Annotated in this window: 383 protein-coding genes, 5 tRNA genes, 1 other RNA gene, 4 pseudogenes and 1 riboswitch (1 of these 394 running past the window's edge); of the genes and pseudogenes, 212 read left to right on the top strand and 181 right to left on the bottom strand. The window is 59.1% G+C overall.

What is annotated here, in order from left to right; translation table 11 throughout:
• The 42 genes and pseudogenes from ICA15_RS03975 to flhB all read left to right on the top strand — a co-directional run.
• A pseudogene (locus tag ICA15_RS03975) lies at nt 1–1,663 on the top strand (calcium-binding protein); the annotation flags it as partial.
• Between the two features lie 284 nt (nt 1,664–1,947).
• Nucleotides 1,948–2,721, top strand: coding sequence for a glucose-1-phosphate cytidylyltransferase (gene rfbF, locus ICA15_RS03970; RefSeq protein ID WP_210553709.1), 774 nt, complete (start codon nt 1,948–1,950; stop codon nt 2,719–2,721).
• On the top strand, nt 2,703–3,785 hold the full coding sequence (gene rfbG / locus ICA15_RS03965) for a CDP-glucose 4,6-dehydratase (RefSeq protein ID WP_150602941.1): 1,083 nt from the start codon (nt 2,703–2,705) through the stop codon (nt 3,783–3,785). The genes rfbF and rfbG overlap by 19 nt, the downstream gene beginning before the upstream one ends.
• The gene (locus ICA15_RS03960; RefSeq protein ID WP_210553708.1) at nt 3,782–4,342 is read left to right on the top strand and encodes a dTDP-4-dehydrorhamnose 3,5-epimerase family protein; all 561 of its coding nucleotides are present in this window, start codon (nt 3,782–3,784) and stop codon (nt 4,340–4,342) included. Before rfbG ends, ICA15_RS03960 begins: the two co-directional genes overlap by 4 nt.
• Nucleotides 4,339–5,565 (top strand): class I SAM-dependent methyltransferase, encoded by a 1,227-nt coding sequence (locus ICA15_RS03955; RefSeq protein ID WP_210553707.1) that lies wholly within the window; start codon nt 4,339–4,341, stop codon nt 5,563–5,565. Before ICA15_RS03960 ends, ICA15_RS03955 begins: the two co-directional genes overlap by 4 nt.
• A complete protein-coding gene (locus ICA15_RS03950; RefSeq protein ID WP_210553706.1) occupies nt 5,562–6,419 on the top strand; it encodes an NAD-dependent epimerase/dehydratase family protein in 858 nt (285 codons plus the stop codon). Before ICA15_RS03955 ends, ICA15_RS03950 begins: the two co-directional genes overlap by 4 nt.
• Nucleotides 6,420–6,483: 64 nt before the next feature.
• Nucleotides 6,484–7,218 (top strand): cephalosporin hydroxylase family protein, encoded by a 735-nt coding sequence (locus ICA15_RS03945; protein WP_150618496.1) that lies wholly within the window; start codon nt 6,484–6,486, stop codon nt 7,216–7,218.
• Nucleotides 7,219–7,274: 56 nt separating this feature from the next.
• Nucleotides 7,275–10,190, top strand: a complete 2,916-nt coding sequence (locus tag ICA15_RS03940) for a glycosyltransferase family 2 protein (RefSeq protein ID WP_210553705.1) — start codon at nt 7,275–7,277, stop codon at nt 10,188–10,190.
• A 29-nt stretch (nt 10,191–10,219) separates the two neighbouring features.
• Nucleotides 10,220–11,221, top strand: coding sequence for a UDP-N-acetylglucosamine 4,6-dehydratase (inverting) (gene pseB / locus ICA15_RS03935; protein ID WP_210553704.1), 1,002 nt, complete (start codon nt 10,220–10,222; stop codon nt 11,219–11,221).
• Complete coding sequence (pseC, locus tag ICA15_RS03930; protein ID WP_210553703.1) at nt 11,218–12,381, top strand: UDP-4-amino-4,6-dideoxy-N-acetyl-beta-L-altrosamine transaminase; 1,164 nt, start codon at nt 11,218–11,220, stop codon at nt 12,379–12,381. The genes pseB and pseC overlap by 4 nt, the downstream gene beginning before the upstream one ends.
• Nucleotides 12,382–12,387: 6 nt before the next feature.
• Complete coding sequence (gene pseF / locus ICA15_RS03925) at nt 12,388–13,083, top strand: pseudaminic acid cytidylyltransferase (protein WP_210553702.1); 696 nt, start codon at nt 12,388–12,390, stop codon at nt 13,081–13,083.
• Nucleotides 13,080–14,210 (top strand): annotated as a pseudogene (gene pseG, locus ICA15_RS03920) (UDP-2,4-diacetamido-2,4,6-trideoxy-beta-L-altropyranose hydrolase); the annotation flags it as partial. The gene pseF and the pseudogene pseG, both read left to right, overlap by 4 nt.
• A gap of 11 nt (nt 14,211–14,221) precedes the next feature.
• A complete protein-coding gene (gene pseI / locus ICA15_RS03915; protein WP_210553701.1) occupies nt 14,222–15,274 on the top strand; it encodes a pseudaminic acid synthase in 1,053 nt (350 codons plus the stop codon).
• Nucleotides 15,275–15,500: 226 nt separating this feature from the next.
• Nucleotides 15,501–16,427: a ketoacyl-ACP synthase III gene (locus ICA15_RS03910; protein ID WP_150602930.1), complete on the top strand. Its 927-nt coding sequence runs from the start codon at nt 15,501–15,503 to the stop codon at nt 16,425–16,427.
• A gap of 87 nt (nt 16,428–16,514) precedes the next feature.
• Nucleotides 16,515–17,804 carry a motility associated factor glycosyltransferase family protein gene (locus tag ICA15_RS03905; protein WP_210553700.1) on the top strand — a complete coding sequence of 430 codons (1,290 nt, stop codon included), beginning with the start codon at nt 16,515–16,517 and terminating at the stop codon, nt 17,802–17,804.
• Nucleotides 17,801–18,067 (top strand): hypothetical protein, encoded by a 267-nt coding sequence (locus tag ICA15_RS03900; RefSeq protein ID WP_150618502.1) that lies wholly within the window; start codon nt 17,801–17,803, stop codon nt 18,065–18,067. Before ICA15_RS03905 ends, ICA15_RS03900 begins: the two co-directional genes overlap by 4 nt.
• 243 nt (nt 18,068–18,310) lie before the next feature.
• Nucleotides 18,311–19,162, top strand: coding sequence for a flagellin domain-containing protein (locus tag ICA15_RS03895; protein WP_150618503.1), 852 nt, complete (start codon nt 18,311–18,313; stop codon nt 19,160–19,162).
• Between the two features lie 73 nt (nt 19,163–19,235).
• On the top strand, nt 19,236–19,592 hold the full coding sequence (locus ICA15_RS03890) for a flagellar protein FlaG (RefSeq protein WP_042558211.1): 357 nt from the start codon (nt 19,236–19,238) through the stop codon (nt 19,590–19,592).
• 82 nt (nt 19,593–19,674) lie between these two features.
• Complete coding sequence (gene fliD / locus ICA15_RS03885) at nt 19,675–21,135, top strand: flagellar filament capping protein FliD (protein ID WP_150618504.1); 1,461 nt, start codon at nt 19,675–19,677, stop codon at nt 21,133–21,135.
• Nucleotides 21,136–21,265: 130 nt separating this feature from the next.
• The gene (fliS, locus tag ICA15_RS03880; RefSeq protein WP_150618505.1) at nt 21,266–21,661 is read left to right on the top strand and encodes a flagellar export chaperone FliS; all 396 of its coding nucleotides are present in this window, start codon (nt 21,266–21,268) and stop codon (nt 21,659–21,661) included.
• 10 nt (nt 21,662–21,671) lie between these two features.
• A complete protein-coding gene (locus ICA15_RS03875) occupies nt 21,672–21,968 on the top strand; it encodes a hypothetical protein (protein WP_042558214.1) in 297 nt (98 codons plus the stop codon).
• A 172-nt stretch (nt 21,969–22,140) separates the two neighbouring features.
• Nucleotides 22,141–23,616, top strand: coding sequence for a sigma-54 dependent transcriptional regulator (locus ICA15_RS03870; protein WP_150602923.1), 1,476 nt, complete (start codon nt 22,141–22,143; stop codon nt 23,614–23,616).
• A 110-nt stretch (nt 23,617–23,726) separates the two neighbouring features.
• Nucleotides 23,727–24,935, top strand: a complete 1,209-nt coding sequence (locus ICA15_RS03865) for a sensor histidine kinase (protein WP_150602922.1) — start codon at nt 23,727–23,729, stop codon at nt 24,933–24,935.
• A 5-nt stretch (nt 24,936–24,940) separates the two neighbouring features.
• Nucleotides 24,941–26,332 carry a sigma-54-dependent response regulator transcription factor FleR gene (gene fleR, locus ICA15_RS03860; RefSeq protein WP_150618507.1) on the top strand — a complete coding sequence of 464 codons (1,392 nt, stop codon included), beginning with the start codon at nt 24,941–24,943 and terminating at the stop codon, nt 26,330–26,332.
• A gap of 127 nt (nt 26,333–26,459) precedes the next feature.
• Nucleotides 26,460–26,789, top strand: coding sequence for a flagellar hook-basal body complex protein FliE (gene fliE, locus ICA15_RS03855; protein WP_150602920.1), 330 nt, complete (start codon nt 26,460–26,462; stop codon nt 26,787–26,789).
• A 15-nt stretch (nt 26,790–26,804) separates the two neighbouring features.
• A complete protein-coding gene (gene fliF, locus ICA15_RS03850; protein WP_150602919.1) occupies nt 26,805–28,592 on the top strand; it encodes a flagellar basal-body MS-ring/collar protein FliF in 1,788 nt (595 codons plus the stop codon).
• Complete coding sequence (fliG, locus tag ICA15_RS03845) at nt 28,585–29,604, top strand: flagellar motor switch protein FliG (RefSeq protein ID WP_016984305.1); 1,020 nt, start codon at nt 28,585–28,587, stop codon at nt 29,602–29,604. Before fliF ends, fliG begins: the two co-directional genes overlap by 8 nt.
• A 4-nt stretch (nt 29,605–29,608) precedes the next feature.
• Nucleotides 29,609–30,415 (top strand): flagellar assembly protein FliH, encoded by an 807-nt coding sequence (gene fliH, locus ICA15_RS03840; protein WP_210553699.1) that lies wholly within the window; start codon nt 29,609–29,611, stop codon nt 30,413–30,415.
• The gene (gene fliI, locus ICA15_RS03835) at nt 30,405–31,763 is read left to right on the top strand and encodes a flagellar protein export ATPase FliI (RefSeq protein WP_042558221.1); all 1,359 of its coding nucleotides are present in this window, start codon (nt 30,405–30,407) and stop codon (nt 31,761–31,763) included. The genes fliH and fliI overlap by 11 nt, the downstream gene beginning before the upstream one ends.
• Nucleotides 31,764–31,769: 6 nt before the next feature.
• The gene (gene fliJ, locus ICA15_RS03830) at nt 31,770–32,219 is read left to right on the top strand and encodes a flagellar export protein FliJ (protein WP_115147823.1); all 450 of its coding nucleotides are present in this window, start codon (nt 31,770–31,772) and stop codon (nt 32,217–32,219) included.
• Between the two features lie 156 nt (nt 32,220–32,375).
• Nucleotides 32,376–32,681: an STAS domain-containing protein gene (locus ICA15_RS03825; protein WP_150618510.1), complete on the top strand. Its 306-nt coding sequence runs from the start codon at nt 32,376–32,378 to the stop codon at nt 32,679–32,681.
• A 5-nt stretch (nt 32,682–32,686) separates the two neighbouring features.
• Nucleotides 32,687–34,390, top strand: a complete 1,704-nt coding sequence (locus tag ICA15_RS03820; protein WP_150618511.1) for a fused response regulator/phosphatase — start codon at nt 32,687–32,689, stop codon at nt 34,388–34,390.
• Between the two features lie 31 nt (nt 34,391–34,421).
• Entirely contained in the window at nt 34,422–34,769 is a 348-nt protein-coding gene (locus tag ICA15_RS03815) for an Hpt domain-containing protein (RefSeq protein ID WP_210553698.1), read from the top strand.
• A gap of 104 nt (nt 34,770–34,873) precedes the next feature.
• Nucleotides 34,874–36,241: a flagellar hook-length control protein FliK gene (locus ICA15_RS03810; protein WP_210553697.1), complete on the top strand. Its 1,368-nt coding sequence runs from the start codon at nt 34,874–34,876 to the stop codon at nt 36,239–36,241.
• A gap of 211 nt (nt 36,242–36,452) precedes the next feature.
• Nucleotides 36,453–36,956 (top strand): flagellar basal body-associated protein FliL, encoded by a 504-nt coding sequence (gene fliL, locus ICA15_RS03805; protein ID WP_150602913.1) that lies wholly within the window; start codon nt 36,453–36,455, stop codon nt 36,954–36,956.
• A 9-nt stretch (nt 36,957–36,965) separates the two neighbouring features.
• Nucleotides 36,966–37,934: a flagellar motor switch protein FliM gene (gene fliM / locus ICA15_RS03800; RefSeq protein WP_007920032.1), complete on the top strand. Its 969-nt coding sequence runs from the start codon at nt 36,966–36,968 to the stop codon at nt 37,932–37,934.
• Nucleotides 37,935–37,988: 54 nt separating this feature from the next.
• Nucleotides 37,989–38,438 (top strand): flagellar motor switch protein FliN, encoded by a 450-nt coding sequence (fliN, locus tag ICA15_RS03795; protein WP_042558227.1) that lies wholly within the window; start codon nt 37,989–37,991, stop codon nt 38,436–38,438.
• Entirely contained in the window at nt 38,439–38,912 is a 474-nt protein-coding gene (gene fliO / locus ICA15_RS03790; RefSeq protein ID WP_210553696.1) for a flagellar biosynthetic protein FliO, read from the top strand. It begins immediately after the preceding gene.
• Nucleotides 38,912–39,670 (top strand): flagellar type III secretion system pore protein FliP, encoded by a 759-nt coding sequence (gene fliP, locus ICA15_RS03785; RefSeq protein ID WP_016984314.1) that lies wholly within the window; start codon nt 38,912–38,914, stop codon nt 39,668–39,670. Before fliO ends, fliP begins: the two co-directional genes overlap by 1 nt.
• Nucleotides 39,667–39,936: a flagellar biosynthesis protein FliQ gene (gene fliQ / locus ICA15_RS03780; protein ID WP_042558229.1), complete on the top strand. Its 270-nt coding sequence runs from the start codon at nt 39,667–39,669 to the stop codon at nt 39,934–39,936. The genes fliP and fliQ overlap by 4 nt, the downstream gene beginning before the upstream one ends.
• Nucleotides 39,937–39,939: 3 nt before the next feature.
• Nucleotides 39,940–40,725 (top strand): flagellar biosynthetic protein FliR, encoded by a 786-nt coding sequence (gene fliR, locus ICA15_RS03775; RefSeq protein WP_103305378.1) that lies wholly within the window; start codon nt 39,940–39,942, stop codon nt 40,723–40,725.
• Between the two features lie 3 nt (nt 40,726–40,728).
• Nucleotides 40,729–41,868 (top strand): flagellar biosynthesis protein FlhB, encoded by a 1,140-nt coding sequence (gene flhB / locus ICA15_RS03770; RefSeq protein WP_150618514.1) that lies wholly within the window; start codon nt 40,729–40,731, stop codon nt 41,866–41,868.
• A 250-nt stretch (nt 41,869–42,118) separates the two neighbouring features.
• On the opposite strand, the gene ICA15_RS03765 is transcribed toward flhB, so the two are convergent.
• From ICA15_RS03765 to ICA15_RS03755, 3 genes are all read right to left on the bottom strand, one after another.
• Complete coding sequence (locus ICA15_RS03765; RefSeq protein WP_210553695.1) at nt 42,119–42,478, bottom strand: DUF6124 family protein; 360 nt, start codon at nt 42,476–42,478, stop codon at nt 42,119–42,121.
• A gap of 700 nt (nt 42,479–43,178) precedes the next feature.
• Nucleotides 43,179–43,595 (bottom strand): hypothetical protein, encoded by a 417-nt coding sequence (locus tag ICA15_RS03760; RefSeq protein WP_210553694.1) that lies wholly within the window; start codon nt 43,593–43,595, stop codon nt 43,179–43,181.
• 279 nt (nt 43,596–43,874) lie between these two features.
• The gene (locus tag ICA15_RS03755) at nt 43,875–46,919 is read right to left on the bottom strand and encodes a hypothetical protein (RefSeq protein WP_210553693.1); all 3,045 of its coding nucleotides are present in this window, start codon (nt 46,917–46,919) and stop codon (nt 43,875–43,877) included.
• 230 nt (nt 46,920–47,149) lie between these two features.
• Here ICA15_RS03755 and flhA point away from each other — a divergent pair, with 230 nt between their 5' ends.
• The 14 genes from flhA to ICA15_RS03685 all read left to right on the top strand — a co-directional run bounded on the left by flhA (nt 47,150) and on the right by ICA15_RS03685 (nt 61,712).
• On the top strand, nt 47,150–49,279 hold the full coding sequence (flhA, locus tag ICA15_RS03750) for a flagellar biosynthesis protein FlhA (RefSeq protein WP_150601170.1): 2,130 nt from the start codon (nt 47,150–47,152) through the stop codon (nt 49,277–49,279).
• Nucleotides 49,280–49,290: 11 nt separating this feature from the next.
• Nucleotides 49,291–50,631, top strand: a complete 1,341-nt coding sequence (flhF, locus tag ICA15_RS03745; RefSeq protein WP_047300277.1) for a flagellar biosynthesis protein FlhF — start codon at nt 49,291–49,293, stop codon at nt 50,629–50,631.
• A gap of 116 nt (nt 50,632–50,747) precedes the next feature.
• Nucleotides 50,748–51,578, top strand: coding sequence for a flagellar synthesis regulator FleN (gene fleN, locus ICA15_RS03740; protein ID WP_016771060.1), 831 nt, complete (start codon nt 50,748–50,750; stop codon nt 51,576–51,578).
• Nucleotides 51,575–52,315, top strand: coding sequence for an RNA polymerase sigma factor FliA (gene fliA / locus ICA15_RS03735; RefSeq protein ID WP_007920004.1), 741 nt, complete (start codon nt 51,575–51,577; stop codon nt 52,313–52,315). Before fleN ends, fliA begins: the two co-directional genes overlap by 4 nt.
• 167 nt (nt 52,316–52,482) lie before the next feature.
• Entirely contained in the window at nt 52,483–52,854 is a 372-nt protein-coding gene (locus ICA15_RS03730; protein ID WP_008072643.1) for a chemotaxis response regulator CheY, read from the top strand.
• Nucleotides 52,855–52,876: 22 nt separating this feature from the next.
• Entirely contained in the window at nt 52,877–53,665 is a 789-nt protein-coding gene (locus ICA15_RS03725) for a protein phosphatase CheZ (RefSeq protein WP_150601172.1), read from the top strand.
• Nucleotides 53,666–53,702: 37 nt separating this feature from the next.
• Nucleotides 53,703–55,940 carry a chemotaxis protein CheA gene (locus ICA15_RS03720; RefSeq protein ID WP_210553692.1) on the top strand — a complete coding sequence of 746 codons (2,238 nt, stop codon included), beginning with the start codon at nt 53,703–53,705 and terminating at the stop codon, nt 55,938–55,940.
• Nucleotides 55,941–55,989: 49 nt separating this feature from the next.
• The gene (locus ICA15_RS03715; protein WP_210553691.1) at nt 55,990–57,141 is read left to right on the top strand and encodes a chemotaxis response regulator protein-glutamate methylesterase; all 1,152 of its coding nucleotides are present in this window, start codon (nt 55,990–55,992) and stop codon (nt 57,139–57,141) included.
• On the top strand, nt 57,141–57,881 hold the full coding sequence (locus ICA15_RS03710) for a flagellar motor protein (protein ID WP_150601175.1): 741 nt from the start codon (nt 57,141–57,143) through the stop codon (nt 57,879–57,881). Before ICA15_RS03715 ends, ICA15_RS03710 begins: the two co-directional genes overlap by 1 nt.
• A gap of 15 nt (nt 57,882–57,896) precedes the next feature.
• Nucleotides 57,897–58,787 (top strand): flagellar motor protein MotD, encoded by an 891-nt coding sequence (motD, locus tag ICA15_RS03705; RefSeq protein ID WP_150601176.1) that lies wholly within the window; start codon nt 57,897–57,899, stop codon nt 58,785–58,787.
• Between the two features lie 43 nt (nt 58,788–58,830).
• Nucleotides 58,831–59,619 carry a ParA family protein gene (locus ICA15_RS03700; RefSeq protein WP_150601177.1) on the top strand — a complete coding sequence of 263 codons (789 nt, stop codon included), beginning with the start codon at nt 58,831–58,833 and terminating at the stop codon, nt 59,617–59,619.
• 195 nt (nt 59,620–59,814) lie between these two features.
• Entirely contained in the window at nt 59,815–60,759 is a 945-nt protein-coding gene (locus ICA15_RS03695; protein WP_210553690.1) for a CheW domain-containing protein, read from the top strand.
• Nucleotides 60,760–60,833: 74 nt separating this feature from the next.
• Nucleotides 60,834–61,319, top strand: coding sequence for a chemotaxis protein CheW (locus tag ICA15_RS03690; protein ID WP_108226832.1), 486 nt, complete (start codon nt 60,834–60,836; stop codon nt 61,317–61,319).
• Nucleotides 61,320–61,712: a DUF2802 domain-containing protein gene (locus ICA15_RS03685; protein ID WP_047300282.1), complete on the top strand. Its 393-nt coding sequence runs from the start codon at nt 61,320–61,322 to the stop codon at nt 61,710–61,712.
• A 101-nt stretch (nt 61,713–61,813) separates the two neighbouring features.
• Here ICA15_RS03685 and ICA15_RS03680 read toward each other — a convergent pair whose 3' ends face one another.
• Together ICA15_RS03680 and ICA15_RS03675 are read right to left on the bottom strand one after the other, a co-directional pair.
• Entirely contained in the window at nt 61,814–62,143 is a 330-nt protein-coding gene (locus tag ICA15_RS03680) for an EscU/YscU/HrcU family type III secretion system export apparatus switch protein (protein WP_047300283.1), read from the bottom strand.
• Nucleotides 62,140–63,714, bottom strand: coding sequence for a flagellar hook-length control protein FliK (locus tag ICA15_RS03675; RefSeq protein ID WP_150618521.1), 1,575 nt, complete (start codon nt 63,712–63,714; stop codon nt 62,140–62,142). Before ICA15_RS03675 ends, ICA15_RS03680 begins: the two co-directional genes overlap by 4 nt.
• A 197-nt stretch (nt 63,715–63,911) precedes the next feature.
• Between ICA15_RS03675 and ccmA the strand changes: the two genes are divergently transcribed.
• From ccmA to ICA15_RS03615, 12 genes are all read left to right on the top strand, one after another.
• Complete coding sequence (ccmA, locus tag ICA15_RS03670; protein ID WP_210553689.1) at nt 63,912–64,547, top strand: cytochrome c biogenesis heme-transporting ATPase CcmA; 636 nt, start codon at nt 63,912–63,914, stop codon at nt 64,545–64,547.
• Nucleotides 64,544–65,212 (top strand): heme exporter protein CcmB, encoded by a 669-nt coding sequence (gene ccmB, locus ICA15_RS03665; protein WP_007919970.1) that lies wholly within the window; start codon nt 64,544–64,546, stop codon nt 65,210–65,212. The genes ccmA and ccmB overlap by 4 nt, the downstream gene beginning before the upstream one ends.
• Before the next feature lie 97 nt (nt 65,213–65,309).
• Nucleotides 65,310–66,065, top strand: coding sequence for a heme ABC transporter permease (locus ICA15_RS03660; protein WP_150601182.1), 756 nt, complete (start codon nt 65,310–65,312; stop codon nt 66,063–66,065).
• A complete protein-coding gene (gene ccmD, locus ICA15_RS03655) occupies nt 66,062–66,238 on the top strand; it encodes a heme exporter protein CcmD (RefSeq protein WP_007959239.1) in 177 nt (58 codons plus the stop codon). The genes ICA15_RS03660 and ccmD overlap by 4 nt, the downstream gene beginning before the upstream one ends.
• Complete coding sequence (ccmE, locus tag ICA15_RS03650; RefSeq protein WP_150601183.1) at nt 66,235–66,690, top strand: cytochrome c maturation protein CcmE; 456 nt, start codon at nt 66,235–66,237, stop codon at nt 66,688–66,690. The genes ccmD and ccmE overlap by 4 nt, the downstream gene beginning before the upstream one ends.
• A 3-nt stretch (nt 66,691–66,693) precedes the next feature.
• Complete coding sequence (locus ICA15_RS03645; protein ID WP_150618525.1) at nt 66,694–68,682, top strand: heme lyase CcmF/NrfE family subunit; 1,989 nt, start codon at nt 66,694–66,696, stop codon at nt 68,680–68,682.
• The gene (locus tag ICA15_RS03640) at nt 68,679–69,215 is read left to right on the top strand and encodes a DsbE family thiol:disulfide interchange protein (RefSeq protein ID WP_210553688.1); all 537 of its coding nucleotides are present in this window, start codon (nt 68,679–68,681) and stop codon (nt 69,213–69,215) included. The genes ICA15_RS03645 and ICA15_RS03640 overlap by 4 nt, the downstream gene beginning before the upstream one ends.
• Complete coding sequence (locus tag ICA15_RS03635) at nt 69,212–69,682, top strand: cytochrome c-type biogenesis protein (protein ID WP_150601186.1); 471 nt, start codon at nt 69,212–69,214, stop codon at nt 69,680–69,682. Before ICA15_RS03640 ends, ICA15_RS03635 begins: the two co-directional genes overlap by 4 nt.
• The gene (gene ccmI / locus ICA15_RS03630) at nt 69,679–70,878 is read left to right on the top strand and encodes a c-type cytochrome biogenesis protein CcmI (protein ID WP_210553687.1); all 1,200 of its coding nucleotides are present in this window, start codon (nt 69,679–69,681) and stop codon (nt 70,876–70,878) included. The genes ICA15_RS03635 and ccmI overlap by 4 nt, the downstream gene beginning before the upstream one ends.
• 24 nt (nt 70,879–70,902) lie before the next feature.
• Nucleotides 70,903–71,307: a hypothetical protein gene (locus ICA15_RS03625; RefSeq protein ID WP_150601188.1), complete on the top strand. Its 405-nt coding sequence runs from the start codon at nt 70,903–70,905 to the stop codon at nt 71,305–71,307.
• Between the two features lie 208 nt (nt 71,308–71,515).
• Nucleotides 71,516–71,728 (top strand): type II toxin-antitoxin system HicA family toxin, encoded by a 213-nt coding sequence (locus ICA15_RS03620; protein WP_210553686.1) that lies wholly within the window; start codon nt 71,516–71,518, stop codon nt 71,726–71,728.
• Nucleotides 71,728–72,132 (top strand): type II toxin-antitoxin system HicB family antitoxin, encoded by a 405-nt coding sequence (locus tag ICA15_RS03615; RefSeq protein ID WP_150601192.1) that lies wholly within the window; start codon nt 71,728–71,730, stop codon nt 72,130–72,132. The genes ICA15_RS03620 and ICA15_RS03615 overlap by 1 nt, the downstream gene beginning before the upstream one ends.
• A 68-nt stretch (nt 72,133–72,200) precedes the next feature.
• Here ICA15_RS03615 and ICA15_RS03610 read toward each other — a convergent pair whose 3' ends face one another.
• The 9 genes from ICA15_RS03610 to gcl all read right to left on the bottom strand — a co-directional run bounded on the left by ICA15_RS03610 (nt 72,201) and on the right by gcl (nt 83,574).
• The gene (locus ICA15_RS03610) at nt 72,201–73,388 is read right to left on the bottom strand and encodes an MFS transporter (protein WP_150597142.1); all 1,188 of its coding nucleotides are present in this window, start codon (nt 73,386–73,388) and stop codon (nt 72,201–72,203) included.
• A 459-nt stretch (nt 73,389–73,847) separates the two neighbouring features.
• Nucleotides 73,848–74,846, bottom strand: coding sequence for a sulfate ABC transporter substrate-binding protein (locus ICA15_RS03605; RefSeq protein ID WP_210553685.1), 999 nt, complete (start codon nt 74,844–74,846; stop codon nt 73,848–73,850).
• Nucleotides 74,847–75,022: 176 nt separating this feature from the next.
• On the bottom strand, nt 75,023–75,847 hold the full coding sequence (locus ICA15_RS03600; RefSeq protein ID WP_150618431.1) for an ion transporter: 825 nt from the start codon (nt 75,845–75,847) through the stop codon (nt 75,023–75,025).
• Nucleotides 75,848–75,868: 21 nt separating this feature from the next.
• On the bottom strand, nt 75,869–76,783 hold the full coding sequence (locus ICA15_RS03595; protein WP_210553684.1) for an urea transporter: 915 nt from the start codon (nt 76,781–76,783) through the stop codon (nt 75,869–75,871).
• A 230-nt stretch (nt 76,784–77,013) separates the two neighbouring features.
• Nucleotides 77,014–78,429: a pyruvate kinase gene (pyk, locus tag ICA15_RS03590; protein ID WP_042558272.1), complete on the bottom strand. Its 1,416-nt coding sequence runs from the start codon at nt 78,427–78,429 to the stop codon at nt 77,014–77,016.
• Nucleotides 78,426–79,700 (bottom strand): glycerate kinase, encoded by a 1,275-nt coding sequence (locus ICA15_RS03585; protein ID WP_210553683.1) that lies wholly within the window; start codon nt 79,698–79,700, stop codon nt 78,426–78,428. The genes pyk and ICA15_RS03585 overlap by 4 nt, the downstream gene beginning before the upstream one ends.
• 148 nt (nt 79,701–79,848) lie before the next feature.
• Nucleotides 79,849–80,742 carry a 2-hydroxy-3-oxopropionate reductase gene (locus ICA15_RS03580; protein WP_042558274.1) on the bottom strand — a complete coding sequence of 298 codons (894 nt, stop codon included), beginning with the start codon at nt 80,740–80,742 and terminating at the stop codon, nt 79,849–79,851.
• 132 nt (nt 80,743–80,874) lie between these two features.
• On the bottom strand, nt 80,875–81,657 hold the full coding sequence (gene hyi, locus ICA15_RS03575; RefSeq protein WP_016987505.1) for a hydroxypyruvate isomerase: 783 nt from the start codon (nt 81,655–81,657) through the stop codon (nt 80,875–80,877).
• A gap of 141 nt (nt 81,658–81,798) precedes the next feature.
• A complete protein-coding gene (gene gcl / locus ICA15_RS03570; RefSeq protein ID WP_150618435.1) occupies nt 81,799–83,574 on the bottom strand; it encodes a glyoxylate carboligase in 1,776 nt (591 codons plus the stop codon).
• A 269-nt stretch (nt 83,575–83,843) separates the two neighbouring features.
• Here gcl and ICA15_RS03565 point away from each other — a divergent pair, with 269 nt between their 5' ends.
• Together ICA15_RS03565 and ICA15_RS03560 are read left to right on the top strand one after the other, a co-directional pair.
• The gene (locus tag ICA15_RS03565; RefSeq protein ID WP_210553682.1) at nt 83,844–84,284 is read left to right on the top strand and encodes a GlcG/HbpS family heme-binding protein; all 441 of its coding nucleotides are present in this window, start codon (nt 83,844–83,846) and stop codon (nt 84,282–84,284) included.
• A gap of 209 nt (nt 84,285–84,493) precedes the next feature.
• A complete protein-coding gene (locus ICA15_RS03560; protein ID WP_210553681.1) occupies nt 84,494–84,952 on the top strand; it encodes an REP-associated tyrosine transposase in 459 nt (152 codons plus the stop codon).
• A 102-nt stretch (nt 84,953–85,054) separates the two neighbouring features.
• Here the strand turns inward: ICA15_RS03560 and ICA15_RS03555 are convergent, their stop codons facing one another.
• Nucleotides 85,055–85,660 (bottom strand): TetR/AcrR family transcriptional regulator, encoded by a 606-nt coding sequence (locus ICA15_RS03555; protein ID WP_042558279.1) that lies wholly within the window; start codon nt 85,658–85,660, stop codon nt 85,055–85,057.
• Between the two features lie 135 nt (nt 85,661–85,795).
• Between ICA15_RS03555 and ICA15_RS03550 the strand changes: the two genes are divergently transcribed.
• Nucleotides 85,796–86,710 carry a DUF808 domain-containing protein gene (locus tag ICA15_RS03550; RefSeq protein WP_210553680.1) on the top strand — a complete coding sequence of 305 codons (915 nt, stop codon included), beginning with the start codon at nt 85,796–85,798 and terminating at the stop codon, nt 86,708–86,710.
• Nucleotides 86,711–86,847: 137 nt separating this feature from the next.
• Here ICA15_RS03550 and ICA15_RS03545 read toward each other — a convergent pair whose 3' ends face one another.
• Both ICA15_RS03545 and ICA15_RS03540 read right to left on the bottom strand, forming a co-directional pair.
• On the bottom strand, nt 86,848–87,636 hold the full coding sequence (locus tag ICA15_RS03545) for a VacJ family lipoprotein (protein ID WP_150601202.1): 789 nt from the start codon (nt 87,634–87,636) through the stop codon (nt 86,848–86,850).
• Entirely contained in the window at nt 87,629–88,927 is a 1,299-nt protein-coding gene (locus tag ICA15_RS03540; RefSeq protein WP_150601203.1) for a serine/threonine protein kinase, read from the bottom strand. The genes ICA15_RS03545 and ICA15_RS03540 overlap by 8 nt, the downstream gene beginning before the upstream one ends.
• A gap of 224 nt (nt 88,928–89,151) precedes the next feature.
• Between ICA15_RS03540 and ICA15_RS03535 the strand changes: the two genes are divergently transcribed.
• On the top strand, nt 89,152–89,520 hold the full coding sequence (locus ICA15_RS03535) for a hypothetical protein (RefSeq protein ID WP_150601204.1): 369 nt from the start codon (nt 89,152–89,154) through the stop codon (nt 89,518–89,520).
• A gap of 122 nt (nt 89,521–89,642) precedes the next feature.
• On the opposite strand, the gene ICA15_RS03530 is transcribed toward ICA15_RS03535, so the two are convergent.
• A complete protein-coding gene (locus ICA15_RS03530) occupies nt 89,643–91,238 on the bottom strand; it encodes a glycosyl hydrolase family 17 protein (RefSeq protein WP_210553679.1) in 1,596 nt (531 codons plus the stop codon).
• Nucleotides 91,239–91,525: 287 nt separating this feature from the next.
• Here ICA15_RS03530 and ICA15_RS03525 point away from each other — a divergent pair, with 287 nt between their 5' ends.
• The 3 genes from ICA15_RS03525 to ICA15_RS03515 all read left to right on the top strand — a co-directional run bounded on the left by ICA15_RS03525 (nt 91,526) and on the right by ICA15_RS03515 (nt 94,584).
• Complete coding sequence (locus ICA15_RS03525; protein WP_150618441.1) at nt 91,526–92,377, top strand: glycine betaine ABC transporter substrate-binding protein; 852 nt, start codon at nt 91,526–91,528, stop codon at nt 92,375–92,377.
• Nucleotides 92,378–92,617: 240 nt separating this feature from the next.
• The gene (locus ICA15_RS03520; protein ID WP_042558286.1) at nt 92,618–92,929 is read left to right on the top strand and encodes a DUF485 domain-containing protein; all 312 of its coding nucleotides are present in this window, start codon (nt 92,618–92,620) and stop codon (nt 92,927–92,929) included.
• Complete coding sequence (locus ICA15_RS03515; RefSeq protein ID WP_150594211.1) at nt 92,926–94,584, top strand: cation acetate symporter; 1,659 nt, start codon at nt 92,926–92,928, stop codon at nt 94,582–94,584. The genes ICA15_RS03520 and ICA15_RS03515 overlap by 4 nt, the downstream gene beginning before the upstream one ends.
• Before the next feature lie 968 nt (nt 94,585–95,552).
• On the opposite strand, the gene gltA is transcribed toward ICA15_RS03515, so the two are convergent.
• Nucleotides 95,553–96,842, bottom strand: a complete 1,290-nt coding sequence (gene gltA, locus ICA15_RS03510) for a citrate synthase (RefSeq protein ID WP_150594210.1) — start codon at nt 96,840–96,842, stop codon at nt 95,553–95,555.
• A gap of 362 nt (nt 96,843–97,204) precedes the next feature.
• Here gltA and sdhC point away from each other — a divergent pair, with 362 nt between their 5' ends.
• The 12 genes from sdhC (at nt 97,205) to ICA15_RS03450 (ending at nt 111,766) form a co-directional block, all read left to right on the top strand.
• Complete coding sequence (gene sdhC / locus ICA15_RS03505) at nt 97,205–97,579, top strand: succinate dehydrogenase, cytochrome b556 subunit (RefSeq protein ID WP_150601209.1); 375 nt, start codon at nt 97,205–97,207, stop codon at nt 97,577–97,579.
• Nucleotides 97,573–97,941, top strand: coding sequence for a succinate dehydrogenase, hydrophobic membrane anchor protein (gene sdhD, locus ICA15_RS03500; protein ID WP_007977503.1), 369 nt, complete (start codon nt 97,573–97,575; stop codon nt 97,939–97,941). The genes sdhC and sdhD overlap by 7 nt, the downstream gene beginning before the upstream one ends.
• 3 nt (nt 97,942–97,944) lie before the next feature.
• Nucleotides 97,945–99,717: a succinate dehydrogenase flavoprotein subunit gene (gene sdhA / locus ICA15_RS03495; RefSeq protein WP_150601210.1), complete on the top strand. Its 1,773-nt coding sequence runs from the start codon at nt 97,945–97,947 to the stop codon at nt 99,715–99,717.
• Between the two features lie 11 nt (nt 99,718–99,728).
• Nucleotides 99,729–100,433 (top strand): succinate dehydrogenase iron-sulfur subunit, encoded by a 705-nt coding sequence (locus ICA15_RS03490; RefSeq protein ID WP_150601211.1) that lies wholly within the window; start codon nt 99,729–99,731, stop codon nt 100,431–100,433.
• Between the two features lie 251 nt (nt 100,434–100,684).
• A complete protein-coding gene (locus ICA15_RS03485) occupies nt 100,685–103,516 on the top strand; it encodes a 2-oxoglutarate dehydrogenase E1 component (RefSeq protein ID WP_150601212.1) in 2,832 nt (943 codons plus the stop codon).
• A 42-nt stretch (nt 103,517–103,558) separates the two neighbouring features.
• On the top strand, nt 103,559–104,785 hold the full coding sequence (odhB, locus tag ICA15_RS03480; RefSeq protein WP_150618444.1) for a 2-oxoglutarate dehydrogenase complex dihydrolipoyllysine-residue succinyltransferase: 1,227 nt from the start codon (nt 103,559–103,561) through the stop codon (nt 104,783–104,785).
• Between the two features lie 97 nt (nt 104,786–104,882).
• Nucleotides 104,883–106,319 carry a dihydrolipoyl dehydrogenase gene (gene lpdA, locus ICA15_RS03475; RefSeq protein ID WP_129391073.1) on the top strand — a complete coding sequence of 479 codons (1,437 nt, stop codon included), beginning with the start codon at nt 104,883–104,885 and terminating at the stop codon, nt 106,317–106,319.
• A 183-nt stretch (nt 106,320–106,502) separates the two neighbouring features.
• A complete protein-coding gene (gene sucC, locus ICA15_RS03470) occupies nt 106,503–107,669 on the top strand; it encodes an ADP-forming succinate--CoA ligase subunit beta (RefSeq protein WP_007919879.1) in 1,167 nt (388 codons plus the stop codon).
• Entirely contained in the window at nt 107,669–108,550 is an 882-nt protein-coding gene (gene sucD, locus ICA15_RS03465) for a succinate--CoA ligase subunit alpha (protein ID WP_042558294.1), read from the top strand. The genes sucC and sucD overlap by 1 nt, the downstream gene beginning before the upstream one ends.
• A 503-nt stretch (nt 108,551–109,053) precedes the next feature.
• Nucleotides 109,054–110,367 carry a branched-chain amino acid transport system II carrier protein gene (brnQ, locus tag ICA15_RS03460; RefSeq protein ID WP_150601214.1) on the top strand — a complete coding sequence of 438 codons (1,314 nt, stop codon included), beginning with the start codon at nt 109,054–109,056 and terminating at the stop codon, nt 110,365–110,367.
• A 260-nt stretch (nt 110,368–110,627) separates the two neighbouring features.
• Complete coding sequence (locus ICA15_RS03455) at nt 110,628–111,368, top strand: DUF599 domain-containing protein (protein ID WP_150618445.1); 741 nt, start codon at nt 110,628–110,630, stop codon at nt 111,366–111,368.
• Entirely contained in the window at nt 111,365–111,766 is a 402-nt protein-coding gene (locus ICA15_RS03450) for an MAPEG family protein (RefSeq protein WP_150601216.1), read from the top strand. Before ICA15_RS03455 ends, ICA15_RS03450 begins: the two co-directional genes overlap by 4 nt.
• A 77-nt stretch (nt 111,767–111,843) precedes the next feature.
• Here the strand turns inward: ICA15_RS03450 and ICA15_RS03445 are convergent, their stop codons facing one another.
• A complete protein-coding gene (locus ICA15_RS03445) occupies nt 111,844–112,080 on the bottom strand; it encodes a hypothetical protein (protein ID WP_007959016.1) in 237 nt (78 codons plus the stop codon).
• A 158-nt stretch (nt 112,081–112,238) separates the two neighbouring features.
• Between ICA15_RS03445 and ICA15_RS03440 the strand changes: the two genes are divergently transcribed.
• The 4 genes from ICA15_RS03440 (at nt 112,239) to ICA15_RS03425 (ending at nt 115,948) form a co-directional block, all read left to right on the top strand.
• Nucleotides 112,239–112,715 carry a PaaI family thioesterase gene (locus tag ICA15_RS03440; RefSeq protein WP_210553677.1) on the top strand — a complete coding sequence of 159 codons (477 nt, stop codon included), beginning with the start codon at nt 112,239–112,241 and terminating at the stop codon, nt 112,713–112,715.
• On the top strand, nt 112,712–113,164 hold the full coding sequence (locus tag ICA15_RS03435) for a PaaI family thioesterase (RefSeq protein ID WP_210553676.1): 453 nt from the start codon (nt 112,712–112,714) through the stop codon (nt 113,162–113,164). The genes ICA15_RS03440 and ICA15_RS03435 overlap by 4 nt, the downstream gene beginning before the upstream one ends.
• An 82-nt stretch (nt 113,165–113,246) precedes the next feature.
• Complete coding sequence (htpG, locus tag ICA15_RS03430; protein WP_150618448.1) at nt 113,247–115,151, top strand: molecular chaperone HtpG; 1,905 nt, start codon at nt 113,247–113,249, stop codon at nt 115,149–115,151.
• A gap of 68 nt (nt 115,152–115,219) precedes the next feature.
• The gene (locus ICA15_RS03425; protein WP_150618449.1) at nt 115,220–115,948 is read left to right on the top strand and encodes a dienelactone hydrolase family protein; all 729 of its coding nucleotides are present in this window, start codon (nt 115,220–115,222) and stop codon (nt 115,946–115,948) included.
• Nucleotides 115,949–116,041: 93 nt separating this feature from the next.
• On the opposite strand, the gene ICA15_RS03420 is transcribed toward ICA15_RS03425, so the two are convergent.
• Together ICA15_RS03420 and ICA15_RS03415 are read right to left on the bottom strand one after the other, a co-directional pair.
• Entirely contained in the window at nt 116,042–116,908 is an 867-nt protein-coding gene (locus ICA15_RS03420; RefSeq protein ID WP_210553675.1) for a pirin family protein, read from the bottom strand.
• A gap of 61 nt (nt 116,909–116,969) precedes the next feature.
• Nucleotides 116,970–117,386, bottom strand: coding sequence for an OsmC family protein (locus tag ICA15_RS03415; RefSeq protein WP_042558302.1), 417 nt, complete (start codon nt 117,384–117,386; stop codon nt 116,970–116,972).
• Between the two features lie 151 nt (nt 117,387–117,537).
• On the opposite strand from ICA15_RS03415, the gene ICA15_RS03410 reads away from it, so the two are divergent.
• The 3 genes and pseudogenes from ICA15_RS03410 (at nt 117,538) to ICA15_RS28545 (ending at nt 120,323) form a co-directional block, all read left to right on the top strand.
• On the top strand, nt 117,538–118,560 hold the full coding sequence (locus ICA15_RS03410; RefSeq protein WP_210553674.1) for an amidohydrolase family protein: 1,023 nt from the start codon (nt 117,538–117,540) through the stop codon (nt 118,558–118,560).
• Between the two features lie 137 nt (nt 118,561–118,697).
• Nucleotides 118,698–119,468, top strand: a pseudogene (locus ICA15_RS28550) (MCP four helix bundle domain-containing protein); the annotation flags it as partial.
• Nucleotides 119,460–120,323: a methyl-accepting chemotaxis protein gene (locus tag ICA15_RS28545; protein WP_411959647.1), complete on the top strand. Its 864-nt coding sequence runs from the start codon at nt 119,460–119,462 to the stop codon at nt 120,321–120,323. The pseudogene ICA15_RS28550 and the gene ICA15_RS28545, both read left to right, overlap by 9 nt.
• Before the next feature lie 183 nt (nt 120,324–120,506).
• On the opposite strand, the gene ICA15_RS03400 is transcribed toward ICA15_RS28545, so the two are convergent.
• The 3 genes from ICA15_RS03400 to purM are packed head-to-tail and all read right to left on the bottom strand — an operon-like array spanning nt 120,507 to nt 122,937.
• Nucleotides 120,507–121,220, bottom strand: a complete 714-nt coding sequence (locus tag ICA15_RS03400) for a DUF3108 domain-containing protein (protein ID WP_042558305.1) — start codon at nt 121,218–121,220, stop codon at nt 120,507–120,509.
• 8 nt (nt 121,221–121,228) lie between these two features.
• Nucleotides 121,229–121,879 (bottom strand): phosphoribosylglycinamide formyltransferase, encoded by a 651-nt coding sequence (gene purN / locus ICA15_RS03395; protein ID WP_210553673.1) that lies wholly within the window; start codon nt 121,877–121,879, stop codon nt 121,229–121,231.
• Entirely contained in the window at nt 121,879–122,937 is a 1,059-nt protein-coding gene (gene purM / locus ICA15_RS03390; protein ID WP_210553672.1) for a phosphoribosylformylglycinamidine cyclo-ligase, read from the bottom strand. Before purM ends, purN begins: the two co-directional genes overlap by 1 nt.
• A 369-nt stretch (nt 122,938–123,306) precedes the next feature.
• Here purM and ICA15_RS03385 point away from each other — a divergent pair, with 369 nt between their 5' ends.
• The 5 genes from ICA15_RS03385 (at nt 123,307) to ICA15_RS03365 (ending at nt 127,997) form a co-directional block, all read left to right on the top strand.
• Nucleotides 123,307–124,365, top strand: a complete 1,059-nt coding sequence (locus tag ICA15_RS03385) for a DUF2066 domain-containing protein (protein ID WP_210553671.1) — start codon at nt 123,307–123,309, stop codon at nt 124,363–124,365.
• 34 nt (nt 124,366–124,399) lie between these two features.
• Nucleotides 124,400–125,473, top strand: a complete 1,074-nt coding sequence (locus ICA15_RS03380; RefSeq protein WP_150601227.1) for an AI-2E family transporter — start codon at nt 124,400–124,402, stop codon at nt 125,471–125,473.
• Nucleotides 125,474–125,691: 218 nt separating this feature from the next.
• Nucleotides 125,692–126,396, top strand: coding sequence for a DnaA regulatory inactivator Hda (hda, locus tag ICA15_RS03375; protein ID WP_150601228.1), 705 nt, complete (start codon nt 125,692–125,694; stop codon nt 126,394–126,396).
• A gap of 226 nt (nt 126,397–126,622) precedes the next feature.
• Complete coding sequence (locus ICA15_RS03370) at nt 126,623–127,240, top strand: C40 family peptidase (RefSeq protein WP_150601229.1); 618 nt, start codon at nt 126,623–126,625, stop codon at nt 127,238–127,240.
• A gap of 220 nt (nt 127,241–127,460) precedes the next feature.
• On the top strand, nt 127,461–127,997 hold the full coding sequence (locus tag ICA15_RS03365; protein WP_150601230.1) for a C40 family peptidase: 537 nt from the start codon (nt 127,461–127,463) through the stop codon (nt 127,995–127,997).
• 131 nt (nt 127,998–128,128) lie between these two features.
• Here ICA15_RS03365 and ICA15_RS03360 read toward each other — a convergent pair whose 3' ends face one another.
• Nucleotides 128,129–129,442: a PQQ-dependent sugar dehydrogenase gene (locus tag ICA15_RS03360; RefSeq protein WP_210553670.1), complete on the bottom strand. Its 1,314-nt coding sequence runs from the start codon at nt 129,440–129,442 to the stop codon at nt 128,129–128,131.
• Between the two features lie 66 nt (nt 129,443–129,508).
• Nucleotides 129,509–130,093 (bottom strand): hypothetical protein, encoded by a 585-nt coding sequence (locus ICA15_RS03355; protein WP_150618454.1) that lies wholly within the window; start codon nt 130,091–130,093, stop codon nt 129,509–129,511.
• A 163-nt stretch (nt 130,094–130,256) separates the two neighbouring features.
• Nucleotides 130,257–130,483: riboswitch (cobalamin riboswitch) on the top strand.
• A gap of 80 nt (nt 130,484–130,563) precedes the next feature.
• Between ICA15_RS03355 and cobO the strand changes: the two genes are divergently transcribed.
• From cobO to ICA15_RS03290, 14 genes are all read left to right on the top strand, one after another.
• Entirely contained in the window at nt 130,564–131,175 is a 612-nt protein-coding gene (gene cobO, locus ICA15_RS03350; RefSeq protein WP_047300314.1) for a cob(I)yrinic acid a,c-diamide adenosyltransferase, read from the top strand.
• Nucleotides 131,172–132,572, top strand: coding sequence for a cobyrinate a,c-diamide synthase (locus ICA15_RS03345; protein ID WP_210553669.1), 1,401 nt, complete (start codon nt 131,172–131,174; stop codon nt 132,570–132,572). The genes cobO and ICA15_RS03345 overlap by 4 nt, the downstream gene beginning before the upstream one ends.
• Nucleotides 132,569–133,219 carry a 5,6-dimethylbenzimidazole synthase gene (gene bluB, locus ICA15_RS03340; protein ID WP_210553668.1) on the top strand — a complete coding sequence of 217 codons (651 nt, stop codon included), beginning with the start codon at nt 132,569–132,571 and terminating at the stop codon, nt 133,217–133,219. Before ICA15_RS03345 ends, bluB begins: the two co-directional genes overlap by 4 nt.
• Nucleotides 133,216–134,124 (top strand): adenosylcobinamide-phosphate synthase CbiB, encoded by a 909-nt coding sequence (cbiB, locus tag ICA15_RS03335; RefSeq protein ID WP_150601235.1) that lies wholly within the window; start codon nt 133,216–133,218, stop codon nt 134,122–134,124. Before bluB ends, cbiB begins: the two co-directional genes overlap by 4 nt.
• Nucleotides 134,117–135,109 (top strand): threonine-phosphate decarboxylase CobD, encoded by a 993-nt coding sequence (gene cobD / locus ICA15_RS03330; RefSeq protein WP_210553667.1) that lies wholly within the window; start codon nt 134,117–134,119, stop codon nt 135,107–135,109. Before cbiB ends, cobD begins: the two co-directional genes overlap by 8 nt.
• Nucleotides 135,106–136,608 carry a cobyric acid synthase gene (locus ICA15_RS03325; protein WP_210553666.1) on the top strand — a complete coding sequence of 501 codons (1,503 nt, stop codon included), beginning with the start codon at nt 135,106–135,108 and terminating at the stop codon, nt 136,606–136,608. The genes cobD and ICA15_RS03325 overlap by 4 nt, the downstream gene beginning before the upstream one ends.
• A gap of 87 nt (nt 136,609–136,695) precedes the next feature.
• Nucleotides 136,696–137,217, top strand: a complete 522-nt coding sequence (gene cobU, locus ICA15_RS03320) for a bifunctional adenosylcobinamide kinase/adenosylcobinamide-phosphate guanylyltransferase (RefSeq protein WP_210553665.1) — start codon at nt 136,696–136,698, stop codon at nt 137,215–137,217.
• Nucleotides 137,214–138,269, top strand: a complete 1,056-nt coding sequence (gene cobT / locus ICA15_RS03315) for a nicotinate-nucleotide--dimethylbenzimidazole phosphoribosyltransferase (RefSeq protein ID WP_210553664.1) — start codon at nt 137,214–137,216, stop codon at nt 138,267–138,269. Before cobU ends, cobT begins: the two co-directional genes overlap by 4 nt.
• Nucleotides 138,266–138,841 carry an alpha-ribazole phosphatase family protein gene (gene cobC / locus ICA15_RS03310; protein ID WP_210553663.1) on the top strand — a complete coding sequence of 192 codons (576 nt, stop codon included), beginning with the start codon at nt 138,266–138,268 and terminating at the stop codon, nt 138,839–138,841. Before cobT ends, cobC begins: the two co-directional genes overlap by 4 nt.
• Before the next feature lies 1 nt (nt 138,842).
• On the top strand, nt 138,843–139,574 hold the full coding sequence (locus ICA15_RS03305) for an adenosylcobinamide-GDP ribazoletransferase (RefSeq protein WP_210553662.1): 732 nt from the start codon (nt 138,843–138,845) through the stop codon (nt 139,572–139,574).
• A 124-nt stretch (nt 139,575–139,698) separates the two neighbouring features.
• Nucleotides 139,699–140,103 carry a MarR family winged helix-turn-helix transcriptional regulator gene (locus ICA15_RS03300; protein ID WP_042558324.1) on the top strand — a complete coding sequence of 135 codons (405 nt, stop codon included), beginning with the start codon at nt 139,699–139,701 and terminating at the stop codon, nt 140,101–140,103.
• A 52-nt stretch (nt 140,104–140,155) separates the two neighbouring features.
• Nucleotides 140,156–141,364, top strand: coding sequence for an MFS transporter (locus ICA15_RS03295; protein ID WP_150601242.1), 1,209 nt, complete (start codon nt 140,156–140,158; stop codon nt 141,362–141,364).
• Nucleotides 141,361–141,483 carry a hypothetical protein gene (locus tag ICA15_RS28485; protein ID WP_263480683.1) on the top strand — a complete coding sequence of 41 codons (123 nt, stop codon included), beginning with the start codon at nt 141,361–141,363 and terminating at the stop codon, nt 141,481–141,483. The genes ICA15_RS03295 and ICA15_RS28485 overlap by 4 nt, the downstream gene beginning before the upstream one ends.
• A gap of 55 nt (nt 141,484–141,538) precedes the next feature.
• Complete coding sequence (locus tag ICA15_RS03290) at nt 141,539–142,099, top strand: glutathione peroxidase (protein WP_150601243.1); 561 nt, start codon at nt 141,539–141,541, stop codon at nt 142,097–142,099.
• Nucleotides 142,100–142,293: 194 nt separating this feature from the next.
• On the opposite strand, the gene ICA15_RS03285 is transcribed toward ICA15_RS03290, so the two are convergent.
• The 3 genes from ICA15_RS03285 to ICA15_RS03275 all read right to left on the bottom strand — a co-directional run bounded on the left by ICA15_RS03285 (nt 142,294) and on the right by ICA15_RS03275 (nt 144,686).
• Nucleotides 142,294–143,565, bottom strand: a complete 1,272-nt coding sequence (locus tag ICA15_RS03285) for an OmpP1/FadL family transporter (protein ID WP_150601244.1) — start codon at nt 143,563–143,565, stop codon at nt 142,294–142,296.
• Between the two features lie 146 nt (nt 143,566–143,711).
• Nucleotides 143,712–144,194: a hypothetical protein gene (locus ICA15_RS03280; protein ID WP_150618464.1), complete on the bottom strand. Its 483-nt coding sequence runs from the start codon at nt 144,192–144,194 to the stop codon at nt 143,712–143,714.
• A 267-nt stretch (nt 144,195–144,461) separates the two neighbouring features.
• Nucleotides 144,462–144,686, bottom strand: coding sequence for a hypothetical protein (locus ICA15_RS03275; RefSeq protein ID WP_042558329.1), 225 nt, complete (start codon nt 144,684–144,686; stop codon nt 144,462–144,464).
• Nucleotides 144,687–145,723: 1,037 nt separating this feature from the next.
• Between ICA15_RS03275 and ICA15_RS03270 the strand changes: the two genes are divergently transcribed.
• Complete coding sequence (locus ICA15_RS03270; RefSeq protein ID WP_150618466.1) at nt 145,724–146,047, top strand: sel1 repeat family protein; 324 nt, start codon at nt 145,724–145,726, stop codon at nt 146,045–146,047.
• 175 nt (nt 146,048–146,222) lie between these two features.
• Nucleotides 146,223–147,587 (top strand): DNA recombination protein RmuC, encoded by a 1,365-nt coding sequence (gene rmuC, locus ICA15_RS03265; protein WP_210553910.1) that lies wholly within the window; start codon nt 146,223–146,225, stop codon nt 147,585–147,587.
• Nucleotides 147,588–147,663: 76 nt separating this feature from the next.
• Here the strand turns inward: rmuC and ICA15_RS03260 are convergent, their stop codons facing one another.
• Complete coding sequence (locus ICA15_RS03260) at nt 147,664–151,134, bottom strand: PAS domain-containing hybrid sensor histidine kinase/response regulator (RefSeq protein ID WP_210553661.1); 3,471 nt, start codon at nt 151,132–151,134, stop codon at nt 147,664–147,666.
• Nucleotides 151,135–151,436: 302 nt separating this feature from the next.
• The gene (locus ICA15_RS03255) at nt 151,437–151,979 is read right to left on the bottom strand and encodes a TetR/AcrR family transcriptional regulator (RefSeq protein ID WP_042558333.1); all 543 of its coding nucleotides are present in this window, start codon (nt 151,977–151,979) and stop codon (nt 151,437–151,439) included.
• Between the two features lie 91 nt (nt 151,980–152,070).
• Here ICA15_RS03255 and ICA15_RS03250 point away from each other — a divergent pair, with 91 nt between their 5' ends.
• The 4 genes from ICA15_RS03250 (at nt 152,071) to ICA15_RS03235 (ending at nt 156,878) form a co-directional block, all read left to right on the top strand.
• Complete coding sequence (locus ICA15_RS03250; protein WP_210553660.1) at nt 152,071–153,270, top strand: MFS transporter; 1,200 nt, start codon at nt 152,071–152,073, stop codon at nt 153,268–153,270.
• A 52-nt stretch (nt 153,271–153,322) separates the two neighbouring features.
• Nucleotides 153,323–153,634 (top strand): cupin domain-containing protein, encoded by a 312-nt coding sequence (locus tag ICA15_RS03245; protein WP_210553659.1) that lies wholly within the window; start codon nt 153,323–153,325, stop codon nt 153,632–153,634.
• 118 nt (nt 153,635–153,752) lie between these two features.
• Nucleotides 153,753–154,904, top strand: a complete 1,152-nt coding sequence (locus tag ICA15_RS03240) for a TDT family transporter (protein ID WP_210553658.1) — start codon at nt 153,753–153,755, stop codon at nt 154,902–154,904.
• 99 nt (nt 154,905–155,003) lie between these two features.
• Nucleotides 155,004–156,878: an MFS transporter gene (locus tag ICA15_RS03235; RefSeq protein ID WP_210553657.1), complete on the top strand. Its 1,875-nt coding sequence runs from the start codon at nt 155,004–155,006 to the stop codon at nt 156,876–156,878.
• Between the two features lie 98 nt (nt 156,879–156,976).
• On the opposite strand, the gene sugE is transcribed toward ICA15_RS03235, so the two are convergent.
• The 3 genes from sugE to rdgC all read right to left on the bottom strand — a co-directional run bounded on the left by sugE (nt 156,977) and on the right by rdgC (nt 159,450).
• Complete coding sequence (sugE, locus tag ICA15_RS03230; RefSeq protein ID WP_095191834.1) at nt 156,977–157,291, bottom strand: quaternary ammonium compound efflux SMR transporter SugE; 315 nt, start codon at nt 157,289–157,291, stop codon at nt 156,977–156,979.
• 118 nt (nt 157,292–157,409) lie between these two features.
• Nucleotides 157,410–158,375: a bile acid:sodium symporter family protein gene (locus ICA15_RS03225; protein WP_210553656.1), complete on the bottom strand. Its 966-nt coding sequence runs from the start codon at nt 158,373–158,375 to the stop codon at nt 157,410–157,412.
• Nucleotides 158,376–158,529: 154 nt separating this feature from the next.
• Nucleotides 158,530–159,450 (bottom strand): recombination-associated protein RdgC, encoded by a 921-nt coding sequence (gene rdgC, locus ICA15_RS03220; RefSeq protein ID WP_042558339.1) that lies wholly within the window; start codon nt 159,448–159,450, stop codon nt 158,530–158,532.
• Nucleotides 159,451–159,609: 159 nt separating this feature from the next.
• Here rdgC and ICA15_RS03215 point away from each other — a divergent pair.
• The 5 genes from ICA15_RS03215 to ICA15_RS03195 all read left to right on the top strand — a co-directional run bounded on the left by ICA15_RS03215 (nt 159,610) and on the right by ICA15_RS03195 (nt 161,713).
• Nucleotides 159,610–159,685 (top strand) — tRNA-Val (locus tag ICA15_RS03215).
• A gap of 19 nt (nt 159,686–159,704) precedes the next feature.
• Nucleotides 159,705–159,781 (top strand) — tRNA-Asp (locus ICA15_RS03210).
• Nucleotides 159,782–159,972: 191 nt separating this feature from the next.
• A tRNA-Val gene (locus ICA15_RS03205) sits at nt 159,973–160,048 on the top strand.
• A gap of 19 nt (nt 160,049–160,067) precedes the next feature.
• A tRNA-Asp gene (locus ICA15_RS03200) sits at nt 160,068–160,144 on the top strand.
• 207 nt (nt 160,145–160,351) lie between these two features.
• Nucleotides 160,352–161,713: a hypothetical protein gene (locus ICA15_RS03195; RefSeq protein WP_210553655.1), complete on the top strand. Its 1,362-nt coding sequence runs from the start codon at nt 160,352–160,354 to the stop codon at nt 161,711–161,713.
• Here the strand turns inward: ICA15_RS03195 and ICA15_RS03190 are convergent.
• Both ICA15_RS03190 and ICA15_RS03185 read right to left on the bottom strand, forming a co-directional pair.
• A complete protein-coding gene (locus ICA15_RS03190) occupies nt 161,652–162,842 on the bottom strand; it encodes a catalase family protein (RefSeq protein ID WP_210553654.1) in 1,191 nt (396 codons plus the stop codon). The two genes, ICA15_RS03195 and ICA15_RS03190, sit on opposite strands and share 62 nt — an antisense overlap.
• Nucleotides 162,839–164,647, bottom strand: coding sequence for a di-heme-cytochrome C peroxidase (locus ICA15_RS03185; RefSeq protein ID WP_210553653.1), 1,809 nt, complete (start codon nt 164,645–164,647; stop codon nt 162,839–162,841). Before ICA15_RS03185 ends, ICA15_RS03190 begins: the two co-directional genes overlap by 4 nt.
• A gap of 270 nt (nt 164,648–164,917) precedes the next feature.
• On the opposite strand from ICA15_RS03185, the gene ICA15_RS03180 reads away from it, so the two are divergent.
• From ICA15_RS03180 to ICA15_RS03150, 7 genes are all read left to right on the top strand, one after another.
• Nucleotides 164,918–165,634 carry an FKBP-type peptidyl-prolyl cis-trans isomerase gene (locus ICA15_RS03180; protein WP_210553652.1) on the top strand — a complete coding sequence of 239 codons (717 nt, stop codon included), beginning with the start codon at nt 164,918–164,920 and terminating at the stop codon, nt 165,632–165,634.
• A gap of 294 nt (nt 165,635–165,928) precedes the next feature.
• Nucleotides 165,929–166,384, top strand: a complete 456-nt coding sequence (locus tag ICA15_RS03175) for a YkvA family protein (RefSeq protein ID WP_150618477.1) — start codon at nt 165,929–165,931, stop codon at nt 166,382–166,384.
• Nucleotides 166,385–166,496: 112 nt separating this feature from the next.
• The gene (locus tag ICA15_RS03170) at nt 166,497–166,838 is read left to right on the top strand and encodes a helix-turn-helix transcriptional regulator (protein ID WP_210553651.1); all 342 of its coding nucleotides are present in this window, start codon (nt 166,497–166,499) and stop codon (nt 166,836–166,838) included.
• On the top strand, nt 166,835–167,206 hold the full coding sequence (locus ICA15_RS03165) for a hypothetical protein (protein WP_003223109.1): 372 nt from the start codon (nt 166,835–166,837) through the stop codon (nt 167,204–167,206). The genes ICA15_RS03170 and ICA15_RS03165 overlap by 4 nt, the downstream gene beginning before the upstream one ends.
• Nucleotides 167,207–167,614, top strand: coding sequence for a sel1 repeat family protein (locus ICA15_RS03160; RefSeq protein WP_150601260.1), 408 nt, complete (start codon nt 167,207–167,209; stop codon nt 167,612–167,614). It abuts the gene before it with no gap.
• Between the two features lie 234 nt (nt 167,615–167,848).
• On the top strand, nt 167,849–172,645 hold the full coding sequence (locus tag ICA15_RS03155; RefSeq protein WP_210553650.1) for an RHS repeat-associated core domain-containing protein: 4,797 nt from the start codon (nt 167,849–167,851) through the stop codon (nt 172,643–172,645).
• Nucleotides 172,645–173,061 (top strand): hypothetical protein, encoded by a 417-nt coding sequence (locus ICA15_RS03150; RefSeq protein WP_210553649.1) that lies wholly within the window; start codon nt 172,645–172,647, stop codon nt 173,059–173,061. Before ICA15_RS03155 ends, ICA15_RS03150 begins: the two co-directional genes overlap by 1 nt.
• A 20-nt stretch (nt 173,062–173,081) precedes the next feature.
• Here ICA15_RS03150 and ICA15_RS03145 read toward each other — a convergent pair whose 3' ends face one another.
• Both ICA15_RS03145 and ICA15_RS03140 read right to left on the bottom strand, forming a co-directional pair.
• Nucleotides 173,082–174,872, bottom strand: a complete 1,791-nt coding sequence (locus ICA15_RS03145) for a bifunctional diguanylate cyclase/phosphodiesterase (protein ID WP_210553648.1) — start codon at nt 174,870–174,872, stop codon at nt 173,082–173,084.
• Nucleotides 174,873–175,006: 134 nt separating this feature from the next.
• A complete protein-coding gene (locus ICA15_RS03140) occupies nt 175,007–177,091 on the bottom strand; it encodes a carboxy terminal-processing peptidase (protein ID WP_191627742.1) in 2,085 nt (694 codons plus the stop codon).
• 138 nt (nt 177,092–177,229) lie between these two features.
• On the opposite strand from ICA15_RS03140, the gene ICA15_RS03135 reads away from it, so the two are divergent.
• Nucleotides 177,230–178,192, top strand: coding sequence for a zinc-binding dehydrogenase (locus ICA15_RS03135; protein WP_210553647.1), 963 nt, complete (start codon nt 177,230–177,232; stop codon nt 178,190–178,192).
• Between the two features lie 97 nt (nt 178,193–178,289).
• On the opposite strand, the gene ICA15_RS03130 is transcribed toward ICA15_RS03135, so the two are convergent.
• From ICA15_RS03130 to ICA15_RS03105, 6 genes are all read right to left on the bottom strand, one after another.
• Nucleotides 178,290–178,943, bottom strand: coding sequence for an HAD family hydrolase (locus tag ICA15_RS03130; RefSeq protein ID WP_210553646.1), 654 nt, complete (start codon nt 178,941–178,943; stop codon nt 178,290–178,292).
• Between the two features lie 34 nt (nt 178,944–178,977).
• A complete protein-coding gene (locus ICA15_RS03125; RefSeq protein WP_150601267.1) occupies nt 178,978–179,967 on the bottom strand; it encodes an ABC transporter ATP-binding protein in 990 nt (329 codons plus the stop codon).
• A complete protein-coding gene (locus ICA15_RS03120; RefSeq protein ID WP_150595597.1) occupies nt 179,964–180,764 on the bottom strand; it encodes an ABC transporter permease in 801 nt (266 codons plus the stop codon). The genes ICA15_RS03125 and ICA15_RS03120 overlap by 4 nt, the downstream gene beginning before the upstream one ends.
• Entirely contained in the window at nt 180,751–181,587 is an 837-nt protein-coding gene (locus ICA15_RS03115) for an ABC transporter permease (RefSeq protein WP_162184598.1), read from the bottom strand. The genes ICA15_RS03120 and ICA15_RS03115 overlap by 14 nt, the downstream gene beginning before the upstream one ends.
• A 5-nt stretch (nt 181,588–181,592) precedes the next feature.
• Nucleotides 181,593–182,399, bottom strand: coding sequence for an alkaline phosphatase family protein (locus ICA15_RS03110; RefSeq protein ID WP_210553645.1), 807 nt, complete (start codon nt 182,397–182,399; stop codon nt 181,593–181,595).
• Between the two features lie 133 nt (nt 182,400–182,532).
• Nucleotides 182,533–183,600: an ABC transporter substrate-binding protein gene (locus ICA15_RS03105; RefSeq protein ID WP_150601271.1), complete on the bottom strand. Its 1,068-nt coding sequence runs from the start codon at nt 183,598–183,600 to the stop codon at nt 182,533–182,535.
• Between the two features lie 350 nt (nt 183,601–183,950).
• Between ICA15_RS03105 and ICA15_RS03100 the strand changes: the two genes are divergently transcribed.
• Nucleotides 183,951–184,664, top strand: coding sequence for a UTRA domain-containing protein (locus ICA15_RS03100; protein WP_210553644.1), 714 nt, complete (start codon nt 183,951–183,953; stop codon nt 184,662–184,664).
• A 567-nt stretch (nt 184,665–185,231) separates the two neighbouring features.
• Here ICA15_RS03100 and ICA15_RS03095 read toward each other — a convergent pair.
• The 8 genes from ICA15_RS03095 to minC form a co-directional block, all read right to left on the bottom strand.
• Nucleotides 185,232–186,566, bottom strand: a complete 1,335-nt coding sequence (locus tag ICA15_RS03095) for an amidohydrolase (protein WP_210553643.1) — start codon at nt 186,564–186,566, stop codon at nt 185,232–185,234.
• Between the two features lie 66 nt (nt 186,567–186,632).
• Nucleotides 186,633–188,786 carry a mechanosensitive ion channel family protein gene (locus ICA15_RS03090; RefSeq protein ID WP_150618537.1) on the bottom strand — a complete coding sequence of 718 codons (2,154 nt, stop codon included), beginning with the start codon at nt 188,784–188,786 and terminating at the stop codon, nt 186,633–186,635.
• Nucleotides 188,787–188,863: 77 nt separating this feature from the next.
• Nucleotides 188,864–189,040, bottom strand: coding sequence for a hypothetical protein (locus ICA15_RS03085; RefSeq protein ID WP_191627743.1), 177 nt, complete (start codon nt 189,038–189,040; stop codon nt 188,864–188,866).
• A 183-nt stretch (nt 189,041–189,223) separates the two neighbouring features.
• Complete coding sequence (locus ICA15_RS03080; RefSeq protein ID WP_150601274.1) at nt 189,224–190,513, bottom strand: M18 family aminopeptidase; 1,290 nt, start codon at nt 190,511–190,513, stop codon at nt 189,224–189,226.
• 171 nt (nt 190,514–190,684) lie between these two features.
• Nucleotides 190,685–191,320, bottom strand: coding sequence for an RluA family pseudouridine synthase (locus ICA15_RS03075; protein WP_016982865.1), 636 nt, complete (start codon nt 191,318–191,320; stop codon nt 190,685–190,687).
• Nucleotides 191,321–191,498: 178 nt separating this feature from the next.
• Nucleotides 191,499–191,753 carry a cell division topological specificity factor MinE gene (gene minE, locus ICA15_RS03070; protein WP_003223146.1) on the bottom strand — a complete coding sequence of 85 codons (255 nt, stop codon included), beginning with the start codon at nt 191,751–191,753 and terminating at the stop codon, nt 191,499–191,501.
• Nucleotides 191,753–192,565 (bottom strand): septum site-determining protein MinD, encoded by an 813-nt coding sequence (gene minD / locus ICA15_RS03065; protein WP_042558418.1) that lies wholly within the window; start codon nt 192,563–192,565, stop codon nt 191,753–191,755. Before minD ends, minE begins: the two co-directional genes overlap by 1 nt.
• Before the next feature lie 169 nt (nt 192,566–192,734).
• The gene (gene minC, locus ICA15_RS03060) at nt 192,735–193,472 is read right to left on the bottom strand and encodes a septum site-determining protein MinC (RefSeq protein ID WP_150601275.1); all 738 of its coding nucleotides are present in this window, start codon (nt 193,470–193,472) and stop codon (nt 192,735–192,737) included.
• 117 nt (nt 193,473–193,589) lie between these two features.
• Between minC and ICA15_RS03055 the strand changes: the two genes are divergently transcribed.
• Both ICA15_RS03055 and ICA15_RS03050 read left to right on the top strand, forming a co-directional pair.
• Complete coding sequence (locus ICA15_RS03055) at nt 193,590–194,522, top strand: lipid A biosynthesis lauroyl acyltransferase (protein ID WP_042558420.1); 933 nt, start codon at nt 193,590–193,592, stop codon at nt 194,520–194,522.
• Nucleotides 194,523–194,557: 35 nt separating this feature from the next.
• Nucleotides 194,558–195,730: a patatin-like phospholipase family protein gene (locus ICA15_RS03050; protein WP_210553642.1), complete on the top strand. Its 1,173-nt coding sequence runs from the start codon at nt 194,558–194,560 to the stop codon at nt 195,728–195,730.
• A gap of 201 nt (nt 195,731–195,931) precedes the next feature.
• Here the strand turns inward: ICA15_RS03050 and ICA15_RS03045 are convergent, their stop codons facing one another.
• From ICA15_RS03045 to puuE, 8 genes are all read right to left on the bottom strand, one after another.
• Nucleotides 195,932–196,717 carry an outer membrane protein OmpK gene (locus tag ICA15_RS03045; protein ID WP_150601278.1) on the bottom strand — a complete coding sequence of 262 codons (786 nt, stop codon included), beginning with the start codon at nt 196,715–196,717 and terminating at the stop codon, nt 195,932–195,934.
• Nucleotides 196,718–197,090: 373 nt separating this feature from the next.
• Nucleotides 197,091–197,876, bottom strand: coding sequence for an outer membrane protein OmpK (locus ICA15_RS03040; RefSeq protein WP_150618539.1), 786 nt, complete (start codon nt 197,874–197,876; stop codon nt 197,091–197,093).
• Nucleotides 197,877–198,036: 160 nt separating this feature from the next.
• A complete protein-coding gene (locus tag ICA15_RS03035; protein WP_210553641.1) occupies nt 198,037–199,395 on the bottom strand; it encodes a nucleobase:cation symporter-2 family protein in 1,359 nt (452 codons plus the stop codon).
• A 298-nt stretch (nt 199,396–199,693) separates the two neighbouring features.
• A complete protein-coding gene (locus ICA15_RS03030; protein ID WP_210553640.1) occupies nt 199,694–201,004 on the bottom strand; it encodes a urate hydroxylase PuuD in 1,311 nt (436 codons plus the stop codon).
• Nucleotides 201,005–201,054: 50 nt separating this feature from the next.
• Entirely contained in the window at nt 201,055–201,558 is a 504-nt protein-coding gene (locus tag ICA15_RS03025; protein ID WP_034151759.1) for an ureidoglycolate lyase, read from the bottom strand.
• 147 nt (nt 201,559–201,705) lie between these two features.
• Nucleotides 201,706–202,701 (bottom strand): allantoicase, encoded by a 996-nt coding sequence (gene alc, locus ICA15_RS03020; protein WP_042558426.1) that lies wholly within the window; start codon nt 202,699–202,701, stop codon nt 201,706–201,708.
• Between the two features lie 89 nt (nt 202,702–202,790).
• Nucleotides 202,791–203,306 carry a 2-oxo-4-hydroxy-4-carboxy-5-ureidoimidazoline decarboxylase gene (gene uraD, locus ICA15_RS03015; protein ID WP_210553639.1) on the bottom strand — a complete coding sequence of 172 codons (516 nt, stop codon included), beginning with the start codon at nt 203,304–203,306 and terminating at the stop codon, nt 202,791–202,793.
• Nucleotides 203,303–204,229 carry an allantoinase PuuE gene (gene puuE / locus ICA15_RS03010; RefSeq protein ID WP_210553638.1) on the bottom strand — a complete coding sequence of 309 codons (927 nt, stop codon included), beginning with the start codon at nt 204,227–204,229 and terminating at the stop codon, nt 203,303–203,305. Before puuE ends, uraD begins: the two co-directional genes overlap by 4 nt.
• Nucleotides 204,230–204,671: 442 nt before the next feature.
• Here puuE and uraH point away from each other — a divergent pair, with 442 nt between their 5' ends.
• Nucleotides 204,672–205,025, top strand: a complete 354-nt coding sequence (gene uraH, locus ICA15_RS03005; protein WP_008031462.1) for a hydroxyisourate hydrolase — start codon at nt 204,672–204,674, stop codon at nt 205,023–205,025.
• A 142-nt stretch (nt 205,026–205,167) separates the two neighbouring features.
• Here uraH and ICA15_RS03000 read toward each other — a convergent pair whose 3' ends face one another.
• The 9 genes from ICA15_RS03000 to ICA15_RS02960 form a co-directional block, all read right to left on the bottom strand.
• A complete protein-coding gene (locus ICA15_RS03000; protein ID WP_210553637.1) occupies nt 205,168–208,695 on the bottom strand; it encodes a calcium-binding protein in 3,528 nt (1,175 codons plus the stop codon).
• 317 nt (nt 208,696–209,012) lie between these two features.
• Nucleotides 209,013–210,875 (bottom strand): hypothetical protein, encoded by a 1,863-nt coding sequence (locus tag ICA15_RS02995; RefSeq protein ID WP_210553636.1) that lies wholly within the window; start codon nt 210,873–210,875, stop codon nt 209,013–209,015.
• Between the two features lie 52 nt (nt 210,876–210,927).
• Nucleotides 210,928–212,622, bottom strand: coding sequence for a hypothetical protein (locus tag ICA15_RS02990; protein ID WP_210553635.1), 1,695 nt, complete (start codon nt 212,620–212,622; stop codon nt 210,928–210,930).
• Nucleotides 212,623–212,909: 287 nt separating this feature from the next.
• On the bottom strand, nt 212,910–214,343 hold the full coding sequence (locus tag ICA15_RS02985) for a hypothetical protein (RefSeq protein WP_210553634.1): 1,434 nt from the start codon (nt 214,341–214,343) through the stop codon (nt 212,910–212,912).
• 570 nt (nt 214,344–214,913) lie between these two features.
• The gene (locus ICA15_RS02980) at nt 214,914–216,464 is read right to left on the bottom strand and encodes a hypothetical protein (protein ID WP_210553633.1); all 1,551 of its coding nucleotides are present in this window, start codon (nt 216,462–216,464) and stop codon (nt 214,914–214,916) included.
• A gap of 241 nt (nt 216,465–216,705) precedes the next feature.
• Nucleotides 216,706–218,625 (bottom strand): hypothetical protein, encoded by a 1,920-nt coding sequence (locus tag ICA15_RS02975; protein WP_210553632.1) that lies wholly within the window; start codon nt 218,623–218,625, stop codon nt 216,706–216,708.
• 497 nt (nt 218,626–219,122) lie between these two features.
• Nucleotides 219,123–219,755 carry a LysE family translocator gene (locus ICA15_RS02970; protein WP_150618550.1) on the bottom strand — a complete coding sequence of 211 codons (633 nt, stop codon included), beginning with the start codon at nt 219,753–219,755 and terminating at the stop codon, nt 219,123–219,125.
• A gap of 89 nt (nt 219,756–219,844) precedes the next feature.
• A complete protein-coding gene (locus ICA15_RS02965) occupies nt 219,845–221,194 on the bottom strand; it encodes an NCS2 family permease (protein ID WP_210553631.1) in 1,350 nt (449 codons plus the stop codon).
• A 316-nt stretch (nt 221,195–221,510) separates the two neighbouring features.
• Complete coding sequence (locus ICA15_RS02960; RefSeq protein WP_210553630.1) at nt 221,511–221,957, bottom strand: MarR family winged helix-turn-helix transcriptional regulator; 447 nt, start codon at nt 221,955–221,957, stop codon at nt 221,511–221,513.
• Nucleotides 221,958–222,039: 82 nt separating this feature from the next.
• On the opposite strand from ICA15_RS02960, the gene ICA15_RS02955 reads away from it, so the two are divergent.
• A complete protein-coding gene (locus tag ICA15_RS02955; protein ID WP_210553629.1) occupies nt 222,040–223,206 on the top strand; it encodes a PLP-dependent aminotransferase family protein in 1,167 nt (388 codons plus the stop codon).
• Between the two features lie 165 nt (nt 223,207–223,371).
• Here the strand turns inward: ICA15_RS02955 and ICA15_RS02950 are convergent, their stop codons facing one another.
• From ICA15_RS02950 to ICA15_RS02930, 5 genes are all read right to left on the bottom strand, one after another.
• Entirely contained in the window at nt 223,372–223,743 is a 372-nt protein-coding gene (locus ICA15_RS02950; protein WP_150618553.1) for a glutathione S-transferase N-terminal domain-containing protein, read from the bottom strand.
• A 103-nt stretch (nt 223,744–223,846) separates the two neighbouring features.
• On the bottom strand, nt 223,847–224,392 hold the full coding sequence (gene folE / locus ICA15_RS02945) for a GTP cyclohydrolase I FolE (RefSeq protein ID WP_003204506.1): 546 nt from the start codon (nt 224,390–224,392) through the stop codon (nt 223,847–223,849).
• A gap of 77 nt (nt 224,393–224,469) precedes the next feature.
• On the bottom strand, nt 224,470–225,027 hold the full coding sequence (locus ICA15_RS02940) for a Smr/MutS family protein (RefSeq protein WP_210553628.1): 558 nt from the start codon (nt 225,025–225,027) through the stop codon (nt 224,470–224,472).
• A gap of 73 nt (nt 225,028–225,100) precedes the next feature.
• Nucleotides 225,101–225,421 carry a hypothetical protein gene (locus ICA15_RS02935; protein ID WP_042558444.1) on the bottom strand — a complete coding sequence of 107 codons (321 nt, stop codon included), beginning with the start codon at nt 225,419–225,421 and terminating at the stop codon, nt 225,101–225,103.
• Between the two features lie 130 nt (nt 225,422–225,551).
• A complete protein-coding gene (locus ICA15_RS02930; RefSeq protein WP_008080919.1) occupies nt 225,552–226,142 on the bottom strand; it encodes a cysteine hydrolase family protein in 591 nt (196 codons plus the stop codon).
• 239 nt (nt 226,143–226,381) lie between these two features.
• Between ICA15_RS02930 and prmB the strand changes: the two genes are divergently transcribed.
• Nucleotides 226,382–227,290 carry a 50S ribosomal protein L3 N(5)-glutamine methyltransferase gene (gene prmB / locus ICA15_RS02925; RefSeq protein ID WP_150618555.1) on the top strand — a complete coding sequence of 303 codons (909 nt, stop codon included), beginning with the start codon at nt 226,382–226,384 and terminating at the stop codon, nt 227,288–227,290.
• An 83-nt stretch (nt 227,291–227,373) separates the two neighbouring features.
• On the opposite strand, the gene ICA15_RS02920 is transcribed toward prmB, so the two are convergent.
• The gene (locus tag ICA15_RS02920; protein WP_150601294.1) at nt 227,374–228,165 is read right to left on the bottom strand and encodes a hypothetical protein; all 792 of its coding nucleotides are present in this window, start codon (nt 228,163–228,165) and stop codon (nt 227,374–227,376) included.
• A 131-nt stretch (nt 228,166–228,296) separates the two neighbouring features.
• Nucleotides 228,297–229,250, bottom strand: a complete 954-nt coding sequence (locus ICA15_RS02915) for an alpha/beta hydrolase (RefSeq protein WP_210553909.1) — start codon at nt 229,248–229,250, stop codon at nt 228,297–228,299.
• Nucleotides 229,251–229,380: 130 nt separating this feature from the next.
• Here ICA15_RS02915 and aroC point away from each other — a divergent pair, with 130 nt between their 5' ends.
• From aroC to mtnC, 5 genes are all read left to right on the top strand, one after another.
• Entirely contained in the window at nt 229,381–230,472 is a 1,092-nt protein-coding gene (gene aroC, locus ICA15_RS02910; protein WP_210553627.1) for a chorismate synthase, read from the top strand.
• Nucleotides 230,473–230,506: 34 nt separating this feature from the next.
• Complete coding sequence (locus ICA15_RS02905) at nt 230,507–231,652, top strand: MFS transporter (RefSeq protein WP_150618559.1); 1,146 nt, start codon at nt 230,507–230,509, stop codon at nt 231,650–231,652.
• Nucleotides 231,649–232,275 carry a methylthioribulose 1-phosphate dehydratase gene (locus ICA15_RS02900; RefSeq protein WP_210553626.1) on the top strand — a complete coding sequence of 209 codons (627 nt, stop codon included), beginning with the start codon at nt 231,649–231,651 and terminating at the stop codon, nt 232,273–232,275. The genes ICA15_RS02905 and ICA15_RS02900 overlap by 4 nt, the downstream gene beginning before the upstream one ends.
• 94 nt (nt 232,276–232,369) lie before the next feature.
• Nucleotides 232,370–232,915: a 1,2-dihydroxy-3-keto-5-methylthiopentene dioxygenase gene (locus tag ICA15_RS02895; protein WP_210553625.1), complete on the top strand. Its 546-nt coding sequence runs from the start codon at nt 232,370–232,372 to the stop codon at nt 232,913–232,915.
• A 4-nt stretch (nt 232,916–232,919) separates the two neighbouring features.
• Nucleotides 232,920–233,603, top strand: a complete 684-nt coding sequence (gene mtnC / locus ICA15_RS02890) for an acireductone synthase (RefSeq protein WP_150601300.1) — start codon at nt 232,920–232,922, stop codon at nt 233,601–233,603.
• 166 nt (nt 233,604–233,769) lie between these two features.
• On the opposite strand, the gene ICA15_RS02885 is transcribed toward mtnC, so the two are convergent.
• The gene (locus tag ICA15_RS02885) at nt 233,770–234,048 is read right to left on the bottom strand and encodes a DUF3509 domain-containing protein (protein ID WP_150601301.1); all 279 of its coding nucleotides are present in this window, start codon (nt 234,046–234,048) and stop codon (nt 233,770–233,772) included.
• A gap of 383 nt (nt 234,049–234,431) precedes the next feature.
• Between ICA15_RS02885 and ICA15_RS02880 the strand changes: the two genes are divergently transcribed.
• The 10 genes from ICA15_RS02880 to ICA15_RS02835 all read left to right on the top strand — a co-directional run bounded on the left by ICA15_RS02880 (nt 234,432) and on the right by ICA15_RS02835 (nt 243,633).
• The gene (locus ICA15_RS02880) at nt 234,432–236,270 is read left to right on the top strand and encodes a long-chain-acyl-CoA synthetase (protein WP_210553623.1); all 1,839 of its coding nucleotides are present in this window, start codon (nt 234,432–234,434) and stop codon (nt 236,268–236,270) included.
• A 96-nt stretch (nt 236,271–236,366) separates the two neighbouring features.
• A complete protein-coding gene (locus tag ICA15_RS02875; RefSeq protein ID WP_150618585.1) occupies nt 236,367–236,885 on the top strand; it encodes an ankyrin repeat domain-containing protein in 519 nt (172 codons plus the stop codon).
• A 152-nt stretch (nt 236,886–237,037) separates the two neighbouring features.
• Nucleotides 237,038–237,568, top strand: coding sequence for a hypothetical protein (locus ICA15_RS02870; protein ID WP_150618584.1), 531 nt, complete (start codon nt 237,038–237,040; stop codon nt 237,566–237,568).
• 71 nt (nt 237,569–237,639) lie between these two features.
• The gene (locus ICA15_RS02865; RefSeq protein WP_150601305.1) at nt 237,640–237,831 is read left to right on the top strand and encodes a PLDc N-terminal domain-containing protein; all 192 of its coding nucleotides are present in this window, start codon (nt 237,640–237,642) and stop codon (nt 237,829–237,831) included.
• Between the two features lie 218 nt (nt 237,832–238,049).
• Complete coding sequence (gene speE, locus ICA15_RS02860) at nt 238,050–238,925, top strand: polyamine aminopropyltransferase (RefSeq protein WP_210553622.1); 876 nt, start codon at nt 238,050–238,052, stop codon at nt 238,923–238,925.
• 204 nt (nt 238,926–239,129) lie between these two features.
• Nucleotides 239,130–239,363: a hypothetical protein gene (locus tag ICA15_RS02855; protein ID WP_150601307.1), complete on the top strand. Its 234-nt coding sequence runs from the start codon at nt 239,130–239,132 to the stop codon at nt 239,361–239,363.
• Between the two features lie 210 nt (nt 239,364–239,573).
• The gene (locus ICA15_RS02850) at nt 239,574–239,921 is read left to right on the top strand and encodes a ribonuclease E inhibitor RraB (RefSeq protein ID WP_042558460.1); all 348 of its coding nucleotides are present in this window, start codon (nt 239,574–239,576) and stop codon (nt 239,919–239,921) included.
• A 539-nt stretch (nt 239,922–240,460) separates the two neighbouring features.
• Nucleotides 240,461–241,870 carry a circularly permuted type 2 ATP-grasp protein gene (locus tag ICA15_RS02845; RefSeq protein WP_150601308.1) on the top strand — a complete coding sequence of 470 codons (1,410 nt, stop codon included), beginning with the start codon at nt 240,461–240,463 and terminating at the stop codon, nt 241,868–241,870.
• Between the two features lie 12 nt (nt 241,871–241,882).
• Nucleotides 241,883–242,833, top strand: coding sequence for an alpha-E domain-containing protein (locus ICA15_RS02840; RefSeq protein WP_007914063.1), 951 nt, complete (start codon nt 241,883–241,885; stop codon nt 242,831–242,833).
• Nucleotides 242,830–243,633, top strand: coding sequence for a transglutaminase N-terminal domain-containing protein (locus ICA15_RS02835; protein WP_210553621.1), 804 nt, complete (start codon nt 242,830–242,832; stop codon nt 243,631–243,633). Before ICA15_RS02840 ends, ICA15_RS02835 begins: the two co-directional genes overlap by 4 nt.
• Before the next feature lie 117 nt (nt 243,634–243,750).
• Here ICA15_RS02835 and ICA15_RS02830 read toward each other — a convergent pair whose 3' ends face one another.
• The gene (locus ICA15_RS02830) at nt 243,751–244,572 is read right to left on the bottom strand and encodes a c-type cytochrome (protein WP_210553620.1); all 822 of its coding nucleotides are present in this window, start codon (nt 244,570–244,572) and stop codon (nt 243,751–243,753) included.
• A 585-nt stretch (nt 244,573–245,157) separates the two neighbouring features.
• Between ICA15_RS02830 and ICA15_RS02825 the strand changes: the two genes are divergently transcribed.
• From ICA15_RS02825 to ICA15_RS02815, 3 genes are all read left to right on the top strand, one after another.
• Nucleotides 245,158–246,363 carry an acetyl-CoA C-acetyltransferase gene (locus ICA15_RS02825; protein ID WP_210553619.1) on the top strand — a complete coding sequence of 402 codons (1,206 nt, stop codon included), beginning with the start codon at nt 245,158–245,160 and terminating at the stop codon, nt 246,361–246,363.
• Between the two features lie 24 nt (nt 246,364–246,387).
• The gene (locus ICA15_RS02820; protein ID WP_210553618.1) at nt 246,388–248,532 is read left to right on the top strand and encodes a 3-hydroxyacyl-CoA dehydrogenase NAD-binding domain-containing protein; all 2,145 of its coding nucleotides are present in this window, start codon (nt 246,388–246,390) and stop codon (nt 248,530–248,532) included.
• A 92-nt stretch (nt 248,533–248,624) separates the two neighbouring features.
• Nucleotides 248,625–249,347: an amidotransferase gene (locus ICA15_RS02815; protein WP_150601313.1), complete on the top strand. Its 723-nt coding sequence runs from the start codon at nt 248,625–248,627 to the stop codon at nt 249,345–249,347.
• Nucleotides 249,348–249,451: 104 nt separating this feature from the next.
• Here ICA15_RS02815 and ICA15_RS02810 read toward each other — a convergent pair whose 3' ends face one another.
• The 3 genes from ICA15_RS02810 to ICA15_RS02800 form a co-directional block, all read right to left on the bottom strand.
• Entirely contained in the window at nt 249,452–250,423 is a 972-nt protein-coding gene (locus ICA15_RS02810; protein ID WP_150601314.1) for a magnesium and cobalt transport protein CorA, read from the bottom strand.
• A gap of 133 nt (nt 250,424–250,556) precedes the next feature.
• Complete coding sequence (locus tag ICA15_RS02805) at nt 250,557–251,279, bottom strand: 1-acylglycerol-3-phosphate O-acyltransferase (RefSeq protein ID WP_210553617.1); 723 nt, start codon at nt 251,277–251,279, stop codon at nt 250,557–250,559.
• 215 nt (nt 251,280–251,494) lie between these two features.
• Complete coding sequence (locus ICA15_RS02800; RefSeq protein ID WP_042558469.1) at nt 251,495–252,184, bottom strand: crotonase/enoyl-CoA hydratase family protein; 690 nt, start codon at nt 252,182–252,184, stop codon at nt 251,495–251,497.
• A 295-nt stretch (nt 252,185–252,479) separates the two neighbouring features.
• Between ICA15_RS02800 and ICA15_RS02795 the strand changes: the two genes are divergently transcribed.
• Nucleotides 252,480–252,569: transfer RNA gene (locus ICA15_RS02795), tRNA-Ser, on the top strand.
• Nucleotides 252,570–252,702: 133 nt separating this feature from the next.
• Here ICA15_RS02795 and ICA15_RS02790 read toward each other — a convergent pair.
• The 18 genes from ICA15_RS02790 to ICA15_RS02705 all read right to left on the bottom strand — a co-directional run bounded on the left by ICA15_RS02790 (nt 252,703) and on the right by ICA15_RS02705 (nt 263,512).
• Nucleotides 252,703–253,896 (bottom strand): Arm DNA-binding domain-containing protein, encoded by a 1,194-nt coding sequence (locus tag ICA15_RS02790; RefSeq protein ID WP_224450847.1) that lies wholly within the window; start codon nt 253,894–253,896, stop codon nt 252,703–252,705.
• Nucleotides 253,897–253,990: 94 nt separating this feature from the next.
• A complete protein-coding gene (locus ICA15_RS02785) occupies nt 253,991–254,200 on the bottom strand; it encodes a hypothetical protein (RefSeq protein ID WP_224450846.1) in 210 nt (69 codons plus the stop codon).
• Between the two features lie 2 nt (nt 254,201–254,202).
• On the bottom strand, nt 254,203–254,499 hold the full coding sequence (locus ICA15_RS02780; RefSeq protein WP_224450855.1) for a hypothetical protein: 297 nt from the start codon (nt 254,497–254,499) through the stop codon (nt 254,203–254,205).
• Nucleotides 254,489–255,127, bottom strand: coding sequence for a hypothetical protein (locus tag ICA15_RS02775; protein WP_224450845.1), 639 nt, complete (start codon nt 255,125–255,127; stop codon nt 254,489–254,491). Before ICA15_RS02775 ends, ICA15_RS02780 begins: the two co-directional genes overlap by 11 nt.
• Nucleotides 255,128–255,136: 9 nt before the next feature.
• Nucleotides 255,137–256,003, bottom strand: a complete 867-nt coding sequence (locus ICA15_RS02770; protein WP_224450844.1) for a phosphoadenosine phosphosulfate reductase family protein — start codon at nt 256,001–256,003, stop codon at nt 255,137–255,139.
• Between the two features lie 14 nt (nt 256,004–256,017).
• Nucleotides 256,018–256,269: a hypothetical protein gene (locus tag ICA15_RS02765; RefSeq protein ID WP_224450843.1), complete on the bottom strand. Its 252-nt coding sequence runs from the start codon at nt 256,267–256,269 to the stop codon at nt 256,018–256,020.
• Entirely contained in the window at nt 256,266–256,772 is a 507-nt protein-coding gene (locus tag ICA15_RS02760; protein WP_224450842.1) for a class I SAM-dependent methyltransferase, read from the bottom strand. Before ICA15_RS02760 ends, ICA15_RS02765 begins: the two co-directional genes overlap by 4 nt.
• Entirely contained in the window at nt 256,769–257,359 is a 591-nt protein-coding gene (locus ICA15_RS02755; protein WP_224450841.1) for a hypothetical protein, read from the bottom strand. Before ICA15_RS02755 ends, ICA15_RS02760 begins: the two co-directional genes overlap by 4 nt.
• Before the next feature lie 2 nt (nt 257,360–257,361).
• Nucleotides 257,362–257,625, bottom strand: coding sequence for a hypothetical protein (locus tag ICA15_RS02750; protein WP_224450840.1), 264 nt, complete (start codon nt 257,623–257,625; stop codon nt 257,362–257,364).
• A 58-nt stretch (nt 257,626–257,683) separates the two neighbouring features.
• Nucleotides 257,684–257,890, bottom strand: a complete 207-nt coding sequence (locus ICA15_RS02745) for a hypothetical protein (RefSeq protein WP_080519936.1) — start codon at nt 257,888–257,890, stop codon at nt 257,684–257,686.
• Complete coding sequence (locus ICA15_RS02740) at nt 257,887–258,234, bottom strand: hypothetical protein (RefSeq protein ID WP_224450839.1); 348 nt, start codon at nt 258,232–258,234, stop codon at nt 257,887–257,889. The genes ICA15_RS02745 and ICA15_RS02740 overlap by 4 nt, the downstream gene beginning before the upstream one ends.
• Before the next feature lie 24 nt (nt 258,235–258,258).
• Entirely contained in the window at nt 258,259–259,077 is an 819-nt protein-coding gene (locus ICA15_RS02735) for a hypothetical protein (RefSeq protein ID WP_224450838.1), read from the bottom strand.
• Nucleotides 259,078–259,102: 25 nt separating this feature from the next.
• Nucleotides 259,103–261,820, bottom strand: coding sequence for a toprim domain-containing protein (locus ICA15_RS02730; protein WP_224450854.1), 2,718 nt, complete (start codon nt 261,818–261,820; stop codon nt 259,103–259,105).
• A gap of 12 nt (nt 261,821–261,832) precedes the next feature.
• Nucleotides 261,833–262,066, bottom strand: a complete 234-nt coding sequence (locus tag ICA15_RS02725) for a hypothetical protein (RefSeq protein ID WP_149412925.1) — start codon at nt 262,064–262,066, stop codon at nt 261,833–261,835.
• 75 nt (nt 262,067–262,141) lie between these two features.
• Nucleotides 262,142–262,513: a hypothetical protein gene (locus ICA15_RS02720; protein WP_224450837.1), complete on the bottom strand. Its 372-nt coding sequence runs from the start codon at nt 262,511–262,513 to the stop codon at nt 262,142–262,144.
• The gene (locus tag ICA15_RS02715) at nt 262,510–262,800 is read right to left on the bottom strand and encodes an ogr/Delta-like zinc finger family protein (RefSeq protein WP_224450836.1); all 291 of its coding nucleotides are present in this window, start codon (nt 262,798–262,800) and stop codon (nt 262,510–262,512) included. Before ICA15_RS02715 ends, ICA15_RS02720 begins: the two co-directional genes overlap by 4 nt.
• Complete coding sequence (locus tag ICA15_RS02710) at nt 262,797–263,270, bottom strand: YmfL family putative regulatory protein (RefSeq protein ID WP_224450835.1); 474 nt, start codon at nt 263,268–263,270, stop codon at nt 262,797–262,799. The genes ICA15_RS02715 and ICA15_RS02710 overlap by 4 nt, the downstream gene beginning before the upstream one ends.
• 29 nt (nt 263,271–263,299) lie before the next feature.
• Nucleotides 263,300–263,512 carry a DNA-binding protein gene (locus tag ICA15_RS02705; protein ID WP_224450834.1) on the bottom strand — a complete coding sequence of 71 codons (213 nt, stop codon included), beginning with the start codon at nt 263,510–263,512 and terminating at the stop codon, nt 263,300–263,302.
• Between the two features lie 84 nt (nt 263,513–263,596).
• On the opposite strand from ICA15_RS02705, the gene ICA15_RS02700 reads away from it, so the two are divergent.
• From ICA15_RS02700 to ICA15_RS02690, 3 genes are all read left to right on the top strand, one after another.
• Nucleotides 263,597–263,917, top strand: a complete 321-nt coding sequence (locus ICA15_RS02700; protein ID WP_224450833.1) for a helix-turn-helix domain-containing protein — start codon at nt 263,597–263,599, stop codon at nt 263,915–263,917.
• 12 nt (nt 263,918–263,929) lie between these two features.
• Entirely contained in the window at nt 263,930–264,277 is a 348-nt protein-coding gene (locus ICA15_RS02695; protein ID WP_224450832.1) for a DUF2511 domain-containing protein, read from the top strand.
• A 128-nt stretch (nt 264,278–264,405) separates the two neighbouring features.
• Complete coding sequence (locus ICA15_RS02690) at nt 264,406–264,567, top strand: hypothetical protein (protein ID WP_224450831.1); 162 nt, start codon at nt 264,406–264,408, stop codon at nt 264,565–264,567.
• 38 nt (nt 264,568–264,605) lie between these two features.
• Here ICA15_RS02690 and ICA15_RS02685 read toward each other — a convergent pair whose 3' ends face one another.
• The 28 genes and pseudogenes from ICA15_RS02685 to ICA15_RS02550 form a co-directional block, all read right to left on the bottom strand.
• Nucleotides 264,606–265,874 carry a phage late control D family protein gene (locus ICA15_RS02685; protein WP_224450830.1) on the bottom strand — a complete coding sequence of 423 codons (1,269 nt, stop codon included), beginning with the start codon at nt 265,872–265,874 and terminating at the stop codon, nt 264,606–264,608.
• Nucleotides 265,871–266,311, bottom strand: a complete 441-nt coding sequence (locus tag ICA15_RS02680; protein WP_224450829.1) for a phage tail protein — start codon at nt 266,309–266,311, stop codon at nt 265,871–265,873. The genes ICA15_RS02685 and ICA15_RS02680 overlap by 4 nt, the downstream gene beginning before the upstream one ends.
• 5 nt (nt 266,312–266,316) lie before the next feature.
• Entirely contained in the window at nt 266,317–269,379 is a 3,063-nt protein-coding gene (locus ICA15_RS02675) for a phage tail tape measure protein (protein ID WP_224450828.1), read from the bottom strand.
• Nucleotides 269,369–269,488 (bottom strand): GpE family phage tail protein, encoded by a 120-nt coding sequence (locus tag ICA15_RS02670; protein WP_224450827.1) that lies wholly within the window; start codon nt 269,486–269,488, stop codon nt 269,369–269,371. The genes ICA15_RS02675 and ICA15_RS02670 overlap by 11 nt, the downstream gene beginning before the upstream one ends.
• An 8-nt stretch (nt 269,489–269,496) precedes the next feature.
• Nucleotides 269,497–269,826, bottom strand: a complete 330-nt coding sequence (locus ICA15_RS02665; protein WP_224450826.1) for a phage tail assembly protein — start codon at nt 269,824–269,826, stop codon at nt 269,497–269,499.
• Between the two features lie 52 nt (nt 269,827–269,878).
• Nucleotides 269,879–270,394: a phage major tail tube protein gene (locus ICA15_RS02660; protein ID WP_224450825.1), complete on the bottom strand. Its 516-nt coding sequence runs from the start codon at nt 270,392–270,394 to the stop codon at nt 269,879–269,881.
• A gap of 57 nt (nt 270,395–270,451) precedes the next feature.
• Complete coding sequence (locus ICA15_RS02655) at nt 270,452–271,621, bottom strand: phage tail sheath protein (protein ID WP_224450824.1); 1,170 nt, start codon at nt 271,619–271,621, stop codon at nt 270,452–270,454.
• A gap of 107 nt (nt 271,622–271,728) precedes the next feature.
• Nucleotides 271,729–272,172 carry a phage tail assembly chaperone gene (locus ICA15_RS02650; RefSeq protein ID WP_224450823.1) on the bottom strand — a complete coding sequence of 148 codons (444 nt, stop codon included), beginning with the start codon at nt 272,170–272,172 and terminating at the stop codon, nt 271,729–271,731.
• 2 nt (nt 272,173–272,174) lie between these two features.
• A complete protein-coding gene (locus ICA15_RS02645) occupies nt 272,175–274,148 on the bottom strand; it encodes a phage tail protein (protein ID WP_224450822.1) in 1,974 nt (657 codons plus the stop codon).
• A complete protein-coding gene (locus tag ICA15_RS02640) occupies nt 274,141–274,761 on the bottom strand; it encodes a phage tail protein I (RefSeq protein WP_224450821.1) in 621 nt (206 codons plus the stop codon). Before ICA15_RS02640 ends, ICA15_RS02645 begins: the two co-directional genes overlap by 8 nt.
• A complete protein-coding gene (locus tag ICA15_RS02635; protein ID WP_224450820.1) occupies nt 274,761–275,672 on the bottom strand; it encodes a baseplate J/gp47 family protein in 912 nt (303 codons plus the stop codon). The genes ICA15_RS02640 and ICA15_RS02635 overlap by 1 nt, the downstream gene beginning before the upstream one ends.
• Complete coding sequence (locus ICA15_RS02630; protein ID WP_224450819.1) at nt 275,669–276,013, bottom strand: GPW/gp25 family protein; 345 nt, start codon at nt 276,011–276,013, stop codon at nt 275,669–275,671. Before ICA15_RS02630 ends, ICA15_RS02635 begins: the two co-directional genes overlap by 4 nt.
• Nucleotides 276,010–276,582: a phage baseplate assembly protein V gene (locus ICA15_RS02625; protein ID WP_224450818.1), complete on the bottom strand. Its 573-nt coding sequence runs from the start codon at nt 276,580–276,582 to the stop codon at nt 276,010–276,012. The genes ICA15_RS02630 and ICA15_RS02625 overlap by 4 nt, the downstream gene beginning before the upstream one ends.
• A 61-nt stretch (nt 276,583–276,643) precedes the next feature.
• Nucleotides 276,644–277,102 carry a phage virion morphogenesis protein gene (locus ICA15_RS02620; protein ID WP_224450817.1) on the bottom strand — a complete coding sequence of 153 codons (459 nt, stop codon included), beginning with the start codon at nt 277,100–277,102 and terminating at the stop codon, nt 276,644–276,646.
• On the bottom strand, nt 277,099–277,575 hold the full coding sequence (locus ICA15_RS02615; RefSeq protein ID WP_224450816.1) for a phage tail protein: 477 nt from the start codon (nt 277,573–277,575) through the stop codon (nt 277,099–277,101). Before ICA15_RS02615 ends, ICA15_RS02620 begins: the two co-directional genes overlap by 4 nt.
• A complete protein-coding gene (gene lysC, locus ICA15_RS02610) occupies nt 277,572–277,829 on the bottom strand; it encodes an Rz1-like lysis system protein LysC (RefSeq protein WP_318010468.1) in 258 nt (85 codons plus the stop codon). Before lysC ends, ICA15_RS02615 begins: the two co-directional genes overlap by 4 nt.
• Nucleotides 277,750–278,115 (bottom strand): annotated as a pseudogene (locus ICA15_RS02605) (LysB family phage lysis regulatory protein); the annotation flags it as partial. The pseudogene ICA15_RS02605 and the gene lysC, both read right to left, overlap by 80 nt.
• Nucleotides 278,112–278,318, bottom strand: a complete 207-nt coding sequence (locus ICA15_RS02600) for a hypothetical protein (protein ID WP_224450814.1) — start codon at nt 278,316–278,318, stop codon at nt 278,112–278,114. The pseudogene ICA15_RS02605 and the gene ICA15_RS02600, both read right to left, overlap by 4 nt.
• Entirely contained in the window at nt 278,315–279,160 is an 846-nt protein-coding gene (locus ICA15_RS02595) for an N-acetylmuramidase domain-containing protein (protein WP_224450813.1), read from the bottom strand. Before ICA15_RS02595 ends, ICA15_RS02600 begins: the two co-directional genes overlap by 4 nt.
• Entirely contained in the window at nt 279,157–279,435 is a 279-nt protein-coding gene (locus ICA15_RS02590) for a phage holin family protein (RefSeq protein WP_224450812.1), read from the bottom strand. Before ICA15_RS02590 ends, ICA15_RS02595 begins: the two co-directional genes overlap by 4 nt.
• A 1-nt stretch (nt 279,436) precedes the next feature.
• A complete protein-coding gene (locus ICA15_RS02585; protein WP_137270928.1) occupies nt 279,437–279,790 on the bottom strand; it encodes a putative holin in 354 nt (117 codons plus the stop codon).
• Nucleotides 279,791–279,817: 27 nt separating this feature from the next.
• Nucleotides 279,818–280,030, bottom strand: a complete 213-nt coding sequence (locus ICA15_RS02580) for a tail protein X (protein ID WP_224450811.1) — start codon at nt 280,028–280,030, stop codon at nt 279,818–279,820.
• Nucleotides 280,030–280,233, bottom strand: a complete 204-nt coding sequence (locus ICA15_RS02575; protein WP_224450810.1) for a hypothetical protein — start codon at nt 280,231–280,233, stop codon at nt 280,030–280,032. Before ICA15_RS02575 ends, ICA15_RS02580 begins: the two co-directional genes overlap by 1 nt.
• On the bottom strand, nt 280,233–280,694 hold the full coding sequence (locus ICA15_RS02570; RefSeq protein WP_224450809.1) for a head completion/stabilization protein: 462 nt from the start codon (nt 280,692–280,694) through the stop codon (nt 280,233–280,235). Before ICA15_RS02570 ends, ICA15_RS02575 begins: the two co-directional genes overlap by 1 nt.
• Nucleotides 280,691–280,987 carry a hypothetical protein gene (locus ICA15_RS02565; RefSeq protein WP_224450808.1) on the bottom strand — a complete coding sequence of 99 codons (297 nt, stop codon included), beginning with the start codon at nt 280,985–280,987 and terminating at the stop codon, nt 280,691–280,693. The genes ICA15_RS02570 and ICA15_RS02565 overlap by 4 nt, the downstream gene beginning before the upstream one ends.
• A gap of 98 nt (nt 280,988–281,085) precedes the next feature.
• Nucleotides 281,086–281,802, bottom strand: a complete 717-nt coding sequence (gene gpM / locus ICA15_RS02560) for a phage terminase small subunit (RefSeq protein ID WP_224450807.1) — start codon at nt 281,800–281,802, stop codon at nt 281,086–281,088.
• Nucleotides 281,803–281,813: 11 nt separating this feature from the next.
• Nucleotides 281,814–282,821, bottom strand: a complete 1,008-nt coding sequence (locus tag ICA15_RS02555; RefSeq protein WP_224450806.1) for a phage major capsid protein, P2 family — start codon at nt 282,819–282,821, stop codon at nt 281,814–281,816.
• 45 nt (nt 282,822–282,866) lie between these two features.
• Nucleotides 282,867–283,745, bottom strand: a complete 879-nt coding sequence (locus tag ICA15_RS02550) for a GPO family capsid scaffolding protein (protein WP_224450805.1) — start codon at nt 283,743–283,745, stop codon at nt 282,867–282,869.
• Between the two features lie 151 nt (nt 283,746–283,896).
• On the opposite strand from ICA15_RS02550, the gene ICA15_RS02545 reads away from it, so the two are divergent.
• The 3 genes from ICA15_RS02545 (at nt 283,897) to ICA15_RS02535 (ending at nt 287,661) form a co-directional block, all read left to right on the top strand.
• Complete coding sequence (locus tag ICA15_RS02545) at nt 283,897–285,657, top strand: terminase ATPase subunit family protein (protein ID WP_224450804.1); 1,761 nt, start codon at nt 283,897–283,899, stop codon at nt 285,655–285,657.
• Complete coding sequence (locus ICA15_RS02540; protein ID WP_224450803.1) at nt 285,657–286,709, top strand: phage portal protein; 1,053 nt, start codon at nt 285,657–285,659, stop codon at nt 286,707–286,709. Before ICA15_RS02545 ends, ICA15_RS02540 begins: the two co-directional genes overlap by 1 nt.
• 157 nt (nt 286,710–286,866) lie before the next feature.
• Nucleotides 286,867–287,661, top strand: a complete 795-nt coding sequence (locus ICA15_RS02535) for a DNA adenine methylase (protein WP_224450802.1) — start codon at nt 286,867–286,869, stop codon at nt 287,659–287,661.
• A 38-nt stretch (nt 287,662–287,699) separates the two neighbouring features.
• On the opposite strand, the gene ICA15_RS02530 is transcribed toward ICA15_RS02535, so the two are convergent.
• The 3 genes from ICA15_RS02530 to ICA15_RS02520 are packed head-to-tail and all read right to left on the bottom strand — an operon-like array spanning nt 287,700 to nt 289,293.
• A complete protein-coding gene (locus tag ICA15_RS02530) occupies nt 287,700–288,278 on the bottom strand; it encodes a hypothetical protein (RefSeq protein WP_224450801.1) in 579 nt (192 codons plus the stop codon).
• A 32-nt stretch (nt 288,279–288,310) separates the two neighbouring features.
• On the bottom strand, nt 288,311–288,547 hold the full coding sequence (locus ICA15_RS02525; protein ID WP_224450800.1) for a hypothetical protein: 237 nt from the start codon (nt 288,545–288,547) through the stop codon (nt 288,311–288,313).
• A 35-nt stretch (nt 288,548–288,582) separates the two neighbouring features.
• On the bottom strand, nt 288,583–289,293 hold the full coding sequence (locus ICA15_RS02520; RefSeq protein ID WP_224450799.1) for a hypothetical protein: 711 nt from the start codon (nt 289,291–289,293) through the stop codon (nt 288,583–288,585).
• Nucleotides 289,294–290,269: 976 nt separating this feature from the next.
• Between ICA15_RS02520 and ICA15_RS02515 the strand changes: the two genes are divergently transcribed.
• From ICA15_RS02515 to ICA15_RS02495, 5 genes are all read left to right on the top strand, one after another.
• Nucleotides 290,270–290,590, top strand: coding sequence for a YbjQ family protein (locus ICA15_RS02515; RefSeq protein ID WP_047300625.1), 321 nt, complete (start codon nt 290,270–290,272; stop codon nt 290,588–290,590).
• A gap of 163 nt (nt 290,591–290,753) precedes the next feature.
• On the top strand, nt 290,754–290,939 hold the full coding sequence (locus tag ICA15_RS02510) for a hypothetical protein (protein ID WP_150601316.1): 186 nt from the start codon (nt 290,754–290,756) through the stop codon (nt 290,937–290,939).
• A 326-nt stretch (nt 290,940–291,265) separates the two neighbouring features.
• A complete protein-coding gene (locus ICA15_RS02505) occupies nt 291,266–291,637 on the top strand; it encodes a glycine zipper domain-containing protein (RefSeq protein ID WP_210553616.1) in 372 nt (123 codons plus the stop codon).
• A 137-nt stretch (nt 291,638–291,774) separates the two neighbouring features.
• A complete protein-coding gene (locus ICA15_RS02500; RefSeq protein WP_150601317.1) occupies nt 291,775–292,200 on the top strand; it encodes a YMGG-like glycine zipper-containing protein in 426 nt (141 codons plus the stop codon).
• A gap of 123 nt (nt 292,201–292,323) precedes the next feature.
• Nucleotides 292,324–292,488 (top strand): hypothetical protein, encoded by a 165-nt coding sequence (locus ICA15_RS02495; protein WP_210553615.1) that lies wholly within the window; start codon nt 292,324–292,326, stop codon nt 292,486–292,488.
• A gap of 144 nt (nt 292,489–292,632) precedes the next feature.
• Here ICA15_RS02495 and ICA15_RS02490 read toward each other — a convergent pair whose 3' ends face one another.
• Together ICA15_RS02490 and ICA15_RS02485 are read right to left on the bottom strand one after the other, a co-directional pair.
• A complete protein-coding gene (locus ICA15_RS02490; RefSeq protein WP_150618575.1) occupies nt 292,633–293,064 on the bottom strand; it encodes a DUF6896 domain-containing protein in 432 nt (143 codons plus the stop codon).
• Nucleotides 293,061–297,839 (bottom strand): RHS repeat-associated core domain-containing protein, encoded by a 4,779-nt coding sequence (locus ICA15_RS02485; protein ID WP_210553614.1) that lies wholly within the window; start codon nt 297,837–297,839, stop codon nt 293,061–293,063. The genes ICA15_RS02490 and ICA15_RS02485 overlap by 4 nt, the downstream gene beginning before the upstream one ends.
• A gap of 246 nt (nt 297,840–298,085) precedes the next feature.
• On the opposite strand from ICA15_RS02485, the gene ICA15_RS02480 reads away from it, so the two are divergent.
• Nucleotides 298,086–298,781 (top strand): HAD-IA family hydrolase, encoded by a 696-nt coding sequence (locus ICA15_RS02480; protein ID WP_150616756.1) that lies wholly within the window; start codon nt 298,086–298,088, stop codon nt 298,779–298,781.
• Nucleotides 298,782–298,865: 84 nt separating this feature from the next.
• Here ICA15_RS02480 and ICA15_RS02475 read toward each other — a convergent pair whose 3' ends face one another.
• Nucleotides 298,866–299,612: a 3-oxoacyl-ACP reductase family protein gene (locus tag ICA15_RS02475; protein ID WP_150616755.1), complete on the bottom strand. Its 747-nt coding sequence runs from the start codon at nt 299,610–299,612 to the stop codon at nt 298,866–298,868.
• A gap of 127 nt (nt 299,613–299,739) precedes the next feature.
• Here ICA15_RS02475 and ICA15_RS02470 point away from each other — a divergent pair, with 127 nt between their 5' ends.
• Nucleotides 299,740–300,666, top strand: a complete 927-nt coding sequence (locus ICA15_RS02470) for a LysR family transcriptional regulator (RefSeq protein WP_210553613.1) — start codon at nt 299,740–299,742, stop codon at nt 300,664–300,666.
• 132 nt (nt 300,667–300,798) lie between these two features.
• Here ICA15_RS02470 and ICA15_RS02465 read toward each other — a convergent pair whose 3' ends face one another.
• The 3 genes from ICA15_RS02465 to ICA15_RS02455 form a co-directional block, all read right to left on the bottom strand.
• Complete coding sequence (locus ICA15_RS02465) at nt 300,799–301,527, bottom strand: aspartate/glutamate racemase family protein (protein ID WP_150601325.1); 729 nt, start codon at nt 301,525–301,527, stop codon at nt 300,799–300,801.
• Between the two features lie 53 nt (nt 301,528–301,580).
• Nucleotides 301,581–303,119, bottom strand: coding sequence for an NCS1 family nucleobase:cation symporter-1 (locus ICA15_RS02460; protein ID WP_210553612.1), 1,539 nt, complete (start codon nt 303,117–303,119; stop codon nt 301,581–301,583).
• A gap of 576 nt (nt 303,120–303,695) precedes the next feature.
• Nucleotides 303,696–304,430: a phosphoadenylyl-sulfate reductase gene (locus tag ICA15_RS02455; protein WP_150616752.1), complete on the bottom strand. Its 735-nt coding sequence runs from the start codon at nt 304,428–304,430 to the stop codon at nt 303,696–303,698.
• A gap of 164 nt (nt 304,431–304,594) precedes the next feature.
• On the opposite strand from ICA15_RS02455, the gene thrH reads away from it, so the two are divergent.
• Nucleotides 304,595–305,212, top strand: a complete 618-nt coding sequence (gene thrH, locus ICA15_RS02450) for a bifunctional phosphoserine phosphatase/homoserine phosphotransferase ThrH (RefSeq protein WP_150601328.1) — start codon at nt 304,595–304,597, stop codon at nt 305,210–305,212.
• 96 nt (nt 305,213–305,308) lie between these two features.
• Here thrH and pabB read toward each other — a convergent pair whose 3' ends face one another.
• From pabB to ICA15_RS02430, 4 genes are all read right to left on the bottom strand, one after another.
• Nucleotides 305,309–306,652 carry an aminodeoxychorismate synthase component I gene (pabB, locus tag ICA15_RS02445; protein ID WP_210553611.1) on the bottom strand — a complete coding sequence of 448 codons (1,344 nt, stop codon included), beginning with the start codon at nt 306,650–306,652 and terminating at the stop codon, nt 305,309–305,311.
• A 212-nt stretch (nt 306,653–306,864) separates the two neighbouring features.
• Nucleotides 306,865–307,851: an alpha-L-glutamate ligase-like protein gene (locus ICA15_RS02440; protein ID WP_150601330.1), complete on the bottom strand. Its 987-nt coding sequence runs from the start codon at nt 307,849–307,851 to the stop codon at nt 306,865–306,867.
• Nucleotides 307,851–309,386 (bottom strand): inactive transglutaminase family protein, encoded by a 1,536-nt coding sequence (locus ICA15_RS02435; RefSeq protein WP_150601331.1) that lies wholly within the window; start codon nt 309,384–309,386, stop codon nt 307,851–307,853. The genes ICA15_RS02440 and ICA15_RS02435 overlap by 1 nt, the downstream gene beginning before the upstream one ends.
• A gap of 5 nt (nt 309,387–309,391) precedes the next feature.
• Nucleotides 309,392–309,928, bottom strand: coding sequence for an ATP-dependent zinc protease (locus ICA15_RS02430; RefSeq protein WP_016983749.1), 537 nt, complete (start codon nt 309,926–309,928; stop codon nt 309,392–309,394).
• A 357-nt stretch (nt 309,929–310,285) separates the two neighbouring features.
• Here ICA15_RS02430 and ICA15_RS02425 point away from each other — a divergent pair, with 357 nt between their 5' ends.
• The 6 genes from ICA15_RS02425 to prpD all read left to right on the top strand — a co-directional run bounded on the left by ICA15_RS02425 (nt 310,286) and on the right by prpD (nt 318,874).
• On the top strand, nt 310,286–311,008 hold the full coding sequence (locus ICA15_RS02425; protein ID WP_181818557.1) for a GntR family transcriptional regulator: 723 nt from the start codon (nt 310,286–310,288) through the stop codon (nt 311,006–311,008).
• Nucleotides 311,005–311,895: a methylisocitrate lyase gene (gene prpB, locus ICA15_RS02420; RefSeq protein ID WP_150601332.1), complete on the top strand. Its 891-nt coding sequence runs from the start codon at nt 311,005–311,007 to the stop codon at nt 311,893–311,895. Before ICA15_RS02425 ends, prpB begins: the two co-directional genes overlap by 4 nt.
• A gap of 136 nt (nt 311,896–312,031) precedes the next feature.
• Complete coding sequence (gene prpC, locus ICA15_RS02415; protein WP_210553610.1) at nt 312,032–313,159, top strand: 2-methylcitrate synthase; 1,128 nt, start codon at nt 312,032–312,034, stop codon at nt 313,157–313,159.
• A gap of 198 nt (nt 313,160–313,357) precedes the next feature.
• Nucleotides 313,358–315,952: a Fe/S-dependent 2-methylisocitrate dehydratase AcnD gene (gene acnD, locus ICA15_RS02410; RefSeq protein ID WP_150616749.1), complete on the top strand. Its 2,595-nt coding sequence runs from the start codon at nt 313,358–313,360 to the stop codon at nt 315,950–315,952.
• Between the two features lie 54 nt (nt 315,953–316,006).
• A complete protein-coding gene (gene prpF / locus ICA15_RS02405; RefSeq protein WP_210553908.1) occupies nt 316,007–317,197 on the top strand; it encodes a 2-methylaconitate cis-trans isomerase PrpF in 1,191 nt (396 codons plus the stop codon).
• Between the two features lie 192 nt (nt 317,198–317,389).
• Nucleotides 317,390–318,874, top strand: coding sequence for a 2-methylcitrate dehydratase (gene prpD / locus ICA15_RS02400; RefSeq protein WP_210553609.1), 1,485 nt, complete (start codon nt 317,390–317,392; stop codon nt 318,872–318,874).
• Between the two features lie 90 nt (nt 318,875–318,964).
• On the opposite strand, the gene ICA15_RS02395 is transcribed toward prpD, so the two are convergent.
• The gene (locus tag ICA15_RS02395; RefSeq protein WP_210553608.1) at nt 318,965–319,903 is read right to left on the bottom strand and encodes a DMT family transporter; all 939 of its coding nucleotides are present in this window, start codon (nt 319,901–319,903) and stop codon (nt 318,965–318,967) included.
• A gap of 89 nt (nt 319,904–319,992) precedes the next feature.
• Here ICA15_RS02395 and ICA15_RS02390 point away from each other — a divergent pair, with 89 nt between their 5' ends.
• A complete protein-coding gene (locus ICA15_RS02390) occupies nt 319,993–321,408 on the top strand; it encodes a PLP-dependent aminotransferase family protein (RefSeq protein ID WP_210553607.1) in 1,416 nt (471 codons plus the stop codon).
• A gap of 93 nt (nt 321,409–321,501) precedes the next feature.
• On the opposite strand, the gene ICA15_RS02385 is transcribed toward ICA15_RS02390, so the two are convergent.
• Complete coding sequence (locus ICA15_RS02385; protein WP_042558495.1) at nt 321,502–322,320, bottom strand: pyruvate, water dikinase regulatory protein; 819 nt, start codon at nt 322,318–322,320, stop codon at nt 321,502–321,504.
• A gap of 174 nt (nt 322,321–322,494) precedes the next feature.
• Here ICA15_RS02385 and ppsA point away from each other — a divergent pair, with 174 nt between their 5' ends.
• From ppsA to ICA15_RS02345, 8 genes are all read left to right on the top strand, one after another.
• The gene (gene ppsA, locus ICA15_RS02380; protein WP_150594597.1) at nt 322,495–324,870 is read left to right on the top strand and encodes a phosphoenolpyruvate synthase; all 2,376 of its coding nucleotides are present in this window, start codon (nt 322,495–322,497) and stop codon (nt 324,868–324,870) included.
• A 185-nt stretch (nt 324,871–325,055) separates the two neighbouring features.
• Entirely contained in the window at nt 325,056–326,045 is a 990-nt protein-coding gene (locus tag ICA15_RS02375; protein ID WP_210553606.1) for an alpha/beta fold hydrolase, read from the top strand.
• A gap of 229 nt (nt 326,046–326,274) precedes the next feature.
• Nucleotides 326,275–326,766 carry a ribonuclease E activity regulator RraA gene (gene rraA / locus ICA15_RS02370; RefSeq protein WP_100847899.1) on the top strand — a complete coding sequence of 164 codons (492 nt, stop codon included), beginning with the start codon at nt 326,275–326,277 and terminating at the stop codon, nt 326,764–326,766.
• A 21-nt stretch (nt 326,767–326,787) separates the two neighbouring features.
• Nucleotides 326,788–327,783 carry a zinc transporter ZntB gene (locus tag ICA15_RS02365; RefSeq protein WP_150601340.1) on the top strand — a complete coding sequence of 332 codons (996 nt, stop codon included), beginning with the start codon at nt 326,788–326,790 and terminating at the stop codon, nt 327,781–327,783.
• A 63-nt stretch (nt 327,784–327,846) separates the two neighbouring features.
• Complete coding sequence (locus ICA15_RS02360; RefSeq protein WP_008076827.1) at nt 327,847–328,095, top strand: hypothetical protein; 249 nt, start codon at nt 327,847–327,849, stop codon at nt 328,093–328,095.
• A gap of 2 nt (nt 328,096–328,097) precedes the next feature.
• Nucleotides 328,098–328,922: a mechanosensitive ion channel family protein gene (locus tag ICA15_RS02355; RefSeq protein WP_008048604.1), complete on the top strand. Its 825-nt coding sequence runs from the start codon at nt 328,098–328,100 to the stop codon at nt 328,920–328,922.
• An 89-nt stretch (nt 328,923–329,011) separates the two neighbouring features.
• Nucleotides 329,012–329,602: an RNA polymerase sigma factor SigX gene (sigX, locus tag ICA15_RS02350; protein WP_150601341.1), complete on the top strand. Its 591-nt coding sequence runs from the start codon at nt 329,012–329,014 to the stop codon at nt 329,600–329,602.
• A 107-nt stretch (nt 329,603–329,709) separates the two neighbouring features.
• The gene (locus ICA15_RS02345) at nt 329,710–330,744 is read left to right on the top strand and encodes an OmpA family protein (protein ID WP_150601342.1); all 1,035 of its coding nucleotides are present in this window, start codon (nt 329,710–329,712) and stop codon (nt 330,742–330,744) included.
• Between the two features lie 74 nt (nt 330,745–330,818).
• On the opposite strand, the gene cobA is transcribed toward ICA15_RS02345, so the two are convergent.
• From cobA to ICA15_RS02305, 8 genes are all read right to left on the bottom strand, one after another.
• Nucleotides 330,819–331,586, bottom strand: coding sequence for a uroporphyrinogen-III C-methyltransferase (gene cobA, locus ICA15_RS02340; RefSeq protein WP_210553605.1), 768 nt, complete (start codon nt 331,584–331,586; stop codon nt 330,819–330,821).
• Between the two features lie 14 nt (nt 331,587–331,600).
• Entirely contained in the window at nt 331,601–334,315 is a 2,715-nt protein-coding gene (locus tag ICA15_RS02335) for a nitrate reductase (protein ID WP_210553604.1), read from the bottom strand.
• Nucleotides 334,315–334,632 carry a nitrite reductase small subunit NirD gene (nirD, locus tag ICA15_RS02330; RefSeq protein WP_042558503.1) on the bottom strand — a complete coding sequence of 106 codons (318 nt, stop codon included), beginning with the start codon at nt 334,630–334,632 and terminating at the stop codon, nt 334,315–334,317. The genes ICA15_RS02335 and nirD overlap by 1 nt, the downstream gene beginning before the upstream one ends.
• Nucleotides 334,629–337,082 carry a nitrite reductase large subunit NirB gene (gene nirB, locus ICA15_RS02325; protein ID WP_210553603.1) on the bottom strand — a complete coding sequence of 818 codons (2,454 nt, stop codon included), beginning with the start codon at nt 337,080–337,082 and terminating at the stop codon, nt 334,629–334,631. Before nirB ends, nirD begins: the two co-directional genes overlap by 4 nt.
• A gap of 378 nt (nt 337,083–337,460) precedes the next feature.
• On the bottom strand, nt 337,461–339,134 hold the full coding sequence (locus ICA15_RS02320; RefSeq protein ID WP_210553602.1) for a bifunctional protein-serine/threonine kinase/phosphatase: 1,674 nt from the start codon (nt 339,132–339,134) through the stop codon (nt 337,461–337,463).
• Nucleotides 339,135–339,141: 7 nt separating this feature from the next.
• Nucleotides 339,142–340,353: a nitrate/nitrite transporter gene (locus ICA15_RS02315; protein ID WP_042558506.1), complete on the bottom strand. Its 1,212-nt coding sequence runs from the start codon at nt 340,351–340,353 to the stop codon at nt 339,142–339,144.
• 324 nt (nt 340,354–340,677) lie between these two features.
• A complete protein-coding gene (locus ICA15_RS02310) occupies nt 340,678–341,253 on the bottom strand; it encodes an ANTAR domain-containing response regulator (protein ID WP_042558507.1) in 576 nt (191 codons plus the stop codon).
• A 15-nt stretch (nt 341,254–341,268) separates the two neighbouring features.
• On the bottom strand, nt 341,269–342,480 hold the full coding sequence (locus ICA15_RS02305) for a CmpA/NrtA family ABC transporter substrate-binding protein (protein ID WP_150601347.1): 1,212 nt from the start codon (nt 342,478–342,480) through the stop codon (nt 341,269–341,271).
• 235 nt (nt 342,481–342,715) lie between these two features.
• Between ICA15_RS02305 and ICA15_RS02300 the strand changes: the two genes are divergently transcribed.
• Nucleotides 342,716–343,738 (top strand): quinone-dependent dihydroorotate dehydrogenase, encoded by a 1,023-nt coding sequence (locus ICA15_RS02300; RefSeq protein ID WP_210553601.1) that lies wholly within the window; start codon nt 342,716–342,718, stop codon nt 343,736–343,738.
• A gap of 264 nt (nt 343,739–344,002) precedes the next feature.
• On the opposite strand, the gene rmf is transcribed toward ICA15_RS02300, so the two are convergent.
• Nucleotides 344,003–344,218: a ribosome modulation factor gene (gene rmf, locus ICA15_RS02295; RefSeq protein WP_003223300.1), complete on the bottom strand. Its 216-nt coding sequence runs from the start codon at nt 344,216–344,218 to the stop codon at nt 344,003–344,005.
• Nucleotides 344,219–344,749: 531 nt separating this feature from the next.
• Between rmf and rlmKL the strand changes: the two genes are divergently transcribed.
• Together rlmKL and ICA15_RS02285 are read left to right on the top strand one after the other, a co-directional pair.
• On the top strand, nt 344,750–347,020 hold the full coding sequence (rlmKL, locus tag ICA15_RS02290; RefSeq protein ID WP_150616736.1) for a bifunctional 23S rRNA (guanine(2069)-N(7))-methyltransferase RlmK/23S rRNA (guanine(2445)-N(2))-methyltransferase RlmL: 2,271 nt from the start codon (nt 344,750–344,752) through the stop codon (nt 347,018–347,020).
• 147 nt (nt 347,021–347,167) lie between these two features.
• Nucleotides 347,168–349,552 carry a GGDEF domain-containing protein gene (locus ICA15_RS02285; RefSeq protein ID WP_210553600.1) on the top strand — a complete coding sequence of 795 codons (2,385 nt, stop codon included), beginning with the start codon at nt 347,168–347,170 and terminating at the stop codon, nt 349,550–349,552.
• 92 nt (nt 349,553–349,644) lie between these two features.
• Here ICA15_RS02285 and dacB read toward each other — a convergent pair whose 3' ends face one another.
• Nucleotides 349,645–351,105, bottom strand: coding sequence for a D-alanyl-D-alanine carboxypeptidase/D-alanyl-D-alanine-endopeptidase (gene dacB, locus ICA15_RS02280; protein WP_150601351.1), 1,461 nt, complete (start codon nt 351,103–351,105; stop codon nt 349,645–349,647).
• Between the two features lie 234 nt (nt 351,106–351,339).
• Between dacB and ICA15_RS02275 the strand changes: the two genes are divergently transcribed.
• Nucleotides 351,340–351,684: a YggL family protein gene (locus ICA15_RS02275; RefSeq protein ID WP_150601352.1), complete on the top strand. Its 345-nt coding sequence runs from the start codon at nt 351,340–351,342 to the stop codon at nt 351,682–351,684.
• Between the two features lie 130 nt (nt 351,685–351,814).
• Here ICA15_RS02275 and ICA15_RS02270 read toward each other — a convergent pair whose 3' ends face one another.
• Nucleotides 351,815–353,005: a benzoate/H(+) symporter BenE family transporter gene (locus ICA15_RS02270; protein WP_210553599.1), complete on the bottom strand. Its 1,191-nt coding sequence runs from the start codon at nt 353,003–353,005 to the stop codon at nt 351,815–351,817.
• A 341-nt stretch (nt 353,006–353,346) separates the two neighbouring features.
• On the opposite strand from ICA15_RS02270, the gene ICA15_RS02265 reads away from it, so the two are divergent.
• Nucleotides 353,347–354,111 (top strand): GntR family transcriptional regulator, encoded by a 765-nt coding sequence (locus ICA15_RS02265; RefSeq protein WP_042558515.1) that lies wholly within the window; start codon nt 353,347–353,349, stop codon nt 354,109–354,111.
• 183 nt (nt 354,112–354,294) lie between these two features.
• Here ICA15_RS02265 and guaD read toward each other — a convergent pair whose 3' ends face one another.
• The 4 genes from guaD to xdhA form a co-directional block, all read right to left on the bottom strand.
• Nucleotides 354,295–355,599: a guanine deaminase gene (gene guaD / locus ICA15_RS02260; RefSeq protein ID WP_210553598.1), complete on the bottom strand. Its 1,305-nt coding sequence runs from the start codon at nt 355,597–355,599 to the stop codon at nt 354,295–354,297.
• 13 nt (nt 355,600–355,612) lie between these two features.
• Nucleotides 355,613–356,470: a xanthine dehydrogenase accessory protein XdhC gene (gene xdhC / locus ICA15_RS02255; RefSeq protein WP_150601355.1), complete on the bottom strand. Its 858-nt coding sequence runs from the start codon at nt 356,468–356,470 to the stop codon at nt 355,613–355,615.
• Between the two features lie 71 nt (nt 356,471–356,541).
• Nucleotides 356,542–358,941 carry a xanthine dehydrogenase molybdopterin binding subunit gene (gene xdhB, locus ICA15_RS02250; RefSeq protein ID WP_210553597.1) on the bottom strand — a complete coding sequence of 800 codons (2,400 nt, stop codon included), beginning with the start codon at nt 358,939–358,941 and terminating at the stop codon, nt 356,542–356,544.
• A complete protein-coding gene (gene xdhA, locus ICA15_RS02245) occupies nt 358,934–360,388 on the bottom strand; it encodes a xanthine dehydrogenase small subunit (RefSeq protein WP_210553596.1) in 1,455 nt (484 codons plus the stop codon). The genes xdhB and xdhA overlap by 8 nt, the downstream gene beginning before the upstream one ends.
• A 267-nt stretch (nt 360,389–360,655) precedes the next feature.
• On the opposite strand from xdhA, the gene ICA15_RS02240 reads away from it, so the two are divergent.
• The 6 genes from ICA15_RS02240 (at nt 360,656) to ffs (ending at nt 370,222) form a co-directional block, all read left to right on the top strand.
• Nucleotides 360,656–361,315: a GntR family transcriptional regulator gene (locus ICA15_RS02240; RefSeq protein ID WP_042558520.1), complete on the top strand. Its 660-nt coding sequence runs from the start codon at nt 360,656–360,658 to the stop codon at nt 361,313–361,315.
• Nucleotides 361,316–361,317: 2 nt separating this feature from the next.
• Complete coding sequence (smc, locus tag ICA15_RS02235; RefSeq protein ID WP_210553595.1) at nt 361,318–364,806, top strand: chromosome segregation protein SMC; 3,489 nt, start codon at nt 361,318–361,320, stop codon at nt 364,804–364,806.
• A gap of 259 nt (nt 364,807–365,065) precedes the next feature.
• A complete protein-coding gene (gene zipA / locus ICA15_RS02230; protein ID WP_150616729.1) occupies nt 365,066–365,926 on the top strand; it encodes a cell division protein ZipA in 861 nt (286 codons plus the stop codon).
• A 163-nt stretch (nt 365,927–366,089) separates the two neighbouring features.
• Nucleotides 366,090–368,447 (top strand): NAD-dependent DNA ligase LigA, encoded by a 2,358-nt coding sequence (gene ligA, locus ICA15_RS02225; RefSeq protein WP_210553594.1) that lies wholly within the window; start codon nt 366,090–366,092, stop codon nt 368,445–368,447.
• 323 nt (nt 368,448–368,770) lie between these two features.
• Nucleotides 368,771–369,937 carry a putative zinc-binding metallopeptidase gene (locus tag ICA15_RS02220; protein WP_210553593.1) on the top strand — a complete coding sequence of 389 codons (1,167 nt, stop codon included), beginning with the start codon at nt 368,771–368,773 and terminating at the stop codon, nt 369,935–369,937.
• A 188-nt stretch (nt 369,938–370,125) separates the two neighbouring features.
• Nucleotides 370,126–370,222: signal recognition particle sRNA small type (gene ffs, locus ICA15_RS02215), an RNA gene on the top strand.
• Between the two features lie 171 nt (nt 370,223–370,393).
• On the opposite strand, the gene ICA15_RS02210 is transcribed toward ffs, so the two are convergent.
• Nucleotides 370,394–371,143: a substrate-binding periplasmic protein gene (locus ICA15_RS02210; RefSeq protein WP_210553592.1), complete on the bottom strand. Its 750-nt coding sequence runs from the start codon at nt 371,141–371,143 to the stop codon at nt 370,394–370,396.
• 145 nt (nt 371,144–371,288) lie between these two features.
• Between ICA15_RS02210 and dnaX the strand changes: the two genes are divergently transcribed.
• The 5 genes from dnaX to ICA15_RS02185 all read left to right on the top strand — a co-directional run bounded on the left by dnaX (nt 371,289) and on the right by ICA15_RS02185 (nt 377,135).
• Complete coding sequence (gene dnaX, locus ICA15_RS02205; protein WP_210553591.1) at nt 371,289–373,430, top strand: DNA polymerase III subunit gamma/tau; 2,142 nt, start codon at nt 371,289–371,291, stop codon at nt 373,428–373,430.
• 68 nt (nt 373,431–373,498) lie between these two features.
• A complete protein-coding gene (locus ICA15_RS02200; RefSeq protein ID WP_042558527.1) occupies nt 373,499–373,837 on the top strand; it encodes a YbaB/EbfC family nucleoid-associated protein in 339 nt (112 codons plus the stop codon).
• 291 nt (nt 373,838–374,128) lie between these two features.
• A complete protein-coding gene (locus tag ICA15_RS02195) occupies nt 374,129–375,163 on the top strand; it encodes an NADP-dependent oxidoreductase (RefSeq protein WP_150601365.1) in 1,035 nt (344 codons plus the stop codon).
• A gap of 66 nt (nt 375,164–375,229) precedes the next feature.
• Nucleotides 375,230–375,832 (top strand): recombination mediator RecR, encoded by a 603-nt coding sequence (recR, locus tag ICA15_RS02190; RefSeq protein WP_150601366.1) that lies wholly within the window; start codon nt 375,230–375,232, stop codon nt 375,830–375,832.
• Between the two features lie 154 nt (nt 375,833–375,986).
• Entirely contained in the window at nt 375,987–377,135 is a 1,149-nt protein-coding gene (locus ICA15_RS02185) for an acyl-CoA dehydrogenase family protein (protein WP_210553590.1), read from the top strand.
• 90 nt (nt 377,136–377,225) lie between these two features.
• Here the strand turns inward: ICA15_RS02185 and ICA15_RS02180 are convergent, their stop codons facing one another.
• Nucleotides 377,226–377,774 (bottom strand): adenine phosphoribosyltransferase, encoded by a 549-nt coding sequence (locus tag ICA15_RS02180; protein WP_028621413.1) that lies wholly within the window; start codon nt 377,772–377,774, stop codon nt 377,226–377,228.
• 78 nt (nt 377,775–377,852) lie between these two features.
• Nucleotides 377,853–378,587 (bottom strand): fumarate/nitrate reduction transcriptional regulator Fnr, encoded by a 735-nt coding sequence (gene fnr, locus ICA15_RS02175; RefSeq protein ID WP_150601368.1) that lies wholly within the window; start codon nt 378,585–378,587, stop codon nt 377,853–377,855.
• Nucleotides 378,588–378,741: 154 nt separating this feature from the next.
• On the opposite strand from fnr, the gene ICA15_RS02170 reads away from it, so the two are divergent.
• A complete protein-coding gene (locus ICA15_RS02170; RefSeq protein ID WP_150616722.1) occupies nt 378,742–379,224 on the top strand; it encodes a hypothetical protein in 483 nt (160 codons plus the stop codon).
• Here ICA15_RS02170 and hemN read toward each other — a convergent pair.
• From hemN to ccoG, 6 genes are all read right to left on the bottom strand, one after another.
• On the bottom strand, nt 379,221–380,603 hold the full coding sequence (gene hemN, locus ICA15_RS02165; RefSeq protein WP_210553589.1) for an oxygen-independent coproporphyrinogen III oxidase: 1,383 nt from the start codon (nt 380,601–380,603) through the stop codon (nt 379,221–379,223). The genes ICA15_RS02170 and hemN overlap by 4 nt on opposite strands.
• 169 nt (nt 380,604–380,772) lie before the next feature.
• Nucleotides 380,773–381,456, bottom strand: coding sequence for a sulfite exporter TauE/SafE family protein (locus ICA15_RS02160; protein ID WP_210553588.1), 684 nt, complete (start codon nt 381,454–381,456; stop codon nt 380,773–380,775).
• A complete protein-coding gene (gene ccoS / locus ICA15_RS02155) occupies nt 381,449–381,661 on the bottom strand; it encodes a cbb3-type cytochrome oxidase assembly protein CcoS (RefSeq protein WP_042558535.1) in 213 nt (70 codons plus the stop codon). The genes ICA15_RS02160 and ccoS overlap by 8 nt, the downstream gene beginning before the upstream one ends.
• Before the next feature lie 22 nt (nt 381,662–381,683).
• Nucleotides 381,684–384,134 (bottom strand): heavy metal translocating P-type ATPase, encoded by a 2,451-nt coding sequence (locus ICA15_RS02150; RefSeq protein WP_210553587.1) that lies wholly within the window; start codon nt 384,132–384,134, stop codon nt 381,684–381,686.
• Nucleotides 384,135–384,263: 129 nt separating this feature from the next.
• Nucleotides 384,264–384,803 (bottom strand): FixH family protein, encoded by a 540-nt coding sequence (locus ICA15_RS02145; RefSeq protein ID WP_210553586.1) that lies wholly within the window; start codon nt 384,801–384,803, stop codon nt 384,264–384,266.
• An 11-nt stretch (nt 384,804–384,814) separates the two neighbouring features.
• Nucleotides 384,815–386,230, bottom strand: coding sequence for a cytochrome c oxidase accessory protein CcoG (ccoG, locus tag ICA15_RS02140; RefSeq protein ID WP_150616717.1), 1,416 nt, complete (start codon nt 386,228–386,230; stop codon nt 384,815–384,817).
• 643 nt (nt 386,231–386,873) lie between these two features.
• Between ccoG and ICA15_RS02135 the strand changes: the two genes are divergently transcribed.
• The gene (locus ICA15_RS02135) at nt 386,874–387,890 is read left to right on the top strand and encodes a metallophosphoesterase family protein (protein ID WP_210553585.1); all 1,017 of its coding nucleotides are present in this window, start codon (nt 386,874–386,876) and stop codon (nt 387,888–387,890) included.
• A 74-nt stretch (nt 387,891–387,964) separates the two neighbouring features.
• Here ICA15_RS02135 and ccoP (ICA15_RS02130) read toward each other — a convergent pair whose 3' ends face one another.
• The 8 genes from ccoP (ICA15_RS02130) to ccoN (ICA15_RS02095) form a co-directional block, all read right to left on the bottom strand.
• Complete coding sequence (ccoP, locus tag ICA15_RS02130) at nt 387,965–388,948, bottom strand: cytochrome-c oxidase, cbb3-type subunit III (protein ID WP_150601378.1); 984 nt, start codon at nt 388,946–388,948, stop codon at nt 387,965–387,967.
• Complete coding sequence (locus ICA15_RS02125) at nt 388,945–389,130, bottom strand: CcoQ/FixQ family Cbb3-type cytochrome c oxidase assembly chaperone (protein ID WP_003175465.1); 186 nt, start codon at nt 389,128–389,130, stop codon at nt 388,945–388,947. The genes ccoP (ICA15_RS02130) and ICA15_RS02125 overlap by 4 nt, the downstream gene beginning before the upstream one ends.
• A gap of 5 nt (nt 389,131–389,135) precedes the next feature.
• Nucleotides 389,136–389,744, bottom strand: coding sequence for a cytochrome-c oxidase, cbb3-type subunit II (gene ccoO / locus ICA15_RS02120; RefSeq protein WP_150601379.1), 609 nt, complete (start codon nt 389,742–389,744; stop codon nt 389,136–389,138).
• A complete protein-coding gene (gene ccoN, locus ICA15_RS02115) occupies nt 389,744–391,186 on the bottom strand; it encodes a cytochrome-c oxidase, cbb3-type subunit I (RefSeq protein ID WP_042558542.1) in 1,443 nt (480 codons plus the stop codon). Before ccoN (ICA15_RS02115) ends, ccoO (ICA15_RS02120) begins: the two co-directional genes overlap by 1 nt.
• Nucleotides 391,187–391,670: 484 nt before the next feature.
• A complete protein-coding gene (gene ccoP, locus ICA15_RS02110) occupies nt 391,671–392,621 on the bottom strand; it encodes a cytochrome-c oxidase, cbb3-type subunit III (RefSeq protein WP_150616714.1) in 951 nt (316 codons plus the stop codon).
• A complete protein-coding gene (locus ICA15_RS02105; RefSeq protein WP_150616713.1) occupies nt 392,618–392,833 on the bottom strand; it encodes a cbb3-type cytochrome oxidase subunit 3 in 216 nt (71 codons plus the stop codon). The genes ccoP (ICA15_RS02110) and ICA15_RS02105 overlap by 4 nt, the downstream gene beginning before the upstream one ends.
• A gap of 3 nt (nt 392,834–392,836) precedes the next feature.
• The gene (gene ccoO, locus ICA15_RS02100) at nt 392,837–393,445 is read right to left on the bottom strand and encodes a cytochrome-c oxidase, cbb3-type subunit II (protein ID WP_210553584.1); all 609 of its coding nucleotides are present in this window, start codon (nt 393,443–393,445) and stop codon (nt 392,837–392,839) included.
• Between the two features lie 10 nt (nt 393,446–393,455).
• Nucleotides 393,456–394,880 carry a cytochrome-c oxidase, cbb3-type subunit I gene (gene ccoN / locus ICA15_RS02095; protein ID WP_150601382.1) on the bottom strand — a complete coding sequence of 475 codons (1,425 nt, stop codon included), beginning with the start codon at nt 394,878–394,880 and terminating at the stop codon, nt 393,456–393,458.
• Nucleotides 394,881–394,974: 94 nt separating this feature from the next.
• On the opposite strand from ccoN (ICA15_RS02095), the gene ICA15_RS02090 reads away from it, so the two are divergent.
• Both ICA15_RS02090 and ICA15_RS02085 read left to right on the top strand, forming a co-directional pair.
• The gene (locus ICA15_RS02090) at nt 394,975–395,655 is read left to right on the top strand and encodes an alpha/beta family hydrolase (protein ID WP_210553583.1); all 681 of its coding nucleotides are present in this window, start codon (nt 394,975–394,977) and stop codon (nt 395,653–395,655) included.
• 1,381 nt (nt 395,656–397,036) lie between these two features.
• Nucleotides 397,037–397,402: a DUF6124 family protein gene (locus ICA15_RS02085; RefSeq protein ID WP_150601384.1), complete on the top strand. Its 366-nt coding sequence runs from the start codon at nt 397,037–397,039 to the stop codon at nt 397,400–397,402.
• Between the two features lie 274 nt (nt 397,403–397,676).
• Here ICA15_RS02085 and ICA15_RS02080 read toward each other — a convergent pair whose 3' ends face one another.
• The 3 genes from ICA15_RS02080 to inhA form a co-directional block, all read right to left on the bottom strand.
• Nucleotides 397,677–399,242, bottom strand: coding sequence for a methyl-accepting chemotaxis protein (locus ICA15_RS02080; RefSeq protein WP_210553582.1), 1,566 nt, complete (start codon nt 399,240–399,242; stop codon nt 397,677–397,679).
• Between the two features lie 102 nt (nt 399,243–399,344).
• The gene (locus ICA15_RS02075) at nt 399,345–400,136 is read right to left on the bottom strand and encodes a CPBP family intramembrane glutamic endopeptidase (RefSeq protein ID WP_210553581.1); all 792 of its coding nucleotides are present in this window, start codon (nt 400,134–400,136) and stop codon (nt 399,345–399,347) included.
• 177 nt (nt 400,137–400,313) lie between these two features.
• Nucleotides 400,314–401,000 (bottom strand): isonitrile hydratase, encoded by a 687-nt coding sequence (inhA, locus tag ICA15_RS02070; RefSeq protein WP_150616706.1) that lies wholly within the window; start codon nt 400,998–401,000, stop codon nt 400,314–400,316.
• Between the two features lie 89 nt (nt 401,001–401,089).
• Between inhA and ICA15_RS02065 the strand changes: the two genes are divergently transcribed.
• On the top strand, nt 401,090–402,085 hold the full coding sequence (locus tag ICA15_RS02065; RefSeq protein ID WP_210553580.1) for a GlxA family transcriptional regulator: 996 nt from the start codon (nt 401,090–401,092) through the stop codon (nt 402,083–402,085).
• A gap of 39 nt (nt 402,086–402,124) precedes the next feature.
• On the opposite strand, the gene ICA15_RS02060 is transcribed toward ICA15_RS02065, so the two are convergent.
• The 3 genes from ICA15_RS02060 to ICA15_RS02050 form a co-directional block, all read right to left on the bottom strand.
• Nucleotides 402,125–402,514 carry a hypothetical protein gene (locus ICA15_RS02060; RefSeq protein ID WP_150616702.1) on the bottom strand — a complete coding sequence of 130 codons (390 nt, stop codon included), beginning with the start codon at nt 402,512–402,514 and terminating at the stop codon, nt 402,125–402,127.
• A 379-nt stretch (nt 402,515–402,893) separates the two neighbouring features.
• Complete coding sequence (locus ICA15_RS02055) at nt 402,894–404,720, bottom strand: glycoside hydrolase family 15 protein (RefSeq protein ID WP_210553579.1); 1,827 nt, start codon at nt 404,718–404,720, stop codon at nt 402,894–402,896.
• Nucleotides 404,713–405,513, bottom strand: coding sequence for a glucose 1-dehydrogenase (locus tag ICA15_RS02050; RefSeq protein ID WP_210553578.1), 801 nt, complete (start codon nt 405,511–405,513; stop codon nt 404,713–404,715). Before ICA15_RS02050 ends, ICA15_RS02055 begins: the two co-directional genes overlap by 8 nt.
• Nucleotides 405,514–405,755: 242 nt before the next feature.
• On the opposite strand from ICA15_RS02050, the gene ICA15_RS02045 reads away from it, so the two are divergent.
• The 5 genes from ICA15_RS02045 to ICA15_RS02025 form a co-directional block, all read left to right on the top strand.
• Nucleotides 405,756–406,928 (top strand): MFS transporter, encoded by a 1,173-nt coding sequence (locus ICA15_RS02045; RefSeq protein ID WP_210555565.1) that lies wholly within the window; start codon nt 405,756–405,758, stop codon nt 406,926–406,928.
• 71 nt (nt 406,929–406,999) lie between these two features.
• Nucleotides 407,000–407,740, top strand: coding sequence for a thioesterase II family protein (locus ICA15_RS02040; RefSeq protein ID WP_042558558.1), 741 nt, complete (start codon nt 407,000–407,002; stop codon nt 407,738–407,740).
• Nucleotides 407,741–407,779: 39 nt separating this feature from the next.
• A complete protein-coding gene (locus ICA15_RS02035) occupies nt 407,780–408,763 on the top strand; it encodes a TauD/TfdA family dioxygenase (protein ID WP_210555566.1) in 984 nt (327 codons plus the stop codon).
• 188 nt (nt 408,764–408,951) lie between these two features.
• On the top strand, nt 408,952–412,353 hold the full coding sequence (locus ICA15_RS02030; RefSeq protein WP_210555567.1) for a non-ribosomal peptide synthetase: 3,402 nt from the start codon (nt 408,952–408,954) through the stop codon (nt 412,351–412,353).
• On the top strand, nt 412,350–416,024 hold the 5' end (the start) of the coding sequence (locus ICA15_RS02025) for a non-ribosomal peptide synthetase (RefSeq protein WP_210555568.1). Its footprint extends 4,152 nt past the window's final position; 3,675 of the gene's 7,827 nt are visible here — the first part of the coding sequence; its start codon is at nt 412,350–412,352; its stop codon lies beyond the right edge, outside the window. Before ICA15_RS02030 ends, ICA15_RS02025 begins: the two co-directional genes overlap by 4 nt.

Raw genomic sequence — 416,024 nt, 5'->3', positions numbered from 1 at the left:
CGATTACTCGACGTCGGCTGCAGGCGTTAACGTCGATATCCGTCCGGGCGCTGGTCTGGCAGGTGTCGGTGGCGATTCGCAGGGCATTACCCTGACCGGCGTCGAAAAGGTCATTGGCTCGGCGTTCAACGACAGCTTCACCACTGACGCTTACCTTTTTGCCACCTACGAGGGGGGGGCGGGTGACGACACTTACTACGTCAACGGCGGTGGCGTAACCGTTATCGAACAGGCTGGCGGCGGTAACGATGAAGTACGGGTCAGCTACAAGGACCATACGCTCGCGGCCAACGTCGAGCGTCTGACCTACACCGGTACCGGTGCGTTTACGGGCATCGGTAATGCCCTCGACAACATCATCACTGGCGGCAACGGAAACGACGTGCTGTATGGCGGCGGTGGTGCCGACCAGTTCATCGGCGGTGGTGGCCTGGACACCGTGTCTTACGCCGACAGTACCGTAGGCGTCAGTATCAACTGGAAAACCGGGATCAATACCGGGATCGCGCTGGGTGACACCTACAACAGCATCGAAGCGATGCGTGGTTCGAATTTCAACGACGTATTTGTTGGCGGCACGGCTTCCCTGGTGCTCGATGGCGGTACAGGCTTCGATATGGTCAGCTACGAGTCGTCCGACAGTGCGGTCACCATCGACCTGAAAACCAACGTCAACGCCGGTGATGCTGCGGGGGATACCTTCGTCGGGATCGAGCTCTTCCAGGGCAGCAATTTTGCCGACACGTTGTCCGGTACCACGCTCAACGACAACTTCGTCGGTGGCGGTGGCGCCGACGTGATCGACGGCCGTGAAGGGATCGACACAGTCTGGTACGCCAACAGCGCTGCGGCGGTGAACATCAATCTGCAGTCCGGCGTGAATACGGGCGGTGATGCGCAGGGCGATGTGCTGATCAATGTCGAGAGCATTATCGCGACCAACTTCAATGACACGCTGACAGGCAACGCGCTTGCCAACAGTTTTGAAGGTGGTCTGGGTAATGACGTGATTTATGGCGGCGACGGCAACGATGTCATTTACGGTAGCTACAACACCCAGCTCGGACCTTTCGCGGTCGATGTTGCTGCCAGCGGGCCGCAGGCTGACATGCTGTACGGCGGCAATGGTAATGACCGCATCATCAGCACGGGAGATGACCGTGGCACCTTCGCCTATGGTGAGGATGGTTTTGACACGATTTTTGTCGCCAGTGGCACTGCAGTTGGCGGCGCCGGCAATGACGATCTGCTTGGTACGGGTAAGGGCTTTGCCTTGCTCGGTGGTGCCGGCAATGATGATTTGACCTTTGGCGCCTTGTTCACTCCAGTCGGGCAGATGAAAGCCAGTGGCTTTGGCAACGGCGGAGAGGGTGATGACACCTATTACGTCAACACCAACCTGCTGGTGACTATCCGGGATGACGGGCTTAGCACCAATGACACCTTGATCCTGAATAACGTCCGGTCGGCCAGCACGTTGCAGCTGGCGCGGGTGGGTGATGACTTGTACCTCAGCGATGGATATTCCCCGCCGACCGATCCAACCGCCCAAGGTGTAAAACTGCAGGACTGGTTCGCTGGTGGCAACACCATCGAGCACTTCAAAGCGGCCAACGGTGATGTTCTGCCGATCAATGGAGATGGGTTCAGCATGTTTGGCTGATTCATCCGCCTTGTGGCTTTGAAGGTATTTTGAGCTGTAACGAAGGGAGCCCGACCGTGGCAGGTCGGGCTCCCTTTTTTTATCCGGGCGCTCGTCGCTGTCCCCTGTGATGGTATTCGGCGGGTCTGCGAGCTGGCGCGTTTCCTGCAAGTCCCCCTCAAATCGCCATAAAACGAGCGCTCGCGGGCTTCCCACCTGCGCCCGAACCGGCAAAAAGGTTAGCCAGTAGGCCGCAAAGCTCAAAAAAGCTGTGTGCAGCCCGGTGACGAACAAGAGGGGAGACGATGAAGGCAGTTATTTTGGCGGGTGGCCTCGGCACGCGCATCAGTGAAGAGTCGCACCTCAAGCCCAAACCGATGATCGAGATCGGTGGCAAGCCAATTCTCTGGCACATCATGAAGCAGTATTCCGCCCACGGAATTCACGACTTCGTGATCTGCCTCGGCTACAAGGGCTACGCGATCAAGGACTTCTTCGCCAACTACTTCCTGCACACCTCCGACGTCACCTTCAACATGCGCGAGAATCGCATGGACGTGCATCAGAATTACAGCGAGCCATGGAGCGTCACGCTCATCGACACCGGCGAAGAAACCATGACCGGTGGCCGTCTCCTGCGCGCCGGTCGTTACCTGCAGGATGAAGAAGCGTTCTGCTTCACCTACGGCGACGGCGTTTCCGATCTGAACATTCGCGAGCTGGTCGATTACCACAAGGCTCACGGTCGCTTGGCGACTGTCACTGCGGTGCAGCCACCGGGTCGATACGGTGCCCTCGAACGCCAAGGCGATCAGGTCCTCGGTTTCACCGAAAAACCTCGTGGCGACGGTGGCTGGATCAATGGCGGTTTCTTTGTACTGTCGCCAAAAGTGTTGCCGTACATCGCGGGTGATCAAACCACTTGGGAGGCCGAGCCGTTGGCCCGCCTGGCCCAGGACGAACAGCTCAAAGCCTTCGAACACGATGGTTTCTGGCAACCCATGGACACCCTGCGCGACAAGAACCATCTCGAAGCGCTGTGGCAGAGCGGGGAGGCCCCATGGAAGCAATGGGCCTGAGTGCGGATTTCTGGCGCGGCAAGCGTGTGCTGGTCACCGGGCACACCGGTTTCAAGGGCAGTTGGCTGACCCTGTGGCTGCAAAGCCTCGGCGCGCAAGTCAGCGGCTTTTCACTGGATCCGTCGACCGAGCCGAGCCTGTTCGAACTGGCGCGGGTGCACGAAGGCATCGATGATCAGCGCGGTGATCTGCGTGATCTCGGTGCCTTGCTCGAAATCATTGCCGATACCGAGCCGGAGATCGTCCTGCACCTGGCCGCCCAGCCGCTGGTGCGCGAAGGCTATCGCGATCCGCTCGGCACTTATTCCAGCAACGTCATGGGTACGCTGAACCTGCTCGAAGCGATTCGTCAGGTCGGCTGCGTACGTGCCTGTGTGCTGGTGACCACCGACAAGGTTTACGCCAACAAGGAATGGCTGTGGCCGTACCGCGAAGACGAAGCCCTCGGTGGCCACGATCCTTACAGCAGCAGCAAGGCCTGTTGCGAACTGTTGGCGCAGTCTTACGCGGCCTCGTTCTTCCCGGCAGACAAGTACGCCGAGCACGGTCTGGCCCTGGCCACGGCGCGTGCCGGCAACGTTTTGGGCGGTGGTGATTTTGCTCCCGAGCGACTGATTCCCGATGTACTCAAAGCCTGGACGGCAGACGAGCCGGTGACCCTGCGTTACCCGCAAGCCGTGCGCCCGTGGCAACACGCGCTGGAACCATTGGCCGGGTATCTGCAACTGGCTGCCGGCCTCTACGAGCAAGGCCCGGAGTACGCCGGTGCGTGGAACTTCGGCCCCGGCGAGGCGGACATGTGCAGCGTCGGCGAAGTGGTCGAATTGCTCGCCAGCCGCTGGCCGCAAGCGCGCGGTCTGCGCATCGAGCCGAGTGAACTGCACGAGGCCGGCCTGCTGCGTCTGGACAGCAGCCGCGCACGCCAACTGCTCGGTTGGCAGCCGCGCTGGACCTTGCAGCAATGCCTGACGCAAACCCTCGACTGGCATTTGGCGTGGCAGAACGGCGACGACATGCGCGCCGTCACCCTCGGCCAACTGAACCTGTACCGAGGCGCGCTGTGAGCGAGTTTTCCTTGCAGGCATTGCCGCTGGCCGGATTGTTCAGCGTCCAGCACAAACGCTTCGAAGATCAGCGCGGGCACTTCGCCCGGTTGTTCTGCGAGGGCAGTCTGAGTGCGTTCGGCAGTGAGTTTCATATCCGCCAGATCAACCATTCGTGCACCCGCGAGAAGGGCAGCGTGCGCGGTCTGCATTACCAGAACGCGAATGCGCCGGAAGCCAAACTGATCACCTGCCTGCGCGGTGAAGTGTGGGATGTGGCGGTCGATTTGCGTCCGGACTCGGAAACCTTTTTGCACTGGCACGCCGAGCATCTGAAGGCAGGCGACGGTCGCAGTCTGTTGATTCCGGCCGGGTTCGCCCACGGTTTCCAGACGCTGACCGAAGACGCCGAATTGCTCTACCTGCACAGCGCTGATTACGCGCCGGAGCACGAAGGCGGTCTGTCGGTGAACGATCCACGGCTGGCGATTGCCTGGCCGTTGCCCGTCAATAATTTGTCAGCGCGGGATTCCAGCCATCCCGCGCTCGATCAACACTTTGCTGGAGTGCGTCTATGAATTGCCGTGGGTGCGCCGCACCGCTGAGCCTGCCGCTGATCGACCTCGGCACCTCGCCACCGTCCAACGCCTACGTGCATGCCGATCGGCTGGAACAGGCCGAGCAATGGGTGCCGCTGAAGGTCGCCGTGTGCCAGCAATGCTGGCTCGTGCAGACCGAGGATTACACCTCCGCCGACAGCCTGTTCGACGCCGAGTACGCCTACTTCAGTTCGTTCTCCAGCACCTGGCTAACCCATGCAGAGCGCTATGTGGCCGAGATGGTCGAGCGCTTCGGCCTGACCGCCGACAGCCGCGTGGTCGAAGTCGCTGCCAACGACGGTTACCTGTTGCAGTACGTCGCCGGTTGCGGCATCCCGTGTCTGGGCGTCGAGCCGACCCGCAGTACTGCGCAAGCGGCGCGGGAAAAGGGGCTGGAAATTCGTGAGCTGTTCTTTGGTCGCGACACCGCCGCGCAGCTGAAAAGCGAAGGCTGGGCTGCTGACCTGATGGCCGCCAACAACGTGCTCGCGCATGTGCCGGACATCAACGATTTCCTCGGCGGTTTCGCCTCCTTGCTCAAGCCAACCGGCGTGGCCACGTTCGAATTCCCGCAACTGCTGACGCTGATGGCCGGCGCGCAGTTCGACACGCTGTATCACGAGCATTATTCGTATCTGTCGCTGACGGCCGTGCAAACCCTGTGCGAGCGCAACGGCCTGGAAGTATTCGACGTCAGCCAGTTGAGCACTCACGGCGGATCGCTGCGGGTATTCGTGCAGCGCAAGGACGGTGAGCGTCGCCCGGTGCAACCAGCGGTGCAACAACAGTTGCAGGCTGAACTTGATGCAGGGGTAAAAACCCCCGAGTACTACGCGAGCCTCGCGCCTGCCGCCGAACGGATCAAGCATGAATTGCTGCGCTTTCTGTTGCAGGCCAAGGCTGACGGTAAACGTGTGGTCGGTTACGGCGCGGCAGCGAAGGGCAACACCTTGCTCAACTACGCCGGGGTCAAACCGGACCTGCTCGCTTGGGTGGCCGATGCCAACCCGCACAAACAGGGCAAGTTTCTGCCGGGCAGTCGCATCCCGATTGTTGGGCCGGCGCAGATCGATATCGAAAAACCCGACTACGTGCTGGTGCTGCCATGGAACCTGCTGCACGAAGTCAGTCAGCAATTGGCGCAAGTGCGTCAGTGGGACGGCCGCTTCGTGATCGCCGTGCCTGAGTTGAAAGTGCTGTGAAGGTTCTCGTAACCGGAGCCACGGGCTTCGTCGGTCGGCATCTGGTCGCGGCATTGCTGGTGCGCGGCTGCGCTGTTCGTGCAGTGGCACGCAACGCAGAAACCGTGCAGGGCATGCCGTGGATCAACGATGTCGAGTTCGTCGCAGCGGATATTCACGCTGCCGATCTCGATGTTGCCGCGTTGACCGAAGGCGTCGACGTGCTCGCGCATCTGGCCTGGCCCGGGTTGCCGAACTATCGGGCGTTGTTCCATTTCGAGCACAACCTGATGGCCGATTACCGCTTTATCAAGCGTGCGGTCGAGGCGGGGGTGAAGCAGGTGCTGGTCACCGGCACCTGCTTCGAGTACGGCATGCAAAGCGGCCCGCTCAGCGAAAACACCGAGCCACGGCCGAGCAATCCGTACGGTCTGGCCAAGCACACCTTGCACCTGTTTTTGCAGAGTTTGCAGCAAGAGCATCCTTTCACCCTGCAATGGGCGCGGCTGTTTTACCTGCATGGCGAAGGGCAGAACCCCAACAGTCTGTTGGCGGCGCTGGACCGCGCAGTCGACGCCGGTGAGGCGTCGTTCAACATGTCTGCGGGCGAGCAGTTGCGCGACTTTCTGCCGATTGCCACCGCGGCCACTTACCTCGCCGCGATCCTGCATCAACGCGACTTCGACGGCGTGATCAATTGCGCCAGTGGCCAGCCGATTTCAGTAAGAACCCTCGTCGAGCAACGCCTGCGCGAACGCGGCGCTTCGATCGATTTGAACCTGGGGCATTACTCCTACCCGACACACGAACCCATGGCGTTCTGGGCGGTGGTCGACCGTTTGCAAGATCTGCTTGAGGTGCAGCAGAGCAACTGATGTGCCTCGAAGCGAATGCCTTTGGCAGCGTGACTATCAAATGACTTTTCAGTGAGACCGGACAATGAGCGATAACGTAATCAAAGCCTTCGAGGCGGAGTGCCAGGCCGAAGTGATTGCCCAGGGCCAGGACAAGGACCTGAAGGCGTTGGCCCAGGAGTTCTACAACCAGTCGGCCAAACACAAATACACCTACCACTTTTCGTGGATGGGCCGTCCGATCATTCAATTGCCGCAAGACATGATGGCGATGCAGGAGCTGATCTGGCGGATCAAGCCAGACCTGGTGATCGAGTGCGGTATCGCCCACGGCGGTTCGATCATTTACTACGCCTCGCTGCTCGAATTGCAGGGCCACGGCGAAGTGCTGGGCATCGATCGCGACATCCGTGCGCACAACCGTGAGGCCATCGAAAGCCATCAGATGATCAAGCGCATCAGCATGATCGAAGGCTCAAGCCTCGATCCGGCAGTGGTCGAGCAGGTTCGTCAGGCGGCGGCCGGCAAGAAAGTGATCGTGGTGCTCGATTCCAATCACACCCACGACCATGTCCTCGAAGAACTGCGTCTTTACGCACCACTGGTTTCGGCTGACAGCTACTGCGTGGTCATGGACACCGTGGTTGAAGACATGCCGGCCGATGCCTTCCCGGATCGCCCGTGGGGTCCGGGTGACAACCCGAAAACCGCAGTTTGGGCCTACCTGAAAGAGAACCAGGATTTCGAGATCGACCAGCAGATGCAAGACAAGCTGCTGATCACGGTCGCCTCTGACGGTTACCTGCGTCGGGTTCGTTGATCCGTTCCATCATTAAAGTGTTTTTCGGGCGGTTTCGCCGGTAGTGGGGAGAAGTTATGCAAGGCAAGTACGGTTCTGAAAACAAGCTGCCATTGAGCGAGTTGCTGACGGTGGTACTGATCACCCACAACCGCCCGGCTTTTTTGCGTCGAGCGCTGCAGTACTACAGCGGTCTGCCTTGCAAGGTTTTGGTGTTGGACTCTTCTTCCGAGCGCCCGGAAGGTGATTTCTCCGCGGTCGATTATCAGCACCTGCCGCAATTCGCCTACTGGGGGATGCAGGCCAAACTGACCTACGGTGTCGAGCAACTGACGACGCCGTATATGGTGTTCGCGGCTGACGACGATTTCATCCTGCATGAATCGCTGGCCGAGTCTGTCAACTTCCTGGAAGCCAACCGCGACTACGGGCTGTGCCACGGCTACTGCCTGATGTACCTGGCGCTGGCCGGCAGCGTCAGCTACTACCGCCGCGACAAGAAAATCTGCGAGGACTACGCGTCGGAGCGTGCCGAGGATCGTGTTCTCGACTTCATGCACCAGTACGTGCCGCCGTTCTATGGCGTGTGCCGTACCTCGATCATCAAGGACTGGTACGCGGCATTGCCGCCGGGCACCAGTTTCGAATGGCAGGAAATCGGCCACACCTACTACCTGCTGGCGAACGCCAAGGCGCGCATCCTGCCGATTCCTTATGTCGTGCGCGAGATCAACATCGGTTTCTCCGACCACAACACCGAGGTCTACCACGCGCTGTCGTACACCGACACCAAATCTGTGACCGAGCGCGAAGCCTTCGCCGAATTCCTCGCCTCCTTGCCGACCGGTATCACCGATCTCGATCAGGCGCAGCGCAAGGCGTTGGCCCTGGAAAGCTTCGCGGCCATGACGGACAGCCTGGAATCCGGGCGTGCGTTGACGACCGAGCTGATTTTCGAGTCCGCCTGGAGCAACCTTACCAAGGCACCAGAGCGCAAATTCGGGCCACGCCAATACGTCGAGATGCCTTTCTACAACGAGCGCTTTTTTGACTTGCTGACCCAGTTCGAGTTTTTGCTGCACGCGATGCCGGCCGGTCGCATTCAGCTGGAAAAACTCGAGGGTGTATGGACCCGGCAGGAATACCTGCTGCAGGCACGCAATAACGATACGGCGGAAAGTGTCGTCGACCGGTTGTGGCAGGCCCATGACAACAACGCGTTCAACCGCGCTGTGCTCAAGCGTCTGTCGGCGCAACTGCAAACCCTCGGCGAAGACGAGCAAGCGCAGAAGATAGCTGAGTGGGATGCTCGTCTGGGGGCAGTGGCGGACACCGATCATTACCCGGTCTTCAGCAAGATGCGCTCGGGCCGTTTGCTCGACTGGCTGGCGGCTCGCAAGCCGGACGCCGAACAGACTGCGTTGATTGCCAGGCATCTGGCGGCGAACAATGGCGGTCCACAATTCGGCATCTTCCTGCTGGATCTGGACAGCAACGTCGAGAAGCTGCAAGTGACACTCGACAGCCTCGTCGAAGGTCACAGCAAAGCTTTCAAAATTGTCGTCTTCACCACGGGCGAGCCGCAGAGTGCGACCACCTCACAGAACACCTTGCACTTTGTCCGGGTCACGCCGGGCAGCCTCGTCGACAAACTGAACCTGAGCGCCGCGCAATCTCCATGCGACTGGTTGCTGCTGGCGAACGTGGGTGATGAATTCACACCGAGCGGCCTGTTGCGCGCCGGCCTGGAACTGATGTCGGCCACGGGGCTTCGCGCGGTGGCCACTGATGAAATCCAGCGCACTGAAGAAGGTGCGCTGGTGGACGTGTTCCGCCCTGGCTTCAATCTTGATTTGCTGCAGAGCATCCCGTCGCTGATGGCACGCCATTGGCTTGTGCGCCGCGACGTGCTGCTGGAGGTCGGCGGTTATCAGGCCGACTTCAGCAAAGCGATGGAGTTCGACCTGCTGCTGCGCATCATTGAGCAGGGTGGCCTCGACGGTCTGGCGCATCTCGACGAGCCGTTGTTGATCACACAAGCAGCAGCGCTGGAAGAAAACGCCCACGAGCGTCAGGCGTTGTTGCGCCATCTAGGCAATCGCGGCTACCAGGCCAAAGTGACTTCGGCGGCGCCGGGCACCTGGCAGATTGATTACCGCCACACCGAGCAGCCGATGGTGTCGATCATTCTGCCGGTCATTGATGACTTGCCAGTGATGCGTCGCTGCCTGGAAGGCCTGCTGCTCAGAACCCGCTATAACCGCTATGAAGTACTGGTGGCGGCAAACGCTAATCAGTCGGCAGCGGTCAATGACTGGCTGGGTGCATTGCGCCATCCGAAAGTGAACGTCTTGCGCGCCGATCAAACACTCGGCGAAGTGGCGCTGTATAACGCTGCCAGCGAGCAGGCGCAGGGTGAATACCTGGTTCTGCTGGCCGCTGACGCAGAAGTCGTCAACCCGAACTGGCTCGATTCGCTGCTCAACCATGCCCAGCGTCCGGAAGTCGGGATCGTCGGTGCCAAACTGGTCAGCCGTGACGGGAAAATCGCCCAGGCGGGTTTGATTCTCGGTCTGAACGGTGGCGTCGGTTCGGCGTTCATCGGCGAGAAACACAGTGCTGCGGGTTACATGCAGCGCCTGTCGGTCGAGCAGAACTATTCGGCCGTGTCGAAGGTGTGCCTGATGGTGCGCAAAGAGTTGTTCAACGCGCTCGGTGGTCTGGATGAAGTGACCTTCGCTGATGGCTTCAGCGATGTCGATCTGTGCCTCAAGGCCGGGCAGGCTGGTTACCTCACCGTGTGGACGCCGCTGGTCCAGGTGCTGCACACCGGTGAATTGCCGCAAGCCCCTGAGGCGCTGGCCGCATTGCGTGAGAAATGGAGCAGCGCTTTTGCCCAGGATCCGGCTTATAACGCCAACCTGGCCCTGACCGGCAAAGGCTTTACCTTGGCTGAAAACACTTCGATCGATTGGTCGCAGTTGCTCGCTTGAGTCCGTCGGACAGGGAACAGGAATTACACATGTTCAACGGTAAATCGATCTTCATCTCCGGCGGCACGGGCTCGTTCGGGCGCAACTTCATCCGCCGCTTGCTGGAGCAGTACCAGCCCAAGCGCGTGGTGGTGTTCTCTCGTGATGAGCTCAAGCAATACGAAATGCAGCAGACGTTCAACGCGCCGTGCATGCGTTACTTCATCGGTGACGTGCGTGATGCTGACCGTCTGCGTCAGGCCATGCGCGGCATCGATTACGTGGTGCACGCCGCCGCGTTGAAGCAGGTGCCGGCGGCTGAATACAACCCGACCGAATGCATCCGCACCAACGTCAACGGCGCGGAAAACATCATCGCCGCGGCCATCGATAACGGTGTGAAAAAAGTCGTGGCGCTGTCCACCGACAAGGCGGCCAGCCCGATCAACCTGTACGGCGCGACCAAGTTGCTGTCGGACAAATTGTTCGTCGCCGCCAACAATATTGCCGGCGAGCAGGAAACCCGATTTGCCGTGGTGCGCTACGGCAACGTGGCCGGTTCGCGGGGCTCGGTGGTGCCGTTCTTCAGCAAGCTGATCGCCGATGGCGCGCAAGAGCTGCCGATTACCGACGAGCGCATGACACGCTTCTGGATCACCCTCGACCACGGTGTGCAGTTCGTCCTCGACAGCTTCGCGCGGATGCACGGTGGCGAAGTGTTCGTGCCGAAGATTCCGTCGATTCGCATCGTCGATCTGGCCCGTGGCATGGCTGAACATCTGCCGCACAAAAACGTCGGCATTCGTCCCGGCGAAAAACTCCATGAGTTGATGGTGCCGCTGGACGATGCGCGGATGACCATTGAGTTCGAGGATCACTACACCATCCAGCCGTCGATTCGCTTTACCAGCGTCGATGTCGATTTTGCCGTCGACAAACTTGGCGAGCAGGGTCGCGCGGTGAGTGAAGATTTTGAATATCGCTCCGACACCAATCCGCACTTCCTCTCGGTCGGACAGATCGCGGCGCTGCACGCGAAGCTCTCGGTATGATCCCTTACGGTCGGCAGAGTCTCGATCAGTCGGACATTGATGCCGTCGTCGAGGTGTTGCAATCGGACTGGTTGACGCAAGGGCCGACCATCGAGCGCTTCGAGCAAGCTGTGGCCGAGCGTTGCCAGGCCGATTTCGCCGTGGCGGTGTGCAACGCCACGGCGGCGCTGCACATTGCGTGTCTGGCGGCGGGTCTTGGCCCGGGCGACCGCCTGTGGACCACGCCGAATACCTTTCTCGCCTCGGCCAACTGCGGGCGTTACTGCGGCGCTGATATGGACTTTGTCGACATCGACCCGCTGACCTGGAACCTCGATGCTTACGCATTGGCGGCGAAACTGGATCAGGCTGAACAGGACGGCACGCTGCCAAAAGTCTTGGTGGCGGTGGCGTTCTCCGGGCAGAGCTGCGACATGCGCAAGATTGCCGAACTCGCCGAGCGCTACAACTTTACCGTGATCGAAGATGCCTCCCACGCGGTCGGCGCTTCTTACGCCGGGCGTCCGGTGGGTTGCGGTGAATTTGCGGCAATGACCGTGTTCAGTTTTCATCCGGTGAAGATCATCACCAGTGCCGAGGGCGGCATGGTCCTGACCAATCGCCCGGCATTGGCCGAGCGCCTGCAACGCCTGCGCAGCCATGGCATGACCCGCGATCCGCAGCAGATGACCGAGCCCAGCCACGGCCCTTGGTACTACCAGCAGATCGAGCTGGGCTTCAATTACCGGATCACCGATCTGCAAGCCGCGTTGGGCTTGTCGCAACTGGGCAAGCTGGACGACTTCATCGCTCGGCGTCGCGAGTTGGCAGCGCGCTACGAGCAGTTGCTGACGTACTTGCCGCTGACGTTACCCAGCGCTCAACCGGACGCGGAATCAGCCTGGCATTTGTATGTGGTGCGCTTGCAGGCTGAGCGCATCAGCCTCAGCCATCGTCAGGTGTTCGAAGGCTTGCGCGCGGCCGGGATCGGCGTGAATCTGCACTACATTCCGGTGCATCTGCAGCCTTACTATCAGGCACTGGGTTTTGCCGAGGGCGACTTCCCCCAAGCCGAGCGCTATTACGCCGAAGCGATCAGTCTGCCGATGTTTCCGCTGCTGACCGAGGAGCAGCAGGATTACGTGGTCGAGCAATTACGCCGGCTGCTGATTGAGGAGTAGGACAACGTGAGCAACATCGCAATCATCCCGGCGCGCGGGGGCAGCAAACGCATCCCGCGCAAGAACCTGGCGCTGTTCGCTGGCGTGCCGATGATTGTCCGCTCGATTCGCACGGCGCTGGATTCGGGCTTGTTCGATCAGGTTGTCGTCAGCACCGATGACGAAGAAATCGCCGAGATCGCGCGGGCGCACGGGGCTGATGTGCCGTTTTTGCGCCCGGCCGAGCTGGCGGATGATTTTACCGGCACCGCCGCAGTGATCGTGCATGCCTTGCAGCAACTGCCAGCCTTTGATTACGCCTGTTGCGTGTACGCCACGGCGCCGTTGTTGCAGGCGCGTTATCTGCGTCAGGGCTTTGAGTTGCTGGCGCAACAGCCGGATAAATCCTTCGCCTTCTCCGTGTGCAACTTCGGTTTCCCGGTGCAACGTGCGCTGACGCTGGACGGGCAGGGCGCGCTTTCGGCGTTGTACCCGGAATTTCGTGAGACCCGTTCGCAGGATCTGCCCGAAGCGTTTCAGGATGCCGGGCAGTTTTATTGGGGGCGCACGGATGCGTGGCTGCGCGGCGAGGTGGTCTATTCGCCGGCCAGTCTGCCGGTGATTTTGCCCCGGCATCTGGTGCAGGACATCGATACGCCCGAAGACTGGAAGCGAGCCGAATACCTGTACGCCGCGCTCAAGGCCGGCGGAGAGTTGCAATGAGAGTCCTGATTCGCGCCGACGCTTCGCCGACCATCGGCAGCGGCCACATTGCCCGCTGCCTGACGCTGGCGCGGGTGCTGCGCAAGCAGGGCAGTCATGTCGCGTTTGCCTGTCGGCAGTTGCCGGGGCATCGACTCGATGCTCTGAGCGCGGAAGGTTTCGAGACTTTTGCGTTGCCCGGTCGCTATCCCGATGAAGACCCGCAGCAAGCCATCGAATCGATGCTGCCGTGGCAGGCCGACATCGATGCGTTGGATTTGCTGCTGGAAGATCACGCCGGATTCGACTGGATCATCGCCGACCATTACGGTCTCGATCATCACTGGCAGACCGCCGCACGGCGTTGGGCGCCGCGTATTGCGGCCGTCGACGATCTCGCCACTCGGCGCTACAGCGTTGATTTGCTGCTCAATCAGAATTTGTCCGGCCTCAGCGAAAACTACACGCCGTTGTTGCCCGAGGGCTGCCGCACACTGCTCGGTCCGCGCTATGCCATGTTGCGTGAAGAGTTCGATTGCCCGGCGATCAAGATCAAGCCCAAGGCCCGACGCGTACTGGTGAATTTCGGCGGTTTCGATGCGGCCATGCAGACCCATCACGCCATGCTCGCGCTGGCGGACTTCCCTGAGCTGGACGTTGATTTCGTCGCCGGTGCCGACAACCCGGCATGGGCGCAGATGCAGGCACTGGTGCAAACGCGGCCGAACTGGCGTCTGCACAGTTTTGTCAGCGATTTCCATCAACGCATGAGCGAGGCCGATCTGTTTATCGGCGCCGGTGGCGGCACCAGTTGGGAACGTGCGGCGTTGGGTTTGCCGACGATCTGTATAGCGGTGTCGAATAACCAGCAGGTCAACGGTGAAGTCATGGCGGCAGCCGGCGCGCATGTGTTCATGGGCGCGCGCGAGCAGGTCAGCGTCGCGCAGTTGCGCGACGCGATTGGTTTTGTCGCCGCTAATTTTTATCTGCGCCAGAGCCTGGCCGAACGTTCCCGGCAAATGGTCGATGGGCGCGGTGCATTGCGAGTCGCCGCTGCATTGGCCGATGCTGAGCCCAAGTTAAGTCACGCCACGCTGGACGATGCGCAGTTGCTGCCCGACGGGCTGAACTCCAGTTTGAATAAAAGGGAACACCGTTCATGAGTAGTTTCAAGATTGGCGACCGTCTGATCGGTGCCGACGCGCCGCCGTTTATCATTGCCGAGATGAGCGGCAATCATAACCAGTCGCTGGACGTGGCCCTGCAAATCGTCGAAGCCGCCGCCAAGGCCGGCGCGCACGCGTTGAAACTGCAAACCTATACGGCCGAGACCATGACGCTGGATCTGGCGGAGGGCGAGTTCTTCATCAAAGACCCGGGCAGTCTGTGGGCCGACACTTCTTTGTATGACTTGTACGAGCAGGCCCACACACCGTGGGAATGGCATGCGCCGATATTCGCTCGCGCCAAGGAGCTGGGGATGCTCACGTTCTCGACGCCGTTCGATGACACGGCCGTGGATTTTCTCGAAAGCCTCGACGTGCCGGCGTACAAGATCGCCAGTTTTGAAAACACCGATCTGCCGTTGATCCGCCGTGTCGCCGCCACCGGCAAGCCGCTGATCATCTCCACCGGCATGGCCAGCATTGCCGAACTCGATGAAACCGTGCGCGCCGCCCGTGAAGCCGGGTGCAAGGATCTGGTGTTGCTCAAATGCACCAGCACTTATCCGGCGACTCCGGCAAACAGCAATGTGCGGACGATCCCGCATCTGCGTGAATTGTTCGGTTGCGAGGTGGGGCTGTCCGATCATTCGATGGGCGTTGGCGTCTCGGTGGCGGCCGTGGCGCTCGGCGCGACGGTGGTGGAAAAACACTTCACCCTCGACCGTTCGGCGGGCGGGGTGGATGCCAGTTTCTCGCTGGAGCCGGCCGAGATGGCCAGCCTGGTGGTGGAAACCGAACGTGCGTGGCAGGCGTTGGGCCAGGTGCAATACGGCGCTACCGACGCCGAACTCAAGTCGGTGGTGTATCGCCGCTCGCTGTACGTGACCGCCGACATGGCCGCCGGTGCCCCCTTTACGCGGGACAATCTGCGCGCCATTCGTCCCGGCCTCGGTCTACCGCCCAAGCACACCGATGCCGTCCTCGGGCGCTGCGCTCGCACGCCGATCAAGCGCGGTACGCCGCTGGATTGGTCGTTGGTCGAATAACCCAATCTGTAATGGATTCGGCAAAATAGCGTGACCTGCGAGTCATAACGCGCATCTTCACTGTATTGTATTGATCGGGGAGATGGCGCCTGGCCCGTTTTTGGTTCCAGTGATAGCCCTTTGCGCTCCCCTTGGTTGCCCGTCGTGGCAACCATTTTCTGTTTGTCGGCGCCCCTCAAATCCTTGCGAGCGGTGGTCTTGGGCTGTTTTTTATTGGGAAGCCGTAATGATTGGCATAAAAAGCATTGCGAGCTACGTTCCTGTAGCCGGCGTGGACAATTACGCACAAGGTGCAAAATTCGAGAAGGATGAAGAGTTCATCCTTGGCAAGATTGGCTCGGCGTTCCTGCCGCGCAAAGACGCTGATCAAGAAACCTCCGATCTGTGCGTGGAAGCAGCCAATGCGCTGTTTGCCAGCAACCCTGGACTGAAGCGTGAATCGATCGATGCCTTGATCGTTGTCACCCAGAACGGTGATGAAGAAGGCTTGCCGCACACTGCTGCGATTGTGCAGGACAAACTAGGTCTGCCAACCAATGTCGCCGCGTTCGATATTTCGTTGGGTTGCTCCGGTTATGTCTATGGCATCTACGCGATCAAGGGTTTCATGGAAGCCGCAGGCCTGAAGAACGGCCTGCTGATCACCGCCGATCCGTATTCAAAAATCGTTGACCCGGAAGACCGCAACACCACCATGCTGTTCGGTGATGCGGCCACTGCGACCTGGATGGGTGAAGATCCGACCTGGGCACTGGGCAAGGCCAAGTTCGGCACCGACGGTTCCGGCGCGCCACACCTGAAAGTCACCGATGGCGTGTTCTTCATGAACGGTCGTCAGGTGTTCAACTTCGCGCTGCTCAAAGTCCCGGCGCACTTGCACGAGTTGCTCGATGATTCCGGTCTCAAGGCCGATGACATCGACGCCTTCTGCATTCACCAGGGCAGTGCGGCGATTGTCGATGCCGTGGCGCGACGCTTTGAAGGCGAGCCTGAGAAGTTCATCAAGGACATGGTCGAGACCGGCAACACCGTGTCGTCGAGTATTCCGCTGCTGCTGGAAAAACACGTACTCGATTCCGCCTGGCAGCGCGTCGCGCTCAGTGGTTTCGGTGTCGGTCTGTCGTGGGGCTCGGCGATCATCTTCCGCCCCTGAGCCTGATTAAAAACGGCGGATACAAAAATAGCGTTCAAGGTTAACCTTGAACGCTATTTTTTTGCCTGAAACGGAGCGCGAGGCGCCATGAGCGAGTTTTTCCAGGCCAACGCCGAAGTCCTTCAGCGCCGCTGGCCGGCCCTGTTCGAGCGCTTGATGGCCGAAGACAGTGCGGCGGTTCAGGCTGAACTGGTGCAGGGGCTGGGCTCGACCCTGAGCGTCAATGGCGTTCAACTCACCAGTCGCCATGACCGTACTCACGAAGCCCGTGTTCAGGCAGCCAGCCTGGCGGATAAAGCGCAATTGCATGTCTATGGCACCGGCCTGGGCGATTTGCCTGCGGTGTTGCTGGAGCGCGCGGGGCTTGAACGGTTGTACGTGCATATCCTCAATGGCGCTTTGTTTGCGCTGGTTGTGCAGTTGCTTGATCAGCGCCAGTGGCTGGAGGATCCGCGCGTGGAACTGTTTTACGCCGGTGATCTGTCTGATATCTGCACGCCGTTTTTTGCCCTGCCGACCGAGATGCTGCTGGCTGATGACTTCAACGCAAAGATCCGTGATCGGCTGGTCAGTGAAGTGCACCTGAGCTTCAACAATCGTGAGTTCGATCCGCAGTCGCCGGTCATTCAGCAGCGCTTGCAGGATTGCTTGCCAGTGTTGCTCGGCGATGACGATGTGGCGCAACTGTTTGGCACTTGCGTCGACCGGGAAGTCTACGTGATCGCCACCGGGCCGACCCTGGAGGGGCATTTCGAACGGCTGGCGAAAGTGCGGGCTCAGGCGCAGCGTCCGCTGTTCATTTGTGTCGACACTGCTTATCGACCGCTGCGTGAGCACGGTGTGGTGCCGGATCTGGTGGTGAGCATTGATCAGCTCATCAGCTTCCGTCATCTGCCATTTGAAGAGTCCGACGGTATTCCTCTGGTCTATTTGCCGATGAGCGACCCCGAGATTTTGCGCGCCTGGAAGGGCAAACGCTACGGCGGCTATTCCGCCAGCCCGGTTTATGCCGCATTGCGCGAGGAATATCCGCGCGGCGAACTGCATGTCGGCGGCAGTGTGATTCACCCGGCGGTGGACCTGGCGGTGAAAATGGGCGCAACGCGTATCACTCTGTTCGGCGCCGACTTCGCCTTCCCGATGAACAAGACCCATGCTGGCTGGAATGACGGTGAGCTTGGGCCGAGTGTGAGCCAGGCGCGGCATTGGGTGCGTGACGGGAATGGCCAGCGCGTCAGCACCCAACTCAACTTCCGTGGCTACTTATGCGTTCTCGAACGCTTCATCGCCGCCCATCCCCAGGTTGAGTTTTTCAATAGCAGCAGAGGGGGCGCGCTGATCGCCGGGGCGCGGTTCAATCAAGAGTTTGTGCAATGACGGCAATGGCGCAATGCATCAACGAGTGCCGTGATTGCGCGGGTCTGTTTCGACTGGGACGTGACGTCGAGGCGGCGCTAAGCATGGTCGACGTCTTCGAGGGGGCGCAGCAGTTGCTGCAGTTCGCGCCTGCGGATGCCCGGCAGAGGTGGGCGCAGATGCTGACGCAAATGCTCGATTGTCAGGAGCGTCAGGACTGGTTGGGACTGGCTGACTATATGGAGTATGAACTGATCGAGCTGCTGCAAAGTGTGCCGGCCTGAAAGCAAGCAAGCGCGCTGGCCCGCCGGTTTGCGCGCCGGTCGGTTTTATGACGTCATTTTTTCGTGGGTGAAGGGCGGCTAAGCCTTTGTTTTCTCGAGGGTGGCAGGGTGATGGCAAATATTTTTTAAAAAGCCCTCAAGCAACCTGCATTCCCGACGATAACTATTACGAAGGTTCTCTAGGCCATACCCGGCGGTTGCCAGGGCCGGAAGCCGCAGTACCCAACCAACGAGGAATTCGTCATGGCTTTAACAGTAAACACCAACACCACATCGTTGAACGTTCAGAAAAACCTGAACAAAGCTTCCGACGCTCTGTCGACTTCGATGCAGCGCCTGTCTTCCGGCCTGAAAATCAACAGCGCTAAAGACGACGCCGCTGGCCTGCAGATCTCCACCCGTATGCAATCGCAAATCCGCGGTGGCAACCAGGCTATCCAGAACGCCAACGACGGTATCTCCGTTGCTCAGACCGCTGAAGGCGCTCTGCAAGCTACTACCGACATCCTGCAGCGTATGCGTGAACTGGCTGTTAAAGCACGTACCGGCACCAACGGCACTGCTGACCAGAAAGCAACCAACCTTGAATTCGCCGACATGTCCGACGAAATCAGCCGTATCGCTGCTTCCACCAACCTGAACGGCAAAAACCTGCTGGACGGTTCGGCTGGTACTGTGACTCTGCAAGTTGGCGCAAACACTGGTACTGCCAACCACATCGACCTGGTACTGAGCTCCAAGTTCGACGCCGTGAGCCTGTCCGTAGACAAGGCTACTCTGGCTCTGACCGGTACTGACGCTGCTAACGCCGGTGTCAACATCGACGCCGCTATCACTGCAATCGACGCTGCTATCGCTGCGATCGGTGATACCCGTGCCAGCCTGGGTGCTTCGCAAAACCGTCTGACCAGCACCATCTCCAACCTGCAGAACATCGTTGAGAACACCACTGCTGCACAGGGTCGTGTACAAGACACCGACTTCGCCGCAGAAACTGCTAACCTGACCAAGCAGCAAACTCTGCAGCAGGCTTCGACCTCCGTTCTGGCTCAAGCCAACCAACTGCCTTCCGCTGTACTGAAACTGCTTCAGTAATTTCGGAACAAGTTTGGGCGGGGGAGTGCGCTAGTCGTGCTCTCTCGCCTTTTTACGTCAGGAGGTGATGAGCATGGACATGAGCGTGAAGCTTAACCTGTCTTATCCGGCTCCCAAGCCAGTAACGCCGGTTGCTGACAAACCGTCAGAGACGCCTAAAGTTACCAAGGCTGAAGCTCCGGTCGCTGCCAAGAGTCAGGATACGGACGATGCCAAGTTGAAACTGGCAGTGCAGGAGATCGAGAAGTTTGTTCAATCGATCAAGCGCAATCTGGAGTTCTCCATCGATGAGCATTCCGGGAAGGTCATCGTCAAGGTGATCGCAAGCGAGACGGGTGAAATCGTTCGACAGATTCCCTCCGCAGAAGCCCTCAAGCTGGCAGACAGCCTCGCCAACGCAAGTCATGTGTTGTTCGACGCCAAGGCCTGATAGCTGGCATGAATAATGTTTGTACGTTCTCAAGATGCGTGTAGCGGTCAAAAGAATGGCAACAATCTGAAGGGAGATGCACATGGCAAGTCCAATTCTACCGGGTTCCGGACTGGGTTCCGGCCTGGACATCGGGGCTATCGTTACTGCACTGGTCAACGCCGACAAGGCACCAAAGCAGACGCAAATCGATACCGCGACCAAAACCAACACGCTGAAGATTTCCGGTGTCGGTTCGTTGAAGAGCGCGCTGACTGCGTTCCAGACGGCAATGACCAATCTGGGCAGCAAGACCAATCCTGCATTTGCCGGCTTCACCGCGACTTCGGCCAATACCGCCGTTTTGAACGCCACCGCCGATAGCACCGCGGTTTCGGGTAATTACAGTGTTGTCGTCAACCAGCTGGCCACCGGCTCAAAAATTGCCAGTGCCTCTTTCGCCGGCGGCGCCGCCAGTGCCATTCCGACTGGTACCTTGAAAATCAGTCAGAATGGCACTGATTACAACGTCGACATCCCGGCCAATGCCACTTTGCAGACTACCCGTGACGCCATCAACAAGGCTCAGGGCGCCAACGGCATCTCCGCCAACATTGTGACCGACAGCACCGGTGCTTCGCGCCTGGTGATCAGTTCGAACAAGACTGGCGAAGGTTCCGACCTCAGCGTCAGCGGTATTGCCGGTCTGGAAATTGATGGTACCCAGCCGCTGGGGACCAGTCCTGCGGCAGGTGCTGCGGGCGCCGTCAACGGCGTTGCGCAAAATGCCAAGTTGACCATCGACGGCCTTCAGGTAACCAGCAAGAGCAACACGGTGACCGGTGCAATCAGTGGTCTGACCCTGAATCTGACAACGGTCAGCGCTGGCACACCACCGAGCACTCCAACGGTTATTGGCGTGGATGCCAACACCAAAGGGCTGCAGGCATCGATTCAGTCGTTTGTCGACGCTTACAACACGTTGAAAACTACCATCGACACCTTGTCCAAGGCGACGCCGGACGAAGATGGCAAGTTGACCGTGCAAGCGGCGTTCACTGGCGATGCGATGCCGCGCTCGCTGATTGCCAGCGTTCGTGCCGAGTTGACGGCAACGGGTGCTGGCGGTCCGTTGGCCGTGCTGTCCCAACTGGGTGTGATGACCGACCGCAACACCGGTAACCTGAAGTTTGATACCGCCGCCTTCACCAAAACCATGGATCAGCCAGGCATGACGGGTCAGGTCCAGCAATTGTTCACGGGTACCGACGACACCAATGGTCTGTTGGCACGTATGAGCAAGGCGGTGGATCCGTACCTCAAACCGCCAGCGAATGACAAACTCGGCACCAGTTTGCTTGATCAGCGCATGGCCATCCTCACCAAGAACACACGCACCCTGACCGACCAGCAAGTGGCGTTGGATGTGCGTGTCGCCAACCTGACCAAGGTGTTGACTGCCAAGTACAACGCCATGGACTTGCTGGTAGGGCAGATGAAGGCCACAGCCAGCAACATCACGTCGTTCTTCAGCACGCTGAACGCTCAGCAATCCGCGAAGTAACAGGCGAGCATGACAAAAACCCGGCTACGCTTTATCGGCGTGCGCTGGGTTTTTGTCTTTTTGATCTAAAGTTCTGTGATTCGTTGGCGATACACTGGTTATACGAGTCATTGTGGCAATGAGGTAGAACATGAATCCAATGTTAGCCCTTCGGCAATATCAGAAAGTCGGCGCGCATGCGCAGACGTCCGAAGCGAGCCCGCACCGTCTGGTGCAGATGTTGATGGAGGGTGGCCTGGAGCGCATCGCTCAGGCCAAAGGCGCCATTGAACGCAAGGATATTTCTGCCAAATGCACGGCCATCAGCAAGGCCGTTGGCATCATCGGCGGCTTGTGTGAAGGCCTGGATCTGGAGAATAGTGCCGATTCGGTGGGTGAGCTCAACCAGCTTTACATCTACATGATGAAGCGACTTGCCGAAGCCAACCTCAAGACTGATCCGCGTATTCTCGACGAAGTTGCCGGTTTGCTGCGCACCGTAAAGGAAGGCTGGGACGGCATCGCTCCATCAGGCCCCCAGTTTTAAGGAGATCACCATGAGTCTTGTATTGCAGCGAATTGCCGATACCCGTGAAGCATTGGTCAGTGCCTTGGCCGAGCGCAACTGGGAAGCCATTGGCGAGCTGGATCTGGCTTGCCGTTCCTGCATGGAAGACGTCTTGAGTGAGGCTTCGATGGATGAGGTCGCGTTGCGCGATAACCTTGAGGAGTTGCTCCATGTCTACAAGGAGCTTCTTGAGGTGGCCATGGGTGAGCGGCAAGCGATAGCCAATGAGATGTCGCAGATCACCCAAGCGCAGAAGGCGGCAAAGGTTTACCATCTGTTTGGCTAATTAACCTCCAGTTAATCCAGACATGTGCGCCATAAATTTGACTGTGCACGGTTTTTTGACTTAACTAGTGGCTGTTTTCAGATTTCAGGCGTCTACAGGCACATGGTGTCCTGCAAGCGTGTCGCTTGCCCCATTTTTCGGGCATTGAGTTGACTAGGGAAGTTGCTATTGCATGTGGCGTGAAACCAAAATTCTGCTGATCGATGACGATAGCGTTCGCCGCCGCGACCTGGCGGTGATTCTAAATTTTCTCGGCGAAGAAAATTTACCCTGCGGCAGCCATGACTGGCAGCAGGCAGTCGGCTCTTTGTCGTCTAGTCGTGAGGTCATTTGCGTACTGATCGGGACTGTAAATGCTCCTGGCGCGCTTTTGGGCTTGCTAAAGACACTCTCAACCTGGGATGAGTTCCTTCCGGTTTTGTTAATGGGCGATAATTCTTCCATTGACTTGCCTGAAGACCAGCGTCGCCGAGTGCTTTCGACCCTCGAAATGCCGCCCAGCTACAGCAAATTGCTCGACTCCCTGCACCGTGCCCAGGTCTATCGCGAGATGTACGACCAGGCCCGCGAGCGTGGCCGTCATCGCGAACCCAATCTGTTCCGCAGCCTCGTCGGCACCAGCCGGGCGATTCAGCACGTGCGCCAGATGATGCAGCAAGTGGCTGACACTGATGCCAGCGTGCTGATCCTCGGCGAGTCCGGCACCGGCAAGGAAGTGGTCGCGCGCAACCTGCATTACCACTCCAAGCGCCGCGACGGGCCATTCGTACCTGTCAACTGCGGGGCGATCCCGGCCGAGTTGCTGGAAAGCGAGCTGTTCGGCCACGAGAAGGGCGCCTTCACTGGCGCCATCACCAGCCGAGCCGGGCGCTTCGAGCTGGCCAACGGCGGTACGCTGTTCCTCGACGAAATTGGCGACATGCCGCTGCCGATGCAGGTCAAGCTGCTGCGCGTGCTGCAAGAGCGCACCTTCGAGCGCGTGGGTAGCAACAAGACCCAGAGCGTCGACGTGCGCATCATCGCCGCGACCCACAAGAATCTCGAAAGCATGATCGAGATCGGCACATTCCGCGAAGATCTCTACTACCGCTTGAACGTGTTCCCGATCGAGATGGCGCCGCTGCGCGAGCGTGTCGAAGACATCCCGCTGCTGATGAACGAACTGATCTCGCGCATGGAACACGAAAAGCGCGGGTCGATCCGTTTCAACTCGGCGGCAATCATGTCGCTGTGCCGTCACGGCTGGCCGGGCAACGTCCGCGAACTGGCCAACCTGGTGGAGCGCATGGCGATCATGCATCCGTACGGGGTGATCGGCGTGGTCGAGTTGCCGAAGAAATTCCGCTACGTCGACGACGAAGACGAGCAATTGGTCGACAGCCTGCGCAGCGATCTCGAAGAGCGCGTGGCAATCAACGGTCATACGCCGGACTTCTCCGCCAATGCCATGTTGCCGCCGGAAGGCCTGGACCTGAAGGACTACCTCGGTGGCCTGGAGCAAGGCCTGATTCAGCAGGCGCTGGACGATGCCAATGGCATTGTGGCACGCGCGGCAGAGCGCTTGCGCATTCGCCGTACCACGCTGGTGGAGAAGATGCGCAAGTACGGCATGAGCCGGCGCGACGGTGACGAACAGGCGGAGGATTGACGCCTGTTTTTCAACTGCTTCATTTATAAGCAGTTTTTTTTAGGCACGGGTATTGCTACATCCCTCGCAACGTTCCGTTTAACTGACGGTCAGCCAAGCGAGAGAGCACAATGCCCCAAGCCGCCCAGATCTCTGCCTCCAATCCCGAGGGGCAACCTTCGTCCGTAGAGCAGGCAAGTCGCCAGGGCCTTGAGCAGGCATTCGAACTGTTCAATCAGATGTCGAGCCAACTGACTGACTCCTACAGCATGCTTGAAGCGCGGGTCACCGAGCTCAAGGGTGAACTGGCTGTGGTCAGTGCCCAGCGCATGCAGGAGCTGGCGGAAAAAGAACGTCTGGCCAACCGTCTGCAAAACCTCCTTGATCTGTTGCCTGGTGGCGTCATCGTGATTGACGGTCATGGCATCGTGCGCGAAGCCAATCCCGCCGCCATCGACTTGCTCGGTCTGCCGCTGGAGGGCGAGTTGTGGCGCCATGTCATCGCTCGCTGCTTCGCCCCGCGTGAAGACGACGGTCACGAAATCTCCTTGAAGAACGGTCGACGCCTGTCGATTGCCACGCGTTCGCTGGATGCCGAGCCTGGGCAATTGGTGTTGCTCAACGACCTGACAGAAACCCGTCATCTGCAAGATCAACTGGCGCGCCACGAACGCCTGTCCTCGCTGGGACGAATGGTGGCCTCGCTGGCTCATCAGATCCGCACGCCATTGTCCGCCGCTTTGCTTTATGCCAGTCATTTGACTGAGCAGGAGCTGCCGGTCGCCACTCAGCAACGTTTTGCCGGGCGCCTTAAAGAGCGCCTGCACGAGCTGGAGCATCAGGTGCGCGACATGTTGGTGTTCGCTCGCGGCGAATTGCCGCTGACGGATCGCCTCACACCCAATGCCTTGATGCAGGCGCTGCAAGCTGCGGCCCTGACCCACGTACAGGACCTGCCGATTCGCTGGCAGTGCGACAGCCATGCCGGCGAGTTGCTGTGCAATCGTGACACGCTGGTCGGCGCGCTTTTGAATCTGATCGAAAACGCGATTCAGGCCAGCGCCGGCGAGGTGCGGCTGAAAGTGCATTGCTACACCCGCGACAACACCCTGCGGCTATGCGTCAGCGATTCCGGCAGCGGAATCGAACCTGCGGTTCTGGCGCGACTCGGCGAGCCATTTTTTACCACGAAGGTCACCGGCACTGGCCTGGGCCTGACCGTGGTCAAAGCGGTGGCGCGAGCCCATCAGGGAGAATTGCAGCTGCGCTCGCGAGTCGGGCGCGGCACGTGCGCGCAGGTGATCCTGCCGCTGTTTTGCGCTGTACAAGGAGCTGAGTAAAAGACATGGGCATCAAGGTGTTGCTGGTTGAGGATGACCGTTCGTTGCGCGAGGCGCTGGCCGATACGCTGCTGTTGGCCGGCCATGATTTTCACGCGGTCGGCAGCGCTGAAGAAGCGTTGACGGCGGTGGCGCGCGAAGCGTTCAGTCTGGTGATCAGCGACGTCAACATGCCCGGTATGGATGGTCATCAATTGCTCTCGCTGCTGCGTGCGCGTCAGCCACAATTGCCGGTGTTGCTGATGACTGCCCACGGCGCCGTCGAGCGTGCCGTCGATGCAATGCGTCAGGGGGCGGCGGATTATCTGGTCAAGCCGTTCGAGCCCAAAGCCTTGCTCGATCTGGTGTCGCGACATGCGCTGGGCAGCATCGGTGCAACTGACGTCGAAGGCCCGATTGCAGTCGAGCCGGCCAGTGCCCAGCTTCTGGAGTTGTCGGCGCGAGTAGCGCGCAGTGATTCCACGGTGCTGATCTCCGGTGAGTCCGGTACCGGCAAGGAAGTGCTGGCGCGCTATATTCACCAGCAATCCCATCGTGCCACTCAACCGTTTATCGCAATCAATTGCGCCGCGATCCCCGACAACATGCTCGAAGCCACGTTGTTCGGTCACGAGAAAGGCTCGTTCACCGGCGCCATTGCTGCGCAGCCGGGCAAGTTTGAGCAGGCGGACGGTGGCACCATTCTGCTCGACGAAATTTCCGAAATGCCTCTCGGCCTGCAAGCCAAGCTGCTGCGAGTGTTGCAAGAGCGTGAAGTCGAACGGGTCGGCGGGCGCAAGCCCATTACCCTGGATATCCGTGTGGTCGCCACGACCAACCGTGATCTGGCTGCAGAAGTGGCGGCGGGGCGTTTCCGTGAAGATCTTTTTTACCGTCTGTCGGTTTTTCCCCTGGCGTGGCGTCCACTTCGCGAGCGCACTGCCGATATCTTGCCGCTGGCTGAGCGGTTGCTGGCCAAACACGTCAATAAAATGAAGCATGCAGCGGCGAAACTTTCGCCTGAGGCGCAAGCGTGTCTGACCGCGTACCCGTGGCCGGGCAACGTGCGTGAGCTGGATAACGCGATTCAGCGTGCATTGATCCTGCAGCAGGGCGGCGTGATCCAGCCGCAGGATTTCTGCCTGGCAGGGCCGGTGATGTTTGCTGCATTGCCTGTGTCAGTGCCGACGCCTGCGGTGATTCGTGAAGTCGAGATCGATGCGGATTCTGCCGGTGCCTTGGGTGATGACCTGCGCCGCCGGGAGTTTCAGATGATCATCGACACCCTGCGCAGCGAGCGCGGCCGCCGCAAGGAAGCGGCGGAAAAACTCGGCATCAGCCCGCGCACCCTGCGCTACAAGCTGGCGCAAATGCGCGATGCCGGGATGGACGTCGAAGGTTATCTGTTCGCCACTTGATCGCTGGCGCAATGTTTGAAAACGCTTTTCTGAAAGGGCCGGCCTTGAGCTGGCACCCTTGTTGCTAATACCTGTGTACCCGCCGAGTGAGTGTCAAAAAATTGCGGGCCGCCCAAGAGAGTAGACCATGAGCCAAGGTATTGAATTCAATCGGTTGATGATGGACATGAAGGCTATGAAAATAGACGCCATGTCTGCGCCGAAATCGACGACCGCTGTCCCTGAACTGTCGGGCAGCAGCTTTTCCGACATGCTCGGTCAGGCGATCAACAAAGTCAGCAATACCCAGCAGGCGTCGACTCAGTTGGCCAATGCTTTTGAAGTGGGCAAAAGCGGCGTCGATCTGACGGACGTGATGATCGCTTCGCAAAAAGCCAGCGTGTCGTTCCAGGCTCTGACCCAGGTGCGTAACAAACTGGTTCAGGCCTATCAAGACATCATGCAGATGCCGGTATAAGGACGAGATTGAGTCATGGCAGAAGCAGTCGCCGATAACGTTCCGGCCAAGGCCACCCCGATAGACGGCAAACCGCCGTTGTTCGGCCTGTCCTTCCTGGAAAACCTCTCCGAGATGACCATGCTGCGTCAGGTGGGCCTGTTGGTCGGCCTGGCTGCGAGCGTGGCGATTGGCTTTGCCGTGGTGCTGTGGTCGCAGCAGCCCGATTACCGTCCGTTGTATGGCAGCCTTGCCGGCCTGGACGCCAAGCAGGTCATGGAAACCCTGGCCGCAGCCGACATCCCTTACAACGTCGAACCGAGCTCCGGTGCCTTGCTGGTCAAGGCCGATGACTTGTCCCGTGCGCGGCTCAAGCTCGCAGCCGCTGGTGTCACTCCCAGCGACGGCAACATCGGTTATGAAATCCTCGACAAGGAACAGGGTCTGGGCACCAGCCAGTTCATGGAAGCGACACGTTACCGTCGCGGCCTTGAAGGTGAACTGGCGCGAACCATTTCCAGCCTGAACAACGTCAAGGGTGCCCGCGTGCACCTGGCGATTCCGAAGAGTTCGGTATTCGTGCGCGATGAGCGCAAGCCAAGTGCTTCGGTTCTGGTCGAGCTGTATTCCGGTCGTTCGCTGGAGCCGGGTCAGGTAGTGGCGATCATCAATCTGGTGGCGACTTCCGTCCCCGAGTTGAGCAAATCGCAGATCACCGTCGTCGACCAGAAGGGCAACCTGCTCTCTGATCAGGCGGAAAACTCCGAAATGACCATGGCCGGCAAGCAGTTCGATTACAGCCGCCGTATGGAAAGCATGCTGACCCAGCGCGTCCACAACATTCTGCAACCGGTGCTGGGCAATGATCGCTACAAGGCTGAGGTCTCGGCCGATATCGATTTCAACGCTGTCGAGTCGACTGCCGAACAGTTCAATCCGGATCAACCGGCGTTGCGCAGCGAACAGTCGGTCAACGAACAACGCACCGCCAGCAATGGCCCGCAAGGTGTGCCGGGTGCCTTGAGCAACCAGCCACCGTCGCCGGCGTCGGCGCCGCAAACCACCGCAGGTGCAGCCGCTCCGGCCGCCATGGTGCAGCCAGGTCAGCCATTGGTTGACGCCAACGGCCAGCAGATCATGGACCCGGCCACCGGCCAGCCGATGCTCGCGCCGTACCCGGCAGACAAGCGTCAACAATCCACCAAGAACTTCGAACTCGATCGTTCCATCAGCCACACCAAACAGCAGCAGGGTCGCCTGAATCGCCTGTCGGTGTCGGTGGTGGTTGACGATCAGGTCAAGGTCAATGCGGCCAACGGTGAAACCACCCGCGCGCCGTGGACGGCCGACGAACTGGGCCGCTTCACGCGTCTGGTGCAGGACGCGGTCGGCTTCGATGCCAGCCGTGGCGACAGCGTCAGCGTGATCAACATGCCGTTCTCCGCCGAGCGCGGTGAAGTGTTTGCCGAAATTCCGTTCTACTCCCAGCCATGGTTCTGGGACATCGTCAAACAAGTGCTGGGTGTGTTGTTCATCCTGGTGCTGGTGTTTGGTGTGCTGCGTCCGGTGCTCAACAACATTACCGGCGGCGGCAAAGGCAAGGAGCTGGCCGGTTTGGGCAGCGACGTGGAACTCGGAGGCATGGGCGGCCTGGACGGCGAACTATCCAACGACCGCGTGAGCCTCGGTGGTCCGCAGAGCATTCTGTTGCCGAGCCCGAGCGAGGGTTATGACGCGCAACTGAATGCAATCAAGAGCCTGGTGGCTGAAGATCCGGGCCGTGTGGCTCAGGTCGTGAAAGAGTGGATTAACGCAGATGAGTGATAACCGAGCCGCAACCCTCAAGCTGACCAAGGTCGACAAAGCGGCGATTCTGCTGCTGTCCCTGGGTTCGACCGATGCTGCGCAAGTGCTGCGCCACATGGGCCCCAAAGAGGTTCAGCGAGTGGGTGTGGCCATGGCCCAGATGGGCAACGTCCATCGTGAGCAGGTCGAACAGGTCATGAGCGAGTTCGTCGACATCGTCGGCGATCAGACCAGCCTGGGCGTCGGCTCCGACGACTACGTGCGCAAAATGCTCACCCAGGCACTGGGCGAAGACAAGGCCAACGGCCTGATCGACCGCATCCTGCTCGGTGGCAACACCAGCGGCCTCGACAGCCTGAAATGGATGGAGCCGCGCGCCGTTGCCGACGTGATCCGTTACGAACACCCGCAGATTCAAGCGATCGTGGTCGCGTACCTCGACCCGGATCAGGCCGGTGAAGTGCTCGGCAACTTCGACCACAAGGTGCGTCTGGACATCATCCTGCGCGTCTCGTCGTTGAACACTGTGCAACCGGCGGCATTGAAAGAACTCAACCAGATTCTCGAGAAGCAGTTCTCCGGCAACTCGAATGCCTCGCGCACCACCCTCGGTGGCATCAAGCGTGCGGCCGACATCATGAACTTCCTCGACAGCTCGATCGAAGGCCAGCTCATGGATTCGATCCGCGAAGTCGACGAAGACCTGTCCGGTCAGATCGAAGACCTCATGTTCGTGTTCAACAACCTCGCCGATGTCGACGACCGTGGCATTCAGGCGCTGCTGCGCGAAGTGTCCTCCGACGTGCTGGTACTGGCCCTCAAGGGTTCGGACGAAGGCGTCAAAGAGAAGATCTTCAAGAACATGTCCAAACGTGCCGCGGAACTGTTGCGCGACGACCTCGAGGCCAAAGGCCCGGTGCGCGTCAGCGACGTCGAAACCGCGCAGAAGGAAATCCTCACCATCGCCCGCCGTATGGCCGAAGCCGGAGAAATCGTGCTCGGTGGCAAGGGCGGCGAGGAAATGATCTAAGCCCATGGACAAGCACGACGACGATGTGACGGATCTGATCCGTGCCCGCGATGTCCGCGGTTTCGAGTCCTGGGCGATGCCAAGCTTCGATCCGCCAAAACTGGAACCCGAGCCTGAGCCCGAGCCCGAACCGCCGGAAATGGAAGAAGTGCCGCTGGAAGAAGTCCAGCCGCTGACCCTGGAAGAGCTCGAAAGCATCCGTCAGGAGGCTTATAACGAAGGCTTCGCGACCGGCGAAAAAGAAGGTTTTCACAGCACCACGCTGAAGGTGCGCCAAGAGGCCGAAGTCGCCTTGGCGGCGAAACTGGCCAGCCTTGAGCAATTGATGGCGAACCTGTTCGAGCCCATCGCCGAGCAAGACACGCAGATCGAAAAATCGTTGGTTGATCTCGTTCAGCACATCACCAGACAGGTGATCAAGCGCGAACTGGCCATCGATTCGAGCCAGATCGAACACGTCATGCGCGACGCCCTCAAGCTGTTGCCGCTGGGTGTCGACAATGTCCGTCTGTTCGTCAATCCGCAGGACTTCGAACAGGCCAAAGCCCTGCGCGAACGTCACGAAGAAAGCTGGCGCATTGTCGAAGACGAAGCGTTGATGCCGGGCGGATGCCGGGTTGAGACGGCGCACAGCCGCATCGATGCGAGCATTGAATCGCGTGTGACGCAGGTCATGGACAAACTGTTCGATCAGTTGCACGAACAGGCCCTGCACCCGGCTGAACCGGACTTGGCTCTGGACATTGCCGAAGACGTCAAACCGGCTACCGTGACTGACGAGCCGCTCGCGGACGCCGACGATGCGCCTTGAACGCACCAGTTTCGCCAAGCGCCTGAGCACTTACGCCGAAGCCACCGAAATTGCCGGCGCGCCGATTCTTGAAGGTCGCCTGCTGCGCATGGTCGGCCTCACGCTGGAAGCCGAAGGCCTGCGCGCCGCCATGGGCACGCGCTGCCTGGTGATCAACGACGACAGCTATCACCCCTCGCAGGTGGAAGCGGAAGTCATGGGTTTCTCCGGCAGCAAAGTCTTTCTGATGCCGGTCGGCAGTGTTGCCGGTATTGCGCCGGGCGCCCGCGTGGTGCCGTTGGCCGATACCGGTCGCCTGCCGATGGGCATGAGCATGCTCGGTCGTGTGCTCGATGGCGCTGGTCGTGCGCTGGACGGCAAGGGCGGCATGAAAGCCGAAGACTGGGTACCGATGGACGGCCCGACGATCAACCCGCTCAACCGTGACCCGATCAGCGAACCGCTGGACGTCGGCATCCGTTGCATCAACGGTTTGCTGACGGTCGGTCGTGGCCAGCGTCTGGGGCTGTTCGCCGGTACCGGTGTCGGTAAATCGGTATTGCTGGGCATGATGACGCGCTTCACCGAGGCCGACATTATCGTCGTCGGCCTGATCGGTGAGCGGGGGCGGGAAGTGAAGGAATTCATCGAGCACAGCCTCGGTGAAGAAGGCCTTCAGCGCTCGGTGGTGGTTGCCTCGCCGGCGGACGATGCGCCGCTGATGCGTTTGCGCGCGGCGATGTACTGCACACGTATCGCCGAGTATTTTCGCGACAAGGGCAAGAATGTCCTGTTGCTGATGGATTCGCTGACCCGTTTCGCTCAGGCCCAGCGGGAAATCGCCTTGGCCATTGGCGAGCCGCCTGCGACCAAGGGTTATCCGCCGTCGGTGTTCGCCAAGTTGCCGAAACTGGTGGAGCGCGCCGGTAATGCGGAGAAGGGCGGGGGTTCGATCACTGCGTTCTACACCGTATTGTCCGAAGGCGATGACCAGCAGGACCCGATTGCCGACTCGGCGCGGGGCGTGCTCGACGGTCACATCGTGCTTTCGCGGCGTCTGGCCGAGGAAGGGCACTACCCGGCCATCGATATCGAAGCGTCGATCAGCCGGGTAATGCCGGCGGTGGTCTCGGCGGAGCATATGCAGCGTGCGCAGTATTTCAAGCAGCTGTGGTCGCGTTATCAGCAGAGTCGCGACCTGATCAGCGTCGGTGCCTACGTTGCCGGTGGCGACCGCGAGACCGACCTGGCGATTTCCCTGCAAGCGCAGTTGGTCAGGTATCAGCGTCAGGGCCTGAACGACAAAATCAACATGGGCGAAAGCCAGGCATATCTCGAAACCCTGTTCGCTCCTGCGGCGGGCGGGTAACCGCTCATGGCCGTCAGCCGAGCCGCGCGCCTGGCGCCGGTGGTAGACATGGCCGAGAAGGCCGAGAAAACCGCCGTGCAGCGCATGGGTTACTTTCAAGGCCAGGTCAAGGTCGCTGAAAGCAAACTCGCCGACCTGAACGCCTTTCGTCTGGATTACTCCGAGCAGTGGATCGTACGCGGCAGCACGGGCGTGAGCGGGCAATGGCTGCTCGGCTTTCAGGGGTTTCTTGCGCAACTCGACACGGCCGTTGATCAGCAGCGCCAGAGCCTGGTCTGGCACCAGAACAATCTCGACAAGGCGCGTGACGAATGGCAGAAGGCGTTCGCCAAGGTCGAAGGCCTGCGCAAACTGGTCCAGCGGTATCGCGAAGAAGCGCAACGCCTGGAAGACAAGCGCGAGCAGAAGTTGCTGGATGAGTTGTCCCAGCGTTTGCCACGGCATGATCCGTTTTAAACAAGATAAAAAGATCGCAGCCTTCGGTAGCGCCTACACTGACCCCTGTAGGAGCTGCGGCACGCTGCGATCTTTTGACTTCGCTCTGCGCCTTGCCCCAACCCTGTCCAAGTGCTAAACCTTGTAGACGTTTGTTAATGACAAGGAAGCCAGTCAATGTCAGTCGTTACAGAAGTCTCTCCCGATGGTCACAAGGCAACGATTTCAGTCAAAGGACGATTCGATTTCGGTCGTCATCAGGAATTTCGCGAGTCCTACGAGCGACTCAATCAAAAGCCTGAGTCCTTCGTCGTCGACCTGAAAGAAGCCACTTACCTCGATAGTTCTGCGCTGGGCATGCTGCTTCTGCTGCGCGATCACGCCGGTGGCGATGAATCCGATATTCGCGTGGTCAACAGCAACTCCGACGTGCGCAAAATCCTCGCCATCTCCAACTTCGACAAACTGTTCGACATCAGTTGACGGCCATGCAGGCCCAAGAGCCGCTGATAATCCTGATCGCCGAAGACAGCGCTGCCGATCGGCTGCTGCTGTCGACCATCGTCCGTCGTCAGGGCCATGAAGTATTGACGGCGGCCAACGGTAGCGAAGCCGTCGAAATCTTCCGTCGCCAGCAACCGAGTCTGGTGCTGATGGACGCGATGATGCCGGTGATGGATGGCTTCGAAGCCGCGCGGCAGATCAAGGCACTGGCCGGGGAAACGTTGGTACCGATCATCTTTCTGACCTCGCTCACCGAAAGTGAAGCGCTGGCTCGCTGTCTGGAGGCTGGCGGCGACGACTTTCTGGCGAAGCCCTACAACCAGGTGATCCTTGCCGCCAAAATCAAGGCGATGGATCGCTTGCGCCGCTTGCAGGCCACGGTGCTGCAACAGCGCGACCTGATCGCCAAACATCACGACTACCTGCTTAATGAGCAACGTGTTGCCAAAGCGGTATTCGATAAGGTCGCGCATTCCGGTTGCTTGAGTGCGCCGAACATCCGCTATCTGCAATCTCCCTACGCGCTGTTCAACGGTGATTTGTTGCTGGCGGCGTACACGCCAGCGGGTGACATGCATGTGCTGCTCGGCGATTTTACCGGGCACGGCTTGCCGGCTGCGGTGGGGGCCATGCCGCTGGCGGAAGTGTTTTATGGCATGACAGCCAAGGGTTACGGCTTGTCCGAAACCCTGCGAGAGATGAATGCCAAGCTCAAACGCATTTTGCCGGTCGACATGTTTTGCTGCGCGACGCTGCTGTCCCTGAGCTTTCAACGGCGCTCGGTCGAGGTGTGGAACGGCGGCATGCCGGACGGCTATCTGCACCGGATTGCCAGTGGCGAACGCATACCGTTGGCCGCACGGCATCTGCCGCTGGGTGTGCTCAGCCCGCAAGCATTTGATGGCGGTACGCAAGTGCATCCGATGGCCGTCGGTGATCGGGTCTTCCTGTTGTCCGACGGGGTGATCGATACCAGCGATGCCAGCGACCAGTTGTTCGGCGTCGAGCGCCTACAGCAAGTATTCGCCGCCAATCGTGAGCCGGATCGGCTGTTCGAGGACATTGAGCGGGCACTGCGGGATTTTCGCGGCGAGGCTCGTGACGATGTCAGCATGGTCGAGGTCAGTCTGCTGGAGCCTGCGCAGGTTAATCCGCCGGCGCCGGTGTATTCGGACAGTGGCCAATTGAGCCCGCTGGACTGGTCGGTGAGCTTCGAATTCCGCGGCGCTACGCTCAGGCGTTACAACCCGTTGCCCTACCTGCTGCAGTTGCTTCTGGAAGTGCACGGCCTGCGCACGCAAAGCGGCGCGTTGTACAGCGTGCTCGCGGAGTTGTATTCCAATGCGTTGGAGCACGGGGTATTGGGGCTCGATTCCAGCCTCAAGCGCGATGCCGCAGGCTTCGCCCGCTATTATGAACAGCGCAACGCGCGTCTGGAGGTCTTGCAGGACGGCTATGTGCGTGTGCATTTGCAAGTCAGACCGCAAGGCACAGGTGGCTGTCTGGTCATTCGTGTCGACGACAGCGGCAAGGGATTTGATGTGGCGCGGGTGATGGAGCGACCGCTGGACGGTGTCCGTTTGTCGGGGCGTGGTGTCAGCGTAGTCCGTCAATTGGGGCGCAACGCCAGTTGGTCGGACGAAGGTCGTAGTGCCCACGTGGAGTTTTTCTGGGAGGTTGAGGCATAATCCGCGCAATTCTTGATCAAGGAGTGAGCAAGTGGCAGATAAACAAGTTGATCGCGAGGTACTGGATACCTTGCGCGAAGTGATGGAAGACAGTTATCCGGACCTGCTGGATACCTTCCTGAGCGATTCCGAAATCCGTTTGCATGAGCTGCAAAAGACCGCTGATGCCCGGGTTCTTTCGGAGGTTGCTCACAGCTTCAAGGGCAGCGCCAGCAATATGGGGGCTGTTCGACTGGCAGCGCTGTGCCAGGAGCTTGAATCCGACGCAAAAAACAAGAGCGCGGCAGAAAACGTCAAACTGGTGGCTGAAATCAGCGGCGAATTTGCCAATGTGCGCCCTGTTTACGAAAACGAGCGACAGCACATTCACCTTCACTGACGCCTCCGTTCGGCGCTTTTCTCAAGTGTCGGGCCAATATGGCCCGGCGCTTGCTAATAACTCCATAACTGTACCTTCGATCCCAGTGCAGCGGAGACCGTTTCATGCCTGCGACCCCCAACATTTTTCTTCAGAGCGCCGCCCAGGCCAAGGCTCAGGCCGCGTCTGTCAAAACGTCGGCAACGGCCGCAGACGCTGGGGACAAGGCTTCAAGCTTCGCTAAAGTGTTTGCCGAGCAGGGCTCAGGCAAGCCTGCGGTCTCTGCTGACAATTCGGTGAAATCGACGCGCGACAAGGTTGCAGACACCAGCAGCAAAAAGGACGTCGGCACCGATCAGTCTGCCGCTCCCGAGCCGACGGTTGCCGATAGCGGCAAGGCGTTGCCTGCTGATCAAGCGGCATCGAGCGACGACAAGGCTGCCAGCGACGATGGCGCACAGACGCCGGTGGCCGACGCCACTGTCGTTGACGCCCCAGTGGTCGACCCGGCGCTGGATCCGGCGTTGGCTGCCATCGTGCAACCGGCCATGACGGCGCCCGTGGTAGCGGCTCCAGTGGTTGCAGCGGCCGCACCGGTCCAGGACGAAACCCCGGAAGTTGCCGTGCTGCCGGGTATGGTCAAAGACCCGGCGGCCAGCGCCGACAGCGATTTCGATCCTTCGGCCGATCCGCTCGACTCGTTGCCTGCCGTGCGTATGGCGATGGAGCAGGGTGGTCATATTTCCGCCGCCAGTCAGGCCCAGCCCAAAGCTGCGCCAGCGCAGGTCGACGGTGAATTGACCTCGGCGCAGACTTTTGCCGCAGGCATGGCCAGCATGCTCGACGTGCAGACCGACAAGGACAGCACCAGTCAGGGCGGTGAAAAGGCCTTCAGCGGTCTGCTCGATGATGGCCTCAAAGACCTCAAGTCCGCCACCAGCGATACCCGCGTCGATGACTTCGCTAACCGTCTGGCGGCGCTGACCCAGGCGGCTACACCGAAGACCGCGAACGCTGTGCCGGTCAATCAGCCGATTGCCATGCATCAAAGCGGCTGGACCGAAGAAGTGGTCAACCGCGTCATGTATCTGTCGAGCGTCAATCTGAAGGCGGCGGACATTCAGTTGCAGCCGGCTGAATTGGGTCGTCTGGATATCCGCGTGAACATGGTCCCGGATCAGCAGACCCAAGTGACGTTCATGAGTGCGCACCCGAGTGTGCGTGAGGCGCTCGACGGCCAGATGCATCGCCTGCGTGAGATGTTCAACCAGCAGGGCATGGGCCAGGTCGACGTCAACGTGTCCGACCAGAACCGTGGCTGGCAGGGTCAGCAAGGTCAGGAGCAGGCGCAACAAGGCCAGAGCGGGCGTACCAATGCTGGCGGCGGTCGACTGGATTCGGCGGATGAAGACCTGGCAGCTGCCGCTGTTGCTGAAGCAGCCGTTCAAACCACCAGCGTGATCGGCACGAGCGCTGTCGATTATTACGCCTGATAAATCATAAATCCCCTGTAGGAGTGAGCCTGCTCGCGATAGCGTTCTGACAGTCAATATGTCCTTTGACTGACACACCGCTATCGCGAGCAGGCTCACTCCTACATTTGTTTTATGGCGCCCTCCCGTCAGCCTCCAACACTTCTGGCATAACACTTGCTCTTGCCTTGCCGTGCGACTGTGAAAACCCGAATAGTGACGGATTATTGGCATGGCGAAGAGCGAAACAGCAGCAGTAAAAGACCCCGCAACCAAAGGCAAACTCAAGCTGATCATCGTGATCGTGCTGGCGTTGTTGTTGGCCATTGGTGCGTCCGTGGGGGCGACCTGGTTCTTCATGCACAGCGCTCAGAGCAAGCCTGCCGATGCCGCCGAAGCTGCGCCGGTCGGCAAGCAGCCGGCGATTTTCGAGCCGATGGCGCCAGCCTTCGTTGCCAACTACAACCAGAACGGCCGTCAGCGCTACATGCAGGTGAGCATCACCATGCTGGCGCGTAACCAGGCCGATCTGGAAGCGCTGAAAGTGCACATGCCGGTGATCCGCAACAACCTGGTGATGCTCTTCTCCGGTCAGGATTTCGCCACATTGGCGACCCCGGTCGGCCAGGAAATGTTGCGCCAGAAGGCTACCGCCAGCGTGCAGGAAGTGGCGCAGAAAGAGCTGGGCAAAGTGGTGATCGAACAGTTGCTTTTCACTAATTTCGTACTGCAGTAGGAACACGACATGGCCGTGCAGGATCTGCTGTCCCAGGATGAAATCGATGCGCTGTTGCATGGCGTCGACGATGGTCTGGTACAGACCGATAACGCTGCCGAACCCGGCAGTGTCAAAAGCTACGACCTGACCAGCCAGGATCGCATCGTCCGTGGACGCATGCCGACTCTGGAAATGATCAACGAGCGTTTTGCCCGCTACACCCGCATCAGCATGTTCAACATGCTGCGCCGCTCGGCGGACGTTGCCGTCGGTGGCGTACAGGTGATGAAGTTCGGCGAATACGTGCACTCGTTGTATGTGCCGACCAGTCTCAACCTGGTCAAGATCAAACCCCTGCGCGGCACCGCGCTGTTCATCCTCGACGCCAAACTGGTGTTCAAACTGGTGGACAACTTCTTCGGCGGCGACGGCCGTCACGCCAAGATCGAAGGGCGTGAATTCACCCCGACCGAACTGCGCGTGGTGCGCATGGTGCTGGAGCAGGCCTTCGTCGATTTGAAAGAAGCCTGGCAGGCGATCATGGAAGTCAATTTCGAGTACATCAACTCGGAAGTGAATCCGGCCATGGCCAACATCGTCGGCCCGAGCGAAGCGATTGTGGTCTCCACCTTCCACATCGAACTCGATGGCGGTGGCGGCGACCTGCACGTGACCATGCCGTACTCGATGATTGAGCCGGTGCGTGAAATGCTCGACGCCGGTTTCCAGTCGGACCTCGACGATCAGGACGAGCGCTGGGTCAACGCCCTGCGCCAGGACGTGCTCGATGTCGACGTACCAATCGGCGCTACCGTTGCTCGTCGCCAGTTGAAACTGCGCGACATCCTGCACATGCAGCCGGGGGATGTGATCCCGGTCGAGATGCCGGACGAAATGATCATGCGCGCCAACGGCGTGCCGGCCTTCAAGGTCAAGATGGGCTCGCACAAAGGCAACCTCGCGTTGCAGGTGATCGAGCCGATCGAGCGTCGCTGAAGCGGCGCTTTCACCCCCACATTTAGCTGAATTTTTGCCCGCCGAGGACAAATGATGAACGACGATATGAACGCCCAGGACGATCAGGCACTGGCAGACGAATGGGCTGCTGCCCTGGAAGAAACCGGTGATGGTCAATCCGAAATCGACGCACTGCTGGCGGCCGACGCATCCAGCGGCTCGCGTCTGCCGATGGAAGAGTTCGGCAGCGTGCCGAAGAACAACGACCCGGTGACGCTGGACGGCCCGAACCTGGACGTGATCCTCGACATCCCGGTGTCCATCTCGATGGAAGTCGGCAGCACCGACATCAACATCCGCAACCTGCTGCAACTCAACCAAGGTTCGGTGATCGAGCTTGATCGCCTGGCCGGTGAGCCGCTGGACGTGCTGGTCAACGGCACGCTGATCGCTCATGGCGAAGTAGTGGTGGTCAACGAGAAGTTCGGCATCCGCCTGACCGACGTGATCAGCCCAAGCGAACGCATCAAGAAGCTGCGCTGAGTGAAAAGGTTTCTCTGGGCTCTGCTGGCTTTGCCCCTGTGCGTATTGGCCGCCGAACCGGTTACCGGCAACGCTGCACCTGCACCTGCACCTGCACCTGCCGCTGCTACCGCGCCGATGGTCAACAGTGGCGTGGCCGGGCAATTGACGCAGTTGGTGTTCGGCCTGCTGCTGGTGTTGGGGTTGATCTTCTTCCTCGCCTGGCTGTTGCGTCGGGTGCAGCAGGCGGGGCCGGCGGGCAAGGGGCAGGTGATCGAGCTGATCGGCTCGCGCGCGCTCGGCCCGCGTGACCGTCTGATGCTGGTGCAGGTCGGCAACGAGCAGATTCTGCTCGGTTTGAGCCCCGGCACCATCACCGCGCTGCACGTGCTCAAAGAGCCGGTCGAGGTGCCAGGCACCAGCGAGAAAGCGACGCCGGAATTTGCCCAGCATCTGCTGAGAATTCTCGGCAAGGATCAGAAGGATAAGAAGTAATGGGTGCGCTACGCATCGTCTTGACGCTGGCCCTGATGCTGGCCGCGCCGCTGGCGTTCGCCGCCGATCCGTTGTCGATCCCGGCGATCACGCTGGGCACCAACGCCGACGGCGCGCAGGAATATTCGGTCAGTCTGCAGATCCTGCTGATCATGACCGCGCTGAGCTTTATTCCGGCGGCGGTCATCCTGATGACCAGTTTCACGCGGATCATCATCGTCTTCTCGATCCTGCGTCAGGCCCTCGGCTTGCAGCAGACGCCGTCGAACCAGATCCTCACCGGCATGGCGCTGTTCCTGACGATGTTCATCATGGCGCCGGTGTTCGACCGGGTGAACAAGGATGCGCTGCAGCCGTATCTGGCGGAAACTCTCACCGCGCAACAAGCGGTGGAAAAGGCTCAGGTGCCGATCAAGGACTTCATGCTCGCGCAGACGCGCACCAGCGATCTTGAGTTGTTCATGCGTCTGTCCAAACGCACCGACATCGCGACCCCGGATCAAGCGCCGCTGACAATTCTGGTGCCGGCGTTCGTCACGTCCGAGCTGAAAACGGCGTTCCAGATCGGCTTCATGATCTTCATTCCCTTCCTGATCATCGACCTCGTCGTGGCCAGTGTGCTGATGGCGATGGGTATGATGATGCTCTCGCCGCTGATCATCTCGCTGCCGTTCAAGATCATGCTGTTCGTGCTGGTGGATGGCTGGGCGCTGATTATCGGCACCCTGGCCAGCAGTTTCGGAGGTGTCTCGCCATGACGCCGGAAGTCGCGGTCGATATCTTTCGTGAGGCGCTGTGGCTGACCACACTGATGGTCGCGATTCTGGTGGTGCCGAGCCTGTTGGTGGGCTTGCTGGTGGCGATGTTTCAGGCAGCCACGCAGATCAACGAACAGACTTTGAGCTTCCTGCCGCGTCTGCTGGTGATGCTGGTGACCCTGATTGTCGGCGGTCCGTGGATCGTGCAGACGTTCATGGAATACATCATCGAGTTGTACAAAAACATCCCGATGGTCATCGGCTAAGCCATGCAATCGCTGCTTCAGCTGACCGACACCCAGATCAGTTCCTGGGTGGCGACGTTCATGTTGCCGCTGTTTCGCGTGGCCTCGATGCTGATGGTCATGCCGGTATTCGGCACGACCCTCATCCCGCGGCGTGTGCGCCTGTATTTCGCCGTGGCAATCACCGTGGTGATAGTCCCTGGCCTGCCGCCGATGCCGGCGGTGAGTCCGCTCGATCTCAGTGGCTTGCTGCTGATTGCCGAGCAGATTCTGGTCGGCGCGGTGCTCGGGTTTTCCCTGCAACTGTTTTTCCAGGCGTTTGCCGTGGCCGGGCAGATTGTCGCGATCCAGATGGGCATGGGCTTCGCCTCGATGGTCGACCCGGCCAACGGCGTTTCGGTGGCAGTGATCGGGCAGTTTTTCACCATGCTCGTGACGTTGTTGTTCCTGTCGATGAACGGCCATCTGGTGGTATTTGAAGTCCTCACCGAGAGCTTCACCACGCTGCCGGTCGGCAGTGGGCTGATGACCGCGCATTATTGGGAGCTCGCCGGCAAACTCGGCTGGGTCCTGGGGGCGGCGTTGCTGCTGGTGCTGCCGGCAGTGACCGCGTTGCTGGTGGTTAACATCGCCTTTGGCGTAATGACCCGCGCCGCGCCGCAACTGAACATTTTTTCCATCGGTTTTCCGCTGACGCTGGTGCTCGGGCTGTTCATCGTCTGGGTCGGGCTGGCAGACATTCTCAATCAGTATCAGCCGCTGGCCACCGAGGCCTTGCAGTTGCTACGCGAACTGGCACGGGCGCGCTGAGTCATGGCAGAGAGCGAAAGCGGTCAGGACAAAACAGAAGACCCCACGGAGAAACGTAAAAAGGATTCCCGTGAGAAGGGCGAGATTGCCCGCTCGAAAGAGCTCAACACCCTCGCTGTAATGATGGCCGGTTCCGGCGCGCTGTTGGTGTTCGGCGGCATGCTTGCCGAAGACCTGATGGACCTGATGCGCCTGAACTTCACGCTGTCGCGCGAAGTGATCATGGACCAGGGCTCCATGGGCGCGTTTCTCTTGCAGTCAGGGAAAATCGCCTTGGTGGCGATTCAACCGATCATGATCACTCTGCTGTTGGCCGCACTGATCGGACCGATTTCCCTCGGAGGCTGGCTATTCGCGGCTGGCTCCATGGCGCCCAAGTTCAGCCGGATGAACCCGGCGGCGGGCCTGAAGCGGATGTTCTCGATGAAAGCCATCATCGAACTGCTCAAGGCGCTGGCCAAGTTTTCGATCACCCTGTCCGTGGCCCTGATGGTGTTGGCTGCGGACGTCGATGACTTGCTGCGTATTGCCCATGAACCGCTCGAGCTGGCGATCATTCACAGTGTGGTACTGGTCGGCTGGAGCACGCTGTGGCTCGCCTGCGGTCTGATCATCATCGCTGCGGTCGATGTCCCGGTGCAGATCTGGGAGAGCATGAAAAAGCTCAAGATGACCAAGCAGGAAGTGCGCGACGAACACAAGGATCAGGAAGGTCGGCCTGAAGTCAAACAGCGCATCCGCCAGACTCAGCGCGAGATGTCCCAGCGGCGCATGATGGCGGCAATTCCCGACGCCGACGTAGTCATCACCAACCCGACCCACTACGCCGTGGCGCTGAAATACGATTCGGAGAAGGGCGGGGCGCCGATGCTGATCGCCAAGGGCAGCGACTTCCTGGCGCTGAAGATCCGCGAAATCGCCGTGGCCAACAACGTCATGCTGCTTGAATCGCCGGGGTTGGCCCGGTCGATCTACTACTCCACCGAACTCGATCAGGAAATCCCTGGCGGGTTGTATCTGGCCGTTGCCCAGGTATTGGCCTACGTCTACCAGATCCGCCAATACCGCGCGGGCAAGGGCAAGCGTCCGGATCCGCTCAAGGATGATTTGCCGATTCCTCCGGACTTGCGGCGCGATTCCTGACATTACCGTGATGAAACAAAAAAACCGCCGTCCCGATTGAACGGGACGGCGGTTTTTTTATGTCAGGCCAAATGCCAATCCAACATTCACAGAGGTCATTGTGGCGAGGGGATTTATCCCCGTTGGGCTGCGCAGCAGCCCCTAAAAACTGAGCGTGCGGTATTCCTGATGTACCGAAGTTTGAGGTTTTACGACTGCTGCGCAGCCGAACGGGGATAAATCCCCTCGCCACATGGGATCTGCGTGGGGATTAGTTTGGCAACTCCAGATTATCCAGCACGCGATTCACCGCCAACTCGCCGAGCATGATCAGTTGCGCGATACCTAGCAGCGTCCTGCGTTGCGACGCTGGCAAGAGGCGGGCGAAGTCATTGGCGATGGTTTTGGCTGAGGCGAGTGTTTCGCAGGCATCGACCAGCAGTTCCTCGTTTTTGAAGTCTGCGGTAACGGCGTACATCCTGCGGGTTTGGCGTGGCGGTGGGGTGGAGCCGGGTGGGCAGAGATAGTGATCGAGCGCGCGGTCGGCGGCTTCGTTGAGTTTTTTTGAATCGAGGGATTCGTAGGGGGAGGTGGGGTCGGTTTCGGGTGGGTTGGGTGTTGGTTTGATCATGGTGAAGCTCCTGAGTTTATGGAGCCACTCTTTCCCTGTCGCTAAACAGGTAAAGGTGGCAGCTGTACGCAGGTTAGCGAACCGGTCTCAGGCACCCCGGTAGACCCGAAGGTCTCCCGCATACAGCCGCCATAACGTAATTGCGGGCGAAGAGTCCCACAACGAAGCCACGAACGCTGATGCACTGAGATGATCCGAGTCGCTAAACCCGATCGCTGATTCGTCAGCGACCGATCCACAATAGAACCCGTCTCCAAAGCGCACAAGCCGGCGGATTCTGGCGTAGCTGTAGGCAAAGGCGCAAGGCTTCGTAGCCTGGAACCAGTGTCTGCAAGTGTCTTTTAAACGTCCTCGTTTAGAAGCAACAGACTGCCACCAGCTGCATGCGATGAATGGAAAGTACATCGAAGATGTGAAGCTGGGGATCGCTGGACACGGTTACTCCTCTGAATCCTGAGTGCCTGTTCATGCGACTGGTGGGTGAGGGTGGCAGTTCCTTCCAGATAGCCCACCAGGCCCAAAAACTTGAAGCCTGCGATCTTTTGATCTTCACAAAACTAGATCAAGAGATCTCGGCCTCGTTTTACTCGAAAGATCCTGCGTTATATCTATTCCGGAGTGTGGCGCAGGAGTAGGAGGTTAAAGTTATGATGTTGTCTCTGTCAGCGATCGCAGCTAACTCGTAAATAGGCCGTTCGCGTTATTCGCTCCAGCCCAGACTTGTTATGTATACATCCGCGCCTGGGGTTAAACAGTAAACTTTAAGGTAGGTGATCGGTCTTTTTGAATCAAAAGATATCGTATCTTCTTCCCAGCTTTGCCTGCCAATAAGTTGGTCTGCGGCATCGTATAAAGCTACTGTTGTCGGAACCCAAGGTGTGCCCACAATCTGGATTTCGGTAGATGGAGTGCTTAATTTGATGCGCGCTTTAGCCAGCGAGCCTATAGCTAAAACTATATCTTCTTCATATTCCTCTTGTATTGCAGCCTCGCCACTTTCCATGTGAATGGTCAGGCCATGGATAGTCGTATATCCGGCTTCAGGAATAGGCGTGTATGTTTTTATAGTCTGGAAGTCTTCGTAATATGTATATGAAATATTCTGTGAATTGGTCATGGATGAAGCTCCTGTGTTTTGGGGATGTGCAGGCGCTATCAGAACGCGAAACGATTAAATGCGCACCTGTCAGATCTGACAGGTGCGGGCTGCTTTTCGACGAACGGTCATTGATGGAAAGTGAAGATCAAAAGACCGCAGCCCTCGACGGCACATACAGCCCCAACGACTAGGTGCTGGTATCGGCATGTGTAAAAAACCGAAAGTTCGCTCGCATTTCATTGATAGTTATGCGAGCCAACCGACGGGGCGGGATGTAATGTCACATGGCTAAATTCATTAATACTCAATGGTTATGTTGTCTATTCGGTAAAGAACCTTTGGATCTAAAGCAGCGTTATCAATTCGAAATTTTGATATTTTTGTTGGTGGTGTTGGCGTGAAGGAAAACCAATGCGGCGCGCCAAAAACTGTATGTGTAGTTTCTTTTCCGTACTGATCGTAAAAAATTATGCGGAAGTTGTAAATGACAGTGACTCTCAAGCGGGAAACGCCAAGAGTTATTTTTTTTGCGGGAGTATTTAATGTAAATGTGATAGAGCCGTGAGTCATTTCAAAATGTTTGTTTGATATGAATGGCAAGTGATCAGCAGGTGCTCCCGTAGCTATATACGCGGGTCTGGTGAAGTATGGCCTTGCCATCTCTATTTTTAAGTTTGGCAGAATAATTGGCCTGTCTGGATCGAGAACAGTCCCCACAGAGAGATTTTCGAAATCCACGATGTCTATTTGCGGTGCCTTGATAACGTAATTTTTTAGCGGAAAACTCAAAGCATTACTTTCAATATTGTTTTTATCCAGTGCAGCCTTGAAAACTAATTTGAGTTCACTGCCATCTTTCAACTCTTTCAGATAACTATAGGGCGCAGTGAGCGTGTGGTAACCCGCAGTTAACCAGCTTTCATGAACCTGGTTGCTCGCGCCGGTCAGTAGTGTGTGGTTATGAGCTGCTCCCTGGGTATTGGTGCCTTGCAAATAAAGCCATACTGGCTGCCCCAGCGCTATGTGAGGCCAGGCATCGACGCGGACGCTGGCACCTCCGGTCACATTCTCTATGACCAACTCAGGTCCTTCACCGCCGTTCGCTGCCTGCAACAGCCGTGGTTGTTTCAGGTGACCGACCGCCAGGGCTCCTACGTTGAGCAGAAAGGATGCCGAAGGTTTCGATGTGCTGCCATTGCGAATTACGTTGTAGTGCACCGTGACTGCCTTGCCCAGGTTGTAAGCCACCACCTTGTTGTCCAGTTCAATGGATTTCGCTCCCACCGTACCGACCTGCACAGGAGGAGTGGTGTGAGAACCACCCGCGGGCGTGCCGGCGGCCCCCGTCCACGTTACGCTGATCATGTCGGTGGCCAACATGCCGGGGTACTGGGGGATGATCGCCGTCAGCATGTCCTTGGCCGCGATGGGGTTCAGGCTGTCTCCAATAGCTTCCCTGATGTCGGGCGCTGTGAGCTCCAGCGCCACGCCGACATGAAACTCCAGCGCATTGGAATAACTGGTGCCGCCTGCCTTGCGAATGATGGAGTAAGACGCCGACACCATGCCGCCTTCATTGCCCTTGATCAGTTCGGCCTTGATCGGGAACGGAATCGGCTGGCCGGCGGTGAACGAGCTCAGCGTGACAGAGTCGCTGGCCTCTCCGGTTTTGGAGCCGAACCATTTATAGGTCACTACGTCGCCTTTGGCCGTGTCCCGGTATTCCACGGTGAGGGTGGTGCCGTTGGTGTCGGGGGGCAGGACGCCGTCGACGACGCCGTCCACTTTTGGTTCTGGCAACTCCAGGCGCGGCTCGCCGATTTGCAGGATCTCGGCGTGGATCGATTCGCGGATGGCGTGGGTCTGGTTGACCCGATTCATCGTGCCGAGCACCGAGTCGTCGATGAGCACCCGGTAGTACAACTCCAGCTGGCCGCCGGTGATCGGGGGCAGGTGCTCCGAGCCACGGATGTTCATAAACAGCGGCTGTTTGGCCGTGACGTCGCCTTGGGTGATTGAGCGCAGCAACAGATCGGGCAGGTAGGGGGTCAGGTCCGGGCGGGTGCCGAGCCAGAACAGCTGGATCGCCTGACCTTCGGCGAAGGAGTCGTCGAACGGAATTTTGATGCGCACCGTTGCCAACTCCGGATCGAGCGCACCCGACACCGCATCCAGCGCAACTGGCGCCGCGAGCCGCTGCAACTCGCCGATGACGCTGATGAACCGGGTCTTGGATCGCAGGTCGGGGGCGCCATCGGCCTTTTTCACCCGGTAGGACATCGCGAGCAGGGACTGGGCCATTAGCCGCAGTAAAGCGTTTGGCACCGTCATTACGTGAACGCTTGGCAAGTTGAACAACGGCTCGCCCGTTATCTCGATATCGATCGGGGCGCCCTCCACCGGAGTGCACCTGAGTCGCAATATGATGATGTCGCCCTCTTTGAATTTGTCGAGGTCAAAGGCCACGATCTGCGCATTGCTGTGGGTACCCTTCAGGTCCTTGACATCCAACACGTTGTTCACGGCTCTTTCGTGCAGCGGCGCCACCAATCGGGTTGCGTCGGTGGTGACCACCACGCGTTGCGCAAAGCTCCAGTCCGTGGAGCGGTTGTCCACCAGGTCGTAGACCTCGAAGGCCACCGCCAGACCCGTCTGATCGGAGTCTTCGGCCTTAAGGATGATGTCCTTGTCGATGTGAACGATGATCTCGTCTTTGCCCTCGGCCTGTTCATGGGTCAGCCGATCACTGAGCACAAAGACGCCACCCCAGGACACCTGGATCTGATCACCGGTCGCCGCGTTCGGATAAGGTGGCAAGCCGTCATCTTTGCCGATGGTGATCGGCACGCCGGCGGCGACGTTGTCCTTGTCAATGCCGCCTTGGATGATGTCCTTCGGGATGCTCATGATCAGCTCCGAATGGCCCGGCCCTTCGGTTTCGTCATGGCCGCCGGGGCGGGTGAGTTTGACCAGAACGTCCATCACCTCCGAAGGCTCGGCGCCTTGGTTGAGGCGGGTGACGGTGTAGGAAATGGTGTGCGTCCCTTCGGTGAGGCGTGCCGAAGGCACGAACATCTGCAGTTCTTTATCGACCTCGTCCTTGTCGATGGTGACTTGCCGGACCTGATCGCCGCCCATAATAATCGTCAGTTTGTCGCCAACCCCCATCAAGCTCCACGGCCCGGCCCGGCACAACAAGCCCTGGCGGGGAAAGTTATCAAGCGCAGCGGCCCGGTTGATCCCCCATACCATCGGCCTCAGGGACACCGGGCCGGTGCGGCCGGGGATGTCGAGTTCCTTGTGAACCAGGGTGCTGTTGTCGGGCATTTGAGGGGTGGACATGGGCGGGAACTCCGGTCGTGAAGATGACGGAGTGATTGAACGCGGGTTGGGGGATTTTCACACCTGTCAGATCTGACAGGTTTTTGCAATTTTCCGACCAGTGGTCGTCCGTCGCGCAGCCAAAAAACAAAAGTTTAAAGCCTGCGTAGAAGTTGGAAAGCTTCTTGCAGTACCCGCCGTGAGCCCGCTCTGGGCGTCAAAAGTTTGCTTTAAAGGAACGGGGAAAACCGGTGGATCGCTCTCAGTTACTCAACAGTGCTCGCTCAAACGTTGCCGACCTCAGTCGAGGCAATCTGGGCGTGCCGTTGTTGCTGCTGGTCATGTTGGCAATGATGATGTTGCCGATTCCGCCGTTCCTGCTGGACGTGTTTTTCACCTTCAACATTGCCTTGTCCATCGTCGTGCTGCTGGTGTGCGTTTACGCCCTGCGCCCACTGGATTTTGCGGTGTTCCCGACCATTCTGCTGGTGGCGACGCTGATGCGCCTGGCGCTGAACGTGGCGTCGACGCGGGTGGTGATGCTCCACGGTCAGGACGGCCACGCCGCCGCCGGTAAGGTGATCCAGGCCTTCGGTGAGGTGGTGATCGGCGGTAACTACGTGGTCGGTATCGTGGTTTTCGCGATTTTGATGATCATCAATTTTGTCGTGGTGACCAAGGGTGCCGGGCGGATTTCCGAGGTGAGCGCGCGTTTCACCCTCGATGCGATGCCCGGTAAACAAATGGCGATCGACGCCGACCTCAACGCCGGTCTGATCGACCAGAATCAGGCCAAGTCGCGTCGTCAGGAAGTCGCCCAAGAGGCCGAGTTCTACGGTTCGATGGACGGTGCGAGCAAGTTCGTCCGTGGTGACGCCATTGCCGGCCTGCTGATTCTGTTCATCAACCTCATCGGCGGTATGGCCGTCGGTATCTTCCAGCACGGCATGACCTTTGGCGATGCCGGTCGGGTTTACGCCTTGCTGACCATCGGTGACGGTTTGGTGGCGCAATTGCCATCACTGTTGTTATCGACAGCGGCGGCGATCATGGTAACCCGTGCTTCCGGTTCGGAAGACATGGGCAAGCAGATCAACCGCCAGATGTTCGCCTCGCCGAAAGCGCTGGCAGTGGCTGCGGGTTTGATGGCAGTCATGGGCCTGGTGCCGGGCATGCCACACTTCTCGTTCCTGAGCATGGCCGCACTGGCTGGCTTCGGTGCGTACCTGTTCTGGAAAAAACAGAACGTGGCCAAAGTCGTCGCGTTGGAAGAGGTCAAGCGTCAGCAGGAACTGCTGCCATCGCCGGCCCGCGCCATGGAAACCAAAGAGCTTGGCTGGGATGACGTGACCCCGATCGACATGATCGGCCTGGAAGTCGGCTATCGCCTGATCCCGCTGGTGGATCGCAATCAGGGCGGGCAATTGCTGGCGCGGATCAAGGGTGTGCGCAAGAAGCTCTCGCAGGATCTGGGCTTCCTGATGCCCACTGTGCACATTCGTGACAACCTCGATCTGGCGCCGAGCGCGTATCGCCTGACCTTGATGGGGGTGATCCTGGCTGAGGCCGAGATCTACCCGGATCGCGAACTGGCGATCAACCCCGGCCAGGTCTACGGCGCGCTCAACGGTATCAACGCCAAAGATCCGGCTTTCGGTCTGGAAGCGGTGTGGATCGAAATCAGCCAGCGCGCGCAGGCGCAATCGCTGGGCTATACCGTTGTGGATGCGAGCACCGTGGTCGCGACGCACTTGAATCAGATTCTGTACAAGCACTCCAGCGAGCTGATCGGCCACGAGGAAGTGCAGCAACTCATGCAATTGCTGGCCAAAAGCTCGCCAAAACTGGCGGAAGAGCTGGTGCCGGGCGTGGTGTCGTTGTCGCAGTTGCTCAAGGTGCTGCAAGCGTTGCTGGCCGAACATGTGCCGGTACGCGATATCCGCAGCATTGCCGAAGCCATCGCCAACAACGCCGCGAAGAGTCAAGATACCGCCGCGTTGGTGGCTGCTGTGCGGGTCGGCGTATCTCGCGCAATCGTCCAAAGCATTGTAGGCACTGAGTCTGAGCTGCCAGTTATCACTCTGGAGCCAAGGTTGGAACAGATATTGCTCAATAGTCTGCAGAAGGCAGGACAAGGCTCGGAAGAGGGCGTTCTGCTGGAGCCAAGCATGGCCGAGAAGCTGCAACGTTCGCTGATCGAAGCGGCGCAGCGGCAGGAAATGCAAGGTCAGCCGGTGATCCTCTTGGTAGCCGGCCCGATCCGCGCGATGCTCTCGCGCTTTGGCCGCCTGGCAGTCCCTGGATTGCACGTGCTGGCCTACCAGGAAATACCGGACAACAAGCAAGTGACGATCGTTGCGACAGTAGGGCCCAACGGCTGAGGTAGTGGTTTATGCAAGTTAAGCGTTTTTTCGCCGCCGATATGCGTCAGGCCATGAAGCTGGTTCGTGATGAGCTGGGCGCTGATGCCGCCATCATTGGCAACCGCCGCATTGCCGGCGGCGTCGAACTGACGGCGGCGCTGGATTACAAGTTGTCGGCGCTGGCGCCACGGGTTCCGAACATGGAACTCGAAGACGAGCTGCGCAAGACCCAGTCGCGCATCGTCACCGCCCAGGCCGAATTGAGCCTGCGTGGCGAAGCCGACGGCGACACCAATCGCCAGCTGTTCGCCGGTTTGCCAATGACGGCCGGCCTGCCGCTGACCGCTGCCGAACCGTTGAGCGAGCCGACTTATGCGGCCCCGGCGCGTCCGGCCCCGGCACCTGCGCAATCGTCCGGCGGGATTGATCCGCGCGCACTGGACTCGATGCGTTTTGAATTGAATAGCCTGCGCGAGCTGATGGAAGTTCAGCTTGGCACCCTCGCCTGGAATCAGCTGCAAGGCAGCCGCCCAGCGCAAGCCAACCTGTATCGCCGTCTGCAACGGATTGGCCTGTCCGGCCCGTTGTCGCGCGACCTGCTGGCGATGATCACGGATATCGAAGAACCGCGTCAGGCCTGGCGCATGCTGCTGGCGCACCTGGCGCGGATGATTGCCGTACCGGAAGTCGAGCCGCTGGAAGAGGGCGGTGTGATTGCCATGGTCGGCCCTGCCGGCATGGGCAAGACCACCACGCTGGCCAAGCTTGCTGCCCGTTACGTGCTCAAGTACGGCGCGCAGAATGTCGCGCTGGTGAGCATGGACAGCTTCCGCATCGGCGCGCAGGAACAACTGAAGACCCTGGGCCGGATTCTCAACGTGCCGGTAACGCACGTCGATCCGGGTCAGTCGCTGGTGCAGGCCCTGGACCCGCTGCTGCGCAAACGCGTGGTGCTGATCGATACCGCCGGCCTGCAGGCCAGCGATCCGGCACTGCGTATGCAGCTCGAGAGCCTGGCCGGGCGTGGCATCCGTTCAAAAAATTATCTCGTGCTGGCAACCACCAGCCAGAAACAGGTTCTAACCGCCGCTTATCACAGTTACAAGCGTTGCGGGCTCGCCGGGTGCATCCTGACTAAACTGGATGAAACGGCCAGCCTCGGCGAAGTGTTGAGCCTGGCGATCAGTCATGAATTGCCGGTCGCGTATCTGACCGATGGCCCACGGATTCCGGATGATTTGCATCTGCCGCGCCGTCATCAACTGGTCAGCCGCGCCGTCAGCGTGCAAATGCAGGAAGAACCCAGCGAAGAAGCCATGGCTGACATGTTCGCTGATATCTATCACAGCCCGACCAAGCAGGTAGGCTGAGGTAATCATGAACCGTTTTTGTACCTACATCGATGGTCTGCCATGCATTGTTCCGTTTGTGAACGCGCAGCCAGTAATGTGGCCTCCGTCTATGCAAGACAAGGTAAAGAAATAACATGGGCAGCATGCATCCCGTACAGGTGATCGCGGTGACCGGCGGCAAAGGTGGCGTCGGCAAGACTAACGTGTCAGTGAACTTGTCTCTGGCGCTGGCAGAGCTTGGCCGTCGGGTCATGCTGCTGGACGCCGATCTGGGGCTGGCGAACGTCGACGTTCTGTTGGGCCTGACGCCCAAACGCACCTTGGCCGACGTGATCGAAGGCCGCTGCGAGTTGCGCGACGTGCTGTTGCAAGGCCCGGGCGGAATTCGCATCGTGCCTGCCGCATCGGGCACTCAGAGCATGGTGCATCTGAGCCCGGCTCAGCATGCCGGTCTGATTCAGGCGTTCAGCGACATCGGCGACAATCTCGACGTACTGGTGATCGACACCGCTGCGGGTATTGGTGACTCGGTAGTCAGTTTCGTACGCGCCGCGCAAGAAGTGTTGCTGGTGGTTTGCGACGAGCCGACTTCGATCACTGACGCTTACGCGCTGATCAAGTTGCTCAACCGCGATTACGGCATGAACCGCTTCCGCGTCCTCGCCAACATGGCGCAGAGCCCGCAGGAAGGGCGCAACCTGTTCGCCAAGTTGACCAAGGTCACGGATCGCTTCCTTGACGTAGCCCTACAATACGTCGGCGCCGTGCCTTACGACGAAAGCGTGCGCAAGGCCGTGCAGAAACAACGTGCGGTCTATGAAGCCTTTCCGCGCTCCAAGTGCGCCCTGGCGTTCAAGGCAATTGCACAGAAGGTCGATACCTGGCCGCTGCCTGCCAACCCGCGCGGCCACCTTGAATTCTTCGTCGAGCGCCTCGTGCAGCAAACGGCAGGGCCTGTCATATGACCGCAAGCGGTATGAACTACTACAAGAAGTCGGCACGTGATGCGCAGTACGAGTTGATCGAGCGTTACGCGCCACTGGTCAAACGCATTGCCTATCACTTGCTGGCACGGTTGCCGGCGAGTGTGCAGGTCGAAGACCTGATCCAGGCCGGGATGATCGGCCTGCTCGAAGTCTCGACCAAATATGACGCCAGCAAAGGCGCCAGTTTCGAAACGTACGCGGGCATTCGAATCCGCGGCGCGATGCTCGACGAAGTGCGCAAAGGGGACTGGGCGCCACGCTCGGTTCACCGCAATACCCGTATGGTCAGCGACGCAATTCGCTCGATTGAAGCTAAAACCGGCCGTGATGCTAAAGATCACGAAGTTGCGGCCGAACTCCAATTGAGTCTCGATGATTATTACGGGATTTTGAATGACACCTTGGGCAGCCGCCTGTTCAGTTTCGACGACCTGTTGCAGGACGGCGAACACGAAGGGCTGCACGAGGATGGCGCGAGTGCTCATCTTGAGCCGTCACGCGATCTGGAAGATGAACGCTTCCAGGCAGCGCTGGCGGACGCGATTGCCAATTTGCCGGAGCGTGAGCGACTGGTGTTGGCGCTGTACTACGACGAAGAGCTGAACCTCAAGGAGATCGGTGAAGTCCTTGGCGTCAGTGAATCGCGGGTCAGCCAGTTACACAGCCAGTGCGCGGCCCGTTTGCGGGGGCGTTTGGGGGAGTGGCGAGCGCGCTGAAGGCAGTGTGGGGACACTGCGAACGAGGCTGGTGCGGTGATGAACGGCACCGGTCTTGCTCTGTTGTGCTCCAGACAGTCTTTGAGTGTTACGCCGGATTGAATGAAATGGCGCGTCCAGGTGCTGGGCGCGTTTAAGACTGCTTGGAGGTCGAATTGGACAAGAACATGAAAATCCTCATCGTTGATGACTTCTCAACGATGCGGCGGATCATCAAGAACCTGCTGCGCGATCTGGGGTTCACCAACACCGTCGAGGCTGACGATGGCATTACCGCCATTCCGGTTCTCAACAGCGGCAGCATCGACTTTCTGGTAACGGACTGGAACATGCCGGGCATGACCGGTATCGACCTGCTGCGTCACGTGCGCGCCGATGAAAAACTCAAGCACCTGCCAGTGCTGATGGTGACCGCTGAAGCCAAGCGCGAACAGATCATTGAAGCAGCCCAGGCCGGTGTAAACGGCTATGTGGTGAAACCCTTCACGGCCCAGGCGTTGAAAGACAAAATCGAGAAGATTTTCGAACGCATCGGTTGAGAAACTGCGCCACGGGGGAGCTATGGACCACAACGAATCTTCACAGGGCGATTTTGAATCGACCCTGAAAAAACATGCGGTCGAACTGGTCGAAAGCCTTGAAAAGGGCAGGTTCGGCGACGCTGTGCAATTGATCCATGAGCTCAATCAGACCCGTGACCGTGGCCTGTACCAGGAAGTTGGCAAGCTCACACGTGAACTGCACAGTGCGATCGTCAATTTCCAGATTGATCCGAACATGCCGCAGGCCGAGGAAGTGTCGCAAATTACCGACGCCACCGAACGCCTGGGCTATGTGGTCAAGCTGACGGAAGCCGCGGCCAACCGCACCATGGATCTGGTGGAAAACGCCACGCCGGTGGTCAATGGTCTGGCTGAGGAAGCCCAGGCCTTGAGTACCGATTGGGGTCGTTTCATGCGTCGTGAAGTCGGGGCTGAAGAGTTCCGTGAACTGGCGCGCCGGGTCGACGGTTTTCTGTCACGCAGCACCACGGGCAACCGTGCGGTGTCGAGCAATCTGAACGACATCCTGCTGGCTCAGGATTATCAGGACCTCACCGGTCAGGTGATCAAGCGTGTGACCCAACTGGTCACCGAAGTCGAAAGCAATTTGCTCAAACTCGTGCTCATGGCCAGTCAGGTGGACCGCTTTGCGGGCATCGAACATGACCGTGCGGCGATGCTCGCTGAAAAAGATCCACAAAAACATCTCTCGCAGGGTGAAGGTCCGCAGATTCATGCCGATAAACGAGAAGACGTTGTGTCCGGTCAGGACGATGTGGACGATTTGCTATCCAGCCTTGGATTTTGAAGTTTAGGTTTTTAGACCTGTTAGGAGCACCCCCTTAATGAGCTTCGGCGCCGATGAAGAGATCCTTCAGGATTTCCTGGTTGAGGCCGGCGAGATTCTTGAGCAGCTGTCAGAACAATTGGTCGAGCTGGAAAGCCGCCCGGATGATGCTGATCTGCTCAACGCAATTTTTCGCGGTTTCCACACTGTAAAAGGGGGCGCCGGCTTCCTTCAGCTCAATGAGCTGGTTGAGTGCTGTCACATCGCCGAAAACGTGTTCGACATCCTGCGAAAGGGTGAGCGTCGCGTTGATTCAGAACTGATGGACGTTGTCCTCGAAGCACTGGATGCGGTGAACGGCATGTTCACCGAAGTGCGCGAGCGCAGCCCGATTACGGCGGCTACGCCTGAACTGCTGGCCGCTTTGGCGCGCCTGGCCGAGCCGCAAGCGGCTGATGCCGTCGCGGTTGAAGAAGTCGTCGAGGCACCGGTTGCCGAAAGCGATTCGGGCGACATCACCGATAACGAATTTGAACAGTTGCTGGACTCGCTAAACGCCGTCAAGGCGCAGGCCGAAGCCCCGGCGGCTGCCGCTGCGCCTGCTGCAACCGAAGCGGCCAGCGATGAAATCACCGATGCCGAGTTCGAGTCGTTGCTCGATCAACTGCACGGCAAAGGCCAGTTCGCGGTTGATGCTGTGGCCCCAGCGGCGGCGGCCCCTGCGGCCCCGGCCAAGGGCGACAGCTCGGACATCACCGACGACGAATTCGAAGCACTGCTCGATCAGTTGCACGGCAAGGGCAACTTTGCCGTTGATGCGCTGGAATCGGCCATTGCCGCGGTGCCTGCGCCTGCTGCTCCGGCGGCGGCTGCGGCCGGTAGCGACCTGATCAGCGATCACGAATTCGAATCGCTGCTCGACGAATTGCACGGCAAAGGCAAGTTCACTGAAGTGGGTACCGCGTCTGCCGGCAGCACTGCCGCCGTCGCCACGCCTGCCGCCAAGGCCCCCGCCGCAGCGCCCAAGCCTGCGCCGAAAGCCGAATCGCCAAAACCTGCGGCCGCTGCTGCACCGGCTCCGGCCCGTGCGCCAGCCGCGCCACCGCCGGAAAAACCGGCCAGCGAAGCCGAAACCACCGTGCGGGTCGACACTGCGCGTCTCGACGAAATCATGAACATGGTCGGCGAGCTGGTGCTGGTGCGTAACCGTCTGGTGCGCCTGGGTCTTAACAGCGGCGACGAAGCCATGCAAAAGGCTGTGTCGAACCTCGACGTGGTCACGGCTGACTTGCAGACCGCGGTGATGAAAACGCGGATGCAGCCGATCAAGAAAGTCTTCGGGCGCTTCCCGCGTCTGGTTCGCGACCTGGCTCGTCAGCTCAAGAAAGAAATCAACCTGGAACTGGTCGGCGAAGAAACCGACCTCGACAAAAACCTTGTCGAGGCCCTGGCCGATCCGCTGGTCCACTTGGTGCGCAACGCGGTCGACCACGGCATCGAGTCGCCGGAAGACCGCGAAGCTTCGGGCAAGGCCCGTGGCGGCAAAGTGGTGCTGGCCGCCGAGCAGGAAGGCGATCACATCCTGCTGTCGATTTCCGATGACGGCAAAGGCATGGACCCGAACGTCCTGCGCGCCATCGCGGTAAAACGCGGTGTGATGGACAAGGATGCAGCCGATCGCCTGAGCGATACCGAGTGCTACAACCTGATCTTCGCCCCTGGGTTCTCGACCAAGACCGAGATCTCCGACGTGTCCGGCCGCGGTGTCGGCATGGACGTGGTGAAGACCAAGATTTCCCAGCTCAACGGTTCGATCAACATCTACTCGACCAAGGGCCAGGGCTCGAAGATCGTCATCAAGGTGCCGTTGACCCTGGCGATCATGCCGACGCTGATGGTCATGCTGGGCAATCAGGCGTTTGCGTTCCCGCTGGTCAACGTCAACGAAATCTTCCACCTCGACCTGTCGACCACCAACGTCGTCGACGGTCAGGAAGTGGTGATCGTGCGGGACAAGGCCTTGCCATTGTTCTACCTCAAGCGCTGGCTGGTCAGCTCCGCCGCTCACGAAGAGCAGCGCGAAGGCCATGTGGTGATCCTTTCGGTGGGCACTCAGCGGATCGGCTTCGTCGTCGATCAACTGGTCGGCCAGGAAGAAGTGGTCATCAAGCCATTGGGCAAGATGCTTCAGGGCACTCCGGGCATGTCCGGCGCCACCATCACTGGTGACGGCCGTATCGCGCTGATCCTTGATGTTCCGAGCATGCTCAAGCGTTACGCCGCACGGCGTATTTGAATCCGGGGCGGCGGGGCGATAGCGTCCCGCTGCACCTAATGGAGTGTTTATGGCAGTCAAAGTCCTGGTGGTGGACGATTCGGGTTTTTTCCGCCGCCGCGTCTCGGAAATTCTTTCAGCGGATCCGAGCATCCAGGTTGTCGGTACGGCAACCAACGGTAAAGAGGCGATCGATCAGGCCATGGCGCTCAAGCCTGACGTGATCACCATGGACTACGAGATGCCGATGATGGACGGCATCACGGCAGTGCGGCACATCATGCAGCGCTGCCCGACCCCGGTGTTGATGTTCTCCTCGCTGACCCACGAAGGCGCCCGGGTAACCCTGGATGCGCTGGACGCCGGCGCGGTGGATTTCCTGCCGAAGAATTTCGAAGACATCTCGCGTAACCCCGAGAAGGTCAAGCAACTGCTGTGCGAAAAGGTGCATAGCATCTCGCGCAGTAATCGTCGTTTCAGCGCTTACAGCACACCTGCGCCTGTTGCTGCTCCAGCACCTGCACCGACACCGGCCCCGGCCGCATCGAGTTACAGCAGCCACAGCAGCCACACCAGCAGCGCACCGGTACGCCCGGCACCTGCTCCGGCACCGACGCGCGCGCCGGTTGCCAGTGCTTCGTCGCCGGCACCGAAACGCAAGGCCTACAAACTGGTCGCCATCGGTACTTCGACTGGCGGCCCGGTTGCCCTGCAACGCGTGCTGACGCAGTTGCCGGCGAATTTCCCGGCGCCGATCGTGCTGATCCAGCACATGCCGGCGGCGTTCACCAAAGCCTTTGCCGAACGTCTGGACAAGCTCTGCCGCATCAGCGTCAAGGAAGCCGAGGATGGCGACATCCTGCGTCCTGGCCTGGCGCTGTTGGCACCCGGCGGCAAGCAAATGATGATCGACGGCCGTGGCGCGGTGAAAATCCTGCCGGGCGACGAGCGTCTGAACTACAAGCCGTGCGTGGACATCACCTTCGGTTCTGCAGCCAAGTCGTACGGCGACAAAGTTCTGGCGGTCGTGCTGACCGGCATGGGCGCCGACGGCCGTGAAGGCGCGCGCCTGCTCAAGCAGGGCGGCAGTTCGGTATGGGCGCAGGACGAAGCAAGCTGCGTGATCTACGGCATGCCGATGGCCATCGTCAAAGCCGACCTCGCTGATGCGGTGTACGGTCTGGACGACATCGGCAAGCACATCGTCGAGGCGTGTATCTGATGGATGTTCTAAGCCTTATCGGGATCATCATGGCGTTCGTCGCCATCATCGGCGGCAACTACCTGGAAGGTGGTCACCTCGGTGCGCTGGCCAACGGCCCGGCGGCACTGATCGTACTGGGCGGCACCATCGGTGCCGCGCTGCTGCAATCGCCGATGAGCGCGTTCAAACGCGCAATGCAGATCCTCGCCTGGATCTTCTTTCCGCCACGCGTGGACCTGGCTGGCGGCATCGACCGCGTGGTCAACTGGAGCCTCACCGCGCGCAAGGAAGGCTTGCTCGGTCTGGAAGGGGTGGCTGACGCCGAACCTGACAACTACTCGCGCAAAGGCCTGCAACTGCTGGTCGATGGCGCCGAGCCGGAAGCGATCCGCAGCATCCTCGAAGTGGATTTCTACACTCAGGAAGCGCGCGATATCGAAGCCTCCAAAGTCTTTGAAAGCATGGGCGGCTACGCGCCAACCATCGGCATCATCGGCGCGGTGATGGGCCTGATCCACGTGATGGGCAACCTCGCCGACCCGACGCAACTGGGCAGCGGCATTGCCGTGGCGTTCGTTGCGACGATCTATGGTGTGGCCAGTGCCAACCTGATCCTGTTGCCGGTGGCGGCCAAACTGAAGTCCATCGCGTTGCGGCAGTCGCGTTATCGCGAAATGTTGTTGGAAGGGATCCTGTCGATCGCCGAAGGTGAAAACCCGCGTTCTATCGAGCTGAAGCTTCAGGGCTTCATGGATTGATGGGGGTAATGGACTATGGCTCGTCGCAGGCATCAGGAAGAACACGTTAATCACGAGCGCTGGCTCGTGTCCTACGCCGACTTCATTACGCTGCTGTTCGCTTTCTTCGTGGTGATGTACTCGATCTCGTCGATCAACGAAGGCAAGTACAAGGAAATTTCCGAAGCGCTGGTCGGGGTCTTCACCGACTCCGACCGCGCGCTCAAGCCGATTCCGATTGGCGACGAGCGACCGAAGACCGTGACCCCGGCCAAGCCGCTGGTCAAGGACGCCGAACAGATTGACGCCGGTATCGCCGGCGGCAGTGATCCGCTGAAAAGCATTGCCGACGACATCAGTGCCGCGTTCGGTGACCTGATCAGCTCCAATCAGATGACTGTGCGCGGCAATGAGTTGTGGGTCGAGATCGAACTCAACTCCAGCCTGTTGTTCGGCAGCGGTGACGCCATGCCGAGCGACATCGCCTTCAACATCATCGACAAGGTTGCCGCGATCCTCAAACCGTTCGACAACCCGATCCACGTCGAAGGTTTTACCGACGACCAGCCGATCCGCACTGCGCAGTACCCGACCAACTGGGAGCTGTCCTCGGCGCGCTCGGCGAGCATCGTGCGCATGCTGGCGATGCAGGGCGTCAACCCTGGTCGACTGGCCTCGGTGGGCTACGGCGAATTCCAGCCAGTAGCGAATAACGCTACCGCCGAAGGCCGGGGGAAAAACCGTCGCGTGGTGCTGGTGGTGTCGCGCAATCTGGATGTGCGCCGTAGCCTGACGGGTACCGGAACCGCTCATGCGCAACCGGATGCCGCACTGAAGCGCGCTGGCACACAAACTGCACCGACCCCGGTCAAGACGCCGGGACGCGAGAGTGCCGTCAATTCTCCGTCACCCGCATTAATACGCTGAGCCATGTCTCGGCCGAGCATCTCGGTCGGGAGGAACGAACTGAATGAGAGTCTGGGCAGTCGCCAATCAAAAGGGTGGGGTCGGTAAAACCACCTCTTCCATCGCTTTAGCCGGATTGCTGGCCGAGGCGGGCAAGCGCGTGGTCGTGGTCGATCTCGACCCGCACGGCTCGATGACCAGCTATTTCGGCTATGACCCCGACAGCCTGGAACACAGCAACTACGACCTGTTCCTGCACAAGGGCAGCGTGCCGCAAGGCTTGCCCGGGCAGTTGCTGCTGTCGACCAGTGACGAACGCATTTCCCTGCTGCCCTCGAGCACCGCACTGGCGACGCTTGAGCGCCAGTCGCCGGGGCAAAGTGGCTTGGGGCTGGTGATCGCCAAGAGTCTGGCGCAGTTGTGGCAGGACTTCGATTACGCCGTCATCGACAGCCCGCCGTTGCTCGGCGTGCTGATGGTCAACGCCCTCGCGGCGAGCCAGCAACTGGTGATCCCGGTGCAAACCGAACACCTGGCCGTCAAAGGCCTGGAGCGCATGGTCAACACGCTGGCGATGATCAACCGCTCGCGCAAGCAGGCGCTGCCGTTCAGCATCGTGCCGACGTTGTTCGACCGTCGTACGCAGGCCTCGATGCATACCTTGCGCGTGCTGCGCGACAAATTTCCCGACGATATCTGGCAGGGTTATATCCCGGTCGATACGCGTCTGCGCGACGCCAGCCGCGCGGGTGTCACGCCATCGCAATTCGACGGCAAGAGCCGTGGCGTGCTGGCTTACCGCGCGCTGCTCAAGCATCTGTTGGCGCAACAACTTGTTGCGCAGGTGGCTTGAGATGATTTTGCCCTCTGTAGGAGCTGCGGCACGCTGCGATCTTTTGATCTGGCTTTGCAGCGCTTCTGAAAAGATCAAAAGAACTTTGCCTTGTGTAGGAGCTGCGGCACGCTGCGATCTTTTGATCTGGCTTTGTGGCGCTTCTGAAAAGATCCAAAGATCGCAGCGTTCCGCAGCTCCTACAGGGGGTTGTGTATGAATCGGCCGGTGAAGTTGACCTCCAAGCCGCAGATGGCGTTGCAGTCCTATCTGGACAGCTTGTTGGAGGAGATCCCGGACGAGTTGCCGGTGCAGGTCGCCTCGCAGCCTGAGGTAATTGAAAGCGCCGAAGCGCTGGATGAGTTCCAGGCGGCGGTGCTTGAAGAGCAGGCGCGCGATGCCGAGAAAGCGGCAAGGCCTGTTGCGCCGGTAGCTGCACCCGCCCCGGTGGTCAGGCCGCCCGTGGTGTTGCTCGAAACGGCTGAACCTGTGCGTGTGGTGTCGACCCTTGCGCCGCTGCTGCAAACGCAGTTGCTGCAAGCTGTGCCTGAACCCGTCGAGCCAGAGCCAGAAGCGCCAGCGGCCGAACCGGTTGTTCAAGCGCTCGTCACGCCGCTGGTGGAAGTGCATCTGCCGCCAAGCAACACACCGCCGCCGGTCGACACCGACGGCCGCCCGGCCTGGGCCTCCGAAGCCTTCGAATGCCTGCTGTTCGATGTCGCCGGGTTGACCCTGGCGGTGCCACTGGTCTGCCTGGGCTCGATCTACTCGCTGGCCGGCCACGAGCTGACGCCGCTGTTCGGTCAGCCGGAGTGGTTCCTCGGGATTCTGCCGAGCCAGGCCGGCAACCTGAAAGTATTGGACACCGCGCGCTGGGTCATGCCGGATCGCTATCGCGATGACTTCCGTCAGGGCTTGCAGTACGTGATTTCGGTACAAGGTTACGAGTGGGGCCTGGCGGTGCATCAGGTCAGTCGTTCGTTGCGTCTTGATCCGAATGAAATCAAATGGAGAAGTCACCGGGGTCAGCGGCCATGGCTTGCCGGCACCGTGATTGAACACATGTGCGCCTTGCTCGATGTTGCCGCACTGGCCGAGTTGATCGCCAGCGGCGGGGCAAAGCACATGCCCGGCAGTAAGCCGAACCACAAACCGACATAACAGACAGTACCGGCTTCGATATGCCGGAAAACGAAACATAAACCGCCACACGCGGTACTTCGAGGGGCTAGGGTATGAACGACAAGGCGACGGCGGCAAAGGGTTCTGAAGATCCGATCCTGCAATGGGTAACCTTCAAGCTGGATAACGAAACCTACGGCATCAACGTGATGCGCGTTCAGGAAGTGCTGCGCTACACCGAGATCGCTCCGGTGCCGGGTGCGCCGAGCTACGTGCTGGGCATCATCAACCTGCGCGGTAACGTGGTCACTGTGATCGACACCCGTCAGCGCTTCGGCCTGAACAGCGGCGAGATCAGCGACAACACCCGTATCGTCATCATCGAAGCCGACAAGCAAGTCGTCGGCATCATGGTCGACAGCGTGGCCGAAGTGGTTTATCTGCGTCAGTCGGAAATCGAGACGGCGCCAAACGTCGGCAACGAAGAGTCGGCCAAGTTCATCCAGGGCGTGTGCAACAAGAACAACGAGTTGCTGATCCTGGTCGAGCTGGACAAGATGATGAGCGAAGAAGAATGGTCGGACCTGGAGAACATCTGATTGATTCTCGAAGTTGCGGTCATTGTCCTGTTCCTCTTCTGGGCAGGCACGCTGGCAATGTTTCTGGCGTACATCAAGGCGCAGCGGGTCATCGCTGCGCAGCAGGCCGAGGGCGATGCGCTGCGTGATCAGCGCATCAAGGAACTGGCCAAGCGCGTTGACGATTATCAGAACGGTAATGTGCGCATGGGCGAAGCCCTGCACGAACTGCGTGCGGTAGTCGGTCCGTTGCCGGACAAAATCGTTCAGCTGGAACAGCGCGACCCGTCCAGCCTGTCGTTCGCCCAAGCGGCGAAACTGGTGGGGATGGGCGCGAGCGTTGATGAGCTGACTCAGTCCTGTGGCTTGACTCAGGCTGAAGCGGAGTTGATGCGTAAGCTACACAAGAACTGAAGCCAGCAAGATCAAAAGATCGCAGCCTTCGGCAGCTCCTGCACGGAATTCGCATTTCCCTGTAGGCGCTGCCGAAGGCTGCGATCTTTTGCTTTTAAGGCTTAATAATCATCCCCGCGCTCGGTGATGTCCTTCTCGACCATTGGCGCATCCGGGTCGTGTCCCTCGGGGAATTTCCCCTTCAGATTCCATGCAAACGCAATGATCTCGGCGATGGTGCGGTAGAGCTCTTCGGGAATGCTGTCGCCCAATTCCATTCGTGCCAACAGTCGCACCAGCTCGGCGTTCTCATAGATCGGCACTTCACAGTCGCGGGCGATCCGCAGGATTTCTTCGGCCAGTTCGTCATCACCTTTGGCGGTGAGCGTCGGGGCGTGGTTGCCGTCGTATTTGAGGGCGATGGCCTGGCGTGGAGCGGTGGCGTCATTCATGCGGTTTCATCAACCCAGCGGTGGTCGAGACGGGTTTGATTGCCTTGTGGCGGGGTGCCGTGGTGGCAGTCGATATCGCCAACGTTGAGCCCACGATCGAGCAGGCGCTGGCGTAGCGCGAACAGATTGTTTTCGATCAGATCGGCGGTGTACGGCCGTTCGGCCCACAGCTGGCCCGACAGACTGCCGGCGATCAACTGCGCCTGAATCTGCATCGGCCCGAGCGGTTCCATGTCGAACGCCAGGTCGACGCGCCACAGTTGCTGCTTGGGCTCGCGTTCGTCGCGGCGCTCGTTCGGTTGCGGTTCTTTCTCCGGCGCTTCTTCGCGCTGGAACTTGACCTGCAATGGCACGATGTCTTGCAGGTTGCGCATGGGGATTTCCAGCTGCCAGGTGCTGAGCAGCCGCCCGTCATCGGTGACGCCAGTCTGTTCCAGGCTCGACAACTGATGGCTTTGCAAGCGCGATACGGCAGCAGCGGCGAGGCGCAGCAAATGCTCCAGATCACCTTCGCCGTCCTGGCTTTGCAGCAAGCGGTCGGGCAGCGGGAAGCTGCTGGGCAGCGGTTTGGCGCTCACCTGGCCGAGCATGCCGAGGGCATTGCGTACGAAACTCGGCATCGCCTGCGCGAGGGTGTTGGCGGCGATGATGGCGTTGAAACTGGTGCTGCTCGGCAGCCCCGGTGTCAGTTGCGCGACCAGTTTGAGCAGATCGGCTTTCATGTCCGGGGCCAGCGTCGGGGTTTGTCCGGTCAGCAGTTTGGCTTCCAGAAACATGCCGCTGTTGGCCAAGGCCTGGGCGACACCTTTGGCTGTGCTCAGTTGTTGCACGTTCGGCAGGCTGGCGAGCAGGCGTTCTACCGCAGCGCGCAAATCTGTCGACGTTTGATCGGTGTTGGCTGGCAGGTTCTGCAACGCATTCAGCAAACCGGTCAATGAAGCCTGACGACTTTGCTGGCCGAGCAGTTGCTGGCTCACCGCCAATTGCTCCTGACGGTTGCTCAATGGCAGGAATTTCAACGTCTGCGAATCTTCGACCAACGCCGAGAGCAGGGTGCCGATGCGCAGTGGCTGCGGGCTTTCGATGGTCAATGTACTGCCGCTCAAGGCGGTATTGAGCAGGCTGACCATCGAACGAAACACCGTCGCTTGCCCCGGCGTTTGCGGGAGCACCTGAGAGGTCAGCACTTTGCCTTGCAGCAAGGTGCCCACGGGCAGTTGCGCGGTATCGATGCGGGTGAGGGTGGCAACGCTGCTGGCAATGGCCTGTTGCACGGTAATCGCCAGATTCCCCGCCGACGGCTGGGTGATCGCCAGACTGGTGCCTTGCGCCAGCGGTAAATTACTGGTCGCTTGCACGGTGGTCTGGCGGCCGCTGTCCAGCGTTACCTTGAGCAGCAGTTCAAACGTCTGATCCGCCTGCTTGAGCGACAACACCTCAGCCTTGGCGCTCTGGCCGGTCCCGATCAAGCCTTCGACCGGTGTCAGCAGCTTGAGCAACTCACCGACCTGCGGGCGAACGGTCGCCGGGGTGGTCGTCGGGAGCGGGAGGATGTTCATTTCGCCTGTCATACGCGGACACAACCTGAGGAAATTGCACTCTTGAGAGTAAGGCACGACATGTATAATGCCGCCCGTCTTGCGCTTCGTTCAAAAAACATAGCAATTGTTTGACGCAGCTCTCTAGATCGAGCCGTCATTGCATTTATGCTGCATCTCTTTAACGGCCGCACCAGAGCCGACTTGAACCGTATAAGGCCCGTGATCCCTTGACCAGTCCTGTCCTGCAAACCGTTGCCCTCGCGTGTGAACGTGATCTGAGGCTGCTCTTCGAAAATCTCGAATTGCGACTCGTCAGCGGCGATATGGTGCAGATCAGCGGCCCTAACGGCAGCGGTAAAACCAGTTTGCTGCGTTTGCTGGCCGGTCTGATGCAGCCGACCGAAGGTCAGGTCCTGCTCAATGGTCTGCCATTGACCGGACAGCGCAGTGAACTGGCGCGCAATCTGTTGTGGATCGGCCATGCCGCCGGGATCAAGGACTTGCTGAGCCCGGAAGAGAACCTGTCGTGGCTCTGCGCCCTGCATCATCCCGCCGAACGCGACGCCATCTGGCAAGCCTTGGCAGCAGTAGGATTGCGCGGATTCGAAGATGTTCCCTGCCACAGTCTGTCCGCCGGTCAACAACGCCGCGTGGCGCTGGCGCGACTGTATCTCGATAGCCCGCCGCTGTGGATTCTCGATGAGCCGTTTACCGCCCTCGACAAACAGGGTGTGGCGCAACTCGAAGAACATCTGGCCGCACACTGCGAGCGCGGCGGTCTGGTGGTGTTGACCACGCACCACACCCTGACCCGGATGCCTTCGGGTTATCGCGACATCGATTTGGGGAGCTGGGCAGTATGAGCGTGTTCGGCCTGCTGGTTGCCCGTGAGTCCCGACTGCTGTTTCGCCGCCCGGCGGAGCTGGCCAATCCACTGATTTTCTTTGCCATCGTCATCGCTTTGTTCCCGCTGGCCGTCGGCCCGGAAACTCAAGTGTTGCAAAACCTGTCCCCGGGGTTAGTCTGGGTGGCGGCGCTTTTGTCGGTGCTGCTCTCGCTGGACGGGCTTTTCCGCAGTGATTTCGAAGATGGCTCCCTTGAACAGTGGGTCCTTTCGTCGCACCCGCTGCCACTTCTGGTCTTGGCCAAGGTGCTGGCACACTGGCTCTTTTCCGGTCTGGCGCTGGTTTTGCTCTCACCCTTGCTGGCGTTGATGCTCGGTTTGCCTGCTGCCTGTCTGCCGGTATTGCTGTTGTCGTTGCTGCTGGGTACGCCGGTGCTGAGTTTGCTCGGCGCGGTGGGCGCGGCGTTGACGGTGGGTTTGAAGCGTGGCGGCCTGTTGCTGGCGCTGCTGATTCTGCCGTTGTACATCCCGGTGTTGATCCTCGGCAGTGGCGCCTTGCAGGCAGCCTTGCAAGGCATGCCGGCGACCGGTTATCTGCTGTGGCTTGGGAGCCTGACCGCCCTGGCGATAACCCTGACACCCTTTGCAATAGCGGCTGGCCTGAAGATCAGCGTCGGCGAATAATAATGAGGTCTGGTTAAAAATTAACCGCTTTTTTTCAAGAAAGGCATGACCCAAATGCCAGCTCACACCGATGAGCGGCACCCGTGATGGATACAGTATGAACTGGACCTGGTTTCACAAGCTCGGCTCGCCCAAGTGGTTCTACGGCATCAGCAGCAAGTTCTTGCCGTGGTTGAGCATTGCAGCGTTGCTGCTGATTGGTGTCGGCGTTGTCTGGGGCCTGGCCTTCGCGCCGCCGGATTATCAGCAAGGCAACAGCTTTCGCATCATCTACATTCACGTACCCGCCGCGATGCTCGCTCAGTCGATCTACGTGATGCTGGCGGTGTGCGGTGTGGTCGGTCTGGTGTGGAAGATGAAACTGGCCGACGTCGCGCTGCAATGCGCCGCACCGATTGGCGCGTGGATGACTGCCGTGGCGCTGGTCACCGGGGCGATCTGGGGCAAACCGACGTGGGGCTCGTGGTGGGTCTGGGATGCGCGCCTGACTTCGATGCTGATTCTGCTGTTCCTGTATTTCGGCCTGATCGCGCTGGGCAATGCCATCAGCAACCGCGACAGCGCCGCCAAGGCCTGCGCGGTGTTGGCCATCGTCGGCGTGATCAACATCCCGATCATCAAATACTCGGTGGAGTGGTGGAACACCCTGCACCAAGGCGCGACTTTCACCCTCACCGAAAAACCGGCGATGCCCGTCGAAATGTGGCTGCCGCTGCTGCTGACGGTGTTGGGTTTCTACTGCTTCTTCGGCACCGTGCTGTTGCTGCGCATGCGCCTTGAAGTGCTCAAGCGCGAAGCCCGCGCCAGTTGGGTGAAAGAAGAAGTGCAGAACAGTCTGGAGGTCGCGCGATGAGTTTTGCTTCATTCGGCGACTTCCTCGCCATGGGCCATCATGGCCTGTATGTCTGGTCGGCCTACGGCATCTGTCTGGCGGTACTGGTCCTCAACGTCGCGGCGCCCATTGCCGCCCGCAAGCGCTATCTGCAACAAGAGGCGCGTCGTCTGCGCCGGGAGAACGGCAAGTGAATCCGCTGCGTAAAAAGCGTCTGATCATCATTCTGGCAATTCTGGTCGGGGTCGGCGCGGCTGTCGGCCTGGCCTTGAGCGCGCTGCAGGAAAACATCAACCTGTTTTACACGCCAACCCAGATTGCCAACGGCGAAGCACCACAGGGCACGCGTATTCGCGCCGGCGGCATGGTCGAGGCCGGCTCCCTGCAGCGCTCCCCGGATTCGCTGGACGTCAGATTCGTCGTCACCGATTTCAAGAAATCCGTGACCATCACCTATCGCGGCATCCTTCCGGACCTGTTCCGCGAAGGGCAGGGCATTGTCGCCCTGGGCAAGATCAACGCCGACGGTGTCGTCGTCGCCGATGAAGTGCTGGCCAAGCATGACGAGAAGTACATGCCGCCGGAAGTGACCAAAGCGTTGAAAGACAGCGGTCAATCCGCTCCGACCCCAGTGAAGGAGGGTTGATTGATGACTTCCGGTATTTTTATTCCCGAGCTCGGCCATCTGGCGATGATTCTGGCGCTGTGTTTTGCGCTGGTGCAGGCCGTGGTGCCATTGGTCGGTGCCTGGCGCGGTGACCGCTTCTGGATGAGTCTGGCCCAGCCGGCCGCGTGGGGGCAGTTCGCGTTTTTGCTGTTCGCTTTCGGCTGCCTGACCTACGCGTTCATGGCCGATGACTTCTCCGTCGCCTATGTGGCCAACAACTCCAACAGCGCGTTGCCGTGGTATTACAAATTCAGCGCGGTGTGGGGCGCCCACGAAGGCTCGTTGTTGCTGTGGGCATTGATCCTCGGCGGCTGGACGTTCGCCGTGTCGGTGTTCTCGCGCCAGTTGCCGCAAGTCATGCTCGCCCGCGTCCTGGCAGTGATGGGCATGATCAGCACCGGTTTCCTGCTGTTCCTGATCCTCACGTCCAACCCGTTCAAACGCATCCTGCCGCAAATGCCCAGCGATGGCGCCGACCTGAATCCCTTGTTGCAAGACATCGGCCTGATCGTGCATCCGCCGATGTTGTACATGGGTTATGTCGGATTCTCGGTGGCGTTCGCGTTCGCCATCGCGGCATTGATGGGCGGTCGTCTTGATGCGGCGTGGGCGCGCTGGTCGCGTCCTTGGACGATTGTGGCCTGGGCCTTCCTCGGTATCGGTATCACCCTCGGGTCGTGGTGGGCTTACTACGAACTCGGCTGGGGCGGCTGGTGGTTCTGGGACCCGGTGGAAAACGCCTCGTTCATGCCATGGCTGGTCGGCACCGCGCTGATTCACTCGCTGGCGGTTACCGAGAAACGTGGCGTGTTTAAAAGCTGGACGGTGTTGCTGGCGATTGCCGCTTTCTCGCTGAGCCTGCTCGGTACGTTCCTGGTGCGTTCCGGTGTGCTGACTTCGGTGCACGCATTTGCGTCCGACCCGGAGCGCGGCGTGTTCATCCTGATCTTCCTGCTGTTTGTCGTCGGTGGTTCGCTGACTCTGTTTGCATTGCGCGCGCCGGTCGTAAAAAGCCAGGTCGGCTTCAACCTGTGGTCGCGGGAAACCCTGCTGCTGGGCAACAACCTGGTATTGGTCGTGGCGGCGTCGATGATCCTGCTCGGCACCTTGTACCCGCTGATTCTCGATGCCTTGAGCGGCGCCAAACTGTCGGTCGGGCCGCCGTACTTCAACGCGCTGTTCATTCCGTTGATGGCGCTGTTGATGATAGTGATGGCGGTGGGCATGCTCGTGCGCTGGAAAGACACTCCGGTGAAATGGCTGTTGAACATGCTGGCCCCCGTGCTGCTCGGCAGCGTTGCTTTGGCCGTCATCGCCGGTATTGCTTACGGCGATTTCAACTGGGCGGTGATCGCCACCTTCCTGCTCGCCGCGTGGGTATTGCTGGCCGGTGTGCGCGACATCTTCGACAAGACCCGCCACAAAGGCCTGATCAAGGGCCTGCCAACCCTGACTCGCAGCTACTGGGGCATGCAGATCGCTCACCTCGGTATCGCCGTTTGCGCGTTGGGCGTGGTGTTGTCGAGCCAGAACAGTGCCGAGCGCGACCTGCGTCTGGCACCGGGCGAGTCGATGGATCTGGGCGGTTACCAGTTTGTGTTCGAAGGCGCCAAGCACTTCGAAGGGCCGAACTTCACGTCCGACAAGGGCACAATCCGGGTGATCCGTGACGGCAAGGAAATCAGCGTGCTGCACCCTGAGAAGCGTCTATACACCGTGCAGAACTCGGTGATGACCGAAGCCGGGATTGACGCCGGTTTCACCCGTGACCTCTACGTCGCATTGGGTGAACCGCTGGAAAACGGCGCGTGGGCGGTGCGCGTACACGTCAAACCGTTCGTGCGCTGGATCTGGTTCGGCGGCTTGCTGACCGGTTTCGGCGGGTTGCTGGCGGCGATGGATCGACGCTACCGAGTCAAGGTTAAAGCCCGTGTGCGTGAAGCGCTGGGCATGGAAGGAGCGGCTGCATGAGACGTTGGTTGATGCTGGTGCCCCTGGCGATTTTCCTGCTGGTGGCGGTATTCCTTTATCGCGGTCTGTACCTTGATCCGGCGGAACTGCCGTCGGCGATGATCAACAAACCATTCCCGGAGTTTTCCCTGCCAAATGTGCAGGGCGACAAGACTTTGACCAAGGCTGACATTCTCGGCAAACCGGCACTGGTCAACGTCTGGGGCACCTGGTGCATTTCCTGCCGGGTCGAGCACCCGGTGCTGAACAAACTCGCCGAGCGCGGCGTGGTGATCTACGGCATCAACTACAAGGACATCAACGCCGATGCCTTGAAGTGGCTGGCCGAGTTCCACAATCCTTATCAGCTCGACATCCGTGACGACGAAGGCTCGCTGGGCTTGAACCTCGGTGTTTATGGTGCGCCGGAAACCTTTTTCATCGACGCCAAGGGCATCATTCGCGACAAGTACGTCGGTGTGATCGACGAGCAGGTCTGGCGCGAAAAACTCGCGGCGAAGTACCAGGCGCTGGTCGATGAGGCCAAGCCATGAAGCGCTTTTTAGCTGCCCTGGTGCTGGGCTTGAGTCTGGTCGGCGTGGCTCACGCGGCCATCGACACTTACGAGTTCGCCAAAGAAGGCGACCGCGAGCGTTTCCGCGAACTGACCAAGGAACTGCGCTGCCCCAAGTGCCAGAACCAGGACATCGCCGACTCCAATGCCCCGATTGCCGCCGACCTGCGCAAAGAGATTTTCCGTATGCTGGGCGAGGGCAAGGACAATCAGCAGATCATCGACTTCATGGTCGACCGCTACGGTGATTTCGTCCGCTACAAACCTGCACTGAACGCCAAGACCGCGCTGCTGTGGTTTGGCCCGGCCGGTCTGCTGCTCGGTGGTTTTGTGGTGATCGCGGTGATCGTCCGCCGCCGTCGCGGACAACGCGCCGAGACACCGCAATCGCTGTCTGCCGAAGAACGTCAGCGCCTCGACCAACTGTTGGATAAAAACCAAGAATGATTGATTTCTGGCTTGCCGCAGGGCTGTTGCTTCTGGTCGCCCTGAGTTTTCTGCTGATCCCGGTGTTGCGTGAACGTCGCGCCCAGCGTGAAGAGGATCGTACTGCCCTGAACGTCGCGCTCTATCAGGAACGCGTTGCCGAGTTGCAAACGCAACAGGCCGAGGGCGTACTCGATGCCGCGCAAATGGACAGCGGCCGCGCTGAAGCCGCGCGTGAGCTGCTCGCCGATACCGAAGGCGTTACCGCGCCGCGGGTGTCCCGACTGGGCAAGCCGTTGCCGCTGCTGGCTGCCGTGTTGGTGCCGGTATTGGGCCTGGCGCTGTACTTGCACTTCGGCGCCGCCGACAAGGTTGAACTGACCCGCGAATTCGCCCAGGCGCCGCAGTCGATGGAAGAGATGACCCAGCGTCTGGAGCGCGCCGTTGCGGCGCAACCGGATTCCGCTGAAGGCCTCTACTTCCTCGGCCGTACCTACATGGCTCAGGAGCGTCCGGCGGACGCGGCGAAGATGTTCGAGCGCGCCGCCAACCTCGCCGGTCGCCAACCTGAGTTGCTTGGTCAGTGGGCGCAGGCACAGTATTTTGCCGACGGTAAAAAGTGGTCTGACAAGATTCAGGCCCTGACCGACGAAGCGCTGAAGGCTGACCCGAAAGAAGTCACCAGCCTCGGCCTGCTGGGCATCGCCGCGTTCGAAGGCGAGCGTTATCAGCAAGCCATCGATTACTGGAACCGTTTGCTGGCGCAACTGCCGCCGGACGACAAATCCCGGGCCGCACTGCAAGTCGGGATCGAACGAGCAGCCGAGCGTCTTAAGGCCAGTGGCGGCACAGTCGCTGAGGCCACAGCGCCGAAAGCTGCTTTGTTGAAAGTCAGCGTCGAACTGGCCAGCGAACTCAAAGGCAAGGTGCAGCCGGGCGACAGCGTGTTCATTTTCGCCCGCGCTACGTCTGGTCCGCCGGCGCCATTGGCGGCCAAGCGTCTGACCGTCGCTGATCTGCCGGTGACTGTCGAACTGGGCGATGCCGACGCAATGATGCCGCAGTTGAAACTGTCGAACTTCCCTGAAGTCCAACTGGTTGCGCGCGTCTCCCGTGCAGGCAAACCGACTGCTGGTGAATGGGTCGGTCGCAGCGGGCCTCTGCCCAGCAGCACCACCGCGCCGCAAAAACTGACCATCGACCGCCCGGATAAATAACCGGAACCACAGGAAAGCACCGACATGCACACCATCGCCCGAATCACAGTCCTCACACTGGCCCTGGGCTTGAGTGCATGTGCGGTGCAACGACCGGAACCGACCACCAACCTGCCGCCGATTCCGCCCTCACAGCCAAGCCCGACCCCGTCGACTTCGCCGGCCCCAGGCAAAAGCATCCCGGCCAAACCGGCAAAACCCGTCCCGCGCACCTCGGCCAGCTTCGCCCCACCACCGGGCGGCAACAGCCACTGGGATCAGAAACTCGGCGTCTACGTCCTGGACGATCAGACCAACACCTTCTATCGCCAGCGCACCTACTACCGCTGGAACAACGGCTGGAGCCGCGCGGTCAGCCCCAACGGCCCATGGGAAGACACCAACATCCACGGCGTGCCGCCGGGGTTGGGCAAGAAATTCGGGCAGTAATTGAAAACGGCGATCCTCGGATCGCCGTTTTGCTGTGTGCCTGTTGGGTTCACACAGAAATTGCTCAAGGAAGTGCTGCGCAAAGCTCAGGGTTTTGCGGTTCCAATCACACCCTGTAAAACAACCAGACGTCGCACTGCCACTTTCTGTGCTTGAGTAAAGATAACTCTAGAGTTATTTTTAACGGGCCTTGGCAAGGAGGCGATTGGTGCAAAGCAGGTTATTGATCAAGGAGCTGGAGGAAGCAGGTTGGACGCTGGATCGTGTCACCGGCAGTCATCACATCTTCAGGCACCGTTACAACCCGAACACGATTCCCGTCCCGCATCCGAAAAAGGATTTGCCATTGGGAACGGTCAAAAGCATCAGGAGGCGTGCCGGGTTGGACAACCCGCCAGCCAGCTATGAAGGAGATCCATAATGCAATATCCAATCTGCATCGAGTGGGGCGATGAGAGCACCGCCATTGGTATTCAGATCCCCGATATTCCTGGCGCCGTAACGGCCGGGGATACCTTTGAAGATGCCTACAACGCGGCAGTTGAGATCGCGCACATCATGCTGCAAGAGATTGTGGCGGATGGGCATTCGGTTCCGCTGCCAACCTCGGCGGCGGCACATCGCAATAATCCGGAATTTGCCGAGATGGGCTGGGGCATGCTGGAGCTGGATATCTCGCCGTATCTGGGCAAGACCGAAAAGGTCAATGTGACGCTGCCCGGTTATGTGATCCAGCGAATCGACCGTTATGTGCGCGAGCACAACGTCAAAAGCCGCTCCTCGTTTCTGGCGGATGCGGCGATGGAAAAATTGGTTCGATATTGACGACAACGCCCCCACAGGGTCAGTGCTTAACCTGTGGGGGCGAGTCTGCTGGCGATATTTTTAGCGTGTCAGGCAGCCGCCAGTGAGCGCTTTTCGGAAACACTCAAAAACCGCAACAACGCCAGCAACGGAAACACACTGCCGACAATCACGATCCACAACCAGCCACCATGCTCATACACCGCGCTGGCCACCGACGAGCCGAAAGCGCCGCCGATGAAGATGCTGGTCATGTACAGCGCGTTCAGACGACCACGGCTTTTGGCGTCCAGCGAGTACACCGCACGTTGGCCGAGCACCATGTTCATCTGCACGCAGAAGTCGAGGACGACGCCGGTCACGGCCAGGCCGATGACGCTGTAGGCCGGGTGGATGAAGGCGGGCAGGAAGCTCAGACTGGCGAACAGCATGGCCAGCAAGGACGCGATGCGTGTGTGGCCGGCATCGGCCAGGCGGCCGCTGATTGGCGCGGCGATGGCACCGATGGCGCCGACCAGGGCGAAGATCGCGATCTCGGTTTGCGACAGACCATGATTGCGCGCCAGTTCCAGCGGCACTGCGGTCCAGAACAGACTGAACGCGGCGAACATGCAGCCCTGATAAAACGCACGCTGACGCAGCACCGGTTGCTGGCGCAACAGTGTCCACAGCGAGCCGAGCAATTGGCCGTAGGACGCGCTGTGATCGGGTTGGCGCTTGGGAACTGTCAGTGCCAGCACCACGCTGATCGCCGCCATCAACGCCGCCGCGATCATGAACATTGCCCGCCAGCCCAAGTGGTCAGCGACCACGCTCGACACCGGCCGCGCTAACAGGATGCCCAGCAGCAAGCCGCCCATGATTCCGCCGACAACTCGGCCGCGAGATTCCTCAGGCGCCAGATGTGCGGCCAATGGAATCAGGATCTGCACCGACACCGAACTGAAGCCAACCAGCAACGAGATCAGCAGAAACAGGTTGGGCTGGTCGGTGAACGCCGCAGCCAGCAGGCTCGCAATCGCCACGACGGTGGTGATGATCATCAACCGACGGTTTTCCAGCAGGTCCGCCAACGGCACCAGAAAGAACAGGCCCAGCGCGTAGCCGATCTGCGTCAGCGAGACGATGAAACTGGCCATAGTGTCGGTCAGACCGATGTCTGGCGCGATCAGGCCGATGATCGGCTGCGCGTAGTAGATGTTGGCAACGATGGCGCCGCAGCAGAATGCGAACAGCAGCACCATGCCTCGGGTCATTGCGTGAGTCGTGGCGGTCATAGGGTTTCTCGATCCAGCGAAAGGAATGCGGTGAGGCTATGGGACAAACGGGGCGGGCAGAAGACGCCTTGGGTTGATATCAGTTATCAAGGTGCGCGATGTTGGGGTGTTTCAGCGTGTCATCCTGGGTGGACCTTGCGTCCGACCGATGAGCGTCGATGATACATTCACTTACATCTGTTCGATAGCGTGCTTATGATCACAAGCTCCCCCCTCACCCTAGCCCTCTCCCGAGGGAGAGGGAACTGATTGGGGGATGCTTGAGAAATACGCCGACCTGAACGAGCGTGACCGAATCCATAATCGCCACAATCTTTCAGGTCGACGCATGACGCAAAACAACGCGGTCGGCCCCCTCTCCCTCCGGGCGGTCCGTTTCGGGAGGGTTGGGGTGAGGGTGAATTCTGGCCACAAAAAAGGCGACCTGCCGAGGTCGCCTTTTTCATCACCGCTTAAACCTTACTGCCCCGTGTAAATCTGATCAAAAACCCCACCATCATTAAAGTGCGTCTTTTGCACGGTGCGCCAGTCGCCAAAAGTCTTCTCCACCGAGAGGAAATCAACTTTCGGGAAACGATCGGTGTACTTCGCCAGCACCGCCGGATCACGCGGACGCAGGTAGTTGGCCGCAGCAATTTCCTGGCCTTGTGGCGACCACAGGTACTTCAGATATTCATCAGCGGCCGCACGCGAGCCTTTCTTGTCGACGACTTTGTCGACCACCGAAACCGGTGGCTCGGCCTCGGCGGAGACACTTGGGTAGACGACTTCAAACTGATCCCGACCAAATTCGCGAGCGATCATTTCGGCTTCATTCTCGAAGGTCACCAGCACGTCGCCGATCTGGTTGGTCATGAACGTGGTGGTGGCGGCGCGGCCACCGGTATCGAGCACTGGCGCTTGCTTGAACAGTTTGCCGACGAACTCCTTGGCCTTGTTCTCGTCACCGCCGTTCTTCAGCACATAGCCCCATGCCGACAGGTAGGTATAGCGACCGTTGCCCGACGTTTTCGGGTTCGGCACGATCACTTGTACGCCATCCTTGAGCAGATCCGGCCAGTCTTTCAGGGCTTTCGGGTTGCCTTTGCGGACGATGAACACGGTGGCGGAAGTGAACGGCGCGCTGTTGTTTGGCAGGCGTGTGACCCAGTTCTCCGGCACCAGTTTGCCGTTGTCGGCGAGGGCGTTGATGTCGGTCGCCATGTTCATGGTGATGACGTCAGCCGGCAAGCCGTCGATGACCGACCGCGCCTGCTTGCTCGAACCGCCGAAGGACATCTGCACGGTGATGTTTTCGTTGTGCTCGGCTTGCCAGTGTTTCTGGAACGCAGTGTTGTAGTCCTTGTAGAAATCGCGCATCACGTCGTATGAAACGTTGAGCAGGGTCGGTGCGGCTTGAGCCACGCTGCCGAACGCGAGACCAGCGGCGAGAAGTGAGGCGCCAAAGAGTTTTTTCACTGCGCATTCCTTGTTGTTTATGTATGTAGGAGCTGCAGAAGGCCTGCGATCTTTTGATCTTATAGACAAACATCAAAAGATCGCAGCCTTCGGCAGCTCCTACAGGGAGTGATGTTTAATTGCCACTGACTATAACGGGCAGCGCATAGTCCTTTAAAGATTAAAAAGCTCTTTGCTTATTCCATTTTTTTGAACAATGCGTTGCCACACCGCGAGCAGAATGCCGCGCCATGTTCGTGGCTGTTCTTCTTGCACACCGGGCAATCATGTTGCAGCTGTTCGCCGCGCATGGCGTTGGCCAGTTCGGCGGTGAAAATCCCGGTGGGCACGGCGATGATCGAGTAACCGGTGATCATCACCAGCGACGAAATTACCTGCCCTAACGGCGTCTTAGGCACGATGTCGCCAAAACCCACGGTGGTCAGCGTCACGATAGCCCAATAGATGCCTTTGGGAATGCTGGTGAAGCCGTGCTCCGGGCCTTCGATCACGTACATCAACGTACCGAACACCGTCACCAGCGTGCAGACACTGACCAGAAACACCACGATTTTCTGTTTGCTGCCGCGCAGCGCCGACATCAAGTAGTTGGCTTGCTTGAGGTACGGGCTGAGCTTGAGCACGCGGAAAATCCGCAGCATGCGGATGATGCGAATAATCAGCAGATACTGCGCATCGCTGTAATACAGCGCGAGAATGCCCGGCACGATCGCCAGCAAATCCACCAACCCGTAAAAACTGAAGGCATAGCGCAGCGGCTTGGGCGAACAGTAAAGACGCAGGATGTACTCACCGAGAAAGATGATCGTGAAACCCCACTCGATGTAGGCCAGCACGTTGGCGTAGTTCTGGTGAATGCTGTCGATGCTGTCGAGCATCACGATCACCAGGCTGGCGAGGATGATCAACAGCAAAATGCCGTCGAAGCGCCGCCCTGCGAGGGTATCGCTCTGGAAAATCATGACGTAAAGCCGTTCACGCCAGTTGTTGCTGCTGTCCATGAATAACGCCTGAATCAAAGATCAGCGCAGCCTAGGTTGATTCTCCCCTTGAGCGCAAGGCGTGCTGTCGACGTTGGCTTTGCCAAGCATCTGGATACCGGCGCGGATCAGCCAGCAGGCCAGGATGAACGGCGCGGTCAATGTGGCCAGACCCATGGCGGCGAACAGCGGTGTGATCAGCAATGCCAGGACGATGCCGAGCAAGGGCAACCACGGTTGTTCGCGTTGAGCACTGAAGGCGAGGGCGGCGAGTACGGCGTTGTAGCTGCCCAGGCCCAGCAGCGCGGAACCGGTTTCGTGGTGCAGCAGACTCGACGCGAGCCCGATTGCAGAAGCCAGCAGTGCCCAGGCAAAAGCGCGGCGATCAGCGATCAGCAAACCGATGGCAATCAACACCCCGGCCAATGGATGCCCGAGGAACATCACCTGACCGAGCCCTTTGAACTCGGCAGCGAGCAGATTGAGCAGGTTCATCTCGACGTGAGCCATCGGCGCCGACGGTTCGGCGAACAGCAGTAACACCCAACTCATGGCCACGAACGGCGAGGTGTAGGCCGGTATGGATCGGTTGCGGTACACATGTTTGAGCCATTGTTGCGTGAGCATCGCGCTTAAGCCGCCGGCGGCAAGAATCAGCGGCGGCAGCAGCGGTGACCAAGGGAAATAGAGGCTCAGCAACAAGCCGAGCAGAACACCGTTGTAACTGAACAACCCGGCCTGGCGATCAGCCTTGGCGTAGTTTCGCCGTTGCGCAGTCAGCAATCCGGCGACGGCGCCCAGCAGCGCACCGGCGAACAGCACAGGCGCGGTCAGCAGGATCGCCAGCAGACACAGCAGGCCGCACAGCGGATGGCGCTGGAGAAATATCTGACTGAAACCGTTGAGCAAAGCCTCGGCCCAGTCGGGGCAGTGGGTGTTGAAATGTTTGGCAGGCATGTCGAAAAAATCTGGGCAGTTGGAAAAGCAAAAGGTCTTGCGAGTAACTGTGGCGAGGGGATTTATCCCCGATGGGCTGCGAAGCAGCCCCCAGTCGGTGAATGCGGTTTTTCTGTGAAAACCGTCGGCCCCCAAAAGCGATGACTGCTGCGCAGCCAGTCGGGGATAAATCCCCTCACCACAGGTTTTTGTACTTACATCGAAACTGTTGTTAAGAGCAGAAGTGTTGCTTAGATCAATGTTTCGATCCGCAGCGAGTTCGTCGACCCCGGCTGCCCAAACGGCACGCCCGCGGTAATCAGCAGCGTGTCGCCACGCTCCGCCATTCCCTGCGCCTGGGCGATTTCCAGCGCTGTCGAACAAACCTCATCGACCTGACGCAGGCGATCGTTGACCACCGAGTGAATGCCCCACGCCACGCTCAAACGGCGCGCGGTCTGCAGGTTCGGCGTCAGGTTGAGGATCGGTGCTTTCGGCCGTTCCCGCGATGCACGCAGGCTCGATGCGCCCGACTCGCTGTAGTTGACCAAAACGGCAACCGGCAACACGTTGCTGATGCGCCGGATCGCGCAGCTGATTGCATCGGAAACGGTGGCCTCAGCCTTCGGCCGACTGACGTCCAGTTGCGTCTGATAATCCGGACCGTTTTCCACCTGGCGGATGATCTTGCTCATCATCTGCACGGCTTCCAGCGGGTACTCGCCGGACGCGGTTTCCGCCGACAGCATGACCGCATCGGCACCTTCGGCCACGGCGTTGGCAACGTCGGTGACTTCGGCGCGAGTCGGGGCAGGGGAGAAGCGCATCGACTCGAGCATTTGCGTCGCGACGACGACAGGTTTGCCGAGTTCGCGGCAGGTGGTGATGATGTTTTTCTGGATCTGCGGCACGCTCTCGGCCGGCACTTCCACGCCCAGATCACCGCGAGCAACCATGATCGCGTCGCTCAGTTCGGCGATTTCACGCAGTTGCTCAACCGCCGACGGCTTCTCGATTTTCGCCATCAAAAACGCCTTGTCGCCGATCAGTGCGCGGGCCTCGAGAATGTCTTGCGGACGCTGCACAAACGACAGCGCGACCCAATCCACACCCAGTTCCAGGCCGAAGCTCAGATCGCGGCGATCCTTGGCGGTCAACGGGCTGAGTTCGAGCACCGCTTGTGGCACGTTCACACCTTTGCGATCCGACAGTTCGCCGCCATTGAGCACGGTGGTGTCGATCGCGTCGGCGTATTTGGTCACCACGCGCAGGCGCAGTTTGCCGTCGTCGAGCAGCAGATCCATGCCCGCTTCCAGCGCTTCGATAATCTCCGGATGGGGCAGATTCACCCGGCGCTCATCGCCCGGTGTCGCGTCCAGATCGAGACGGAATGCCTGACCGCGATGCAACTGCACCTTGCCGTCAGCGAATTTGCCGACGCGCAGTTTCGGCCCTTGCAGGTCCATCAGAATGCCCAGCGGATAGTTGAGCTGGCGCTCGACTTCGCGGATCCACTGATAGCGCTTGGCGTGGTCGGCGTGATCACCGTGGCTGAAGTTGAGGCGGAAGATATTGACCCCGGCCTCGACCAGTTCGCGGATAGCGTCAATGCCATCGACCGCAGGCCCGAGGGTGGCGAGGATTTTGACCTTTTTATCAGGCGTCATGATTTAGAGTTCTCAAGGATCAGAATGGCGCGGAAGTCGTTGACGTTGGTGCGGGTCGGCTCGGTGACGATCAGCGCATCGAGTGCCTGGAAGTAGCCGTAGCCGTTGTTGTTATCCAGCTCGTCGCTGGCGCTCAGGCCAAGGGCGGCGGCGCGGGCGTAGCTGTCCGGGGTCATGATGGCGCCGGCGTTGTCTTCCGAGCCGTCGATGCCGTCAGTGTCACCGGCCAAGGCGTAGACGCCGGGCTGGCCCTTGAGGCTGTCGGTCAGGCTCAGGAGGAATTCGGCGTTGCGGCCGCCACGGCCATTGCCGCGCACGGTCACGGTGGTTTCGCCGCCGGAGAGGATCACGCAGGGCGCTGCCAGTGGCTGGCCGTGGTTGATGATCTGGCGGGCGATGCCGGCGTGGACTTTCGCCACTTCGCGCGACTCACCTTCCAGGTCGCCGAGGATCAGCGTGCTGAAACCGGCCTGACGGCATTTCACCGCCGCCGCATCAAGCGATTGCTGCGGACGGGCGATCAACTGGAAATGACTGCGCGCCAGGCTCGGGTCGCCGGGTTTTACGGTTTCCGACTCGGGGCTTTGCAGCCAGTTGCGTACCGACGCCGGGATCTCGATGCCGTAGCGTTTGATGATCGCCAAGGCTTCGGCTGAAGTACTCGGATCGGCCACGGTCGGGCCGGAAGCGATGACCGTGGCGAGGTCGCCCGGTACATCGGAAATCGCATAGGTGTAAACAGTTGCCGGCCAGCAGGCCTTGCCGAGACGGCCGCCCTTGATCGCCGAGAGGTGCTTGCGTACGCAGTTCATCTCGCCGATGGTCGCGCCGGATTTGAGCAGGGCTTTGTTGATCGACTGCTTGTCGGCAAGCGTGATGCTTTCGGCTGGCAGGGCGAGCAGGGCAGAGCCGCCACCGGACAGCAGGAAGATCACGCGGTCGTCTTCGCTCAGGTTGCTGACCAGTTCCAGCACGCGTTTGGCCACAGCCAGGCCCGCAGCGTCGGGCACCGGATGCGCGGCCTCGACCACCTCGATTTTTTCGCACGGGGCGCCGTGACCGTAACGGGTCACAACCAGGCCTGTGACTTCACCTTCCCAGCAGCGCTCGACCACTTGCGCCATGGCAGCGGCGGCTTTGCCGGCGCCGATGACGATCACCCGACCGGTGCGGTCGGCTGGCAGATGGGCTTCGAGGACTTGCTGCGGATGAGCCGCGTCGATGGCTGTGGCAAACAGCTCGCGCAGCAGTTGTTGCGGATCGACCGACATGGCGGGCTCCCGGAATTCTTGTTATTCGAAAGGGCAACTCGGATCCCTGTAGGAGTGAGCCTGCTCGCGATTCAGGCAGCGCGGTGTTTCAGGTACACCGCGGTGATTTCATCGCGAGCAGGCTCACTCCTACAGGTTTGATGAAGGCTTATTTCTTGTCGCGAATCGAGAAGTTGGCCATGTGTTCCAGACCCTTGATCAGCGCCGAGTGGTCCCAGTTGCTGCCACCGATCGCCGCGCAGGTGCTGAACACTTGCTGAGTGTTGGCGGTGTTCGGCAGGTTGATGTTCAGCTCCTTGGCGCCTTGCAGGGCCAGGTTCAGGTCCTTCTGGTGCAGGCTGATGCGGAAGCCTGGATCGAAGGTGCCTTTGATCATGCGCTCGCCGTGCACTTCGAGAATCTTGGACGAGGCGAAACCACCCATCAGCGCTTCACGCACCTTGGCTGGATCCGCACCGTTTTTCGAAGCGAACAGCAGTGCTTCGGCGACAGCCTGAATGTTCAGGGCAACGATGATCTGGTTGGCAACCTTGGCGGTCTGACCGTCGCCATTGCCACCGACCAGGGTGATGTTCTTGCCCATGGCCTGGAACAGCGGCAATGCGCGTTCAAAGGCATCGGCGTCGCCACCGATCATGATGCTCAGGGTCGCGGCTTTGGCGCCGACTTCACCGCCGGACACTGGTGCGTCGAGGTATTGCGCGCCTTTCTCGTTGATCTTCGCCGCGAAAGCCTTGGTGGCGGTCGGCGAGATCGAGCTCATGTCGATGACGATTTTGCCTTTGCTGATGCCGGCCGCAACACCGTCGGCGCGGAACAGCACGTCATCGACCTGCGGGGTATCCGGGACCATGACGATGATGAATTCAGCTTCCTGCGCGACTTCGCGCGGGTTGGCCAGAGCGACGGCGCCAGCGGCAACCAGGTCGGCAGGTGCGGCGTCGTGGTGCGCCGACAGGAACAGGCTGTGACCGGCTTTCTGCAGGTTCGCCGCCATTGGGTGGCCCATGATGCCGGTGCCGATAAATCCGATTTTAGCCATGAGAAAATCCTCTTGTTTTTGTCTTGCCCCCTGTAGGAGCTGCCGCAGGCTGCGATCTTTTGATGTTGCTTTTGAAGATCAAGATCAACAGATCGCAGCCTGCGGCAGCTCCTACAGGGGTGATGTGTTTGATTAAATTGCGTTGTGGGTTTTCAACCAGCCCAGACCCGCTTCAGTAGTGGTCAGCGGCTTGTACTCGCAACCCACCCAACCCTGATAACCGATGCGGTCGAGGTGTTCGAACAGGAAGCGATAGTTGATCTCGCCAGTGCCCGGCTCGTTACGCCCCGGGTTGTCCGCGAGCTGCACATGGTTGATCTCGCCCAGGTGCGATTGCAGGGTGCGGGCCAGATCGCCTTCCATGATTTGCATGTGATAGATGTCGTATTGCAGGAACAGATTGGCGCTGCCGACCTGCTCGCGAATCGACAGGGCTTGCGCCGTGTTGTTCAGGTAGAAGCCCGGAATGTCACGGGTGTTGATGGCTTCCATCACCAGTTTGATGCCCGCCGCTTGCAGCTTGTCGGCGGCGTACTTGAGGTTGGCGACAAAGGTCTTTTCAACGGTGGCATCGTCAACGCCCTGCGGACGGATACCGGCCAGGCAGTTGATCTGGGTGTTGCCCAGCACTTGTGCGTAAGCAATCGCCAGATCGACCCCGGCGCGGAACTCTTCAACCCGGTCCGGCAGGCACGCGATACCGCGCTCGCCCTTGGCCCAGTCACCGGCCGGCAGGTTGAACAGCACTTGGGTCAGACCGTTGGCGTCGAGCCTGGCCTTGATTTCGGCAGAGCTGAAGTCGTACGGGAACAGGTATTCAACACCACTGAAACCAGCCTTGGCGGCGGCGTCGAAACGGGCAAGGAAATCCTGTTCGGTGAACAGCATGGACAGGTTGGCTGCGAAACGCGGCATGGTGGTCTCCCGTTGCAAATTAATGTTGATGGCCCGTGTAGGAGCTGCCGCAGGCTGCGATCTTTTGATCTCGATCTTCAAAACCCAAGATCAAAAGATCGCAACCTGCGGCAGCTCCTACAGAGGCATCAAACCTGCGGATCAATCAAGCATCGAAATCGCCGTTGGCGCATCGTTGCCGACCAGCGCCAGGTCTTCGAATTCGTTGACGGCGTTGATCTCGGTACCCATGGAGATGTTGGTCACACGCTCCAGAATGATCTCGACGATCACCGGCACCTTGAACTCTTCGATCATCTGTTCGGCCTTGCGCAGGGCAGGGGCGATTTCCGATGGTTCGAACACACGCAGTGCCTTGCAACCGAGGCCTTCGGCGACTGCGACGTGGTCAACACCGTAACCGTTGAGTTCCGGCGCGTTCAAGTTGTCGAAGGACAGTTGCACGCAGTAGTCCATTTCAAACCCGCGCTGTGCCTGACGAATCAGGCCCAGGTACGAGTTGTTCACCACGACGTGGATGTAAGGCAGTTTGAACTGAGCGCCGACCGCCAGTTCTTCGATCATGAACTGGAAATCATAGTCCCCCGACAGGGCCACGACTTTACGGCTCGGATCGGCCTTGACCACGCCCAGTGCTGCCGGAATGGTCCAGCCCAACGGGCCTGCCTGGCCGCAGTTGATCCAGTGACGCGGCTTGTAGACGTGCAGGAACTGCGCGCCGGCAATCTGCGACAGACCAATGGTGCTGACGTAGCAGGTGTCTTTGCCGAACACCTGGTTCATCTCTTCATACACGCGCTGCGGTTTGACCGGCACGTTGTCGAAGTGGGTCTTGCGGTGCAGGCTGGCTTTGCGCTGCTGGCAATCCTGCAGCCAGGCACTGCGGTTTTTCAGCTTGCCCGCGGCTTGCCACTCACGGGCGACTTCGATGAACACGGTCAGCGCGGCAGCGGCGTCGGACACGATGCCCAGGTCCGGTGTGAATACACGGCCGATCTGCGTGCCTTCGATGTCGACGTGAATGAACTTGCGACCTTCGGTGTAGACGTCAACCGAACCGGTGTGACGGTTGGCCCAACGGTTACCGATGCCCAGCACCACGTCGGATTTGAGCATGGTGGCGTTGCCGTAGCGGTGCGAAGTCTGCAGACCCACCATACCGACCATCAACGGGTGATCGTCAGGGATGGTGCCCCAGCCCATCAGGGTCGGGATGACCGGGATGCCGGTCAGTTCGGCGAACTCGACCAGCAGATCACTGGCATCGGCGTTGATGATGCCGCCACCGGCCACCAGCAATGGACGCTCGGCCTGATCAAGCAGGGCCAAAGCCTTCTCGACCTGAACGCGGGTAGCGGTCGGCTTGGCCAGTGGAAGTGGCTGGTAAGCGTCGATATCGAATTCGATTTCGGCCATCTGCACGTCGAACGGCAGGTCGATCAGCACTGGGCCTGGACGGCCGGAGCGCATTTCAAAGAAAGCTTTCTGGAACGCGTAAGGCACCTGGCCCGGTTCCAGCACAGTGGTTGCCCACTTGGTGACTGGCTTGACGATGCTGGTGATGTCGACAGCCTGGAAGTCTTCCTTGTGCATACGGGCGCGGGGTGCCTGGCCGGTAATGCAGAGGATTGGAATCGAGTCGGCCGAGGCGCTGTAGAGCCCGGTGACCATGTCGGTACCGGCAGGGCCGGAAGTCCCGATGCACACGCCGATGTTGCCGGCCTTGGTGCGGGTGTAGCCCTCGGCCATGTGCGAGGCGCCTTCAACGTGGCGAGCAAGGACGTGATCGATGCCACCGACTTTCTGCAAGGCGGAGTACAGCGGGTTGATGGCAGCGCCCGGAATGCCAAAAGCGGTATCAACCCCTTCACGGCGCATCACCAGAACGGCGGCTTCGATTGCTCTCATTTTGCTCATGGTTTTGTGCCTCTTTACGTTTTGTAATTGTATACAAGTGGCTTTGCGCAGAGTGTATTCACGGCGGACGGCGCAGGTCAATCCATTTTCTCAAGCGACTGTTTCATTCGTCGGAAGCCGGTTCTGCTGTGGCTTTTCGTCGCATGTGGCGCTTTTCGAGAATTATTGTATACAAAAAAATAACTCATTGTGTTCTATTTGTTTGCATCGGACTGCGGCATTCAAGCGCAGCTCCACGACTTTCCCTATAACAAAATGAGGACGGCACCATGAGCGCTTTAACCTTGAAAGTCGCAGTCAACCTGGTCAACGAAGCCATCAACGCAGGGCGGGGCATCAATGCCGCGCCGTTGACCATCGCGGTACTCGATACGGGCGGGCACTTGATCGCCCTGCAACGCGAAGACGGCGCCAGCCTGCTGCGCCCGCAGATCGCCATCGGCAAAGCCTGGGGCGCGATTGCGCTGGGCAAGGGTTCACGCCTGCTGGCAGTGGATGCTCAACAACGCCCGGCGTTCTTCGCGGCACTCAACAGCATGGGCCAGGGCAGCGTCGTGCCGGCACCGGGTGGAGTGTTGATCCGCGATCAGGCGGGGGAGGTGTTGGGTGCGATCGGCATTAGCGGCGACCTGTCGGATGTTGATGAGCAGGTGGCGATCAAAGCGGTGCAGGCGCTGGATTTGAAGGCGGATGCGGGGGTGGTTGCTTGATTGGTGATGACTGATTAACCGCTATCGCGAGCAGGCTCACTCCTACAGGGTTTGTGGTCGGATACAAAATGTCTGAACACTCAAACCCCCTGTAGGAGTGAGCCTGCTCGCGATTGCAATCTCCTGGACACATCCGGCCAACAGTTTGCTCCACCTACCTGAATCCACAGAACTAGTCTTCCTCTGACATTGTCACGGGAGGCAAAGGAATGCCGGATCTACCTGCTGCACACCGATTACGAGCCGGGCGCTATGGCGAAGCCAATCGTATCTACCTGTTGACCACAAACACACTGAACCGGGCACCGGTTTTCAAGGAATTTGCCTTGGGCAGGCTGGTCGTCGATCAATTTCGAAATGCGCAGAATCTCGGCTTGGCAAACTCACTGGCGTGGGTGGTCATGCCGGATCATTTTCATTGGTTGATTGAATTGCAGCAGGGCTCTTTGAGCGAATTGATGCAGAAGACCAAATCGATGAGTACCAAAGCGGTCAAGCAGCGTACCGGGCGAAATATCAGTCTCTGGCAGAGAGGGTTCCATGATCGGGCGCTACGGCGGGAAGAGGATCTGGTGAAGATGGCGAGATATGTCGTGGCCAATCCATTGCGGGCAGGATTGGTTGAGAAGCTAGGCGACTATCCGTTGTGGGATGCCATTTGGGTTTGAACCGGCACCGAGTCGCCTTGATCGCGAGCAGGCTCACTCCTACAGGTGAATGCATTCCAAATGTAGGAGTGAGCCTGCTCGCGATAGCCGCATCGCGGTGTCTCAGTCCGGCTCACACCCCTTCAACACCAACCGGATTATCGTCTGCGCCGCCGCTTCATAATCGGCTTCATCCAGTTTGTCCTTGCCGGTGATCGCCGAGATCTGCCAGTCGAAGTCGGCGTAGGTCTGGGTCGCGGCCCAGATGCTGAACATCAGGTGATTGGGGTCGATCGGGGCGATCTGGCCGCGGTCGATCCAGGTCTGGATGCAGTCGATGTTGTGCTTGGCCTGGCCGTTGAGCTGCTCGACCAGGTCGGCGCTCAGGTGCGGGGCGCCGTGCATGATTTCGCTGGCGAACACCTTGGAGGCGAAGGGCAGGTCGCGCGAGATACGGATCTTCGAGCGGATGTAGCCGCTGAGCACTTCGCTCGGCACGCCGTCCGCGTTGAACGGAGTCGATGCCTGCAAGATCGGCACGATGATGCTTTCCAACACCTCGCGGTAGAGGTTTTCCTTGGATTTGAAGTAGTAGTAGACGTTGGGCTTGGGCAATCCTGCCTTCGCGGCGATGTCGCTGGTTTTTGTCGCAGCGAAGCCCTTGTCGGCAAACTCCTCACTGGCAGCACGCAGGATCAGTTCTTTGTTGCGCTCGCGGATTGTGCTCATAAACCCGGTGGTTCCTTGCCTGTTCTGGCGGTTGCGCATGGTAGCACCGGCCTCGCGCAGCGCTCAACAATGCCCCATGTGGCCTGCGGTCGCGTTATGCTTCGCAACATTCATACATAGAAGGAAACAGGATTCATGGCAGGAAGCAGTTTGCTGGTGCTGATTGACGATATCGCCGCCGTTCTGGATGACGTTGCGTTGATGACCAAAATGGCCGCCAAGAAGACCGCCGGGGTGCTCGGCGATGATTTGGCGCTCAACGCCCAGCAGGTCTCCGGCGTGCGCGCCGAGCGGGAAATTCCCGTGGTGTGGGCGGTGGCCAAGGGTTCGTTCCTCAACAAACTGATCCTGGTGCCCTCGGCGCTGGCGATCAGTGCGTTCGTGCCGTGGCTGGTCACGCCGCTGTTGATGGTCGGTGGTGCGTATCTGTGTTTCGAAGGTTTCGAAAAGCTCGCGCACAAATTTCTGCACAGCAAGGCTGAAGATGACGCGGATCATGCGCAACTGAGCGCAGCCGTTGCCGATCCGGAAACTGATCTGGTGGCGTTCGAGAAGGACAAAATCAAAGGCGCGATCCGCACCGACTTCATCCTTTCGGCAGAAATCATCGCCATCACTCTGGGTGCCGTGGCCGGCGCCCCGCTGACCCAGCAAGTGATCGTACTGTCCGGCATCGCCATCGTCATGACCGTCGGTGTTTATGGCCTGGTGGCCGGCATCGTCAAGCTCGACGACCTCGGTCTGTGGCTGACCCAGAAGCCTGGGCAAATGGCCAAAAAAATCGGCAACGGCATTCTGGTCGCCGCGCCCTACATGATGAAGGCCCTGTCGGTGATCGGCACGGCGGCGATGTTCCTGGTCGGCGGCGGCATCCTGACCCACGGCGTGCCGGTGGTTCACCACTGGATTGAAGGCATTGGCGCAGCGGCGGGCAGCGCCGGGTTTGTGGTGCCGGTGTTGCTCAATGGCGTGGCGGGGATTATTGCCGGTGCGGTGGTGCTGGCGGTTGTGTCGGTAGTCGGCAAGATCTGGAAAGCTGTGAAAGGCTAAAAAGATCGCAGCCTGCGGCAGCTCCTACAGGGTGTACATCCTCCCAATGTAGGAGCTGCCGCAGGCTGCGATCCTTTGATCTTCATGAAAAAGGCCATTCGACTCGCATCGAATGGCCTTTTTTGTACCTGCCGAATCTACTCGGCAATCTGCAACTTGCGCGACTCGGTGTACACGTAGCGCACTTTCTCGTACTCGAACGGTGAGTTCAGCTGACCATAGCGGAAGCCGGTCTGGTAGCGCTTGTCCACCGCGCGCAGGGCCCAGACTTCCGGGTGGTTGGAGCTGACTTCCGAGACGTTGAGGAAGTTGATCGCCGATTCGGCGGTGTAGTCCACGGCCAGGCCTGCGGTGTCGCGGATGTTCGACGGGCCGAAGATTGGCAGCACGAAGTAGGCACCGCCCGGTACGCCGTAGAAGCCCAGAGTCTGACCGAAGTCTTCGCTCTGGCGTGGCAGGCCCATGGCGGTGGCCGGGTCCCACAGGCCGGCGATGCCGATCGTGGTGTTGAGCAACAGGCGCGCGGTGGTTTCCATCGAGCGCTGGCCTTTGAACTGCAGCAGGCTGTTGACCAGGTTCGGTACATCGCCAAGGTTGTTGAAGAAGTTGCTCACGCCGGTGCGCAGGAAGCTTGGCGTGACGTAACGATAGCCGTCGACTACAGGCAGAAACACCCACTGGTCGAAGCGATAGTTGAAGTGGTAAACCCGACGGTTCCACGACTCCAGCGGGTCATAGACGGCCAGCGCATTGAGCGTCGAACGTTCGAATTCACGCTGGTCCAGGCCCGGGTTGAATTTGAGTTTGGTCAGCGGTTCCTTGAAGCCGTCGCTGTCGACCACCACCGGTGCATTGGCTTTGCTGTTGTCGGCCTGGGCCACGCCTGCACAGAGGAACGCTGCTACCAGCAGGAGATATTTAGCCACGGAAGAACTCCAGCATCGCGTCGCTGTTGACGCGGTAGTTAATGTTGCCGCAATGGCCGCCCAGTGGATAAACGGTCAGGCGATCACCGAAGGTCTTGCGCAGGAAACCGAGGTCGCCCGGGCCGAGGATCACGTCGTCGGCGTTGTGCATCACGGCGATTTTCGGGCTGTCGTGCAGGTAATCCTTGAGTGCGTACAGGCTGACCTGGTCGATCAGTTGCAGCAGGCTGCCGCCGTCGGTGCGCGCGCGCCACATCGGAATGACCTGTTCGGTCAGGTAGCAATCGAAGTCGCATTGCAGCGCACGCTTGAGGAACGGCGTGAGGCTGGTGCCTTCAGTGATCGGGAATTTCGGCGGGGTGATCAGACCGCGACGGTTGATCAGGTCCGAGGTAAAGGCAATGTCGGCTGCCGAGAAGCGGAACGAAGTGCCGATCAACATCGCCATCTGCTCATTGCTCAGATGCTGCTTGGACTGCTGGAAGTCATAAAGCAGGGCGTCATTGAGATCGATGTAGCCTTTCTGCTGGAAGTAGCGGGTCAGCTTGGCCAGCACCAGTTCATAGAAGGTGGTGCTGTTGTTGATGCCTTTAACCTCGGTCTGCACGAGTTTGTCGAGGTTGGTGATCGAGGTGTAGAGATTGACCGGCGGATTGAGCAGCAGAACTTTCTTGAAGTTGAAGCTGCGGCGGGTCTCGTCCAGGTGTGCGACGAATGCGGCATCCAGCGCACCGAGGCTATAACCGGTGAGGTAATAGTCAGTGACCGGCACATTCGGGTTTTGCGCCCGCACCGCCTGCATCACCCGGTACATGTCTTCGGCGTCTTCTTTGGTAATGCCCGGCGTAGCGAAGCGAGACGCAGCGCTGATGAAGTCGAAACTGGTCGGTGAAGACAGCTGCACGACGTGGTAGCCGGCCTTGTAGTAGAGCTTTTTCAGGTATTCATTGAGCGTGCTGTCGAAGCGCGCGCCGGTACCGGCGATCAGGAAGATCAGCGGTGCGGGTTTGTCCTGTTCGGCGATGCGGTAGGTCAGCTTCTTCACCGGCCAGAAGTTGTCCGGCAGGATGAACTCGCGCTCCGGACGCAGGGTGACGCTGCGGTCCGACTGATTGATGTCGTCATCCAGCGGCAGCTCCGGGCGCAAGTCCGGCGGAGTCGTGGCGATGGTCGCCTCGAACGGGTTGGTCAGAGGGTAGCCATAACTGGCGGCGTCGATATCCACCGCCAGTGCGGACGCACTCAAAATAAGGCCGCTGAACAGCGCGGCGAAGCGCAAGGAATGGAGCATGACGAGATCCCTAAGAGGAAGGTGCCGAATGAAGTTCGCAGGCTATGACCACCGGGTTTGCGCCAAAGTGCCATGCCGCGGCACCAAACAGGCAGAATTCGGAGTAATAGTAGCTGGACGATACACTTTGCACTGATTGAATGACTAGTTAACTGTTGTTATTGCTTGCGTATGGTTGGCGGCGGATTAAGCTGGCCGCCGATTTCCGAAGACTGGAGTGCTTAATGTCCCGCCGCTTGCCTGTGATTCTGTTACTCGTGTTGTTGCCATTGTGGCTGGCCGCCAGTTATGGCGCGCGTTATGGCTTCATGGAGGACGGCAAATGGGTGGGGATTTGCGTCGATGAGGCCAGCCGTTGGGAATGTCAGTTGCGAGCTAATCTTGGGTTGATGATTCACTTCAAGGTATTGGGCTGGGCGGCGCTGGGTTGTGCGCTGATCGGTTTTGTCGTGCCGGGGCGGGCAGGGTGGTGGTTGGCGGTGTTGGCGCTGGTGTTCGGGCTGCCGGCACTGGCGTTGTACAACACGACGCTGGCGGTGTTTGCTGTGGTGATTGCGGGGCTGCGCCTGGTCAGATCATCCCGCAGCGCCTGATAGTCAGTCATCGCGGGCAAGCCCGCTCCCACAGGGATATGGGGTAACACAATATATGTGCACGACTCAAAAACCTGTGGGAGCTGGCTTGCCAGCGATGAGGCCGGTACAGACGCAGAAGATCAGCGGCTGCGAACCCGCAAGCAGCGCCACAACGCCACAACCATCAACCCACTGACCAGCGCCCAGCCCAAAGCCTGCTGATTCTGCATCCCTTCCAGATACAACTGCGGCGCAATGCCGGCTCCGATGATAAACGTCAGCAACGCAATCTCCCGACGCGCCACGCTCACCGGCCGACACAGATAAACCAGCGCCGGCAGCACAAATGCCATGCTGGCAAAACTGCGATAGCGCGCATCGAAGACCATCTCGAGCATCATCACCGCCGCCGCAAAACCGGCTGCGGCCACCAGCCATCCGGCACGCCGTTCCAGCAGATTGAAGATGCGTTCACGCCAGCCCGTACGAGCGCTCAAGGTCAGCGCGGCATGCGCCAGCACCAACAGATTCAAGGCCGTCAGCAAGCCGACCCACAGCCATTCGCTGGCAAATCGTGTGGTCACAAATGCCAGATCACCCCAGGCCCCGATCGAGCAAGCGGCGAGGGCGCCCAACAGCGGCAGCACCAGTGCCGAGCGCGTATTGCGCACTCGACCACCGAGGAACAGCGTGCCAAGGAAAATCAGACCGCCGACCGCCAGCCACTGCTTCCAGTGCGGCACGTTCGTCACCGGCCCCGCGAGTATGCCTTTGTCCTGGCGGTCGGCATCGAACAGCCCCCAATACCCGCCAACCGCGCCTTCACTGGCACGCTTCCAGGGCTGATCGAAAGCTTCGATCAGGTTGTAATGCCAGCCTTCTTTCTCGGCCATCGCGACAAAACCACGAATGAACTTCGCTTCGTTGACCCGGCTCGGCAGTGCCGTCTCGCGCTGGCGACCTTCACTCGGCCAGCCGGTTTCGCCAATCATCACGTCCTTGGGCGCGAATTTGTTGCCGAATACCTGGCGCACCTGCGCCACGTGTTGCAGCGCCGCATCGATATTCGACGGATCGTCTTCCCAGTACGGCAGCAAGTGAATGGTCAGGAAATCCACCGCTGGCGCGACTTCCGGATGCTTGAGCCAGAATTCCCAGACATCGGCGTAGGTCACCGGTTGTTTGACCTGACTTTTGACCTTGTTGATCAGTTTCACCAGTTGCCCACCGGTGACTTCCTTGCGCAGCAACACTTCGTTGCCGACGATCACCGCGCTGACTACGTCCGGGTTGGCGTTGGCCGATGCGATGAGCAGGTCGACTTCCTTCTCGGTGTCTACCGGGTTGCTGTTGACCCAGGCGCCGATCATCAACTTCAGACCATGTTTGCGCGCCAGATCGGGCAGTGCTTCAAGGCCGAACATCGAGTAGGTGCGGATGCATTCGAAGCGGGTGGCGAGCAGGGCGAGGTCGGCGTCCATGCGCTCCGGGCGCAACTTGAACGGTACGTCGAATGGTGACTGGTCTTTGTCGAACGGGGTGTAGGAGGCGCATTGCAGCTTGTGCGTCGGCGTCGCGGCGTCCGGCAGGATCACCGGTTTGCCGAGGCCATACCAGAAGCCGCCGAAGGCAAACAGTCCAAGCAGGCAGGCGAAGAGATACGGGAGAAAAGGAAAGCGGGACGTCGCGGACATGGTCAGGCCGAGTGGCTGCAAAGCGACGCATGTTACCTGCATTTATCCGGCGGTTGGTGGCTCGCATGATTTTGACATGCAAAGTTCGGGCGGATTATTTGGCGCCATTTATATAGAAGCGGTTAATGGCCTTCTAATGTCGTTTCTCGTTGCCTTGAGGTCGCTGGCAGAGCAGGTCGCCTCGGGCGTCAGGTTGATGATCGAAAGCGTCAGTACTCCACTGATGTCCGGCCGAGTTTGCGATGAGGCGTGATGGGGGCGCTGTGCACCATAACAATACGTTGACGATGCCCGGCATCCGTCGGGCGCAGCATTTCGGGGAAGTAACGATGAAGATGCGACGACTTTTAAGCGCAGGTGCCGCTCTGGCGCTTGCGATGAGCTCCACTTTCGCCAGCGCTGAAAAACAGACCCTGAACATCGGTTACGTTGACGGCTGGTCCGACAGCGTCGCGACCACCCATGTGGCGGCCGAAGTGATCAAGCAGAAACTCGGCTACGACGTGAAGCTGCAAGCCGTCGCTACCGGGATCATGTGGCAAGGTGTGGCCACCGGCAAACTCGACGCCATGCTCTCGGCCTGGCTGCCAGTGACCCATGGTGATTACTGGACGAAGAACAAGGATCAGGTCGTCGACTACGGCCCGAACTTCAAGGATGCAAAAATCGGCCTGATCGTGCCGGAGTACGTCAAAGCCAAATCCATCGAAGACCTGAAAACCGACGATACCTTTAAAAATCGCATCGTCGGCATCGATGCCGGTTCAGGTGTGATGCTCAAGACCGATCAGGCGATCAAGGATTACGGCCTCGACAAATACTCGCTCAAGGCCAGTTCCGGCGCTGGCATGATCGCCGAACTGACCCGCGCCGAGAAGAAAAACGAATCCATCGCCGTCACCGGTTGGGTGCCGCACTGGATGTTCGCCAAGTGGAAACTGCGCTTCCTCGACGACCCGAAAGGCGTTTACGGTGCAGCTGAAACCGTGAACAGCATCGGCAGCAAGGAGCTTGAAACCAAGGCGCCGGAAGTGGCGAAGTTCCTGAAGAACTTCCAGTGGGCATCGAAAGACGAAATTGGCGAAGTGATGCTCGCGATTCAGGACGGTGCAAAACCCGACGCCGCCGCCAAAGCCTGGGTAGCCAAGCACCCGGAGCGCGTGGCTGACTGGACTAAATAACCGCAACACCGCAGCTCCCCTGTAGGAGTGAGCCTGCTCGCGATAGCAATCTGTCAGTTCATGCTGAGGTGACTGACATGGCGCTATCGCGAGCAGGCTCACTCCTACATTTATTTGGGTGTGCTCAAGAATGGCGAATACGTCATGGCGTTCTACTACTAAGGTCGTCTGGAACCTGGCTCGCAGCCGCATACAGTGGATATCGTTCCAACAATAATCTGTGCTGCGAGGATAAAAACAATGAACGACAGCATTTACCTCTCGATTCAAAACAGTCCCCGATTCAAGGAACTGGTTAGCAAGCGAGAAAAGTTCGCCTGGATTCTTTCGGCGATCATGCTTGGGCTTTACTCCGGTTTCATCCTTCTGATTGCTTACGGGCCGCATCTTCTGGGCGCGAAGATCAGTCCTGAGTCCTCCATTACCTGGGGCATTCCTATCGGTGTCGGGCTGATTCTTTCGGCCTTCATCCTGACCGGCATCTACGTAAAGCGCGCCAATGGCGAGTTCGACGACCTGAACAATGCGATTCTCAAGGAGGCTCAGCAATGATCCGGCGTCTACTGGCTCTACTGAGCGTTGCAGCTTTCGCACCGGGTGCCTGGGCGGCCGATGCCTTGACCGGTGCGGTGGCCAAACAGCCGCTGAACATTCCTGCGATCCTGATGTTCGTGGCATTTGTCGGCGCCACTTTGTACATCACCTACTGGGCCTCGAAGAAAAACAACTCCGCGGCCGACTACTATGCGGCGGGCGGCAAGATCACCGGTTTCCAGAACGGTCTGGCGATTGCCGGTGACTACATGTCCGCGGCGTCCTTCCTGGGGATTTCCGCGCTGGTGTTCACCTCCGGCTACGATGGCCTGATCTACTCGATCGGCTTCCTGGTGGGCTGGCCGATCATTCTGTTCCTGATCGCCGAGCGTCTGCGTAACCTGGGCAAGTACACCTTTGCCGACGTGGCGTCCTACCGCCTCGGGCAAACCCAGATTCGCTCGCTGTCCGCCTGCGGTTCGCTGGTGGTGGTGGCGTTCTACCTGATCGCGCAAATGGTCGGTGCGGGCAAGCTGATCCAGCTGCTTTTCGGCCTCGACTACCACGTAGCGGTGATTCTGGTCGGTGTGCTGATGTGCATGTACGTGCTGTTCGGCGGCATGCTGGCAACCACCTGGGTGCAGATCATCAAGGCTGTGTTGCTGCTGTCCGGTGCATCGTTCATGGCACTGATGGTGATGAAGCACGTCAACTTCGACTTCAACACGCTGTTCTCCGAAGCGATCAAGGTGCACGCCAAGGGCGAGGCGATCATGAGCCCGGGCGGTCTGGTCAAGGATCCGGTTTCGGCATTCTCGCTGGGTCTGGCGTTGATGTTCGGTACCGCTGGCCTGCCGCACATCCTCATGCGCTTCTTCACCGTGAGTGATGCAAAAGAAGCCCGTAAGAGCGTGCTGTATGCAACTGGCTTCATTGGCTACTTCTACATCCTGACGTTCATCATCGGCTTCGGCGCGATCCTGCTGGTCAGCACTAACCCGGCCTTCAAAGATGCTGCTGGCGCCCTGTTGGGCGGCAACAACATGGCGGCGGTGCACCTGGCCAACGCGGTCGGCGGTAGCATCTTCCTTGGCTTCATTTCGGCAGTTGCCTTCGCGACCATCCTCGCTGTAGTGGCAGGCCTGACCCTGGCCGGTGCTTCGGCGGTATCTCACGACCTTTACGCCAGCGTTATCAAGAAGGGCAAGGCGAACGAGAAGGACGAGATTCGCGTCTCGAAGATCACCACGATTGCCTTGGCGGTGCTGGCGATTGGTCTGGGCATCCTCTTCGAGAGCCAGAACATTGCGTTCATGGTTGGCCTGGCGTTCTCGATCGCGGCGAGCTGTAACTTCCCGGTACTCCTGCTTTCGATGTACTGGAAGAAGCTGACGACTCGTGGTGCGATGATTGGTGGCTGGTTGGGTCTGGTCAGCGCTGTTGGCCTGATGATTCTCGGCCCGACCATCTGGGTGCAGATTCTGCATCATGAGAAGGCGATCTTCCCTTATGAGTACCCGGCGCTGTTCTCGATGATCATTGCGTTTGTGGGGATCTGGTTCTTCTCGATCACTGACAAGTCGGCGGCTGCGGACCGGGAACGTGCGTTGTTCTTCCCTCAGTTTGTGCGTTCGCAGACGGGGTTGGGGGCGAGTGGGGCGGTTTCGCATTGATCGCTTGATGGTTTTGTAATGTTGTTCTGAATGCCCCGGTTGAGAGATCGGGGCATTTTTTGTGGGCGGTTATCGGACTGAGGTCTTTGTGGTTGGTGTTTATTGAGTACATATCCGTTGCTGCGGTAACGGCTTCTTAGGGTTTCGCCCTTACGGCGACTCACTTTTTTTCAAACGCCAAAAAAAGTAAGCAAAAAACGCTTGCTCCTACGTACGGCCCGCTCGCTGGGGCTCGGGGTTCCTTCGCTCCGGGATCGATCCGGGCGCAGCGCCTACGGTTTGCTTCGCTGCACCTCCTCTCGCTGTGTTTGGCTGCGCCAAACGGTCGCTGCGCTCCCACGCCCGGATCAATCCCGGAACGAAGCCTTCCGACGTCGCCTTACAGATCAAAAGCTGCAGCCGAGCTAACGCTCATCCTGTTGAGTGGTGAAAAGCGTGCGGTTGGCTTTTGATTTTCTGTAGGAGTGAGCCTGCTCGCGATGGCGGCCTGACAGCCGACCAATATCTGGCTGGTGCACCCATTCCCAATGTAAGAGCTGCCGAAGGCTGCGATCTTTTGATCTGTTTTTGGCTTTGGCTTTGGCTTTGGCTTTTGATTTTTTGCCCCATCGGCAGGCCGAGCGTAGGTGTTCATCAGGGGGTAGGCGCGCAGCGCCGTGCGGCGCAGCCGCATTCATCGAGAGGAGGTGCAGCGAAGCAAACCGTAGGCGATGCCCCCTGATGGACACCGTAGCGAGGGAACACTGAGCCTCAGCGAAGTGCCGAACGCCGGGGCAAAGCCTTTTGGGTTACCTTTTCGGCGTTTGGAAAAGGTGACTCGCTGTAAGAGCGAAACCGCCAGCGGCAACACCCGCAAAAACGGATATGCCCCCAAACCAAATGCCCCAAAAACGCCACAAACAAAAACGGCCCCTATATAAATAGAGGCCGTTCCCGGTACAACTTAAAACGTTATCGCAAGACAAATCTTATTTGCGGTCTTCCAGCTTGGTAATGTCACGCGACTCGTAGCCGGTGTACAACTGGCGCGGACGGCCAATCTTGTACGGGCTCGAGAGCATTTCTTTCCAGTGGGAGATCCAGCCGACAGTACGTGCCAGCGCAAAAATCACGGTGAACATGCTGGTCGGAATGCCGATCGCCTTGAGGATGATCCCCGAGTAGAAGTCGACGTTCGGGTACAGCGAGCGTTCGATGAAGTACGGGTCGGTCAGGGCGATCTCTTCCAGGCGCATGGCCAGTTGGAGTTGCGGATCGTCGTTGATACCCAGTTCCTTCAATACCTCGTCGCAGGTCTGCTTCATTACAGTCGCGCGAGGATCGCGGTTCTTGTAAACGCGGTGACCGAAGCCCATCAGCTTGAACGGGTCGTTCTTGTCCTTGGCCTTGGCGATGAACTTGTCGATGTTGGACACATCGCCAATCTCGTCAAGCATGGTCAGAACGGCTTCGTTCGCACCGCCGTGGGCAGGGCCCCATAGTGCGGCGATACCAGCGGCGATACAGGCGAACGGGTTGGCACCCGAAGAACCCGCCAGACGCACGGTGGAAGTCGATGCGTTCTGCTCGTGGTCGGCATGGAGGATGAAGATCTTGTCCATGGCCTTGGCGAGCACCGGGCTGATCGGTTTGATCTCGCACGGCGTGTTGAACATCATGTGCAGGAAGTTTTCCGCGTACGTCAGGTCGTTGCGCGGGTACATCATGGGTTGACCCATGGAGTACTTGTAAACCATCGCTGCCAGGGTCGGCATCTTCGCAACCAGACGGATCGCGGAGATTTCGCGATGCTGCGGGTTATTGATGTCCAGGGAGTCGTGGTAGAAGGCCGAGAGGGCGCCGACTACGCCGCACATGACGGCCATTGGGTGGGCGTCGCGACGGAAACCGTTGAAAAAGGTTTTCAGCTGCTCGTGAACCATGGTGTGGTTTTTCACGGTGCTGACGAACTGGGCCTTCTGTTCTGCGGTCGGCAGTTCGCCGTTGAGCAGCAGATAGCAGGTTTCCAGGTAGTCCGACTTTTCAGCCAGCTGTTCGATCGGGTAGCCGCGGTGCAACAGAATGCCGTTGTCGCCGTCGATATAGGTGATCTTCGATTCGCACGAGGCGGTCGACATGAAACCAGGGTCGAAAGTGAAGCGGCCCGTGGCCGTCAGGCCCCGAACATCGATTACATCGGGACCAACGGTGCCGGTTAAAATGGGCAGCTCGACGGGGGCTGCGCCCTCGATGATCAACTGCGCTTTTTTGTCAGCCATGTGGCCTCCTATTTATGCTTGAACCATCAGACAGACCCCCCACGCAGGGCCCGCACCACTATAGTGAGATAAATTCGAATGTCAATTTGCCTAAAGTCTTGCTCCAGAAGGCTTTAAGTGCCCTTTTTCCTCGAAATTGACTGCCATTTACGCCTTTTATACGACTTGTGCAATGCGCTATTTGGGGTAGGTGATTGCGTTGTCATTAGTAGCCTAACTGTCTATACTCGGCCACCGACCGCCAAGGGCTTTTGGGCCTGCTTTATTGGGGGTCGCATCCCTGGGTGGTGGTTACCTGACCAGTGCACTCCCCAACAACTTTGCCCTGATTGTTAGGGGCTCTTCAGTGTGAAAAAAAAGCCGTGAAAAGCCAACGACCTGTAAACCTAGACCTAAGGACCATCAAACTCCCCATCACCGGCGTTACGTCGTTTCTTCACCGTGTTTCCGGCATCATCCTCTTCCTGGGCCTTGGCTTCATGCTTTATGCATTGGGCAAATCCCTGGGTTCCGAGGAAGGTTTTGCCGAGGTGAAGGCATGCTTGACCAGCCCGCTGGCCAAGTTCGTAGCATGGGGCCTCCTGTCCGCTCTGCTGTATCACCTGGTAGCCGGTGTGCGCCACTTGATCATGGACATGGGCATCGGTGAGACGCTGGAAGGCGGCCGCCTGGGCTCGAAAATCATCGTCGCCATTTCCGTGGTGCTGATCGTTCTGGCAGGAGTTTGGATATGGTAACCAGCGTTACGAACCTTTCGCGTTCGGGCCTCTATGACTGGATGGCGCAACGTGTGTCTGCGGTTGTTCTCGCGGCTTATTTCATCTTCCTGATCGGATACCTCGCAGCGAATCCGGGCATTGGCTACGACCAGTGGCACGGCCTGTTCGCCCACAACGGGATGCGTATCTTCAGTCTGCTGGCCCTCGTTGCCCTTGGCGCTCACGCCTGGGTCGGCATGTGGACCATCGCGACCGACTACCTGACGCCAATGGCGCTGGGCAAGTCCGCGACCGCAGTACGTTTCCTTTTCCAGGCAGTATGCGGCGTTGCGATGTTCGCTTACTTCGTCTGGGGTGTGCAGATTCTCTGGGGTATCTGATTCATGGCTAACATTCCAACGATTTCTTTCGACGCCATCATTATTGGTGGTGGCGGTGCTGGCATGCGCGCTGCGCTGCAACTGGCACAGGGCGGTCACAAGACTGCCGTGATCACCAAGGTTTTCCCGACTCGTTCGCACACTGTATCGGCTCAGGGTGGCATCACCTGCGCAATCGCGTCTGCCGATCCGAACGATGACTGGCGCTGGCACATGTACGATACCGTCAAGGGCTCCGACTACATCGGTGACCAGGACGCTATCGAATACATGTGTCAGGAAGGCCCGGCTGCCGTTTACGAGCTGGACCACATGGGCATGCCGTTCTCGCGTACCGAACAGGGCCGCATCTACCAGCGTCCGTTCGGCGGTCAGTCGAAGGATTACGGTAAAGGCGGGCAGGCTGCCCGTACTTGCGCCGCTTCCGACCGTACCGGTCACGCGCTGCTGCACACCCTTTATCAGGGCAACCTGAAAGCCGGTACCACGTTCCTGAACGAGTACTACGCTGTCGACCTGGTGAAAAACGCTCAAGGCGAGTTCGTCGGTGTGATCGCCATCTGCATCGAAACCGGCGAAACCACCTACATCCGCGCCAAGGCTACTGTTCTGGCAACCGGCGGTGCAGGTCGTATCTACGCTTCCACCACCAACGCCCTGATCAACACCGGTGACGGCGTCGGCATGGCTCTGCGTGCTGGCGTGCCGGTACAAGACATTGAAATGTGGCAGTTCCACCCGACCGGCATCGCCGGCGCCGGTGTACTGGTTACCGAAGGTTGCCGTGGTGAAGGTGGATACCTGATCAACAAGCACGGCGAGCGTTTCATGGAGCGTTATGCTCCGAACGCCAAAGACCTTGCCGGTCGTGACGTTGTTGCCCGCTCGATGGTCAAGGAAATCATCGCGGGTAACGGTTGCGGTCCGAATGGCGACCACGTGCTGCTCAAGCTCGATCACCTCGGCGAAGAAGTGCTGCACAGCCGTCTGCCAGGCATCTGCGAGCTGTCGAAGACTTTCGCACACGTTGACCCGGTTGTTGCTCCGGTTCCGGTTGTTCCGACTTGCCACTATATGATGGGCGGTGTTCCGACCAACATTCATGGTCAGGCGATCACCCAGAACGCTGAAGGCGAGGACGAGATCATTCATGGTCTGTTCGCGGTCGGCGAAGTGGCTTGCGTATCGGTTCACGGTGCCAACCGTCTGGGCGGCAACTCGCTGCTCGACCTGGTGGTGTTCGGCCGCGCTGCCGGCCTGCACCTCGAGAAAGCGCTGACCGACGGCATCGAATACGATGACGCTACCGAAGCTGATATCGACGCTGCCCTGTCGCGCCTGAACGCACTGAACAGCCGTACCGATGGCGAAGACGTCGCAACACTGCGTCGCGAGCTGCAAAGCTGCATGCAGAACTACTTCGGCGTGTTCCGTACCGGCGAATACATGCAGAAAGGTATTGCCCAGCTGGCAGACCTGCGCACCCGTATTGCCAACGTGAAAATCAACGATAAGTCGCAAGCGTTCAACACTGCACGTATCGAAGCGCTTGAGCTGCAAAACCTGCTGGAAGTCGCTGAAGCCACTGCCATCGCGGCCGAAGTCCGTAAAGAGTCCCGCGGCGCTCACGCCCGTGAAGACTTCGAAGATCGTGACGACGAAAACTGGCTGTGCCACACCCTGTACTTCCCGGGTGACAAGCGCGTCACCAAGCGTGCCGTGAACTTCTCGCCGAAGACTGTTCCGACTTTTGAACCTAAGATTCGGACTTATTAAGGGTGGCCGCCATGTTGAAAGTCAGCGTTTATCGTTACAACCCTGATCAGGACGCCGCGCCGTTCATGCAGGAATTCCAGGTCGATACCGGTGGTAAAGACCTGATGGTGCTGGACGTGCTGGCCCTGATCAAAGAGCAGGACGAGGGTTTCTCCTATCGTCGCTCTTGCCGTGAAGGTGTTTGCGGTTCCGACGGCATGAACATCAACGGCAAAAACGGCCTGGCGTGCATCACGCCGTTGTCCGCTGTCGTAAAAGGCAACAAGTTGATCGTTCGTCCGCTGCCAGGTTTGCCGGTTATCCGTGACCTGGTTGTCGATATGAGCATCTTCTACAAGCAATACGAGAAGGTTAAGCCATTCCTGCAGAACGACACGCCGGCTCCGGCCATCGAGCGTCTGCAGTCCCCTGAAGAGCGTGAAAAGCTCGACGGTCTGTACGAGTGCATCCTGTGCGCTTGCTGCTCGACCTCTTGCCCGTCCTTCTGGTGGAACCCGGACAAGTTCCTGGGCCCGGCCGCACTGCTGCAAGCTTATCGCTTCCTGGCAGACAGCCGCGACACCAAGACGTCCGAGCGTCTGGCTTCGCTGGATGACCCGTTCAGTGTTTTCCGCTGCCGGGGCATCATGAACTGCGTCAACGTATGTCCGAAAGGCCTGAACCCGACTAAGGCCATCGGTCACATCCGTAACATGCTGCTTTCGAGCGGCGTGTGATTCAGCTGCTGTAACCGCTGCACCGTAGAGGCTGTGGCGCGGGCTTCAACCCGCGTCATGGCTATAACCAGAGCAGCAGCCATAAGCTGCGGCTCTTATTTTGAAGAAATGAGACAAGCAGGGGCATCCGGGCTGGTACCCGGACTATCAGTGTGATCCTAGGTGGCTTGTTTTAGTCGCTGCATTCGGACTTCTGCAAGTTTGCTCGGTGTCGACATCGATGGTGTTCCCCTAACCGAGGGTGACCAAGCATGCAAGAAAGCGTGATGCAGCGCATGTGGAACAGCGCCTACCTTTCAGGTGGAAACGCTGCCTATGTGGAAGAGCTTTATGAGCTCTACCTGCACGACCCTAACGCTGTGCCAGAAGAGTGGCGCACCTACTTTCAGAAGCTGCCTGCCGACGGCGGCTCTGCCACTGATGTTTCGCACTCCACAATTCGCGATCATTTCGTGCTGCTGGCAAAGAACCAGCGCCGCGCTCAACCGGTTTCCGCCGGCAGCGTGAGCAGTGAGCACGAGAAGAAGCAAGTTGAAGTGCTGCGATTGATCCAGGCCTACCGTATGCGTGGCCACCAGGCAGCCCAGCTTGACCCGCTGGGGCTGTGGCAGCGTCCTGCACCTGCAGACCTGTCGATCAATCATTACGGCTTGACCAATGCCGATCTTGATACGACCTTCCGTGCCGGCGACCTGTTCATCGGCAAAGAGGAAGCGAGCCTACGCGAAATTCACGAAGCGTTGCAGCAGACATATTGCCGCACCATCGGCGCTGAATTCACGCACATCACCGATTCCGAGCAGCGTCAGTGGTTCCAGCAGCGTCTGGAAAGCGTGCGCGGCCGTCCAACGTACTCCGCCGACATCAAGAGCCACCTGCTCGAGCGCGTCACCGCCGGCGAAGGTCTGGAAAAATACCTGGGCACCAAATACCCGGGTACCAAGCGTTTCGGTCTGGAAGGCGGCGAAAGCCTGATTCCGATGCTCGACGAACTGATCCAGCGTTCCGGTTCGTATGGCACCAAGGAAGTCGTGATCGGCATGGCCCACCGTGGCCGTCTCAACGTGCTGGTCAACACCTTCGGCAAAAACCCGCGCGAGCTGTTCGACGAGTTCGAAGGCAAGAAGAAGGTCGAGCTGGGTTCCGGTGACGTTAAATACCACCAGGGCTTCTCGTCCAACGTGATGACCACCGGTGGTGAAGTTCACCTGGCCATGGCGTTCAACCCGTCCCACCTGGAAATCGTTTCCCCGGTGGTCGAGGGTTCGGTTCGCGCCCGTCAGGATCGTCGTAACGACCCTACCGGTGAGAAGGTTCTGCCAATCTCCATCCACGGCGACGCGGCATTTGCCGGCCAGGGTGTGGTGATGGAAACCTTCCAGATGTCGCAGACCCGCGGTTTCAAGACCGGCGGTACCGTGCACATCGTGATCAACAACCAGGTTGGTTTCACCATCAGCAACCCGCTGGACTCGCGTTCCACCGAGTACGCGACCGACGTTGCGAAAATGATCCAGGCGCCGATCCTCCATGTGAATGGTGATGATCCGGAAGCCGTATTGTTCGTGACTCAGCTGGCCATCGACTACCGCATGCAGTTCAAGCGTGACGTGGTGATCGACCTGGTCTGCTACCGTCGTCGCGGCCACAACGAAGCCGACGAGCCAAGCGGCACCCAGCCTCTGATGTATCAGCAGATCACCAAACAGCGCACCACCCGTGAGCTGTACGCTGACAGTCTGACTCAGAGCGGTGTGCTCGACGCTGAGCGTGTTCAGGCGAAAGTCGACGAATACCGCAACGCGCTGGACAACGGTCTGCATGTAGTAAAAAGCCTGGTCAAAGAGCCGAACAAAGAGCTGTTCGTGGACTGGCGTCCGTATCTGGGCCACGCCTGGACCGCGCGTCACGACACTCGCTTCGACCTCAAGACCCTGCAGGAACTGTCCGCCAAGCTGCTGGAAATTCCGGATGGCTTCGTGGTTCAGCGCCAGGTCTCGAAAATCTACGAAGACCGTCAGAAGATGCAAGCCGGCGGCCTGCCGATCAACTGGGGTTACGCCGAAACCATGGCGTACGCGACCCTGGCGTTCGAAGGTCACCCGATTCGCATGACTGGTCAGGACATCGGCCGCGGTACGTTCTCGCACCGTCACGCTGTTCTGCACAACCAGAAAGATGCTGGCACTTACATTCCGTTGCAGCACCTGTACGACGGTCAGCCACGTTTTGACCTGTACGACTCGTTCCTGTCGGAAGAAGCCGTTCTGGCGTTCGAATACGGTTACTCGACCACCACGCCGGATGCGCTGGTGATCTGGGAAGCCCAGTTCGGCGACTTCGCCAACGGTGCCCAAGTGGTTATCGACCAGTTCATCACCAGTGGCGAGCACAAGTGGGGCCGTCTGTGCGGTCTGACCATGCTGCTGCCGCACGGTTATGAAGGTCAGGGTCCTGAGCACTCTTCGGCTCGTCTGGAGCGTTACCTGCAACTGTGCGCCGAGCACAACATTCAGGTAGCGGTACCGACCACGCCGGCTCAGATCTACCACTTGCTGCGTCGTCAGGTGATTCGCCCGCTGCGCAAACCGTTGATCGTCCTGACTCCGAAGTCGCTGCTGCGCCACAAGCTGGCCATCTCGACGCTGGAAGATCTGGCCGAAGGTTCGTTCCAGACCGTGATCCCGGAAATCGATGTACTGGACCCGAAAAAGGTCGAGCGCGTTGTTCTGTGCAGCGGCAAGGTCTACTACGACCTGCTGGAAAAACGCCGTGCCGAAGGCCGTGACGATATCGCCGTCGTGCGTATCGAGCAGCTGTACCCATTCCCTGAGGACGACTTGATTGAAGTCCTGGCTCCTTACACCAACCTCAAACATATCGTTTGGTGTCAGGAAGAGCCGATGAACCAGGGTGCCTGGTACTGCAGCCAGCACCACATGCGCCGCATCGTTGGCAAACACGATAAATCTCTCGTACTCGAGTACGCGGGCCGTGATGCCTCTGCTGCACCTGCTTGTGGTTACGCATCGATGCACGCCGAGCAGCAGGAAAAACTGCTGCAAGCCGCGTTTACCGTTTAACGCCTTCGCGCACCTGAAACCGAATTTAAGGAACTACAGATAATGGCTATCGAGATCAAAGCCCCCACTTTCCCGGAATCGGTTGCCGATGGCACCGTTGCCACCTGGCACAAGCAACCGGGCGACGCCGTCAAGCGTGACGACCTGATCGTCGACATCGAAACTGACAAAGTCGTACTGGAAGTTCTGGCTACCGCCGACGGCGTACTGGGCGCAATCGTCAAGAACGAAGGCGACACCGTTCTGTCCGACGAAGTCCTGGGCTCCATCGAGGCGGGCGGCGCTGCTGCCGCTGCTCCGGCTGCCGCTGCTGCTCCGGCCGCAGCACAAGCCGCTGCTGCACCTGCTGCCGGCACCGACGAAGACGCTATCGCCGCTCCTGCTGCACGCAAACTGGCTGAAGAAAACGGCATCAACCTGGCGTCCGTCAAAGGCACCGGTAAAGATGGCCGTGTAACCAAGGAAGACGTGGTTGCCGCTGTTGAAGCCAAGAAAGCTGCTCCGGCCGCTGCACCTGCCAAGGCTGCTGCGCCATCGGCTGCTGCTCCTGTGTTCGCCGCTGGCGATCGCGTCGAGAAGCGCGTTCCGATGACCCGCGTTCGTGCCACTGTGGCCAAGCGTCTGGTTGAAGCTCAGTCGAACATGGCGATGCTGACCACTTTCAACGAAGTCGACATGACTGAAGTCATGGCGCTGCGTTCGAAGTACAAGGACCTGTTCGAGAAGTCGCACAACGGCGTACGTCTGGGCTTCATGTCGTTCTTCGTGAAGGCCGCTACCGAAGCGCTGAAACGCTTCCCGGCTGTCAACGCTTCGATCGACGGTGCCGACATCGTTTACCACGGCTATGCCGACGTAGGTGTTGCTGTTTCCAGCGATCGCGGTCTGGTGGTTCCGGTTCTGCGTAACGCCGAACTGATGAGCCTGGCTGAAATCGAAGGCGGCATCGCCACCTTCGGCAAGAAAGCCCGTGACGGCAAACTGTCGATGGACGAGATGACCGGTGGTACCTTCACCATCACCAACGGTGGTACCTTCGGTTCGATGATGTCGACCCCGATCGTCAACCCGCCGCAGGCAGCGATTCTGGGCATGCACAACATCATCCAGCGTCCGATGGCCATCAACGGTCAGGTCGTGATCCGTCCGATGATGTACCTGGCACTGTCCTACGATCACCGTCTGATCGATGGCAAAGAAGCTGTAACCTTCCTGGTGACCATCAAGAACCTGCTGGAAGATCCGGCTCGTCTGTTGCTGGATATCTGATAGAAGCAGTCGCGTGTTGCAGGCGATGTATCGCCGGAAACGGTGGTACGGCCTGCAGCGCGCGGCTTGAAGCTTTTCGCTAAAGAGGATTTTTTGAATGTCGCAGAAATTTGACGTAGTAGTGATCGGTGCCGGCCCTGGCGGTTACGTAGCCGCCATCAAGGCCGCGCAGCTGGGTCTGACCACTGCCTGCATCGAGAAGTACACCGACGCCGAAGGCAAGCAAGCCCTGGGCGGCACCTGCCTGAACGTCGGCTGCATTCCTTCCAAGGCGCTGCTCGACAGCTCCTGGAAATACAAGGAAGCGAAAGAAAGCTTCAACGTTCACGGTATCTCGACCGGCGAAGTCAAAATGGACGTCGCTGCGATGGTTGGCCGCAAGGCTGGCATCGTCAAGAACCTGACCGGCGGCGTTGCGACTCTGTTCAAGGCCAACGGCGTTACTTCGATCCAGGGCCACGGCAAACTGCTGGCCGGCAAGAAAGTCGAAGTCACCAAGCCAGACGGCTCGGTAGAAATCATCGAAGCTGAAAACGTCATCCTGGCACCAGGTTCGCGTCCGATCGACATTCCACCGGCTCCGGTTGATCAGAACGTCATCGTCGATTCGACTGGCGCGCTGGAATTCCAGACCGTACCCAAGCGTCTGGGCGTTATCGGCGCTGGCGTAATCGGTCTGGAACTGGGTTCGGTTTGGTCGCGTCTGGGTTCGGAAGTGGTTGTCCTGGAAGCTCTGGACACTTTCCTGATGGCAGCGGACACCGCTGTTTCCAAGGAAGCGCTGAAAACCCTGACCAAGCAAGGTCTGGACATCAAGCTGGGCGCTCGCGTGACCGGTTCTAAAGTGAATGGCGACGAAGTCGTTGTGAACTACACCGATGCCAACGGCGAACAGACCATCACTTTCGACAAGCTGATCGTAGCCGTTGGTCGCCGTCCGGTGACCACTGATCTGCTGGCTGCCGACAGCGGCGTGACCCTGGACGAGCGCGGTTTCGTGCACGTTGACGATCACTGCGCCACCACCGTACCGGGCGTTTTCGCCATCGGTGACGTGGTTCGCGGCATGATGCTGGCTCACAAGGCTTCGGAAGAAGGCATCATGGTTGTCGAGCGCATCAAGGGCCACAAAGCCCAGATGAACTATGACCTGATCCCTTCGGTTATTTATACTCACCCGGAAATCGCGTGGGTTGGCAAAACCGAGCAGGCCTTGAAAGCTGAAGGCGTTGAAGTTAACGTCGGCACCTTCCCGTTCGCCGCTTCTGGCCGTGCCATGGCCGCCAACGATACCGGTGGTTTCGTCAAGGTCATCGCGGATGCCAAGACTGACCGCGTATTGGGCGTGCACGTGATTGGTCCGAGCGCTGCAGAACTGGTTCAGCAGGGCGCGATCGGCATGGAATTCGGCACCAGCGCTGAAGACCTGGGCATGATGGTTTTCTCCCATCCGACCCTGTCTGAAGCCTTGCACGAAGCTGCTCTGGCTGTGAATGGCGGCGCCATCCACATTGCCAACCGCAAGAAGCGTTAACAGACAATAAGAAACCACGGCGGTAACGGCCCGTCGTGAGCCTTGCGAGCAAGACTCACCGCGGAATGTCCGCTGGACGCAGTCTTGCGTAGCTCAGCTACGCAAGCAGCAGTCACAGGTGGCGCGGCACTCATCACGAGCGCAGCGCCGAATGCGCAGTACCTAACGAAGACGGTAAAAAGCATGAATCTTCACGAGTATCAGGGTAAGCAGCTGTTCGCTGAATACGGCCTGCCAGTTTCCACTGGTTACGCAGTAGACACCCCAGAAGCAGCAGCAGAAGCTTGCGACAAAATCGGCGGCAGCGAGTGGGTTGTCAAAGCCCAGGTCCACGCCGGTGGTCGCGGTAAAGCGGGCGGCGTCAAGCTGGTTCGCAGCAAAGAAGACGCCAAAGCCTTCGCACAGCAGTGGCTGGGCAAGCGTCTGGTGACTTACCAGACTGACGCCAATGGCCAGCCAGTCACCAAGATCCTGGTTGAATCGTGCACTGATATCGCTAAAGAGCTGTACCTGGGCGCTGTCGTTGACCGTTCGAGCCGTCGCATCGTGTTCATGGCTTCCACCGAAGGTGGCGTGGACATCGAGAAAATCGCTCACGACACTCCAGAAAAAATTCTGAAAGCCACTATCGATCCACTGGTTGGCGCTCAGCCATTCCAGGGTCGCGAGCTGGCATTCCAGTTGGGTCTGGAAGGCAAGCAGGTTGCTCAGTTCGCCAAGATCTTCGTAGGTCTGGCCAAGCTGTTCAAGGATCACGACCTGGCTCTGCTGGAAGTGAACCCGCTGGTGATCAAGGCTGACGGCGATCTGCACTGCCTCGACGCCAAGATCAACATCGACGCCAACGCAATGTACCGTCAGCCTAAGCTGAAGACTTTCCACGATCCGTCGCAAGACGATCCGCGCGAAGCGCACGCTGCCAAGTTCGAACTGAACTACGTAGCGCTGGAAGGCAACATCGGCTGCATGGTCAACGGTGCTGGCCTGGCCATGGGTACCATGGACATCGTCAACCTGCATGGCGGCAAGCCAGCCAACTTCCTCGACGTAGGTGGTGGCGCTACCAAAGAACGCGTAACTGAAGCGTTCAAGATCATCCTGTCCGACACCAACGTCGCTGCAGTACTGGTCAACATCTTCGGCGGCATCGTTCGCTGCGACATGATTGCCGAAGGCATCATCGGCGCTGTGAAAGAAGTCGGCGTGAAAATCCCGGTTGTTGTTCGCCTTGAAGGTAACAACGCTGAGCTGGGCGCTAAAGTACTGGCAGAAAGCGGTTTGAACATCATCGCTGCTACCAGCCTGACCGACGCTGCTCAACAAGTTGTCAAAGCTGCGGAGGGCAAATAATGAGCGTCCTGATCAATAAAGACACCAAAGTTATCTGCCAGGGTATTACCGGTTCGCAAGGTAGTTTCCACACCCAGCAAGCCATCGAATACGGCACCAAGATGGTTGGTGGCGTTACTCCTGGTAAAGGCGGCACCGAGCACCTGGGTCTGCCAGTGTTCAACACCGTGAAAGATGCTGTTGCTCAAACTGGCGCCACCGCCAGCGTGATCTACGTTCCAGCTCCTTTCTGCAAGGACTCGATCCTGGAAGCGGCTTTCGGCGGCATCAAGCTGATCGTCTGCATCACCGAAGGCATTCCTACCCTGGACATGCTGGACGCTAAAGTTAAGTGCGACGAGCTGGGCGTAGTCCTGATCGGCCCTAACTGCCCAGGCGTGATCACCCCAGGCGAATGCAAGATCGGCATCATGCCAGGTCACATTCACTTGCCAGGCAAGGTCGGTATCGTTTCGCGTTCCGGCACCCTGACCTACGAAGCTGTGAAGCAGACTACTGACGCCGGTTTCGGTCAGTCGACTTGCGTCGGCATCGGTGGTGACCCGATCCCGGGTTCGAACTTCATCGACATCCTGAAGCTGTTCCAGGAAGACCCGAAGACCGAAGCGATCGTGATGATCGGTGAGATCGGCGGTTCGGCTGAAGAAGAAGCGGCTGCCTACATCAAGGCACACGTGACCAAGCCGGTTGTTTCCTACATCGCTGGTGTGACTGCTCCTCCGGGCAAGCGCATGGGCCATGCTGGCGCAATCATCTCTGGCGGCAAAGGCACTGCAGACGAGAAGTTTGCTGCCCTGGAAGACGCAGGCGTTAAAACCGTGCGTTCGCTGGCAGACATCGGCAAGGCTTTGTCCGAGCTGACCGGTTGGGCTGTCAAGTAAGCCTCGCGCTTAGCTGACGCTTTACCAGGCAAAGGCCACCTTCGGGTGGCCTTTGTTGTTTCTGGCATATGAGAATCATGAAGGCCTTTGTGGCGAGGGGATTTATCCCCGTTGGGCTGCGAAGCGGCCCCCTTGCTAATGACCGCAGTCAGTCAGGTATCTTCATTGAGATTTTTTGGGGCTGCTGCGCAGCCCAGCGGGGATAAATCCCCTCGCCACAGGTTTCCAGTGGTGAAGCAAGGATTTGGTTTTGAGCCACACATTACTGAGTATGAAAAATAGATACGTAAACGCGACACAGAAACGTCGGGTATCGGATAGTTCGCCCTCAAACAGTGCGTTTGTCAGGCAAATTCGTTAGGCTAGCAGCCATTTTTGCGTCTGCCGCCCACAAGGCATGCACCGCGCGTTACGGGTCAGTCCCATACGGATCGACAGCATTTCCCTAATCCCACAGGGCAATTCCCCTCTAAATTCCGATTCAGTAGTGTGGTATTTCCTTAATGAAAGTTTTGAAAGGTCAGGACATCCTGGCACTTGGTTTTATGACATTTGCCCTGTTCGTTGGGGCCGGTAACATCATCTTCCCGCCTATCGTCGGCTTGCAGGCCGGACCTCATGTCTGGATGGCGGCGCTGGGCTTTCTGATCACAGCGGTCGGTTTACCCGTGATCACCGTGGTTGCACTGGCCAAGGTCGGTGGCGCGATGGATGCCCTGAGCAGCCCGATCGGCAAAATTGCCGGTGGTGTGCTGGCTGCCGCGTGCTACCTGGCGGTCGGCCCGTTGTTCGCTACCCCGCGTACGGCGACCGTGTCGTTCGAAGTGGGCCTGGCGCCGTTGACCGGCGAGAGCCCGTTGGCGCTGTTCCTCTACAGCTCGGTTTATTTCCTGCTGGTGTTCTTCATCTCGCTGTATCCGGGCCGTTTGCTGGATACCGTTGGGCGCTTCCTCGCGCCGTTGAAGATCATTGCGCTGGCCGTGCTGGGCATCGCTGCCTTCGCCTTGCCGGCCGGTGATATCGGGCACGGTACGCCTGAATACGTAGCGGCGCCGTTCTCCCAGGGTTTCATCAATGGTTACCTGACCATGGATACCCTCGGCGCACTGGTGTTCGGTATCGTCATCGTTAACGCGATTCGCTCCCGTGGCGTAGAGTCGCCAGCGCTGATCACCCGTTACGCGATCATCGCCGGGCTGATTGCCGGTGTCGGTCTGGCGCTGGTGTATGTCAGCCTGTTCCGTCTCGGTTCGGGCAGCCATGAAGTGGCCGTCGGTGCCACCAACGGTGCGGCGGTATTGCACGCTTATGTGCAACATACCTTCGGCTCGTTGGGCAGCGGTTTCCTTGCGGTGCTGATCTCGCTGGCGTGTCTGGTGACGGCGGTGGGTTTGACCTGCGCCTGTGCCGAGTATTTCAGCCGTGTGTTGCCGCTGTCCTACAAGACGCTGGTGATCATCCTGGCGGCGTTCTCGCTGCTGGTGTCCAACCTCGGGCTGACCAAGCTGATTGCATTCTCGATCCCGGTGCTGACCGCTATCTACCCGCCGTGCATCGTGTTGGTAGCGCTGAGCTTCTGCAAAGACTTCTGGCATGAGCATGGCCGCATCCTCGGCCCGGTGATGCTGGTGTCGTTCCTGTTCGGTCTGATCGACGCGCTGAAAGGTGCTGGTCTCGCCGACGGGCTGCCGTCGCAGCTGTCCAACCTGCCGCTGAGCGAGCAGGGTCTGGCGTGGCTGGTGCCGTGCGTGATGACTCTGGTGGTCGCGGTGGTTTGCGATCGCCTGCTGGGCAAGCGTAGCGAAGCCATTGCCTGACGTCGTCTCCTGACCCGCCACAAGCAGGTCATGAACGCTTAAACAGAAATGCCCCGTATCAATCGATACGGGGCATTTTTTATGGGCATCAGGCAGTGTCTTTTTCCCTGAGCTAACGTCGAAGGGTTGCACAGGTTTTAGGTGGGAGTGAGCCTGCTCGCGATCACGGTGGCACATCCAGAACAGATGTGACTGACAGACCGCTATCGCGAGCAGGCTCACTCCTACAGGTATCGTGTTCACACATCACAAGGAACCGCATGTCGTTCATCCAGGCCAATCTGATCCATCTGCTCGCCGCACTCTGGTTTGTCATCTGCTGGGGCGGCTATACCCGATACGCCAGCTGGAAGGCTCGCGACACCGCGTGTCTGGCCAGCGTGCTGCACTTGTACCGCGAAGACTGGATGCGCCGCATGTTGCTGCGCGACAACCGCATCGCGGACGCCAGCGTGATCGGCAACCTTGAGCGTAACGCCTCGTTCTTCGCTTCCAGCACCCTGATCATCCTCGCCGGTATTCTCACCGTGCTGGGCGCATCCGATCGCGCGGTGTCATTGCTGGCGGATATTCCGATGGTGCAGCAGGCCTCGCAAGGCATGTCGGAGATCAAGTTGCTGTGCCTGGCAATGGTATTTGTCTACGCGTTTTTCACGTTCAGTTGGTGCATGCGCCAGTACAACTTTGCGGCGATTCTGGTGGGCTCTGCGCCAATGATCGGTGAGCGCCAAGTCTCGGAGCTGGAGCGCAAAGCCTTCGCTTCGCGAGCGGCGCGAGTGATTTCAATGGCGGCCAACCAGTTCAACTTCGGCCTGCGCTCGTACTACTTCGGCATGAGCATGTTGGCGTGGTTTGTCAGCCCTTGGTTGTTCATGCTGATGAGTGCCGGAGTGGTCGTCGTCTTGTACCGCCGCGAGTTTCATTCCGACGTTCTTGATGTCATGGTCTATACCCCTACAGAGGCGCCCATTCCCGAGGCGAGCAAAGAGGTTGTTTCATGAGTATTCCGTTCTGGTGTGTGTTTATCAGTGCCCTGTTGATTTATATCGCGCGCCTGCCGGTGGGCAAGGCCATGAAAGAGCAGGGCGGTTATAACAACCACTTGCCGCGTCAACAGCAGGCACAGCTCACCGGTTACGGCGCGAGGGCGCTGGCGGCGCACCAGAACAGCATCGAGGCGTTCATATTGTTCGCAGTGGGAGTGCTGATGGCGCACACCACGCAAACGGCGGGATGGCTGATCGATACATTGGCGATCATTTTTGTCATCGCGCGGATCATCTACCTGTGGCTCTACCTGGCTGATAAGCCTGCGTTGCGCAGTCTGGTCTGGCTGGTCGGTTTAGTGTGCTCGTTGTTGCTGATGATTAGTCCGACTTTTAGAACTGTCCTGCTCTAAGGCCGTATTGGCGGTAAATCACAGACAAAAGAAAACCCGCACTTGGCGGGTTTCCTTTTTTCACACCAGAAAGCGAATTACTGCTTTTTGGCGGCTTCTTCTTGTGCAGCTGCGTTCGATTCAGCCTGAGCTTTGGCAGCTTCGGCGTTTTCTTTCGCAGCGTCGTTCACTTTATCCTGAGCTTTGTTCATGTCTTGCTGAGCTTGTTCAGCATGTTGGTTTGCATCTTGAGCTTTGTCCTCGGATTTTTTATCGCAGGCAGCGAGACCGAGGGAAGCGGTCAACATCAAGGCAATAGCTAAAGTCTTACGCATGGGGTGTTTCTCCTTATGGAAAATAACTACTGGCCTTAAGAACTCAGCGCCGAGGGTTAAGTTCCTCATTTGTTTCAGATATATAAGATCTTTTTTCAGTGGAACTTTTACGGTTTTTCCTACTACTGGCAAAAGGCTCTAACGAGAGTAATTATCATATGGCTGAAAACCCCGTTTTTGAGCGTGCGACGCGATTTCTTTCGGCGTTGCGCCACTGCCAGGTCCTTGGGTTGCAAGTGCACAGCGCCTCTGCCGATGGGCTCACGGTGATCCTGCCATACAGCACGAAAATCGTCGGCAACCCGCAGACAGGCGTAATACACGGTGGCGCTATCACTTCTTTGATGGACACTGCGTGTGGCATGTCCACCCTGTGCGTGCTGCCCGAGTTCGAAGTCTGCCCGACCCTCGATCTGCGCATCGACTACATGCACGCCGCAGAACCCGACAAAGACGTATACGGCTTCGCCCAGTGCTATCGAGTGACGACCGATGTGATCTTCGCTCGCGGCTTCGCCTACCAGGATGATCCCGAGCAACCGATTGCCCACGTCGTTGGCACTTTCATGCGCATGGGCAAAAACATCAGGGGCACCAAGGGTTTTGGTGGCGCTATCAGGGGGGAGGGCCAATGAGCGACGACCTAAAGGTTCAGTTGCAGCGGGCCCATGCGCAGGGCGACTACACGCCGCTGCTCAAGTTGATTCCGTACGCCGGGCTGATCGGCATCGAGTGCTCACGCGTGGGTGATGACTTGCTGTTCAAGCTGCCGGCGAACAAGGACAACATTGGTAACCCTTTATTGCCGGCGATTCATGGCGGGGTGATTGCCGGGTTCATGGAACTGGCCGCAGCCCTGCATTTATTGATTTTCACCGGGGCGCCGGGCGTGCCGAAGATCATCGATTTTTCCCTCGATTACCTGCGCGCCGGGCAGTTTCGCGACACTTGGGCCAGGTGTCAGGTCTGTCGCCAGGGGCGGCGGGTGGCGAACGTTGCCATCACGGCGTGGCAAAGTACCGAAAGCGAACCGATCGCCACTGCTCGGGCGCACTTCAAAATCGATGAGCCCTTGAAATCCTGAACACTGCCCCAAACTCAGATGACAACCCGCCGCAGACCATTTCGGGTCGCGGCCACTGCCATCTGATTGGAGTTTGATGACCATGAGTGTGGAAACTCAAAAGGAAACCCTGGGCTTCCAGACCGAGGTGAAGCAACTGCTGCACCTCATGATCCATTCGCTGTATTCCAACAAGGAAATCTTCCTTCGCGAATTGATCTCGAACGCCTCTGACGCTGTCGACAAGCTACGCTTCGAAGCCCTGGCCAAGCCTGAGTTGCTCGAAGGTGGCGCAGATCTGAAAATCCGTGTGAGCTTCGACAAGGACGCCAAGACCGTCACCCTCGAAGACAACGGTATCGGCATGAATCGTGACGATGTGATCGCCCACCTGGGGACCATCGCCAAGTCGGGCACCGCCGATTTCATGAAGAATCTGTCGGGCGATCAGAAAAAAGATTCGCACCTGATCGGCCAGTTCGGTGTGGGCTTCTACTCAGCCTTCATCGTTGCCGACAAAGTTGACGTGTACAGCCGTCGCGCCGGAACTGACGCCAGCGAAGGCGTGCACTGGTCGTCGAAAGGCGAGGGCGAGTTCGAAGTCGCCACCATCGAAAAACCAGAACGCGGCACCCGCATCGTCCTGCACCTCAAAGCTGCAGAAGACGAGTTCGCCGATGGCTGGCGTCTGCGCAACATCATCAAGAAGTACTCCGACCACATCGCTTTGCCGATCGAGCTGCCGAAAGAAGTCACGGCTGCCGAAGGCGAAGAGGCGCCAGCGCTCGAGTGGGAAACAGTCAACCGCGCCAGTGCTCTGTGGACCCGTCCGCGCACCGAAGTGAAGGACGAGGAATACCAGGAGTTCTACAAGCACATCGCCCACGATTTCGAGAACCCGCTGGCCTGGAGCCACAACAAGGTTGAAGGCAAACTCGAATACAGCTCGCTGCTGTACGTGCCGGCCCGCGCACCGTTCGATTTGTATCAGCGTGAAGCGCCGAAAGGCCTGAAGCTGTACGTGCAACGCGTGTTCGTGATGGATCAGGCCGAGTCGTTCCTGCCGCTCTATCTTCGCTTCATCAAAGGCGTGGTCGACTCCAACGACCTATCGCTGAACGTGTCGCGGGAAATTCTGCAGAAAGACCCGATCATCGACTCGATGAAGTCGGCGCTGACCAAGCGTGTGCTCGACATGCTGGAAAAACTGGCGAAGAACGAGCCTGAGCAATACAAGGGCTTCTGGAAGAACTTCGGTCAGGTCATGAAAGAAGGCCCGGCAGAAGACTTCGCCAACAAGGAAAAAATCGCGGGTCTGCTGCGTTTCGCGTCGACCAACGGCGACGAAGGCGAGCAGATTGTCGGTCTGGCCGATTACCTGGCACGCGCCAAGGAAGGTCAGGACAAGATCTACTACCTCACCGGCGAAACCTACGCGCAGGTCAAAAACAGCCCACACCTGGAAGTCTTCCGCAAGAAAGGCATCGAAGTGCTGCTGCTGACCGACCGTATCGACGAGTGGCTGATGAGCTACCTCAGCGACTTCGACGGCAAGTCCTTCGTTGACGTGGCACGCGGTGACTTGGATCTGGGCAACCTGGACTCGGAAGAGGACAAGAAAGCCGCAGAAGAAGTCGCCAAGTCCAAAGAAGGTCTGGTCGAGCGTCTGAAAACCGCGCTGGGCGATTCCGTCGCTGAAGTGCGGGTTTCCCATCGCCTGACTGATTCGCCGGCCATTCTGGCCATCGGCGAACAGGACCTGGGTCTGCAAATGCGTCAGATCCTCGAAGCCAGCGGTCAGAAGGTGCCGGATTCGAAGCCTATCTTCGAATTCAACCCGAGCCACCCGCTGATCGAGAAACTCGACGGTGAGCAGAGCGAAGAGCGTTTCGGCGACCTGTCGCACATCCTCTTCGATCAGGCAGCCCTGGCCGCCGGCGACAGCTTGAAGGATCCGGCCGCTTACGTGCGCCGCCTGAACAAGCTGCTGGTTGAACTGTCGGTTTGATGAAGTTGTAAAAAAACCCGCTTCGGCGGGTTTTTTCATTCTGGTGTTCAAATAATCAGGAGTCAGAAATGAGCCAAGTCACAGTACGTTCCGTGATCTATCAGATTGATGGTCAACCTTATGAAGGTCGACTGGCATTCGACGCCGAGCACAAAGGCGCGCGTCCGGGTTTGTTGATGGCGCCGAACTGGATGGGCGTCAGCGCTGGCGCGGAAGAAATCGCCAAGTCAGTGGCGGCCAAGGGCTACGTGGTGTTGATCGCTGATGTCTACGGTCAGGCCGTGCGTCCGCAGAACGCTGATCAGGCCGGTGCGGCGATGATGCCGCTCAAGGATGATCGCGCACTGCTGCGCACGCGTATGCAGGCTGCGTTCGAGCAGTTACAGACTCAGGGCGAAGCGGCAGTGGATACTTCGAAACTGGCGGTGTTCGGTTTCTGCTTTGGCGGCTGCTGTGCGCTGGATCTGGCGCGTACCGGTGCGCCGGTGAAGGCTGCCGTTTCGTTCCACGGCACGCTGGATTCACCGAATCCTGCTGATGCGCAGAACATCAAAGGCTCGGTGCTGGTACTGCACGGCGCGTCCGATCCGTTGGTGCCGAAGGAGCAACTGCCTGCCTTCGAAGACGAGATGAACGCGGCGAAGGTGGATTGGCAATTGCTGAGCTACGGCGGTGCGGTGCACTCATTTACCGACCCGCACGCCAATGTGCCGGGCAAGATGATGTACGACGCGAAGACGGCCAAACGGGCGTTCAAGTCGATGCATGACTTGCTGGATGAAGTGTTCAGCGGCTGATTGTTTCAAGGTCAAAAGATCGCAGCCTTCGGCAGCTCCTACATTGATCCTGTGTAGGAGCTGCCGAAGGCTGCGATCTTTTGCTTTAACGTCTCAACGCGGTAACTCGATCCGCTCACTTTCCCCCGGCACCGTCGGCCAATCCCCGGCCGCCCATTTACGCCGTGCCTCATCAATCGCTGCCGGATCGCTCGCAACAAAATTCCAGTTGATCCGCCTCGGTCCGTCCAGCGGCGCGCCGCCGAACACCACAGCGTGAACATCGCTCTCGGCAAACAGACTCATTTCTTCCCCAACCGGCAACACCACCAGCGCATGCGGTTCGACCGTTTCGCCGTTCAGTTGTGCATCGCCACTCAATATATACAGCGCCCGCTCTTCATGCTCTGTGGGAATCAGCAATGTGGTCGCTGTTTGCATCTTCACTTCGGCATACAACGTAGGAGAAAGCACCGGAACTGGCGTTTCCAGACAAAAGCCTGACCCGGCAATCATCCGAATCTGCACGCCGAGGTTATCGCTGACCGGCAAGGTCGCTGCCGGGTGATGGCTGTAATGCCCCGGGCCTTGTTCATGATCCTTGGGCGAGGCCAGCCAGATCTGCAAACCGTGCATCGTGAAACTCTGATCCCACAGCGGCGCCGGCGTGCGTTCAACGTGGGCAATCGCGCTGCCGGCGGTCATCCAGCTGACATCGCCAGCGCTGACTACCTGATCGGAGCCGAGGCTGTCCTTGTGCTGGAGTTGGCCTTCAAACAGATAGGTCAGTGTCGACAGACCAATGTGCGGATGCTGTCGGATGTTCATGCCTTTGCCCGTCGGATAAACCGTTTCGAGCATGTGATCAAAAAACACGAAAGGCCCGACGCTGCGGCATTTGGCTGACGGCAACGGGCGAAGAATCGGCTGGCCTTCGACGTCTTCGGCTCGCGGGCGGATGATCAGGGGTTGCGTGTCCATGGTGCATTCCAGGCTGAGCGGGTGATGCCAGAAGCATAACCCGCCGCTGGCATCAGGATGGTTATTGGCTGTCGAAGCCTTGTGGGGCATGGGTTTCGATGCTGACTTCGCTGGTGGTCATGAGCTTGTGGATCGGGCAACGGTCGGCAACTCGCAGCAGTTCCTCGCGCTGGGCGTCGGTGAGCACGCCTTTGAGGGTAAGGGTGACGTGCAGGGCGTATTTGCCTTTCTGCTCTTCACTGTTATCGCGTTTGACCTCGACTCCCACGCCGGTCAGCGGGATGTCTTTCTTCTTCGCGTACATCTTCAGGGTCAGGGCCTTGCAGGCGCCGAGTGCGGCGTCGAAGTAATCGTGCGGCTCTGGCGCCGTGCCTTCGCCGCCGGCAGAGGCCGGTACGTCGGCAAACAGTTCGTGTTCATCGATCTGGACAGTGTGACGAAAACCTTCAGCGGAGACGGTATTGACGGTAACGGTCATGTGAACCTCACTGGCAGCAGGAAAAGTCGTTCGATCAAAAAGACCTTGCAGTTATAGAGCATTCCCACCGGCACGCGTTCCACTTTCCTGCGGGATGAACCCTTGGGGGCAGGGCGGGGTCTAGGCTATGCCTACTTGCCGGAGATTAATTGTGTCCCTGTATCGTTTGAGTCTTGCCTGTTTGCTGGTGCTTGCCGGTAGCGCCAGCGCCCGCGAATACACCTACAGCGATGCGCACCTGCACTACGTGGATTTTTTCCAGGAAACCGCCGGCATGCCGAAATTGCTGACGGCCATGAAGGAAAATTCCATTGAGCATGTGATGATTTCCGGCATTCCCGTGGCGAAAAAGTGGCACGAGGACGAACCGAAGCGCCCGCGCTATTACGCCGGTGATGATGCCGACGCCTACTGGTACAGCGCCACCGACGTGATCGTCGCTGATGCCGTGCAAAAACTGACGCCTGAGCAGCGGCCGTACTTTCATCCGTTCCTGTCAGGCTTCAACCCGAACGACAAGAATTCCGCAGCGCATATTCAGCGCATGCTCGAACTGTATCCGGGGCTGTGGCAAGGCATTGGCGAAGTGTTCACGCGGCATGACGACCTGACGGCGCTGACGTCCGGTGACACGCCGCGCGCTAACAATGAGGCGATGACCAAGATCTATCACTTGGCGGCAGAAAACGATCTGCCGGTGATGGTGCATTCCAACATCACCTCCAAGCGTGAGAGAAATCCGCTGTACCTGCAGGAAATCGAACAACCGCTGCGTAATCACCCGCACACGCGGTTCATCTGGGCGCATGCCGGCACCAGTGCGGAAATACATCGGCACCAGACACAACTCGACTTTCTCCTGCCGACCCTCACGCGCATGCTCGAGGCATATCCGAATCTGTTCATTGATCTGTCGTGGAGCATGCTCAAGCCGTATCTGCTGGATGAACAGGGCAAGCCGCGCCCGGAATGGCTGGCGCTGGTTGAAAAATACCCGGAGCGCTTCATGCTCGGCTCGGATGTTGTAGGGCGATTCAACAAGCTCGGTGAGGAAATGCACAACTTCGCGCCCTTCCTTGATGCACTTCCCGACGATGTTGCACAAAAGGTCGCTCGCGATAACTTCCTGGCGATATTGCCGCGAACAGCGCTCAAGTCCGGCAAATCGCGCTGAATCGTTAATGCCGAGGGTTAGAAGTATTAAGGCGTTTTGATATCACGTTTTCGTCTTACGCAAATTTCTGCCGGGCCGATACCTTCTAGAGCAACCCGCTGTAGGTTGATGCAGCGCTTCTGGAAGGAACCAAAGCAATGAGTATCCGTAGTCTCAATATTGCCCCGCGCGCCGGCCTCGGTTTTGGCCTGTTGGCGTTGATGGTGTTTGCCCTTGGGGCGTTCGCCCTGCTGCAAATGTCGAACATGCGCGCCCAGTCCGACGAGGTCGACAACAACTGGCTGCCGAGCGTGATGGCGGTCGGTGAGATGAGTCAGGACATGTTGCGCCTGCGCGCGCTGACCATGCGCCTGTTGCTCAATCGTGATCCGCAGGCATTGCAGCAGAATGTCGCCAAGCTCAATGACCTGCTCGGGGTACTGAATGAGGCCCAACAGCGTTATGACGTGCTGATCGTGCTGCCTGAAGAGCGCCAATTGTTTGATCGCTTCAAGGTGGCCGAGCAGCAATATCTGGAGCTTCAGGCGCAGGTCATGCAGTTGTCTGCGCAGAATCGGGTGGAGGAGGCGGCGCGCATTCTCAATGGCGAGATGAGCCCGTTGGCCGATGAAATCGCCGTACTCCTGCGTCAGCTGGTTGAACTGAACAAACACAATGCCAATCTCGCTACCGAGGCCGCGCGGCTGGTGTTCACTCATTCGCGGGTTTGGGTCGGGGTCATGATCGGCGTTACCGCGCTGATCACCATCGGTCTGGCGCTGTTGCTGACGCGCAGCATCGTATTGCCACTGGCGCAGTCCTTAGGTGTGGCGCAAGTGGTGGCCGGCGGAGATCTGACCGGCGACATCAACATCTCTGGCAAGGACGAGCCGGCGCGGTTGCTGCAAGCGCTCAAAAGCATGCAGCACAACCTGCGCGACACGATTCGGCAAATTTCCGAGTCGTCCAGTCAGTTGGCTTCAGCGTCAGAAGAGCTGAGTTGCGTCACGGAAGACGCTACGCGTGGGCTGCATCAGCAGAGTCTGGAAATCGAGCAGGCGGCGACAGCGGTAAATCAGATGACCGCGGCAGTGGAGGAGGTGGCCAGCAATGCTGTGGCGACCTCCGAGGCCTCGCGCGAATCCGATCGCATTGCCCAGCATGGCCGCCAGCAGGTGCAGCAGACCGTATCGTCAATCGAATCTCTCGCCGAGGACGTGACGGCCAATGCAACCCAGATGGAAGATTTGGCGCAGAAGGTTCATGGCATCAGCAAAGTGCTGGATGTGATCCGCTCGATTGCCGAGCAGACCAATCTGCTGGCGCTGAACGCGGCGATCGAAGCCGCACGGGCTGGCGATGCCGGGCGCGGTTTTGCAGTGGTCGCGGATGAGGTGCGGGCGCTGGCGCATCGCACTCAGCAGTCGACTCAGGAAATCGAGCAGATGATCGGTGGCATTCAGCAAGGTACGGATTCAGCGGTCGATTCGATGCAGCAGAGCAACGTGCGGGCGCGTGCGACGCTGGACCTGGCCAAGTCGGCCGGAACTGCGCTGGAGGAGATTGCCTCGGCGTTCACCTTGATCAACGAGCGCAATCTGGTGATCGCCAGTGCTTCGGAAGAGCAAGCGGCGGTGGCGCGGGAGGTGGATCGCAATTTGATGAATATTCGCGATCTGGCGATGCAGACGTCGGCGGGGGCGAATCAGACCAGTGCGGCGAGCCAGGAGTTGTCGCGATTGGCGGTGGATTTGAACAGCATGGTGGCCAGGTTCTCGGTCTAAATGCACCCTCCCGAAATATCCCTGTAGGAGCTGCGGCACGCTGCGATCTTTTGATCTTGAAAACAGGATCAAAAGATCGCAGCTTCGTTTCACTCGACAGCTCCTACAAGGGGTTGTGTCGTTGCAGAAATCGCAGGCAATAAAAAGCCCCACAATCGCGGGGCTTTTTTACATCGCGTCGGATCAGCTGCCTTTCACAGCCTTGCCGTTGACCGTACCGTCCTGGAGCATGATGTTGTACTCCTTGCCGTCGGTTTCAACTTGTTGCAAGCGAACCAGCAGGTAATCCCAGTCCTTGGCAAACCAAAGGACGGTGATGCGCTTGCTTTGTGTCGGGTCGCGTACGCGCTCGACCTTGATCGCATCGATCTTGCCTGCCTTGGTGTCGACTTTTTCCGAGCCAAGCACGCGGAAGTCATAGGTATCGATTTCGCCGTCATCGACCACTTGGTAGCTCATGGTCTTCTTGCCGGCGGCAACATCATGTTGCAGTGCCAGCTGATAAGTCGATTTGTCGACCATGCCACGGTTCAGCGGGATTTTCACCGCATCGCCACGGTCGGTGCCGGTGACCAGTTTGTTGGTCCAGTCGAAGTCCAGATCAGCCTTCTTGGCCTTGCCCAGACCGCCACGTTCGAAGTGGTAGGACTGCGGCAGCAGCGTGTCTTTGTCCAGGGTCAGGGTGCTGGTCTCAGTGAGGCTGGCGATCATCATCGACGCCTTGAAGCTGAGCGTCCAGACGCCTTTGGCATCCTTGGACAGGCTGCGTTCGGCAGTGCCGCTCATCGGCAGCTGTTTCCAGTCGGCGGTGTAGCTGGCGGAGAACGGTTGAAGGTCTGCCGCCTGCGCGAAAGGCAGGGCGAGCAGTGCGCAAGCAAATAGCAGGGCGCGACGCATAATATCTCCTAGTGTCGAATCAAATGGCCGCTGGCCGCGAGTAACTGGCCGTCCAGTGAAGCACCTGCGTCCCCGAGTGCAAGCCTGCCTTCGGCAAACCAGCGTACAGCCATGGGGTAGATCAAGTGTTCCTGAGCATGCACTCGCTGCGCCAGACTCTGCGGCGTGTCGTGCAACTCTACCGGTATTACTGCCTGTACGACCAGTGGTCCGCCATCGAGTTCCTCGGTGACGAAGTGGACGGAGCAGCCGTGCTCGGTGTCGCCGGCCTCCAGCGCGCGCTGATGGGTGTGTAACCCTTTGTATTTGGGCAGCAGCGAAGGATGGATGTTGAGCAGGCGACCCTGATAGTGGCGAACGAAGTCAGCGCTGAGAATACGCATGAAACCGGCCAGTACCACGAGTTTGGGATTGAATTCGTCGATCAGTTCGATCAGGGCAGCATCGAAGGCCTCGCGACCTTCGAAAGCCTTGTGATCCAGCGAGCGGGTGGCGATACCCGCGTCACTGGCGCGTTGCAGGCCGTAGGCGTCGGCGCGGTTGGAAATCACCGCAGCGATGCGGACCGGGCTTTCGCCGGTCCGCGTGCTGTCGATCAAGGCCTGCAAGTTACTGCCGGTGCCGGACAACAGCACCACGACATCACAGGTTGCGGACATTAATGAGCCTTAAGGTTCTTCAGTTCGACCTGAGCAGCGCCTTCGGCAGCGACTGCGATCTGGCCGATGACCCAAGGCTGTTCGCCAGCGTCACGCAGGGTTTTCAGGGCAACTTCAACGTGCTCCTGAGCGACGCAGATGACCATGCCGACGCCGCAGTTCAGAACGCGGTGCATCTCGGTCTCGTCAACGTTGCCTTTCTCTTGCAGCCAGTCGAAGACGGCCGGGCGATTCCAGCTGGCGACGTCGACCACGGCCTGAGCGCCTTTTGGCAGAACGCGCGGGATGTTGTCGAGCAGGCCGCCACCGGTGATGTGGGCCATGGCTTTGACCGCGCCGGTGTCTTTGATCAGCTTGAGCAGCGGCTTCACGTAGATGCGGGTCGGGGCCATCAGCAGGTCGGTCAGCGGTTTGCCGTCGAGCTGGATGTTTTCGATGTCGGAACCGGACACTTCGATGATCTTGCGGATCAGCGAGTAGCCATTGGAGTGCGGGCCGGACGAAGGCAGGGCGATCAGCGCGTCACCGGTGGCGACTTTCGAGCCGTCGATGATTTCGGCTTTTTCCACGACGCCGACGCAGAAACCGGCCAGGTCGTAGTCTTCGCCTTCGTACATGCCAGGCATTTCAGCGGTTTCGCCGCCAACCAGCGAGCAACCGGACAGTTCGCAGCCGGCGCCGATGCCGGTCACAACCTGGGCAGCGGTCTCGACGTTGAGTTTGCCGGTGGCGTAGTAATCGAGGAAGAACAGCGGCTCGGCGCCGCACACCACCAGGTCGTTGACGCACATGGCGACCAGGTCGATGCCGATGGTGTCGTGCTTGTTCAGGTTCAGGGCCAGGCGCAGCTTGGTGCCGACGCCGTCAGTGCCGGAAACCAGTACTGGCTGCTTGTAGCCGGCCGGGATTTCGCAGAGGGCGCCGAAACCGCCCAGGCCGCCCATGACTTCCGGACGCGCAGTGCGCTTGGCGACGCTCTTGATGCGTTCGACCAATGCTTCACCGGCGTCGATGTCTACACCGGCGTCCTTGTAGCTCAGGGAGGGTTGCTTGCTCATGATCCAGGCCTTTAGGGGGGATTCAGGGGTAACGACCGAGTTCAGCGGGGCGCCGAAGTCGATGGGGCGATAGCCTCACGCGAGTTTCGAGGTGCCCGGCTGTTGCCGGTCTGCGAAGGCGCGCGATTTTATCAGGCTTGAGGGGCAGCGGCCATCCTCGTACCGACGGGCAGGGCCATATCACTCGAAATTTTTTGCAATTGAGGCGTGCGGCTGCCTGTATAAGGTGTGGCAATTAACCGTCTATCGTTATCACTGTGCAAAAACTTACCGCCGCCGTGTGAATGTTTGGTGCTGGCAGATTGTCACAGCCTTGCTCAACCGATTCACGCGGCCTGTTCCAGCCGCTCCTGTCGACGGGAATTCTCCATGCGTTTTTGTAAATTGTTGTTTGTGGGCTGTTTGTCTTTGGTAAGCCTGGCGAGTCATGCCGAAAACCTCAAAGGCCTTTATCAAGTGCGTGAGCCGGTCCAGGGCCAGGCTCCGGAGGAGCGCGAGCGCGCTACTCAGGCCGCGCTGGATACGCTGGTATTGCGCCTGACCGGTGACCCAAAAGCTGCGCAAAATCCGGGGTTGGCAGCCGTTCGCAAGGACCCGCAGCAGATCATCAGTCAGTTCGGTTTTGACGCCGGGCCGCCGGAGGTGCTGAAAGTCGATTTCGATCCGAACAGTACCGAGCAGGCATTGCGTCGCGCCGGATTGTCCCTGTGGGGCGCCAGTCGGCCGTCGATACTGAGCTGGTGGCTGAACGACTCGGCTGAAGGTTCGAGTCTGGTCGGTGATGGTCAGGCGGCTGCAGCGCCGTTGCGCACAGCCGCTCAACATCGTGGCTTGCCATTGCGTTTGCCTTTGGCCGATCTGAGTGAACAACTGGTCGCCACGGCGCCGGCACTCGAAGGCACGGATGCCGCGCCTTTGCGCGATGCTTCGGAGCGCTATAACGCTGATGCGTTGCTGGCTGTGCATGCGCGTGAAGAGGGTGGTCAGTGGCAGGCCAAATGGCATTTGTGGCTAGGTGATCAAAAAGAAGCGGGCAGTGTGCAAGGGGCGGATCAGGCAGCCGTTGCGGATGCAGTGATGCTTGCGGTTGCCCAGCGCCTGGCGCCACGCTTTGCGGCCAAGCCTGGGGCAAGCGGGCAGCAGACCCTGGAAGTGCAGGGCATGAATCTTGAACGCTACGCCGCGTTGTTGCGGTTACTTGAACCGTTTGGCGTGCGTCTGAAAAGCGTTGATGGTGATCGCATCGTCTATCGGGTCAATGGCAGTGCCGATCAGATGCGCGCGCAGTTGTCGCTGGCGAAGTTGCAGGAACTGCCAGCCGAAGCTCCGGCTCCGGTGGCAGCGCCGCAGCCGGCGGTGGCAGGTTCAGCACCGGTCGCGGCTCCGGCCCCGACACCTGCAGCGCCGTCATTGCGGTTTCGCTGGTAAGTCTTTCCTTATATAGAAGCAGTAGGAGTGGTACATGGCCGATACGCGGCGTTGGTTTTGGCTCGGTGGGGTAGTCCTGCTTTGCGTGTTTGTGTGGTTATTGCACTCGATCCTCACGCCGTTTTTGGTGGCGCTGTTGTTGGCGTATCTGTTCGATCCGCTGGTGGATCGCCTGGAGAAGCTCGGTTTGTCGCGCACCTGGGGCGTTATCGCGGTGTTCACTTTGTTCACGCTGATCGTCACCGCGCTGATGCTGGTGTTGGTGCCGATGCTCGCCAAACAGCTGCTGCGCCTGTACGAACTGATGCCGCAGATGCTCGACTGGTTGCAACACTCGGCAGTGCCGTGGGCGCAATCGAAGCTGGGGCTGTCTGACGGCTTCTGGAAATTCGACAAGGTCAAAGCAGCGATCAGTGAGCACATGGGCCAGACCACCGACATTGTCGGCGTGGTGCTGAGCCAGGCGACGGCTTCGAGTCTGGCGCTGATCGGCTGGCTGGCCAATCTGGTGCTGATCCCGGTGGTGAGTTTCTACTTGCTGCGCGATTGGGACTTGATGATGGCCAAGATCCGCAGCCTGTTGCCGCGTGATCGTGAGCCAACCATCGTCGCGCTGGCCGGTGAATGCCATGAAGTGCTGGGTGCATTCGTGCGCGGTCAGTTGCTGGTGATGGTGGCGTTGGGGGTGATTTACGCCGCGGGGCTGATGATTGTTGGCCTGGAGCTGGGGCTGTTGATTGGTCTGATCGCGGGGCTGGCGGCGATCGTGCCGTATATGGGCTTTGTGATCGGCATCGGTGCGGCGTTGGTTGCCGGGTTGTTCCAGTTCGGTGGTGATCTGTATCCGATGGTCGGGATCGTCGCCGTGTTCATGGTCGGACAGGCCCTGGAAGGCATGGTGTTGACCCCCTTGTTGGTAGGCGACCGGATTGGCCTGCACCCGGTGGCGGTGATCTTCGCGATCCTGGCCGGCGGCGAGCTGTTTGGCTTCACGGGTGTGTTGCTGGCGCTGCCGGTGGCGGCGGTGATCATGGTGCTGGTGCGTCATATGCACGATTTGTACAAGGACTCCGACATTTATAGTGGCGCTGACGAGCCGGAGCTGTAGTGGCGAGGGGCGACCCGGCGAATAGCCGGGTTGGCCCGTGTCTTGCGGGGAATGCTGGATCGAATGCGTCAGAGAAACTGTCATAAAACCAGTGTGTTAACGCAAACCTTTGATTTTGCTTGGACTCTGTCGCATTGTGCGCTCAGCTTCACGGGTATAAACTTCGCCAACTTTACACAGAGGCCACTAACGGTTCCTTTGAGAACTGTTCAGTCAGCATGAAACCGATTCAGCTGCCCCTAGGTGTGCGTCTGCGTGACGACGCCACCTTCATCAACTACTACCCAGGCGCCAATGCCGCTGCACTCGGCTATGTCGAGCGCCTATGCGAAGCCGACGCCGGCTGGACGGAAAGCCTGATCTATCTGTGGGGCAAGCACGGCGTAGGGCGTACGCATTTGTTGCAGGCTGCTTGCCTGCGTTTCGAACAGATGGGTGAACCGGCGGTGTATCTGCCGCTGGCCGAGTTGATGGATCGCGGCACCGAAATTCTCGACAACCTTGAACAGTACGAACTGGTTTGCCTGGATGACTTGCAGGTGATTGCCGGCAAGGCTGATTGGGAAGAGGCGATGTTTCATCTGTTCAATCGCCTGCGTGACAGCGGTCGGCGCTTGCTGATCGCAGCGTCTACCTCGCCACGTGAGCTGCCGGTCAAACTGGCGGACCTGAAATCACGCCTGACGCTGGCGCTGATTTTCCAGATGCGCCCACTCTCCGATGAAGACAAATTGCGTGCCCTGCAATTGCGCGCATCGCGTCGTGGTCTGCATCTGACCGATGAAGTCGGGCATTTCATTTTGACTCGCGGCACTCGCAGCATGAGCGCGCTGTTCGAACTGCTGGAGCAACTCGATCAGGCCTCTTTGCAGGCTCAGCGCAAGCTGACAATTCCTTTCCTGAAAGAAACGCTCGGTTGGTAGCCAACCCTTGAAAATTGCGGCTTGCAGCATGCTTCGGCATCTTTCAGGCGCCAGAAAATCCGCTTTTCTGCACAGCGTGCAGACCGCGTATCGGTTCAAATGGGCTTAAGCGCTTAGATGTAAACGAGAAACCGAGAAGTCACAAAAAGATCGATTGAATTTGCAAATGAGGATGATAGCGGGCATAGTCTCGGCTTCTTTACAACTATCAGCCACGGTCGTGCCCATGCTAAAGCGCTTCGCACCCCTCGTGCCTCTCGCACTCGTCACCCTGTTGTACGGTTGCGCTGCTCATTCTCCAGTTCAAGAGCAGCCTCAACAGGTTAAAAATTCTGCTACCGCCCAGTCTTCCGTTATTTACCAGGAAGAGCTGGACACCGAAAAAGAACTGTCGGATTTCAACGGCAACAAGCCTTACCAGCTGCCAGTTCTGGCCGACAGTATTCTCGAACGCGGCATGTCCCTGATCGGTACCCGTTACCGCTTCGGCGGTACCTCTGAAGCCGGTTTCGATTGCAGCGGTTTCATCGGCTACCTGTTCCGCGAAGAAGCTGGCATGAACCTGCCACGCTCCACTCGCGAAATGATCAATGTGGATGCGCCGCTGGTGTCGCGCAAAAACCTTGAGCCGGGCGATCTGCTGTTCTTCGCCACCAATGGTCGTCGTGGACGTGTCAGTCACGCCGGGATCTACCTGGGTGACAACCAGTTCATTCACTCCAGCAGTCGTCGCAGCGGCGGTGTTCGCATCGACAGCCTGGGTGACAGCTACTGGAGCAAGACCTTCATCGAAGCGAAACGAGCTCTGGCTAACGCTCCAACCGTAGTCACTGCTCGCAAGTAACTCCCCGATGTCGCTGCGTTCGCGGCGACAATCAGGCTCCCGGCAACGGAGTAGACCTATACTTTACAAGGTGAAGTTAAAGTCTTACTTGAAGTTTGCCGCGTAGCCGCTAGAATCCTGAATCTATATTGATGGCAAACCGCCTGCGTGCTGACGCAGGCGGTTTTGTTTTCTGTCCCTCCGGCAGAAAAAGCCGCAGCCAGATCAGGATGTTCTGCTTATGACCATGTCGGCCCGCCTCACATTGATCTTTTTCGCAGCGCTGCTCAGCGCCTGCGCCAGCCGTACGCCGCCACCAGCACCCGTGGTGCGCGCTCCGGTGGTCTTCGGCCCCTCGCAATCATTCTCGCCCGCTGCTGAAGACGTACTGTTCCGCGCGCTCGGTCTGGTTGGCACGCCTTATCGCTGGGGCGGCAATACACCGGACTCGGGATTTGATTGCAGCGGGCTGATCGGCTTTGTTTACCGTGATGCGGCGGGTATTTTGCTGCCAAGAACCACGCGCGACCTGATCGTCATGCAGGCGCCGAATGTGGGTAAGGAAGGTTTGCAAACCGGCGATCTGATTTTCTTCGCCACCAATGGTGGCTCGCAGGTCAGTCATGCGGGGATTTATGTCGGGGAAGGGCGCTTCGTGCATGCGCCGGCAACCGGCGGCACGGTGAAGCTCGATAGCCTGTCGAAGGCGTATTGGCAGAAGGCTTATCTGAGTGCGAAGCGGGTGTTGCAGCCGGAGCATCTGGCGCGTAACCCGTAGATCAAACTTTGCAAATCTAATGTAGGAGTGAGCCTGCTCGCGATAGCGATCTTTCAGTCAACACCATCGTTGACTAAAAGACCGCTATCGCGAGCGGGCTCACTCCTACAGTCGTTTTGGGGCGCGACAGGTTATTTAGCGGAAGACACTCGCCACACCTTGTTCCCCACATCATCAGCCACCAGCAAGTCACCTTGCTGGTCGATCACCACGCCCACCGGGCGACCCAGTGCGTTCTCGTCCTTGTCGAGAAAACCGCTCAGCACATCCACCGGCTGGCCCGTCGGTTTGCCTGCCGCGAAGGGTACGAAAATCACTTTATAACCACTGTGCGGCTTGCGGTTCCAGGAGCCGTGCTGGCCGATGAATGCGCCTTCCTTGAACTGCGCTGGCAGCTTGTTGCCCTCGGCGAACGTCAGACCCAGCGAAGCGGTGTGTGGGCCAACGGCGTAGTCCGGCGCAATGGCTTTGGCGACCAGATCGGGGTTCTGCGGTTCTACGCGCACATCGACGTGCTGGCCGTAATAGCTGAACGGCCAACCATAGAAGCCACCGTCCTTGACCGAGGTGATGTAGTCCGGCACCAGATCGCTGCCGATTTCGTCGCGCTCGTTGACCGCGGTCCACAACGCGCCACTGGTGGGCTCCCACGCCAGGCCGTTGGGGTTGCGGATGCCCGATGCGAAGATGCGGTGATTGCCGGTTGCGCGGTCCACTTCCCAGATCGCTGCGCGGCCTTCCTCTTTATCCAGGCCGTTTTCGCCGACATTACTGTTCGAGCCGACCGTGACGTACAGCTTGCTGCCGTCCTTGCTGGCGATGACGTTCTTGGTCCAGTGATGGTTGAGCGTGCCGCCAGGCAGATCGACAACCTTGATCGGCTGCGTCTTGATTTCGGTCGTGCCGGGTTCGTAGTTGAAGCGCAGCAGGCGATCAGTGTCGGCGACGTACAGGTCGTTGCCAACCAGCGTCATGCCGAACGGTGAATTGAGATTCTGCAGGAATACCGTGCGCGTTTCGGCCACGCCATCATGGTCGGCATCGCGCAGCAGAGTAATGCGATTGGGGCTCGGCACACCGGCGCCAGCCTTGCCCATGACTTTTTCCATGACCCAGCCGCGCACGCCTTTGCTGTCATCAGGTTTGGGCGGTGCGTTGGTTTCTGCTACCAGTACATCGCCATTGGGCAACACATAGAGCCAGCGCGGATGATCGAGGCCTTCGGCAAATGCCGCGACTTGTGTGCCTGCCGCAGCGGTCGGTTTACCGCCCGCGGGCCAGCCGACCGCCGGGGCGATATTCACCGTCGGGATCAGGGTTTTGTTCGGTTCGGGCAGTTTCGGTGACGGGCCGGTGCCGTCGATGACCTGCAGGCTGGACGATTCACCACAGGCGGTGAGCCCTCCGGCGAGGGCGATGACGAAAACGAGCTGGGGCTTGCGCATTGCTGATCTTCCCTATGAATGCATTCCTAGTCATAGAGGAGCGCGCAAGCCCGATGGTTCAACTGCTCAGCCGCGGGCTTCTTTGAACAGCACGGCAATGCCCGGGTGATAGTTGCCGGCTTCATTGCGCAATTTGCGATAGGCGTAGGGGAAATACCAGGCGACGGCGCAGGTGTGTTCCTTTTGCAGGTCGTCGACCATGTCCTGCAATTCTTCCGGGCTGGCGCTGTGCTGGGCTTTTTGCGGGGCGACAAACAGGCAGCCGAGTTTGAGGTCGCTGGCGTAGCTGAGGCGTTTGGCGTCGTTGGTGATATCCAGCAGGGGTTGGTTCAGGTTGAGGTTGTTGACGCGTGGCCAGCGTTGCGTGGCCTGGATAAATGCGCGGTCTTCGGCACCCGCCAGGAACAGATCGGCGCGGGCGTTGCGCTCGCCTTCCTCGTTCTGCTTGCGGGTGGCGGTGTCGCGCAACGTCACCAACTCCGCCATCCAGGCGGCCGCACAGAGCAATCCGAGATTGGCTTTCTCGTCATGCCAGTAGGGCGTGTCACTGTCGCCGCGCACGGCGTTGTAGCGGTCGATACAGTCAAACCAGCGTTCTAGCACCGGGCGCAGGAATTCCAGGCGCGGATTGCTGATGATCATGCCTTGCATCGTAATCATCCTTATTGTTGTGGTGTGCTTTTGCGGCAAAAGCATGGCTCTTTGATATCATTTGTTTCAGCGTGGCACAAGATTGGCGTCGGATAATTGATCGGCGGCAGTTATTCGCCCGATGACCCCCTCTTTAATTGACGCTCCACCCCCAACCCTCTAACCTTCGCGGCTTGTTTCAGGTGCTCTGTGACCTGCGTCGACAGAGTGAAACAGGGAAGCTGGTGAGGGTTGTCTTCAAGCGAAGAACAACCACGATCCCGGCGCTGCCCCCGCAACGGTAAATGAGTGAAAACTGCGTCTTGTGCCACTGCTTAACAGCGGGAAGGCGCGCAGTCAGGCGAACGCCGCTCATGAGCCCGGAGACCGGCCTGATCCATCCAGCGGCATCACGGTGGGCGATGCCAGGCTTTTTGCCGTCTATTCTTGTGCCTGCCCGCCGTTATCCAGCCTCAACGGAGAGCTCCCCCATGACTGATTCCCCCGAGCGTGACGAACGCCATCTGGCGCGTATGCAGCGCAAAAAAGCCGTGATCGATGAACGCATCGCCAACTCGCCCGACGAGTGCGGCCTGGTGCTGGTGCTGACCGGCAACGGCAAAGGCAAAAGCAGCTCGGCGTTTGGCATGCTCGCCCGCGCAATGGGCCACGGCATGCAGTGCGGCGTGGTGCAGTTCATCAAGGGCCGTAACAGCACCGGTGAAGAGCTGTTCTTCCGCCGCTTTCCCGAGCAGGTGCGTTTTCACGTGATGGGCGAGGGCTTCACTTGGGAAACCCAGGATCGCCAACGCGACATCGCCGCCGCCGAAGCTGCGTGGGCGGTGTCGCGCGAGTTATTGCGTGATCCGTCGATCGGTCTGGTGGTGCTCGATGAATTGAACATCGCCCTCAAGCACGGCTACCTCGATCTCGATCAGGTGCTCAGCGATTTGCAGGCGCGTCCGCCGATGCAGCACGTGATCGTCACCGGTCGCGGGGCGAAGCCGGAAATGATTGAGATGGGCGACACGGTCACCGAAATGGGCATGCTCAAACACGCCTTCCAGGCTGGTATCAAAGCGCAGAAAGGCGTCGAACTTTGAATCAGCCACGTCACTGCCCGGCGGTACTGATCGCCGCGCCGGCCTCCGGTCAGGGCAAGACCACCGTCACCGCTGCACTCGCTCGTTTGCATCGCAATCAGGGGCGCAAGGTGCGCGTGTTCAAGTGCGGCCCGGACTTCCTCGATCCGATGATTCTCGAGCGCGCCAGCGGAGCGCCGGTTTATCAACTCGATATGTGGATGGTCGGCGAGCAGGAAAGTCGTCGCCTGTTGTGGGAAGCCGCCGCCGAAGCCGATCTGATTTTGATCGAAGGCGTGATGGGCCTGTTTGACGGCACACCGTCGAGCGCTGACCTGGCGCGGCATTTCGGCGTGCCGGTACTGGGCGTGATCGACGGCACCGCGATGGCGCAGACGTTTGGCGCATTGGCGCTGGGGCTGGCGCGTTATCAGCCGGACTTGCCGTTTGCGGGCGTGCTGGCCAATCGCGTCGGCACTTTGCGTCATGCGCAATTGCTTGAAGGCAGCCTCACCGAGGGTTTGCGTTGGTACGGCGCACTGTCCCGCGAGACCGGGATCGAGTTGCCGAGCCGTCATCTGGGTCTGGTGCAGGCCAGCGAACTGAACGACCTGGATGTTCGCCTCGACGCCGCCGCCGAAGCGCTTGCCAGCAGTTGCGAGGTAGCGCTGCCACCGGCCGTGGAATTCGTGGCGCCGGAAGTGATCGTTGCCGAACCGCTATTGCAAGGTGTGCGAATCGCTATCGCCCATGATGAGGCGTTTGCCTTCACCTACGGCGCCAGCCTCGATTTGCTGCGGGCGATGGGTGCCGAGTTGAGCTTCTTCTCGCCGATCCGCGACACGCAATTGCCTGAGGCGGACAGTCTGTATCTGCCGGGCGGCTACCCGGAATTGCACCACGTGGCGTTGTCGCAGAACACTGCGATGCTCGACGCGATCCGCGCGCACCATGCGGCGGGCAAACCATTGCTGGCCGAGTGTGGCGGCATGCTTTATCTGCTTGATTCGCTGACTGACGTTGAAGGCACCCGCGCCGAACTGGTCGGTTTGCTTAAGGGCGATGCGGTCATGCAAAAGCGTCTGGCGGCGTTGGCGCTGCAAGCGGTTGATCTGCCGGAGGGCTCGCTGCGCGGGCACACGTATCATCACTCCCTGACGACGACTGAATTGACCCCGATTGCTCGCGGGCTGAGTCCGAATGGCGGGCGTGGGGCTGAGGCGGTTTACAGGGAAGGGCGGATGACGGCTTCTTATGTGCACTTTTATTTTCCGTCGAATCCTGTGGCTATCGCTGCACTGTTTGCGCCTCAACTTGAGGCCGCCATCGCTGGCAAGCCAGCTCCCACAGGGGATCGCGTTTCTTCAGGCATTACACCGCCCATTGTGGGAGCTGGCTTGCCAGCGATGGGGCCATGAAAGACAACGCATTCTCCGAAGCCGAACGCGCAGCGGTCTACAAAGCCATCGCCGAACGCCGCGACATGCGCCACTTCACCGGTGGCACCGTCGCGCCCGAGCTGCTGCACCGCCTGCTCGAAGCCGCGCATCAGGCCCCGAGCGTCGGCCTGATGCAGCCGTGGCGCTTTATTCGTATCAGCGACCGAGCCCTGCGCGGGCAAATCCAGAACCTCGTTGAAGAAGAGCGCATCCGCACCGCCGAAGCCCTCTGCGAACGCAGCGATGAGTTCATGACCCTCAAGGTCGAAGGCATCAATGATTGCGCTGAAGTGCTGGTCGCCGCGCTGATGGACGATCGCGAAAAACACATCTTCGGTCGCCGCACGCTGCCGGAAATGGACATGGCGTCGCTGTCCTGTGCGATCCAGAACCTGTGGCTGGCGTCCCGCGCCGAAGGTCTGGGCATGGGCTGGGTCTCGCTGTTCGAGCCGCAGGCGCTGGCCGATCTGTTGAAACTGCCGGAAGGCGCCAAACCTCTGGCCGTTTTGTGCCTGGGCCCGGTCAAGGAATTCTATCCGGCGCCGATGCTGGTACTCGAAGGGTGGGCGCAGGCGCGTCCGCTCAATGAGTTGCTGTACGAAAATTATTGGGGAGTGAGTCAATGAGTGTGGCGTTGTTGAGTGTCGCCGCGGTTGCGCTGGATGCGCTGCTGGGTGAACCGAAACGCTGGCATCCGCTGGTGGCGTTCGGCAATTTTGCCGGGCGCATCGAGCAACGTTTCAACGCCGGGGGTCGCGGCTGGCGCAGTCATGGCGTCACCGCGTGGGTGATCGCGGTGCTGCCGCTGACGTTGCTCGCCACCGCGTTTTCCTGGGCGCCGTATGTTGGCTGGATCGTCGAGATTCTCGCGCTGTATTGCGCTCTCGGCATGCGCAGCCTCGGCGAGCACGTCGAACCGGTGGCCAAGGCGTTGCGCGCCGATGATCTGGATGAGGCGCGCAAACGCGTCGGCTATCTGGTCAGCCGCCAGACCAGCGAACTCGACAGCACGGCGGTTGCCCGTGCCGCCACCGAGTCGGTGCTGGAAAACGGCAGCGATGCGGTGTTTGCCGCGTTGTTCTGGTTTGCCGTGGCCGGCGCGCCGGGCGTGGTGCTCTATCGCTTGAGTAACACGCTTGATGCGATGTGGGGTTATCGCAATGAACGTTTCGAGCGATTCGGCTGGTGTGCGGCAAAAATCGACGACGTCCTCAACTACATTCCCGCGCGCCTTGTGGCGTTGACTTACGCGCTGCTGGGCAAAACCCGATTGGCCTTGAAGTGCTGGCGTACACAGGCGCCAAAATGGGACAGCCCCAACGCCGGCCCGGTAATGGCGGCGGGTGCCGGTGCGCTGGGTGTGGAGCTGGGCGGCCCGGCGATCTATCACGGCGAATTGCATGAGCGTCCGCAACTCGGCGAGGGCTTGCCCGCGGATGCCGATTCCATCGACCGTGGCTGGCAATTGGTCCAGCGCGGGGTATGGTTATGGCTGCTGATTCTCTGCGTGGGGGCTGAATTCTATGCTTGAGCACGGTGGCCGACTGCGCAAGGCTGCACTCGATTACGGCATCGCCGAAGCGGATTGGCTGGATCTTTCCAGCGGTCTGGCGCCATGGCCGTTCCCGATCCCGGAGATCCCGCTGCGCGCCTGGGCACGCTTGCCGGAAACCGACGATGGTCTGGAGCAGGCGGCGTGTGATTACTACGGTGCGGCGCAGGTGTTGCCGGTAGCCGGTTCGCAAATGGCCATTCAGTTGCTGCCGCGTTTGCGCCGGGCCGGCAAGGTCGGCGTGTTGTCGCCGTGTTATGCCGAGCACGCCGAGGCCTGGCGCCGCAGCGGTTACATCGTGCGCGAGGTGCTGGAGCAGGAAGTCGAGTTCTTTATCGACAGCCTCGACGTACTGGTGGTGGTCAATCCGAACAATCCCACCGGCCTGAGCCTGACCCCGGCGCGCCTGCTCGACTGGCATGCGCGACTGGCGCAGCGCGGCGGCTGGCTGGTGGTCGATGAAGCGTTCATGGACAACACGCCACAATTGAGTCTGGCCGCGCACTCGCATTTGGTGGGCCTGGTCGTACTGCGTTCGTTTGGCAAATTCTTCGGTCTGGCCGGCGTGCGACTGGGCTTTGTGCTGGCCGATCGCAAGTTGCTCAAACTGCTCGCCGAACAGGTCGGGCCGTGGGCGGTCAGCGGGCCGACCCGGGTGCTCGGCCAGGCGTGTCTGCAAGACACCGAAGCTCATACACGCCAGCGGATACGCAGCGATGAAGCCAGTGAGCGGCTGGCCGCGTTGCTTGCGCGTTACGGCTTCAAACCCCAGGGCGGTTGCGCGCTGTTTCAATGGTTGATCACCGATCAGGCGCAAGTGCTGCACGAATTCATGGCCCGACGCGGCATCCTCCTGCGCCTCTTCACACACAACAGCAGTTTGCGTTTCGGCCTGCCTGTCGATGCCGCTCAAGAGTTACGCCTCGAACAAGCGCTGCAAGCGTTCGCCAAGGAAACCCGATGACAACCCTGATGGTGCAAGGCACCACTTCCGACGCCGGTAAAAGCACATTGGTGACGGCACTCTGCCGCTGGGCCACCCGTCAGGGTGTAGCGGTGGTGCCGTTCAAACCGCAGAACATGGCGCTCAACAGCGCAGTGACGGCTGATGGTGGCGAGATCGGTCGCGCACAAGCGGTGCAGGCGCAAGCGGCGAATATTCAACCGCACACCGACATGAACCCGGTGCTGCTCAAGCCGAACAGCGACACCGGCGCGCAAGTGATCATCCATGGCCGCGCCGTCACCAGCATGAACGCTGTCGCCTATCACGACTACAAAGCCATCGCGATGCAAGCCGTGCTGGCCTCCCACGATCGCCTCAGCGCTGCGTATCCGCTGGTGATGGTCGAAGGCGCAGGCTCGCCGGCGGAGATCAATTTGCGCGCCGGCGACATCGCCAACATGGGTTTTGCCGAGGCCGTGGATTGCCCGGTGCTGCTGATTGCCGACATCAATCGCGGCGGCGTTTTTGCCCATCTGGTCGGCACGCTGGAGCTGCTGTCGCCGAGCGAACAGGCGCGGGTCAAAGGCTTCATCATCAACCGTTTTCGCGGCGACATTGCGTTGCTGCAACCGGGCCTCGACTGGCTGGAACAGCGCACCGGCAAACCGGTGGTCGGCGTGTTGCCGTACGTGATGGATCTGCATCTTGAGGCCGAGGACGGCATCGATCAGCGCCAGACCGACAAGGCCGAACACGTGCTGAAAGTCGTGGTGCCGGTGCTGCCGCGCATCAGCAACCACACCGATTTCGATCCGCTGCGTTTGCATCCACAGGTGGATCTGCATTTTGTCGGCCCGGGACAGGCGATTCCGCCGGCCGATCTGATCATTCTGCCGGGCTCGAAAAGTGTACGCGGTGATCTGGCTTATCTGCGGGCCAATGGCTGGGACACAGCGATCAGTCGCCATTTGCGTTACGGCGGCAAAGTACTGGGGATTTGTGGCGGTCTGCAAATGCTCGGCGAGCACGTGCACGATCCGCTGGGTCTTGAGGGCGCGCCCGGTTCCAGTGCCGGTTTGGCTTTACTCGCCTTTGAAACACAGCTTGAAGCCGAGAAGCAATTGCGCAACGTGCGCGGTCGTCTCGCGCTGGAAGATGCCGAAGTCAGCGGCTACGAAATTCATGCTGGCGTCACCACCGGGCCGGCGCTAGAGAACGCGGCGGTGCGGTTGGATGACGGTCGTTGTGACGGTGCGCAGAGTGCTGATGGTCAGGTGTTCGGCACCTATCTGCATGGCTTGTTCGAATCGCCGGCAGCCAGTTCGGCGTTGCTGCGCTGGGCCGGGTTGAGCGATGTGCAAACGGTGGATTACCACGGGTTGCGTGAGCGCGATATCGAGCGCTTGGCGGATCTGGTGGAAAAGCATCTGGATACCGGGTTGTTGCGTCAGCTCTGTGGGATCCAGGGTGAATGTCATGGCCCCATCGCTGGCAAGCCAGCTCCCACAGGGGGCTGAGGTGATCCGGCTACGGTGATCACTGTGGGAGCTGGCTTGCCAGCGATGGGGCCGGTTGCCTCAACAGATAATTTTCAGGATGTCCCCATGCTCCAACTGATCCTCGGCGGCGCCCGCTCCGGCAAAAGTCGTCTGGCCGAAAAACTCGCCACTGACAGTGCATTGGCCGTGACCTACATCGCCACCAGCCAGCCGCTGGACGGTGAAATGAGCGAGCGTGTCGCCCATCACCGCGCGCGCCGTCCCGTCGAATGGGCACTCATCGAAGAGCCGCTGGAACTCGCCCGCATCCTGCGTGAAAACGCCAGCGCGGAGCGCTGCCTGCTGGTCGATTGCCTGACCCTGTGGCTGACCAATCTGCTGATGCTCGAAGACGCTACACGCCTCGCCGCCGAACGCGAAGCCGTGCTGGACTGCCTGGCGTCACTGCCGGGCGAAATCATTTTTGTCAGCAACGAGACCGGAATGGGTGTCGTGCCGCTGGGCGAATTGACTCGCCGCTATGTCGATGAAGCCGGTTGGCTGCATCAAGCCCTGGCTGAGCGCTGTCAGCGTGTCGTGCTGACCGTCGCCGGCTTGCCCCTGACTCTGAAAGGACCTGCGTTATGACTCAAGCCTGGTGGCTCAATCCGTGTAAAGCGGTGCATGCCGATATCGTTGAACAAGCGGCGGCACGGCAGCAGCAACTGACCAAACCGGCCGGTTCGCTGGGACGTCTTGAGTCGGTGGCGGTGCAACTGGCCGGCCTGCAAGGGCAGGTCAAACCGACGCTTGCGCAGGTCTGGATTGCGATTTTCGCCGGTGACCACGGTGTGGTCGCTGAAGGCGTGTCGGCATTCCCGCAGGAAGTCACCGGGCAGATGTTGCTCAACTTCGTCAGCGGTGGCGCGGCGATCAGCGTGCTCGCGCGTCAGCTCAATGCGCAACTGGAAGTGGTGGATCTGGGCACGGTGACGCCGTCGCTGAACCTGCCGGGTGTGCGTCACTTGAACATCGGCCCGGGCACGGCAAATTTTGCCAAGGGCGCGGCGATGACTCAGGCCCAGGGCGAATTGGCGTTACAGGCCGGTCGCCACAGTGCACTGCGAGCGAAAGCTGCCGGCACTCAGCTGTTCATCGGCGGCGAAATGGGCATCGGCAACACCACGGCAGCCAGTGCCCTGGCCTGTGCCTTGCTCGACTGTCCGGTGGCCCATCTGACCGGCCCCGGCACTGGCCTGACTGCAGAAGGCGTCAGCCATAAAGCGCATGTGATCGAGCGCGCCCTGGCGCTGCACGCGGCCCAGCGCGGTGATGCATTGCAGACGCTGTTCAACCTGGGCGGTTTCGAAATCGCCGCGCTGGTCGGCGCGTATCTGGCTTGTGCGCAGGAAGGTGTTGCGGTGCTGGTCGACGGCTTTATCTGCACAGTCGCTGCGCTTGTCGCGGTGCGTTTGAATCCGGCCTCTCGCGATTGGCTGCTGTTCGGCCATCGCGGGGCCGAGCCGGGGCATCGTCATGTACTGGAAGCCCTGAGCGCCGAACCGCTGCTCGAACTGGGCCTGCGCCTGGGTGAGGGCAGTGGTGCGGCGTTGGCGGTGCCGTTGTTGCGCTTGGCGTGTGATCTGCACGGGCAGATGGCAACGTTCGCGGAAGCGGCGGTGGCGGATCGTCCGGCATGACCTTGCGACTTGATCTGCTGCGCCATGGTGAAACCGAACTCGGCGGTGGTTTGCGCGGCAGCCTTGACGATGCGCTCACCGAAAAGGGTTGGGCGCAAATGCGCGAAGCGGTGATCGCAGGCGGGCCGTGGGATCGCTTGGTCAGTTCGCCGTTGCAGCGCTGTGCGCGGTTCGCCGCTGAGTTGGGTGAGCAGCTGAATCTGCCGGTGCATCTGGAAAAGGATCTGCAAGAGCTGCATTTCGGCGCGTGGGAGGGGCAGAGCGCGGCGGCGCTGATGGAGACGGATGCCGAGGAGCTAGGGCTGTTCTGGGCCGATCCGTATGCATTTACGCCACCGCAGGGCGAGGCGGTCAGCGATTTTTCCGCGCGGGTGCTGGCGGCCGTCGCGCGCCTGGAAACGGCGTACTCCGGTGAGCGGGTGTTGCTGATCAGTCATGGCGGTGTCATGCGCCTGCTGCTGGCGCGGGCGCGGGGATTGCCGCGTGAACAATTGCTCAATGTCGAAGTTGCGCACGGTGCGCTGTTTTCGCTGAGCGTCGAAGCCGATGGGTCGCTCAAGGAAGGTCGCTGATATGTTGCCGCTGTGGATCGCCCTGCAATTTCTCAGCAGTCTGCCGATTCGTCTGCCGGGGATGCCGGAGCCCGAACAGCTCGGGCGTTCGCTGTTGTTCTATCCGCTGGTAGGGTTGTTGTTCGGCGTGATTCTGTGGGGGCTGAACCTGGTGTTGGCGGGCGCGCCGCTGCTGTTGCATGCGGCATTGCTGTTGACGATTTGGGTATTGCTCAGCGGCGCATTGCACCTTGATGGCCTGGCGGACAGCGCCGATGCCTGGCTCGGTGGCTTCGGTGATCGCGAACGTACCCTGACGATCATGAAAGATCCGCGCAGCGGGCCGATTGCGGTGGTGACGCTGGTGCTGGTGTTGCTGCTCAAGTTTGCCGCATTGCTGGCGCTGATCGAGCAGCAGCAAGGCTTGGTTTTGATCATCACGCCGCTGCTTGGGCGGGCGGCGTTACTGGGGTTGTTTCTGACCACGCCGTATGTGCGCAAGGGTGGGTTGGGGCAGGCGCTGGCCGATCATCTGCCGCGCAAGGCGGGTTGGTGGGTGCTTGCGGGCAGCGCGCTGGCCTGTGTGGCGATTGCCGGGTTCCAGGCAATTATTGCGCTGCTGGTAGCGGTCGGCGTGTTTGTCTGGCTGCGGCATGTGATGATGCGGCGGTTGGGCGGCACGACCGGCGATACGGCCGGGGCGTTGCTGGAATTGCTGGAGATGGCGGTGCTGGTTGGAATCGTGCTGCTTTAACGTCAAAAGATCGCAGCCTTCGGCAGCTCCTACAGGGTAAGCATCCCAATGTAGGAGCTGCCGAAGGCTGCGATCTTTTGATCTATAACTTGATTTAACACAGTCGCGGGTATATACACGCATCATGCTTCCTTCTCAGTGTTTGTGCACCAACCTGCGTCGCGCCGCTCGTGGCGTCAGCAGGCATTACGACGGCGCTCTCGATGGCTTCGGGATCAACGTTGCCCAGTATTCTTTGCTGTGCAATCTGCAGCGTCTGGATCAGCCGAGCATCTCCGAACTCGCCGAAGCCATGGGCCTGGATCGCAGCACCCTCGGGCGCAATCTGCGGGTGCTGGAAGGCGAAGGGCTGGTGGCGCTGGCCGAGGGTGAAGATATGCGCAACCGCATCGTCTGCCTCACCGAAACCGGCGCGCAACGACTGGCAGCAGCCTTGCCGGCCTGGGAAGCGGCGCAACAGCGATTGATTGATCGTCTGGGTGCCGAGAAGCGTGAAACCTTGCTGAAGTTGCTCGACGAACTGGCTTGATGCCAGTTTTTTCGGGCTCAAGCGGGTATATACCCGCGACTGGAGAATAATAATGACATCGATGTGGCGTACGTGCGGTTGGGTGTTGCTGGGAAGTGCGTTGATCCTGGCGTTGTCATTGGGCGTGCGACACGGCTTTGGCCTGTTCCTGTCACCGATGAGCGCGCAGTTCGGCTGGGGGCGTGAGGTATTCGCCTTCGCGATTGCCTTGCAGAACCTGATCTGGGGTCTGGCGCAGCCGTTCACCGGCGCGCTGGCCGACCGTTTTGGCGCGGCGAAAGTGGTGCTGGTTGGCGGTGTGCTCTACGCCGTGGGTCTGGTGTGCATGGGCTTGTCCGATTCGGCGGTGACATTGTCGTTGAGCGCCGGCCTGTTGATCGGCATCGGCCTGTCCGGCACTTCGTTCTCGGTGATCCTCGGCGTGGTCGGGCGGGCCGTGCCGCCGGAGAAACGCAGCATGGGCATGGGCATCGCCAGTGCCGCCGGGTCGTTCGGCCAGTTCGCCATGTTGCCGGGCACGCTCGGGCTGATTGGCTGGCTCGGCTGGTCGGCCGCGTTGCTCGTGTTGGGCCTGTTGGTGGCGATGATTGTGCCGCTGGTGAGCATGCTCAAGGACAAGCCGCTGCCGGTACTGGGCCATGAGCAAACATTGTCTGAAGCGCTGCGCGAAGCCTGCTCGCATTCGGGATTCTGGCTGTTGGCGCTCGGTTTCTTCGTCTGCGGGTTTCAGGTGGTGTTTATCGGCGTGCATTTGCCGGCGTATCTGGTCGATCAACATCTGCCGGCCACCGTCGGCACTACGGTGCTGGCGTTGATCGGGCTGTTCAATATCTTCGGCACGTACACGGCCGGATGGTTGGGTGGGCGAATGTCCAAACCGCGTTTGCTGACCGCGCTGTACCTGATGCGGGCGGTGGTGATCGTGCTGTTCCTGTGGCTGCCGGTGACGACCACGACGGCCTATCTGTTCGGCATGGCCATGGGCTTCCTGTGGCTGTCGACGGTGCCCTTGACCAACGGCACGGTGGCGACCTTGTTCGGCGTGCGAAATCTGTCCATGCTCGGTGGCATCGTGTTCCTGTTCCATCAGCTCGGCTCGTTCCTCGGCGGCTGGCTGGGCGGGGTGGTGTATGACCGTACCGGGAGTTATGACTTGATCTGGCAAGTGGCGGTGCTTCTGAGTGTGCTGGCGGCGGCTTTGAACTGGCCGGTGCGCGAGCGTCCGGTCGAACGTCTGCAACCCGGTACGAGCGCCGCATGAGCCGTTTCTGGCCGCGAATCGTCATTACGGCACTGGCTGCTGCATTGTTGGCGCTGGTGTGGTGGGGCTGGCATCAGGGCGGCCTGGCCTTGATGCAATTAGGCATGAGCATTTGCTAGAGGCGGGCTTGGCGAGTAACGTCGAAGGCTGATGACTTGCTCAAGGATGCTCGACATGTTGATGCGCTGGTGTGCTGTTCCCGCGTTGCTGATGGCGTTGACTGGCCTGGCCCAGGCGGCTGAATGTCCGGAATTATTGCAAGGCTCGCTGCCCAAGTTGCGCGCCAAGGAATCCATCGATCTGTGCAAGCAATACGCGGACAAACCGCTGGTGGTGATCAACACCGCCAGCTTCTGCGGTTTTGCGCCGCAATTCGAAGGCCTTGAAGCACTCAATCAGCGCTACAAGGCGCAGGGGCTGGAGATGCTCGGCGTGCCTTCCAATGACTTCAAGCAGGAGTCCAAGGACAGCGTCGAGACTGCCAAGGTCTGCTACGCCAATTACGGCGTGACGTTTGCCATGACCGAGCCACAGAAAGTCCGCGGCGATGATGCCACGCATATGTTTCAGGTGCTGGCCGCACAGAGCAGCGCGCCGAAGTGGAATTTCTACAAATACGTGGTGGATCGCCAAGGCAAGGTGATCGCCAACTTCTCCAGCCTGACCAAACCGGATGATCCGGAATTTATTGCCGCGATTGAGAAAGCTATCGCCTCGAAACCGCTGAAACCCTAAAACTCAGGGTGTTTGCGCTTTCGCTGTAGGAGCTGCGGCACGCTGCGATCTTTTGATCTTTAACAGCAGGATCAAAAGATCGCAGCGTGCCGCAGCTCCTACAGGGGTTAACAAGTCAGGCACAAAAAAGCCCCGCTTTCTGCAAAGAGAGCGGGGCTTTTTAGTGGGCGAGGAGTCAACCTCGCCGCGCAGTATCAGAAGCGGTAAGTAGCGCCGACACCGAAACCGTTTGCCGAGTTTTCATACTTGGCGTTGTAAGTCTGGCCACGCGCGTTTTCGTTGCGAACGTTAACCGACTCTTCCTTCAGGTACGAATAGGCGACGTCGATGGTCAGGTCTTCGGTCGGGCTCCAGCCGGCACCAACGCTGAAGATGGTCCGGTCGCCGGTCGGGATGCGTGGCGAACGGTCGACGTTGTTGGTCGGCGACTGGTCGAAGGTCAGACCGGTGCGCAGCACCCATTCCTTGTTCAACTGGTACGAGGTACCGATGGCGTAAGCCCAAGAGTCGTGCCAGTTCTGGTCTTCGTTGATTTCGCCGAACTGACCGGCCAATGCAGGCTGAACGCCGGAGTTCTCGACGGTGATTTTATCCAGCTGACTCCAGCGGGTGAAAGTCGAACCGGCGTAAACAGTCCACTGATCGTTGATCGCTTGAGTGACGGACAGATCCACCGACTCAGGCGTGGTGATCTTCAGCGAAGCGTCGTACTTCTGGCTGGAACTCAGACCGGCCAGGCCCAGTACGCCGTAGTTGACCTTGGTGTCGCCTTCGAGCTTGTAGTCGACTTTCGAGTGGTAGGTCAGGCCCACGCGGGTGGAGTCCGTCGCTTGTACCAATACACCGATGTTGTAGCCCAGCGCGGTGTCGTCACCCTTGATCTTGACCTTGCCATCGGGGAAGGCCTGGGTGATAGACAGGTTGGATTCCAGCTTGCCGTCGATACGGTTGATGGTCGGACCGAAACCGATCGACACCTTGTCGTTGAAGGCGTAGCTGATGGTCGGCTGGAAGGTGATGACTTGCACTTCCGACTTGCTGCCGAAATAACGGCCGGCGAAGTTGTTTTCGTAGTCGGTGATCAGGCCGAACGGCACATAAACGCCGAAACCGAATGCCCAGTGATCGTCGATTGGCTTGACGTAGTAGCCCATAGGTACGGCGGTGAAGGGCACCATGTCGCCTTTGTTGCTCCCACCATTCGGGCTGGAGCTGGCGTTGCTGATATCGGTCGATGCGTCGAGGAATGCAGCGCCGCCGGTGATTTGTTCGCGCTTGATGCGCGACATGCCGGCAGGGTTGCCATAAACAGTGCTTGCGTCGTCGGCAGAAGAAGATCGCCCGGCGTACCCAGTCCCCATCCCGCTAATGCTGTGTTCGTTGATGGCAAAGCCAGCGGCGAAAATCTGCGTGGATGCCAAGGTAACGGCAAGGCTAAGGGTGGTTTTGAGCATTACTTTTTTCATTATTAGAACTCCTGGTGATCACCGGGGCGAAAATTACCAACATTTTCGTCCCAGCGCTATAGCCTGTATGCCTTGAGTTAGAGCGGTTTTGTAGGACAATCCGACCAAATTCGCGACCTGTTACACGATCTTGCGGAACTGGACGGTCAGCAAGCGACCTGATTCACCGGTGAAACACACGTCTGCCAGGCACAGGTGAAATCGCGCAGACGACCCTGAGGCTGGAAGGTCTGACGCCAGATACGCGCCATACCGAGCAAGTCGGTCGGGTCGGGGAGGGTAGGGTTTTGTTCTTCGACCAGCAGCCAGGCGATAGCTGTGGCGTAACGCAGGTTGACGGTCAATTCCAGGTGCGGCCCGCTGAGAAATGCGTGTTGGCTGGCGAGTCCGCGAACCAGGCTGGCGCGCTCCGGATCAAGCGCCAGGTAGTCATCCCACAGTGCTTGATGGCGGTGCTCGGCAATGCAGTAGAGGCCGTGCCCGCGGCGGTCATGCAGGGCGGAGCCGAGGGCGGACTGGCTGGCGGCGATGCCCAGCAACAGGGATTCGGCAGTTGCGCAGTGACGTCCCAGATAAATCAGCGTGGGGCGGATCACGTAGCGGCACAGTTCGCTGGCAGCGATACCCATAAAGCCCTCGGATCTTGTTATTGGGCGGCGATACCTGAAGGGGCCTTGGCAGCGGTGGATCGGCTCAGGCTCGCCGGAAGCGGATCACGCCGCTTGAGTTGAAGTGTAGTGTCATATTCGCGACGTAAAGGCCTGTTTTTAAAATATTTCCGGCTGCACGTTATAACCGTTATATCCAATGGTGCTTAAGCGCCAAGGCTCAAAAGTGAAACATCAGGCAATAAAAAGCCCCGCGTTTTAAGCGAGGCTTTTGCTTCTTGCAGTCTCTCAGGCAACAAGTGCCTGACGAGTACGATCAATGACAGCCTGCAGCGGTTCGGCGCTGGAGTACTGATCGGGATACAGACGCTCACTGTGGCGGGCGATCCCGTGTTCATTGACCAGTGTGAAGCTGAAGCAGCCTTTGCGAGCGGCCATGATCAGGCAGTTCATTGGAGCAAAGGCGTTGGTTAGGGCGCGAATGGCGTCCTGAGTGTGGATTTGAGTCGACATAGTTATTAGGTGTTCCTACAAATGACACGGATAAGAACCGTGCAACGTTAAAACGTTCCAGTAACGTCGACCACCATTGGTCGAACGAAGAACCCGACTGGAACAAAGCAGCCAGTTTGAAGCGCTGATGAGTTGGCGCGCTTGGGCTGGCAGGTAGGTACTTAGGAGGACAGGCAACACATCAAGGGCAAAGGTTCTGGGCCCGGGGTGAAGATCCTGATCAATTTGCAGGTTGGTTCGGTCAGAGTAAATGGCCTTCGCAACACCCTTTGCATGATTCAAAGGCTGTGTTGTCGCAAGATTTACCTGTAAACCATCGAGAGGTCGTACCCGCTTTTTCGGTAAGGCTTCTTGATAGAAGGCTCTCCGTTGGGGATATGTTCGACCGGGATTGACTTTCAGCTTGGTACTAACGCCGCGGATAGTAACGGATCGAAAATGGTAAAGCAAACCCTGCGCCAAAAAAGATTGTGTTCAACAGGAAAATCACAGGGTGGCATTGCCGGCCTCATCGTGAGCAGGCTCACTTCTACAGGTAGCGCAGCCATTGTGGGGGCGAGCTTGCTCGCGAAGGCCCTGATCAGGTAACAAATGAAAACGCCAGGTTGACCATTCGTCGCCACAAAACCGTGCGCGGTTCCCGTCGAGAAGCCGTTTATCCCCAGCCTGAAGCGCAAAACGACCCGAAAAAGCGCATCGATATAACCGGGTAACAGGTACTTGTGCACATTAGTTGCACAGGCTGTAACGGCACTGTCATATCAAACCTGACTCTCGTGGCTGCCTGTATCGAAAGTTTAAGTCAATGAAAAACATCGCTTTTTTTTGTTGGTGAAAAAATCGTCAGTTTGACTGCGGGCCCCATTCCATAAGGCTTTGCGAGGGTTGGAGGACGCTTGTCCACTGACTTATCCACAGCTTCTGTGGATTGTCCCGAGCGCTTGCTCTAGGACGGGCGTGCCGGGTTTTTTTTCGACTTTACCTGTAAGAAAAAGAGAGTAGAGTGGCGCGCCTTCCGATCTGTCCCACAGTGCTTTATGAAGTTTCGCTCAGTATCAGACCCTGTTACCTCACAAACCCCTCATGTTATCCCGCCCAAGCGATTTTCCGTACGCGTGGCCGAATGGCTGCTCGACAGTCCGCGCCTGAGCGAAAGCCACAATGCCAAGCACCTTGCCGGCCGCCTGCTCAAGCAACCGGCGCGCGAAGGTGTGGTCGCCGCGCAAAGCCGTCTCGGCCAGTTGATGTGTCGCGAGTGTGGTAATGCGCGGGATCGCCGCATCGGTCAGGACCTGCTGCGTCAGGCTGCTCGTGCTGGCGATCATCGTGCCCAAGTCGAACTCGGTCTGCTCGAAGACTGAGCTGTCCAAGTTCTGACACCTTGGTTACCCTTCAGGCTTTAACCGATCGGCAGGAGTCGCTATGGCTATGGACTTGACCAGCGTATTGCTCGGTCTCGCAGGCGCTGGGCTGCCGTTGTTGGCTTTGGCCTGGCAACTGCAACGTCGGGCAAGCAACGGGCAAGCGCAGGTGGCGTTGCTGGAAGAGCGGTTGGCCATGGCGCAGCTGGCGCAGGACGGGCTCAGCGCGCAACTGGATGCCGGCCGCGATGAAATTGCCGACCTCGGCCAGGCCAACGCCGCCAAGCAAGCAGAACTGGCAGCCCTGCGCCGCGAAGTCGAGCTGTTGCAGATAGAGCGTGACGACGCCCGTGACGCCTCCCACGCCTGGAACCTGGAGCGCGCCAACAAGGAAGCCGAACTGCGCCGTCTCGACGCTCAGGCGGCTTCGCTGAACGCCGAGCTGCGTGAACAGCAGGAGAGCCATCAACAGCGCCTCGACGATCTGCAAGGTTCGCGTGATGAATTGCGGGCGCAGTTCGCCGAACTGGCGGGCAAGATCTTCGACGAGCGTGAACAGCGCTTTGCCGAAACCAGCCAACAACGCCTCGGTCAGTTGCTCGATCCGTTGAAAGAACGCATTCAATCCTTCGAAAAACGTGTGGAAGAAAGTTACCAGGCCGAGGCCCGCGAGCGCTTTTCGCTGGCCAAGGAATTGGAGCGTCTGCAAGCGCTCAATCTGCGTTTGAGTGACGAAGCCACCAACCTGACCCGTGCCCTGAAAGGCCAGAAAACCCAAGGTAATTGGGGCGAGTTGATTCTCGAACGCGTGCTGGAACACGCAGGCCTGGAGAAGGGCCGCGAGTATCAGACGCAGGTCAATCTCAAAGGCCCGGATGGCGAGCGTTTCCAGCCGGATGTGGTCATTTATCTGCCGGGCGACAAACAGGTGGTGGTCGACTCCAAGGTCAGTCTCACGGCGTATCAGCAATACGTCGCGGCCGAGGACGACACCCTCGGGCAGATCGCGATCAAGCAGCACGTGCTGTCCCTGCGCAATCACGTCAAAGGCCTGGCCGGCAAGGATTACAAACGGCTTGAGGGCCTGCACAGCCTCGATTTCGTTTTGCTTTTCGTGCCGATCGAAGCCGCGTTTTCGGCGGCATTGCAGGCCGAGCCGTCGCTGTTTCAGGAGGCGTTCGACCGCAACATCGTGATCGTCAGCCCAACTACGTTGCTGGCGACATTGCGCGTCATCGACAGCCTGTGGAAGCAAGAGCGCCAGAGCCAGAACGCCCGCGAAATCGCCGAGCGCGCCGGGTGGCTTTACGACAAGTTCGTGTTGTTCATTCAGGATCTGGACGAAGTCGGCAATCGTCTGCAACAACTGGACAAAGCCTACAGCTCGGCGCGCAACAAACTGACAGAAGGGCGCGGCAATCTGGTCAGCCGCAGTGAGCAGCTCAAACTGTTGGGGGCACGGGCGAGCAAAAGTTTGCCGGCGGACTTGCTGGAGCGGGCTATGACGGATGTTGATGGGTTGGTTGAGTTGCCTGAATAAAGATCAAAAGATCGCAGCCTCCGGCAGCTCCATGAACTTCGGTGTAGGAGCTGCCGAAGGCTGCGATCTTTTGCTTTTAAAGCGGTAGATACCGACTCAACAACGCCCGCAACGCCGCCGGTTTCACCGGTTTCGCCAGATAATCCAGCCCCGCCGCATGCACCTGCGCAATCATCTCCGGGCGTCCGTCGGCGCTGATCACCACGCCTGGTACGGGCTCGCCAAGACGCGTGCGCAACCACGCCATCAACTCGGTGCCGGTATCGCCGTGATCCAGGTGATAGTCGACCAGCGCCAATTGAGGCCGCACTCCGTCATTCAGCAACGCCGCGCATTCCTCGCGATTGCGCGCCGTCCAGACCTGGCAGCCCCAGCGGCTCAACAGGCTGTTCATGCCGATCAGAATGCTGTCTTCATTGTCGATGCACAGCACCTGCGCACCGTTCGGCAACTTGCCGTTCAATTCGACAGCGGCACTGGCCGGTACGGTTTGCGTGCGCGCATACGGCACCGTAACGCTGAACACACTGCCGCGCCCCGGCCACGAGCGCACGCGTAAGGTATGGCCGAGCACGCGACACAGACCATCAGCAATTGCCAGCCCAAGCCCCAGGCCTTTTTCGGCGCGCGTCTGATGGCTGTCGAGACGTTTGAATTCCTCGAAAATTACCTGCTGCTTGTCTTCCGGAATGCCCGGTCCGCGATCCCATACTTCCAGGCACAACTTCCCGCCGCGTCGCCGTACACCGAGTAGCACCGGGCCTTTGGCATAGCGGAAAGCGTTGGTCAGGAAGTTTTGCAGAATCCGCCGCAGCAACTTGATGTCGCTGTCGATGCGCATGTGGCTGCCACGCACACGGAAGGTCAGACCTTGCTCCTGGGCCAGCGCCTTGAACTCGGCGCCGAGAATGTCGAACAGTTCATTCACCGCAAAGGACTTGCGATCGGGATTGATCTTGCCGTTTTCCAGGCGGGAAATGTCCAGCAAATCGCTGATCAGATCCTCGGCCGAGCGCAACGAACTGTCGAGATGCTGCACCAGTTTCTGCGCCTCGCTGCTCAAGCCGTCGTCTTGATGGGAGAGGGCGGCGGAGAACAGTCGCGCGGCGTTCAACGGCTGCATCAGGTCATGGCTGACCGCCGCGAGAAAGCGGGTTTTCGATTGGTTGGCGGTTTCGGCGGTGCCCTTGGCTTCGGTCAGCGCGACGTTGAGTTGCGACAGTTCCTGGGTTCGCTCGCTGACCCGTTGTTCCAGGCCTTCGTTGGCCTCGGTCAGCGCCTGTTCGGCTTCACGGAACGCGGTGATGTCGGTGAAACTCATGACGAAGCCGCCACCGGGCATCGGATTGCCGATCAGCTCAATCACCCGGCCGTTGGGGAACAGGCGTTCGGAGGTGTGCGCGCGGCCCTGGCGCATCCAGTGCAAACGGCGCGCGACATGCACTTCCGCCTCGCCGGGACCACACAAGCCACGCTCGGCGTTGTAGCGAATGATGTCGGCGATCGGCCGGCCGACGCTGATCAAGCCGTCCGGGTAGTTGAACAACTCCAGATAACGTCGGTTCCAGGCGACAAGCTTCAGCGACTGGTCGACCACGCTGATGCCTTGGGTGATGTTTTCAATCGCGCCTTGCAGCAGCGCGCGGTTGAATTGCAGGACTTCCGAGGCTTCGTCAGCGATTCGGACTACGTCCTCCAACTGCATTTCCCGACCTTCGATGGCGGCTTTTACCACCGCTCGCGTCGAAGAAGCGCCAAGCACACCGGCCAGCAAGCGTTCGGTATGGGCGATCCATTCTCCGTCGGCATTCTGGTTCGGGTTGAAAGCCTTGCCTTGGCGATAGGCGAATCGAATGAAGCTCTGGCGAGCGCGCTCTTCACCGACAAACCGCGCTGCCAGTTGCAGCAGATCGTCGATCTGCACCGACAGCATCGACCGCGCATTCGGTCGGGCGCTGATCTCCTGGCCGATGAAACGCCCAGCCTGCCAGTGCTCCGACACCCGCGTGCGGGACAGCACCGAGACCCACGCAAACAGCGTGAAGTTACCGGCCAGCGACAACACCACGCCTTGGGTCAACGGACTGATCGGCAGGTTCAGCGGATTACTGTGCAGCCACGCCAGCCCCGGGAAACTGTTCAGCGACCAGCCGAGGCTGTGGGCGGCAATCGGCAAAACCAGCGTGTAAAACCACAGGAAGGTGCCGGCGGCGAGCCCGGCAAACACGCCGCGTCGGTTGGCCTGTTTCCAGTACAGCGCGCCGAGCATGGCCGGCGCTAGTTGGGTCACGGCGGCGAAGGCAATCTGGCCGATGGTCGCTAGGCTCGCCGTCGAACCGAGCAGGCGATAGCTGACGTACGCCAGCAACAGAATCACCACAATGCTCACGCGGCGCACCGACAGCATCCACTGGCGGAACACTTCAAACGGGCGCTCGGCGTTATTGCGCCGCAGCAGCCACGGCAACAGCATATCGTTGGAGACCATGGTCGACAGCGCCACGCTGGCGACAATGACCATGCCGGTGGCCGCCGATGCGCCGCCAATAAACGCCAGCATCGCCAGCGCCGGATGGGCCTGCGCCAGCGGCAGACTGATCACGAACGAGTCGGGCAACACGTCGCTCGGCAGCATCATCTGACCGGCCAGAGCGATCGGGACTACAAACAGTGCAGCCAGCGCGAGGTACGCCGGGAACACCCATTTGGCCAGGCGTAGATCCTGCGGATCAATGTTCTCGACCACCGTGACGTGAAACTGCCGTGGCAGACAGATGATCGCCATCATCGCGACGCCTGTCTGTACCACCATTGATGGCCAGTTAATGGTTTCTTTCCAGTATTCCTCGAGGCGCGGGGCGAGCATGGCTTGATTAAACAGGTCGTCGAAACCGTCGTAGAGGCCATAGGTCACAAACGCGCCGACGGCGAGAAAGGCGAACAGCTTGACCAGCGACTCAAAGGCAATCGCCAGCACCATGCCGCGGTGGTGCTCGGTGGCGTCGAGGTTGCGTGTGCCGAAGACGATGGTGAACAGCGCCAGCACCAGTGACACGATCAACGCGGTGTCCTGGGCGCGCGTGCCCATCGCATCGGCACCGGCGCCGATCAACAGGTTCACACCGAGTACGATGCCCTTGAGTTGCAGGGCGATGTAGGGGAGGACGCCGACCAGGCAGATCAGCGCGACGACGACCGCCAGCGATTGCGATTTGCCGTAGCGCGCAGCGATGAAGTCAGCGATGGAGGTGATGTTCTCCTGTTTGCTGATCATCACCATTTTTTGCAGGACCCACGGCGCGCCGACCAACAGCAGGATCGGCCCGAGGTAAATCGGCAGGAATGACCACAACTGTTCAGCCGCCTGGCCGACCGCGCCGAAGAATGTCCAACTGGTGCAATAAACCGCCAGCGACAGGCTGTATACCCACGCGCGCACCCGCGGCGGCAGCGGCGTGCTGCGACGGTCGCCGTAGAAGGCGATGGCGAACATGATGGCCATATAGGCCAGGGCGACGGCGGCGATCAGCCCGGTGGACAACGACATGCAACACTCCCGACTAAAGACTCCCCGGCACTCCTGCCCGGGCGGACAGTCTCGCATGCGCGCGGCGGTTAGTCAGTGTCGACCAAGGTCGAGGCGTGGCGGGGTGTCGCAGGAATGGAACCGGGCGGTTCTGCGGTGACCGTTAAGGTCTCATCGCGAGCAGGCACCGCAAGATTCAGTGCCTGAATCGGAAATCCTGTAGGAGCTGTCGAGTGAAACGAGGCTGCGATCTTTTGATCCTGTTTTTAAGGATCAGGATCAAAAGATCGCAGCGTGCCGCAGCTCCCACAGGGATGTCGGTGTCAGTCCTGCTGCAACGCGATATCAATCAACCGATGCAATTCATCCACCTCCAGCGCCGCCGCTGAAAACAGAATCCTGAACACGACCGGCGCCACCACCTGATTGATCAACCGATCGACACTGGGCGCCGCCTCATCGGGATGACGCTCGATAATGGTCTGCAACTGTGCCCCGATGATCGCCACGCAATACCCCGGCGTGGCGCTCGCCTGCACGTCGCGCATCATGTTGCGCCCAGGCTCGGAGCTCATCTCGTCGAGGTATTGCTCGGCCCATGCGCGGATGTCGCTGCGCAGGCTGCCGGTTTCTGCGGGCTCGCTGTCGGGGCGCATGCGGGCGAGGGCGACGTCGGCCAGCAATGCCGCCAGATCGCCCCAGCGCCGATAGATCGTCGACGGCGTAACGCCCGCCCGCGCCGCAATCTGCGGAACGGTCACGGTCGAGCGCTCCTGCTCTTGCAGCAGTGCGCGGACTGCCGAATGTATCGACTCTTGCACCCGGGCACTGCGACCGCCGGGGCGTAAACCTTCTTTAATAGCCATGCGTCAGACCTTAACACAAAGAATTTGCTTTAAGCGTTGGGCGGTAGCACACTCCGCAAAAGCAAAAAATTAGCTTTTGCGGAGTGTGCACATGATTAGCCCCCAGTCTCGATTAGCGTCCAACCGTCCCAGCCTGTGGTTTCTGGCGGTCACCTTACTCAGTTTTCTCGCCGCTTCCACCGCGCCGACGCCGCTGTACCACCTGTATCAGGATCAACTACACTTCTCGGCAGCGGTGCTGACCCTGATTTTCGGCGTCTACGCCCTGAGTCTGTTGGCGGCGCTGTTAACCGTCGGTTCGCTCTCCGATCATCTGGGACGCAAACCGGTGATCTTCACCGCCGTGTTGCTCAATGCACTGGCGATGTTGGTGTTCATCAGCGCCGACAGCGTGACGTGGTTGATCAGCGCGCGCGTGCTGCAAGGCTTCGCCACCGGCATGGCGACAGCGGTCCTCAGCGCCACATTGCTCGACATCGACCGTCAGCAAGGGCCGTTGATCAACAGCGTCGCGCCATTGCTGGGCATGGCGCTGGGCGGCATGGGTTGTGGCTTGTTGGCCGAATTCGCGCCGGCGCCGTTGCAACTGACCTATTGGTTACTGCTCGCGCTGTTCGTGGGGCAGGCACTGTATGTATGGCGGCTGCCCGAAAGCGTCACCCCGCAAGCGGGCGCATGGGCGTCGTTGCGACCGACACTGCATGTGCCGGTTCAGGCCCGCGCAACGCTATGGCGAGTCCTGCCGCTGAATACCGCGACCTGGGCGCTCGGAGGTTTTTACGCATCGCTTGCACCGTCGCTGGTGCGCACCGCCACTGGGTCCACTTCCAACCTGATCGGCGGCGCAACCGTCGCGGCATTGACCGTGACCGGGGCACTGATGATCTTCACCCTGCGCAATCGTCCTGCCACGCGCGCTTTGCAACTGGGCGCAAGCTTGCTGCCGATCGGGCTGGTGCTGATTCTGCTCGGCGTGCACAGCGCCAGCCTGTCGCTGTTCTTCCTCGGCACACTGGTGGCCGGTTGTGGTTTCGGTGCCGGATTTCTCGGCGCGGTGCGCAGCCTCGTACCGCTGGCCTTGCCCCATGAACGGGCCGGGTTGATGTCGGCGTTTTATGTGCTGAGTTATCTGGCGTTTTGCTTGCCGGCGCTATTGGCAGGGCATTTCACCCATCGCCTGGGGCTGCTCGCGACGACCGATGTGTATGGCGCGGTGCTGATCGTGCTGGCAGTGGCGGCGCTGTTGCTAAGCCTGCGCGTTCGACCGGCCAAGGTGTGCGGCGCTCCATAACCACCGCGCTTTCGGTTAGCCTTGCGCAGCCATTCTGCCAACGGATCGACTCATGAAGATTATTCGCAGCAAAACCTTCACCGCCGAGCGCGCCTGGGGTGCCTTGGACATCGCCAACATGAACGGCATCACCACGCGCCTGCACTGGACTGATCAGCCGTATAAATGGCACGTCAACGATGGCGAGGAAGTGTTCGTGGTGCTCGATGGGCGGGTGCAGATGCGCTATCGCGAAAATGGTGAGGAAGAGCAAGTCATGCTCGAAGTCGGTGACATCTTTTACGCCTCGGTCGGCACCGAACACGTTGCCCATCCGCAGGGTGTGGCGCGGATTTTGGTGATCGAGAGCGAAGGTAGCGTTTGACTGTTTATCTGGCTCATTATCGATAAAGCAGATAACAGTTAGAGATATTACCCGTTATATAGATATTCGATTCGGATCTACCATGGACTCAACCTCACCAGAGGAAGAGGAATCCATGATGATTTGCACCAATAGCACCAAACCCGGCTTAAAGCCGCTCAGCCAACTTCAGCACCCGCGTGAAGTGATCCGCCAATTCACGCCGAACTGGTTTGCCGCAACCATGGGTACCGGAGTGCTGGCACTGGCCTTGGCGAATTTGCCGGTCGCGATCCCCGGTTTACACGCTGTGGCTGAAGGGCTGTGGCTGTTCAACATTCTGTTGTTCAGCTTGTTTACCGTTGCCTACGCCGCCCGCTGGATTCTGTTCTTCGACGAGGCGCGGCGGATTTTCGGGCATTCAACCGTGTCGATGTTCTTCGGCACCATTCCCATGGGCCTGGCGACGATCATCAACGGCTTTCTGCTGTTCGGGCTACCGCGTTGGGGCGAGGGTGTGATCCAGCTTGCCGAAGTGCTGTGGTGGCTCGATGTGGCGATGTCGCTGGCCTGCGGCGTGTTGATCCCCTACATGATGTTTACCCGTCAGGAGCACAGCATCGACCAGATGACAGCCGTTTGGCTGTTGCCGGTGGTCGCAGCAGAAGTCGCGGCGGCCAGTGGTGGTCTGCTTGCACCGCACCTGACCGATGCCCACTCGCAACTGGTGGTGTTGACCACAAGCTACGTGCTCTGGGCATTTTCCCTACCGGTGGCGTTCAGCATTCTGACCATCCTGTTGCTGCGCATGGCCCTGCACAAACTGCCCCACGAAAACATGGCCGCATCGAGCTGGCTGGCACTCGGGCCAATCGGCACCGGTGCCCTGGGCATGTTGTTGATGGGCGCTGAAGCACCGGCGATTTTCGCTGCCAATGGAATGCCGGGCGTTGGCGAAATCGCTTCTGGCCTTGGTCTGGTGGCCGGAATCACGCTGTGGGGTTTCGGGCTGTGGTGGATGCTGATGGCGTTGCTGATCACCGTTCGCTATCTGCGTGACGGCATTCCGTTCAACCTCGGCTGGTGGGGTTTCACCTTCCCGTTGGGCGTGTATTCGCTGGCGACCCTTAAACTCGCCAGTACGCTGAACCTCGGCTTTTTCAGCGTGGTCGGCTGCATGCTGGTGGCGTTGTTGGCGGTGATGTGGCTGATTGTCGGCAAGCGCACCGTGCAGGGCGCGTGGCGCGGCGAGCTGTTTGTCTCGCCGTGCATTGCAGGTTTGAAGAAATAACCTGAAAAGTTTAGGTAAGGTGTGGCCTGGATCGCGGATCGGGATTCCAATAAGCAGTATCCAGGCCTCTCTACCTTAAACATCAGGGAAACACGGAAGATGAGTCACCCCTCACAGTTCAACCTGCTGCGCACCCGGCGCTTCCTGCCGTTCTTCATCACGCAGTCGCTCGGCGCGTTCAACGACAACGTGTTCAAGCAGTCGCTGATCCTCGCCATTCTCTATCGGCTGACCATCGAAGGTGACCGTTCGATCTGGGTCAACCTGTGTGCGTTGCTGTTTATTCTGCCGTTCTTCCTGTTTTCGGCGCTGGCCGGGCAGTTCGGCGAGAAATTCGCCAAGGACGCGTTGATCCGTCTGATCAAACTGGCGGAAATCGCCATCATGGCTGTGGGATCCGTCGGTTTCCTCTTCGATCATCTGTCGCTGATGCTGGTGGCATTGTTCGCCATGGGCACTCACTCGGCGCTGTTCGGGCCGGTGAAATATTCGATCCTGCCGCAGGCCTTGCGCGAAGAAGAACTGGTCGGCGGCAATGGTCTGGTGGAGATGGGCACGTTCCTGGCGATTCTGGCAGGCACCATCGGCGCCGGGGTCATCATGTCGTCGACCCACTACGCGCCGCTGGTGTCGATCGCCATCGTCGGCATTGCAGTGCTGGGTTATCTGGCCAGCCGCAGCATTCCCCGCGCGGCGGCTTCATCCCCGGACATGCGCCTGAACTGGAACATCTTCAGTCAGTCCTGGGCCACTTTGAAACTGGGCTTGGGCCAGACGCCGGCGGTGTCGCGCTCGATAGTCGGCAACTCGTGGTTCTGGTTTGTCGGGGCGATTTATCTGACGCAGATCCCGGCCTACGCCAAGGAGTGGATGCACGGCGACGAAACCGTGGTCACCTTGATCCTCACCGTGTTCTCGGTCGGGATCGCGCTGGGTTCGATGCTCTGCGAGAAGCTATCCGGGCGCAAAGTCGAGATCGGTCTGGTGCCGTTTGGTTCGTTCGGTCTGACTGTATTTGGCCTGCTGCTGTGGTGGCATTCCGGCGGAATTCCCGACAGTGTCACTGGCCATAGCTGGATTGAAGTGCTGAGTTTCGGCCACACCTGGGCTGTGCTGTTCGACATTCTCGGCCTCGGCGTTTTCGGTGGTTTCTATATCGTGCCGTTGTATGCGTTGATCCAGTCGCGCACTGCCGAGAACGAGCGGGCGCGGGTGATCGCAGCGAACAACATTCTCAACGCACTGTTTATGGTTATTTCGGCCATCGTGTCGATCATGCTGCTGAGTGTGGTCGAGCTGTCGATCCCGCAACTGTTCCTCGTGGTGTCGCTGCTCAACATCGGCGTCAATGCCTACATCTTCAAGATCGTCCCCGAGTTCAGCATGCGTTTCATGATCTGGCTGCTCAGCCACTCCATGTACCGCGTCGAACATCGCAACCTGGACGCGATTCCGGATGAAGGCGCGGCGTTACTGGTGTGCAATCACGTTTCGTTCGTCGATGCGTTGCTGATCGGCGGCGCAGTGCGTAGGCCGATTCGCTTCGTCATGTACTACAAAATCTACAACCTGCCGGTGCTGAACTTTATCTTTCGCACGGCGGGGACAATTCCGATTGCCGGCCGCAACGAAGACATCCAGATCTACGAAAAGGCCTTCAGTCGTATCGCTCAATATCTGAAGGACGGTGAATTGGTGTGCATCTTCCCTGAGGGCAAGTTGACGACCGATGGCGAGATCAATGAGTTCAAGGGCGGGCTGACGCGGATTCTGGAAGAGACACCGGTGCCGGTGATTCCGCTGGCGTTGCAGGGGTTGTGGGGGAGTTTCTTCAGTCGCGATCCGAACAAAGGCGTGTTTCGGCGGTTGTGGTCGCGGGTGACGCTGGTGGCGGGTTCTGCTGTTGCGGTGGAAGCGGCTGAGCCGTTGAAGTTGCAGGGGTTGGTGGGGGAGTTGCGTGGCACCGTTAGATAAAAAGTGATTGTGTCGTCCCCATCGCGAGCAGGCTCACTCCTACAGTTTGGAATGCATTTCCCTGTAGGAGTGAGCCTGCTCGCGAAAGCGGTAGCGGCCTAAGCGCTGACCTTAAGGCCAATCAACCCGGTAATGATCAACGCCACACTGGCCAGCCGAATCAGCGCCATCGACTCACCAAACAGAATGATCCCGGCAATCACCGTGCCCACGGCACCGACGCCCGTCCAGATCGCATAGGCCGTACCCAGCGGCAATTCCTTCATGGCAAGGCCCAGCAAGCCAAGGCTGATGGCCATGGCGGCAATGGTCAGTGCGGTGGGGAGTGGACGGCTGAAGCCATCGGTGTACTTGAGGCCGACGGCCCAGCCGACTTCGAACAGGCCGGCGAAAAACAGAATGATCCAGGACATGAAAGACCTCCATCGATTGACGGGGTCGTCCCCAGATTAAAACTCGATCGAGCCGCAGGGTCGTCCCCGCGTTGCGCAACATATTGACGAGCATTAACCCGGGGATCAAGTTCTGAAGTCAGTCAGCCGCCTGTCGGGCCAACGTTTCGCGATCGTCCTTCTCGCTCATTCGCCGGAAATACGTCGACAGCAGCGCCCCGGAAATATTGTGCCAAACGCTGAACAACGCGCTCGGTACCGCCGCCAGTGGCGAAAAGTGTGCACTGGCCAGCGCGGAGCCCAATCCCGAATTCTGCATACCCACTTCCAGTGCCAGCGATTTGCGCTGCGCCAGCGGCAAGTTGAACAAACGCCCGGTGAAATAGCCCAGCAAGTAACCGAAGCTGTTATGCAGCATCACCACCGCCATGATCAACACACCGGATTCGGCGATCTTCGCCTGACTGGCCGCCACTACGGCGGTGACGATGATCACGATGCTCACCACCGACACCAGCGGCAAAACATCCACCGCATGACGAACCTTGTCGCCCAGCAAACGTTGCGCAACCACGCCAAGAACAATCGGCAACAGCACCACTTGCAGGATCGACCAGAACAGCTCCATGAACGACACCGGCAACCACGCCGAGGCCAGCAGCCAGATCAGCGCCGGGGTCAGCAGCGGAGCGAGGAGGGTGGTGACGGCGGCGATGGCCACCGACAACGCCAGATCACCGCGGGCCAGCCAGGTCATCACATTGGACGACGTGCCGCTCGGACAGCAACCGACCAGAATCACGCCGACGGCGATCTCCGGTGGCAGATGAAAAATCTGGCAGAGCAACCACGCCATGCCCGGCATGATCACGAAATGTGCGACCACGCCCAGCGCCACACGCCAGGGTTGGCGGGCGACGGCGGCGAAGTCATCAAGTTTGAGAGTCAGGCCCATGCCGAACATCACCAGCCCGAGCAGCGGCACGATCGCGCTTTTCAGGCCGAGGAACCACGCCGGTTGCAGGAAGGCCACAACGGCGAAAATCAGAACCCAGTAAGCGAAGGTGTTGCCGACAAAGCGGCTGAGTGCAGCCAGTGCGCGCATGGCTTGTTCCTTGTTATGTGAAAGCGTTAGGAAGCTAAGCATACGTCGCCAGCAAAAAGATCGCAGCCTCCGGCAGCTCCTACAGGAAAAATGCATTCCAGTTGTAGGAGCTGCCGAAGGCTGCGATCTTTTAAGCTTTCACACAAAAGGCAGGTCAGATCCCCTGCGGAGTCTCTTCGCCACCCAACGCTTCAACCAGCGCCGGCAGGAAGTCGCCGAATGTCAGCATCATCAGTGTGAAGCTCGCATCCAGCTGGCCGAGGGCCTCTTCGCCGCCGTCCTGTTCCGCCTGATCCTGCAACAGATCTTCGAACTTCAGGCGTTTGACGGTCATCTTGTCGTCGAGCATGAACGACAACTTGTCCTGCCAGGCCAGCGACAGTTGAGTAACGACTTTGCCGGTGCTCAGGTGCAGCTGGATTTCTTCGCTGGTCAGGTCCTGACGCTTGCAACGCACGATACCGCCGTCTTCGTGGGTGTCGCGCAGTTCGCACTCGTCCAGCACATAGAAGTCGTCGGCGGCTTTCTGCGTGGTGACCCATTCGGTCATGGTCGCGGTTGGCGACATTTTCACGGTCAACGGCCGAACGGGCAGAGTGCCGATCACTTCACGCAGGGTCGACAGCAGGTCTTCGGCGCGTTTCGGGCTGGCCGAGTTGACCAGGATCAGACCCTGTTTCGGTGCGATGGCAGCGAAGGTCGACGAGCGACGGATAAAGGCGCGCGGCAGGAAGGCCTGGATGATTTCATCCTTGATCTGGTCGCGTTCCTTCTTATAGACCTTGCGCATTTGCTCGGCTTCGATCTCTTCGACCTTTTCCTTGACCGCATCGCGTACGACGCTGCCCGGCAGAATGCGTTCTTCTTTACGCGCAGAGATCAGCAGGAAATCACCGCTGACGTGCACCAGTGGAGCATCTTCGCCTTTGCCGAACGGCGCGACGAAACCGTAGGTGGTCAACTCCTGGCTTGCACATGGACGCGCCAGTTTGGTGGCCAGTGCAGTTTCCAGCGCCTCGGCATCGACAGGCAGGTCTTGGGTCAGGCGATAGATAAGCAGGTTTTTGAACCACATGGGGTGAGTCTCTCCTTTATACAAAGGGGGGCATTATTGTCTTCGCCGTGGCATAGGCCAACCCTTCTCTAAGCCTTTGGAAGGCCTCGGAAAATTATTTAAAAAAGTGCTTGCCAGAGGTGGGGTCGCTCCGTAGAATGCGCGCCACACCGAAGCGAAGGGTGATTAGCTCAGCTGGGAGAGCGTCTGCCTTACAAGCAGAATGTCGGCGGTTCGATCCCGTCATCACCCACCATTCGTTTCATGTGTTACGCGCAGCGGTAGTTCAGTCGGTTAGAATACCGGCCTGTCACGCCGGGGGTCGCGGGTTCGAGTCCCGTCCGCTGCGCCATATTCGGTAACCTGGAACGCTGAACGCCAGGTCACCACGGAAAAACCCGCCAAGGCGGGTTTTTTTCTGCTCCAAGGTTGTACCCGCGGGATGTGTCGTTTCACCGGTTTTCGGATTTATTTGAAAAAATATTCAATTAAATCAACACGTTACGAAAACTTGTGGCATAATGCGTCCCGTAACGAAGCGAAGGGTGATTAGCTCAGCTGGGAGAGCGTCTGCCTTACAAGCAGAATGTCGGCGGTTCGATCCCGTCATCACCCACCATTCGTTTCAAGCGTTTCGCGCAGCGGTAGTTCAGTCGGTTAGAATACCGGCCTGTCACGCCGGGGGTCGCGGGTTCGAGTCCCGTCCGCTGCGCCATATTCGGTAATCTGGAACACTGAACGCCAGATCACCACAGAAAGCCCGCCTAGTGCGGGCTTTTTGCTGTCTGGCGTTTGAGTATTTTTCGCTGCGTATATCTATGTAGTGCCTGCCAGCCAAGCCGCTTTCGGACAATGGGCAACGATGTTCATGACTCATTTCGCGTCATGACTCCGTTCAATAGCCTACCGAGAGACTGACCCTATGCCTGAAAGCACTGCTGTAGAAACCCCCAAATGTCCGTTGAACAAAAAAAACCTCCTTGCGCAAAATCCGGCGTTCCGGACGTCGGACGACGCTGCCGCGTATTTGCATCGATTGGAGTTCGAATCCAATACCGAGGTGCGCTGGTACATTCTGAAAAATGAGCAGGGACAGTACGTTTGTAAAGAGTTTGCTAAACCCTTAACAGAAACATGGCCTCCATCTACCATTTTCAAAAGTCCGCCCGGTCATTCGATCGAGGCAAGTTTTCATCGGAATGTACCCCTCTCGCCCAACACGTTTAATACTCTTGAGGAAGAAAGTACTCGCAACGAATTCTTCAGGATTTACGATGTGTGGCTTGTTACACACTCCGAGCGCCAGTGTTCCAAGTGTTACGTGTCGTCAGATGGCGGTCTCCTCTCATACACATCCACCTCATCGGCATACGAAGAAGAGCTCACTCCCATCATCAGCAACGGCGCTAACGGACTACCTCAGCTGTTTCGGGCAAAGTATGAGAAAGGTTGGCTACCGGCCAGTATCTGGATCCTGTTGGCAATAGCCGCGGGTGAAGTCGCCACGGTCGTAAAAGGTGATAAGTGGGTTCACCGGGGGGAACTGACGCCAGACTGGAACTGGGACGATGAAATCGATCCGGAGCAGGAAGCTGATAAGCCACTCGTCGAACTCATGCCTGTTTGCGGGCCTATCCTCAAGGATGTCACGGGCGTCGCGAATTACCTGCGAATGCAGCAAAAGTCTTGCTCGTCTTCCGGACAAGCCGTCGGCATCGTTCTCAAACACAAGAACCGTGACGAGTATCTTGTAACCGCTGGCGAATTCACCGATTACGCCAGTTTCGATCGTGCGGTGATCTTCCCCAAGGATGTCCATGGCAATCCACTGCTTCCTGATGGCTTCCAGGTAGATGGCTTTTATCACTCGAGCAATCCATTGCCCCTGGACCGTTTACCCCCGCAGGATGTTGATCTCTACAAAAACTTTTTCTCGCCCGCCGACCTGAAAGTCGGGCTGCAACGACTGAACGCAGCACCCCATCAACAACTGTATCTGATCACCCCCGACGGTGCGGTTCTGAGCTTTTCCTTTCCCAACGTGCTCATCAGGCGACTGATCGCCGAAATGTCGGAGGACTTTGAGGAGGATCTGATCGAGGGGGTGACGACCCCGCGGATGTTTGTCGACAAAGTCGTATACGCAGGAGAGTTGGATGTTCTCTTGCCAAGCAAGGCCTGGCCGACTGTCGGCCAGGTCTTCCCATCGGCCCCCAGGGAGGCTAAATGCCGTCACTCGGCAGGAAAGATCCTTCGACATTGCGCTGATGACGGTAGTCGCTGACTGCTTCGTAAACCGCTTTGCGCAACCGATTGATCCCGCCGATAGGCCGATGCGCTTCAATTCCGAACCACGGATTGAACGACAGGTTATCGCAGGCCAGATTCAGCGCCGGGTTATCGAAATCCTGCGGTGGCAGGGTGATCCGCGCGACCGTTTCGAAGGGCGAATCCTGTTCGCGCCATTCGATGCTGGTGTCCTCGATCGGCATGTAATCATGGGTATCCTGACGCTGAATCTGCAGCACGAAGCAGGCGGGTACGCGATCTGTCGACAGCTGTTGATTCAACGCGCTGCGCAGAAAGTTCGGCAGGTCGTGATTCTGTTTAGGCAACTTGTAAGCGGGGCAGTTATCCGGATCGGGTGCTACACGAAACTTTGCATTCGCCTTACCGAATTTGTAGGGCGAAACCGAGAAGTATGTGGTCGCCGTCGGGCTATCCGGCGGCGGCGACAATGTTGCCAGCGCAATAAACAAATGCCTGATCTGCCAGGTGCGCGGATCCCACCCGGGGAAAAACGCCATGACCTTTTTGCCGTCAGCCTGCGCGGCCACATTCTGACGGTACTCGGCGACATCGCTGACAAAGAAATTCGGGTGGCTGAACATCACGAAGTCTTGTTCATGTTGTTGCTGGCGGTTGTCGAGCAATTGTTTGCCGGCAACGTCGAACAGTTTGATCGCCATGCCTCGGGCATCGCGCATGCTGTCGAACTGCGGATAGGCGTTGCCGTTGGACAAGCGAATCATCGCCTGCCAGGTTTTACCCGGCTCGCTGAACACGCCTTGTCGCAATGACTGAGTCAGTTCCGGCAAAACCTTCACTTCAGCTTTTACGCAACCATGTGCCTTGGCGTGAGCATCGCGCAGATAGCGTGTGCCTTCGCGGTGTTGATCGACAATGCGCACGGCCGTCTGGATCACGTCCTGAGTCATGCCTGCTTCACTGGCCGGGACCTGCTCCAGTGCCGACACCGGGCCACGATGCTGCCAGGCGAACCATGCCGTGGCGACGGCCCAGCCGAGCACGCCGATGACGAGCAGGATCAGCAGGGTTTTGCCCAGCAAACGGCCTAGCCATAACCAGATTCGGGCCAGTACCGGCAGTTCTTTTTTAAAGGTCGAAATCATGGCAATTGCGCCTCCAATGGGCCGCCGAGAACTTTCAGGTATTCCAGCAATGCCCAGCGCTCCTCAGGTTGCAGCAGTCGGCCGATGACGCCATTGCCACGCGCGCCGGCGCGGAATTCATGTCCGCTGTTGCGATTGCCGCTGATGCGCGTATCGAAAAGGAAACCATTGGTGAAGGCTTCGGTGCGATATCCCAAGTGCCGCGGGTCGTATTCGAAGGTGCCTTTATAGAAGGTGGTAGCGCGCTCATCCTGCGGCGACAGCAACTGATAAAGGTTTGGCACTGAGCCGTTATGCAGAAACGGCGCAGTGGCCCAGACGCCGGCCAATGGACGCGCCTTGTAGGCGAGCTTTTCGCGCACGCCGATGGGCAGACCGAAACCGTCGAGGCGGGGTTTCTCTTCAGGGCTGACGTTTGCCTCGCGATAGGCACGGTTTTCGACGAATGCAGTGACGTACGCCAGACCTTTGGCCACCGACAACTGGCTCAGATCCAGCGGCTCTTTGGGCGAGGGATGCAGTTTCACGTCCATTTTTTCCAGCTCCTGCAAATTCCATTGCAGGGCTGTCAGGTCGAAACGGTGGCTGGCAACGTTGTTGGCCGCGTTCGAATCGGTGCCGATCACCGCGACGGGCAACATGTGCAAATGCTGCACCCAGCGGTCGCCTTCCTGGGCCTTGCGCGGGACGTGGCAACTGGCGCAGTTTTCGGCAAACAGCGTACGGCCCTTGCCGGCCAGCGGCTTGTCGACGGCACCGAACAAGTCTTCGGGCCAGGTGGGTGGTTGCAGGCGTTGCAGGGTTTCTTCGATTTTATGCAGGTCGCGCACGCGCACGCTGGAGGCGTAGCGATCATCGCCTTGCAGCGGCTGGCCGTTGGCATCGAAGAAATTCAGAGTCGCGCCGACGCCCAAAGCCTCGCCAATATTGCGCGCCATCGGTTGTTGCGCCGAACCGTTCCACTGCACCCAGTCGAACGTCCACATGTCCCACAGTTGCGGGTAGTCCACTGGCGCGTTGGCCACTCGATAGTTGGCGGGGGAAATGGCGTCGCCGAATGTCGCGTTGGCAATTCGCCCGAATGCATCGGTACGGCCGGGGCCTTCCTCGGTTGGGTAGAGGCCGCGGTGAGTGTCGTTCCAGGCGACTTTCACGAAGGTGTCCAGCGAGGCTTTGAAATCATTGCGCAGCTGTTCGTGACGGGCGTCGTAGTCATTGCCCAGAACACTTCGGGCGAAGCGTTCGAATTTCCACGGGTTGTAGTAAGTCGAGGTCAGACTGGCGACCAATGCCTGTCCGAAACTGCCACCGCGTAATGTAGGAACGCTGGAAGGCAAGACATGCTGTGCCGTACCGCCGTCGATGCGCACAGCCTGACCGTTGAATCGCAGTTCACCGGTGTGGCAAGCCGCGCAAGTTATGTCCAGATATTGCTCGGAGTTGCCAGGGTTCTGGTGTCGCGCGAAACCGATCGGAAGGTTGCCGGGGTTGTTTGACGTGGCTTTCTGCTGCGGATCAATCAAAAAGCCAAAGCGCGCGAGGTATTCCGGGGAGGCGAAACGCTGCTGCGAGAATGGCAGCTCCAATGCCTGGAACCATTCATAGCGCAGCCCTTTGACCTGTGTGCCCTGGGGCGTGAAGTAATAGGTCTGCCGCTCCTGTTCAGTCCACTGATTCAGGTAATGCACCTGCTGGGCGGGGATATAAACGGGCAATTTCGGGTTGGCGACGTAGTACAAAACCACCGCCAGGACGAGTCCCAGCAGGAGCGCGATCAGGGTCAGCACACGGAGTAAGAGGCGCAAGTTAAACATCCTTGTCAAATTGTTGCGCTGTTATGCCTGAGCCTGACCTTATGCGGCAAGTGGCCATTACGCCAGATGTTGGAGCAAGGAGAGTCGGTCGTTGTCGGCGGCAGATGACAGAAGCTTCATCGTGTCTGCGCCCCAATGCGTTTTAATCCCTGAACTTATCGGAAGTTTCCTGCTCTCATGCCGGTAGCCATTGGTCGTGGCGGCCTGATAAGCTCGCGGCTTTACTCGATTGCCCTTTCGGCGCATGAACAAGGAAATAGCATGAAACAGCATCGGTTGGCGGCGGCGGTAGCCCTGGTTAGCCTGGTACTTGCGGGTTGTGATTCGCAGACCAGCGTAGAGCTGAAAACCCCGGCGCAAAAAGCTTCCTACGGTATCGGCCTGAACATGGGCAAGAGCCTTGCTCAGGAAGGCATGGATGATCTGGACTCCAAAGCGGTAGCCCAGGGCATCGAAGATGCCGTCGGCAAGAAAGAACAGAAGCTGAAAGATGAAGAGCTGGTCGAAGCTTTCGCCGCGCTGCAAAAGCGTGCCGAAGAGCGCATGGCCAAGATGAGCGAAGAGTCGGCATCCGCCGGCAAGAAATTCCTCGAAGAAAACGGCAAGAAGGCGGGTGTGACTACCACCGCTTCCGGTCTGCAATACGAAGTGGTCAAGAAAGCCGACGGCGCACAGCCCAAGCCTACCGACGTAGTGACCGTTCACTACACTGGCAAGCTGACCAATGGCACCGTATTCGACAGCTCCGTCGAGCGCGGCAGCCCGATCGATCTGCCGGTGAGCGGCGTGATTCCGGGTTGGGTTGAAGGTCTGCAACTGATGCACGTTGGCGAGAAGTACAAACTGTACATCCCTAGCGATCTGGCTTACGGCGCGCAATCGCCAAGCCCGGCAATCCCGGCCAACTCGGTTCTGGTCTTCGACCTGGAACTGCTGGCCATCAAGGATCCAGCCCAAGAAGACGCCGCTGCCAAGTAACCGGTAACGGCTTCGACAACAACGCCTCGCTTATGCGGGGCGTTGTTGCATCTGGACCTTGACAAGGGTAAACAGAGCGAACCGATGCCGGTCAGAAGAGTCATAGCCTTTAAGGCTGCCCGCACTAGACGCCCTGAGCCGCCAAGTCAATGAAATATTGGGGTTTTTTATGTGAGTAAAAAACGCCCGATCTGAGCGCAGCCCTTATAAAACGGGGCTCTCAGCGCGCAAATGCAGCTCTGTTCACAAGGTTATCCACAATTTGTGTGGATAACATTTCAACGGGAGGAATAGATGAAAGCTCCGTGGAATTTCGCTCGATTCCTGCCTCTGGCTGGCCGTCTGCTGGCTCGCGGTCGTCTGCCGACCTTGCTGTTCGCCGTGGCCAGCAAAGGCGCCGCGCAAGGCAATCGGCTCGGCAAGCTCAAGGATGATCTGCGTTTGCTCCAGGCATTGTGTCTGGCTTACTGGCGCGGTGATTATCGGGCGATCAGCGGCAAAGCCCTGGTGTCAGTAGTCGCGGGCCTGATGTACTTCCTCAGTCCGGTCGACGCGATTCCGGATTTCATCCCGGTATTTGGCATGCTCGATGACATCGCTGTCCTCGCCTGGTTGATGAAAGTCCTCGACGATGAACTCAATGCCTTCCGGCTCTGGCGCAATCGTCAGCATCCGGAAAAACTCGCGGTCGCCGAACGCTTGCCCGATACCCCCGAACAACTTCAGCTCCAGGGTCCGAAAAAGCCCTGATTCAACCAGCCTGCGCACAGATAGATACCCCTCGCGACCTTGGCCGCTGTTAGGATTACACTTCTAGGGAAAAGCGCCGACTCGCTAAGTGTTGTTGTCCTACGGGGTAGACATGGATATTCAGATAATTGCACGCGATGGCGAGCCCGAATACGCGGTTCTGCCTTGGGCTCAGTATCAGGCTCTATTGAAAGCAGCAGGCATCAAAGAAGCACCGTCGCGGCAGGCTCCAGAGCCGCTCGCGGCAACACCGGACCCGATTCTTCCAGGTCTGGATCAACTCCGCAGTTTGCGCGAAGGGAAGGGCATCGCCATCGAGGCGCTGGCCCGCACGGTAGGCATCAGCCCGTCATATCTGGCCATGATCGAAAGTGGCGAGCGTCTGCCAGACGCCGCGATTCGTCGTAGCCTCGCTTGGGAGCTGACGGTGCCAGGGTGGAGGGATGAATCGTGAGCGTACGCATCAGTCGTCAACATTGGGACGGATTACTCGGGGAGCTGGATCAGGCGCGCCGCCAGCGTCATCTATTGACCTACCGCGCGTTGCTTGAACGGCTGCAATTGCCGACACCGGCGATGCAAACCTTGACCGCCGCGCTTGAGCATCTGGCCGCGCTGGATGCCAAGGCTGAACAGCCGTTGCGCAGTTCGCTGGTTATCAGCCAGGGCGCGAGTCGTTTGCCGCGCACCGGGTTTTTTGAATGTGTCGAACGTCTGGGGCGGTTTTCCGGGCCGTCCGATGGCGTTGCCGCAGCGTCCTGGCATGCATCGGAAGTGGTCAGGGTTTTCGAATATGAATACCCGGAATCAGCGGAGGCCTGAGTGTTTTTACGACTCAAGGCGCGAGCCAGTTATTGGCTGGCTCGCAGGCTGTTTCACTGGTCATGGTTTGTGCGCCAGCCTCGCGGGTGGCGCTGGCTTGAAGGTCAGTTTGCGCGCATGGCCAACCTCGGCGATGTCGGCGCGCAAAGCTTCTATGGCCACATCCTGACCTTTCGCGGTGTGGGGCTGGGAGCGCGTGAAGAAGGCGTGCGCCTTTTGCGGTTGGCGGCTCTGGCCGGCGATGGCAAAGCGGCCTATCAAGTCGGCGTGATCAGTCTCGCTGGCACCGCGAGCAAAGCGCCAGACCCTGACGAAGCTGCGCGCTGGTGGGGTATGGCCGCCAAGGCCGGGCACCCGTTGGCCGAGCTTAAATTGAAAGAGCTGGGTGCTGGAGATTCAACGCAGTAAATCCAGTTGTGTCGTCCGATAAACGGGGCGTGAGGGAAACCTCACGCCCCGTTTGCGTTTTGTTTGTCCGTTTAGGTTTTTGCTGCTTTGCAGATAAGTCCTACAGTCATCGCCTACTTGCCTGACTTCTTTTCTGACTGATCCCCCGCACAGTTCCCGCGCCTAATTTTTGCGCGAGGGAACGCTCATGTTCGACCCGGTCATTCAGTTCATCTCGCACAGCCGCGTGCGTTGATGGAAGCCATCACCCGCATCGAGCAAGCACTCGACAGCTTTCCAGACACCCTCAGTCTTTACCGCGAACAGCTCAAGCATTGGGCCAGCCGCACCGCCGATACCGTCAGCCACGCCGCTGATCTGCCCTCGCTGGTAGGCATGGAACGGTTGATCCGCTTCGGTGAAAACAGTACCGCCGTCAGCAGCAGCGACAACAAATTCTTCTCCAATGTCGTCCAGTGCCCGAAGGGCGGATTGATGTTGATCGAGAGCAAGTTCGAATCGGTCTACGACATCCCGTTGGGCAATATCGTGGTCGATGTGGTGGCGGTGGATGGCGGCGAATCGACGCCCGTCACCCTCGATGCCGAAGGCAAAGGTGTATTCGAAGGCACACCGGGCAAGTTCTATCGCGTGCATGTGCATAGTGAAGTCAGTGAGGATCAGGTCGAGGAGCTATTCAAGTCCTACGACGGCTTGAGCGGTGAACTGGATGGCTGGTTGCGCAGCGAATGGCATGGGTTCAAGCCGCAGTGGTCGCAGTCGGTGGCGACGGCGGCAGGCAACGGCATGTTGGCCGGTAGTTGGGCGGCGATCGAAGGGGTGTGGGACAGCATTGGAATGCTGTCGGACATTCTCAAGGATCCGGGCAAGTTTGCGGAGCAGTTGGGCAGTGGCGCGACTGACCTGATCAATCTGGCTAAAACGGCTCCTGAGGTCATGGAGCAGCTTCAGTTGCTGGTCAGTGACGAGGCCGCGCTGTGTTTGCTGTTACGTACCGCCAGCCTTTGGCTGGAGATGCTCCCACCCAGTGAAGTCGCCGGCAAAACCGCAGAAGCGGTGTCGATGGTGATGGTGCAGGTGCTGATCGATGTGCTGATCGCCGTCGCACTGACGTTCGCGAGTGGCGGCGGCGGAATCGCTTATCTGACGCTACGGCTGGCAGGTCACGCGGTTCAACTGCTGTCGGCGCTGGTGCGGTTGGTGAAGGCGATGTTCGGCATCGTCAGCGGCTTCATCAAGTACGTTGATCAATACAAGACCGTTGCCGCGCGCGGGATCGCCGCCAGCGTGAAAAAAGGCCGGATGCAATTGCGCTGGAATGCCAAGCGCAACGCCTCGTTGAAGCAAAACGAACACCACGACGATTCGCCGGATCAGGCGAAAAATCCCAATGGCGACAGCGCCGATTGCGTGTCACTCACCTGCAGAGACGGCTGCCCGGTGTCGATGGTTACCGGTGAGGAACTGCTGACTCTGAGCGATGGCGTGCTTGATGGTTTGTTGCCATTCGAGTTCACAAGGCTGTATCGCACCAGTGCCGCCGAGATCGACCTCGGGCTGGGGTTTGGCTGGAGTCATTCGCTGGCGCATCGACTGGAGTTCGATGGCGACTGTGTTGTCTGGGTTGACCATGAAAACCGGCGTACGCGGTTTCCGTTGCCGAGTGTTGAGCGGCCGGCGATCCATAACAGTCTGTCGCGAGCGGCGATCTTTCTCGGGGATGAACCGGAGGAATTGATCCTCGCGCTGGCGGGGGATGTGGCGCGGTTTTATCACTTTCGCGCCGGGCGGCTGACGGCGATCAGCGATGCGTATGGCAATCGTCTGCGCATTGTTCGGGATCGGCAGGATCGGGTTCAGCGTCTGGACAACGGCGCGGGTCGGGCGCTGTTGTTGCGGTATGACCGGGCGCATCTGATCGCGGTTGATTACCAGCGCTTTGACTCGGCGCTGAACCTTGCCGAGCCTTGGCACACCGAACACACCCTCGTCAGTTATCGCTACGACGCCTATCAGCATCTGGTCGAGGCGCGTAACGCGGTCGGCGACAGCGAGCGTTACGACTACGACGATCAGCACGTCATTCTCCAGCGGCAACTCACGGGCGGCGCGAGTTTTTTCTGGGAGTGGGAACGCGCTGGCAAGGCTGCACGTTGCGTCAGGCACTGGGCGTCGTTCTCGCAAATGGACACGCGTTATGTCTGGCATGACGACGGCAGCGTCGTCGTGCATCACGTCGATGGCACCGAAGAAACCTACGTCCACGACGACCGTGCACGACTGGTGCGCAAGGTCGAGGCCGACGGCGGCGAACACCTCAAGACCTACGACGCTGCGGGCCGCTTGGTCGCCGAGCAGGATCCCTTAGGCGCCGTCACCGAATACCGCTACGACGATGTCGGACGGCTGATCGCGCTGCTTCCGCCAGACGATGTGCCAACGTCCTACGAGTACCGCAACGGTTTCCTGCACAGCCGCTCACGTGGCGACGCGGTATGGACCTACCGGCGCAATGCTCAGGGCGACGTCACTGAAGCGGTCGATCCTGATGGTCAGGTCAGCCATTACCACTACGACGCTCGCGGGCAGTTGCTGTCAATCCGTTACCCGGACACCAGTCGACACGTGTTTGTCTGGAACCCCCTCGGCCAGTTGGTTGAAGAAACCCTGCCCGATGGTGGTGTGCGACGTTTTTCCTACGATGCGCTAGGGCGGCGGAGCACGACTCAGGACGAACATGGCGCGATCACGCGTCAGCACTGGGATGCCGTTGGCCGACTGATCCAGACGACTTCTCCGACAGGCGCCACCCGCGCCTACAGCTACGGCGCCTACAACCAGGTTACTGCCGAGCGCGACGAACTCGGGCGTATCACTCGTTTCGAGTATGACGATGACCTGCACCTGGTTTCGCGCCGGATCAACCCCGACGGCACGCGGGTGCAGTACCGCTACGACCATGCGCAACTGCTGCTCACCGAAATTGAAAACGAGTCCGGCGAAAAGTATCGACTGGACTACACGCCGACCGGACTGATCCGACAGGAAACCGGCTTCGACGGGCGGCGTACAGGGTATGCCTATGACCTCAACGGTCATCTGCTGGAAAAGACCGAATTCGGCGATGACGGCTCGGTGTTGGTCACGGGCTATGAGCGCGATACGGCCGGGCGCCTGCTGGTCAAGACCTTGCCTGACGGGATCAAGGTCATCTATCAGTACGACCGCCTCGGTCGGCTGACTGGCGTCGACGACGGTCAGAAACATCCGTTGGCCTTCGAATACGACCTGCAAGACCGGCTGATCACCGAGCACCAAGGCTGGGGCACGCTGCGTTACGCCTACGACGCCTGCGGCCAGCTCAAACGCATGCGCCTGCCGGACAACAGTAAGCTCGATTATCAGTACGCCAAGGGCGGCGCGCTGACCGCCATCCACCTCAACGGCGCGCCGCTGACGCAACACCTCTATCAGTCGGGCCGCGAACAACAACGTCAGCAAGGCTTGCTGCTCAGCGAATATGCCTACGACGATCAGGGCCGCCTGCTCGCCCACGCCGTAGGCCATCAGCACGATTCGCTGTACCGCCGCGATTATGCCTACAGCGCCAACGGCAATCTGGAGCACATCGCCGACACTCGCCACGGCCAGCGCACCTACGGCTACGACGCCCTCAATCGGCTGATCCGCGTACGCCACTCACGTGACGAACTGCCGGAATCCTTCGCCCACGACCCGGCCGGCAACCTGCTCATGCAGGACCGCCCCGGCCCCACACAGATCAAGGGCAACCGCCTGCTGATGCAGGGCGATCGCCACTACGACTACGACGCCTTCGGCAACCTGATCCGCGAACGCCGCGGCACCGCGCAGAAACTCGTCACCGAATACCGCTACGACTGCCAACACCGCCTCATCGGCCTGACCCGCCCCGACGGCAAAACCGCGACCTACCAGTACGACGCCTTCGGCCGGCGCATCCGCAAAACCGTCGACGGCGAAAAAACCGAGTTCTTCTGGCAAGGCGACCACCTCGTCGCCGAAAGCAGCAACACCCAGCACCGCAGCTACGTCTACGAACCCGGCACCTTCCGCCCGCTGGCACTGCTCGACGGCAAAGGCCCAAAAAAGGCCTGCCCGTTCTACTACCAACTCGACCACCTCGGCACCCCACAAGAGCTCACCGACTACAGCGGCGAAATCGTCTGGTCAGCGCAATACGACGCCTACGGCAAAGTCGCCGCGATCACCCTGGCTGGCGAGGAATACCTGGATCAACCGCTGCGCTTTCAGGGGCAGTATTTCGACGCGGAAAGCGGCCTGCATTACAACCGGCATCGGTATTACGACCCAAGGCTTGGACGGTATCTGACGCCGGACCCGATCAAGTTGGCGGGAGGGTTGAATCAGTACCAGTACGTGCCGAATCCGACGGGGTGGGTGGATCCGTTGGGGTTGAGCTCCAACTGTCCGCCGTCAGCACCGCGTCGTCCGATGCGGTACGAGGCTGGTCGCGTGGTCGTCGAAGAGGGCGCGCCCCCGCTGCCGAAAATGACGGCGCAGGAGCGACGGGCGAGGCTTGATGAGGTGGCTGAAGAGAATGCGAAGCGTCGGGTACATGAATATGAAGAACTCTATGATATGCACACTGTAAAAAAGCACAGTTCCGAAATTCCCGATCGAGCCCTTCAGCAGCGTGGCATTAACGGAGCAGATCCTCACACCGGAATTGTCCCAATGCGTGCCAGAGGAAATCTTAGCTCGCAGTTTCATAACTGGCGGATGCATCTGGGCGCTTTGAATAAAGCGATGACAAAGGATAAAGATGGTTTAATTATGCACACAGGGGAAGATCAAAGGCGTAATCCAATAGTTAGGTTGGAGTTACCTGGAGCGGGGCGTGGGTATAAGTCAAATAGGGCAGATGAGCAAAATCCAAGCCTCAATGAAGATATGAATTGGTTTGAAGTGAAATTCGATCAGGAAAATACACAGAGGCCATTTACAGGGTTTCCTGCTGAGGGTAAGTAATGTTGAAACATCCTTTTTTAAAAGAGCCTTTTGAACCAGGGTTGATGTGGTTTATTGGTATGTTCGATGTTTATGATCGAGAAGAAACTCGAGGTGTAGAGCTCGGGGTCTACAACCCCAATGAGTCTGGTGATCGGGAGGTTCTGATCAGAAAGTATTGTCTGAATCTGCCGTACCTCTCCTATAGGCATCGGCTGGTATTACTTGAATACTTGAAAGCAAAACTAGAAGATCCAACATACGACTTTCAGCTTTTGTTCGAGATCGACCCGTGCGAAGCCGCAAGTTGGCCTCGTGGAGAGTGGGACTCAATGGATAATCCACGCGGTTTTTTCTTGGATATCTATAAGTTGGCGATAGAGGTTTGGGAACTGGATCTTGCAAAAGCCGCTAGTGAAGATCGTTCTGTATGGTAGTTTTGGAGTTGTTCGAAACATCAACGATGGCCAGAAACGAGCGCTTCGGTAAAGGGTAGAACATTCATACTTTCGATAACATGCACGCTATACCCGGGAACATTCTTGGCATGATGCTTCGCCTGCGAAGCCATCTCCGCAAGCTGACTGGCATCAAGGTGCGCGCAGGCGTCGGGTTGTAGATGCACAACACCGATGGACAGTGACAACAATGGAAACTCCTGCCGCACTCCTTGGCGATTCGGGGCGATGAAGCAGCCAGCCTCCAGATGTTCGGGGCGATAGAAGCGGCGGCATTGGCTTTGGAAATCATCCAGCAATTGATTGAGCCGTTTGCGCCAGTCTTCGGGGCCGAGGACTAGGAGGAAGTCGTCGCCGCCGATGTGGCCGACGAAGTCGCGGGACGGGTCGACGCGTTCGTTGAGGCATTGCGCCAGGCACAGCAGGACTTCGTCGCCGCGGCCGTAGCCGTAGATGTCGTTGAAGGGTTTGAAGCTGTCGATGTCGACGTAGCAGATGACCGACTCGCGGCCTTGCTGCAGTAGGCGGGTCAGGCATTGCTGGATCGGCACGTTGCCGGGCAGCAGGGTCAGCGGGTTGGCGTAGCGCGCCTGCTGGATTTTCAGTTCGGTGATCAGTTTCAGCACGTCGATCACCCGGCCGAGGCCGAGGTAGCCGCCGTTGAGGGTGATGATGAAATCTTCTTCGATGCGTTGACGGGCGCGGCTGGTGATCAGGCGGCTGACCTGCTGCAGCGACTGGCTCATTTCTACGGCGAGGAAGTCGTCGTTCATCAATCGGCTGATCGGTTTGCGTGCGAACAGGTCGGTGGCAAACGGCTTGAGCAAGGCATCCGACAGGGAGTGGCGGTGGACGATGCCACACGGCTGACCTTGTTCGTCGAGCACTGCCAGCGAGTTGAGATTGGCCTGGCGGCGGAAGGCTTCCAGCACGGTGGCGGTCGGGGTATCGCGAGGTACGGCGGGTTGATCGTTGAGCAGAGCGCTGAGGTCGCTGCCTTCGTCGTTCAGCGCTACGGCGCTGCTGTCGTGTTTGGGCATCAAGGCCCGGGCATCGCGGGGTGGGTGCTCTTGTGGGCGGCCGAGCAAGTAACCCTGCACCAGGTCGACACCCATTTCAGTCAGCACCGCCAGTTCTTCCGGCAGTTCTATACCTTCGGCAATGACCTGCGCCCGTGAGGCTTTGGCGATTTGCAGGATCGACCCGACGAACTCACGCTTCAAGGCATCCTGATGAATTCCGTCGATAAAGTGCCGGTCGATTTTCACGTAATCCGGGCGCAGTTCCGACCACAGGCGCAGGCTCGAATAGCCGGCACCGAGGTCATCCAGTGCAATCGAAAACCCCATCGCCCGATAGTGATGCAGCGCAGTTTGCAGCAACTGGAAATCGTCGATCGGCGTCTGCTCGGTGAGTTCGATTACCACTTGGCTCGGCGGAATGCCGAAGTCCTGCAGCAATTGCAACGTGCGCCCCGGCTGGTGCGCGGCTTCGAGCAAGGATTCCGGCGAGACGTTAAGAAACAGCTTGCCCGGCAGTTGCTGCTCGTTGAAACGGCGGCAAGCGCTTTGGCGGCAGGCGATCTCCAGTTCGCTCAGGCGCCCGGCCTGACGCGCAACGGCGAACAAAGCGATAGGCGAATGCAGCGGGCTGTTGGACGGGCCACGGGTGAGGGCTTCGTAGCCGAGAATGCGGCGCTCGGAGAGACAGATGATCGGCTGAAACAGGCTGTGTAATCCGCTTTGAGTCAGGATCGAGCTCAAGGCACTCAGCTGTTCGGTCGTGGTCATGGCAATCTCTGGCGATAAAAAAAGGACTGGGAGCGCTCTCGATGAAGAGAGTGGCTCCCAGTCCTTTATTGCACGACAGAATGATGACTGTTTGATGACGATCCGGGGATCGTCAGCATTAAATCGCCATCACCTTACTTCTTCGCGACCTGGTTGCTCAGCTTCAGGTAGTCCAGCAGCACGCGCCCGGTTTCGCTCAGGTAAGCGTCGTCTTCTGGTTTGACCTTGTCCGGCTCGGCTGCGGCGAGAGCATCCTCGTCTTCTTTCTTCAGCTCTTTGAGCGGCTCTTCGCCCTTGGCCTTGCGACGGATGTTCTCCATCACCAGTTGCTTGGCATCGATGTCGGCATGCTGGGCACGGCGGTCGGCTTCGTTGAGGCTGACGGTTTTTTCCAGCATCAGTTTCTGCGCCAGGGCCAGCTTGTCACGGATGAACACGAACTCGGCATCCTTGGCGGTGCGCGTGTCATGTTCGGACTTGAGCTGTGCCAGGTACGGTTTGAACGGATCGGCTGCCGGTTTGATCGCCGCGCGGATGGTATCCCACGGCATGGCTTCCGGCAGGGCGCTCTCGCCGATTTCCTTGGTGTCGATCAGCGACGGGTAGTCGATGTCCGGCAGGACGCCCTGATGCTGGGTGCTCTGACCGGAAACCCGGTAGAACTTGGCTAGGGTCAGTTTCAGTTCGCCATGGTTCAGCGGCTGAATGGTCTGCACGGTGCCTTTACCGAAGGTCTGGCCGCCGATGATCAGTGCACGGTGGTAGTCCTGCATGGCGCCGGCGAAGATCTCCGAAGCCGAGGCGGACAGGCGGTTGACCAACAGTGCCATCGGACCTTTGTAGAACGCGCCCGGGTTTTCATCTTCCAGCACGTCGACGCGGCCATCAGCATTACGTACGAGGACGGTCGGGCCCTTGTCGATAAACAGGCTGGTCAGCTCGGTGGCTTCCTGCAGGGAACCGCCGCCGTTGTTGCGCAGGTCGATAACCACGCCGTCGACTTTGTCTTTCTGCAGTTCGGTCAGCAGTTTCTTGACGTCACGGGTGGTGCTCTTGTAATCCGGATCACCGGCACGGAACGCCTTGAAGTCGAGGTAGAAGGCTGGAATCTCGATCACGCCGAGTTTGTAATCCTTGCCGTCCTGTTTCAGGTTCAGCACGGATTTTTTCACGGCCTGATCTTCGAGCTTCACCGCTTCACGGGTAATCGGCACGATCTTGGTGGTCTGGTCGTTCGGTGCATTGCTGGCCGGAATCACTTCCAGGCGCACCACGGTGCCTTTCGGACCGCGGATCAGCTTGACCACTTCGTCCAGACGCCAGCCGACCACGTCGACCATCTCTTTGTTGCCTTGGGCAACACCGATGATCTTGTCGGCCGGAGCCACCATTTTGGTCTTGTCGGCCGGGCCTGCTGGCACCAGACGCACGACTTTCACCTGATCGTTGTCGCTCTGCAACACGGCGCCGATGCCTTCGAGGGACAGGCTCATGTTGATGTCGAAGTTCTCCGCGTTATCCGGCGACAGATAGTTGGTGTGCGGATCGTAGGACATGGCGAAGGTGTTGATGTAAGCCTGGAAGATGTCTTCCGGACGGGTCTGGTCCAGACGCGACAATTGATTCTTGTAGCGCTTGGTCAGGGTTTCCTGGATCTGCTTGGGCTCTTTGCCGGCGATCTTCATCCGCAGGACTTCGTCCTTGACGCGTTTGCGCCACAGGTCGTCGAGTTCGGCGGTGGATTTGAGCCAAGGTGCGTCCTTGCGATCAATCAGCAAGGTTTCCTTGGTGTTGAAGTCCATCTTGTCGACGCCTTTGTTCAGCTCGGCAAGGGCGAAGTCCAGACGCGATTTGACGCGATCCAGATAGCGCTTGTAGATGGTGAACCCGGCGTTGAGGTCGCCGCTTTTGAGGAAGTCGTCGAACTGGGTCTTCCACTTGTCGAATTCGGCGATGTCGCTGGCCATGAAGTAGCTGCGCGACGGATCCAGCAGCTTGAGGTAGCTGTCGTAGATGATCACCGAGCGTGCATCGTCGAGCGGCGGCTTGCTGTAGTGGTGACGCTTGAGCAACTCGACGACGTTCAGGCTGGCGATCACTTCGTCGCGATCAGGCTGTAACTTGTCCCAGCTGTTGGCTGCGAATGTATTGCCCGACACCGGCAACAGGCCGATACCGATGAAAAGTGCTAGGGCGGTGCTGGGGAGCAAATGCTTCATGCTGATTCGACGCGGGGACAATTGATAACGCATATTAGGCCGTCTTTGAAGTCGCCGGTTCTACAAGAGCCGGTCGCATAATGCAAAAAGCCCGGCGCTACAGCTTCGGGCTCAGTCCAGACTCACTATGGAGGCACTGTGAAGGCATTGCAAGGCGTGGAAGGTCAAGTGGCATGGGTTGAAGAGCCGAGTCCTACATGTGATGTAGGACAAGTTCGCATTCGTGTGGCGGCAGCGGGCCTCAATCGAGCCGATTTATTACAGAAGGCAGGGCTTTATCCACCACCGCCAGGTGCCAGCCAAGTACTCGGTCTTGAGTGCTCGGGGGTGATCAGCGAGGTCGGCGCAGGTTCGTCCTGGCAGGTAGGCGACAGGGTCTGCGCCTTGCTGGCCGGGGGCGGGATGGCCGAAGAGGTGGTGGTCGACGGGCGGCATGTGCTGCCGGTTCCGGAAGGTGTTTCGCTGATCGAAGCGGCGGCATTGCCTGAGGTTTACGCAACAGTCTGGCTGAATGTGTTTCAACTTGCGGCGCTCAAACCGGGTGAGAAAGTTCTCTTGCACGCCGGAGCGAGTGGAATCGGTTCAGCCGCCATTCAGCTGTGCAAGGCGTTCGGCAATCCGTGCTGGGTCAGCGTCGGTTCGGCCGAGCGATTGGCCTACTGTGAAAGTCTGGGGGCGCAGGGCGGGGTAGTGCGCACGGATGATCTGGAAAGCTTGCGCGACTTTGGCCCGTTCGACGTCATTCTCGATCCGGTCGGTGGCAATTATTCGGCGCTGAATCTCAAGCTGATGGCGCTGGATGGACGCTGGGTGTTGATCGGTCTGATGGGCGGCCGCGAGGCCAAGCTGGATCTGGCGCAGGTGTTGGCCAAGCGCGTGCAACTGCTCGGCTCGACGTTGCGCAGTCGTAACGATCAGTTCAAGGCGGATTTGCTGAGTGACCTAGGCCAGCATGTGTGGCCGTTGTTTGCCGAAGGACGGTTGAAACCGCAATTGGCAAAGGCTTTTCCGGTGAAAGATGCGGAGGCGGCGTTTGCGGAGCTGGCGAGCAATACCGTTTCGGGGAAACTGGTGTTGGTGATTGACGACAGCCTTAGCTGAAGAACGGCAAGATCAAAAGATCGCAGCCTTCGGCAGCTCCTACATTGGCAAAGTGAACGCCCTGTAGGAGCTGCCGAAGGCTGCGATCTTTTGTTTTTTACTTCCAGATGTGGATTGGCCAGCCGGCCTTTTCGGCATGCTCAAGCAACACTGGATCCGGGTTGACCACGTGCGGGAAATCCACCTTCAGTAACAACGGCAGGTCATTGCGTGAGTCGGAATAGAAACTCGCGCCCTCCAGATTTTCTTCTTCGGCATCCAGCCATTCCAGCAAACGGGTGATCTTGCCTTCGCGGTAGGTCAGGGTCCCGACGGTGTTACCGCTGTACACGCCGTGCGCGACTTCCAGTTCGATGCCGAGAATTTCGTCGATGCCCAATCGATCGGCAATCGGCCTGACCAAGTGCGTGCCCGATGCCGAGATCACCAGAATCCGGTCGCCGGCCTTGCGGTGGGCGGCGATGGTTTTGGTCGCGTCGCTGAAGATGATCGGCTCGATGAAGTCTTCCACCCACGGGCCGACCAGGTGCTCGACCTCTTCCGGCGTGCGGCCGATCAACGGCTCGAGGCTGAACTCCATGTAATCTTCCATGCGCAATTTGCCATGGCTGTAGGCATCCATCAGCTCGTTGTTCTTGCGCATGAACGACTCGGGGTCGACCCACCCCAAGCGTCCCATCTGCTCGCTCCAGAGGGTGGCGCAGTCGCCGTGAATCAGGGTTTCGTCCAGATCAAAAATTGCCAGGGCCATCAGTGCGATTCTCTCTTCAACGTCAGCAAAGTCATCAGGCTACCTCACACAGGGCCGTCGGATCGATGGAAAGCGCCAGACGCTGACCGTCGGGATGCAGATCGGCGGCCGAGCGATTGAGCACATCCACTACCAGTTCCACGCCGCGCGCTTCGACGCGATAACGGATGACGTTGCCAAGCAGGCTGTGGCTGCGTATCTGCGCGTCGAGCTCGCCGTTGAGGCTCAACTCGATGGCCTCCGGGCGAATGGCGATGCGGTGATTGATCGGGCGCTGCAACAGCTTCGATGCTTCATCGGCGTCGAGCAGGTTGTAGTTACCGATGAAGCCAGCAGCGAACACATCGACTGGCGCCGTATACAGGGTTTCAGCATCGCCACTTTGTACGATTTTTCCCTGATTCATGAGGAAAATCCGGTCAGACATGGTCAGCGCTTCTTCCTGATCGTGTGTGACGAAGATTGTGGTCAGGCCAAGTTCGCGCTGGATCTGACGAATCTGCTCGCGCAGGTGTTTGCGAATTCGCGCATCAAGCGCCGACAGTGGTTCATCCAGCAACAACAGTCGCGGGCGAGTCACCAGCGAGCGGGCCAAGGCAACGCGCTGGCATTGGCCACCGGACAGTTGATGCGGATAACGGCCGGCGAAGTCGTTCAGTTCAACAAGTTTCAACACCTCGGCAACCCGTTTGTGGCTGTCGTCGGCGTTGACCTTTTGCATGCGCAGGCCGAACGCGACGTTCTGCTCCACGGTCATGTTGGGGAACAGCGCATAGCTCTGGAACACCATGCCGATGCCACGCTTCTGCGGACTGAGCGGCACGATATCGACGCCATCAAGCAATATCTTGCCGCCATCCACCGATGTCAGGCCGGCGATGCAGCGCAGCAGGGTGGATTTACCGCAACCGGAGGGGCCGAGCAGGGTGACGAATTCACCCTTGTTGATTTCGCAGTCGATATCGCTGAATACGGTAGTGCCCGCATAACTTTTCTGCAGATGTTGGACGCTGACATAGCTCATTCGCTTTTGTCCTTGTTCAAGATGTTGGCGATCCAGGTCAGGACCAGCACGAATAAGAAGTAGGAGATAACCAGCGCACTGGTGAAGTGACCGCTGCTGTTGCGCATGTTGTTCAGATAGACCTGCAGGGTTTCGTAGCGGGTGCCGACGAGGATGTTGGCAAACACGAACTCACCGAACAGGAACGAGAACGACAGCAGCAACGCCACCATCAGGCCTTTGCGCAGGTTCGGCAGTACCACCAGAATCGCCGCCTGAAAGGTGCTGGCACCGAGCAGTTGTGCAGCGTCCATCAGGTCGCGCAGGTTGATCGCTTGCAGGTTGTTGGTAATCGCCCGGTACATGAACGGCAGCGCCACGGTGAAGTAGCAACCGATCAGAATCCACGGCGTGCCCACCATCGCCATCGGCCCGGAACCGTAGAGTTGCAACAGGCCCACCGACGACACCACTGGCGGTACCGCAAACGGCAGCAGGATGAGGATGTTCATCAGCGCATCGAGTTTCGGGAAGTGGTAATGCACCACGAACAACAGCGGCAGGATCAACACCACCGACAGCACCAGCGCGCCGACACACACCAGTAGCGACTGGCCGAAGGCGTGGAGGAAGCGCGGGTCGCTCCACAACTGGAGGTACCACTTGAAGGTAAAACCGCTGGGCAGAATGGTCGCTGACCAACTGCTGGCAATCGAGTAGATCAGCGTGCCCACCAGCGGCAGCAAGAGGATGGCGAACAGCAGGTAGACCACGACGCGGTGGTAGACGCCGACCGGGCCGGATTCAACGCGAGACATGGTAGCTCCTCTTCAACAGCAGTTGATGCACGACGGTGACGATGGTCATCAGCGCGACCAGCACCACGGCCAGCGCACTGGCCAGATTCGGATCGAGCGAAATATCGCCGGACACCATCGCGGCAATGCGGATCGGCAGCACGTTGAAGTTACCCGTCGTCAGCGCATACACCGTGGCATAAGCGCCGAGGGCGTTGGCCAGCAGGATCACGAAAGTACCGAGCAGTGCCGGGGTCAGCACCGGCAGGCCGATGTGTCGCCAGAACTGCCAGCCGTTGGCGCCGAGCAGTGCGGCTGACTCGCGCCAGTCTTCGCGCAAGGCGTCGAAGGCCGGGTAGAGCAGCAGCACGCCGAGGGGAATCTGGAAGTAGGTATAAAGGATGATCAGCCCGGTTTTCGAGTACAGGTTGAAGTCCTCGATGATCCCGGCCTGTTTAAGCATGATCGTGATGCTGCCGTTGAAACCGAGCAGGATGATGAAAGCGAAAGCCAGCGGCACACCCGCAAAGTTGCTGGTCATGTTGGCGAAGGCATTCACAAAGTTGCGCAGTTTCGAGTCAACCCGGCGTAGGGAATACGCACCCAGTACCGCAATGATGATGCCGAATACGCTCGACCAGAAACTGATCTCGAGGCTGTACTGGATCGCCTGCAAATAGAATTTTGAACTGAAGATTTTCGTGAAGTTTTCAACGCCCCAACCGAACTCTTCCGATTGCAGGCTGTTGATCATCACCCAGATCAGCGGGGCAATTTCGAAGACGATAAAGAATAAAGCGAAGGGCACCAGGCACAGGGCTGCCAGCCATTTGCCGCGAGTCATTGAGTTCACTTGAGCAGCTCCCGGCACACGGGTTTGTCGTGGGGCACGCCGAGCAGTTCGCAGACCGTGCCGCAGATTTCGGTCTGCTTGGGGGCGGCGTCTGCGTTGAGGCTGAAGGCGTCACCGAGGACGAACAGCGGCACTTGGCGTTCTTCCGGCAGCAGGCCGTTGTGCGAGCGGTCGTTGTTCATGCCATGGTCGGCGGTCACCAGCACCTGGTAACCCGCGTCGAGCCAGCCCTGCAAATAGTCGGCGAGGATGATGTCGGCCGAGCGCGCGCTGTTGCGGTACTGCGAGCTGTCGAGGCCGTGCTTGTGCCCGGCGTCGTCGATGTTCATCGGGTGGATCAGCAGGAAGTTCGGCGCGTGGCGCAGGCGCAGGTTTTCCGCGTCGGCGAACAGGTGCGAATCCGGGTAGTGATCGTTCCAGTAGAAATGCCCGTGCTGGATCGGCAGCGATGGATCGTCGGTGTGACGGTCGCGTGCGGCCACAAATGGCGAGCGGTTGTACAGCTCACTGACCCAGTGATAAGCCGCTGCGGCAGTTTTCAGGCCGGCGTCGCGGGCGTAGTGATAGATGCTGCGCTGATTGGACAGACGCGAGACGTTGTTGTGGACGATGCCGCTGTCGATGGGCGGCACGCCGGTAAGAATGCATTCATAAAGCGGTCGGGACAGGGCCGGCAACTCGCACTCCAACTGATAGAGCGCGGCGCGTCCTGCGCCAACGTAAGCCTGCAGATGCCCCATGGCGTGGCGCGCGACTTCATGGCTGAGGCCGTCGAGCACGACAAGGATGACGTTGTGCTTCATAGGGGCGTTGACTCCGAAAACCAAACTTGAACCGATTGATGTAGGAGCTGTCGCAGGCTGCGATCTTTTGATCTTGCCCTTTAAAAGCCAAATCAAAAGATCGCAGCCTGCGGCAGCTCCTACAGATGAAGGATTACTTCATCTCTACGATGACTTCTTCGTTCCACTTCTGTGGCAGGGCTTTCGAGGTCTTTTCCCAGGCATCGGCGTCCTTGATCGGGGTGACCTTTTTGTACTGCTCGTTCGGCAGCAGTTTGGCCTTCACGTCTTCCGGCAGTTGCAGGTGTTCGGCACGGATCGGACGCGCATTGCCGCGGGCGAGGTTGGTCTGGCCGGCGTCGCTGAAGATGTATTCGCGGGTCAGCTTGGCGGCGTTGGGGTTTTTCGCGTACTTGTTGATGATGGTGGTGTAGCCGGAAATCACCGAACCGTCGGACGGGATCAGCACCACGTAGTCATCCGGGTTGGCCATCTTGGCTTTGTAGCTTAGGCCGTTGAAGTCCCAGACCACGCCGACTTCGATCTCGCCTTTTTCCATGGTGGCGATGGTCGGGTTGGCCATCGACAGACGACCTTGCTTGGCGATGTCTGCGAACAGCAGCAGGGCAGGCTGGATGTTTTTCTCGTCGCCACCGTTGGCCAGTGCAGCGGCGAGAACGCCGTTGGCGGCTTGTGCGGCGGTGCTCACGTCACCGATGGAAACCTTGTATTTGCCGCCCTTGAGGTCAGCCCATTTGGTTGGCACTTCGGAACCGTGCAGCAGCTTCTTGTTGACGATGAAAGCGATGGTGCCGGTATAGGCCAGGGCCCAGTTGCCGTCCTTGTCCTTGGCCCAGTCCGGGATTTGATCCCAGGTGCTTGGCTTGTAGGGTTGCACCACGCCTTGCTTGACCGCGATCGGGCCGAAGGCCGCACCGACGTCGCCGATGTCAGCGCTGGCGTTGTCTTTTTCTGCGGCGAACTTGGCGATTTCCTGGGCCGAGCTCATGTCGGTGTCGATGTGTTTCAGGCCGTAATTCTTGGCAAGGTCTGCCCAGGTGCCTTTCCAGTTGGCCCAGTCATCGGGCATGCCGACGCTGTTGACGGCGCCTTCCGCTTTCGCAGCGGCTTCGAGGGTTTTCAGATCGGTGTCGGCTGCCATGGCGGCGGTGCACATAGCAATGGTCGAGCCTAACAGTGTTGCCAGGAAAAGCTGTTTCATTCCGAAGCTCCTTGGTCGTGTTCAACGCTGCGATTGCGGTTTGTGTTGGTCTAGGTCAGCAATACCTGAGCCAATTTAAGGGGACTGGATGACACTTTGATGTCGGTGGCCTTGCGTCAGGCCTTTTATTTGCCCGGTTTTGGCGGCTGCTCGATAAGCGTAGACCATGCCCAAAGCCCCGGAGGGCAGGGATTTGGCCGATGTATTGCAAGTCGTGAGTGCGACCGTTGAGCAGTTTTGTCATCTCTCGGTCATCTGCACTGCCTAGGCTTGCAGCACATGGAAACGGCGTGATCGTCGTGCAGTCTTGCCCCGAAACAGTGCTGGTCTAGTCCAGATAGGTAACGTTGATGCGCGATGAGGCAACAAAAGCGGTGACAGCGATTGGCCAGGTGTTGCAGGAGCAACTCGACCACGGACTTTTGGCGCCCGGCAGCAAGTTGCCGGCCGAGCGCAAGCTCAGTGAGTTGTTTGGCACGACGCGGATTACTGTGCGTGAGGCGTTATTGCAATTGGAGGCGCAGGGCCAGATTTATCGTGAGAAGCGGCGGGGCTGGTTCGTTTCGCCGCCGCGTCTGGCGTACAACCTGATGCAGCGCAGCCACTTCCACGCGATGGTCAGTGCGCAGGGGCGGGTACCTTCAACCGAGGTTATTTCGGCCCGATTGCAACCGGCTTCGGCGGCGGTGTGTGCGTGGTTGCAACTGCCGGCGTTGTCGAGTGTGATTCAGATTTGTCGGTCGCGGCGGATTGATGGGCGGCTGGTGCTTTATGTTGAGCATTATTTGAATCCGCAGTTTTTTCCGGGGATTCTGGAGTTTGATTTGAATCAGTCGATTACCGAGTTGTATGCGCGGCATTACGATTTGCACTATGGGCGGGTGCGGTTCGAGATCGTGCCTACGTCGTTGTCGGTGGATGCGGCGGCGGCTTTACGGGTTTCGGTGGGGAGTCCGGGGTTGCGGATTGCTCGGGTCAATTACGATCAGCATGAGCGGTTGATTGATTGTGATCTGGAGTTTTGGCGGCATGATGCGATTCATGTTGGGGTTGATGTTGTTTGAGCGCTTTGGGTTTGAGTGAATATCTGGTGCTTCGGGTGGTGCTGATTAGGGTTCCGCCCTTACGGCGGGTCACTTTTTCCAGACGCCGAAAAAGTAACCAAAAAGGCTTGCTCCTGCGTGCGGCCCGCTCGCTGGGGCTCGGGGTTCCTTCGCTCCGGGATTGATCCGGGGGGCATCGCCTACGGTTTGCTTCGCTGCACCTCCTCTCGATGTGTTCGACTTCGTCGAACGGTCGCTGCGCTCCCACCCCCGGATCAATCCCTCCACTCAGCCTTCCGACGTCGCCCGTGGATCAAGATCAAAAGCGGTACTCGAGCTTGCGCTCATTGTGTTGAGTGGGGCGGCATGCGCCGCGAGCGGGGTGTACTCATTTTCTTGTGGGAGCTGGCTTGCCAGCGATGGCGGCCTGACAGCCGACCAGTTTCTAGCCGCCTGCACACATTTCAATTGTGGGAGCTGGCTTGCCAGCGATGGCGGCCTGACAGCCGACCTGTTGCTTCCGGATGTACTCAATCCAATTGTAGGAGTGAGCCTGCTCGCGAAAGCGCCCCCACATTCACATCAAGCTTATTTGCCCGCTCCCGCATTGGCATACAAATAATCCGTCGCCAACGAGGCCAGTGTCCTCACCCCGACCACCAACGCCGACTCATCGACAAAGAACCCCGGATTGTGATTCGGCGCAGCCTTGCTCATGTCTTGATCCCTTGGCGTCACGCCGAGAAACACAAACAGCCCCGGCGCTTCCTTGGCAAAGAACGAGAAGTCTTCCGCGCCCCCCACCAGCGGTGCATTCACCACATCATCCTTGGCCGCCCATTTCAGTGTCGGCAGCATCTTCTCCGTCAGTGCCGGGTTGTTAATGGTCGGGTCGTATTTTTCGATGATGGTGACGTCGGCTTTCGCGCCACCGCTCTCGGCAATTTTCTCGACGGTCTGGCGTACGTCTGCGTGCAGCTTTTGGCGGATGCCGTAGTCGTACGAGCGGATGGTGCCGGTCATGTCGACCGATTCGGGGATGATGTTGTAGCGCGTGCCGCCATTGATGGTGCCGATGCTGACTACCGACGGATAAGACGAAATATCGGTGCGGCGGCTGACCACGGTTTGCAGGCCGACGATGGTTTGTGCACCGACGGTGATAGGGTCGATGCCGTCCCATGGGCGGCCGGCGTGGGTTTGTTTGCCGAGGATTTTGATACGCAGGTCGTCGGAGCTGGCGAGGGTGGCGCCGGGGCGGTAGGCGATCTTGCCGGCGGGGATGCCGGCCCAGACGTGCAGACCGAAGACGGCATCGGGTTTCGGCGATTTCATCACGCCTTCCTCGACCATCATTTTCGCGCCCCAGGTGTTTTTACCGTCGGGAATGAAGTCGCTTGGGCCTTCTTCGGCCGGTTGGAAGTAGAACACCACGGTGCCGGGCAGGGTGTCGCGCATGGCTGTGAGAATTTTCGCTGTGCTTAGCAGGATTGCGGTGTGGGCGTCGTGGCCGCAGGCGTGCATGACGTCGACTTCTTTGCCGAGGTAGGTGCCTTTTGCTTTGGAGGCGAACGGCAGGTCGGCGACTTCCTTGACTGGCAGGGCGTCCATGTCGGCGCGAAGAGCGACGGTCGGGCCGGGCAGGCCACCCTTGAGGATGGCGACTACGCCGGTGCGGGCGACGCCGGTTTTGACTTCCAGGCCCAGGGCTTTCAGTTGTTTGGCGACCAGTTCCGAGGTGCGTTTTTCCGTGTTGCCCAGTTCCGGGTGGGCGTGGATGTCGCGGCGGGTTTCCAGCAGTTCGGGTTCGAGCTGTCTGGCCTGTGCGGCGATCTGTTCACGGGTGCTTTCCATCGTCGCCGCACTGGCGTGGCTGGCGAACAGAGTGAGCAAAACGGCTTGGGCAATACGTGTCAGCTGCATCGGGCTTCTCCATGGTTATTGTTTTTCTGGCTTCCCTGCCTGTGACCCAAGTGGCGCTGCGAAGTGCTATTCCTTGGGCTGGCCACCACCAGCGGTGATCACTTGTACGCTCATGCGTGGGGTCGCCAGATCCAGCCCCGCCTCATCCAAGTGCCGCTTGAGCGACAAGTTGAACGCCCGCGAAACTTCCCACTGCTTGATCGGCGCAGTCTTGAACCGCGCGCGGAGGATCGCACTGCCGGACTCGAAACTTTCCACGCCTTGAATCTCCAGTGGCGACCAGATGTTGCGACGTTGCAGGGGGTCGGTGCGCATTTTCTGGCCGACGTCGCGCATGAGTTTGATCGCGTCGTCGATTTCCATGTTGTAGGGCACTGCCACGCGGAAGATCGCGTAGCCGAATTCCCGCGAGTAGTTTTTGATGCTTTTGATTTCGCTGAACGGGATGGTGTGGACGATGCCGTCGATGTCACGCAGACGCACGGTGCGGATGGTCAGGCCTTCGACGGTGCCGAGGTGGCCGCCGACGTCGACGTAGTCGTCGATGGCCAGTGAGTCCTCGATGATGATGAACAGGCCAGTGATCAAGTCCGCGACCAGTGACTGCGCGCCGAAACCGATGGCCAGACCGATGACACCGGCACCGGCCAGCAGTGGCGTGACGTTCATGCCCATGTTCGCCAGGGCGACGATCAGCGCAATGATGAAAATCGTTACGAACAGCACGTTGCGGATCAGCGGCATCATGGTTTGCGCGCGTGCGTTGGCCAGGCCTTTGCGTGAGCGGGTGAGGGCGTGGTGCACGGCGGTGTCGGCGAGGATCCAGATCAGCCAGGAGAAAATCAGCGTGCCGATCAGGCTGAACAGTTTGACGCTGATGTCATGGCCGTCACCTTCGGCGAAACCGATCAGCGACTGGCCCCAGACGCGCAGGCCGAGTTCGATGAATACCAGCCACACGAACAGGTGCGCGAGGGTATAGAAGAAGTTTTTCAGGCGCTCGGAATAGAGCGCGTGACGTTTCGGCCCGCGTTGCGGTTTGAGTGAGTGACGGCGGACGAGGCCGTTTATCACCATGCACAACACCAACAGCACGGTGCAGATCAGCGACTGGCGCAGCGCGGTGCTGGTGTCGCCGGCGGAGACGAAAGTGGCGAACAGCGAGATGCCGACCAGCACCAGCGCCGGCACGTACCAGAAGGTGCCGAGGATTTCGATGGTGTCGCTGAGGGCGCGGCGGGTCAGGCGACGGGACAACGGCTGGTTGCGAATCAGGTGCGCAATCGGCCGGCGAAAACGCAGGATGAACAACCCGGTCGACAGCGCAGCGAGGACATTGGCGATCGTCGCGGCGGTGTGCGCCAGATGCACGCCGAGCCCTTCGATCAGTCGCGGGTCGCTCAGGGCTTCACCGAATGCGGCGAAGCTGCCGATCAGCCACAGTGGCCGAAACGCCTGGTGGCGCAGGATGTACAACGCGCGATGGCGGTGCGGGCCGTCGAGCAGGGAAAAAGCGATGACGCAGATTGCCGAGAAGCAGGTGCCGACCACCAGCGCATAGGCCAAGAGCATCGCCAGACTTTTACCCAGCGACGATGGCAGCGCGTAGCTCATGTAAACGGTGATCACCAGGGCGATCAGCCACGGCCCGAGTTTGCGCAAAGCGAAGCGCAACATGTCGAGGGCCTTGGGGTGTTGCGGCAGTTCTTCGGTGAGGCCGAAGCGCATGCGTACGCGATGACCGAGCCAGATCAGCGCGGCGGCGAGCAGGCTCCAGACCATCAGAATAATGGCGAAGGCAAAGATGATCGGCAGCCATTCACTGGCCGGCAGTATCAGCGCCTTGAACTCATCCTTGGCCAGTTCGAACTCGTTGGACCAGCGCGTCACCGGGCTGTCGGCGCCGGAAAACTGTTTCTCGAAACTGGTCAGTGTGCCGCCAATCAGGCCGAGCACGCCTTGTTCGGGTGAGGCCTGGGCTTTTTTCGTGGCGTCGCGAAGTTTCTTCAGGTCGGTCAGCAACTGTGCGCGTTGCTTGTCGTTTTCCAGCGACTTGATGACTTCGTCGAGGGACTGGCCGAGCGGTTCCTGGGCCTCGGGCTGCGCCTTGCTGGTGTTGAGCAGGCCCGGCAGACCGACCGCGTGGGCAGGCGCCACTGGCAGCAACGTCATCAGGCAGATGAGGAAAATACAGGGCAGAGCAAACAGACGAGCAAACACTAGGCGGTCAACCTCGCAAGGGGCGGATTCGCTGAAGTGTACGAGCCCGCCGAAAGCATTGCGAGCCGGGCACGGGTTTATTCGTTGAGTTTGGCGAGGATCTTGTAAATCACGGTGGCGAGGATCGTCAGCATGCCGATCCACATCGCGAACACACCCGCGTTCTTGTCGCGGAAGTTGAAGCCGATGGCCAGCAGGATCATTCCGCACAGGATGGGAATGAGCATGGCGTGGAAAGAGGACATCGAGATCATGGTGACTGCCTTGTCGAAATGAATGATGTAAGTCTAGGCCGCTTTCGGTCACGCGGTGTTGATCTATGTAGGAGCTGCCGCAGGCTGCGATCTTTTGATCTTTAAAAACCAGATCAAAAGATCGTCCGATCGCGGCCCGAGCCTTCGGCAGCTCCTACAGGGGGGGACGGTCGTCGCGCAGGATTACGGCAACTCGCGGCAGGCGTAGAACGCGCTCAGCACTTTGACCAGGTGCGCCAGGTCATGGCTGCCGCACAGTTCGCGGATCGAGTGCATGGCGAACGTCGGCAGGCCGATGTCGACGGTGCGCACGCCCAGGTGGCTGGCGGTGATCGGGCCGATGGTCGAGCCGCAGCCCATGTCGCTGCGCACCACGAAGCTTTGCACCGGTACTTCTTCGGCCATGCACAGATGACGGAAGAACCCGGCGGTTTCGCTGTTGGTGGCGTAGCGCTGGTTGCTGTTGACCTTGATCACCGGGCCGGCGTTGAGTTTCGGGCCGTGGTTGGCGTCGTGCTTCTCGGCGTAGTTCGGGTGCACGCCGTGGGCGTTGTCGGCCGAAACAAGCAGGGACTTCTGAATGGTGCGGACGAACTCGTCACCTTCGGGCAGCAGACGGCGCAGGGTCTGTTCGAGCATCGGGCCGTCGGCACCGCAGGCCGAGCAGGAGCCGACTTCTTCGTGGTCGTTGGCGACCAGCACGCAGGTCTCGTCGGTTTCGGCAGTGAGCAAGGCTTGCAGGCCGGCGTAGCACGACAGCAGGTTGTCGAGTCGCGCGCCGGCGATGAAGTCACCGTTCAGGCCAATGACTGCAGCACTTTGCGTGTCGTAGAAACTCAGCTCGTAATCAAGCACGACGTCGGCGTTCAGACCGTGTTCGCGAGCCAGTTGATCGGTGAGCACGGCACGGAAATCGACGCGCTCGTCACCGGCGAACTGCGCAAGAATCGGCGGCAATTCGGTCTGGGCATTGATCGCCCAGCCCATGTTGGCTTCACGGTTCAGGTGAATAGCCAGGTTGGGGATGATCGCGATGGGCGCCTTGAAGTCGATCAACTGGCTTTCGACTTTGCCGTCGCGGCGGAAGGTTACGCGGCCGGCCAGCGAGAGGTCGCGGTCGAACCACGGCGCCAGCAGCGCACCACCGTAGACTTCAACGCCCAGTTGCCAGAAGCCCTGACGTTGCAGTTCCGGTTGCGGCTTGACCCGCAGGCACGGGCTGTCGGTGTGCGCGCCAACCAGACGGATGCCACCGTGCAGCGGCGAGTTGCGGCCCATTTTGATCGCGACAATCGAGGAGTCATTGCGGGTGACGTAGTAGCGGCCGTTGGCCTCGGTGGTCCAAGGCTCGCGCTCGTCGAGGCGCACAAAACCGGCAGCCTCCAGACGTTGCACCAGGCTGGCGGTAGCGTGGAACGGGGTAGGGGAGGCCTTGAGGAAGTCGATCAGGCCTTGGTTCAGCTCTTCGCGCATAAGAAGCTCCAGACAGCAATGGGCGGGAGTTTAACGCATTGACCAGGGAATTGAATCTGAAGTGGATCCCTGTAGGAGCTGCCGCAGGCTGCGATCTTTTGATCTTTTTTTTGATTTACGAAACACAAGATCAAAAGATCGCAGCCTGCGGCAGCTCCTACATGGGGTTTGTCAGAACGGGGCCGGGCACTCGAAGCGCAGGCGTTCGCCGGTTTGCGGATGGGTGAAGCTGAGCATGCTCGCGTGCAGGCACAGGCGTGGCCAGGCGGCGAGCGCTTGCTCGTGTGCGTAGAGACCGTCACCGAGCAGCGGATGACCGATCGACAGCATGTGCACGCGCAACTGGTGCGAACGGCCGGTGATCGGCGTCAGCTCGACGCGACACCAGTCGCCACAACGCTCCAGCACACGCCAGAAGGTCAGCGCATGTTTGCCGAATTCGTGATCGACCACGTGACGTGGCTTGGTTGGCGGATCGTAGCGCAGCGGCAAGTCGATGCTGCCACTGTCCAGTTCTGGCTGACCCCAGGCCAACGCGGTGTAGGCCTTTTCCGTTTCGCGGTCGTGAAACTGGCGCGACAGTTCGCGGTGAGTGTCGGCGTCACGGGCGAGCAGAATGATCCCCGAGGTTTCCCAGTCCAGACGGTGCACGATGCGTGCTTCCGGGTAGCCGTTTTCCTGCAGACGGGTAATCAGGCAGTCCTTGTTGTCGTCGGCGCGGCCGGGAACCGAGAGCAGCAGGGTCGGCTTGTTCACCACCAGTACGGCGGCGTCCTGATGGAGGATGTGGATGTTGGACAACGGCATTAAAACAGCCTCGTAACAAATGCCAACGGCGGCTCAAAACCACTGACAACTCCTGTAGGACCTGCCGAAGGCTGCGATCTTTTGATCTTCTTAACGACAAGATCAAAAGATCGCAGCCTTCGGCAGGTCCTACACGAGCATCAACAGTCCGAGCCGCCGTGGCGACTGCCGGATCGACTTAACGATCAGGCAGGGTGATGTTGAGTTCCAGAATCGAGCAACTGCCCTGGCTTTCCAGTGCAACATGTACGTCGTCGTTACCGATGTTGACGTACTTGCGGATCACGTCGACCAGTTCCTTTTGCAAGGCTGGCAAATAATCCGGCGTGCTGCGCTGGCCGCGCTCATGCGCCACGATGATCTGTAGACGCTCTTTCGCTACCGAGGCGGTACTTGGCTTTTTGTTGGCACGAAAGAAGTCAAAAAGGTTCATTACCTACCTCCAAACAGGCGCTCGAAGAATCCCTTCTTCGTAACATCGAGGAAACGATGTTCTTTTTCTTTGCCCAGCAGACGATCAACGGCATCGCTGTAGGCCTGACCGGCATCGCTCTGGTCGTCGAGAATAACCGGGACACCCGAGTTGGAAGCCTTCAGGACAGCCTGGGATTCCGGGATGACACCCAGCAGGGTCACTGCCAGAATTTCCTTCACGTCTTCAACACCCAGCATTTCGCCATCACTGACACGCTGCGGGTTGTAACGGGTCAGCAGCAGGTGTTCCTTGATCGGCTCTTCGCCTTGTTCGGCACGACGCGACTTGCTGGCCAACAGGCCGAGCATGCGGTCGGAGTCACGTACCGAGGACACTTCCGGGTTGGTCACGATGATCGCTTCGTCGGCGAAATACATCGCCAGGTGTGCACCTTTCTCGATGCCCGCCGGGGAGTCGCACACCACGAAGTCAAAGTCAGCCTTGAGTTGCATCAGGACTTTTTCCACGCCTTCGACGGTCAGCGCGTCTTTGTCGCGGGTCTGACTGGCGGCCAGTACGTAGAGGTTTTCCAGGCGCTTGTCTTTGATCAGGGCCTGTTGCAGGTTGGCTTCGCCGTTGACCACGTTGACGAAGTCATACACCACGCGGCGCTCGCAACCCATGATCAGGTCAAGGTTACGCAAGCCCACGTCGAAGTCGACGATCACTGTTTTGTGGCCGCGCAGAGCGAGGCCGGTACCGATAGCGGCGCTGGTGGTGGTCTTACCCACACCACCCTTGCCGGATGTAACCACGAGAATCTTGGCCAAGGTGTTTCACCCCTAAGGAAGAAGGACTGTTTAGCCCCTGAAAAACATCTCTTGAAAACTACTGCAGTCGGACAGCCTTGGCTGGAATTTGGCTTTTGGCCTTTTTCCTACTTCGTTTGAGCCGTTTTCGCTACGTTTTAGAGATGCTTGGAAAATGCGGCAGTATCCGTTAAAGCCGAATGATGTTCAACACGTCGCCCGACAGGCTGACCTGTACGCCCGAGCCCCACATGGGGTCGCGACGCAAATCTTCGGAAACCTTGTAATGACCGGCGATGGAGATCAGTTCAGCGCTCAATTGCTGACAGAAAATCCGTGCCTTGGTGTCGCCCTTCACGCCGGCCAGCGCACGGCCACGCATCGGGCCGTATACATGGATGTTGCCATCGGCGAGAAGTTCCGCGCCCGGACTGACCGACGAAACCACAACCAGATCGCCACCCTGGGCATATATCTGTTGGCCACCACGCACTGGCGTAGTGATGACACGGGTCGGTTTGATGGTCGGCTCTGGCGGTTTTTCCGGCTTCTTTTTGACTTCGGGTTCCGGGGCTTCCAGCGGTCGCTCACGGGCGCCGGACGGCGGCAGCACCGGGATGTCGATGGCGATGGCGGCGGCGATGTCTTCGATGCGGCTGGCGCGAATCGCCAAGGTGCGCAGGCCATGTTGACGGCACACGCGCATCAGCCCCGGCAGATCGACGGCGCCTTCGCCGGGCGGCAGTTTGTCCAGCGCCAGGACCAGCGGTGCATTGCTGAAAAAATTGGGCGCCTGTGCGACTTTGGCGGCCAGTTGCCGATCAAGGCTTTCGAGGTCGTTGCGGGACAACTCCAGCACGGTAATGGCCAGCATGCTGCCCTTCAACTGGAACACGGGATCTTGGTCTGGCGATTGGATTTGGCTCATATCGGCATACAACGGCTTGTCACTAAAAGTGCCGAGACTTATAACGAGAACGCCCGCGAGCCGCAAGCCGGGTCGAACGATGTAGAATGCGCGGCCACTGTATTTACGGAAGCTTTAATGGATCGCCCGCGTTTTCGAAAAGCATTTCTTGCTCCACGCTTCTGGCCGCTCTGGTGCGGTCTGGGGCTTTTGTGGCTGATCGTGCAGTTGCCGTATCCGGCACTGCTGACCATCGGTCGAGTTTTGGGCGCGTTGATGTATCGCGTGGCCGGCGACCGGCGGCGCATCGCCAAACGCAATCTGGAATTGTGCTTCCCGGAAAAGTCCGCCGCCGAGCGCAAACGCCTGCTCAAGGAAAACTTTGCCTCTACCGGCATCGCCTTTTTTGAAATGGCGATGAGCTGGTGGTGGTCCCGCGAGCGCCTTGCAAAACTGGCGCACATCGAAGGCCTTGAACATTTGCAGCAGGCCCAGCGCGAAGGTAAAGGCGTGATTCTGATGGCGGCGCATTTCACCACTCTGGAAATCGGCGCGGCGCTGCTCGGCCAGCAACACACCATCGACGGCATGTACCGCGAACACAAGAATCCGTTGTTCGATTTTGTTCAGCGTCGTGGGCGCGAGCGGCACAATCTCGATTCGCTGGCGGTGGAGCGCGACGACGTGCGCGGCATGCTCAAGTTGCTGCGCTCAGGCCGGGCGATCTGGTACGCGCCGGATCAGGATTACGGCGCCAAGCAGAGCATCTTCGTGCCGCTGTTCGGCATTCAGGCGGCGACTGTGACCGCGACCAGCAAGTTTGCACGGTTGGGCAAAGCGTTGGTGGTGCCGTTCACTCAGGAGCGTCTGGCCGACGGCAGCGGTTACCGCATGGTGATCCATCCGCCGCTGGAAGGTTTCCCCGGTGAGACCGAAGAGGCCGACTGCATCCGCATCAATCAGTGGGTCGAGAGCGCGCTGCGGGCCTGCCCCGAGCAATACCTGTGGGCGCATCGCCGCTTCAAGAGCCGTCCGCCGGGCGAGCCGAAGTTGTACGCCAAACGCGGTTGATTGACCCATCCCCCTAAGCACCATGGAGTGTTGCGATGAGCCCTGCTGAACCGGTCACAGGTTTGATTCTTTCCGGCGGCGGGGCTCGGGCGGCGTATCAGGTAGGGGTGTTGGCGGCGATTGCAGAGTTGCTGCCATTGGGCGCGGACAATCCCTTTCCAGTGATCGTCGGCACGTCGGCCGGGGCGATCAACGCGGTCAGCCTGGCCAGCGGTGCCACCGATTTTCGCGCCGCCATCGAGCGCCTCACACTGTTCTGGCAGGGCTTTCGCAGCCATCGTGTGCTACGCAGTGACTGGCCTGGCGTGATCCGGCAGGCCAGTCGGTTTGTCAGCCATAGTTTGCTCGGCATCGGTCGACAGATGCCGGTGGCGCTGCTCAACAGTTCGCCGCTGCGTGAACTGCTCAATGAAAAACTGCACCTGCCCGGCATCGCCGAATCCATCGCGCAAAAGCAATTGCGCGCCGTGGCGGTGACCGCATTCGGCTACGAATCGGGGCAGGCGGTGACGTTCTATCAGGGCGGTGGCGTAATCGATGCGTGGCTGCGTCATCGACGCATTGGCGTGCCGACGCAGTTGTCGGTGGAGCATCTGTTGGCCAGTTCGGCGATTCCGTTGCTGTTCGCCCCGGTGAAGATCGGCGAGGAGTATTTCGGCGACGGCGCGGTACGCCAATCGGCGCCGATCAGCCCGGCGCTGCACTTGGGCGCGACTCGCGTGCTGGTGGTGGGCGTCAGCGGCAACCCGCGCGGGGTTGATCCGCAGCAGCCGCTGGAACGCACCTACACCGGTCAGCAGCCGACGCTGGCGCAGATCGGCGGGCACATGCTCAACAGCACGTTCATTGACAGTCTGGAGAGCGACATCGAGTTGCTTGAGCGCTTGAACCAGTTCAGTCACCTGATGCCCGATGGCACGCCGACCCGCGCATTAGGCGTGGCGCCGGTGGAGGTGCTGGTGATTTCGCCAAGTCAGCCGATCGATGAGATCGCGGCGCGGCATCGCCAGGAATTGCCGGCGGCGTTGCGCTTGTTCTTGCGTGGGCCGGGTGCGACCAAGACGAGTGGGGCAGGGGTGTTGAGTTATCTGCTGTTCGAGGCGGGGTATTGCAGTGAGCTGATTGATCTGGGGCGGCGGGATGCGTTGGCCAAGCGTGAGGAGTTGTGCCGGTTTCTCGGGCTATCCGAGGTGATGGTTCCGGCCTGAGATCGGTGGTGCGGCCAATCGCTGGCAAGCCAGCTACCACAGGTTTTGTGTCAGATTCAAATTGTATGAACGACACAAATCCCTGTGAGAGCCAGCCTGCTGGCGATGCTTTAAAGCAAAAGATCGCAGCCATCGGCAGCTCCTACAGAGGAATGCGGTCCCCTGTAGGAGCTGGCGAAGCCTGCGATCTTTTGATCTTTATCAGAAGTGGAACTTCACCAGGAAGTTGGTCACGCTCTGATTGGTCTTGAACGCACCGGTGTCGTCGATGCCGTACTTGTCTTTCCAGTAGTCGTACTCAATACCGACATACAACTGCTTCTCGCCATAACTCAGCGCCTTGCCCAGGTCGTATTTGACCTGTGGGTTGAAGTGCAGGTTGGCGTGGTAGTCGCCTTTGGAGTTGGAATCGTTGTCGGTCACCCAGTCCATATAGCCGTCGATCAGGATGTTCGAATTGCCCACCGGCACGGTGTAGGACCAGACCGGCGTGATCTGCCAGACGTTGTCACCGGCGCGCGAGCCTTCGGTGTGACGCTGGTAGAAGTTCAGCTGGAAGTAGTCGAAGCCCGGGATGGCCAGGTCGAAACCCGGACCAATCAGGTACGACTCGGTGTCACCCTCGCCGAACTCGTAAGTCATCGCCAGCAGGACGTCTTTGATCGGGCCGAACTCGATCTTCTGGTCGAGAACCTTGCCCAGCGAGATGCGTGGCTGGAACTCGCCGTAGTAGGTGTTCGGACCGTTGTTGAAGTCCTTTTCACCGTTGTAGAAGATCTTGTCGAGGAAGAAGAAGTTGTCCCCGTACTTCCACCCGTCAGCGTGTTCAAAGGTGACGGTCTGCTGGATGCGCGGGTTGACCTGGAAGTCCTTGCCATAAAGGTAGGTCAGGCTGTTGTCCTGCCATTGCAGGAGGCCTTCGGCCATGGCCTGCCCCCCGGCCAGCAAGGATCCCGCAAGCATCAGGCTGGTGCACATACGTTTCATTCGGTTGCTCCCAAAGTAGGTGTTCCACGTTTATTTTTTTTGATCGGCGCTCTGGTGTGGCGCCTTTTTTCGTTGCTGCAAAAAGTCATCCGATCGGTCAGCTTGTTTGCTGTTAGCAAGAGCTGAGCCAAGGCTTTTCGAAAAGCAAAAAAACGCCCTTCGGCTGCTGAAAAACAGTCGATTGAGCGTGTTTTCGGGATGCCTCGGTACTGGCCGGGGCCGGGATAAGTTGGCTTTTCGGTCAGGAATTAAATCCGGGCTTTTTTTTAGACCGAATTCAAGAGGCCGCGGAGAATACTGACTCCTCGGCCAGCTCTCAAGTGCCCCGCAACAGAGCACCGACGACAGGCATGGGGCACGGTTGCGGGCCATCTCAGAAGTGCACCTTCACCAGCAGGCTGGCGGTGTTCTGATTGGTGTCGAAGTTATGGCTGTTTTCGACGCCGTATTTGTTCTTCCAGTAGCTGTATTCGGTGCCGACATACAGCTGCTTCTGACTCCAGCCCAGGGCTTTGCCCAAGTCATATTTGATCTGCGGATTGATGTGCAGGTTGGCGTGGTAGGTGCCGCGCGAGTTCTCATCGTTGTCGACCACCCAGTCCAGATAACCGTCGATCAACAGGTCGGAATTGCCTACCGGAATGCTGTAGGACCAGCCGGGCGTGATCTGCCAGACGCCATCGCCGGGGCGTGGGCCTTCGGTCTGGCGGCGGAAGATGTTCAGGGTGACGTAATTGAAGCCAGGCACTTTGAGGTCGAAGCCGGGGCCGATCAGGTAGGCCTCGCTTTCACCTTCGCCGTATTCGTAGGTCATCGCCAGCAGTACATCCTTGATCGGGCCGAACTCGATTTTCTGGTCGAAGATCTTGCCGAACGAGAAGCGCGGAGTGAATTCACCGTAGAACGCGTGCGGGCCTTTGTTCGCGTCTTCTTTGCCGTTGTAGAAGATCTTGTCGACGAACAGAAAGTTGTCGCCGTACTTCCACTTGTCGGCGTGCTCGAAGGTCACCGTTTGCTGGATCGACGGGTTGATCGCGAAATTCTTGCCGTACAGGTAGCTGAGGCTGTTGGTCTGCCAGAGCAATAAATCGCCGGCCATGGCCTGGGATGCGGCGAGCAGGCCGCCGCTCAATAGCAAACTCGATTGCGTGCGAATCATCTGTTGCTCCCTCTTGTTTTTATTTTTAAGGCGCAGAGTTGTCTGACCCCTGTAGGAGTGAGCCTGCTCGCGATGGCGTTGTTTCAGTCAACTGGTGTGTTGAATGTCATACCGCGATCGCGAGCAGGCTCACTGCTACAGGGGTTCTTCGGTGTTGCTGTTAATGCGAGTGCGCGTTGCAGTCGTTGATCGCCGCGCGCTCGGCGCCGCCTAGAATGTTGAACAGCAGGTTCAGCGTCAGCGCGCTGAGCGTTGCCATGGCGATGCCGCTGTGGGTGATCGGGCTCATCCACATCGGCAGGTGTGCGAAAAACTCCGGACGCACCACCGGGATCAGGCCCATGCCGATGCTCACCGCCACCAGCAACTGGTTGCGACGGTCACCGATGTCGGCTTCTTGCAGAATCTTGATCCCGGTCGCAGCAACCATGCCGAACATCGCAATCGCTGCACCGCCGAGTACCGCTGGAGGAATCGACGCCACCAGGAACGCGGCTTTGGGCAGCAGGCTCAAGACGATCAGCAAGCCGCCGGCAACGATGGTGACCGAACGGCAGCGCACGCCGGTCATCTGCACCAGGCCGATGTTTTGCGCGAAGGAGGAGTGGGTGAAGGTGTTGAAGAATCCGGCGAAGAACGAGGCGCCCGCATCGCACAGCAAGCCGCGACGCAACATGCGCGGGCAGACTTCCTGACCGGTGATTTTGCCCAGCGCGAGGAACATCCCGGTGGACTCGACGAAGATGATTACCACCACCAGACACATCGAAAGGATCGGCGCCAGTTCAAACTTCGGCATGCCGAAATGCAGCGGAGTGACGAACTGAACCCACGGCGCAGCGGCCATGCCGCTCAGGTCGACCATGCCAATCGCGCCGCAAAGGATGTAACCGAAACACATGCCGATCAGCACGGAAATGTTCACCCAGAACCCGCGCATGAAGCGGTGGACCAGCAGGATGGTGGCCAGCACCAGTGCGGCAATGGCCAGATAAATAGGTGAGCCGAATTGAGCCGCATCGGCACCGCCACCGGCCCAGTTCACGGCCACGGGGAACAGCGACAAACCGATCGAGGTGATGACGGTGCCCGTCACCAGAGGCGGGAAGAATCGCACGACCTTGGACATGAACGGCGCGATGATCATGCCGAAGAAACCGGCGGCGATTGTTGCACCGAAGATGCCTTGCAGACCGATACCGGGCATGCCCGCCATGGCGACCATGCTGCCGACAGCGGCAAAACTGGCGCCCATCATCACCGGCATGCGAATGCCCATCGGGCCGATACCGAGCGACTGCACGATGGTGGCAATACCGGCGACCAGCAGGTCGGCGTTGATCAGGAAGGCGATTTCTTCACGACTCAGGCCAGCGGCCTGTCCAATGATCAGCGGCACCGCGATGGCACCACCGTACATCAGCAGAACATGTTGCAAACCGACCAGGATCAGTTGCAAAAGGGGCAAACGCTGAATGGCGGGTGCGTCGGGGATGCGCGCTTTGGACAGCTCGGACATGCAACACCTCGGATCTTTTTATTCTTGTGATTAACAGCTGCCGGGTGGCTCACAGCTGTTTCTTTGCATCATTCGTATGTGTGGTCAGAGGAACTTTGTGGCGAGGGGATTTATCCCCGATGGGCTACGAAGTAGCCCCAAAACCTGCAATCGCAATACATCAGGCAGATGGCAATGACAGGTTCTGCGACGGCTGCGCCGCCGATCGGGGATAAATCCCCTCGCCACAGGTAAATCCTCAAGCACAGGTAAATCCCTTCACCTCAAAAGCCTGCTGTTAAGCAGGCTTTTGTGTGGCTTAGTTGGTCTGGGCTCCCTGGGCGATCCATGCACCGATCAGGTCACGTTCCTGCTGGGTCATCTGTGTGATGTTGCCCAGTGGCATGATCTGCGTGGTGATGGCCTGCGCCTGGATCCGCGCCGCGTTCTGGCGAATCTGCTCAGGAGTGTCGAGCATCACACCGGCCGGAGCTGCGCTGAACAACGGGCTGGTCGGCTTGGCCGAGTGACAAACCGTGCAACGCTCTTGAATCACGTTATGCACTTTGTCGAAGCCTGGGCCGGCGTTGGAGGCTTGCGCTGGTGCTGCAGGTTCGGCAGGTGCAGCAGGTTGCGCCGCTTCAGCCGGTTTCAAGCCACCGCCCACTGCAGTTTCCGGCAATGGCTGGTACTCGATTTTCGCTGGCGCCTTCGCCACTTCCGGTGCGGTGGACATCGGCGCAGGGCCGGTGACGTACGCCAGAGTGATCATGCCAACGGCTGCAACAGGCAAAGTCCAGGCGAACTTGTGGCTGTCGTGACGGGTGTTGAAGTAGTGACGCACCAACACCGCAAACACCGCGATCCCGGCCAGGATCAACCAGTTGTACTGGCTGCCATACGTGCTCGGGAAGTGGTTGCTGATCATGATGAACAGCACCGGCAGGGTGAAGTAGTTGTTGTGACGCGAACGCAGCAAGCCTTTGGCGGGCAGCGCCGGATCCGGCGTGCGGTTCTCGGCAATCGCCGCGACCAGTGCACGTTGCGCCGGCATGATGATGCGGAACACGTTACCGACCATGATGGTGCCGATGATCGCGCCAACGTGCAGGTACGCACCGCGACCGCTGAACACCTTGCTGAAGCCATACGCCGCGCCAATGATCAGCACGAACAGGATGAAGCCGAGCAGGGCAGGGCGTTTACCCAGGGCCGAGTCGCAAAGGAAGGAGTAGACGAACCAGCCGACGAACAGAGAGCCAATGCCCAGCGCAACGCCTTCAGGGCCGGTCAGGCTGCTGCCCGGTGCCAGCAGGTACAGCGTCGGGTTGTAGTAGAAGACTACGCAAAGCAGCGCGATCCCCGACAGCCAGGTGAAGTAGGCTTCCCATTTGAACCAGTGCAGGTTATCCGGCATGGTCGGGGGAGCCAGTTTGTATTTTTCCAGGTGATAGATACCGCCACCGTGGATCGCCCACAGATCACCGGCCAGACCGGTTTTCGGGTTGACGCGGTTGAGGTTGTTCTCCAGCCAGACGAAATAGAACGACGCGCCGATCCAGGCCACGCCAGTAATCATGTGAACCCAGCGCACGCTCAGGTTCAGCCATTCCAACAGATGTGCTTCCACAGTCTTTACCTCTCGCCTGTCACTCTGTTGTCGAGTGATCAGACCTTCTCTTATTGGTGGGGGGCGAGGATCAAACGCTCATCCTCTTTGAAAAAATGCTCATCGCAGTTATTGCCTGTGCCACTGCGATCAACCACCAGGAAGTCATCCCGCTTTTCGATCGTCAGCACCGGATGGTGCCAAACGCCGCGATGGTAATTAATGCCCTGCCTGCCGTTGGTGACGAAGGCGCGGACCAAGCCTGATACAGGTTCATCGCCAACGGGCGCGACCACGATCAGAAAGGGGTTGCCGAGCAGCGGAATGAAAGCCTGGCTGCCCAGCGGATGGCGTTCCAGCATGCAAACGGTCAGCGGCATGTCCTGCGCGTCGGCGCGGAAAATGCTGATGATCGCGTTGTCCTCAGGCTGAGCGGTTTCGACCGTCGCCAGTTTATGGAAGCGCATGGTCGAACCGTTGTTGATCATGAAGTGATCGCTGCCGTCGGTTTCGATCACGTCACCGAAAGGGGCGAAGGCTTCTTTGCTCAGCGGTTCAATCGTCAGTGTGCGCATGCTGTTCTTCTTATCCGAATTCTGTGTTGTTCAACTTGTCAGTGCGTCTTGCGCGATCCCTGTAGGAGCTGGCGAAACCTGCGATCTTTTGATTTTGTTTTTAAGATCAAAAGATCGCAGCCTGCGGCAGCTCCTACAGGCTCAGCATTACTTCGCGACCTTGCCCAGTACGCGCAGGCGACTCACACCACCATCCGGGAACACGTTCAGGCGGATGTGGGTGATCGGGCCCAGAGCCTTGATCTGCTCGACGAAGGTGTGTTCGGCGTGCATTTCCAGTTTCTGGCTTGGCAGCAGATCGCGCCAGAACAGCGACTGGGTTTCGATCTGGCTGTCAGTACCGCCCTTGACGAACGCGCCCTGAATCGAGCAAGTGTCCGGGTAGTTGCCCTTGAAGTGCAGGGTGTCGACGATGATTTTTTCAATCTCGCCCGGGTGGCCCAGTGCGACGATCACCCAGTCATTGCCCGGCGTGCGACGACGTGCAGTTTCCCAGCCGTCGCCCATGTTGATGCCACGGCCCGGGTTGAGGATGTTGCTCATGCGGCCGAAGTGTTCGTCGGAGCAGGCGAGGGCGCGGCCACCGTTAAGGGCTGCTGCCAGGTCGATTTGCTCGTTGTCGCCAACGGCCGACCAGTCACGATGCGGCACACCGTACACGCGCAGACGGGCAACACCACCGTCCGGGTAGATGTTGAAACGCAGGTGGCTGAACGCTTTGTCGTTGCTGATTTCGTGGTAATGGTGGCTGTTGCCCTGCAGCTCGACGGCCGACAGCACTTCAGTCCACTGAGTGTTTTCATCAGGCTCGCCCGACGCCAGGAAGCACGCTTCCAGAGAGGCCGATGGCGGGTAGTTGCCGGTGAAGAATGAAGTGTCGATGTCCACGCCTTTGATCGAACCCGGTACGCCCAGGCGGATCACTGCGCTGTCGAAGCCTTCGAAGCGCTTGCGGCGCGATTCCCAGCCGTCCATCCACTTGCCGTTGTCATCGAACACGCCCTCCTTCCATACGGCCGGGGTCGGTTGGAACAGACGATTGGCGTCTGCGAACCAGTCATCGGTGACCGAGATGATTTTGGTGCCCAGACGGGCATCGGCCAGGTTGACGAACTTCTCGAAAGGTACGGCGTAAGCTTTCATTCTTCTTGTCTGCCTTTAAATAAGTTGGCTGGGGATGCTTGCAAGACCCTGGGCATTCTCCGCGTTTGACATGCTCGGGTCAGGCTTCGCTAGAGGGTCAGTAAACGGAACAGGGCGATCTTGTTGATCTCCGCCAGCGCGCATTTGAATTCGGTTTCCGCCGAATTGTGAATGCGCGTTTCGAACGCCGCGAGGATCTGATGCCGGTTGCTGCCTTTTACCGCCATGATGAAGGGAAACTTGAACTTGGCTTTGTAGGCGTCGTTCAGCTCGGTGAAGCGCTGGAACTCTTCGGCCGTGCATTGGTGAATACCGGCGCCAGCCTGTTCATTGGTGCTGGCTTCGGTCAGTTCGCCCTGGACGGCGGCTTTGCCGGCCAGGTCCGGGTGAGCGTTGATCAGTGCCAGTTGACTGGCGTGATCGGCGCTCAACAGGATGTCGCTCATGCGCTGGTGCAGGGTTTCGATCTCGTCGATCGAGGCGTCTGCGCCCAGGTCGTAGGCCTTCTCGGCCACCCATGGCGAATGTTCGTAGATGTCGGCGAAGGCGTTGACGAAAGCGTCGCGGCTCAGGGTCGACGGTTGCAGGGTTTGAAAGCGGCTCATTTGGCGGCCTCTTGGTACGGGTGGGTTTCGTGCCAGTGACGTGCGATGTCGACGCGACGGCTGAACCACACCTGTTCATGACTTTTGGCGTATTCGATAAAGCGCTTGAGCGAAGCGATGCGACCCGGACGGCCGATCAGGCGGCAGTGCAGACCGATCGAGAGCATCTTCGGCGCTTCGGCACCTTCGGCGTAAAGCACGTCGAACGCGTCCTTGAGGTATTCGAAGAAGTCGTCGCCCTTGTTGAACCCCTGCACTTGCGTGAAGCGCATGTCGTTGGTGTCCAGCGTGTACGGGATCACCAGGTGCGGCTTGCCGGTCGGGTTGTTCGGTTCCCAGTAGGGCAGGTCGTCGTCGTAGGTGTCGCAGTCGTAGAGGAAACCACCTTCTTCCATGACCAGACGACGGGTGTTCGGGCCGGTGCGGCCGGTGTACCAGCCCAACGGGCGCTCGCCGGTGAGTTCGGTGAGGATGCGGATGGCTTCGAGCATGTGCTCGCGTTCCTGCGCCTCGTCCATGTACTGGTAGTCGATCCAGCGATAGCCGTGGCTGCAGATCTCGTGACCTGCTTCAACCATCGCACGAATCACGTCCGGATGACGCTGGGCGGCCATGGCGACGGCGAAGATGGTCAGCGGAATATCGAATTCCTTGAACAGCTTGAGGATCCGCCAGACGCCGGTACGGCTGCCATACTCGTAAAGCGATTCCATGCTCATGTTGCGCTCGCCTTGCAGCGGCTGGGCGGCAACCATTTCAGAGAGGAAGGCTTCGGATTCTTTGTCACCGTGCAGAATGTTGCGCTCACCGCCTTCTTCGTAATTGAGCACGAAAGACAGGGCAACGCGGGCATTGCCCGGCCAGTGTGGGTGAGGAGGGTTACTGCCGTAACCGATCAGGTCGCGTGGGTAGTCAGCGCTCACTGCAGTCTTCCTTCTTGTTCATGACTTATTCAAAGTCGGGATTACGTGGCTGCCTGGCGATGAGATTGCAGGCTGGCGTCACAGCGATGGGCTGATTGTATACAACTTTAATCGCACTTTGTAAGCCTGAATTTTCGCATTTTTCACCGACTGTCATCTTTTGCTGCTATTGGCGTGAGCCTGCAAGAAACCTGCCTGACCAGTCAGTTAATGGATGTGAGGTGCAATGTTCAGGCGCTTGAGGGGCAGATTGGGAGAAAAGTCCCGGATGGCGGGGGTGAAGGAAAAAATGTCGTTTTTATTGTGTACAATTTTTTTGAAAAGTGTCTTAATTAGTCGCTCGCCGCAGCTTTTCGTGCTCCGAATCGGTGCGGTCTCCTTTTCAACTGACTTCGGGAGGCGCGAAGTCTGACTGCACTATGCAGGCAGGCGCGCAGAATCAATGGGACGTTTGACTACACACGTTTTGGACGCTGCACACGGTTGCCCGGGCAGCTCGATCAAGGTCGAGTTATACCGCGTTGAAGGTTCGCAGCTGGAATTGGTCGCCAGCGCGATCACCAACAGCGATGGCCGGGTCGATGCGCCGCTGTTGCAGGGCGATGACTACCGTACCGGGGTTTATCAGGTTCAGTTCCACGCCGGCGATTACTACCGCGCCCGTGGTGTGCAACTGCCGGAGCCGGCGTTTCTGGATGTGGTAGTGCTGCGGTTCGGCATCTCTGCCGAACAGGATCACTACCACGTTCCATTGCTGATCTCGCCTTACAGTTACTCCACGTACCGGGGCAGCTGACCCCCAAGCGGCTGCCCCCACCGGGAAGCGACTGCGCATATAGCTTCTTTGGTCTTTCGCCCGCTCACACTGCGGGCTTTTTTTATTCCTTTGAAGTCGTTATGCGCAAGTCTCCGATGTTGCCAAACGGTCTGGTCAACAATCAGTTATCAGGCAGGGTTATCTTGAACATATCTGGATTCAGATGCGAGCATTGCCCCGTTACTCTTAGCTGCGAATAGTTGATTTCACGCGTTCTGTCGCTGTCCAGAATCCACTTGCGGTTTGCCAGGCTGTACAACAGGTTACCCGCGGTGCCATCGCTCATTTGTATGTTTCGCACTTTCAACTCCTTGTTGGCAATGGTGGCAAAGTCCTCCGGCATAAACGTGCCTGATGGGTCGAGCGGTTCGAAAAACCTGGCGTCCAGACTGTTTATATAGATCCGGTCGAAAGACAAATCCACCGTGTGGATGATGCCTCGGGAGGTGATGACGAAAATCTCGTCAATGAGGTCATCGGCGCCGTATTCCGGCAAGAAAATCGTGGTACTCCCCAGGTACAACTGGTTGTTGACCAGTTCAATACTGGAATACCAGTGCTTGGTGGTGTCCAGGAACCACGTGGAAGAGTTGTTCAGTCGCGTTTCGGCAGTGGCCATCCCTCCAGGAGTCGAAAGGCGCATGACCCGGCCAACATTAACGTGGACCAGATAGGTTCCCCCCATGCCTTCGAGATTGTCGACGGAAGTCTGTGCGCTGGATAAAGGCATATTTACGCAGGCTGAAACCTGATCCAGCTTTGGTGGTAAGGATTCGGGAAGATTAAAATTGACATCGCTTTTTATTGTTCGCGTTAGCTCCAGATTATGGAGAGTGTCTGTAAGTGCGTAAACCTGGTGTTTGAATTTTGCCTCGACGGAGGCCTCATCGAGGTGCGGCGTGAAGGATTTTCCATCTCTGAACAACAGCATGTATCCGTGAATGGACACTTTGTCTTTGGCCTTTTTCAGTGCCGCGTCAAGCGTCGTTGCCGGGTAAAAGCCAGCCCCCAGTATGTGCAACAGGCATTTGTCGAAATAGAAAAGGAAGTCGCATGAGACGTCGAATTTGCCTTCTACGTTGGTCTTGCTCATTTTGAAAACTGCGTGAGCGCTGGTCATCTCGGTACTGTCGTAATCCAGGAAAATACGCGTCCCAAAATAAGCGCTCGGAGAAGCCCCTGTGAAAAGCTGGACTTTTTTGGCAATTCTCTGGATATACAAGCTGGTGTTCTGGTTAAGCGGTACGTACCAGGCGTCTAATTTTAAAAAGAAGGTGTGTTCCGGTAACCCGGGTTTGAGGATGTCGGCTTGTATGACGACGGGATTGCCTTGTTCAATTTGTTCGGGCAGGTCGGCTTTGAAGTAGCAGTCATCCTGGGTGATAAAGGTCAATTTGTTATTGATCAGGATACGCTTGCCATCGGCTTCTTTATAAACGTCGTTGATGCAGACAGTGCTGCGGTGTCGGTGGAAATCGAATGCCAATGTGAGTACGAGGCTGTTCTCCCTGATTTCCATTTTTTCAATCAGATCCGTTCTCCAGCCTAGCTGGATAAAGCTGTCGTCTACGCCATCCTCGGTAATGCAGATGTCCCCCGATCGCAGCGACACATGGTAAATATCAATGCCGGCCTCTCCAGAGGCCTGTGTCCCTCCATGGAGCAAATGAATCGAGTCATCGCCAGCACCGGCGAGGATTCTGTCGCTTCCCCTGGACTTGATGTCATTGGCTTTATCGGTACCCGTGACAATACTTACACCGTTAGTCAGTGTTTGTACGTTCTCGATACTTTCAAGCGTTGCCCTTAATGGATAACGCTGGCTACTCGAGGATCCCGGAGCTGAATCCGGGAAATGGATATTCAAAGTTCCCACAGACAGGTCGATGTCAAATCCCCGGCCTTTCTCGGAAAAAAACTGTTTGCCATCCAGAATCAACGTATCGTTGCCGGCACCACCCCTTAGCGCGGAGGGTTCATTTTTGGTAACGTATCTTGTGATCTCTTCCTGGGATTCATCGAAGATGAAGACATCATCTTTTTCGCCGCCAGTGAGATCTTTTTTCCCTTCGCCGTAATAAAAATAGTTGTTTTTTTTCAGTACACCTTTGATGGTGTCTTTACCGTCGCTGATTTTCCATATGACACCTTTGTTCTCCCCGGGGGTACCCAATACCGCACCCGGTGTGGAAGCTGTAACGCCTTCACGAGCATCAATCGTATCGTCGGTACCAACGACTTCTACGGATTCGACGATTCGGCTGACGGGTAGTCCCCAGAAGTTTTTTTCGAATACTCTTGTTCTTGGTCTGATCTCGTGTTTATAGCTCCCGTTAACAACGGCCTCCACGATGTCTTTATGCGTAACGTCGAGCATCTCTCTGGAGGCTGATTCCAGCTCTTGGGCGGTTTCGATTTTGGCTCTGGCAAGCATGTAGCGGCGACTGATTTCTATATCGATCACACCGCCGGGAAGAAAGGAAAACCAACCGGTGCGCCAACGCTCCTCAACGGTGAGTTCGATGTAGTCGTCGATATCATCCACGATCCGCACCGCGCCGTAGATTTGCGAGCCGAGAACCATGATGGCGCAGGCGGCCAATCCCAACGGGCCTGCCATCGAAAACCCGGCCATGGCGGCACTGGCGAGTATTAACGTCATGGCGGCACTGGCAATGTTCAAGCCACCGTTGACGTAGTGATCCATGGCTTGCTTGCCGTCCGTATTGCCCGCAGCGGTAAACTCCATGACTGCACTGGCAATATCAAAAGGCACCGTGAATATTGCGCCAATGAGTCCGCCTGCACGGGCGAACCGCAATCCGGCTCTGGTTTTGGCAAAATCCCTCAAGGCACTGTTGCCGGCACTTATCATGTGCTGGCCGACTTTGGTGACGGCGACGTCAGTTACAATCGAGGCAACTTCTGTGCCGATTCCGACGCTGTTGAAGATAATTGCGGTCTCGTCATTGTTTTTTATAGCATCGTTGATACCGCGAACGCCCATGAACAGGCCGAAGAGCTGGAAGCCAACGCTTGCGCCGATCATGGTGTAGTTTTTTAAAACTCCCAGGCCTGCGCCCCCTCGTTTTTTCTGATAGGCCAGTCGCAGATCGAGGTTCTGTGTGGAGTTCAAAATGCGCGTCAGCTTTTCGTGATAACTGCCTGTTTCCACAGTTACATCGGGTTCAACCCTGATCACGGGAGGGCTCTGGCGAGAGCGCATGGTGGACATTTCGAAGAGCATTGTAGGCAGTAAATAGTCATCCCCGAATGCAGAAATCTTCATGCGTTTTTCGATTTCCGGGTAACTGAACTGGAGAGCATTTATGAAAGCGCGACTGGGTGTACGAAAATGCGTGTTGTAACCGTTTAGAGGATTGCCATTGACAGTGGCCCCCAGCGCATCCAGGCCACGGCGAGTTATTGTGTACGGACCAATCTTGAAAGGACCGTACAGATCATCAAGCATCTTCAACTGACCCGGTTTGCGCAGAAGATGAGGTGCCTTGGTGTTGGCTGACTGATCGGCGATGTCAGTGGTGAAGTCCATCGTGGTCGGCGTACGTTCGTTTTTGTGAATGCCCATGTCAGAGACTTTAATGTCGTCTTCCAGTGGGTAGTTCATTTCAGCGGACTGTGTAGACATTTAAACATCCTTGTTCATCGTCGGTGGCGCCGCGGCGCGCTGTGTTCTAGTCAAGAGGTTGCGAGCAATGCACGCTTTATGACGCGCACTAAAATAAACCCTTCTCTCGAATAAGTTTTATAAAGAGTTGTACTAAAGGTACGGTGTGTGAATGGATATTACCCAGCGTCGCTGATTCAGTTCAGGCTGGTGATAACCAAGTTGCTCTGTTCATTGTCTCTGGCGAGGAGCCCGGGGTTAACTTTTTCGGCGCTTTCATTGAATGTGTCCTTGATCATCATCAGCGTTTTCGTTCTTCGGTTGTCCGCAAGTTCTGTTCAGCCTTCACGGATTATGAAAAGGGTTGTTTGGCCCGAAGCGTCTGTTTGAACACCGCCGAGCAGATAAACAAGCCTGTTTGAATCCCGATAAGTGGCTAATGGCTGTTGTTGTGAGCCGATGGCGATGTCAAACAGCGAGTCAGTCGACTCGCTGAGTGGCGTTGCCGATCGATGTAGTCGGCCGTTGGTGATGGGTGGTAGTTGCAACACGAATACGACATCCAGGTTTTCCCGATAGAACAGCAACGCCTCATCACTTGATGACGGGAGTGCTGGACTGACGATGTACCCGTCGGCTTGCAATACCTCACTGAACAACTTGCGCAATTGCGCGATGGTCGGCGTCGTGGCGTACTCATTCCAGAGTCGGGGGAAACGCGCGGGATCAAGCTCCAGGTGTTGCAGACTCTCGCCCGGCGACGAGGCAATCGTCCACGAGGTGGCGTGGCGGGTATCCGGTTCGGCGCTGAGGTCGGGCAACATCATTAGCGGGTCTGCGAGTTTGCCGGGTGTCGGTGGCATGAGATGCCTGGCAGCCCAGTAACGGAACGTCTGGTTCAGTGTCGCCAGACCATGGCCGGTGATGATCTCCGCAGCGTTTGCCTCATTGAACAGGGTTCGAGCGAGAGTGCTTACCGATTGATCCGACAAGTATTTGAAGGTTCTGGAGATGTATTGCGTGATGGGCATCTGGAAGGGGAATTGCGTATCGAGAACAATCCACTGGCCATTCCTGTTAATCGCCCATTTGGGTTGCAACGATGGGTTATCCCGTAGCATCTCTTCGAAGGCGTCGTACAGCGCCGGGGAAAACAGGGGGTGTTGCAGATAGACGAGTTGCGAATCGGCGTTCAGCTCCTGCGGCACCACGCGATAATAGTGCCCGTCTATTTCGATGTGTTGGCCCAGACGCGGCAGCCGTTGTTTGCCCCATTTGCGCCACAGGCCATTAGGTAGATTGCGCGCGTGCTGATCAATCGAAAGCAGGCCTTCAATCAGCGTCTGGTTGGGCGGCAGGTCCTCCATAGGTGTCGCAGGATCATGCCTGTCTTGCGCCAGGCTCTCATGGATCGGATTCTTGTGACGCCAGAGTGGCGTGTCGGGAATGCGTTCAAAGTAGATATCAGGTGAATCGGCTACCTTCGGATAAGCCTGCTGATATTCACCCTCGGCGTTCTTTCGCACCATGACCGTTCCCTTCACGGTATCGACGTAGGTTTTGCGGTGTTTGTCATAACGGATGCCGTCGGGTGTATCCAGTGCCGAAGTAAGCCGGGCTGCGTCGGCGGGCTCAAGATAGGTCGGAAAAACGGTTGCAAGGTAATCAACCACGAGGGTTGCTGACGCGTCTTTCTCGTGTTCCTCCGTCAGCCAATCCGGGCGTTCGAAGTTCCACGTTGCCTGACGTTCTGATTTGGAAAGGAACAGGTCGGGCAGCTTTGGTGTGTTGAGGGGAATCCGATAGCGATTGTCGGGCTGGCGCCTGACATGAATATGGCCGGCATTTTCCACGTGCGCATATAAGTTGCCATCCGGGTCCGTGAACAGGCCGCTTTCCGATCCGAGGGCGCTCAGCAGGTGCGCGTTTTCGGCAGGCCAGGTAAGTGTTCGCAGCACCGAAGCCACTGTTGTCGGTTCGGAAACGGGGATCTCAGTGACCTGTAACGATGATTGGCGCAAACGGTCGTCGTAAAGCGCGTGCGTGATGTCTGCGAATGTTCGTGTGGGTTCCGGCCTTATCAATGGCGGGATATCGATATTCAGCCGACCGCCCTCAGGCACATTGGTTATGGGACGGTTGCTTATTGGGCGGGTATCCGGAAGGAAGATGCCCGGTACCAGTTTTGTAGGTTTGGCCATTAATGTATCTCGATGTCTGAATGTTTGTGGTGAGGCACCGCAGGGGTGCCGCTTAGCCTTCTCTGACGATGAACAGCGTCGGCCCCGAGGCAGAATGTTGGATGCCCCCGAGCAGATAAATGATTTCGTCCCTTGCCAGGTGGGTATTAAGTGCCTCTCTGCCCGCATCACTCAGTCGGGCCTGGAAATCTGCGCGAGTGAGTTCGAAACCGACAGCCGTGGGACGCATAACGGTGTCTGCGGTGATGGGGGGGAATTTCAAAACGAATACCGCACGGACGCCTTCACGGTGAAATATCAATGCAGCTTCGTTCAGCGGCCGTGAAGTCGAGTAGACGACGTATCCGTTGTCTTGCAGCAGCGCGCTGAACAGGTTGCGCAGGCTGGCAGGCGTGGCGGTCGTCTGGTATGCCTGCCATAGCCCGGGAAAACGTTGTGGATCAAAGTCCAGGCGTTGCAATAGATCTGGTCTGGGGGGAGGCAGGGTCAGTCTCCAGCCGGGTGTCACACTGTCGGACTGGATTGGCGTTCTGGGCAACATCACCAACGGATCGGAAAAAACATGCGGCGGTGGTTCGTAGGAGGCTCGGTTCATCCAGTGGCGAAATGTCAACGCCAGCGTCGAAAGTCCCTGGTTGTTAATACCGTCAGGCAAGCTGACGCGGTCGAATAGGGTCCTGGCAATAGCCTGCACCGAATGATCCGAGAGGGTATTGAATGTCCTCGAGACGTATTGAGTCATGGGCATTTCAAACGGTGGCTTATCCAGTACCTTCCACTGATCCACACCTTTCAAGGCCCATTTCGGCTGGTGCGAAGGGGTCTCGCGCAACATCTCTTCGAACGCATCAAAGCGTTTGGGTTTGAACCCGGGATGTTGCAAGTACACAAGTCTGGTCTCGGGGCCCAGGCCCTGATCCACAATCGAATAATGCTTTCCTTGTATTTCAATTGACTCGCCCGACTCGGGTTTTGTGGTCTTTCCCCAGTTTTCCCAATGACGCGTCGACAAGTCCAACGGGCTCGGCGGTGTGGAGAGAAGGTGTTGTGCCAGCGCCTCTGCTCCGGCCTCGCTGTCGGTTTCGCTCGCAAGGCGTGCTCGCTTGCTCGGACCGGCAATGGCGTCCTCCGGGTTAATAGCAAGGTCAGCTTCCGGGTGAGTGCGCTTGGCGGTCATTTCGGCTGGGGTCAATTCACGCCATTTCTGCTTGTCTGGAAGGTATTCGACCCAATCCCCGGTGGGGCTTGCTTCTCTTGAGTTTGTCTGCCGGTAATCGTTCTGTACTTTGCGCACCATGACCATTCTGCCGTCTTCCATTTCGACGTAAGGCTTTTTGCGTTTGTCGTAGCGAATGCCCTCTGGTGAAAGGGGTTTTTGTTTCAGTTGCTCCGCCAGCACGGCATCGAGAATGAACGGGTGTTGTAGACCAAGGCTGGCTGATGCGTCGGCACCTGAAATACGCGAGGCGGTGGACACGCCTTGCGTTGACACTTGCCGTGTCGGGGACGGGCTTTGCAGGTCAGGCATCGGGCTGACGAGCGCGCTGGATTGCTGCCGGGAGGCACCAGACCAAAGACTCGCTGAAGATGTATTGAATGTCGGATCCGCACCCGTACCCTCCATACCGGGGAGAACAGGTCCCAGGTCAACGCGGCTGCCTGCCAGCGAATCCGGCGAGGGTGTTCTGGAGCTCGGCGGTACGCTGGATGAGGACGAGCCAGGAATTTTCTTCGGCGGTGTTGCCATTGCATTACTCCATTGAATTGCTTCGCGTAAGACGCGATTCCAAGGGAGTGATGTTCGCCAACTGGAGGAGGGGGCGTGCGGTATATATGTCTTGCCTGGAAAGCAAACGATTCAAACCATTTCGGTGAAGGTTTTGAAGGGGCTGTCTGGGTGTCAGGCCGTTGTGACAATCCCCGTCTTTTGGGAAAAAATTACGCCGCCACCGCGTATTGCGATGACGACGTAAGGTCTTGAACACGTGCCGGTATTTAACAACCGGAAAACGGCATGAGTAGCCAGGGGAAGGCTCAACCCTCGCGGACGATGAACGGCACTTTCTGATTTGCAGGAGTCATCTCAATGCCACCCACGAGATGAATGGTCTTTCCGTTTTGCAGCATCAGGCTCCAGTCTGTCGTGTGCGACGTGGTCGTGGACGTGTCTGCGACCCTGGATCTCAATGCAGAGAAGGCCTGCTCAGCACCGGGTTCGACCCATCGTTTAAGCGTTCTTTCGACAGGTGCTGAGGGGAGTTTCAAGACAAAAACCACGTCTAGACCTTCCCGTTTGAAGATCAACGCATCCTCGGCGAACATGCAACTGGTGCGATCTACGGTATAGCCGCTGTGTTCCAGAATATTGCTGAACACCGCGCGCACACTTGAGTCTGGCCGATTCAGCTCATTGTTGAACTGTGCATTGACACGATCGGTGTCGAAATCAATGCGATGCAACGCAACGTCAAACTGCGGCGGTAGCGCGAGATCATGGCTGTTCGAACCTGTGCTTGATCTCCTTGGCAGAGTGGGCAGCAGCAGCAAAGGATCAAAAAGTTCTGGCGGTGGCAGGTCTGGGCTGGCTCGGTGCTTCCAGTGATGAAATGTCAAAGCCAGCGTCGAAAGTCCCTCGCTGTCGATCCCGCCTGGCAGGCTGGAGCGGTCGAATACGGTCCTGGCAATGGCCTGCGCCGAATGATCCGAGAAAAGGTTGAATGCGCTCGAGACGTATTGAGTCATGGGCATTTCAAACGGTGGGTGGTTATCCCGTACCCTCCATTGCCCCTCTTGTCTCAAGGCCCATTTCGGCTGACGTGAAGGGTCAACGCGCAACATGTGTTCAAACGCATCAAAGCGTCCGGGTTTGAACTCGGGATGTTGCAAGTACACCAGGTTGGGCTCGGTGCTTCGTTCCTGAGCCACAATCGAATAGTGCTTTCCTCCTATTTCGATTGACTCGTCCGACTCGGGTCTTGTGGTCTTTCCCCAGTTTTCCCAATGACGCAGCGACGAGTCCAACGCGCTCGGCTGCGTGGAGAGAAGACGTTGCACCAGAGCCTGTGTAGTGGCCTCGTTGGTGAGGCGTGCTCGCTTGCTCGGACCGGCAGTGGCGTCCTCCTGGTTGAAAGCAAGGTCAGCTTCCGGGTGAGGGCGCTTGGCGGTCATTTCGGCTGGGGTCAATTCACGCCATTTCTGCTTGTCTGGAAGGTATTTGACCCAATTCCCGGTGGGGCTTGCTTCCCGGGAGTTTGTCTGCCGGAGACCGTCCTGTCCTTTGTGCACCATGACCATGCTGCCGTCTTCCATTTCGACGTAACGCTTGTTGCGTTTGTCGTAACGAAAGCCCTCCGGTGAAAGGGGATATTTTTTCAGTAGCTCCGCCGGCTCGGCATCGAGAAACAACGAGCGTTGTGTAACAGCGCTGGCTGATGCGTCGGTACCTGAAGTACGCGAGGTGGCGGACATGTCTAGCGTTGACACTTGCCGTGTCGGTGAAGGACTTTGCAGGTCAGACATAGGGCTGACGAGAGCGCTGGATTGCTGCCGGGAGGCACCTGGCCGAGGGCTCGCTGAAGATGTTGCGAGTGTCGGATCCGCACTCGCCCCCTCCATACCGGGCAGAACATGTCTGATGTCAACGCGGCTGCCTGCCAGCGGATCCGACGAGGGTGTTCTGGAGCTCGGCGTTACGCTGGATGAGGACGAGCCAGGAATTTTCTTCGGCGGTATTGCCATTGCATTACTCCATTGAATTGCTTCGCGGGAAGCACGGTTTCAAAGGAGTAATGTCCGGCAATGGAGGTGCGAAGGTGCGGTGTATATGTCTTGGTGTGAAATTTTTTCGCCTGTGAATCAGCAGGCCGTGCCTGGTTGCAAGATTTTCATATGTACATGGCAGGAAGTAACTGCCCATTGCGGCGAACAGCTTTTAGTTGTCTGCCACATAGGGAGGATAGTTGGAGCAGCCTTGGAGGCTGCTCCAGCTATATCGCGTTTGGAGAGCGTGGGTAAGTGAGTAACTTCAAGCGGCCGTGGTCACAATTCTCTGATGATGAAAACAGACTGGCGACCGAATACGTCGCGGTGGGCACCACCCTGTAGCCAGACGATTTTGTTAGATGTACTGGCATCCATGAGGGCTTTATACGCAGTGCCGCCAACCCTCGCCCGCAGATCTGGGTCGGCGAGCACCGCCGCACCCGGGGCGGGGGAGCCACCCACTTCAACCGCATTACCGTTAACTTGTGCCAGCTTCAGGTAATAGACCGTGGTGCGCGTCTTTCCCAGGAACACCAGCGTCGACGAATCCAGGGTGGTGAAGGTTGCAACTTTATAGCCGGCGCGCCCGAGCACGCCCCTGACCAGCAATCTCAGGTTGGCCAATGTTGGATCTTGAAGGTAGATCGTCCAATCATCCCGGAAACGCTGCGGGTCAAACGTCAGGCGTTGCAGCGGACCGTTCACCTCGGGCGGCAACAATATCGTGGCTTTGCCGCCACTTTCTACCCGGGGCAACACGGGTAGCATGTCCATCGGTTCCGCGAACCAGGATGCAGCCTCCTGAGGTTTGAGCCGCCACTGGTCAGTCATCCGCTGCAGCTTAAGCAAGCCGGCCGATGTGATCGTGCGGGAGTAGTCGGCGCGCTCGAACAACATTCTGGCGACGGATCGTGCAGTGGAATCCGAAAATTCGCTGAACATCTCCCTGACCGATTCTGTCAGGGGCTGGGTGAATGATTTCTCGCCGACGTGAACTTTCAAAGGGCTCTCGCTACTGCGCCAGACCGGCACGGGTTGAAGGTCCGGGGCCTCGTACAACATGCGTTCAAACGAATCGAAGTGGGTTGGCGAAAAATCCGGATGTTGCAGAAAATACACGCGAGTGGCGTCGTTCGCCTGGGTTCCCACCGGAACGATAGGGTAGTGGTGGCCGTTAAGGGCGAGTGATTCGCCGGTCTCGGGCTTGGCTTTCTTGCCCCAGGCTATCCATTCGTCTATGAACCGCCACATTTTCTGCCCGGGAATCTGCTCGACCATTCGGCCCGTCGGGATGAGGCTTTGAGGGGATCTGTGTTGATAGCTTCCGTCGGGGTGACGATGAACCATGATGGTGCCCTCGATCGTGTCGACGTAGGGACGGCTGGCCCGGTCGTAACGGACACCCTGCGCCGAGTTCTCGCTTGGTGTCAGGGTGTCTGCCAAAAATGTCGGTAGGAACTCGAGAGCCTCGGGCATTGTGACTGTGCGCGTTACGCCAGCCCCGGGCATTGCGACAGTGCGCGGTACGTCTGCATCGAGTAAACCTTGTAAAGGGAGCCAATTGGCATCCCAACGGGCTTCACCGTCGATTTTTCTGAAGGTGTACGCTACTCCCGGCGATGTCACCATCGGACTTTGGTATTCGCCATCTGCGCGGCGCACGACGCACATGTAATCTTCGCCGCCGACGAACGCGTAAATCATGCCGTCAAAAGCTTCGAACAGACCGCTGTTGCCCGACACGGGGCGCAGTTCGTGGATTTTGTCCTTTGGCCAATTAGAGGCCTTGATGGCGGCCAGTATTCGATCCTGTGGCGAATACAGCATGGGCGTTACGACCATGGCCGATTGCGAGCCAGTGCCGCTTGAAGAGGATGAAGTCGGCTGTACGACGGATGTCGAGCTGTGGCCTGGAGTAGCCCTCCCAACGTGAGTGGCTGTGATCGGATCGGTAGGTAATTCCGCACCCGCCACTGGCCGTGAGGCAGAAGAGGAGGGGGGTGTCGTGGATGCGCTGGTTTTCTTGGGTAGCTTCATGGATCTGTTCCTGAATAAAGGGGTGATGTCATCAGCGCTCTCTGATGATGAAGACCGAGTCGGGTTTCGAATCGACGTTGAGAACGCCACCCAGCAGCCAGATCAACTGGTTTTTCGCATCGGCCGCCACCACCGCGTCGTAGGCTGGCTTGCCAATGCAGGCGGGCAGCAAGGGGTCAAAAAGCTCGGTGCCGGGATAGGTATAAAGGGTGATGCCATTGCCCTCGACCGCCGCCAGTTTCAAGATGAACACATCAGCTGTCGCCAGACTGCGGAATACCAAAGTGGGTGGTTGATGCTGAGGTGTCAGCCGGAAGACGTCATAACCGGCACGCACCAGCAGACCACCGGTCAATTGCCTCAAGGCCTTGCTGGAAGGGCTTCTGAGGTAGAAATTCCAGTCTTCGGGAAAAAGCTTCGGATCAAAGTTCAGGCGATGCAACGGTGCCTCCGCCTGGGCGTTGAGCGTCAGGTAGGTCGTTCCGTTCCGTTCGATTCGCGGGGCCTCGTGCAACATGAGCATTGGGTCGCCGAGTAGCGGGACGCCAGAGGTGGCTTTGGGATTCAAGCTCCAATGGGCCAGGACCTGACGGATATTGTTGAGGCCCGTGGAAGTGATTTGCGGTGAATTATCAGCGCGCTCGAACAAGGTTTTGGCGACCGACAGCGCCGTTCCCTCGGAGAATTCGGTGAAACGCTCGGCGACGGACCGCGACAACGGTTTACGAAAAAGCTTGTGCGCCGGTGGAACTTCCACGGAGTGGTTGCTTTTCGGAAAGACGGCAACCGGCTGAAGTTCAGGCGTGTCGCGCATTACGCGCTCGAAATCATCGAAGCGGCTGATCGGAGAATTGGGGTTTTGCAAGAAGTTCATCCCCGCCAATTCATCGGGAGCTGAACCCGGCGGCAAAACCGTGTAATCAAATCCGCCAAGCTTGACCGATGGGCCAGTCGGGAGGTCGTTGTAATGTACCCACTGCATCCAGTGATAAGGACTTTCAACGGTCGTTTGGGGAAAGAGCTGCGCCGTATTCGAGGCTTCCATCGGGTCGGATGACTCGCCAGCCTGTTCCAGCCTCGGTCGTTTCACCTGGGTGGCCGAAGTGTCAGCGTCCATGTCGGGCGACTCATGGATATACAGCCGCGGACTTTCAGGAGATGGAGGCCGTTCCGGAATTCGTCGCCACAGAACGGTGCCGGAGATTCGCTCAACTAACGGACCCGATGCGACCCGCTCATTGACGTCGCTGGCCTGATAATCACCGTCGTCATTTTTGCGTATCAGCACCGTACCTTCGCCATCAATATCAGCGTAGGTTCTGCCCAGTTTATCGTGACGAATACCGTCAAGCGGGCTTGCGGGTTCCAGCAGGTTCGCCAGTTCGGGAAGTAAAAATTTGAATGGTTGTGCGCTTGTGTCCAGCGGCGTCTGTACAGGTTTCTTCACCCAGCCTGGACGTTCGATGTACCAGTAGGGTTCACCGGCGATCCTGGCAAGAATCGGCCCCGGCACCCCGGGTGCGAACGGGAAGGGAACCTGATACTCGCCCTGGCTGGTACGCTCGACTACTGTTTTGCCCAGCCCCTTTATATCGGCAATCAACGTGCCATCGGTTACGACGAATAACCCTGTGTTTCTCCCGAACGGCATCAGCTCGCCGACACGGTCTTGCGGCCACATGATCATGTTAAGCGCGGACTTGACTATCGGGGGGGTAGCCGGCCTGACCGATCCCGGAATTTCAGTCACGATAATCTCGGACTGCGGGGGATGTTGAAACGGATGCTCAGTGCTGGCGCGTCGGCCAGCATCGGGACCAGAGACATTTCCAGGTAGATCTGATACCTGGTTACGGGGGCGGTTGGCGGCGGCCGAGTTGTCTTCGGTTCTGATTAAGCTTGAGGTGCCGTCTTTGTTGGATGTATTGATTTTCTTCGTCGGCTTTAACATTAATACACTTCGAATTGATGAATTATTATTGGGCGGTAATAAGGATTAATATTTTTGCACTGAGGACGACTGGCGTATTGCAACGGTCGTGCATCAGGTTTATTGGACTCGGTAGCTGCAAAATCACCTGGGCACAGTGAAACGCGGGCCAAGGCCAGGCACTAATGGCAGTGAAAAGAGGGCGGGGAAGGCGCGGCGAAAAAACAATAGTTCAACGCCGGGATGTTGGCATGGATCTCGATAATGCGGATTTGCAGATGCTGGGCCATATAGAACTTCCTTGTTCTGGTATTGGTTGTCAGTTGTGCAGGAATATAGAGAGGGATTTTGGTTGGTGTATATCGAAGTGTTGTTACGTGGTGTTGCGGCGTGCATCGAATTGAATAGGGTTACTTCATGATTCAGTTGAATTGATTTTTGTCAGAGTTTGTAACTGCTGTAGTCCGTTAAACAGTATTAACAGCAGTTACAACACCGTCGCTCAATCGTCGTCTTTCTCAGGAATGGCTGCTGAGCAAGGACGCCGCGCCTGCGCCGCCAAACAACCCGGCGCTGATCCGGTTGAACCAGCTCTGACCTTTGCCGCTGCGCAAATAACGGGCTGCACCATGGGCGCTCAGGCCGTAGGCGAGTTTGCATAGCAGATCGAGGAGGGTCCAGGTTGCAATCATTACCAGCAACTGCGGCAGAAATGCTTGCTCGGCGCTGAGGAATTGCGGCAAAAACGCGGCGAAGAAGAGGATGTCTTTCGGGTTGCTGGCACCCAATACAAACGCACGGCCGAACAGTGCGCGAAAGCGTGGCACCGGCGCCGCTTGCGGTACTTCGGCGGCCACTGATGGCTGGCGCGATTGCTGCCAGCTCTGCCAGGCGAGATAGAACAGGTACAGGGCACCGACAATTTTCAGTGCGCTGAACAGTTGCTCCGAAGCCAGGAGCAGGGCACCCAGTCCCAGCGCGGAAGCACTGAGCAAACAGATCGAGGCAATCACGCCGCCAAGAAACGCCGGGTACGAACGGCGCAAGCCGTAATTCAGACTGTTGCTGATCATCAGCAACGACAGTGGCCCCGGAATAAGGATCACCACCAGCGCAGCGCCGCTGAACAGCAGCCAGGTTTCCAGACTCATCACGTTCTCCTTTTTTAGTTGTACTCAAGAATGTGCAAAAGCCCCACCCGCAAGGGTGAGGCCGTTTTGAAGCTTGAACCGCGTGCCGCTTACAGGAAGATGAACTTGGCGAAGAAGATCGCGCAGAGCACCCACAGGCTGACGGAAATTTCCTTGAATTTGCCGGTGCCGGCTTTCAGCGCCACATAAGTGATGAAGCCCAGCGCAATACCATCGGCAACCGAAAACGTCAGCGGCATCATGATCGCGGTGACGATGGCCGGAATGGCGTCGGTGGCTTCGTCCCACTCGATGTGGGCCATGCTGCCCATCATCAGCATTGCAACGTAGATCAGTGCACCGGCGGTGGCGTAGGCGGGAATCATGCCGGCCAGCGGTGCAAAAAACATCGCCGCTATAAATAGCACACCGACGGTGACGGCGGTAAGACCAGTCCGACCACCAGCGGCCACGCCAGCGGCACTTTCCACATAACTGGTGACGGGCGGAACACCGACCACGGCGCCGAACACACTGGAAGCACTGTCGGCTTTCATGGCACGGGAGAGGTTTTCGATACGACCGTCAGCGTTCACCAGATTGGCACGCTGGGCAACGCCCATCAGAGTACCGGCGGTGTCGAACATGTGCACGAAGAGGAACGCGAGGACCACGCTGATCATGCTGACGTTGAATACGCCGGCCACATTCATCGCCATCCAGGTCGGTGCCAGGCTTGGCGGTGCCGACATGATGCCTTGATAGTGCACGAGGCCCAGGCCCCAACCGGCCAGGGTGACGGTGATGATGCTGATGAGGATCGCGCCAAATACGCGGTGGTAGCTGAGAATTGCGATCATCAGGAAGCAGACCGCGGCGAGCAGTGGGCCAGCTTCATGCAGAGAGCCCAGTTTGAGCAGAGTCGCCGGGCTATCGACGACGATGCCAGCGGTTTTCAAACCGATCAGCCCGAGAAACAAACCGACACCGGCGCCCATCGCGTGGCGCAGGCTGACCGGAACGCTGTTGAGCAGCCATTCGCGGATCCGCGAGAAGGTCAGAATCATGAACAACACACCCGAGACAAACACCGCACCGAGCGCGGTTTCCCAGTTGTAGCCCATGGTGCCGACCACGGTGTAGGTGAAAAACGCGTTGAGGCCCATGCCCGGCGCCAGACCCACCGGCCAGTTCGCGTACAGGCCCATCAACAGGCAGCCCAGTGCGGCGGCGATACAGGTGGCGACGAAGGCGGCCCCGTGGTCAATCCCGGCATCGGCCATGATGTTGGGGTTGACGAAGATGATGTAAGCCATGGTGATGAAGGTTGTCAGACCGGCAATCAGCTCGGTCTTCACCGTGGTGCCATGCAAGCTGAGTTTAAACAGGCGCTCAAGCAAGCCATTGCGTAACGGCGGCGAGAGATCCAGCGTCGATGCTTCGGATTTGCGGCTTTCCACAGCGAGTACTCCTCAAGAGTTTTATTGTTATTTCCAGGGCCGGACCCATGAGGGGTGGCAGCGGCCCTTTGAGGCATACGCGAATTTGTTGACCATGCGGTCAGGAACTCGCACGCTGTGGATTATGCTTTTGTGTACAAATAAAGCAAATATTGTTTTCTGTTTTGTTTACGAAAAGTCCGTCGATAGGGATATATCGACCTTACTGGCCTCATCGCTGGCAAGCCAGCTCCCACAATGATCATGGGTTTTCACGATATTTGTGTTCACCCAAAACCCTGTGGGAGCTGGCTTGCCAGCGATGAGGCCAGAGCATTCAATCAAAAGTCGCCTGACTGTCTCCCAACGCCAGATTCACCGCCAACCAACCATTCACCGCCACCTCCCCAGCCTCGGCAAACACCCGCTCCAGCAATTTCACCTGTTCACGCCGCAACACCTGTTCAAACTTTGCCCCTTCCGCAGTCAACGCCAGCAGTCGCTTACGCTTATCCGTCTCTGCCGCGACGCTGTCCACCAGATGCATTTCCTGCAGTTGCCGCAACGGCATGTTCAGCGCCTGCTTGCTCACGCCCAGCAAGGCCAGCAACTCCTTGACGCTCAGATTCGGGTAGCGGGCGATGAAAAACACAATGCGCTGATGCACCCGTGACAAACCTCGGCGCTCGAGCATTTCGTCAGCCTTGGCGGTGAACGCCTGATAACCGAAGAAAAACGCTTCCATGGCCTGCTGCTGACTGCTGGGGTTTTTAAGGTCAATCATGTTGACGTACTCGCTCAAGCTGTCGTAATTTCAGTCAACAAGTTTGACTCATTTTTCACACGCCTTGCTACCGGTGACCTCCATGGCTTTTTCCGAACGTGTCTCGCGCCTTAAAAGTTCTCTGATCCGTGAAATCCTCGCCGCGGCACAGCGCCCGGAAGTGATGTCGTTTGCCGGTGGCCTGCCCGCCGAAGCCATGTTGCCGAAAGTCGAATGGGCCGACATGCCCCTGTCGCTCGGTCAGTACGGTATGAGCGAGGGCGAGCCAGCATTGCGTGAAGCCTTGGCAGCAGAGGCGAGGGCGCTGGGGTTGGCCTGCGAGGCGAGTCAGGTGCTGGTGGTCAGCGGCTCTCAGCAAACGCTGGATCTGGCGGCAAAGCTGTACATCGACAAAGGCACCGAGATTCTGCTGGAGGCGCCGACTTACCTGGCGGCATTGCAGATCTTCCAGCTGTTCGGGGCTGATTGCCTGACTGTGCAGCAGGAGGCCGACGGCCCGAACCTGGCGCAACTGCGCACTCGCCTGGAACAGCATCGTCCGGCGTTCATCTACCTGATCCCGACGTTTCAGAACCCGTCTGCCGTGCGCTACAGCGAGGCCAAGCGCGCAGCCGTCGCCGCTCTGCTCGACGAATTCGGCGTGACCCTGATCGAAGACGAACCGTACCGCGAACTGACTTTCGACGGCGGCAGTGCCAAGCCGATCGCCGCACGCCTGAAGAAATCCAGCTGGATCTACACCGGCACCGTGTCGAAAACCCTTCTGCCGGGTTTGCGTGTTGGCTACCTGATCGCCAGCCCGGATCTGTTCCCGCATCTGCTCAAGCTCAAGCAATCAGCGGACCTGCACACCAATCGCATCGGCCAGTGGCAGGCGTTGCAGTGGATCGGCAGCGAGAAATATCAGCAGCACTTAACTGAGTTGCGCGGCTTCTATCGTGAGCGTCGCGATGGCTTTCAAGCAGCGCTGCAAATGCACTTTGCCGATCTGGCCGATTGGGATGTCCCGCAGGGTGGGCTGTTTTTCTGGCTGACGTTGAAACAGCCGCTGGACACGCGAACGTTGCTCAACGAAGCCTTGGCCAATGATGTGGCGTTCATGCCGGGCGAGCCGTTCTTTCCCGATCCGGACAACCATCATGGGCATTTGCGTTTGAATTTCAGCCACATCGACCCGGCGCGACTGGATGAAGGGCTGAAGCGATTGGCGGCGGTGGTGCGCCAGGCGCAAATGGAAAAAGCGGCTTGAAAACAAATAAACCGGCTCGAGGGCCGGTTTATTTTTGTCTGGGACTTGCGGTGTCTTTACTGGCCTCATCGCTGGCAAGCCAGCTCCCACAGTGATCTGTGGCGTTCACAGAACCTGTGGGAGCTGGCTTGCCAGCGATGAGGACATCAGCAACACCACAATCCATCAGACCGCAGCAAACCGCTTGTCCAGATAATCAATAATCACCTTGGACTCATACATCCAGGTCGTCTGCCCATTCTCTTCAATGCGCAGGCACGGCACCTTGATCCGGCCGCCCTGTTCCAGCAGCGTCTGACGATCCTGCTCGTTGTTCTTCGCATCCTTCAGCGCCACCGGCACGTTCAAACGACGCAGGGTACGGCGGGTTTTTACACAGAACGGGCAGGCGTGGAACTGATACAGGGTCAGGTCTTTGGCAGCCGTATCGACTTGCGCCTGAGCAGCGGCGGGGCGCTGTTTCTTGCCCGGACGGGTGATGAAGTCGACGAAAATAACCAGTTGGCCGAGGCCGACACGAAGCGCTTTGACGAACACGTTGAAAGCCTCACGGTGCACATTGAGAAAGGCGCGCAGCTTACCCGATTTTTCACGGGCGAAAAAAAACCGGCGATCAACGCCGGTTTTTTTGTGTGACGAGTTACTTGATCAGGCTGAGGAATTCGCTGCGGGTCGCAGCGTTTTCCCGGAACTCACCGAGCATCACCGAAGTGATCATCGACGAATTCTGCTTCTCGACACCGCGCATCATCATGCACATGTGCTTGGCCTCGATCACCACGGCAACGCCCAGCGCACCGGTAACTTGCTGCACCGCGTCGGCGATCTGGCGGCTGAGGTTTTCCTGAATCTGCAGGCGACGGGCGTACATGTCGACGATCCGCGCGACTTTCGACAGGCCCAGCACTTTGCCGCTCGGGATATACGCGACGTGAGCCTTGCCGATAAACGGCAGCAGGTGGTGTTCGCACAACGAATACAACTCGATGTCCTTGACCAGCACCATTTCGCTGTTGTCGGAGCTGAACAGGGCACCGTTGGTGACCTCTTCAAGCGTCTGTTCGTAACCGCGGCAGAGGTACTGCATGGCTTTGGCGGCACGCTTTGGCGTGTCGAGCAGGCCCTCGCGGGAGACGTCCTCGCCCAATTGGCCGAGAATCGCGGTGTAATTCTGTTCCAGGGACATGAAACTACCTGTGGGGATTTTCGCAAAGAGCAAGGGTACGGTGGCGGACACGCCCCTGCAAGTTCGGTGTAACGCGATTATTCGTCGCGGCCTTCCATCATGGTGCGTTTGAGCATCACGTAAACCGCGCCGGCGCCGCCATGTTTGGCCTGGCATGAGCAGAAACCCAGCACTTGCGCATGTTGGCGCAACCAGGTGTTGACGTGGCTTTTAATCATAGGCCGCTTGCCGTCCAGCCGCACAGCCTTGCCGTGGGTGACGCGCACGCAGCGGATTTCGAATTTGGTCGCTTCGGCGAGGAACGCCCAGAGGGTTTCCCGGGCCTTTTCCACGTTCATGCCGTGCAGGTCGAGGCTGCCTTCGAACGGGATCTGCCCGACCTTGAGCTTGCGCATCTGACTTTCCTGAACCCCGTCGCGAGCCCACATCAGCTCGTCTTCCGGGCCGACGTCGATCACGAACTGATCCGACAGCCCGTCAACGGTAGCTTGGTCGGTGCGCACGGTGGCCGATTGGCGCAGCTTGGCGATCTGGGCGCGGTCAGTCTTGGGTTTGCCGGTGTCGGCGCGATCGTGCTTGATCGGCTTGACGCCGCGCAGCTCGTTTTTGAACAGGGAAAAATCGTCGTATTGCATGTCAGCCTCCGCGAAGGGCGGCCAGTTTACCCAAGTCGAAACAAAACGGCCCGGCAAAAAGCCAGGCCGTCGATCAGTCGTGTTTTTTCATCAGGTGCGGGGACATGTTCAGTTCCCGCGATTGCCGTGCGCGACGGCGGCAGCGACGCCACAGGGCGACACCGAAATACAGAAACAGCAAACCGACCGCCAGAATAATCGCCGAGCCCATGGGCGTGGCGTTCAAGTCACCGAGCGCCGGCGGGCGTCCCAGCAGGCTGGCAGCACCGGCCATCGCCAGCAGCACGCCAAACGTCGCCAGAATGGCGGCGAATGCTGCGCCGAAGCGAAAACGCCAGTTGCTTTGGCCTTTGGGCCGCAAGCGGCGTGCGTCAAATCCATCGGATAACTTCATTCCGACCTTCCTCAATGGTATCGGCCCTTCGACCGGGAGTTGACCGGGTTGTTCCTGAGGCTATGGCATTTGCGGCAAATGAGAGGCTTTTGCGGATGAGCGGCGGCATGAGCCGCTCATCAAGCGGCGATCAGATCAGGTCTTGAGTCAAAGCGAGCGTGGCGAAGTTGTCGGCCATGATCGCCATTTCCGCCTCCTGCACGCGTTCGGCGCTCAGTACACGGCCCTTGAACGGCAAGTCACGGGTGGCGCAGGCATCTTCAACCAGGGTGCAGCGGAAACCCAGGTTCTTCGCTGCGCGCACGGTGGTGCTGACGCTGGAATGGCTCATGAAGCCGCAAACGATCAGGTCCAGCGAGCCAAGGTTTTGCAGGCGATCGAGCAATTCAGTGCCGTGAAACGCGCTCGGCAGCAGTTTGCCGATGATGGTTTCGTCACCCTGCGGCTCGAGGCCGGGGATGAATTCGCCGCGTTCACCTTGCGGGTCGAACAGGCCACCGACGGTGCCGAGGTGACGCACGTGCACAATCGGCCGACCGGCTGCACGGGCTGCGGCAACCACTTGTTTGATGTTTGCGACGGCCGCGTCCATGCCGCTCAGGGCCAGCGGGCCACTGAGATATTCTTTCTGGGCATCGATGATGACCACGGTCGCATGGCTCAGAGTGGCCGCTGCGTAACCGCGACCGCTGAGTTGAAACATCGTTTTTGGAACGGACATTCTGGGGCTCCTTGGGGTGGGGCTTTTGCGGCATTGTCCTCTGGCTGAGCGGTTCTGTGAATCGCTACCATCGTAGGCACCGTCGTTATTGGCCTGCAGCCTTGTCAAGTTACACGTTCTGTTCAATAGCGGATAAGAAAAACAGAACAGTCCTACGGTCGGCCCGGTTTTTTTCCTGCGTCGTCGTAGCGCGTTTTGGCTGGTAGAATCGCCAGTCGTTTTTTCTGGAGTTCTGCCCCGTGATCACTTCCCGACTTCGTACCCTGCGCGACCATATCCGTTGGGCCGTCAGCCGCTTCCATGGGGAGGATCTGTTTTTCGGCCATGGCACCGACAATGCGTGGGACGAAGCCCGCCAGTTGGTGCTGGGCGCTCTGCACCTGCCGTGGGAAATCGCCGACAGCTATCTGGATTGCGCGCTGGAAGACGATGAACTGGTTAATCTGCAACGCCTGCTCAAACGCCGCATCGAAGAGCGCATTCCAACCGCATACCTGTTGGGTGAAGCGTGGTTCTGCGGCATGTCGTTCATTGTCGATGAGCGTGTGTTGATTCCGCGTTCGCCGATCGGCGAGCTGATCGAAAACCGTTTTGCACCGTGGATCGGCGATGAACCTGCGCGAATTCTTGACCTGTGCACCGGCTCCGGTTGCATCGGTATCGCCTGCGCTTACGAGTTCCAGAACGCTGAAGTCGTGCTGGCGGATCTGTCGTTCGAAGCGCTGGAAGTGGCCAATCAGAATATCGAACGCCATGGCGTCGATGAGCGCGTGTACACCGTGCAGGGCGATGGCTTTGATGGATTGCCAGGTCAGCGTTTCGACCTGATCGTGTCGAACCCGCCTTACGTGGATGCCGAAGATTTCGCCGACATGCCGGACGAATATCAACACGAACCGGAGCTAGGCCTGGCCTGCGGTGATGACGGTCTGAACCTGGTGCGACGGATGCTCGCCGAGGCGGCGGATCATTTGACCGAGAAGGGTTTGCTGATTGTTGAAGTCGGCAATAGCCAGGTGCACGTTGATGCGCTGTACCCGGAAGTCGATTTTGCCTGGCTTGAGTTCCAGCGCGGCGGGCATGGCGTGTTCATGCTGACCGCGGAGCAGTGCCGCGATCATCAGGCGCTGTTCGCGTCACGCGTATAACCCTTTAAAAGCAAAAGATCGCAGCCTTCGGCAGGTGTACACCATCCCCGTGTAGGAGCTGCCGCAGGCTGCGATCTTTTGATCTACCGGTGTGTCGCAATCCAGATCAACAACCCCGCCTGAAACACCGCGAACGCCACCAGACACGTAATGGTGAACCGCAGCCCAGCGTCTTCGCGCTTGAACTTGCTGACCTTGTCTTCCTGCTTCTTGAGCTTCACTTCCTGCTCGGCCAGATTCTGCTCAGCCTGCTGAAGCATCTGCGCCGCTTCAAGAATTTCGACGACTTGCAGCTTTTCGCTGTTCCAGTCACCCAGCAAGTCACCGACCAGCACTTCCTTGACGCTGCCCTTCAAATGCTGCGCATCGGCGTACGCCACATCAAAACCATGCACGCGCAGGAAATGATCGCGACGCAGGCGAGTGTCCTCGTTCAGCGCGTCCTTGTTGTTCAAGTCCATGCCGTCGACGGTGTAGGTGGGCCAGCGTTTTTTCGCCCAGTTGATGCCTTGCGCAGCGACGAAACGGCCGATGCCACGGTTCAACGGTTCGATCTGCAAGCCGCTGTCCGGGCCGAAATGCACACGTTTGGTGGTGTGATTGACCCACACATCGAGCAGATTCTGTTCTTTGCGCACGCGCTGGCCAGGCAGTTTGATCGCCATGCGCATCAGGCTTTGTTCTTTGCTGTTGCGTTCGGCGTAACCGAACTCGACAAAGCGCAGCGGCCGGCCACCGGTGTTGCGGTCGGTCTGCAAGGGGGCCAGGCGGAGCATCTTGTGGTGCTCGGCGTGGACATCCGCCCACGGCAGCTCGACCGCTGGCGGTGCGTCTTTTTCAGCGGTGGTGTCGGGTGAAGTCTGCGTATCAGTCATAACGGCGAGATCCTGTCCAAGCCCTGCTTGTCACCAGCTATTGCGCTGGCGACAAAGGCTTATCGGCCGTTTTCTTCAGGACTGGAGGGGGATCAGGCGGGAAAACTGCCTGAAACGCCCCCAGTTGAGGCTTAACGGGTGCGAAGTCCGTCAATAAACTCGATGATTTGCGCACCAAGCTCCGCAGCCAGCGGCAAGTTTGGATCCTTGTAGGAGGCCAATTGCCGCTTCATGTCGTTATGCACGATGCGCAGCACATGGTTCATGCCTTCGATCACCACCAGTTCGGCATCGGGTTTGGCAGCCTTGAGCAATTTCGCGTCTTCGGTACCGACCTGCATGTCATTGCTGCCCTGGACAATCAGCGCCGGCATTGGCAATTGTGCGAATGCTTTAGCGGGATCCTGACGGAATAGCGAAATCAGATACGGCTGCACGCTCGGACGGAATATCACTTGCAGTTGCCCCGGCACATTGTCATCGACGTGACCGGCCTTGAGGCTGTCGAGCAGTTCATTGCTGCGCAGCATCAGCGGCGGCGGCAGGCTGCGGGCCAGTTGCTCGCGGATCACCTGATCGACCGGCCGGGCACTGCCGGACAAGGAAATCACGGCTGCCGCGTCTACCTTTGGCGCAGCGAGGGTGGCGATCAGCGCGCCTTCACTGTGACCGAGCAGAATCAGTTGACCGAAACGCGGATCCGCCTTGAGCTTTTGTCCCCACGCCACCGCGTCGGCCGCGTACGCCTCGACTGACAGATTGCGCTCATCCGGCGTCGCCGCCAGGCTCGCAGCCACGCCGCGCTTGTCGTAACGCACGCTGGCGATGTTGTGTTTGGCCAAGACCCAGGCCAGCCGTTTGAGGCTGTCGTTGCGCCCGCCGTCAGGGTTGTTTCCGTCACGATCCGTAGGACCTGAGCCAGAAATGATCAGGACAACCGGCACAGGCTTGTCGGATTTTGGCAGCAACAGCGAGCCGAAAAGTTCGCCGCTGCCGGTGTCCAGAGACATCGGGCGCTGTAGGACAGTCGCCTGGGCAAAGCCAGTAAAGAGGGTAAGACTCAAGATCAGAACTCGCAGCATCATCACGCCATCATTCGCCAAGGTGCCGGTTGGACTCACCAGCACCACTAAGGTTCGAGGATGAACTACTGGGTTAGCCTGCGTATACTGGCGCGCATCAAGAATTCGGGTTTGATTTCACGGAGCGTCCTGCATGTCCGGCAATACCTACGGCAAGTTGTTCACTGTCACCACCGCTGGCGAAAGTCATGGTCCGGCGTTGGTCGCCATTGTCGACGGCTGCCCGCCGGGCCTGGAGATTTGTGTCGCAGACCTGCAACGCGACCTCGATCGCCGCAAGCCCGGCACCAGCCGCCACACCACCCAGCGCCAAGAGCCCGACGAAGTCGAAATCCTTTCCGGCGTGTTCGAGGGGCGCACCACCGGTTGCTCGATTGGCCTGCTGATCCGCAACACCGACCAGAAGTCCAAGGACTACTCGGCGATCAAGGATCTGTTCCGCCCGGCTCACGCCGACTACACCTATCACCACAAATACGGCGAGCGCGACTACCGTGGCGGTGGCCGCAGCTCGGCGCGCGAGACCGCGATGCGTGTGGCGGCGGGTGCGATTGCGAAGAGATTCCTCGCCACCCAGGGCATCGTCATTCGTGGCTATATGAGCCAGCTCGGCCCGATCGAGATCCCGTTCAAGACCTGGGATTCGGTTGAAGAGAACGCCTTCTTCAGCCCTGACCCGGACAAAGTCCCCGAGCTGGAAGCCTACATGGACCAGTTGCGTCGTGATCAGGATTCGGTCGGAGCGAAGATCACCGTGGTTGCCGAAGGCGTGATGCCGGGTCTGGGCGAGCCGATTTTTGATCGTCTCGACGCCGAACTGGCCCATGCGCTGATGAGCATCAACGCGGTCAAAGGCGTGGAAATCGGCGCCGGTTTCGCCTGCGTTGCCCAGCGCGGCACCGAGCATCGTGATGAAATGACCCCGGAAGGTTTCCTCAGCAACAACGCTGGCGGCATTCTAGGCGGTATCTCGTCCGGTCAGCCGATCGTTGCGCATCTGGCACTCAAGCCAACATCGAGCATCACCACCCCGGGCCGTTCGATTGATGTCGATGGCAACCCGGTCGATGTGATCACCAAGGGCCGTCACGACCCTTGCGTGGGTATCCGCGCCACGCCGATTGCCGAGGCGATGATGGCCATCGTGCTGATGGATCACCTGTTGCGTCACCGTGGGCAGAACGCCGATGTGCGCGTAAACACGCCGGTGCTGGGTCAGCTCTGATGGCAGATATCAAAGCCGCTGCGGCTTGAAGGGCGTGGCGGCGCTTCCTTACTGGCGGCTGTCCAGTTTTTATCTGTTCTATTTCGCCTTGCTCGGTTCGACGGCGCCGTTTCTGGCGCTGTACTTCGATCACCTCGGGTTCAGCGCCGCGCGCATCGGCGAACTGGTGGCAATCCCGATGTTGATGCGCTGTGTGGCGCCAAACATCTGGGGCTGGCTGGGTGATTACACCGGCAAACGTCTGGCCATCGTGCGCTTCGGCGCGGTGTGCACGTTGCTGACCTTCTCGTTGATTTTCGTCAGCAAGAGCTACGCCTGGCTGGCGATGGTCATGGCTTTGCACGCGTTCTTCTGGCATGCGGTGTTGCCGCAGTTCGAAGTCATCACACTGGCGCATTTACAGGGCCAGACCTCGCGTTACAGCCAGATCCGCCTGTGGGGCTCGATTGGTTTCATCATCACCGTGGTCGCTTTGGGGCGTCTGTTCGAATGGCTCAGCCTCGACATCTACCCCGCGGCGCTGGTGTTGATCATGGCTGGCATCGTCCTCAGCAGTTTGTGGGTGCCGAACGCGCAACCGGCGCAGGGTAACCGACCGGGCGGGGAGGGCTTTCTCAAACAATTGCGCAGCCCCGGCGTGCTCGCGTTTTACGGCTGCGTGGCGCTGATGCAAATGAGCCACGGCCCTTATTACACGTTTTTGACGTTGCACCTGGAAAAACTCGGTTACACACGAGGCGTGATCGGCATGCTCTGGGCGGTCGGTGTAGTCGCCGAAGTGCTGATGTTCATGGCCATGAGCCGAATTCTGGCGCGGTTCTCGGTGCGCCGGGTGCTGCTGGCCAGTTTTCTGTTGGCGGCCCTGCGCTGGTTACTGCTAGGTTCGTTCGCGGAGTTTCTCTGGGTTCTGCTGTTTGCGCAGGTTCTGCATGCGGCGACTTTCGGCAGTTTTCACGCCGCTGCCATCCAGTTCGTGCAACGTAGCTTCGGTGCGCGTCAACAGGGGCAGGGCCAGGCGCTGTATGCGGCACTGGCCGGCACCGGCGGTGCGCTGGGCGCGTTGTATTCCGGCTACAGCTGGAATGCCCTCGGGGCGACATTGACCTTTAGTATTGCCAGTCTCGCGGCGCTCGCGGCTGCCGTTATCATTGCCACACGGATGCAAGAGGACAGGCCATGAGCTTTACGCGTGAACAACTCGCCCAGCAAATCGTCGACGCCGGGCGTTTCCTTTATGGTCGCGGCTGGTCACCGGCCACCAGCAGCAATTATTCGGCGCGCCTGTCGGCCAGCGAAGCGTTGTTGACCGTGTCCGGCAAGCACAAGGGGCAGTTGGGACTGGACGATGTACTTGCCACCGACCTGTCCGGTAACAGCCTGGAGCCGGGCAAAAAGCCGTCCGCCGAAACCTTGCTGCACACCCAGCTCTACAGCTGGCGCCCGGAGATCGGTGCGGTGCTGCACACTCATTCGGTCAATGCCACGGTGCTGTCGCGCCTGACCCCGCAAGACTTTATCGAGTTCGAAGACTACGAACTGCAAAAAGCTTTCAGTGGCATCTCGACTCATGAATCCCGGGTGCGCGTGCCGATTTTCGACAACGACCAGGACATTGCGCGCCTCGCCGCCAAGGTGCAGCCTTGGCTCGACGCCCATCCCGATTGCGTCGGTTATCTGATTCGCGGTCACGGTCTCTACACCTGGGGCGCGCAGATGAACGATGCACTGCGCCAGATCGAAGCCTTTGAATTCCTGTTTGAATGCGAGTTGAAAACCCGCAGCGTCATGAACCGCCAAGGCTGACTTCATCCGAAGTCGCCCATTTGCCTGATGAAATGCTGTGCCCGACCGGTCTGCAAGAACCGGACGGCAAGGCCGATACCGAGGAATTGCCCCAATGAGCAGCCTGTCCGTCTATCACGTTTCCAGCCCTGACATTCCGAACAAGGTGCTGACCCATCTCGAAGACATCGCCTCGACTCTGGCCGAGCAGGGCGTGCGCTTCGACCGCTGGCAAGCCACCGCGAAGATCCAGCCCGGCGCCACGCAGGAAGAGGTGATCAGCGCTTATAAAGAGCAGATCGACAAACTGATGACCGAGCGCGGTTACGTCACCGTCGACGTCATCAGCCTTAACAGCGACCACCCGCAAAAAGCCGAACTGCGTGCCAAGTTCCTCGAAGAACACCGCCACGGCGAAGACGAAGTCAGATTTTTCGTCGCCGGCCGTGGGCTGTTTACTCTGCACATCGACGATTACGTCTACGCCGTACTCTGCGAGAAGAATGACCTGATCTCGGTACCCGCCGGCACCAAGCACTGGTTCGACATGGGCGAGCATCCGCACTTTGTCGCGATTCGCCTGTTCAACAACCCGGACGGCTGGGTTGCCAATTTTACCGGCGAAGACATCGCCGGTCGCTTCCCGCGTCTGGAGGACTGAGCCCATGTCGATCAAAGTCATCCTCACCGACATCGAAGGCACCACCAGCGCCGTCAGTTTCGTCTTCGACGTGCTGTTTCCGTACGCGGCCAAACACCTGCCGGACTTCGTGCGCCAGAACGCAGAGCGTGCCGATGTCGCAGAGCAGCTCGACGCCGTACGTCGTGACAGCAACGAACCGCAGGCCGACGTTGAACGGGTTGTTGAAATCCTTTTGAGCTGGATTGCCGAAGACCGCAAAGCCACGCCGCTCAAAGCGTTGCAGGGCATGGTCTGGGAGCAGGGTTATCAGGCCGGGCAGTTGAAAGGGCATGTTTACCCGGATGCAGTTGAAGCACTTCAACGCTGGCACGCGGCCGGTTATCAACTGTTCGTGTATTCATCAGGTTCGATCCAGGCGCAGAAGCTGATCTTCGGCTGCTCGGAAGCGGGTGATCTGACGCCGCTGTTCAGCGGCTATTTCGACACCACATCGGGACCGAAACGTGAGACGCAGTCTTACACCAATATTCAACAGGCGATTGCTGTTGAACCTGCGCAGATTCTGTTTCTGTCGGACATCGTCGAAGAGCTCGATGCCGCTCAGTCTGCCGGTATGCAGACCTGCGGTCTGGCTCGCGAAGGCGGGGAGTTGGCGGGTCACGTAACCGTCGACAGCTTCACCGGAATCGAACCGGAAGCGTTCTGACGTCTACGCAAAACACTGAGCTGCGGCACGCTGCGATCTTTTGATCTTGTTCTTAAAAATCAAAAGATCGCAGCGTTCCGCAGCTCCTGGATAAATCTGAGCACAAAAAAACAGGCCGTGAAGCGAAAGCTCCACGGCCTGTTTTGTTTAACGAGTTCTTACGCAGTTACAGCGAGTGATAAGTCGGCAGGGCAAAACGCTGCTGGCTCTGCAGCATCGCAATCTGCGGCAACTCGCTGGCCTGTTCGGCCAGGTCACGACGAATCGCACTGATCGCCCACGACAGTTGGTCGCCGGCATGCAGTTGCTGATACGTCAGTGCACGTTTGAACACTTTGCCGTCGGCACTACGCAGCGTCAGCAAAATCCCGCCATCGGGACGCGGCGAGGTGGTGACGTCGAAGTTGGAGAACAGGGAGGTAAATTTCTCTTGAATCAGGCTCATGTTTTCAGCTCCGTATGCACTTGAATGGCAAGCATGCAAAGGAGGTTGCAGTGATTGTGCCAGCATCGGATAAAAATAAAACTGTTATAAATCAATGGCTTAAAAACAAGATGATTTTCTGGTGTCGTGCAAACTGCATGAATGGCCATCGTGCATCCTGCATTTTGCGGGATCGTTCAGGAATTGACGGAACCAATCGGGCTTTTCTGAATCATCGACATCGCCGCCGCCCGGGCGGATACAAAACATTGCAAAAACCGCGTGTACAGCCCGAGAAGCGCTGACGTACTTTCAGTCTCGACCCTCGCTCGAATGCGTCGGTCGCATCAGCCCGACAATAAAAAAACATCGGCCACCACGCGAAGGTCGAACGGGGAGCTTCCATGAGTCACGCGCCAAGCGACACGATTACCTGGGGCATGATGCTCCGCAAGCTGCCGATGATTGCCAAGGCCATTCCCCGAGTGGTCAAGGGCATGAAGGTCGCCAACGTCACGGATCCGACCCAAAGCTGTGGCCTTGGCTGGACGTTCGAACAAGCGACTCTGCGCAACCCCGATGGCCCAGCGTTGTTGCAGGGAGAGGTGGCGCTGAGTTATTCGCAGGTCAACCAGTGGGCCAATCGCATTGCCCACTATCTGAGCGAGCAAGGCATCGGCAAGGGCGATGTGGTCGCGGTTTTCATCGAGAATCGTCCGGAGTTGCTGGTGACGATTCTGGCACTGGCCAAGGTCGGTGCCGTCAGCGCGCTGCTCAATACTTCGCTGACCCGTGACACGCTGATTCACAGCGTGAATCTGGTGGCGCCGGTGGCGATTGTGGTCGGCGAAGAACTGCTGCCGGCGTTCGCAGCGGTGCGCGATCAGGTCTCGATTGCACCGCAGCGCAGCTGGTTTGTTGCCGATCAGGACACCAGCAACCACCCGGGCATTGCCCCCGAAGGCTACGTCAACCTGATCAGCGCCAGTGTTGATGCTTCCAGTGAAAACCCGCCAAGCAGCCAACAGGTATTTTTCGACGACCCGTGTTTCTACATTTACACCTCCGGCACCACCGGCCTGCCCAAGGCCGGGGTGTTCAAGCATGGTCGCTGGATGCGCAGTTCGACCAGCTTCGGCATGATCGCGCTGAACATGCGCCCCGACGATGTCGTCTACTGCACCTTGCCGCTGTACCACGCCACGGGTCTGTGTGTGTGCTGGGGCTCGGCGATCAACGGCGCATCGGGTTTTGCGATACGCCGTAAATTCAGCGCCAGTCAGTTTTGGAGCGACGTGCGCCGCTATCGCGCGACCACCATTGGTTACGTCGGCGAGTTGTGCCGCTATCTGGTCGATCAACCGGCCAGCGCCGACGACAACCGTCACGGCGTGCGCAAGATGATCGGCAACGGCCTGCGCCCCGGCGCCTGGGCCGAGTTCAAGACCCGCTTTGCCGTCGAGCACATCTGCGAGCTGTACGCGGCGAGCGACGGCAATATCGGATTCACCAACATTCTCAACTTCGACAACACCATCGGTTTTTCGCTGATGGCCTGGGAGCTGGTGGCTTACGACCATGACAGCGGCCAGCCAATCCGCAGTGCTGACGGTTTCATGCGCAAGGTCGGCAAGGGCGAGCAGGGCTTGTTGCTGGCGCGGATCGACGAGAAGGCGCCACTGGACGGTTATACCGATCCGCAGAAGACCGCCAAAGTTGTGCTGCACGATGTGTTTAGCAAAGGCGATCGCTTTTTCAACACCGGCGACCTGCTGCGCAACATCGGTTTCGGTCATGCCCAGTTTGTTGATCGCCTCGGCGACACCTATCGCTGGAAGGGCGAAAATGTCTCGACCACGGAGGTCGAAAACCTGCTGCTGCAACATCCGCATATTTGCGAAGCAGTGGCGTACGGGGTGGAAATTCTCAATACCAACGGCCGCGCGGGAATGGCGGCGATTACTCCGGCTGAATCCCTGGCGACACTGGATTTCGCCGAATTGCTGGCATTCGCCCGGCAACGCCTGCCGGCCTATGCGGTGCCGTTGTTTTTGCGGGTGAAGGTAAAAATGGAAACCACCGGCACTTTCAAATATCAGAAAACGCGCCTGAAAAATGAAGGCTTCGACCCCGGCCAGACAGGCGACGATCCGATATTCGCCTGGCTACCCGGCACGCAAACCTATGTGCAGGTGACCGATGAAGTGTTGGCTGAAATTCATCAGGGCAAATACCGCTATTGATTCTGGCTATGGGTAAATTTCAGAAAAAGGGGGTGACAGCCATCGTCGCGCTCGGGAAACTGTCGGCTTTCCGATTGACCGAAGTGGAGTTGCCCCATGTCCGACCAAAGCCGCCAGATGACCCCTGAAGAAGCTGCCGAATTCTCCGAGCAGGTTTTCAACAAGGCGCGCGACGGTGATGCGCTGATGCTCGATCGACTGGTCAGCGCCGGTTTGCCGGTGAACCTGAAAAACAGCAAGGGCGATACCTTGCTGATGCTGGCCAGCTATTACGGCCATGTCGACGCGGTGCAAGTGCTGCTTAAACACAAGGCTGATCCCGAGATGCGCAATGCCAACGGCCAGAGTCCGATTGCCGGCGCGGCGTTCAAAGGTGATCTGGCAGTGGTCAAGGCGTTGGTAGAGGCGGGCGCGGAAATCGAAGGCTCGTCCTTTGATGGCCGGACTGCGCTGATGATGGCGGCGATGTTCAACCGTGTTGAGATCGTTGACTACCTGATCAGCAAGGGCGCTGACCCGAAAGCCAAGGATGCCAATGGCGTTACAGCGGTCGATGCAGCGCGGACCATGGGTGCGGTTGACACTACGGCGCAGCTGGAGAAATTGCTGGCCTGACGGGCCTCAAAAGATCGCAGCCTTCGACAGCTCCTACACAGATCACCGGCGATGCGGGCAATCATGTAGGCGCTGCTGAAGGCTGCGATCTTTTGCTTTGTGCGCTATCCTCCGCGCCCTCAAAATCCATCTTCGCCACAGGATCCGCCCTCATGAAAGCCGCACTCGTCGAACTCATCAGCAAAATCAGCTCCGGCTGCATGGGCGAGGACGAGATCCTGAAAGTGGCCGACGAAGCTGCCCAGGCCTACGCCGATGCCGGCGCTTTTCTGGCGGCCAACCCGGACATCAACTACGACGACACTTTCCCGATCGCATTGGGCGAGTGGGTTGTGGTCGGCAGCCTGCCGGAAACCGTGTTGTTCCAGGCTGACACCTACGTCGACCTGTTCGCTCAGATCGTCGCCTCGTTCGGCCCGACCGTGGACTTCAACCTCAAGCCCAAGCAACTGGCCAAAACCGAAGCGCTGACTGCGCTCAACCGCATTCAGGTGCAGATGAGCAGCCTGAACAAGGAAAATGGCGGTTACACGCTGATGAACTTCAGCCAATTGCTCGACGACGAGCTGCAAGTGGTGCTGGTCTACGGCAACGACGTGCCACGAGTCCTCGAGTTGTGCGCGCAAGTCGGCATTGCCGCTGCGCCTTCTCTGGAAGCCTTGAAGGTCGCCGTTCACGTCTGAGCACAATAAAAGGGAACCCTGCACGCGACCGTCTATCCTAAAAGTGCATGCCACTATTCTGGAGCGACACCATGGGTTCCACGTTCAACGGTCTGATTGGCCTGATCATTCTTGCCCTCGATATCTGGGCCATCATCAATGTGCTGAAAAGCGGCGTCTCCACCGGGATGAAAATCGTCTGGGTGCTGCTGATCATCCTCCTGCCAGTGCTGGGCCTGATCATCTGGGCAATTGCCGGGCCACGGGGCAGCGTGCGGATCTGACGCACTACCCTGTAGGAGCTGTCGAAGGCTGCGATCTTTTGATGTTGTTTTTTAAAATCAGGATCAAAAGATCGCAGCGTTCGGCAGCTCCTACAGGTGCTTGTGTTCAGCCGATGAAGTGAGGTTCGACCTGTCATCTTCGGCAACGTAGAATGCGCGCCTTTCCCGGGCAATCGTCTCCACGAGCAACGCCCGTGCATTCATCGGAGCACTTGACCATGACCGTCACCAAAACCAGCGAGTACCTGGAAACCCTCTACGAAGGTTACGGCCAGCGTTTTCGCATGGAAAAACTGCTGCATGAAGTGCGCACCGAACACCAGCACCTGGTGATCTTCCAGAACCCGCGCATGGGCCGGGTGATGGCACTGGACGGCGTGATCCAGACCACCGAAGCCGATGAATTCATCTACCACGAAATGCTCACCCACGTACCGATCCTCGCCCATGGCGCCGCCAAGCGCGTGCTGATCATCGGTGGTGGTGACGGTGGCATGCTGCGGGAAGTGACCAAGCATGCGGGCGTCGAGCACATCACCATGGTCGAGATCGATGGCACCGTGGTCGAGATGTGTAAAGAGTTTCTGCCGGAGCATTCCAAGGGCGCCTACGACGATCCACGGCTGAATCTGGTGATTGATGACGGGATGCGCTTCGTCGCCACGACCACCGAGAAATTCGACGTGATCATTTCCGACTCCACCGATCCTATCGGCCCGGGCGAAGTGCTGTTCTCGGAAAACTTCTATCAGGCCTGCCATCGCTGCCTGAACGAAGGCGGCATCCTCGTGACCCAGAACGGCACGCCGTTCATGCAGATCGATGAAGTCAAAACCACCGCCGGTCGCCTGCGCAGCCTGTTCCCGGACTGGCATTTCTATCAAGCGGCGGTGCCGACCTACATCGGCGGTTCGATGACCTTCGCCTGGGGCTCGACCAACCCGGCATACCGCAAGCTGAGCCGTGAAACCCTGCAACAGCGTTTCATCGGCAGCAGCATCGTCACCCGCTACTACAACCCGGAAATCCACATCGGCGCGTTTGCAATGCCGCAGTACGTATTGCAGGCGATCAACAAGCCAAGCAACGACTAAACATCATGGTGCGCCTGTAGGAGCTGCCGCAGGCTGCGATCTTTTGATCTTGTTTCTGAAAGTCAAAAGATCGCAGCCTGCGGCAGCTCCGACAGTAAATTTTTTATTTTCATCCTCGCGCGCTGCATTCCTTTTGAACGATCAATCCCGCCAAAAGTCGAGATAGAGGTAAGCCCATTTGCGGGTTTGATCGAGGAGGCACCGATGCAAAAGTGGAAAGTCACTTTCGTGGACGATCATGGTGAAGTTGTCGATGAGGTGTTCGAGCGTGCGGAATGCCCAAGCGATGACGAAGCCGCTCGACTGATCAAGGCGCGGCTCCTGCCCGTTGCTGCCGAACTGGATCTGAACGATCTGGAAGGGCGCACCGCCGATGCCGGCGTGAAAAACCTGAAAACCCAGAACGCCATCGAAATCCGCAGCATCACTCCAATCTGAATACTTCCTGTCACTTGAAGCACCAGGCCTTGGCAGCGGCTCTATCTTGGGGCTACTCTGCAAGCGAGATCAGCGAATGGATCGCTAAGGTCTGGTCTTGTCAGCTACATGCTTGTTTCCCGCAGCAACCACGTTGCAGTAGTACTTTGGCCAGTAAGGCCCGGGGCGGGAATACGGAAAGTCTATCCATCTATCCGAGGGGGACGATTCATGAGCACAGCCTATCAAGAAGACATCAGCAGCAATGTTCTGCGCCGCATGAAAGAAGGCGGTTTCGATTTTTCCCGATTCCATCCCATCGAGTTCTACGCGATTTTCCCGGACGAGGAGCGGGCGCGCAGGGCAGCAGGAAAATTTCGCGGTGAATCCATCAATGCCCAGGTCAGCGCGCGCGACGACGGCGCGTGGTCTCTGGAATTAAGCAAAGTGATGTACGCAACCTATGACGATATTGGCGATTTCGAGCAGGGCTTTTCTGCCGTGGTCGAGCCGTTGGGCGGCATCATCGAGGGCTGGGGCGTGAAGCAGGAGGTGCGCAGTCGCTACCGTCTGAACTGATCTCTTGAAATAAATAACTGTTCAGCAACGGCTGACCTTTAGGTCGGCCGTTTTCGTTTCTGAAAATCAAAAGATCGCAACCTTCGGCAGCGCCTACCCCAATCACCTATAGGGGCTGCCGAAGGCTGCGATCTTTTGCTTTTGCTTTCAAAACGTTTCAAGCAGGCAAAAAAAAGCCACCGCAGAGGGTGGCTAAAAGGGAAGACCGATAAGGAGAGGAAACCGGTCAGGGTCAAGGCTTTGCGGGCTGCGTTGGCAGTGCGGATCAGTGGGGCTGAAGAATTCTGCGTAGAAGTTTTTTCAGCGAATGCGCGGATTATCCGCAGCCAGCCGCAAGCAGTGAAATCAACTCTGACTATGCTGGTGATAGGCGATGCAGTGCGTCGCAATGAAGCGGGGGCGATCAGGTGGGGGCATTTGCCGCACAGGAATGGTGCGGTGCCTGCGACGTGAATATCCAACCAATTGATATCAAAGCGTTTATGCCGATGGCACGGGCCTTGCGAAGGCCTGTAGGTCCGGGTGACAAGGAGTACGGCATGATCCGCACCTATTTTGATGAGATGTACGATGCCGGCGGCCAGGTTCGCCCGCATTACCGGGAATTTGCCCGTTGGCTGGCCGATACGCCTGATGAGCTGCTGGCGCAACGTCGACGCGAGGCCGATCTGCTGTTCCATCGCGCCGGGATTACTTTCACGCTCTATGGGGACGAGCAGGGCACAGAGCGCCTGATTCCTTTCGACACCATTCCGCGCAGCATTCCCGCCAGTGAATGGCGGATCGTCGAGCGCGGCTGCATCCAGCGGGTCAAGGCGTTGAACATGTTCCTCGCCGACCTCTATCACGAGCAACGCATCATCAAGGCCGGGATCATTCCCGCCGAACAGGTGCTGGCCAACGAGCAGTATCAGTTGGCGATGCAGGGTCTGGATCTGCACCGCGATATCTACTCGCATATTTCTGGCGTCGATCTGGTCCGTGATGGCGACGGCACCTATTACGTGCTCGAAGACAACCTGCGCACTCCGAGCGGCGTGAGCTACATGCTCGAAGACCGCAAAATGATGATGCGCCTGTTCCCGGAATTGTTCGCCGCCCAGCGCATTGCGCCGATCGACCATTATCCGAACCTGTTGCTCGACACCCTGAAAAGCTCCAGCCCGATCGATAATCCAAGCGTGGTGGTATTGACGCCCGGCCGCTTCAACAGCGCGTTCTTCGAGCATGCGTTTCTGGCGCGGGAGATGGGTGTTGAACTGGTGGAAGGCGCGGACCTGTTCGTGCGTGACGACAAGGTCTTCATGCGCACCACCGACGGCCCGAAAGCCGTGGACGTGATCTACCGCCGCCTCGACGATGCGTTTCTTGATCCGCTGGCGTTCAATCCGGATTCGATGCTCGGCGTGCCGGGGCTGCTGTCGTCATACCGCTCCGGCAATGTAGTGCTGGCCAACGCGATCGGTACCGGCGTGGCGGATGACAAATCGGTCTATCCGTTTGTCACCGACATGATCCGCTTCTATCTCGATGAAGAACCGATCCTGAAAAACGTGCCGACCTGGCAATGCCGCAACCCGTCTGAACTCTCCCACGTGCTGGCCAATCTTCCAGATCTGGTGGTCAAGGAAACCCAGGGCTCCGGCGGTTACGGGATGTTGGTGGGGCCGGCGTCGACGAAGGCGGAAATTGATGCCTTTCGCGAGCGGATCAAAGCCAAACCTCACGCGTATATCGCACAACCGACGCTGTCACTGTCGACCTGCCCGACCTTTGTCGAAAACGGCATTGCGCCACGCCATATCGACTTGCGCCCGTTTGTCTTGTCGGGGCGCGAAACCCGGGTCGTACCCGGTGGTTTGACCCGTGTCGCGCTGCGTGAAGGCTCTCTGGTGGTGAATTCCTCCCAGGGCGGCGGAACCAAGGACACCTGGGTGGTCGAGGATTGAAGGAAGCTTGCCATGTTAAGTAGAACTGCCTCGGATCTGTATTGGATGTCGCGTTACCTGGAGCGGGCGGAAAACCTCGCACGGATGCTCGACATCAGTTACTCGCTGTCGCTGATGCCGCAGGACGGTCGCGGCGACGGCTTGCACGAGCTGGCGATGCCGTTGCTGATCACCGGCACGCTTGACGATTATCTGGAGCGTCACGGCGCGCTGCATGCCGAACGTCTGCTGCACTTCTTCGCCCTTGATGCGGCCAATCCGGCGAGCATCTACAGCTGCCTCGGCGCGGCGCGGGCCAGTGCTCATGCGGTGCGTGGGCGCATCACCGCTGACATGTGGGAAAACATCAACGCCACGTGGCTGGAGATTCGCGGGATCGCCGAGCAGGGTCTCAGCCGCTACGGCATGAGCCGTTTCTGCGAGTGGATCAAGGAGCGTTCGCACCTGTTTCGCGGTGCGTCCTACGGCACGATCATGCGTAACGATGCGTTTCGTTTTATTCGTCTGGGCACCTTTATCGAGCGCGCGGACAACACGTTGCGGCTGCTCGATGCGCGCTACGAAATGGCCGGCGATCAGGCCGAAGCCGTCAGCGACGGCACTGCCCACGCGTATTACCAGTGGAGTGCGTTGCTGCGAGCGTTGTCGTCATTCGAGGCTTACACCGAAATCTATCGTGACGCCCCGGGTGCCCGGCATGTCGCCGAGCTGCTGCTGTTGCGAGCTGATGTTCCGCGTTCGCTGCGTGCCTGTACCGAGGAGATCGACCAGATTCTCGCGCAATTGCCGGGTGCCAACGGGCGTCCGGCCCAGCGCCTGGCGGCAGAAATGGACGCGCGTCTGCGCTACACCGGCATCAACGAAATTCTCGAGGAAGGCCTGCACGCCTGGCTGACCGAATTCATCCCGCTGGTGCGCCAGTTGGGTAACGCCATTCACAGTTCCTACCTGGAGGCTGCATGAGACTTTCGATTAGCCACGAGACCACCTATCACTACGAGGATCAGGTGCGGGCGAGCATCCAGTACCTGCGGCTGACCCCGCACGACAGCGAGCGTCAGCACGTGCTGAGCTGGCAGCTCGATCTGCCGCGCCCGGTGCGCGCGCAACTCGATCCGTTCGGCAACATTCTGCATGTGCTGACCATGGATGAGCCGCATGAGGCGATCATCATCGGTGCACGTGGTCAGGTTGATATCGACGAATTGCGTGAGGCCGAACATGAGAGCCAGTCGGCGCTACCGTTTCTGCGCTTTACCCGGTTGACCGAGACTGACGAGGCGCTAAGGGCGTTCGCGGCGAAGTCCTGCAAGCAACGCCGTGACCGAACGGCGCTCATCGATTTGATGCACGGTCTGAACCAGCACATGACGTATACGCCGGGTTCAACTGAAGTCGACACCAGCGCCATCGAGGCCTTCGCCGGACGTGCCGGGGTTTGTCAGGATCACACTCATGCGTTTCTGGCGTGCGCACGCAGTCTCGGGATTCCCTCGCGATATGTCTCGGGGTATCTGTACAGCGAAGATTGCGAACACCTGGCCAGCCACGCTTGGGCCGAAGCCTGGCTGGATGACGCCTGGTACAGTTTCGACGTAACGAACCAACTGGCGCGACCGGAGCGACACTTGAAGCTGGCGGTGGGCCTGGATTATCTGGATGCCTGTCCGGTACGCGGCATGCGCCGGGGCGGCGGGTGCGAGCAGATGCATGCGAAGGTGTTCGTGTCGCCGACCCCGATCATCTCAGTCCAACAACAGTAGGATTCACACAAATCCCCTGTAGGAGCTGCGGCAAGCTGCGATCTTTTGATCCTGTTTTAAAGATCAAAAGATCGCAGCTTGCCGCAGCTCCTACAGGGTTTTGTGCGGAACAGTTGATCAGTGCTTAGCCTTGCGCCCCACCATGTGTTTCAGATAACCCACTAACATCTGCAAATCCCCCTCCGGCAGCACATCCGCCGAAAACCCCGGCATCTTCGCCTGCGGCCACTGGCGCAAACTCTGCGGATCACGGATGTAACGCTTCAAGAAATCCGCGCCGAAATACTCGGTCGGGTTATACGGAATATTCAGATCCGGCCCAAACTGCGCATCCCCCGCGCCGTTCAAGCGATGGCAGGCCAGGCAGTTCTTCTGAAACAGCGCGAAACCTTGATTCACCGGGTCATCTGCTTTCAGCGCAGGGTCCGGCAACAGGGCAGGGAAGCGCTCAGCCACGGGTGCCATGCGCTTGATGCTGGCCACTTCAAAGGGCCATTGCTCGGGGCTGATGTTGCCGGCCTGCGGATCGGTCCACACCAGATAGAACGGCCCGGCGCTGTGCTTGCCCGCCGACAATGGTGGCCACGGATGCGCGGGGTCTTCAATCGCCAGCCAGGCCCGCGCGCCTTGGGTGTTGAGCAACGGCGCAGCTGCCAACTCGGCGGCAAAGCCATCCAGCGCCACCGCTTGCAGATGATCCTCAGGTTTGATTCCGCCCAGCAACGTCGCCACGGGCACGGCGCGATAAGTCATGTCCTTCTTGTAGGACACGTCGTTTTTTACCGTGAGGGTTTGCACCTGAGGATGCTTGAGCAGCTCCTCGGTCTGCCAGATGCGGCTGTTTGCGCCCAGCTGTAAATCCAGCTGTGCGGCAGACAAGGGCATGCTGACCAGCAAGGCCCCAAACACAATGAGCGCTTTCAAATGATCGCCGTCCATGTCGTGGAAAGTGCGCAGATTGGCACAGCCACGCTGGCCCGGGTAGCGAGCCAGTCACATTTTACAGGGGCGATAACCAGCATCTGTCGCTCGATTCAGCCGATGACCTTGGTCAGATTCGGCAAAATCAACAACAGCGTCGTGGCGAAAAGAATGAGCCCTGCTTGACGAACTTTCGGTTGTTTGAACATGGCTTGACCGCCTTTATTGTTATTTCCTGATGCCTGCCTGCATATCCATGACGGCAAGCGATGCACTTCCTGTTAAAGAACGCCTGCCTCGGCAAAACCCGACGACCATGACGTACATGTCTTACCTTAGGGCCCGCGTCACGCTTGGCTTAGATCCATTTCATATGGACTTCCAGCTGTTAGCGATTAAAAAGGCATGAGGCGTATTGCCAGCTCCGTCGCCGCCCGCTTGCTAGACAACTCGCTGACCTGAACCGGTTCACCCGATACCCGATGACCGTCCGTCTGAGCGTGTGCGTCAACACCATTGAGCGGTGTGGTCATTGAATCCTTGAGCGCGCGAGCCAAGAGTGGGAGCACAAGAATTCACTCACCGCACAGGTTCGAGGACGTCATGACCCAAGCTTTGATTTTCGATGCGTTACGCACGCCGCGCGGCAAAGGCAAGGCCGATGGTGCCCTGCACAGCGTCAAACCGGTGAATCTGGTGGCCGGGTTGCTGACCGCGTTGCAACAGCGCACGGCGCTGGACACCAGCCAGGTCGATGATGTGGTGCTGGGCTGCGTTACGCCGATTGGCGATCAAGGCTCGGACATCGCCAAAACCGCCGTGCAAGTAGCCGATTGGGACGTCAGTGTGGCAGGCGTGCAGATCAACCGCTTCTGCGCCTCAGGTCTGGAAGCGGTGAACCTCGGCGCGATGAAAGTGCGTTCGGGGTTCGAGGATCTGGTGGTGGTCGGCGGCGTCGAGTCGATGTCACGCGTGCCGATGGGCAGCGACGGCGGCGCTTGGGCGCTCGACCCGCAAACCAATTTGCACGGCCACTTCACCCCACAAGGTGTCGGCGCCGACCTGATCGCCACCCTCGAAGGATTCAGCCGTCAGGACGTCGATGCCTACGCGCTGCATTCACAACAGAAAGCCGCACGGGCGCGGGCCGATGGCTCGTTCAACAAGTCACTGGTGCCGGTGCAGGATCAGAACGGCATCATCCTGCTCGATCACGATGAATTCATTCGTGCCGAGTCGACCCTGGAAGGGCTTGGCAAGCTCAAGCCGAGTTTCGAAATGATCGGCCAGATGGGTTTCGACGCGACGGCGCTGCGGGTTTACAGCCATGTCGAACGGATCAATCACGTACACACCCCCGGCAACAGCTCCGGGATCGTTGATGGCGCGGCGTTGATGCTGATCGGTTCCGAAGCCAAGGGCCGGGCGCTGGGCTTGCAGCCACGGGCGCGGATTGTCGCCACGGCGGTGACCAGCACCGATCCAACCATCATGCTCACGGGCCCCGCGCCGGCCACTCGCAAGGCACTGGCCAAGGCCGGCCTGCGCGTGGAAGACATCGACCTGTTCGAGGTCAACGAAGCGTTTGCTTCGGTGGTGTTGAAGTTCATCAAGGACATGGCCGTCGATCCGGACAAGGTCAACGTCAACGGCGGTTCCATCGCCATGGGCCATCCGCTCGGCGCCACCGGATGCGCGATCCTCGGCACCTTGCTCGATGAACTGGAAACCCGGCGCCTGCGCTATGGCCTGGCGACGCTGTGCGTCGGCGGCGGCATGGGCATTGCCACCATCATCGAACGCCTCTGAGCCCCGAATTCAAGGAACCTTGTTATGAGCGAAGCCATTCGTTACGAAAAAGGTCAGGACGGCATTGTCGTCCTCACCATCGACATGCCGGGCCAGAGCGCCAATACCATGAACGCCGTGTACCGCGAGGCAATGGCCGCCTGCGTTGCCCGGCTTGTGGCTGAAAAAGAAAGCATTGCCGGCGTCATCATCACGTCGGCGAAGAAAACCTTCTTCGCCGGCGGCGACCTTAATGAGCTGATCAAGGTCGGCAAGCCTGAAGCCAAAGCCTTCTACGACATGGTGCTGACCCTCAAAGGGCAATTACGCACCCTGGAAACTCTCGGCAAACCGGTGGTCGCGGCCATCAATGGCGCGGCGCTTGGCGGCGGATGGGAAATTTGTCTGGCGTGTCATCACCGGATCGCACTGGACGATGCGTCGGTGCAACTTGGTCTGCCGGAGGTTACGCTCGGCCTGTTGCCGGGTGGCGGCGGGGTGGTGCGCATGGTGCGCATGCTCGGCATCGAGAAGGCGCTGCCGTATTTGCTCGAAGGCAAAAAGGTCCGTCCGCAACAGGCTTTGCAGGCCGGATTGATCGATGAGTTGGCGGCTGATCGCGATGAACTGCTGGCTAAGGCGCGTGCTTGGATCGCTGCCAATCCGACGGCGGTGCAACGTTGGGATGTGAAGGGATATCAGATTCCTGGCGGCACGCCGTCGAATCCGAAAGTCGCGCAGATGTTGGCGATTGCGCCGTCGATCCTGCGCACCAAGACCCAAGGCACGCTGCCGGCGCCGGAGAAAATTCTGTGTGCGGCCGTGGAAGGCGCGCAGGTGGATTTCGACACGGCGCACTTGATTGAAACCCGTTACTTCACAGAATTGACCACCGGCCAGATCTCGAAAAACCTGATCGGCACGTTCTGGTTTCAACTCAACGAAATCAACGCAGGAGGCTCGCGGCCGCAGGGCTTTGCGCCGTTCGTTACGCGTAAGGTCGGCGTGCTCGGCGCCGGGATGATGGGCGCGGGGATCGCTTTTGTCAGCGCCTCGGCGGGTATCGAGGTGGTGCTCAAGGACATCAGTATTGCTGCTGCCGAAAAGGGCAAAGCGCATTCGGCGGCGCTGCTCGACAAGAAAGTCGCCCGTGGTCAGATGGATGTTGCGCAGCGTGAAGCTGTGCTGGCGCGGATTCATGCCAGCGAAAACGATGCTGACCTGGCGGGTTGCGATCTGATCATCGAGGCGGTTTTTGAGGATCGCGAACTCAAGGCGAGGGTCTCTTCGGCGGCGCAGAAAGTGGTCGGCGCCGACGCTGTGATTGCCTCCAACACGTCGACCTTGCCGATCACCGGGCTGGCGACGGCGGTACCGGATCAAAGCAAATTCATCGGCCTGCATTTCTTCAGCCCGGTGGAAAAAATGCCGTTGGTGGAAATCATCAAAGGCGCGCAAACCAGCGACGAAACCCTCGCTCGCGGGTTTGATTTCGTCCTGCAAATCAAGAAAACCCCGATCGTCGTCAACGACAGTCGCGGCTTTTTCACCTCGCGGGTGTTCGGCACGTTCACCAATGAAGGCATCGCCATGCTTGGTGAAGGCGTGAGCGCGCCGATGATCGAGACCGAAGCGCGCAAGGCCGGGATGCCAGTCGGGCCTCTGGCAATCTCCGACGAAGTTTCCCTCAGCCTGATGAGCCATATCCGCAAGCAAACCGCCAAGGACCTACAAGCAGAAGGGAACCCGCTGATTGAACACCCGGCGTTTGCCGTGATTGACTTGCTGCTCAACGAATACAAGCGCCCGGGCAAAGCCGCAGGTGGCGGTTTCTACGAGTATCCGGCTGGCGGACAGAAACATTTGTGGCCTGAACTGAAAACTTGTTTCGAGAAAGCTGACGGGCAGATTTCTCCGAAGGATGTGCGCGACCGCTTGCTGTTTGTGCAGGCCATCGAAACCGTGCGCTGTGTGGAGGAGGGCGTGTTGACCTCGACGGCGGATGCCAACGTCGGCTCGATCTTCGGCATCGGTTTTGCGGCATGGACCGGCGGTGCGTTGCAGTACATCAACCAGTATGGAGTAAAGGATTTCGTCGCCCGCGCGCAGTATTTGGCCGAACAGTATGGCGAGCGTTTCGCACCGCCGGCGCTGCTGCTGGATAAAGCGGCAAAAGGTGAGATGTTCTAAGGGCGACGAGCATTCCGGGGCTTGCCTTGCCAGGGTGTTTCAGGGCAGGCTCTGGGGTGTTCATTATTCCCATCACGTGTCAGGTATTTTTTATGTCGCTACGCATCTGCATCCTGGAAACCGACATCCTGCGTCCAGAACTGGTCGATCAATATCAGGGTTACGGGCAGATGTTTCAGCGCCTGTTCTCGCAGCAACCGATTGCCGCCGAGTTCACGGTGTACAACGTGATGCAGGGCGAATACCCGAGTGACGACCTGACGTTCGATGCGTATCTGGTCACTGGCAGCAAGGCCGATTCTTTCGGCACTGACCCGTGGATCGAGACCCTCAGGGAATACTTGCTGACCCGCTACGAGCGTGGCGACAAGCTGCTCGGCGTGTGCTTCGGCCATCAACTGCTGGCGCTGTTGCTGGGCGGCAAGAGCGAACGCGCCACGCAAGGCTGGGGCGTCGGCACCCATAACTACAAACTGGCGGCCAAGGCGCCGTGGATGAGCCCGGTGCGTGAAGAGCTGACACTGCTGATCAGCCATCAGGATCAGGTCACCGCACTACCGGAAAACGCCACGGTCATCGCTTCCAGTGATTTCTGCCCGTTCGCGGCTTATCACATCAATGACCAGGTGCTGTGCTTCCAGGGGCATCCGGAATTCATTCACGACTATTCGCGCGCGTTGTTGGATCTGCGTCAGGAAGCCTTGGGTACACAGATTTACAGCACGGGCGTGGCCAGCCTGGAGCAAGAGCACCATGGTGCTACGGTCGCGGAATGGATGATGCGGTTTGTGGCGCACAAGCCAGAAACTGTTTAACAGCAGATCAAAGATCGCAGCCTGCGGCAGCTCCTACAGTGGGATCAGGTACACCTGTAGGAGTTGCCGAAGGCTCGGGCCGCGATCGGACGATCTTTTGGCTTTTACAACCATCCGGACTTCTTGAAACTCGCCCACAAACTCACACAACCCACCGTGATAAAACTCAGCACGCCAAAATAGCCGTAATGCCAAGTCAGCTCCGGCATGTTCTGGAAATTCATCCCGTATATTCCCGCCACTGCCGTCGGAAACGCCAGAATCGCCGCCCATGCGGCAAACTTGCGCTGCACCACGCTCTGCCGTGACGCTTCCAGCAACACACCAATCTCGATGGTCTGGCTTGCAATGTCTGCCAGTGTCGTCAGGTCTTCCATCTGCCGTGTTACATGGATCTGCACATCGCGGAAATACGGGCGCATGTTCTTGTCGATGAACGGGAAGCTCAGTTTTTGCAGTTCCTCACTGATCTCCACCATCGGCGCCGCATAGCGGCGCAGACGCACGACATCACGGCGCAATCCGTGCAACTTCTGAATGTCGTGCTCGTTCAACGCACTGCACAGGACGTTGCGTTCTAGCTCATCAATCTCGGCGTGGATCGCTTCGCCCACGGGCTGATAGTTTTCGATGACAAAGTCGAGCAGCGCATAAAGTACGAAATCTTCCCCATGCTCCAGCAACAGCGGACGCGCCTCACAACGTTGGCGGACATGGGCGTAGGACGCCGAGTGACCGTTGCGTGCGGTAATGATGTAGCCCTTGCCGGCGAAGATATGGGTTTCGATGAACTGCAGAATCCCGTGTTCACGAATGGGCGAGTAGGTGACGATAAACAAAGCGTCGCCAAAGGTTTCCAGCTTCGGTCGGCTATGTTTTTCCAGGGCATCTTCGATGGCCAATTCGTGCAGGTTGAATTGGCGCTGCAGATTGGAAAGTTCCTGAGCGTCCGGCTCTTCAAGGCCGATCCACACAAAGTGACCGGGCTTTTCAGCCCAGGCCGCGCCTTCATCCAGGGAAATATTGGTGACTTTCTTACCCGCGCTGTACACCGCAGCAGCAACAACTCGACCCATGGTGGTGATTCACTTCTTCTTGGCAGATGACAGGGAAACAAGGCTTCAGCTTAGCCGTGTCGCTGCTTGAGAGTCAGTGAAATCTGCACAGTTCACCCGGCAAAAGAAAACCCGCACAGGGCGGGTTTGTTTTTCAGGCGGCTTGCAGTTGCCGATCCATCGCTTCGATGCATTCGCGCATCTGCTCGCGGCACTGCTCGATGAGCTTGGGCATGTCGTCCATGGTCAGCCCGACAGTAGGAATTGCCGGCAGCGAGCGTATGAGAATTTTCCCGCTGCGCCAGCGGTTCAGGCGCATGTGCTTGACGTAGCTGCTGACACACACCGGAACGATCGGCACACCAGCAGCAATCGCCATCTGGAACGCGCCTTTTTTGAACGGCAGCAGCTCTTCGCCGAGGTTGCGCGTGCCTTCGGGAAACACCCAGATCGAGGTCGTTTCGTTCTGCAACGTATTCGTGGTGGTAACCATCGACTGTCGGGCTTTCTGCGCGTTCCCGCGGTCGATCAACACATTGCCGGCTAGCCAGAACAGTTGCCCGAACAACGGCACCCATTTCAGGCTCTTCTTGCCGATGCACACGGTACGGCGCGGCACGACATTGCCGAACACGAACAGATCATAGTTGGACTGGTGGTTGGCGATGATCACGCAACTGTCGGGCTTGTTTATCAACCCGCTGACATCGGTCTTCACGCGCAGACGCAAAATGCACATCGCTGGCAGAGCGTAGAGGCGGGCGCACAGACGGCTGTTGTCCGGATTGAATGGACGGCACAGACCGAGGACAACTCCAAGCACGCCCGCCAGAATAAAGTGCAGGCCCATCAACAACATACGAAACACGAACAGCATTTTCAGGCCCCACCGGGACAAAAGGTGGCGCAGTGTACGGATGTGCACTGTTTTCGGCAATTGCCACTATAGAGTCCGGAGATAGCCGATGTTTAAGCGCATGTTTCCAAGCCGGTCGTCAGACGCGTCCTAGAGCAGCCACGGCATGTTCAACCGAGCGTGTAAGAAAAAGCCCGACACGACGGTCGGGCTTTTCTTTATCGCGTGAGCCGGGTTTAACCCAGATGCTCCTGATCCTGGATGATCGCGTTATCCAGGGTTTCCAGCAGCGCCTTGCGCACCTTCAGTTTGGTGTTCTTGTGCGCGGTCATGTTGATCTTCTTCAATTGACGTGCGGCGGCGAGGGCGGCGCCTTGCAACTCTTCTGCCGACACTACCTTGTCGAGGAAACCGGCATCCACAGCACTTTGCGGATCGAACATCTCACCGTTGATCACCGAACGGTGAAATGCCGAGCGACGCAGGCGATCACGGGCCAGTTCGATACCGGCGTGGTGCATGGTCATGCCGATCTGCACTTCGTTCAGGCCAATGCTGAACGGGCCATCGACACCGATGCGGTAATCGGCAGACAACAGAATGAACGCGCCTTTGGCCACGGCGTGACCCGGGCAAGCAACGATCACCGGGAACGGGTGAGAAAGCAGACGACGGGCCAAAGTCGACCCCGCGGTGACCAGCGCCACGGCTTCTTTCGGGCCGGCGGTCATCACCTTCAGATCATAGCCGCCGGACAAAATGCCCGGCTGACCGGTGATGATCACGATGGCACGATCAGTCACTGCCTGATCCAGCGCCGCGTTGAACGCCGCAATCACGTCCGGGGAAATGGCATTGACCTTGCCGTTACTCAAGGTCAGGGTCGCGATACCGTCTTCGAGGTGGTAGGAAATCAACTCACTCATGACGCTATTCCTTGTAAGAAAGATGGGCAGACGTTACCCACCACCGCAGGCCAGGTAAAGCGCCGTGACTGACCCGCCGGTCACCGTTTCCCGGTGTAGCCAGCGCGGTGAGCCATTCTGCTTCTATATAGAAGGAGCGCCCTCACCGAAGATTGGCCGGTTTGCCATGGCTCGTCGGCGGGGAAAACCACTTTTTCTCTTAACCGCATGAAAATTCTGAAAAAAAGTTTGCCATCGGAAAAGCTTTCGACTACATTAGCGCGCCTCGACAGACAGAACATGTTTGAAGAGATACGGTGAAGTGTCCGAGTGGCTTAAGGAGCACGCCTGGAAAGTGTGTATACAGGAAACTGTATCGAGAGTTCGAATCTCTCCTTCACCGCCAAATTTGAAACGACTAAACCCCTGAAAACGTTGAAGTTTTCAGGGGTTTTGTGTTTTCAGAGGGTCAAAAAAGGCCCATATGGGAACATCCATGGGAACACAGGCTGCTGAATTGCCCGTGTTTTAACCCCGGTTTACGGGGCTTTGTCACGATCTGGTGGCTGAACACCCAAGGCGTGTTGCAGCATGCCGATGACGTCCGGGCCATCCTCGTTGATCCACATGCCGTAGTGCTGTCGGATCATGTTCGCGCTGGTGTGGCCCATCTGTTCCGCGATCCAGTCAACCGAAGCCACGCCGGTGGTGAGCAACTGGCTGGCGTAGGTGTGTCGGCACTGGCCAGGACCGCGATAACGAACGCCGGCCGCTTTCAAATGCGCTTTGAAGAACCTGTCCCTCACGACAAAGTCGCTGACGTGCGGCAGGCCGCTCTTTGTGTTCAGGAAAACAAAGTGCAGCTTGTGCTTGCGGATAGTCTTGTTGTCTCGCTCGACGACATCCACGGTGTCCACGGTCTTGAGCTGGTTGATGGCGTCCAGTTTGCGTAAGGCATCCCAGGCGGGCTCCAGCAGGCGCACTTTGCGTGTCGAACGTCGGGTTTTGGTCACTCGGTAGGCCCCGCGCACCTTCGACCGGCGAAAAGTCACCGTGCCCTGTTTCAGATCGACATCCTCCCAGGCCAGCGCAATGGTCTCCGACACCCGTGGGCCTGCCCAAATCATGAACTGCACCATCAGTAGCTCCTGGGTGCGGCTGGTATGTGTTTCGAGAATCTGCTTGATTTCCGCCCTGGTGAACGGGTCCGGTGCCTCTGGATCGGGCAGACGCACGAACAACCCCTCGGTTGGGTCGTGTGCAACTTTCTTCCGGGTGCGGTACAACCGGAACACCTGGCGCACATTGCTGATGATGTCGCGGATGGTCTTGTTTTTCAGCCGCTTCGACAGCGGCCCCTGGATCCACTCTTGCAGGTCCAAGTGGTCAATCTGATCGATCTGAACGTCACCCCAACGCGGCCGCACATGGACTTCGGCTTTGTTCTTGTACCCACGGAAAGAAGTCGCGGCCACGCTGTTGCTCTTGATGGTCAACCAAAGGTCCAGGTAGTGCCCGAAACTGTTCTCGGCCAGCTTGGTCGACTCGGGAAAATGCCGGCGGTAATCGAAGGTGCCAGCCTGTATCTCATATTCGATCACTGTCACCAGGCGCTTCGCATGCTCACGGTTTTCCGGTGTGTTGCCACCGGGAACCAGCTCCCGGCACAGCTCACCATTGAAACGAAAATAGACCCGTACTGAATTGCCACGGGCCTCTACGCCATCTGCCATATGCGTCCCCACGCGATGTATTGAAAGATTCTTCCAAGTGAAAGAAAAAAGGCCCGTCTCCGGGCCCTTGTGTATTGCGGTGAAGTGTTGCCGATCACTGCTGGCGAAGTAACCAGAACAGCCCGGCGCTTTTTCTAGGTGCCGGTGTGGCCCCGGCTTGGGCTTCCTCGGCCCGGCGCTTGGCATTAAAGGCCTGGCGCGCTTTGCTGCACTTCTGGTGGTTGCCGTGGGCACGGGATCTACCGCACTGGTCACAGACGCCGGTTAGGTCGAGGTTCCAAGGGAAGGATTTACCGTTGTTCATGGTTACACTCCCGGACGGCCTTTGAAGGCCAGCCAAATATAGTGGCGACCTTTGGCTGTGACCTTGATCTTGCTGGTCTGCTTGTTCCAGCTGATCAGACGCAACTCATCGAGGATCGTTGTCAGCGTGTGGCCCTGGTGCCAACCTGCTAGAGCCTTGATGCAGCCCTGGGCTAGTAGCCCTCGGAAGTCTGTGTGCCCGAAGTTAGTGCCTTGGAAAACGGCTTGCATTTGCTCGTTGCTCACCAGGTCGGTGATAACGCGCACGTTCGGGTCGCGGCGGTAGCACTTATGCGTCATCACGTTCACCCTCCGCTGCCATGCCTTGCATCACCCGCTTGAACTCGATTACCCAAACCCAAGGATTCGCCAAGTAGTCGCCGCCGGTGCTTTCCCAGATGTATCGGAAGTGCTCTTGCACTGTGGCGCTGTAGATGTAACCGGGGATTGAGCCGTGACCTCCCCTCGCTCCTTCGGCACTGCATTGCTCATTGGTAATCGCGTGCAGCCGCTCAACGCGCACTTCGGTAATTTCCAGCAGGATGCGGCTGACCCAGCGAGGCATGTGAATGGATGGACGCGTTTTTCCCGGTGTGATCATCGAGCAACCGGTATGCCTGACAGCCCCATCTGCTGGGTACTGGATCGGCTCGCCTTGGCTAAGGTCTCTCGGTGCAACCGCATTAACTTGAGCGTCAGCTTGCCAAGCCTCGCGCACCCAAAGCCGGTCACCGGGGCGCCCATACGGGCACGCATGTTCCCCGCTGCACCAGAAATGGAAAAAGCCAGGGCTGGTTTCAATAGGTGTTTGCACCGACTGAATCCAGTCGCGTTTCACCTCGCGGCGCGTGACTGTCTTCTGGCCGGAGAGGATTGCTTGCGCCATGGCGCCGCTGAATAAAATTGGTCGTTCAATGGTTGTATTCATGGTCTGTCCTTAATCGCCGCAGAAGCAGGCAATAGCCTCGTCGTGCTCGGCAAACATGTCGTATTGGGTATCGGAGTAGTCGATCATTTGTTGATAGCTGGGGCGGTCGAATCGAAAACGGTCACCGTCGCCGGTGAACCTGCCACCTGATACCACCTCGCTTTCCATCCTTGCCCACCACGCTGCCTTGGGGCGGTCGCTGGCGATGATGGAATAGACCTGCTTTGCACCCTTTAGGAAGCAAAGGTCGCAGTTACCTTCAAGAGTGCGGCCGTTAATGGTCGTCAACTTCAGGTCGAACGGCTGGTTTGCCCAGAAATCCGTCACGTCCTGCACGCCGATACCGGCATCAGCCAATGGCATGACCATCGAAGCCCATCTGCTTTCACTAGTGCTTTTTCGGACACGAATCTTTGCCACCCGGAGTGGCTCATCCGCACGGATGCCGGTCATCATGTCTACCGGCGCTTCCTCGGTGGAAAGCCCCAGGCTGCGCAGGTACTTGTGGATGATCCTAATCTTAAGGTCGATGGTGCAGAACCTGGTCACCGGGTTGGGCAGGTACTTGCGCTTGCGGATCAGAGCCTCGAACGGTTCGCCTTGGCGGCTAGCAGTGGCGTAATGCACTACAGCAAATCCAGCTTCATCGTCGCGGAACTCCAGCCAGGCAATTGGCACGGCCCAGCGCTCGGCGCATTCCTGCACGAACTCCAAGGTGGCGGGGTGCTCTTTTCCCGTGTTGGCGAAAGTGACCACCAGATCGGTCCAGTCTTCGTTGTTGTCCAGTACTTGCCGCAACATGTAGGCACTGGTACGGCCGCCGGAAAAGCTCACCACAGTCGGCCCGGATAATTTGTAGGGAGATAGTGAGTGCATAGCTGTTCTCCTTTTTACATCCGATACGATTTGTGAATGAACGCCGGCTGAGCCTTATGGTCTGCGGGTTTCGCTACGTCACGCTGGATCTCGCAAACGAACCGATGCCGCTTTCGGTTGGGTGCCGTCAGCGCCTCGGTCAGACTTGGCACGACGTCGGTGCATTGCTCATAGGCGTAGGGACCATTCCAACTGTCAGCCTTCACCACTTGGCAATCCGTCCGGGATGCATCCGCGCACAGGTAAAGCAGCAGAAAAACAGTCATACGGCCTCCGAAACGGTGGGAGGCCGTGATACCTCGGCCTTCATGAAAACAATCCAGTGCGTGCCACCTTTCTTGCCGCTCGGGTGCCCGAACAGTGGTTGCTGATCTGTCAGCGACAGAATTTGGCTGGTGCGGATCTGTGTTTCGTTCCACTTGAAAACCAATACACCGTCGGTGGCCAACACACGAAAACACTCCGCAAAGCCCCGGCGCAGATCTTCCTGCCATGTAGTCGGGTTGAGCACCCCGTACTTGGCCTTCATCCAACTTTCAGCCCCCGCACGCACCAGGTGTGGAGGATCAAAAGAAACCAGCTTGAAGGCGCCGTCCGCATAGGGCAGGTCACGGAAATCAAGTGTCACGTCGGGGCAGATGGTCAGTGTCCGACCATCACACAGGTTTTTTTGCTCGGTTCTGATGTCACCGAAGATGACTGCCGGGTGTTTCTTGTCGAACCAAAACATTCTGCTCCCGCAGCAAGGATCGAGAATTGTCTTGGTCATGACTGCCGCTCCAGCTTCGCTACGCGTGCGGACTCGTATTGGCTCGCCAGGATCTCCACTGCGCCGTTAATCCAACCGCAGGAAGGCTTCCCAGCCGCTACGTTGGCCAGGTGCTCGGCTTCATTGATTTGAAAGCCCAAGTGAAAGTACGCGGTGCCGTCGAGTTCAAGCTTGACCCCGCCGCTCATGAGCAAGTGGCCCGTGTTTACTCCCAACCGCTGCCAATATTCATGGGAGCTGAGCCGTTTTGGGCAATGCTCTGCCCACAAGGCAACCAGGCGTTCATGCTCAGCCCGAATTGCTGCGCGATCTTCCTTCGACATGCCTTTGGCTAGCTTGGCGGTGCTGCGCAGTGAGCGATAGCCGTAGTCATCAGCGCGGCACCAGTGCGCATCCAGCTCAGCACCGCCTGTAAGTTTCACACCACCCGCAAAGTGTGAGGTGATGTCCCGCATTGGAGCGACCTTCCCGCCGAACATCGAGCCAAGCACCGCCAGCTGGGCTCTGTGTATGTCCTTCTGAATGTAGAAGTCACGAACGATCGCAACGGTTTCTGGCTCGCTGGACTTGTAGAAGAAGTCAGACATGATCACTGCCCTCCCATGAGCATGCGTGTTAGTGCGTTGGGCTGGCCGTCTGGTGTCATGAGGTCGAAAGGAACCCATACCTTTCGGCCGTTTCGGTATTTCACGCGCGCCATGGAGCGCGTGACTTCAACCACCTCTCCTTGTTTGGAACTCATGTTGATTGTGCGGCCGGTCTCCCGGGTGACGACGAAGTTCACCTTGTCGCCGACTTTGAAGGCTGTTGTGCTAGCCTCTGCTCCGCTGCTGCTTGGGTTCTGTGCTTGCATGGTGCTGCTCCTTTGTAGTGGTAGGTGTCGGGGAGTTGGCGCTCCTCGACACCATCTTTCAGGCCGGTTTGGCCTGGTCTTGCTCAATGATCGTTATCACTTCGTCCCGGTCTTTCGCATAAGCGAAAGGCAGCTCGCCGCCTGGCCGAGTTACGGGGTAGCGCGACTCTGGCAACCGGCACAGCGCGACGGTGTAGCCGTTGTCGGTAACCCAGCAGTTCTGCTGGACTTGCCCATCCCTGTTGCGTTTCGGCGCCCATTTCATGCCCATGTACCTATCAGCTCTTCCCAGATCGCATCGCCGTCGGGGATGTACGTATGCACCTCTTGCTCTGGCGAGTAGTCGAGTTGCAGCACCGCCAGGCAGTCGTCGAATAGCGAAGTGTCCAGACCGCGCAGGCTGGTGAGCACAAAGGGGTAGTCGCGGCCGTTGTAGAGCCCGAGCAGGAAGCGACCAATCACCGCGCTTTGGCCTGTATCGCGCTGGGCGACAGGGATCAGGCGGCTCAGTGCCTCGATACCGGCCTTCCGGATGGCGGGGCGCTTGGCTTCGAACTCTTGCAACTGCTGAAACCAGTTGATTTGCTGTTTATGGGCAGGCGTATTCATGCGGATTCTCCTTTCGAAGGCCGATCAATAGGGCATCGTGTCGAGGAAGGCGATGTCGTGAACCAGCTTCCTGGTCTCAAGCTGAAGGTCCTGCGGAATAGCAAGAAGATTGCAGAGCAGATCAACGAGACAGATCATTTGTGCGCAGTTGAGGGCTGTACGCCCGTTCAGGGATGCCCCGTATTTACGAGTGAGCTGGCCTTGGCATGCAGGCAAAAAAGCCTGAAGACTGCCGCAAATCCATTCGCCGGCCTGATTTACCTCGATACCGAATGCACTTGCTTCCGATGCGTTGAGGTTCCCGATGGCTTCTGGCCTGACTCTGGGTGTATGGGCGTCGGCAGCTGAAAGATCGAGCATAACCATTCGGCTGGTGACCGCATCACTACAGTCCAGTGGCTGGCTTGCGGTTATCACCAGAGCACCGCGGAATGTCACTTCTTCACTCTGACCGTCCCCCGAGCGCAGGCTGACGCTGCCTGCGCTAAAAAGCGGCTTCAGTTCATCCCAATCGATGGTCTGGCCCAACTCACCGTGTTCTTCGCAAATAACAATCCGCTGCCCAGCGCTGGCAAATGTGCGCGCTCGCCCGGCCGGAGTGGCATGGGCAAGTGCATGGGAGTAAGGCGTTTGCCCGTTCAGCTTTTGGAGGTAATCCAACAGAAGAGTCTTGCCGCTGCCAGCGGTACCGACGATCTGAAGGAACGGGAAGCTGTTCTGGTCCTGACGAATCCGGGCGGCATGCACAGCCCCCATCCACCAAGCCATAGCCAGTACCCCCCGCGCGCCGAAGTACGCGGTGAAGTCGTTGAAGCGAATGGCTGCTTTGAGTTCGTTTTGCATGGTGTTGCTCCTGTTGTTGCGGTGGTTATGCGCCCTGGAATACCCAGCAGCGAATGGTTTTCGGTTTGTCGAAAGCGTCGAGCGACCGCGCCGAGTTGACGGGCTTGTTCGACTCCAGAAACTTGGGTGACTTGCTGGTCTTGAGCAGGCGCTTCAGATCACTGAGTGGGGGCACTTGCTGGCGTTTGTTGGCAGCCATTTCGACGAACTCATTGAGATTCACAGCGATCAGCTCGTCTCGGCGCGCATGGTTCAGCGCGCCTTTCTCGTCCATGCCGTTGAGGAATTCGTACAGGTCCCAGAATTCGCGAACGGTTGGGTGATCGGCGTTGATTGCCTGTTGCCGCTCCAGTGCCATGCGGTTGATTTCGGCGTGCGCAAGGGCCTTTCGGCGCTCGCCGAGCGGCACAACTCCGGCCAATGCGTCCACCAGGCTGCGCAGTTGGGCGTGGTTCTTGGCGATACGCACGGTGCGCACGCCGGGCAGGGCCAGCAGCTCCTGTTCGTAGCCGGAGGTGTTTTCTTCCATCAGGCGCATGGTTTCGGTTTCGCGTTGCAGCGCCTTGACCAGGAAGCCGCTGATGCTGTCCATCGGCATGCGCTCCAACTGCTCGGCGTACTGCTTGGTCTCCGGCGTGTGGTGCTCGCGTGTCAGGTGGACATGGCAGATACGCTGCAGAATTGGTTCTGATGCGTTCACCGGGTTGTTCTGTGCGATCAGCAGGGCGGCACGGAACGGCGGTTCATGGGTGTCGTTACCGTTGTTTTTCACGCCAGTGGAGCGAACGCTGCGGCCGTTGTAGGCGGTTTTCAGTTCGTCCCAGTCGAAGTGTTTAACTGGCTGGCCTTCCTTTTGTTCACGCTCAGACTCGATCAGCACCACCGGCAAGTTGCTGACCTGCGAAAAGTTTCGTGCACGGCTCGCGGCCGTTGCTTTGGACGGGTCGAAGCCTTCGTAATCAGTACGCCCAACCGATTTCCACAGCAGCTCCACCAACGTGGTTTTGCCCGAGCCGGCTTCGCCCACCAGCTCCAGGAACATCAGCGACTTGTGGATCTGGCGAATCTGCTCGGCGTGCAACGCGCCTAGCCACCAGGCCAGAACCACTAGGCCCTGTACGCCAAAGCAGCGCCAGTAAATGTCGAACCAACCTTCGTTGTAGGCATTGAGGTCGGTGTTGATATGCAGCACCGGCGACTGGCTTTGTGACTTGATGCTCAGCTTGCCGAGGTCAAAAAAGTCTTCCTTGTTGCGCACCTGAACCTTGCCGCCGTGAAAGGCCAGGTCGTTGAAGACATAGGCACCATGGTCGCGGCTGTAGCCGATCCATTCGATGGTGTTGACGGTTTTCAGGCAATCGAGCTGGGGCGCCAGAATCCGCTTCAGTTGCTGGGCGCTGCCCTCGAACATCGCGCCATTGGAGACGTTGAGCAGGCGATTCGCGAACTCAGGCGCCGATGTGAGTTGCTTGGCCGTGAACGTGCTTTTGATGGCCGGCCCTTGCGGACGCTCGATGCGGAAGTAATACCAGGCCTCATCGGTGAGGTCGTTGCGCATGTAATACAGCGCCTGGAAATTGCAGTTGGCGATGCTGGTCACTGAACCGGATTGGCGTAGTGCCTTGTAGCGCCGCTGTTCCTCAGTGAGCAGTTGGTCTTCATGCCGATCAGAACTTTCCAGATCGCCCATGGCGCGGTCGTACTTATCAAGGTCCAGCCGGAACCAGTACAGGCGCTTGCGGAATGTGAAATTGAATTCCTTGCGCTCGTCGCGCAGGTAGATGAGAAAGCCCTTTTCCTCTGCCGAGTCAGCCAGCAGCAGGTCGCCGTGGTGGCGGGCCTCGTCGAGATCCTGCTCGATACGCTCGGCGCGTTTGTCGTCACCCTCGATCGGTTTCCAGCGCAGGTGCAGGTCGTTCCAATCAAACTTTTTTCCGTTGGGCTGCGGGATCAACGCTGCCTTGCAGGTGAAGCCTAGGTCGCGGGCCTCTTTCACCCAGCGGCGCATGTTGGCCTTGGCGACGGGTTCGTTGTCCAGTGCCCACACAAGTAGTGGCAAACGCTTATCAGCGTCGTGGCGAAGTTTGGCAAGGGCCTTGAGTGAGTCGATCGGGCAGGGCGCGCTAGACATCATCGACACGGCCGACACGTCGTTATGCAGCAGCGCGATAGCGTCGAAGATGCCTTCCGTAATCCAAAGTTCGTCGACCTCCAACAGGTCCACGCTCGGCGGACACCACCAGACGCCCTTGTAACCGGTCAAGCCTTCGCCGGTGGGGCGGAAGCGTGCTTTCATTTTGCCGAAGCGGTCTGGCCGATCGATCAGGCGCTCCCAGTACCCACCTTTTTCCAGGGTGAAACGCACCGTGGCGCTGCCGATATTCTGCCGGCCATCCCAGTAGTTGTCCTGGGTGAACCAACCGGCGATGAGTTCAAATTTGAAGCCCCGGGCAAACTCAAGGTAAGCGCGTGCCGTGGCAAGGGGGTTGTCCGGCGTTGACGGGGCGGTCTTGCTCCATTCGTTGAACAGGTCGTCGTAGACGTCTTTCACGTGGACACGGTGGTCGCACTTTTCTGGTCGGCCGCAGATCAATGTCCAGGGCGAATCGTAGAAGGTGTAAAGGGTCTTCTGGCCGCAGGCAGGGCATACACCCTTGCGCATGTAATTGGTGTTGGCCATGTGCTTGAGCTGGTAATCCCGCTCAATGCGCTGGATGACGTCGGCTCGCAGCCTTTGTTCCATTTCCATCGTGGCTTACTTCGCTTCGTCGAGACTGTGTTTAAGGGCGCCAATCAGGCTTTTTCGTGCGGCCAGCGCGGGGAACGCCACCAGCAACGAACCGTGCCGCAAGCCCTCGGGGATCATGCGGAAACGGTCGTCATACCAATGCTCGTTGAACAGCAACGCGTACTGCGCACGCAGGTCCTGGAGCAGTGCCTCGGCCTGGTCGCGGGGCAGTTTTGCGGTGATGGCGATGTCGATTTCCATGGTCCACCTCGGATTGCGGGCAAAGCTCACCCAAACCCATTGGAAACGGGGCAGGGCGGGTTGGTTAAAGAGGGGTTATTGCGGGTTTTGCTTGAGCGCCGATTCGCGTAGGGCGAGCAGCGTTTGTGGTAGTTGGCGTGCAGCTACCGGGTATCGTTGGTTGGCCCGAATGTCCACCAGATGGACGACGGTGGAGCTGGCATCACGACCCCAGTCCACGCCAATCCATTTACGCTGGTTGATGACATGCAATTCAGTCCATGCGTTGTGCACCAGCTGCTGTGCCATGAACACCGGCACTTCCAGCGCGGTGGTCATGTGGCGAACGCAGTTCTCAAAGAGCAGATCCGAGTCCACCAGGTGCTGAGCTTCATGTCGTTGCAAGTAGGCGAATGCCGCTCGTTGCATACTGCTGCGATAGTCGTGATCAAGCTGTTCATGGTTCATTGCGCGCACTCCATTTCCATTTGGTCCAGCAGGTCGGGGTGATCATCGGCACTTTTCATCGCAGCCCTACGCAAAGCGATGTCTGCCACGGGCAGCTTTACGGTGGGGTTGGCCATGCCGCTCGGACTCATTTCATGGGTCATTTCGAACTGGGCACGGACCGACCACCCGCAGGCCTCATTGGTGCATTGCAGATAAGCCACTCGTAGAAAAATATGTGTGCCTTCGCTGGTGCGAATTCGCATGCGGCCGTGGCAGTGAGGGCAAACCAGTTTGTATGTGCTCACCCAGCGAACCCCCGGCTGTGTAGTTGGATGGTCGCCAGTACCTCTGAGTAGCGAGCGGACATGTAGTGCATCAAAGCCCTGACAATCGCTTCAGCTTCCCCGGCTTCAATAACTCCGTCGTCCAAAGCCTTGGCAATGATCTGATCGACCATTCCACGTTTGGCTGCGGCCTTGACTGAGCGGTTGTACAACTCGACGTTATCCAGATCTGCCGAGGCTGTTACGGGTACAAACATCCCGCCGTATTTGGCTGCGATGTAATCCGGCAAATAGGTCGTGCCTGCTACCTGCTCAAGCCGATGAATATGATCGTCGCTCAGAGGGCGACTACCGGCATTCTCGTAGGCTTGGTTATCAAACTTTTTGAGGGGCATTCCTAGATCAGCAGCGGCGTAGATCCGACCGCCTTCATAAGCGCAAATGACTGCGCTAACGACATCTCTTCTGTTGGCTAGAACTGGACGTTTCATCTTCTGGTTTCCTCCCTGAGCCAACAGCCCTAGTTTGTGACGACACCGTCTTTGATGCCGAGCAGTACGGCGGCGCGGTGAGCTTCTCCGCGAAGGCACTTTTTCTGCCCGTTTAGCACCGCATACACAGTTGAAGGATGCAGATCGTTTTTGATGGCGAAGTCTTTGACGGAAATACCCTGTAGTTCCAAGCGCGTTCTAGCGGCCTGGCAGGCTTGCTCGGGTGCGTAGGTGGCGTGCATAGTTTGAATTCGTGTGATTTCGCGTAATGGTTTGATGATATTGGTTCAGTAATTTGAACCTGTCAACGCTTGAGGTTCAAAAATATGACCATCGGTGAACGGCTGAAGGAAGAAAGGTCGCGTCTAGGCCTCAGCCAGACTGATTTAGGTGCTGCTGGCGGTGTCGGTAAAACCACCCAAATAAATTATGAGAAAGGCACCGGTACGCCGGATGCGAAGTACTTGGCTGCCGTCGAAGAATTAGGTGTGGATGTGCTTTACGTCGTGACAGGCCGGCGAGTCCCGGTCTCGGATCAGCTCATCGCGATTGATGAGTTAGAAATGGTGATGAACGTGCGCGGTCTTCTTAGCGAAGACAAAGAGGCTGTGAAGCGATTGATGCTTGCGTTCAGCGGAAAAAAATAGGGGAGGCAACAAATGTTTAAAGGGATGTTGGCACTAATCGGAGCAGGCACGTTTTTGGCTTTGGCCGGCTGCGGTGCAGATAGCAAAACTGAAACGGTCAGCAGCAAGGACTTCGGTGATAGCTGGCCGTTTACTGTTGAGAGCGTAGAGCTGTCCTGTGAGCCAAATCCACCCAAGGCATTGATGAAGACATCGGAAGGTACTCTCTATGCGCTCAATGCTAGCGCACTCAAAATCGCCAGCGAGCGTGGCTGGTCTGATGCCAGAGACCTAGCCAAGCCCAGCCGCTGGATACCGTCTGTGAAAATGGATCACGTCAGCATCTCGCAGCGAGCGATAGATCTGTGTCCGGCGCCTTAAACTTTTTACAAAATTTCTTTTCGTAGGCTGGTGACACACCAAAACATGCTGAGAATCGCTCACTCCCGGGTGCTTTGGTCGGCACCGATGAGGTGCCGGGTACCTGAACGTGTCAAATGGAGTGATACATGTCGGTAAACAACCAGCAGCAAAATAACCAGTCTGAGGCAAACGATCTGGCGCAACTCAATGAGCGCGAACGGATGGTTGTGCAGTTGTTCAGGCAACTCGATGAAGTGAGCAAGCAGGACATTATTCGCTTTCTGGATGTGTTACTAATCTCGAAATAAAAAGAGCCCGGCCAAGTGCCGGGCTCCTCTTTTCTGAGTCAAGCCTTGTCTGCCTGCATGCGCTTCCACTCTCGATCCACCGCCCGCTTCGCTGTCTTCTCGCTGGCGTACAGCCACCGTAGCCGACGTGGTTTGCTCTGATCCCCGGCTGTGACGGTCTTTTCCTTCCCGGTTTTCTTGTCGCGGTAGTGCGCGATGATACCGGTGAAGTCTCCCTTATTTTCTTCGGCCAAGTCATCAACGGTATCTTCCGGCAGCTTGCTTTCAAGCTCCAGGCTCACGGTATAGCCGTTGTCTGCACTAAGGGTGTGCTGCACGTTCCCCCCGTACCAGATGATTTCATCGATCTCCGGCTTCACGCCCTGGAGCGTGTAGGTCAGTTCGGGAATCAGATCGGGGCGTCCCATCGCCAAGGTGTAGCTCAGCGTGGCGCTGCCGCGTTGCAGGCGGTTGAACTCGGCCCGGGCGGCGCGCAAGGCTGATTGACGGTCGCTGAAGGTGTGGCGCAGATCCTTGAGATTTTCGCCGCCGCCTGCGATGGCTTCCTGTTTCTTGGCACTGTTCACGTCATAGAAGTAGGCCCGCACACCGTCGTAGCTGTCGCGGTCGGCTTGCAGGTAGCGGTGTTGGTCACCGTCAGCGCGTGTCAGGGTGATGTGTGGCAGCTCGGCGCCGCTGGCGGTCTTGCCGCCGCCCGCCGGTAGGCATAGCAGGCAACCAGCCTTGACGGTAACCACAGCGTCGAACTCTTCACCCACGCGGCTGATCAGGTTGGCGTCGGATTCGTTTGCCTGGTCGAGCTGCAGAATGGGTAATCCGTCGAGGACACCAGCGATGGTCGCGGTTAAGCCGTTACCCATGGCGATGTCGCCCAGGACGTCGCCGAGCGTGGTATTGCTCCAGCTGCGTTCGCGTTTGGTCTTGAGCCCTTTGCGCAGATCCGCAGAGCGGGCGCGAATACTCAGCACATCCGGGGCGCCGCTATGTTCGGTTTCGTCTACGGTATAGGTGCCTTTGTCGACTAGGCCGGTGTCGCTCCAACCGAGCCAGAGCCGAATGACTGCACCCTTTGGCGGGATGGCCAGCAGGCCGTCATGGTCGCTGAGGGTGATGCTCAACTGATCGGCCTCGATGCCACGGTTATCGGTCAGGTCCAGGCTCATCAGCCGCGGGCTGATCAGTTTGGCGATGTCGTTTCCGTCGACGGTGATGCGGAACGCCGGCACCGGGTACGCGGCCTCGCGACGGTAGCGTTCGACGGTGTCATCCAGAAAACCAGTGACACGGGAGATGGCGGTATCGATCACAGCAGCGACCTCATGATGCTGATGCCTGCTGTGGTACCGGCGCCGAGCAAATCAATGCGGTCATCGTCGATGCGTTTGAGGCTGATGGTGAATTCGATACGCCGTGGCGTGCCGTCACGAAAAAAAATGGTCTTGGTTTCGCTCAGTCTTTCGATCACCCATAAGCCGTAAATCCGGCCGCTGCCTTCGACCATGGGCCAGGCCTTGCCGGTGTTGGCCATCAGACGCAGGGCGTCGAGACTCAGAGCGCTGCCGGCCAGCTCCGGGAGGATGACACCAGGGAGAGTGATGGAGTCGTCCCCGCGCCCGACAAACTGCCGTGCAGGGGCTGCGCCGACGCGGTTACTGCTGGCGTGGCGCCATTCGGTTTGTCGTTGCAGCTCCTGATAGGCGAGGGTCGACAAGCTGAAGACGAACATGCCCAGGGCAAGCATCATGAGAATTACTCCAGATCGGACAGTTTGCTGCGCTGGCGGGCGCCTTTTTCGCTCGCGATGCGAGCCAGTTCGGTACGCACGGCACGGCTGATCGCCTGCGCATCCATCCCGGGCGTGGTGTGTATGTTGATCTCGTAGTGGTCGTGGCTGTCGTAGGCCGGCACCGGCGCAGGGCTGAGGGGCGCACGGTCATCAATGGCGAAGGACGGCATGGACATCGATCCGAACGCCAATGCTCCAGTGGCCAGTTGCTTGCCGAAGTTGACGATGGTCGGCAGCAGCCCACCACCATCGGCGCCCGCTGTTGGACGCTGCTCGGCGAGAGGTCCAAGTGCGACCGCTCGGGTTTCCTTAGCCTGCGCAACAGGCGCAGCGAACGCTGTAGTGTCAAACGTTGCTGGTGGTATTGCCGGTGCGCCGAACGCCAATGCTCCAGTGGCCAGTTGCTTGCCGAAGTTGACGATGGTCGGCAGCAGCCCACCACCATCGGCGCCCGCTGTCGGACGTTGCTCGGCGAGAGGTCCAAGTGCGACCGTTCGGGTTTCCTTAGCCTGCGCGACAGGCGCAACGAACGCCGTAGTGTCAAACGTTGGTGGTGGTATTGCCGGTGCGCCGAGCGCAAACGCCCCGGCCTCGGTGATTTGCTTGCTGAGTTGATTGACGGCCTGGAGTGGGCCTTTCTCTCCGCCTTCAAGTCCTTGCGTCAGGCCGGCCATGGTGAAGCCACCCAGCTCCGCAAACACTCGCGACGGGCTGTGGATGCCCAGCTTTTCCTTGAACCAGCCAATCGTTGAGTCGCCGATTGAGGTAATCGCCCCTTTGATTTGTCCCATGCCGGCGAATAGACCGTTGACTAGGCCGTTGACGATCATGTTGCCGAACTCGGTGAATCGGCTGGGAAGGTCGACGCCCAGGTAACTCAGCACCTCAGCAAAGGCCTGGTAGATCAGACCGACGGGGCTGAAGTTGGCCAGGGTGGTGAGAATGCCGCCGATACCACCGCTGAAACCCGCTTTGATTTCGGTCCAGGCACTGGCGAAGTAGAGCTTTACCGCGTCCCAGTTTTTGTAAATTAAATAAGCCGCCCCAGCGAGCACCGCGACGACGGCCGCGATGGCGAGTACCACCGGGTTTGCCGCCAGCCCCCATAGCGCAATGCTCACGGTCCGTAATGCGGTGATAAGGGCGCCCCCCATGGTGCTGGCCAACATCCGAACTCCCTGCGCGAGCATTGGGAAGGCGTTGCGCGCCAAACCGGTCAGGGTAGGGGCCAGTTTCTGCATGATCCGCAGCGTGCCGCCACCTTGCACACCGAACATCGCCATGCCATAGCGAACCACGGCGAAGGGGCCGAGCAGACTAGCTAGGGTCAGTGCCAGACCTCCAAACACGAACGAGAGACCAGCCACCAACGCCACGACTTTGACCAAGCCACCTGCCAGTTTCGGATTCTCCCGGGCCCAGGCACCAATCTTGTTCGCGATCTCGCCCAAGGTGCTGATCAGCTCCTTCAGTTCGGGTGCAACGGCGGCGCCGAACTCGGCCATGGCGTTGGTGAAGCTGCCTTCAGCGGCCTCCATGACGTTGGTCAGGGTGCTGAGCTGTTCGTTGACACGCGTGCGCAGATCGGCTTGGTTCTGAAGCTTCTGTTGGACCTCTTTGTAACCCGCCAGCCCCTTGTTCATCATGGTGTTGAGGGTGGTCATGGTTTCGGAGTCGTCACCGAACAGATCCTTGATGGTCTCCGTGCGGTCTTCGTCGTTGAGCGCCTTGAGCTTTTCGACCTGGGCGAACAGGTTCTCCAGACCGGCAAAGTTGCCGTCTTTGTTGGTGAAGCTGAACTGAATCTTTTGGCCTTTCAACTGGCGGATCTTGTTGACGTCTTCGACCTTGTCCTTATCCAAGCCTGCCTGAAAAATCTTCCGGAAAGCGTTACCGGCGGCGCCGCCTTCCATGCCGGCCTGGTCCATCATAACTAGCAGAGGCGCCAGTTCGTTGGCCGCGTCGATGCCGGACTTTTTGATGGTGTCCATCACCGGCGCGATTTTGCTGAACCCCTGGAGCATGTTGGTCGGGTCAACGCCCGAGTAGAAGCCGCGCTGGATGGTATCCATCAGCGCCATCATGTCCTTCTCGGTGGTGCGTGTGGCGTCCTGCATCTTGGCCGCGAACTCGGCGGCTTCAGCCACCGGCATTTTCAACTGCACGCCCAGGTACGCGGCCGCTTCGCCGGTACCGCCAAGGATGCTTTGCGCGCTGAGGCCTTGGCGCCGCAGCATGGTCATCATCTCTTGGAAGTCGGCGGTGGTACCGGGCAAGCGGTCGCCCAGTTTGGTGGCAAGGTCGGTGATCTTTTTGAAGTCCTCGGCGACCTTGCCGGTGCCGTCCATCATCGACACCTTCAGCTGCGTGGCCGAATCTTCGTTCGGTGCGAATGCGCCCACAGCTTTGGCCAGCGGTCGACTTGCGGCGTATCCCACGCCCAACCCGGCGGCACCGTTGACCGCCATGTCACTGGCAAGACTTTGGGTCTTCGCCAGTTTGGCACGCTCGGTGGACATGCGTTTCTGCTGGGCATTCAGCGCGACCAGTCGCTTGCCCTGTTCGCTGATCGTGGCGTTGGTTGCGCCTATCTGCTCGCGCAGCTGGCGTTCGTGAGTGCCGAGGTCTTTAGTGCTGATACCCGCGCTGTAGAGCTTCGTGCGCAGGGTCTGGAGTTGTTCATTCTGCTGTTGGTGTTGTTCCTTGAGTTTCTGCGCTTCGCGAACGGCGGTGCGGAAATCTTTGGCCATAGCCTTGGTCGGAGCGCCGGTGGCTGCGAACTGTTGACTGAGTGCCCGGACCTTGTCACGGGCGGCTCCGAGGGCTTGCTCTGTTTGTTCGGCGGCAGCGCGCTGAGTGCGCCAGGCGCTGACGTCCTTCTGTTGGGCGTTGAGTTCCTTGAGCTTGTCGCGGGCTTCCTTGAGGGCACGGGCAGCACCAACGCCGCCCTTGTCGATGGCCTTCAGTGGACCACTCGCCCGGTCGATGGCGTTGAGCAGTACCTGAAGTTTTAAGTCATTCGCCATCGGTGGAACTCCGCACCCTGGCGCGTTCGCGCCATTCCATCAGTTCTTGCAGGTCCAACTGATCCATGTCAGCCGGCGCCCAGTGAAAGACCACGGCCAGGTCTGCCATGGCGTCCTCTACGCAACGAGGGATGCTTCCGTTTTCACCGACTTCTGCAACAAAAAACCGGAAATCTTGCTACCACAGGCCAACAGGTCGGCCGGGTCCATGCCGGCGGCTTCCGGGGCGGTAATGCCAGGGCTGCTGATGCGCGGCAGGATCTTGATAAGGGTGGCCACGTCCATGTTCAGCAGCTCGACCAGCTGCACGCCGCGCAGCTCACCCGAGGCAGGTTTGCGCAAGGTGATGGTGTCGATGGTGGTATTGCCGCGTTTGATTGGTGTGTCGAGGGTGACGGTGTTGTCTTCTACAGTCGGCAAAACTTCGGTGGTGTCTACAGGTTTCATGTGTTGCTCCAAATTGCAGGGTGAGCCGCCCTTGATCGAGGGCGGAGGGTGATTAAAGGCCCATCGCGGTGCGTTGCGCTTCCAACATGTCGACGCCGTTTACCTTCTCGATGAAGTTGAGCAGATCGATTTCGATGATCTCCTCGCCGTCGACGGTCAATTTGTAGTAGGTGCAGGTGGTGGTGATGCTGTGCTCGGTGTCTTCACCTGGTTGAGCGTCACCCATCTCGATGGTTTCGTGACGGCCGCGCATGACCACTTCAACCGTGCTGATTTCACCGGTGTCGTCCTGCTGGAAAGGTCCAGAGAAGCGTAGGGCAACACCTGATGCGTTGACGGCAGCAAACTGTTTCAGAGAAATCAGATCCAGACCGCCAGTCTTCCATTCGAACTGGATTCCGTCGTCGGAGAAGCCGAGGTCAGCCTTGACCGGGCCATTCATGCCGCCGCCACGATAGGCTTCCATCTTGCGGCCGAGCGAGGGCAGGGTGACCGACTTCACCACACCCACGTAGCTGTTGGCGTCGTTGAAGAGGTTCAGGTTTTTGAGTTTGCGTGGCATGGCCATGGCGGTGTTCTCCGGTGCGCAGGCACGGGGTTAGCTCCCCTTGCGGGGAGGCCCGAATTAGCTGTTGATCTTGCTGGCGAAGTTGATCAGGTAGCGGTCAGTGATGCGCTGCCGCAGCGTGAGGTCTTCCAGCGGTGGCACCGGCGTGTAGTCGTAGTCGATGTACAGCTTGCCGGCCTTGAGGGTGTCTTTGTCGTTGATATCTTCCGGGTACCAGCAGCTGCCACCCAACAGGTAACCCTGTGCGATCAGCTCCCGGAACTTGGCGTTGTTACTTTCGATGATGTCGCGCACCAGGGAGGGATTCATGGGTTTGTCGATGGCCCACATCTGCGCCTCGGCCATGGTGTCGGCGAGGATCTGGGCGGTGCGGGTGTAGTTCTCGAAAGCAAACAGCGGGTCATCGCTGGTGGTCCGACTGCCCCAGAAGCGGAAGCCGCCTTCGTTGATGAGGGTGGTGACCTCATTGCCGTTGAGGTAGTTGGCGTCGGTGGCCGGGTTTTGCAGATCCCAGAACACGTCTGCGCTGATGCCGGTGACGCCATTGACAGCCACGTTGGACAGGGTTTTGTGCCAGCCCACCTCCTGGTCGATCTTGGCACGCAGGCCGAGGGCGCGAGCGATGGCCGAGGCCTTCACCGTTGCACCGGTTACGGTGTCCCAGTTTTGGAAGTCCGGCCAGATGACCATCACTTCCCGGGCGCCGAAGTTCTCACGGTAGGCGACGGCCTCTTCCTTGGTTTTGCAGTCCCAGGCACTGACGTAGTTGAAGGCACGCAACTGCTGACCAATGCTAACCAAGGCGGTGGCCACCGGCAGGCTGTCCAGTCCAGGCACACCGAGGATGCGCGGCACCATGCCGACTCGGGCCTTCGCGGCGAGCAGAGCTTTCATGCCGGTGTATTTGCCGTCTGCGGTGGTGGTACCGATCAGGGCAGTGATGGTCGCAGCTTCGGTTTCGCCTTCTTTGACACGCACCACGATGACGTAGGGTTTGGTCTGATCGGCAATCGCTTGCAGGGACACTGCCAGGGTGCCTGTGGTACCCGCCTTGCCGACAGCAGTCTGCACGTTGGTCAGCAGTACCGGCGTGTCGTAGGGGAAAGCTACGGGGTCGGCATCGTCGGCAGTGCAAACCAGGCCGATGACAGCGGTGGGAATTGTGCGAATGGGGCGGGTGCCGTCGTTGAGTTCGAGCACCCGCACGCCGTGAAGATAATCGGCCATGGTTTTGCCTGCGCAGTAGATGGGATGACAGTGCACAGGCTGCCGCGCGCGCGCCGGATGGGCGAGCGCGCGGGTTTGTAATGGCAGGGATTACAGCGCGACGTGCCTTACTGTGGTTGGCCGGTCAGCCATTGCGGCACGGTAGGACGATGCTCGACTAATGGAAACTGCGTGCCTTGTGGCCAGTCTCGCAATTGTCGTCGGTAGGACTGCAGCTCTGCATATTGTCCGGCTGTGAGCGAGGTTTCATCCCCGTCCTCCACTTCGTCACGATGCCTTGACACCATTGGGTCGGTTTGGGCCAGTTGCGTGTCACGCCAAGCCCGCTCGGCAGCCGCCAGTGCATCAGGATCGAGCGGAGGCGGATCAATCAGCACAGGCTGGCCATCAGGTCGCGACGACATTTGTTTTGGCTTGCGCTCCAGCTCTGCAAGCAAGCCCAGCCAAACACTTTCGGCCACCTCGACCACGTCCTCGGGCATATCACCACCGTGAAGCGCCGGCTCATACGCGCCACAGGTCGACGGACTGAAGTAAATAATCTTTTCCATGTTCAATCTCCCAATGCGCGCCAGAAAACCTGCCAGTTTGCCGAAGAACCACCCGCCGAGTTTTTCACAAGAATTCTGCAACCCTGCAAGGTAAACCCTACGTCCATGACCGCATGCAGCAGGGGGGCGGAGCCAAGATGCACCGGCGTCACATTCCGCACACCCTTGGTAAATGCACGCGGATAAGACACATAAACATAACCGTTGGCATCCGTGACACCGACGCCCCACTGCTCGATCAGCCCGTCCGGCCGCCGCGCCCAACCTGAGGCGCCGATGCTGGAGGCAAATTCCGTGGCGTACTTGAGAGCCGCAGGCCCCTCCTCAAATACCCAGTTAGATTCCCCACGCGCCAAAACACCGACTGACTGCGGTGGAACAGTGATGCCGGTCAAGGTATTGGCTAACGCCACAATGACATCCGCACCTTGTCGGTTAACCACAACGTCGCCCGATGACGAGTTTTGGATATAGAACTTTGTCCCGATAGGAATGGTGGACAACACCGGCAGCGTCAGAACACCGGACACGGTGACCACGATCCGACTCCCCGCCATTGCAGAAGTCAAATTGGCGGCAGCCGTAGTGATGTTCGTTTGCCCGCTGAAACTTCCGCTCGCCCTTCTCACAAACCCCGTCGTGGCCAGCTTATTGCTGTCATCAAACTGGGGTTGAGTGAGAAAATGTGCCCCGCTCATTGTCCCGGCAAATCGCAACGCCACCGTTCCGCCGCTTAAACGCCACTGGCTGCCGACTTGGGTGAATTCAGCCGTATCGCCCAAGCCCAACGACAAAGCGCCAATGACGCCGGTCGGGATGTACATGGTTTCGCCAGAAGCGGCTACGACATTAACCACACCATCATTCGTATTCGCCAACCCGATGGTGACGCCTTGAGGAATGCCTGCCAGCGGCGGCAGCGTCGCTGTAACTGGCGTCGGGCTTGCAAATGTGTGATACCCGCCGACATGAGCCGCTGAAAGAACCGTGCTCGCCAATAACCAACTGGTGCCCGAGTATTCAGCCCCTCGCCGTTTGAGAAACTCAGTCGTCGGGATCGACTTACTGGCGTCGTATTGTGCCGGCGTTGGAGCGGTCGGATTCCCGGCTAAACTTGGCGACAACAGTCGAGCGAATCCGTCGGTGATGTCCTTGAACGTCAGCGCCGTGGTGCCCACGACAATCACGCCATCGGTCACCAGTTGCCAGATCGTGTCGGCTTGCGTCGCACCAACCTCGACAGCAACCGTCAGATTCGGCGTCATCTTCGTGTTGTTGTCGGCATCCTTGGCCCGCGCCCAGGCGCCAACCGCTGCCACATAGGGGCCATTTTCCTTGGCGGCAGTCTGGTTTTTCACCAGCACTCGATCACCGGCGGCCAGCGCGACACCATCAATCGTCTGCAAGCCAACCAGATTGATGTTGGCCGTGGTGGCCACGCGCACAGACTGCTTAGTGTCAAGCTTGCTCAGCTCATCCAGAATGCGCGAATCGACATACTCGCGGGTCGCCAGCACAACTGCCGGATCGATCTTTAGCGTGATGTTGCCGGCACTGGTGACCACGAAGTTCATCCGCACAACTTGCGTGCGCCCCGAGCCTTGCGACAGCGACGGCTTGAAACTCGGCGCGCAGTTGGCCACCGCGACCAGATCGCCGTCGGCATCGTAGAGGCCCATTTCGCGAATCCACTTACCGCCCTCATCGGCCGGAATGATCTGCTCGGCGATGATCACTGCCGAGTTGACCGGGTCAACCCGCAGCTGATTCAGCGGCTTGCGCCGCCACTCGTTGAGCAACCTGGTCTGAGCGGCCGACGGAATCGGATTTGGCGGATCAGCCAGCCCGCCCGGGTTGGCATCTCCAACGCCCATTTCCGTGAGTTTCCAGGCAATGCCGAGCGCGTCGGCGTTCGCCTGCTTGGCCATCCCCACGTTCGTGAGGATCGCGAAAAACTGCGAATTCGCATCAATCATAATAAACGTCCAGGGTGTCTATGGTGTGTTCGCGACCGACCACGCCAAAGCTGCCGGTGACCTCGATGTCACGCATGACGGGTGGGTAAACGTCGATTTCGTCGCCTTCGTAGACGGACACGGCGATATCTAAATTGCCTTGGGTTTCCAGACTGATCGCCAGCCCGGTCAGGTGCCGGGTGACGGGCTTGGCGTCATCAATCAGGCGCTCAAGCTCCTGATACATCTCTTCGGTGATACCAGTATCGAGTACTCCGATTTTCAGTGCGAAGGTGGCGCGAGGGCCTACCGGTTCGGTTTGCCACCACTCCACGACATCAATCAGGTACCCGAGTGGTTCTACGACGCGGCGCAAAGATCCGATAGTCCCTTTGCGTGAGTGAACGTAGTACGCCGCATGGCAAGCCGCGCGCTTAGCCGCTTCGGTCCATTTGCTGTCCCAGCGATCCACCGAAAAAGCCCAAGCCAGGTATGGCAGTAAGGGCAGCGGGCACAGATCCGGGTTGTACAAAGTGCGCAGCGGGATAGGGACGCGCTGGATCTGCGCCAGGGCTTGGGCTGCCTGACGCTCCAACGGTGTCGAATTGCCCGGGAGAAGTGGCATGTCGGCCATCATTCAACCCCCAGCGCTAGCTCGATGTTTGTGCAGTACGGGGCCTGGTACTTAGCGGCGACGATATCGATCCAGTCTTCCAGGACAACCTTGCGTACGCCTTCGACGTGTAGCGAGGCGTGAATGATGGACTCGGAGACTTCCAAGCCCAGACGACGTCGTTGATGTACGAAGGTCAGCAACTGGGCGTTGGCGGCGGCCAGGATTAATTCGCTCTCGGGGCCGGATGTCATCAAAAATAACTTGGCTTTGACCTGGTAGCTGAGGATCTCGGCGCTTTGAACGGTGAGCCGATCCGCTACCGGGCGACGGTCGTCGTCACTAAGATAGGCTGTTACGGTCGCAAGCAATGTCGGCGAGGCGGTGCCGTCGCCCAATACCGATTGCACCGTCACTACGGCTTCCGCCGGTGCAGGGCTTTCGGCGGTAGCATCGGCCACCTGACCGTCGGCAGACCGTGCGTGGAAGATGTAGCTATTACGCGGCCCAGCGGTACTCAAGCCTTCCCAAGCCATTTGCGCTCGTTCGCGCAGGCTGTCGTCGTTTTCCATCAGCAGCGGAATGGGCGGTACCGCTGATGGGTTGGCGACTTGGATGGTGAGTCGCTTTACGTTGTAGTTGGCGGCCAGATTCTCCAGATCGGTGCCTTTGGCCAGCGCAAGCATGTTGGCGACAGACGCCTCATTGACCCTCTGACGCCAGATGGTTTCGCGGTAGGCGTTCTCCTCGAGCAGTTTGGTCAGAGGTTCTGATTCAATGTCGAGGCGCGCGGCGATTGCCGCTTGTTCCTCGGCCGGCCACAGGCTGATGGCGTAGGCCTTGCGCTCGGCAAGGATCTGCTCGTAATCGATCTGTTCGACGATCTGCGGCGCCGGTAGCTGGCCTAGGTCGATAGCGACGAAGGTGTTCATACGCCGCCCCCTAGTTTGAGGGGCACGCTCAGGCTCAGCGGCTCGTTGGTGTCGACGATGCTGCCGTCAATATCCAGAAATGACTGGCCTTGCAGCGTTGCACCGAGGAACTGCACACGACTGAGGCTGATCCGGGGCTCCCATCGCATTAAGGCCATGACGGTGGCGGCGTACACACGCAAGCGGGTGGTGTCGTTGAATGGATGATCCACCAGTTCAGGCAGTAAGCTGCCGTACTCGCGGCGCATCACGCGTGTTCCGAGGCGAGTACTCAGGACGTCGGTCATGGATTGTGCAATGTGTTCGACGGTGTTGATGGCCGCCCCGGTTTCTCGGTTCATTCCGGTTTCCCCGTTTTGCCACCGCCAGACATCACACCGCCGTGCAGGTGCTTAACCAGGCTGATGCTGGCCGCGATGACGTCTTTGGAGACGGTGACCATGCCTGTGATGTTTTGGTTGCCGGTCTGGGTGTAATCGCCTTCGTGAGTTATCGGGCCGACGATGTGAATGCCGCCGGTGCTGGTCAGGTTGGTGGTACCGCCTTCGGCCAGCGTGGCGTTGAGGTGGTGGGCGACGCTGTCGTACTCGATGACGGTGCCGTCGCGGTAGGTGCACCGGTGCAGGCCTTCGCGGTCGCCGTTGGGCAGGATTAGGTCGCTGAACAGACCGGTCAGGACAATGCCGTTACCGAGTTGGCCGGAAGGGCTGAAAAGCAGGACTTGTTCGTCTACGGTTGGCGGGTTCCACTCCCGGTCGGCCCCGGCTCTGGGGGCGAGCCATGGCAGCCAGCCGGTGGTCAGTGTTCCGGTTTTCACCTGCACACGCGGTGGCTTCATCTGGACGGCGGCGATGGTGCCGAAGCGGATGAGGTTTTCGATCAGGCGGGCGAGGGTGGCTAAGTCGTTCATGGCGCCGATGGTGGCGCCACGCGTGCGCGAACGCAGCCTTGTTGCCTTGTAGGGCGGGTAGCTACAGCGTGAGGTGAGCGAGCAGGCCGTCGCGGATCAGATCAAGGTCGGCCTCGGTAAAGCCGAGCACTTCTCGACGCTCATACTTCACATCGGGAGCTCCACGTTCGGCGCGGTCTTTCAGGCCGTATTGGTGAACCCGGGCGATGCGGGCAATTCGGCCAGTGAAACCGACGCTGATGGCATTGCCGTCGCCTTGGACCTTGAGGAAGCTGGCTGTGCGCAATTTTTGGAACATTTGAACCTTGCGCTTCACCCGTCCCTGTTTGCCGCGCAAGTTGCGTTGCTTGCGAGGCGCGTACTTGCTGCCGTCAGGGTTGCGCTGTGCAATTACTCTCTGTTGCTGGCTGCGGCGCAATGCCTGCCCGAGACTTCGGGCCAGCTTGTTGCGCGACGCAGGCTCCAGCTGTCCAAGCAGGCCGGCCGCCCAGTCTTCCAGAGCTTCCAGGTGATTTGTCATTTCGGTAGCACCCATTCGCTACCAGTACCCAACGCACCTGGTATCCAGTTCGGGTCGAGAAAATCAGCCGCCCGTTGCGGCTCGCCTGGATGGCGGATCGTGGTGTTGCCCTGATCATCCTTGCCCACCACCACACGCTCCGTCAGCGGCAGCGTCAGGCTCATATCCACTTTACTGTTGTCGAGAATGTCGGCCTCGAACTGAATGCCATCAGCGGCCTTGTTCAGATTCTCTAGCAGCTCTGACTGGTGAACGCTCAACCAGCCGAGCAGCGGCAGCATGACGCTGTCAGGATGGCCGGCGAAGTCGGTAAGGATGACCTGGAGGTCGAAGCTGTACTCGAACGAGAGCGTGTTAGCAGCGGTGCAGCGGATCTTGCCGTTGTCGATGAAGATCAACAGTCGGTCGGGGTTATGCTTGAGTTCGGCCACCGTGGCGAGCAGGTGAGCTTTGAGGCTGTCGGGCTTGTTCATGGTCGGGCCTGCTGGTGTTGGTAAACCATATCCACTTGGCTCGCACAATCTGCCCAAGCGGCTTCGACGCGATCCTGATCGGTGAGCTGATCGCCGTTACTGCGCGGACTGGTCGCCGGCAGCGTGCACGGCACCACGGCCGGACAGCCACTGACGATAAGCGTCGGCGCCGGTGAAAGCGGGGCGCTCGCGCAGCCAGCGAGCAGCATCAGGCAAAAGCTGGGCAGCCCAATTGCGTAAATCGGCGTTTTCACGTTTCAGAGCCTCGATGGTGAGTTCGCGCTTCGCCAAACCTTGGCGCAGTTGATCCTGTCGCGTGCGCAGGGTGGTTTGGGCGTTGCGTTCCTGTTGCAGGGTGTCGCGCAACGCGTTGGCATTGGCGAGGTTGCGTTCGGCTTGTTCTCTGGCGCGGCTGGCGTCCTGCTGGGCCATTTGGGTGTCCTTGTTCGCGCCGCTGATGCGCAGCTCCTGGCTCCAGATCAACAGCCCCAGCGCTGCAAACAGTGCAACGCCGAGTGAGGCCTGCCGCAAGGTACTCACGCCCGGTACCAGCCGAGCTGATTCATGTCGCCGATGTCCATGTGCTGGATCGGGCCGCGAACGATGATGACTTTGCGCTGAGGGTTCTGGGTGCGGAGCGCGTCGCGTAACTGCACCATGTCTTGCTGGTCGCTGTTCTCTGGCACCACCAGTAGATCGCCGTCTTGGACATTCAGTCGCTGTACCGCGTCGAAGTCGATCATGCTGCCACCGCCTGCCCACAACCGCAGTCATCGTGCCGTTCATAGGCGCGCTGAAGTTTGATGTCGTACAGGTTTCGCTGGTAGTCCGGTCCGTTGTAGAGCTTTGCGAACTCGGCCCATTTGCGGCCCTTCAGCGCCTTGTGCAGCACCGGATCGGTCTCAATGAAACGGACGAAGGCGTCGAATTGCTCCGATTCTCCCGCGCTCATGGCTGCGACAAATTCCTGCACGCTGTTGTAGCCCAGGCGCTGCCAGTGAAAGCCCATGATCTGGAACGCGCCCCACGATGCTGATTCCAGCGCGGCGGTGTCGTCGATCAGGCGAGCGGTCGCCAAGCGCTGGTGTTCGGCGCTGCCGCCGGCATAGCCGCCGGATTTCTGATTGACGATGGCCGGGTTGGTTGCGGCCAACTGATCAGCGTTGCGTTTAAGCGCGGCGGGGTCGTCGCCTTCGTGCCGAACCTTCGCCAGTTGGCGATACATGATGTGCCGTTCGAACAGGATCACCGGTTTGCCGTTATCGAGAAAGCCACTGCCTTTCGATTCAACTTCATTGACCGCATAGACGCTGGCCAGCGGCACGTTGAGGCGCTCGGCTGCGGTTACCAGGTCGTTGTTGCGCAGCAGCTTGCCGCAGTCTCCACCGGCCAGGCTGGTTTGAGTCTTATTGCCGGCGACGCCATCGGCGACCAAACCAATCTTCACTTGGTAGGCGCGGACGGCGGCTTCGGTGGCGTCGCCGTAGGCACCATCCGGTATCAGGTTGGCGCCGTGCTTGTTGAGGTTCTTTTGCAGGATAAGTACCGCTTGCGAGCGGTCGCCGTGGCGAAGGGTGGTAGTCATGCGCTGGGCCTCAACAGGGCGGCGACGTTGCCGCGTGAACGGAAAATCAGGGTGCAGAGCAGCACGATGGACACGGCCTGCCAGAGACTGGTGGGCTGGCGATACAAAAGGATCTCCAGACCGCAGATGCACAGCGCGGAGCCGAACAGGCTGGCCAGTAGCGAGATGCTGCGCCGGTACCGGGCCTCACCTCGGCTGTAGCAGGCCAGGCGCAAGGCGCTCAGCAGATAGGCGATTGCCGTGACCAGTTGCACGGCCAGTTCGATGCTAGGCATGTCAGCTGCCCCCTCTGATGCGACGCCAGATGTCCCAAATGTCTGCTTTTTCAACCCAGACCATGAGCTTGATGCTGATGGGGATGACCACCAGAGCGCAGACGAATGCACCGCCACCACTGGTGATAAACGGGATTGCTTGTAAGGCCATGGGTGCGAACAGGTAGCCAACCCCCGCCGACAGAAACAGCGAGCCCAGCCGTTGCCAGACCTTGAGGTCATGTTTGGTACTGGTCACCAGCCAGGCGCCGAGGATGGCGCCAAACAACGCTTCGCCATCGATGATTGGCGTCACTGTGGCCAGGCCTAGACCCATAAGCAGGCCGGTCACAGCGCTGGAAGTCGGATCAGCCATGGTGTGGGTTTCCTTGGTTGCAGGGGATCAGTCCCATAGGTTCACCATCTGCCGTTGAGGGGCGCTGGCTTGGGCTTCGGGCATGTTGACGACAAGTCCTTGCGGCAGGATAGGGCCGTAGTCGGCCAGGCCGGGGTTCGCTTCAAGCACGGCCTCGGTGACACCTGCGGTGCGGCCGTAGTACCGCCAGCACAGGGCGTCGACGGTGTCGTTTTGAAAGGCGCGGACGGCAACGGTCATTACTCGGCCTCGGGCTTTGGCGGTGTTATTGGGGTGGCGTACTCGAAGGCACCATCGGGCGACACGTAGGCGCCGGGGGATGTACCTGTTTCAACCACTCTGAAAATCGCAAAGCCGAGCGGGTGCATAATTTCGCGGTTGATACGTTCGTGCAGGCCAAGGCGGCTGATTTCGTTCCAGTCGATGACTTTCATATCGCTCATCAGATCAACTCCACAGTGGTACGGCTGATGCCGAGAAAGTCGCGGACGGCCCAGCGCAGGTCGCGGCGGTAGTCGTCGATGTTCGGGGTGAGTTCTTCGGCTTTGCTGTTGCCGGTGTTGGTCGCGCTGTAATCGCGATACCGCTCGCAGATCTCAGCGCCGGTGCCGGCCTCGATCGCACGGCGGTACAGGTGGGCCTGGACCGGCACATCGTTGATCTTGTCGTCAGGAACGTCAGCCAACGTGGCGTAGCCAGCAGCCAGTTGCTTGGCTTTCCAAGATTTCAATTCTCGGTTGAGATTGATGGCTGCGGCGATTACGGCAGTCTCCAGGCGGGCCGGAGTGACGCTGTTGTCGATGCGAAGGGTTGCGCGCAGCTTCTCAAGATCGATTGAGGGCCAGAACGAGTCGGTATTGATATGACCGCCGGTGACTGGGCCGCTGGCTACGAAGGCGCTCAAAGGGAAGGGCCTCGGATTTCTGCGTGGGAAACTTCGCGCAGGATCTGCTGCCTGGTGAATTCGGGGTGTTTTATATAGAGACGGTCCATTGCTCGCATGGCGTTGCGATTCACAAGGCCGCGCTCGTGCGCGTTGGCCGGCATTATGCTGCCGTGTTTGATAGGGCCAGTGCAGACGGTGCGGTCGTAAGCCTCTGTTTCGTTGACGTACTGTTCAGCCGCAGCAGACAGGCGCCTTTCGGATTCCGTAGGAGTGAAATCACTCTGGTAGAGGTTGGCAAAGGCGGTGTTCATGACTGCTCCGATAGATCGCCGGTGGTCGGGGCTTCACGTTCAGGAGGAGCGGCCTGGCCGATCCGCCCCGAGCCGGCGGGGTGCGTGGGGACGCTCGGTTAGCTGCTGGGTGCAGCGTGTTTTTTCAGGAGGCGTTCGACGCGCTCCAGATCCTTTTTGCCGCCGCAGTTGGTGTGCAGCTCAATAGCTCGGGCCAGGTGCAGCTTGGCCATGTCCAGGTTCATCCTGATGATCAGGGTGTTTTCGCCCGTGTCTTCGTCGGGGACAAGTGCGGCGAACGCTTTGCCCAGTGCCAGGTGCAGCTTGGCCTTGGCCTGATCCGGCATGTCCTCTTCGCCAGTGATCTGTTCGGTGCGCAGTAGCAGGTCGAGATCGAAGGTGCCACCGGCCTTTTGTGTCTTGAGGGCAACTTCGGCGATCTCTTCAGCGATGATGGTGCCGGTGGTGCGTTCGAAGCGATCCGGCATCAGCAACGCGAACTGGATCACGTAGTCTGCAATGTCCAGGGCGCCGGTAAAGTCGCCGGCATCCATACGCCAGACCATCAGGGTGGTAAGTACCTGGTCTTGTGCGCCTTTGCCTTCGGCCAGGACGCCGTCAACGTAGGGCACGTACTCCGGCAGGAGTTGGCGCTTGAGTTCTGCCTTGCCCTCGGTCGATTGCACCTGTTTCAGGCGCAGATAGTCCTGCTGTAGTTTGGCCAAGTGCAGCTCGTAGACGGTGGCGCCTTCCATGGTCATGGCGGGACCGGCCACCGCAGCCGCTGCAACGGCTGCGGTGACGCGCTGGAAATGGCGGCGACAAGGGTTTGTCATGATGGCCTGCCTCAGCTCAGGGTGATGTTTTCGGCCATGGCAGCGCAGCCCAGGTCTTCGATCACGTAGCTTTCATTGACCGACTCGAAGTTCTCGATGCGGTCGCGTTTGGCATTGTCGACGACGGTGCGGCGACGGGTGTTTTCCTGCCAGTAGATCGACAGGTTGTCCAGACGCGTTACCAGCAGGCCGTTGGCTGGGAAGTGCGGTACCCGCACAGCCGGCAGGTTGCCGATACGTTTCTGGCTGGTGACGATATCGGCGGCGAGCATTTCGCTCGGTGCCTGTGTTTTGTTGATGATCGGGAAGTACTTGTCGGCCAGCAGTTGGCGACCGCAGATCACCACCAGCTCGGTGTCTTCCTGGTACCACGGTTCGATGAACTCGTTCACCATACTGATCACCAGGGCGTCGATGTTCTCGAAGTCTTTGCCGGCGCCGATCTGGATCTTGCCGCTGCCGTCAACTACTTCGTCCATGACGCGAGCCGGGTTCTCCAGTCGCATTTTCTCCAGCCAACCGATGTTGACGTCCTGCAACAGCTGGTTGATCGCTGGGTTGGAGGTGGCTGCTCGGCTGGTGCCGTTCCAGCCGATCATGATGCGGTTGAGGGCCTGGGCTTTGATGATGGCGTCGCGGATACGGGCCTGGAAGTCCTTGAACTTGGCCCACTGGTCGAGCTTCTGGTAGCGGATGCCGGTGTCGAAGTTGGTCTGAGTGCAGACGTACCCCCGGTTGTCCAGACCGCTTGGGTCGCGGGGCTCGCGGTCCTTGAGGGTGGTGTCGGTGGTACTGGCAATGGTGCCGTCGATACCAATACCGATTTTTTCGCCCGACTGTTCGGAAACACCAAACACGTTAATTGCGCTGAGGAAGGCGCTGGATTCCTGAATACGGGTCTCCAGGGTCTGGGCGACGCTTGGGGCGGCGGTAAACTTGGTAGTGACGTCGCCCACCCCGTGCAATTGCGCGAGTTGTTGCAGGTAGGCGTTAAAAAGGACGCGGGTATCGTTACGCATGGTGTTCTCCGATGTTCCTTGGCTGGGTGTTGTCCGTGATGTGGATCAGCAGTCGGTGACGAGCTTCCCGTCACCGCCGGTAGCAGCAGGGCGAGCGGTGAACTGCGATTTCGTTCCGGTGGTGTCCGGGGTGCTTTCGAGCTTCTTCACCAATTCGGTGAAATCGCTTTCCAGCTTGTCGTGCTTGACCTGTAAGGCTTCGCGTGCGGTCTTTTCCGCTGCAAAGGTGGTGCCTTGGTGGGCGACGTGTTCGGCCATGGCCTCAACGGCTTGGCCCAGCTCGGTGAAAAGAGCGGCGTCCTTGCCTTCCTTGTCCTTGCTCTTGCCAAGGGCTTCGAGAACGCGGGTAAACAGGCCAGCGACCTTGCTTCCTTCGTCCTCGACTTCCTCGAATTCCAGCGCGGTTTCGACGGCCTCGGTGAACAGGTTATCTGGGGCGTTCTTGCGCGCTTTGAGTGGGTTGGCGTCCGGGTGTTGGGCGCTGAAGGTGAGCATTTCGGTGCCCAGGCTCGCCGGGGTGTCGGTAACGGCAATGCCGTCCAGGTAGGCGCGGCCGGTGTCGGCGAATTTCGGGCGCAGCTCGATGCTGGTGTAGAGCTTCTGGCGGGCCTTGTTCATGGCTACCAGGTCGGCGGTCGGCTCGATTTGGGCAAACAGGGCGAGTTTCTTGGTACCCGCGATGTCGACTTCTTCGGTTTTCAGTGCGACCACGTCGCCATAGGCGCGGAATGGGCTGTCCGGCAGGAGGCTGCGCATGTGCTCGATCCAGACACGGGCACCGTAGGTATTGAGGCTGTAGGTTTCGGCAGCATCGACCAGCCACTGGCGTTCAATCTGGCGACCGTCGGTGGTGGCGCCTTCGACGGCGACGCGAAAGAACTTGGAGCGATACTTCTTGGCTGGGGTGTCAGTTTTGCCGGCCATGGGTGGATCCTCAATGCGTTGGCTGAGTGCTTTAGCGTTGAGGGCATGGTGTTCAGCGCGGGCGAGGCGGGCAACGTGCCGGCCTTGTATGGATAGGCTCTACAAGGGCTGGCGCGGGTAGAGTTCGCGCGCGGGCGGCAGCATCTGCGCCATGACTGCTGCCACTGAAAATCCCGTGCGTGACAACCGCCGCCAGGCCAAATTCCTCTACTGGACGGGCTGGCGTGTCTGCGAGATCGCCGAGTACCTGGACGAGAAAGAAAAGACCGTTCATGCCTGGAAGTCCCGTGACGAGTGGGACCGGGCGGACAATGTAGAGCGCATTGGCGGTGCGCTGGAGGCCCGCTTGGTGCAACTGATCCTCAAGGACGGCAAGACCGGTGGCGACTTCAAGGAGATTGATCTGTTGCACCGCCAGCTGGAGCGCCAGGCGCGTATTCAGCGTTTCCAGGATGGCGGTACCGAAACCGAGCTGAATCCGAACCTGGCCAAGCGCAACGACGGGCCGAAGAAGGCGCCAAAACGCAACGAGTTCGACGAGGAGCACATCGAGCGGTTGACCGAGGCGTTTGTTGACGGCTGTTTTGGCTATCAGCTGGACTGGTACAAGGCAGGCAATCAGCGCACCCGCGCCATTCTCAAATCCCGGCAGATCGGTGCTACGTACTACTTCGCTCGAGAGGCGTTGATCGATGCGCTGACCACCGGGCGAAACCAGATTTTCCTGTCTGCCTCGAAAAATCAGGCGCACATCTTCAAGGCCTACATTCAGGCCTTTGCCCGCGAAGTGGTGGGTGTCGAGCTAACGGGAGATCCGATCATTCTGGGCAATGGCGCCGAGTTGCACTTCCTGGGCACCAACGCCCGGACGGCCCAGGGCTACCACGGCAATTTCTATTTCGATGAGTTCTTCTGGACCTTCAAGTTCAAGGAGTTGAACAAGGTCGCCAGTGGCATGGCGATGCAGAAGCAATACCGGCGGACTTACTTCTCGACGCCATCGAGCATGGCGCATGAGGCGTACACCTTCTGGACCGGCGAGCGCTTCAACAAGGGCAAGCCGGTGGCGCAACGGATCAAGCTGGATGTGTCTCACGGCGCGTTGCAACAGGGGCGGCTGTGTGAGGACCGGATCTGGCGCCAAATCGTCACGATTCTGGACGCTGAGGAGCGTGGTTGCGATCTGTTCGACCTTGAGGAGCTGCGCCAGGAGTACGACGCCGAGGCTTTCCAGAACCTGCTGATGTGCCAGTTCATCGACGACGGGGCCAGCATTTTCCCGCTGGCGATGTTGCAGCCATGCATGGTCGACAGCTGGGACCTTTGGGCGAGCGACTACAAGCCGTTTGCTGCGCGGCCGTTCGGTGAGCGCCCGGTGTGGGTCGGCTATGACCCAGCCGAATCCGGAGACAGCGCGGGCCTGGTGGTGATCGCGCCACCCTTGGTACCGGGTGGCAAGTTCCGCATCTTGGAGCGCTTTCAGTTCCGAGGTATGGACTTTGCCGCGCAGGCCGAGGCGATACGCCAGGTAACGCGGCGCTACTGGGTGACCTACATCGGTATCGACATCACGGGAATGGGGTCCGGCGTGGCCCAGCTGGTGAAACAGTTTTTCCCGAACATCACCACCTTCAGCTATTCGCCCGAAGTCAAAACCCGCTTGGTGCTGAAGGCCTACGACGTGATTAAAAACGGTCGGTTGGAGTTCGACGCCGGCTGGATCGATATGGCGCAGTCGCTGATGGCGATTCGCAAAACCGTCACCGCTTCCGGGCGGCAATTCACTTACACGGCCGGTCGCACCGACGAGACCGGCCATGCCGATTTGGCGTGGGCGACGTTCCACGCGCTGCACAACGAACCCCTCGAAGGGCAGACCACGGCGAACACCGGATTTATGGAGTCCTACTGATGAGCAGACGTAAGCGCGTAACCCAGCTGACCAGCGCACAGCCCCCGATTGAGGGCGATCTGCTGCCACCGCAGGCGGGACCTGTCGAGGCGTTCACCTTTGGTGATCCCACGCCGGTGCTCGATGGCCGCGAGATCCTCGACTACTTGGAGTGCTGGGCCAATGGGCGATGGTTCGAAACGCCCATGTCTATGGATGGCCTGGCCAAGACCACGCGGGCCAGCGTGTACCTCCAGTCAGGGCTGAACTTCAAACGCAACATGCTGGCCCGCACGTTCAAACCGCACCGGCTATTGAGTCGGCAGGCGTTCGAACAGTTCGCCCTGGATTGGTTGTGGTGCGGCAACTGCTACCTGGAGAAGCGCAACAACATGCTGCGCGACACCATGGGCCTGATGCCGCCATTGGCGAAGTACATGCGCCGTGGTGTTGATCTGGATACCTACTACCAGGTGCGCGGTTGGAAGGACGAGCACCAGTTCGCCCCGGGCTCGATCTGCCACCTGCGCGAGGCCGATATCAATCAGGAGATCTACGGATTGCCGGAGTGGTTGGCTGCACTGCAAAGCGCCTTGCTCAACGAGAGCGCGACACTGTTTCGGCGCAAGTACTACAACAACGGTAGCCACGCCGGTTTCATTCTTTACATGACCGATGCGGCGCAGAAAGAGGAGGACATCGACTCGCTGCGCACGGCACTCAAGAACTCGAAGGGGCCAGGCAACTTTCGCAATCTGTTCGTCTATGCGCCGGCCGGGAAGAAGGACGGTATTCAGCTGATTCCGGTCAGCGAGGTAGCGGCCAAGGACGAGTTCAGCTCGATCAAGAACATCAGCCGGGACGATCTGCTCGCGGCGTTGCGTATCCCGCCGCAGTTGATGGGTATTGTGCCGCAGAACGCGGGCGGGTTTGGGTCGTTGCGGGAGGCTGCGGAGGTATGGGCGGTCAACGAACTGGAGCCGCTGCAGGCGCGATTGACCCAGGTCAACGACTGGCTTGGCGAAGAGGTTGTCAGCTTCAAGCCATTTGAGCTTGGAGCAGGGGAGAAGTAGTACCCCCGCGCAGTAAACGAGGCGACGAGCCGGTGCGTCAACACCAGCCCGACGCTGAATCACTCGAATATGCCGAGTGCTCCAACCAAGGCCTCGCCCCACTGCGCAGGGGGGCGGAAGCCTAAGCGATTCCAATAGCTGAAAACAAGGATCACTTATGAGCACACCGATTATCCCGTGGATGGGCGGCAAGCGTCGCTTGGCGGATCGTCTTATCCCGTTATTCCCACCCCATGAATGCTACGTCGAGGTCTTTGCCGGCGGCGCCGCGCTTTACTTCATGCGACCACAGGCTGCGCCCGTTGAAGTTCTTAACGATATCAATGGAGACTTGGTGACGTTGTACCGCGTGGTTCAGAACCATCTGGAAGAGTTTGTGCGCCAGTTCAAGTGGGCGCTCAGCTCACGTCAAATTTTCGAATGGCAGAAGATGACCCGGCCGGAAACTCTCACCGATATCCAGAGGGCAGCCAGATTCTTCTACCTGCAGCACCATGCCTTCGCCGGCAAAGTAAGCGGGCAGACTTTTGGAACTGCCACCACCGGGCCTGCTATTAATCTGCTGCGGATCGAAGAGAACCTGTCAGCCGCTTGGCAGCGCCTGTCTGGAACCTACGTTGAAAATCTGTCCTGGCTAGAATGTGCGGAGCGTTACGACCGGCCGCACACATTTCACTACATGGACCCGCCGTATTGGCAGACTGCTGGTTACGGTGTCGACTTCCCATTTGAAAACTACGAGCGTATGGCCGACTTTATGCGGCGCTGCAAAGGAAAGGTGATGGTCAGTATCAACGATCACCCAGATATCCGGCGGGTATTTGAGGGCTTTCATTTCGAGACCGTGGATATCCGGTACAGCAGCACCAATCAGCGCCAGGGGAAAGCGGATGTCAGCGGGGAGCTGGTGATTATGAATTGGGAGCCTGCCGCCTTGGGCGGTTTGTTCTAAAGTAGTGCTTAGGGCTGAGCCTATTTAATAATGCAGGCTCAGCCCTGCTGTCTTTTAATGTGTCTGTGAAAAGCATCAAGGTTAATTCGCCAGTCTCCTAAAATATCTAGGAGGGGTGTCAGTAATAGGTTTTTATCATTAATTGAATTGTCTAGGTGTAGCAGTTCGGCAAGTAAATTGCTGCAAGTGTATTCCGCCCATGGTGTTATTTCTTCTATAGTTTTTATCGTGCTTTTTGCATTCTCTTTCAGGTTTTCAACTTCTCTGAAAACTACATGGGTCAAATTCCACTCATCTTGATGCTTCCAGTAATTTGCACCAGCGTGTAGTGCGCGAACTGCTGTTGTTTGATTTTTAACGAAAGGAGGCAGAGCAAGGGCTGCACCTTGCTCAATGCCCAGAGTCCTATATGTTGAAGCAATGTATCGCTGTATCCCGGCGAACCCTACCCCGATGAAGTACTCCCCTCGATCACATAACCCGTCGGAATCTGGATCAGCACTTTGCTTGATCTGTGTGTTGATGGTTTTAAGTTCGGTGTCTAATAAGCCGAGTAGGGCCGCTAATGCGTTAAAGTCACCATCAGCAAACTCCCCATTCCATAACTTAAAGTACATGTGCTCAAACTCCTGTTCTAGGTTTTATCCTCTCAGATATCCTGCTTATGGAGGTTGGCATGGGTGATTTTCTCAAGAGCGTCGTCAGCCGCGATACTCATCGCTCTGATATGCGTTTTCTCAAACAGGCCCGTTAGTGAGAAAGCACTGATCATCCCGTTGACGTGTCCGTGATGCCAATGTGCATTGTCTCTGCGACCAGTAATGGATCTGATCGCCTCTCGAACGAAGGCCATTGCTTCGTCAGCATTGCTTGGTGGAGTTGGCATATTACTTCCTGTCGAATTCGTCATAGTCCAGTGCATCAGGGCTTCGTCAAAAAACCTTGCCCGTCACAAGTCTGGCAGTCTTCCCTTCGCCCGAACCGATCAAGGCAGGCAGGGCATTTGCAGAATCTCGCCAGCTCGATGAAGGGGCGTAGCCTTTCGAACGTGTGAAGGTTGCAACATTCTTTAGCGACCTGCGCGACATCGATCAATGATCGGAAGATGTCCGGGTCTTCCAGCGGCACATAGGTTTTACCATTGATGATACGAGCGGTCTCTACCAACCTGTACTGCAACTCACCAGGCATCGTCAACGAAAGGCCGCTGATACTACCAACTTCTCCACTCATGCTCAGAACAAGATCAGCCCCATCCGCATTCGGGTACACCTTTCCGTCGTAGGTGTGCGTGGGCCCCGGTGGTTCGACGGACGCCTCATTGAAGATTGACCGGCTGATGGTCCCCAGCAATTCGCCCGTGTGGATCTTCAAGACGTCGTATGTCGAGGATCCCCGGTAACGGCCGGGTGAATTCTGAAGCTCCTCCACAGCGTGCCAATACGCCGCGTCCGCCATCTCGTTCATATCAAACTGCTGAAGCTGGTCTATCAGTCCTTCTGTTGCCAGCGTCGTAGCCATTGAGTGGAGCGTTTCACGGTGCGCTTCTGGGTTCTGCATTCGGAAGTCGCGGTCGTCGAGGGTTGAGCGCCACTGCTGAAGTCTTAACGCCCTAGCCTGGTCGAAGTTCATGAGGTTCATTTACTGTAAGAGTACTGGTTATTAATACAGTAATTGAGGTGAGATGAGGATGCTAGCGCGACGCGACGAACTGCCGGAATCATTCGGGGGTTTTGACGTGCTACAAGGCGTGCCAACAGGCCTGTTCACACCTGGCGCGCGCCGTCGTCCCCCCACCTCGCCTGCGGGCTAAATGGGTCGTTATTTCTGCGCCCCTACGGACCACCCCCGGCTGCTCAGGCTGGGCGCTTGCTTGGCGTTGTGGGGAGGTTGAAAGCCTGCGGAACCCTGCACCGAGGGGGTATTTCTTCGAAAGGTCTGGAGGAGTTGCTGTGCAGGTATAGAGGGGGGCATTTCAAAAAGAGTAATTTCAGTAACCACGTATGGGGAATGGGCTGGAGGCCGCGTATTTCGTGGGGTTTGGTATTACAAAAAGGAGTAACAGAGAAGTAATTGAAAAGGTAATTATTCCCCAAGCTGTTGTTTCTAAAGGGTTTTTATAAAGGTGAGAATTACATTTATAAAGAGTAATCAGATTACTCAAATATTACTTAAATGTTACCTTTTGAACGTTTGAAGAAGCCCTTTAAATTCAATGGCTTGAGCGTCAAAAACGGTCAAGATTACTCATGTTACTCTTTTTTTTGACCCCCTCCAGATTTCGAATTTAAGCCCCCTATACGTGTGATGCGCACGCGTACTGAGGTTCATGCTGGTGCGCGTGGGAATGGCATGGGAATGCTTTTGCGCAACTGGCACCGCTGGAGCCCTTATATTCCGGGGCGTCGGCTGAGAGATCGAGGGTGCGGGTACTTTCGAATCTCTCCTTCACCGCCATATTCAGTAAACACAAACCCCTGATTTCGAAAGAAGTCAGGGGTTTTGTGGTTTTTGGTGTCTGGAATTTGCCGACGTGTGCGATGTGGTCGGCTGATTCTGGTTTGAGCATTACAATCGCGGTTTTATTGCCAGTAAAAGGACGACGTTCATGATCATCTCCACCACTCACGCCATCGAAGGCCGGCAGATCACCGCGTATCTGGACATTGTCAGTGCCGAGTCGGTGCAAGGCGTCAACGTGATCCGTGACATGTTCGCCGGTATGCGCGACTTTTTTGGGGGACGGTCGCAAACACTGGAGCGGGCATTGAAAGAAGCGCGGATTCAGGCAACGGACGAGATCAAGGAACGAGCGCGTGCCTTGCAGGCAGATGCGGTGGTCGGACTGGATTTCGAGATCAGCATGCCGGCGGGCAAGGGCGGCATGGTTGTGGTGTTTGTGACGGGAACAGCGGTGAAGCTGCGCTAGGCGGGCCGCCGCGGCGTTGGATTTTAGCGGGCCATTCGTCGGGTGTTGGTCGATCTGAATCACAAGTCCAGTAATGACCGGCTAGTCTCAAAATCCTGAGGGGTCGATATTTTTCAGGCGAGAGGGTTTTGCCGGTGTCGACCTGTTACGAAGGGGAGAGGGCATGACTGCACCGTATATCGAAGACGATGGCGCTGAATTTTCCTTCAACAACTGCGTACGCTGCGGACAGAGCGAGTACCAGTCGGGCTTTGGTGAAGACACGATTCAGAACGCCAAGATCAAATCCGCAGCGCCGAAAGGGCCGAAGGCGAAATTCCTTCCCAAGGTGGCGCGGGCCAGAAAATAAGCTTTCTCGACATAAACCCCGTCAATGAACGGGGTTTTTTACGTCTGATCGATGACTTACGAAACGTTCTGCGAATGGTTTAAAGATCTCGGTTTTTTTTCACAAACTTTTCACGTAGTCCGGATTAAGGTGAAGCCATCCGTTAGAAAGCAAGTCTCCAGCCCGTCTCCCCAGCGGGCTTTTTTTTGCCTGTCGTAAAACCTTTTCCAGAATCGCGGTCAAATCGGCGCCAAGTGCTCGCTGCGCTTTGGTTTCGTCTGGACTTTTGCCCTTTGGCGACATTAAATCCCGACCCTTTTTGTATCTCTGTTTTTGAGGTTTTCGTCATGCGTTTAAGACTCCCTGCTTTGGTTCTTGGCCTTTTCGTGGCTCAAGGTGCGATGGCTGCCGGCGACGGCACTGCGGCATTGGGCGGTGGTCTGGGTGGCGCGCTGGGTAATGTGGTCGGCCAGAAAATGGGCGGCAGCACAGGTGCCGCGATTGGCGCGGGCGTAGCAGGCGCAGCGGGCAGTGCGGTGGCGGCACGCAAGGGCAGCCGGACCAAAGCGGCCATTGGCGGCGGTGTCGGCGCGGCTGGCGGTTCGGTGATTGGCAACAGCCTCGGCGGCAGAAACGGCGCTACCATCGGTGCTGGTCTGGGTGGTGCCGCGGGCGGCGCGGTGGGCAGCAACCTGTCCAAAGGCCACAAGCGTCACTGAGAGTGATTGCGTGTCAGAAAAAGCCCGACTCGATGTCGGGCTTTTTCGTTGCTGAACGTTTTTCCCGCAAACGCCTCCAATGGGTTATAAGCCCTTGTACGGGCGGACTGTCCCGCTTCGGGAACTGTGAGGTTCAAATGCGATTGTCATTATCTGCACTGTTTTTCGGATTGCTGGTTGCTCAAGGCGCTATGGCTGCCGGCGACGGCACGGCCGCCGTCGGTGGCGGCCTGGGTGGTGCATTGGGCAACGTGGTCGGTGGACAACTCGGTGGTAGCACTGGCGCCGCAGTGGGTGCAGGTTTGGGCGGCGCTGCGGGCAGTGCCGTCGGCGCGGATAAACGCAGTCGCACCGAAGCCGCGATTGGCGGCGGCCTCGGCGCCGCTGGCGGATCAGTGATCGGCAACAGCATGGGCGGCTCGACCGGTTCGGCCATCGGTGCAGGCTTGGGTGGCGCGGCAGGTGGCGCGGTCGGCAACAACCTGGGTGACGATGGCGGTAAGTCTCATTCCGGTGGTGGCGGTCATAAACACAAGAACAAGCATAAGAACAAACATCATTGATTGATGTTTAAACAGAAACCCGGCCATGTGCCGGGTTTTTCGTTTCTGCTCACCGGACTCGGGAACGATTGGCGGAAGGGCGTTTCGAACGTCATACACTCCCCCGAATTCCCGAGGTATGCCATGACTCCCGAAACTGAAGGCAAGGAAGAAAAAGGTCCAAGTGGGCTGCCTTTCATCAACGATCCGGGGAATGAAGATCCGGGGTCGGTGATGGGTGATGCGAAGGTGCCGTTGAATGATTCGGATGAGGCGGATATGGAGTATGAAGAAGAGGACGAGCAATAAGTTGTCTTAGAAGTCGAGCGCGGTAGCGCGCTGATTTCATCTCCGGGGCCTGTACTTCAGGCCCCTTGATTCTGACCGGTTTGCTCGCGAAGATTAAGTTTGGTAAACAATTTTTGAGACGAGCGAAGGCCATCGATGTTTTTGTTATTTCGCAGTTAAGTCAGGGTTCACGCGTATGTAAAGGTTATCTGATGGCGACATTTTTTCTATTCGGCCTGATGCGATGTATTCTTTAAACTCCTTTTCAACTATTTTTTGATTGCAGTATTTTTTGTATTTGGATGGCCTATCGCTAGCGTAAATGTAGAGGCGCCATACATCAAAGCCGTCGATTCTGTTGTTCGATCCATAGTCGAAGTCCACTGATTCTGATGGGAAATGAATGGCGCACCCTACGCCGTGCAGTTCATATTGAATTCCATCAGTTATTTCACCGCAGCGTTCGATTTGCTTGCTCCGCCAAAGTCTTAAAATATTCCGAGTGCCAAATTTTTTTTCTAGTAACTCTGTGCCAATTTCAACTTTTGAAAGAAAGTCATTTATTAGATCCTCAAGATTTTTATCATCTGTTTTCATCTTCTTCTGTGATGCTCCAATCGGTCGTGTCCGACATTGTTCGCTGAATCAATGACTTCTTCAATCGTATTAAGCTGTCCTTTGTGTTCTCTGATGTTTGTGATCAGTTTTATAGTTATAGGCGTTGCTGTTTGTTTTGCAGCTGCTGCACGGTGATGTCCATCTAGAATATAGAAGTTGCCCTGATGTTCTGCTACGTCTATGGGATAGCTGACATCGTAGCCACCTGCTCGCATTTGATCTCTTATTTTTTCGACGTGTGTAGTTGATTTTTTTCCCATAATTGCATGCGTGCGCTTCACTGAGTGTGGGTCAACGCCATGAATCAAGCCCGGTAATTGTGGCTCACCCTCATCAACCTTAGCCCCACCAATCCCTCCCGGCATCTCACAACCCGGTTTCTTCGGCGGCGGGCAGTTAGAGCTCAACCCCAACGGATCCACCCACCCCGTCGGATTCGGCACGTACTGGTACTGATTCAACCCACCCGCCAACTTGATCGGGTCCGGCGTCAGATACCGTCCAAGTCGTGGGTCGTAGTATCGGTGCCGGTTGTAGTGCAGGCCGCTTTCCGCGTCGAAGTACTGCCCCTGAAAGCGCAGCGGTTGATCCAGGTATTCCTCGCCAGCCAGGGTGATCGCGGCGACTTTGCCGTAGGCGTCGTATTGCGCCGACCAGACGATTTCGCCGCTGTAGTCGGTGAGTTCTTGCGGGGTGCCGAGGTGGTCGAGTTGGTAGTAGAACGGGCAGGCCTTTTTCGGGCCTTTGCCGTCGAGCAGCGCCAGCGGGCGGAAGGTGCCGGGTTCGTAGACGTAGCTGCGGTGCTGGGTGTTGCTGCTTTCGGCGACGAGGTGGTCGCCTTGCCAGAAGAACTCGGTTTTTTCGCCGTCGACGGTTTTGCGGATGCGCCGGCCGAAGGCGTCGTACTGGTAGGTCGCGGTTTTGCCGTCGGGGCGGGTCAGGCCGACGAGGCGGTGCTGGCAGTCGTAGCGGTATTCGGTGACAAGTTTTTGCGCGGTGCCGCGGCGTTCGCGGATCAGGTTGCCGAAGGCGTCGTAGTCGTAGTGGCGATCGCCTTGCATCAGCAGGCGGTTGCCCTTGATCTGCGTGGGGCCGGGGCGGTCCTGCATGAGCAGGTTGCCGGCCGGGTCGTGGGCGAAGGATTCCGGCAGTTCGTCGCGTGAGTGGCGTACGCGGATCAGCCGATTGAGGGCGTCGTAGCCGTAGGTACGCTGGCCGTGACGGGTGTCGGCGATGTGCTCCAGATTGCCGTTGGCGCTGTAGGCATAATCGCGGCGGTACAGCGAATCGTGCTGATGGCCTACGGCGTGGGCGAGCAGGCGGCCCTGATCGTCGTAGGCATATTCGCTGAGCAGCAAGCCTTGCTGACGTTGTTGTTCGCGGCCCGACTGATAGACGTGTTGCGTCAGCGGCGCGCCGTTGAGGTGGATCGCCGTGAGCGCGCCGCCCTTGGCGTACTGATAATCGAGCTTACTGTTGTCCGGCAGGCGCATGCGTTTGAGCTGGCCGCAGGCGTCGTAGGCGTAACGCAGCGTGCCCCAGCCTTGATGCTCGGTGATCAACCGGTCCTGCAAGTCGTATTCAAAAGCCAACGGATGTTTCTGGCCGTCGTCGACGCCAGTCAGCCGACCGAGGCGGTCGTACTGATAGATGACCTTGATCCCGTCAGGCAATGTCTTGACCAGCAGACGCCCGGCCGCATCGCGCTCATAGCCCGTGACCAACACCGAGCCGTCATCGCCGAACTCGGTCTTTTCCAGCAGATGACCGTTGAGGTCGTAGGCATACCCTGTACGCCGTCCGTCGAAGCCGGTTTCCTGTCGGATCAGTCCGGTCGGCGTGTAGTCCAGTCGATACTTTTCGCCGGACTCGTTTTCGATTTCGGTGAGCAGCAGTTGCGCATGGTCGTAGCGGTACTGCACCCGCGTGCCGTCGGGGTTGATCCGGCGCGAAACCAGGTGCAGGTCATCGTCATACTCGAAACGAGTGATACGCCCGAGTTCGTCGCGCTCGGCAGTAACCTGGTTGTAGGCGCCGTAGCTGTAGGCGCGGGTGGCACCTGTAGGAGAAGTCGTCTGGATCAGTCGGCCAACGGCGTCCCAATGCTGACGCGTGATCGCACCGTGCTCATCAGCAGTGGTAGTCCTGCGCCCCAGTGCATCGTAGGAAAAGCGCCGCACACCGCCATCGGGCAGGGTTTCTTCAACCAACTGACCGAGGGGGTTCCAGACAAACACGTGTCGACTGGTGTCCGGGTAACGGATCGACAGCAACTGCCCGCGAGCGTCGTAGTAGTAATGGCTGACCTGACCATCGGGATCGACCGCCTCAGTGACATCGCCCTGAGCATTGCGCCGATACGTCCACACCGCCTCGCCACGGCAACGGCTGTGCAGGAAACCGTTGCGGTACTCGTAGGACGTTGGCACATCGTCTGGCGGAAGCAGCGCGATCAGCCGTCCGACATCGTCGTAGCGGTATTCGGTGACGGCGCCTAAGGGATCCTGCTCGGCGACCAAACGGCCCGCAGCGTCGTAGGCCTTGAGGTGTTCACCGCCGTCGGCCTCGACCTTGCGCACCAGTCGTGCGCGGTCATCGTGGACGTAGGTTTCTTCGGTGCCATCGACGTGATGCACGACGACACTGCCGTCGTCATTCCAGACGTAGCGCGTGTCCATCTGCGAGAACGACGCCCAGTGCCTGACGCAACGTGCAGCCTTGCCAGCGCGTTCCCACTCCCAGAAAAAACTCGCGCCGCCCGTGAGTTGGCGCTGGAGAATGACGTGCTGATCGTCGTAGTCGTAACGCTCGCTGTCGCCGACCGCGTTACGCGCCTCGACCAGATGCTGATAGGCGTCGTAGCGGTAACTGACGAGGGTTTGCTCAGTTGTCCATTCAGCCTGCTGAAAAGTCTGATAATCGACGGCCACCAAATGCTGGCGGTCATACCGCAACAACAGCGCCCGACCCGCGCCGTTGTCCAGACGCTGAACCCGATCCTGCCGATCGCGAACAACGCGCAGACGATTGCCATACGCATCACTGATCGCCGTCAGCCGCCCGGCGCGAAAGTGATAAAACCGCGCCGCGTCCCCCGCCAGCGCGAGGATCAATTCCTCCGGTTCATCCCCGAGAAAGATCGCCGCTCGCGACAGACTGTTATGAATCGCCGGCCGCTCAACGCTCGGCAGCGGGAAGCGCGTACGCCGGTTTTCATGGTCAACCCAGACAACACAGTCGCCATCGAACTCCAGCCGATGCGCCAGCGAATGACTCCAGCCAAACCCCAGCCCGAGGTCGATCTCGGCGGCACTGGTGCGATAAAGCCTTGTGAACTCGAATGGCAACAAACCATCAAGCACGCCATCGGTCAGAGTCAGCAGTTCCTCGCCGGTAACCATCGACACCGGGCAGCCGTCTCTGCAGGTGAGTGGCACGCAATCGGCGCTGTCGCCATTGGGGTTTTTTGCCTGATCGGACGCGTCATCGTGAGGCTCATGGCGCTCCATGCGGCTCATGCCATGCGACTTGTCCCGCGCAAGGGGCGCCGGATTCGGCACCGCCAAAACCACGGAATCGGCCTGACGAATGTTCAGCGGAATCGACGGCGTCGATTTCAGCTCGACGTCACGCACATTGAGCACCAGCGGTTTCAAAACGCCGGCATGGCGAGTCAAGTCAGGCGAGGAATGCAGTTCAGCCAGGCGCAAAGCAGAAGCCGCCAGCCATTCCCGCGCGCGCGGCGATTTGATTTTCGCCAGCACTTTGCTGCTCAAACGCAGCTGCACGCCAATGCCGCCAGAGACGCGCATCAACAAGAAACTGATCAACAATTCGACACGGACTTCTGCGACCACTTCCGCCACGTATTGCGGCGGCAGCATCTTCAGCCAACTGGTGAACGCCGCCAGATGAATGAACAAAAGCGGCTCGTCGCTGAGCATCAACAGGCCGTTGGCTATCGCCTCGTGGGAAGCCTGTAGCAAAGCGTCCAGCTCAATGTCGCTCAGATAATCCAGAAGCTTTTCGCTGTTGGCCTGCAAGTCGGCGAGCAGGGCGAATAGTTGTTTGATGTCATCCCAGACGCCGTGCAAGGCATTTTCGAAGCCGCGCCAATCGGCCTGTTGCAGTTGACCGAAACGCTCGCGGAATCCGGCGCTGGAAAACTCCGTCCAAAGCGGCTGAAACCCTGCCCATTCACCACGCAACCAGTCTTCCAGGCCACTGATGACACTTTCATAAGAGGCATACAGCGCCCGGACATGCCGGGTAGAAACATCAGGAAAGAAGGTGATGCGATAACGCTGGCCCCGGTCGCAATCGCTCACCTCCAGAATGCCGCTCGGGCCGATTTCATAATGTTGCGGATCGCCGAAGGTCAAAACGCCGCCGACGTCGGCAATCACCGGCTCGAGTGTCAGCGGGGTGTTGCCGATCGGTACAAAACGAGCCGCTTCGAACATGTGCACCAGGGTCAAGGGGCCACTGGCCGGGCACATGAACACTGAAGAACTGATGGGTTTACGGCTGTTGACGGGGGCGCTGAGGTTGACGTCGTTGCCGACTTTGAACACCTGCTCGATGTCCAGCGCCGAGCCCATCCAGAACTGTTCGGCCCAGGCTTCGTAGTTGTTCAGGCACAGGCGAAACTCCCGGATCAGGGTTTCGAAGTCCGGGTGCTCAGGATTAAGGGCGGCAACCACCAGCAGGCCGATGCTGTTGTTCAGGGGCAGAAGCCGATCGGGTGGAAGCATTCGCAGTCACTCGCGCATGTGAATAGAGGTGCGCGGACTTTGCGGGGGATCAAAAAGGAAAGAAGTCGGGAAGGTAGGCAATATCTGTAGGGCGTTTCGCTATTTGCCTGCGATCAGTTCATCGCTTGAGCAGATATTGCCCGTTGCTCAATGTCGGCCGTGCTCGTTATGCTGCTGAACCCATTAATCAGATCCGAGCAGCGGCGCTACCCGCCGCCTGGGATGTCTTTGTTAACGGATCCGATGATGAATGCACCGCTGAAGGCGTTCGGCCCGATCAAGGCCGTGATTTTCGATATGGACGGTTTGCTGCTGGACACCGAAGGCATTTACACCGAGGTCACCTCGATGATTGCCGAGCGTTACGGGCGCACCTTCGACTGGAGCGTCAAGCAGAACATCATTGGCCGCGGTGCCAACGATCTGGCGAACTACGTTGTGCAAGCGCTGGATCTGCCGATCACTGCCGAAGAGTTTCTGGTGATCCGTGAGCCGTTGATGCGCGAGCGTTTTCCCAAGGCCCAGGCGATGCCGGGAGCCGAAGAACTGGTTCGTCACCTCAAAGCCCACAACATTCCAATCGCCGTGGGCACCAGTTCGTCACGACAGTCGTTCGGTCAGAAAACCACGTTGCACCGCGAGTGGTTTGCGCTGTTTGATTTCATTGTCACGGCGGACGATCCGGAAGTCGGCGCAGCCAAACCCGCGCCGGATATTTTCCTCACCGCGGCGCGGCGTCTGGGTGTCGCGCCTGAAGATTGTCTGGTGTTCGAGGATTCGCCGTTTGGGGTTACCGCAGCGAAAGCGGCGGGCATGACGGCCATCGCCATTCCCGACGCCGCCATGGCCGATGAAAAATACGCCCACGCCGACGGGATTCTTCGTACGTTGAAGGCGTTTACGCCAAGTGCCTGCGGTTTGCCGGCGCTGGAATGGGCTTGATCGAGCGGTAACACGATCAACCAAAAAACGCCGCCCCTCCGTTAAAGGAAGGGCGGCGTTTTTCGTACAGTCGATTGAGAAATATCAGGCGCCGAAGCCGCCGTCGATGGTCAGGCTGGCACCGGTGATGTAACCGGCTTCCGGGCCCACCAGGTAGGCGACGAAGCTGGCGATTTCATCGGCGGTGCCGTAACGACCTACAGCCATGAGCGGGATCAGGCTTTCGGCGAAGTCACCGTGCGCCGGGTTCATGTCGGTGTCGACCGGGCCGGGCTGCACGTTGTTGATGGTGATGCCGCGTGGACCGAGATCGCGGGCAAGGCCTTTGGTCAGACCCACCAGTGCCGATTTGCTCATTGCGTAAACACCGCCGCCGCCGAAGGGCATGCGGTCGGCGTTAGTGCTGCCGATGTTGATGATGCGTGAGCCTTCGCCCATGTGCTTGGCCGCTTCCTGCGAGGCGATGAATACGCTGCGTACGTTGATCGCGAGGGTTTGGTCGAAGTCTTCCAGCTTGAAGTCTTCCAGTGGTGCGATGGCCAGCACACCGGCATTGTTGACCAGAATGTCCAGACGTCCAAAGGCTTCGACGGTGCTGCTGACCGCATGGCGGATGGCGGCGGCATCGGCACTGTCGGCCTTGATCGCGAGGGCTTTGCCACCGTTGGCGGTGATGCTGTTCTGCAACTCTTCGGCTTTGGCGGTGGAGCTCACGTAGGTGAAGGCTACTGCAGCGCCTTCAGCGGCCAGACGTTTGACGATAGCGGCGCCGATGCCACGGGAACCGCCTTGAATCAGAGCGACTTTGCCGCTGAGGTGTTGAGTGGTCATGTTCGATCTCCAGACTGTTCAAGGCGGGACTGCCTTGTTGTTGGAACCGAGTATCGACCTCTGATCCACAACCGTGTAGCCCATGATTGCTATAGTCTGTGTAAACCAGAAGTTTATAGTGGCGATCATGGAAACTTTCAGCAGTATTGAATGCTTTGTGCGCAGCGCCGAAGTCGGCAGCTTCGCCGAAGCGGCAAGGCGCTTGAGCCTGACCCCGGCGGCGGTGGGTAAAAGTGTCGCGAAGCTTGAGACGAGGCTGGGCGTGCGGTTGTTCCAGCGCAGCACTCGCAGCTTGGCGCTGACCGAGGCGGGCCAGCTGTTTTTGAGTCAGGTCAGTGCCAGTCTGACCACGATCCAGAACGCAGTGGCTAATCTGGCCAGTGTCGAAGGCCTGCCAGCGGGAACGTTGAAGGTCAGTATGGGCACCGTGTTCGGGCGTTTGTACATCGTACCTTTGCTGGAAGCGTTTTTACGTCGGTTTCCGGCGATCAACCCTGACTGGCATTTTGATAACCGTCAGGTCGATTTAATCGGGCAGGGGTTCGATGCAGCGATTGGCGGAGGATTTGAATTGCCCCAAGGCGTCGTCGCACGCAAATTGGCACCCGCGCATCGAGTGTTGGTGGCCTCTGCTGACTATCTGCAAAAGCACGAAGCGATCGTCGAGCCGGACGACCTGCAATATCACGATGGCATTCTGATTCGGTCGCCGCAAACCGGTCGAGTGCGCTCTTGGCAATTGGTCAGTAGTGGCAGTCAGCTCTGTCGAGCCCTGACCCTCAAGACGCGAATGACCATGAGCGATTCGGAGGCTGCCTGCGCCACAGCTGCGCAAGGCCTGGGGATTGCACTGGTGAGCATGCCGTTTGCGGTGGGTTATCTGGAGGCGGGCACATTGCAGCGTGTGTTGCCGGATTGGTTTGTCGATGACGGCAACATCTCGATCTACTACGCCGAGCATAAATTGTTGCCGGGCAAGACTCGGGCGTTTGTCGATTTTGTGATTGAGCAGTTTTTGGAGCAGGGGTTGGCGCAGCGGTTTAGTGCTGTTTGAGCAAGGCTTGGGACCGAGTTGCGGCCATCGCGGGCAAGCCACGCTCCCACAGGTTTCGCGTCGTACGCAAAGTGTGTGAGCAACGCAGAACCTGTGGGAGCGTGGCTTGCCCGCGATGAACGATAACGCGGATTACCGTGCAAACCGCCCCGGCCAGCCAATAATCGTCTTCGGCCGCGGCGTTGCGTAGGTGCGCACCTTGGACGTCGACAACCGCAATCGCACCAGCGATTCCGCAACCATCACCGCCGCCGTCACGCCATCCACCACCGGCACGCCCGTGCGCCGGCGAATCTGTTCATCAAGCCCGGCCATCCCGCCGCAACCCAGGCAGATCACCTCGGCCTTGTCCTGCGTCACCGCCAACTCAGCCTGATGGACGATTGCTTCCAGCGCGCGTTGCGGTTCGTGTTCCAGCTCCAGAACGGCCAGGCCACTGGCCCGCACCGACGCGCAGCGATCCCACAGCCCAGACAGTTTCAGTCGATCTTCGATCAACGGCACGGTGCGATCCAGCGTGGTCACCACCGAATAGGCATGGCCGAGAAACATCGCGGTGCTGGCCGCCGCATCGGTGATATCCACCACCGGCACGTTGAGCAATTCCTGCAAGCCTTCGCGACCGTGTTCGCCGTAACCGGCCTGAATCACCGCGTCGAACGGTTGGTCGTAGGCCATCACCCGGTCCATCACGGCGATGGCCGCCAGATAGCTTTCGAAGTTGCCTTCAATTGAGTCGGCGCCGAAGTAGGGCGTCAGGCCGACGATTTCCGTACCGGGTGACGCGACAGCCTGCGCCGAGCGGGCGATGGCATCGGTTATGGATTCGGTGGTGTTGACGTTGACCACGAGAATGCGCATGGAGAGTCCTTATAGCGGGCAGTTTGCGGCCCGAAGTGCGGGCCGCGAGGGAGTTAATGGCAGACGTTGTCGACAGCGATGCATTCGCCGCTGACGTCGGCGTAGTCAGGCTGGCGTTTGGCGATGATCAGATAGAGCAATCCGGCGATCCCGGCACCAATCAGCCAGGAGAACGGCGAAACACTGTGGAAACCCGGCACCAGCGCCAGGACGATGGCGATCAGCGCGGCAGGAATAAACGCCGCCACTGCACGGAAATTGACGCCGTGGCTGTAGTAATAAGCGCCGTTGGGATCTTCGCTATAGAGCTGCGGGACATTGATCCGGCCTTTGCGGATCAGCCAGTAGTCGACCATGATCACGCCGTACAACGGCCCGAGCAGGGCGCCGAGACCGGAGAGGAAATACACGATCACCAACGGACTGTTGTAGAGATTCCACGGCAGGATCAACACGGCGATGGCCGCGCTGATCAGCCCGGCGCGGCGGAAGGTCAGGTACTTCGGCGCCAGGTTACTGAGCACAAATGCCGGGGCGACGAAGTTGGCCATGATGTTCACCGCCACGGTGACGATCAGGAAGGCCAGGCAACCGAGGACCAGAAAGAAGGTATTGGGAATCGAGGCGATGATTTCGGTCGGGCTCTCGATGATCCGGCCGTTGATCTGAAACTGCGCGCCGCACAGCAGGACGGTAATCGCGGCGAATACCAGAATGTTCACCGGCAAACCCCAGAAATTTCCTACCTTGATGGTTTTTCGGCACGGCGAGGAGCGAGCGAAGTCGCAGAAATTGAGAATCAGCGTGCCATAGATCGCCAGCCACAACGCGCCGCCGGCAAAGATGTTGCGCCACATCTCACCACCGGTCAGCGGGTCGCGAGTCGACCAGGCGATGGTCGCGTTGGCCTGCGTGTACATCCAGGCGGCGAGGGCCGCGACGGTCACCAGAATCACCGGCCCGGCGAACGCTTCATAGCGGCGGACCATTTCCATGCCGTAGGCGAGGATCGCCAGTTGCACGAGCCAGATCACCACGAAACACACCCAACCCAACGTCGACAGCCCGAGGATCGAATTGTGGTCGTACTCGGCGAATCCGGGATGAACCGCCGTGAGCAAGACGCGAAATACCACCGATGCCAGATACGTCTGAATGCCGAACCAGGCGATGGCGATAACAGCACGGATCAACGCAGGAATTTGCGCCCCGTGGATGCCGAAACTGATCCGGCTGATGACCGGAAACGGCACACCGGTTTTCTGCCCCATGTACCCGGACAGGTTCATGAAGAAATACACCAGCGCCGCGCCGATCCCCAGCGACAGCAGAATCTGCCAGCCACCCAGGCCCAAGGCATACAGGCCAATGGCGAACGAGTAGTTGGCGATGTTGTGCACATCGTTGGTCCACAACGCGAAGATGCTGTATTTGCCCCAGCGTCGCCCCTCGGCCTTGGTCGGTGCCAGGTCGCTGTTGTGCAAGCGGGGGCTTAGTTGCAGCGGTTCGATCAGTCCATCGTGGGGGGAGGGGTGATCGAGTACAGAGGCGGGCAGATTCAGCGCGATGTTATTGGAGAGATTTGTACGCATTCCGGCAGGCTCCTGATGTTCAAGGCCGCGATGACTGTGCATAAGCCGTCAGGCTCGACAAATCTTCGTCGCGGCAGTGAAACCATCACAGGTTAGGGGCATCTGCAGCCTGTACGGGATAGGGCGCTTCAGGCTTGCGGATCGAAAGTGTGTTTATGTTTTGCAGTTTTGTATACAAAACATGTATGCACCAAAGCCAGATTTGTGCCAGTTACCCATCTATGAAATGCGCGGCTCATTTCTAAAAGTTATCGAAGATCCTTAAGTTGTTGAAAATAATTGGTTAAAAATTGACCGATTGAACAGGTATTTATTTTTTTCGAGGAATTTTGGCGGACGCCAGAGAGAAGGGAGTCGTGGAGCGCGTGTAACTTTTCAGGGCGCAGAAACAAAAAAGTGCACACATAAATGGCACCGATGGTGACATTCATGTGTACACATTTTTTAAGTCCCACAAAACACTGTAGGAGTGAGCCTGCTCGCGATAGCGGTGTATCAGCCAAAAAATTCATCGACTGGTACACCGCTATCGCGAGCAGGCTCACTCCTACAAGGGAAAATCAGCGTGGCAGGAATTTACGCTTTGCTAATGATATTCCCCGCATGCAACCCGCACTCCTTCTGGGTCGCTTCTTCCCACCACCAGCGGCCTTCGCGCTCATGCTGGTTCGGCAGGACAGGGCGGGTGCAGGGTTCGCAACCGATGCTGATGAAGCCACGTTCATGCAGGCTGTTGTACGGCAGCTCAAGCATGCGGATGTAGCCCCAGATCTCTTCGCTGGTCATCTGTGCCAGTGGGTTGAATTTGTACAGGGTACGTTCCGGTGTCGAGAATGCGCTGTCGATTTCCATCACGGCCACGGCACTGCGCGTGCCCGGGCTCTGGTCGCGGCGCTGGCCGGTGGCCCAGGCTTTGACGTCGGAGAGTTTGCGCCGCAGCGGCTCGATCTTGCGGATGCCGCAGCATTCGCCATGGCCGTCCTTGTAGAAACTGAACAGGCCTTTTTCCTTCACGAACGGTTCCAGTTTCGTGTAGTCCGGCGAGACGATTTCGATGTCGATCTTGTAGTGCTCGCGCACTTGCTCGATGAAGCGATAGGTTTCCGGGTGCAGGCGGCCGGTGTCGAGGCTGAACACTTTGACGTTCTTGTTCAGCTTCCAGGCCATGTCCACCAGCACCACATCCTCGGCGCCGCTGAAAGATATCCACAACTCATCGCCAAACTCGGCGAATGCGAGTTTCAGGATGTCCTGAGCGGATTTGTTGGCATAGGTCGTGGCGAGTTCCACGACATCGAACGTTGGGCTCATCAGGGCGGCTTCCTACAGGTCGGTGGCGCTGGGCGCTCTATATGGCGGCGATGGTAACAAAAAAGCTGCGCGAGTTGGCGCGCGCTGTGCGTTGCGCGGCCGTGGTGGAGCCGCTAGAGTTCGGCCTCGCTCGACTCAATAATCAATACAAACGGGAGTGTCTTGTGGAAATTGCTTGCCTGGATCTTGAAGGGGTGTTGGTGCCGGAAATCTGGATCGCTTTCGCCGAAAAAACCGGAATCGAATCCCTCAAGGCCACCACCCGGGACATTCCCGATTACGACGTGTTGATGAAGCAGCGCCTGCGCATCCTCGATGAACACGGCCTGAAGCTCTCGGACATCCAGGAAGTGATCGCCACGCTGAAGCCGCTGGACGGCGCGGTGGAGTTCGTCAACTGGCTGCGCGAGCGCTTCCAGGTGGTGATTCTGTCAGACACTTTCTACGAGTTTTCCCAGCCTCTGATGCGCCAGTTGGGCTTCCCGACGTTGCTTTGCCATCGTCTGATTACCGATGAAACCGGGCGGGTGACCAGCTATCAGTTGCGTCAGAAGGATCCCAAGCGCCAGTCGGTGCTGGCCTTCAAGAGCCTGTATTACCGGGTGATTGCGGCCGGTGATTCGTACAACGACACGACGATGCTGGGCGAGGCGGATGCGGGGATTCTGTTCCATGCGCCGGACAATGTGATCCGCGAGTTCCCGCAGTTTCCGGCGGTGCACACGTTTGCTGAACTGAAACAGGAATTCCTCAAGGCCTCGAATCGCGAACTGTCCCTGTAAACCCAATCCCTGTAGGAGCTGCCGCAGGCTGCGATCTTTGCTTTTTAAGATCAAAAGATCGCAGCCTTCGGCAGCTCCTACAGGGGGTTGTGGTGCTCAGAGGTTTTGCAGGGTTTCGAGGAGGATTTTCACTTTGGTAATCGACTCCTGATACTCCGCTTGCCAGTGCGAATCGGCAACAATCCCGCCGCCACCCCAGCAGCACACCTGCCCATCCTTGACCAACAGACTGCGAATCGCGATGGAGCTGTCCATCTCGCCGCGCACGTCCAGATACAGCAACGACCCGCAATACAAGCCGCGGCGGGTTGGCTCCAGTTCGTCGATGATCTGCATCGCACGAATCTTCGGCGCGCCGGTGATCGAGCCGCCGGGGAAGCTACCGGCGATCAGGTCTAATGCGTCGCGATCCTGCGCCAGTTCACCGGTCACGCTGCTGACCAGATGATGGACGTTGGGATAGCTCTCCAGACTGAACAACTCCGGCACCCGCACCGAACCGATGCGACAGGTGCGCCCCAGATCGTTGCGCAGCAGATCGACGATCATCAGGTTTTCCGCGCGGTCCTTGGGACTTGCCAGCAGTTCGGCAGCATTGGCGGCGTCTTCGGCCGGCGTCAGACCGCGTGGGCGGGTGCCTTTGATCGGACGGGTTTCCACCTGGCCCTGACTGACTTTGACGAAGCGTTCCGGCGACAGGCTTAACACCGCGCCACCGTCCGGCAAGCTCTGGAACCCGGAAAACGGCGTCGGGCAGGCTTCGCGCAGGGCGCAATAGGCCAGCCATGGATCGCCCTGGCAGGTAGCGCGGAAGCGCTGGGCGAAGTTGACCTGATAGCAGTCACCGGCCTGAATGTACTGCTGGATGCGTTCGAACGCCTGATGGTAATCGTCTGCCGAGAGGTCGGCGCTCATCGGATTGTTCAGTTTGAACGGGGCCAGCGAGTCAGCGGGCAGTTGAGTGAACAACGCAATCAGGCGCTGCTTTTCGCTGTCGACGATGGACGGGTGGAAAACCAGTTGGCTGGTAGCGGTCTGGTGATCGCTGATCAGCGCCCAGGCATATAGGCCAAATCGTGCGTCGGGCAATTGCAGATCATCTCGCGCCTGACTTGGCAGGTGTTCCAGATGTCGACCGAAGTCGTAGCTCAGGTAACCGATCAGCCCCCCGGCGAACGGCAGTTCATGCGTAGCGGGCAATTGCGCCTCACCCAAACGGCTCAGGTTATCGCGCAGACGTTGCAGGAAAAGGCTGCCGCTTTCGTCCGGCATGACGGCCAGTTGTTCCAGCGGCCAGGCGCTGAGCAAGTCATACCGGCCACGCTCGGCACTCGGCCGACCGCTGTCGAGCAGCACAGCGCCGGGGGCGTTGCGGATTGCCGCAAAGTAGTCGGCGGGATTGGCGCGGTAGGGCAGCGGGTGTACGGAGCAGGTCAACATGGGCGGGGCAGATCGGCCGTTGAAGCGGGGTGGGGATTGTAGTCCTCTGGGGAGCTTGCTCCTAGAGGGATGTCGGGGAATGGTAGATTGGCGGCAAGGTTGACTCGTGCGGTGGCAGGGAGTCCGCTATCGCGAGCAGGCTCACTCCTACATTGGAATGCGTTCCCCTGTAGGAGTGAGCCTGCTCGCGATGGCCGCGACTCGGTTTCGGCTCAGCCCTCTACCGCAGGAATATGCCCAAACATTTCCTGAGTAAACGCCACCCGCTCTTCAACCGACTCAGTCACCCCGCGCGCCTTCAATTCTTCCAGTCGCGCTTCCACCGCATGGGTACGCAACGTCAGGCCGCAATCATTGGCGATCTGGATATTCAGCCCCGGCCGCGCATTCAGCTCGAGAATCAGCGGACCTTTCTCCTGATCCAGCACCATGTCCACGCCGATATAACCCAGACCACACAGCTCATAACAACCGGCAGCGAGCTTCATGAAACCGTCCCAATAAGGCAGTTGCACGCCGTCTACTGCGTTGGTGGTGTCCGGGTGTTTGGTGATGATGTTGTTCAGCCAGGTGCCGCGCAGAGTCAGGCCTGTCGCCAGATCCACGCCGACGCCGATGGCGCCTTGGTGCAGGTTGGCCTTGCCGCCGGATTGACGGGTCGGCAGGCGCAACATCGCCATTACCGGATACCCCATCAACACAATGATGCGTATGTCTGGCACGCCTTCATAACTGATGCTTTTGAAGATCTGGTCCGGGGTCACGCGGTATTCGATCAGCGCGCGATCACGGTGGCCGCCCAGCGAGTACAGGCCGGTGAGGATGCTCGAGATGTGATGCTCGAGCTCTTCGTGGGCGAGGATCTTGCCCGAGACCGTGCGATAGCGGCCCTCGAAACGGTCGGCGATGACGATGATGCCGTCGCCGCCAGCGCCTTGTGCCGGCTTGATCACGAAGTCGCTGCGCCCGCCGATGATCTCGCCGAGTTTGTCGATTTCCTTCTCGGTGGAAATCACGCCATACAACTCCGGCACGTGAATGCCGGCCTCGATGGCGCGCTCCTTGGTGATGATCTTGTCATCGACGATCGGGTACAGACTGCGCTTGTTGTACTTGAGCACGTAGTCGGCGTTACGCCGATTGATGCCCATGATGCCCCGGGCTTCCAGGGCCTTCCAGGTCTTCCAGAAACCGAACATCAGCTGTCAGCCTTCTTCAGGAACGCCTTGAAACGCACCAGTTCGGTCAGGCGGTACCCGCGATAACGACCCATCGCCAGCATGAAGCCCACCAGAATCAGCAGGATCGCCGGGAAGGTGAACACGAAGTACACAAGCTCCGGCACGGTCATGATCAGGTGCGCCAGAGACGCTGCGAACAAGGTGCCGATCGCGACTTTCATCGCATGGCTGGCACCGCGTTCTTCCCAGGTGATCGACAGGCGTTCGATGGTCATGGTCAGAATCACCATCGGGAACAGCGCCACCGACAGGCCCCGCTCCAGACCCAGTTTGTGGCTGAACAGACTGATTGCCGCGATCAACACCACGACAAACGTCAGCACCACCGACAGTCGCGGCAGCATTTGCAGCTTCAGGTGTTCCAGATACGAGCGTAACGACAGGCCCAGCGCGGTAATCACGGTAAACAGCAGGATGCCAAACCCGAGCTGCGTTTCACGGAAGGCGAGGGCGATCAGCACCGGGGTAAACGTGCCGAGTGTCTGCAGGCCGATCAGGTTGCGCAGGATCAGGATCACCAGCACGCCGATCGGGATCATCACCATGATCATGAAGGTCTGCTGGGTTTGCAGCGGCAGGCCGTAGAGCGAGTATTCGAGGAAGTTGGCGTCAGTGTTTTCGTCAGTCAGCTTGGCCAGACGAATCGCGTTCATCTCGCTGTTGTTCAGGCTGAAGGTCACGTTGGCTTTTTTGCCGCCGTCGACGGTGATCAGGTTTTCATCGCCGGTCCACCACAGCAGACGGTCGGTCGGCAGGCCCTGTTCGCCGGTTTCCGGATTGAAGTACAGCCAGTCGGTGCCGTTGAAGCTGCGCAGCCACAGTTCAGGCGTTTGCGGCTGATCGGCGACGAGGCGGATGGTGTGGACTTTTTCCACCGGGACGTGGGCGATGGACAGCAGCAGCTCGACGATCTTGGCTTTGTGCGGCGTCGATGGATCGCCAGCCAGCAGCAGTTTGACGTTGTCGTCGTTGACGTTGTTGACGCGCTTGATCGCTTCGCCGATGAAGGTTTCAACGTCGGCCGAGTGCTGGCGGATTGGTGCGAGCAGCGATTCGGCGGCGATTTTTTCCGGGCCTTCGATGACCATGCTGTCGCGGAAGGTCGGGCCTTTGGTCTTGGTTTTTTCTGCGGTGTAACGCTTGGTCAGTACCAGACGGTAATAAAGGGTCTGATTGCCCTTGGCGCGTCGCGCCGACCAGGTCACTTTGCGGTTGCCGTCGACGCGGTTCACCGACACGCCGTAGTTATTGGAGATGAAGCTCTCGTTGAGGCTGACGTAATCGCGGCTCAGCGGCGGCACGAACATCTGGATCTTCACCGGGTCTTTGGTGCTGGCGACGAACTCGACTTTGGCGTCGATGTTCCACAAGTCGTCGGTGGCGTCTTCGGTCACCGGGATGCCGAGTACGAAAATCTGATAGGCCGTAACCGAAACGCCCAGGAGCACCAGAATGGTGATCAGGATTTTCAGGTGGAAGGTTAGAGAACGCATGGAAATTACTCGGCGGTATGAGCGGCGATGGTGCAAGCGGGTTTGCCTGCAGCGTATTTAAGACTGGGGTCGACCAGCGCGTCGAAGCGTTTCAGCGCTTCGGAACCGATCAAAAGCGGGTATTGGAACGCACTTCGGTCGGTCAGGTTCACTTCGATGCTGCGCATTGCCGAACCCATGCAGATATCCAGTTCGATCACCGGGCGCGCGGTGTACTTTTTGCCTTCTTCCGGGTCGTAGTCGCCGGCGCGGCGCTTGATCTTGCTGACGCGGGCCAGCGGGCGTTCGATCGGGTGCGAATGCGCGGCGTCGATCGCCAGGTAGAAACGTACCCAGGACTCACCATTGCGCTTGAAGCGTTTGATGTCGCGGGCACTCAGCGAGGCGGTTTTCGCGCCGGTGTCGAGTTTGGCCGCGACTTCCAGATTGATGCCGTCAAGCGAAGCGTATTCGTTGAGGCCGTACACGGTTTTTTCCCCCGCGGCGGCTAGGCCGGGCAGGCAAAACAGGGCGAAGAATGTGGGAAAAGGCTTGAGTCTCATAAATCCTGGTGCGCAGCGTTCCGTTTTCGGTTCAGGTGCCTGGCAAAACTTGCGCAGGTCCCTTCGTGTGCCTTTCAGCTTTTTATGACAAGCCGTACAAATGGCCAGCAAATGCGGGCGGCATTCTAGCACGGTGGGTTTATGGCGCCAGCGCTTGGGCCGGTCTATAAAAGATCAATAGATCGCAGCCTTCGGCAGCTCCTGCATTGGATTTGCGTGCGCCCTGTAGGAGCTGTCGAAGGCTGCGATCTTTTCCGGTTATTAGACGATTGTCGACAATACCTATTTATCCTTTGACTGATTCGGCCGAATTCGCTAGTTTTTGCCGCATTGGATTTCAAGGTGTCGACAATCATGCTGGATCAACTCGATCCCCCGGTCATCAGCGGCGACGATTCCGAGACGCTCTCGGAAAACGTCTTTCGACGCATTCAGGCGGCTATCGTCAGAGGTGAGATTGCTCCGGGTAGCAAGATCTCCGAGCCTGAGCTGGCACGCACCTATGGCATCAGCCGTGGGCCGTTGCGTGAGGCGATCCACCGTCTGGAAGGTCAGCGCCTGCTGGTGCGCGTGCCGCACGTCGGTGCGCGAGTGGTATCGCTGAGCCACGCCGAATTGCTGGAACTCTACGAAATCCGCGAATCCCTCGAAGGCATGGCCTGTCGTCTGGCGGCTGAACGCATGAGCGTCGAAGAAATCGATGAGCTGCGTCGGGTGCTGGAAACCCACGAGCGCGATGCCGCATTTCAGGCAGGCGTCGGCTACTACCAGCAGGAAGGCGATTTCGACTTCCACTACCGCATCATCCAGGGCAGCGGTAACCGCACGCTGACGCAGATGCTCTGCGGCGAGCTCTATCAACTGGTGCGCATGTACCGCATCCAGTTCTCGACCACGCCGAACCGCCCGCGCCAGGCCTTCGCCGAACACCACCGGATTCTCGATGCCATCGCCGACCGTGACGGCGAACTCGCGGAATTGTTGATGCGCCGTCATATCGGCGCCTCGAAACGCAACATCGCCCGTCATTACCAGGACGGCGCCCACAATAAGACAGCCACTGAACGAGGTGAGTCATGAGTTCCAACCCGAACACTCCAGGCCAGCGTTTCCGCGATGCGGTCGCCAGCGAGCACCCTTTGCAGGTGGTCGGTGCGATCAACGCCAACCACGCGCTGTTGGCCAAACGAGCCGGTTTCAAGGCGATCTACTTGTCCGGTGGCGGGGTGGCCGCAGGTTCCCTCGGCGTGCCGGATCTGGGCATCACCGGTCTGGATGACGTGCTCACCGACGTACGGCGCATCACCGACGTCTGCGACTTGCCGCTTTTGGTGGATGTCGACACCGGTTTCGGTTCTTCGGCCTTCAACGTGGCGCGTACCGTCAAATCGATGATCAAGTTCGGCGCGGCGGCGATCCACATCGAAGACCAGGTCGGCGCCAAGCGCTGCGGCCATCGTCCGAATAAAGAGATCGTCAGCCAGCAGGAAATGGTCGACCGCATCAAGGCTGCCGTCGATGCCCGTACTGACGACAGCTTCGTGATCATGGCGCGTACCGATGCGCTGGCCGTTGAAGGTCTGGAGTCTGCACTGGATCGCGCCGCGGCGTGCATCGAGGCCGGCGCCGACATGATCTTCCCGGAAGCCATCACCGAGCTTGAGATGTACAAGCTATTCGCGAACCGCGTGAAAGCGCCGATTCTGGCCAACATCACCGAGTTCGGCGCAACGCCGCTGTACACCACCGAGCAACTGGCCGGCGCCGATGTATCGCTGGTGCTGTATCCGCTGTCGGCGTTCCGCGCGATGAACAAGGCTGCGGAAAATGTCTACACCGCGATCCGCCGCGACGGCACGCAGCAGAATGTCATCGACACCATGCAGACTCGCATGGAGCTCTACGATCGCATCGATTACCACACGTTCGAGCAGAAGCTCGATGCGTTGTTTGCGGCGAAAAAATGAAGATCAAAAGATCGCAGCCTCGTTTCACTCGACAGCTCCTACATGGATATCTGTAGAAGCTGCCGCAGGCTGCGATCTTTTACAAACAACACCGAAATTGCAGATTCCCTAACAAATTCAAAAATTGGAGACAGCAATGGCCGAAGCAAAAGTACTCAGTGGCGCCGGGCTCCGGGGCCAGGTTGCCGGGCAAACCGCACTGTCCACCGTAGGCCAGGCCGGTGCCGGGCTGACCTATCGCGGCTACGACGTGCGCGAACTGGCAGCCGATGCGCAATTTGAAGAAGTGGCGTACCTGCTGTTGTACGGCGAACTGCCGACCCAGGCCGAGCTCGACGCTTATCAAGGCAAACTGAGCAAGCTGCGCGACCTGCCGCAAGCGCTGAAAGAAGTGCTGGAACGCATCCCCGCCGACGCCCACCCGATGGACGTGATGCGCACCGGTTGCTCGTTCCTTGGCAACATCGAACCGGAGAAGGACTTCTCCGAGCAGCAGGACAAGACTGACCGTCTGCTGGCCGGGTTCCCGGCGATCATGTGCTACTGGTATCGCTTCAGCCACGATGGCAAACGCATCAACTGCGTGACCGATGAACAATCCATCGGCGGCCACTTCCTGCACTTGCTGCACGACAAGAAGCCGAGCGAACTGCACGTCAAAGTGATGAACGTGTCGCTGATTCTCTACGCCGAACACGAATTCAACGCCTCGACCTTCACCGCCCGCGTTTGCGCGTCGACCCTGTCCGATCTGTATTCCTGCGTCACTGCGGCCATCGGTTCGTTGCGCGGCCCGCTGCACGGCGGCGCCAACGAAGCGGCGATGGAAATGATCGAGCGCTTCTCAACGCCCGAAGACGCGATCAAAGGCACCCTCGGCATGCTCGAGCGCAAAGACAAGATCATGGGCTTCGGCCACGCTATCTATAAGGACAGCGATCCGCGCAACGAGGTGATCAAGGGTTGGGCGAAAAAGCTCTCTGATGAAGTCGGTGACAAGGTGCTGTTCGCGGTTTCCGAAGCCATCGACAAGACCATGTGGGAGCAGAAGAAACTGTTCCCGAACGCCGACTTCTACCATGCCTCGGCGTACCACTTCATGGGCATCCCGACCAAGCTGTTCACACCGATCTTCGTCTGCTCGCGCCTGACCGGCTGGGCCGCGCACGTGTTCGAACAACGCGCCAACAACCGCATCATCCGCCCAAGCGCCGAATACGTCGGCGTAGAACAGCGCAAGTTCGTGCCAATCGAACGTCGCTGAATGGTGAGCTGATCCCGACCTTGAGCCACACCGAAAACCCTGTAGGAGCTGCCGAAGGCTGCGATCTTTTGATTTTGAGTTTTAGAAGCAAGATCAAAGGATCGCAGCCTTCGGCAGCTCCTACAGGGAATCGGGGTCGGTTCAGGGTTGGTGTCAGCACCCACCCTTTGAAACTCCCGTGACCCGAGTCCTGACCCGATGAACACAGAATTTCGCAAGAACCTGCCCGGCACTCCGCTGGATTACTTCGACGTCCGTGCGGCTGTCGATGCGATCCAGCCCGGCGCCTACGACACCCTGCCGTACACCTCGCGCGTGCTGGCGGAAAACCTTGTGCGTCGCTGCGACCCGGCCACGCTGACCGAATCCCTGAAGCAATTCATCGAGCGCAAGCGCGACCTCGATTTCCCGTGGTTCCCGGCGCGGGTTGTCTGCCATGACATTCTCGGTCAGACCGCACTGGTCGACCTCGCCGGTCTGCGTGACGCGATTGCCTCGCAGGGCGGTGATCCGGCGCAAGTCAATCCGGTGGTGCCGACGCAACTGATTGTCGACCACTCGCTGGCGGTCGAGGCGGGGGGCTTTGATGCGCAGGCGTTCGAGAAGAATCGCGCCATCGAAGATCGTCGCAATGAAGACCGTTTCCATTTCATCAACTGGACCAAAAAAGCCTTCAAAAACGTTGATGTGATCCCGCCAGGCAACGGCATCATGCACCAGATCAACCTGGAGAAAATGTCTCCGGTGATTCAGGTGCGTGACGGCGTGGCGTTCCCCGACACTTGCGTCGGTACCGACAGCCACACCCCGCACGTCGATGCGCTGGGCGTGATCGCCATCGGCGTCGGCGGCCTCGAAGCCGAGAGCGTAATGCTCGGCCGCGCCTCGTGGATGCGTCTGCCGGAAAGCGTCGGCGTCGAATTGACCGGCAAGCTGCAACCGGGCATCACCGCCACCGACATGGTGCTGGCGCTGACCGAGTACCTGCGCAAGCAGAAAGTCGTCGGTGCATGGTTGGAGTTCTTCGGTGAAGGCGCTGCCGCGCTGACCCTCGGCGACCGCGCGACCATCTCCAACATGGCCCCGGAATACGGCGCCACCGCGGCGATGTTCTATATCGACCAGCAGACCATCGATTACCTCAAGCTCACCGGTCGTGAAGACCAACAAGTGCAGCTTGTCGAGCACTACGCCAAGACCACCGGTCTGTGGGCCGACAGCCTCAAAGGCGCGCAATACGAGCGTGGCCTGACCTTCGATTTGTCATCGGTAGTGCGCAACATGGCCGGGCCGAGCAACCCGCACGCTCGCGTAGCAACCTCGGATCTGGCGGCCAAAGGTATTTCCGGTCAGTGGGATGACGTGCCGGGGCAAATGCCCGATGGTGCGGTGATCATCGCGGCCATCACCAGTTGCACCAACACCAGCAATCCGCGCAACGTGATTGCCGCCGGCCTGATCGCGCGCAATGCCAACCGACTCGGATTGACGCGCAAACCGTGGGTCAAATCCTCGCTGGCGCCGGGCTCGAAAACCGTGGCGCTGTACCTCGACGAAGCCGGGCTGACCACCGAACTGGAACAACTCGGTTTCGGCGTCGTGGCGTTCGCCTGCACCACGTGCAACGGCATGTCCGGCGCACTGGACCCGGTGATCCAGCAGGAAATCATCGACCGCGATCTGTATGCGACTGCCGTGCTCTCGGGCAACCGCAACTTCGACGGCCGCATCCACCCGTACGCCAAGCAGGCCTTCCTCGCTTCGCCGCCGCTGGTGGTTGCTTACGCGATTGCCGGGACCATCCGTTTCGACATCGAGAAAGATGTCTTGGGCGTGGTCGACGGCAAGGAAATTCGCCTCAAGGACATCTGGCCGAGCGACGAAGAAATCGACGCCGTGGTGAAGTCTTCGGTCAAGCCTGAGCAGTTCCGTCAGGTCTACATCCCGATGTTCGCCATCCATGAAGACACCGGTCCTAAAGTCACACCGCTGTACGACTGGCGCGAGATGAGCACCTACATTCGCCGCCCGCCGTATTGGGAAGGCGCACTGGCCGGCGCGCGTCCGCTCAAGGGCATGCGCCCACTGGCGGTGCTGCCGGACAACATCACCACCGATCACCTGTCGCCGTCGAACGCGATCATGCTCGACAGCGCCGCCGGCGAATACCTGGCGAAAATGGGCTTGCCGGAAGAGGACTTCAACTCCTACGCCACCCACCGTGGCGACCACTTGACCGCCCAGCGCGCGACGTTTGCCAACCCGAAACTGTTCAACGAGATGGTCGTGGAAAACGGCAAGGTCAAACAGGGTTCGCTGGCCCGTGTCGAGCCGGAAGGCAAGGTGATGCGCATGTGGGAAGCCATCGAAACCTACATGGAACGCAAGCAGCCGCTGATCATCATCGCCGGTGCCGATTACGGTCAGGGTTCATCCCGCGACTGGGCGGCCAAAGGCGTGCGTCTGGCGGGTGTCGAGGCGATTGCTGCGGAAGGATTCGAGCGTATCCATCGCACCAACCTGGTGGGCATGGGCGTGTTGCCGCTGGAGTTCAAGGCGGGCACCGACCGTCACACCCTGGCCATCGACGGCAGCGAAACCTACGACGTGATTGGCGAGCGCAAACCGCGCGCCGACCTGACGCTGGTGATCCATCGCAAGAATGGCGAGCGCGTCGACGTGCCGGTGACCTGCCGCCTCGATACCGCTGAAGAAGTGTCGATCTACGAGGCCGGCGGCGTGTTGCAACGCTTCGCTCAGGACTTCCTCGAAGAGTCGGCGGTTGCCGTTTAAATCATCGGATGTGGGCATGGGACTTCAAGTCCCATGCCTTCGCTAAGGATCACCATGGTTCACGTTCCGCAAATCAAGATTCCCGCCACCTACATGCGCGGCGGTACCAGCAAAGGCGTGTTCTTCAGCCTGAAAGATTTGCCTGAAGCGGCGCAGGTTCCAGGCCCCGCCCGCGACGCCTTGCTGCTACGCGTGATCGGCAGCCCCGACCCGTACGACAAGCAAATCGACGGCATGGGCGGCGCCACTTCAAGCACCAGCAAAACCGTTATCCTGTCGAAAAGCACTAAGGCGGATCACGACGTCGATTACCTGTTCGGCCAGGTCTCCATCGACAAGCCGTTCGTGGACTGGAGCGGCAACTGCGGCAACCTGTCGGCGGCGGTCGGTTCATTTGCGATCAGCAATGCCCTGGTCGACGCCAGCCGCATTCCGCACAACGGTATCGCCGTGGTGCGCGTGTGGCAGGCCAATATCGGCAAAACCATCATCGCCCACGTGCCGATCACCAACGGTGAAGTGCAGGAAACCGGTGATTTCGAACTCGACGGCGTGACCTTTCCAGCGGCCGAAGTGCAGGTGGAGTTCATGGATCCGGCGGCAGAAGAAGAGGGCGGTGGCGGCTCGATGTTCCCCACCGGCAACCTGATTGATGAGCTGGAAGTGCCGGGTGTTGGCACGTTCAAGGCGACCATGATCAATGCGGGTATTCCGACGATTTTCGTCAACGCCGAAGACATCGGTTACACCGGCACCGAACTGCAAAGTGCGATCAACAGCGACCCGAAAGCCTTGCAGACGTTCGAGACCATCCGCGCTTATGGCGCTTTGCGCATGGGCTTGATCTCGAATCTCGATGAAGCGGCCAAGCGCCAACACACGCCGAAAGTCGCGTTCGTCGCCAAGCCTTTGGATTACGTGGCGTCGAGTGGCAAAGCAGTTGGCATTGGTGATGTCGATTTGCTGGTGCGTGCGTTGTCGATGGGCAAGTTGCATCACGCGATGATGGGCACGGCTGCGGTCGCCATCGGTACTGCGGCGGCCATTTCCGGCACATTGGTAAACCTTGCGGCTGGCGGTGTTGAGCGCAGCGCTGTGCGCTTCGGCCATCCTTCCGGCACGTTGCGCGTGGGCGCCGAGGCCAGTCTGGAAAACGGTGAGTGGGTGGTGAAAAAAGCCATCATGAGCCGCAGTGCGCGCGTCCTGATGGAAGGCTATGTGCGCGTCCCTGGTGATTCCTTCTAAGCGACAACTTCCCCTGTAGGAGCTGCCGAAGGCTCGGGCCGCGATCGGACGATCTTTTGATCTGGTTCTTAAAGGAAAGATCAAAAGATCGCAGCCTTCGGCAGCTCCTACATGGGGGTCGCATTTCAATTCTAAAAGTCCATTGCCTGAACCGAGGTCCCATCAACGAACCACTTAAAGAGTGAATCGAACATGAGCGCCAACGTCGACCTGAACAACCGCCCCGACTACGACCGTGTCCTGCAGGACATCGCCGACTACGTCCTGACCTTCAAAGTTGAATCCACCGAAGCCCTGAACACCGCCCGCCACTGCCTGATGGACACGCTGGGTTGCGGTCTGCTGGCGCTGCGTTTTCCCGAATGCACCAAGCACCTTGGCCCCATCGTCGAAGGCACCGTCGTGCCGTTTGGCGCTAGAGTGCCGGGCACCAGCTATCGCCTTGATCCGGTGAAAGCCGCGTGGGATATCGGCTGTATCGTGCGCTGGCTCGACTACAACGACACCTGGCTCGCCGCCGAGTGGGGGCATCCGTCGGACAACCTCGGCGCAATTCTCGCGGTGGCCGATCATCTCTCGCAGAAGCGCTTGGCCAACGCTGAAGCAGCGCTGACGATTCGTGAGGTGCTGGAAGCAATGATCATGGCTCACGAGATTCAGGGCGTCATTGCCCTGGAAAACTCCTTCAACCGCGTAGGACTTGATCACGTCATTCTGGTGAAAGTCGCCTCGACCGCCGTGACCGCCAAACTGATGGGCGCCAATCGTGAGCAGATGTTGTCGGCGCTGTCCCATGCATTCGCCGACGGTCAGGCGCTGCGCACCTACCGTCATGCACCGAATGCTGGCTCGCGAAAATCCTGGGCAGCGGGGGATGCGTCCAGCCGTGGCGTGCGTCTGGCCGACATCGCCATGCGCGGCGAAATGGGCATTCCCGGTGTGTTGAGTGCCAAGCAGTGGGGTTTTTACGACGTACTGTTCAGCCACACCAACAGCGATCTGGCGTTGAAGCCGCAAGACAAACGCGCCTTCGCTTTCTCACGGCCATTCGGCAGTTATGTGATGGAAAACGTCCTGTTCAAGATCAGCTTCCCCGCCGAGTTCCACGCGCAAACCGCGTGTGAAGCCGCGGTGACGTTGCATCCGCAGGTGCGCAATCGTCTGCACGAAATCGAGCGAATCGTCATCACCACCCACGAATCGGCGATCCGCATTATTTCCAAGGTCGGGCCGCTGGCCAACGCTGCCGACCGCGATCACTGCATTCAATACATGACCGCTGTGCCGTTGGCCTTCGGCAACCTGATCGCCGAGCAATACGAGGACGATTTCCACAAAGCGCATCCGATCATCGATGTGCTGCGCGAGAAAATGCTTATTGTCGAAGAGCCGCGTTTCAGCCGCGAATACCTCGAGGCCGACAAGCGCTCGATTGCCAACGCCGTGCAGGTGTTTTTCAAGGACGGCACCAGCACTGACAACGTCGTGGTGGAATACCCGATCGGCCATCGCCGCCGCCGTGCGCAGGGCATTCCTTTGCTGGAAGACAAGTTCAAGGCGAACCTGGCAACACGCTTCACCGGCCAGCGCAGCGCCGAGATCTTCGCGCTGTGCAAAGATCAGTCGCGGCTGGAAGCCACTCCCGTAAACCGCTTCGTAGACCTTTTCGTGATCTGACGCAAACCCTGTAGGAGCTGCCGCAGGCTGCGATCTTTTGACTTTGATTGTAAAAAAACAAGATCAAAAGATCGCAGCCTGCGGCAGCTCCTACACGGACGATTTGCGCCATTTTTCGATGGGCAGTTTGGTGATCGCAAAACCACCCAACAGAATCGCCGAATAGATCATCAGTTCCCGGGACAGGGTTTGCCCTTCGTACCAGGCGCCGATGATCACGGCAAACACCGGGAAAATGATAAACACGAACGACAGAATGATCGGGCTCAGGCGTTTAAGCAGCAAAAAATAAACGATGAAACCACCCACCGACGCTACCAGCCCGAGATAGAGCAGGGCAGCCCATGAGCGCGCGGTCACGTCCTGGAAGCTCGGCGCTTCGAAGCCCAAGCCGACAATAAATAACATTAGCCCGGCGATGCCGATCGGCAGCGTGTTGTAGGTGATCACGGTGATGGCGCTGCCGTGCTTTTTCGTCACTACGTAGCACAACGCATGCATGACCGCTGCGCAGAGAATCGCCAGCACACCAAGCCATTCCGCCTGATCCAGATGCAAGCCTTGGCTGCGAATGATCATGAACAAACTGGCGAAGCCGATGGCGATGCCGAGCATTTGCGACGGATAGATTTTCTCGCGCAGAAACACCGCCGAAAACAGCAGGATAAACACCGGCATGCAACTGAACAGCAGCGCCGTCAGGCCAGACGACACGTGCATCTCGCCATAGTTGAGCAGGTAGTAGGGCAGGCTGAAATACGACAGCGTGACGAACACAAAAAACCAGCGACTTTGGCGCGGAAACAGCAGGGGTTCCTTGCGCAACACCGCGAAGCTGAGGAACAGTGGGAAGGCAATCAGAAAGCGCAGGCCAGCGGCGGTGAGTGGAGGCACGCTTTCCACGGCAATCTTGATCCCCAGCCATGTGGTGCCCCAGCTCAGACAAACGATGAGAAACAGGCTGCTGGTGATCAATCCGGCAAGCCAGGGTTTGCTGATGTTTATCGGTGAGCTGATGGCGGTCGACATGTGGGGTGCTCCGAGCGGGGAATTGACCTCATCACTGAAAAGGTCTATTCCTGATTGAACCTGTTTTCAATACGCTATTCGGGGCGAGAATGAGTGTCAAAGCAAGTATTGCCATGGTGTCAATCCTGCGTGACGGCCTCGCTCATGGCGCAGGCGTCAAGTACAAACGCTTGGCCGAGGCGGTCGAAAAGGCCATCGGCGAGGGCGTTATCGAGGCAGGTTGCAAGCTGCCACCGCACAGGCTTTTGGCCGATAGTCTTGGCGTCACCATCGGCACCATCAGTCGTGCTTACGGTGAGCTTGAGCGTGTCGGATTAGTCGTTGCCCGCGTAGGAGACGGCACCTATGTGCGTCAGCGCGGGATGGAACGGCCGCAGGACAAAGGCTTTCGCAATGTCAGCGACGAGCCGCCAGCGTGTTTCGACATGAGTCGCAACCAGCCGATCCCCGGCCAGGAGGCAGCGTTCATGCGCGAATGTCTGGTCGAGCTGGCCAATGATCCGGGCTTGTTACAGCAATTGACCGGGTACACCGCCGAAGGCGGATTGGCCAGGCATCGGGTGGCGGGGGCGGTGTGGTTGCGCCACGGGCATTTCGTGCCACACGCCGATCAGGTGCTGTGCGTCAACGGAGGTCAGCACGGTTTGCTGTGCGCCTTGATGGCTTTGCTCAAGGCCGGCGACACGGTCGTGACCGAGCATTTGTCCTACCCCGGATTGATCAGCGTCGCACGTCAACTTGGGATAAAACTCATCGGCGCCGCGATGGATGACGAAGGACTGTTGCCCTCGGCGCTGGAGGATATATGCCGTCAGCATCGGGTAGCGGCGGTGTATTGCACGCCAACGATCCAGAATCCTACAGCCGCCGTGATGTCGATCCCACGGCGCGAGGCGATTGCCGAGGTGTGCCGCCAGCACAATCTGCTGATCATCGAAGACGAAGCCCACGCTGTGCTCGACCGCCAGCGCCCGCTGCCATTGAGTTATTTCGCTCCTGAGCGCTCGGTGTTGATCGGTAGTTTGAGCAAGGCTGTTTCCGCCGGGTTGCGAGTCGGTTATCTGCACGCGCCGCAAGCGTTGATCGGGCGCATCAGTTCAGCCATTCGTGCGACGTGCTGGATGGCTAATCCGCTGTCGATGGAGGTGGCGAGCCTGTGGATCGAAAACGGCATGGCCGAACGCTTGCTGGATGAGCAGATCACGGAAATTGGCCGCCGCAAGGCGTTGGTTGCGGGCGTAATGGACGGCTTGAGCTACAAGACGCACAGCTACAGTCCGCACTTTTGGGTAGAGGTGCCGGCGTTGTGGCGAGCGTCGCAGATTGCTGCAGAGTTGAAAGAAAACAACTATCTGGTGGCGACCGCTGAGGCGTTTGCGGTGGGGCATGCGGCGGTGCCGCAGTTTATTCGGGTGAGTGTGTGTAATTCGGTGGGGGATGACAGCATGTTACTTGCTGGCTTTGAGGCTCTGAAGCACGCCTTGACGGAACCCAATCCTGTGTAGGAGCTGCCGAAGGCTGCGATCTTTTGATCTTATTTTTAAACATCAAAATCAAAAGATCGCAGCCTTCGGCAGCTCCTACAGGGGCATGCGGGGTTACTTGAACCGCCGCTCCACCCCTTTCTCCACCAGAATCTTCGCCGAAATCTCTTCCACCGAAAAATGCGTGGAATTGATGTTCGGGATGTTTTCACGGCGAAACAGGTTTTCCACTTCGCGCACTTCGAATTCGCACTGGGCATAGCTCGAATAGCGGCTGTTGGGTTTGCGCTCGTTGCGGATCGCGGTGAGGCGGTCCGGGTCGATGGTCAGGCCGAACAGCTTGTGCTGATGGGCGCGCAGGGCGGGCGGCAGTTGCAGGCGCTCCATGTCGTCTTCGGTCAGCGGGTAGTTGGCCGCGCGGATACCAAATTGCATGGCCATGTACAGACACGTCGGCGTCTTACCACATCGCGACACGCCCACTAGAATCAGATCGGCCTTGTCGTAATAGTGCGTGCGGGCGCCGTCATCGTTGTCGAGGGCGAAGTTCACCGCCTCGATCCGCTCCATGTAATTGGAGTTGTGCCCGATCGAATGCGACTTGCCGACGGTGTAGGAAGAATGCTCGGTCAGTTCCTGTTCAAGCGGGGCGAGGAAGGTCGAGAAAATGTCGATCATGAAACCATTGGACGTTGCGAGAATCTCACGAATGTCCTGATTGACGATGGTGTCGAAGATAATCGGGCGAAAGCCGTCGGTTTCGGCGGCTTTATTGATTTGTTGTACCATGGCCCGCGCTTTATCCACGCTGTCGATGTACGGTCGCGTGAATTTGCTGAAGGTAATGTTTTCGAACTGCGCCAGGAGGCTTTGACCCAGGGTTTCGGCAGTAATGCCGGTGCCATCGGAGATAAAGAAAGCAGATCGTTTCATTTGCACCTTGGGCCTTAAGCTAATAACGAATCTTGGATATGATAGGCGCGATTTGCCGGCCGCCATTGGCCAGCATTCTCACTTATTTTCCAGGTCCAGGCCATACAACCGGCCAACGCTCCCCCGAGCAGCCGGTTTCTGAGCTTTTCCAACACAGTTAGTGGAGAGATCACCTTGGTAGAGTACGTAGTTTCCCTCGATAAGCTCGGCAAACACGATGTTGAGCATGTGGGGGGCAAGAACGCATCCCTGGGCGAGATGATCAGCAACCTGGCGGGTGCCGGTGTGTCGGTCCCCGGCGGCTTTGCCACCACCGCTCAGGCCTATCGCGACTTCCTCGAACTGAGTGGCCTCAACGACCAGATCCACCAGGCCCTCGACGCGCTCGACGTTGATGACGTCAACGCACTGGCCAAGACCGGCGCGCAGATCCGTCAATGGATCATGGACGCCGAATTCCCGGAAAAACTCAACGCCGAGATCCGCACCGCGTTCGCCACGCTGTCGGCCGGCAACCCTGACATGGCCGTTGCCGTGCGTTCTTCCGCCACCGCCGAAGACTTGCCGGACGCATCCTTCGCCGGTCAGCAGGAAACTTTCCTGAACATCCGTGGCGTGGAAAACGTTATCCGCGCTGCCAAAGAGGTGTTCGCCTCGCTGTTCAACGACCGTGCGATCTCCTACCGCGTGCATCAGGGCTTCGACCACAAACTGGTCGCCCTGTCTGCCGGCGTGCAGCGCATGGTGCGTTCGGAAACCGGTACTGCCGGCGTGATGTTCACCCTCGATACCGAATCCGGTTTCCGTGACGTGGTGTTCATCACCGGCGCCTACGGTCTGGGCGAAACCGTCGTACAAGGCGCGGTCAACCCGGACGAATTCTATGTCCACAAGGGCACGCTGGAGGCCGGTCGTCCGGCGATCCTGCGTCGCAACCTGGGCAGCAAAGCCATCAAGATGATCTACGGCGAAGTCGCCACGGCCGGCAAGTCGGTCAAGACCATCGACGTCGACAAGGCTGATCGCGCGCGTTTCTGCCTGTCCGATGCTGAAGTCAGCGAGCTGGCCAAGCAGGCGATGATCATCGAGAAGCACTACCAGTGCCCGATGGACATCGAGTGGGCCAAGGACGGTGACGACGGCAAGCTGTACATCGTGCAGGCCCGTCCGGAAACCGTGAAAAGCCGCACCCAGGCCAACGTCATGGAACGTTACCTGTTGAAAGAAACCGGCACCGTGCTGGTTGAAGGTCGCGCCATCGGCCAGCGTATTGGTGCCGGTAAAGTGCGGATCATCAAGGACGTGTCCGAGATGGACAAGGTCCAGCCGGGCGACGTACTGGTTTCCGACATGACCGACCCGGACTGGGAACCGGTAATGAAGCGCGCCAGCGCCATCGTGACCAACCGGGGCGGGCGTACCTGCCACGCGGCGATCATCGCCCGTGAGCTGGGCATTCCGGCCGTTGTCGGTTGCGGCAACGCCACACAGTTGCTGAAAGATGGCCAGGGCGTAACCGTATCCTGCGCTGAAGGCGACACCGGTTACATCTTCGAAGGTGAACTGGGCTTCGACATCAAGAAGAACTCCGTGGACGCCATGCCTGATCTGCCGTTCAAGATCATGATGAACGTCGGCAACCCGGACCGCGCCTTCGACTTCGCGCAACTGCCGAACGCCGGTGTGGGCCTGGCCCGTCTGGAATTCATCATCAACCGCATGATCGGCGTGCACCCTAAAGCGCTGCTGAACTACGACGGTCTGCCGCAGGAAATCAAGGACAGCGTCGACAAGCGTATTGCCGGCTACGATGATCCGGTTGGCTTCTATGTCGACAAACTGGTCGAAGGCATCAGCACCCTGGCAGCAGCGTTCACACCGAAGAAGGTCATCGTGCGTCTGTCGGACTTCAAGTCCAACGAATACGCCAACCTGATCGGCGGCAAGCTCTACGAGCCGGAAGAAGAAAACCCGATGCTGGGCTTCCGTGGCGCTTCGCGTTACATCAGCGAATCGTTCCGCGATTGCTTCGAACTCGAATGCCGCGCGCTGAAGCGTGTGCGCAACGAGATGGGCCTGACCAACGTCGAAATCATGGTGCCGTTCGTGCGTACCCTCGGCGAAGCCAGTCAGGTTGTTGATCTGCTCGCAGAGAACGGCTTGAAGCGCGGCGAAAACGGTCTGCGCGTGATCATGATGTGCGAATTGCCATCCAACGCGATTCTGGCTGAAGAGTTCCTCGAATTCTTCGACGGTTTCTCGATCGGTTCCAACGACCTGACTCAGCTGACGCTGGGTCTGGATCGTGACTCCGGGATCATCGCGCACCTGTTCGACGAGCGTAATCCGGCCGTCAAGAAGCTGCTGTCGAACGCGATTCAGGCGTGTAACAAGGCTGGCAAGTACATCGGTATCTGCGGTCAGGGCCCATCCGATCACCCGGATCTGGCGCGCTGGCTGATGGAGCAGGGCATCGAAAGCGTGTCGCTGAACCCGGACACCGTGCTGGAAACCTGGTTCTTCCTCGCGGAAGGCCAAGCGCAGGCTTGATGGTTATGTGAACGGGCCGCTCTACTGTAGGAGCGAGCCTGCTCGCGAAGACGGACTGACATTCAACATCGATGTCGACAGATGTACCGCTTTCGCGAGCAAGCTCGCTCCCACAAGGGGTAAGGCTTTGAGATTGAAGTAGGGCGAGCGCCTCCGGATGCCGCCCTTTTTTGTGCAAGAGCATTATGCAAAGCAGCAGTAACCTATTTCCTGTCGCCCTGATCAGCGCCGAGCGGCGCGGCGATCTGAGCGAAGACGTTTATCGTCTGAAACCCGGCAACAGCCCGGACTGGTCCGTAGAAATCGCCGTCACCCGTTTGGGCATGGCCGATGAACCGGCGGTGCGCGGTGTGCCGGTCATTCTGTTGCACGGCAGTTTTTCCAACCGGCGATTCTGGTTCTCGCCCAAGGGTCTGGGGCTCGGCGCTTATCTGGCACGGCTGGGCTTCGACGTGTGGATTCCGGAGATGCGCGGTCACGGTTTATCGCAGCGCAACGAGGAATACCGCAGGAACCGTGTCGCCGACTACGCCAGGTACGATTTGCCGGCAATCGCCGCATTCGTGCGTGAGCAGAGTGGGCAGGTGCCGCACTGGATTGGCCATTCGCTGGGCGGCATTACCCTGGCGGCGGCTCTCGGTGGCGAGTATCTGGGCGAACCTGCCGTAGCGTCGGCAGCGTTTTTTGGCACTCAGGTCAGCCGTACTTACTGGCCGCTGAAGATTCCGCCGGTTGAATGGAGCGGTCGCTTCATTCTCAAGCGTTTCGCGCAGTTGTCGGGCTCACGCCTCAAGCGCGGACCGGAAGATGAGCCCATTGGCCTGGCCATCGAGAGCATGCGCTGGTACGGCCTGTTCGGCCGGTTTGGTGACAAGGACAAAGACTGGTGGGCCGGTCTGGCTGATGTTCAGGTGCCGGTGCTGGCGGTAAGTGCGGCGGGGGATCATCAGGATCCTGCGTGGGCTTGTCGCAAACTGTTCGAGCAGATGGGTTCTGAGCACAAACAGTTCATCAATCTGGGGCGCGAACAGGGCTTCAACGATAATTTCGGCCATGTCGAAATGTTGGTGAGCAAGGCTGCACAGACGCAGGTATGGCCACTGGTGGCACGCTGGTTGAACGATCAGCACACGCCGTTACTGGGTGAGAAGCCGGATCTGGCGGCAGCGGTCTGAGTCGCGAGGCACTGAAAAAAGGCCATTTCGTTCGGGTCGGCTTGCGGCTAAGATATGACGCATTGTGCGGTTCTGGTCACTTTTAGTGGCTGATTTGCTATTACGTTTCAGCGTTTGTTCAGGTTCGTTCAGCGACCCTTGCATGAACTAAGGTAAACAGCGACTGCCGGAACTCGTCTCACAAGAGTGCGTCATCCTTGATCGTCTTCCTTTTTACAGGAGTTTTTCGATGAACCATTACCTCACGCCTGACCTGTGCGACGCCTATCCGGAACTGGTCCAGGTGCTGGAACCGATGTTCAGCAATTTCGGCGGCCGTGATTCATTCGGCGGCGAAATCGTGACCATCAAATGCTTCGAAGACAACTCGCGGGTCAAGGAGCAGGTCGAGCTCAAAGGGAATGGCAAGGTACTGGTGGTCGACGGTGGTGGTTCGCTGCGTCATGCCCTGCTGGGGGACATGCTGGCCGAGAAAGCCGCGAAAAACGGTTGGGAAGGGCTGGTGATCTACGGTTGCATCCGCGACGTCGATATCATCGCGCAGACCGATCTGGGCGTGCAGGCCCTTGCTAGCCACCCGAGGAAGTCCAACAGGCGCGGGCTCGGCGACCTTGACGTTCCAGTAACTTTTGCCGGTGTGACGTTCCACCCGGGCCACTACATTTATGCGGACAACAACGGCGTGATCATCTCGCCGAGCCCGCTGAAGATGCCTGAATAAGCTTTTGACAAAGGGATGAGGATGTTCGAGGAAGAAAACGCGCAATGGGGGCTGGTGCATGCCCTGGTGCTGGACGGTAAAGGCGGTGCGCGTTCGATAGCCCGGACTGAGCTCGACGATTTGCAGCTACAGGCCCATGAAAGCCTGTGGCTGCACTGGGATCGCAGTCATCCGCAAACCCAGACCTGGCTGCGCAAATCCAGTGGCCTGAACGAATTCACCTGCGACTTGCTGCTGGAAGAGAACACCCGACCGCGCCTGTTGCCGTTGCCGGATTCCGAGTTGCTGCTGTTTTTGCGCGGCGTGAACCTCAATCCGGGTGCCGAACCGGAAGATATGGTCTCGGTGCGGATTTTTGCCTCTGCCCAGCGTGTTATCTCACTGCGTTTGCGTCCGTTGCGGGCCACGGATGAACTGCTGACGATTCTGGCAGAGGGCAAAGGCCCGAAAACGTCCTCCGAGCTGATCCTTTATCTGGCGCAATTCCTCACTAACAAGGTGCAGGATCTGGTCACTTGCCTCTCGGAAATCGCCGATGAGGAAGAAGAAAAGATGGATGCCGACGAACGGTATACCCCGGAGCACGGATCGATTTTGCACATCCGTCGAAGGGCGGCCGGACTGAAGCGGTTCCTCGCTCCACAACGGGATATTTTCGGCCAGATGACGCGGATAAAACTGCCGTGGTTTGTCGATGATGATGCCGATTACTGGAACGAGTTGAACAACAGCCTGACCCGCTATCTCGAAGAACTCGAATTGACCCGAGAGCGCGTGGGGCTTGTCCTGGAGGCAGAAGACCGGCGTTTGAGCGTGCGCATGAATCGCACGATGTACCGCTTCGGCATCATCACCTGCATCTTTTTACCAATGAGTTTTATCACCGGTCTGCTGGGTATAAATGTCGGCGGAATTCCGTTCGCGAGCAGCCCTTATGGTTTCCTGATCGCCTGCTTGACGGTGCTCGCCATGGCCTTCGGCCAATGGTGGTTATTCCGTCGTTTGCGCTGGGTCTGAACATGGCGCATGTGACCCGACCAAATCTGCCCGCGTCTTTCACAGACATCACGAGAGGTGCGTATGCACGATCCGTTTGAACAGTCTTTGCGCGACATGCTCAACGCCTCGCCGTCCAGCCGTGACGACGATGCGTGCCTGGGCCGCGTACTCAAAACCGCCAACCGTCAGGTCGGCGCCGGCGATCTGTTCAGCCTGCTGGGCCGCTGGCTGCCCGCGCTGATGATCGCCCTGAATAACGGATCGGCCCACGTCTCGCCGGTTTCCCGTCTTCGTAAACCTACCGCTCGCACTGCTGATAAGGCTGATTGAATATGGAACTTGATCTCTGGACTCAGAGCCTCGTCACTGCAATGACTGCGTTGTGGACCAAAGTCGCCAACTTCATCCCGAACCTGTTCGGCGCACTGGTGGTGCTGCTGTTGGGTTTCGTCGTGGCCAAGCTGCTCGATACCTTGCTGTCCAAACTGCTCGCCAAATTGGGCCTTGATCGCCTGATGGGCGGCACCGGGCTGACCAAGTTGCTGTCGCGCGCAGGGCTTCAGGTTCCGATCTCGACACTGATCGGCAAGATCGTTTACTGGTTCGTTCTGCTTATTTTTCTGGTTTCTGCAGCAGAATCCCTTGGCCTTGAGAGAGTTTCAGCTACGCTCGATATGCTGGCGCTGTATTTGCCGAAAGTATTTGGCGCAGCCCTGGTGTTGCTGGTGGGTGTTTTGCTCGCGCAATTGGCCAATGGGCTGGTGCGTGGGGCGGCAGAAGGCGTAGGCCTGGACTACGCTTCGGGGCTGGGGCGAATCGCTCAGGGGCTGGTGATCATCATCAGCATCTCGGTCGCGATCAGTCAGCTTGAGGTCAAGACCGACCTGCTGAACCATGTGATTGTCATTGTATTGATTACCGTTGGTCTGGCGGTTGCGCTGGCCATGGGGTTGGGAAGCCGGGAAATTGCCGGTCAGATTCTTGCGGGAATCTATGTGCGTGAGTTGTACCAGGTTGGGCAACAAGTGCGTGTTGGCGAGGTCGAAGGTCAGATCGAAGAGATCGGCACGGTTAAAACCACATTGCTGACCGATGAGGGTGAGCTAGTCTCTCTTTCCAATCGGATCCTGCTGGAACAGCATGTGAGTAGCCGCTAATCCGGCAAACCCTGCTAATGTATGCCGCCGCGAAAGCCAGCCGAAGCTGGTTGCGGCGGACATTGACCTGACTGTCGGCACGACTTGTTTTGAATAAAGCCCAAACGTTATCTACGCGCTACGACCCCCGCGAGCTCTCTGATGAGGAGTTGGTCGCGCGCTCGCATACCGAGCTGTTTCACGTGACGCGCGCCTATGAAGAACTGATGCGGCGTTACCAGCGAACATTATTTAACGTCTGCGCGAGATATCTTGGGAACGATCGCGATGCAGACGATGTCTGTCAGGAAGTGATGTTGAAGGTGTTGTATGGCCTGAAGAATTTCGAGGGGAAATCGAAGTTCAAAACCTGGCTGTACAGCATCACTTACAACGAATGCATCACGCAGTATCGGAAGGAACGGCGAAAGCGTCGCTTGATGGACGCATTGAGTCTTGACCCCCTCGAGGAAGCGTCCGAAGAAAAGACGCCAAAACCCGAGGACAAGGGCGGGCTTGATCGCTGGCTGGTGTATGTGAACCCGATTGACCGCGAAATTCTGGTGCTACGATTTGTCGCAGAGCTTGAATTTCAGGAAATCGCAGACATCATGCACATGGGTTTGAGTGCTACAAAAATGCGGTACAAACGCGCTCTAGATAAATTGCGTGAGAAATTTGCAGGCATTGCTGAAACTTAGTTCAGCGCAAATATCTCTTACGTGTAGGCAAGTTCTGATAGACTTGCCGCCGAGTTGTCCCCCGGTTTGCGGGACTGCTTCACAATCACCAGATGGGGATTTAACGGATGAAACTGAAAAACACCTTGGGCTTGGCCATTGGTTCTCTTATTGCTGCCACTTCGTTCGGCGCTCTGGCACAAGGCCAAGGCGCAGTTGAAATCGAAGGCTTCGCTAAGAAAGAACAATTCGACAGCGCTCGTAACTTCAAGAACAACGGCAACCTGTTCGGCGGCTCGATCGGTTACTTCCTGACCGACGACGTTGAACTGCGTCTGGGCTACGACGAAGTGCACAACGTACGTGCCGACGACGGCAAGAACGTAAAAGGCGCTAACACCGCTCTGGACGCTCTGTACCACTTCAACAACCCGGGCGACATGCTGCGTCCGTACGTTTCGGCCGGTTTCTCTGACCAGAGCATCGACCAGAACGGTTCGAACGGTCGTAACCGTTCCACCTTCGCCAACGTTGGCGGCGGTGCCAAGCTGTACTTCACTGACAACTTCTACGCCCGTGCTGGCGTTGAAGCTCAGTACAACATCGACCAGGGCGACACCGAGTGGGCTCCAAGCGTCGGTATCGGTGTGAACTTCGGTGGCGGCTCCAAGCCTGCTGCTGCTCCAGTTCCAGCACCAGCTGAAGTCTGCTCCGACAGCGACAACGATGGCGTTTGCGACAACGTTGACAAGTGCCCAGACACCCCAGCCAACGTAACTGTTGACGCTGATGGCTGCCCGGCAGTTGCTGAAGTTGTTCGTGTTGAGCTGGACGTTAAATTTGACTTCGACAAATCTGTTGTTAAAACCAACAGCTACGGCGATATCAAAAACCTGGCTGACTTCATGAAGCAGTACCCATCCACCACCACTACTGTTGAAGGTCACACTGACTCCGTCGGTCCTGACGCTTACAACCAGAAACTGTCCGAGCGTCGTGCAAACGCCGTTAAGCAAGTTCTGACCAACCAGTACGGTGTTGAATCGTCCCGCGTTCAGTCTGTTGGCTACGGCGAATCCCGCCCAGTTGCTGACAACAAAACTGACGCTGGCCGCGCTGTAAACCGTCGCGTAGAAGCGCAGGTTGAAGCTCAAGCTAAGTAATTAGCTGCCGCTCTGAGAAAAGCCCGGCTTAGGCCGGGCTTTTCTTTGTCTGCGATTTGGTAAAGCGCCAGCACTTACAAGGCGTGTGCACTCCCAATGTAGGAGCTGCCGAAGGCTGCGATCTTTTGATCTTGCGCAACAGCAGCGACAGCACCAATCACCAGGATGGCCGGACTTTTCAGCTCAAACGCAGAGGCATCCCACTCCATCGCCATCAAATCACTGCGGCACTCGCGCTGATGTGGCAGCGAGGCGTTTTCGATCATCGCTACCGGCGTATCCTTCGCCATCCCGCCCGCCAACAATTGCTCACGAATCTCGCCAAGCTTGGCCACACCCATGTAGATGACCAGAGTCGTCCCGCCTTGCGCCAGTGCCTGCCAGTTCAATTTGCTGTCATCCTGCGTATGCGCAGTCACCAGCGTCACGCCGCGCGCCACACCGCGCAGGGTCAGGGGGATATCGCACTGTGTCGCACCGGCCAACCCGGCAGTGATGCCGTTCACCAACTCGACCTCGACACCACGCTCGCGTAACAACTGAGCCTCTTCACCGCCACGACCGAAGATGCACGGATCACCGCCCTTGAGCCGCACCACGCATTTGCCGTGACGGGCGTAGCGCAACATCAGACGATGGATGAAGGCCTGCGGCGTCGAGCGGCAGCCACCGCGCTTGCCCACCGCAATGATTCGCGCGGCGGGGCAGTGTTCCAGCACGGCGTCGTTGACCAGGTCATCAATCAGCACGACATCGGCCTCACGCAAGGCGCGCGCGGCTTTGAGGGTCAACAGTTCTGGATCACCAGGGCCTGCGCCCACCAACCAGACTTTCGCATTCATGGTGTCTTCCCTCATCAAATGACGGCAACCGGCTGCACGTTGGCGGCCAGCAAGCGCTTTATTTCCGGGACGCACGAGCCGCATTGCGTGCCGCATCCCAGTTGATTTTTCAAACCCTGCAGGTCAAGTCCTTGGCCAATACCCGCGCAGACTGCGTTGAAGCTGACGTTATTGCAGTTGCACAAGGTTTTATCGCGAGTGACCTGCGCCCCGGCGTTGCCCGGCGGCGCGCTCATTGGCGCCAGCAGCCAGCGTCGCAGTTGTTCATCCGCGCGACCTTCCAGCCACAAACCTTGCAGCCAGTGTTGTGCGAGGGTTTCGCCAGCCAGGCGAATCGCGGTAATCCGGCCATTCTCAATGCGTACACGCTTGCCGATGGCCCGGCGCGGGTCGTCATAGGCCAATACGGGGCCATCGATCAGCGACAGACATTGGTCGATCTCACCCAGCAACTGCGGGTCCGGTGCCGCGCCGCTGGCAGCGCGTATCAGCAATGCCGGACGTTCACGTCCGACGAGGCTCAGACTCACGTAGGAAAACGCCTCGCACAGTGGTCGTAGCGTCTCGAAGTGCCGTTGAACATCACCCTCGATCAGTGCGAAGAGTTGCCACGGCAGATTGACCGGTTCCAGGCGCACACCGCTGTGCTTGAGTTCCGGTTGCCTGGACAACGGGTCGAAGGCCGGCAGCGTCAAGCTATTCACACCGCCCTTGAGAAAACGATCGCCCCAGTGCATCGGCAAAAAAGCCTGGCCCGGACGCACACCGTCATCGCTACCCACCGCGACAATCACGGCGCCGCGACGACTTTTAAGATTGACCAGATCTCCCGGCTGCAAACGGTGCCGGCGCAGTTCGTCCGGGTGCAGGCTCAATACCGCTTCGCTGACATGGCCGAACAGTTGCGCCGCCGTGCCGGTACGGCTCATGCCGTGCCATTGATCGCGCAGGCGGCCGGTGATCAGCGTCAGCGGGAAGCGCGCATCACGCTGCTCCTTGGCGGCGCGGTAAGGGTCGGCAATGAACTGCGCGCGGCCATTAGCTGTAGGAAAAATACCGTCGCTGTACAACCGCGCGGTTCCTTGCCGGGCGCCAGCGGGGAAGGGCCATTGTTGCGGCCCGATCTGGTCGATCAATGCATGACTGATCCCGGACAGATCCAGATCACGCCCTCGGGTGAGCAATTTGAATTCATCGAATAGCTGCGAAGGTTGATCGAAGGCAAACAGGCTCGGTTGTTGCGGGCGCAGACGTTTCTCCAGACGCTGTGCGAAATCTACGGTAATCGCCCAGTCTGGCCGTGCTTCACCCGGTGCGAGAATGGCTTTGCGTACGTGGGAAATGCGGCGCTCGGAATTGGTCACCGAACCTTCTTTTTCGCCCCAACTGGCGGCGGGCAGTAACAGGTCGGCGAATGGAGCGGTTTCAGTGGTGCGGAAGGCTTCCTGCAACACCACGAACGGGCACACCTCCAGCGCTGCGCGCACAGAGTGTTGATCCGGCATCGATTGCGCGGGGTTGGTGCAGGCTATCCACAATGCCTTGATCTTGCCGCTACGCACCTGTTCGAACAGTTCGATAGCACTGAGCCCGGTGTTTTCCGGCAACCGATCAATGCCCCAGTAAGCCGCGACTTCAGCGCGGTGCTCGGGGTTGGCCGCGTCACGATGGCCTGGCAGCAGATTGGACAGACTGCCGGTTTCCCGCCCGCCCATGGCATTTGGCTGACCGGTCAGGGAGAAAGGTCCTGCACCCGGACGACCGATTTGCCCGGTAGCCAGATGCAGATTGATCAATGCGCTGTTTTTCGCGCTGCCGGCGGTGGACTGGTTCAACCCCATGCACCACAGGGACAGAAAGCTCGGCGCAGTCCCCACCCATTCAGCGCATTGCTGCAGTTGCTCGACACTGATCCCGCAAAGCTGCGACACCATCTGTGGCGTGTAATCGCGTACCAGGCTTTTCAGCTCGGCCAGACCTTCGGTGTGGGCCGTGATGAAGTCGCGGTCGATCCATTCTTCCCACAACAGCAGGTGCAAAATCCCATGGAACAAAGCGACATCGGTGCCCGGCAGAATCGCCAGATGCAGATCGGCCAGATCGCAGGTGTCGGTGCGCCGTGGGTCGATAACGATGACTTTCATCTGCGGACGGCGCGATTTAGCCTCTTCGAGCCGACGGAAAAGAACCGGATGGGCGTAGGCCATGTTACTGCCGACGATCATCACGCAACCACTGAGCTCCAGATCTTCGTAGCTGCACGGTGGCGCATCGGCGCCGAGACTGCGTTTGTAGCCGACCACGGCCGAAGACATGCACAGGCGTGAATTGCTGTCGATGTTGTTGGTGCCGACCAGCGCCCGCGCCAGTTTGTTGAAGGCGTAATAATCCTCGGTCAGCAGCTGTCCGGAAATGTAGAACGCGACGCTATCCGGGCCGTGTTCGGCGATGGTTTCGGCGAACACATTTACAGCATGGTCCAGCGCCGTGTCCCAGTCGGTGCGGCTGCGCGCGAGGCCTTTGCCCAGGCGCAATTCCGGATACAGCGCCCGCGCTGCGAGGTCGCCGGTCAAGTGCAGGGTCGAGCCTTTGCTACAGAGTTTGCCGAAGTTGGCCGGATGCGCCGGATCGCCACTGACGCCGAGGATGCGCTCGCCGTCATGCTCGATCAGTACGCCGCAGCCGACCCCGCAATAACAGCAGGTCGAGGCGGTCGTCTGGCGGTTCATCAGATAGCGTCCCGCAGGGCCAATTGCACCCGGCCATTTTCAACCCGCGCCGCGTGATGATGGGCGCATCCGATATCAGGCGCCTGGGCTTCACCGGATTGCAGGTCGATCTGCCAGTTGTGCAGCGGGCAGGCCACACGTTTGCCGTAAATCAAACCTTGTGACAGCGGGCCGCCCTTGTGCGGGCAGCGGTCGTCGAGGGCGAAAACTTCGTCGTCACTTGTACGAAAAATCGCGATGTCACCTTTGGGTCCGGCAATGATCCGCGAACCGAGGGTATTGATCTCTTCCAGGGCACAGATATCGAGCCAGTTCATGCCGGCACCTCCAGGATTTTCACAGGGATCACGTCGAATTCTTTCTTCAGTTGCGGCTGCGCCAGGCGCTCTTTCCACGGGTCCTGCTCAAACGACAGGGAGAACTGCAGGCGCTCGTTCAAAGCTTTGCGACGTTCCGGGTCTTCAAGCACGGCTTTCTTGATGTGCTCCATGCCGACCCGTTGCAGGTAGTGCACGGTGCGTTCGAGGTAGAAGGCTTCTTCGCGATAGAGCTGCAAAAACGCGCCGTTGTATTCGCGAACTTCTTCGGCAGTTTTCAGCTTGACGAAGAATTCGGCGACTTCAGTTTTGATCCCGCCGTTGCCACCGATGTACATCTCCCATCCGGAATCTACGCCGATGATTCCTACGTCTTTGATACCCGCTTCCGAGCAGTTGCGTGGGCATCCGGAAACCGCCAGCTTCACTTTGTGCGGCGACCACATGTTGAACAGGTCATGTTCAAGCTCGATGCCCAATTGCGTCGAATTCTGCGTGCCGAAGCGGCAGAACTCACTGCCGACACAGGTTTTCACCGTGCGAATCGATTTGCCGTAGGCGTGGCCGGAGGGCATGTCGAGATCCTTCCAGACGCCGGGCAAGTCCTGTTTCTTGATGCCCAGCAGGTCGATGCGCTGACCGCCGGTGACCTTGACCATCGGCACGTTGTACTTGTCGGCGACGTCGGCAATTCGGCGCAATTCTGAAGGGTTGGTCACACCTCCCCACATCCGTGGTACCACCGAGTAGGTGCCATCTTTCTGAATGTTGGCGTGGGCGCGCTCGTTGATCAGGCGCGATTGCGGATCGTCCCTGGCCTCGCCCGGCCAGGTGGAAATCAGGTAGTAGTTGAGCGCCGGCCGGCACGTCGCGCAGCCGTTTGGTGTGCGCCAGTTGAGGTAGCTCATGGTGCCGGCGATGGTCAGAAGATGTTGCTCGCGGATCGCCTGGCGGATCTGGCCGTGATTGAGGTCGCTGCAACCGCAGATGGCTTTTTCGCTTTTCGGTTTGACGTCTGCCGCGCCGCCGACGGTGTTGATCAGGATCTGCTCGACCAGCCCCGCGCAGGAGCCGCAGGAACTGGCCGCTTTGGTGTGTTTCTTCACCTCATCGACGCTGAACAGGCCGTGTTCCTGAATGGCTTTGACGATGGTGCCTTTGCACACGCCGTTGCAGCCGCAGACTTCGGCGGTGTCGGCCATGACCATGGCTTTGTCCTGGCCCTGATGTCCTACGTCGCCGAGGGCGTTTTCGCCGAACATCAAGTGATCGCGGATCTCGCCGATGGCGTGATTCTCACGGATTTGTCGGAAATACCAACCGCCATCTGCCGTATCGCCATACAGACAGGCGCCGACCAAAACGTCATCCTTGATCACCAGTTTTTTGTACACCCCGCCGATCGGGTCGGAGAGGGTGATGGTCTCGGTGCCTTCGCCGCCCATGAAGTCGCCGGCGGAAAACAGGTCGATGCCGGTGACCTTCAATTTGGTCGACGTGACCGAACCCTGATAGCGGGCGAAACCCAACTGCGCGAGGTGGTTGGCGCAGACTTTGGCTTGTTCGAACAACGGTGCGACCAGGCCATAAGCGATACCGCGATGGCTGGCGCATTCGCCGATGGCATAGATGCGCGGGTCGTAGGTTTGCAGGGTGTCGTTGACCAGAATGCCGCGATTGCACGGGATGCCGGCCTTTTCCGCGAGTTCTGTGTTGGGGCGGATGCCGGCGGCCATGACCACCAGGTCGGCGGGGATGATGTCGCCGTTCTTGAATTGCACCGAACCGACCCGACCGTTACCGGCGTCGTGCAGGGCCTGGGTCTGTTCGCACAGACGGAAATGCAGGCCACGGGATTCGAGGGCGCTTTGCAGGAGTTGGCCGCTGGTCTTGTCCAGTTGCCGCTCCAGCAGCCACTCACCGAGGTGCACGACGGTAACGTGCATGCCGCGCAGCATCAGGCCGTTGGCGGCTTCGAGGCCGAGCAGGCCGCCGCCGATCACTACGGCGTGCTTGTGGGTTTTTGCGGTGTCGATCATTGCCTGAGTGTCGGCGATGTCGCGGTAACCGATCACGCCGTGCAAGGTGTTGCCGGGAATTGGCAGGATGAATGGCGTCGAGCCGGTGGCGATCAGCAGGCGGTCGTACTCGGCTTCAGTGCCGTCCTCGGCAATCACCCGGCGCTTGACCCGGTCGATTTCCACCACTTTGCGGTTGAGCAGCAGCTTGATGTTGTTTTCCAGGTACCAGTCGAGGTCGTTGAGCACGATCTCTTCGAAAGTTTGCTCACCGGCCAGCACCGGCGACAACAGGATGCGGTTGTAATTGGTGTGCGGCTCGGCACCGAAGACCGTGATGTCGTACAGCTCGTTGCTCAGCTTGAGCAATTCTTCGAGGGTGCGGACGCCGGCCATGCCATTGCCGATCATCACCAGTTTGAGTTTTTTCATCAGGTTCTCCGGGGAGCTGCGGCTGGCCTCTTGTGGGCTTCAGGCCTTGCTCGAGAAATTTTGCGCAAACAAAAAAAGGCGTCCCGCTAGTTGCCTAGCGAGGACGCCTTTGTCCTGGTCCCGTTCTCTCGGGGAGCACAGCCTTCGTCGTTGAAGGTTGGGCTTTATGTGTGTGTTGAAAGGATTAATGCAGTGGTTGTGCCAAGTATTCCCAACCCCGTGATTACGGGACTTTTCTGCCAGGAATGGAATTTTTCTGCACTGTCTGGAGGCGTGTTGCGCGATTTTGAGGCGCAAAGTCAAAAGATCGCAGCCTTCGGCAGCTCCTACACGGGAATCGTGCACATCCTGTAGGAGCTGCCGAAGGCTGCGATCTTTTCAAGGCTGATGAAACAACAAAACCAGCAGCACCAGATTCCCCAGCAACGCCACCAGCGCCATCGTCCGCCAGACCTTTACCGGCTCACGCTCCAGCAGTGGTCTGGGGCGTACGCTCAAACTGCGCCGCTCGCCTTGTTCCAGCACCAACAACCATTCTTCCGCCGTTTCAAAACGCTGTTGCGGATCGGCAGCAACACCGCGCTCCAGGCTCTGCGCCAACCACTCCGGCAGATCGGGGCGGTAGCGACTGGCACTGACCGGTAAGCCAAATCGCGGCCGTTGAAAGGCTTCGATCTCGCCATAGGGAAAATGCCCCGTGAGCAGGAAATACAAGGTCACGCCCAGCGCATACAGGTCCTGTTGAGCGCCGGGCGGGTCACCGCGAAAGGCTTCCGGGGCGATATAACTTGGGGTTCCCGGTAACGTCGAAACAGCGTCTTCGGACAGGCCGGGGCAATAGGCCAGACCAAAATCCAGCAGGCGCAATTCCCCATCGTCACCCAGCAGCAAATTCTCCGGTTTGATATCCCGGTGCAGAATCTGCCGTCGATGCAGCAGGCCCACTGCACGCAGCAGCCGCTCAGCCAGTTCCTGCCACTGCGCCAATGGCAACGGGCCGCTTCGCTGGAAAAGCTGCGCCAGGGTCGTCCCCGAATATTCCCGCATCACGTAGTACAAATGCTGACGCTGAAGGCACCCATGGACTTCAGGAAAATGCCGACCGGCCACGCGTTTCAGAAACCATTCCTCCGAAAGTAGCGCTTGCCCGGTCTGTGGATCATCGGCCAGTCGTGCGGGCAGGGTTTTCAACAACCATGGCTGGCCTTGGTCATCGCGCACGCGATAGAGCAGTGATTGCTGACTCTGGCTGACAACTTCTTGCACTTGCCAGCCTTCGAAGGATTGCCCGGATTTCAGAGGCGGGGGCAACGCCCATTGCTGCAAATGCATCAGTGCATCGCCGATGCTCGCTTCACCGACGGCATCGATCTGCACCAGCAAGGCGCTGGCGTTGTCCTGGCTGCCGGCCAGATGCGCGGCGTTCACCAGTGTGTGCGCCGCGTTGTTCAGGTCCGGCTGGTCGCGCAGGATCGCCGCAATGGCGGTATCGCCCAAGGTCGACCACACGCCGTCGCTGAGCAGCACGAAACACTCGCCCGTGCGTAATTCGCCGTCGAGAAAATCCAGCACCAGATGCTGATCAAGCCCTAACGCACGCTTGAGCACATGCTGCATGCCCGGCTGCTCCCAGACATGGTCGTTGGATATCCGCTGCAAGCTGTCGGCATGCCAGCGATAAACCCGGCAATCGCCTACATGGGCCAGGGTAAAGCGCCTACCGCGCATGACCAAAGCGCTGACAGTGGTGAGCAACGGCTGCCCACCACCGTTGGCCTGCAACCAACGATTTTGCGCCAGCAGCAGGCGATCCAGTGCCTGGGCCACGCTCCAGGTTTCCGGGGTGGCGTAGTAGTCGAGGGCCAAGGCTTGCAAGGTCGAGCGCGCAGCCAGTCCGCCATCGGCGCACTGGCTGACACCGTCAGCGATGGCGAACAGGTAACCCTTGCTCGCAGCCAGCGCCGGGGCGGGTGTGACCAGGCGCAGGGCGTCCTGATTCTCCGCGCGCGGGCCGGTGGCGCTGGCTTCGGCGAAACTCAATTGCAGGGCCATTCAGTCCTCAGACTCGAGCCGCAGTCACGGCTGCCGAACCCCAGGTGGTTCTCCAGCGCCGCTTGACGCCGTGCAGGCCAAACCACGCCAGCACGCCAAGGCTTGCGAACAACCACAGGGCCAGTTGATAGCTGCCGGTGCTTTGTTTGATCGCGCCCATGCCTGCCGCCAAAGCAAAACCACCGATGCCGCCAGCCATGCCGATCAGCCCGGTCATCACGCCGATCTCAAGACGAAAGCGCTGCGGCACCAGTTGGAAAACCGCCCCGTTGCCTGCCCCCAAACCGAGCATGGTGCAGACGAAAAGTGCCAGCGCCGCGTAGGAACTTGGCAGATTGAAGCCGACCGCTGCGATGCAGATAGCCGCCACGGTGTACATCGCCAACAAGGTGCGAATGCCGCCGAAACGATCCGCCAGCGCACCTCCCAATGGCCGCATCAGGCTGCCACCGAACACACAGGCAGCGGTGTAGTAGCCGGCGGTGACCGGGCTCAAGCCGTACTGATCGTTGAAGTAGCCGGGCAGGGCGCTGGCCAGGCCGATGAAGCCGCCGAAGGTGACGCTGTAGAAAAACATGAACCACCAACTGTCGCGGTCACCGAGGGCTTTGAAGTAGTCGGCCATGGACTTGGCTTTCGGACGTTGCGGGGCGTTTTTTGCCATCCAGGCGAACAGCACCAGCGTGAGGATCAAGGGAATCACTGCGAAGCCGAAGACGTTGCTCCAGCCGAAGGATGCGGCCAGTACCGGCGCGAGCAGTGCAGCGAACACGGTGCCCGAGTTGCCCGCGCCGGCAATGCCCATGGCTTTGCCCTGATGCTCAGGCGGGTACCACTGCGACGCCAGCGGCAGCGCCACGGCGAACGAAGCGCCGGCCATGCCGAGGAACAGACCGAGGATCAGCGCCTGTTCGTAACTGTGAATACCGAGTTTCCAGGCGCCGAACAGCGCGCAGATAACGATTACCTGGCCGATCAGCCCGGCGGTTTTCGGCGACAACCGATCCGCCAGCATGCCCATCGCGAAGCGCAGTACGGCGCCGGCAAGGATTGGCGTGGCGACGACCAGCCCGCGCTGTTGCGTGGTCAGGTGCAGGTCGGCGGCAATCTGCACCGCCAGCGGGCCGAGCAGGTACCAGACCATGAAACTCAGGTCGAAGTAGAGGAAGGCCGCGAACAGGGTCGGGGTATGGCCGGATTTCCAAAAGCTTTTATTCATCGCGCACCTCAGCTGTAAAGAGTCTCGAGAAGGAGTCATGAGTCAGCAAAGTGGGGCGCCGCCACGGCCGCACCACCGGCCCCGGGCTGTGGGGCCAAAACGCAAAAACGCCGCTACCTGATTCGCCGGGAGGGGCGAGCGGGTCAGCGACGTCTTTGTCGTAGGTGGGGCAACCGCCGTTGGTTACCTGTATGGAATGCTTAGCGAGATTTGTGCCAAGGCTTAAAGATCGCTGCCTCGTTGCACTCGAAAGCTCCTACAGGGGGAGCATCGAACTCCTGTAGGAGCGGCCGAAGGCTGCGATCTTTTGATCTTGCTGGTTATTCAGCCGAGTAATTCACTCATGGCAATAATCTGCTCCGCCACCTGAATCAGCTTCTGCTGGCGGCTCATGGCCTGGCGCCGCATCAGGGTGTAGGCCTCTTCCTCATTGCAGTCCTTCATCTTCATCAACAGTCCCTTGGCCAGTTCGATGCGCTTGCGCTCCGCCAGTTGCTGGTCGCGGGCGTGCAACTGCGCACGCAACGCCTGATCACTTTCAAAGCGCGCCATTGCCACATCGAGAATCGGCTGCAAGCGTTGTGCGTGAATGCCTTCGACGATGTAGGCACTGACCCCTGACTTGATCGCCTGACGCATCACGCCGGGGTCATGTTCGTCGGTAAACATCACGATCGGGCGTGGCTGGTCGCGGCTGACCAGCACCACTTGCTCCATTACATCGCGGCTCGGTGACTCGGTATCGATCAGGATGACGTCCGGGCGCACCGTTTCGACGCGTGCGGGCAGGTCGATGGTCAGGCCAGACTCGTCAATTACCTCGAAACCGGCCTCGGTCAGAGCGGCTTTCAGGCGTCCGACTTTTTTCGCTGTGTCGTTGATCAGCAGAATGCGCAGCATGTTGGCGGTCTCCTGTCAGCGGCGGGCGAGAAGGGGAGCGTCGTCGCTCAGAGCGTGCAGCTTGAAGCTGCGCGCATAACCGGCCGGATCGCTGCCGTCCCAGACCTTGCCGTCGAGCAACTGACTGCTGCGCATGTCCGTGCCCCACGCGGCAACGCCGACAGCGGTCGCCGCGTCGCGATAGAGGCCCAATTGCTGGACCTGACGCGCCACGGCGAGGTAATCCGGGTCTTCGCGCAGCAAACCCCAGCGGCGGAACTGGGTCATGAACCACATGCCGTCGGAGAGATACGGCAGATTGACTTCGCCATTGCCGTGAAAGCGCAAGGCGTGGGGATCCTGCCAGCGATTACCGAGGCCGTCGGCGTAGTCGCCGAGAAAGCGCGGTTCGATGCACGAAACCGGCGCGTCGAGATAATCCGGGGCGCTGAGTAATTGCGCGGTGCTGCGGCGATTTTCCGGGCTTTCTTCGATGAATCGGCTGGCTTCGAGGATCGCCATCACCAGCGCGCGCGCGGTGTTCGGGTATTGCTCGACGAAGGCGCGGGTGCAGCCGAGGACTTTTTCCGGGTGATCGGGCCAGATGGTCTGGCTGGTGGCCAGCGTAAAGCCGAGATCCTGCTGCACCGCGCTGGCGGCCCACGGTTCGCCGACGCAAAAGCCGTCGATTCGTCCCGCTTGCAGGTGCGCAACCATTTGCGGCGGCGGCACCACCACGCTGTCGACATCCTGTAACGGATGAATGCCCTGGCTCGCCAGCCAGTAATAAAGCCACATCGCGTGTGTGCCGGTCGGGAAGGTCTGGGCGAAAGTCAGTTTTGCGCGGGATTGGTGCACGTGGCGATCCAGCGCTTCAGGACTGCTCACGCCGAGGCTTTGCAGGCCGTGGGACAGGTTGAGGCTCTGACCGTTTTGGTTGAGGCCCATCAACACGGCCATGTCGGTGGATGCGACGCCGCCGATGCCCAAATGCACGGCGTAGATCAAACCGTACAGGCTGTGGGCGGCATCGAGTTCGCCGCTGACCAGTTTGTCGCGCAGGTTGGCCCATGAAGTCTGGCGCTTGAGGTTCAGGGTCAGGCCATAAGGTTGAGCGAAACCCTGAGTGGCGGCCACCACTACCGAGGCGCAATCGCTCAGGGCCATGAAACCAAGGTTGATCGCAGTCTTTTCCGGAGCATCGCTGCCGTTGACCCAGGCCAGCGGCCCGACGGAGGGTTCATTCATCGCATGCACCTGCAAAAGCCGCCTTCAAAAAAAACGCCGCCACCGGTTTTGCGCAGGCAAAACCCCATGACGACGCCATTGTCCCGGCCCGTACGCCGTCATTGGCGGGCGGGCTGATGGCAAGCAGGGTGCAAGGCATATGCCAGTCGCGTCGATTTGCGCGTGCGCCTCGCGCGGTGGGTCGATGCCCGGCTATAATCGCCGCCTCTTTTCGCCGCCCGAGTCATCGCCGCCCATGTACACCCTGGCCCGTCAGCTGTTGTTCAAACTTTCCCCGGAAACCTCCCACGATCTGTCGCTGGATCTGATCGGCGCGGGTGGGCGTTTGGGCCTCAACGGTCTGCTGTGCAAGGCGCCAGCGAAGGTGCCGGTGACGGTCATGGGCCTGGAGTTCCCCAATCCGGTGGGTCTGGCGGCGGGTCTGGACAAGAACGGCGCGGCCATCGACGGCTTCGCGCAGTTGGGTTTCGGTTTTGTCGAAATCGGCACCGTGACCCCGCGTCCACAACCGGGCAACCCGAAACCACGGATTTTCCGCCTGCCGGAAGCCGAGGCGATCATCAATCGCATGGGCTTCAACAATCTGGGTGTGGATAACCTGCTGACGCGGGTAGCAGCGGCCAAGTACAAGGGCGTGCTGGGGATTAACATCGGCAAGAACTTCGATACCCCGGTTGAACGCGCGGTTGACGATTACCTGATCTGCCTGGACAAAGTCTACGCCCACGCCAGTTACATCACCGTCAACGTCAGTTCGCCGAACACCCCGGGCCTGCGCAGCTTGCAGTTCGGCGATTCGCTCAAGCAGTTGCTGGCTGACCTGGCCACTCGTCGCGCCGAACTGGCGCTGCGCCATGGCAAGCATGTGCCGCTGGCGATCAAGATTGCCCCGGACATGACCGACGAAGAAACCGCGCAGGTCGCGCAAGCGCTGATCGAAACCGGGATGGACGCGGTCATTGCCACCAACACCACGCTGAGCCGTGTAGGCGTTGAAGGCATGGAGCATGGTGACGAGGCGGGCGGCCTGTCCGGTGCGCCAGTGCGTGACAAGAGCACCCACACCGTGAAAGTGCTGGCGGCTGAGTTGGCTGGGCGTTTGCCGATCATTGCGGCGGGCGGGATTACTGAAGGCAAGCATGCTGCTGAGAAGATCACTGCGGGTGCCAGTCTGGTGCAGATTTACTCGGGCTTCATCTATAAAGGCCCGGCGCTGATTCGTGAATCCGTCGACGCCATCGCCGCCCTGCGCAAATAACCCAGGCTGTCCCGGTCAATGCAGGAGCTGCCGAAGGCTGCGATCTTTTGATCTTGATGTTGATTTTAAAAAAACAGGATCAAAAGATCGCAGCCTGCGGCAGCTCCTACAGGGGTAGTCGGCAGACATTCGAAAGGCAAATCGACCGGGCATAAAAAAGGGCTCCTCGAAGGAGCCCCTGGGCCGTAGCCCGCCGTCCGGGAAGGACGTGCGTGGTTAATGCGTTACAAATTCAGATTGTCGTGTCGGAATAAATGCCCTGTGTCAGCCGACGGCGTGAAGTTCGTTGAGTCTGTGGATTCCCGCAGTGCCGGTCATACCGTCCCAGTTGTCGCCGCGTCCTTCTCGCCAGCCGTTAATCCAGGCTTGGCGTACCGACGGTAGAGTAAATGGGCAAAGCTCACGGGATTTGCCACCAACGCCATATTGATATCCGCGCAAAAATGCTCTTTCCAACGGATCACGCTTAAGTCTTCTCATAGGGTGTTTCCCTCACTTGTTGACTGTATGTGTCGCGTTGACCTCAACCGAGGTCTGGCAGAAAAACTCTGCCGGGGGCGGCTCGCTGCCGGCGTGGCGAGCCAAGGTGTTGACGCCGTTGCGACGTCAACCTGTGGTCATTTCTAACCAATGAGTCACACCGATGGAATGACCGTTTTGTCATAAGGACGTAACGAAAAGGGTGCTACGGCAATAAGTAACTGCGTATTTGTTCAATGATTATTGAGCAAACCCCGGTATGATCGGCACCGCGCTGCATGATGGGGTTAATTCTTTAGTGAGAATGACCCACGTTTACACTGGGGTACTATTCGACGAAGGGTTGCTTTGAGTCATTTTGTTGCATCAACATTTTTCTCTGTCCTTGCATCTAAGCTCTTTTAACCCGAGCAGCAGGGATGGAACGGCACACCTTCGTGCCACGCGGGCGTTCTTTTAGAAAAGCGCCTGATTGAAAACCGGATCGGCAATGCGTTGCCGGTTCACATAGCCAAAGGCTCTGGAAATACCATGTCCGACCAATTCGAACTCTTCCTCACTTGCCCCAAAGGCCTTGAAGGCCTGCTCATCGAGGAAGCCGTCGGGCTTGGCCTTGAAGAAGCCCGCGAGCACACTTCCGCCGTGCGTGGCATGGCGACCATGGAAACCGCTTATCGCCTGTGCCTGTGGTCGCGCCTGGCCAACCGCGTGCTGCTGGTGCTCAAGCGCTTCCCGATGAAGGACGCCGAAGACCTATATCACGGCGTGCTCGACGTCGAGTGGCAAGATCACATGCTCAGCGATGGCACCCTGGCCGTTGAATTCAGCGGCCACGGCTCGGGCATCGACAACACTCACTTCGGCGCCTTGAAGGTCAAGGACGCCATCGTCGACAAACTGCGTACCCCGCAGGGCGACCGTCCGTCGATTGACAAGCTCAATCCGGATCTGCGTATTCACCTGCGCCTGGATCGCGGCGAAGCGATTCTCTCCCTCGACCTCTCCGGCCACAGCCTGCACCAGCGCGGCTACCGCTTGCAGCAAGGTGCAGCGCCGTTGAAGGAAAACCTCGCAGCAGCAATCCTGATCCGTTCCGGCTGGCCGCGCATTGCTGCCGATGGCGGCGCGCTGGCTGACCCGATGTGCGGTGTTGGTACGTTCCTCGTCGAAGCGGGGATGATCGCCGCCGATATGGCGCCGAACCTGCGTCGTGAGCAGTGGGGCTTCACCGCATGGCTGGGCCACGTGCCGGCGCTGTGGAAAAAACTTCACGAAGAAGCGACCGAACGTGCCGCCGCCGGTCTGGCCAAGCCGCCGCTGTGGATTCGTGGTTACGAAGCTGACCCACGCCTGATTCAGCCGGGCCGCAACAACGTTGAACGTGCCGGCCTGAGCGAGTGGATCAAGATCTACCAGGGCGAAGTGGCGACGTTCGAGCCGCGTCCGGATCAGAACCAGAAAGGTCTGGTGATCTGCAACCCGCCGTACGGCGAGCGTCTGGGTGACGAAGCCAGCCTGCTTTATCTCTACCAGAACCTCGGCGAGCGTCTGCGTCAGGCCTGTCTGAACTGGGAAGCGGCGGTGTTCACCGGTGCGCCGGATCTGGGCAAGCGCATGGGCATCCGCAGCCACAAACAGTATTCGTTCTGGAACGGCGCACTGCCGTGCAAGCTGCTGCTGATCAAAGTCACCCCGGATCAGTTCGTCACTGGCGAGCGTCGCACCCCGGAACAGCGTCAGGTCGAGCGTGAGCAAGCGGCTTACGATCAGACGCCGGACGAGCCACAAGAGCGCAAGTTCAACAAGAACGGCAACCCGATCAAACCCGTGCCTGCACCGGCGCCGGTGGTCGAGCAGGCGCGCTTGAGCGAAGGCGGGCAGATGTTTGCCAACCGTCTGCAAAAAAACCTCAAGGCACTGGGCAAGTGGGTCAAGCGCGAAGGCATCGATTGCTACCGCGTTTACGATGCGGACATGCCGGAATACGCGATGGCCATCGATCTGTACCACGACTGGGTGCACGTTCAGGAGTACGCCGCGCCGAAATCGATCGACCCGCAAAAGGCTTCGATCCGCATGTTCGATGCGTTGGCAGCGATTCCGCAGGCGCTGAACATCGACAAGAGCCGCGTGGTGGTCAAACGCCGCGAGCGCCAGAGCGGCACCAAGCAGTACGAACGTCAGGCTGCGCAGGGCAAGTTCAATGAAGTGACCGAGGGCGGCGTCAAGTTGCTGGTCAACCTCACCGACTACCTCGACACCGGGCTGTTCCTGGATCACCGGGCGATGCGCCTGCGCATTCAGAAAGAGGCAGCCGGCAAGCGCTTCCTCAATCTGTATTGCTACACCGCGACCGCCAGCGTGCACGCGGCCAAGGGCGGTGCGCGCAGCACCACCAGCGTCGACCTGTCGAAAACCTACCTCGACTGGGCGCGCCGCAACCTGTCGCTGAACGGCTTCTCGGACAAGAACCGTCTGGAGCAGGGCGACGTGATGGCGTGGCTGGAAAGTTGCCGCGAAGAGTACGACCTGATCTTCATCGATCCGCCGACCTTCTCCAACTCCAAGCGCATGGAAGGCATTTTCGACGTGCAGCGTGATCAGGTGCAGTTGATCGACCTGGCCATGGCCCGCCTGTCGCCGGGCGGCGTGTTGTATTTCTCCAACAACTTCCGCAAGTTCCAGCTGGAAGAGAACCTCGCCGAGCGTTACGCGGTCGAGGAAATCAGCGCGCAGACCATTGATCCGGATTTCGCGCGTAACACCAAGATTCACCGCGCCTGGAAAATCACGGCTCGTTGACGCTCCAAATGATTGGATCCACAGAGCCTTGATTTTTAAAGGCTCTTGGATCTGATCAACGCTAGCCAAATTGATGGCTAATAGCTATAAACTCACTCATGGCCAATGGGGGTTTCCCCCGCAATGCTGACGTAGTGAGTTGCCCTTATGTCGTTGCACCCCGTGCGTCCGAAGATCCTGGGTTTCATCAGCGAAGACGTCTCGGCCTGGCTGGTCGCGATGCTGGTATTGCTCGCCGGCGGGATACTCACGGGGCTGCTTGCCTGGGCCACTTATAGTCAGTTTGAGCAACAACTGCGTCAGCGCTTTCAGTTGCTGGCCAATGAGCGTTACAGCCGCATCGAAGAGCGATTTCAGGACCAGGAGCAACGCCTCGACAGCCTGCGCCGCTTCTTCACCAATTCCCAATCGGTGTCTCGCGCCGAGTTCGATGGTTATACCCGACCCTTATTACTGCGCACCCAGGCCTATTCGTTTGCCCTCAGGGTCAGTGCTGCCGAACGCGCCGAATTTGAGCAGCGCGTGCGTGCGGAAGGCCTGAGCACGTTTACGATTCGCGAACTTAATGAACAGCGCGAGCTGCAACTGGCGGGCGCCCGAGATGAATACGTGCCGGTGTTATACAGCCAGACCCAAAGCCGTCTGGGCTCGCCGCTGGGCTACGATTTGCTCGCGCAACCGCTGCGCCGCGATGTCCTGCAGCGCGCCGATGAGCTGCGTAATCTGGTCGTTTCGCAACCGATGAATCTGATCAGTGTTGAGCCAGCCTATGCCCGCGGGGTCTTGCTGGTGGCGCCAGTCATTCGCGAGGGGCAGCAAAAGCCTTTCGGCTATGTGATGGCAGTGATCAGCATGCGCCAGTTGCTGGCAGACGGTTTGCCGGACGCGTTCCATGACTACCTTTCGGTGCGCATTCTCGACCTGTCGATCCCTGATCAGCACGAGGTGCTCTACGAATCGAGCAACGATCCGGCACCCAGTGCGCTGGCCACGACGCGGCTGGTACGCATGGCCGATCACGACTATCAGGTTGATATTCTGCCGAGCGACGCGTTCATGCAGGCCAACCACTCGTCGGTGGGCAGTGTGCTGGTTCTCGGTGGATTGCTCAGCCTGCTGCTGAGCGCGTTGCTCTATGTGCTGGTCAGCCAGCGCCAGCGTGCCTTGCATCTGGTCGAGCAGCGCACGCAAGAGTTGCACGACAGCGAACAGGAACTGCGCGGCACTCACGGGCAGTTGCGCGGCGTACTGAATGCCGCAACGCAGGTGGCAATCATCGCCACCGATCTGCGCGGGGTGATCAGCACGTTCAACCCCGGCGCCGAACAGATGCTGGGCTACCGCAGCGACGAAGTGGTCGGCCGAATGACCCTGGAAAACCTGCATTTTCCGCGCGAACTGATGGCCCGCGCCGCGGAATTGAGTGCGCGTTACGGCAAGACGATTCCGACCTGTCAGGCGATGCTGGTGGAGGGCGGCGAAGTCGGCGGGCACGAGGCGCGCGAGTGGACGCTGATCTGCCATGACGGCAGTCATCTGCCGGTGAACATGCTCGCCACCCCCGTGCTTGATGAGCAGGGCCTGTGGGTCGGGCATCTGGCGATCTGCATCGACATCACCGAGCGCAAGCGTGTGCACGAGGCGCTCGCGGCGCGTGATGTACTGTTGAAAAAGCTCAGCGCTCACGTGCCCGGCGGCATTTACCAGTTCAAGATGGAATTCGACGGTCGCTTCAGTGTGATCTACGCCAGCGACGGCATCCGCGAGATCTACGAACTCGAACCGGATGTGCTGCTGCTCGATGCCGAGGCAATTTTCTCCCGTATCTATCCGCAGGATGTAATCCGCGTGCGCGCCTCGATTCGGGCATCAGCGCACAACCTCAGCCCATGGCGCGAGGAATATCGCGTGCAGTTGCCCGCACGCGGTCTGCGCTGGGTGCGCGGCGAGGCGACGCCGGAGGAGCTGCCGGGTGGTGGCGTGCTGTGGCATGGCTACATCTCGGACATTTCCGATTTGAAGCGCGTGGAGGAGGAACTGCGGGCGCTGTCGATCACGGATTCGTTGACCGGTATCCACAACCGTCGCTATTTCCAGGAGCGCCTGACCACCGAAATGGCCCGGGTGGAGCGCGGCGGCGGTGAACTGTCGGTGATCATGCTCGACATCGACCATTTCAAACGGATCAACGACCAGTACGGCCATGCCGTAGGCGACCGCGTGCTGCAAGCCGTGTGCGAGCGCATCGGTCATCGCTTGCGCCGCACGGATGTGTTCTGTCGCTTGGGTGGTGAGGAATTCATGGTGCTCTGCCCGGACATCGACGGCGAACACGCGCACATGCTCGCCATGGAATTGTGGCAAGGGCTGCGCAGTACGCCGGTTGATGTGGTCGGCGTGGTGACCGCCAGTTTCGGTATCGCCAGTTGGCGACCGGGGGAGGGCGCTGATTCGCTGCTGCTGCGCGCGGATTCAGGGGTGTACATGGCGAAGCAGCGCGGGCGGGATCGGGTTGAGCGGCAGATGAATTGATTGGGTGAAACGAAAAGATCGCAGCCTTCGGCAGCTCCTACAGGGTTTCGCATTCACCTGTAGGAGCTGCCGAAGGCTGCGATCTTTTGCTTTTAAAGGACGGAAGCAGTCTGCGGCAGCTTCGGCTGGCGATACAGATCCAGCAGCACCTGATCCAGCACCGACGATGCACCAAACGGCGCTTTGTCGTTGAGGATCGCCACCACTGCCCAGGTGTTGCCGTTGACGTCGCGGCTGAAACCGGCAATCGCGCGCACGGTGTTCAGGGTGCCGGTCTTGACGTGGGCTTCGCCGCGCATGGCGGTGGTCTTCAGACGTTTACGCATGGTGCCGTCCGTGCCTGCAATCGGCAGCGAGCTGATGTATTCGGCGGCATACGGGCTGTGCCAAGCGGCCTGCAGCATGTTGGCCATCTCTCGGGCGCTGACCCGTTCGGCACGGGACAGGCCGGAACCGTTCTCCATCACCAGGTGCGGTGCGGTAATGCCTTTTTTCGCCAGCCACTGACGGACCACGCGCTGCGCTGCCCTGGCGTCGTCCCCGTCGGCGTCGTTGCGGAATTTCTGACCCAGGCTCAGGAACAGCTGCTGAGCCATGGTGTTGTTACTGTATTTGTTGATGTCGCGGATGATTTCCGCCAGATCCGGCGAGAATGCGCGAGCCAGCAGTTTGGCGTTGCTTGGGGTCGGCGCGAGACGATCCCGGCCCTGAATGCTGCCACCCAACTCCTTCCAGATCGCGCGAACGGCACCCGCGGTGTAAGTCGCGTGGTCGAGCAGCGACAGGTAGGTCTGCGAGCTGCAACCTTCACCCAACTGGCCGCCCACCGTCACGGTCACGCTGCCATCGGGTTGTGGCACCGGGTTGTAGCGCACGCCGCCAGTGCATTGCTTGGAAGGGAGAGCCTTGACCGTGTTTTCGATGCGGATGCTGGCGATCGGCGGTTCCACCGAGATCAACACTCGGCCACCGTCATTGCGGGCGACAAAGCGCAGGGCCTTGAGGTTGACCAGCAGCGAGTCGGGTTTGACCAGAAACGGCTTGTTCTCGTCATTGCCGTCATCGTTGAATTCCGGCAGTTGTGGCTGCACGAAGAAATTGCGGTCCAGCACCAGATCGCCAGTGATCTGTGTGACGCCATTGGCACGCAGATCGCGCATCAACAGCCAGAGTTTTTCCATGTTCAGCTTCGGGTCGCCGCCACCCTTGAGGTAGAGGTTACCGTTGAGGATGCCGCCGCTCAGGGTGCCATCGGTGTAGAACTCGGTTTTCCACTGGTGGTTGGGGCCGAGCATTTCCAGCGCTGCATAGGTGGTCACCAGTTTCATGGTCGAGGCCGGGTTGACCGATACATCGGCGTTGAACACGGTGGCTGTGCCCGGGCCGTCGAGCGGCACCATCACCAGTGAAAGGGCGTTAGGCTGCAGTTTGCTCGCCTTGAGGGCCTTTTCGACGTTGGGGGTGAGGGCGGTATTGACTGGGGCAGCAGAGACGGGCAGGGCCAGAGGAAGAAAAAGGCCGGCGAAAAACAGTGGACGCAACGATTTGATCATATGAAATAAAACCCTGCAAAAGAGGGGGAGAAAAACGAGGACATGGATGAAAAAGTCCTCAGTGGTCACGAAAGTGTCGGCATTATGCCCCAAGGTGTAACCGCTTGTGCCGTCCCCGGGGTGGCTAATCAGTGATTTTTTTACAGGCGGTCAGCCATAGTGTCCAGAGAGTCGGGCAAATGACGTCTTAAACTGGTAAAGTGCCGGCCGTTATTACTTAAGAGGATTGTTCCAATGGCGACTAACCGTTCCCAGCGTCTGCGCAAAAAACTGTGCGTTGATGAATTTCAAGAGCTGGGTTTCGAACTGAACCTGGACTTCAAAGAAGACTTGTCCGAAGAAGCCATTGACGCTTTCCTCGAAGCCTTCATCAAAGAAGCCATGGAAGCCAATGGTCTGGGTTATGTTGGCGGCGACGACTTCGGTCTGGTATGCCTGCAGAAGCGTGGCTCGGTCAACGAAGAGCAGCGCGCTGCTGTTGAAGCCTGGCTGAAAACCCGTAGCGAACTGACTGAAGCAACCGTCAGCCCGCTGCTGGACGTTTGGTATCCGGAAAAGCCGATCAACGCGGCTAAGTGATACTGAAAAAAACGGCGACCTGAGGGTCGCCGTTTTTTTTCGTGGATCAAAAGATCGCAGCCTTCGGCAGCTCCTACAGGATTTACACATAGCCCGTGTAGGAGCTGCCGAAGGCTGCGATCTTTTGATCTTACGCTTTACGCCAATTCAAAATCAGCAGCGTCACAACCCCCGCAACAATCCCCCAAAACGCCGAACCGATGGAAAACAGCGTCAGCCCCGATGCCGTCACCATAAACGTGATCAGCGCCGCTTCGCGTTCCTTCACTTCAGCCATCGCGATGCTCAAGCCATTGATGATCGAGCCAAACAGCGCCAGGGCGGCAATCGACAGCACCAGTTCCTTCGGCAGCGCGGCAAACAACGCCGCCAAAGTTGCGCCGAACACTCCGGCGATCCCGTAGAAAATCCCGCACCACACTGCTGCGGTGTAGCGTTTGTTGCGATCTTCATGGGCGTGCGGCCCGGTGCAGATTGCCGCGCTGATGGCGGCCAGGTTGATGCCGTGTGAACCGAACGGCGCCAGTAACAACGAAGCGATACCGGTGGTGGTGATCAGCGGCGAGGCCGGGACGGTGTAGCCGTCGGCGCGCAGCACGGCAATGCCGGGCATATTCTGCGAAGTCATGGCCACGACGAACAGCGGAATGCCGATGCTGATGGTGGCCGCCAACGAAAAGTGCGGCGTGGTCCACACCGGCGTTGCCACCTCCAGATGAAAACCGCTGAAGTCCAGCAGTCCCATGAAGCCCGACAGCGTGGTGCCGATCAGCAGTGCGGCGAGCACGGCATAGCGGGCCGACAGGCGTTTGACCAGCAGATAGGTGAAGAACATGCCCAGCACCAGGCCGGTGCGGTGTTGCGCGGCGACGAAGATTTCGCTGCCGATCTTGAACAGAATCCCCGCCAGCAAGGCTGCCGCCAGTGAGGCCGGGATCTTCTTCATCAACCGTTCAAAACTACCGGTCAGCCCGCAGATCGTCACCAGCACCGCGCAGGTAATGTAGGCCCCGATGGCTTCGCCGTAGCTCACGCCGCCAAGACTGGTGATCAACAGCGCCGCGCCGGGTGTCGACCAGGCAATGGTGATCGGCGTGCGATAGCGCAGTGACAAGCCGATCGAGCACACCGCCATGCCAATCGAAATCGCCCAGATCCACGAAGAAATCTGCCCGCTGGTCAGGCCCGCCGCTTGTCCGGCCTGGAACATCAGCACCAGGGAGCTGGTGTAACCGGTCATCATCGCAATGAAACCGGCGACGATGGCGGAAGGCGATGTGTCCGCGATGGGGCGTAGTTGCGTGTGCGTGGCGTCGTTCATGACGGCGGTGTTCCTTATATCGATGACATTATTTCGCTGTAGGAGCTGCCGAAGGCTGCGATCTTTTGATCTTGCTTCTACAAAACAACATCAAAAGATCGCAGCCTTCGGCAGCTCCTACATGAGCAGATCGCGTTTGGGCGGCGGATTCTGTGATGAAGCCTAAACTTAAAAGTAACGGATCGTTGCAATACAGCGGTGGTCACAAACAGCCGTACAGTCGTGTTGCCACCATTCATTGTGTACAATCGCGCTGTTTTTTACGCGATACTTGCCAGCGACCTACTGTGCCGTATTACAGTCACGGTCTATTCGCCGCAGTTCTCCCGACTCGAGTGCCCATGAACGAACAGTTGCAACCCCTCAAGAAACAACCGCGAGCAGGCAAAGCCGGCCGCAGCGGGACCCAGGACGATATTGTCTACGCGCACATCTTCGAGGCCATCCTCGAACAGCGTCTGGCGCCCGGCACCAAGTTGAGCGAAGAAGCGCTGGGGGAAATCTTTGGGGTCAGCCGCACCATCATTCGCCGTGCGCTGTCGCGTCTGGCCCATGAAGGTGTGGTGCTGTTGCGGCCGAACCGTGGCGCCGTCGTTGCCAGCCCGAGCGTGGAAGAAGCGCGTCAGGTGTTCATGGCCCGTCGCTTGGTCGAGCGCGCGATCACTGAACTGGCTGTGCTGCACGCCACCGCCGAACAGATCGCCGAATTGCGCCAAATGGTCAACGACGAGCGCGACAGCTTCTCGCGCGGTGATCGCGGCGCCGGTATTCGTCTGTCGGGTGAGTTCCACCTGAAACTGGCGGAAGCGGCGAAGAACGCGCCGCTGGTCAGCTTCCAGCGCAGCCTGGTCTCGCAGACCTCGCTGATCATCGCTCAGTATGAAAGCGGTAACCGCTCGCATTGTTCTTACGACGAACACACCCAACTGATCGACGCCATTGAAGCGCGTAACGGTGAGTTGGCGGTGGATCTGATGATGCATCACATGGATCACATCGACAGCAAACTCAATCTCGATGAGGAAGGCGCGTCGGATGATCTGCATGCAGTGTTCTCGCATTTGTTGCAGACCAAAAAGCCGGGACGTCCAGCGGCCAAGCTTTGAGCTGATACCGAGTCGGCCCCAATCGCTGGCAAGCCAGCTCCCACAGGTTTCTCGGTGTATCGCAGATTTGGTGAACCCCGCAAAACCCTGTGGGAGCTGGCTTGCCAGCGATAGCAATCTGACAGGCAAAAAAAATCCCCCGGACTGAAAAGTACCGGGGGATTTTTTTGTGCCTGTGAAAACTTAGCGCTGATGCACCAGCGCACCCGCCGCATAAGTCTGCGCCACCGTCCGGTCATCGCCCAGCGTCATCAACACAAACAACGTCTCGGCAATGTTATTCGCCTGTTTCAAGCGATAGCTCAGCAACGGCGTGGCGTTGTAATCCAGCACCAGGAAGTCAGCGTCGCTGCCCGGTTGCAGGTTGCCGATCTTGTCTTCCAGACGCAGCGCCCGCGCGCCACCCAGGGTCGCCAGATACAGCGACTTGAACGGACTCAGACGCGCGCCCTGCAACTGCATCACTTTGTAGGCTTCGTTCAGTGTTTGCAGCAAAGAGAAACTGGTGCCGCCGCCAACGTCAGTGCCCAGACCCACGTTCAACTTGTGCTTTTCGGCCATCGGCAGATTGAACAAGCCGCTGCCCAGGAAGAGGTTCGACGTCGGGCAGAACGAAACGGCCGAGCCGGTTTGCGCCAGCCGCGCACATTCGTCGTCGCACAGGTGCACGCCGTGGGCGAATACCGAGCGCTCGCCGAGCAGCTTGTAGTGATCGTAAACGTCCAGGTAGCCCTTGCGCTCCGGGAACAGTTCCTTGACCCACTCGATTTCCTTGAGGTTCTCGCTGATGTGGGTCTGCATGTACAGATCCGGGTATTCAGTCAGCAATTGCCCGGCGAGGGTCAGTTGCTCCGGGGTGCTGGTCGGCGCGAAACGCGGGGTGACCGCATAGTGCAGGCGACCCTTGCCGTGCCAGCGCTCGATCAGCGTCTTGCTCTCGACGTAGCTGGATTCAGCGGTGTCGGTGAGGTAGTCCGGCGCGTTGCGGTCCATCATCACTTTGCCGGCGATCATCCGCAGATCGAGTTTCTCGGCCGCTTCAAAGAATGAGTTCACCGACTGCGGATGAACGCTGCCGAACACCAGCGCCGTGGTGGTGCCGTTGCGCAGCAGTTCCTTGACGAAAATGTCAGCGACTTCATCGGCGTGCGCCTTGTCTCCGAACTGGCTTTCGCACGGGAAGGTGTAAGTGTTGAGCCAGTCGAGCAGTTGCTCGCCGTAGGCGCCGACCATGCCGGTTTGTGGCAGGTGGATGTGGGTGTCGATAAAGCCCGGAGTGATCAGGGCATCTTGATAATGGTTGATTTCGATGTCTGCCGGCAGCGTCGGCAGCAATTCGCTGGCGTGGCCGATGGCGCTGATCTTGCCGCCATCGACCACCAGCAGGCCGTCCTCGAAATATTCATAGGAGGCTTCGATACCGACTTCGGCGGGATCGGCAATGCTGTGCAGGATGGCGGCGCGGTAGGCTTTGCGAGTCAGAGGCATGAGGGTTCTCTAATCAGTTTGAGGCTTTGAGTTTGGTGGCCGGACTGCGGCGCGAAAGGGGCAGCAGTTTGGCAATCGGTTCGGCGCTGGCTGTGTGCTGGCCGAAATTGGCGTTATAGGTGGCGATGATTTCGCCGGCGATGGAGATGGCGATTTCCACGGGCAACTTGCCTTTGACTTCGCCAATACCCATCGGGCAGCGCATGCGTTGCACGACGCTGGCGTCGAAGCCGCGGTCACGCAGACGGTGTTCGAACTTGGCGCGTTTGGTCTTCGAGCCGATCAGGCCGAACCAGGTGAAATCGTTGCGCTTGAGGATGGCGGCGGTGAGTTCCAGATCCAATTGATGATTGTGGGTCATGACGATGCAATAACTGCCGGCGGGCAGGTCATCGATTTCATCCACAGGCTCTTCGGCGACGATTTTACGGACGCCGTGGGGAATCTGCGCGGGGAATTCTTCTTCCCGGGAATCGATCCAGCGCACCCGGCAGGGCAGGCTGGCGAGCAGCGGCACCAAGGCGCGACCGACATGGCCGGCGCCAAACACGGCGATCTGCGCCTGCACCTGACCCATCGGTTCGAACAGCAACACCGTGGCGCCACCGCAGCACTGACCCAGACTGGCACCGAGGCTGAAGCGCTCCAGATGAGTGTCTTGCTTGCCGCTGGCGAGCATCTCGCGGGCGATCTGCATGGCTTTGTATTCCAGGTGCCCGCCACCGATGGTGTCGAAGATCTGGCGGGCGCTGACGACCATTTTCGAGCCGGCATTGCGTGGCGTCGAGCCGAGCTCTTCGATGATCGTCACCAGCACACAGGGCTCGCCCTGGTTCTGCAGGTCGGCGAGGGCGTCGATCCAGTTGTACATATCCACCTCGACATCGTTGTTGTCTGTTCGGGCCTCATCGCTGGCAAGCCAGCGATGGCCGCGCCTCGGTCCTAGAGCGGAGCCAACTCGGTTTCAGCTTCGACGGCTTTCACAGCCTTAAGCTGACGCATCTGCTCACACCCCCACAACACCCGCTCCGGGGTCGCCGGGGCGTCGATCTTCGGCTGATGCTTGTAATCACCGAGGCTCGCCACCGCATCCTTGATCGCACACCACGCGGCAATGCCGAGCATGAACGGCGGCTCACCAACGGCCTTGGAGTGGAACACGGTGTCTTCCGGGTTCTTGCGGTTTTCTACCAGTTTCACTCGCAGATCCAGCGGCATGTCCGCCACCGCCGGGATCTTGTAACTGGCCGGGCCGTTGGTCATCAGCTTGCCCTTGTTGTTCCAGACCAGCTCTTCCATGGTCAGCCAGCCCATGCCCTGGACGAAGCCACCCTCAACCTGACCGATGTCGATGGACGGGTTCAGCGAAGCGCCGACGTCGTGGAGAATGTCGGTACGCAACATCTTGTATTCGCCGGTCAGGGTGTCGACGATCACTTCGCAGCACGCCGCGCCGAAGGCGAAATAATAGAACGGACGGCCACGGGCCTGGCTGCGGTCGTAGTAGATTTTCGGGGTCTTGTAGAACCCGGTGCTCGACAGCGACACCTGATTGAAATACGCCTGCTGGATCAGCGCTTCAAAGGTCAGGATGTGGTCGCGAACACGTACGTGGCCGTTATGGAATTCGACGTCTTCCTCGCTGACTTTGAAGTGCCGTGCGGCAAACTCAACCAAGCGTTGCTTGATGATCTCGGCGGCATTCTGGGCGGCTTTACCATTGAGGTCAGCGCCGCTGGAAGCAGCGGTCGGCGACGTGTTCGGCACCTTGTCGGTGTTAGTCGCGGTGATCTGCACGCGATCGATTTCGACCTGGAACACTTCGGCCACAACCTGCGCGACTTTGGTGTTCAGACCCTGACCCATTTCGGTGCCGCCATGGTTCAGGTGGATGCTGCCGTCGGTGTAGATGTGGATCAAGGCACCGGCCTGGTTCAAGAAACTCGCGGTGAAGGAAATACCGAATTTCACCGGGGTCAGCGCCAGGCCTTTTTTCAGGATCGGGCTGTTGGCGTTGTAGCGACGGATCGCTTCGCGGCGCTCGTAATACTGGCTGCTTTCTTCCAGTTCCGCGGTCATTTCCTCGAGCATGTTGTGCTCGACGGTCTGGTAGTAATGGGTGACGTTGCGCTCGGTCTTGCCGTAGTAGTTGGCCTTGCGCACCGCGAGTGGGTCTAGGTTCAGGTGACGGGCAATCGCGTCCATCACTTCTTCGATCGCGACCATCCCTTGCGGCCCGCCGAAGCCGCGATAAGCGGTGTTCGAGGCGGTGTTGGTCTTGCAGCGGTGACCGTTGATGGTCGCATCGCCCAGATAATAAGAGTTGTCCGAATGGAACATCGCGCGGTCGACAATCGACGCCGACAAATCCGGCGAGTAGCCGCAGTTGCCGGCCAGTTCCATGTTGATCCCGTGCAGGCGCCCGGTGCTGTCGAAGCCGACGTCGTATTCGACATAGAAAGGGTGACGCTTGCCGGTCATCAGCATGTCTTCGACGCGCGGCAGGCGCATTTTGGTCGGCTGGCCGGTGAGATGCGCAACCACTGCGCACAGGCACGCGGGGCTTGCCGCCTGAGTTTCCTTGCCACCGAAACCACCGCCCATGCGGCGCATGTCGACGACGATTTTGTTCATCGACACGTCGAGCACTTCAGCGACCAGTTTCTGCACTTCGGTCGGGTTCTGCGTCGAGCAGTAAACGATCATGCCGCCGTCTTCGGTCGGCATCACCGAGGAGATTTGCGTCTCCAGGTAGAAGTGTTCCTGACCGCCGATGTGCAGCGTGCCTTGAATGCGATGATCGGCCGTCGCCAGTGCGGAGACCGAATCGCCGCGCTGGTGAGTGTGGCTATCGAGGACGAAGTGGCGCTTGCGCAGCGCTTCGACCACATCCAGCACCGGCTCGAGGTCTTCGTATTCGATGATTGCGGCCATCGCAGCCTTGCGTGCAGTTTCCAGATCTTTCGCCGCCACGGCGAGCACCGGTTGCCCGACAAACTGCACGTCGTCGATGGCCAGCAGCGGATCGCCCGGCATCAATGGGCCGATGTCTTTCAGGCCCGGGACGTCTTCGTGGGTGATGGCGATGCGTACGCCTTCGAAGGCATAACAAGGCTTGGTATCGATGCTGATGATCTTCGCGTGAGCGCGGTCCGACAGGCGTGCGTACAGGTGCAGCTGATTGGGAAATTCCAGGCGATCATCGATGTACTGCGCTTCACCGGACACATGCTTGGCGGCGCTGTCGTGCTTGACGCTGCGGCCGACACCGGTGGTCAGGTCCTGGGCGAACAATTCGGCCAGCTCAGCCTGGGTCTTCTCTACGGCGTGATGGTTAGACATAAGCGGTCACCCGAGTCTCGATGTGCGGTGTTTGCAGTTCGATGAAGTATTTGCGCAGCAGGTTCTGCGCGCTGAGCAGGCGATATTCCTTGCTGGCGCGGAAGTCCGAGAGCGGCGTGAAGTCTTCGGCCAGGGCAGCGCAGGCGCGTTCGATCACAGCGTTGTTGAATGGCTGACCGAGCAAAACCGCTTCGCAATGCGCCGCACGTTTCGGGATCGCGGCCATGCCACCGAAGGCGACGCGAGCATCGCTGATGACACCGTTTTCGATGCGCAGATTGAACGCGGCGCAGACGGCGGAGATGTCGTCGTCCAGACGCTTCGAGACTTTGTAGGCGCGGAACAACTGCTCGGCGCTGGCACGCGGGACGATGATCTTCTCGATGAATTCGCTTTCCTGACGCGCAGTGACGCGGTAATCGATGAAGTAGTCTTCCAGGTTCAGGGTGCGCCGGGTTTCGCCTTTGCACAGCACGATCTGCGCGCCGAGGGCGATCAGCAGGGGCGGCGAGTCACCGATCGGCGAGGCGTTGCCGATGTTGCCGCCGAGGGTGCCCTGATTGCGGATTTGCAGGGAAGCGAAGCGATGCAGCAGTTCGCCGAAGTCCGGATACTCTGCGTTCAACGCTTCGTAGCAGTCGGAGAGGCTGGTGGCGGCGCCGATTTCGATGCGGTCATCGAAACTGTCGATGCGCTTCATTTCGGCGACGTTGCCGACGTAGATCATCACCGGCAGCGTGCGGTGGAACTGGGTGACTTCCAGCGCCAGGTCGGTGCCGCCCGCCAGCAGGCGTGCTTGTGGGTAAGCATCGTAGAGATCGGCCAGATCGGCGACGGTCAGCGGCACCAGGCAGCGCTTGTCGCCGCTGTTGAGTTCGCCGATATCGGTGGGGGCAATGGCTTTGAGGCGGGCGATGGTGTCCGCTTCGCGGGCGTCGAACTGATCCGGTTGCTTGGCGCAGCACGACTGCTCGGCAGCGGCCAGAATCGGCCGGTAGCCGGTGCAACGGCAGAGGTTGCCGGCCAGCGCTTCGTGGGCCTTGGCGTTATCCGGCGCATCGCTGTTCTTTTGCAGCGCGAACAGCGACATGACGAAACCGGGGGTGCAGAAACCGCACTGCGAACCGTGGCACTCGACCATGGCTTTCTGCACGCTGTGCAGTTCGCCTTTGTGCTTGAGGTCTTCAACGCTGATCAATTGCTTGCCGTGCAAGGACGAAACGAACGTCAGACACGAGTTGAGGCTGCGATAGCGAATATGTTCGCGGCCAGCGTCATCCGTCTGCAACTCGCCGACCACGACGGTGCAGGCGCCGCAGTCACCGCTGGCGCAACCTTCTTTGGTGCCGGATTTGCCGACGTGTTCACGCAGATAATTGAGCACAGTCAGATTCGGGTCCAGGGCGTGCTCGCTACGGAGTTCCTGGTTAAGTAAAAACTGGATCACGGAAGGCCTCGCAGACTCATTATTGTTGTTAAGCGACTTGAGCCGAATTTAGCAGCTCTGACTTTTCGGTCAATGGTTTTCTGACTTAAAGGTCAAGAAAATCCATTTCGTCGATCTACAACCTGTCTATTCAGTATTGACCCTCATCGAGTCCCCTGCCTTTTTGCGGGAATCGTGCCAAAAACCGCTGAGTGGGCACTCCGCCATGACCTTGCATTTGCGCTACACTGCGCCGCTTGTGCAGATCGATAGAATTTGAAGGACACCATGACGTTCAAGGCCCCGGACAGCCTCGCCGAGCAAATCGCTCACCACCTCGCCGAACGCATCATTCGTGGCGAAATGAAGCCGGGAGAGCGCATCCAGGAACAAAAGGTCACGCTGGCGCTCAACGTCAGCCGCGGTTCGGTCCGCGAAGCCTTGCTGATCCTCGAGCGCCGCCACCTGATCGCGATCCTGCCGCGCCGTGGCGCGCATGTCACCGAGCTGACGGCGCACAAGGTGCAGAGCCTGTGCACGCTGATGAGCGAGTTGTACATCCTGCTCGGCAACTCGGTGGCCAATGGCTGGCAGGTCCAGTCGGACATGGCGCCGTTCGTGCAGATCCAGCAGCGCCTGACCGCCAGCTACGAGCGTCAGGACATCCGCACGTTCGTCGATGACAGTTTCAACGTCATGCGCGCCGCCTATCCGTTCGCCAACAACCCGTACCTGCAAGAAACTGTCGAGAACCTGCAACCGGCCATGAGCCGTGCGTACTTCCTCGCCCTCGAACAGCGCAAGGCCGAAATGAGTGAGTTCCTCGAACTGTTCGAGCGCTTGCTGGCTGCCGTGCTCGCCCGCGATTTGCCGCAGATCCGCATCGTGCTGACGGCTTACGCCCAGCGCAGCTGCGATCTGGTGGTGTCTGCCCTGACGGTCGCCTAAGCGTGCGGCTCAAGTGCATCAAACTGGCGGGATTCAAATCCTTCGTTGACCCGACCACGGTGAACTTCCCCAGTAACATGGCGGCGGTCGTCGGGCCGAACGGTTGCGGCAAGTCGAACATCATCGACGCCGTACGCTGGGTGATGGGCGAAAGTTCGGCGAAAAACCTGCGTGGCGAGTCGATGACCGACGTCATCTTCAACGGTTCGACCAGCCGCAAGCCGGTGAGTCAGGCGAGTATCGAACTGGTGTTCGACAACTCTGACGGCACGCTGCTGGGCGAATACGCGGCTTACGCGGAGATTTCGATTCGCCGCAAAGTGACCCGCGACAGCCAGACCACTTATTACCTCAACGGCACCAAATGCCGTCGTCGTGACATCACCGATATTTTCCTCGGCACCGGTCTGGGCCCGCGCAGCTACTCGATTATCGAGCAGGGGATGATCTCCAAGCTGATCGAGTCCAAGCCTGAAGACCTGCGTAACTTCATCGAAGAAGCGGCGGGGATCTCCAAGTACAAGGAGCGCCGACGCGAGACCGAAAACCGCATCCGCCGCACCCACGAAAACCTCGCCCGTCTGACCGATCTGCGCGATGAACTCGAACGTCAGCTCGAACGCTTGCACCGTCAGGCCGAGTCCGCCAAGAAATATCAGGAATTCAAAGCCGAGGAGCGTCAGCTCAAGGCGCAACTGTCGGCCCTGCGCTGGCAGGATTTGAACGATCAGGTCGGCCAGCGCGAGTCGATCATCGGCACTCAGGAAATCAGTTTCGAAGCGCTGGTCGCTGAGCAACGTAACGCCGATGCGGCGATTGAACGCTTGCGCGACGGGCATCACGACCTGTCAGAGCGCTTCAATCTGGTGCAGGGCCGCTTCTATTCGGTCGGCGGCGACATCGCCCGGGTCGAGCAGAGCATCCAGCACGGCCAGCAACGTTTGCGTCAGTTGCAGGACGACTTGAAAGAAGCCGAGCGCGCACGACTGGAAACCGAGTCGCATCTGGGCCACGACCGCACGTTGCTGCTGACCCTCGGCGAAGAGCTGGACATGCTCACCCCCGAGCAGGAAATCACCAGCGCTGCCGCCGAAGAAGCCGCCGCTGCACTCGAAGATTCCGAAAGCGTCATGCACGGCTGGCAGGAGCAGTGGGACACCTTCAACCTCACCGCTGCCGAACCACGGCGTCAGGCCGAAGTGCAGCAGTCGCGCATTCAGCAGCTCGAAACCAGCATGGAGCGCCTGGCCGATCGCCAAAAGCGCCTCGGCGAAGAGCGTGCGTTGCTCTCGGCGGACCCCGAAGACGCGGCGATCATGGAACTCAACGAGCAACTCGCCGAGTCCGAAGCGACCCTTGAAGATTTGCAGACCAGCGAAGAAGCCCAGGTCGAAAAGCTTGAGCAACTGCGTCAGGAATTGCAGCAAGCACTGACCGCGCAGCAGCAGGCGCAGGGCGATTTGCAGCGTCTCAATGGTCGCCTTGCCTCCCTTGAAGCCTTGCAGCAAGCGGCGCTCGATCCGGGCACTGGCACCGCCGAATGGCTGAAGGAACACAACCTCGCCGAGCGCCCGCGTCTGGCCGAAGGCCTGAAGGTCGAGGCCGGTTGGGAGCTGGCGGTAGAAACCGTGCTCGGCGCCGATCTGCAAGCGGTGCTGGTCGATGATTTCAGCGGTTTCGATTTGTCCGGTTTTACTCAGGGCGATTTGCGCCTGCTCAGCCCTGGCACCGACGGTGTTCGTGTGGCGGGCAGTCTGCTGGACAAAGTCGAGGCGCAGATCGATCTGTCGCCGTGGCTCGGTCAGGTCAAACCGGTCGACAGTCTGGAGCAGGCATTGGCCATGCGCGGCCAGTTGAGCGCCGGGCAAAGCCTGATTAGCCGCGACGGCTATTGGGTCGGCCGGCACTTTCTGCGCGTACGACGGGCCAGCGAAGCCGAAAGCGGCATGCTCGCCCGTGGCCAGGAAATCGAAGCGCTGCACCTTGAGCGCGAAGAGCGCGAAGCCACGGTCGAAGCCATGGAAAACCGTTTGCAAACCCTGCGCGCGCAGCAGCGTCAGCAGGAAAACGGTCGTGAGCATCTGCGGCGTTTGCTGCAAGACGAAGCGCGCCAGCAAGGTGAACTGAAAGCGCAATTGTCCGCCGGTAAAGCCAAGGCCGAGCAGCTGACATTGCGTCGTACTCGTCTGGATGAAGAACTGGTCGAACTCGGCGAACAACGTGCGCTGGAGCATGAACACATCGGCGAAGCGCGTATGCACTTGCAGGAAGCCCTCGATGCGATGGCGCTGGACACCGAGCAGCGCGAGTTGCTGCTGGCCCAGCGCGACAGCCTGCGCGAACGCCTCGATCGCGTGCGTCAGGAAGCGCGGCAGCACAAGGATCACGCGCACCAATTGGCCGTGCGCCTGGGCTCGCTGCGCGCGCAGCACGACTCCACGCGCCAGGCGTTGGAACGTCTGGAAATGCAGTCCGAGCGTCTGACCGAAAAGCGTGAACAGCTGAGTCTGAATCTGGAGGAGGGTGAAGCACCGCTGGAAGAGCTGCGCCTGAAACTCGAAGAGTTGCTCGACAAGCGCATGACCGTCGATGAAGAACTCAAGACTGCGCAGATCGCGCTCGAAGATGCCGACCGCGAACTGCGCGACGCAGAAAAGCGCCGCACGCAAGCCGAGCAGCAATCGCAACTGATCCGTGGCCAGCTCGAACAGCAACGCATGGAGTGGCAGGCCCTGACCGTGCGCCGCAAGGCCCTGCAGGATCAACTGCTCGAAGACGGCTACGATCTCAACGGCGTGCTCGCCACATTGACGGCGCAAGCCAGTGAACGCGAAGCCGAAGAAGAACTCGAACGGATCAACGCGCGGATTCAGCGTCTGGGCGCGATCAACCTCGCGGCCATCGACGAATACACGCAACAATCCGAGCGTAAACGTTATCTGGATGCGCAGGACGCCGATCTGGTCGAAGCGCTGGAAACCCTGGAAAACGTTATCCGCAAGATCGACAAGGAAACCCGTAACCGTTTCAAGGATACCTTTGATCAGATCAATGGCGGATTACAGGCGCTTTTCCCAAAAGTTTTCGGTGGTGGACGCGCGTATTTGGAACTGACGGGCGAAGATCTACTCGATACAGGGGTGACGATCATGGCGCAGCCGCCAGGGAAGAAGAACAGCACCATCCATTTGCTCTCCGGCGGGGAAAAAGCCCTGACCGCGCTGGCACTGGTTTTTGCGATCTTCAAGTTGAACCCGGCGCCGTTCTGCATGCTCGATGAGGTTGACGCGCCGCTGGATGACGCTAACGTTGGACGCTACGCACGCTTAGTCAAAGAGATGTCGCAGACCGTGCAGTTCATCTATATCACTCACAACAAGATCGCCATGGAAATGGCCGAGCAGTTGATGGGCGTGACGATGCATGAACCGGGTTGTTCGCGACTGGTCGCGGTGGATGTCGAGGAGGCGATGGCGATGGTGGATGCCTGATTCGGCATCTTGTGGGAAAGGTATTAGGGGTTTGTAGGACTTTTTTACCGGGCTCGACTTGCTGGCCAATCGACATATTCGCGCAAGCCGATGAGACAGACGGTGTAAAGTTGTCTATGGTCGTGCTAGTTTAATGTCAATTTTTCGTATACGTGGGCAAAACGCCTGTCAGAACATAGAGTTGGCGCCACGTTTTAAAGCGGTTTGCACAGTGTAAACCCCTTATTTTTCAGCATTTTTTATAGAGGCACGGGATTACATGGAAATCGGTCTGCGCGAGTGGCTGATCGTCATCGGCATCATTGTGATAGCCGGTATTCTTTTCGATGGCTGGCGCCGGATGCGCGGCGGCAAGGGAAAACTGAAATTCCGTCTTGATCGAAGTTTGTCCAACCTGCCGGACGAGGACACCAGCCCTGAGCTGTTGGGCCCGGCCCGCGTACTGGACACACACAAGGAACCGCAACTGGACGAGCACGATCTGCCGTCGGTGAGCATGCCGGCCCGCGAAGCACGCGAGCCTCGCGAATCCGGCGCCAAACGTGGCAAGCGCGGCAGCAACGGTCCGGCCCAGGGCGACCTGAACCTCGATCTGGATCTGGACGGCGGCCCGAGCTTCAGCAGCCGTGATGACTTTGTTGAAGACGCCAAGCCAGCGCCTGCCGTGGTCGAAAAGGATCAACCGCAAGCCGAAGAAGTTCTGGTGATCAGTGTGATCTGCCGCGACGCCGCCGGCTTCAAAGGCCCCGCGTTGTTGCAGAACATTCTGGAAAGCGGTCTGCGTTTTGGCGAGATGGATATTTTCCACCGTCACGAAAGCATGGCCGGCAACGGTGAAGTGCTGTTCTCCATGGCCAACGCGGTCAAGCCGGGCATCTTTGATCTGGACGATATCGACCATTTCAGCACCCCGGCGGTGAGCTTCTTCCTCGGCCTGCCAGGCCCGCGTCATCCGAAGCAAGCCTTCGACGTGATGGTGGCCGCAGCCCGCAAGCTGTCCCAGGAATTGAACGGCGAGCTGAAAGATGACCAGCGCAGCGTTCTGACCGCGCAGACCATCGAGCACTACCGTCAGCGCATCGTCGAATTCGAGCGCCGCGCCCTGACCCACAAGCGTTAAGGCTGAAGATCAAAAGATCGCAGCCTCGTTTCACTCGACAGCTCCTACAGAGTTTTTGATTTCTGTAGGAGCTGCCGAAGGCTGCGATCTTTTGAATCCGCCGCGAATGATGTATTGAAATGGAGCAGCCTCGGCTGCTCTTTTGCTTTATGAGAGAACACCCATGACCGCCGCCAAAAACCGCATTCTAGAGCTGCGCGCTGAACTCGATCAGCACAACTACCGTTATCACGTTCTCGATGAGCCGAGCATTCCGGACGCCGAGTACGACCGGTTGTTTCATGAGCTCAAGGCGCTGGAAGCGGCCAACCCCGACCTGATCACCAGCGATTCGCCGACCCAGCGCGTCGGCAGCGTGGCGCTCACCGCGTTCACGCAGGTGCGTCACGAAGTGCCGATGCTCAGCCTCGGCAACGCGTTTGAAGAAACCGATATGCGCGAGTTCGACCGTCGGGTGACCGAAGGTCTGGATCTGCCGGCCGGCGATCTGTTCGGCGGCAGTTCGGTGGTGGAATACAGCTGCGAGCCAAAGCTCGATGGCCTGGCGGTCAGCCTGCTGTATCAAAATGGCGTACTGGTGCGCGGCGCCACGCGCGGTGACGGCACCACTGGCGAAGACATCAGCGTCAACGTGCGCACGGTGCGCAATATCCCACTGAAGCTGCACGGCGAAGGCTGGCCGGCGACCCTGGAAGTGCGTGGTGAAGTGTTCATGTCCAAGGCCGGTTTCGAGCGCCTCAACGCCTCGCAACTGGAAGTCGGCGGCAAGACCTTCGCCAACCCGCGTAACGCGGCGGCCGGCAGTCTGCGTCAGCTTGACTCAAAGATCACCGCCAACCGTCCGCTGGAATTCTGCTGCTACGGTATCGGTCAGGTCTCTCACGATATTTCCGATACGCACATCGGCAACCTCAAACAGTTGCAGAAGTGGGGCATGCCGATCAGTCATGAGCTGAAACTGGCCAAGGGCATTGGCGAGTGCCTGGATTACTACCGCGACATCGGCGCACGACGCAACTCGCTGACCTACGAAATCGACGGCGTGGTGTTCAAGGTCAACAGCATTGCCGATCAGCGTGAGCTGGGTTTCCGCGCTCGCGAACCACGTTGGGCGATCGCGCATAAATTCCCGGCTATGGAAGAACTCACCGAGTTGCTCGACGTGGAATTCCAGGTTGGCCGCACCGGCGCTGTCACCCCGGTGGCGCGTCTGAAACCGGTCAAGGTTGCGGGCGTTACCGTGGCCAATGCCACGCTGCACAACATGGATGAAGTCGCACGACTGGGCCTGATGATCGGCGACACCGTGATCATCCGTCGCGCCGGTGATGTGATTCCGCAAGTGGTGCAAGTGGTCACCGAACGCCGTCCGGAAAATGCGCGGCCGGTGGCGATCCCGGAAAACTGCCCGGTCTGTGGTTCACACGTCGAGCGCACGCAACTGATCAAGCGCAGCAAAGGCAAGGAAACCGTCAGTGAGGGCGCAGTGTATCGCTGCGTCGGGCGGCTGGCCTGTGGCGCACAACTGAAACAGGCGATCATTCATTTCGTCTCACGTCGTGCGATGGACATCGAAGGGCTGGGCGACAAGAGCGTCGAGCAATTGGTCGACGAAGGTCTGGTCAGCTCACCGGCGGATCTGTACGCATTGAAGTTCGATGACATCGTCGATCTGGAAGGCTTCGCCGAAGTCTCCAGCAACAAACTGCTGGCAGCCATCGCCGACAGCAAGACGCCGGGGCTGGCGCGCTTCATCTACGCGCTGGGCATTCCCGATGTCGGCGAAGAGACCGCCAAGGTGCTCGCACGCTCGCTCGGTTCGCTGGAACGCGTGCAGCAAGCCTTGCCGCAAGTGCTGACCTACCTGCCGGATGTGGGTCTGGAAGTGGCACACGAGATTCACAGCTTCTTTGAAGATGCGCATAACCAACAGGTGATCAGCGAATTGCTGGGCCATGGTTTGCAGATTCAGGATCAAGGCGAGTTGGGCGCCGAGTTCGCCGCAAGCACTACGCTCGGTGGCTTTCTCGACAAGCTGCACATCCCCTCGGTCGGCCCGGGCGGGGCGCAAAAACTGGCGGACAAGTTCGGTTCGCTGGAAGCCGTGATGAACGCCGACTGGCTGGACATGCGCCAGGCGTTGCCGGAGAAGCAGGCGAACTCCGTGCGTGAATTCTTTGCACTGCCGGAGCATCGTCAGCTTGCCGAGGCTTCCGAGAAGCAACTGCGTGATTTCGGCATGCACTGGCAGAGCGAGAAGAAAGTCGTCGAAGGCTTGCCGCTGTCCGGCGAGACCTGGGTGCTGACCGGCAAGGTCGAGTTGATGAGCCGCGATGTCGCTAAAGATCACCTCGAAAGTCTGGGTGCGAAAGTCGCTGGTTCGGTCTCGGCGAAAACTCATTGCGTGGTTGCAGGCCCCGGCGCCGGTTCCAAGCTGACCAAGGCCAATGAGCTGGGCGTGAAAGTGATGGACGAAGAAACCTTTATCGCCTTCCTCAAAACCCATGGCATCTCCGCCTGAATCTTCCTCGTCAGGAAGAGTGGGGCTTTGGGGAAAGCAGGGCCTTGAAGAAGTGAGGGCTTTTGTGGCGAGGGGATTTATCCCCGTTCGGCGACGCAGTCGTCGCAAAACCAGTCCGCGCGGTGTGTCTGACTGAATGAGGGCGGATGGTTTTGGGGTCGCTTCGCAACCCAGCGGGGATAAATCCCCTCGCCACAAGGGGCTGCCTGGCTCCACAGTGCTGGACAATACTTGTGGTGGTATCACCAGCAGTGCGGTTATGCGCGGGAACGATGTTGTCATGGCAATGATCTAGTCTTGGCAAGCCCCAGGGAGAGATCGCCATGTACCGCTTTTTCGAGCAGCTCAGTTCTCGCATCGTCGCGCCGTTCATGGCCGAGTCCTCACGCAACAGCAAAGTCTGGCCGTGCCGTTGCGGTCAGTCGCTGTTCTTTCGCAACAGCCAATGTCTGGCCTGCAACGCTTTGCTCGGTTATCAACCCGAAGCGAGTCGCCTGACCTCGCTGCAACCTGGATCGCAGGAGGGCACCTGCACACTGGACGCCGACCCTGATGCCGGCTTGTTTCGCCGCTGCGCCAACCTCGACACCGCCGCTGCGTGCAACTGGCTGCTGCCGTTCAACGGTCACGACGAACTGTGTATCGCCTGCAACCTCAATCGCACCATCCCCGACCTGTCCATCCCGGAAAACCCCGAGCGCTGGCGCAAAGTCGAAATCGCCAAGCGTCGCTTGGTCGCGCAACTGATCACCCTCGGCTTGCAGGTCATCCCGAAAACCGTGGATGAGGACACCGGGCTGGCCTTTGACTTCATCGGCGTCGACCTCGAAGGCAATGCGCCCATGACCGGCCACTCCAACGGCCTGATCACCCTCGACATCAAAGAAGCCGACGACGCCCACCGCGAGCAGGTGAGGACGCAGATGCACGAGCCGTATCGCACGCTGCTCGGGCATTTTCGGCATGAGGTCGGGCATTACTACTGGGATCGACTGATCGCCAATGGCTCGTGGCTCGACTCTTTTCGCAACCTGTTCGGCGACGAGCGCGCCAGCTACGCCGAGGCGCTCGACCGCCACTATCAGCAAGGCGCGCCGCTGGACTGGCCGCAGCACTACGTCAGCGCCTACGCGACCATGCATCCATGGGAGGACTGGGCGGAAACCTGGGCGCATTACCTGCACATGATGGACGCCGTCGACACCGCGCTGGGTTTCGGCATGAGCGCGCGCGAGATGGACTTCGACTATCAGCCTTTTCCGACCAGTACGTTGTACGACCCGGAACACCCCGGTGGGGAGGCGTTCCTGTCATTCGTCAACGCGTGGATCGAACTGGCAGGCATGCTCAATGAACTGTCACGCAGCATGGGTCAGCCGGATTTCTATCCGTTCGTGCTGCCGGCGCCGGCGATTGCCAAGCTGCATTTCATTCATCTGGTCATTCAGCAGGCGGGCGGCAGGGCGGATGAAGTATTAGCCGCGCAATAAGATCAAAAGATCGCAGCCTTCGGCAGCTCCTACAGGGGTATGCGCCTCATGTAGGAGCTGCCGAAGGCTGCGATCTTTATGTCCTTGAACAGACTCATGTTTTTTTATCCACCCGAACGGTTGTAACTTCGTCTCAGATAGGTACAATGGCGCGGCTCGCCGACAGGCAAGCGTCGTTATGGTGACCCCATCGGTCCCCCCGCAACGATTACCCGTGAACCTGGTCAGATCCGGAAGGAAGCAGCCACAACGGGAACATTGTGTGCCGGGGTGTGGCTGGTGGGGTTACCACCTTAACGAACAATCGAACGCTTCAACCGAACTGCATGGGTTTCGCCCACTGCGGTTTTTTTGTGTCTGCGATTTATCAAATCAGCACGAATTTCCATGTTGACGATGACCCTGTGGGAGCTGGCTTGCCAGCGGGCCATCGCTGGCAAGCCAGCTCCCACAGGGTTATGGGGTGTTTTCGGGTTTGCCGGTGTACAGCCGGATAATCTCATCAATCTCCCCCGACATTTTCATCCGCAGCAACGTGCGCAAGATCCTCTGCACTGGCACCTTCGGATCATTCCTCACATAGCAACCGACATGCTGTTCCTGCAGCACCGCCACGCCATGCAGTTGCTGCTCCGGCGTCAGGCGCTGGTTAAACCAGTCCAGCGTCCACTGGTTGCTCACGGCGTAGCGATAACGCCCGGCCAGCAGTTTTTCCAGCACCTGTTCCTGATTGCGCGCGTCTTCGCGTTGCAGTTGATCGGCATCGAACAGCGGTTGCAGGGTAGGGTAGGTGTAACCGAGTACGGTGCCGATCGACTGGCGGGGCAGGTCAGCCGGATCGAGTGTGTTCGGCAAACCCTGGCGGCTGATCAGCAAATCACGCTGAAACAACAGCGGCAGGCTCCAGATGTAATCCCCGGACTGATTCGGCAGCCACGACTGAGCGGCATAGCAACGCACATCAATCTCGCCGTGCTCCATGGCGCTTTGTACTCGGGCGCGGGGCAGGACGCTGAACTGCGCTGGCACGCCGACCTGAGTGGCCAGGCTGAGCATGATGTCGTAGAGGATGCCTTGTGTCGGTCGGCCGCGTTCGTATTGCACCATCGGCATCGCCCAGCTGTCGGGCATGGCGAAGCGCAACGGGGTTTGCGCTGCCGTCACATTCAGGCTGATCCCCAGCAGTGCCCCCACGGCCCAACGCATAAACGCTCCGGTAATTCCCGATCCCGAGCCGATAAAAGCCTCTGCTGATGCAGCTTAGCCATATTAGAGAAGGACACCGGATGCAATTTTGCCCTTGCTCCGCTAGCATTAGCCGCTTCAGCTTCCTTCGTTGCGACGGTTTTCGATGAGTTATCAGGTTCTTGCACGTAAATGGCGTCCGCGCTCGTTCCGCGAAATGGTCGGCCAGACCCATGTGCTCAAGGCTCTGATCAATGCCTTGGACAGCCAGCGGCTGCACCACGCGTACCTGTTCACCGGTACGCGGGGGGTGGGTAAAACCACTATTGCGCGGATCATTGCCAAATGCCTGAACTGTGAGACAGGTATCACTTCCAGCCCGTGTGGCGAATGTTCGGTGTGCCGCGAAATCGATGAAGGCCGTTTTGTCGACCTGATCGAGATCGACGCCGCCAGCCGCACCAAGGTCGAAGACACCCGCGAGCTGCTCGACAACGTGCAGTACGCGCCGAGCCGTGGGCGCTTCAAGGTCTACCTGATCGACGAAGTGCACATGCTCTCCAGCCATTCCTTCAATGCGCTGCTCAAAACCCTCGAAGAACCGCCGCCGTACGTCAAGTTCATTCTGGCGACCACCGACCCGCAGAAACTTCCGGCAACGATTCTTTCGCGCTGCCTGCAGTTCTCGCTGAAGAACATGACGCCTGAGCGCGTGGTCGAGCATCTGACCCACGTCCTCAGTGCCGAAAACGTGCCGTTCGAAGACGACGCGCTGTGGCTGCTGGGTCGCGCCGCTGATGGCTCGATGCGTGACGCCATGAGTCTGACCGACCAGGCCATCGCGTTCGGCGAAGGCAAGGTCATGGCCACCGACGTGCGGGCGATGCTCGGCACGCTGGATCACGGCCAGGTCTACGACGTGCTGCACTCGCTGATCGAGGGCGATGCCAAGGCGTTGCTCGAAGGCGTGCGTCACCTGGCTGAGCAGGGCCCGGACTGGAACGGCGTGCTTTCGGAAATTCTCAATGTGTTGCACCGCGTGGCCATCGCTCAGGCGTTGCCGGATGGTGTCGACAACGGCCATGGCGACCGTGATCGGGTGCTGGCATTGGCGCAGGCCTTGCCGGCCGAAGACGTGCAGTTCTATTACCAGATGGGCCTGATCGGGCGCCGCGATTTGCCGCTGGCACCCGACCCGCGTGGCGGCTTCGAAATGGTCTTGCTGCGAATGCTGGCCTTCAGGCCCGCAGACACCGCGGACGCCCCGAGGCAAACGCTAAAGCCAGTGGGGATCAGCCAGGCCACAGTTGATTCCGCAAACTCCGTGGCTGCCGCGCCTAAACCTGCGCCGGTGGTCGCTGCGGCTGTTACGCCAACGCCAACGCCAGTGGCTGCACCTGCACCTGCACCTGCACCTGCACCTGCGCCAGTGCCAGTGCCGGCTCCAGCGCCAGTCGCCGCACCGGCTCCCGAGCCTGTGGTTGCAGCTGAGCCCGAGCCTGCGCCGGAACCTGAACCCGAGCCAGTCGCTGTCGAAGCTGTCATCGATCTGCCCTGGAACGATCCGGTAGAACCTGAGCCCGAGCCGGTGCAGCAACCTGCCGTCGAGCCCATGCTGGAAACCGCCGCTGAGCAGCCTGATCTGCCGCCGATGCCGCTGCCGACCCCCGACAGCGTCGTCCCTGACGCGCCAGAGTGGGCCGCCGCGCCGATCCCTGAGCCGAGCGTTGCCGAAGTCGATGCCGCCACACCGGGCATGGACGCGGACGATGAGCCGCCGCTGGACGAGGATTACATCGAGCCGGACATCGATTCGGCCTACAGTTACCTCGACGAACTGGCCAGCGAACACGCCGCAGAGCCGGCTCCGGAACCCGAGCCAGAGCCCGCCGCGATGCCGGCCACAGGTCTGGCGTTGCAGTGGCTGGAGTTGTTCCCTAAATTGCCGATCTCCGGCATGACTGGCAGCATCGCCGCCAACTGCACATTGATCGCGGTCGATGGCGACCATTGGTTGCTGCACCTGGACCCGGCGCACAGTGCTCTGTTCAACGCCACTCAACAGCGTCGTCTCAACGATGCGTTGAACCAGTACCATGGCCGCACGCTGGGCCTGACCATCGAACTGATCAAGCCTGAGCAGGAAACCCCGGCACAGGCTGCCTCGCGTCGGCGCGTCAACCGTCAGCGCGAAGCTGAAGAATCGATCCACGGTGATCCGTTCATCCAGCAGATGGTTCAGCAGTTCGGCGCGGTCGTGCGAAGCGATACTATTGAACCTGTCGACGCTCTGGTCGCTCAGGGCTAATAACTGAAGGCGTTCGGTGTTAATCGCCGGGCGCTGTTTTTGATCCAAGTACTTTTGAGGTGATTCCCATGATGAAAGGTGGCATGGCCGGCCTGATGAAGCAGGCGCAGCAGATGCAGGAAAAAATGGCCAAGATGCAGGAAGAACTGGCCAACGCCGAAGTCACCGGTAAAGCCGGTGGCGATATGGTCACCGTGGTGATGACCGGTCGTCACGACGTGAAAAGCGTGAGCATCGACCCAAGTCTGGTTGAAGGCCTGAGCGAAGACGACAAGGAAATGCTCGAGGCCGTTGTTGCCGCCGCCGTCAACGACGCCGTGCGCAAGATCGAAGCCAACAGCCAGGAAAAAATGGGCGGCATGACTGCCGGCATGAACCTGCCAGCGGGTATGAAACTGCCATTCTGATTCGCCATCCGGCGGCAGATGAGCTACACAAAATGCCAGGCATTGCGCCTGGCATTTTTGTTTCTGGCTGATTTCAGCGTCTGTCACAAATCTTTGCCAGGCCAGGCTCCTGTAGGAGCTGTCGAGTGAAACGAGGCTGCGATCTTTTGATTCGGGCTTTTAAAATCAAAAGATCGCAGCGTGCCGCAACTCCTACATGGATAGTGTGCAGCGACGAAACATCGAACCCGCCACGGCCACAAAGGTCTGCTCCCTATACCGCCGAATTCATCGTTCAAAGGAGACGCTGACATGTCCGACCCTCTGACTCTCAACCAGCGCTTTGTGCTGGCCTCGCGCCCGGTTGGCGCGCCGACCCCCGAGAACTTCCGTCTGGAGCGCGAAGCCCTGCCGGATCTTGAAGACGGTCAGGTGTTGCTGAAAACCCTGTACCTGTCGCTCGATCCCTACATGCGCGGGCGCATGAGTGACGCTCCGTCCTACGCCGCCCCGGTACAAATCGGTGAAGTGATGACCGGTGGCGCCGTCAGCCGAATCGAGCGTTCGCGTCATCCGAAATTCCATGAAGGTGATCTGGTAGTCGGTGCCACCGGTTGGCAAAGCCACAGCATCAGCGACGGGCGCGACATCATGCCGATCCCGTCCGGTCTGCCGAGCCCGTCGATGGCCCTTGGGGTGCTGGGCATGCCCGGTATGACCGCGTACATGGGCCTGATGGACATCGGGCAGCCGAAAGAAGGCGAAACTCTGGTGGTGGCTGCCGCATCCGGCGCGGTCGGTTCGGTAGTCGGCCAGGTGGCGAAGATCAAAGGTCTGCGCACGGTCGGCGTGGCTGGTGGCGCCGAGAAGTGCAGGTACGTGGTCGAGGAATTGGGCTTCGACGCCTGCATCGATCACAAGGCTGCGGATTTCGCCGAGCAACTGGCCAAGGCCTGTCCCGATGGCATCGACATCTATTACGAAAACGTCGGTGGTCATGTTTTTGATGCTGTGGTGCCGCTGCTCAATCCCAAGGCGCGTATTCCGCTGTGCGGCCTGATTGCCGGTTACAACGCCCACGAAGCACCGCAAGGCCCGGATCGTTTGCCGATGCTGCAACGCACGTTGCTGACCAAGCGTGTGCGGATTCAAGGCTTCATCGTGTTCGATGACTACGGCGATCGTCAGCCGGAGTTCATCAGCCACATGGTGCCGTGGGTGCGCGACGGCAAGGTCAAATTCCGTGAAGACGTGGTGGAAGGCCTGGAGCAGGCACCCGAGGCGTTTATCGGTCTGCTGGAAGGACGCAACTTCGGCAAACTGGTCGTGCGGGTTGCCCAGGACTGAGTATTTGACGCTGGCCAGAGGCGCGGGTATAAACCGCGTCTCGTTGTTTTGTCGGACTTTTTACCCATGAGCTTCAGCCCTTTGATTCGCCAACTGATCGACTCCCTGCGAATTCTGCCGGGTGTGGGTCAGAAAACTGCCCAGCGCATGGCGCTGCAGTTGCTCGAACGTGACCGCAGCGGCGGTACGCGCCTGGCCCAGGCGCTGAGCCAGGCCATGGAAGGGGTGGGGCATTGCCGCCAGTGCCGTACGCTGACCGAAGACGATCTGTGCCCGCAGTGCGCCGATACCCGCCGCGACGACACGTTGCTGTGCGTGGTTGAAGGGCCGATGGATGTTTACGCGGTCGAGCAAACCGGATTCCGTGGTCGTTACTTTGTGCTCAAGGGGCATTTGTCGCCGCTGGACGGCCTCGGGCCTGAGGCCATCGGCATTCCGCAATTGATCACGCGGATTGAAGAGGCGGGCACGTTTACCGAAGTCATCCTGGCCACCAACCCGACGGTGGAAGGTGAGGCGACGGCGCATTACATCGCTCAGTTGCTCAACAACAAAGGCCTGATCGCTTCGCGAATTGCCCACGGTGTACCGCTGGGTGGCGAGCTGGAGCTGGTGGATGGTGGCACGCTGGCGCATTCGTTTGCCGGGCGTAAACCGATCGCTCTCTGAAAAAAGCAAAAGATCGCAGCCTTCGGCAGCTCCTACAGGGGAATGCATTTCAACTGTAGGAGCTGCCGAAGGCTGCGATCTTTTGATCTTCTGCATCTTGAAAACCAAGCAAGCGCTCGGTTAACGTCGGCGAACTCTTCGATGGAGTTCGCCCATGCCTGCCTTTCAGGAATACTTCGACCCCAGCCACCAAATGGTCCGCGACAGCGTCAGACGTTTCGTCGAGCGCGAGGTGCTGCCGGATATTGATGCGTGGGAAGAAGCCGAAAGCTTCCCCCGTGAGCTGTACCTGAAAGCCGGTGCCGCCGGCATCCTCGGCATTGGCTACCCCGAAGCACTGGGCGGTAGCCACGAAGGCGATCTGTTCGCCAAGGTTGCCGCCAGTGAAGAGCTGATGCGCTGCGGCTCTGGCGGCCTGGTGGCCGGGCTGGGTTCGCTGGATATCGGCCTGCCACCCATCGTCAAATGGGCGCGACCTGAAGTGCGCGATCGCGTTGTGCCGCAAGTGCTCAGCGGCCACAGGATCAGCGCGCTGGCCGTCACCGAGCCCGGCGGCGGCTCCGATGTCGCCAACCTGCAAACCTGCGCCGTGCGCGACGGCGACTTCTACCGCGTCAGCGGCAGCAAGACCTTTATCACCAGCGGCGTTCGCGCCGACTTCTATACCGTCGCGGTGCGTACTGGCGCGCCGGGTTTTGGCGGCATCAGCCTGCTGCTGATCGAGAAGGGTACGCCGGGGTTCACCGTTGGCCGGCAGTTGAAGAAAATGGGCTGGTGGGCGTCGGACACGGCTGAATTGTTCTTCGACGATTGCCGGGTGCCTGTAGGAAACCTGATCGGCGCCGAGAACATGGGCTTCGCCTGCATCATGGGCAACTTCCAGAGCGAACGGCTGGCGTTGGCACTGATGGCCAACATGACCGCGCAGCTTGCGCTTGAGCAGAGCCTGAAGTGGGCACGCGAGCGTGAAGCGTTTGGTAAGCCGATCGGCAAGTTTCAAGTGATCAAGCATCGCCTCGCCGAAATGGCCACGGCGCTGGAAGTGTCGCGCGAGTTCACCTACCGGCAAGCGGCGAAAATGGCGGCGGGGCAGAGTGTGATCAAAGAGATTTCCATGGCCAAGAATTTTGCCACGGACACCTCGGACCGGATCACCACCGAGGCCGTGCAGATACTCGGCGGGTTGGGTTACATGCGTGAAAGCCTGGTGGAGCGGCTGTACCGGGATAACCGCATCTTGTCGATTGGCGGCGGGACGCGGGAGGTGATGAACGAGATCATCAGTAAGCAGATGGGGCTTTAGAAGCAAAAGATCGCAGCCTTCGGCAGCTCCTACAGGGAAATGCACATTTCAATGTAGGAGCTGCCGAAGGCTGCGATCTTTTGATCTTTATTACTTATCAGTCAAGGCAAACTGCGTCAGGCAGAACGTCGGAATTCCCATGTCCTGCAGACGCTGCGAACCGTTCAGCTCCGGCAGATCAATAATCGCTGCCGCCTCGTGTACTCGTGCGCCCATGCGGCGAATCAGGTTGGCCGCCGCAATCAGCGTGCCGCCAGTCGCGATCAAATCATCAAACATCACCACCGAGTCGCCTTCACACAGGCTGTCGGCGTGCACTTCCAGGAAGGCTTCGCCGTACTCGGTCGCGTAACCTTCAGCCAGTACGTCGGCCGGCAGTTTGCCCTGTTTGCGGAACAGCACCAGCGGCTTGTTCAACTGATAGGCCAATACCGAACCGATCAGAAAGCCGCGAGCATCCATCGCGCCGATATGCGTGAAGTCGGCTTCGACGTAGCGGTGAGCGAAGCTGTCCATCACCAGGCGCAGAGCCGTTGGCGACTGGAACAGCGGGGTGATGTCGCGAAAAATCACGCCCGGTTTCGGGAAGTCGATCACGGGGCGGATCAGGGATTTGATGTCGAAGGAGTCGAAGACCATCGTCGAGGTGTCCTGGCAGGGCTGCAAACGGCGCAGTATACCCGCGGCTGAATCGATTCGCTCGGCCGCGGGTCGAGATCAGCCTTCCAGCGAACCGCCAGCCAGGGCGCAGAGCTGGATCGGATCGAGAATGTGGATCTCTTTGCCTTCGGCTGCGATCAGTTGGTTTTGCTGGAAGCGGGTGAATACGCGGGACACGGTTTCCACCGCCAGGCCCAGGTAGTTGCCGATTTCATTGCGCGACATGCTCAGGCGGAACTGATTGGCCGAGAAGCCGCGAGCGCGGAAGCGTGCCGACAGGTTGACCAGGAAAGTCGCGATGCGCTCATCGGCGGTTTTCTTCGATAGCAGCAACATCATTTGCTGGTCGTCGCGGATCTCGCGGCTCATCACGCGCATCAACTGGCGGCGCAGTTGCGGCAGTTGCAGGGCCAGTTCGTCGAGGCGTTCGAAAGGGATTTCGCAAACCGAAGTGGTTTCCAGTGCCTGAGCCGAGACCGGGTGTTTCTCGGTGTCCATGCCGGACAGGCCGACCAGTTCGCTCGGCAGGTGGAAACCGGTGAGTTGTTCTTCACCGGCATCGCTCAGGCTGAAGGTTTTCAGGGCGCCGGAGCGTACTGCATAAACGGAATCAAACGTGTCGCCCTGGCGGAACAGGAACTCACCCTTTTTCAACGGGCGGCCGCGTTTCACGATTTCGTCCAGCGCTTCCATGTCTTCCAGATTCAGAGAAAGTGGCAGGCAGAGGGGGGCCAGGCTGCAATCCTTGCAATGGGCCTGGGTGTGAGCGCGCAGTTTGACTGGCTCGGACATTTCTTCAATCCTTGTGGGAAAACACACATAAGCCGTAAGGGTAACTCACGGGAGGACGTTCAGGCCAGTTTATGGCGAGTTTGTCCCACGGGCGTAAAGCCGCAGGGCAATTGGCCGATAAACTGTTATCAGAGCTTTGGAAGGAACCGGTTCAATGGCTGCCATTGGTACGCTGGGCCCCGCTAGCAGCGGTGTAGAGGCATTGTCGGAAACGTTTAAAAACGCCGACGGCAAAGACCGCGACGCCGACTCGACTACACAGGCAACCCCGACCTTGGTCGAAGGCGTCAAAGTGTCGCTGTCCGGTGCTTCAATCGAGCGATCGGCCGGTTCCGGTGGCGATAATCGCGACATCGAAGAGAGCGGCTTGCCCGAGAACATTCAGCAACTGCTGAAGATGATTCGTAAATTGCAAAAACAGATCGCCGAGAAAAAGGCGCTTATCGAAAAGATCATGGCCGACAAGCGCCTTTCCAACGAAGAAAAGATCATCAAGGTTGGCGCGCTGCGCGGCGCCATTGCCGCGTTGAACACCGGTCTCATCACCGCCAATCTGGCTTTGTCCAAAGTGGTGGGGCAGTCGGGTCTGACGTCTGATCAGAACCTGAAAGTGGGTTCGCTGTTGATGAAAAACTAGATTACCCGCGAAAAGCGCTGGCGATTCTGCTGTTCAAGGTAGGCATCGAACACCATGCACACCGAGCGCACCAGCAGTCGTCCGGCTGGCAATACTTTGATTTGCTCGCGATCAAGGGTGATCAAGCCATCCTTGGCCATCTCTTGCAGTTGAGGCCACAGAGCGCCGAAGTAACCCTGAAAATCGATGTTGAACTGTTGCTCGATCTCGGCGAAGTCCAGGCTGAAATTGCAGATCAGTTGCTGAATCACCGCCCGTCGCAACCGATCATCGGCATTGCACACCAGGCCCCGACTGGTCGCCAGTTGCGCTGAGGCGAGGGTGTTCTGGTATGCGTTGAGGTCGCTGCTGTTCTGGCAGTACAGGTCGCCAATCTGGCTGATCGCCGACACGCCCAATCCCACCAGATCGCAATGACCATGGGTGGTGTAGCCCTGGAAGTTGCGCTGCAAGGTGTGTTCTTCCTGAGCGATCGCCAGTTCGTCGTCGGGCAGGGCGAAGTGGTCCATGCCGATATAGCGATAACCGGCGGCGGTCAGTTGTTCGATGGTGCGCTGGAGCATTTCCAGTTTTTGCGCGGGGCTCGGCAGGTCATGGCCGTTGATCCGCCGCTGCGGCATGAAGCGTTCCGGCAAGTGCGCGTAGTTGAACACCGAGAGCCGATCGGGTTGCAGGCTGATGACTTCTTCCACTGTGCGGGCGAAGTTGTCCGGGGTCTGTTTTGGCAGGCCGTAGATCAGATCGATGTTGATCGAGCGAAATTGCAGCGTGCGCGCGGCGTCGATCACTGCGCGGGTTTCTTCCAGACTTTGCAGGCGATTGACCGCTCGCTGCACCACCGGGTCAAGGTCTTGCAGGCCGATGCTGACGCGGTTGAAGCCCAGTTCGCGGAGCAGGCCCATGGTCGACCAGTCAGCTTCACGCGGGTCGATTTCGATGCCGTAATCGCCGGAGTCATCGTCCAGAAGATTGAAGTGCTTGCGCAGATGCGCCATCAGTTGGCGCAGCTCGTCGTGGCTGAGAAAGGTCGGCGTACCGCCGCCAAAGTGCAGTTGCTCGACTTTCTGCGCCGGGTCGAGGTGGCAGCCGATCAGCTGGATTTCCTGTTCTAGCCGTTGCAGATACGGCAGGGCGCGACCGCGATCCTTGGTGATGACCTTGTTGCAGGCGCAGTAGTAGCAAATGTTCGCGCAGAACGGCACATGCACGTACAACGAGAGCGGGCGCTGGGCTTTACGGCTGTCGCGCAGGGCATGGAACAGGTCGAACGTGCCGACCTGACTGTTGAATTGCACGGCCGTCGGATACGAGGTGTAACGCGGCCCCGCCAGATCGTAGCGGCGGATCAAATCGGTGTCCCAACGAATGGCGTCGAGCATGCGGGCATTCCCCCGGATAGGCTGGCAGTGTGGCGAGTCTATCGGGGTGCGGCGATGGGGCTGTTGATTTGCATCAACAGCATAAGATCAAAAGATCGCAGCCTTCGGCAGCTCCTACAGGGGGACACATTCCAATGTAGGAGCTGCCGAAGGCTGCGATCTTTTGATTTTAATGCCCCATCAACCAATGCTGATGCGGGCCGGGCAGCGTCCAGATCCCGAACAGAATCACCAGCAAGCCGCCGGTCATCCGCACGCTGCGCTTGCGCAACAGCGCCGTCACCCGTTCGGCGGCGAGGCCGGTGGCCAGCAACACCGGCCACGTACCGAGCCCGAACGCCAGCATCAACAAAGCACTGTCCAGCGCATTGCCCTGGCTCGCTGACCACAGCAACGTGCTGTAAACCAGTCCGCACGGCAGCCAGCCCCACAGTGCGCCAAGCAGCAAGGCGCGGGGCAAGCTCGACACCGGCAGCAAACGGTTGGCCACTGGCTGAATGTAGCGCCACAAACCGCGACCCAGGCTTTCGATGCGAGTCAGACCACTCCACCAACCGGCCAGGTACAAGCCCATGGCAATCAGCAGCAACCCGGCCAGTACACGCATGAACAACGCGGCCGGGCTGTTGGCCACCGCCCACCCGGCGAGACCGATCAGTAATCCCGCCGTGGCATAGCTCAGGATGCGTCCCAGGTTATACGCCAGCAGCAAGCGAAAGCGTCGACTGCGTTGTTCCTTGGGGATCGCCAGGGTCAGCGCACCCATCAAGCCGCCGCACATCCCCAGGCAATGGCCGCCGCCGAGTAACCCGAGGATCAGCGCCGACACCAGCAGTGGCGCCAGCTCAAGCATGAGGAGGGGCCTTGTCGTCCGGTTTCTGCGCGCGGGCTTCGTCCACCGCTGCGGTGTGGTTCGGGTCCTGATCATCGAACAGGATGCTATGGGCCGGACCGTCGAGGTCGTCGTACTGGCCGCTGTCCACCGCCCAGAAGAAGATGTACACAGCGATGGCCACGATCAGCAGGGCGGCCGGGATCATCACGTAGAGAGCTGGCATCTGTACTCCATGCCCGCGCGGCTCAGGCCGGCAGCGGACGGGTTTCTGATCGGGCGCAGGCTTGCGGCGAACTCGGCAGGCGAGTCAGGCGCAGGGCGTTGAGCACCACGGTCAACGAACTGATCGACATGCCGACCGCGGCCCACACCGGGGTGATCCAGCCGAGGGCGGCGAACGGCAGCATGAGGCCATTGTACAGCGCGGCCCACAGCAGGTTCTCGATGATTACCCGACGGGTGCGCCGCGCCAGCGTGAAGGCTTGCACCAACGCATCGAGGCGATTGGACAGCAGCACCGCATCCGCGCTGGTCTTGGCCAGATCGGTGGCCGAGCCCATGGCCACGCTGATGTCGGCGGCGGCCAGCACCGGCACATCGTTGACGCCGTCGCCGAGCATCAGCACTTTGCGGCCTTCCTTGTGCAGCTGTTGCAGCACTTGCAGCTTGTCATCCGGGCGTAAACCGCCGCGGGCCTCATCAATGCCCAGTTCGGCGGCGACGCTGGCGACCATCGGCGAACTGTCGCCGGACAGCAACAACGTGCGCCAGCCACGCGCCTTGCACGCGGCGAGCAGGGCGGGCGCATCGTCGCGCAGACGATCGTCGAGCACGAACCACGCCAGCGGCCCGGAACCATCACCGAGCAGCAGCCATTGGCCTGGCTCATCCGGCATCGCCGGGATAGCCGCGGCACTGAGGGCGCAGACAAATTCAGCCTGGCCGATACGCAAACGTTGCTCGCCGACAATGCCTTCGAGGCCGAGCCCCGGTGTGCTGTGGACGTCTTCAGCGGCCAACGGTGCACGGCCGAACGCACGGGCAATCGGGTGTTCCGAACGGTTTTCCAGCGCGGCGGCGAGGCTCAGGCATTGGTCGCTGTCGAGTGCGCCCAGAGGACGGATCGAGCGCAGCACCAGGCGACCTTCGGTGAGCGTGCCAGTCTTGTCGAAAATCACCGTGTCGATCTGATTCAAGCCCTCTAGCACATGGCCGCGCGTCAGCAGCAGGCCGAGTTTGTGCAGGGTGCCGGTGGCAGCGGTGAGCGCCGTGGGTGTCGCCAGTGACAGCGCGCAAGGGCAGGTTGCGACCAGCATGGCAAGGACGATCCAGAACGCCCGCGACGAATCCAGCTCCCACCACAACAGGCCGATGGCGGCCGCAGCGATCAGTGACAACAGCAAAAACCATTGCGCGGCGCGGTCGGCGATTTCCGCCAGTCGCGGTTTTTCGGCCTGAGCGCGATCCAGCAAACGAACGATGGCTGACAGCCGCGTATCTTGCCCTAGCGCCTGCACCTGCACGGTCAACGCGCCTTCGACGTTCAGTGTGCCGGCAGTGACCGCATCGCCCGGTGCACGCGGTTGCGGCAGGTACTCGCCCGTCAACAGTGATTCGTCGATGCTCGACTGGCCGTCGAGAATCTTGCCGTCCGCCGGCAGGATCGACCCGGGTTGCACCAGAATTCGCTCGCCCACCCGCAACTCGCTGAGGAGGATGCGCTCGCTCTGGCCGGTCTCATCAAGACGCAGGCATGAGGCTGGCAACAGATTGACCAACTGCGCCGTGGCGGCGGCGGTGCGTTCCCGGGCGCGACGTTCCAGATAGCGTCCGGCGAGCAGGAACAGCGCAAACATGCCGACCGCATCGAAATACAACTCGCCGACGCCGGTGATCGAGGTCCAGATTCCGGCGATATAGGCGCTGCCGATCGCCAGTGAAACCGAGACATCCATGGTCAGATGCCGCGTGCGCAAATCACGCATGGCGCCCTTGAAAAACGGCGCGCAACTGTAGAACACGATCGGCGTGGTCAGGAACAACGCGACCCAGCGCAGGATGGTGTGCAGCTCCGGGCTGAGGTCGATATTGAATTCCGGCCAGGTGGCCATGGTCGCCATCATCGCCTGAAACCACAGCAGCCCGGCCACGCCGAGTTGGCGCAGGGCCAGACGGTTTTCGCTGGCCAGTTGCTCGCTGGCGCGGTCAGCCTGATACGGGTGCGCGGCGTAACCGATGTGGCGCAGTTCGGCGAGGATCTGGCTGAGCGGCAATTGCCCATCGGCCCAGCTCACGTGCAGGCGGTGGTTGGACAGGTTCAATCGCGCCTCGGCCACGGCGGGCAGCGTGCGCAGGTGTTTCTCGATCAGCCAGCCACAGGCGGCGCAACTGATGCCTTCCATCAACAGGGTGGTTTCGGCCAGGTCGCCTTCGTGGCGGACGAAAGGTTTTTGCACGTCGGCACGGTCGTACAGTGCAAGTTCATCGACCAGTTGCACCGGCAGCGCTTCGGGGTTGGCCGAGGCTTCGCTGCGATGCTGATAGTAGCTTTCGAGCCCGCCGGCAACGATGGCTTCAGCCACGGCCTGACAGCCAGGGCAGCAGAATTCGCGGGGCTCCCCGAGTACGACAGCGGTAAAGCGGCTGCCGGACGGAACGGGCAGGGCGCAGTGGTAGCAGGGGAGTGGGGTGGTCATCGGATATTCACTAATACTGCTGAATCATTACCGCCTCTGTAGGCGCTGCCGCAGGCTGCGATCTTTTGACCTTGCTTTAAAAACAAAATCAAAAGATCGCAGCCTGCGGCAGCTCCTACAGGGAACGGTTTATTTTTTCAGGTCTTCCGCGCCCTGCAGTGGTTCATCACCCAGCAGCAGATCCTTGTCGTGGCTGACCAGTTCTTCCTCGAACATCCGCCAGATGTGCTCATCCTGCGTGCCCAGCAACTCCACAAAGCGGCGACCTTCGACTTTATCGTTCAACTGGCCGATGTAGCGGCCCGATTCAGTTTCGCTGCGGGTCAGGACAATCTTGCGATCTTTTTCCGGCTGGGTCGGCGAGATCAGATTCAGCTCGAGGGTTTTCGGTTGGCTGTCGCCGCTCAAACGCAGGTCGACTTCGCCGGTCACGTCATCCAGAAGCACAGCCGCGCGCATGTTCAGGGTCTGGGCCAGCAACTCGCGGTCCAGCGAACGGTTGATGCCTTTGCCGGCCTCGTAGTAGTTGTCGTTGACCAGGTTGTCCGGGTTGTTCACCGCGATGGTCACCATGGACAGGGTCAGCGTCACCGAACAGGCCAGAATCGCGATGATGATCCATGGCCAGAGGTGCTTGTACCAAGGGCTTGCGGCGTTTGCTGCGGGCATGTTCAGTTCTCTCAACGAATTTGTGGGCCGATGAATCGGCTCTTGGCTTCAACGTGGACGCTGTCGTCATCGGCATCCTTGAGGATGAATTTCACCTCGTTGGTGCTCGACGGCAATTGTTCAGGCGCGCTCGACAGTTCGACCGGCATGGTAAAGATATCCCCGGCGGCGACCTTGATCTCGCGTTTGCCTTGCAGGCGCAGATCCGGCAGACCACTGGCTTGCAGCAGGTAGGTGTGGTCGCGCTGATCCTTGTTCATGATCTTCAGGCTGTAGACGTTTTCGATCCGGCCTTCGGCGTTTTCGCGGTACAGCACGCGGTCCTTGCTGACGTCGAAACCGACCAGCGAGCGCATGAAAAACGCAGCCGCCAACAGGCTGATCATCGCCAGCAACACCACGGCATAGCCAATCAGGCGTGGCCGCAGTTTATGGGTTTTCTGGCCGGACAGGTTGTGTTCGGTTGTATAGCTGATCAGGCCGCGCGGGTAATCCATCTTGTCCATGATGCTGTCGCAGGCGTCGATGCACGCGGCGCAGCCGATGCACTCGATCTGCAGGCCGTCGCGGATGTCGATGCCGGTCGGGCAGACCTGGACGCACATGGTGCAATCGATGCAGTCGCCCAGGCCCATGGCCTTGTAATCGACGCCTTTCTTGCGCGGGCCACGGCTTTCACCACGGCGCGGGTCGTAGGAAACGATCAGCGTGTCCTTGTCGAACATCACGCTCTGGAAGCGTGCGTACGGGCACATGTAGATACACACCTGCTCGCGCAGCCAACCGGCGTTGCCATAGGTGGCGAGGGTGAAGAAACCGACCCAGAAATACGACCAGCCATCGGCTTGCCCTGTGAAGAACTCGAACACCAGTTCACGGATCGGCGAGAAGTAGCCGACAAAGGTCATGCCGGTGACGAAACCGATCAGCAGCCACAGCGAGTGTTTGGCGAGTTTGCGCAGAAACTTGTTGCCGCTCATCGGCGCCTTGTCGAGCTTTATGCGTTGGTTGCGGTCGCCTTCGGTGACTTTCTCGCACCACATGAAAATCCACGTCCAGACACTTTGCGGACAGGTGTAGCCACACCAGACGCGCCCGGCATAAACGGTGATGAAAAACAGCCCGAACGCGGCGACGATCAAAATTCCCGACAGCAGGATGAAATCCTGCGGCCAGAAGGTCGCGCCGAAAATGAAGAACTTGCGTTCCGGCAGGTTCCACCACACGGCCTGATGGCCGCCCCAGTTCAGCCACACCGTACCGAAATACAGCAGGAACAGACCGGCGCCGCCCATCATCCGCAGATTGCGGAACAGACCGGTGAAAGCACGGGTGTAGATTTTTTCTCGAGAGGCGTAAAGATCAACGCTGTTGTTCGCGTTTTTACTCGGTGGCGTGACGTCGTGTACCGGAATCTGGTTACTCATCATTGCATCCCACGGCAGTGGAAAAATGCCTCGGTCGATACGTGCCAACCGGGGTCAGAAAGGGCGTTGCAGTGGCGCAATGATACGCCTGTCACGCCGATGAACGGGTGCGACCTTTGGTCGCGTTGGGGAAAAAATCTGGATGGTGTAGCGAATGCGAAAAAGCCTGATGCAGGTCAATTGACTATAGACGAATCCTTTGGACCGCCATCCGCTCTTTCAACCGAAGCGCAGCGAAAGATGCTGCCGACGCGGGGCAGGGTTGTGTGCCTCTTCACCCTCCATTTGGACGGCTTCGTTATCGGCGGGAGGGGTTGGGTCCAATACATTGTTTTGCTCGTTCAAGTTGAACATTTTTGTTTTATAAAACTGATAGTAGATTGAGTGTTGCTGTTGTCGCTGTTGAAAATTATCGGCTAACGCAGTACTGGCGTAATGTAATGGTGTTGCCGTGTGTGAGTCGGGTTTTTTAAAGTTATTTATTGTCAGTCAGTGCAATGGGTTTGGTCGAAAAAACAGTTGGGAAATATCATCTTTTAATTGTCCTGCTTGTGGGGGTTGATTTGGTTTCTATCTGGAATAAATTGCACTGGCAGCACTGCGGTGCTGAATAACTTAACTTTAAAGATTTTAAGAGTGCTCTATGTCCTTTATAAAAAACATCAGGCTGCTTTGTGGCCTGCTTTTGAGTGTTGCCGCATTAACGGTCAATGCCTCAGCAATTACGCTGCCTGATCACATTGTATTTACGTCGGATCCACAGTTTCCCTGGACCGAAAATTCGGATACCGGCGTCGATGAGTCCGCTTCCGAGCGTGACAAGCGCTCGCGCTGGCTGATCGAAACTCAATACTCGGACGTTGCCAGTTTCAGAAAATACTTCAGTGTTGATCCGAACCATATTCCGGTCATGATCAATGGTGACATGACCGCTTTCGGTCATGGCGGTGAGCGTCGCACTACCCGGTCGATTCTGGATAACAAGTTGAGCGGCATTTACGATTATGGTTTGGGTAATCATGATTATGAAAACAACATCAATGATTGCAGTTTTCCAGAGAATAACTGTGCGGCAGGCAGTATCAATGATCTGAAGGAACGCTATTGGGGGAAAGTGAGTATGGACCTGGCAGCGCGCAGTGAGAGTGGCGCCAAAGTGTTGTATGGAAGTCTTGCTTATTCGAAAACATTTGGCGATGTCCATCTGGTTCAGTTGAATAATGAACCCACGTACTCGGTGAAGTTTGTCTCGGGGTTTCCTCTGTTTCGCGTTAATTTCGAAATTACTGATGCCCTGGACTGGCTGGAGCGAGACCTGCAAAAGGCCCAGAGTCAGGGCAAGATCATTTTGCTTAATATGCACAAACCGGATCGCTGGCAGGGCGACGATCAAAAAATTGCCCGATTCAGGGCAATGGTCGAACGCTATCAGGTGACTGCCGTATTTGCCGGTCACTACCATAACGATCCGGGGGGTTATACGAGTTGGAGAACCCGCGAATATTTTGGCGATGTGCCCGTTTTCCTGAGCGGTGGGGCGTCAAATCAGACTTACTTGATCGCGAGCTTCGCCACGGATCGAAAGTCGATCAACGTGCATCAGGTATCCGGCAACAGCTGGCCATCACGCAAGGTCATCGCCACTGTTCCGGTTCGCTGAATGTATTCATGGACTGAAACCAAAACGGCCCCGTCAAATGACGGGGCCGTTTTTTATTGCTTCAGGCGTTGGCCTTACTCGGCCTTCGCTTCCGCTGCTTTCTCACCGTGCGACAGGCTGTAAACATAAGCCGCCAGCAGGTGAACCTTGTCGTTGCCTTGCAACTGCTCTTGCGCAGGCATCTGGCCCTGACGGCCGTAACGGATGGTCTGCTGCAGTTGCGCAAAGCTCGAACCGTAGATGAACGCGCCCGGGTGGGTCAGGTCAGGTGCGCCCATCGCTGGCGTGCCTTTGCCCGCCGGGCCGTGGCAGGCCACGCAGTTGGCGGCGAACAGTTTCTGGCCATTGGCGACATCTGCCTTGGTGCCTTCCGGCAGCGGGCGAGCATCGAGGTTGGTGACCACGTACGCGGCCACGTCAGCCACGCCTTGCTCGCCAATCACTTCAGCCCACGCCGGCATGACCGCGTGACGGCCGCCCATGATGGTGGTCTTGATGGTTTCCGCTTCGCCGCCCCAGCGCCAGTCGGCGTCGGTCAGGTTAGGGAAACCGTAGGCGCCTTTGGCGTCGGAACCGTGGCACACCGAGCAGTTGGAGGCGAACAGGCGGCCCCCCATCTTCAGCGCTTGCGGGTCCTTGGCCACTTCTTCAATTGGCATGGCTGCGAACTTGGCGAAGATCGGACCGAACCTGGCGTCCGAACGGGCCATTTCCTTTTCCCACTCGTGCACGCCAGTCCAGCCGGTCTGGCCGTTGGCGAACGCAGTCTGTTTCTCGGTATCGAGGTAGTTGTAGCCCGGCAGCAGGCCTTTCCAGTTACCCAGGCCCGGGTACAGCACCAGATAACCCAGCGCAAAGATGATGGTGCCCACGAACAGCATGAACCACCATTTCGGCAGCGGGTTGTCGTATTCCTCGATCCCGTCGAACGAGTGGCCGACCGTCTCGTCCGTCTGCTCGGAGCGCTGGCCCTTGCGGGTCGACAGCAACAGCCAGGTCAGGGCGAAGATGGTGCCAAGACTGAGGACTGTGACGTACAGACTCCAGAATGTAGTCATTCTTTGTTACTCCTAGAAGCTTGCTCGACGTGCTTGATGGCTTCGGGATCATCCGCAAAAGGCAGCAAGGTCGCGTCTTCAAACTCCGACTTGCGCTTGGGGCTGAACACCCACAACGCCAGACCGATAAAGGCCACCATCACAACAACGGTGCCCAGGCCACGAATCATCCCGATATCCATCTAATTCACCGTTTGCTTTTGATGATGGTGCCCAGGCCTTGCAGATAGGCCACCAGCGCGTCCATTTCGGTCTTGCCCTTCACGGCATCCTGAGCACCGGCGATGTCTTCATCGGTGTAAGGAACGCCGAGCGTACGCAGGACCTCCATTTTCTTGGCAGTTTCCTTGCCGTCGAGCTTGTTTTCCACGAGGAACGGGTAAGCCGGCATTTTCGACTCAGGCACCACGTTGCGCGGGTTGTACAAGTGCGCACGTTGCCAGTCATCGGAGTAGCGACCGCCGACACGGGCCAGGTCCGGGCCGGTGCGCTTGGAGCCCCACAGGAACGGGTGGTCCCAGACACTTTCACCGGCAACCGAGTAGTGACCGTAGCGTTCGGTTTCGGCGCGGAACGGACGGATCATCTGCGAGTGGCAGCCGACACAGCCGTTAGCGATGTAGACGTCGCGGCCTTCCAGTTCCAGGGCCGGACGCGGCTTCATGCCCTCGACCGGCTTGTTGGTAACGTCCTGGAAAAACAGCGGAACGATCTGGGTCAGGCCACCGATGCTGACGGCGATGACCATGAAGAAAGCCAGCAGGCCAATATTCTTCTCGACAGCTTCATGCTTCATCAGTGAGCTCCAACGACAGCGATCTGGGCAGCGGCTTCGGCTTCAGCCGGGTTCGAGGCGCGCACGGTGCGCCAGACGTTGTAAGCCATCAGCAGCATGCCGCTGGCGAAGAACGCTCCGCCAAGAGCGCGGACGATAAAGCCCGGGTGGCTGGCTTGCAGCGCTTCGACGAACGAGTAGGTGAGGGTGCCGTCATCGTTGATTGCGCGCCACATCAGACCCTGGGTGATGCCGTTGACCCACATCGAAGCGATGTAGAGCACGGTACCGATGGTCGCGAGCCAGAAGTGCGCGTTGATCAGGCCGACACTGTGCATCTGCGCACGACCGAACAGTTTCGGAATCATGTGGTAGATCGCGCCGATCGAGATCATTGCCACCCAGCCCAGAGCGCCGGCGTGTACGTGGCCGATGGTCCAGTCGGTGTAGTGCGAGAGCGAGTTGACGGTCTTGATCGCCATCATCGGCCCTTCGAAGGTCGACATGCCGTAGAACGCCAGCGAGACCACCAGGAAGCGCAGGATCGGGTCGGTGCGCAGCTTATGCCAGGCGCCCGAGAGGGTCATCATGCCGTTGATCATGCCGCCCCAGCTTGGCGCCAGCAGGATGATCGACATCGCCATGCCCAGCGATTGTGCCCAATCCGGCAGCGCGGTGTAGTGCAAGTGGTGCGGGCCGGCCCAGATGTACAGGGTGATCAGTGCCCAGAAGTGCACGATCGACAGGCGATAAGAGTAAATCGGACGTTCGGCCTGTTTCGGCACGAAGTAATACATCATCCCCAGGAAGCCGGTGGTCAGGAAGAAACCCACGGCGTTGTGGCCGTACCACCACTGGATCATCGCGTCGGTCGCGCCCGAGTAGGCGGAGTAGGACTTGAACAGATTCACCGGCAGGGAAGCGTGGTTGACGATGTGCAGCATTGCGGTCACGACGATGAAAGCACCGTAGAACCAGTTACCGACATAGATGTGTTTGGTTTTGCGCTTGGTGATGGTGCCAAAGAACACCAGACCGTAGGTGACCCAGACAATGGCCAGCAAAATGGCGATCGGCCATTCCAGTTCCGCGTATTCCTTGGTGGTGGTGTAACCCAGCGGCAAGGTAATGATCGCGCCGACGATCACCGCTTGCCAGCCCCAGAAGGTGAAGGCGGCGAGGCTGTCGGAAATCAGTCGCGTCTGGCAGGTTCGCTGCACGACATAGTAGGAAGTGGCGAAGAGTGCACAACCACCGAAGGCAAAAATCACCAGGTTTGTGTGCAACGGGCGCAGGCGTCCAAAGCTCGTCCACGGCAGACCGAAGTTCAATTCCGGCCAGACCAGTTGCGAGGCGATGAAAACACCGAGCCCCATGCCAAGGATCCCCCAGACCACCGTCATGATGGCGAACTGGCGGACTACCTTATAGTTATAAGCAGTCGGACTGATTGCTGTGCTCATTCTAAGGTTCCACGGTTTGGGTATTTTATTAGGATGTAATTCGGCCGCAAGTATGGGCAAAGCAGGGGGGCATTGCAACGCGCCATGACCTGGGTCAATGCTTTCCAACGCTGATTCTGCGGCCTTTCCATGCGCCGCGTAAGGACAAAATCAGCCTCGGACAAAATGTCGCAACGGATGAAAAAAGCGAGGGGTTCAGGTCGCTTGTAACGAGGTGTGTTCAAACGCTCCGTTCGGCTGACGGAAGGCAATCGGCTCGACAGCCGGTATCTACCGGCGTTTGCGGCGACATCAGTCAGCCATTTCGCAGAACACAGCGGTTAGGGTCGACCTGGAACCGGCGCGAACCAGTCCTCATCGAGCAAGCGTAGACCCGAATCAGGGGAACCGAAAGGCGAGGGTGTGAAGGGTGCGACAATGCGTCGCAAAGGGGCAGGAAACTGCCGCACCGTAATCGGTGCGGCAAAGGTGTACTCAATACAGTTTATTTATTGTCTTCAGTAATAAGTTTTTCTGTGCTCAATCCATGGCTCAAGCTGTACACATAAGCTGCGAGCAATTGCACCTTGTCATTACCCAGTAGCTCCGTTTGCGCTGGCATATGGCCCTGACGACCGTGGCGAATGGTCTGTTCAAGCTGAGTAAGGCTGGTGCCATAGATAAACCCGGCCGGGTGCGTCAGATTCGGCGCGCCCATGGCTTCAGTGCCTTTGCCGGTTGCCCCGTGACACGCCACGCAAGTGGTGCTGAAGGCTTGCTGTCCGGCTAGCAGATCAACCTTGCTGTCGGCAGGCAATGGCAAGCCAGCCAATTCGTGACGAACATACGCTGCAACGTTCTTCACGCCAGCTTCGCCCAACACCTCGCCCCAGGCCGGCATTGCTGCCACCCGGCCACCCATGATGGTGGTCTTGATCGTGTCGGCATCGCCGCCCCAGCGCCAATCGCTGTCGGCGAGGTTTGGGAAGCCGAACGCGCCCTTGGCGTCGGAGCCGTGGCACACCGAGCAGTTGGAAGCGAACAGACGGCCACCCATTTTCAGCGCTTGCGGATCTTTCGCCACTTCTTCCACCGGCATGGCGGCGAACTTGGCGAAGATCGGGCCGAATTTGGCGTCAGCCTTGTTCATCTCCTTTTCCCACTCATGCACGCCGGTCCAGCCATCCTCGTAACCCGGCAGGATGCCTTTCCAGTTGCCCAGACCCGGATAAAGGATCAGGTAGCCCACGGAAAACACCAAGGTGCCGGCGAACAGCATGAACCACCACTGCGGCAGCGGGTTGTCGTACTCCTCGATGCCGTCAAAGCTGTGGCCCATGGTCTGGTCGACGCTGCCCTTGGTCTCGCCCCGGCGGGTGCCGATCAGCAGCCACGTCAGGCCGATCAGGCTGCCGATGGTCAGTACGCAGATCCACGTACTCCAGAAGGTGGTCATGGCCGGGTACTCCTTGGTTCAGGTGCTTGGGTTGTTTCAGATGCTGGGGTAGTGTCGGGTTGCAGTTCGTCGGCGAACGGCAGCAGGCGCGCTTCGGCGAATTCCGGATTGCGCTTGCGGTTGAACACCCACAGGGTCAAACCAACGAAGGCGACGAACACCACAACGGTGCCTAAGCCACGAATCAGTCCTGCACTCATTTCAACGACCATGGCTCACCTCTTGCTCTTGATTGCAGTGCCGAGCACTTGCAGGTAGGAGATGAGCGCGTCCATTTCGGTCTTGTCCTTGAGGCTGGCCACCGCGTCGCTGATGTCGTCGTCGGTGTACGGCACGCCGAGGGTGCGCATGGTCTTGAGCTTGGTTTCGGTGTGGCTGCTGTCGACCGCTTGCGTGACCAGCCATGGGTAGGCCGGCATTTTCGATTCCGGGACAACGTTGCGCGGGTTGTACAAATGCGCGCGGTGCCAGTCATCCGAGTAACGCGCGCCGACCCGTGCCAGATCCGGCCCGGTGCGTTTCGAGCCCCACAGGAACGGGTGATCCCAAACGCTTTCCCCGGCCACCGAGTAGTGCCCGTAACGCTCGGTTTCAGCCCGGAACGGCCGGATCATCTGTGAGTGACACTGGACGCAGCCTTCGCGGATATAGATATCGCGACCTTCCAGTTGCAGCGCCGTGTAGGGCTTCATGCCCTCCACCGGTTTGTTGGTGACGTCCTGGAAGAACAGCGGGACGATCTGGGTCAGACCGCCGATGCTCACGGCGAACACCATCAACAGCATCAGCAGGCCGACGTTCTTTTCAATCGTTTCGTGTTTCATGGCGGACTCCTCAGGCCATCTGCGCGGCGGCAACGACGTCAGCAGGCTGCGAGGCCCGCACTGTGCGCCAGGTGTTGTAAGCCATCAGGAACATGCCGCTGAGGAAGATCGCCCCGCCAACCAGCCGCACGACGAAGCCTGGATGGCTGGCCACCAGGGTTTCGACGAAGGAGTAGGTCAGCGTGCCGTCCTCGTTGACCGCGCGCCACATCAGGCCCTGAGCGATGCCGTTGACCCACATCGAAGCGATGTAGAGCACGGTGCCGATGGTGGCGAGCCAGAAGTGCGCGTTGATCAGGCCGACGCTGTGCATCTGCGCCTTGCCGAAGATTTTCGGGATCATGTGGTACAGCGCGCCAATGGAAATCATCGCCACCCAACCGAGAGCGCCGGCGTGTACGTGGCCGATGGTCCAGTCGGTGTAGTGGGAGAGGGCGTTGACAGTCTTGATCGCCATCATCGGACCTTCGAAGGTCGACATGCCGTAGAACGCCAGCGACACCACGAGGAAGCGCAGGATCGGGTCGCTGCGCAACTTATGCCAGGCGCCCGAGAGGGTCATCATGCCGTTGATCATGCCGCCCCAGCTCGGTGCCAGCAGAATCAGCGACATCACCATGCCCAGCGACTGCGCCCAGTCTGGAAGCGCGGTGTAGTGCAAGTGGTGCGGACCGGCCCAGATGTACAGGGTGATCAGTGCCCAGAAATGGACGATCGACAGGCGATACGAATACACCGGACGCTCGGCCTGTTTCGGCACGAAGTAATACATCATCCCGAGGAAACCGGCGGTGAGGAAAAAGCCTACGGCGTTGTGGCCGTACCACCATTGCACCATCGCGTCGGTGGCGCCGGAGTACAGCGAGTAGGACTTGGTAAAACTGACCGGGATTTCGAGGTTGTTGACGATGTGCAAAATCGCCACGGTGATGATGAACGCGCCGAAGAACCAGTTGCCCACATAAATGTGTTTGGTCTTGCGCTGCATGATCGTGCCGAAGAACACGACCGCGTAGGCGACCCAGACAATGGTGATCAGTATGTCGATCGGCCATTCGAGTTCAGCGTATTCCTTGGAGCTGGTGTAGCCCAATGGCAGGCTGATCGCCGCCAACAGGATCACCAGTTGCCAGCCCCAGAAGCAGAATGCGGCAATCTTTGGCGCAAACAGTTGGGTCTGGCAGGTGCGTTGTACCGAGTAGAACGAACTGGCGAACAGCGCGCAGCCGCCGAACGCGAAGATCACCGCGTTGGTGTGCAGTGGGCGCAGACGGCCGAAACTGGTCCAGGGTAAATCGAAGTTGAGCTCGGGCCAGACCAATTGGGCCGCGAGAAAAACCCCGAGCCCCATGCCGACGATGCCCCACACCACCGTCATAATGGCGAATTGGCGGACCACCTTGTAGTTGTAGGCGGTACTGATAGAAGTGTTCATGGTTCCCCATCCACGGTTCAGCCGAAGTGACCGCGCGCAAAAGAGCCGCAAATCCTTCGCCTGGAGTTATAGGCAGACTAAAAGCGAGGCAAGCATGAACAAACAGCACAAGGCCAGTATTGACGGGGATCAATGGGCGCAGTGCGTACGTGATCATGGGTGGCTTTGGAACGCCGCCAGTGGCGAGGCTTCGGCGACGTTGATCCTTGCGCATGGGGCGGGTGCGCCGATGGACAGTGAGTGGATGAACGACATGGCTGGGCGCCTTGCTGCACTTGGGGTGAACGTGTTGCGGTTTGAGTTTCCTTATATGGCGCAGCGGCGGGTTGATGGGGTGAAGCGGCCGCCGAATCCTGCGGGGAAATTGCAGGAGTGTTGGCGTGAGGTGTATGGCTTGGTGCGACGTCATGTCACTGGGGTTTTGGCTATGGGTGGGAAGTCGATGGGCGGGCGGATGGCGAGTCTGGTGGCGGATGAGTTGGGGGCTGATGCGCTGGTGTGTTTGGGGTATCCGTTTTATGCGGTGGGGAAGCCGGAGAAGCCTCGGGTTGAGCATTTGGCTGGGTTGCAGACGCGGACGTTGATTGTTCAGGGGGAGCGGGATGCGCTTGGCAATCTTGCGGCGGTTGAGGGGTATTCGTTAGCGTCGGGGATTGAGGTGTTTTGGTTGGGGGCGGGGGATCATGATTTGAAGCCGTTGAAGGTTTCCGGTTTTACCCATGAGCAGCATTTGGCCAGTGCCGCGCAGAAAGTATCCGAATTTCTCAAGGGGTGACCGGGATTCTGAACTTCATGGAGATCGGCTCCCTTCCCCCTCGCCCCCTTGGGGGAGAGGGCTGGGGTGAGGGGGATGGATATCAGCTACGACTTTTTTTTGAGTACATATCCATTGCTGCGGTAACGGCCGCTTAGGGTTCCGCCCTTACGGCGGGTCACTTTTTACAAACGCCTAAAAAGTAACCAAAAACGCTTGCTCCTACGTGCGGCCCGCTCGCTGAGGCTCGGGGTCCCTTCGCTCCGGAATTGATCCGGGCGCAGCGTCTCCGGTTTGCTGCGCTGCACCTCCTCTCGCTGTGTTTGGCTTCGCCAAACGGTCGCTGCGCTCCCACCCCCGGATCAATCCCTCCACTCAGCCTACCGACGTCGCCCGTGGATCAAGATCAAGAGCGGCAGCCGAGCTAACGCTCATCCTTTGAGTGGGGCGGCATGCGCCGCGTGCGGGTGGTACATATCATCCCTGTAGGAGCTGTCGAAGGCTGCGATCTTTTGATCTTGCTGTTGCTTTTTGTGGGAGTGAGCCTGCTCGCGATGACGGTCTGACATCCAACCAATCTCTAACTGAACACACTCAATCCCTTGTGGGAGCTGGCTTGCCAGCGATGGCGGCCTGACAGCCGACCAATCCCTTACTGACGCACCCAATCCAAATGTAGGAGCGAGCCTGCTCGCGATGACGGTCTGACATCCAACCAATCTCTAACTGAACACACTCAATCCCTTGTGGGAGCTGGCTTGCCAGCGATGGCGGCCTGACAGCCGACCAATCCCTTACTGACGCACCCAATCCAAATGTAGGAGCGAGCCTGCTCGCGAAGACGGCCTGACATCCAGCCAATCTCTAACTGAACACACTCAATCCATTGTGGGAGCTGGCTTGCCAGCGATGGCGGCCTGACAGCCGACCAATCTCTTACTGACGCACCCGATCCAACTGTAAGAGCGAGCCTGCTCGCGAAAGCGGCCTCAAAAACAACATCAATACAACAGGGGAATTTCCAGTTTTCTCTATCAGTAAACGCAATCCTGCAAGCACGTTTAAATCACACAACCCGTTACGCCATCGGGCCTACAACTCCTTGCGCCGTTACCTACGCGTACGCCAGAATCCGCCGGCTTACACGGATACGTGCCGGGCTATATCGTTCACCTGTCACTGCAAAACAGTGACCGGGTTTGGTAGCCCGTCTGTAATAGCTGTGTGGCAGCACCTTACAGAGTCTCTTTCTTGGGGCTTGGCTTTATGGTGGTCATGCGTGGGGCTCACTCGTGAGCGCCGGGTTCCTATTGCAGCCGGTCTACCAACCCGCGTATGGCCACCACCCACTCGTTTGGTAGCGAGAGTGATGGCTCCTTAAACTGCGATAGGAGTTTCATCCATGTTCAAAATCACACCAAACCCACCACCCACAGATCCAATCCCCCACGACCCAGCGCTCAGCCCACAAAAGATCAAAGAAGCAACCGATCGCGCCCTCGATTACTACCTCAAGCCCGACGACCTGGCGGCTCCGCCAACCTCGCCCAAGTTTCGCCCCGTCTTTCTCGTCGACCCCACCCTGGATGACGAAACCCTGCTCGTCGAAGCCTGCGAGTCGCTGTCTTACGCCCATGCCATGGCCGGTAACATCGCCCACTCAATCGGCGGCCCGGAGCGCAAACCGCTGCTGGCGCTGCAACAGGTGATCATGCTCAACGAACTGTTGGTCAATCGGCTATTAGATAAGCTGAAGTTGCCTCAGTAATCTCGCTGGCTGTTATGGCCTCATCGCGAGCAGGCTCACTCCTACAAGGGATTGTGGTCGGGCACAAAAGCTGTGGTCACCGCAGACCCCATGTAGGAGTGAGCCTGCTCGCGATGGCGGTCTGCCAGATGCCATTGATTTCACATAGGCAATAAAAAGCCCGGAAAGCTTTCGCCGTCCGGGCTTTGAAGATCAAAAGATCGCAGCCTTCGGCAGCTCCTACAGGAACATGCATTCCAATGTAGGAGCTGCCGAAGGCTGCGATCTTTTGCTTTTAGCGGTTAAACCGCTCCACCAACGAGTACTGCGTATTCGCCGTCTTGGTCAGCTCTTCACTCAGCAACGCCGAGTTATGCGCCTGTTCCGACGTCTGATCCGCCAACTCCGAAATATTGCTGATGTTGCGGCTGATCTCTTCAGCCACCGCACTTTGCTCTTCCGTCGCCGCAGCGATCTGCGTGGTCATGTCGGTGATATTAGCCACCGCTTCGCTGATCCCGACCAGTGCCTGATCCGCTTCCAGCACCCGCGCCACACCTTCTTCGGCCTGGCGATGCCCGGCTTCCATGGTTTGCACAGCGCTCGAAGCAGTCTGCTGCAGCTTGGCGATCAGGGCGTGAATCTGCCCGGTCGATTCGCTGGTGCGTTGCGCCAGTTGACGAACTTCATCAGCCACCACGGCAAAACCGCGGCCCATTTCGCCGGCACGGGCCGCTTCGATGGCGGCGTTGAGCGCGAGCAGGTTGGTCTGGTCGGCGATGCCTTTGATCACATCGACCACGCCGCCGATTTCGTCGCTGTCCTTGGCCAGTTGGGTCACGGTTAGGCCGGTTTCTCCAACAACCACGGACAAACGCTGAATGGCTTCGCGGGTTTCGCCGGCGATGTCGCGGCCGCGTCCGGTCAGGCGATTGGCTTCCTGAGTGGCATCGGCGGTGCGTTGTACGTGGCTGGCCACTTCCTGCGTGGTCGCGGCCATCTGATTGACGGCGGTGGCGACCTGTTCGGTTTCCACGCGCTGGCGTTCCAGGCCGGTCGAGCTGCTGTGTGCCAGAGCGTCGGACTGCTTGGCCTGATCGGTCAGGTGCTCGGCAGTGTCCTGCAGTCGGGTCAGGCAGGTTTTCAGACGGGCTTCCTGACTGAGGATCGCCATTTCCAGACGCGCCTGAGAGCCACGGCTGTCGGTGTACATCTGCGCGATCAGCGGATCGGACGTGGTCTGTTCGGCCAGACGCAGCAAGCGCTTGAGGCCTCGCTGCTGCCATTGCAGACCCAATAGGCCGAGTGGCACCGACAGACCAGCGGCGAGGGCAAAGCCCCACTGCGAGTTCAGGGTTGCGCCGATGACGAAGCTAAGCTGGCTGACCAGAATGAACGGCAGCCAGTCTTGCAGCACCGGCAGCCATTTATCGCTGGAAGGGATCGCCGACTTGCCTTGGTTGATGCGTTGGTAAAGCGCTTCGGCACGGCGGATCTGTTCGGCGGTGGGTTTGATCCGCACCGACTCGTAACCGACCACCTGATTGCCGTCGAACACCGGTGTTACATAGGCGTTAACCCAGTAATGGTCACCGGTCTTGCAGCGATTCTTGACAATGCCCATCCATGGCAAGCCTTGTTTCAGTGTGCCCCACATGTGCGAAAACACCGCAGCCGGGACGTCGGGGTGACGGACCAGGTTGTGCGGCGCACGGATCAGTTCCTCACGCGAAAACCCGCTGATTTCGACGAAAGCGTCGTTGCAGTAGGTGATCACGCCCTTGGCGTCGGTTGTGGAAATCAACCGTTGCTGAGCCGGGAAAGTCCGTTCGCGTTGTGTAATGGGCTGGTTGTTACGCATGGTTGTTCAATCCGCAAGGCTTTGAAAGGTTGTCGGCGCTGTCAGGAAATTATTGAATTTTTCTTTCAGTAATCAGCACGGCGTCGCAAAACGCGGCTTGCCTCAACCGGCCAGCATCGGATAGGTGAACAAGCCAAAATGCAGCACATTCAGCCCGAAGTGTGTGGCGATCGCCGCCCCGAGTCCGCCGAAACGGTAGGCCAGACCATAGCCGACACCCGCCAGTCCCGCCAGTAACACCCAAGTCCAGCCCGCACCGACATGCGCCAGCGCGAACAGTGACGAGGCGAGCAGCAGCGCGAGGTTTTCGCCATACGGCAGGTGTTTGAAGCGTCGGCTGAAACCGCCTTGTATATAGCCGCGAAACAGCGCTTCCTCGACCAGCGTCACCAGCAGCAGATTGTTCAGCACCCACAGCCACGCCTGATCTGGCCATTTCGGTGCCCAGGCGATAACGCCCAGCAACAACGCACCGCCGAGAGCGAGGATCGCGCTTAACGTCAAGGCGAGGGCGGTCGCGTACACGGTCAGGCGCAATGAGCGCCGCGCGACAATCCACGGGCAGACCAGCAACAGCCAAAAGCCAACCAGTGGTTTGTCCTGATTCAGGTACATCGAAAAGCGCACAGCGTTATCAGTGAAACGCTGCGGATCAATAGCGCGGCCGTTGTAAAAACCCGGCAACCAATGCATCGCCAACGCCAAAGTCATCACGATAAACAGGCCGTGGCCGAGGTAGCGTGCGAACGGCACTTGTTGCTGGCGTACCGCGTACCCGGCGAACAGCAGCAGGCCAACGGAAATCAGTGCCAGCCAGCCGAGTTGGCCGTAGCTGAGCGCCAATCCGTAGCCGAGGCTGAGCAGCGCCAGGTAAAGCCAAGGCAAAGCCTTCATCGAAACTCCCTGTGAAAATGGGTGGAAGGGCTTTCTACACGGCTGGGCGGCGGAAAGCAAAAGTCAAAAGATCGCAGCCTCCGGCAGCTCCTACAAGGATCGCATTCGCCGCCAATTGCGCGGATAAACGCCGGATCTGTAGGAGCTGCCGCAGGCTGCGATCTTTTGATCTTGCCTTTAAAGCAGGTTGAGTTTCGCCGCAGCACGCTCAGTAATTTCCGTGCGCAGTTTCAACGATGGCGCCGCTCGCAACCGGGCCTCATCGACGATTGCACTCGGCGCTGAATCCGGCGAGCCTGAGTTAAATGGCGGCGCCGGCGCATACTCAAGTTGCAACTGCACCAACTGCGCCGTGTCGGCATCAACCAGCTCAGCCGCCAGCACCAAGGCAAAATCGATCCCTGCGGTAATCCCGCCGCCAGTAAACAGATTGCCGTCACGCACCACCCGATCCTTTACCGCAATCGCCCCCAGCGTCGGCAGCAAGTCGTGATAAGCCCAATGTGTCGTCGCGCGTTTGCCATTTAACAGACCCGCCGCGCCGAGCACCAGCGAGCCGGTGCACACCGAAGTCACGTAACGCGCCTGCGCGGCCTGGCGTTTAATGAAAGCCAGCGTCTGCTCATCCTCCATCAACGGCCCGACGCCACCGCCACCGGGCACACAGATCACATCCAGATCAGGACAGTCCTCGAAGGTCGTGGTCGGTTTCAGCAGCAGACCGGTGCTGGCCGTGACCGGCATCAGATCCTTCCAGATCAAATGCACCTGCACACCCGGCAACGACGCGAGCACGTCATAAGGACCGGTCAGGTCGAGTTGTTGAACCTGCGGAAACAACAGAAAACCGATCTGCAACGTCATGGGGTTTTTCTCCATTGAGGGGGTGGACGGCTTCACTGTAGGCGCGTAGGTTCTGGCGCATACGCCAATCACCCCACGAATTACGCCAAATGCCCAAAGCCATTCACGTACTCGCGTTTGCCAACATGCAGATCCTCGACGTCACCGGCCCGTTGCAAGTGTTTGCTTCGGCCAATGACCTCTGTCGTCAACGCGGCCTGCCGACGCCTTATGCGCCAAGTGTGATCGCCAGCGAAGGCGGAGCGGTGATGTCGTCCGCGGGGCTGGCGGTGCTTGCCGAACCGCTACCTCAAGAGGCCAGCGATACGCTGATCATCGCCGGCGGCTGGGGTATTTATCCGGCGGCGGAAGATCTGCCCCTTGTGGATTGGGTGCGCCAACATGCAGCGAAATGTCGGCGCGTGGCTTCGGTGTGTACCGGCGCATTTCTGTTGGCGGCCAGCGGCTGGCTCGACGGTCGACGCGTCGTCACTCACTGGACGCGTTGCGAGCAACTGGCGCAGCAGCATCCGAAGTTGCAGGTCGAGGCCAATCCGATCTTCATCAACGACGGCCCGGTCTGGACTTCGGCGGGCGTCACTGCCGGCATCGACCTGGCACTGGCGATGGTCGAGCAAGACCTCGGCAGCGACATCGCCCTGGACGTCGCCCGCCATCTGGTGGTGTTCCTCAAACGCCCGGGCGGGCAGTCACAGTTCAGCGTGACGTTATCACTGCAGAACCAAGGCAACCGTTTCGATGAGCTGCATGCATGGATCGCCGAAAACCTGACCTGTGACCTCGGCGTACCGACTCTGGCCGAACAGGCCGGGATGAGCGAACGCAGCTTCGTCCGCCATTACCGCGCCGACACCGGCCAGACCCCGGCGCGGGCGATCGAACTGATCCGCGTTGAAACGGCTCGGCGTTTGCTCAGCGATACCGGGCTCCCTGTAAAACGCATCGCGGCAAATTGCGGGTTTGGCAGTGAGGAGACCTTGCGCCGGAGTTTTCTGCGGGCGATTGGGGTGACGCCGCAGGCGTATCGGGAGCGGTTTTCGGTCAGCGCTGCAACAATCAACACTGAAGTCATCGCGCGATGCTGAACCTGTGGCGAGGGAGCGAGCTCCTTTGCCACAGATGATTCAGGCCTCAACTTCCGCCACCTGATTAAAATACTTCGTCCGATCCGGCGTAAACGTCACCACCATTTTCGTCCGCGAACACGTCAACGAACGCTCCTCAGCCAAATCGATATCCAGATCTTCCCCACGCAACCCTTGCCACTGCGCGAGGTATTTCAGTGAGCCGTATTTTTCGTTTTTCTTCAGGCTGCGGCTCACGCCACCTTTCCAGCCGAGGACGGGCAGTTCGTTGGCGAGGCAGCGTTGGGCGAGGTCGGGGAAACGGGCGGCGCGCTGGCGGCCGATTTCCCAGCATTTGATCAGGCCTTTATCGGCGGCTTCCCAGAGCTGGGTGCGGGTCAGGCCGGTGCGTAGGGCGCTGTCGATGTTGCGCTGGACGTGCTGGGACATTCTGTTTCCTTGAATTCGGGTTTTGTTGGACAGCTCCGCTGTGCCCGTTGCGGTGGATGGTAGGGGCGGATGTAACAGCTGGCAACAAGGTATTTCGGGGTGTAAGTGCAAGTTGCGGGGGAGGGAGGGAACAGGGGGTGTTTAATGTTTGTAGGCACGAAGTTGCATTCTTTGTGGCGAGGGGATTTATCCCCGTTCGGCTGCGCAGCAGTCGCAAAGCCAGTGAATGCGGTAGTTCTTGAGTATTGAGTTTGCAGATTTAGAGGCCGCTTCGTAGCCCAACGGGGATAGATCCCCTCACCACAGGGGATTGCCGCGTGTAGGACCTGCTTTGATTGGAGCAGGCGTGCGGGATATTTCCGACAGACTCCGGCGACTTTTACGGCTGCCACTCACTCTTTTCCCCACTCAACCGCCGATCGAGAAAACTCGCCGCACTGATCAACGCCAGATGCGTCAGTGCCTGCGGTGTATTGCCCAGATGCCGGCCATGGCTGTCGAATTCCTCGGCGTACAGCCCCAGCGGATTGGCGTAACGCAGCAGCTGTTCGAACTCCAGATGGGCCTTTTCCACCTGGCCGGCGCGGGCCAGGCATTCGACGTACCAGAATGAACATGCGGCGAATGCGCCTTCGGTCCCGGCCAGACCATCAATGCCTGCCTCTTCGTTGCGATAGCGATAAACCATGCCGTCGCGCACCAAACTCTTTTCGATGGCCTCAAGGGTCGATAGCCAGCGTGGATCCTTGGCGCTGACAAAACGCACCAGCGGCATCAACAGCATCGAGCCGTCGAGTGCGGTGCCGCCCTTGTACTGGACGAAATGCCCGCGCTCTTCATCCCAGAAGTTGTCCCAGATGTCGGCGTAGATCGCCTGGCGGGTCTGGTCCCATTGGGCGAACGGTGCCGGCAACGAGCGCTTCGAGGCGAGGCGAATCGCTCGGTCCAGCGCCACCCAGCACATCAGCCGTGAGTGCAAAAAGTGATGCTGCTCACCGCGCATTTCCCAAATGCCTACATCCTTGGTCTGCCATGTCTCACACACCTGGTCGACAACTTCGCGCACATGTTTCCAGCCTTCGTGGGAAATGGCGTCGCCGTACTTGTTGACCAGATACACCGCATCCATCAGTTCGCCGAAGATATCCAGCTGAATCTGGTCATACGCGCCGTTGCCGATGCGCACCGGTTTCGCGCCACCATGCCCCGACAGATGCGCAAGTTCGGTTTCCGGCAGTTCCTGTTGACCGTCGATGGCATACAGAATGTTCAGTTTCATCGGCTGGCCGCAGCAATCACTGACCCGTCCGCGCAGCCAGCCCATGTAGGCGTTGGCTTCGCTGACAAACCCCAGGCGCATGAACGCGTAAACGGTAAACGAGGCATCGCGGATCCAGGTGTAGCGGTAATCCCAGTTACGCTCGCCGCCAGGGGTTTCCGGCAGGCCGAAAGTGGCGGCGGCGAGGATCGCGCCGTGTTTGCGTGAGGTCAGCAACTTGAGCGCGAGCGCCGAACGGTTGACCATTTCGCGCCAGCGTCCGCGGTAGATCGACTGGCCGATCCAGTCGCGCCAGAACTTCAGCGTGCGTTCCATGCAAAAATCGCCGGCGCCCTCGACGAAACGCGGGTCGTCGGTCGCACCGAGCATGAAAGCGGCTGTCTGGTCCTGTTTCAGCGTGAAGCGTGCGACAGCTGCGTCGGCGTCAATCTGCATCGGCTGATCCGACGCCAGACGCAGCGTCGGTTGTCCGGTTGCGCTGAACAGGACATCTTGCTGATCCGCCTGCGCGCGAGTGTCGGCGCGGGCGTAGTCGTGGCGCACGGCGCAGCGCAGGTGGAACGTTGCCTCGCCACTGACCACGCGCACGCGGCGCATCAGCAGCGGCAGGTCATCTTCGCTGTCGCCCACTGGCAGCATGTCGGTAATTTCCACCACCGCAAATTCGCTTAGCCAGCGGGTTTGCAGGACGTTTGTGTCTGGCAGGTAAATCTGCTCACGTCGCGCATCGGGCAAGTCCGGTGCGAGTTGGAAAATCCCCGCGTCGGGTGTGTCCAGCAACGAGCAAAAGATCGACGGACTGTCGAACTCCGGCCAGCAGAAAAAATCCACGCTGCCCTTGTCGTTGACCAGCGCTGCACTGCGCATGTCGCCGATGATGCCGTGGGCGTCGATCGGGCTTTGTCGTTCTTGATGATGATCAGCCATTGCCGCGAAACTCCGGATAGAGACTCATGCCGCCGTCGATGAACAGGGTGGTGCCGACGATGTAATCGGCGGCGTCGGAGGCGAGGAAAACCACGGCGTTGGCGACGTCATCGACGTCGCCGATGCGCCCATAGGGAATCAGATCAAGCAGCTTTTCAGCCGCTGCACCTTCGGTGGCTTTTTCATTAATGGCCGTACGAATCGCCCCCGGCGCAATGCCGTTGATGCGGATGCGCTGATGGCTGACTTCCTGCGCGAGGGTCTGCATCAACTGATCGACACCACCCTTGGACGCGGCGTAATTGACGTGCCCGGCCCACGGAATGCGCTGATGCACCGAGCTCATATGAATAATCTTGCCGGCGGCGCGGGACACACCCTCGCGAACGCCCTGACGATTGAAGATCCGCAATGCAGCGCGGGCGCAGAGGAACTGGCCGGTGAGGTTGACGCCGATTACTGCGTTCCAGTCTTCCAGGGTCATGTCCACCGCTGCGGCGTCTTTTTGCAGTCCGGAATTGGCCACCAGAATGTCCAGTGAGCCGAAGGCGTCGAGGGTCTGGGCGAACAACCGTTCGACCTCGTCTTCCTTCGATACATCGGCGCCGATCGCCAGCGCCTGACCGCCGTCAGCGATGATTTGTCGGGCGAGGGCTTCGGCGGGTTCGGCCTGGCGGTTGTAGTTGATGACCACTGCAGCGCCAGCGGCAGCCAGGGCTTTGGCGGCCGCGTGGCCGATGCCGGAGCTGGCGCCGGTGATGAGTGCAACTTGTCTGGCTAGGGAGATCTGCATGCAAAGGCGCGCCTTGTGTGAGGGCCTATTTAGCTGACCGACGGCCAGCCTTGAGAGTTCAGCCAGAAGATCAAAAGATCGCAGCGTGCCGCAGCTCCTACAGATGATCACATTCACCTGTAGGAGCTGCGGCACGCTGCGATCCTTTGATCTTCTGGCCCTTAACATTCCACCAACAATTCCCCGCTTCCACACCCCTCATCCATATGGCAACTTGGCCGCCCTTGATGAGGCTGCAGTCCATGGCAAACCCCTACCGCGAATTATTCAACGCCCCCGGCGCCCGCAATTTTGTGCTGGCCGGGATGATCGCGCGCATGCCGATTTCCATGACCGGCATCGGCGTGATCACCATGCTTTCGCAGCTGTACGGCGGTTACGCGTTGGCCGGTGCGGTGGCGGCGACATTTGCCTTGGCCACGGCGTTTTGCGCGCCGCAGGTGTCACGGCTGGTTGACCGGTTTGGCCAGGGACGGATTCTGCCGCTGTCGGCGTTGATCGGCGGCGGGGCGCTGTTGATGTTGCTGCTGTGCACGCGTCTGCAGGCGCCGACCTGGACGCTGTTCATCTTTGCCGCGCTGGCCGGTTGCATGCCGAGCATGTCGGCGATGGTGCGGGCGCGCTGGACTGAAATCTATCGTGGCCAGCCACAATTGCAGACGGCGTATGCGCTGGAGTCGGTGCTTGATGAGGTCTGTTTTATCGTCGGCCCGCCGCTGTCGGTGGGGTTGTGCGTTGCAGTGTTTCCCGAGGCTGGACCGTTGGCAGCACTGTTGGCGCTGACGATTGGCGTGACTGCATTTGTCGCGCAGCGCAGCACCGAACCACCCGTGCACCCGCATGCGTCCGGGCATCATGCCTCGATCATTCGCTCGACCGACATTCAGTGGCTGCTGGCATTGATGATCGCCATGGGCATCATCGTCGGTGTGATCGATGTGGTCAGCGTCGCGTTCGCTCAGCAACAAGGGCAACCGGCGGCGGCGAGTATTGTGCTGTCGGTGTATGCGATCGGCTCCTGTCTGGCCGGAATTGCGTTCGGCGCGATGCGTTCGAAACTGCCGTTGCCGCAACTGTTTCTGTACGGCGGAGTGGCGACGGCAGTGACCACGTTGCCGCTGTTGCTGGCGAGCAACATTTTTGGCTTGTCGGTAGCGGTTTTCATTGCCGGGCTGTTCTTCTCGCCGACGCTGATTGTGGCGATGGCGTTGATCGAGCGCATCGTGCCACCGGCCAAACTCACCGAAGGGCTGACCTGGCTGGTGACTGGTTTGAGTATTGGCGTGGCGGTGGGCGCCGCCGGGTCGGGTTGGCTGGTGGATGCGTTTGGCGCCCGCAGCGGATTCTGGCTGGCGATTGCGGCGGGGGCGGTGGTGTTGGGCTCTGCGGTGCAGAGCTTCCGGCATTTGAAGTGATCGATCCGCGGACTAATTCCGGTCAGGCCTCATACGTTCTCTTTTACAGATAACCCATTGAGGTAAACGCGGTGACAAAGCTGACACTGCTGTGCCTGCCCTATTCGGGCGCCAGCGCCATGGTTTACAGCCGCTGGCGGCGCCAATTGCCGTCGTGGATGCAACTGCAGCCGGTGGAATTGCCCGGGCGCGGCGCCCGTTACGACGAACCCCTGCAAATCGATATGCGTGAGCTTGCCCGGCAACTGGCCCGTGAGCACAAACCCGGTTTGCAGGCCCCCTATGCGCTGTTCGGGCATAGCCTCGGCGCACTGTTGGCTTGTGAAATGGCTCACGCCTTTCGCGAACTTGGCGTTGCTGAGCCGGTGGCGCTGTTTGCTTCCGGAACCGCGGCGCCAAGCATGCGCAGCGATTACGACCGAGGTTTCGCCGAGCCGCGCAGTGACGAAGAACTGATCGAGCAGTTGCGCGCCTTTCAAGGCACCAGCGAGGAAGTGCTCGCCAATCAGGAACTCATGAGCCTGACGCTGCCGGTGCTGCGTGCCGACTTCATGATGTGCGGGCGTTTCACTCCGATCGACCGACCGCTGCTCAATTGCCCCGTGCACGTATTGGGTGGCAAGGAAGACCGGGCGACCACCGAACAATTGATCGGCTGGAGCAAAGAGACCCAGGGCAGTTTCTCGGTGGACATGATGACCGGAGGGCACTTCTTCATTCATGAACACGAGGCCCGGGTCATCCGCACGATCAAGACCCATCTGGAAGTCCATCACCGGCGCCATGCGCAATCGGTGGCGCCCGCGTATTAACGCGCGGCTCTCCTATCAAATGATTACTGGAGGCCAGTCATGGCTGTTGCTGTGGGATTTTCCGTTCGGCCGCTGTTGCCGCATCGGGGGCGCTTGCCGCTATTGGTGGAAGCGACCGATCCGGACACCGACCTGTTGGCGGTGTTCGACGAATTGAAAGTGTTGGTCGACGAACATTTGTTGCGCGACGGTGGGTTGCTGTTCCGCGGATTTCGCCTGGACGGGGCCGAGCCGTTTCGTCAGTTCGCGGCCAGCTTCGGTCATCCGCTGTTGAATTACGAGTTCGGTTCCACGCCGCGCACCAACGTGACGCAAGGGGTTTACACCTCCACCGAATACCCGGCGCACCAGAGTATTCCGCTGCACAACGAGCAGGCCTACTCCCGCGACTGGCCGATGAAGATCTGGTTCTACAGCATGATCGCGGCGAAGTCCGGTGGCGAAACACCGATTGCCGACAGTCGCGAAGTCTATCAGCGTATTCCGCTGGCCATTCGTGAACGCTTCGTCAGCAAAGGCCTGATGTATGTGCGCAACTTCGGCAACGGGCTGGATGTGGCCTGGGAAGATGTGTTCAACACCGACGACCGCGATGTCGTCGAAGCTTACTGCAAAGCCCACGGCATCCTCTGCGAGTGGAAGGATGACGGTGAGTTGCGCACCCGGCAAACCTGCCAGGCAGTGGCCAGCCACCCGGTGACGGGGGACATGGTCTGGTTCAATCAGGCGCATCTGTTCCACATTTCCAACCTGCAAGCGGAAGTGCGTGAAAGCCTGTTGGACATCGTCGACGAAGAAGACTTGCCGCGTAACGTTTATTACGGCGATGGCTCTCCTATCGAAGATGAAGTCCTGGCTCAGATTCGCGCGGTACTCGACGAGTGCGCGATCAGCTTCCCTTGGCAGGAGGGTGATGTGCTGATGCTCGACAACATGCTGTCGGCTCACGCCCGTTCCCCGTTCGAAGGCCCGCGCAAAGTTATTGTCGCCATGGCCGAGGGGCATGCGATGGACGTGCGCTGAACGAACCGGTGGTTTGCTTGAATAAATGCCGAAGCCGTTCCTGTAGCGGCTTCGGCATTTGTGCGTCTGGCGCAGGTTGCCGCTGGGCCGGTATTGCGCCGGGTTGCTAAATCATTGCGTTTGTCATTCGTTCTTGTTGATACGACCGGGCCTCCTGGTCACGCCGCCGATCAGCAAGGACCCCATGCATGAATGCCGCAGACGCACAGAAACTAGCCCGCCGTTTTATCGAATTGCCGCAGGACAAACGACGTTTGTTTCTCGCCGGCATGGCTCGCGAAGGCATTGATTTTGCGCAGTTGCCCATGACGGCCTGTGAGGGAATCGCCGAGCGCGAAGGGCTGTCTTACGCGCAGCAGCGGATGTGGTTTCTCTGGCAGCTGGACCCGCAAAGTGCCGCCTATAACCTGCCGATGGCGGTACGCCTGAACGGCGAGTTGCAGGTGCAGGCCCTGGAGCAGGCGTTCAGCCTGCTGGTGGCGCGGCACGAATGCCTGCGCACCACCTTCGGTCAGGCCGGCGAACGTGCCTTCCAGCGAGTGGCCGAGCCGCAGGCATTGCAACTACCGCTCAACGATTTGAGCCGCGTGCCCGAGGCGCAGCGCTGGCCGCTGGTGCAACAGCACATGATGGCCGAGGCCACGCAAGCGTTCGACCTGGAACACGGCCCGCTGTTGAGCCTGCGGCTGTTGCGTCTGGCCGAGCAGGAACACGTGCTGCTGCTGACCTTGCACCACATCATTGCCGACGGCTGGTCGATGAACATTCTCATCGATGAGTTCATGCGCACCTACGACGCCCTCGTTGCGGGGCGTGAGCCGTCGTTGCCGGCGCTGATTGTGCATTACCGCGATTACGCGCTGTGGCAGCGCAGCTGGCTGGAGGCGGGTGAGCGCGAGCGGCAACTGGATTACTGGCGCACACAGCTGGGCGACGAGCATCCCGTATTGGAATTGCCGACCGACCGCGCCTATCCGGCACAATCGAGTCATCAGGGCGCGCGTCTGGAAACGGTGATTGATGCCGCGCTGCGCCAAGAACTGAAAAGCCTTGCCCAGCGTCAAGGCGTGACCCTGTTCGTGGTACTGCTGGCCGCGTTCAAGACCTTGCTGCATCGCTACAGTGGCCAGACCGACATTCGCGTCGGCGGTCTGATTGCCAACCGCACCCGCAGCGAGACCGAAGGCCTGATCGGCTTCTTCGTCAACACGCAGATTCTGCGCAGCGAAGTCACCGCGCAAACCCGCTTCGCCGAGCTGTTGCAGCGCCTGCGCGAGGCAGCGCTCGGCGCCCAGGTCCATCAGGAGCTACCGTTCGACGCCCTGATCGAAGCGCTGCAACCGGCGCGCAGTCAGAGCCATAATCCGCTGTTCCAGGTGATGTTCAACCACCAGCCGCTGGTGACTGACTTGCAGCACGTGCAGCTTGAGTCCGGTTTGCAGGTGGACTATCTGAGCGAAGCGCAATTGGCCGGCAGCGGTCGGCAACACGCGGCCACCAGCGACCTGATGCTCGACACCCGCGAGGAGGGCGAGCAACTGTTCGCCGCCTTCACCTACGCCACCGATATCTTCGATGCCGCGACCATCGCCGCAATGGCCGGGCATTGGCGCAACATTCTTATGTCCGTCTGCCACGACCCGCAGCAATTCGTCGGCGACGTCGCGCTGCTGGCAGATACCGAGCGTAAACAGCTGATTCAGTCCACTGCGTCGGAACCTGATTTCGCCAGCGTGCAAACCCTGTTCGACGCGCAAGTGGTGCGCACGCCGCAGGCAGCGGCGGTGATTCTGGCGAGCGAACCGTCGCCGTCACTCACCTATGCCGAGTTGAACACCCGCAGCAACCGTCTGGCGCATCAGTTGCGTGCGCGGGGTGTCGGCCCTGACGTGCTGGTCGGCGTCGCGTTAGGGCGCTCGCTGGAACTGGCGGTGGCGTTGCTGGCGGTACTCAAGGCCGGCGGCGCCTATGTGCCGCTGGATCCGCAAACCCCGGCCGAACGCCTGCGCCATGTGCTGGATGACAGCGGCCTGAAACTGCTGCTGACCGACAGCGTCAGCCTCGCCAGCCTGCCGCCCCTCGACGGTGTCGATTGCCTGTGCCTGGAGCAACTGGCCGACAGTGACGACGTCGACAATCTGTCGGTGACGGTCGCAGCGCAAAACCTCGCCTACGTGATCTACACCTCCGGTTCCACCGGGCGGCCGAAAGGTGTCGCGGTCAGCCACGGTGCGCTGAGTGAGTTCATCGCCCGCGCCATCAGTTACAGCGACCTGCGCGAAGGTGACCGCGTCATGCAATTCGCCACCAGCAGTTTCGATGGCTTCGTCGAGCAGTTTTTTCCACCGCTGTGCCATGGCGCTGGCGTGGTGTTACGCGATGCACAGCTGTGGGACAGCGCGACGTTGCGTCGAGTGATAGTCGACCACGGCATCACCTTGGCCGATTTGCCGGCCGCCTACTGGTATTGGCTGGTGCAGGAATACGCCGCTAATCCACCGGCCGATTTCGGTGCGTTGCGCCAGATTCACGTCGGTGGTGAGGCCATGGCGGTGGACGGTTTGCGTCTGTGGCAACAGGCCGGTTTGGGCCATGTGCGTTTGCTCAATACCTACGGCCCGACCGAAGCCACGGTGGTCTCGACGATTCATGACTGCACCGCAATGACGGCGGACGCTGTGTCGTGGCGCGGCATTCCCATCGGCCAAGGTCTGGATGACCGTCGCCTGTACGTGCTCGATGATCATTTGAACCTGCTGCCGCAAGGCGCGGTGGGCGAGTTGTACATAGGCGGCCCGGGCCTCGCCCGTGGTTATCACCGTCAGCCGATGCTCAGTGCCGAGCGCTTTATCGCCGACCCGTTCGCCGCTGGCCAACGCCTGTACCGCACTGGTGACCGTGCGCGACTGCGTGCCGATGGTGCGCTGGAGTACGTCGGCCGGGTCGATCATCAAGTGAAGATTCGCGGTTTCCGCATCGAACTGGGCGAAATCGAATCGCGCCTGCAGCAGTGCTCAGGGGTTCGCGAAGCGGTGGTGCTGGCAGTGCCGCTCAGCGGTGGCCAGCAACTGGTGGCGTACGTGGTCTGCGATCAGGCCGTGCTGGAAAGCGCCGCCACTCAGTCGGCGTTCCGCCAGCAAATACGCGCCGCGCTGCAAGCCCATCTGCCGGACTACATGGTGCCGGGGCACTTGCTGTTGTTGCCGAATCTGCCGCTGACGCCAAGCGGCAAGCTCGACCGCAAGGCGTTGCCGGCACCGGATCCGAGCCAACTGCAAGGCGACTATCGCGCACCGCAAACGGACACGGAACAGCAACTGGCGCAGATCTGGGCAGAGGTCCTGCAAGTGTCGCGGGTCGGTCTCGATGATCATTTCTTTGAGCTGGGCGGCCACTCGCTGCTGGCCGCACAAGTGATTGCGCGTATCAAAAGTCAATCGGGCGTGGTGTTGCCGCTACGCAGTCTGTTCGAAAAACCGCTGCTGGCTGATCTGGCGGCGGTGCTGGCGCAACTGGCTGACAGTGCAACCGAGGACGACTGGTCCGACATGGATCAGTTCATGAATGCTTTGGAAGGAGAAGAAGTATGAGCGGCACTATGGCGGAGCGCATCGCGAAAAGGTTCGTCGGCTTGCCGCTGGAGCAGCGTCGGCTGTTTTTGGCCAAACTGCGCGAGGACGGCAAGGATTTCAGCCTGTTGCCACTGCCAGTCAGCCGTCACGAAGTCACGCCGATTCCGTTGTCGTTCGCACAGCAGCGCTTGTTGTTTCTCTGGCAGCTGGAACCACAAAGCGCCGCGTACAACATGGCGGCCGGCCTGCGTCTGAACGGGCGTCTGGACGAAGCGGCGCTGCAACGCTCCTTCGATTTTCTGGTGGCGCGCCATGAAGTGCTGCGCACGGTGTTCCAGACCGACGGCGATCAACCGCATCAGGTAATTCTCGATCAACAACCGATTGCGCTGGAACGCATCGACCTCACGGCGCTGCCTGCTTCTGAGCGCGAGCCGGCCTTGGCGCAACAGGTGCAAACCGTCACGGCGCGGCCGTTCGATTTGCGCCACGGGCCGTTGCTTCGAGCCAGTCTGTTTGCCTTGGCTGACGAAGAGTTCGTGCTCGTGGTGAGCATGCACCACATCGTCTCCGACGGTTGGTCGATGGACGTGATGGTCAAGGAGTTCGTGCAGTGCTATCAGGCGTTCAGCCTGGAGCGCGAGCCGCAATTGCCGGCACTGGCGTTGCAATACGCCGACTATGCGATCTGGCAGCGGCGCTGGCTGGAAGCCGGCGAGGGCGAGCGTCAGCTCGATTACTGGCGCCAGCAGCTGGGCGAGGAACATCCGCTACTGGAAGTGGCGCCGGACTTCGCCCGACCCCTGACACAGAGCTTCGAAGGCCAGACTCTGAGCTTTGACTTTGGTGCGGACCTGTCGCGGCAACTCAACGCGTTTGCCCGCAGTCAGGGCATCAGTCTGTTCATGCTGGTGCTGGCGGGTTTTTCGCTGTTTGTGTCGCGACACGCCGGGCAGCGCGACATTCGTGTCGGTGTGCCGAATGCCAACCGTGGACGTGCCGAAGTCGAAGGGCTGATCGGCTTCTTCGTCAACACTCAGGTGCTGCGTTGCGAAGTGGATGAGCGCGGCAGTTTCACGGATCTACTGGCGCGGGTGCGTGAAGCATCGTTCGGCGCCCAGGCGCATCAGGAGCTGCCGTTTGAGCAACTGGTGGACGAGTTGGTCGCTGAGCGAACCCTGGGCCACAACCCGCTGTTTCAGGTCAAGTTCAACCAGAACGTCGGCATGCAGAAGCAGCGTGCGATGGCCCTGCCCGGATTGAGCGTGGCGGAGTATCCGCTGGACAAGGACGGCACCCACTTCGATCTGGCGCTGGACATCACCGACGACGGCACGCTGATTCACGGTCAGATGACTTATGCCAGCGACCTCTATCGCGCGCAGACTGTTGCCGGTTTCGTGCCGGCCTTGCTCGGTCTGTTCAGTGAATTGCTGAAAGCGCCGCAAGCGCCGCTGCACAGCGTCGCGCTGATCTCACCTGTGGCACTGCCAGCAGTTGCCGAGCCGGCACTGTCGGTGTTGCAGCACTGGGATCGTGAAGTCGCCCGCCAGCCTGAAGGGGCGGCTGCCCGCGATTTGAATCAAGTCTTGAGTTATCGGACGCTGGATCAGGCGGCCAATCGCCTGGCCCATCATTTGCGCGCCCAAGGCGTGCGCGACGGCCAACCGGTGGCAGTGCTGATGGAGCGTTCGCTGGATTGGCTGACCTGTGTGCTGGCGATCTTCAAGGCTGGCGCGGTGTACATGCCGCTGGACGTCAAGGCGCCGGACGCACGCTTGCAGCAGATGCTCGGTGCTGCCAACGCGCGGATACTGTTATGCGCCGAAGGCGATGCACGTGTTTGCGGGCTGGCGGTTGACGGCTGTCAGGGTATCGCGTTTACACCGCAGCAGTGGCAGTCAATGGCGGGCACCTGTCCAGCCGTGACGTTGTGCGCTCAATCGCCGGCGTACGTCATCCACACCTCCGGTTCGACCGGACAACCCAAAGGTGTGCTGGTCAGCCACGGTGCGCTGGCCAGCTATGTGCGCGGTGTGCTGGAGCGTCTGGCGCCGGCACCGGACGCCAGCATGGCGCTCGTCTCCACCATCGCGGCGGACCTAGGTTTTACCGTGCTGTTCGGGGCGCTGTGCTCCGGGCGGCTGCTGCATGTATTGCCGGAGGAACTGGGCTTCGATCCGGATCGCTTTGCCGAGTACATGGCCACGCATCAAGTGGGCATGCTGAAAATCGTCCCGGGCCATCTGAGCGCTTTGTTGCAGGCCTCAGGGGCTGCTGACGTATTGCCGGAACACGCGCTGATCGTCGGCGGTGAGGCGTGTGCGCCGGCACTGGTGGAGCGCGTGCGTCAGCTTAAACCGGGCTGCCGCGTCATCAACCACTATGGACCGAGCGAAACCACGGTGGGCGTGTTGGCCCATGAAGTCGGTGATCTGACCCTGACGCGCGGCGTACCGGTCGGTAGCGCATTGGCCGGAGCTCACGTTTATGTGCTCGACGACGTACTGAACAACGTTGCCGATCAGGTAGCCGGCGAGCTGTACATCGGTGGTGACAGCGTGGCGCTGGGTTATCTGAACCAGCCGGGGCTGACCGCAGAGCGTTTCCTCCCGGATCCGTTCGGCGCGCCGGGTGCAAGGGTTTACCGCAGCGGTGACCGCGTACGTCGCAATCGTCAGCAATCGATGGAATTCATCGGCCGCGCCGACGATCAGGTCAAGGTGCGCGGTTATCGCGTGGAGCCGGCGGAGGTCGCGCGCGTGCTGCTCGGGCTCGACGGTGTCAGTGAGGCGGCGGTGCTGGCGCTGCCACTGGATGACGATCCGGCGCGGCTGCAACTGGTGGCGTGGTGCGTGCCGGCGGCGAGTCTGACATTGCAGGCGCAGGCGCTGCGCGAGCAACTGCAAGCGTGTTTGCCCGATTACATGGTGCCGGCGCAGATCGTCCTGCTGGAGCAACTGCCGCTGACGGCCAACGGCAAACTCGACAAACGTGCCTTACCGGTGCCGGGGGTGATCACTCAGCATTTCGTCGCGCCGGTGGGTGAGATCGAAGAGAAGCTGGCGGCGATCTGGGCTGATGTGCTGAAGCTTGAGCGCGTCGGCAGCACCGATAACTTTTTCGAGCTGGGCGGTGATTCCATCCTCAGTCTGCAAATCATTGCTCGGGCCAAGCGCCAGGGCATCAAGTTGAGCCCCAAGCAGCTGTTCGAAAAACAGACGGTCGGCCAATTGGCCGCCGTCGCAAAACTGATCGAAGCCAAACCAGCGGTTGCCAGCGCGCAGCCGGCGCGTGGGCCGCTGTCATTGCTGCCGATTCAGGCGCGGTTCTTCGAGACCGAGATTGCCCGGCGTCAGCACTGGAACCAGTCAGTGATGTTGCAGCCGACTACCACTCTTGACGCCAATCACCTGCGCACCGCACTGACGGCGCTGGTTGAACAGCATGACGCGCTGGCGCTGAATTTCCAGGCGTCGGGCGATACGTGGCAGGTACTGCCGCAGACCCAGCGTGACCCGGAGTTGTTGTGGGTGCGCGAACTGGACAGTCTGGCGTCGTTGCCGGACCTTGCCGATGAGGCCCAGCGGAGTCTGGATCTGCAACAGGGGCGTTTGCTGCGCGCCGTGCTGGTGAACCTGCCGGACGCCGAGCAACGTTTGTTGCTGGTCATCCATCACCTTGTGGTG

This window comes from Pseudomonas sp. P116 (assembly GCF_020149425.1).
Taxonomy (GTDB): Bacteria; Pseudomonadota; Gammaproteobacteria; order Pseudomonadales; family Pseudomonadaceae; genus Aquipseudomonas; species Aquipseudomonas anatoliensis.
This window is presented reverse-complemented; position numbering and strand designations above follow the sequence as displayed.

Excerpts from the sequence above, each read along its gene's own strand:
- ICA15_RS03580 (WP_042558274.1), bottom strand. The coding sequence starts at position 80,742 with ATGGCTAAAATCGGATTTATCGGCACCGGCATCATGGGCCACCCAATG.
- ICA15_RS02880 (WP_210553623.1), top strand. The coding sequence starts at position 234,432 with ATGAGTCACGCGCCAAGCGACACGATTACCTGGGGCATGATGCTCCGC.
- ICA15_RS03600 (WP_150618431.1), bottom strand. The coding sequence starts at position 75,847 with ATGGACAGCAGCAACAACTGGCGTGAACGGCTTTACGTCATGATTTTC.
- ICA15_RS03055 (WP_042558420.1), top strand. The coding sequence starts at position 193,590 with ATGGATCGCCCGCGTTTTCGAAAAGCATTTCTTGCTCCACGCTTCTGG.
- ICA15_RS28545 (WP_411959647.1), top strand. The coding sequence starts at position 119,460 with ATGCAGCACAACCTGCGCGACACGATTCGGCAAATTTCCGAGTCGTCC.
- ICA15_RS02955 (WP_210553629.1), top strand. The coding sequence starts at position 222,040 with ATGGCTTTTTCCGAACGTGTCTCGCGCCTTAAAAGTTCTCTGATCCGT.
- ICA15_RS03450 (WP_150601216.1), top strand. The coding sequence starts at position 111,365 with ATGAGTATTCCGTTCTGGTGTGTGTTTATCAGTGCCCTGTTGATTTAT.
- ICA15_RS02075 (WP_210553581.1), bottom strand. The coding sequence starts at position 400,136 with ATGAAGGCTTTGCCTTGGCTTTACCTGGCGCTGCTCAGCCTCGGCTAC.
- cobC (WP_210553663.1), top strand. The coding sequence starts at position 138,266 with ATGACCTTGCGACTTGATCTGCTGCGCCATGGTGAAACCGAACTCGGC.
- ICA15_RS03195 (WP_210553655.1), top strand. The coding sequence starts at position 160,352 with ATGCCTGAAAGCACTGCTGTAGAAACCCCCAAATGTCCGTTGAACAAA.
- acnD (WP_150616749.1), top strand. The coding sequence starts at position 313,358 with ATGAACACAGAATTTCGCAAGAACCTGCCCGGCACTCCGCTGGATTAC.
- ICA15_RS02855 (WP_150601307.1), top strand. The coding sequence starts at position 239,130 with ATGCAAAAGTGGAAAGTCACTTTCGTGGACGATCATGGTGAAGTTGTC.
- purM (WP_210553672.1), bottom strand. The coding sequence starts at position 122,937 with ATGAGCAAGCAACCCTCCCTGAGCTACAAGGACGCCGGTGTAGACATC.
- ICA15_RS02760 (WP_224450842.1), bottom strand. The coding sequence starts at position 256,772 with ATGACCAAGACAATTCTCGATCCTTGCTGCGGGAGCAGAATGTTTTGG.
- ICA15_RS03645 (WP_150618525.1), top strand. The coding sequence starts at position 66,694 with ATGACTTCCGGTATTTTTATTCCCGAGCTCGGCCATCTGGCGATGATT.
- ICA15_RS02755 (WP_224450841.1), bottom strand. The coding sequence starts at position 257,359 with ATGTCTGACTTCTTCTACAAGTCCAGCGAGCCAGAAACCGTTGCGATC.
- ICA15_RS02210 (WP_210553592.1), bottom strand. The coding sequence starts at position 371,143 with ATGCGTTGGGCCGTGGGGGCACTGCTGGGGATCAGCCTGAATGTGACG.
- fliD (WP_150618504.1), top strand. The coding sequence starts at position 19,675 with ATGGCAAGTCCAATTCTACCGGGTTCCGGACTGGGTTCCGGCCTGGAC.
- ICA15_RS03170 (WP_210553651.1), top strand. The coding sequence starts at position 166,497 with ATGGATATTCAGATAATTGCACGCGATGGCGAGCCCGAATACGCGGTT.
- ICA15_RS02310 (WP_042558507.1), bottom strand. The coding sequence starts at position 341,253 with ATGCTGCGCATTCTGCTGATCAACGACACAGCGAAAAAAGTCGGACGC.
- fliM (WP_007920032.1), top strand. The coding sequence starts at position 36,966 with ATGGCCGTGCAGGATCTGCTGTCCCAGGATGAAATCGATGCGCTGTTG.
- ICA15_RS03820 (WP_150618511.1), top strand. The coding sequence starts at position 32,687 with ATGCAGGCCCAAGAGCCGCTGATAATCCTGATCGCCGAAGACAGCGCT.
- rmf (WP_003223300.1), bottom strand. The coding sequence starts at position 344,218 with ATGAGAAGACTTAAGCGTGATCCGTTGGAAAGAGCATTTTTGCGCGGA.
- ICA15_RS02810 (WP_150601314.1), bottom strand. The coding sequence starts at position 250,423 with ATGGGTCGAGTTGTTGCTGCTGCGGTGTACAGCGCGGGTAAGAAAGTC.
- ccmD (WP_007959239.1), top strand. The coding sequence starts at position 66,062 with ATGAGTTTTGCTTCATTCGGCGACTTCCTCGCCATGGGCCATCATGGC.
- ICA15_RS02365 (WP_150601340.1), top strand. The coding sequence starts at position 326,788 with ATGTTCGAGGAAGAAAACGCGCAATGGGGGCTGGTGCATGCCCTGGTG.
- fliE (WP_150602920.1), top strand. The coding sequence starts at position 26,460 with ATGAGCCAAGGTATTGAATTCAATCGGTTGATGATGGACATGAAGGCT.
- fliN (WP_042558227.1), top strand. The coding sequence starts at position 37,989 with ATGAACGACGATATGAACGCCCAGGACGATCAGGCACTGGCAGACGAA.
- zipA (WP_150616729.1), top strand. The coding sequence starts at position 365,066 with ATGGAAATCGGTCTGCGCGAGTGGCTGATCGTCATCGGCATCATTGTG.
- ICA15_RS02720 (WP_224450837.1), bottom strand. The coding sequence starts at position 262,513 with ATGAACCATGAACAGCTTGATCACGACTATCGCAGCAGTATGCAACGA.
- gpM (WP_224450807.1), bottom strand. The coding sequence starts at position 281,802 with ATGACAAACCCTTGTCGCCGCCATTTCCAGCGCGTCACCGCAGCCGTT.
- hyi (WP_016987505.1), bottom strand. The coding sequence starts at position 81,657 with ATGCCGCGTTTCGCAGCCAACCTGTCCATGCTGTTCACCGAACAGGAT.
- ICA15_RS02930 (WP_008080919.1), bottom strand. The coding sequence starts at position 226,142 with ATGTCCGTTCCAAAAACGATGTTTCAACTCAGCGGTCGCGGTTACGCA.
- ICA15_RS03105 (WP_150601271.1), bottom strand. The coding sequence starts at position 183,600 with ATGAAACAGCTTTTCCTGGCAACACTGTTAGGCTCGACCATTGCTATG.
- ICA15_RS03050 (WP_210553642.1), top strand. The coding sequence starts at position 194,558 with ATGAGCCCTGCTGAACCGGTCACAGGTTTGATTCTTTCCGGCGGCGGG.
- ICA15_RS02395 (WP_210553608.1), bottom strand. The coding sequence starts at position 319,903 with ATGTCGACCGCCATCAGCTCACCGATAAACATCAGCAAACCCTGGCTT.
- pseC (WP_210553703.1), top strand. The coding sequence starts at position 11,218 with ATGATCCCTTACGGTCGGCAGAGTCTCGATCAGTCGGACATTGATGCC.
- xdhC (WP_150601355.1), bottom strand. The coding sequence starts at position 356,470 with ATGTACAACTGGATCGACGCCCTCGCCGACCTGCAGAACCAGGGCGAG.
- ICA15_RS02670 (WP_224450827.1), bottom strand. The coding sequence starts at position 269,488 with ATGGCAGACCTGGCCGTGGTCTTTCACTGGGCGCCGGCTGACATGGAT.
- flhB (WP_150618514.1), top strand. The coding sequence starts at position 40,729 with ATGGCAGAGAGCGAAAGCGGTCAGGACAAAACAGAAGACCCCACGGAG.
- fliS (WP_150618505.1), top strand. The coding sequence starts at position 21,266 with ATGAATCCAATGTTAGCCCTTCGGCAATATCAGAAAGTCGGCGCGCAT.
- ICA15_RS03250 (WP_210553660.1), top strand. The coding sequence starts at position 152,071 with ATGATTAGCCCCCAGTCTCGATTAGCGTCCAACCGTCCCAGCCTGTGG.
- ccmI (WP_210553687.1), top strand. The coding sequence starts at position 69,679 with ATGATTGATTTCTGGCTTGCCGCAGGGCTGTTGCTTCTGGTCGCCCTG.
- ICA15_RS03075 (WP_016982865.1), bottom strand. The coding sequence starts at position 191,320 with ATGCCGTTGTCCAACATCCACATCCTCCATCAGGACGCCGCCGTACTG.
- ICA15_RS02200 (WP_042558527.1), top strand. The coding sequence starts at position 373,499 with ATGATGAAAGGTGGCATGGCCGGCCTGATGAAGCAGGCGCAGCAGATG.
- ICA15_RS03325 (WP_210553666.1), top strand. The coding sequence starts at position 135,106 with ATGACAACCCTGATGGTGCAAGGCACCACTTCCGACGCCGGTAAAAGC.
- ICA15_RS02580 (WP_224450811.1), bottom strand. The coding sequence starts at position 280,030 with ATGACCGTTGCCGTCCGCGCCTTTCAAAACGACACCGTCGACGCCCTG.
- ccoP (WP_150616714.1), bottom strand. The coding sequence starts at position 392,621 with ATGACCACCTTCTGGAGTACGTGGATCTGCGTACTGACCATCGGCAGC.
- ICA15_RS02615 (WP_224450816.1), bottom strand. The coding sequence starts at position 277,575 with ATGAACAAGCCCGACAGCCTCAAAGCTCACCTGCTCGCCACGGTGGCC.
- ICA15_RS03130 (WP_210553646.1), bottom strand. The coding sequence starts at position 178,943 with ATGGCCCTGGCAATTTTTGATCTGGACGAAACCCTGATTCACGGCGAC.
- ICA15_RS02505 (WP_210553616.1), top strand. The coding sequence starts at position 291,266 with ATGCGTTTAAGACTCCCTGCTTTGGTTCTTGGCCTTTTCGTGGCTCAA.
- ICA15_RS02970 (WP_150618550.1), bottom strand. The coding sequence starts at position 219,755 with ATGAGTCTGGAAACCTGGCTGCTGTTCAGCGGCGCTGCGCTGGTGGTG.
- ICA15_RS02285 (WP_210553600.1), top strand. The coding sequence starts at position 347,168 with ATGTCGTTGCACCCCGTGCGTCCGAAGATCCTGGGTTTCATCAGCGAA.
- ICA15_RS03285 (WP_150601244.1), bottom strand. The coding sequence starts at position 143,565 with ATGAAAAAAGTAATGCTCAAAACCACCCTTAGCCTTGCCGTTACCTTG.
- ICA15_RS03945 (WP_150618496.1), top strand. The coding sequence starts at position 6,484 with ATGAGCGATAACGTAATCAAAGCCTTCGAGGCGGAGTGCCAGGCCGAA.
- ICA15_RS02600 (WP_224450814.1), bottom strand. The coding sequence starts at position 278,318 with ATGATCGACTTCGACGCGGTACAGCGACTGAATGTCCAAGACGGCGAT.
- ligA (WP_210553594.1), top strand. The coding sequence starts at position 366,090 with ATGACCGCCGCCAAAAACCGCATTCTAGAGCTGCGCGCTGAACTCGAT.
- hemN (WP_210553589.1), bottom strand. The coding sequence starts at position 380,603 with ATGCTCGACGCCATTCGTTGGGACACCGATTTGATCCGCCGCTACGAT.
- fliP (WP_016984314.1), top strand. The coding sequence starts at position 38,912 with ATGGGTGCGCTACGCATCGTCTTGACGCTGGCCCTGATGCTGGCCGCG.
- ICA15_RS03300 (WP_042558324.1), top strand. The coding sequence starts at position 139,699 with ATGCTTCCTTCTCAGTGTTTGTGCACCAACCTGCGTCGCGCCGCTCGT.
- ICA15_RS03245 (WP_210553659.1), top strand. The coding sequence starts at position 153,323 with ATGAAGATTATTCGCAGCAAAACCTTCACCGCCGAGCGCGCCTGGGGT.
- ICA15_RS02870 (WP_150618584.1), top strand. The coding sequence starts at position 237,038 with ATGAAAGCCGCACTCGTCGAACTCATCAGCAAAATCAGCTCCGGCTGC.
- ICA15_RS02555 (WP_224450806.1), bottom strand. The coding sequence starts at position 282,821 with ATGCGTAACGATACCCGCGTCCTTTTTAACGCCTACCTGCAACAACTC.
- ICA15_RS02055 (WP_210553579.1), bottom strand. The coding sequence starts at position 404,720 with ATGGCTGATCATCATCAAGAACGACAAAGCCCGATCGACGCCCACGGC.
- ICA15_RS03240 (WP_210553658.1), top strand. The coding sequence starts at position 153,753 with ATGATTTGCACCAATAGCACCAAACCCGGCTTAAAGCCGCTCAGCCAA.
- sdhD (WP_007977503.1), top strand. The coding sequence starts at position 97,573 with ATGGTAACCAGCGTTACGAACCTTTCGCGTTCGGGCCTCTATGACTGG.
- ICA15_RS03275 (WP_042558329.1), bottom strand. The coding sequence starts at position 144,686 with ATGTCGACTCAAATCCACACTCAGGACGCCATTCGCGCCCTAACCAAC.
- prpD (WP_210553609.1), top strand. The coding sequence starts at position 317,390 with ATGAGCGCCAACGTCGACCTGAACAACCGCCCCGACTACGACCGTGTC.
- prpF (WP_210553908.1), top strand. The coding sequence starts at position 316,007 with ATGGTTCACGTTCCGCAAATCAAGATTCCCGCCACCTACATGCGCGGC.
- ccoO (WP_210553584.1), bottom strand. The coding sequence starts at position 393,445 with ATGAAACACGAAACGATTGAAAAGAACGTCGGCCTGCTGATGCTGTTG.
- cobU (WP_210553665.1), top strand. The coding sequence starts at position 136,696 with ATGCTCCAACTGATCCTCGGCGGCGCCCGCTCCGGCAAAAGTCGTCTG.
- ICA15_RS02805 (WP_210553617.1), bottom strand. The coding sequence starts at position 251,279 with ATGCTGTTCGTGTTTCGTATGTTGTTGATGGGCCTGCACTTTATTCTG.
- ICA15_RS02595 (WP_224450813.1), bottom strand. The coding sequence starts at position 279,160 with ATGACTACCACCCTTCGCCACGGCGACCGCTCGCAAGCGGTACTTATC.
- ICA15_RS03435 (WP_210553676.1), top strand. The coding sequence starts at position 112,712 with ATGAGCGACGACCTAAAGGTTCAGTTGCAGCGGGCCCATGCGCAGGGC.
- ICA15_RS02470 (WP_210553613.1), top strand. The coding sequence starts at position 299,740 with ATGGAAACTTTCAGCAGTATTGAATGCTTTGTGCGCAGCGCCGAAGTC.
- ICA15_RS03610 (WP_150597142.1), bottom strand. The coding sequence starts at position 73,388 with ATGACCGCCACGACTCACGCAATGACCCGAGGCATGGTGCTGCTGTTC.
- ICA15_RS03555 (WP_042558279.1), bottom strand. The coding sequence starts at position 85,660 with ATGAGCACAATCCGCGAGCGCAACAAAGAACTGATCCTGCGTGCTGCC.
- pseI (WP_210553701.1), top strand. The coding sequence starts at position 14,222 with ATGAGTAGTTTCAAGATTGGCGACCGTCTGATCGGTGCCGACGCGCCG.
- folE (WP_003204506.1), bottom strand. The coding sequence starts at position 224,392 with ATGTCCCTGGAACAGAATTACACCGCGATTCTCGGCCAATTGGGCGAG.
- ICA15_RS03365 (WP_150601230.1), top strand. The coding sequence starts at position 127,461 with ATGACCATGTCGGCCCGCCTCACATTGATCTTTTTCGCAGCGCTGCTC.
- ICA15_RS02770 (WP_224450844.1), bottom strand. The coding sequence starts at position 256,003 with ATGCACTCACTATCTCCCTACAAATTATCCGGGCCGACTGTGGTGAGC.
- ICA15_RS02195 (WP_150601365.1), top strand. The coding sequence starts at position 374,129 with ATGTCCGACCCTCTGACTCTCAACCAGCGCTTTGTGCTGGCCTCGCGC.
- ccoN (WP_042558542.1), bottom strand. The coding sequence starts at position 391,186 with ATGAGCACAGCAATCAGTCCGACTGCTTATAACTATAAGGTAGTCCGC.
- ICA15_RS03425 (WP_150618449.1), top strand. The coding sequence starts at position 115,220 with ATGAGCCAAGTCACAGTACGTTCCGTGATCTATCAGATTGATGGTCAA.
- ICA15_RS03810 (WP_210553697.1), top strand. The coding sequence starts at position 34,874 with ATGCCTGCGACCCCCAACATTTTTCTTCAGAGCGCCGCCCAGGCCAAG.
- fliL (WP_150602913.1), top strand. The coding sequence starts at position 36,453 with ATGGCGAAGAGCGAAACAGCAGCAGTAAAAGACCCCGCAACCAAAGGC.
- ICA15_RS02990 (WP_210553635.1), bottom strand. The coding sequence starts at position 212,622 with ATGGCAACACCGCCGAAGAAAATTCCTGGCTCGTCCTCATCCAGCGTA.
- ICA15_RS03700 (WP_150601177.1), top strand. The coding sequence starts at position 58,831 with ATGAGAGTCTGGGCAGTCGCCAATCAAAAGGGTGGGGTCGGTAAAACC.
- ICA15_RS03080 (WP_150601274.1), bottom strand. The coding sequence starts at position 190,513 with ATGCGCGAAGAGCTGAACCAAGGCCTGATCGACTTCCTCAAGGCCTCC.
- ICA15_RS03905 (WP_210553700.1), top strand. The coding sequence starts at position 16,515 with ATGAGCGAGTTTTTCCAGGCCAACGCCGAAGTCCTTCAGCGCCGCTGG.
- ICA15_RS03490 (WP_150601211.1), top strand. The coding sequence starts at position 99,729 with ATGTTGAAAGTCAGCGTTTATCGTTACAACCCTGATCAGGACGCCGCG.
- ICA15_RS02730 (WP_224450854.1), bottom strand. The coding sequence starts at position 261,820 with ATGGAACAAAGGCTGCGAGCCGACGTCATCCAGCGCATTGAGCGGGAT.
- ICA15_RS02080 (WP_210553582.1), bottom strand. The coding sequence starts at position 399,242 with ATGCGTAACAACCAGCCCATTACACAACGCGAACGGACTTTCCCGGCT.
- ICA15_RS02745 (WP_080519936.1), bottom strand. The coding sequence starts at position 257,890 with ATGAAATGGGCGCCGAAACGCAACAGGGATGGGCAAGTCCAGCAGAAC.
- ICA15_RS02050 (WP_210553578.1), bottom strand. The coding sequence starts at position 405,513 with ATGCAGATCTCCCTAGCCAGACAAGTTGCACTCATCACCGGCGCCAGC.
- ICA15_RS02090 (WP_210553583.1), top strand. The coding sequence starts at position 394,975 with ATGAACAAACAGCACAAGGCCAGTATTGACGGGGATCAATGGGCGCAG.
- prpB (WP_150601332.1), top strand. The coding sequence starts at position 311,005 with ATGAGTTCCAACCCGAACACTCCAGGCCAGCGTTTCCGCGATGCGGTC.
- ICA15_RS02085 (WP_150601384.1), top strand. The coding sequence starts at position 397,037 with ATGTTCAAAATCACACCAAACCCACCACCCACAGATCCAATCCCCCAC.
- ICA15_RS02995 (WP_210553636.1), bottom strand. The coding sequence starts at position 210,875 with ATGGCCAAACCTACAAAACTGGTACCGGGCATCTTCCTTCCGGATACC.
- ICA15_RS02785 (WP_224450846.1), bottom strand. The coding sequence starts at position 254,200 with ATGAACAACGGTAAATCCTTCCCTTGGAACCTCGACCTAACCGGCGTC.
- ICA15_RS02525 (WP_224450800.1), bottom strand. The coding sequence starts at position 288,547 with ATGCCAACTCCACCAAGCAATGCTGACGAAGCAATGGCCTTCGTTCGA.
- ICA15_RS03305 (WP_210553662.1), top strand. The coding sequence starts at position 138,843 with ATGTTGCCGCTGTGGATCGCCCTGCAATTTCTCAGCAGTCTGCCGATT.
- ICA15_RS02435 (WP_150601331.1), bottom strand. The coding sequence starts at position 309,386 with ATGCGTTCTCTAACCTTCCACCTGAAAATCCTGATCACCATTCTGGTG.
- ICA15_RS02825 (WP_210553619.1), top strand. The coding sequence starts at position 245,158 with ATGACCCAAGCTTTGATTTTCGATGCGTTACGCACGCCGCGCGGCAAA.
- odhB (WP_150618444.1), top strand. The coding sequence starts at position 103,559 with ATGGCTATCGAGATCAAAGCCCCCACTTTCCCGGAATCGGTTGCCGAT.
- ICA15_RS02045 (WP_210555565.1), top strand. The coding sequence starts at position 405,756 with ATGGCAAACCCCTACCGCGAATTATTCAACGCCCCCGGCGCCCGCAAT.
- ICA15_RS03525 (WP_150618441.1), top strand. The coding sequence starts at position 91,526 with ATGAAGATGCGACGACTTTTAAGCGCAGGTGCCGCTCTGGCGCTTGCG.
- ICA15_RS02320 (WP_210553602.1), bottom strand. The coding sequence starts at position 339,134 with ATGGCCCTGCAATTGAGTTTCGCCGAAGCCAGCGCCACCGGCCCGCGC.
- fliA (WP_007920004.1), top strand. The coding sequence starts at position 51,575 with ATGACCGCAAGCGGTATGAACTACTACAAGAAGTCGGCACGTGATGCG.
- prpC (WP_210553610.1), top strand. The coding sequence starts at position 312,032 with ATGGCCGAAGCAAAAGTACTCAGTGGCGCCGGGCTCCGGGGCCAGGTT.
- ICA15_RS03120 (WP_150595597.1), bottom strand. The coding sequence starts at position 180,764 with ATGTCTCGCGTTGAATCCGGCCCGGTCGGCGTCTACCACCGCGTCGTG.
- ICA15_RS02240 (WP_042558520.1), top strand. The coding sequence starts at position 360,656 with ATGACGTTCAAGGCCCCGGACAGCCTCGCCGAGCAAATCGCTCACCAC.
- ICA15_RS03235 (WP_210553657.1), top strand. The coding sequence starts at position 155,004 with ATGAGTCACCCCTCACAGTTCAACCTGCTGCGCACCCGGCGCTTCCTG.
- ICA15_RS02820 (WP_210553618.1), top strand. The coding sequence starts at position 246,388 with ATGAGCGAAGCCATTCGTTACGAAAAAGGTCAGGACGGCATTGTCGTC.
- fleR (WP_150618507.1), top strand. The coding sequence starts at position 24,941 with ATGGGCATCAAGGTGTTGCTGGTTGAGGATGACCGTTCGTTGCGCGAG.
- ICA15_RS03290 (WP_150601243.1), top strand. The coding sequence starts at position 141,539 with ATGTTGATGCGCTGGTGTGCTGTTCCCGCGTTGCTGATGGCGTTGACT.
- ICA15_RS03040 (WP_150618539.1), bottom strand. The coding sequence starts at position 197,876 with ATGATTCGCACGCAATCGAGTTTGCTATTGAGCGGCGGCCTGCTCGCC.
- ICA15_RS02135 (WP_210553585.1), top strand. The coding sequence starts at position 386,874 with ATGTCCTTTATAAAAAACATCAGGCTGCTTTGTGGCCTGCTTTTGAGT.
- ICA15_RS03180 (WP_210553652.1), top strand. The coding sequence starts at position 164,918 with ATGAAACAGCATCGGTTGGCGGCGGCGGTAGCCCTGGTTAGCCTGGTA.
- ccoS (WP_042558535.1), bottom strand. The coding sequence starts at position 381,661 with ATGCCAGCTCTCTACGTGATGATCCCGGCCGCCCTGCTGATCGTGGCC.
- ICA15_RS03400 (WP_042558305.1), bottom strand. The coding sequence starts at position 121,220 with ATGCGTCGCGCCCTGCTATTTGCTTGCGCACTGCTCGCCCTGCCTTTC.
- ICA15_RS02545 (WP_224450804.1), top strand. The coding sequence starts at position 283,897 with ATGACTGCTGCCACTGAAAATCCCGTGCGTGACAACCGCCGCCAGGCC.
- ICA15_RS03000 (WP_210553637.1), bottom strand. The coding sequence starts at position 208,695 with ATGTCTACACAGTCCGCTGAAATGAACTACCCACTGGAAGACGACATT.
- ICA15_RS02725 (WP_149412925.1), bottom strand. The coding sequence starts at position 262,066 with ATGGAAATCGACATCGCCATCACCGCAAAACTGCCCCGCGACCAGGCC.
- pyk (WP_042558272.1), bottom strand. The coding sequence starts at position 78,429 with ATGACGCCTGATAAAAAGGTCAAAATCCTCGCCACCCTCGGGCCTGCG.
- pseB (WP_210553704.1), top strand. The coding sequence starts at position 10,220 with ATGTTCAACGGTAAATCGATCTTCATCTCCGGCGGCACGGGCTCGTTC.
- ICA15_RS02300 (WP_210553601.1), top strand. The coding sequence starts at position 342,716 with ATGTACACCCTGGCCCGTCAGCTGTTGTTCAAACTTTCCCCGGAAACC.
- ICA15_RS03280 (WP_150618464.1), bottom strand. The coding sequence starts at position 144,194 with ATGGGTATCGCTGCCAGCGAACTGTGCCGCTACGTGATCCGCCCCACG.
- gcl (WP_150618435.1), bottom strand. The coding sequence starts at position 83,574 with ATGAGCAAAATGAGAGCAATCGAAGCCGCCGTTCTGGTGATGCGCCGT.
- ICA15_RS02035 (WP_210555566.1), top strand. The coding sequence starts at position 407,780 with ATGGCTGTTGCTGTGGGATTTTCCGTTCGGCCGCTGTTGCCGCATCGG.
- ICA15_RS03520 (WP_042558286.1), top strand. The coding sequence starts at position 92,618 with ATGAACGACAGCATTTACCTCTCGATTCAAAACAGTCCCCGATTCAAG.
- alc (WP_042558426.1), bottom strand. The coding sequence starts at position 202,701 with ATGAAAGCTTACGCCGTACCTTTCGAGAAGTTCGTCAACCTGGCCGAT.
- ICA15_RS02645 (WP_224450822.1), bottom strand. The coding sequence starts at position 274,148 with ATGATTGATGCGAATTCGCAGTTTTTCGCGATCCTCACGAACGTGGGG.
- ICA15_RS03115 (WP_162184598.1), bottom strand. The coding sequence starts at position 181,587 with ATGACTCGCGGCAAATGGCTGGCAGCCCTGTGCCTGGTGCCCTTCGCT.
- ccoP (WP_150601378.1), bottom strand. The coding sequence starts at position 388,948 with ATGACTACATTCTGGAGTCTGTACGTCACAGTCCTCAGTCTTGGCACC.
- recR (WP_150601366.1), top strand. The coding sequence starts at position 375,230 with ATGAGCTTCAGCCCTTTGATTCGCCAACTGATCGACTCCCTGCGAATT.
- ICA15_RS02515 (WP_047300625.1), top strand. The coding sequence starts at position 290,270 with ATGATCATCTCCACCACTCACGCCATCGAAGGCCGGCAGATCACCGCG.
- fleN (WP_016771060.1), top strand. The coding sequence starts at position 50,748 with ATGGGCAGCATGCATCCCGTACAGGTGATCGCGGTGACCGGCGGCAAA.
- pabB (WP_210553611.1), bottom strand. The coding sequence starts at position 306,652 with ATGTTGACCTGCTCCGTACACCCGCTGCCCTACCGCGCCAATCCCGCC.
- ICA15_RS02620 (WP_224450817.1), bottom strand. The coding sequence starts at position 277,102 with ATGACAAATCACCTGGAAGCTCTGGAAGACTGGGCGGCCGGCCTGCTT.
- ICA15_RS02510 (WP_150601316.1), top strand. The coding sequence starts at position 290,754 with ATGACTGCACCGTATATCGAAGACGATGGCGCTGAATTTTCCTTCAAC.
- ICA15_RS03615 (WP_150601192.1), top strand. The coding sequence starts at position 71,728 with ATGCAATATCCAATCTGCATCGAGTGGGGCGATGAGAGCACCGCCATT.
- ICA15_RS03370 (WP_150601229.1), top strand. The coding sequence starts at position 126,623 with ATGCTAAAGCGCTTCGCACCCCTCGTGCCTCTCGCACTCGTCACCCTG.
- ICA15_RS02270 (WP_210553599.1), bottom strand. The coding sequence starts at position 353,005 with ATGAACGACGCCACGCACACGCAACTACGCCCCATCGCGGACACATCG.
- ICA15_RS03100 (WP_210553644.1), top strand. The coding sequence starts at position 183,951 with ATGCGCGATGAGGCAACAAAAGCGGTGACAGCGATTGGCCAGGTGTTG.
- sdhA (WP_150601210.1), top strand. The coding sequence starts at position 97,945 with ATGGCTAACATTCCAACGATTTCTTTCGACGCCATCATTATTGGTGGT.
- ICA15_RS02490 (WP_150618575.1), bottom strand. The coding sequence starts at position 293,064 with ATGAAAACAGATGATAAAAATCTTGAGGATCTAATAAATGACTTTCTT.
- rraA (WP_100847899.1), top strand. The coding sequence starts at position 326,275 with ATGAACCATTACCTCACGCCTGACCTGTGCGACGCCTATCCGGAACTG.
- ICA15_RS02750 (WP_224450840.1), bottom strand. The coding sequence starts at position 257,625 with ATGCAAGCACAGAACCCAAGCAGCAGCGGAGCAGAGGCTAGCACAACA.
- fliH (WP_210553699.1), top strand. The coding sequence starts at position 29,609 with ATGGACAAGCACGACGACGATGTGACGGATCTGATCCGTGCCCGCGAT.
- ICA15_RS03270 (WP_150618466.1), top strand. The coding sequence starts at position 145,724 with ATGAAGTTTCGCTCAGTATCAGACCCTGTTACCTCACAAACCCCTCAT.
- ICA15_RS02875 (WP_150618585.1), top strand. The coding sequence starts at position 236,367 with ATGTCCGACCAAAGCCGCCAGATGACCCCTGAAGAAGCTGCCGAATTC.
- ICA15_RS02625 (WP_224450818.1), bottom strand. The coding sequence starts at position 276,582 with ATGAACGACTTAGCCACCCTCGCCCGCCTGATCGAAAACCTCATCCGC.
- dnaX (WP_210553591.1), top strand. The coding sequence starts at position 371,289 with ATGAGTTATCAGGTTCTTGCACGTAAATGGCGTCCGCGCTCGTTCCGC.
- ICA15_RS02895 (WP_210553625.1), top strand. The coding sequence starts at position 232,370 with ATGAGCAGCCTGTCCGTCTATCACGTTTCCAGCCCTGACATTCCGAAC.
- fliR (WP_103305378.1), top strand. The coding sequence starts at position 39,940 with ATGCAATCGCTGCTTCAGCTGACCGACACCCAGATCAGTTCCTGGGTG.
- ICA15_RS03910 (WP_150602930.1), top strand. The coding sequence starts at position 15,501 with ATGATTGGCATAAAAAGCATTGCGAGCTACGTTCCTGTAGCCGGCGTG.
- bluB (WP_210553668.1), top strand. The coding sequence starts at position 132,569 with ATGAAAGACAACGCATTCTCCGAAGCCGAACGCGCAGCGGTCTACAAA.
- ICA15_RS02170 (WP_150616722.1), top strand. The coding sequence starts at position 378,742 with ATGGCTGCCATTGGTACGCTGGGCCCCGCTAGCAGCGGTGTAGAGGCA.
- ICA15_RS02180 (WP_028621413.1), bottom strand. The coding sequence starts at position 377,774 with ATGGTCTTCGACTCCTTCGACATCAAATCCCTGATCCGCCCCGTGATC.
- ICA15_RS02915 (WP_210553909.1), bottom strand. The coding sequence starts at position 229,250 with ATGATGCTGCGAGTTCTGATCTTGAGTCTTACCCTCTTTACTGGCTTT.
- ICA15_RS02500 (WP_150601317.1), top strand. The coding sequence starts at position 291,775 with ATGCGATTGTCATTATCTGCACTGTTTTTCGGATTGCTGGTTGCTCAA.
- ICA15_RS02540 (WP_224450803.1), top strand. The coding sequence starts at position 285,657 with ATGAGCAGACGTAAGCGCGTAACCCAGCTGACCAGCGCACAGCCCCCG.
- ICA15_RS02700 (WP_224450833.1), top strand. The coding sequence starts at position 263,597 with ATGACCATCGGTGAACGGCTGAAGGAAGAAAGGTCGCGTCTAGGCCTC.
- ICA15_RS03825 (WP_150618510.1), top strand. The coding sequence starts at position 32,376 with ATGTCAGTCGTTACAGAAGTCTCTCCCGATGGTCACAAGGCAACGATT.
- ICA15_RS03145 (WP_210553648.1), bottom strand. The coding sequence starts at position 174,872 with ATGACCACGACCGAACAGCTGAGTGCCTTGAGCTCGATCCTGACTCAA.
- ICA15_RS02460 (WP_210553612.1), bottom strand. The coding sequence starts at position 303,119 with ATGCGTACAAATCTCTCCAATAACATCGCGCTGAATCTGCCCGCCTCT.
- ICA15_RS02900 (WP_210553626.1), top strand. The coding sequence starts at position 231,649 with ATGAGCTTTACGCGTGAACAACTCGCCCAGCAAATCGTCGACGCCGGG.
- ICA15_RS02665 (WP_224450826.1), bottom strand. The coding sequence starts at position 269,826 with ATGAAACCTGTAGACACCACCGAAGTTTTGCCGACTGTAGAAGACAAC.
- ICA15_RS03710 (WP_150601175.1), top strand. The coding sequence starts at position 57,141 with ATGGATGTTCTAAGCCTTATCGGGATCATCATGGCGTTCGTCGCCATC.
- ICA15_RS03695 (WP_210553690.1), top strand. The coding sequence starts at position 59,815 with ATGAATCGGCCGGTGAAGTTGACCTCCAAGCCGCAGATGGCGTTGCAG.
- ICA15_RS03720 (WP_210553692.1), top strand. The coding sequence starts at position 53,703 with ATGAGCTTCGGCGCCGATGAAGAGATCCTTCAGGATTTCCTGGTTGAG.
- ICA15_RS03535 (WP_150601204.1), top strand. The coding sequence starts at position 89,152 with ATGTCCCGCCGCTTGCCTGTGATTCTGTTACTCGTGTTGTTGCCATTG.
- ICA15_RS02780 (WP_224450855.1), bottom strand. The coding sequence starts at position 254,499 with ATGACGCATAAGTGCTACCGCCGCGACCCGAACGTGCGCGTTATCACC.
- ICA15_RS02125 (WP_003175465.1), bottom strand. The coding sequence starts at position 389,130 with ATGGATATCGGGATGATTCGTGGCCTGGGCACCGTTGTTGTGATGGTG.
- ICA15_RS02975 (WP_210553632.1), bottom strand. The coding sequence starts at position 218,625 with ATGTTAAAGCCGACGAAGAAAATCAATACATCCAACAAAGACGGCACC.
- ICA15_RS03565 (WP_210553682.1), top strand. The coding sequence starts at position 83,844 with ATGAGCGCTTTAACCTTGAAAGTCGCAGTCAACCTGGTCAACGAAGCC.
- fliJ (WP_115147823.1), top strand. The coding sequence starts at position 31,770 with ATGGCCGTCAGCCGAGCCGCGCGCCTGGCGCCGGTGGTAGACATGGCC.
- ICA15_RS02765 (WP_224450843.1), bottom strand. The coding sequence starts at position 256,269 with ATGACTGTTTTTCTGCTGCTTTACCTGTGCGCGGATGCATCCCGGACG.
- ICA15_RS03760 (WP_210553694.1), bottom strand. The coding sequence starts at position 43,595 with ATGACCAATTCACAGAATATTTCATATACATATTACGAAGACTTCCAG.
- ICA15_RS02385 (WP_042558495.1), bottom strand. The coding sequence starts at position 322,320 with ATGAAACGATCTGCTTTCTTTATCTCCGATGGCACCGGCATTACTGCC.
- ICA15_RS03870 (WP_150602923.1), top strand. The coding sequence starts at position 22,141 with ATGTGGCGTGAAACCAAAATTCTGCTGATCGATGACGATAGCGTTCGC.
- ICA15_RS02885 (WP_150601301.1), bottom strand. The coding sequence starts at position 234,048 with ATGAGCCTGATTCAAGAGAAATTTACCTCCCTGTTCTCCAACTTCGAC.
- rfbF (WP_210553709.1), top strand. The coding sequence starts at position 1,948 with ATGAAGGCAGTTATTTTGGCGGGTGGCCTCGGCACGCGCATCAGTGAA.
- cobD (WP_210553667.1), top strand. The coding sequence starts at position 134,117 with ATGCTTGAGCACGGTGGCCGACTGCGCAAGGCTGCACTCGATTACGGC.
- ICA15_RS03560 (WP_210553681.1), top strand. The coding sequence starts at position 84,494 with ATGCCGGATCTACCTGCTGCACACCGATTACGAGCCGGGCGCTATGGC.
- nirD (WP_042558503.1), bottom strand. The coding sequence starts at position 334,632 with ATGAACTGGCTCGATATCTGTGCCCTGGAAGAGATCAATACCCTCGGT.
- ICA15_RS02160 (WP_210553588.1), bottom strand. The coding sequence starts at position 381,456 with ATGCTTGAGCTGGCGCCACTGCTGGTGTCGGCGCTGATCCTCGGGTTA.
- ICA15_RS03765 (WP_210553695.1), bottom strand. The coding sequence starts at position 42,478 with ATGATCAAACCAACACCCAACCCACCCGAAACCGACCCCACCTCCCCC.
- ICA15_RS02390 (WP_210553607.1), top strand. The coding sequence starts at position 319,993 with ATGAGTGTCAAAGCAAGTATTGCCATGGTGTCAATCCTGCGTGACGGC.
- ICA15_RS03440 (WP_210553677.1), top strand. The coding sequence starts at position 112,239 with ATGGCTGAAAACCCCGTTTTTGAGCGTGCGACGCGATTTCTTTCGGCG.
- fliG (WP_016984305.1), top strand. The coding sequence starts at position 28,585 with ATGAGTGATAACCGAGCCGCAACCCTCAAGCTGACCAAGGTCGACAAA.
- ICA15_RS03095 (WP_210553643.1), bottom strand. The coding sequence starts at position 186,566 with ATGCAGCTGACACGTATTGCCCAAGCCGTTTTGCTCACTCTGTTCGCC.
- motD (WP_150601176.1), top strand. The coding sequence starts at position 57,897 with ATGGCTCGTCGCAGGCATCAGGAAGAACACGTTAATCACGAGCGCTGG.
- uraH (WP_008031462.1), top strand. The coding sequence starts at position 204,672 with ATGGGACGTTTGACTACACACGTTTTGGACGCTGCACACGGTTGCCCG.
- ICA15_RS03585 (WP_210553683.1), bottom strand. The coding sequence starts at position 79,700 with ATGTCGGTCGATCCGCAACAACTGCTGCGCGAGCTGTTTGCCACAGCC.
- ICA15_RS02060 (WP_150616702.1), bottom strand. The coding sequence starts at position 402,514 with ATGTCCCAGCACGTCCAGCGCAACATCGACAGCGCCCTACGCACCGGC.
- fnr (WP_150601368.1), bottom strand. The coding sequence starts at position 378,587 with ATGTCCGAGCCAGTCAAACTGCGCGCTCACACCCAGGCCCATTGCAAG.
- ICA15_RS02360 (WP_008076827.1), top strand. The coding sequence starts at position 327,847 with ATGCACGATCCGTTTGAACAGTCTTTGCGCGACATGCTCAACGCCTCG.
- htpG (WP_150618448.1), top strand. The coding sequence starts at position 113,247 with ATGAGTGTGGAAACTCAAAAGGAAACCCTGGGCTTCCAGACCGAGGTG.
- ICA15_RS03255 (WP_042558333.1), bottom strand. The coding sequence starts at position 151,979 with ATGGCTATTAAAGAAGGTTTACGCCCCGGCGGTCGCAGTGCCCGGGTG.
- ICA15_RS02920 (WP_150601294.1), bottom strand. The coding sequence starts at position 228,165 with ATGACTGATACGCAGACTTCACCCGACACCACCGCTGAAAAAGACGCA.
- mtnC (WP_150601300.1), top strand. The coding sequence starts at position 232,920 with ATGTCGATCAAAGTCATCCTCACCGACATCGAAGGCACCACCAGCGCC.
- ICA15_RS02660 (WP_224450825.1), bottom strand. The coding sequence starts at position 270,394 with ATGGCCATGCCACGCAAACTCAAAAACCTGAACCTCTTCAACGACGCC.
- inhA (WP_150616706.1), bottom strand. The coding sequence starts at position 401,000 with ATGACGTTGCAGATCGGTTTTCTGTTGTTTCCGCAGGTTCAACAACTC.
- ICA15_RS02835 (WP_210553621.1), top strand. The coding sequence starts at position 242,830 with ATGAGACTTTCGATTAGCCACGAGACCACCTATCACTACGAGGATCAG.
- ICA15_RS03415 (WP_042558302.1), bottom strand. The coding sequence starts at position 117,386 with ATGACCGTTACCGTCAATACCGTCTCCGCTGAAGGTTTTCGTCACACT.
- ICA15_RS02305 (WP_150601347.1), bottom strand. The coding sequence starts at position 342,480 with ATGAATGAACCCTCCGTCGGGCCGCTGGCCTGGGTCAACGGCAGCGAT.
- ICA15_RS02980 (WP_210553633.1), bottom strand. The coding sequence starts at position 216,464 with ATGCTGTATTCGCCACAGGATCGAATACTGGCCGCCATCAAGGCCTCT.
- ICA15_RS02480 (WP_150616756.1), top strand. The coding sequence starts at position 298,086 with ATGAATGCACCGCTGAAGGCGTTCGGCCCGATCAAGGCCGTGATTTTC.
- ICA15_RS02565 (WP_224450808.1), bottom strand. The coding sequence starts at position 280,987 with ATGAACACCGCCTTTGCCAACCTCTACCAGAGTGATTTCACTCCTACG.
- cobT (WP_210553664.1), top strand. The coding sequence starts at position 137,214 with ATGACTCAAGCCTGGTGGCTCAATCCGTGTAAAGCGGTGCATGCCGAT.
- ICA15_RS03715 (WP_210553691.1), top strand. The coding sequence starts at position 55,990 with ATGGCAGTCAAAGTCCTGGTGGTGGACGATTCGGGTTTTTTCCGCCGC.
- ICA15_RS02475 (WP_150616755.1), bottom strand. The coding sequence starts at position 299,612 with ATGACCACTCAACACCTCAGCGGCAAAGTCGCTCTGATTCAAGGCGGT.
- ICA15_RS03675 (WP_150618521.1), bottom strand. The coding sequence starts at position 63,714 with ATGACAGGCGAAATGAACATCCTCCCGCTCCCGACGACCACCCCGGCG.
- ICA15_RS02345 (WP_150601342.1), top strand. The coding sequence starts at position 329,710 with ATGAAACTGAAAAACACCTTGGGCTTGGCCATTGGTTCTCTTATTGCT.
- ICA15_RS03865 (WP_150602922.1), top strand. The coding sequence starts at position 23,727 with ATGCCCCAAGCCGCCCAGATCTCTGCCTCCAATCCCGAGGGGCAACCT.
- ICA15_RS03690 (WP_108226832.1), top strand. The coding sequence starts at position 60,834 with ATGAACGACAAGGCGACGGCGGCAAAGGGTTCTGAAGATCCGATCCTG.
- cobA (WP_210553605.1), bottom strand. The coding sequence starts at position 331,586 with ATGAATGCGAAAGTCTGGTTGGTGGGCGCAGGCCCTGGTGATCCAGAA.
- ICA15_RS02105 (WP_150616713.1), bottom strand. The coding sequence starts at position 392,833 with ATGGTCGTTGAAATGAGTGCAGGACTGATTCGTGGCTTAGGCACCGTT.
- ICA15_RS02585 (WP_137270928.1), bottom strand. The coding sequence starts at position 279,790 with ATGGCTGATCCGACTTCCAGCGCTGTGACCGGCCTGCTTATGGGTCTA.
- ICA15_RS02275 (WP_150601352.1), top strand. The coding sequence starts at position 351,340 with ATGGCGACTAACCGTTCCCAGCGTCTGCGCAAAAAACTGTGCGTTGAT.
- ICA15_RS03955 (WP_210553707.1), top strand. The coding sequence starts at position 4,339 with ATGAATTGCCGTGGGTGCGCCGCACCGCTGAGCCTGCCGCTGATCGAC.
- cbiB (WP_150601235.1), top strand. The coding sequence starts at position 133,216 with ATGAGTGTGGCGTTGTTGAGTGTCGCCGCGGTTGCGCTGGATGCGCTG.
- ICA15_RS03625 (WP_150601188.1), top strand. The coding sequence starts at position 70,903 with ATGCACACCATCGCCCGAATCACAGTCCTCACACTGGCCCTGGGCTTG.
- ccoN (WP_150601382.1), bottom strand. The coding sequence starts at position 394,880 with ATGAACACTTCTATCAGTACCGCCTACAACTACAAGGTGGTCCGCCAA.
- ICA15_RS03660 (WP_150601182.1), top strand. The coding sequence starts at position 65,310 with ATGAACTGGACCTGGTTTCACAAGCTCGGCTCGCCCAAGTGGTTCTAC.
- ICA15_RS03730 (WP_008072643.1), top strand. The coding sequence starts at position 52,483 with ATGAAAATCCTCATCGTTGATGACTTCTCAACGATGCGGCGGATCATC.
- ICA15_RS02430 (WP_016983749.1), bottom strand. The coding sequence starts at position 309,928 with ATGAGACTCAAGCCTTTTCCCACATTCTTCGCCCTGTTTTGCCTGCCC.
- ICA15_RS02960 (WP_210553630.1), bottom strand. The coding sequence starts at position 221,957 with ATGATTGACCTTAAAAACCCCAGCAGTCAGCAGCAGGCCATGGAAGCG.
- purN (WP_210553673.1), bottom strand. The coding sequence starts at position 121,879 with ATGTCCGCAACCTGTGATGTCGTGGTGCTGTTGTCCGGCACCGGCAGT.
- ICA15_RS02690 (WP_224450831.1), top strand. The coding sequence starts at position 264,406 with ATGTCGGTAAACAACCAGCAGCAAAATAACCAGTCTGAGGCAAACGAT.
- lpdA (WP_129391073.1), top strand. The coding sequence starts at position 104,883 with ATGTCGCAGAAATTTGACGTAGTAGTGATCGGTGCCGGCCCTGGCGGT.
- ICA15_RS03025 (WP_034151759.1), bottom strand. The coding sequence starts at position 201,558 with ATGCGCACACTGACGATTGAACCGCTGAGCAAAGAAGCCTTCGCCCCT.
- ICA15_RS03360 (WP_210553670.1), bottom strand. The coding sequence starts at position 129,442 with ATGCGCAAGCCCCAGCTCGTTTTCGTCATCGCCCTCGCCGGAGGGCTC.
- ICA15_RS02775 (WP_224450845.1), bottom strand. The coding sequence starts at position 255,127 with ATGAATACAACCATTGAACGACCAATTTTATTCAGCGGCGCCATGGCG.
- ICA15_RS02695 (WP_224450832.1), top strand. The coding sequence starts at position 263,930 with ATGTTTAAAGGGATGTTGGCACTAATCGGAGCAGGCACGTTTTTGGCT.
- xdhB (WP_210553597.1), bottom strand. The coding sequence starts at position 358,941 with ATGTCTAACCATCACGCCGTAGAGAAGACCCAGGCTGAGCTGGCCGAA.
- ICA15_RS02150 (WP_210553587.1), bottom strand. The coding sequence starts at position 384,134 with ATGACCACCCCACTCCCCTGCTACCACTGCGCCCTGCCCGTTCCGTCC.
- ICA15_RS02065 (WP_210553580.1), top strand. The coding sequence starts at position 401,090 with ATGCCCAAAGCCATTCACGTACTCGCGTTTGCCAACATGCAGATCCTC.
- ICA15_RS03260 (WP_210553661.1), bottom strand. The coding sequence starts at position 151,134 with ATGTCGTTGTCCACCGGGCTGATCGCCGCCGTCGCCCTGGCCTATATG.
- ccmB (WP_007919970.1), top strand. The coding sequence starts at position 64,544 with ATGAGCGTGTTCGGCCTGCTGGTTGCCCGTGAGTCCCGACTGCTGTTT.
- sucD (WP_042558294.1), top strand. The coding sequence starts at position 107,669 with ATGAGCGTCCTGATCAATAAAGACACCAAAGTTATCTGCCAGGGTATT.
- ICA15_RS03190 (WP_210553654.1), bottom strand. The coding sequence starts at position 162,842 with ATGATTTCGACCTTTAAAAAAGAACTGCCGGTACTGGCCCGAATCTGG.
- ICA15_RS02220 (WP_210553593.1), top strand. The coding sequence starts at position 368,771 with ATGTACCGCTTTTTCGAGCAGCTCAGTTCTCGCATCGTCGCGCCGTTC.
- ICA15_RS03515 (WP_150594211.1), top strand. The coding sequence starts at position 92,926 with ATGATCCGGCGTCTACTGGCTCTACTGAGCGTTGCAGCTTTCGCACCG.
- fliF (WP_150602919.1), top strand. The coding sequence starts at position 26,805 with ATGGCAGAAGCAGTCGCCGATAACGTTCCGGCCAAGGCCACCCCGATA.
- ICA15_RS02185 (WP_210553590.1), top strand. The coding sequence starts at position 375,987 with ATGCCTGCCTTTCAGGAATACTTCGACCCCAGCCACCAAATGGTCCGC.
- ICA15_RS03110 (WP_210553645.1), bottom strand. The coding sequence starts at position 182,399 with ATGAAGCACAACGTCATCCTTGTCGTGCTCGACGGCCTCAGCCATGAA.
- ICA15_RS03900 (WP_150618502.1), top strand. The coding sequence starts at position 17,801 with ATGACGGCAATGGCGCAATGCATCAACGAGTGCCGTGATTGCGCGGGT.
- ICA15_RS03045 (WP_150601278.1), bottom strand. The coding sequence starts at position 196,717 with ATGAAACGTATGTGCACCAGCCTGATGCTTGCGGGATCCTTGCTGGCC.
- ICA15_RS03640 (WP_210553688.1), top strand. The coding sequence starts at position 68,679 with ATGAGACGTTGGTTGATGCTGGTGCCCCTGGCGATTTTCCTGCTGGTG.
- speE (WP_210553622.1), top strand. The coding sequence starts at position 238,050 with ATGACCGTCACCAAAACCAGCGAGTACCTGGAAACCCTCTACGAAGGT.
- hda (WP_150601228.1), top strand. The coding sequence starts at position 125,692 with ATGAAACCGATTCAGCTGCCCCTAGGTGTGCGTCTGCGTGACGACGCC.
- ICA15_RS03420 (WP_210553675.1), bottom strand. The coding sequence starts at position 116,908 with ATGGACACGCAACCCCTGATCATCCGCCCGCGAGCCGAAGACGTCGAA.
- ICA15_RS02485 (WP_210553614.1), bottom strand. The coding sequence starts at position 297,839 with ATGCTTCCACCCGATCGGCTTCTGCCCCTGAACAACAGCATCGGCCTG.
- ICA15_RS02940 (WP_210553628.1), bottom strand. The coding sequence starts at position 225,027 with ATGCAATACGACGATTTTTCCCTGTTCAAAAACGAGCTGCGCGGCGTC.
- ICA15_RS02675 (WP_224450828.1), bottom strand. The coding sequence starts at position 269,379 with ATGGCGAATGACTTAAAACTTCAGGTACTGCTCAACGCCATCGACCGG.
- ICA15_RS02840 (WP_007914063.1), top strand. The coding sequence starts at position 241,883 with ATGTTAAGTAGAACTGCCTCGGATCTGTATTGGATGTCGCGTTACCTG.
- nirB (WP_210553603.1), bottom strand. The coding sequence starts at position 337,082 with ATGAAAAAACTCAAACTGGTGATGATCGGCAATGGCATGGCCGGCGTC.
- ICA15_RS03175 (WP_150618477.1), top strand. The coding sequence starts at position 165,929 with ATGAAAGCTCCGTGGAATTTCGCTCGATTCCTGCCTCTGGCTGGCCGT.
- ICA15_RS02640 (WP_224450821.1), bottom strand. The coding sequence starts at position 274,761 with ATGGCCGACATGCCACTTCTCCCGGGCAATTCGACACCGTTGGAGCGT.
- ICA15_RS02530 (WP_224450801.1), bottom strand. The coding sequence starts at position 288,278 with ATGTACTTTAAGTTATGGAATGGGGAGTTTGCTGATGGTGACTTTAAC.
- ICA15_RS03150 (WP_210553649.1), top strand. The coding sequence starts at position 172,645 with ATGTTGAAACATCCTTTTTTAAAAGAGCCTTTTGAACCAGGGTTGATG.
- ICA15_RS03140 (WP_191627742.1), bottom strand. The coding sequence starts at position 177,091 with ATGAAGCATTTGCTCCCCAGCACCGCCCTAGCACTTTTCATCGGTATC.
- ICA15_RS02710 (WP_224450835.1), bottom strand. The coding sequence starts at position 263,270 with ATGAAACGTCCAGTTCTAGCCAACAGAAGAGATGTCGTTAGCGCAGTC.
- ICA15_RS03455 (WP_150618445.1), top strand. The coding sequence starts at position 110,628 with ATGTCGTTCATCCAGGCCAATCTGATCCATCTGCTCGCCGCACTCTGG.
- dacB (WP_150601351.1), bottom strand. The coding sequence starts at position 351,105 with ATGATCAAATCGTTGCGTCCACTGTTTTTCGCCGGCCTTTTTCTTCCT.
- ICA15_RS02935 (WP_042558444.1), bottom strand. The coding sequence starts at position 225,421 with ATGAAGTTATCCGATGGATTTGACGCACGCCGCTTGCGGCCCAAAGGC.
- ICA15_RS02375 (WP_210553606.1), top strand. The coding sequence starts at position 325,056 with ATGCAAAGCAGCAGTAACCTATTTCCTGTCGCCCTGATCAGCGCCGAG.
- ICA15_RS02680 (WP_224450829.1), bottom strand. The coding sequence starts at position 266,311 with ATGATGCTTGCCCTGGGCATGTTCGTCTTCAGCTTGTCGACCCTCGCC.
- minE (WP_003223146.1), bottom strand. The coding sequence starts at position 191,753 with ATGAACCTTTTTGACTTCTTTCGTGCCAACAAAAAGCCAAGTACCGCC.
- ICA15_RS03385 (WP_210553671.1), top strand. The coding sequence starts at position 123,307 with ATGCGTTTTTGTAAATTGTTGTTTGTGGGCTGTTTGTCTTTGGTAAGC.
- ICA15_RS02790 (WP_224450847.1), bottom strand. The coding sequence starts at position 253,896 with ATGGCAGATGGCGTAGAGGCCCGTGGCAATTCAGTACGGGTCTATTTT.
- ICA15_RS02735 (WP_224450838.1), bottom strand. The coding sequence starts at position 259,077 with ATGCAAAACGAACTCAAAGCAGCCATTCGCTTCAACGACTTCACCGCG.
- ICA15_RS03890 (WP_042558211.1), top strand. The coding sequence starts at position 19,236 with ATGGACATGAGCGTGAAGCTTAACCTGTCTTATCCGGCTCCCAAGCCA.
- aroC (WP_210553627.1), top strand. The coding sequence starts at position 229,381 with ATGTCCGGCAATACCTACGGCAAGTTGTTCACTGTCACCACCGCTGGC.
- ICA15_RS02440 (WP_150601330.1), bottom strand. The coding sequence starts at position 307,851 with ATGTTCGGTTTCTGGAAGACCTGGAAGGCCCTGGAAGCCCGGGGCATC.
- ICA15_RS03940 (WP_210553705.1), top strand. The coding sequence starts at position 7,275 with ATGCAAGGCAAGTACGGTTCTGAAAACAAGCTGCCATTGAGCGAGTTG.
- ICA15_RS03125 (WP_150601267.1), bottom strand. The coding sequence starts at position 179,967 with ATGAGCTATGTCAGCGTCCAACATCTGCAGAAAAGTTATGCGGGCACT.
- minC (WP_150601275.1), bottom strand. The coding sequence starts at position 193,472 with ATGAGCCAAATCCAATCGCCAGACCAAGATCCCGTGTTCCAGTTGAAG.
- ICA15_RS03155 (WP_210553650.1), top strand. The coding sequence starts at position 167,849 with ATGGAAGCCATCACCCGCATCGAGCAAGCACTCGACAGCTTTCCAGAC.
- sugE (WP_095191834.1), bottom strand. The coding sequence starts at position 157,291 with ATGTCCTGGATCATTCTGTTTTTCGCCGGCCTGTTCGAAGTCGGCTGG.
- ICA15_RS02145 (WP_210553586.1), bottom strand. The coding sequence starts at position 384,803 with ATGCCCGCAGCAAACGCCGCAAGCCCTTGGTACAAGCACCTCTGGCCA.
- ICA15_RS02850 (WP_042558460.1), top strand. The coding sequence starts at position 239,574 with ATGAGCACAGCCTATCAAGAAGACATCAGCAGCAATGTTCTGCGCCGC.
- ICA15_RS02520 (WP_224450799.1), bottom strand. The coding sequence starts at position 289,293 with ATGAACTTCGACCAGGCTAGGGCGTTAAGACTTCAGCAGTGGCGCTCA.
- ICA15_RS03485 (WP_150601212.1), top strand. The coding sequence starts at position 100,685 with ATGCAAGAAAGCGTGATGCAGCGCATGTGGAACAGCGCCTACCTTTCA.
- ICA15_RS02740 (WP_224450839.1), bottom strand. The coding sequence starts at position 258,234 with ATGAATACGCCTGCCCATAAACAGCAAATCAACTGGTTTCAGCAGTTG.
- fliQ (WP_042558229.1), top strand. The coding sequence starts at position 39,667 with ATGACGCCGGAAGTCGCGGTCGATATCTTTCGTGAGGCGCTGTGGCTG.
- ICA15_RS03530 (WP_210553679.1), bottom strand. The coding sequence starts at position 91,238 with ATGCAGGTAACATGCGTCGCTTTGCAGCCACTCGGCCTGACCATGTCC.
- ICA15_RS03540 (WP_150601203.1), bottom strand. The coding sequence starts at position 88,927 with ATGCTCCATTCCTTGCGCTTCGCCGCGCTGTTCAGCGGCCTTATTTTG.
- ICA15_RS02575 (WP_224450810.1), bottom strand. The coding sequence starts at position 280,233 with ATGAGCGATATGAAAGTCATCGACTGGAACGAAATCAGCCGCCTTGGC.
- ICA15_RS03725 (WP_150601172.1), top strand. The coding sequence starts at position 52,877 with ATGGACCACAACGAATCTTCACAGGGCGATTTTGAATCGACCCTGAAA.
- uraD (WP_210553639.1), bottom strand. The coding sequence starts at position 203,306 with ATGAGCCGCTTTCAAACCCTGCAACCGTCGACCCTGAGCCGCGACGCT.
- ICA15_RS02635 (WP_224450820.1), bottom strand. The coding sequence starts at position 275,672 with ATGAACACCTTCGTCGCTATCGACCTAGGCCAGCTACCGGCGCCGCAG.
- sucC (WP_007919879.1), top strand. The coding sequence starts at position 106,503 with ATGAATCTTCACGAGTATCAGGGTAAGCAGCTGTTCGCTGAATACGGC.
- ICA15_RS02535 (WP_224450802.1), top strand. The coding sequence starts at position 286,867 with ATGAGCACACCGATTATCCCGTGGATGGGCGGCAAGCGTCGCTTGGCG.
- ICA15_RS03875 (WP_042558214.1), top strand. The coding sequence starts at position 21,672 with ATGAGTCTTGTATTGCAGCGAATTGCCGATACCCGTGAAGCATTGGTC.
- ICA15_RS02830 (WP_210553620.1), bottom strand. The coding sequence starts at position 244,572 with ATGGACGGCGATCATTTGAAAGCGCTCATTGTGTTTGGGGCCTTGCTG.
- ICA15_RS03680 (WP_047300283.1), bottom strand. The coding sequence starts at position 62,143 with ATGAATGACGCCACCGCTCCACGCCAGGCCATCGCCCTCAAATACGAC.
- rfbG (WP_150602941.1), top strand. The coding sequence starts at position 2,703 with ATGGAAGCAATGGGCCTGAGTGCGGATTTCTGGCGCGGCAAGCGTGTG.
- ccoG (WP_150616717.1), bottom strand. The coding sequence starts at position 386,230 with ATGAGTAACCAGATTCCGGTACACGACGTCACGCCACCGAGTAAAAAC.
- ICA15_RS03355 (WP_150618454.1), bottom strand. The coding sequence starts at position 130,093 with ATGCAAGGCATGATCATCAGCAATCCGCGCCTGGAATTCCTGCGCCCG.
- ICA15_RS02355 (WP_008048604.1), top strand. The coding sequence starts at position 328,098 with ATGGAACTTGATCTCTGGACTCAGAGCCTCGTCACTGCAATGACTGCG.
- rlmKL (WP_150616736.1), top strand. The coding sequence starts at position 344,750 with ATGTCCGACCAATTCGAACTCTTCCTCACTTGCCCCAAAGGCCTTGAA.
- ICA15_RS02650 (WP_224450823.1), bottom strand. The coding sequence starts at position 272,172 with ATGGAAAAGATTATTTACTTCAGTCCGTCGACCTGTGGCGCGTATGAG.
- ICA15_RS03550 (WP_210553680.1), top strand. The coding sequence starts at position 85,796 with ATGGCAGGAAGCAGTTTGCTGGTGCTGATTGACGATATCGCCGCCGTT.
- ICA15_RS03295 (WP_150601242.1), top strand. The coding sequence starts at position 140,156 with ATGACATCGATGTGGCGTACGTGCGGTTGGGTGTTGCTGGGAAGTGCG.
- ICA15_RS02985 (WP_210553634.1), bottom strand. The coding sequence starts at position 214,343 with ATGTCCGCCACCTCGCGTACTTCAGGTACCGACGCATCAGCCAGCGCT.
- ICA15_RS02550 (WP_224450805.1), bottom strand. The coding sequence starts at position 283,745 with ATGGCCGGCAAAACTGACACCCCAGCCAAGAAGTATCGCTCCAAGTTC.
- ICA15_RS02315 (WP_042558506.1), bottom strand. The coding sequence starts at position 340,353 with ATGAATAAAAGCTTTTGGAAATCCGGCCATACCCCGACCCTGTTCGCG.
- guaD (WP_210553598.1), bottom strand. The coding sequence starts at position 355,599 with ATGCCTCTGACTCGCAAAGCCTACCGCGCCGCCATCCTGCACAGCATT.
- ICA15_RS02815 (WP_150601313.1), top strand. The coding sequence starts at position 248,625 with ATGTCGCTACGCATCTGCATCCTGGAAACCGACATCCTGCGTCCAGAA.
- ICA15_RS03085 (WP_191627743.1), bottom strand. The coding sequence starts at position 189,040 with ATGATCTCGATGTCCTCTTTCCACGCCATGCTCATTCCCATCCTGTGC.
- ICA15_RS03035 (WP_210553641.1), bottom strand. The coding sequence starts at position 199,395 with ATGTCCGAGCTGTCCAAAGCGCGCATCCCCGACGCACCCGCCATTCAG.
- ICA15_RS02865 (WP_150601305.1), top strand. The coding sequence starts at position 237,640 with ATGGGTTCCACGTTCAACGGTCTGATTGGCCTGATCATTCTTGCCCTC.
- ICA15_RS28485 (WP_263480683.1), top strand. The coding sequence starts at position 141,361 with ATGAGCCGTTTCTGGCCGCGAATCGTCATTACGGCACTGGCTGCTGCA.
- ICA15_RS02845 (WP_150601308.1), top strand. The coding sequence starts at position 240,461 with ATGATCCGCACCTATTTTGATGAGATGTACGATGCCGGCGGCCAGGTT.
- ICA15_RS02455 (WP_150616752.1), bottom strand. The coding sequence starts at position 304,430 with ATGAGCCCAACGTTCGATGTCGTGGAACTCGCCACGACCTATGCCAAC.
- ICA15_RS02630 (WP_224450819.1), bottom strand. The coding sequence starts at position 276,013 with ATGAACCGAGAAACCGGGGCGGCCATCAACACCGTCGAACACATTGCA.
- ICA15_RS02590 (WP_224450812.1), bottom strand. The coding sequence starts at position 279,435 with ATGCCTAGCATCGAACTGGCCGTGCAACTGGTCACGGCAATCGCCTAT.
- rdgC (WP_042558339.1), bottom strand. The coding sequence starts at position 159,450 with ATGTGGTTCAAAAACCTGCTTATCTATCGCCTGACCCAAGACCTGCCT.
- ICA15_RS02030 (WP_210555567.1), top strand. The coding sequence starts at position 408,952 with ATGAATGCCGCAGACGCACAGAAACTAGCCCGCCGTTTTATCGAATTG.
- brnQ (WP_150601214.1), top strand. The coding sequence starts at position 109,054 with ATGAAAGTTTTGAAAGGTCAGGACATCCTGGCACTTGGTTTTATGACA.
- ICA15_RS03755 (WP_210553693.1), bottom strand. The coding sequence starts at position 46,919 with ATGTCCACCCCTCAAATGCCCGACAACAGCACCCTGGTTCACAAGGAA.
- ICA15_RS02655 (WP_224450824.1), bottom strand. The coding sequence starts at position 271,621 with ATGGCCGATTATCTTCACGGCGTGCGGGTGCTCGAACTCAACGACGGC.
- ICA15_RS03895 (WP_150618503.1), top strand. The coding sequence starts at position 18,311 with ATGGCTTTAACAGTAAACACCAACACCACATCGTTGAACGTTCAGAAA.
- ccoO (WP_150601379.1), bottom strand. The coding sequence starts at position 389,744 with ATGAAGCATGAAGCTGTCGAGAAGAATATTGGCCTGCTGGCTTTCTTC.
- fliI (WP_042558221.1), top strand. The coding sequence starts at position 30,405 with ATGCGCCTTGAACGCACCAGTTTCGCCAAGCGCCTGAGCACTTACGCC.
- ICA15_RS02705 (WP_224450834.1), bottom strand. The coding sequence starts at position 263,512 with ATGCACGCCACCTACGCACCCGAGCAAGCCTGCCAGGCCGCTAGAACG.
- ICA15_RS03595 (WP_210553684.1), bottom strand. The coding sequence starts at position 76,783 with ATGCCTGCCAAACATTTCAACACCCACTGCCCCGACTGGGCCGAGGCT.
- ICA15_RS02265 (WP_042558515.1), top strand. The coding sequence starts at position 353,347 with ATGAACGAACAGTTGCAACCCCTCAAGAAACAACCGCGAGCAGGCAAA.
- ICA15_RS03225 (WP_210553656.1), bottom strand. The coding sequence starts at position 158,375 with ATGCGCGCACTGGCTGCACTCAGCCGCTTTGTCGGCAACACCTTCGCT.
- ICA15_RS02335 (WP_210553604.1), bottom strand. The coding sequence starts at position 334,315 with ATGAACCGCCAGACGACCGCCTCGACCTGCTGTTATTGCGGGGTCGGC.
- gltA (WP_150594210.1), bottom strand. The coding sequence starts at position 96,842 with ATGGCTGACAAAAAAGCGCAGTTGATCATCGAGGGCGCAGCCCCCGTC.
- ICA15_RS03635 (WP_150601186.1), top strand. The coding sequence starts at position 69,212 with ATGAAGCGCTTTTTAGCTGCCCTGGTGCTGGGCTTGAGTCTGGTCGGC.
- cobO (WP_047300314.1), top strand. The coding sequence starts at position 130,564 with ATGACTGATTCCCCCGAGCGTGACGAACGCCATCTGGCGCGTATGCAG.
- ICA15_RS02465 (WP_150601325.1), bottom strand. The coding sequence starts at position 301,527 with ATGCGCATTCTCGTGGTCAACGTCAACACCACCGAATCCATAACCGAT.
- ICA15_RS03380 (WP_150601227.1), top strand. The coding sequence starts at position 124,400 with ATGGCCGATACGCGGCGTTGGTTTTGGCTCGGTGGGGTAGTCCTGCTT.
- ICA15_RS03445 (WP_007959016.1), bottom strand. The coding sequence starts at position 112,080 with ATGCGTAAGACTTTAGCTATTGCCTTGATGTTGACCGCTTCCCTCGGT.
- ICA15_RS02495 (WP_210553615.1), top strand. The coding sequence starts at position 292,324 with ATGACTCCCGAAACTGAAGGCAAGGAAGAAAAAGGTCCAAGTGGGCTG.
- flhF (WP_047300277.1), top strand. The coding sequence starts at position 49,291 with ATGCAAGTTAAGCGTTTTTTCGCCGCCGATATGCGTCAGGCCATGAAG.
- ICA15_RS02800 (WP_042558469.1), bottom strand. The coding sequence starts at position 252,184 with ATGAGTGAGTTGATTTCCTACCACCTCGAAGACGGTATCGCGACCCTG.